Source organism: Burkholderia cepacia GG4 (genome assembly GCF_000292915.1).
Classification (GTDB): domain Bacteria; phylum Pseudomonadota; class Gammaproteobacteria; order Burkholderiales; family Burkholderiaceae; genus Burkholderia; species Burkholderia cepacia_D.
This window is the reverse complement of the sequence record NC_018513.1, coordinates 1,994,097-2,452,318: the sequence shown is the minus strand read 5'-3', so window position 1 is coordinate 2,452,318 and position 458,222 is coordinate 1,994,097. Positions and strand designations below refer to the sequence as shown.

Annotated in this window: 405 protein-coding genes, 9 tRNA genes and 16 pseudogenes (2 of these 430 cut by a window edge); 285 read left to right on the top strand and 145 right to left on the bottom strand. The window is 66.5% G+C overall.

All coding sequences use genetic code 11. From position 1 onward, the window contains the following. The 4 genes from GEM_RS11155 to GEM_RS11140 all read left to right on the top strand — a co-directional run. Positions 1 to 1,636, top strand: partial view of a LuxR C-terminal-related transcriptional regulator gene (locus GEM_RS11155; protein ID WP_014897510.1) — the 3' portion only. It extends 1,100 nt beyond the left edge of the window; the window shows 1,636 of its 2,736 coding nt (coding positions 1,101-2,736); its start codon lies beyond the left edge, outside the window; the stop codon is at positions 1,634 to 1,636. A gap of 460 nt (positions 1,637 to 2,096) precedes the next feature. Beyond that, on the top strand, positions 2,097 to 3,035 hold the full coding sequence (locus tag GEM_RS11150; protein ID WP_014897509.1) for a LysR family transcriptional regulator: 939 nt from the start codon (positions 2,097 to 2,099) through the stop codon (positions 3,033 to 3,035). Positions 3,036 to 3,150: 115 nt separating this feature from the next. After that, complete coding sequence (locus tag GEM_RS11145) at positions 3,151 to 3,522, top strand: BON domain-containing protein (RefSeq protein ID WP_014897508.1); 372 nt, start codon at positions 3,151 to 3,153, stop codon at positions 3,520 to 3,522. Positions 3,523 to 4,123: 601 nt separating this feature from the next. After that, positions 4,124 to 5,104: an NADPH:quinone oxidoreductase family protein gene (locus GEM_RS11140; protein WP_014897507.1), complete on the top strand. Its 981-nt coding sequence runs from the start codon at positions 4,124 to 4,126 to the stop codon at positions 5,102 to 5,104. Between the two features lie 89 nt (positions 5,105 to 5,193). Here GEM_RS11140 and GEM_RS11135 read toward each other — a convergent pair whose 3' ends face one another. Beyond that, positions 5,194 to 6,276, bottom strand: coding sequence for a porin (locus GEM_RS11135; protein ID WP_014897506.1), 1,083 nt, complete (start codon positions 6,274 to 6,276; stop codon positions 5,194 to 5,196). Positions 6,277 to 6,609: 333 nt separating this feature from the next. Here GEM_RS11135 and GEM_RS11130 point away from each other — a divergent pair, with 333 nt between their 5' ends. Continuing rightward, positions 6,610 to 7,572 (top strand): cyclase family protein, encoded by a 963-nt coding sequence (locus GEM_RS11130; protein WP_014897505.1) that lies wholly within the window; start codon positions 6,610 to 6,612, stop codon positions 7,570 to 7,572. A 110-nt stretch (positions 7,573 to 7,682) separates the two neighbouring features. Further along, complete coding sequence (locus GEM_RS11125; protein ID WP_014897504.1) at positions 7,683 to 9,362, top strand: class I adenylate-forming enzyme family protein; 1,680 nt, start codon at positions 7,683 to 7,685, stop codon at positions 9,360 to 9,362. 31 nt (positions 9,363 to 9,393) lie between these two features. Here the strand turns inward: GEM_RS11125 and GEM_RS11120 are convergent, their stop codons facing one another. Beyond that, positions 9,394 to 10,320: a LysR family transcriptional regulator gene (locus tag GEM_RS11120; protein ID WP_014897503.1), complete on the bottom strand. Its 927-nt coding sequence runs from the start codon at positions 10,318 to 10,320 to the stop codon at positions 9,394 to 9,396. A 387-nt stretch (positions 10,321 to 10,707) separates the two neighbouring features. On the opposite strand from GEM_RS11120, the gene GEM_RS11115 reads away from it, so the two are divergent. Then, positions 10,708 to 11,025: a DUF485 domain-containing protein gene (locus tag GEM_RS11115; RefSeq protein WP_014897502.1), complete on the top strand. Its 318-nt coding sequence runs from the start codon at positions 10,708 to 10,710 to the stop codon at positions 11,023 to 11,025. Further along, complete coding sequence (actP, locus tag GEM_RS11110; RefSeq protein ID WP_014897501.1) at positions 11,022 to 12,698, top strand: cation/acetate symporter ActP; 1,677 nt, start codon at positions 11,022 to 11,024, stop codon at positions 12,696 to 12,698. Before GEM_RS11115 ends, actP begins: the two co-directional genes overlap by 4 nt. A gap of 41 nt (positions 12,699 to 12,739) precedes the next feature. On the opposite strand, the gene GEM_RS11105 is transcribed toward actP, so the two are convergent. The 3 genes from GEM_RS11105 to GEM_RS11095 form a co-directional block, all read right to left on the bottom strand. Further along, positions 12,740 to 14,947, bottom strand: coding sequence for an FUSC family protein (locus tag GEM_RS11105; protein ID WP_014897500.1), 2,208 nt, complete (start codon positions 14,945 to 14,947; stop codon positions 12,740 to 12,742). A gap of 330 nt (positions 14,948 to 15,277) precedes the next feature. Next, the gene (locus GEM_RS11100) at positions 15,278 to 15,961 is read right to left on the bottom strand and encodes a type 1 glutamine amidotransferase domain-containing protein (protein ID WP_014897499.1); all 684 of its coding nucleotides are present in this window, start codon (positions 15,959 to 15,961) and stop codon (positions 15,278 to 15,280) included. A 43-nt stretch (positions 15,962 to 16,004) separates the two neighbouring features. Then, complete coding sequence (locus GEM_RS11095; RefSeq protein ID WP_014897498.1) at positions 16,005 to 17,045, bottom strand: NADP-dependent oxidoreductase; 1,041 nt, start codon at positions 17,043 to 17,045, stop codon at positions 16,005 to 16,007. Positions 17,046 to 17,618: 573 nt separating this feature from the next. Between GEM_RS11095 and GEM_RS11090 the strand changes: the two genes are divergently transcribed. Further along, positions 17,619 to 18,404, top strand: a complete 786-nt coding sequence (locus GEM_RS11090; RefSeq protein WP_014897497.1) for an SDR family oxidoreductase — start codon at positions 17,619 to 17,621, stop codon at positions 18,402 to 18,404. 81 nt (positions 18,405 to 18,485) lie between these two features. On the opposite strand, the gene GEM_RS11085 is transcribed toward GEM_RS11090, so the two are convergent. Then, positions 18,486 to 19,430, bottom strand: coding sequence for an AEC family transporter (locus tag GEM_RS11085; protein ID WP_014897496.1), 945 nt, complete (start codon positions 19,428 to 19,430; stop codon positions 18,486 to 18,488). Between the two features lie 457 nt (positions 19,431 to 19,887). On the opposite strand from GEM_RS11085, the gene GEM_RS11080 reads away from it, so the two are divergent. From GEM_RS11080 to GEM_RS11070, 3 genes are all read left to right on the top strand, one after another. After that, positions 19,888 to 20,271 (top strand): antibiotic biosynthesis monooxygenase family protein, encoded by a 384-nt coding sequence (locus tag GEM_RS11080; RefSeq protein WP_420358918.1) that lies wholly within the window; start codon positions 19,888 to 19,890, stop codon positions 20,269 to 20,271. A 96-nt stretch (positions 20,272 to 20,367) separates the two neighbouring features. Then, positions 20,368 to 21,384 carry an NADP-dependent oxidoreductase gene (locus GEM_RS11075; protein WP_014897494.1) on the top strand — a complete coding sequence of 339 codons (1,017 nt, stop codon included), beginning with the start codon at positions 20,368 to 20,370 and terminating at the stop codon, positions 21,382 to 21,384. Positions 21,385 to 21,446: 62 nt separating this feature from the next. After that, complete coding sequence (locus GEM_RS11070; protein WP_080599388.1) at positions 21,447 to 21,758, top strand: DUF3331 domain-containing protein; 312 nt, start codon at positions 21,447 to 21,449, stop codon at positions 21,756 to 21,758. Positions 21,759 to 21,794: 36 nt separating this feature from the next. Here the strand turns inward: GEM_RS11070 and GEM_RS11065 are convergent, their stop codons facing one another. The 4 genes from GEM_RS11065 to GEM_RS11050 all read right to left on the bottom strand — a co-directional run bounded on the left by GEM_RS11065 (position 21,795) and on the right by GEM_RS11050 (position 26,693). Beyond that, complete coding sequence (locus GEM_RS11065; RefSeq protein WP_014897492.1) at positions 21,795 to 22,655, bottom strand: fumarylacetoacetate hydrolase family protein; 861 nt, start codon at positions 22,653 to 22,655, stop codon at positions 21,795 to 21,797. Positions 22,656 to 22,769: 114 nt separating this feature from the next. Next, on the bottom strand, positions 22,770 to 24,146 hold the full coding sequence (locus GEM_RS11060) for a c-type cytochrome (protein WP_014897491.1): 1,377 nt from the start codon (positions 24,144 to 24,146) through the stop codon (positions 22,770 to 22,772). A gap of 8 nt (positions 24,147 to 24,154) precedes the next feature. Beyond that, positions 24,155 to 25,933, bottom strand: coding sequence for a GMC family oxidoreductase (locus GEM_RS11055; RefSeq protein ID WP_041490667.1), 1,779 nt, complete (start codon positions 25,931 to 25,933; stop codon positions 24,155 to 24,157). Between the two features lie 7 nt (positions 25,934 to 25,940). Then, positions 25,941 to 26,693, bottom strand: coding sequence for a gluconate 2-dehydrogenase subunit 3 family protein (locus GEM_RS11050; RefSeq protein WP_014897489.1), 753 nt, complete (start codon positions 26,691 to 26,693; stop codon positions 25,941 to 25,943). A gap of 488 nt (positions 26,694 to 27,181) precedes the next feature. Between GEM_RS11050 and GEM_RS11045 the strand changes: the two genes are divergently transcribed. Continuing rightward, entirely contained in the window at positions 27,182 to 28,171 is a 990-nt protein-coding gene (locus tag GEM_RS11045) for an enoyl-CoA hydratase/isomerase family protein (RefSeq protein ID WP_272148339.1), read from the top strand. 218 nt (positions 28,172 to 28,389) lie between these two features. Here the strand turns inward: GEM_RS11045 and GEM_RS29830 are convergent. Continuing rightward, positions 28,390 to 28,524 (bottom strand): annotated as a pseudogene (locus GEM_RS29830) (polyisoprenoid-binding protein); the annotation flags it as partial. Positions 28,525 to 28,533: 9 nt separating this feature from the next. Here GEM_RS29830 and GEM_RS11040 point away from each other — a divergent pair. The 6 genes and pseudogenes from GEM_RS11040 to lpdA (GEM_RS11015) form a co-directional block, all read left to right on the top strand. Beyond that, positions 28,534 to 29,185, top strand: a pseudogene (locus GEM_RS11040) (substrate-binding domain-containing protein); the annotation flags it as partial. A 256-nt stretch (positions 29,186 to 29,441) separates the two neighbouring features. After that, a complete protein-coding gene (locus GEM_RS11035) occupies positions 29,442 to 30,068 on the top strand; it encodes a flavin reductase family protein (RefSeq protein ID WP_014897486.1) in 627 nt (208 codons plus the stop codon). Positions 30,069 to 30,470: 402 nt separating this feature from the next. Continuing rightward, entirely contained in the window at positions 30,471 to 31,703 is a 1,233-nt protein-coding gene (locus GEM_RS11030; RefSeq protein ID WP_014897485.1) for a 3-methyl-2-oxobutanoate dehydrogenase (2-methylpropanoyl-transferring) subunit alpha, read from the top strand. Positions 31,704 to 31,705: 2 nt separating this feature from the next. Beyond that, complete coding sequence (locus tag GEM_RS11025; RefSeq protein WP_014897484.1) at positions 31,706 to 32,749, top strand: alpha-ketoacid dehydrogenase subunit beta; 1,044 nt, start codon at positions 31,706 to 31,708, stop codon at positions 32,747 to 32,749. 1 nt (position 32,750) lies between these two features. Then, on the top strand, positions 32,751 to 34,088 hold the full coding sequence (locus GEM_RS11020) for a dihydrolipoamide acetyltransferase family protein (protein WP_014897483.1): 1,338 nt from the start codon (positions 32,751 to 32,753) through the stop codon (positions 34,086 to 34,088). Between the two features lie 5 nt (positions 34,089 to 34,093). Further along, positions 34,094 to 35,485 (top strand): dihydrolipoyl dehydrogenase, encoded by a 1,392-nt coding sequence (gene lpdA, locus GEM_RS11015; protein ID WP_014897482.1) that lies wholly within the window; start codon positions 34,094 to 34,096, stop codon positions 35,483 to 35,485. Positions 35,486 to 35,757: 272 nt separating this feature from the next. On the opposite strand, the gene GEM_RS11010 is transcribed toward lpdA (GEM_RS11015), so the two are convergent. After that, positions 35,758 to 36,732 (bottom strand): alpha/beta hydrolase, encoded by a 975-nt coding sequence (locus GEM_RS11010; protein WP_014897481.1) that lies wholly within the window; start codon positions 36,730 to 36,732, stop codon positions 35,758 to 35,760. Between the two features lie 135 nt (positions 36,733 to 36,867). On the opposite strand from GEM_RS11010, the gene GEM_RS11005 reads away from it, so the two are divergent. After that, positions 36,868 to 37,884 (top strand): AraC family transcriptional regulator, encoded by a 1,017-nt coding sequence (locus GEM_RS11005; RefSeq protein WP_014897480.1) that lies wholly within the window; start codon positions 36,868 to 36,870, stop codon positions 37,882 to 37,884. A 180-nt stretch (positions 37,885 to 38,064) separates the two neighbouring features. Further along, the gene (locus GEM_RS11000) at positions 38,065 to 38,694 is read left to right on the top strand and encodes an NAD(P)H-binding protein (RefSeq protein ID WP_014897479.1); all 630 of its coding nucleotides are present in this window, start codon (positions 38,065 to 38,067) and stop codon (positions 38,692 to 38,694) included. A gap of 69 nt (positions 38,695 to 38,763) precedes the next feature. Here GEM_RS11000 and GEM_RS10995 read toward each other — a convergent pair whose 3' ends face one another. Continuing rightward, the gene (locus GEM_RS10995) at positions 38,764 to 39,681 is read right to left on the bottom strand and encodes a LysR family transcriptional regulator (protein WP_014897478.1); all 918 of its coding nucleotides are present in this window, start codon (positions 39,679 to 39,681) and stop codon (positions 38,764 to 38,766) included. 129 nt (positions 39,682 to 39,810) lie between these two features. Between GEM_RS10995 and speB the strand changes: the two genes are divergently transcribed. From speB to GEM_RS10970, 5 genes are all read left to right on the top strand, one after another. Then, a complete protein-coding gene (gene speB, locus GEM_RS10990) occupies positions 39,811 to 40,779 on the top strand; it encodes an agmatinase (RefSeq protein ID WP_014897477.1) in 969 nt (322 codons plus the stop codon). Next, a complete protein-coding gene (locus tag GEM_RS10985) occupies positions 40,772 to 41,236 on the top strand; it encodes a GNAT family N-acetyltransferase (RefSeq protein WP_014897476.1) in 465 nt (154 codons plus the stop codon). The genes speB and GEM_RS10985 overlap by 8 nt, the downstream gene beginning before the upstream one ends. Before the next feature lie 131 nt (positions 41,237 to 41,367). Then, the gene (locus GEM_RS10980; RefSeq protein WP_041490522.1) at positions 41,368 to 42,045 is read left to right on the top strand and encodes an SOS response-associated peptidase family protein; all 678 of its coding nucleotides are present in this window, start codon (positions 41,368 to 41,370) and stop codon (positions 42,043 to 42,045) included. Positions 42,046 to 42,349: 304 nt separating this feature from the next. Further along, entirely contained in the window at positions 42,350 to 43,780 is a 1,431-nt protein-coding gene (locus GEM_RS10975) for a purine-cytosine permease family protein (protein WP_014897474.1), read from the top strand. A 160-nt stretch (positions 43,781 to 43,940) separates the two neighbouring features. Then, the gene (locus GEM_RS10970) at positions 43,941 to 45,011 is read left to right on the top strand and encodes a porin (protein WP_041490521.1); all 1,071 of its coding nucleotides are present in this window, start codon (positions 43,941 to 43,943) and stop codon (positions 45,009 to 45,011) included. A gap of 61 nt (positions 45,012 to 45,072) precedes the next feature. On the opposite strand, the gene GEM_RS10965 is transcribed toward GEM_RS10970, so the two are convergent. Continuing rightward, positions 45,073 to 46,029 (bottom strand): LysR family transcriptional regulator, encoded by a 957-nt coding sequence (locus GEM_RS10965; RefSeq protein WP_014897472.1) that lies wholly within the window; start codon positions 46,027 to 46,029, stop codon positions 45,073 to 45,075. Positions 46,030 to 46,222: 193 nt separating this feature from the next. Here GEM_RS10965 and GEM_RS10960 point away from each other — a divergent pair. The 3 genes and pseudogenes from GEM_RS10960 to GEM_RS10950 all read left to right on the top strand — a co-directional run bounded on the left by GEM_RS10960 (position 46,223) and on the right by GEM_RS10950 (position 49,884). After that, positions 46,223 to 47,533, top strand: a pseudogene (locus GEM_RS10960) (MFS transporter). A gap of 31 nt (positions 47,534 to 47,564) precedes the next feature. Next, on the top strand, positions 47,565 to 48,836 hold the full coding sequence (locus GEM_RS10955) for a Zn-dependent hydrolase (RefSeq protein WP_014897471.1): 1,272 nt from the start codon (positions 47,565 to 47,567) through the stop codon (positions 48,834 to 48,836). A gap of 25 nt (positions 48,837 to 48,861) precedes the next feature. Beyond that, positions 48,862 to 49,884: a histone deacetylase family protein gene (locus GEM_RS10950; RefSeq protein ID WP_014897470.1), complete on the top strand. Its 1,023-nt coding sequence runs from the start codon at positions 48,862 to 48,864 to the stop codon at positions 49,882 to 49,884. Positions 49,885 to 50,004: 120 nt separating this feature from the next. Here the strand turns inward: GEM_RS10950 and GEM_RS10945 are convergent, their stop codons facing one another. After that, positions 50,005 to 51,210 carry an MFS transporter gene (locus tag GEM_RS10945; protein WP_014897469.1) on the bottom strand — a complete coding sequence of 402 codons (1,206 nt, stop codon included), beginning with the start codon at positions 51,208 to 51,210 and terminating at the stop codon, positions 50,005 to 50,007. 721 nt (positions 51,211 to 51,931) lie between these two features. Beyond that, positions 51,932 to 52,843: a LysR family transcriptional regulator gene (locus tag GEM_RS10940; protein ID WP_014897468.1), complete on the bottom strand. Its 912-nt coding sequence runs from the start codon at positions 52,841 to 52,843 to the stop codon at positions 51,932 to 51,934. A gap of 163 nt (positions 52,844 to 53,006) precedes the next feature. Here GEM_RS10940 and GEM_RS10935 point away from each other — a divergent pair, with 163 nt between their 5' ends. Further along, on the top strand, positions 53,007 to 53,927 hold the full coding sequence (locus GEM_RS10935) for a pyridoxal-phosphate dependent enzyme (RefSeq protein WP_014897467.1): 921 nt from the start codon (positions 53,007 to 53,009) through the stop codon (positions 53,925 to 53,927). A gap of 344 nt (positions 53,928 to 54,271) precedes the next feature. Here GEM_RS10935 and GEM_RS10930 read toward each other — a convergent pair whose 3' ends face one another. Continuing rightward, positions 54,272 to 55,390 (bottom strand): DUF2242 domain-containing protein, encoded by a 1,119-nt coding sequence (locus GEM_RS10930; protein WP_014897466.1) that lies wholly within the window; start codon positions 55,388 to 55,390, stop codon positions 54,272 to 54,274. 147 nt (positions 55,391 to 55,537) lie between these two features. After that, positions 55,538 to 56,431, bottom strand: coding sequence for a LysR family transcriptional regulator (locus tag GEM_RS10925; RefSeq protein WP_014897465.1), 894 nt, complete (start codon positions 56,429 to 56,431; stop codon positions 55,538 to 55,540). Between the two features lie 108 nt (positions 56,432 to 56,539). Here GEM_RS10925 and GEM_RS10920 point away from each other — a divergent pair, with 108 nt between their 5' ends. Next, positions 56,540 to 57,295 carry a TerC family protein gene (locus tag GEM_RS10920; protein WP_014897464.1) on the top strand — a complete coding sequence of 252 codons (756 nt, stop codon included), beginning with the start codon at positions 56,540 to 56,542 and terminating at the stop codon, positions 57,293 to 57,295. Between the two features lie 72 nt (positions 57,296 to 57,367). Next, positions 57,368 to 57,667: a zf-TFIIB domain-containing protein gene (locus GEM_RS10915; protein WP_014897463.1), complete on the top strand. Its 300-nt coding sequence runs from the start codon at positions 57,368 to 57,370 to the stop codon at positions 57,665 to 57,667. A gap of 111 nt (positions 57,668 to 57,778) precedes the next feature. Here the strand turns inward: GEM_RS10915 and GEM_RS10910 are convergent, their stop codons facing one another. Both GEM_RS10910 and GEM_RS10905 read right to left on the bottom strand, forming a co-directional pair. Further along, positions 57,779 to 58,195, bottom strand: a complete 417-nt coding sequence (locus GEM_RS10910) for an Hsp20/alpha crystallin family protein (RefSeq protein ID WP_014897462.1) — start codon at positions 58,193 to 58,195, stop codon at positions 57,779 to 57,781. Between the two features lie 16 nt (positions 58,196 to 58,211). Next, on the bottom strand, positions 58,212 to 58,652 hold the full coding sequence (locus GEM_RS10905; RefSeq protein WP_014897461.1) for an Hsp20/alpha crystallin family protein: 441 nt from the start codon (positions 58,650 to 58,652) through the stop codon (positions 58,212 to 58,214). Between the two features lie 246 nt (positions 58,653 to 58,898). Between GEM_RS10905 and GEM_RS10900 the strand changes: the two genes are divergently transcribed. Beyond that, positions 58,899 to 59,816, top strand: coding sequence for a 3-hydroxyacyl-CoA dehydrogenase NAD-binding domain-containing protein (locus GEM_RS10900; protein ID WP_014897460.1), 918 nt, complete (start codon positions 58,899 to 58,901; stop codon positions 59,814 to 59,816). A 39-nt stretch (positions 59,817 to 59,855) separates the two neighbouring features. On the opposite strand, the gene GEM_RS10895 is transcribed toward GEM_RS10900, so the two are convergent. After that, on the bottom strand, positions 59,856 to 60,134 hold the full coding sequence (locus GEM_RS10895) for a DUF4148 domain-containing protein (RefSeq protein WP_014897459.1): 279 nt from the start codon (positions 60,132 to 60,134) through the stop codon (positions 59,856 to 59,858). A 181-nt stretch (positions 60,135 to 60,315) separates the two neighbouring features. Then, on the bottom strand, positions 60,316 to 61,164 hold the full coding sequence (locus GEM_RS10890; RefSeq protein ID WP_014897458.1) for a LysR substrate-binding domain-containing protein: 849 nt from the start codon (positions 61,162 to 61,164) through the stop codon (positions 60,316 to 60,318). Between the two features lie 331 nt (positions 61,165 to 61,495). On the opposite strand from GEM_RS10890, the gene madL reads away from it, so the two are divergent. The 11 genes from madL to GEM_RS10835 all read left to right on the top strand — a co-directional run bounded on the left by madL (position 61,496) and on the right by GEM_RS10835 (position 70,612). Next, positions 61,496 to 61,891, top strand: a complete 396-nt coding sequence (madL, locus tag GEM_RS10885; protein ID WP_014897457.1) for a malonate transporter subunit MadL — start codon at positions 61,496 to 61,498, stop codon at positions 61,889 to 61,891. An 11-nt stretch (positions 61,892 to 61,902) separates the two neighbouring features. Further along, on the top strand, positions 61,903 to 62,670 hold the full coding sequence (madM, locus tag GEM_RS10880) for a malonate transporter subunit MadM (RefSeq protein WP_014897456.1): 768 nt from the start codon (positions 61,903 to 61,905) through the stop codon (positions 62,668 to 62,670). A gap of 164 nt (positions 62,671 to 62,834) precedes the next feature. Further along, positions 62,835 to 64,481, top strand: a complete 1,647-nt coding sequence (gene mdcA / locus GEM_RS10875) for a malonate decarboxylase subunit alpha (RefSeq protein ID WP_014897455.1) — start codon at positions 62,835 to 62,837, stop codon at positions 64,479 to 64,481. Between the two features lie 10 nt (positions 64,482 to 64,491). Further along, complete coding sequence (gene mdcC / locus GEM_RS10870; RefSeq protein ID WP_014897454.1) at positions 64,492 to 64,806, top strand: malonate decarboxylase acyl carrier protein; 315 nt, start codon at positions 64,492 to 64,494, stop codon at positions 64,804 to 64,806. Beyond that, positions 64,803 to 65,726, top strand: coding sequence for a biotin-independent malonate decarboxylase subunit beta (locus GEM_RS10865; protein WP_014897453.1), 924 nt, complete (start codon positions 64,803 to 64,805; stop codon positions 65,724 to 65,726). The genes mdcC and GEM_RS10865 overlap by 4 nt, the downstream gene beginning before the upstream one ends. A 199-nt stretch (positions 65,727 to 65,925) precedes the next feature. Continuing rightward, positions 65,926 to 66,633 (top strand): biotin-independent malonate decarboxylase subunit gamma, encoded by a 708-nt coding sequence (gene mdcE, locus GEM_RS10860; RefSeq protein WP_014897452.1) that lies wholly within the window; start codon positions 65,926 to 65,928, stop codon positions 66,631 to 66,633. Then, complete coding sequence (gene mdcG, locus GEM_RS10855) at positions 66,620 to 67,288, top strand: malonate decarboxylase holo-[acyl-carrier-protein] synthase (protein WP_014897451.1); 669 nt, start codon at positions 66,620 to 66,622, stop codon at positions 67,286 to 67,288. The genes mdcE and mdcG overlap by 14 nt, the downstream gene beginning before the upstream one ends. Continuing rightward, on the top strand, positions 67,285 to 68,154 hold the full coding sequence (mdcB, locus tag GEM_RS10850) for a triphosphoribosyl-dephospho-CoA synthase MdcB (RefSeq protein ID WP_014897450.1): 870 nt from the start codon (positions 67,285 to 67,287) through the stop codon (positions 68,152 to 68,154). The genes mdcG and mdcB overlap by 4 nt, the downstream gene beginning before the upstream one ends. Further along, positions 68,151 to 69,083: a malonate decarboxylase subunit epsilon gene (gene mdcH, locus GEM_RS10845; RefSeq protein ID WP_014897449.1), complete on the top strand. Its 933-nt coding sequence runs from the start codon at positions 68,151 to 68,153 to the stop codon at positions 69,081 to 69,083. The genes mdcB and mdcH overlap by 4 nt, the downstream gene beginning before the upstream one ends. Positions 69,084 to 69,232: 149 nt before the next feature. Beyond that, on the top strand, positions 69,233 to 69,754 hold the full coding sequence (locus tag GEM_RS10840) for a phospholipase D-like domain-containing protein (RefSeq protein WP_014897448.1): 522 nt from the start codon (positions 69,233 to 69,235) through the stop codon (positions 69,752 to 69,754). 189 nt (positions 69,755 to 69,943) lie between these two features. After that, positions 69,944 to 70,612: a phosphoribosyltransferase gene (locus GEM_RS10835; protein ID WP_039319541.1), complete on the top strand. Its 669-nt coding sequence runs from the start codon at positions 69,944 to 69,946 to the stop codon at positions 70,610 to 70,612. Here GEM_RS10835 and GEM_RS10830 read toward each other — a convergent pair. Beyond that, positions 70,599 to 70,985 (bottom strand): annotated as a pseudogene (locus GEM_RS10830) (polyhydroxyalkanoate depolymerase); the annotation flags it as partial. The gene GEM_RS10835 and the pseudogene GEM_RS10830 overlap by 14 nt on opposite strands. Here GEM_RS10830 and GEM_RS32440 point away from each other — a divergent pair. After that, on the top strand, positions 70,963 to 72,261 hold the full coding sequence (locus GEM_RS32440; protein ID WP_080599387.1) for a CgeB family protein: 1,299 nt from the start codon (positions 70,963 to 70,965) through the stop codon (positions 72,259 to 72,261). The pseudogene GEM_RS10830 and the gene GEM_RS32440 sit on opposite strands and share 23 nt — an antisense overlap. 19 nt (positions 72,262 to 72,280) lie before the next feature. After that, positions 72,281 to 72,973 (top strand): glycosyltransferase, encoded by a 693-nt coding sequence (locus GEM_RS10820; RefSeq protein WP_187293231.1) that lies wholly within the window; start codon positions 72,281 to 72,283, stop codon positions 72,971 to 72,973. Positions 72,974 to 73,728: 755 nt separating this feature from the next. Here GEM_RS10820 and GEM_RS32210 read toward each other — a convergent pair. Beyond that, positions 73,729 to 74,211 (bottom strand): annotated as a pseudogene (locus GEM_RS32210) (polyhydroxyalkanoate depolymerase); the annotation flags it as partial. Between the two features lie 192 nt (positions 74,212 to 74,403). Here GEM_RS32210 and GEM_RS10810 point away from each other — a divergent pair. Both GEM_RS10810 and GEM_RS10805 read left to right on the top strand, forming a co-directional pair. Further along, a complete protein-coding gene (locus GEM_RS10810) occupies positions 74,404 to 75,033 on the top strand; it encodes a glutathione S-transferase family protein (protein WP_014897444.1) in 630 nt (209 codons plus the stop codon). A gap of 320 nt (positions 75,034 to 75,353) precedes the next feature. Further along, on the top strand, positions 75,354 to 75,554 hold the full coding sequence (locus tag GEM_RS10805; protein ID WP_039319539.1) for a hypothetical protein: 201 nt from the start codon (positions 75,354 to 75,356) through the stop codon (positions 75,552 to 75,554). Positions 75,555 to 75,663: 109 nt separating this feature from the next. On the opposite strand, the gene proP is transcribed toward GEM_RS10805, so the two are convergent. After that, on the bottom strand, positions 75,664 to 77,148 hold the full coding sequence (gene proP / locus GEM_RS10800) for a glycine betaine/L-proline transporter ProP (RefSeq protein WP_014897442.1): 1,485 nt from the start codon (positions 77,146 to 77,148) through the stop codon (positions 75,664 to 75,666). 529 nt (positions 77,149 to 77,677) lie between these two features. On the opposite strand from proP, the gene GEM_RS10795 reads away from it, so the two are divergent. Then, complete coding sequence (locus GEM_RS10795; RefSeq protein ID WP_014897441.1) at positions 77,678 to 78,010, top strand: YnfA family protein; 333 nt, start codon at positions 77,678 to 77,680, stop codon at positions 78,008 to 78,010. Positions 78,011 to 78,043: 33 nt separating this feature from the next. Here GEM_RS10795 and dnaQ read toward each other — a convergent pair whose 3' ends face one another. Genes dnaQ through GEM_RS10780 form a run of 3 tightly spaced genes read right to left on the bottom strand, consistent with a single transcriptional unit; the run spans position 78,044 to position 80,078 of the window. Then, positions 78,044 to 78,778, bottom strand: a complete 735-nt coding sequence (dnaQ, locus tag GEM_RS10790) for a DNA polymerase III subunit epsilon (RefSeq protein WP_014897440.1) — start codon at positions 78,776 to 78,778, stop codon at positions 78,044 to 78,046. A 38-nt stretch (positions 78,779 to 78,816) separates the two neighbouring features. Next, positions 78,817 to 79,269, bottom strand: a complete 453-nt coding sequence (gene rnhA, locus GEM_RS10785) for a ribonuclease HI (RefSeq protein ID WP_014897439.1) — start codon at positions 79,267 to 79,269, stop codon at positions 78,817 to 78,819. Then, entirely contained in the window at positions 79,266 to 80,078 is an 813-nt protein-coding gene (locus tag GEM_RS10780; protein WP_014897438.1) for a class I SAM-dependent methyltransferase, read from the bottom strand. Before GEM_RS10780 ends, rnhA begins: the two co-directional genes overlap by 4 nt. Positions 80,079 to 80,096: 18 nt before the next feature. On the opposite strand from GEM_RS10780, the gene gloB reads away from it, so the two are divergent. The 8 genes from gloB (at position 80,097) to GEM_RS10740 (ending at position 90,603) form a co-directional block, all read left to right on the top strand. After that, entirely contained in the window at positions 80,097 to 80,903 is an 807-nt protein-coding gene (gloB, locus tag GEM_RS10775) for a hydroxyacylglutathione hydrolase (RefSeq protein ID WP_014897437.1), read from the top strand. Between the two features lie 151 nt (positions 80,904 to 81,054). Then, positions 81,055 to 82,614: a transglycosylase SLT domain-containing protein gene (locus GEM_RS10770; RefSeq protein WP_014897436.1), complete on the top strand. Its 1,560-nt coding sequence runs from the start codon at positions 81,055 to 81,057 to the stop codon at positions 82,612 to 82,614. Positions 82,615 to 82,782: 168 nt separating this feature from the next. Beyond that, positions 82,783 to 84,015, top strand: coding sequence for an MFS transporter (locus GEM_RS10765; protein WP_014897435.1), 1,233 nt, complete (start codon positions 82,783 to 82,785; stop codon positions 84,013 to 84,015). A 361-nt stretch (positions 84,016 to 84,376) separates the two neighbouring features. Further along, positions 84,377 to 85,522, top strand: a complete 1,146-nt coding sequence (carA, locus tag GEM_RS10760; protein WP_014897434.1) for a glutamine-hydrolyzing carbamoyl-phosphate synthase small subunit — start codon at positions 84,377 to 84,379, stop codon at positions 85,520 to 85,522. Positions 85,523 to 85,559: 37 nt separating this feature from the next. Continuing rightward, positions 85,560 to 86,231 (top strand): leucine efflux protein LeuE, encoded by a 672-nt coding sequence (gene leuE, locus GEM_RS10755; protein WP_014897433.1) that lies wholly within the window; start codon positions 85,560 to 85,562, stop codon positions 86,229 to 86,231. 49 nt (positions 86,232 to 86,280) lie between these two features. After that, positions 86,281 to 89,535: a carbamoyl-phosphate synthase large subunit gene (carB, locus tag GEM_RS10750; RefSeq protein ID WP_014897432.1), complete on the top strand. Its 3,255-nt coding sequence runs from the start codon at positions 86,281 to 86,283 to the stop codon at positions 89,533 to 89,535. A 118-nt stretch (positions 89,536 to 89,653) separates the two neighbouring features. Beyond that, on the top strand, positions 89,654 to 90,130 hold the full coding sequence (greA, locus tag GEM_RS10745; protein ID WP_014897431.1) for a transcription elongation factor GreA: 477 nt from the start codon (positions 89,654 to 89,656) through the stop codon (positions 90,128 to 90,130). 14 nt (positions 90,131 to 90,144) lie between these two features. Then, positions 90,145 to 90,603 carry a DUF4149 domain-containing protein gene (locus tag GEM_RS10740; RefSeq protein WP_014897430.1) on the top strand — a complete coding sequence of 153 codons (459 nt, stop codon included), beginning with the start codon at positions 90,145 to 90,147 and terminating at the stop codon, positions 90,601 to 90,603. Between the two features lie 49 nt (positions 90,604 to 90,652). Here the strand turns inward: GEM_RS10740 and GEM_RS10735 are convergent, their stop codons facing one another. Next, positions 90,653 to 91,180: a YhbY family RNA-binding protein gene (locus tag GEM_RS10735; protein ID WP_014897429.1), complete on the bottom strand. Its 528-nt coding sequence runs from the start codon at positions 91,178 to 91,180 to the stop codon at positions 90,653 to 90,655. 193 nt (positions 91,181 to 91,373) lie between these two features. Here GEM_RS10735 and GEM_RS10730 point away from each other — a divergent pair, with 193 nt between their 5' ends. The 11 genes from GEM_RS10730 to phoR all read left to right on the top strand — a co-directional run bounded on the left by GEM_RS10730 (position 91,374) and on the right by phoR (position 103,599). Beyond that, positions 91,374 to 92,036, top strand: coding sequence for an RlmE family RNA methyltransferase (locus GEM_RS10730; RefSeq protein WP_014897428.1), 663 nt, complete (start codon positions 91,374 to 91,376; stop codon positions 92,034 to 92,036). A gap of 166 nt (positions 92,037 to 92,202) precedes the next feature. Further along, positions 92,203 to 94,098 (top strand): ATP-dependent zinc metalloprotease FtsH, encoded by a 1,896-nt coding sequence (gene ftsH, locus GEM_RS10725; RefSeq protein WP_014897427.1) that lies wholly within the window; start codon positions 92,203 to 92,205, stop codon positions 94,096 to 94,098. A gap of 28 nt (positions 94,099 to 94,126) precedes the next feature. Then, positions 94,127 to 95,068 (top strand): dihydropteroate synthase, encoded by a 942-nt coding sequence (folP, locus tag GEM_RS10720; protein ID WP_014897426.1) that lies wholly within the window; start codon positions 94,127 to 94,129, stop codon positions 95,066 to 95,068. Positions 95,069 to 95,103: 35 nt separating this feature from the next. Further along, the gene (gene glmM / locus GEM_RS10715) at positions 95,104 to 96,459 is read left to right on the top strand and encodes a phosphoglucosamine mutase (RefSeq protein WP_014897425.1); all 1,356 of its coding nucleotides are present in this window, start codon (positions 95,104 to 95,106) and stop codon (positions 96,457 to 96,459) included. Positions 96,460 to 96,894: 435 nt separating this feature from the next. Continuing rightward, the gene (gene pstS / locus GEM_RS10710) at positions 96,895 to 97,929 is read left to right on the top strand and encodes a phosphate ABC transporter substrate-binding protein PstS (protein ID WP_014897424.1); all 1,035 of its coding nucleotides are present in this window, start codon (positions 96,895 to 96,897) and stop codon (positions 97,927 to 97,929) included. A 94-nt stretch (positions 97,930 to 98,023) separates the two neighbouring features. Then, positions 98,024 to 99,010 carry a phosphate ABC transporter permease PstC gene (gene pstC / locus GEM_RS10705; protein WP_014897423.1) on the top strand — a complete coding sequence of 329 codons (987 nt, stop codon included), beginning with the start codon at positions 98,024 to 98,026 and terminating at the stop codon, positions 99,008 to 99,010. Next, a complete protein-coding gene (gene pstA, locus GEM_RS10700; RefSeq protein WP_014897422.1) occupies positions 99,007 to 99,900 on the top strand; it encodes a phosphate ABC transporter permease PstA in 894 nt (297 codons plus the stop codon). The genes pstC and pstA overlap by 4 nt, the downstream gene beginning before the upstream one ends. Before the next feature lie 15 nt (positions 99,901 to 99,915). Then, a complete protein-coding gene (gene pstB / locus GEM_RS10695) occupies positions 99,916 to 100,764 on the top strand; it encodes a phosphate ABC transporter ATP-binding protein PstB (RefSeq protein ID WP_014897421.1) in 849 nt (282 codons plus the stop codon). 18 nt (positions 100,765 to 100,782) lie between these two features. Further along, positions 100,783 to 101,487 (top strand): phosphate signaling complex protein PhoU, encoded by a 705-nt coding sequence (gene phoU / locus GEM_RS10690; RefSeq protein WP_014897420.1) that lies wholly within the window; start codon positions 100,783 to 100,785, stop codon positions 101,485 to 101,487. 33 nt (positions 101,488 to 101,520) lie between these two features. Continuing rightward, positions 101,521 to 102,222: a phosphate regulon transcriptional regulator PhoB gene (phoB, locus tag GEM_RS10685; RefSeq protein ID WP_006750313.1), complete on the top strand. Its 702-nt coding sequence runs from the start codon at positions 101,521 to 101,523 to the stop codon at positions 102,220 to 102,222. Positions 102,223 to 102,279: 57 nt separating this feature from the next. After that, positions 102,280 to 103,599 (top strand): phosphate regulon sensor histidine kinase PhoR, encoded by a 1,320-nt coding sequence (phoR, locus tag GEM_RS10680; protein ID WP_014897419.1) that lies wholly within the window; start codon positions 102,280 to 102,282, stop codon positions 103,597 to 103,599. Positions 103,600 to 103,713: 114 nt separating this feature from the next. Here the strand turns inward: phoR and ppk1 are convergent, their stop codons facing one another. Next, positions 103,714 to 105,777, bottom strand: coding sequence for a polyphosphate kinase 1 (ppk1, locus tag GEM_RS10675; RefSeq protein WP_014897418.1), 2,064 nt, complete (start codon positions 105,775 to 105,777; stop codon positions 103,714 to 103,716). Between the two features lie 280 nt (positions 105,778 to 106,057). Between ppk1 and ppx the strand changes: the two genes are divergently transcribed. Continuing rightward, entirely contained in the window at positions 106,058 to 107,575 is a 1,518-nt protein-coding gene (gene ppx / locus GEM_RS10670; protein WP_014897417.1) for an exopolyphosphatase, read from the top strand. 54 nt (positions 107,576 to 107,629) lie between these two features. Here ppx and GEM_RS10665 read toward each other — a convergent pair whose 3' ends face one another. Then, positions 107,630 to 108,052: a hypothetical protein gene (locus tag GEM_RS10665; RefSeq protein WP_014897416.1), complete on the bottom strand. Its 423-nt coding sequence runs from the start codon at positions 108,050 to 108,052 to the stop codon at positions 107,630 to 107,632. A gap of 160 nt (positions 108,053 to 108,212) precedes the next feature. After that, positions 108,213 to 108,289, bottom strand: a tRNA-Pro gene (locus tag GEM_RS10660). Between the two features lie 160 nt (positions 108,290 to 108,449). On the opposite strand from GEM_RS10660, the gene sixA reads away from it, so the two are divergent. Beyond that, positions 108,450 to 108,911 (top strand): phosphohistidine phosphatase SixA, encoded by a 462-nt coding sequence (sixA, locus tag GEM_RS10655; RefSeq protein WP_014897415.1) that lies wholly within the window; start codon positions 108,450 to 108,452, stop codon positions 108,909 to 108,911. Positions 108,912 to 109,070: 159 nt separating this feature from the next. After that, positions 109,071 to 109,877 carry a GNAT family N-acetyltransferase gene (locus tag GEM_RS10650; RefSeq protein WP_014897414.1) on the top strand — a complete coding sequence of 269 codons (807 nt, stop codon included), beginning with the start codon at positions 109,071 to 109,073 and terminating at the stop codon, positions 109,875 to 109,877. A 207-nt stretch (positions 109,878 to 110,084) separates the two neighbouring features. Here the strand turns inward: GEM_RS10650 and GEM_RS31810 are convergent, their stop codons facing one another. Further along, a complete protein-coding gene (locus GEM_RS31810) occupies positions 110,085 to 110,255 on the bottom strand; it encodes a hypothetical protein (protein WP_014897413.1) in 171 nt (56 codons plus the stop codon). 135 nt (positions 110,256 to 110,390) lie between these two features. On the opposite strand from GEM_RS31810, the gene GEM_RS10645 reads away from it, so the two are divergent. Continuing rightward, on the top strand, positions 110,391 to 110,570 hold the full coding sequence (locus GEM_RS10645) for a hypothetical protein (protein WP_014897412.1): 180 nt from the start codon (positions 110,391 to 110,393) through the stop codon (positions 110,568 to 110,570). A 24-nt stretch (positions 110,571 to 110,594) separates the two neighbouring features. Here the strand turns inward: GEM_RS10645 and GEM_RS10640 are convergent, their stop codons facing one another. The 5 genes from GEM_RS10640 to GEM_RS10620 form a co-directional block, all read right to left on the bottom strand. Further along, complete coding sequence (locus tag GEM_RS10640; protein WP_014897411.1) at positions 110,595 to 111,965, bottom strand: MATE family efflux transporter; 1,371 nt, start codon at positions 111,963 to 111,965, stop codon at positions 110,595 to 110,597. A 10-nt stretch (positions 111,966 to 111,975) separates the two neighbouring features. Further along, the gene (locus GEM_RS10635; RefSeq protein WP_014897410.1) at positions 111,976 to 112,302 is read right to left on the bottom strand and encodes a DUF2288 domain-containing protein; all 327 of its coding nucleotides are present in this window, start codon (positions 112,300 to 112,302) and stop codon (positions 111,976 to 111,978) included. Between the two features lie 83 nt (positions 112,303 to 112,385). After that, positions 112,386 to 114,005 (bottom strand): acyl-CoA synthetase, encoded by a 1,620-nt coding sequence (locus tag GEM_RS10630; protein WP_014897409.1) that lies wholly within the window; start codon positions 114,003 to 114,005, stop codon positions 112,386 to 112,388. A 375-nt stretch (positions 114,006 to 114,380) separates the two neighbouring features. Then, on the bottom strand, positions 114,381 to 115,073 hold the full coding sequence (locus GEM_RS10625) for a peptidoglycan DD-metalloendopeptidase family protein (RefSeq protein ID WP_014897408.1): 693 nt from the start codon (positions 115,071 to 115,073) through the stop codon (positions 114,381 to 114,383). Between the two features lie 133 nt (positions 115,074 to 115,206). After that, positions 115,207 to 116,118 carry an aldose 1-epimerase gene (locus GEM_RS10620; RefSeq protein ID WP_014897407.1) on the bottom strand — a complete coding sequence of 304 codons (912 nt, stop codon included), beginning with the start codon at positions 116,116 to 116,118 and terminating at the stop codon, positions 115,207 to 115,209. A gap of 485 nt (positions 116,119 to 116,603) precedes the next feature. Here GEM_RS10620 and GEM_RS10615 point away from each other — a divergent pair, with 485 nt between their 5' ends. The 4 genes and pseudogenes from GEM_RS10615 to GEM_RS32505 all read left to right on the top strand — a co-directional run. Next, on the top strand, positions 116,604 to 117,434 hold the full coding sequence (locus GEM_RS10615) for an undecaprenyl-diphosphate phosphatase (protein ID WP_014897406.1): 831 nt from the start codon (positions 116,604 to 116,606) through the stop codon (positions 117,432 to 117,434). Between the two features lie 171 nt (positions 117,435 to 117,605). Continuing rightward, positions 117,606 to 117,682 (top strand) — tRNA-Arg (locus GEM_RS10610). Positions 117,683 to 117,900: 218 nt separating this feature from the next. Beyond that, positions 117,901 to 118,161: a transposase gene (locus GEM_RS32510; RefSeq protein WP_009687316.1), complete on the top strand. Its 261-nt coding sequence runs from the start codon at positions 117,901 to 117,903 to the stop codon at positions 118,159 to 118,161. A gap of 38 nt (positions 118,162 to 118,199) precedes the next feature. Further along, positions 118,200 to 118,403: pseudogene (locus GEM_RS32505) on the top strand (IS3 family transposase); the annotation flags it as partial. Here the strand turns inward: GEM_RS32505 and GEM_RS32200 are convergent. Then, the gene (locus GEM_RS32200) at positions 118,361 to 118,789 is read right to left on the bottom strand and encodes a PriCT-2 domain-containing protein (protein WP_272148377.1); all 429 of its coding nucleotides are present in this window, start codon (positions 118,787 to 118,789) and stop codon (positions 118,361 to 118,363) included. The pseudogene GEM_RS32505 and the gene GEM_RS32200 sit on opposite strands and share 43 nt — an antisense overlap. 480 nt (positions 118,790 to 119,269) lie before the next feature. Here GEM_RS32200 and GEM_RS10595 point away from each other — a divergent pair. The 4 genes and pseudogenes from GEM_RS10595 to GEM_RS29810 all read left to right on the top strand — a co-directional run. Beyond that, a pseudogene (locus GEM_RS10595) lies at positions 119,270 to 119,575 on the top strand (type VI secretion system tip protein VgrG); the annotation flags it as partial. 181 nt (positions 119,576 to 119,756) lie between these two features. Beyond that, on the top strand, positions 119,757 to 121,514 hold the full coding sequence (locus GEM_RS10590) for a hypothetical protein (RefSeq protein WP_272148336.1): 1,758 nt from the start codon (positions 119,757 to 119,759) through the stop codon (positions 121,512 to 121,514). Positions 121,515 to 121,612: 98 nt separating this feature from the next. After that, positions 121,613 to 122,572, top strand: a complete 960-nt coding sequence (locus GEM_RS10585; protein WP_014897402.1) for a T6SS immunity protein Tli4 family protein — start codon at positions 121,613 to 121,615, stop codon at positions 122,570 to 122,572. A gap of 15 nt (positions 122,573 to 122,587) precedes the next feature. Then, positions 122,588 to 122,875 (top strand): PAAR domain-containing protein, encoded by a 288-nt coding sequence (locus GEM_RS29810; protein ID WP_080599385.1) that lies wholly within the window; start codon positions 122,588 to 122,590, stop codon positions 122,873 to 122,875. Between the two features lie 93 nt (positions 122,876 to 122,968). Here the strand turns inward: GEM_RS29810 and GEM_RS10580 are convergent, their stop codons facing one another. Both GEM_RS10580 and GEM_RS10575 read right to left on the bottom strand, forming a co-directional pair. Then, the gene (locus GEM_RS10580) at positions 122,969 to 123,235 is read right to left on the bottom strand and encodes a hypothetical protein (protein ID WP_014897401.1); all 267 of its coding nucleotides are present in this window, start codon (positions 123,233 to 123,235) and stop codon (positions 122,969 to 122,971) included. Next, positions 123,225 to 123,974, bottom strand: coding sequence for a DNA/RNA non-specific endonuclease (locus tag GEM_RS10575; RefSeq protein WP_041490517.1), 750 nt, complete (start codon positions 123,972 to 123,974; stop codon positions 123,225 to 123,227). Before GEM_RS10575 ends, GEM_RS10580 begins: the two co-directional genes overlap by 11 nt. 122 nt (positions 123,975 to 124,096) lie before the next feature. Between GEM_RS10575 and GEM_RS10570 the strand changes: the two are divergent. Together GEM_RS10570 and GEM_RS10565 are read left to right on the top strand one after the other, a co-directional pair. Further along, a pseudogene (locus GEM_RS10570) lies at positions 124,097 to 124,492 on the top strand (peptidylprolyl isomerase); the annotation flags it as partial. Positions 124,493 to 124,583: 91 nt separating this feature from the next. After that, positions 124,584 to 125,054, top strand: a complete 471-nt coding sequence (locus tag GEM_RS10565; protein ID WP_051137977.1) for a DUF2846 domain-containing protein — start codon at positions 124,584 to 124,586, stop codon at positions 125,052 to 125,054. A gap of 192 nt (positions 125,055 to 125,246) precedes the next feature. Here the strand turns inward: GEM_RS10565 and GEM_RS32195 are convergent. Beyond that, positions 125,247 to 125,384 (bottom strand): annotated as a pseudogene (locus tag GEM_RS32195) (preprotein translocase); the annotation flags it as partial. A 472-nt stretch (positions 125,385 to 125,856) separates the two neighbouring features. Between GEM_RS32195 and GEM_RS10560 the strand changes: the two are divergent. The 11 genes from GEM_RS10560 (at position 125,857) to GEM_RS29780 (ending at position 137,035) form a co-directional block, all read left to right on the top strand. Continuing rightward, a complete protein-coding gene (locus GEM_RS10560; protein WP_014897397.1) occupies positions 125,857 to 128,388 on the top strand; it encodes a type VI secretion system Vgr family protein in 2,532 nt (843 codons plus the stop codon). A gap of 4 nt (positions 128,389 to 128,392) precedes the next feature. Beyond that, positions 128,393 to 129,403: a DUF4123 domain-containing protein gene (locus tag GEM_RS29800; protein ID WP_014897396.1), complete on the top strand. Its 1,011-nt coding sequence runs from the start codon at positions 128,393 to 128,395 to the stop codon at positions 129,401 to 129,403. Positions 129,404 to 129,430: 27 nt separating this feature from the next. Then, positions 129,431 to 132,292, top strand: a complete 2,862-nt coding sequence (locus GEM_RS10550; protein WP_334311206.1) for a T6SS effector BTH_I2691 family protein — start codon at positions 129,431 to 129,433, stop codon at positions 132,290 to 132,292. Positions 132,293 to 132,294: 2 nt separating this feature from the next. Further along, positions 132,295 to 133,038, top strand: coding sequence for a putative type VI secretion system effector (locus GEM_RS10545; RefSeq protein ID WP_014897394.1), 744 nt, complete (start codon positions 132,295 to 132,297; stop codon positions 133,036 to 133,038). 50 nt (positions 133,039 to 133,088) lie between these two features. Continuing rightward, a complete protein-coding gene (locus tag GEM_RS29795) occupies positions 133,089 to 133,826 on the top strand; it encodes a putative type VI secretion system effector (RefSeq protein ID WP_014897393.1) in 738 nt (245 codons plus the stop codon). A gap of 57 nt (positions 133,827 to 133,883) precedes the next feature. Then, positions 133,884 to 134,159, top strand: a complete 276-nt coding sequence (locus GEM_RS29790) for a PAAR domain-containing protein (protein ID WP_080599384.1) — start codon at positions 133,884 to 133,886, stop codon at positions 134,157 to 134,159. A gap of 13 nt (positions 134,160 to 134,172) precedes the next feature. Next, a complete protein-coding gene (locus GEM_RS29180) occupies positions 134,173 to 134,574 on the top strand; it encodes a hypothetical protein (RefSeq protein ID WP_014897392.1) in 402 nt (133 codons plus the stop codon). An 88-nt stretch (positions 134,575 to 134,662) separates the two neighbouring features. Beyond that, positions 134,663 to 135,190, top strand: a complete 528-nt coding sequence (locus GEM_RS31200; RefSeq protein ID WP_148283817.1) for a hypothetical protein — start codon at positions 134,663 to 134,665, stop codon at positions 135,188 to 135,190. A 47-nt stretch (positions 135,191 to 135,237) separates the two neighbouring features. Further along, positions 135,238 to 135,972 carry a putative type VI secretion system effector gene (locus tag GEM_RS29785; RefSeq protein ID WP_014897391.1) on the top strand — a complete coding sequence of 245 codons (735 nt, stop codon included), beginning with the start codon at positions 135,238 to 135,240 and terminating at the stop codon, positions 135,970 to 135,972. A gap of 49 nt (positions 135,973 to 136,021) precedes the next feature. Further along, on the top strand, positions 136,022 to 136,759 hold the full coding sequence (locus GEM_RS10530) for a putative type VI secretion system effector (RefSeq protein ID WP_014897390.1): 738 nt from the start codon (positions 136,022 to 136,024) through the stop codon (positions 136,757 to 136,759). Between the two features lie 36 nt (positions 136,760 to 136,795). Further along, a complete protein-coding gene (locus tag GEM_RS29780; RefSeq protein WP_080599383.1) occupies positions 136,796 to 137,035 on the top strand; it encodes a PAAR domain-containing protein in 240 nt (79 codons plus the stop codon). A gap of 51 nt (positions 137,036 to 137,086) precedes the next feature. Here the strand turns inward: GEM_RS29780 and tssF (GEM_RS10525) are convergent, their stop codons facing one another. Further along, positions 137,087 to 138,898: a type VI secretion system baseplate subunit TssF gene (gene tssF, locus GEM_RS10525; protein ID WP_041490514.1), complete on the bottom strand. Its 1,812-nt coding sequence runs from the start codon at positions 138,896 to 138,898 to the stop codon at positions 137,087 to 137,089. 187 nt (positions 138,899 to 139,085) lie between these two features. Beyond that, positions 139,086 to 139,349, bottom strand: a complete 264-nt coding sequence (locus GEM_RS31195) for a hypothetical protein (protein ID WP_148283815.1) — start codon at positions 139,347 to 139,349, stop codon at positions 139,086 to 139,088. Positions 139,350 to 139,498: 149 nt separating this feature from the next. On the opposite strand from GEM_RS31195, the gene GEM_RS10520 reads away from it, so the two are divergent. The 6 genes and pseudogenes from GEM_RS10520 (at position 139,499) to GEM_RS10495 (ending at position 146,700) form a co-directional block, all read left to right on the top strand. Next, complete coding sequence (locus GEM_RS10520) at positions 139,499 to 140,509, top strand: zinc-binding dehydrogenase (RefSeq protein ID WP_014897388.1); 1,011 nt, start codon at positions 139,499 to 139,501, stop codon at positions 140,507 to 140,509. A 269-nt stretch (positions 140,510 to 140,778) separates the two neighbouring features. Further along, positions 140,779 to 141,240 carry a (2Fe-2S)-binding protein gene (locus GEM_RS10515; protein ID WP_014897387.1) on the top strand — a complete coding sequence of 154 codons (462 nt, stop codon included), beginning with the start codon at positions 140,779 to 140,781 and terminating at the stop codon, positions 141,238 to 141,240. Then, on the top strand, positions 141,237 to 143,561 hold the full coding sequence (locus tag GEM_RS10510) for a xanthine dehydrogenase family protein molybdopterin-binding subunit (protein ID WP_014897386.1): 2,325 nt from the start codon (positions 141,237 to 141,239) through the stop codon (positions 143,559 to 143,561). The genes GEM_RS10515 and GEM_RS10510 overlap by 4 nt, the downstream gene beginning before the upstream one ends. Before the next feature lie 290 nt (positions 143,562 to 143,851). Next, a complete protein-coding gene (locus GEM_RS10505; RefSeq protein WP_014897385.1) occupies positions 143,852 to 145,681 on the top strand; it encodes an acyl-CoA dehydrogenase in 1,830 nt (609 codons plus the stop codon). Continuing rightward, a pseudogene (locus GEM_RS10500) lies at positions 145,665 to 146,171 on the top strand (zinc-binding dehydrogenase); the annotation flags it as partial. The gene GEM_RS10505 and the pseudogene GEM_RS10500, both read left to right, overlap by 17 nt. A gap of 91 nt (positions 146,172 to 146,262) precedes the next feature. Then, entirely contained in the window at positions 146,263 to 146,700 is a 438-nt protein-coding gene (locus GEM_RS10495; protein WP_014897383.1) for a nuclear transport factor 2 family protein, read from the top strand. Between the two features lie 39 nt (positions 146,701 to 146,739). Here the strand turns inward: GEM_RS10495 and GEM_RS10490 are convergent, their stop codons facing one another. From GEM_RS10490 to GEM_RS10440, 11 genes are all read right to left on the bottom strand, one after another. Then, complete coding sequence (locus GEM_RS10490) at positions 146,740 to 146,940, bottom strand: hypothetical protein (protein ID WP_014897382.1); 201 nt, start codon at positions 146,938 to 146,940, stop codon at positions 146,740 to 146,742. Between the two features lie 298 nt (positions 146,941 to 147,238). Further along, positions 147,239 to 147,541: a DUF3331 domain-containing protein gene (locus GEM_RS10485; RefSeq protein WP_014897381.1), complete on the bottom strand. Its 303-nt coding sequence runs from the start codon at positions 147,539 to 147,541 to the stop codon at positions 147,239 to 147,241. A 307-nt stretch (positions 147,542 to 147,848) separates the two neighbouring features. Continuing rightward, positions 147,849 to 148,754 (bottom strand): HlyD family secretion protein, encoded by a 906-nt coding sequence (locus GEM_RS10480; protein WP_014897380.1) that lies wholly within the window; start codon positions 148,752 to 148,754, stop codon positions 147,849 to 147,851. Between the two features lie 29 nt (positions 148,755 to 148,783). Next, on the bottom strand, positions 148,784 to 148,984 hold the full coding sequence (locus tag GEM_RS10475) for a DUF1656 domain-containing protein (protein ID WP_014897379.1): 201 nt from the start codon (positions 148,982 to 148,984) through the stop codon (positions 148,784 to 148,786). Then, positions 148,974 to 150,485 carry an efflux transporter outer membrane subunit gene (locus GEM_RS10470; RefSeq protein ID WP_014897378.1) on the bottom strand — a complete coding sequence of 504 codons (1,512 nt, stop codon included), beginning with the start codon at positions 150,483 to 150,485 and terminating at the stop codon, positions 148,974 to 148,976. Before GEM_RS10470 ends, GEM_RS10475 begins: the two co-directional genes overlap by 11 nt. After that, positions 150,469 to 152,643, bottom strand: coding sequence for an FUSC family protein (locus tag GEM_RS10465; RefSeq protein WP_014897377.1), 2,175 nt, complete (start codon positions 152,641 to 152,643; stop codon positions 150,469 to 150,471). Before GEM_RS10465 ends, GEM_RS10470 begins: the two co-directional genes overlap by 17 nt. Before the next feature lie 183 nt (positions 152,644 to 152,826). Continuing rightward, positions 152,827 to 153,780 carry a LysR family transcriptional regulator gene (locus GEM_RS10460; protein WP_041490660.1) on the bottom strand — a complete coding sequence of 318 codons (954 nt, stop codon included), beginning with the start codon at positions 153,778 to 153,780 and terminating at the stop codon, positions 152,827 to 152,829. Between the two features lie 460 nt (positions 153,781 to 154,240). Further along, the gene (locus tag GEM_RS10455; RefSeq protein WP_014897375.1) at positions 154,241 to 154,534 is read right to left on the bottom strand and encodes a putative quinol monooxygenase; all 294 of its coding nucleotides are present in this window, start codon (positions 154,532 to 154,534) and stop codon (positions 154,241 to 154,243) included. A gap of 57 nt (positions 154,535 to 154,591) precedes the next feature. After that, on the bottom strand, positions 154,592 to 154,978 hold the full coding sequence (locus GEM_RS10450) for a DoxX family protein (protein ID WP_014897374.1): 387 nt from the start codon (positions 154,976 to 154,978) through the stop codon (positions 154,592 to 154,594). Between the two features lie 131 nt (positions 154,979 to 155,109). Next, positions 155,110 to 155,748 (bottom strand): hydrolase, encoded by a 639-nt coding sequence (locus GEM_RS10445; RefSeq protein ID WP_014897373.1) that lies wholly within the window; start codon positions 155,746 to 155,748, stop codon positions 155,110 to 155,112. Positions 155,749 to 156,186: 438 nt separating this feature from the next. Next, positions 156,187 to 156,924, bottom strand: a complete 738-nt coding sequence (locus tag GEM_RS10440; RefSeq protein WP_051137974.1) for a GntR family transcriptional regulator — start codon at positions 156,922 to 156,924, stop codon at positions 156,187 to 156,189. Between the two features lie 160 nt (positions 156,925 to 157,084). On the opposite strand from GEM_RS10440, the gene GEM_RS10435 reads away from it, so the two are divergent. The 5 genes from GEM_RS10435 to GEM_RS10415 all read left to right on the top strand — a co-directional run bounded on the left by GEM_RS10435 (position 157,085) and on the right by GEM_RS10415 (position 163,243). Further along, positions 157,085 to 157,936 (top strand): fumarylacetoacetate hydrolase family protein, encoded by an 852-nt coding sequence (locus GEM_RS10435; protein WP_014897371.1) that lies wholly within the window; start codon positions 157,085 to 157,087, stop codon positions 157,934 to 157,936. Positions 157,937 to 157,978: 42 nt separating this feature from the next. Then, a complete protein-coding gene (locus tag GEM_RS10430) occupies positions 157,979 to 159,769 on the top strand; it encodes an FAD-dependent monooxygenase (protein ID WP_014897370.1) in 1,791 nt (596 codons plus the stop codon). Positions 159,770 to 159,780: 11 nt separating this feature from the next. Further along, a complete protein-coding gene (locus GEM_RS10425; RefSeq protein WP_014897369.1) occupies positions 159,781 to 160,740 on the top strand; it encodes a VOC family protein in 960 nt (319 codons plus the stop codon). A 119-nt stretch (positions 160,741 to 160,859) separates the two neighbouring features. Next, positions 160,860 to 161,957 carry a porin gene (locus tag GEM_RS10420; protein ID WP_014897368.1) on the top strand — a complete coding sequence of 366 codons (1,098 nt, stop codon included), beginning with the start codon at positions 160,860 to 160,862 and terminating at the stop codon, positions 161,955 to 161,957. 35 nt (positions 161,958 to 161,992) lie between these two features. After that, the gene (locus GEM_RS10415; RefSeq protein WP_014897367.1) at positions 161,993 to 163,243 is read left to right on the top strand and encodes an MFS transporter; all 1,251 of its coding nucleotides are present in this window, start codon (positions 161,993 to 161,995) and stop codon (positions 163,241 to 163,243) included. Between the two features lie 35 nt (positions 163,244 to 163,278). On the opposite strand, the gene GEM_RS10410 is transcribed toward GEM_RS10415, so the two are convergent. Both GEM_RS10410 and GEM_RS10405 read right to left on the bottom strand, forming a co-directional pair. After that, positions 163,279 to 164,649 (bottom strand): ATP-binding protein, encoded by a 1,371-nt coding sequence (locus tag GEM_RS10410; RefSeq protein ID WP_014897366.1) that lies wholly within the window; start codon positions 164,647 to 164,649, stop codon positions 163,279 to 163,281. Beyond that, complete coding sequence (locus tag GEM_RS10405) at positions 164,650 to 165,375, bottom strand: response regulator (protein ID WP_014897365.1); 726 nt, start codon at positions 165,373 to 165,375, stop codon at positions 164,650 to 164,652. Between the two features lie 250 nt (positions 165,376 to 165,625). Here GEM_RS10405 and GEM_RS10400 point away from each other — a divergent pair, with 250 nt between their 5' ends. Then, positions 165,626 to 166,372 (top strand): MipA/OmpV family protein, encoded by a 747-nt coding sequence (locus GEM_RS10400; RefSeq protein ID WP_014897364.1) that lies wholly within the window; start codon positions 165,626 to 165,628, stop codon positions 166,370 to 166,372. Here the strand turns inward: GEM_RS10400 and GEM_RS31805 are convergent. Next, positions 166,356 to 166,574, bottom strand: a complete 219-nt coding sequence (locus GEM_RS31805; protein WP_187293229.1) for a hypothetical protein — start codon at positions 166,572 to 166,574, stop codon at positions 166,356 to 166,358. The two genes, GEM_RS10400 and GEM_RS31805, sit on opposite strands and share 17 nt — an antisense overlap. A 119-nt stretch (positions 166,575 to 166,693) precedes the next feature. Here GEM_RS31805 and GEM_RS10395 point away from each other — a divergent pair, with 119 nt between their 5' ends. Together GEM_RS10395 and tssF (GEM_RS10390) are read left to right on the top strand one after the other, a co-directional pair. Continuing rightward, a complete protein-coding gene (locus tag GEM_RS10395; RefSeq protein WP_014897363.1) occupies positions 166,694 to 167,029 on the top strand; it encodes a hypothetical protein in 336 nt (111 codons plus the stop codon). A 299-nt stretch (positions 167,030 to 167,328) separates the two neighbouring features. Next, positions 167,329 to 169,182: a type VI secretion system baseplate subunit TssF gene (gene tssF / locus GEM_RS10390; protein WP_014897362.1), complete on the top strand. Its 1,854-nt coding sequence runs from the start codon at positions 167,329 to 167,331 to the stop codon at positions 169,180 to 169,182. A gap of 47 nt (positions 169,183 to 169,229) precedes the next feature. Here tssF (GEM_RS10390) and GEM_RS10385 read toward each other — a convergent pair whose 3' ends face one another. Further along, entirely contained in the window at positions 169,230 to 170,624 is a 1,395-nt protein-coding gene (locus GEM_RS10385) for a hypothetical protein (protein WP_014897361.1), read from the bottom strand. A 44-nt stretch (positions 170,625 to 170,668) separates the two neighbouring features. Continuing rightward, a complete protein-coding gene (locus tag GEM_RS10380) occupies positions 170,669 to 170,932 on the bottom strand; it encodes a PAAR domain-containing protein (RefSeq protein WP_014897360.1) in 264 nt (87 codons plus the stop codon). Between the two features lie 494 nt (positions 170,933 to 171,426). Between GEM_RS10380 and GEM_RS10375 the strand changes: the two genes are divergently transcribed. The 13 genes from GEM_RS10375 to GEM_RS10315 all read left to right on the top strand — a co-directional run bounded on the left by GEM_RS10375 (position 171,427) and on the right by GEM_RS10315 (position 191,680). Continuing rightward, positions 171,427 to 174,222, top strand: coding sequence for a type VI secretion system Vgr family protein (locus GEM_RS10375; RefSeq protein ID WP_014897358.1), 2,796 nt, complete (start codon positions 171,427 to 171,429; stop codon positions 174,220 to 174,222). A 2-nt stretch (positions 174,223 to 174,224) separates the two neighbouring features. Continuing rightward, entirely contained in the window at positions 174,225 to 175,082 is an 858-nt protein-coding gene (locus GEM_RS10370; protein ID WP_014897357.1) for a DUF4123 domain-containing protein, read from the top strand. Positions 175,083 to 175,204: 122 nt separating this feature from the next. Next, the gene (locus tag GEM_RS10365; protein WP_014897356.1) at positions 175,205 to 175,795 is read left to right on the top strand and encodes a DUF3304 domain-containing protein; all 591 of its coding nucleotides are present in this window, start codon (positions 175,205 to 175,207) and stop codon (positions 175,793 to 175,795) included. Beyond that, a complete protein-coding gene (locus GEM_RS10360; protein ID WP_014897355.1) occupies positions 175,792 to 178,191 on the top strand; it encodes a T6SS phospholipase effector Tle1-like catalytic domain-containing protein in 2,400 nt (799 codons plus the stop codon). Before GEM_RS10365 ends, GEM_RS10360 begins: the two co-directional genes overlap by 4 nt. Before the next feature lie 61 nt (positions 178,192 to 178,252). Beyond that, the gene (locus GEM_RS10355) at positions 178,253 to 181,981 is read left to right on the top strand and encodes a type VI secretion system Vgr family protein (protein ID WP_014897354.1); all 3,729 of its coding nucleotides are present in this window, start codon (positions 178,253 to 178,255) and stop codon (positions 181,979 to 181,981) included. Continuing rightward, positions 181,978 to 182,910, top strand: a complete 933-nt coding sequence (locus tag GEM_RS10350) for a hypothetical protein (protein ID WP_041490513.1) — start codon at positions 181,978 to 181,980, stop codon at positions 182,908 to 182,910. Before GEM_RS10355 ends, GEM_RS10350 begins: the two co-directional genes overlap by 4 nt. Position 182,911: 1 nt before the next feature. Further along, positions 182,912 to 183,841, top strand: a complete 930-nt coding sequence (locus GEM_RS10345) for a hypothetical protein (protein ID WP_051137973.1) — start codon at positions 182,912 to 182,914, stop codon at positions 183,839 to 183,841. A 4-nt stretch (positions 183,842 to 183,845) separates the two neighbouring features. Further along, positions 183,846 to 184,916, top strand: coding sequence for a hypothetical protein (locus GEM_RS10340; RefSeq protein ID WP_014897351.1), 1,071 nt, complete (start codon positions 183,846 to 183,848; stop codon positions 184,914 to 184,916). A 75-nt stretch (positions 184,917 to 184,991) separates the two neighbouring features. Continuing rightward, a complete protein-coding gene (locus tag GEM_RS10335; RefSeq protein WP_014897350.1) occupies positions 184,992 to 187,796 on the top strand; it encodes a type VI secretion system Vgr family protein in 2,805 nt (934 codons plus the stop codon). Between the two features lie 5 nt (positions 187,797 to 187,801). After that, complete coding sequence (locus tag GEM_RS10330) at positions 187,802 to 188,692, top strand: DUF4123 domain-containing protein (RefSeq protein WP_014897349.1); 891 nt, start codon at positions 187,802 to 187,804, stop codon at positions 188,690 to 188,692. Then, positions 188,689 to 189,075 (top strand): DUF805 domain-containing protein, encoded by a 387-nt coding sequence (locus GEM_RS10325; protein ID WP_014897348.1) that lies wholly within the window; start codon positions 188,689 to 188,691, stop codon positions 189,073 to 189,075. The genes GEM_RS10330 and GEM_RS10325 overlap by 4 nt, the downstream gene beginning before the upstream one ends. Further along, complete coding sequence (locus GEM_RS10320; RefSeq protein ID WP_014897347.1) at positions 189,072 to 189,551, top strand: DUF3304 domain-containing protein; 480 nt, start codon at positions 189,072 to 189,074, stop codon at positions 189,549 to 189,551. Before GEM_RS10325 ends, GEM_RS10320 begins: the two co-directional genes overlap by 4 nt. 5 nt (positions 189,552 to 189,556) lie before the next feature. Then, entirely contained in the window at positions 189,557 to 191,680 is a 2,124-nt protein-coding gene (locus tag GEM_RS10315; protein ID WP_014897346.1) for a phospholipase effector Tle1 domain-containing protein, read from the top strand. Between the two features lie 51 nt (positions 191,681 to 191,731). Here the strand turns inward: GEM_RS10315 and GEM_RS10310 are convergent, their stop codons facing one another. Both GEM_RS10310 and GEM_RS10305 read right to left on the bottom strand, forming a co-directional pair. After that, a complete protein-coding gene (locus tag GEM_RS10310; protein WP_014897345.1) occupies positions 191,732 to 192,970 on the bottom strand; it encodes a transglycosylase SLT domain-containing protein in 1,239 nt (412 codons plus the stop codon). A gap of 296 nt (positions 192,971 to 193,266) precedes the next feature. Then, complete coding sequence (locus GEM_RS10305) at positions 193,267 to 194,427, bottom strand: porin (RefSeq protein ID WP_014897344.1); 1,161 nt, start codon at positions 194,425 to 194,427, stop codon at positions 193,267 to 193,269. Between the two features lie 469 nt (positions 194,428 to 194,896). On the opposite strand from GEM_RS10305, the gene GEM_RS10300 reads away from it, so the two are divergent. The 5 genes from GEM_RS10300 (at position 194,897) to GEM_RS10280 (ending at position 200,654) form a co-directional block, all read left to right on the top strand. After that, positions 194,897 to 195,406: a sigma-70 family RNA polymerase sigma factor gene (locus tag GEM_RS10300; RefSeq protein WP_014897343.1), complete on the top strand. Its 510-nt coding sequence runs from the start codon at positions 194,897 to 194,899 to the stop codon at positions 195,404 to 195,406. Between the two features lie 2 nt (positions 195,407 to 195,408). Continuing rightward, complete coding sequence (locus tag GEM_RS10295) at positions 195,409 to 196,395, top strand: FecR domain-containing protein (protein ID WP_014897342.1); 987 nt, start codon at positions 195,409 to 195,411, stop codon at positions 196,393 to 196,395. 54 nt (positions 196,396 to 196,449) lie between these two features. Next, a complete protein-coding gene (locus tag GEM_RS10290; RefSeq protein WP_041490511.1) occupies positions 196,450 to 199,041 on the top strand; it encodes a TonB-dependent siderophore receptor in 2,592 nt (863 codons plus the stop codon). An 81-nt stretch (positions 199,042 to 199,122) separates the two neighbouring features. Further along, positions 199,123 to 199,899 carry a hypothetical protein gene (locus tag GEM_RS10285; protein ID WP_014897340.1) on the top strand — a complete coding sequence of 259 codons (777 nt, stop codon included), beginning with the start codon at positions 199,123 to 199,125 and terminating at the stop codon, positions 199,897 to 199,899. A gap of 161 nt (positions 199,900 to 200,060) precedes the next feature. After that, on the top strand, positions 200,061 to 200,654 hold the full coding sequence (locus GEM_RS10280) for a flavin reductase family protein (protein WP_041490510.1): 594 nt from the start codon (positions 200,061 to 200,063) through the stop codon (positions 200,652 to 200,654). A gap of 40 nt (positions 200,655 to 200,694) precedes the next feature. On the opposite strand, the gene GEM_RS10275 is transcribed toward GEM_RS10280, so the two are convergent. After that, positions 200,695 to 201,591, bottom strand: a complete 897-nt coding sequence (locus tag GEM_RS10275) for a LysR family transcriptional regulator (protein ID WP_014897338.1) — start codon at positions 201,589 to 201,591, stop codon at positions 200,695 to 200,697. 97 nt (positions 201,592 to 201,688) lie between these two features. Here GEM_RS10275 and GEM_RS10270 point away from each other — a divergent pair, with 97 nt between their 5' ends. The 3 genes from GEM_RS10270 to GEM_RS10260 are packed head-to-tail and all read left to right on the top strand — an operon-like array spanning position 201,689 to position 204,699. Next, complete coding sequence (locus tag GEM_RS10270; RefSeq protein WP_014897337.1) at positions 201,689 to 202,987, top strand: CitMHS family transporter; 1,299 nt, start codon at positions 201,689 to 201,691, stop codon at positions 202,985 to 202,987. 39 nt (positions 202,988 to 203,026) lie between these two features. After that, a complete protein-coding gene (locus GEM_RS10265; RefSeq protein ID WP_014897336.1) occupies positions 203,027 to 204,388 on the top strand; it encodes an acyclic terpene utilization AtuA family protein in 1,362 nt (453 codons plus the stop codon). Next, positions 204,388 to 204,699 carry a hypothetical protein gene (locus GEM_RS10260; protein WP_014897335.1) on the top strand — a complete coding sequence of 104 codons (312 nt, stop codon included), beginning with the start codon at positions 204,388 to 204,390 and terminating at the stop codon, positions 204,697 to 204,699. The genes GEM_RS10265 and GEM_RS10260 overlap by 1 nt, the downstream gene beginning before the upstream one ends. Before the next feature lie 52 nt (positions 204,700 to 204,751). On the opposite strand, the gene GEM_RS10255 is transcribed toward GEM_RS10260, so the two are convergent. Together GEM_RS10255 and GEM_RS10250 are read right to left on the bottom strand one after the other, a co-directional pair. Then, positions 204,752 to 205,573 carry a carbon-nitrogen hydrolase family protein gene (locus GEM_RS10255; RefSeq protein ID WP_014897334.1) on the bottom strand — a complete coding sequence of 274 codons (822 nt, stop codon included), beginning with the start codon at positions 205,571 to 205,573 and terminating at the stop codon, positions 204,752 to 204,754. Between the two features lie 169 nt (positions 205,574 to 205,742). Continuing rightward, entirely contained in the window at positions 205,743 to 206,540 is a 798-nt protein-coding gene (locus GEM_RS10250) for a response regulator transcription factor (RefSeq protein WP_014897333.1), read from the bottom strand. Between the two features lie 132 nt (positions 206,541 to 206,672). Here GEM_RS10250 and GEM_RS10245 point away from each other — a divergent pair, with 132 nt between their 5' ends. Beyond that, positions 206,673 to 207,521, top strand: coding sequence for a hypothetical protein (locus GEM_RS10245; RefSeq protein WP_014897332.1), 849 nt, complete (start codon positions 206,673 to 206,675; stop codon positions 207,519 to 207,521). A gap of 42 nt (positions 207,522 to 207,563) precedes the next feature. Here GEM_RS10245 and GEM_RS10240 read toward each other — a convergent pair whose 3' ends face one another. Further along, on the bottom strand, positions 207,564 to 208,493 hold the full coding sequence (locus tag GEM_RS10240) for a phosphatidate cytidylyltransferase (protein WP_014897331.1): 930 nt from the start codon (positions 208,491 to 208,493) through the stop codon (positions 207,564 to 207,566). Between the two features lie 36 nt (positions 208,494 to 208,529). Continuing rightward, complete coding sequence (locus GEM_RS10235) at positions 208,530 to 209,162, bottom strand: lysophospholipid acyltransferase family protein (protein WP_014897330.1); 633 nt, start codon at positions 209,160 to 209,162, stop codon at positions 208,530 to 208,532. Positions 209,163 to 209,617: 455 nt separating this feature from the next. Between GEM_RS10235 and GEM_RS10230 the strand changes: the two genes are divergently transcribed. From GEM_RS10230 to GEM_RS10215, 4 genes are all read left to right on the top strand, one after another. Then, positions 209,618 to 210,223, top strand: a complete 606-nt coding sequence (locus GEM_RS10230; RefSeq protein WP_014897329.1) for a CDP-alcohol phosphatidyltransferase family protein — start codon at positions 209,618 to 209,620, stop codon at positions 210,221 to 210,223. Positions 210,224 to 210,291: 68 nt separating this feature from the next. Further along, entirely contained in the window at positions 210,292 to 212,061 is a 1,770-nt protein-coding gene (locus GEM_RS10225; protein ID WP_014897328.1) for a bifunctional alpha/beta hydrolase/class I SAM-dependent methyltransferase, read from the top strand. Next, positions 212,058 to 213,461 (top strand): phosphatase PAP2/dual specificity phosphatase family protein, encoded by a 1,404-nt coding sequence (locus GEM_RS10220; protein WP_014897327.1) that lies wholly within the window; start codon positions 212,058 to 212,060, stop codon positions 213,459 to 213,461. The genes GEM_RS10225 and GEM_RS10220 overlap by 4 nt, the downstream gene beginning before the upstream one ends. After that, positions 213,461 to 213,913, top strand: a complete 453-nt coding sequence (locus GEM_RS10215; protein ID WP_014897326.1) for a hypothetical protein — start codon at positions 213,461 to 213,463, stop codon at positions 213,911 to 213,913. Before GEM_RS10220 ends, GEM_RS10215 begins: the two co-directional genes overlap by 1 nt. 65 nt (positions 213,914 to 213,978) lie before the next feature. On the opposite strand, the gene GEM_RS10210 is transcribed toward GEM_RS10215, so the two are convergent. Beyond that, entirely contained in the window at positions 213,979 to 215,001 is a 1,023-nt protein-coding gene (locus GEM_RS10210; RefSeq protein WP_041490509.1) for a sensor domain-containing diguanylate cyclase, read from the bottom strand. 505 nt (positions 215,002 to 215,506) lie between these two features. Between GEM_RS10210 and bcsB the strand changes: the two genes are divergently transcribed. From bcsB to GEM_RS10165, 9 genes are read left to right on the top strand one after another with little or no spacing between them, the layout of a single operon-like run. Further along, complete coding sequence (gene bcsB, locus GEM_RS10205; RefSeq protein ID WP_014897324.1) at positions 215,507 to 217,810, top strand: cellulose biosynthesis cyclic di-GMP-binding regulatory protein BcsB; 2,304 nt, start codon at positions 215,507 to 215,509, stop codon at positions 217,808 to 217,810. Positions 217,811 to 217,813: 3 nt separating this feature from the next. Then, a complete protein-coding gene (gene bcsZ / locus GEM_RS10200; protein WP_041490508.1) occupies positions 217,814 to 219,034 on the top strand; it encodes a cellulose synthase complex periplasmic endoglucanase BcsZ in 1,221 nt (406 codons plus the stop codon). After that, positions 219,019 to 222,948 (top strand): cellulose synthase subunit BcsC-related outer membrane protein, encoded by a 3,930-nt coding sequence (locus GEM_RS10195; RefSeq protein WP_014897322.1) that lies wholly within the window; start codon positions 219,019 to 219,021, stop codon positions 222,946 to 222,948. Before bcsZ ends, GEM_RS10195 begins: the two co-directional genes overlap by 16 nt. 8 nt (positions 222,949 to 222,956) lie before the next feature. Next, positions 222,957 to 224,903: a cellulose biosynthesis protein BcsE gene (gene bcsE, locus GEM_RS10190; protein ID WP_014897321.1), complete on the top strand. Its 1,947-nt coding sequence runs from the start codon at positions 222,957 to 222,959 to the stop codon at positions 224,901 to 224,903. Continuing rightward, on the top strand, positions 224,900 to 225,109 hold the full coding sequence (locus GEM_RS10185) for a hypothetical protein (RefSeq protein WP_014897320.1): 210 nt from the start codon (positions 224,900 to 224,902) through the stop codon (positions 225,107 to 225,109). Before bcsE ends, GEM_RS10185 begins: the two co-directional genes overlap by 4 nt. Further along, the gene (gene bcsQ, locus GEM_RS10180) at positions 225,106 to 225,882 is read left to right on the top strand and encodes a cellulose biosynthesis protein BcsQ (RefSeq protein WP_014897319.1); all 777 of its coding nucleotides are present in this window, start codon (positions 225,106 to 225,108) and stop codon (positions 225,880 to 225,882) included. The genes GEM_RS10185 and bcsQ overlap by 4 nt, the downstream gene beginning before the upstream one ends. Continuing rightward, on the top strand, positions 225,879 to 228,416 hold the full coding sequence (gene bcsA, locus GEM_RS10175) for a UDP-forming cellulose synthase catalytic subunit (RefSeq protein WP_014897318.1): 2,538 nt from the start codon (positions 225,879 to 225,881) through the stop codon (positions 228,414 to 228,416). Before bcsQ ends, bcsA begins: the two co-directional genes overlap by 4 nt. A gap of 26 nt (positions 228,417 to 228,442) precedes the next feature. Next, positions 228,443 to 229,999, top strand: a complete 1,557-nt coding sequence (bcsG, locus tag GEM_RS10170; RefSeq protein WP_014897317.1) for a cellulose biosynthesis protein BcsG — start codon at positions 228,443 to 228,445, stop codon at positions 229,997 to 229,999. Further along, a complete protein-coding gene (locus GEM_RS10165) occupies positions 229,981 to 230,175 on the top strand; it encodes a hypothetical protein (RefSeq protein WP_014897316.1) in 195 nt (64 codons plus the stop codon). Before bcsG ends, GEM_RS10165 begins: the two co-directional genes overlap by 19 nt. 65 nt (positions 230,176 to 230,240) lie before the next feature. On the opposite strand, the gene GEM_RS10160 is transcribed toward GEM_RS10165, so the two are convergent. Genes GEM_RS10160 through GEM_RS10145 form a run of 4 tightly spaced genes read right to left on the bottom strand, consistent with a single transcriptional unit; the run spans position 230,241 to position 233,467 of the window. Further along, entirely contained in the window at positions 230,241 to 231,125 is an 885-nt protein-coding gene (locus GEM_RS10160; RefSeq protein ID WP_014897315.1) for a pirin family protein, read from the bottom strand. Positions 231,126 to 231,156: 31 nt separating this feature from the next. Beyond that, positions 231,157 to 231,549 (bottom strand): OsmC family protein, encoded by a 393-nt coding sequence (locus tag GEM_RS10155; protein WP_014897314.1) that lies wholly within the window; start codon positions 231,547 to 231,549, stop codon positions 231,157 to 231,159. A 51-nt stretch (positions 231,550 to 231,600) separates the two neighbouring features. Continuing rightward, positions 231,601 to 233,181, bottom strand: a complete 1,581-nt coding sequence (locus GEM_RS10150) for a cation:proton antiporter (RefSeq protein WP_014897313.1) — start codon at positions 233,179 to 233,181, stop codon at positions 231,601 to 231,603. 25 nt (positions 233,182 to 233,206) lie between these two features. Beyond that, positions 233,207 to 233,467 carry a XapX domain-containing protein gene (locus tag GEM_RS10145; RefSeq protein WP_014897312.1) on the bottom strand — a complete coding sequence of 87 codons (261 nt, stop codon included), beginning with the start codon at positions 233,465 to 233,467 and terminating at the stop codon, positions 233,207 to 233,209. Between the two features lie 15 nt (positions 233,468 to 233,482). Here GEM_RS10145 and GEM_RS31190 point away from each other — a divergent pair, with 15 nt between their 5' ends. Next, complete coding sequence (locus tag GEM_RS31190) at positions 233,483 to 233,668, top strand: hypothetical protein (protein ID WP_148283814.1); 186 nt, start codon at positions 233,483 to 233,485, stop codon at positions 233,666 to 233,668. A gap of 74 nt (positions 233,669 to 233,742) precedes the next feature. Further along, a complete protein-coding gene (locus tag GEM_RS10140) occupies positions 233,743 to 234,429 on the top strand; it encodes a hydrolase (RefSeq protein WP_014897311.1) in 687 nt (228 codons plus the stop codon). Between the two features lie 44 nt (positions 234,430 to 234,473). Here the strand turns inward: GEM_RS10140 and GEM_RS10135 are convergent, their stop codons facing one another. Next, positions 234,474 to 235,397, bottom strand: a complete 924-nt coding sequence (locus GEM_RS10135) for a LysR family transcriptional regulator (protein WP_014897310.1) — start codon at positions 235,395 to 235,397, stop codon at positions 234,474 to 234,476. Between the two features lie 101 nt (positions 235,398 to 235,498). Here GEM_RS10135 and GEM_RS10130 point away from each other — a divergent pair, with 101 nt between their 5' ends. From GEM_RS10130 to GEM_RS10105, 6 genes are read left to right on the top strand one after another with little or no spacing between them, the layout of a single operon-like run. Continuing rightward, positions 235,499 to 235,666, top strand: a complete 168-nt coding sequence (locus GEM_RS10130) for a DUF1427 family protein (protein ID WP_014897309.1) — start codon at positions 235,499 to 235,501, stop codon at positions 235,664 to 235,666. A gap of 18 nt (positions 235,667 to 235,684) precedes the next feature. After that, entirely contained in the window at positions 235,685 to 237,574 is a 1,890-nt protein-coding gene (locus GEM_RS10125) for an amidohydrolase (protein ID WP_014897308.1), read from the top strand. A gap of 1 nt (position 237,575) precedes the next feature. Further along, the gene (locus GEM_RS10120; RefSeq protein ID WP_014897307.1) at positions 237,576 to 238,028 is read left to right on the top strand and encodes a DoxX family protein; all 453 of its coding nucleotides are present in this window, start codon (positions 237,576 to 237,578) and stop codon (positions 238,026 to 238,028) included. Between the two features lie 2 nt (positions 238,029 to 238,030). Continuing rightward, positions 238,031 to 238,969 carry a VOC family protein gene (locus tag GEM_RS10115; RefSeq protein WP_420358917.1) on the top strand — a complete coding sequence of 313 codons (939 nt, stop codon included), beginning with the start codon at positions 238,031 to 238,033 and terminating at the stop codon, positions 238,967 to 238,969. Further along, positions 238,966 to 239,664, top strand: a complete 699-nt coding sequence (locus GEM_RS10110; RefSeq protein ID WP_014897305.1) for a YoaK family protein — start codon at positions 238,966 to 238,968, stop codon at positions 239,662 to 239,664. Before GEM_RS10115 ends, GEM_RS10110 begins: the two co-directional genes overlap by 4 nt. After that, complete coding sequence (locus GEM_RS10105) at positions 239,661 to 241,142, top strand: alginate export family protein (RefSeq protein ID WP_014897304.1); 1,482 nt, start codon at positions 239,661 to 239,663, stop codon at positions 241,140 to 241,142. The genes GEM_RS10110 and GEM_RS10105 overlap by 4 nt, the downstream gene beginning before the upstream one ends. Before the next feature lie 104 nt (positions 241,143 to 241,246). Here the strand turns inward: GEM_RS10105 and GEM_RS10100 are convergent, their stop codons facing one another. Next, positions 241,247 to 242,833, bottom strand: a complete 1,587-nt coding sequence (locus GEM_RS10100) for an acid phosphatase (RefSeq protein WP_014897303.1) — start codon at positions 242,831 to 242,833, stop codon at positions 241,247 to 241,249. Between the two features lie 221 nt (positions 242,834 to 243,054). On the opposite strand from GEM_RS10100, the gene GEM_RS10095 reads away from it, so the two are divergent. From GEM_RS10095 to GEM_RS10085, 3 genes are all read left to right on the top strand, one after another. Next, positions 243,055 to 244,404 carry a cytochrome-c peroxidase gene (locus tag GEM_RS10095; RefSeq protein ID WP_014897302.1) on the top strand — a complete coding sequence of 450 codons (1,350 nt, stop codon included), beginning with the start codon at positions 243,055 to 243,057 and terminating at the stop codon, positions 244,402 to 244,404. 113 nt (positions 244,405 to 244,517) lie between these two features. Next, positions 244,518 to 244,904, top strand: a complete 387-nt coding sequence (locus tag GEM_RS10090; RefSeq protein WP_014897301.1) for a hypothetical protein — start codon at positions 244,518 to 244,520, stop codon at positions 244,902 to 244,904. 11 nt (positions 244,905 to 244,915) lie between these two features. Further along, entirely contained in the window at positions 244,916 to 245,386 is a 471-nt protein-coding gene (locus GEM_RS10085; RefSeq protein ID WP_014897300.1) for an NUDIX hydrolase, read from the top strand. Positions 245,387 to 245,510: 124 nt separating this feature from the next. On the opposite strand, the gene GEM_RS10080 is transcribed toward GEM_RS10085, so the two are convergent. Then, a complete protein-coding gene (locus GEM_RS10080) occupies positions 245,511 to 247,220 on the bottom strand; it encodes a glutamine--tRNA ligase/YqeY domain fusion protein (RefSeq protein WP_014897299.1) in 1,710 nt (569 codons plus the stop codon). A 253-nt stretch (positions 247,221 to 247,473) separates the two neighbouring features. On the opposite strand from GEM_RS10080, the gene GEM_RS10075 reads away from it, so the two are divergent. Next, positions 247,474 to 247,683 (top strand): ornithine acetyltransferase, encoded by a 210-nt coding sequence (locus GEM_RS10075; RefSeq protein WP_006497729.1) that lies wholly within the window; start codon positions 247,474 to 247,476, stop codon positions 247,681 to 247,683. A 201-nt stretch (positions 247,684 to 247,884) separates the two neighbouring features. Then, on the top strand, positions 247,885 to 248,433 hold the full coding sequence (locus tag GEM_RS10070) for an RBBP9/YdeN family alpha/beta hydrolase (protein WP_014897298.1): 549 nt from the start codon (positions 247,885 to 247,887) through the stop codon (positions 248,431 to 248,433). A gap of 30 nt (positions 248,434 to 248,463) precedes the next feature. Here GEM_RS10070 and GEM_RS10065 read toward each other — a convergent pair whose 3' ends face one another. Beyond that, on the bottom strand, positions 248,464 to 249,684 hold the full coding sequence (locus GEM_RS10065) for a CaiB/BaiF CoA transferase family protein (RefSeq protein ID WP_041490654.1): 1,221 nt from the start codon (positions 249,682 to 249,684) through the stop codon (positions 248,464 to 248,466). A gap of 238 nt (positions 249,685 to 249,922) precedes the next feature. On the opposite strand from GEM_RS10065, the gene alaS reads away from it, so the two are divergent. Continuing rightward, positions 249,923 to 252,547: an alanine--tRNA ligase gene (gene alaS / locus GEM_RS10060; RefSeq protein ID WP_014897296.1), complete on the top strand. Its 2,625-nt coding sequence runs from the start codon at positions 249,923 to 249,925 to the stop codon at positions 252,545 to 252,547. A 119-nt stretch (positions 252,548 to 252,666) separates the two neighbouring features. On the opposite strand, the gene GEM_RS10055 is transcribed toward alaS, so the two are convergent. Beyond that, on the bottom strand, positions 252,667 to 253,581 hold the full coding sequence (locus GEM_RS10055; protein ID WP_014897295.1) for a LysR family transcriptional regulator: 915 nt from the start codon (positions 253,579 to 253,581) through the stop codon (positions 252,667 to 252,669). Positions 253,582 to 253,704: 123 nt separating this feature from the next. Here GEM_RS10055 and GEM_RS10050 point away from each other — a divergent pair, with 123 nt between their 5' ends. The 8 genes from GEM_RS10050 to GEM_RS10015 all read left to right on the top strand — a co-directional run bounded on the left by GEM_RS10050 (position 253,705) and on the right by GEM_RS10015 (position 260,721). Next, positions 253,705 to 254,961 carry a YbfB/YjiJ family MFS transporter gene (locus GEM_RS10050; RefSeq protein WP_014897294.1) on the top strand — a complete coding sequence of 419 codons (1,257 nt, stop codon included), beginning with the start codon at positions 253,705 to 253,707 and terminating at the stop codon, positions 254,959 to 254,961. A gap of 122 nt (positions 254,962 to 255,083) precedes the next feature. Continuing rightward, complete coding sequence (locus tag GEM_RS10045; protein WP_014897293.1) at positions 255,084 to 255,620, top strand: NUDIX domain-containing protein; 537 nt, start codon at positions 255,084 to 255,086, stop codon at positions 255,618 to 255,620. Positions 255,621 to 255,750: 130 nt separating this feature from the next. Then, positions 255,751 to 256,188, top strand: coding sequence for an acyl-CoA thioesterase (locus GEM_RS10040; RefSeq protein WP_014897292.1), 438 nt, complete (start codon positions 255,751 to 255,753; stop codon positions 256,186 to 256,188). Between the two features lie 10 nt (positions 256,189 to 256,198). Further along, a complete protein-coding gene (locus GEM_RS10035; protein WP_014897291.1) occupies positions 256,199 to 257,134 on the top strand; it encodes a branched-chain amino acid ABC transporter permease in 936 nt (311 codons plus the stop codon). Next, positions 257,127 to 258,365 (top strand): branched-chain amino acid ABC transporter permease, encoded by a 1,239-nt coding sequence (locus tag GEM_RS10030; RefSeq protein WP_014897290.1) that lies wholly within the window; start codon positions 257,127 to 257,129, stop codon positions 258,363 to 258,365. The genes GEM_RS10035 and GEM_RS10030 overlap by 8 nt, the downstream gene beginning before the upstream one ends. Further along, complete coding sequence (locus GEM_RS10025; RefSeq protein ID WP_014897289.1) at positions 258,362 to 259,111, top strand: ABC transporter ATP-binding protein; 750 nt, start codon at positions 258,362 to 258,364, stop codon at positions 259,109 to 259,111. The genes GEM_RS10030 and GEM_RS10025 overlap by 4 nt, the downstream gene beginning before the upstream one ends. Continuing rightward, on the top strand, positions 259,108 to 259,812 hold the full coding sequence (locus GEM_RS10020) for an ABC transporter ATP-binding protein (protein WP_014897288.1): 705 nt from the start codon (positions 259,108 to 259,110) through the stop codon (positions 259,810 to 259,812). The genes GEM_RS10025 and GEM_RS10020 overlap by 4 nt, the downstream gene beginning before the upstream one ends. Before the next feature lie 162 nt (positions 259,813 to 259,974). Then, positions 259,975 to 260,721 (top strand): glucose 1-dehydrogenase, encoded by a 747-nt coding sequence (locus GEM_RS10015; protein WP_014897287.1) that lies wholly within the window; start codon positions 259,975 to 259,977, stop codon positions 260,719 to 260,721. A gap of 22 nt (positions 260,722 to 260,743) precedes the next feature. On the opposite strand, the gene GEM_RS10010 is transcribed toward GEM_RS10015, so the two are convergent. From GEM_RS10010 to GEM_RS09990, 5 genes are all read right to left on the bottom strand, one after another. Then, a complete protein-coding gene (locus GEM_RS10010; protein WP_014897286.1) occupies positions 260,744 to 261,238 on the bottom strand; it encodes a heme-degrading domain-containing protein in 495 nt (164 codons plus the stop codon). A gap of 84 nt (positions 261,239 to 261,322) precedes the next feature. Then, a complete protein-coding gene (iolB, locus tag GEM_RS10005; protein ID WP_014897285.1) occupies positions 261,323 to 262,141 on the bottom strand; it encodes a 5-deoxy-glucuronate isomerase in 819 nt (272 codons plus the stop codon). A gap of 43 nt (positions 262,142 to 262,184) precedes the next feature. Then, positions 262,185 to 263,114 carry a myo-inosose-2 dehydratase gene (gene iolE / locus GEM_RS10000; RefSeq protein ID WP_014897284.1) on the bottom strand — a complete coding sequence of 310 codons (930 nt, stop codon included), beginning with the start codon at positions 263,112 to 263,114 and terminating at the stop codon, positions 262,185 to 262,187. A gap of 59 nt (positions 263,115 to 263,173) precedes the next feature. Continuing rightward, positions 263,174 to 265,057: a 3D-(3,5/4)-trihydroxycyclohexane-1,2-dione acylhydrolase (decyclizing) gene (iolD, locus tag GEM_RS09995; protein WP_014897283.1), complete on the bottom strand. Its 1,884-nt coding sequence runs from the start codon at positions 265,055 to 265,057 to the stop codon at positions 263,174 to 263,176. A 46-nt stretch (positions 265,058 to 265,103) separates the two neighbouring features. Then, on the bottom strand, positions 265,104 to 267,059 hold the full coding sequence (locus tag GEM_RS09990; RefSeq protein WP_014897282.1) for a bifunctional 5-dehydro-2-deoxygluconokinase/5-dehydro-2-deoxyphosphogluconate aldolase: 1,956 nt from the start codon (positions 267,057 to 267,059) through the stop codon (positions 265,104 to 265,106). 307 nt (positions 267,060 to 267,366) lie between these two features. Here GEM_RS09990 and GEM_RS09985 point away from each other — a divergent pair, with 307 nt between their 5' ends. From GEM_RS09985 to GEM_RS09950, 8 genes are all read left to right on the top strand, one after another. Further along, complete coding sequence (locus tag GEM_RS09985) at positions 267,367 to 268,293, top strand: sugar ABC transporter substrate-binding protein (protein WP_014897281.1); 927 nt, start codon at positions 267,367 to 267,369, stop codon at positions 268,291 to 268,293. Between the two features lie 68 nt (positions 268,294 to 268,361). After that, on the top strand, positions 268,362 to 269,936 hold the full coding sequence (locus GEM_RS09980; protein ID WP_014897280.1) for a sugar ABC transporter ATP-binding protein: 1,575 nt from the start codon (positions 268,362 to 268,364) through the stop codon (positions 269,934 to 269,936). A gap of 27 nt (positions 269,937 to 269,963) precedes the next feature. Then, positions 269,964 to 270,989, top strand: coding sequence for an ABC transporter permease (locus GEM_RS09975; RefSeq protein ID WP_014897279.1), 1,026 nt, complete (start codon positions 269,964 to 269,966; stop codon positions 270,987 to 270,989). 37 nt (positions 270,990 to 271,026) lie between these two features. Next, positions 271,027 to 271,938 carry a sugar phosphate isomerase/epimerase family protein gene (locus GEM_RS09970; protein ID WP_014897278.1) on the top strand — a complete coding sequence of 304 codons (912 nt, stop codon included), beginning with the start codon at positions 271,027 to 271,029 and terminating at the stop codon, positions 271,936 to 271,938. A 74-nt stretch (positions 271,939 to 272,012) separates the two neighbouring features. Continuing rightward, a complete protein-coding gene (locus tag GEM_RS09965) occupies positions 272,013 to 273,026 on the top strand; it encodes a Gfo/Idh/MocA family protein (protein WP_014897277.1) in 1,014 nt (337 codons plus the stop codon). A gap of 59 nt (positions 273,027 to 273,085) precedes the next feature. Continuing rightward, positions 273,086 to 274,012, top strand: coding sequence for a TIM barrel protein (locus tag GEM_RS09960; protein ID WP_014897276.1), 927 nt, complete (start codon positions 273,086 to 273,088; stop codon positions 274,010 to 274,012). 55 nt (positions 274,013 to 274,067) lie between these two features. Next, positions 274,068 to 275,240, top strand: coding sequence for a Gfo/Idh/MocA family protein (locus tag GEM_RS09955; RefSeq protein WP_014897275.1), 1,173 nt, complete (start codon positions 274,068 to 274,070; stop codon positions 275,238 to 275,240). A gap of 282 nt (positions 275,241 to 275,522) precedes the next feature. Beyond that, the gene (locus GEM_RS09950) at positions 275,523 to 276,407 is read left to right on the top strand and encodes a MurR/RpiR family transcriptional regulator (RefSeq protein ID WP_014897274.1); all 885 of its coding nucleotides are present in this window, start codon (positions 275,523 to 275,525) and stop codon (positions 276,405 to 276,407) included. A gap of 61 nt (positions 276,408 to 276,468) precedes the next feature. On the opposite strand, the gene GEM_RS09945 is transcribed toward GEM_RS09950, so the two are convergent. Then, entirely contained in the window at positions 276,469 to 277,989 is a 1,521-nt protein-coding gene (locus GEM_RS09945; protein WP_014897273.1) for a CoA-acylating methylmalonate-semialdehyde dehydrogenase, read from the bottom strand. Between the two features lie 109 nt (positions 277,990 to 278,098). On the opposite strand from GEM_RS09945, the gene GEM_RS09940 reads away from it, so the two are divergent. The 7 genes from GEM_RS09940 (at position 278,099) to GEM_RS09910 (ending at position 285,433) form a co-directional block, all read left to right on the top strand. Next, entirely contained in the window at positions 278,099 to 279,034 is a 936-nt protein-coding gene (locus GEM_RS09940) for a LysR family transcriptional regulator (protein WP_041490506.1), read from the top strand. A 118-nt stretch (positions 279,035 to 279,152) separates the two neighbouring features. Then, a complete protein-coding gene (locus tag GEM_RS09935; protein WP_006753156.1) occupies positions 279,153 to 279,380 on the top strand; it encodes a sulfurtransferase TusA family protein in 228 nt (75 codons plus the stop codon). A gap of 222 nt (positions 279,381 to 279,602) precedes the next feature. Continuing rightward, positions 279,603 to 280,067, top strand: coding sequence for a hypothetical protein (locus tag GEM_RS09930; protein ID WP_014897271.1), 465 nt, complete (start codon positions 279,603 to 279,605; stop codon positions 280,065 to 280,067). Positions 280,068 to 280,320: 253 nt separating this feature from the next. After that, positions 280,321 to 281,025, top strand: coding sequence for a response regulator transcription factor (locus tag GEM_RS09925; RefSeq protein ID WP_014897270.1), 705 nt, complete (start codon positions 280,321 to 280,323; stop codon positions 281,023 to 281,025). Then, complete coding sequence (locus GEM_RS09920) at positions 281,022 to 282,383, top strand: FecR family protein (protein WP_014897269.1); 1,362 nt, start codon at positions 281,022 to 281,024, stop codon at positions 282,381 to 282,383. The genes GEM_RS09925 and GEM_RS09920 overlap by 4 nt, the downstream gene beginning before the upstream one ends. Positions 282,384 to 282,393: 10 nt before the next feature. Further along, on the top strand, positions 282,394 to 284,781 hold the full coding sequence (locus GEM_RS09915) for a CHASE2 domain-containing protein (RefSeq protein WP_014897268.1): 2,388 nt from the start codon (positions 282,394 to 282,396) through the stop codon (positions 284,779 to 284,781). Positions 284,782 to 284,818: 37 nt separating this feature from the next. Beyond that, entirely contained in the window at positions 284,819 to 285,433 is a 615-nt protein-coding gene (locus GEM_RS09910) for a DUF4136 domain-containing protein (RefSeq protein ID WP_014897267.1), read from the top strand. Between the two features lie 60 nt (positions 285,434 to 285,493). Here GEM_RS09910 and galU read toward each other — a convergent pair whose 3' ends face one another. Next, positions 285,494 to 286,378, bottom strand: coding sequence for a UTP--glucose-1-phosphate uridylyltransferase GalU (galU, locus tag GEM_RS09905; protein ID WP_014897266.1), 885 nt, complete (start codon positions 286,376 to 286,378; stop codon positions 285,494 to 285,496). Positions 286,379 to 286,465: 87 nt separating this feature from the next. Then, a complete protein-coding gene (locus GEM_RS09900; RefSeq protein WP_014897265.1) occupies positions 286,466 to 289,333 on the bottom strand; it encodes a valine--tRNA ligase in 2,868 nt (955 codons plus the stop codon). A 214-nt stretch (positions 289,334 to 289,547) separates the two neighbouring features. On the opposite strand from GEM_RS09900, the gene GEM_RS09895 reads away from it, so the two are divergent. After that, positions 289,548 to 291,911, top strand: coding sequence for a UvrD-helicase domain-containing protein (locus GEM_RS09895; RefSeq protein ID WP_014897264.1), 2,364 nt, complete (start codon positions 289,548 to 289,550; stop codon positions 291,909 to 291,911). Continuing rightward, complete coding sequence (locus GEM_RS09890; RefSeq protein ID WP_014897263.1) at positions 291,908 to 292,705, top strand: 5'-methylthioadenosine/adenosylhomocysteine nucleosidase; 798 nt, start codon at positions 291,908 to 291,910, stop codon at positions 292,703 to 292,705. The genes GEM_RS09895 and GEM_RS09890 overlap by 4 nt, the downstream gene beginning before the upstream one ends. Positions 292,706 to 292,771: 66 nt before the next feature. On the opposite strand, the gene GEM_RS09885 is transcribed toward GEM_RS09890, so the two are convergent. Continuing rightward, entirely contained in the window at positions 292,772 to 294,013 is a 1,242-nt protein-coding gene (locus tag GEM_RS09885; protein WP_014897262.1) for an MFS transporter, read from the bottom strand. Positions 294,014 to 294,423: 410 nt separating this feature from the next. On the opposite strand from GEM_RS09885, the gene GEM_RS09880 reads away from it, so the two are divergent. Beyond that, positions 294,424 to 296,097, top strand: coding sequence for a methyl-accepting chemotaxis protein (locus GEM_RS09880; RefSeq protein ID WP_014897261.1), 1,674 nt, complete (start codon positions 294,424 to 294,426; stop codon positions 296,095 to 296,097). Between the two features lie 15 nt (positions 296,098 to 296,112). Here GEM_RS09880 and GEM_RS09875 read toward each other — a convergent pair whose 3' ends face one another. From GEM_RS09875 to GEM_RS09860, 4 genes are read right to left on the bottom strand one after another with little or no spacing between them, the layout of a single operon-like run. Beyond that, on the bottom strand, positions 296,113 to 296,988 hold the full coding sequence (locus GEM_RS09875) for an HlyD family secretion protein (protein WP_014897260.1): 876 nt from the start codon (positions 296,986 to 296,988) through the stop codon (positions 296,113 to 296,115). Between the two features lie 12 nt (positions 296,989 to 297,000). Beyond that, positions 297,001 to 297,204: a DUF1656 domain-containing protein gene (locus GEM_RS09870; RefSeq protein WP_011351756.1), complete on the bottom strand. Its 204-nt coding sequence runs from the start codon at positions 297,202 to 297,204 to the stop codon at positions 297,001 to 297,003. Beyond that, positions 297,201 to 299,402, bottom strand: coding sequence for an FUSC family protein (locus GEM_RS09865; RefSeq protein ID WP_014897259.1), 2,202 nt, complete (start codon positions 299,400 to 299,402; stop codon positions 297,201 to 297,203). Before GEM_RS09865 ends, GEM_RS09870 begins: the two co-directional genes overlap by 4 nt. 15 nt (positions 299,403 to 299,417) lie before the next feature. After that, the gene (locus GEM_RS09860) at positions 299,418 to 301,001 is read right to left on the bottom strand and encodes an efflux transporter outer membrane subunit (protein WP_080599381.1); all 1,584 of its coding nucleotides are present in this window, start codon (positions 300,999 to 301,001) and stop codon (positions 299,418 to 299,420) included. Between the two features lie 157 nt (positions 301,002 to 301,158). Here GEM_RS09860 and GEM_RS09855 point away from each other — a divergent pair, with 157 nt between their 5' ends. Together GEM_RS09855 and GEM_RS31800 are read left to right on the top strand one after the other, a co-directional pair. Further along, a complete protein-coding gene (locus GEM_RS09855) occupies positions 301,159 to 302,100 on the top strand; it encodes a LysR family transcriptional regulator (protein ID WP_014897257.1) in 942 nt (313 codons plus the stop codon). A 117-nt stretch (positions 302,101 to 302,217) separates the two neighbouring features. Then, complete coding sequence (locus GEM_RS31800) at positions 302,218 to 302,376, top strand: hypothetical protein (RefSeq protein ID WP_014897256.1); 159 nt, start codon at positions 302,218 to 302,220, stop codon at positions 302,374 to 302,376. 74 nt (positions 302,377 to 302,450) lie between these two features. On the opposite strand, the gene GEM_RS09850 is transcribed toward GEM_RS31800, so the two are convergent. Beyond that, on the bottom strand, positions 302,451 to 303,278 hold the full coding sequence (locus GEM_RS09850; RefSeq protein WP_014897255.1) for a metallophosphoesterase: 828 nt from the start codon (positions 303,276 to 303,278) through the stop codon (positions 302,451 to 302,453). Between the two features lie 25 nt (positions 303,279 to 303,303). After that, on the bottom strand, positions 303,304 to 305,061 hold the full coding sequence (gene wrbA, locus GEM_RS09845) for an NAD(P)H:quinone oxidoreductase (protein WP_014897254.1): 1,758 nt from the start codon (positions 305,059 to 305,061) through the stop codon (positions 303,304 to 303,306). Between the two features lie 144 nt (positions 305,062 to 305,205). On the opposite strand from wrbA, the gene GEM_RS09840 reads away from it, so the two are divergent. Then, complete coding sequence (locus GEM_RS09840; RefSeq protein WP_014897253.1) at positions 305,206 to 306,537, top strand: YihY family inner membrane protein; 1,332 nt, start codon at positions 305,206 to 305,208, stop codon at positions 306,535 to 306,537. Between the two features lie 18 nt (positions 306,538 to 306,555). On the opposite strand, the gene GEM_RS09835 is transcribed toward GEM_RS09840, so the two are convergent. Continuing rightward, the gene (locus tag GEM_RS09835; RefSeq protein ID WP_014897252.1) at positions 306,556 to 306,873 is read right to left on the bottom strand and encodes an Mpo1-like protein; all 318 of its coding nucleotides are present in this window, start codon (positions 306,871 to 306,873) and stop codon (positions 306,556 to 306,558) included. Between the two features lie 157 nt (positions 306,874 to 307,030). On the opposite strand from GEM_RS09835, the gene GEM_RS09830 reads away from it, so the two are divergent. From GEM_RS09830 to aroC, 3 genes are all read left to right on the top strand, one after another. Beyond that, positions 307,031 to 307,486, top strand: coding sequence for a CBS domain-containing protein (locus tag GEM_RS09830; protein ID WP_006488504.1), 456 nt, complete (start codon positions 307,031 to 307,033; stop codon positions 307,484 to 307,486). 142 nt (positions 307,487 to 307,628) lie between these two features. Further along, the gene (locus tag GEM_RS09825; protein ID WP_014897251.1) at positions 307,629 to 309,563 is read left to right on the top strand and encodes an MFS transporter; all 1,935 of its coding nucleotides are present in this window, start codon (positions 307,629 to 307,631) and stop codon (positions 309,561 to 309,563) included. Positions 309,564 to 309,811: 248 nt separating this feature from the next. Next, positions 309,812 to 310,912: a chorismate synthase gene (aroC, locus tag GEM_RS09820; protein ID WP_014897250.1), complete on the top strand. Its 1,101-nt coding sequence runs from the start codon at positions 309,812 to 309,814 to the stop codon at positions 310,910 to 310,912. Positions 310,913 to 310,971: 59 nt separating this feature from the next. Here the strand turns inward: aroC and GEM_RS09815 are convergent, their stop codons facing one another. Beyond that, positions 310,972 to 312,042 (bottom strand): LacI family DNA-binding transcriptional regulator, encoded by a 1,071-nt coding sequence (locus GEM_RS09815; RefSeq protein WP_014897249.1) that lies wholly within the window; start codon positions 312,040 to 312,042, stop codon positions 310,972 to 310,974. A 238-nt stretch (positions 312,043 to 312,280) separates the two neighbouring features. On the opposite strand from GEM_RS09815, the gene rbsK reads away from it, so the two are divergent. The 3 genes from rbsK to GEM_RS09800 are packed head-to-tail and all read left to right on the top strand — an operon-like array spanning position 312,281 to position 315,580. After that, positions 312,281 to 313,210, top strand: coding sequence for a ribokinase (rbsK, locus tag GEM_RS09810; protein ID WP_041490504.1), 930 nt, complete (start codon positions 312,281 to 312,283; stop codon positions 313,208 to 313,210). 58 nt (positions 313,211 to 313,268) lie between these two features. Beyond that, on the top strand, positions 313,269 to 314,588 hold the full coding sequence (locus GEM_RS09805; RefSeq protein WP_014897247.1) for an MFS transporter: 1,320 nt from the start codon (positions 313,269 to 313,271) through the stop codon (positions 314,586 to 314,588). Between the two features lie 44 nt (positions 314,589 to 314,632). Then, entirely contained in the window at positions 314,633 to 315,580 is a 948-nt protein-coding gene (locus GEM_RS09800; RefSeq protein ID WP_014897246.1) for a dihydrodipicolinate synthase family protein, read from the top strand. A gap of 112 nt (positions 315,581 to 315,692) precedes the next feature. On the opposite strand, the gene GEM_RS09795 is transcribed toward GEM_RS09800, so the two are convergent. Next, positions 315,693 to 317,366, bottom strand: coding sequence for an electron transfer flavoprotein-ubiquinone oxidoreductase (locus GEM_RS09795; RefSeq protein WP_014897245.1), 1,674 nt, complete (start codon positions 317,364 to 317,366; stop codon positions 315,693 to 315,695). 178 nt (positions 317,367 to 317,544) lie between these two features. Between GEM_RS09795 and GEM_RS09790 the strand changes: the two genes are divergently transcribed. Together GEM_RS09790 and GEM_RS09785 are read left to right on the top strand one after the other, a co-directional pair. Then, entirely contained in the window at positions 317,545 to 318,321 is a 777-nt protein-coding gene (locus GEM_RS09790) for an SDR family oxidoreductase (RefSeq protein ID WP_014897244.1), read from the top strand. 32 nt (positions 318,322 to 318,353) lie between these two features. Further along, on the top strand, positions 318,354 to 318,785 hold the full coding sequence (locus GEM_RS09785; RefSeq protein ID WP_039320126.1) for an acyl-CoA thioesterase: 432 nt from the start codon (positions 318,354 to 318,356) through the stop codon (positions 318,783 to 318,785). Between the two features lie 104 nt (positions 318,786 to 318,889). Here the strand turns inward: GEM_RS09785 and GEM_RS09780 are convergent, their stop codons facing one another. After that, entirely contained in the window at positions 318,890 to 319,435 is a 546-nt protein-coding gene (locus GEM_RS09780; protein WP_014897242.1) for a LuxR C-terminal-related transcriptional regulator, read from the bottom strand. A gap of 223 nt (positions 319,436 to 319,658) precedes the next feature. Between GEM_RS09780 and GEM_RS09775 the strand changes: the two genes are divergently transcribed. The 14 genes from GEM_RS09775 (at position 319,659) to GEM_RS09710 (ending at position 333,149) form a co-directional block, all read left to right on the top strand. Further along, positions 319,659 to 320,363 (top strand): CoA transferase subunit A, encoded by a 705-nt coding sequence (locus tag GEM_RS09775; protein ID WP_014897241.1) that lies wholly within the window; start codon positions 319,659 to 319,661, stop codon positions 320,361 to 320,363. A 1-nt stretch (position 320,364) separates the two neighbouring features. After that, positions 320,365 to 321,006 carry a CoA transferase subunit B gene (locus GEM_RS09770; protein WP_014897240.1) on the top strand — a complete coding sequence of 214 codons (642 nt, stop codon included), beginning with the start codon at positions 320,365 to 320,367 and terminating at the stop codon, positions 321,004 to 321,006. Between the two features lie 210 nt (positions 321,007 to 321,216). Next, positions 321,217 to 322,113 (top strand): alpha/beta fold hydrolase, encoded by an 897-nt coding sequence (locus GEM_RS09765; RefSeq protein ID WP_014897239.1) that lies wholly within the window; start codon positions 321,217 to 321,219, stop codon positions 322,111 to 322,113. A gap of 81 nt (positions 322,114 to 322,194) precedes the next feature. Next, entirely contained in the window at positions 322,195 to 322,548 is a 354-nt protein-coding gene (locus tag GEM_RS09760) for a RidA family protein (RefSeq protein WP_014897238.1), read from the top strand. 39 nt (positions 322,549 to 322,587) lie between these two features. Then, positions 322,588 to 324,822, top strand: coding sequence for a RelA/SpoT family protein (locus GEM_RS09755; protein ID WP_014897237.1), 2,235 nt, complete (start codon positions 322,588 to 322,590; stop codon positions 324,820 to 324,822). A gap of 96 nt (positions 324,823 to 324,918) precedes the next feature. Beyond that, positions 324,919 to 324,995: transfer RNA gene (locus GEM_RS09750), tRNA-Val, on the top strand. Positions 324,996 to 325,266: 271 nt separating this feature from the next. Next, positions 325,267 to 327,174, top strand: coding sequence for a threonine--tRNA ligase (thrS, locus tag GEM_RS09745; RefSeq protein ID WP_014897236.1), 1,908 nt, complete (start codon positions 325,267 to 325,269; stop codon positions 327,172 to 327,174). A gap of 49 nt (positions 327,175 to 327,223) precedes the next feature. Then, positions 327,224 to 327,748 (top strand): translation initiation factor IF-3, encoded by a 525-nt coding sequence (gene infC, locus GEM_RS09740; protein WP_080599380.1) that lies wholly within the window; start codon positions 327,224 to 327,226, stop codon positions 327,746 to 327,748. Between the two features lie 190 nt (positions 327,749 to 327,938). Beyond that, entirely contained in the window at positions 327,939 to 328,136 is a 198-nt protein-coding gene (rpmI, locus tag GEM_RS09735; protein ID WP_004191477.1) for a 50S ribosomal protein L35, read from the top strand. Positions 328,137 to 328,166: 30 nt separating this feature from the next. Then, a complete protein-coding gene (gene rplT / locus GEM_RS09730; protein ID WP_004192938.1) occupies positions 328,167 to 328,526 on the top strand; it encodes a 50S ribosomal protein L20 in 360 nt (119 codons plus the stop codon). A 148-nt stretch (positions 328,527 to 328,674) separates the two neighbouring features. After that, positions 328,675 to 329,688 carry a phenylalanine--tRNA ligase subunit alpha gene (pheS, locus tag GEM_RS09725; protein WP_014897235.1) on the top strand — a complete coding sequence of 338 codons (1,014 nt, stop codon included), beginning with the start codon at positions 328,675 to 328,677 and terminating at the stop codon, positions 329,686 to 329,688. 96 nt (positions 329,689 to 329,784) lie between these two features. Beyond that, positions 329,785 to 332,214, top strand: coding sequence for a phenylalanine--tRNA ligase subunit beta (gene pheT / locus GEM_RS09720; protein WP_014897234.1), 2,430 nt, complete (start codon positions 329,785 to 329,787; stop codon positions 332,212 to 332,214). 72 nt (positions 332,215 to 332,286) lie between these two features. After that, a complete protein-coding gene (locus GEM_RS09715; RefSeq protein ID WP_006486093.1) occupies positions 332,287 to 332,673 on the top strand; it encodes an integration host factor subunit alpha in 387 nt (128 codons plus the stop codon). Between the two features lie 62 nt (positions 332,674 to 332,735). Beyond that, positions 332,736 to 333,149: a MerR family transcriptional regulator gene (locus tag GEM_RS09710; RefSeq protein WP_014897233.1), complete on the top strand. Its 414-nt coding sequence runs from the start codon at positions 332,736 to 332,738 to the stop codon at positions 333,147 to 333,149. A 78-nt stretch (positions 333,150 to 333,227) separates the two neighbouring features. On the opposite strand, the gene GEM_RS09705 is transcribed toward GEM_RS09710, so the two are convergent. Continuing rightward, positions 333,228 to 335,438 (bottom strand): hypothetical protein, encoded by a 2,211-nt coding sequence (locus tag GEM_RS09705; RefSeq protein WP_014897232.1) that lies wholly within the window; start codon positions 335,436 to 335,438, stop codon positions 333,228 to 333,230. 346 nt (positions 335,439 to 335,784) lie between these two features. After that, the gene (locus GEM_RS09700) at positions 335,785 to 336,600 is read right to left on the bottom strand and encodes a tyrosine-protein phosphatase (protein ID WP_014897231.1); all 816 of its coding nucleotides are present in this window, start codon (positions 336,598 to 336,600) and stop codon (positions 335,785 to 335,787) included. Between the two features lie 412 nt (positions 336,601 to 337,012). Between GEM_RS09700 and GEM_RS09695 the strand changes: the two genes are divergently transcribed. The 3 genes and pseudogenes from GEM_RS09695 to GEM_RS32185 form a co-directional block, all read left to right on the top strand. Then, positions 337,013 to 337,089 (top strand) — tRNA-Pro (locus tag GEM_RS09695). 140 nt (positions 337,090 to 337,229) lie between these two features. Beyond that, complete coding sequence (gene bamC / locus GEM_RS09690) at positions 337,230 to 338,438, top strand: outer membrane protein assembly factor BamC (RefSeq protein WP_014897230.1); 1,209 nt, start codon at positions 337,230 to 337,232, stop codon at positions 338,436 to 338,438. Positions 338,439 to 338,952: 514 nt separating this feature from the next. Further along, positions 338,953 to 339,228 (top strand): annotated as a pseudogene (locus tag GEM_RS32185) (putative quinol monooxygenase); the annotation flags it as partial. A gap of 83 nt (positions 339,229 to 339,311) precedes the next feature. Here the strand turns inward: GEM_RS32185 and GEM_RS09685 are convergent. The 3 genes from GEM_RS09685 to GEM_RS09675 form a co-directional block, all read right to left on the bottom strand. Then, on the bottom strand, positions 339,312 to 339,569 hold the full coding sequence (locus GEM_RS09685) for a hypothetical protein (protein ID WP_014897229.1): 258 nt from the start codon (positions 339,567 to 339,569) through the stop codon (positions 339,312 to 339,314). 136 nt (positions 339,570 to 339,705) lie between these two features. Then, a complete protein-coding gene (locus GEM_RS09680; protein ID WP_014897228.1) occupies positions 339,706 to 339,978 on the bottom strand; it encodes a hypothetical protein in 273 nt (90 codons plus the stop codon). 219 nt (positions 339,979 to 340,197) lie between these two features. Then, the gene (locus GEM_RS09675) at positions 340,198 to 340,914 is read right to left on the bottom strand and encodes a YdcF family protein (RefSeq protein ID WP_041490502.1); all 717 of its coding nucleotides are present in this window, start codon (positions 340,912 to 340,914) and stop codon (positions 340,198 to 340,200) included. A 157-nt stretch (positions 340,915 to 341,071) separates the two neighbouring features. Between GEM_RS09675 and GEM_RS09670 the strand changes: the two genes are divergently transcribed. Next, the gene (locus tag GEM_RS09670; protein WP_014897226.1) at positions 341,072 to 341,389 is read left to right on the top strand and encodes a hypothetical protein; all 318 of its coding nucleotides are present in this window, start codon (positions 341,072 to 341,074) and stop codon (positions 341,387 to 341,389) included. A gap of 191 nt (positions 341,390 to 341,580) precedes the next feature. On the opposite strand, the gene GEM_RS29750 is transcribed toward GEM_RS09670, so the two are convergent. Continuing rightward, entirely contained in the window at positions 341,581 to 341,832 is a 252-nt protein-coding gene (locus GEM_RS29750; protein ID WP_014897225.1) for a hypothetical protein, read from the bottom strand. A gap of 201 nt (positions 341,833 to 342,033) precedes the next feature. Continuing rightward, positions 342,034 to 342,429: pseudogene (locus tag GEM_RS09660) on the bottom strand (transposase); the annotation flags it as partial. Between the two features lie 430 nt (positions 342,430 to 342,859). On the opposite strand from GEM_RS09660, the gene GEM_RS09655 reads away from it, so the two are divergent. From GEM_RS09655 to truB, 9 genes are all read left to right on the top strand, one after another. After that, on the top strand, positions 342,860 to 343,762 hold the full coding sequence (locus GEM_RS09655) for a LysR family transcriptional regulator (protein WP_014897223.1): 903 nt from the start codon (positions 342,860 to 342,862) through the stop codon (positions 343,760 to 343,762). A 64-nt stretch (positions 343,763 to 343,826) separates the two neighbouring features. Further along, positions 343,827 to 345,029, top strand: coding sequence for a pyridoxal phosphate-dependent aminotransferase (locus tag GEM_RS09650; RefSeq protein WP_014897222.1), 1,203 nt, complete (start codon positions 343,827 to 343,829; stop codon positions 345,027 to 345,029). Between the two features lie 272 nt (positions 345,030 to 345,301). Next, the gene (gene scpB, locus GEM_RS09645) at positions 345,302 to 346,324 is read left to right on the top strand and encodes an SMC-Scp complex subunit ScpB (RefSeq protein ID WP_014897221.1); all 1,023 of its coding nucleotides are present in this window, start codon (positions 345,302 to 345,304) and stop codon (positions 346,322 to 346,324) included. A gap of 60 nt (positions 346,325 to 346,384) precedes the next feature. After that, a complete protein-coding gene (rluB, locus tag GEM_RS09640; protein ID WP_014897220.1) occupies positions 346,385 to 348,115 on the top strand; it encodes a 23S rRNA pseudouridine(2605) synthase RluB in 1,731 nt (576 codons plus the stop codon). Between the two features lie 417 nt (positions 348,116 to 348,532). Continuing rightward, a complete protein-coding gene (rimP, locus tag GEM_RS09635) occupies positions 348,533 to 348,991 on the top strand; it encodes a ribosome maturation factor RimP (protein ID WP_014897219.1) in 459 nt (152 codons plus the stop codon). Beyond that, positions 348,991 to 350,466, top strand: a complete 1,476-nt coding sequence (nusA, locus tag GEM_RS09630; RefSeq protein WP_014897218.1) for a transcription termination factor NusA — start codon at positions 348,991 to 348,993, stop codon at positions 350,464 to 350,466. The genes rimP and nusA overlap by 1 nt, the downstream gene beginning before the upstream one ends. Before the next feature lie 91 nt (positions 350,467 to 350,557). After that, positions 350,558 to 353,479: a translation initiation factor IF-2 gene (gene infB, locus GEM_RS09625; RefSeq protein ID WP_014897217.1), complete on the top strand. Its 2,922-nt coding sequence runs from the start codon at positions 350,558 to 350,560 to the stop codon at positions 353,477 to 353,479. A gap of 112 nt (positions 353,480 to 353,591) precedes the next feature. Beyond that, positions 353,592 to 353,987, top strand: coding sequence for a 30S ribosome-binding factor RbfA (gene rbfA, locus GEM_RS09620; RefSeq protein WP_014897216.1), 396 nt, complete (start codon positions 353,592 to 353,594; stop codon positions 353,985 to 353,987). Between the two features lie 13 nt (positions 353,988 to 354,000). Further along, positions 354,001 to 354,933 (top strand): tRNA pseudouridine(55) synthase TruB, encoded by a 933-nt coding sequence (gene truB, locus GEM_RS09615; protein WP_014897215.1) that lies wholly within the window; start codon positions 354,001 to 354,003, stop codon positions 354,931 to 354,933. An 82-nt stretch (positions 354,934 to 355,015) separates the two neighbouring features. Here truB and GEM_RS09610 read toward each other — a convergent pair whose 3' ends face one another. From GEM_RS09610 to GEM_RS09595, 4 genes are all read right to left on the bottom strand, one after another. Next, positions 355,016 to 356,575, bottom strand: a complete 1,560-nt coding sequence (locus GEM_RS09610; protein WP_014897214.1) for a DHA2 family efflux MFS transporter permease subunit — start codon at positions 356,573 to 356,575, stop codon at positions 355,016 to 355,018. A 28-nt stretch (positions 356,576 to 356,603) separates the two neighbouring features. Next, entirely contained in the window at positions 356,604 to 357,818 is a 1,215-nt protein-coding gene (locus GEM_RS09605) for an efflux RND transporter periplasmic adaptor subunit (RefSeq protein WP_014897213.1), read from the bottom strand. 52 nt (positions 357,819 to 357,870) lie between these two features. Next, positions 357,871 to 359,367 carry an efflux transporter outer membrane subunit gene (locus GEM_RS09600; RefSeq protein WP_041490500.1) on the bottom strand — a complete coding sequence of 499 codons (1,497 nt, stop codon included), beginning with the start codon at positions 359,365 to 359,367 and terminating at the stop codon, positions 357,871 to 357,873. Between the two features lie 87 nt (positions 359,368 to 359,454). Then, positions 359,455 to 359,946, bottom strand: coding sequence for a MarR family winged helix-turn-helix transcriptional regulator (locus tag GEM_RS09595; protein WP_014897211.1), 492 nt, complete (start codon positions 359,944 to 359,946; stop codon positions 359,455 to 359,457). A gap of 337 nt (positions 359,947 to 360,283) precedes the next feature. Between GEM_RS09595 and typA the strand changes: the two genes are divergently transcribed. From typA to GEM_RS09565, 6 genes are all read left to right on the top strand, one after another. Beyond that, complete coding sequence (gene typA, locus GEM_RS09590; protein ID WP_011351805.1) at positions 360,284 to 362,110, top strand: translational GTPase TypA; 1,827 nt, start codon at positions 360,284 to 360,286, stop codon at positions 362,108 to 362,110. 316 nt (positions 362,111 to 362,426) lie between these two features. Then, positions 362,427 to 365,291, top strand: coding sequence for a 2-oxoglutarate dehydrogenase E1 component (locus GEM_RS09585; RefSeq protein ID WP_014897210.1), 2,865 nt, complete (start codon positions 362,427 to 362,429; stop codon positions 365,289 to 365,291). Positions 365,292 to 365,426: 135 nt separating this feature from the next. After that, entirely contained in the window at positions 365,427 to 366,701 is a 1,275-nt protein-coding gene (gene odhB / locus GEM_RS09580) for a 2-oxoglutarate dehydrogenase complex dihydrolipoyllysine-residue succinyltransferase (RefSeq protein ID WP_014897209.1), read from the top strand. Between the two features lie 81 nt (positions 366,702 to 366,782). Next, positions 366,783 to 368,213 (top strand): dihydrolipoyl dehydrogenase, encoded by a 1,431-nt coding sequence (gene lpdA, locus GEM_RS09575; protein WP_014897208.1) that lies wholly within the window; start codon positions 366,783 to 366,785, stop codon positions 368,211 to 368,213. 100 nt (positions 368,214 to 368,313) lie between these two features. Continuing rightward, positions 368,314 to 369,411 (top strand): cell division protein ZapE, encoded by a 1,098-nt coding sequence (gene zapE, locus GEM_RS09570; protein ID WP_014897207.1) that lies wholly within the window; start codon positions 368,314 to 368,316, stop codon positions 369,409 to 369,411. Positions 369,412 to 369,555: 144 nt separating this feature from the next. Next, positions 369,556 to 369,966, top strand: coding sequence for a transposase (locus GEM_RS09565; protein WP_014897206.1), 411 nt, complete (start codon positions 369,556 to 369,558; stop codon positions 369,964 to 369,966). Positions 369,967 to 370,066: 100 nt separating this feature from the next. Here GEM_RS09565 and GEM_RS09560 read toward each other — a convergent pair whose 3' ends face one another. The 4 genes from GEM_RS09560 to GEM_RS09545 all read right to left on the bottom strand — a co-directional run bounded on the left by GEM_RS09560 (position 370,067) and on the right by GEM_RS09545 (position 375,591). Further along, the gene (locus GEM_RS09560; protein ID WP_014897205.1) at positions 370,067 to 370,528 is read right to left on the bottom strand and encodes a DUF2147 domain-containing protein; all 462 of its coding nucleotides are present in this window, start codon (positions 370,526 to 370,528) and stop codon (positions 370,067 to 370,069) included. Between the two features lie 166 nt (positions 370,529 to 370,694). After that, positions 370,695 to 372,380, bottom strand: coding sequence for a ShlB/FhaC/HecB family hemolysin secretion/activation protein (locus GEM_RS09555; protein ID WP_014897204.1), 1,686 nt, complete (start codon positions 372,378 to 372,380; stop codon positions 370,695 to 370,697). 144 nt (positions 372,381 to 372,524) lie between these two features. After that, entirely contained in the window at positions 372,525 to 373,952 is a 1,428-nt protein-coding gene (locus GEM_RS09550; RefSeq protein WP_014897203.1) for a collagen-like triple helix repeat-containing protein, read from the bottom strand. A 40-nt stretch (positions 373,953 to 373,992) separates the two neighbouring features. Then, complete coding sequence (locus GEM_RS09545; RefSeq protein WP_014897202.1) at positions 373,993 to 375,591, bottom strand: collagen-like triple helix repeat-containing protein; 1,599 nt, start codon at positions 375,589 to 375,591, stop codon at positions 373,993 to 373,995. Positions 375,592 to 376,253: 662 nt separating this feature from the next. Between GEM_RS09545 and GEM_RS29740 the strand changes: the two genes are divergently transcribed. From GEM_RS29740 to GEM_RS09475, 14 genes are all read left to right on the top strand, one after another. Continuing rightward, the gene (locus GEM_RS29740; protein ID WP_014897201.1) at positions 376,254 to 376,457 is read left to right on the top strand and encodes a Flp family type IVb pilin; all 204 of its coding nucleotides are present in this window, start codon (positions 376,254 to 376,256) and stop codon (positions 376,455 to 376,457) included. 88 nt (positions 376,458 to 376,545) lie between these two features. Then, the gene (locus tag GEM_RS09535) at positions 376,546 to 377,046 is read left to right on the top strand and encodes an A24 family peptidase (protein WP_014897200.1); all 501 of its coding nucleotides are present in this window, start codon (positions 376,546 to 376,548) and stop codon (positions 377,044 to 377,046) included. Further along, positions 377,043 to 377,486: a TadE/TadG family type IV pilus assembly protein gene (locus tag GEM_RS09530; protein ID WP_014897199.1), complete on the top strand. Its 444-nt coding sequence runs from the start codon at positions 377,043 to 377,045 to the stop codon at positions 377,484 to 377,486. The genes GEM_RS09535 and GEM_RS09530 overlap by 4 nt, the downstream gene beginning before the upstream one ends. A 90-nt stretch (positions 377,487 to 377,576) precedes the next feature. Beyond that, a complete protein-coding gene (gene cpaB, locus GEM_RS09525) occupies positions 377,577 to 378,512 on the top strand; it encodes a Flp pilus assembly protein CpaB (RefSeq protein ID WP_014897198.1) in 936 nt (311 codons plus the stop codon). Between the two features lie 63 nt (positions 378,513 to 378,575). Then, positions 378,576 to 379,907, top strand: a complete 1,332-nt coding sequence (locus GEM_RS09520) for a type II and III secretion system protein family protein (RefSeq protein WP_041490652.1) — start codon at positions 378,576 to 378,578, stop codon at positions 379,905 to 379,907. Between the two features lie 60 nt (positions 379,908 to 379,967). Beyond that, positions 379,968 to 381,242, top strand: a complete 1,275-nt coding sequence (locus tag GEM_RS09515; RefSeq protein ID WP_041490651.1) for a fimbrial protein — start codon at positions 379,968 to 379,970, stop codon at positions 381,240 to 381,242. A 3-nt stretch (positions 381,243 to 381,245) separates the two neighbouring features. Next, the gene (locus tag GEM_RS09510; protein ID WP_014897195.1) at positions 381,246 to 382,613 is read left to right on the top strand and encodes a CpaF family protein; all 1,368 of its coding nucleotides are present in this window, start codon (positions 381,246 to 381,248) and stop codon (positions 382,611 to 382,613) included. Continuing rightward, positions 382,606 to 383,598, top strand: a complete 993-nt coding sequence (locus GEM_RS09505; RefSeq protein WP_014897194.1) for a type II secretion system F family protein — start codon at positions 382,606 to 382,608, stop codon at positions 383,596 to 383,598. The genes GEM_RS09510 and GEM_RS09505 overlap by 8 nt, the downstream gene beginning before the upstream one ends. Before the next feature lie 4 nt (positions 383,599 to 383,602). Then, entirely contained in the window at positions 383,603 to 384,598 is a 996-nt protein-coding gene (locus tag GEM_RS09500) for a type II secretion system F family protein (RefSeq protein WP_014897193.1), read from the top strand. Between the two features lie 18 nt (positions 384,599 to 384,616). Beyond that, on the top strand, positions 384,617 to 385,459 hold the full coding sequence (locus tag GEM_RS09495) for a tetratricopeptide repeat protein (protein ID WP_014897192.1): 843 nt from the start codon (positions 384,617 to 384,619) through the stop codon (positions 385,457 to 385,459). Positions 385,460 to 385,485: 26 nt separating this feature from the next. Continuing rightward, positions 385,486 to 385,815 (top strand): DUF3613 domain-containing protein, encoded by a 330-nt coding sequence (locus tag GEM_RS09490; RefSeq protein WP_014897191.1) that lies wholly within the window; start codon positions 385,486 to 385,488, stop codon positions 385,813 to 385,815. A gap of 5 nt (positions 385,816 to 385,820) precedes the next feature. Beyond that, entirely contained in the window at positions 385,821 to 387,833 is a 2,013-nt protein-coding gene (locus GEM_RS09485) for a pilus assembly protein TadG-related protein (RefSeq protein WP_272148334.1), read from the top strand. 110 nt (positions 387,834 to 387,943) lie between these two features. After that, on the top strand, positions 387,944 to 389,335 hold the full coding sequence (locus GEM_RS09480) for a sigma 54-interacting transcriptional regulator (protein ID WP_014897189.1): 1,392 nt from the start codon (positions 387,944 to 387,946) through the stop codon (positions 389,333 to 389,335). 54 nt (positions 389,336 to 389,389) lie between these two features. Next, complete coding sequence (locus GEM_RS09475; protein WP_014897188.1) at positions 389,390 to 390,097, top strand: DUF2968 domain-containing protein; 708 nt, start codon at positions 389,390 to 389,392, stop codon at positions 390,095 to 390,097. A gap of 83 nt (positions 390,098 to 390,180) precedes the next feature. Here the strand turns inward: GEM_RS09475 and hfq are convergent, their stop codons facing one another. Then, positions 390,181 to 390,744: an RNA chaperone Hfq gene (gene hfq / locus GEM_RS09470; protein WP_014897187.1), complete on the bottom strand. Its 564-nt coding sequence runs from the start codon at positions 390,742 to 390,744 to the stop codon at positions 390,181 to 390,183. Between the two features lie 294 nt (positions 390,745 to 391,038). On the opposite strand from hfq, the gene GEM_RS09465 reads away from it, so the two are divergent. Then, positions 391,039 to 391,314, top strand: a complete 276-nt coding sequence (locus GEM_RS09465) for a hypothetical protein (protein ID WP_014897186.1) — start codon at positions 391,039 to 391,041, stop codon at positions 391,312 to 391,314. 27 nt (positions 391,315 to 391,341) lie between these two features. Here GEM_RS09465 and GEM_RS09460 read toward each other — a convergent pair whose 3' ends face one another. From GEM_RS09460 to GEM_RS09445, 4 genes are all read right to left on the bottom strand, one after another. Further along, positions 391,342 to 392,259 carry a DUF1571 domain-containing protein gene (locus GEM_RS09460; RefSeq protein WP_014897185.1) on the bottom strand — a complete coding sequence of 306 codons (918 nt, stop codon included), beginning with the start codon at positions 392,257 to 392,259 and terminating at the stop codon, positions 391,342 to 391,344. 29 nt (positions 392,260 to 392,288) lie between these two features. Next, positions 392,289 to 394,043 (bottom strand): AMP-binding protein, encoded by a 1,755-nt coding sequence (locus GEM_RS09455; protein ID WP_014897184.1) that lies wholly within the window; start codon positions 394,041 to 394,043, stop codon positions 392,289 to 392,291. Between the two features lie 297 nt (positions 394,044 to 394,340). Further along, positions 394,341 to 395,159 (bottom strand): TetR/AcrR family transcriptional regulator, encoded by an 819-nt coding sequence (locus GEM_RS09450; protein WP_014897183.1) that lies wholly within the window; start codon positions 395,157 to 395,159, stop codon positions 394,341 to 394,343. 216 nt (positions 395,160 to 395,375) lie between these two features. Further along, positions 395,376 to 396,596, bottom strand: coding sequence for an MFS transporter (locus GEM_RS09445; protein WP_014897182.1), 1,221 nt, complete (start codon positions 396,594 to 396,596; stop codon positions 395,376 to 395,378). 285 nt (positions 396,597 to 396,881) lie between these two features. On the opposite strand from GEM_RS09445, the gene GEM_RS09440 reads away from it, so the two are divergent. The 3 genes from GEM_RS09440 (at position 396,882) to GEM_RS09430 (ending at position 399,922) form a co-directional block, all read left to right on the top strand. Further along, complete coding sequence (locus GEM_RS09440; protein ID WP_014897181.1) at positions 396,882 to 397,424, top strand: GNAT family N-acetyltransferase; 543 nt, start codon at positions 396,882 to 396,884, stop codon at positions 397,422 to 397,424. A 119-nt stretch (positions 397,425 to 397,543) separates the two neighbouring features. Then, a complete protein-coding gene (locus GEM_RS09435; RefSeq protein WP_014897180.1) occupies positions 397,544 to 398,170 on the top strand; it encodes a ParB-like protein in 627 nt (208 codons plus the stop codon). A 24-nt stretch (positions 398,171 to 398,194) separates the two neighbouring features. Continuing rightward, a complete protein-coding gene (locus GEM_RS09430) occupies positions 398,195 to 399,922 on the top strand; it encodes a SulP family inorganic anion transporter (RefSeq protein WP_014897179.1) in 1,728 nt (575 codons plus the stop codon). Between the two features lie 42 nt (positions 399,923 to 399,964). Here the strand turns inward: GEM_RS09430 and GEM_RS09425 are convergent, their stop codons facing one another. The 5 genes from GEM_RS09425 to GEM_RS09405 form a co-directional block, all read right to left on the bottom strand. Then, on the bottom strand, positions 399,965 to 400,915 hold the full coding sequence (locus GEM_RS09425) for a carbohydrate kinase family protein (protein ID WP_014897178.1): 951 nt from the start codon (positions 400,913 to 400,915) through the stop codon (positions 399,965 to 399,967). Positions 400,916 to 401,043: 128 nt separating this feature from the next. Then, positions 401,044 to 401,988, bottom strand: a complete 945-nt coding sequence (locus GEM_RS09420) for an ABC transporter substrate-binding protein (protein WP_014897177.1) — start codon at positions 401,986 to 401,988, stop codon at positions 401,044 to 401,046. Positions 401,989 to 402,074: 86 nt separating this feature from the next. Beyond that, positions 402,075 to 403,112: an ABC transporter permease subunit gene (locus tag GEM_RS09415; protein ID WP_014897176.1), complete on the bottom strand. Its 1,038-nt coding sequence runs from the start codon at positions 403,110 to 403,112 to the stop codon at positions 402,075 to 402,077. 40 nt (positions 403,113 to 403,152) lie between these two features. Next, a complete protein-coding gene (locus tag GEM_RS09410; RefSeq protein ID WP_014897175.1) occupies positions 403,153 to 404,706 on the bottom strand; it encodes a sugar ABC transporter ATP-binding protein in 1,554 nt (517 codons plus the stop codon). Continuing rightward, positions 404,693 to 405,940 (bottom strand): ROK family protein, encoded by a 1,248-nt coding sequence (locus tag GEM_RS09405; RefSeq protein ID WP_014897174.1) that lies wholly within the window; start codon positions 405,938 to 405,940, stop codon positions 404,693 to 404,695. The genes GEM_RS09410 and GEM_RS09405 overlap by 14 nt, the downstream gene beginning before the upstream one ends. 364 nt (positions 405,941 to 406,304) lie before the next feature. Between GEM_RS09405 and GEM_RS09400 the strand changes: the two are divergent. Continuing rightward, positions 406,305 to 406,790: pseudogene (locus tag GEM_RS09400) on the top strand (Ohr family peroxiredoxin). A gap of 94 nt (positions 406,791 to 406,884) precedes the next feature. On the opposite strand, the gene GEM_RS09395 reads toward GEM_RS09400, so the two are convergent. The 4 genes from GEM_RS09395 to GEM_RS09380 form a co-directional block, all read right to left on the bottom strand. Next, positions 406,885 to 406,971, bottom strand: a tRNA-Leu gene (locus GEM_RS09395). A 402-nt stretch (positions 406,972 to 407,373) separates the two neighbouring features. After that, positions 407,374 to 407,460: transfer RNA gene (locus tag GEM_RS09390), tRNA-Leu, on the bottom strand. 109 nt (positions 407,461 to 407,569) lie between these two features. Continuing rightward, on the bottom strand, positions 407,570 to 408,559 hold the full coding sequence (locus GEM_RS09385; RefSeq protein WP_014897173.1) for an aliphatic sulfonate ABC transporter substrate-binding protein: 990 nt from the start codon (positions 408,557 to 408,559) through the stop codon (positions 407,570 to 407,572). 340 nt (positions 408,560 to 408,899) lie between these two features. Then, positions 408,900 to 408,986: transfer RNA gene (locus GEM_RS09380), tRNA-Leu, on the bottom strand. Between the two features lie 249 nt (positions 408,987 to 409,235). On the opposite strand from GEM_RS09380, the gene rnr reads away from it, so the two are divergent. From rnr to GEM_RS09350, 6 genes are all read left to right on the top strand, one after another. After that, positions 409,236 to 411,692, top strand: coding sequence for a ribonuclease R (rnr, locus tag GEM_RS09375; protein ID WP_014897172.1), 2,457 nt, complete (start codon positions 409,236 to 409,238; stop codon positions 411,690 to 411,692). A 151-nt stretch (positions 411,693 to 411,843) separates the two neighbouring features. Further along, the gene (rlmB, locus tag GEM_RS09370; protein ID WP_014897171.1) at positions 411,844 to 412,587 is read left to right on the top strand and encodes a 23S rRNA (guanosine(2251)-2'-O)-methyltransferase RlmB; all 744 of its coding nucleotides are present in this window, start codon (positions 411,844 to 411,846) and stop codon (positions 412,585 to 412,587) included. A gap of 91 nt (positions 412,588 to 412,678) precedes the next feature. Further along, entirely contained in the window at positions 412,679 to 413,551 is an 873-nt protein-coding gene (locus GEM_RS09365; RefSeq protein WP_014897170.1) for an N-acetylmuramoyl-L-alanine amidase, read from the top strand. A gap of 103 nt (positions 413,552 to 413,654) precedes the next feature. Then, positions 413,655 to 414,347: a ribose-5-phosphate isomerase RpiA gene (rpiA, locus tag GEM_RS09360; RefSeq protein ID WP_014897169.1), complete on the top strand. Its 693-nt coding sequence runs from the start codon at positions 413,655 to 413,657 to the stop codon at positions 414,345 to 414,347. Positions 414,348 to 414,630: 283 nt separating this feature from the next. Beyond that, positions 414,631 to 415,347 carry a FadR/GntR family transcriptional regulator gene (locus GEM_RS09355; protein ID WP_014897168.1) on the top strand — a complete coding sequence of 239 codons (717 nt, stop codon included), beginning with the start codon at positions 414,631 to 414,633 and terminating at the stop codon, positions 415,345 to 415,347. Between the two features lie 101 nt (positions 415,348 to 415,448). Beyond that, positions 415,449 to 416,435, top strand: a complete 987-nt coding sequence (locus GEM_RS09350; RefSeq protein ID WP_014897167.1) for a Gfo/Idh/MocA family protein — start codon at positions 415,449 to 415,451, stop codon at positions 416,433 to 416,435. Between the two features lie 62 nt (positions 416,436 to 416,497). On the opposite strand, the gene GEM_RS09345 is transcribed toward GEM_RS09350, so the two are convergent. The 7 genes from GEM_RS09345 to GEM_RS09315 form a co-directional block, all read right to left on the bottom strand. Then, a complete protein-coding gene (locus GEM_RS09345; RefSeq protein ID WP_014897166.1) occupies positions 416,498 to 417,190 on the bottom strand; it encodes an amino acid ABC transporter permease in 693 nt (230 codons plus the stop codon). 122 nt (positions 417,191 to 417,312) lie between these two features. Next, positions 417,313 to 418,107 (bottom strand): cystine ABC transporter substrate-binding protein, encoded by a 795-nt coding sequence (locus GEM_RS09340; RefSeq protein ID WP_014897165.1) that lies wholly within the window; start codon positions 418,105 to 418,107, stop codon positions 417,313 to 417,315. A 102-nt stretch (positions 418,108 to 418,209) separates the two neighbouring features. Continuing rightward, the gene (locus GEM_RS09335; protein ID WP_014897164.1) at positions 418,210 to 419,247 is read right to left on the bottom strand and encodes a quinone-dependent dihydroorotate dehydrogenase; all 1,038 of its coding nucleotides are present in this window, start codon (positions 419,245 to 419,247) and stop codon (positions 418,210 to 418,212) included. Positions 419,248 to 419,414: 167 nt separating this feature from the next. Next, positions 419,415 to 420,245 (bottom strand): arginyltransferase, encoded by an 831-nt coding sequence (locus GEM_RS09330; RefSeq protein WP_014897163.1) that lies wholly within the window; start codon positions 420,243 to 420,245, stop codon positions 419,415 to 419,417. A 33-nt stretch (positions 420,246 to 420,278) separates the two neighbouring features. Then, positions 420,279 to 421,043 (bottom strand): leucyl/phenylalanyl-tRNA--protein transferase, encoded by a 765-nt coding sequence (gene aat, locus GEM_RS09325; RefSeq protein ID WP_014897162.1) that lies wholly within the window; start codon positions 421,041 to 421,043, stop codon positions 420,279 to 420,281. Between the two features lie 11 nt (positions 421,044 to 421,054). Further along, positions 421,055 to 421,600 carry an NUDIX hydrolase gene (locus tag GEM_RS09320; RefSeq protein ID WP_014897161.1) on the bottom strand — a complete coding sequence of 182 codons (546 nt, stop codon included), beginning with the start codon at positions 421,598 to 421,600 and terminating at the stop codon, positions 421,055 to 421,057. A gap of 172 nt (positions 421,601 to 421,772) precedes the next feature. Next, positions 421,773 to 421,849, bottom strand: a tRNA-Met gene (locus GEM_RS09315). A 202-nt stretch (positions 421,850 to 422,051) separates the two neighbouring features. On the opposite strand from GEM_RS09315, the gene GEM_RS09310 reads away from it, so the two are divergent. Genes GEM_RS09310 through GEM_RS09300 form a run of 3 tightly spaced genes read left to right on the top strand, consistent with a single transcriptional unit; the run spans position 422,052 to position 424,071 of the window. Continuing rightward, positions 422,052 to 422,549: a heme-degrading domain-containing protein gene (locus GEM_RS09310; RefSeq protein ID WP_014897160.1), complete on the top strand. Its 498-nt coding sequence runs from the start codon at positions 422,052 to 422,054 to the stop codon at positions 422,547 to 422,549. A 3-nt stretch (positions 422,550 to 422,552) separates the two neighbouring features. Then, entirely contained in the window at positions 422,553 to 422,891 is a 339-nt protein-coding gene (locus GEM_RS09305; RefSeq protein WP_014897159.1) for a DMT family transporter, read from the top strand. 31 nt (positions 422,892 to 422,922) lie between these two features. Further along, the gene (locus tag GEM_RS09300; protein ID WP_014897158.1) at positions 422,923 to 424,071 is read left to right on the top strand and encodes an enoyl-CoA hydratase/isomerase family protein; all 1,149 of its coding nucleotides are present in this window, start codon (positions 422,923 to 422,925) and stop codon (positions 424,069 to 424,071) included. A gap of 127 nt (positions 424,072 to 424,198) precedes the next feature. Here GEM_RS09300 and GEM_RS09295 read toward each other — a convergent pair whose 3' ends face one another. After that, on the bottom strand, positions 424,199 to 424,627 hold the full coding sequence (locus GEM_RS09295; protein WP_014897157.1) for a hypothetical protein: 429 nt from the start codon (positions 424,625 to 424,627) through the stop codon (positions 424,199 to 424,201). A 341-nt stretch (positions 424,628 to 424,968) separates the two neighbouring features. Between GEM_RS09295 and ssuD the strand changes: the two genes are divergently transcribed. From ssuD to GEM_RS09250, 9 genes are all read left to right on the top strand, one after another. Beyond that, positions 424,969 to 426,126, top strand: coding sequence for an FMNH2-dependent alkanesulfonate monooxygenase (gene ssuD / locus GEM_RS09290; RefSeq protein WP_014897156.1), 1,158 nt, complete (start codon positions 424,969 to 424,971; stop codon positions 426,124 to 426,126). Between the two features lie 16 nt (positions 426,127 to 426,142). Continuing rightward, entirely contained in the window at positions 426,143 to 426,955 is an 813-nt protein-coding gene (ssuC, locus tag GEM_RS09285) for an aliphatic sulfonate ABC transporter permease SsuC (RefSeq protein ID WP_014897155.1), read from the top strand. Next, positions 426,952 to 427,911, top strand: a complete 960-nt coding sequence (locus tag GEM_RS09280; protein ID WP_014897154.1) for an ATP-binding cassette domain-containing protein — start codon at positions 426,952 to 426,954, stop codon at positions 427,909 to 427,911. Before ssuC ends, GEM_RS09280 begins: the two co-directional genes overlap by 4 nt. 57 nt (positions 427,912 to 427,968) lie before the next feature. Continuing rightward, entirely contained in the window at positions 427,969 to 428,184 is a 216-nt protein-coding gene (locus GEM_RS09275; protein WP_006400187.1) for a TOBE domain-containing protein, read from the top strand. Positions 428,185 to 428,323: 139 nt separating this feature from the next. Beyond that, positions 428,324 to 428,521, top strand: coding sequence for a hypothetical protein (locus GEM_RS09270; protein ID WP_014897153.1), 198 nt, complete (start codon positions 428,324 to 428,326; stop codon positions 428,519 to 428,521). Positions 428,522 to 428,576: 55 nt separating this feature from the next. Then, complete coding sequence (locus GEM_RS09265; protein ID WP_014897152.1) at positions 428,577 to 428,831, top strand: hypothetical protein; 255 nt, start codon at positions 428,577 to 428,579, stop codon at positions 428,829 to 428,831. Positions 428,832 to 428,957: 126 nt separating this feature from the next. Further along, positions 428,958 to 429,944: a tRNA dihydrouridine(20/20a) synthase DusA gene (gene dusA / locus GEM_RS09260; RefSeq protein ID WP_014897151.1), complete on the top strand. Its 987-nt coding sequence runs from the start codon at positions 428,958 to 428,960 to the stop codon at positions 429,942 to 429,944. A gap of 64 nt (positions 429,945 to 430,008) precedes the next feature. Next, positions 430,009 to 430,084 (top strand) — tRNA-His (locus tag GEM_RS09255). 139 nt (positions 430,085 to 430,223) lie between these two features. After that, positions 430,224 to 431,057, top strand: coding sequence for a hypothetical protein (locus tag GEM_RS09250; protein ID WP_014897150.1), 834 nt, complete (start codon positions 430,224 to 430,226; stop codon positions 431,055 to 431,057). A 33-nt stretch (positions 431,058 to 431,090) separates the two neighbouring features. Here the strand turns inward: GEM_RS09250 and GEM_RS29170 are convergent, their stop codons facing one another. Then, the gene (locus GEM_RS29170) at positions 431,091 to 431,954 is read right to left on the bottom strand and encodes a hypothetical protein (protein ID WP_051137972.1); all 864 of its coding nucleotides are present in this window, start codon (positions 431,952 to 431,954) and stop codon (positions 431,091 to 431,093) included. An 18-nt stretch (positions 431,955 to 431,972) separates the two neighbouring features. Between GEM_RS29170 and GEM_RS29735 the strand changes: the two are divergent. Together GEM_RS29735 and GEM_RS09235 are read left to right on the top strand one after the other, a co-directional pair. Continuing rightward, a pseudogene (locus GEM_RS29735) lies at positions 431,973 to 432,173 on the top strand (glycoside hydrolase family protein); the annotation flags it as partial. A 6-nt stretch (positions 432,174 to 432,179) separates the two neighbouring features. After that, entirely contained in the window at positions 432,180 to 432,656 is a 477-nt protein-coding gene (locus GEM_RS09235; RefSeq protein WP_041490648.1) for a DUF2514 family protein, read from the top strand. A 42-nt stretch (positions 432,657 to 432,698) separates the two neighbouring features. Here the strand turns inward: GEM_RS09235 and GEM_RS09230 are convergent, their stop codons facing one another. Continuing rightward, on the bottom strand, positions 432,699 to 433,772 hold the full coding sequence (locus tag GEM_RS09230) for a hypothetical protein (RefSeq protein WP_014897148.1): 1,074 nt from the start codon (positions 433,770 to 433,772) through the stop codon (positions 432,699 to 432,701). Between the two features lie 445 nt (positions 433,773 to 434,217). Between GEM_RS09230 and GEM_RS32435 the strand changes: the two are divergent. The 5 genes and pseudogenes from GEM_RS32435 to GEM_RS09200 all read left to right on the top strand — a co-directional run. After that, positions 434,218 to 434,286 (top strand): annotated as a pseudogene (locus GEM_RS32435) (lysozyme); the annotation flags it as partial. 195 nt (positions 434,287 to 434,481) lie between these two features. Next, positions 434,482 to 434,751: a DUF2514 family protein gene (locus GEM_RS32175; RefSeq protein ID WP_014897147.1), complete on the top strand. Its 270-nt coding sequence runs from the start codon at positions 434,482 to 434,484 to the stop codon at positions 434,749 to 434,751. A 138-nt stretch (positions 434,752 to 434,889) separates the two neighbouring features. Beyond that, on the top strand, positions 434,890 to 437,499 hold the full coding sequence (locus GEM_RS29725) for a heparinase II/III family protein (RefSeq protein WP_014897146.1): 2,610 nt from the start codon (positions 434,890 to 434,892) through the stop codon (positions 437,497 to 437,499). A gap of 178 nt (positions 437,500 to 437,677) precedes the next feature. Next, complete coding sequence (locus tag GEM_RS09210; protein ID WP_014897145.1) at positions 437,678 to 438,373, top strand: class I SAM-dependent methyltransferase; 696 nt, start codon at positions 437,678 to 437,680, stop codon at positions 438,371 to 438,373. Between the two features lie 224 nt (positions 438,374 to 438,597). Beyond that, positions 438,598 to 439,680, top strand: a pseudogene (locus GEM_RS09200) (IS3 family transposase); the annotation flags it as partial. Positions 439,681 to 440,129: 449 nt separating this feature from the next. Here GEM_RS09200 and GEM_RS32170 read toward each other — a convergent pair. Beyond that, positions 440,130 to 440,585, bottom strand: a complete 456-nt coding sequence (locus tag GEM_RS32170; RefSeq protein ID WP_272148332.1) for a hypothetical protein — start codon at positions 440,583 to 440,585, stop codon at positions 440,130 to 440,132. Between the two features lie 296 nt (positions 440,586 to 440,881). On the opposite strand from GEM_RS32170, the gene GEM_RS09190 reads away from it, so the two are divergent. Further along, positions 440,882 to 441,121, top strand: a complete 240-nt coding sequence (locus GEM_RS09190; RefSeq protein WP_041490492.1) for a hypothetical protein — start codon at positions 440,882 to 440,884, stop codon at positions 441,119 to 441,121. Between the two features lie 11 nt (positions 441,122 to 441,132). Here the strand turns inward: GEM_RS09190 and GEM_RS09185 are convergent, their stop codons facing one another. Then, the gene (locus tag GEM_RS09185; protein ID WP_014897141.1) at positions 441,133 to 441,633 is read right to left on the bottom strand and encodes a DUF1643 domain-containing protein; all 501 of its coding nucleotides are present in this window, start codon (positions 441,631 to 441,633) and stop codon (positions 441,133 to 441,135) included. A gap of 35 nt (positions 441,634 to 441,668) precedes the next feature. Between GEM_RS09185 and GEM_RS31170 the strand changes: the two genes are divergently transcribed. After that, on the top strand, positions 441,669 to 441,914 hold the full coding sequence (locus GEM_RS31170) for a hypothetical protein (RefSeq protein WP_148283811.1): 246 nt from the start codon (positions 441,669 to 441,671) through the stop codon (positions 441,912 to 441,914). Between the two features lie 17 nt (positions 441,915 to 441,931). Here the strand turns inward: GEM_RS31170 and GEM_RS31795 are convergent, their stop codons facing one another. After that, on the bottom strand, positions 441,932 to 442,096 hold the full coding sequence (locus tag GEM_RS31795; protein WP_014897139.1) for a hypothetical protein: 165 nt from the start codon (positions 442,094 to 442,096) through the stop codon (positions 441,932 to 441,934). Between the two features lie 652 nt (positions 442,097 to 442,748). On the opposite strand from GEM_RS31795, the gene GEM_RS09170 reads away from it, so the two are divergent. Continuing rightward, on the top strand, positions 442,749 to 443,267 hold the full coding sequence (locus tag GEM_RS09170) for a GNAT family N-acetyltransferase (RefSeq protein ID WP_014897138.1): 519 nt from the start codon (positions 442,749 to 442,751) through the stop codon (positions 443,265 to 443,267). Between the two features lie 33 nt (positions 443,268 to 443,300). On the opposite strand, the gene GEM_RS09165 is transcribed toward GEM_RS09170, so the two are convergent. Then, positions 443,301 to 443,771: a plasmid fertility inhibition factor family protein gene (locus GEM_RS09165; protein ID WP_014897137.1), complete on the bottom strand. Its 471-nt coding sequence runs from the start codon at positions 443,769 to 443,771 to the stop codon at positions 443,301 to 443,303. Between the two features lie 316 nt (positions 443,772 to 444,087). On the opposite strand from GEM_RS09165, the gene GEM_RS09160 reads away from it, so the two are divergent. Further along, positions 444,088 to 444,492, top strand: a complete 405-nt coding sequence (locus GEM_RS09160) for a hypothetical protein (RefSeq protein WP_014897136.1) — start codon at positions 444,088 to 444,090, stop codon at positions 444,490 to 444,492. A gap of 201 nt (positions 444,493 to 444,693) precedes the next feature. Then, positions 444,694 to 445,320: a hypothetical protein gene (locus tag GEM_RS09155; RefSeq protein ID WP_041490491.1), complete on the top strand. Its 627-nt coding sequence runs from the start codon at positions 444,694 to 444,696 to the stop codon at positions 445,318 to 445,320. Between the two features lie 376 nt (positions 445,321 to 445,696). Here GEM_RS09155 and GEM_RS09150 read toward each other — a convergent pair whose 3' ends face one another. Beyond that, positions 445,697 to 446,440 carry a DUF695 domain-containing protein gene (locus GEM_RS09150; RefSeq protein ID WP_014897134.1) on the bottom strand — a complete coding sequence of 248 codons (744 nt, stop codon included), beginning with the start codon at positions 446,438 to 446,440 and terminating at the stop codon, positions 445,697 to 445,699. A gap of 199 nt (positions 446,441 to 446,639) precedes the next feature. On the opposite strand from GEM_RS09150, the gene GEM_RS09145 reads away from it, so the two are divergent. The 5 genes from GEM_RS09145 to GEM_RS32165 all read left to right on the top strand — a co-directional run bounded on the left by GEM_RS09145 (position 446,640) and on the right by GEM_RS32165 (position 449,051). Further along, positions 446,640 to 446,948, top strand: a complete 309-nt coding sequence (locus GEM_RS09145; protein WP_014897133.1) for a hypothetical protein — start codon at positions 446,640 to 446,642, stop codon at positions 446,946 to 446,948. A gap of 64 nt (positions 446,949 to 447,012) precedes the next feature. After that, on the top strand, positions 447,013 to 447,240 hold the full coding sequence (locus tag GEM_RS32430; protein WP_014897132.1) for a hypothetical protein: 228 nt from the start codon (positions 447,013 to 447,015) through the stop codon (positions 447,238 to 447,240). Positions 447,241 to 447,257: 17 nt separating this feature from the next. Beyond that, positions 447,258 to 447,797: a hypothetical protein gene (locus GEM_RS09135; protein WP_014897131.1), complete on the top strand. Its 540-nt coding sequence runs from the start codon at positions 447,258 to 447,260 to the stop codon at positions 447,795 to 447,797. A 166-nt stretch (positions 447,798 to 447,963) separates the two neighbouring features. Then, complete coding sequence (locus tag GEM_RS09130; protein ID WP_014897130.1) at positions 447,964 to 448,437, top strand: VOC family protein; 474 nt, start codon at positions 447,964 to 447,966, stop codon at positions 448,435 to 448,437. Positions 448,438 to 448,832: 395 nt separating this feature from the next. After that, positions 448,833 to 449,051, top strand: a complete 219-nt coding sequence (locus tag GEM_RS32165) for a hypothetical protein (protein ID WP_080599376.1) — start codon at positions 448,833 to 448,835, stop codon at positions 449,049 to 449,051. Between the two features lie 135 nt (positions 449,052 to 449,186). Here GEM_RS32165 and GEM_RS09120 read toward each other — a convergent pair whose 3' ends face one another. The 3 genes from GEM_RS09120 to GEM_RS09115 form a co-directional block, all read right to left on the bottom strand. Continuing rightward, on the bottom strand, positions 449,187 to 449,810 hold the full coding sequence (locus GEM_RS09120) for a phospholipase D family protein (RefSeq protein ID WP_041490490.1): 624 nt from the start codon (positions 449,808 to 449,810) through the stop codon (positions 449,187 to 449,189). A 62-nt stretch (positions 449,811 to 449,872) separates the two neighbouring features. After that, a complete protein-coding gene (locus GEM_RS31165; protein WP_148283810.1) occupies positions 449,873 to 450,115 on the bottom strand; it encodes a hypothetical protein in 243 nt (80 codons plus the stop codon). Positions 450,116 to 450,189: 74 nt separating this feature from the next. Next, complete coding sequence (locus tag GEM_RS09115) at positions 450,190 to 450,672, bottom strand: winged helix-turn-helix transcriptional regulator (RefSeq protein ID WP_014897127.1); 483 nt, start codon at positions 450,670 to 450,672, stop codon at positions 450,190 to 450,192. A gap of 169 nt (positions 450,673 to 450,841) precedes the next feature. On the opposite strand from GEM_RS09115, the gene GEM_RS09110 reads away from it, so the two are divergent. Together GEM_RS09110 and GEM_RS09105 are read left to right on the top strand one after the other, a co-directional pair. Next, positions 450,842 to 451,279 carry a PaaI family thioesterase gene (locus tag GEM_RS09110; RefSeq protein ID WP_014897126.1) on the top strand — a complete coding sequence of 146 codons (438 nt, stop codon included), beginning with the start codon at positions 450,842 to 450,844 and terminating at the stop codon, positions 451,277 to 451,279. Positions 451,280 to 451,475: 196 nt separating this feature from the next. After that, entirely contained in the window at positions 451,476 to 452,528 is a 1,053-nt protein-coding gene (locus tag GEM_RS09105; protein WP_014897125.1) for an NADP(H)-dependent aldo-keto reductase, read from the top strand. An 87-nt stretch (positions 452,529 to 452,615) separates the two neighbouring features. On the opposite strand, the gene GEM_RS09100 is transcribed toward GEM_RS09105, so the two are convergent. Beyond that, on the bottom strand, positions 452,616 to 453,902 hold the full coding sequence (locus tag GEM_RS09100) for an MFS transporter (protein WP_014897124.1): 1,287 nt from the start codon (positions 453,900 to 453,902) through the stop codon (positions 452,616 to 452,618). After that, positions 453,899 to 455,359, bottom strand: coding sequence for a M20 family metallopeptidase (locus GEM_RS09095; protein ID WP_014897123.1), 1,461 nt, complete (start codon positions 455,357 to 455,359; stop codon positions 453,899 to 453,901). The genes GEM_RS09100 and GEM_RS09095 overlap by 4 nt, the downstream gene beginning before the upstream one ends. A gap of 164 nt (positions 455,360 to 455,523) precedes the next feature. Between GEM_RS09095 and GEM_RS09090 the strand changes: the two genes are divergently transcribed. The 3 genes from GEM_RS09090 to GEM_RS09080 all read left to right on the top strand — a co-directional run. Then, the gene (locus GEM_RS09090) at positions 455,524 to 456,477 is read left to right on the top strand and encodes a LysR family transcriptional regulator (protein WP_014897122.1); all 954 of its coding nucleotides are present in this window, start codon (positions 455,524 to 455,526) and stop codon (positions 456,475 to 456,477) included. A gap of 64 nt (positions 456,478 to 456,541) precedes the next feature. Beyond that, positions 456,542 to 457,669 carry a tRNA 2-selenouridine(34) synthase MnmH gene (mnmH, locus tag GEM_RS09085; RefSeq protein ID WP_014897121.1) on the top strand — a complete coding sequence of 376 codons (1,128 nt, stop codon included), beginning with the start codon at positions 456,542 to 456,544 and terminating at the stop codon, positions 457,667 to 457,669. After that, positions 457,666 to 458,222: the 5' portion of a permease gene (locus tag GEM_RS09080; RefSeq protein WP_014897120.1), read on the top strand. The gene runs 502 nt beyond the window's last position; only the first 557 of its 1,059 coding nucleotides appear in the window; it begins with the start codon at positions 457,666 to 457,668; the stop codon falls past the right edge of the window. The genes mnmH and GEM_RS09080 overlap by 4 nt, the downstream gene beginning before the upstream one ends.

Genomic DNA, 458,222 nt, shown 5'->3' with positions numbered 1-458,222 from the left:
GCCGGATGCCGTCCGGCATGCGCTCGCCGCGGGCGATTTCGACACGGCTGCCGGCTGGGTCGAGACCTGCGCGATGCGGCTCATTGCGGCCAGTGACGTGCGGACCGTGCTCGACTGGGTTTCCCGCCTTCCGGAGACGGCGCTGGCGGGACGCTTGCGGTTGCGGATCGCGCATACCTGGGCGCTCGCATTGTCGATGAGCATCCTCGACGCACGTCGCTCGCTGGCATCGATCGAAGCCGACGTGAAAGCGCGCCGTCTCGATCTGGGCGGCGTCATGGCAACCGAATTGCTCGCGGTGCGCTCGCTGATAGCGGGCCTGTCGGACCAGAGTGCCGAATCGCTGGACCTGGGCGCGCGCGTGCTGGCCGCGGGCCCGACGCCGGGCTCGTGGATCGAGCAGATCGGGCAAACCACGATGATCTTCGGTCTCGGTTACGCGGGGCGCCTCGATGACGTACTGACGCTCAGGGCCCGCGCCGAAAGTTCGATGTCCGGAGATGAGCCGCTGTATGCGAACGTCTACCGGCAAAACATGTCCGGTCTTGCGGAATTCGTGTCCGGCCGCCTGCACGACGCATCGAAGACGTTCGAGGTTGCGCTGCGGTTCGCCGAGCAATCCGCCGGGCGGCTGTCGGCGGCAACCGCGTTGTCGGCCGGCTATCTGTCGGCCATCTATTACGAATGGAACGACTGGGCGAAGGTCCGCGACGCGCAGCGCGACCGCTTCGAGGTCGCGATGCAGGCATGCTCGCTCGGGCCTTTGCTGCGTTTCATCCAGGCTGCCGCACTGATCGAGTTTCAGTCAGGCCGCGAAGCGCGCGCGCACGAGATCCTCGATGCCGCCGAACAGATCGCCTGCAGCCGGCAATGGCTGCGACTGCGGGTGGCGTGCATGGCGACCAGCATCCGGCTGTGTGTGAGCGTCGGCAAGCTGTCGCAGGCGCACCGTCTCGGCAAGGCACTCGCGGCGCTGGTGCCGGCAGCGTCGCCGGCGGTCGCATCGAGTTACGTCGAGACGTGGCAGATGGCGCAATCCGCGCGAGCGCGACTGTTGCTGGCGGACGGGCATGCGGTCGAGGCCGGGCAGGTGATCGCCATCGTGCATGAAGCGCTGGTCGCGCTCGGCTTCGGCTGGTTCGCGGCGCAGGCCGCCACGTTGCGGGCGGTAGCGCTTGAGCAGGCTGGCCAGGAGGACGCCGCGCTCGCGGTGCTCGGGCAAGCGCTCGAATACGGTCAGGTCAACGGCCTGGTGCGCACCTTCGTCGATGAAGGCCCGACCGTGGAACGCATGATCGCGCGCGCGTTGAAACACGTCGGCCGCCTGCCGGCCGTCAACGCGTGGTACTTGCGGGAGCTGGCAGGCGCGTTCGACGTCAAGCGGACCTCGACTGCGACGCCGGGCACGCGGCCCGGCACGCCGGGCAACCTGAGCGCGCGGGAGGCCGAGATCCTCGACTATGTCGCGCAAGGATTGTCGAACAAGGAAATCGCGCGTGCGCTGCGCGTTGCGCCGGAAACGATCAAGTGGCATCTGAAGAATATCTTCGAGAAGCTCAACGTCACGTCGCGCATCCAGGCCGTACGCACCGGGTTGGCGCGCGAGCCGTCGCGCTCGGGGCATGACGACGAATGAGCCTGCGCCTCGGCGCGGATCTTGCAAGCGACTGCCGGAACGAGGATCTCGCCGACATCGCTGGCGGTGACCCAGTCGCGCGCAATTGGCACGTGCCGCACATGAATGAATGGATGGACTCCGGCCGCCAGCTCGGCGAGATCGTGCTTCGCCCACAGTGGCGGCGAGCAACACGTCGTTGCTCAGGCCGGATTGGCCAACTTGCGGAGCATCTCATGCGAGCGCATGTTTGAGTAGCCCCCCGTGAGGGGGGTGAACGTTTGATGAGGAATATCCGAGAATTCGGATGATTGGGTCGAGCGCGGCGGCGGGTGGAATGGTGCATTCCCCGCTGCGCTGGCGTTGCCCCTTCAGGCCGAAAACTCCAGATGGTGATGTCGGACGTCACTTCTACGGCGTGCAGAAGCAGGCTTCCGGATTGCCCGCGCCGTGCATTCACAGTGATAAACGACGGATCAAAATGGATATGCTCGAAAACATGCGGACATTCGTGCGTGTCGTGCAGGCCGGCAGCTTTACGGCCGTGGCAAAACAGACCGACGTGGCGATTGCACAGGTGTCGCGAGCCGTATCCAGTCTCGAAGAGTATGCACAGACTCGCCTGTTGAATCGAACGACCCGGAGAATTGCGCTGACCGACAACGGACGGCGTTATTTTGAACGCCTGGTGTCGATCCTCGGCGATGTCGACCAGGCGAATGCCGAGGCCAGAAACGCGCTGGTTCGGCCGTACGGGCGGTTGCGCGTCCATACCATGCCCGGACTGGGGCAAAGCCACGTGACCGGGGCGGTCGTTGCATATCAGGCGGCCTTTCCCGAAGTCGCCGTCGAAATCACCTATTCGCAGCGGATGCCGAATCTGGTGGAAGACGGCTATGACATTTCAGTGGTGACGGCATCGAGTCTGCCGGATTCGGGCTATATCGCGCACACCTACGGAAGATGCTATAGCGTGCTGGTCGCATCGAAAGCGTATCTCGATCAGCATGGCATTCCGCTGAATCCGGCCGAACTCGCCAGCCATACGTGTCTGCGCCTCGATACGCCAGCCGATGCGAGCGATGAATGGTTGCTGCATGGCGCGTGCGGCGACGTGGTATCGCACGCGGTTCTCGCGGCGCCGTTTCAGGCCAATGCGCCGGAGGCGCTCGCGATTGCGTTGCGGGCCGGAATGGGGATCGGGTCGCTGGCCATCTATTCGGTGATCGATGATCTGCGCAGCGGGAAACTCGTCAGGGTGTTGCCGGACTATCGCCTGACGATGCTCGATGTGTATGCGATGTACATCTCCAGGCAATTCATGGACGCGAAGATCCGAACCTTTCTCGACCATCTGCGCATGACGCTTTCGCCCGCACTGGAAGCCGACGAAAATGCACTGAATTCGATTGCCGCATAAGATCGTCGCACGCTGCAACCGGGCATGCGAACGCACTGCAGGTGCAATACCGGGTGCCCGATTCCGGCGTCCGCCAATCCGTCGTTGATCGTGGGTTCTTGCTGAGGAGAGGATGATGAAATCACGTCTTATGATCGTTGTTGCCGGCATCGTCGCATTGTCGTCCGTCACGTGCTACGCGCAATCCGCAACCCCCGACACGCCAGCGGCCAAGCCGGCGGCGGCGTCGCCTCGCGCGGCCAAGAAGGCCGAGCGCCAGGAAAACCGCGCGTTTGCCAAGAAGGTCCGTCAGGCGATCGTGAAGGCGCCCGGTATCGGCAATGCCCAGGTCACCGTGTTTGCCAAGGCGAAGACCGGTGAAGTCACGCTGGCCGGATTGATTACCGACCAGTCGCAGGACAAGGCGGCAGTGGACGCGGCTCGCCAGGTGCCCGGCGTCACGTCGGTGACGAGCAAGCTCGAATTGCGCCTGGAAGGCGGGCAGTGATGTGCGGCGTTGAACGCTGCTGAGCGATGCCGGCCCTCCGGATGCAGGCGTCCGGAGGGATTCGCGGCGTGAATGATCTGGCATTCATCAAATAAATTTCAAACATGCCGGCCCGGTCGCTATGCTGGGCCGTCGGCATCACGCTGGCGGACCTTCGACGGTGGAACCCTGTCTCGGCCGCGGCGGCAGCCAGCGCGTGCTCGCGGTGAATTCCGCCGGCCCGGGCGAGGTTCGCCCGCAGGCGCTTGCGCGGAACGAGATTCAGGACGCCGCGCGGTTCGACCGCACCGAGCCGTCCCTGACGCGGCCGCCGCGATCCTGATCGTCGTCTCCGCTGCTGGCGGCGAATGCGGGCTGCAGCGAACGTGATGCGACCGATCGACGGCAACATCGTCGGGTGTCGATGCATGGCGGCCGGCGCACCGGCTGCCGTCGCGTATTCGCGTCGCGAACCTGATATTCAGTCGTTTGGACAGAGGCAATCGCACCGCGTCGCACGATGTGCGGCGCGCCGCTGTTTGTTGGCCAGTGTCAATCCGGCCAGCGGCAGGCTGCGGGAACAGGAAGCGGCCGGCCCTGCCGTACAAGGAGAAATGAACGCATGAAAGCCGTGCTTTGTACCGCCTTCGGTCCGATCGATCGACTGCAGATCGAGGAAGTCGCGATTCCCGAACCCGCCGCAGGCCAGGTGCGGATCCAGGTGAAGGCGGCGTCGCTCAATTTCCCCGATGCGCTGATCGTCCAGGGGTTGTACCAGGTGAAGCCGGCACTGCCGTTCTCGCCGGGCGCGGAGTTCGCCGGCGTGATCGACGCGGTCGGCGAAGGTGTCACCACGTGGCGGCCCGGCGACGCCGTGGTCGCGTTTACCGGGCACGGTGGATTCGCGGAACAGTGTGTGGCCGACGTGCACCAGATCGCCGCGTTGCCGCCGGGGATGACGTTCGAGCAGGGCGCGGCGCTCGTGCTCGCCTATGGCACGTCGCTGCACGCATTGCAGCAGCGTGCGCGGCTGCAACCCGGCGAAACGTTGCTGGTGCTGGGGGCGGCGGGCGGTGTCGGGCTCGCCGCGATCGAGATCGCGAAGGCGCTGGGCGCGCGCGTGATCGCCGCGGCGTCGAGCGCGGAAAAGCTTGCGCTGTGTCGCGACGCGGGCGCCGACGACACGATCGACTATGTGACGGAAGACCTGCGCCGCCGCGTGGACGAATTGACCGGCGGGCGCGGTGCCGACGTCGTCTACGATCCCGTGGGCGGCGCATACAGCGAGGCGGCATTGCGCGCGACCGCGTGGCGCGGCCGGTTCCTCGTGGTTGGCTTCGCGGCCGGCGAGATCCCGAAGATCGCGCTGAACCTGGCGTTGCTGAAGGAGCGCGACATTCTCGGCGTGTTCTGGGGTGATGCGGTGCGCCGCGACCCGGCGCAGCATGTCTCGAACATGCGCCTGCTCGCCGAATGGTTCGCGGCCGGCAAAGTGCGGCCCGCGATCACCGAGCGCGTGTCGCTGGCCGGCGCGGCCGACGCGATCGCGCGCATGGCGAACCGGCAGGTCAAGGGCAAGGTGGTGATCCTGCCGGATGCTTGAGCCGACGCCGCCGCGACATGGCGGGCGATCGGATCGTCGAGATCGACGGGTTCCGATTCGCCCGGCTCGGTGTACGTGCCGCACGGGATCTAGAAGAGATGCCGAATCCCGACGACGGTGCCGAACGTCGATCCGGACACGCCTTCAAGCGCGCCGTTGGTGGACAGGCCCGTGTTCATCTTGCCGTGGTTGTTGACGAACCCGAGCTGGCCGTAAATCAGCGTCGCCTTCGACAGGCTGTAGGTCAGGCCCGTTGCGGCCAGAATGGAATGGTTCGCGGTATCGTTCCCGTCGCTCGTGTACCAGACGCCCGCGTCGGCATGGATCGTCGGCGTGAACCGGTAGCTGAGGCCGCCGCCGTAGACGCGGTTGTCGAACGAGCCCGCGGCCTTGTAATTGACGAATACCGCGTTCACGGTCAGGTCGCTGAACTCGTAACGCGCGCCGATCGTGCGGCCCGAGAACGCGACCGTGCTCGGCAGGGGCGTCGTCGCAGCCGTGCCGCCGGCGTTGCCGCTATACATCGCGGCGCTGACAAGCATCGGGCCATACGTGTAGTTCAGGCTCGCCGAGTACTGACGGCCCGCCTGGAAATTGCCGGCGACGCCACCCAGCGCGAGCATCGCGTTGCCCTGAAAGCCGGCAATCGTCGGGCTTGCATACGAGATGGCATTCGCGTTGAAGATGCCGGTGACGAACACATTGCCCACGTAGATCGGCACCTGGCTGCCGAAGAACGATACGGAGCGCGGGTCGGTCGAGATCAGCGAGAGCACGAACGGGGAAAACTGCAGGCCGGCCTTGACGGTACCCACGCCGCTCTCGATGCCGATCCAGGCATGGCGGCCGAAGAAGTTTCCGTTCGAATCGGTGAAGCCACCTTTCGACAGGTCGATGCCGCTCTCCAGCGTGAAGATCGCTTTCATGCCGCCGCCGAGATCTTCGCTGCCTTTCAGGCCGAACAGCGAAGGCGTCATGCCGCCACTGATCAGCGAAAACTGATGGCCGGCGTTTCGTCCGGTTGCCGGATCGACGGTCTTGCTCGTGTACAGGACGCCGCTGTCGACGATGCCGTAAAGCGTCACGCTGCTCTGCGCATGGGCCTGCGGTGCCGCGCCTCCCATGATGGCGGTCACCAGTGCGATTGAACGAATTCCGGAACGGAATGACATCGTTTATTATCTCCAGGTTAATTTGGATTTCTAATGATTTGTATTTTTTGAATCGATTTGAAAAATGAATCAAGAAACTTCCAGGCCTGGGATTTCTGCTTCATTTATATCGATGGTAGATCGTGGTGGCGCCATATTGAAATATGGTAGTAGTACTAGATATGTGTGAAATCGATCGAGGTCCATGAAAACAATTCATTTGCGCCGAATTTTCTGCCTGCCTACGCTTTCAATCATTAAAAAATCGACGAATCCCGGCGATCTGCGCGGAAGTCTTCCGTGCATGCAGTCGACCGGGGAGATTAGGGCGGTTGACTTGAAAGGAGACGATGCATGGAGTCGAAGAACGTTCCGGAGATGGCTGAACTGTTGCGCGATGCGCCGAAGAACTGGGGCAAGTGGGGGCCGGACGACGAAGTCGGTTCGCTTAATTACCTGACCGAGACGGAAGTGCTGCGCGGCGTGGCGGCCGTGCGATCCGGCAAGACCTTCACGCTGCAGATCCAGATGGGCAATCCGAAGGGCGACCCTGTCTGGCCGGGCCGCTCCCAGGCATGCCGCATGAACGTGATGGACAAGGGCCACTACATGTGCGGCAAGGGGCCGCTGTTCCCCGGGCTCCTCGAATACGCGGACGACATGATGATCATGTATCTGCAGGGCTCCACGCAGTACGACGCCCTCGGACACGTCTGGTACGGCGACCAGATCTGGAATGGCTACGACGCGAAGTCGACGATCGGCGGCCTCGCGAAGGCGAGCGTATTGCCGATCGCGGAGCGCGGCGTCGTCGGGCGCGGCGTGCTGATCGACATCGCCCGGCATCGCGGCAAGGACGTACTCGATCCGGGCGAGACCTTCACGCATCGCGATCTGCTCGAGGCCGCCGAAGCGCAGCGCGTGACGATCGAAAAGCGCGACGTCCTCGTGATCCGCACCGGCTGGATCGGCTCGTTCTACGAGCGCGACAAGAGCGAGTTCTACAAGAATTTCGTCGAGCCCGGCCTGACCTACAGCCCGGCGCTCGTCGAATGGTTCCAGCGGATGGAGATCCCGAACCTCGTCACGGATACGATCGCGAACGAAGTGACGATCGATCCGGAATCGGGCGTCGCGCTGCCGCTGCACAACGCGCTGATGCGCAACCTCGGCGTCACGCTGACCGAGATCGCGCAGCTCGATCCGCTCGCGGCCGACTGCGCAGACGACGGGCAATGGTCGTTCCTGTACACGGCGGCGCCGCTCAAGGTCGTCAGCGGTAGCGGCGCGCCGGTCAACCCGGTGGTTATCAAGTAGGCCGTTGCCACTCCGGCTCGACCGTGTCCGGCGCTGGCAAGCGCCGGGCGCGCAGTGCAATTTCGGTGGCGCGCGCACGTGATGACGCGCTGCCCATTCCTGGAGTGTCCATGACGCCCTATGACAAGAAGCCCTGGCTCGCGAACTATGCAGCCGGCCATCCGGCGACGATCTCGCCGGTATTTACCGATGCGCTCGGCATGTTCCGGGCGGCCGTCGCACGGGCGCCGGAGCGGGCCGCGATACTGTATTTCGACGGCGTGCTGACCTACGCCGAGCTCGATGCGCAATCGGACGCCCTTGCATGCGCGTGGCGCGAGCGCGGCTGCGCAGCCGGCGACCGCGTTGCGCTGTATCTGCAGAACGTGCCGCAGTTCGTGATCGCGCTGGTCGCCGCGTGGAAGCTCGGGATGATCGCAGTGTCGATCAATCCGATGAACCGTTCACGCGAGCTGCGCGTATTGCTCGCGGATTCGGGCGCGCGCATGCTGGTCTGTCACGAATCGCTGTATGCGGACGTCGTCCGCCCGTTTCTCGCGGAGGAAGCCGAGGCCGCCGCGTGCGGCGAGCCGGCGGTGCAGCCAGCCGTGATGACCACCTGCGAACTCGAGTACCAGAGCCGCCACGATGCACGGCTCTTTGCCGGGACGCGACGGCAGCCGGCGCAAGGTGTGGAGGATCTGTCGACGACGATTGCCGCGTATCGCGGCCACCAGCCGCCACCCGTCACGCTCGGGCCAGCGGATGTCGCGATGCTCGTGTACACGTCGGGCACCACCGGCGTGCCGAAAGGCGCGATGAACACGCACGGCAACATCGCGTTCAACGCGCAGGTGTACCGTGACTGGATCGAGCTGCGGGAGGGCGGCCCGATCCTCGGCGTCGCGCCGCTGTTTCACATTACCGGACTGGTGGGACATATCGGCGCGGCATTGATCTGCGCGGCACCGCTGATTCTTGCGTGCCGTTTCGAGCCGGGCGTGATCCTCGATGCGATCCGCGAGCATCGCGCCGAATTCACGATCGGCTCGATCACGGCGTTCATCGCGCTGATGAACCATCCGCAGGCAACACGCGAACATCTGGTGTCGATGCGACACATCTACTCCGGCGGCGCGCCGATTCCGCCGAGCGTCATCGATGCGTTCCGCGCGCGCTTCGGCCGCACCCTTCACAACGGCTACGGCTTGACCGAGACGAACTCGCCGACGCACTGCGTGCCGCTCGATCGCGACGCACCTGTCGATCCGTCGACCGGCACGCTCGCTGTCGGCGTGCCGGTGTTCAACGTGGAGTCGTACATCGGCGACGAAGCCGGCCTCCCGCTGCCGTCGGGCGAGATCGGCGAGATCATTTCGCGTGGGCCGATGGTCGTGCCCGGCTACTGGAACAAGCCGGCCGAGAGTGCGAAAGCGATCGTCGACGGCTACTTCCGGACCGGTGACGTCGGCTTCATGGACGAGCAAGGCTGGTTCTATCTCGTCGATCGCAAGAAGGACATGATCAACGCGGGCGGCTACAAGGTTTGGCCGCGCGAGGTCGAGGACGTCCTGTATTCGCATCCGGCGGTACGCGAGGCCGCGGTTGTCGGTGTCGCGGACAGTTATCGGGGAGAAACGGTCAAGGCCGTCGTGAGCCTGAAGCCGCATGCCGAAGTCTCGCCCGACGCGCTGATCGCTTACTGCAAGGAACGGATGGCGGCGTACAAGTATCCGCGCATCGTCGAGATCATCGACGAATTGCCGAAGACCATGACGGGGAAGATCCTCAGGCGCGAGCTGCGCGGGTAAGCGAGCGGCCATCGGCCGGCGCGGCACCGCATCACGGGTGCCTCGCCGGGTCCGCGCGAACGGACTCGAATACTTCACCCAGTTGCTGGCGCAGCCAACGATTCGCGGGATCGGCATCGGAATTCGCGTGCCAGTAGAGATAGGTATCGATCGATGCGTCGAATGGGCATTCGAGCATCTGGTTGCCGCACATCCCGTTGAGCAGCCGCGCGTATCGCTCCGGCATGGTCAGCAGCAGGTCGGTCTGGTTGACGACGCGGCACGCGGCGAAGTAGCGGATGCATCGCAGGCGGACGCGGCGCTCGGCGCCGAGCTTGACGAGTGCGGCATCTTCGACGCCGCCGCCACGTTGCCGGCTCGTCACGAGCACGTGCTCTTCGGCGAGGTAGGCGCCGAGGTCGAGGCGCTGGCTGACGCGCGGGTGATTGCGCCGGCACAGCACGACGTACCGGTCGGTCGAGAGCCTGGTGCTGCGAACGGATTGCGGGTGCGGCAGCAGCACGTCGATCACGGCATCGAGCGAGCCGGTGAGCAGGTCCGCTTCTATCGCGCGCCGATCGTGTTGCACCGCGGCGATGTCGATCGACGGCGCGTGCTGCGCGACGTATTGCGCGATCGGGGGCAATACCACCGGTTCCTGTGCATTGAGAATGCCGATCGTGAAGCGCCTGATCGTCGTCGCGACATCGAACCGGCTGGCTTCATGCAGCGTGCATTCGAGCGTATGCAGGCCGTTGCGCACGCGCGCGATGATCGCCCTCGTAAATGGAGTGGGCATCATGGCATTGCCGTGACGCTCGAACAGCGGATCGCCGAGCAGTTCGCGCAGCCGGTTCAGCGCATGACTGACCGCCGATTGACTGAGATTGAGCTGCTGCGCCGCGCGCGTGATGCTCTGCTGGGCGTAGATGCGTTCGAGCACCACGAGCAGGTTCAGGTCGGTCCGGAAAATGTTCATGACATCGGGAATGAGAGGAGGGCGCGGTGGCAGCGGCAATTCGTCAGAAATACCGCGCGAACACGCATTTTTGCCACCCCCCGGACGGGGGGCAGGACGCCTCGGGCCGCGCGCCCTGACATTCCATACCTGCGCCAGCCCCGGGTGATGGCCGTCGCCGGGAATGATCGGTGTTTCCCCGGAGCACACGTGAACGCGCCGGTGCCCCCCACCTGAGGGGGCTGCTATTCGCCCATGGCGGAAATAAGCTCAGTCGGCCCGGCGATTGCGCAACGAAGGTCGATCGGGTAAAGCAGTGAGCGACATTTTATGGATAACGAATCGATTGACGGGATGACGGATGCGCAAGGCGGTCCTGATTCTCCACATTGGCGATGGAGGAGGCATATGACGTTGAATGCAAGCGCAGTTTCGCGCATCCGGGAGCATGTGAAGTTTCGTGAGCTGGTCGACGAACGCGCACGCCTGGGCCGGGTGTCGATGGTCATCGTGCTGGGCGCGTATTTCGGGCTGATCGCGCTGGTCGCGTTGCGGCCTGACCTGTTGCGCAGCCCCGCGTGGGCGGGAAGTGTCACGACGGTCGGCGTGATCTTCGCGATTGCCGTGATCGTCGCGGGGTGGGGGCTCACGTGGCTCTATGTCCGTGTCGCGAATGACCGGTTCGAAAGGCTGACCAACGAATTGCTGGGTGAGGTGGGGCAATGAAATCGAGCGCACGCGTTTCGATCGCGGCATGCGCGCTTGCCGCCACGCCGGGCGGCCTTGCCTGGGCTGGCCCGGTCGTGGAGGCGGGGCAGCGTCAGCCGCTCAATCTGGCCGCCATCGCAATGTTCATGGTGTTCGTCGGCATGACGCTGGGCATCACGTACTGGGCGGCGCGCCGCACCAGGACGGTGAACGACTTCCTCACCGCCGGCGGCGGCATCAGCGGGCTTCAGAACGGCCTTGCGGTCGCCGGCGACTACATGTCCGCCGCGACCTTGCTCGGCGTCGTGAGCCTTGTCTACGCGAAAGGCTACGATGGCCTGCTCTATGTCGTCGGCTTCTTCGTGGGCTGGCCGGTGATGCTGTTCCTCATGGCCGAGCGGCTGCGCAATCTCGGCCGGTTCACGTTCGTCGACATCATCGCCTACCGGCTCGATCCGGTCAGCACGCGCTGGATGGGCGTGGTCAGTTCGCTGACGGTGGTGTTTTTCTATCTGATCGTCCAGATGGTCGGCGCGGGAGAACTAGTTCAACTGCTGTTCGGCATCGACTACACCTATGCGGTCGTCGGCGTCGGGTGTCTGATGATCGTCTACGTGACCTTCGGCGGGATGATCGCGACGACGTGGGTCCAGATCATCAAGGCCGTCCTGCTGATGTTCGGCGGCACGTTGCTGACGCTCCTGGCGCTCGGTCACTTCGGGTTCAGCTTCGAACGGCTTGCAAGGTCGGCGATCTCGGTGCACAAGGCGGGGAACTCGCTGATGGAGCCGGGCCGCCTGTTCTCGGATCCCGTTTCGGCCGTCTCGATGTCGCTCGCGACGGTGTTCGGACTCTCCGGACTGCCGCACGTCCTGATGCGCTTCTTTACCGTTCCGAATGCACGGGAAGCCAGAAAGAGCGTATTCGTTGCAAGCACGTGCATCGGCTTCATGTTCATTGCGATGTTCGTCATCGGCCTCGCGAGCGTCGTGATCGTCGGCACCGACCCGCAGTTCTTCGAGGGCGGACGCGTGGGCGGCGTGCTGCGCGGCGGGAGCAATATGGTGGCGATGCATCTCGCCGACGCGACGGGCGGCAGCCTGTTCCTCGGATTCCTCGCGGCGGTGACGTTCGCCACCATCCTGGCCGTGGTGTCGGGCCTGGTATTGGCGGGTGCGTCGGCCGTATCGCACGATCTCTATGCGAGCGTGCTGTGCAAGGGGCGAGCCAGCGGGGCAGCGGAGATTCGCGTCACGCGGTGGACGACGCTGGCGATCGGCGCCGTGGCCGTCGCGCTTGGCCTGCTGTTCAAAGGGCAGAATCTCGCTTTTCTCGTCGCGCTAGCGTTCAACGTTGCCGCGTCGGCGAACTTCCCGCCGCTCGTGCTTTCGATGTACTGGAAGGGATTGACGAGCCGCGGTGCCGTCTGCGGCGGCATCGTCGGGCTCGTATCGTCGGTGTCGCTGGTCATTCTGTCGCCGGCCGTGTGGAAGTCGGTGCTCGGGCATCCGGCTGCCGTGTTCCCGTACGATCATCCGGCGTTGTTTACGATGCCGCTGGCGTTCCTGGCGAGCTACCTGATGTCGACACTCGACCGGAGTTCGAAGGCCGACGCGGAACGGCGTGCGTTCGACGCCCAGTTCGTCCGCGCTCAGACCGGACTCGGTGCGGAACGAGCGGTCGAGCATTGACCTGAACCAGCCGCGATGCCCGATGCACGCCGGTGCACGCGTCAGTGTGCGCGGCCTGGTGCCGGCGCGTGGACATTCGGCGCGGGCAGCGGCGAATCGGGTGCCGCGAGCGCGCTGTGAATGAAATGCAGACTACCGAGCACCGTCTGAAGGTGAGGCGCCGCCGGGCGAGCCGCATCGGTAGTCTGCATCGTCCGTTGCAGCGTGGCGATTGCAACCTGCACCGCGTGCGTGGCGGCGGCGCTGGCCTTCGGTGTCGGCGCCTCGAACAGCAGCCGGATCGCGCAGCATGCGGATGCGCAATCGTCGAGCCATGCCGGTGCGGCGTCCGGGGCCGTCCGTGCGGCCTCGCTGGCCATCGCGCCGCGCAGGTCCACGACGGCCGAGCCGATCTCAAGGACGGACAGGAACCATTCGACGGATTCGCCGTTCGCCACCGGGTCGTCACGCGAGATCGACCGAACCTGATACATGAGGTCGCGCGTGCGGCTTTCGAAGCGCGTGCGCAGCGTCGCGGCCGAGTCGGTGCAGGCGAACACGACCTGCCTGCGCAGGTCGGCCAGCAGGTGTTTGCGCAACCCGCGCATCGTCGGCGGCAGGAACAATTCGAACGCGACCGACGCCATCAGCATCGACAGGACCAGCGCGATCGCGTCGTTCATGAAGGACGTCGGATCGTAGGCGACGACATTGTCGGGGCCCGTCAGAAAGCAGAAATAGATGCAGTATCCGATGCCGTACCCGGCCAGCGACGGGCGCGTCGTCATCCAGCATCCCAATGCGAGCGGCGCAGCGAGTACCACGCACAGCAGCGGGAAGCCGTCGATGACCGGGTAGACGACGAACATGACGATCAGCCCGATGACGGACGCGAACGCCGTGCCGATCGCCATCTGGAACGCCGTGCGAGACGGGCGCGCGGAAGATGCGACCAGTGCGCAGATGGCGCCGCCGTTCAGCACGAGCAGGGCGCCCGACGGCCAGGCGGTCGCGATCCAGAACGCGCTCAGCACGAGCGTCAGCAGCATCGCGCGGACGCCGGCGACTGCCGCGATCAGCGGATTGGTGCGCGGCTCGTATGGTGCCACCCACTGTTCGCGCTCGTGCGCGGTGGCGTTCAGCGACAGATAGGTGCTCGCATAGGCGATATAGCTGTCCAGGAACCGGTCGAGCAGGTCGACGGCCGTGTCGAAGTCGAGCGCGGTCGCGCCGCTGCCGAGCCGGTTTCGCGCCAGCTGTGCGCGGCCGGGCAGCGCCGTGCGGCAGCGTTCGAGGTTGGCGGCCAGCGACGTGGCGAGTGTGTCGATAGCGTCGGCGTGCGTCGCATCCTGCCGTTCGAGACGGAGCGGTGCCGCGATACCGGCCATCAGTGCATCGATCTCCGTCAGCACGACATCGGCTCGCGCGACCCGCAGTCGGGCGATCAGCTGACTCAACGCGTGCAGGCGCGTCGACGCTGCCATGCGCTCCGCATTGAGACGAGTCAGGCGGCCGTTTCGCAAGCGTGTGTCGGGGCCTTCGAACACCGCGGCGCTGCGCGCGGCTTCCGCGTTGACGGTCTCGTCGACGACGCGCACGCTCAGCGCCTCGAGAAACGACCGGTCGATCCGGCCGGACAGAATCGCCAGCACATCGTCCGCGAACGCGGCGAACCGCGCGCTGTTCACGCGGTTGATCTGTTCGCTGACATGCTGCGGAAAGACGAGCGCGCTGACCGCACCCGAACTCAGGATGCCGATCGTCACCTCCGTCACACGCGTCATCGCCGAAAGAAAGGCTGCGTCCGGATGCTGCCATGACGGGATGCCGATGAGCGCGGCGGTGTAGCCGGCGAGCACGAAGCCATAGGTCCGGAAGTTGCGGTTGCGCGCGGCACCTGCCGTGCAAATGCCGATCCAGAGCGCGGTTGCACCGAGGAACAGTTCCGGCGTCTGCCCGAACAGACTGATCAGCACCAGCATGGCGAGCAGGCCCACGATCGTGCCGCAGATCCGGTACAGGCTTTTGGCGAGCACCATGCCGCTTTGCGGTTGCATCAGCACGAAGACCGTCGTCATCGCCGTGCGTGGCATCGGCAGTTCGAGCTTCATCGCCACACCGAGCGCCAGAAGTGCGGCGAGAATGGTCTTGAAGAGGTACAGCCAGGTGACGCCGCTCGTGCCGGCCCAGTTGCGGGCGGCATTGGCGATGGCGATACCTGTTTTGGTATCCGAAATATACGATGTGAATCTGAAGGGCGACGAAGACATGATGGTGGTGGCGCGTGATGCGGGCGTGCGGCGACAGGACGACCGTGATTGTATTTTCCGGAACCGCGCTCGAGTGTTGCGCGTGGTGTTAAACGCTTTTTCCGGATCAGGATCGACGTCATCGCGCGACGACCGGGCGCGATGCTCGAGCGGGCCGCTCGCCGCGCGCGGCCCGTTCCGCTACGCGGCAGGAATCGACAGGCGAGCCGTGCACCGCATCGTGATCGCTGCCGCGGGTGCTCGGTCGAATGCTGTCCCGCGCGTTTCGTGCTTGCGCACGACCGGCGGCGAACCGGGCGTTCGCCGCCGGTGCGGAGCGCGCTCCGTGGGTCAGGTGCGCGTCAGCAGGTTCAACAGCGCCTGGGCGGCCGGTTCGGACGACGCCGGATTCTGGCCGGTGATCAACAGGCCGTCGACGACCACATACGGTTGCCAGTCATCGGTTTTCGAATAGCGGCCACCCTTCGACTTGAGTTCGTCCTCGACGAGAAACGGCACGATGTTTGTCAACCCGACGGCATCCTCTTCCGTATTCGAGAAGCCGGTGACGGTCTTGCCGGCGACGAGCGGCTTGCCGTCCGGCCCCTTGGCATGGCGCAGCACACCCGGTGCGTGGCAGACGGCCGCGACCGGCTTGCCCAGTGCGATGGCCTGCTCGATCAGCGAGATCGACCGTGCATCTTCGGCGAGATCCCAGAGGGGGCCGTGGCCGCCCGGATAGAACACCGCGTCGAACCCGTCGACGGCAACCTCGGACAGTTTTTGCGTGGCCGCGAGCGCGTCCCGCGCGTCCGGATCCGCTTCGAAGCGGCGCGTGGCGTCAGTCTGAAATGCGGGGTCCGCACTTTTCGGATCGAGCGGCGGCTGGCCGCCGGCCGGCGACGCAAGCGTGATGTCGGCGCCTGCGTCTTTCAGCGTGAAGTAGGGGGCAGCGAATTCCTCGAGCCAGAAGCCGGTTTTCTCGCCGGTCGAACCGAGGGTGTCGTGGGAGGTCAGGACGAACAGAAGTTTCATGATGTCGATGGATGAAGATGAATGATGGATGCGCGAATCCGCTTTACGCAGCGGCTTCGGCGACGCGCACGACCACCTTGCCGAAGTTCTTTCCCGCGAGCAGACCGATGAGCGCGTCCGGCGCGTGTTCCAGGCCGTCGGTGACGTCCTCGCGCGGCGTGATCTCGCCGGCCTTGACCCATCCGCCCATTTCGGCCAGGAACGCCTGATAGCCGGTCGCATAGTGATCGAGGATGATGAAGCCCTCCATGCGGATCCGTTTCTTCAGGAGCGTGTCGGTCAGGAGCGGAAGGCGGTCGGGGCCGGGCGCCGGTTCGCTGTCGTTGTATTGCGAGATCAGGCCGCAGAGCGGCACGCGCGCGCCGACGTTGAGGCGCGGCAGCACGGCGTCGAAGATCGCGCCGCCGACGTTCTCGAAGTAGACGTCGATGCCGTCGGGGCAGGCTTGCGCGATCTGCCGTGCCAGATCGGGCGCGCGCCGATCGAGGCACACGTCGAAGCCGAGCGTCTCGGTGACATACCGGCATTTCTCCGCGTCGCCCGCAATGCCGACGACGCGGCAGCCCTTCAGTTTCGCGATCTGGCCGACGACGGCGCCAACCGCACCGCTCGCCGCCGCGACGACGACCGTTTCGCCCGGCTTCGGTTGCCCGATCTGCAGCAGGCCCGTGTAGGCGGTGAAGCCCGGCATGCCAAGCACGCCAAGCGCATGGGACGGGTGGTCGAGATCCGTGCCGAGCGGCATCAGATCCGCGCCGTCGGAGAGCGCATAGTCCTGCCAGCCGCTGTCGCCAAGCACCAGGTCGCCAACCGCAAACGCGGCATGCTTCGAGGCGATGACGCGGCTGACGGTGCCGCCCACCATCGTATCGCCGAGCGCAACCGGCGGCGCGTAGGACGGCGCGTCGCTCATGCGCCACCGCATGTAGGGATCGAGCGACAGGTAAAGCGTCTGCAGCAGGACTTCGCCGTCGGCGGGCGTCGGCACGGCTGTGGTTTCAAGCCGGAAGTCGTGCGCTGCCGGCGCACCGACGGGGCGGCTGGCCAGGACGACCCGGCGATTGACGGATGGGGATTGCGGCATGGGTGACCTCGGTGTGAAGGTTTCGCCGCCCGGATCGGGCCGGTTGGCGGCGGGTTTTTCGCGTGACGGTCGCAATGCGCGGGACGACGTGCCAGGGCACGCCGCATGCGCAAAGTAGACCAGTCGTCTAGTGCCTGGGCGCTTGCGGGCAACGTCGCAGGGCTTGACCTGCGGGGGCGCGCCCGGTTGCGCCATGCATCGCATGAATGCGAGGGCCGACCACGAGGTCGAACCGTGATGCGGATCATACGACCGAGTAGACCAGTCGTCTAGTAACCGTGCGGCGCGATTTCGCGCGCCGCGATCTGTCCCGTTTGCGGTTGACGCGGCACGCACGGCCACGGCGAACCGCGCCTCGGTTCGCCGCAAGGGCCGTGTCATAAGGCGCTCGCCGGGATCGGGCGTTGCGGTGAGTGACGGCATACGGTCGCTTCCGGACCGCGACGGCGATGCGGTCCGCCTCCCCGATCGGGGGGGCGCGTTGGCTGCGCGAAACGCCGTAAGGTAGTCGGCAAGGTCGCCGTCCGAGTCGGTCCGGCCGGCGCAATCATCGTCTACCGAGCGGGAGGGGGCATGACCAGAACGGTGTTGATAACCGGTGCGGGGTCCGGGTTCGGGCGCGGGGTCGCGTTCGCGCTTGCCGAACGCGGGCATCGCGTGATCGCGGGTGGCCAGATCTGGCCGCAGGTCTGGGCGCTGCGGCAGGAGGCCAAGGCGCGCGGGGTGGACATGCAGGTCATCAAGTTCGATGTGACGAACGAAATCGATCGTGCGCATGCATTGACGCACGACGTCGATGTGCTGCTGAACAACGCGGCCATCATGGAATCCGGCCCGCTGGTGGAGATTCCGATAGCCGTGTTTCGCTCGGTGTTCGAAACGAATGTCTTTGCGGCGCTCGAAGTGGCGCAGGGATTCGCACGCAGGATGGTCGTGCGCGGGCATGGCCGGATCGTCTGGATGTCGTCGGTCGCGGGACTCGTCAAGGTGCCGTTCGACGGTGCCTACGCCGCGTCGAAGCATGCCGTCGAAGGCATCTGCGCCGCGATGGAGGAGGAACTGAAGCCTTACGGCGTCGAAGTCGTGACGATCAATCCCGGCGCCTATCGCACCGGCTTCAACGACACCGGCATGGAAAGCATGGATCAGTGGTGGGACCAGGGCGAGCGCGTGGTCGCCCACTGGCCGACGCGCGAACTGAATCGGCAACACGATCCCGCGGAAATGATCGACGCCATCGTCGCGGTGATCGAGGCGGACGCGCCGCCGTATCGTACCGTCAAGCCCGCGTCCGCCGAGCAGCTCGTGCGCGATGAACAGGCCGCGGCATGGCAACGGATCGTAGGCGGCAAGCGGTGAGCCGCGCGAACGAACGCAACACACGGTCAGGTGGTCCGGCATGCACGGACGAACGTTGCCGCGGCCCCAAGGGCGGCGCGTCTATACGAAGCGGAGCAGCGAGATCGTGATCGTCAGCGTCACCGCCGACAGGAGGCTCGACGCGACCAGCGTCGCGCCCGCGGTCGGATCGTCGATTTCGTAGCCGAGCCCGAACAGGATGCCGAACGAACCGCACGGTATCGCCGCCAGCAGCACAAGCTGACCGGCCATCGGCGCCGGCACGGAGAAGAGGCGGACGCAGAGCCATGCGAGCAGCGGCTGCACGAGGTGGCCGAGCAGCAGCGCAACCCCTACCTCAGGGTTCAGTTGGATCGGCAGCGCGGCAAGGATGAGGCCGGTGGAAAACAGCGCGAGACCGGCCGTCGTGCCGCCGATGATGCCCAGCGATTGGGCGATCAGCGTGGGCAGGTGCCATCCGAGCACGGAGCAGGCCATGCCGCCGAGCGGCGCCAGGACGACCGGCTTCAGGAACGTGTTGAGCAGCGCGCCGGCGAGCGGTGGCGCATTCGGCCGACGCGCGTGTTCGGTGCTGCGGGCGCGCTCGAGCAGAATCAGGCACGCCGGGGACATCACGACCGACGCGATGGTGATCGCGAACGCGACCGTCAGGGTGCTCGACTCGCCGTACACGGCGACGAGAAGCGGCAGGCCGACGGCCGCAAAGTTCGGCATGCCAACCGTTACGGCGCGCACCGCGGCTCGACTCGGATCGACATGAAAGACATGCTTCGACAACACGAGCGACGCGCAGTACGGTACGAGCATGAAGATCACGATAACGGTGACGGGAACCAGATGGCTCGCCAGTTCCGCACGCGGCATCTTCGCGGTATAGACGAACAGCGCGAACGGCAGCGCGTAGTCGACCAGCATCTTGTTGATCGACACGATCGGCATGGTTCCGGCATGGGTTTTTCCGGCGAAATAGCCCATTGCGATCGAAAAGAAAAACGGCACCAGCGCGGACGATAGTTGTGCAGTCATGGCAGCTCCAGAGCGGGTCGCCGGGCACCGTGCCGGTATCCGGCGCGATCACCGGCATTCTGACCAGGCGATCTCGACACGGCGCAACAGGCGGCCCTGCGAGTCGCAGCGTTGCTGCCAACATGAATGCCTCGCGGGTTTTTTTCACCCCCCCGTAGTGGGGGTAGAGCACTCGGCTCGACAGCGCTATCGTTGGCTCATCGTGGCGACGGGCCGAAGCGATGCAGGCTGGCCGGTTCGTATCGAGCGGGTGCCGTCAGGTGATTCGATGCCGGAGCGAGGCCGCGCAGCATGAAGCTGCTCGATCGTCCTGCGCCGACCGCTAACTGCCGGTCCGATCCCGCCTGGACACACTGGCCAGGGCCTCATGCCGAAGCGCGCATGAAGTCGTCGACGATCACCTCGCTCGACCGGACGCGTTCGCCTTTCCACGCGAGCCGGCAGCAGGGCCGCGCGCATGCGCGCGCAGCCCACCCGGAAGGTCCGGCCCGGGATCGATGCCGGCATCGTGTCAATTGCACTGCGCGGCGGTTCGTGTCGCGCGGAGAAACCCGCCATGATTTTTGAAATTGCCCAGATCGAGATCCAGGAAAACGGTGAGCCGGGGTTTGAACGTGCGGTCGCCGAGGCGAAGCCGCTGATCGAACGTGCACCCGGTTGCCATGGCTTGCATCTGTATCGCGGTATCGAGCAACCGTCGCGCTATCGGCTGATGGTGCAATGGGAAAGCGTCGAGCGTCACGACGCGTTTCGCCAGACCGCCGATTTCCAGCGTTGGCGCGAACTGGCCGGCCCCTTCTTCGTGGGCCCGCCGTCGGTCGAGCACGTGCGCGAAGTCTGACCAGCCTGCGCATGAGGCGCGGTGCACCGCCGCATCCGTGCGGCGTGCCCGGCCAGCAGCGCCGGCACCCTGGGTTTTTGCAAGGAGAGAGAGGCCGTGAGGTTCTCCACGATCAGCACGCAGATTCAACTGGCGAGACGGCCGCACGGTCAGCCGGTTGCGGACGATTTCATGACGGTCGAGGTGCCGCTTCCGGTGTTGTCGGACGGCGAGGTGCGCGTCCGCAACGAATACATTTCGGTCGATCCGTACATGCGCGGCCGAATGGACGACCGGCCGTCGTATGTCGAGCCGTTCAAGTTGCATGAAACGATGACCGGCGCCGCGGTCGGCCGTGTAATCGACAGCACGTCGGGCGCATTCGCACCCGGCGATCTCGTGCTGCACCGTTACGGCTGGCGCGACCTCGCCCAGGGCGCGGCAGCAGAGTTCACCCGCGTCCCGGACTTGCCGGACCTGCCGAGCAGCGTGCATCTCGGCGTCATGGGCGCCACCGGCATGACGGCCTATGTCGGGCTGCTGGTGGTGGCACGCATGCGCGCGGATGAAGTCGTATTCGTTTCCGCCGCAGCGGGCGCGGTCGGCTCGCTCGCGGGGCAGATCGCACGGCTGAAGGGCGCGGCGCGCGTGATCGGGTCGGCCGGCAGCGACGAGAAAGTTGCCGTGATTCGAGAACGCTACGGCTACGATGCGGCGTTCAATTACCGGCGCGCGCCGGTGCTCGAGCAACTCGAGGCCGTGGCGCCCGCGGGCATCGACGTCTATTTCGACAACGTCGGCGGCGATCATCTCGAGGCCGCGTTGTCGACCTTCAATTACGGCGGACGTACGGCGATCTGCGGTGCCATTTCGCAGTACGACCGCGTCGGTGTGTTGCCCGGGCCGCGGTTCATGGAAAACATCGTCTATCGCAGCCTGACGTTGACGGGCTTCCTGCTGCACGACTACCGGCAGCACCGCGATGCGTTCGTCGACGAGATGGCGGCGTGGCTGCGGGGCGGGCAGATCGTGCATGACGAAACGATCGTCGACGGTGTCGCGCGCGCGCCGGAGGCCTTTATCGGGCTGATGAACGGGACCAACACCGGCAAGATGCTGGTCAGGATCACGTGACCGATTGAACACGCGCGGTCGACCGCGCCCAGGGTTCGACCGTGCCGGCTTGCGGGTGGGACATGCCTGATGCGACTTCACGACTGGACGACGGGCCGTGCGTGGGTTCCGCCCCCGAGTTCGCGGGTGCCCAGGTGACGGTGCTGGAATGTGACGGAAGCGTGCTGGTGGTGCGTTGGGTCGAGCCCGGCGTCCGGCATTTCGGCGAGCAGCGCTGGCGGCGCGCCATCGCGTCCCGCCGCGGCATCTGCGTGCTGTCACATTTGCCCATCTTCCCCGGTGACGCCGTGTTTCGTCCGGCGGAGCGGCCGAGGCCGACCAATGCCGGCGCGATGATTCTCGCGAGCGATGCGCTGGGCGTGCAGCCTGCGTGAACGCGTACCGGCGCGCGCAGCGCCGGTACGACCGGATCACGATTGCGCGACGGTATTCCTGAGGATGCCGATCCCTTCGATCTCGACTTCGCACACATCGCCTGCGCGCATCCAGCGCTGCGGATTGCGCGCCATGCCGATGCCCGACGGCGTGCCGGTCGCGATGACGTCGCCGGGCTCGAGCGTCATGACTTCGCTGATGGTGGCGATCAGCGTGGCGATGTCGAAGATCATGTCGTTCGTATTGGCTTCCTGCACGACGACACCGTTGAGCCGGGTCTGCAGCTTGAGACCGGCCGCGCCCGCCGGCAGTTCGTCGACGGTCACCAGCTCGGGGCCCAGTGCACCCGTTTCGTCGAAATTCTTTCCGACGGTCCATTGCGGCGTCTTGAACTGATAGTCGCGCAGGGTCGCGTCGTTGAAGACCGTATAGCCGGCAACATGATTCAACGCATCGCTTCGTCCGATGCGTCGGCCGCCGCGGCCGATGATCACCGCCAGCTCGCCTTCGTAATCGAGCTGCTCCGATTCCGTCGGCATGCGTATCGCTGCGCCGTGCGCGGTCAGGCTGCTGCGAAAGCGCGCGAACAGCGTCGGATACGACGGTACCTCGTATCCCGCCTCTTGCGAGTGCTCGACATAGTTGAGCCCGACGCAGATGATCTTCGCCGGCCGCGTGACGGGCGGGAGCAGGGTGCAGTCGGCTAGGTCGAGCGGCCGGCCGGCCAGCTGGAGGCGTTGGCTCGCTTGCGCCAGCGCGGCAGGACCGCCTGAGACGAGCGTGTCGAGATCGCCGGGATAGTCGGGATCGGTACGTGTCAGTCCGAGAAAACGGCCGTCGCCGGAGCGGATGGCGAGGCCGGTGGCGCCGTCGCGTACGAAGCTGATGAATCGCATGATGGGTTTCCGATAATCAAGTCAAACAAGCCGGAAGGCGTGCGGCCGCGCCGCACAGCCCTTCGATCGCGTGCGGGATGGTGGGTCCCGCGTGATGCGGGCAGCCGCCCGAGGTCATTTGCCGGTCGAACCAGGCGCGCCGTCGTCGGTCACTTCGTTCGCGACGGCAGCCCGGATCCGCTTCAGTTGCGCCGGATCGACCTGCCGCCGGACTTTCGCGACGTCGGAGGCGCTCACCTGGCCGCCACGATTGCCCCAACTGCCGCGTACGAACGTCGCGAGTTCGGCGACCTGCAGGTCCGATAGCCGCCAGCCGAATGCGGGCATCGCCAGCGGCGCCGGATCGGATCGGGTCGACGGCATCCGCGAGCCGGTCAGAATCACGTGAATGACCGACGACGGATCGTCGGACGTGACCACCGCATTGCCGGCCAGCGCGGGAAACGCCTTCATCGCGCCGCTGCCGTCCGAGCGATGGCACGCATTGCAGTTGTTGAGGTACAGCAACGCGCCGCCGGTCGGCGTGACGCCCGAGCGCAACGCCGCGGTCGTGTCGGGCTTGACGGGCGGTGCCGCCGACGTCTGCGCTGCGCGACCGGGGCCGAGGCTGCCGAGGTAATCGGCCACCGCGCCCAGGTCGGCATCGCTGAAATACTGCGTGCTGTTCTCCACGACTTCGGACATGCCGCCGAACGTGGCGCTGCCGTGCGATCGTCCGGTTCGCAGAAGCTGAACGATGCTGTCCCGCGTGAGCGCGCCGGCGCCGTTTCCGTGCTCGGCGCGCAGGTCGGGTGCATGCCAGCCCGCCAGCGTGTAACCGCTCAGGTACAGGTCCGTGCCGCGCGCGTCGAACGCCTTCTCCTGGCCCATCAGGCCGTGAGGCGTATGACAGGCGCCACAGTGCGCGAGCCCTTGGACGAGATAGGCGCCGCGATTCCACGCCGTGCTTTGCGCCGGATCCTCGCGATAGGCGCCAGTGGGGCGAAACAGCAGATTCCATCCGGTGAGCAGCACGCGCAGGTTGAACGGAAAGTGGAGCCGCGTCTCCGGATTCGGCTGGCCGATCGGGCGGACGCCGTGCATGAAGTACGCATAGAGGGCACGGGTATCGGTGTCGCTGACCTTCGAGAAGGACGGGTACGGCATCGCGGGGTAGAGCAGGTGCCCGTCCTTCGCGACGCCTTTGCGCAGCGCGGCCGCGAAGTCGTCGTAGCTGTAGCTGCCGATCCCGTGCTTGAGATCGGGCGTGATGTTGGTCGAATAGATCGTGCCGAATGGCGTTTCCATCGGCAGCCCGCCGGCGAACGGCTGGTCGCGCCGCGCTGTATGGCATGCCACGCAATCGCCGACGCGCGCCAGATAGGCGCCGCGCGCGATCTGGTCGGCATCCTGCGCGTTCGCGGCGGCCGGTTGCAACCACGTGGCCAGCGTGGCGAAGGTCAATAGCAAGCCGAATGAAATCCCGGCCGGTTTCGTGCGTCGCTTACCCATTGCAATTCCTATGTCGGTAGCAGTGGACCGGGGTGCTTCAGATACTGCTCGCGGATCGCGCGCGCCGAGAAGTACGCTTGCGCGCCCACCATGCCGGTCGGGTTGTAGGCCCAGTTTTGCGGAAACGCGCATGCGCCCGTCACGAATACGTTGTGCACGTCCCACGATTGCAGGTACTTGTTCACGACGCTCGTGTCAGGACGATCCCCGCAGACCGCGCCGCCGGTCGTATGCGTGGTCTGGTAAGGCCGCATGTCGAAGTGATCGCCGATCTTGCCGGCATGGACCGACATCGATTTCGGCTTCATCGCCCGCGCGACTTGCTCGGCCTTGTCGGTGACGAAGCGCGTCATGCGCATCTCGTTGTCGTGCCAGTCGAATGTCATGCGAAGCAGCGGGAGGCCGTATGCGTCGCGATAGGTCGGATCGAGATCCAGGTAGTTCGTGCGGTATGACATGACCGAGCCCGCCGTACCGATGGAAAACGAATGCAGGTAGTTGTCCTTGAGCGCCTTCTTCCAGGCGGCCCCCCATTTGGGCGTGCCTTCCGGCAGCAGGGTCTGGCCGATCGGGCGGCCGCCGGTGACCATCGCGCTGATATAGGCGCCGCCGACGAACCCCGCCGCGGAATGATCGAAGTGATCCGCATTGAAGTCGTCGAATGCCTGGCCCCCGGAGCCGGCGCCGATGAACGGATCGATGTGGACATCCTTGTCGAAGAACAGCGAGACCGCGCTGTTCTTCTGATAGGCGAAGTTCCTGCCGACGGTTCCCGTTCCCGTCGCCGGATCGTACGGCGTTCCGATCCCGGACAGCAGCAGCAGGCGCACGTTGTGCATCTGGAATGCGCATAGCACGACGATACGCGCCGGCTGAAACACTTCCCGGCCCTGCGCATCGAGATAGGTCACGCCGGTGGCGCGCTTGCCGGACGAATCGAGTTGCACACGCGTCACATGGGAGCGGTCGCGCAACTCGAAATTGGGTTTGGCCAGCAACGCGGGCAAGATGCAGGCTTGCGGCGATGCCTTCGCATACATGTAGCAACCAAAGCCTTCGCAATAGCCGCAGAAGTTGCACGGGCCGAGCTGCATCCCGTACGGATTCTGATAGGCGACCGACGCATTGGACGCGGGAATCGGAAAGGGGTGGAAACCGGCTTCACTCGCCGCGTGCTTGAACAGCGTCGCCGGATAGTTGTCGGCGAGCGGCGGACACGGATAGTCGCGCCGGCGCATGGCCTCGAAGGGATTGCCGCCGTCGACGATCTGGCCGTGCAGATTGCCGGCCTTGCCCGACGTGCCCATCACCGCCTCGATACGCTCGAAGAACGGTTCGAGTTCGTCCAGTGAATAAGGCCAGTCCTGGATCGTCATGTCGCCGGGAAGGAACCCGGCGCCATAGCGCTGCACGTAGTGCGAGCGGATCTTGAGGTCGGCAGCATTGGCGCGCCAGGTCGTGCCGTTCCAGTGCACGCCCGAGCCGCCCACCCCGGTACCCAGCAGGAATGCGCCGAGCTGTCGGTAGGGCAATGCGTCTTCGTTCGGCGCATGCCGGATCGTGACCGTCTCGCGCGCAAGATTCTGCATCAGCTTGCGCCGCTGAATGTAAGCGAGTTCGTCGGCGATGGCCGGGTACGCGAACTCGGGGCTCGTATCCCGATTCTCGCCGCGCTCGAGGCCGACCACGGTCAGGCCGGCCTCGGCCAGCTCCATACCCATGATCGAACCTGTCCAACCCATCCCGACGAGGACGGCGTCCACTTCCGGCTTCGTGATTTGTGGCATATGCATCTCAACCCTGTTGACCTTCGATGCTGACCGGGCCGTACGGGTAGCGCTTGCCGGTCCCGACCCAGTCGAGGAAATCCGCCCGGGCGCCCGGGAAGCCGATCATCTTCCAGCTGCCCATCTCCTTGTTGCCGCCGTGTATCGGGTCCGATAGATAGCCTTCGCGGGTGTTCTCCAGCAGAAACGCGAAGAATTCCGTCGACGAGATCTCGTCGAATGCCATCGCGCCGGACTCCAGGCGTGCGAGCACGTCGGTCTGTTCCGCGACGGCGAGTTCGGCAAAGCGCTTGCCGGCGAACTCGCGCATGCATCGTGCGTTCGTCGCCTGGATGCCGGCTCGGTACAGCTCGCGCGGCGTCAGCCTCGACTGATAGCCGAACAGCGGCGAGGCGGCACGAAACGGACCCTGCATATACCAGTGCGCCGCGTAGCCGTAACCGGTTTCCAGTTGCCGGTCGATGAAGACGGGCACGTTCAGGTCCAGCGCGCCGGGCCCCTCGTCGTCGTGCGGGATCAGGCGATCCACCGCCGCGAGCACGAAGTGCCATTCTTCGAGCGTGAAGAACACCGGACGATAGGTGTCGAGCCGGACGCCGTCGTCGGCGTGTTGCGTCGACGGCGGTGCCGGCGATGCGTCGTCGCCCGAATGGCACGCACCCATCGCGACGGCAGCGGGAACGATGGCGATGCGTTTGAGGAATACGCGCCGGCCGGACTCCGGCGCCGGCTGGTCGCCGGGTGACTGGGTTTTGCTCATAGCTGGGTTTCAGACCATTGCGGGGTGTCGTCCCGTGCGCGGCCGCTACGGTCTGCTGACCATGCAGCGACAGCGTGCCGGTACGCCTTTCAACAGGCATGCGTCGGGCGGCTGCTCCGGAATGGAGCGGCGCGTCGGATCATGCGTCGAACGGGGTGTGCGACAAACAGTACCCACGGCCCGGCGCGATGGCAGCCCCCTGTTTGGGGAGGGCGCGCGTGATCGACCATTTCCGGGCGGCCGCGCAAGGTCGATCCGGACGCCCCCCCACTTAGGGAGGATCCTTGCAAAGGCCCCGACGGTACGAGGATCATGACGTTGGCGAGGCTTGCTTCTTCAAACTGACGAATGCCGCTCAACGATGCCGGATTGCTGGCGCAGTCACTGCCATCCGCAGTGCCGGCGTAAACCGCCGCGCCAGTGGATTGCAACTGCGTTACTCGACTCCGCCGCGAATTGCGAGCCGAGCGTGGCTCTGCCGAGGCGAGATGAAACCAACCAAGGAGTCTGCCATGTTGACTTTCTCACGACGATCGTTCGTCCAGTCAATCGGTGCCGCAACACTCGCGCCCGGCGTGTTGCTCGCGTCATCAGAGGGCGGGGCTGCGCCCGAAAAGTCCGCTCCACCGCAGGGTGGCGGCGCGAACTATGCCGACTACAAGCATATCCAGGTGACCCAGGACAGCAGCGTCGCCACCGTTACGCTGAACTACCCGCCGCTCAACCTGCTCGACGAGGTCCTGTCGGAGGAGTTCGACTCGCTGATCCGGCAACTGGAACAGGATACGAACGTACGTGTCATCGTGCTGCAGAGCGCCGTGCCGAAGTTCTTCATTGCACACTCGGGCCTGCACCGTGTCGGCTCGGCACCGAAAACGACGTCGAACACCCGCACCTTTCGCCTGACGCAGATGCTCGGCGAGCGCCTGCGCAACATGCCCAAGGCCGTGATCGCGAAGGTCGAAGGGATTGCGCGAGGGGGCGGCTGCGAGATTGCGCTGGCCGCTGACATGTGTTTCGCCGCGATCGGCGAAGCCGTGTTCGGTCAGCCGGAGGTCGTGTGCGGACTCGTCCCGGGCGGCGGCAACACGCAGCGCCTGCCGCGGCGGATGGGGCGCGCCCGCGCCCTCGAGGTGCTGCTGGCCGGGCAAGACTTCTCGGCGGAACTGGCCGATCACTACGGCTATATCAATCGTGCGTTGCCGGCCAGGGAACTGGGTCCGTTCGTGGACAAGCTCGCACGCCGCATCGCGACCTTCCCGCCCACCACGATTGCGCATCTGAAAAGGTCCGTGGACATGGGCTCCGACGTTTCCTTCTCCGAAGGTTTGTTGGTGGAAGCGCACGAGGCCGATCTGTGCGTCGCGAACGAAGCGATCCAGGCGCGCGTGAAGGCGATCCTCGCAGCCGGGGCCGAGACCTACGAAGGGGAACTCCGTTTCCCCGATCTCTCCGCGAAGCTGCCGCCGGCTAATTGAGCGGTCTGCCGGCGTCTGGAAGAGGGGGCGAACGCCTGCCCTGACGGTTCGACTGAAGGGGTAATCCCGACGCGCATGCCGGCCTCGGGATTGCATCGCGTGCTCGATGCCGTGCATTCGGCCGCACGACGCGCACGGCGCGGGCAGCTTCGGAAACAGCGCCAACGTGGCAGTGGCGCGTGGCGGTTCCGATGCAGACCATGTTTTACCGCGGGCTGTTACTGGTCCTTGATCGCTTCGGCCGAGATCAGCAGCTTCGTTTTCATCTTGAAGCCGTACTGCTTGCCGTAGTCGATGCCGAAATCGTCGCGGTTGAATTTGCCGACTGCATCGACGCCGCATACTTCACGCCGGTGGGCTAACTGCAGGCGAAAACCGCAGGGTTGCGCGGCGGGGTGGAAGCCGAGCTGTCGCTGGCGGTAGACGTGATGTTTCCGTTGGCTACGCTCGTCGAGGGCCTGAGAGCGTTCGCGGAGGAATTCCCCACGGTCGCGCTCAACCTGACGATCGAAGCGCTCGGTGGCGTGATGAAGCTGGTGATCGACGGCGGATGCGCACTCGGCATCAGCGGGCCCGTGCAAAACTGGCCGGACGCGATCGATGCGACGTCGATGGGCTCGATCGAACTGGTCACGGTCGCTGCGCCCACGCATCCGCTCGCGCAGCGTCGGGGGCGGATTCCGCTGTCCGAAGCTCGCGAATATACGCAACTTGTTCTGACCGACAGAAGCAGGCTGACCGAAGGGCAGTCATTCGGAATCTATGCGACGCGCACCTGGAAGACCGCCGACCTGGGCGCAAAGCATCGCCTGTTGCTCGAAGGGCTGGGGATCCATGCCAATGCATTTGATCGACGAGGATCTTCGGCAAGGCCGACTGGCCGTCGTGCGGTTGTCGGATCGTGACGTGATTCGATACGGGGTGTCGTTAATCAGGCGTGCAGATCGTGCCTGCGGGCCGGCGACGCAATGGCTGATCGACTATTTGACCCGTCTCGGCGGGGCAGGTAGATGAAACGGGATGCTGCTTGCTTCCCCAACCAGGGGCGAGTGCCAGCGCCATCGCCCGAGCGTCGTCGGGGTGGCGAGCAACCGGTAGCGCAGGAGGCCGCGTTGCGCTTCGTGCGCCGTCACGCGCCGCCTCGCTGCGACGAACCCGACTCCGTGTGATACTTGCCACGCACGTCGCACCGGACGCCGTTCCAACCATCGGCGCGCGTGACGCTGCCGATGGCATCCAACCCAGTTTGCATTTCGCAAGACCACCCGTCATGACCGACTCGAGCTATCACTATTACGAACCGTCGCAAGGCCACGGGCTGCCGCATGATCCGTTGAACGCGATCGTCGGCCCGCGTCCGATCGGCTGGATTTCATCCCGCGGCCAGGACGGCACGGTCAACCTCGCGCCGTACAGCTTCTTCAACGCGTTCAACTATCGTCCGCCGATCATCGGCTTTTCGAGCACCGCCGCCAAGGACAGCCTGCGCAACGTGCAGGAGACCGGCGAGTTCGTCTGGAACCTCGCGACGCGCGAGCTCGCCGACCGGATGAACCAGACCTGCGCCGCGGTGCCGTACGACGTGAACGAGTTCGATCTCGGCGGTTTGACCGCGATCCCGTCGCGCCTGGTCGACGTGCCGCGCGTCGCGGAAAGCGGCGTCAACTTCGAATGCAAGGTGACCGACGTGATCCGGCTGCGCGATCACCAGGGCGTGGAGACGCCGGCGTCGCTGGTACTCGGCGAGGTCGTCGCCGTCCATATCCGCCATGACCTGCTGAAAGACGGCATTTTCGACACCTTCGGCGCGGGCATCATTCTTCGCGCGGGCGGCCCGTCGGCCTACGTGCACGTCAAGCCCGACAGCCGCTTCGACATCTTTCGCCCCGACGCATAAGTCATCGCGCGCCGGCACGGCCGGCACGCGGGCGCGGCAGCGCCCGGACCCACGAGGACCCCGCGGAAATCCAGGATTTCGCGGGGTCTTTTGCTTCATGCCGCGCACCTGAGCGGGGCGCGCCGACCCGTCCGGCCCCGGTGCCCGAACGCCGGCGGCCCGATACCGCACTGCCGCAAACGCATCGTTCATCCCCCTCGCCGACAGCACGCATGGCCCGCCGACACCCGCCATGGCAAATCTGCTCACCGCAATCGAGCGGCTTGGGCATCGACGTCAGGCGCCACAAGGCATAGATTCCCAAAGTTGGCGTGCTTATCCGTACGCCAGCCCGCGCGTGAGCCGGCAACCGGCCGCGCGTTTTTATCAGCGTGAGACACAATCGAGCGTGGAGACGACACGATGAGCCTGTCAGAGCCATTGCGTCTGCATGTGCCGGAGCCCACCGGGCGTCCGGGCTGCAAGACGGATTTTTCCTATCTGCATCTATCGCCGGCCGGCGCGGTTCGCCGCCCGCCGATCGACGTTGCTCCGGCGGACACCGCCCATCTCGCGCGCAGCCTGGTGCGGGTGCTCGACGACCACGGCGAAGCCGTCGGCCCGTGGGCACCGGACCTCGACGATGCGCGCCTGATCGCCGGGATGCGCGCGATGCTGAAAACCCGCATCTTCGACGCGCGCATGATGATCGCGCAGCGTCAGAAGAAAATCTCGTTCTACATGTTGAGCCTCGGCGAAGAGGCGATCGGCGCCGCGCATGCGATGGCGCTGCGCCACGGCGACATGTGCTTCCCGACCTACCGCCAGCAGAGCATCCTGATCGCGCGCGACGTGCCGCTCGAACGGATGATCTGCCAGCTGATGTCGAACGAAGGCGACCCGCTGAAAGGGCGCCAGCTCCCGGTGATGTACTCGGACCGCGAAGCCGGCTTTTTCTCGATTTCCGGCAACCTCGCGACGCAGTTCATCCAGGCGGTCGGCTGGGCGATGGCGTCGGCGATCAAGGGCGACACGAAGATCTCGTCCGCGTGGATCGGCGACGGCGCGACGGCCGAAGCCGACTTCCACACCGCGCTGACGTTCGCGCACGTGTATCGCGCACCGGTCGTGCTGAACGTCGTCAACAACCAGTGGGCGATCTCGACGTTCCAGGCGATCGCGGGCGGCGAGGGGACGACGTTCGCCGGGCGCGGCGTCGGCTGCGGCATCGCTTCGTTGCGCGTCGACGGCAACGACTTCCTCGCGATCTACGCGGCATCGACCTGGGCCGCCGAACGCGCGCGCCGCAATCTCGGCCCGACGCTGATCGAGTGGGTGACCTACCGCGCGGGCGCGCACTCGACCTCGGACGATCCGACGAAATACCGGCCGAGCGACGACTGGGCCCATTTCCCGCTCGGCGATCCGATCGCCCGCTTCAAGCAGCACCTGATCGCCAAAGGCATCTGGTCGGACAGCGCGCACGACGCGCTCACGGCCGAGCTCGAGGCCGAGGTGATCGCCGCGCAGAAGGAAGCGGAGAAGTTCGGGACGCTGGCCGACGACCGGATTCCGTCGCCGGCCTCGATGTTCGACGACGTGTACAAGGAGCTGCCCGCGCATCTGCGCCGTCAGCGCCAGGAACTGGGAGCGTGATCATGGCGCAACAAGAAGCGACGACGGCAAACGCGCAGCCGATGACGATGATCCAGGCGCTGCGCTCGGCGATGGACGTGATGCTCGCGCGCGACGGCGACGTGGTGGTGTTCGGGCAGGACGTCGGCTACTTCGGCGGCGTGTTCCGCTGCACCGAAGGGCTGCAGGCCAAGTACGGCAGGTCGCGCGTGTTCGATGCGCCGATCTCGGAAGGCGGGATCGTCGGCGCGGCGGTCGGGATGGGCGCGTACGGATTGCGGCCGGTGTGCGAGATCCAGTTCGCCGACTACTTCTACCCGGCGTCCGACCAGATCGTGTCGGAAGGCGCGCGGCTGCGCTATCGGTCCGCGGGCCAGTTCACCGCGCCGATGACGATCCGGATGCCGTGCGGCGGCGGTATCTACGGCGGCCAGACGCACAGCCAGAGCCCGGAGGCGATGTTCACGCAGGTCTGCGGTTTGCGCACGGTGATGCCGTCGAATCCGTACGACGCGAAAGGGCTCCTGATCGCATCGATCGAAAACGACGATCCGGTGATCTTCCTCGAGCCGAAACGCCTGTACAACGGGCCGTTCGACGGCCATCACGAGCGTCCGGTCACGTCGTGGCTCAAGCATCCGGGCAGCGCCGTGCCGGAAGGCTATTACACGGTGCCGCTCGATACGGCCGCCGTGGTGCGGCCCGGCAACGACGTGACGGTGCTGACGTACGGCACGACCGTCCACGTGTCGCTCGCCGCGGCCGAGGAGACGGGCATCGACGCGGAAGTGATCGACCTGCGCACGCTGTGGCCGGTCGATCTCGACACGATCGTCGCATCGGTGCGCAAGACCGGCCGCTGCGTGGTGGTGCACGAGGCGACCCGCACCTGCGGCTATGGCGCGGAACTGGTGTCGCTCGTCCAGGAGCATTGCTTCTATCACCTCGAGGCGCCGGTCGAGCGCACGACGGGATGGGACACACCGTATCCGCACGCACAGGAATGGGCGTATTTCCCCGGCCCGGCCCGGGTTGGCGAAGCGTTGCGACGCGTGATGGAGGCCTGAGATGGGGATTCATGTCATCAAGATGCCGGATATCGGCGAAGGGATCGCCGAGGTCGAGCTGGTGGCCTGGCACGTGCAGGTCGGGCAGACGATCGCTGAAGACCAGCCGCTCGCCGATGTGATGACCGACAAGGCGGCGGTGGAGATTCCATCGCCGGTCGCGGGCAAGGTGCTGGCGCTCGGTGGCCGGATCGGCGAGATGATGGCGGTCGGCAGCGAGCTGATCCGTCTCGAAGTCGAAGGCGACGGCAACCTGAAGCCGGGCGCGAAGGCCCGCGATGCCGGTGCGGATGCGCCGCCGCGTCCGGCGGCGATCGACGCGCCTGCCAAGTCATCCCACGTCACCGAAGCAGCCGAAGCGCACGCGTCGTCGAAGGCCACGCGTCACGCCGCTGACCGCGCGCCGGCCGAGCCGCGTCGCGCCGAGCACGCGGTGCCGCCGCGCGCGGCACTCGCGCCGGGCGAGCGGCCGCTCGCGTCGCCGGCGGTGCGCCAGCGCGCATGGGACATGGGCGTCGAGCTGCGCTACGTGCGCGGCACCGGCGACGCAGGGCGGATCCTGCATGCGGACCTCGACGCGTACGCCCGCACGGGCGGCGACGCGGCGCGGGCATCGCAAGCGCACGGCTACGACGAGCGCAACGATGAGACCGAGGTGCCGGTGATCGGCCTGCGGCGTGCGATCGCGCGCAAGATGCAGGAAGCGAAGCGCCGCATTCCGCACTTTAGCTACGTCGAGGAGATCGACGTCACCGAGCTCGAAGCGTTGCGCACGGAGCTGAACCGCCGCTACGGCGACACGCGCGGCCGGCTCACGCCGCTGCCGCTGCTGATCCGCGCGATGGTGATCGCGCTGCGCGACTTCCCGCAGATCAACGCACGCTACGACGACGAAGCCGGTGTCGTCATGCGTTACGGCGCGGTGCACATGGGGGTCGCGACGCAGACGGACGGCGGTCTCACGGTGCCGGTGCTGCGTCATGCGGAAGCGCGCGACGTGTGGTCGATCTCGGCGGAAATCGCGCGGCTCGCCGACGCGGTGCGTGCGAACCGCGCGCAGCGCGACGAACTGACCGGCTCGACGATCACGATCTCGAGCCTCGGCGCGCTCGGCGGCATCGTGTCGACACCGGTCATCAACCATCCCGAAGTCGGCATCGTCGGCGTGAACCGGATCGTCGAGCGGCCGATGATCCGCGACGGCGCGGTCGTCGCACGCAAGATGATGAACCTGTCGTCGTCGTTCGACCATCGCGTCGTCGACGGCGCGGATGCAGCCGAATTCATCCAGGCCGTGCGCGGGGTGCTCGAGCGCCCGGCACTGCTGTTCGTGGAGTGAGCCCGATGAAGAATGAACACACCACGTTGCTCGTGATCGGTGGCGGTCCGGGCGGTTACGTCGCCGCGATTCGCGCGGGGCAGCTCGGCATTCCGACGGTGCTCGTCGAGCGCGAACAGCTCGGCGGCACGTGCCTGAACATCGGCTGCATTCCATCGAAGGCGCTGATCCACGTCGCCGACGCGTTCGAGCAGGCGCGCGGGCAGGCCGGCGAGGGAATGCTCGGCATTCGCGTGCGCGCGCCGGAGATCGACATCGCGAAAAGCGTCGCGTGGAAGGACGGCATCGTCGAGCGGCTCACGCGCGGCGTCGGCGCGCTGCTGAAGAAGCACGGCGTGCGCGTGCTGAATGGCGACGCGCGCGTCGTCGACGGCAAGACGGTCGACGTCGTCGCCGGCGATCACACGACGCGGATCGCGTGCGAGCACCTGTTGCTCGCGACGGGTTCGGAACCGGTCGCGCTGCCGTCGATGCCGTTCGGCGGACACGTCGTATCGTCGACCGAAGCGCTGTCGCCCACGTCGTTGCCGAAGCGGCTGGTCGTCGTCGGCGCCGGGTACATCGGGCTCGAACTCGGGCTCGTCTATCGCAAGCTCGGCGTCGACGTCAGCATCGTCGAAGCGGCGCAGCGCGTGCTGCCCGCATACGACGCGGAACTCGCGAAGCCGGTCGCCGATTCGCTCGCGCGGCTCGGCGTCGGGTTGTGGCTGGGCCACCAGGTGCTGGGCCTCGCGAACGACGGCGCGGTGCGCGTGCAGGCACCCGACGGCGCGGAGAAGACGCTGCCGGCCGATCGCGTGCTGGTGGCGGTCGGTCGCCGGCCGCGCGTCGACGGCTTCGGGCTCGAGTCGCTGTCGCTCGATCGCAACGGCCGTGCGTTGCGTATCGACGACGAATGCAGGACGTCGATGCGCAACGTGTGGGCGATCGGCGACGTCGCCGGCGAGCCGATGCTCGCGCATCGCGCGATGGCGCAAGGCGAGATGGTGGCCGAGCTGATCGCGGGACGCCGCCGCAAGTTCGTGCCCGCGTCGATCCCTGCCGTGTGCTTCACCGATCCCGAGATCGTCACGTCCGGTTGGTCGCCCGACGAGGCGAAGGCGGCCGGCGTCGACTGCATCAGCGCGTCGTTCCCGTTCGCGGCGAACGGGCGGGCGATGACGCTGCAGGCGACCGACGGTTTCGTGCGCGTGGTCGCGCGCCGCGACACGCACCTGATCGTCGGCTGGCAGGCGGTCGGGCGCGGCGTGTCGGAGCTGGCCGCGGCGTTTTCGCAGTCGCTCGAGATGGGCGCGCGGCTCGAAGACATCGGCGGCACGATCCACGCGCATCCGACGCTCGGCGAAGCGATGCAGGAAGCGGCGTTGCGCGCGCTGGGACATGCGTTGCACGTGTGAACGCGTGCCGGCATGCACGGCCGGACGAAGCCCCGCTACGGCGGGGCTTTTTTTGCGTCGGCAGCAGGCGGCGGCTTTGGCTTTCCCGCACCGGATTCGACATGACGTTTCGCGCCGGCAATATCCGGATTGCAAACGATCGATCAAAGTCGGCGATGCGACAGCAGGCGCGCTGCATGCGCATTCCCCGCGTAACTTTTGATTGCCGATGCGCAAACAACCCGTTCGACGCTGCCTTGCGATATGCGTTGAAGGGCCCTCGCTGCAGGCGGTCACGAAGGCTCGCGCGCTCGAGCGGACTGCGCCGTCACGTCGCGATAGAACGCATCGATCGCATCGACCATCTGCGCCAGCCCCGGTTGTTCGAGCGGATAGTGGCCGGCGTTGTCCAGCATCACGACCTTGACCGGCACGTTGCGGATGCGCGCGAGGAACGGCTCGCTCAGGTGCTTCGGCGTCCAGTGGTCCGCCGCCGGCTGCGTGAGCAGGATCGGGCATACGCGGAACTGCTCCGGTTCGAGTGCCGGCCGATACGTCATGTACGAATCGAGAAAGGCCATCGTCATCGCGTTGCCGGCCGACGTGCGATCGGACATCCACACCTTGAGCGCGTCGTCGCGGTTCACGAGCGCGTGCATCTTGCTCGCGAGCGACATCGGGATGCGCATCGCGCGCAGCGGCGTCTTCGCTGAGAAGTGCGTCATCGGGCCGCCGACGCGGCTCATGAACAGGTTGCGCGCGGTTTCGTCGCGCACTTGTTGCAGGCGCTGATCGAGGAACGTCATGCCGACGATGCCAGCGACCTTGCCGTTCAGCGCGGCCACATGGTACGTCAGCATGCCGCCCGCGCTCAGCCCGTAGAGCACGATCGGGCGATCGTCCTTCGCGCGCTCCGCGTCGATCAGGTCGCTGCCGGCACGTACCCAGTCGTCGTAGCGCACCAGCGCGCCGCGTGCGACTTCGGTCATCCCGTATTCGGGCATGTCGACCGCGATCGTTTCGTAGCCGCGGCGTGCCAGTTGCTCGCCGACGATCATCGACATCTGCCGGCCGTTGGTGCCGACGCCATGGAACAGGATCGCCTTCACTTTCGCGTGAGGGTTGCGATACGTGTCGAGATGGATGCGATGACCATGCCAGCGCCACCATTCTTCATGCGGCTGGCGGTCGGCCGTCCACTGGAAGTCGGGCGGCAGGAAGTGCTGCATGGCGCGCCAGACGGGCTGGTCTGCATAGGTCCTGGACATGGCGGCGGTCTCCGGTCGATTGCACGAAAGGGCGGTTGCGATGGGTCCCATCATGATCCGGCCGTCTGTCGCCAACCATGCTGGCGCGGGCCAACCGCTTTAGAATCTAGGCCAACACACGTCACGAGGCGTCCGATGAACGTCTGGAACTTTGCCCGCAGCCCGGCTTCCGTCCTGCTGATGATCGCGTTCGGACGCGACCGCAAGCTCGCGCCGGCGGCCTTGCTGAAGGGCTCGCAGCTCACGCTGAAGCAGCTGGCCGATCCGGACTTCACGGTGCTGGCCGCGCAGGAGCTGACCGTCGCGTCGAACCTGCTTGCGCTGACGGGGAACGAGGCCGGCGTCGGTCTGACGGTCGGCCTGTCGTATCAGTTGTCGGCGTACGGATTGCTCGGGTACGGGCTGCTCAGCAGCGCGACCGGGATGGACGCCGTCGCGCTCGCGGGCCGCTATCTGGCGCTGACCTATACCTTCGTCGGGATGACGTACCGCCGCGCCGGTCGGCACGATGCGATCGCGTTCGACGCGGCGCCGGAACTGTCCGCGCCGCTGCAGCGCTTCTTCGTCGAGCGCGCGATGGGCGCGACCTGCCGCGTGCTGCGCGACGTGATCGGCAGCGCGTTTGATCTCGCGACGTTCGACCTCGCGTATGGCGCGGAGCCGGGTGGCCGGCAGGTACTCGGCACGCGGGTCCGGTACGGTCGGCCGGCCAATGCGATCACGTTCGCGCATGCGCACCTCGAACGGCCGTTGCCGCAGGCGAATGCCGCGACCGCCGCGATGTGCGAGCGCCTGTGCGCGGAGTTGATCGCGCGCAGGCGCACGCGCGTCGACCTCGTGTCGTTCCTGAACGAATACCTGGTCACGCGGCCGTTCGACCGGCCGCCGCAACTGAAGGACATCGCGACGCTGCTCAACACGAGCGAGCGCACGCTGAAGCGCCGGCTGCAGGACGAGGGCGCATGCTTTCGCGACATCTCCAATGCGGTGCGCAAGGCGCGCGCAGAGGCGCTGATTGCCGAAGGGCGGCTGTCGATCAAGGAAATCGCGGAGGAACTGGGGTTCAGCGACATGTCGTCGTTCTCGCAGGCCTACAAGCGGTGGACCGGTGTCGCGCCGAGCGTGTCGCGGCAGGCGGGAGCCGGTTCGTAGCGGGGCAGGCCGCGGGTCCCGGTTGACCCTCCCGAGCAAACCGTTCATCGTGTCGACTTCCAGTCTGAATCGTCGGCCGCACACAGGCGAGTCCACCGTGATGCGGCATGGCGAAGCCCGGCATGCGCGCTGCTGTCGCTGGCGGCGAGCCGGCGCAGGCCTCATAGGGAACTAGCGAACATGAAACTGTTGCTCGTCGGCGCGACCGGACTCGTCGGGCGCCACGTCCTCGAACTCGCGCTCGCCGATGCGCGGGTGGACCAGGTCGTCGTCGTCGCGCGCCGGCCGTTGTCGCCGCATCCGAAGATGCGTGCGCTCGAAGCCGACTTCGATCATCTGCCGGAGGATGCCGACTCGTGGCAGGCCGACGCGGTGATCTGCGCGCTCGGCACCACCATGCGCACCGCGGGTTCGCAGGCGGCATTCCGGCGTGTCGATCACGACTATCCGCTCGCGGTCGCGCGTCTCGCGCACCGGCACGGCACGCCGACCTACGTGCTGAATTCCGCGCTTGGCGCGGATCCGGCGTCGCGCATCTTCTACAACCGCGTGAAGGGCGAGGTCGAGCAGGCGCTCGCCGGCGTCGGGTTTGCGTCGCTCACGTATGTGCGGCCCGGCGTGATCGGCGGCAGCCGCGACGAATTCAGGTTCGGCGAGCGGCTGCTCGCGCTTGCGCTGAGCGTTGCAGGGCCGCTGTTGCCGCCGAAGTGGCGGGTGAATCCCGCGCCGCGCATTGCCCGCGCGCTGCTCGATGCCGCGATCGATGCCCGCCCGGGCGTGCACCTCGTCGCATCGGACCGGCTCGCCTGAACCGTAACGGGCGACGCGCGGCCACCGCATCCGGCAGGCCGGGATGGGCGCAAGGATCGCCCGCGCCGGCTAGCCGTGCGCGACGCCGTCGAGCGGGCCGAACTGTTCGGCGAGCGCATCGCGGAACGCGTCCAGCGCTTCGCCGCCGTCGCTGTTGCGCGGCGTCGCGAGCTGGAACGCGACCGCATGGCTCAGCTTGCTCGCGAGCAGCCTGCGCATCTTTCCGGCCGCGACCCACGGCGCCGCGACATGGTCGGGCAGGAAGCCCACGTGCGCACCGGACAGGATGAAGATCACGTCCGCATCGACGTTTTCCGAGAATGCGGTCGGCTGCGCGTTGCGTAGCGCCGAGCCGGCCGTGTGGGTCTTGTAGAGCCGCGCGACGTGGCTCGCGCGCGCGACGTCGTTCACCGATACGGTTTTTTTCGCGGCGAGCGGATGCCGGGCGCCGCAATAGAGCGACTGCTGCTCGACGAACAGCGGGGCGTAGTACAGGCCGGCCTGGTGTCCCGAGAAGTAGCCGACCGCGAGCTGCAGTTCACCTTTCAGCAGCTTGCGCTCCAACTCGTCAGGCGCCACCGAGAGCATTTCGATCCGCACGTCGGGCGCACGATCGCGAAAGCGGCCGACGGCCGTCGCGATCGCTTCGACGATGTCCGGCGCGAGTCGCTCGGACAGCCCGATGTGCAGCTCGCCGAGCAGCGTGCCCGACACGTGCTGCGTATCGCGCGTGAACACCTCCATCGCCTGCAGCAGGCGCCGTGTCGACTGCAGCACGCGTTCGCCTTTCGGCGTCAGCCGGAAACCGCCTTTGCCGCGCTCGCACAGCCGGAAGCCGACGCGCGTTTCGAGCTTGGCCATCTGCGTGCTGATCGTCGACGGCGCCATCCCGAGCGTGCCTTGCGCCGCGCTGAAGCCGCCGCTCTCGACGATCGTGACGAACAGCCGCAGCAACTGCACATCCATGTCTCTCAAGCGGGTCAGCATGGCGATACATCGCGTTTTGTGAAGTCAGCTTATGTTAGTTCATATTTTTCGTCGAATGGGGGCGCGGCAGAATCGGGTCCGAGGTCGCCAGCCGCGCGACCGCTGTTCCCCTCACACAGGAATCCGACGATGAGCCAGAACGATCTCGCGTTCACGCGCGACAGCCTTTACGGCACGCAGGCCGAACCGACGTTCGCCGGTGCGACGAGTTTCATGCGCCGGCGCTTCAGCCGCGATCTCGACGGCGTCGATCTCGCGATCACCGGCGTGCCGTTCGATGCGGCCGCGTCGCACCGGCCCGGCACGCGCTTCGGCCCGCGCGGGCTGCGGATCGCGTCGACCGGCATCGCGTGGGAGCGCCCGTGGCCGTGGGAATTCGATCCGTTCGACGTGCTGGCCGCGGTCGACTACGGCGACTGCGTGTTCGACCTTGGGCAGCCCGAATCGGTGCCGGGCGCAATCGAGCGGCATGCGGATGCGATCCTCGCACGCGGCTGCGCGATGCTGACGCTCGGCGGCGATCACTTCATCACGTATCCGCTGCTGAAGGCGCATGCGAAGGTGCACGGGCCGCTGTCGCTCGTGCATTTCGACGCGCACACCGACACGTGGCCCGATCGCGATGTCAAGCGCATCGATCACGGCACGATGTTCTATCACGCGGCGCGGGAAGGGTGGGTCCTGCCCGAACGGTCGGCGCAGATCGGCATCCGCACGACCAACGACGAGCCGATGGGGTTCGACATCCAGGATGCGCGCAGCGTGCACGCGTCGACGCCGGCGGCGGTCGCCGCGCGGATCCGCGAGCGCGTCGGCGATCATCCGGTGTACCTCACGTTCGACATCGACTGTCTCGATCCGGCGTTTGCGCCGGGCACCGGTACGCCGGTGTCGGGTGGGCTGTCGAGCCATCAGGCGCTCGAGATCCTGCGCCACCTGAACGGCATCAACCTGGTCGGGATGGACGTGGTCGAGGTGTCGCCGCCGTATGATCATGCGGAAATCACGTCGCTGGCCGGTGCGACGATCGGGCTGGAACTGATCTGCCTGTATGCATCGCGCCGGCGGCAGACAAGGGAAAAATCGATCGATGGATGAACTCGTCTGGCGCAAGGCCGTGCCCGGTGACGCGGCCGCGTGCATCGCACTGCGCGGCAAGACCCGCGAAAACGCGTTCACCGAAGCGCAGTTGCGCGAGCTCGGCATCACCGTCGAAAGCTGGGACGACGGGATCCGCGACGGCCTGTTCTCGGGCCATGTGTGCTGCGCGAACGGATGCATGGTCGGCTACTGTTTCGGCGACACAGCTTCGGGCGAGATCGTCGTGCTCGCGATGCTGCCCGAGTACGAAGGCGCGGGGATCGGCAAGCGGCTGCTGCGGCGCGTGATCGACGATTTCGCGGCGAACGGCTTCACGTCGCTGTTTCTCGGCTGCTCGACCGATCCCGCGTCGCGCTCGCACGGGTTCTACCGGCATCTCGGCTGGACACCGACCGGCAAACTGGATGAAGCCGGCGATGAAATCCTGACACTTCAGGTCGGGCAGCACGCCTGACCGCATGCGTTGCCGCGGATCGCGCCGCTTCAGCGATCCGTAAAACTGTTTCGTCACACAAATCAATAACGCAATTGCGGCACGCACGCTGATCTACGATGGAAGCATTGCGTCCATCGCCAGCACGAATCGTGTGCACCCACTACCGCGCCCCCGATGAAGACCCGGGCATCAGCGAGCTGAAGATCGGCATCGGCGACCTGTTTCGCCGCGATCCCTGGCAGCCCGACGTCTATCCCGACTACGCGGCGCCCATCGCGCATGCCGACGGCGACGGGCTCGCGGTCGTGAGCGCGGTGTTCGGCTTCTGGCCGAAATTCATGCAGCCCGAGCGCCTCGACGAGAACGGTCGCAAGAGAAAGAAACTCGATACGGTGAACGCGCGGGCGGAAACGGTCGGCTCGTCGCGGCTCTACGGCAATGCGTGGCGCAACGGCCAGCGCTGCCTGATTCCGGTGCGCTGGATCTTCGAGCCCTGTTACGAAACCGGCCGCAACGTGTGGCACCGGATCGGCGTCGACGGCTGGCAGCCGTATTGCGTCGCCGGTATCTGGCGCCGCTACGAAGACAGCGACGGGCGCGTATGCATCGGCATGACGATGCTCACGGTGAACGCCGACGATCATCCGCTGTTCGCACGGATGCATCGGCCGGGCGACGAGAAGCGCGGCGTCGTGATCCTGCGCAGCGACGATTACGACGAATGGCTGCATACGCGCGAGATCGAGACTGCACGTCGCATGCTGAACCTGTTCCCCGCCGATGACATGACGGCCGAGCCCGACCAGGCACCGCCGGCCGGCGCGTGACCTTTCATTTTTCCAAGGTCTGACTTGCGGCGAAATTGCCCGGCCGTGCGCCGATTATTCGGACGATTTCGAAAATCGATCGATACCGGGTAATCCCCGATATCACGCAAGTTGTATATACAAGATCATCCGCTGGCAATGTCGGCACACGTCGCGCCGCTTGCGCGCCAGCGTGCAGACCATGCGTGCGTGGCGCATGCCGGCGATCCACGGCGCACCGCACCCGAAGAGCCGAAAGGGCGGCTCGGCACGTTCCCGTTTCATCCGAACTATTTGTGATCCTCAGTATCTTGGAGATTTTCCCGTGTCAACGAATTCCAGTGGAAAAGCCGGCGGCCTGATCGAGGTACGCTCGATCGATTTCATTCCCGACGCCGAACGCCACGGCGGGCTGCTGAGCCAGTTCACGCTGTGGCTGTCGGCGAACATGCAGATCACGGCCATCGTCACAGGGGCGCTTGCGGTCGTGCTCGGCGGCGACGTGTTCTGGTCGCTGGTCGCGCTGCTGCTCGGCCAGCTCGTCGGCGGCGCGGTGATGGCGCTGCACGGTGCGCAAGGGCCGCAGCTCGGCTTGCCGCAGATGATCTCGAGCCGCGTGCAGTTCGGCGTTTACGGCGCGATGATCCCGATCGTGCTCGTGTGCCTGATGTACATCGGCTTTTCCGCGAGCGGCTCGGTGCTCGCCGGGCAGGCCGTCGCGCAGCTGCTGCACGTCGACGACGCGGCCGGCATCCTGCTGTTCGCGGCCGTGATCGTCGTGCTCACGGTGTTCGGCTATCGCGCGATCCACTTCGTCGGGCGGATCGCGAGCGTGGTCGGCATCGTCGCGTTCATCTACATGTTTACGCAGCTGTTCGCGAACCACGACGTCGGCGCGCTGCTTGCGAACAAGCATTTCTCGCTCGCAAGCTTCCTGCTGTCGATGTCGCTGTCCGCGTCGTGGCAGATCGCGTTCGGCCCGTACGTCGCCGACTATTCGCGCTACCTGCCGCGCTCGACGTCGTCGGTCGCCACGTTTCTCGCGGTCGGCCTCGGCTCGGTGCTCGGCGCGCAGGCGGCGATGGTATTCGGCGTGTTCGCCGCCGCGCTCGCCGGCAGCCAGTTCGCGCACCACGAGGTGTCGTACATCGTCGGCCTCGGCTCGACCGGCGCCGTGGCCGCGCTGCTGTACTTCAGCATCGCGTTCGGCAAGGTGACGGTGACGGCGCTCAACGCGTACGGCAGCTTCATGTCGATGGCGACGATCGTCAGCGGCTTCCGCGGCAAGGGCGCGGTGTCGTCGCGCAGCCGTCTCGTCTACATCTTCGGGATGATCTGCGTGTCGACGCTGATCGCGCTCGCCGGCCGCCATTCGTTCCTGAAGGAATTCACTGCGTTCATCCTGTTCCTGCTTGCGTTCTTCACGCCGTGGAGCGCGATCAACCTGGTCGACTACTACTGCTTCACGCGCTCGCGCTACGACGTGCCGGCGCTGTCCGATCCGGACGGCCGCTATGGCCGCTGGAACGTGATGGCGATCACGATCTACGTGGTCGGCATCCTGGTGCAGCTGCCGTTCATGTCGACGCACATCTACACGGGCCCGCTCGTCGACGCGCTCGGCGGCACCGACATCTCGTGGATTCTCGGTCTCGTCGTGCCGGCGCTGCTGTATTACGTCGGCGCGCGCGCGTCGCGACGCAGCATCCCCGAGCGCCTGATCCTGCCGCTCGAACGCGGCGAGGCTCGTCACTGACGCGTCGCATTGACCGTCGGGCTGGCCTGCCGCCGGCCTGAGCGGCCCGCCGCGCGTCGCGCGGTCGGCAGCCGCGCTGCACACCTCTTCGTTATCCACGATGCCGGCACGGCAAGACCACCGTGCCCGGCATCGTTCCATTCTCTTTCAATTGAATAGTATGACTAAACAAATGAACGCACGGGGCAATCGTTCCCGGGTGCGGCCGGTGCATGCCGGCCTTCGGATGGCGGTCGCGGCTGCATGCGTCGCCGGTTCGGGCGCCGCGCTCGCGCAGGACGGCGTCACGCTGTACGGCGTGATCGACGAGTTCGCACAGTACGTGAATACCGGCAACGGCTATACGGCGGCGATCGGCTCGGGCGGCCAGTGGGGCAGCCGGTTCGGGTTGAAGGGCGGTGAGGACATCGGCGGCGGGCAGAAGATCGAGTTCGCGCTCGAAAACGGCTTCAACCCGAACGACGGCTCGCTCGCGAGCTCGGGCAGCATGTTCAACCGGCAGGCGTGGGTCGGCGTCGCGGGGCAGTGGGGCAAGGTGCGTGCGGGCCGCCAGAACTCGCCGCTGTTCAACGACCAGGGCGGGCAGGATGCGTTCGGCGGCGTCACGCAGGCGTCCGGCATGGACAACCTCACCGTGTTCGCGTTCCGCACGAGCAATACGCTGTCGTACCAGAGCCCGGAGATCGCCGGTTTCCAGGCAGGGTTGTACTTCGGGTTTGGCGACGCGGGCGGCGTGCGCTCGGCAGGCTCCAGCCAGCAGTTCGACGTGACCTACGAGCACGGGCCGTTCGCGGCGTTCGTCGCGGGTCAGTGGCTGAAGAACCGGACAGCGAGCACAACCGATCGCACCATCATGGCCGGTGCATCGTACGAGATCGGCAAGGCGACCGTATACGGCGGCTTCTCCGCGGTGAAGTGGGCCGACCTGGGCATCGACTCGCGCGTGTACGGACTGTCGGTCAAATACCAGCTCAACCCGGCGAACTACGTTGCGCTCGGCTATGCGTACCTGCACGACCAGGCGTCGCAAGGCGACAATGCGGACCAGTTCGGTCTGATGTACGAGTACGACCTGTCGAAGCGCACGAGCTTCTATGGCGCGCTGTCGTACCTGCGCAACCGCAACCAGGCCGGCTACACGCTCGCCGGCGCGGCGAACCCGGGCCTGCCGCTCGCGTACCCGGGCGCGAACGCGCGCGGCGTGCAGCTCGGTATCGTGCATCGCTTCTGACGATGCACCGGGCGCCGGGCCAGGTGTGCCGGCGCCTGCTTTCCGGCGCGCATTCGCGCGCCTACATCCCCAGCCGCTCGGCGAGCGAATGGCGCTGCATGCAGCGCTCCATCGCGTCGAGAAACGCCTGCTCGGCCGCGTTCATCTTGCGGTCGCGATGCCACAGCAGGAACACGTCGACATCGACGAGGCCGTCGTCCGGCGGCAGCCGCCATAGCCGCTGCTGCGCGATGTCGTCGCGCACGATGTGCTCGGGCAGGCAGCCGATCCCGTAACCCGCGAAGATCAGCCGCCGCACTTCCTCGAGGCTCGGCGACGACGCGACGATGCGTCCGGTGAAGCCCTTCTGGTCCCGGAACACGGTGAGCGGCGACAGGCTGTCGCCGATCTGGTCGCTCGTGAACGACACGAAGTTCTCCGCGAGCAGATCGTCCATCCGCAATTGCGTCTGCCCGAACAGCCGGTGGTGGCGGCCGCAGTAGATCGCATAGCGCTGGCGCAGGAAGCAGCGCATTTCCAGCTTGTCATGCGGCGTGCGGCACAGGCCGAGCCCGGCCGTGGCCGTCTTCTGCAGCAGCGACGACAGGATGTCTGACGAACGCATCACTTCGATCTGCAGGTCGATGCGCGGATACGCGCGATGGAAGTCGGCGAGGAACGCGTCGTAGACGGGCGATTCGATGCGGCTCACCGTCAAGAGCCGGATCGAGCCGGTGAGGTCGGCCGTGCTGTCGTCCAGTTCCGTTTCGAGACGCGACACGCCGCCGTAGATGTCGCTCGCGATCCGGTACACGGCTTCGCCGGCCGGGGTCGGGGCGAAGTGCGCGCCGCGGCGCTCGATCAGCCGTCGCTCGAGCGCGTCCTCGAGCCGCCGCAGCGCCTGGCTCACGGCCGGCTGCGTCACGTGCAGGCGCGCGGCCGCGCGGCTCACGCTGCGCTCCTGCATGATCACCAGGTAGGTGCGCAGCAGGTTCCAGTCGAGGCGGTCGTTCAGGAAGGGGGTGAGGTCGGCGCGCATCGGGTCTCCGGGTGAGGCATCGGATCGGTCATTAGCTGGATTTATACGGCGAATAATAACTTGAAATTTGACTAATGATTTGCGGTCGCCGATAAAGGAGGGGCGCCGTACCGTGCGGCGCGAGGCCGCGACAGACGGCCGGCCATCACGATAGTGCGTGTCGCGCGCAACGCGGCGCGCGTCAGGAGCCAGCATGACCCAGTCCCTTCCTTCCACCCGCCAGCCGGCGCGCGCTGCGATGGCCGCGTTCATCGGCACGATGATCGAGTGGTACGACTTCTACATCTACGCGACCGCCGCCGCGCTCGTGTTCGGCGAACTCTATTTCCCGTCGCATGACCGCTTCGTCAGCACGATGGCGTCGTTCGCGACGTTCGCGGTCGGCTTCTTCGCGCGTCCGCTCGGCGGCATCGTGTTCGGCCACCTCGGCGACCGCATCGGCCGCAAGAAGGCGCTGATGACGACGCTGATGATGATGGGCGTCGCGACCGTGTGTGTCGGGCTGCTGCCCGACTATTCGAAGGTCGGCATGCTGGCGCCGGTGCTGCTGGTCGCGCTGCGCGTCGTGCAGGGGATCGCGGTCGGCGGCGAGTGGGGCGGCGCGGTGCTGATGGCGGGCGAACACGCGCCGCAGGGGCGTCGCACGTTCTTCGCGTCGTTCGCGCAGCTCGGCAGCCCGGCCGGGCTGATCCTGTCGCTGATCGCGTTCCGCGCGGTCACGTCGATGGACAAGGCCGACTTCCTCGCCTGGGGCTGGCGCCTGCCGTTCCTCGCGAGCTCGGTGCTGCTGGTCGTCGGCATCCTGATCCGGCTCGGCGTGAACGAGTCGCCGGAATTCGCGCGCGTGAAGGAAGCGAACCGCACCGTGAAGCTGCCCGTCGCCGAAGTGTTCCGCTCCGCGTCGGGGCTCGTGCTGCTCTGCATCGGCGCGAACACGATCGGGATCGCGGGCGTCTATTTCACCAACACGTTCATGATCGCGTACACGACGCAGTACGTCGGTGTATCGCGCTCGCTGATCCTCGACAGCCTGTTCGCGGTCGCGATCATCCAGTTCATCGCGCAGCCGATCGCCGCGTAGCTCGCGGAGCGCATCGGCGGCGCACGCTTCCTGAAGATCGCCGCGCTGCTCGCGATGCTGTCGCCGTACCCGATGTTCATGCTCGTGCAGGGCGGCACGTCCGCGTCGCTCGTCGCGGGCATCGCGCTCGCGGTCGTGTGCATGGCCGGCTTCTATTCGGTGATCGCGGGCTTCGTGAGCGGCGTGTTTCCCGCGCACGTGCGCTATTCGGCAATCTCGCTCGCGTACCAGATCTGCGGTGCGATCGCCGGTGGCCTGACGCCGCTCGTCGGCACCTGGCTCGCGCATCGCTTCGCCGGCCAGTGGTGGCCGCTCGCCGTGTTCTACACGGGTCTCGCCGGCATTTCGCTGCTCTGCATCGTCGCGCTCGACGCACGCCGTGCGGGCCAGCCGGCCGCCGTCGAAGCGTTCGGCTCGCGGTGAGCTGCAACGAACGAATTCATCCGGAGTACACATGAAAGACCTGTTGGAAATCGACGGTGCCCGTCTGTGGCACAGCCTGGTCGACATGGCGCGCATCGGCGCGACGCCGCGCGGCGGCGTGCGGCGCCTCGCGCTCACCGACGACGACCGGCGCGGGCGCGACCGGTTCGCGCAGTGGTGCCGCGACGCGGGGATGACGGTGAGCGTCGACGGCGTCGGCAACCTGTTCGCGCGGCGCGACGGTGTCGACGCGCAGGCCGCACCGGTGCTGATCGGCAGCCACCTCGACACGCAGCCCGAAGGCGGGCGCTTCGACGGCGTCTACGGCGTGCTTGCCGCGCTCGAACTCGTGCGCACGCTGAACGACGCGGGCATCGCGACCGACAAACCGCTCGAGATCGTGTCGTGGACCAACGAGGAGGGCGCGCGCTTCGCGCCGGCGATGCTCGGCTCGGCGGTGTTCACGGGCGCGTTGCCGCTCGACGACGCGCTCGCGAAGCAGGACGCCGACGGCGTCACGCTCGGCGCAGCACTCGACGCATGCGGCTATCGCGGCGCACGCGCGACGGGCGGCGCGGTCGACGCGTATTTCGAGGCGCATATCGAACAGGGGCCCGTGCTCGAGGCGAACGGCACGACGATCGGCATCGTCACGGGCGGGCAGGCGATCCGCTGGCTCGACGTGAGCGTGACGGGCGTGGCCGCGCATGCGGGCACGACGCCGATGCCGTATCGCAAGGATGCGTATTTCGCGGGCGCGCAGATGGCGCTCGAACTGGAGCGGATCGTCGCCAGCTACGCGCCGCGCGGGCTCGCGACGATCGGGCAGGTCGCCATCCGCAACGCGTCGCGCAACACGATCGCCGGCGACGTGACGTTCACCGTCGACCTGCGCCATCACGACGATGCGCAAGTCGATGCGATGGAGCGCGAACTGCGCGACGCCTGCGCGCGCGTGGCCGCCGCGCGCGGCGTGCAGATCGCGATCGATACCTGCTGGCGCAGCCCGGCGACGCCGTTCGACCGCGCTTGCGTCGACCTCGTCGCGCAGGCGGCGGACGCATTCGGCTATATGAACGAGCGGATCGTCAGCGGCGCCGGCCACGACGCGATCCTGCTGGCGCGCCGCGTGCCGACCGCGATGGTGTTCATCCCGTGCGTCGACGGGCTGTCGCACAACGAGGCCGAGGATGCGCTGCCCGACGACGTGACGCGCGGCACGAACGTGCTGCTGAACGCGGTGCTGGCGCGTGCCGGCGTCGCAACCCGCGTGGCTGCTGCCACGTCCGCGCAGCACGCATGACGCGGCGAACCGACGAGGACCCCCGATGAAAACCTATTTCCACCCCGAACAGTTGCTGCACCATCCGCGCACCTACCTGTCGCGCGGCAGGATGCGCGAGCCGCAGGAGGTGCCCGAGCGCGCGGCGCGGCTGGTCGCGGCCGTCCGGTTGCTCGACTTCGCCGTGTGCGAGCCCGCTGACCGCGGCACCGCGCCGATCGCGGCCGTGCACGACATGAACTACCTGCGCTTTCTCGAGGAAGCGCACCGCGACTGGAAACGGATGCCCGACGACTGGGGCGACGAAGTGATGTCGAACGTGTTCGTGCGCGACCCGAACCCGCTGCGCGGCGTGCTCGCGAAAGCCGCGCGCTACCTGGCCGACGGCAGTTGCCCGGTCGGCGCGAACACGTGGCGCGCCGCGTACTGGTCTGCGCAGAGCGCGCTCGCGGCCGCGGCCGACGTGAATGAGGGCGCGCGCGACGCGTACGCGCTGTGCCGGCCGCCCGGCCATCACGCACGCCGCGATGCGGCCGGCGGGTTCTGCTACCTGAACAACGCGGCGATTGCCGCGCAGGCGCTGCTCGGCCGCCATCGCCGGGTCGCGATCCTCGACACTGACATGCATCACGGGCAAGGCGTGCAGGAGATTTTCTACGGCCGCGACGACGTGCTGTACGTGTCGATCCACGGCGACCCGACCAATTTCTACCCGGTCGTCGCGGGCTACGAGGAAGAGACGGGCGCGGGGGCCGGCGACGGCTTCAACCTGAACCTGCCGATGCCGCATGGCGCACCCGAGGCGACGTTCTTCGAGCGGCTCGACGACGCGCTGCGCGCGCTCGCGCGGTTCCAGCCCGATGCGCTCGTGCTCGCGCTCGGCTTCGACATCTACAAGGACGACCCGCAATCGCAGGTCGCGGTCACGACCGACGGGTTCGGGCGGCTCGGCGGCGCGCTCGGTGCGCTCGGGTTGCCGACGGTGATCGTGCAGGAGGGCGGCTACCACCTGGAGAGCCTCGACGCGAACGCGCGCGCCTTCTTCGGCGGGTTCGCCGCCGCGCGCTGAACCGTCGAAGCAGCGGCCGCGCCGCGCGGCCCGTCAGCAAAAACGCCCGCGTCGGGATCCCGACGCGGGCGTTTTTCAATGGTGGTGCCGTGGCTCGGCACCCTGCGGGTCGCGGTGCGCTTACGAGTTCGCGGCGACCGGTGCGCGGCGGCGCTGCACGACCTGCAGTGCGACCAGTGCGAGCCCGGCCGCGGCGATCAGCCCGCCGACGAGCGGCACGGCCGCGTAGCCGTAGCCGGCCGAGATCGCTGCGCCGCCGGCTGCCGCGCCGAGCGCATTGCCGAGGTTGAACGCGCCGATGTTGACGGCCGAGGCGAGGCCCGGTGCTTCGTGTGCGGCACGCATCACGCGCATCTGCAGCGGCGGGACCACCGCGAACGTCGCGACACCCCAGACCAGCAGCGTGACGGCGGCACCGACGTGCGTGCTGGCGAGCAGCGGAAACGCGGCCATCGTCGCGATCAGCAGCAGCAGGAAGCCGGTCAGCGTGCCGTCGAGCGAGCGGTCGGCAAGGCGGCCGCCGGCGATGTTGCCGATCGAGAAGCCGACGCCGATCAGCACGAGCATCGCGGTCACGAAGCCAGGCGTCGCGCCGGTCAGGTGTTCGAGCGTCGGGGCGACATACGTGTAGAGCGTGAACATCGCGCCGGCGCCGAGCACCGTGGTGCCGAGCGCGCCGAGCACGACCGGGCGCGTCAGTACCGACAGTTCGGCACGCAGGTTCGGCATCTTGCCGGCTTCGCCCTTCGGCAGCGCGGCGAACAGGCCGGCGATCGCGATCAGGCCGAGAACCGCGGTCGCCGCGAACGACATGCGCCAGCCGATGATCTGGCCGAGCCAGGTGGCGGCCGGCACGCCGCCGACATTCGCGATCGTGAGGCCCATGAACATCGTGGCCACCGCGCTTGCCTGCTTTTCGCGCGGCACGAGGCTGGCCGCGACCACCGAGCCGAGCCCGAAGAACGCGCCGTGGTTGAGGCTCGTCACGAGCCGTGCGAGCAGCAGCGTCGTGTAATCCGGCGCGACGGCCGACAGCAGGTTGCCGATCGTGAAGATCGACATCAGCGCGATGAGCGCCGAGCGGCGCGACCAGCGCGCGAGCAGCAGCGTCATCAGCGGGGCGCCGGCCATCACGCCGATCGCGTACGCGCTGATCAGCATGCCGGCCTTCGGAATCGACACGTGCACGCCGTCGGCGATCACGGGCAGCAGGCCCATCGGCGAGAACTCGGTCGTGCCGATGCCGAACGCACCGGCGGCGAGCGCCAGCAGCGGCAGCGCGGCGCTGCCGCCCGGGCGGGAAGGAGAAGAAGTCGTGGTGTTCACGCGATGAGCTCCTGTAAGCGTTGGGCAACGGCACCGGGCCGTTGTGGACAGGGTGAAGTGTGCCTGCATTACTTTTGCGGAAAAAGCCGCATGCGGGCGAAATTATCTTGATTTCATGTCAAGAATGCTGGGCCGGGGCGGCCTGCCTGTGCGGCCCGCCGGGCGTGGCTTCCGGCGCTTCGTCGGGCAGCCGCCGGCTGCGTGGCTGGCCGTGCGTTCGAGCGAACCCGTGTCGCGCGAAAGGTTTTCGGCATCGGACGAACCGGCCTTGCGGGCCCGAGGCACGATTGGATCGGCGTTTCGCCCCGGTCCTGCCGCCGTCTGTCGACGCGATGCGGCGCGAGCATCTCGGCATTCCTGCCAACCCTTTGCCGGTGCGGCGTACGGCCAAAAAAATCCCCGGTCACAGGGGGACCGTGACCGGGGCAGCAAGGCATCCTCTCTTTGGCACGAGGGTTGTGGATGCGCGCGCAGTATATTTCGCGGCTTAAGCATTCGAAATGACGTTAAACGGCTGTTTTTGGTGCCAATTTAAAAATACCGGGCGCTGCGGCATCTGCTGTCATTATTTTGAAAGATATTTTGTGTGCTCAAGCAGACGTTTGATGCGTGATGCCAGCGAAGCCGCGCATCCTGCGTCGTGGTTGCGCAGCCGGCCGCATCGGCCATCGGGCGATCGTGCGTATGCGGATGGTGTCGCGGGCTCGCGGGTGGCGGGCTGTCAGTCCGCGCGGCCCGTCGCGTCGCGCACGGCCGCGAGAAACCGCGCAACGACGGGAGCGGGCGGCGTCGCCGCGCCGTCGAACACGAACTCGATGTCGAAGCGGTTCGCGAGCTCGTCGAGCGCGACGAGCCGGACGGTGCGCGGGCACGTCGGCGATGCGCTTTCCGGCACGAACGCGCAGCCCATGCCGGCCGCGACGAGACCGATCAGCGTCGGGATGTCGCTGCCGACCTGCGCGATGCGCGGCGTGAAGCCGGCCTGGTCGCACTGGGCCATCAGGAAGCGGTGGTGCGCGGCCGAGCGCTGCGCATCGAACCATACGAACGGCTCGTGCGCGACGTCGGCGAGCGTGCGCGGCGCGTGGAAGCGGTCGCCGGGTGGCGCGGGCATCGCGAGCACGAAGCGGTCGCTCAACAGCCGCACGCCCGACAGATGGGGCGCCTCGTCACGGCGCCACGCCATGATGCCGCCGTCGAGCTGGCCGCGCATCAGCGCTGCCGCCTGTTCGGCCGACAACATCGGCGCGATCGACAGCTTCACGTCCGGACACGCGTCGCGAAACGCCTTGAGGACGTTCGCGACGACCGGCAGCGGCAGGCAGTTCGGCAGCGCGCCGAGCCGCAGTTCGCCGAGCTGACCGGCCGCGCTGCGCAACGCGCGTTCGCGGCTGTCCTGCAACGTCGCCAGCAGGCCGGTCGCGTCCTGCAGGAAACTCGCGCCGGCCGCCGTGAGCGTGACGCCCGTCGCGCGGCGGATCAGCAGCGGCGTGCCGATCGCGTCCTCGAGTTCGCGGATCTGCCGCGACAGTGCGGGCTGGACAATCCCGGCCGCGCGGGCGCCGGCCATCACGCTGCCGGCTTGCGCGACCGCCACGAAGTAACGCAGGTGACGCAGTTCGATCTGGCGCATGCGCTAGCGGCTCCCGTTCGGATTCGATGGATATACCTGTAAAGCATAGCAAATACCAGTCGATGGTATTGGAAAGCATGGCGCGCGTGCCGTACGATGGTCGCCGTTGCCGTGCCTGTCCGCAGGCACGTGCGTTCCCCCAGTCCCCATCGTGTCCCGCACCATGCCGCTCCATATCCAGACCCCCTATATTCGCTCGCAGATCGCGTCCCGCCGGCTCGGCACGAACATCCGGCTGAAGCTCGACGCGCTGCAGCCGTCCGGTTCGTTCAAGCTGCGCGGGATCGGGGCGGTGTGCGAAGCGCGGCATGCCGCTGGCGCGCGCCGGTTCGTGTCGTCGTCGGGCGGCAATGCGGGCATCGCGGTCGCATATTGCGGCCGCGAGCTCGGCTTGCCGGTGCTCGTCGTCGTGCCGGAAAGCGCATCGGCCCGCGCACGCGAGCTGATCCGTGTCGAGGGCGCGGAGGTGGTCGTGCACGGCGCGAGCTGGGCCGAGGCGAACGCGTTCGCGCTGTCGGCCGTCGGCGAGCACGACGCGTTCGTGCATCCGTTCGACGATCCCGTGCTGTGGCAAGGGCACGCGACGATGATCGACGAGATGGCGGCGACCGGCCCGAAGCCCGACGCGGTCGTGCTCGCGGTCGGCGGCGGCGGGCTGCTGTGCGGCGTGCTCGAGGGGCTCGCGCGCAACGGCTGGCACGACGTGCCGGTCGTCGCGGTCGAGACGGAAGGCGCCGACTGCTACGCCCGCTCGGTCGCGCAGGGGCGCCCGGTCGAATTGCCGGCGATCACGAGCATCGCGACGTCGCTCGGCGCGAAGCGGCCGTGCGACGCGGCGGTCGAATGGGCGACGCGGCACGCGATTCACCCGGTCGTCGTGTCCGACGCGCAGGCGGTGGCGGCATCGCTGCGGTTTCTGGACGAGCACCGGATCGTCGTCGAGCCCGCGTGCGGCGCCGCGCTGGCCGCGCTCGAACAGTCGGTGCCGGTGCTCGCGGCGGCATCGGACATCGCGGTGATCGTCTGCGGCGGCGTGACGGCGACGGTCGAGCAGTTGCAGACGCTGAACGCGACGTTGCGGTAACGCGCCAAGCCGCGTGACGCGTGATCCGTGATCCGTGACCCGTGACCCGTGACCCGTGACCCGTGACCCGTGACCCGTGACCCGTGACGCCGGGCGGCCGGACAGCGAGGAAGCCGATGGCGTAGCCGCCGGATGACAGTGGGGCGGGATCGATTGCGGCGATCCGCGCATCCGGGGTTGGCGTGGTCTGCCGTGGCGGATTGTCCCCGATCGGCGGTCACGTTACGACGAGCGCGCGTAATCGCTGACCGAATGTACGGTCAGTTGCTCGAAGGATGACGGGGAAAGGGACTCGCAGCGCGCCGCGCGCGATGGCGCACGGCGCGGCGGGAAGGGCACGCCGGTCAGTTCGCGGCCGGTGTGCTGGCACCAATCGGTGCGGACGAGGCGACGGGGTCGGCGGCAGCAGGCGCGGGGGTCAGGTTCGTCGACGTCGGAGCGGTGTTCGAAGGCGCGGCGGCGGCCGGCTTCGACGGCGGTGCCGAAGCTGAAGCGGGGGCTGGAGCTGAGGTGGCCACTGGGGCCGAGGCAGGCACCGAAGCCGAGGCAGGCACCGAAGCCGAAGCAGCCACCGAAGCCGAAGCAGCCACCGAAGCCGAAGCAGCCACCGAAGCCGAAGCCGGCACCGAAGCCGAAGCAGGCATCGAAGCCGAAGCAGGCATCGAAGCCGAAGCCGGCACGACACTCCGCATCGCCCCCGACGGCGCCACCACGGCCGAAGCTGCAGCGGGCACGGCTGGCATGACGGACGCGCCCGATGCCGGCGCGACGCCCGGCACCGACAGCGGCACCGGCGCGGCCGGCGGGGTCGGCACGAGCGGCGTCGTCATCTTCATCGGCTCGCCCTGCGGCGTCGGTGCGGGTTCGGGCAGCGGCGTGACGGGCTCCTTCTCGGCAGCCTTCACGGTCGCGCGATCGCGGCGGGCCGGATCGATCTTCAGGAAATGCTCGACGAGATTGAAGAAGCGTTCATAGAACACGCCGGCGGGAATCGTCTCGCTCGCGGTCTTCACGAGCGCATCGTCGCTCGACCCGATCGGCAGCGACAGCGAACCGAACACGCTGAGCCCGACGCTCGCCGACGTGTTCGACTTCTTCAGCGTGTAGCGGTCCTGCACCGCGTTCACGTACGCGATGCTCGACGAGCCGTCCGCGTTTGCGTCCGCGCACACGACGTGAAACTCGATCACGACGTGCATGTCGTTGTTCGGCTGGAAATTCTTGCTGCCGTCGACCGCGTCGTTGCGCGACGATGACACCACATAGCCCTGGCTCAGCAGCGCGCGACGCGCGGCCTCGCAGGCCGCGTCGTATTTCGAGTGGAACGTGTGCGCGTACGGGCTGCTCGTCGCATCGAACTGTTCCTGCTGGTAGATCGGCTTGGGCGGCGATGAGCACGCCGCCAGCACGGTCGCGGCCGCGAGCGCGCACGAAACGGAAAACAGGCGAAATCGGTTGTGCATGGCGTCTTTCATAAGGCTCGGCGAGATGCCGCGCGGGGCTGCGGGGGCAGCGCACGCACGCCGCGCAACGGCGGTGCCGGTGCGATGTGCGGGGCAATCTCGTATGGCCGGGGCGTCATTATAGTTTCGTTTGATGTCGCGCTTGCTTCAGCCGGCCGGCGCCGGCCGCGCGGCGGCGAGCAATTGCGACGCCAGCGGGTGGTGTTCCCCGCGCCGCGAGCGGATCGCGTGGATCTCTTCGGTCACGTCGCCCGCCCGGCCGAGCCGGCGCAGCCCGCGCAGCAGCGACGCGTCGTTCGCGCCGAGTTCGCTGAGCGGAAACACGCCGAGCCCGCGCGCCGCGAACACGGCCATCAGCGCGCTGTCCTCGAATTCCCCGGTCAAACGGGGTACGATCCGCTCGCGTTCGAGCCACCGGTCCAGGCGCGCGCGCAGCGCCGAATGGGCGGTCGGCAACAGCACCGGCAACTCGGCGAGGCACTGCGGAAAGCGCTGCCGCGCGGCCGGCGTGACGAGTGCCGCCGGCCCGTACCAGTCGACCGGCGACGCGACGAGCCGCTCGCTCGTCACGCGCAGGTTCGAACCCGACGGCGCGCCCTGGCCGGCCAGCACCAGATCGAGATGGTGCAGCGCCAGCTCCGCGAGCAGCGCATCGTGCTCGCCCTCGTGGCAAAGCAGCCGCAGCGTGGGCGTGTCGAGCACCGGCGCGAGGATTGCATGCGCGGCGAGCTTCGAGATCCCGTCCGCGAGGCCGACCGCGAGCCGCACGGTCGGCTGGCTGGCCGCCGCGCGCACTTCGTCGGGAATCAGTCGCCCCATCTCGAAGATGGCCTCCGCGCGCGCATACGCGGCCTGCCCGGCATCGGTCATCGCGACGCCGCGCCCGACCGGGCGCAGCAGCTGGTGGCCGAGCGACTTCTCGAGCTCGCGCACCTGCGCGCTGATCGTCTGCACGGCCATGTCGAGCCGCCCGGCGGCGCGCGCGAAGCCGCCTTCCTTCACGACGACCCAGAAATAGTACAGATGTCGGAAATTCAGCATCGGATCAATACTTCGTAAAAACCGAATAAAAGATCAGATTCTCTCTGATTTTTCCGAAGCCGGGGGCCGCCTATCATCGGGCTTTCCACTTTCGTATCGGCCCTTTTCATGGACTACCTGCTGACGCTTGCCGCCGACCCCGCCGTCTGGGCCGCGCTCCTGACGCTCGTCGTGATGGAAGTCGTGCTCGGCATCGACAACCTGATCTTCATCTCGATCCTCAGCAACAAGCTGCCCGAAGCGCAGCGCGCCCGCACGCAGCGCCTCGGCATCGCGCTCGCGCTCGTGATGCGCCTCGCGCTGCTCGGCAGCGTCGCGTGGATCGCGAGCCTCACCGAGCCCGTGTTCTCGCTGTTCGATCACGCGTTCTCGTGGCGCGACCTGATCCTGCTGTCGGGCGGCCTGTTCCTCGTGTGGAAGGCGACCACCGAGATGCATCATCACGTGTCGCATGACGGCGACGGCGCCGGCGCGTCCGGCGGCGCGGCCGGCCTGACGGTGTGGGCCGCGATCGGCCAGATCGTGATGCTCGACATCGTGTTCTCGATCGACAGCATCGTGACCGCGATCGGCATGACCGAGCACATCCCGATCATGTTCGTCGCGGTGATCGTCGCGGTATCCGTGATGCTGTTCGCCGCGCAGCCGCTCGCACGCTTCATCGACCGCAACCCGACCGTCGTGATGCTCGCGCTGTCGTTCCTCGTCGTGATCGGCATGACGCTGATCGCGGAAGGCTTCGGGTCGCACGTGCCGAAGGGCTATATCTACGCGGCGATGGCGTTCTCGGCGTTCGTCGAGGGCTTGAACATGCTGGCGCGGCGCGCGAAGGCGAAGCGTGCGGCGCGGGTCGAAGGTCACTGAATTGGCGGGGCGGAAGCCGGCCGTGGCCGGCATCACCTCGGATGCGGAATGTTCAACCCAAGGAGCAACGCGATGAAATGTCCTGTCTGCAAGACGCCCGACCTGTTGATGGCCGAGCGCCAGTCGATCGAGATCGACTACTGCCCGACCTGCCGCGGCGTGTGGCTCGATCGCGGCGAACTCGACAAGCTGATCGCCCGCGAAACCGGCGCTGCGCCGCCCCGTCGCGACGCGGCGCCTGCGCAGCACGATGCGCAGGAGCCGCGCGGCCGCGACGACGGCTGGGGGCGCGACGGCCGCTCGCACGGTCGTTACAGGCACGATGGCCAGCGTCGCAAGCAGTCGGTGTTCGACCTCTTCGATTTCGATTGAATCCGGCTACGGTGCGTCCGCTCGCGGGCTGCCCGATGCAAAAAAAGCCCCGCCCGGCATCACGCCCGGCGGGGCTTTTTCATCTGCGTCGCGTCCGACGTGCGCCAGCGCTTACGGGTTGCCGGCCGTCACGTCGATGCGGCGCGGCCGCGTTTCCTCGCGACGCGGGATCGTCAGCGTCAGCACGCCGTCGCGCAGGTTCGCGTCGATCCTCGACGTGTCGAGATCGGGGCTCAGCACGAAAGTGCGCGCATAGCGCGGCGCGCGGACTTCGGCGTGTCGCACACGCAGGTCGGCCGGCGTGTCGATGCGCGTGTCGGCTTCGATCGTCAGCGTGTTGTCGTGCACCTTCACGTCGAGGTTCTCGCGCGGCACGCCGGGCAGGTCGGCCCGCAGCGTGACACCGCGATTGTCTTCGACGATATCGACGGCTGGCGTGATGGCGGGCCGGCGTGCGGCTTCGGCGGCAGCAGCGGCAGCGTGAACGGTGCTCGTCTGGCGCTCGGCTAGGGTCGGGTTCGTATTCATGTCGGTATCCTGAAGATTACTGAACGGTGATGGCGCGCGGCTTCGATGCTTCGCGACGGCCGACGCGAATCAGCAGGCAGCCGTTTTCGTAACGGGCGCTGACCTGGTCGGGATTCGCGTCGCGCGGCAGCTCGACGACGCGGCGGAACGCGCCGTGAAAGCGCTCCTGCGCATAGGTGCGCTGGTCGTCGCCTGCGCTGCGCGGTGCCGGTTTGCGCTCGCCGCTGATGGTCAGCAGGTCCTTGTCGATCGACACGTCGAAGTCGGCCGCAGCCATGCCGGGCGCGAAGGCGACGATCTCGATGGCGTCGTCGGTGGCGCCGACGTTGAGCGCGGGAAAGGCGCCCGGGCGCACCGCGCGGATGCCCGACGGGCGTTCGCCGAGCAGGTTCGCCATCTGCCGCTGCACGCGGGTGAATTCGTCGAACAGGTCGTTGCCGAAATGGATACCGCTCATGTGGGTCCTCCTGGACAGGGAACGCGGGAGACGTGACGGCGCGACGCCTGCGGCGGGCGCGACGGGTGGCTCCACGGGATCGAAACGGGGGCGGTGCGTGACCTGCAGCACTGCCCGACGACGTGTAATTAGTGGCCGCCACCGCGCATTTCAAGAGGGCATCTGCAACCTGCGTCAACCTGGACCCGTGCGAATCGATGCGACAATCGCCGCGACAGTTCTGCAGACCAACGACACGGGACAACCATGGACATTCAACGCATCGCGATCGTCGGCGCCGGCGTGATCGGCGCGAGCTGGGCGGCGTTCTATCTGACGAAGGGCTTCGACGTCGTCGCGACCGATCCGGCACCGGACGCCGACGCGCGGCTGCGCGACGCGCTCGCCGCGTTTCTCGGCGAGCGGGCCGCCGAACTTTCCGCGCGGCTGTCGTTCGACGCGGATCTGGCACGCGCACTCGACGGTGTCGATTTCGTGCAGGAGAACGGCCCGGAACGGCTCGACCTGAAGCGCGCGCTGTACCGGCAGATGGACGACGTGCTGCCCGCGCACGTACCGATCGCATCGAGCTCGTCGGGGCTGAAGATGTCGGAGATCCAGACCGCGTGCGCAAAGCATCCGGAGCGCTGCATGATCGCGCATCCGTTCAACCCGCCGCACCTGATTCCGCTCGTCGAGCTGGTCGGCGGCGACGCGACCGGCCAGGACGTGATCGCACGCGTGAAGGCGTTCTACGACGCACTCGGCAAACAAACGATCGTGCTCAACAAGGAAATGACCGGCCACGTCGCGAACCGACTCGCGGCCGCGCTGTTTCGCGAGGTGTATCACCTCGTCGGCGAAGGCGTGGTGAGCGTCGCCGATGCGGACAAGGCCGTCGCCTGGGGCCCGGGCCTGCGCTGGGGGCTGATGGGGCAGTGCCTGACCTATCACCTCGGCGGTGGCGCGGGCGGGATCGCGCATTTCCTCGAGCACCTGTCGGGGCCGATCACGACGTGGTGGGACGCGCTCGGCACGCCGTCGTTCGATCCGTCCGTCGATCGCAAGCTGACCGACGAACTGCGCGCGATCCAGGGCGAGCGTTCGATGCAGGAGCTGGCGGCCGAGCGCGACCGGCTGCTCGTCGAGCTGATCGACGCGCGGCGTCGCAGCTTCCTGCCCTGAGCGCGCCGCCGCACCGTCGATCGGCCGGGTCGTGCTCCGCTATTTCTGCACCGGCGTTTGCGGTGGCTGCGGCGTCTGCGCGAGCCATGCGGGCTGCACGGCCTGCACCAACTGGCGATTGCGTGCGCGCGTCGCGGCGGTCGGCGGATAGTTGCCGTCGTTCGTCGGCAGTTCGCCGTCGAGATAGGCCTGCTTCAACTGGGCGATCACTTCCGCACGTGTCAGGCCCTGCGCGGGTGCGGTGGCGTCGGTTTGTGCAAAGGCAGGGGACAGCAGCGCGGCTGCGGCGGTCGCGACGGCGAATCGCAAGACATTCATGGCGGGCTCCGATCAAGGGGACGGGACAGCGGACGCGCGGCACACTGCCGTGCGTTCCGATGGGTCCCATTGTCGCGAGCGGGTACTGCGCAGACGCTGACGCGTGCCGGGCAAGACCGTCAGTTGCGCGCGCGATGCCGCGGGCAGGCGTCGGCGCCTGAATCTGTACCGCTATCGGTCACTACAGCTCGGCTGCCGCGGTGATCAGCGTCGCCTCGAGCGCGAGCGTCGAGCGCGACGCGGCCGCCGGCCGGTCGATCACGTATTCGAGCTCGCCGAGTTCCGGCAACCCGGCATCGAGCCGCGCGAGCCCGGCCGGAATCACGTAGCCGGCGAACGCGCTGACGCCGAGCCCCGCGCTCGCGGCCGCGCGCAGCACCGCGATGCTGCTGCTCACGACGGCGATCCGGTAAGGCCGGCCGACCGCCTCGAGCGATTCGAGCACCCGGCGGCGCGACACGCTCGGCTCCGGATGCATCGCGAGCGGCAGCACGGCCTCGTGGCCGGTGATCCGCGAATCGGGGCCGGTGCACCAGTACAGCGGTTCGCTGCGAATCACGCGGCCGCGCCGGCTGCCTGCGACGCGCTTCGCGAACACGAGATCGTGGCGGCCTTCGTCGAGCGCATCGAACAGGTCGCCCGACAGCCCCGTCGAGATCGCGAGCTCGACTTCCGGATTGCGCTGCACGAAGCTCGCGAGCGCGGCCGTCAGGTGCGCGGACGCGAAATCCTCCGACATCGCGAGCCGCACCTTGCCCGACAGCGGCGGGCCGCACACGGACGTGACGGCCTCGTCCATCAGTTCGAGGATCCGCACCGCGTAGCGGAACAGCGCGTCGCCGTGCTGCGACAGGTGCACGTTGCGCGTGTCGCGTTCGAACAGCGGCCGGTCGAGCAGTTCCTCGAGGCGGCGGATGTGCTGGCTGACGGTCGACTGCGACAGGCTCACGCGCTCCGACGCGGCGGTGAAACTGCCGGACTGGGCGACGGCGACGAAGCTGCGCAGCAGCTCGGGCGGTAAGGGACGCATTGCTAAATCCACTGAATCGGTTTCGACAACTTCATAAATGGCCGGATTATGCGGCGCTAGTATCGGATACGCCCCGGTGCGGCCCTTGCAGATGGGGCGCAGCGGACGCGTAGCCCGTGTCGCGCCGGCGGCTGCTTCGGTCAGTCTAAGGCATCCGGCGTCCGGCCCGAAACCGCATCATCCCATCGACCCCCGAGAACGCGCTCGCACGACGAGCCGCCGGGCCGCGGCGCCCCGTCGCAGGAGACAGACAGTCCGCGTCCGGGATCGGCGTGCGGGCCTGGCTCCCGCACACGTCAGGCGCTCGTCACGAAGAGACTGGAGACGACTCATGATCATCTACGGAACCGCGCTGCTGGCGTTCTGCCATCTGGCCGGACTGTTCCTCGGCGACCTGCTGGGCGCCGCGATCGGCGTGAAGACCAACGTCGGCGGCGTCGGCATCGCGATGCTGCTGCTGATCTGCCTGCGCCTGTGGCTGCACCGGCGTGGCTGGCTGCCGAAGGAGACCGAGGCCGGCGTCGGCTTCTGGGGCGCGATGTACATCCCGGTCGTCGTCGCGATGGCCGCGAACCAGAACGTCGTCGCCGCGCTGAAGGGCGGGCCGGTCGCGCTGCTCGCGGCGGTTGGCGCGGTCGCGATCTGCGCATGCTGCATCGCGGTACTCGTGCGCACCGGGCGCGACGACACGGCCTTCGCGGGCGTGCCGCATTTCGAAGAACAGTGACGGAGGCCGCCATGCTGCAGATGCTCGAAAAAACCGTCGCCCACAACGGGCTCGTCGCGTCGTTCGCACTGGTCGGCCTGATCATGTGGCTGTCGTCGGTCGCGTCGCGCAAGCTCACGTTCGGCCGCGTGCACGGCTCCGCGATCGCGATCGTGATCGGTCTCGTGCTCGCGTATGTCGGCGGCGCGTTCACCGGCGGCGAGAAGGGGCTGGCCGACGTGCGGCTGTTCGCCGGCGTCGGCCTGATGGGCGGCGCGATGCTGCGCGATTTCGCGATCGTCGCGACCGCGTTCGAAGTGCAGCCGACCGAGGCGCGCAAGGCCGGCCTCGTCGGCGTCGTGTCGCTGCTGCTCGGCACCGTGCTGCCGTTCATCGTCGGCGCGTGCATCGCGCGTGCGTTCGGCTATACCGATGCGGTCAGCATGACGACCATCGGCGCGGGCGCCGTCACCTACATCGTCGGGCCCGTCACCGGTGCGGCGATCGGCGCGAGCTCCGACGTGATCGCGCTCAGCATCGCGACGGGCCTCGTGAAGGCGATCATCGTGATGGTCGGCACGCCGGTCGCGGCCAACTTCATGGGCCTGAAGACGCCGCGCTCCGCAATGATCTTCGGCGGCCTGGCCGGCACCGTGAGTGGCGTGAGCGCAGGCCTCGCCGCGACCGATCGCCGGCTCGTGCCGTACGGCGCGCTGGTCGCGACGTTCCATACCGGCGTTGGCTGCCTGCTCGGCCCGTCGCTGCTGTTCTTCACGACGCGCGCGCTGGTCGGCGCGTAGCCGTCGCGTGCGATCCGGGCGGCTCGCGCGAGCCACCGGCGTGCGCGGGCCCCGGTGGGCCGCATCCATCGCGGCGTCCTCTGAGTCGCATTCGTCAACATCATCAATCGGCGGCGGCGCCAGGCTTAGAATGCCGCTGAACCATCGAAGCGGGAGAACTGTTCATGACGGGATGGAATCACGCGCGGCAGGCGCGCGATGCACGCCTCGCGGCCGGCGCGGCCTTCGCGCGCGGCAAGCGGGTCGATGCGCGCGACACCGTCGCGTTGCTCGAAGCGGTGCTGCGGCCCGGCGACCGCGTTTGCCTCGAAGGCGACAACCAGAAGCAGGCCGACCTGCTCGCGACGGCGCTCGCCGACGTCGACAGCGCGAAGGTGCACGACCTGCACATGGTGCAGTCGGGCGTCGTGCTGCCCGAGCATCTCGACGTGTTCGAGCGCGGGATCGCGAAGCGTCTCGACTTCGCGTATTCGGGCCCGCAGTCGCAGCGGATCGCGAAGCTGCTGTTCGGCGGCAAGATCGCGCTCGGCGCGGTGCACACCTATCTCGAGCTGTTCGCGCGCTACTTCATCGACCTCACGCCGCAGGTCGCGCTGATCGCCGCGGTCAGCGCCGACGCCGACGGCAACCTGTACACCGGCCCGAACACGGAAGACACGCCGACCGTCGTCGAGGCCACCGCGTTCAAGGACGGCATCGTGATCGCGCAGGTCGACCGCATCGTCGACAAGGTGCCGCGCGTCGACATTCCCGGCGACCGCGTGCATTTCGTCGTCGAGGCCGGCCGGCCGTTCTACGTCGAGCCGCTGTTCACGCGCGATCCGGCCGCGATCACCGAGACCCAGATCCTGACCGCGATGCTCGCGATCAAGGGCATCTACGAACCGTACGGGATCAAGCGCCTGAACCACGGGATCGGCTTCAACACGGCCGCGATCGAGCTGCTGCTGCCGACCTACGGCGCGAAGCTCGGGCTGAAGGGCAAGGTCTGCACGCACTGGGCGCTCAACCCGCACCCGACGCTGATTCCCGCGATCGAATCGGGCTGGGTCGAGCAGATCCACTGCTTCGGCTCCGAAGTCGGGATGGACGACTACATCCGCGCGCGCTCCGACGTGTGGTTCACGGGCCCCGACGGCTCGCTGCGCTCCAACCGCGCGTTCTGCCAGACGGCCGGCCTCTACGCGTGTGACATGTTCATCGGCTCGACGCTGCAGATCGACCTGTCGGGTCATTCGTCGACGGTCACGGCCGAGCGCATTGCCGGTTTCGGCGGTGCGCCGAACATGGGCAGCGACGCGCGCGGCCGGCGCCATCCGAGCGAGCCGTGGCTGAAGGCCGGCGCGGAAGCCGACCCCGACACGCCGGCGGCGCTCAGGCGCGGCCGCAAGCTGGTCGTGCAGATCGGCGAGACGTTCGGCGACAAGAACGTGCCGATGTTCGTCGAGAAGCTCGATGCGCTGAAGCTCGCCGACAAGCTGCAGCTCGACCTCGCGCCGATCATGGTCTACGGCGACGACGTCACGCACATCGTCACCGAGGAAGGGATCGCCAACCTGCTGATGTGCCGCGACAAGGACGAACGCGAGCACGCGATCCGCGGCGTGGCCGGTTATACGGACGTCGGCCGCGGCCGCGACCGCAAGATGGTCGAGCGGCTGCGCGAGCGCGGCGTGATCCGTCGTCCGGAGGATCTCGGCATCGATCCGCTCGACGCCGATCGCCGCTGGCTCGCGGCGCGCTCGATCAAGGATCTCGTGCACTGGTCGGGCGGCCTTTATGCGCCGCCGGCCCGGTTCCGCAACTGGTGAGGAAGAGGGCATGGAACAGTTGAACTACCGCTTCACCGCGCGCGAACGCGCGAAGGGCGAACGGGCCACGGCGCTCGTCGGCGTGGTCGCGTCCGGCAATCTCGAAGTGCTCGTCGAGCGCATGCTGCCGGGCAATGAATGCGAGATCGACATCCGCACCGCGGCGGTCGGTTTCGGCACGGTGTGGCAGGCCGTGGTGTCGGACTTTGTCGAGCGGCGCGCGCCGGGCGGCCTGAAGCTGTCGATCAACGATGGCGGCGCGCGGCCCGACATGGTGTCGCTGCGGCTCGCGCAGGCCGTGCGCGCGATCGAGGGGGACGCATGACGACCGACGTGATCCATGACGCACCCGCGTTCGTCGCGAACGCCGCGAGCTGGTACGAAGCGTCGGCGCGCCAGCGCGTCGACGGGCTGCTCGACGCGGGCAGCTTCACCGAATTTCTCGGGCCGGGCGAGCGCGTGACGAGCCCGCACCTGCCGTTGTTCGACCTGCCGCAGCAGTTCGACGACGGGATGGTGGTCGGCCACGGCCGGCTCGACGGCCAGCCGGTGTTCGTCGCCGCGCAGGAAGGCCGCTTCATGGGCGGCGCGTTCGGCGAAGTGCACGGCGCGAAGCTCACGGGGCTGCTGCGCGCCGCGCGCGAACTTGGCACGCCGGTGGTGATCCTGTTCGATACGGGCGGCGTGCGGCTGCAGGAAGCGAACGCGGGCGAGCTCGCGATCGCCGAGATCATGCGTGCGCTCGTCGAAGCGCGCGCGGCCGGCGTGCCGGTGATCGGGCTGATCGGCGGACGCGCGGGCTGCTACGGCGGCGGCGGGCTGCTTGCCGCGTGCTGCTCGGCGCTCGCGGTGTCCGAGCAGGGCCGCATCAGCGTGTCCGGCCCCGAGGTGATAGAGACGAATCGCGGCGTCGAGGAATTCGATGCGAAGGATCGCGCGCTGATCTGGCGCACGATGGGCGGCAAGCATCGCCGGCTGATCGGCGACGCGGATCGCTACGTCGCCGATACGCCGGACGCGTTTCGCGCGGCCGCGCTCGAACTGATCGGCCGTGCGCCGAAGTTCGATGCGGCGATGCTGCGCGCGGAGCAGACGCGTCTCGAAGCGCGGGTTGAGCGGTTCGGCGCATGTCAGGACGCGCTCGACGTGTGGCGTGTGCTCGGTGCCGATCAGCCGGAAGCAATTCCCGGCATGCCCGACGACGAATTCGCGAAGCTCGCCGACCAACTGCAGGAGCAGAAATGAAACGACCCCCACGTTCACTTCGTTCGCTGTCGACCGGAGTTGGCGCTTTAGCGCTGACTCCGGTCCCATGCACGGCTCCCCCCGAGGGGGTGCCTGCCGTCCACGGCCGGCTTGGCAAAGCCGACCGGCTGCGCGGGCGCGGAGCGATGCTCCGCGCATTCCCCGCTACGCCCCTTGGGGCGCTCCGGCGGGAGGCTGCATGACGCTCGATGAAGTACTGACCTCGCTGTTCCCCAAAGGCCATTCGATCGCGCGAACCGGCGGCTTGCTGACCGGTCACGCCGACCTGGCCGGCACGCGCGTCGACGTGATCGGCGTCGCCGACCGCTTGCCGTTCGGCATCGATGAAGCCGTGACGCTCGCGTCGCACGTGCTCGACACGATCGAGCGCGGCGGCGACACACCGATTCTCGTGCTCGTCGACAGCGACAGCCAGCGGATGAGCAAGCGCGACGAACTGCTCGGCCTGAACGAAGGGCTGTCGCATCTCGCGAAATGCCTGATGCACGCGGAGCTCGCCGGGCACCGGACGATCGGCGTGCTGTACGGTCATACGGCCGCGGGCGCATTCATCGCGACCGCGCTCGCGACGCGCACGTTGCTCGCGGTGCCGGGCGCCGAGCCGGAGGTGATGGACCTGCCTTCGATGTCGCGCGTGACGAAGCTGCCGATCGACGTGCTGAAGGAGATGGCGCGCTCGACGCCGGTGTTCGCGCCGGGGCTCGACAACCTCGTGAAGATGGGCGCCGTCGACGCCGTGCTCGATCCGGCCCGCGCGCTCGACGCGCAAGTCGGCGAATGGCTTGCCAAGCCGGCCGATCGCAGCGATGGTCGCGCGGCGCGCGGCCGGCCGGTCGCGGCCGACGTCGCGCGCCGCGTCGAGGCACTCGCGCGTGCCGCACGCTGACACACCCCTGCGCCGCCACACGCTCGTCACGCTGAAGGCGGCCGGGTGGCACGCGGCATGCGCGCGCGATCCCGCGCTGGCGGCCGAGCCGCTCGTGCACGCGTGGGCCGCGCGTGGCTGGCCGCTGATCGTGCGCCGCGCATCGCCCGATGAGGCCGATGCCGGGCGCGTGCCGCTCGGCTTGCCGCTGCCGCCTTCGGCGGGCAAGCGACGCATCGCGCTGAACGTCGCCGCCGACGCGCTCGCGTCGGTCGGCCCGCTGCCCGCGTTGGCCGACGTGCTCGCCGCTGCGCCCGACGCATGGCAGGCGTCGTTGCGCGACCTGGCGGCGCTCGGCGCGCGCTGCGGCGTCCAGGGCCGCGTGTTCGGCAGCCTCGCGTGGCAGGCGCTGACCGGCGAGCGCTACCTGAGCGAGTCTTCCGATCTCGACATCGTGTTGCCGCTGCCGGACGCCGGAGCGCTCGCGACGCTGCTCCATGGCCTCGCGGCGATCGACGCGCGCGCGCCGATGCGCATCGACGGCGAACTGCTGCGCGACGACGGCGCGGGCGTGAACTGGCGCGAACTGCACGCGCGGCTGCCCGAAGTCGCAGTCAAGACGGCGATCGCCGTCGAATTGATGTCGGTCGACGCATTCACGGGAGGTGTGCGATGAGCGCATGGGCCGCCTGCCGCGCTGCGGCGCCGTCCGATGCCGAGCGCATCGCCGAACTTGCCGAGCACAGCCTCGTGCAGGAAATCGAGACCTATCCGAAACCGGGGCTCGTCAGTCACGTCGATACCGGCAGTCATGCGGACATGGATGCCGCGACGTTCGCGCGCAGCGCTGCCGTGCTGCGACCGTATTTCGCGGAACTCGCCGACGCCGGTGCGCACGACGCGGACATGGCCGTGCTGCGCAAGATCGGCCTGCGCGCGGAGCACGCGATGCTGGCCGCGACCGGCGGCGTCAACACGCATCGCGGCGCGATCTTCGGGCTCGGGCTGTTGTGCGCGGCCGCGGGCCGGCGCACGGTGCCGCCCGGCACGGCGGCGCGCACGATGACGCTCGGCACGTACGTCGCACAGCGGTGGGGTACCGAGATCCTTGGCGGTCCACGGTTGCCCGACAGTCACGGCGAACAGGCGAGCCGCCGCTACGGCGTCGGCGGCGCGCGCCGCGAGGCGGCCGACGGCTTCACGACCGTGTACGGTGTCGGCCTGCCGGCGCTGCGTCGGGCACAGCGCAGTGTGCCCGACGATCCGGAAGCCGCGCGCGTCGACGCGTGCTTCGCGCTGATCGCCGCGCTCGACGATACGAATCTGCTGCACCGGGGCGGCCAGGCCGGCCTCGATTTCGCGCACGCCACCGCGCGCGCATTCGTGGCCCGCGGCGGCGTGCGAGCGCGCGACTGGCGGCTGCACGCGGTCGCCGCGCACCGCGCATTCGTCGCGCGCCGCTTGAGCCCGGGCGGCGCGGCCGACCTGCTGGCGATGAGCGTGTTCGTCGATGCGCTCGAAGCGGACGAGGAGGGGCGATGACGCTGGCGATTCTGTGCTCGGGGCAAGGCGCACAACGCGCGGACATGTTCGAGCTGACCGGCGCGGTGCCGCAGGCCGACGCATTGTTCGCGCATGCCGGCCGGCTCCTCGGCGACGATCCGCGCGACTGGGTGCGGCAGGCCGAGCCGGACGCGCTGCGCGAGAACCGCGCCGCGCAGATCCTCTGCACGGTGCAGGCGCTGGCGGCTACCGCCTTGCTCGATGCGGTGTGGCCGCGGCGTCGCTGCGTCGCGGGCTACAGCGTCGGCGAAGTCGCGTCGTGGAGCGTCGCGGGGATGATCGATCCGCACGACGCGCTCGACCTCGCCGATGCGCGTGCCCGCGCGATGGATGCCGCGAGCGGCGGCGATGAACGGATGGTGTTTGTGCGCGGGCTGACGCGCGCGCGGCTTGCGCAACTGTGCGACGGCCGCGACGCGGCGATTGCGATCGCGAATCCGGGCGACGCGTTCGTCGTCGCCGGGCGGCAGGGCGACGTCGACGCGGTGGCCGACGACGCGGTGCGCGCTGGTGCGTTGCGCGTCGCGCCCGTGTGCGTGCGGATCGCGTCGCACACGCGCCGGCTCGCGTCGGCGGCGCCCGTGTTTCGCGCGTTGCTGGCCGCCGTGAGCGTGCGCCGGCCGCTGCCCGGCACGCGACTGTTTTCGGGGATCGACGGCGCGTCGGTGCTCGATGTGCAGGCGGGCCTGGACAAGCTCGCGCGGCAGATCGCGGAGCCGGTCGAGTGGGCGGCCTGCCTGGCCGCGTGCGTCGAGGCCGGCGCGACCGCGTTTCTCGAGCTCGGCCCGGGCCGCGCGTTGGTCGAGATGGCGAGTGGCGCGTATCCGGCGCTGCCGGCGCGCAGTGTCGCGGATTTCCGCTCCGTCGACGGCGTCGCGAGCTGGCTCGCGCGCGTCGCGGCCGGCTGACCGACGCCGCGCAAGCGGCCGGAACACGCTTCGGGACTGCTTCGACCCCGCTTGGAAAACGGCCCGCCGGCCGGTCGTTTCGCGCCGGGTGTTGCGCCGGCGCAGCAGCGCTGCAGCAGGCGCTTGCCACGCGAATTGGCGTCGCTACAATGGCGCCCGCCATGAGACCAGCCGCCTTCCTCCTCACCGCGCTCACCTGCGCGGCGACCGCCCACGCCAGCCCGATTCCGTCCGACGCCGCATCGGTCGGCAGGTACTTTTCATATGACAACGCGGCGGCCGACACGACGGTCGACCTGATCGAGAACGCGCAGCGCCGCGTGCTGCTGGCCGGCTACGCGTATGTGCCGCCCGCGGTCGCGGCGGCGCTGCGCGCGGCGCGCGCGCGGGGGATCGAAGTGCGGGTCGTGCTGGCGCGCTCGTCGCGCACCGGCAAGTACAGCGGCGCCGGTTATCTGAAATCGGCCGGCATCGATGTCGCGATCGACTCGCGGCACGGCGATCCCGCGCCGCGCTTCGTGATCGTGGACGACAGTGTCGCGCTGACGACGCTGTCCGACGGCGCGGCCGCGCATGCGGACACGGTGAACGTGTTCCACCGCGCACCGGAACTCGCGCAGTCGTACGCGCAGTCGTTCTGGCGGCTTTACCGGCAGGCCGGCGGGCTCTGACCGCCGACCCGTCGCCCGCCCAGGCCGGTCCAGTCCGGGCGAACCCGCCCAATCCCGTTCTTCGCCACAAGCCACGCGCCGCACCCGCCGGTATGACCCCCCTTGCATCGGCGCCGCCGATGAACCATGCTCGTTGGACAGGCGCCGGCGCGGGTGTCGCGCATCCGGCGCAATGGCAGGGAGCCGATCGTGACCGAATGTTTTGTCGATCGCGCCGACGCGGGCAGTCGGCTTGCGCATGCACTGCAGGACTACGCGGGGCGTGACGACGTCGTCGTGCTCGCGCTGCCGCGCGGCGGCGTGCCGGTTGCGTTCCCGGTCGCGCTGGCGCTGCGCGCGCCGCTCGATGTGCTGGTCGTGCGCAAGCTCGGCATGCCGTCCGATCCCGAATTCGCGATCGGTGCGATCGCGACCGGCGGGGCGATCCATCTGCAGCACTCGGCGATCCGCGCGATGGGGGCGACCGACGGCCAGCTCGCCGAGCTGATCGCGCGCGAAACCGTCGAGCTGCAGCGCCGCGACGCACTGTATCGCGGCGCCAGGCCGCTGCTCCCGGTGGAGGGGCGCATCGCGATCGTGGTCGATGACGGCGTCGCGACCGGCGCGTCGATGCGCGTCGCGCTGCAGGCACTGCGCGAGCGCCATCCTGCGCGCATCGTGGCCGCGGCACCCGTCGCACCGGCCAGCGCCCGGCATGCGTTCGACGATCTGGCCGACGCGTTCGTGGCAGTGTCGCAGCCGGAGTCGTTCTTCGGGATCAGCCAGTTCTACGCGCGTTTCGAGCAGACCGCGGACGACGAGGTGCGCGCGCTGCTCGATGCGGCGCGCGCGCAGGACGGCGGCATCACGTCCGCCTGATCCGGCGTCGGCGCGGTCCGGGGCGGTCCGCTTCGGCCTGCGCGAACACGCGCTGCAGCACCGGATGGACGTCGTCGCGCCAGCGCGCGCCGGTGAACAGCCCATAGTGGTCGCAATCGCCGATATCGGCGCGGTGACGCTGGCCGGCCGCGAGGCCGCGGCACATGTCGAGCGCCGCATGCGTCTGGCCGGCGCCCGTGACCGCGTCGCACGCCCCTTCGACGGTCAGCAGCGCGACGCCGTTTAGCGCGGCCGGCTCGACGCGCCGGCCGCCCACGTCCCACGTGCCGTTCGCGAGGCACATCCGCTGGAACACGATATCGACGGTATCCAGGAAGTATTCGGCCGGCATGTCGAGCAGCGCCGTGTATTCGACGGTCACGGCGATGACGGTGTTCGACGAATTCAGCCGCGAGTGCTTCGCGCCATACCTCAATCTGGTCGAGCCGCGCCCGGGCAACTGGAAAGGCCTCCTGGCGCGCGACCAGCCGGAACTGCTTCTGATCGAATCCGCATGGCGCGGAAACCGGTCGTCCTGGCAGTATCGCGTCGGTTCCTATGCGCATCCGCCGGGACGCGAACTGCAGGCCATGGTAAACGGCTTCAAGGAGCGCGGAATTCCGACGGTATTCTGGAACAAGGAAGATCCCGTCCACTTCAACAACTTCATCGAGGCGGCACGCCAGTTCGACTTCGTGTTCACGACGGCGGAGGAGGCGATGCCTCAGTACGCTGCGCGCTCGTCCTCGAACGTGAATGTGCTGCCCTTCGCGTGCGAACCCGGACTGCATAATCCGATCGGTTCGAGCGAACGGAACGGAAAACTGTGTTTTGCCGGTAGCTATTATGCGAACCGGTTCGCGGATCGCCGGGACGACCAGATCATGCTGCTCGATGCAGCGATGAAGCACAAGCTCGACATCTTCGACCGCAATCATGCGGCTGGCGCAAAGAGCGATTTCGCGTTTCCGGAGCGCTTCCAGGGCTGCATCCGCGGCAGCCTGCCGTATGACGAAATGTCCCGGGCTTACCGGCGCTACAGCGTTTTCCTGAACGTGAATTCGGTCATCGATTCGCGCACGATGTTCTCGCGACGGGTCTACGAGCTGCTCGCCTGCGGCACGCCGGTCGTGAGTACGCGATCGCTCGGCATCGACGAAACGTTCGGCCGGGACCTCGTCTGGACCGTTGACGATGCGAAGGAAGCCGACGAGGCGATGCGTGCTTTGCTCGAGTCGCCTGACGAGTGGCGCCGAAGAAGCCTGAATGGCATCCGTGCAGTGTTCTCCGAGCATACGTTCGCGCACCGTACCCAGCAGATTCTCGACACGGTCGGCATCAAGAAGCGCGTCATTGAAGATGTGCGCGTGCTGGTCTTCGCGGTAGTGGACAACGCGAACGAAGCGCGACGCGTCGCCGACATGTTTGCCTCCCAGGCCATGTCGGTTTCGGCGAACCGCTGGTGCTGTTTGCCCGTAAGGGGTCGGTCAAATCCCTCGATATGCCGGAAGTGGAAGTCGTTTCGCCCGGGAATCATCTCGGCGAAACCGTTTCCCGCGGGAGGCTTGCTTCAACCGAACCAAGGCCGCGTGTTTTCTCCCGGGCTTCTACGGGAATGGGACCTGCAGGATTGCTCCAGCATTTGTTAACGCACGCGGAATCCGTGCTTTGCTCGAGTCGCCTGACGAGTGGCGCCGAAGAAGCCTGAATGGCATCCGTGCAGTGTTCTCCGAGCATACGTTCGCGCACCGTACCCAGCAGATTCTCGACACGGTCGGCATCAAGAAGCGCGTCATTGAAGATGTGCGCGTGCTGGTCTTCGCGGTAGTGGACAACGCGAACGAAGCGCGACGCGTCGCCGACATGTTTGCCTCCCAGGCCATGTCGGTTTCGGCGAAGCGGCTGGTGCTGTTTGCCCGTAAGGGGTCGGTCAAATCCCTCGATATGCCGGACGTGGAAGTCGTTTCGCCCGGGAATCATCTCGGCGAAGCCGTCTCCCGCGCGAGCGCTGCCTTCAACGCGACGCATGTCGGCGTGTTTTCTCCGCGGGCCTTCTACGGGAAGTGGTACCTGCAGGATCTGCCTCACGCATTTGTCTACAGCCAGGCGGATATCGTTGGCAAGCCTCGCGACGGCACGGACCGGTACGCGTTCGACGTCGAGCGCGATCATCAGGCGTGGCTGCTGCGTGTGAAGCCCGCTCAAAGCCCGGTGCTCGAGATGCTGGGTCCCGATGGTGCGGTGCTGGACGGTCAAGGGTCGCTGCGTTCGTTCTCGGCGGATTCGGCGAACTACTTGCCGGACGTGGCAAAAATGCGCGAGGCAGTGCTGCGCAACAAGATTGCGGCGATCCAGATCTGACCGACCCGAGTCGAAGCGCCCGAGCGTATGCGATGGCGACCTCTACCACGTTTGATATCTATCGTTATAAAGAAATGAAGGCCGGCAAACGCAAAGTACTTGTCTGTGGTCACGACCAGAAGTTCTGGTATCCGCTCCAGTCGCATCTCGAGGCCACCGGCCTGTTCGAATTCAAGGAGGATTACTGGCCCGGCCATAACGACCACGATCCGAAGAAGACGCTCGAAATGATGGAGTGGGCGGATATCGTCGTGGCCGAATGGGCGCTCGGCAACGCGGTATTCTGCGCAAAGCACAAGCGTGACGGCCAGCGCCTGGTCACGCGGCTGCATCTGCAGGAACGCAACACGCCGTATCCCGCGGAGATCGACTACGAGAAGATGGATGAGGTGGTGTTTGTCGGTCAGCATATCCTGGAGGAGTGCGTCGCCAAATTCCCCATGCCGAAGGAGAAGGTTCGCGTTGTCGGCAACTTCCTGGATTCGAAGCGCTTCCAGCAGGAAAAGATGGGGGGCAACGAGTTCAATCTCGGCATGATCGGGATCGTGCCATCCCGCAAGCGGCTCGACCTCGCGCTCGATACGCTGCGCCTGTTGCTGGAGAAGGACGAGCGCTACACGTTGCACGTCAAGGGGGCGAGCCCGCAGAGCTATCGCTGGCTGATGGCTCGTACCGCTGAACGCGAGTACTACACGAAGATATTCGAAACGATCAACAGTAGCGACTTGCGACACAAGGTCGTGTTCGATCCTGCCGGCGACGACGTGCAGCGGCCGATCGTCGCAGGTGAGCGCGTCGACGAAGCCGTCGAGCGTCGCCACGTACTCGTCGAGCCCGAAGCGGCCCGACGCGAGCGGGACGTCACGCGCATTGACCCAGTCGGTCACGCCGACGTCGCCGTCGGCGAGCAACACCTCGACGGTTTCCCGCATCATCACGGCCGCGTGGCCCGCGAGTGGCGCGCACAGCAGCACCGTGCGCCGTGCGTCGCCGCGCGTGAAGCGGCGCAGGTCGCAGAACGGCGTGCGCGCGACGATCCGCTCGTCGACGGCGGGGCGCTGGAGATCGAAGCGCGGCGGCCCGGCGGCCGGCCCGAGCAGCGGCTCGAACAGGTCGTCATAGCAGGAAGACGCGGCGTACGGCAGCGTCGCGGCGGGCCACACGTCGAACGCGTGGCGCGTTGCCGCGCGCCAGGCGCGCATCCATTCCCGTTGCTGCTCGACGACGGCATACCACATGGCGAACCTTGGTACGGAAGGGGCGTGAATCTGCATTATGGTCACTCCGGCCGCGCAGCGGGTGTCGGATACGTGACCGAGTGACGTGCATCAAGCGCGCATCGAGCACGCGGCGACGCCGCGTCGCGCTAGCCGGCGGCGCGCGGCGCTGCTACAGTCGTCGGTCCCATTCTTTCAAGCGGAGCGTTTGCGATGAAGCTGATCGGCATGCTGGATTCCCCGTTCGTCCGTCGTGTCGCCATTTCGGCGAAGCTGCTCGACCTGCCGTTCGAACACGAGTCGATCTCGGTGTTCCGTCACTTCGACCGATTCCGCGAGATCAACCCGGTGGTGAAGGCGCCGACGCTCGTGACCGACGACGGGACGACGCTGATCGATTCGTCGCTGATCGTCGACTACCTCGACCACCGCGTCGCGCCGGAGCGGCGCCTGCTGCCCGACGCCGCCGATGCGCGACTGCGCGCGCTCGTGCCGGTCGGCTTCGCGCTGGCGGCGGCCGAGAAGACGGTGCAGGTCGTGTACGAGCAGGCGCTGCGGCCGGCCGAGAAGCAGCATGCACCGTGGCTCGAGCGCGTGCTGAGCCAGCTCGAGGCCGCGTATGGCGAACTCGAGCCGCTCGTCGCGGCCGCGAACGGCTGGTTCGGCGGCGCGCGGCTGCTGCAATCCGACGTGAGTGTCGCGGTCGCGTGGCGCTTCACGCAGTTCATGGCCGCCGATTACCCGCCGCTCGGCCGGATCGATCCGGCCCGTTATCCGGCGCTCGCCGCACATTCGGCGCGCGCGGAAGTGCTGCCGGCGTTTGTCGAGACGCCGCTCGACTGACGGCGCCGGCCGCTTCGGCTGCCCGGGGCGGCGCGACCGGTCCGACCCCACCGGTGCCGACATCCGGCGCGCTTCGGTCCGGCCGGCGGTAATCGGACGCCCGGCCGGCCATTTTCGTGCGGCCCGGCTTCCGGAAAACCCCCTCGCGTCGATCCGTGCGCGCTCCCGCGCCGCCGCTCGCCACCCGCCCAGGCCCGCCCGGCAAGGCGCAGCCGATTGTTCGCAACCGCTGACAAGTGACTTCGCATTCGTGGTGTTTATCCGGATACCGGCCATCCCTAGAATCCACTCCATCGAATATGCATTACCTGATGGAGCCGATGATGAGAGCGCTGATCGAATCGAGCCTGTACCACCCGTCCGTCGTGTTGCCGCTTGCCGCGCTGACGCAGCTGATGGTCGAGCGCGATTTCAATCTCGGCCAGGTCGGCTTGATCGTCGCCGCGCGCGGCGCGCAGGCGGCCGTGTCGCGCTCGCGCGCGCTGATCTTCTGCCGTCACTGCGAAGCGCACCACGCATGAGCGCGCCTGTGGCGCGCAGATAATAAAAAGCCCGGCCGGCGCAAGCCGGTCGGGCGGATCGGGTTCGATCGAGCCCCGGCTTCGGCCGGGGCTTTTTCATGTGCGACGCTCAGGCGCGTGCGGTCGACACGACGCCGTAGATCTCCGTGTCCTCGTCCTCGCGCAGCTGGCGCACGAGCTGGTGTGCCTCGCGACGCGACGCGACGGCCGGCGGCGAGCCCTTGAGCGGCTGGCGCGCGGTTTCGGCGAGCGCGACGACCGACACGATGCCGATCACGGCCGCCCCCATCATGTAGTACGCGGGCATCATCAGATTATTGGTCACGTCGACGAGCCACGCGGTCATCAGCGGCGTCGTGCCGCCGAACAACGAGACCGACACGTTGAAGCCGATCGCGAGCGCGCCGTAGCGGATCTCGGTCGGGAACAGCGCCGGCAGCGCTGACGGCATCACGCCGGTGAAGCACGACAGCAGCACGCCGAGGATCAGCAGGCCGCCGAACACCGACGCGGTGCTGCCCGCATGGATCAGCAGCATCGACGGGATCGCCAGCACCAGCAGGCCGACGCAGCCGGCCAGCATCACGGGCTTGCGGCCGATCCGGTCCGACAGGCGGCCGGCGGCGAGCGTCAGCGGCATCATCAGCACCATCACGATCAGCACGAGCACGAGGCTGTGCGACTCGTCGAAGTGCAGCGTCGACGACATGAAGCTCGGCAGGTACGACAGCACCATGTAGTCGGTCACGTTGAAGATCAGCACGAGGCCGACGCAGAGCAGCAGCGCGCGCCAGTTGGCGAGCAGCGTCTCGCGGAAGCGCACCTTCGGCACGGCCTTGTCCTGCGCTTCGCGCGCTTCGGCCTGGCGCTTGAACGCCGGCGTTTCCTCGAGCTTCATCCGGATGTACAGACCGATCAGGCCGAGCGGGCCCGCGATCAGGAACGGCACGCGCCAGCCCCACGACAGCAGCGCTTCCTGCGACAGCGACGCGGTGAGCAGCGCGACGACGCCTGCACCCATCACATAGCCGATCAGCGTGCCGAACTCGAGGAAGCTGCCCATGAAGCCGCGGCGCTTGTCGGTCGAGAATTCGGCGATGAAGGTGGCGGCGCCGCCGTATTCGCCGCCGGTCGAGAAGCCCTGCACGAGGCGGGCGACGAGCAGCAGCACGGGCGCCATGATGCCGATCGACGCGTAGCTGGGGATCAGGCCGATCGCAAAGGTGCCGACGGCCATCATGATCATGGTGGCGGCGAGCACGCGCTGGCGGCCGATGCGGTCGCCGAGCGGGCCGAACACCATGCCGCCGAGCGGGCGCACGAGGAACGCGGCGGCGAACGTGCCGAAGGTCGCGAGCAGCTGCGCGGACGGGCTGCTGGACGGGAAGAACACTTTGCCGAGCGTCACGGCGATGTAGCTGTAGACGCCGAAGTCGAACCATTCCATCGCATTGCCGATGGCCATTGCGCTGACGGCGCGCTTGAGCAGGCTCTGGTCGACGACGGTAATGTCGTCCGCGGCGAGCGGGGCCTCGCCGGACGACGTGGAGGAAGAAGCAGCGGTCGGGCTGACGTGTGTTGCGGTCAAGGTCATGCACTCCTTTGACTGCGCCGGAACGGGCGGGCCGTCCGACACGGTTTGCCGGCGAGCGCGATGTCGTGTGCTGCGCGTCGGGGCAGGCCATTAAGCACTTACGGAATAAAAGGCTGTAAGGGACTGCTTCGACGCGGGCCCGATGGGCCGTCGCGACAGTGCGCTCATGAAGAATGGGCCGCGTGATGCGAGCGGCAGATGCCGGTGCGGACTGGGTCCGGCGTTCCGGCAAGCGCCCCGGAGGGGCAACGAAACGAGAAAAGCGGGCCTGTCGGGCGGGCTTTCCTGTGGGTGCAATTTCGGTCGAAGCGCCGGCCCGCAACGCGCGGACGGACTTCTTGCGAAATCGAATAGACAGAGATTGAATGTTGAAACAGGCGACATGATAGCACGATGACGGAAGATCGTGCAAATTGCCCGGAATCCCCCGTGTGGCGGGGCTTCCGGCGGGGCCTGCTCCGGTATGATCGGCGGCGCGCGGCGGGGTCGCGCTGCCCCCGTGACTGGCGGGGAATCCACGAGGAACCGGATGACCGAACTGATGAAGATCGCGGCGCTGTTCGCCGTCACTGCGCTGGCTGAAATCGTCGGCTGCTACCTGCCGTGGCTCGTGCTGAAGGATGGGCGGCCCGGCTGGCTGCTGGTGCCGGCTGCGCTGTCGCTCGCGCTGTTCGCATGGCTGCTGACGCTGCACCCGAGCGCGGCGGGGCGCACGTACGCGGCGTACGGCGGCGTGTATATCGCAGTGGCGCTGATCTGGCTGCGGGTGGTCGACGGCGTCGCGCTGACCCGCTGGGATGTGGCCGGCGCGCTGCTCGCGCTCGGCGGGATGGCCGTCATCGCGCTGCAGCCGCGCGTGTAGGCGCGGCTGCAGGCGTGGCCGGTGCGTAGCGCGTCAGGCGGCGCCGGCAGCGTCCGCGTCGGCGGACTTGCGCCACACGCAGGTGCCCTTGACCGACTTGTCGAGTTCGTCGAGCTGGGTCTGGTGCGCGGCGAGCTCGTCGTCGCTCGCCGCGACGACCGGCAGGTCGAGCGACGCGAGCGCCACACGCTGGCCGTTCGCCGCGCCGCCGTCGGCGAGCGCGTCGTCCAGCATGTCGATCACGAGGCTGTCCTGGCCGCGCGTCATCGCGAGATAGACCTCGGCGAGCAGTTCCGAGTCGAGCAGTGCGCCGTGCAGCGTGCGGTGCGCGTTGCTGATGCCGAAGCGGTCGCACAGTGCGTCGAGCGAGTTGCGCTTGCCGGGGAACATCTGCTTGGCCTGCACGAGCGTGTCGATCACGCCGCCGCAATGCTCGGTGAACGGCGGCAGGTCGAGCCGCGCGAATTCGGCGTCGAGGAACCCGAGGTCGAACGGCGCGTTGTGGATGATCAGCTCGGCGTCCTTCACGAAGTCGCGGATCTGGTCGGCGACTTCCGCGAACTTCGGCTTGTCGCTCAGGAATTCGGTCGTGAGGCCGTGCACCGCCAGCGCGCCCGGATCGCTGTCGCGCTCGGGGTTCACGTAGATGTGCAGGTTGTTGCCGGTGAGCCGCCGGTTCAGCAGCTCGACGCAGCCGATTTCGATGAGGCGGTCGCCCGTGCGGGGATTCAGGCCGGTGGTTTCGGTATCGAGAATGATCTGGCGCATGTCGGATAAATCGGGAAAGACAGGAGGGCGGCCTGCGTTCAGGCCACCAGCGATTCGACGCCGCGATTTGCGAGCGCGTCCGCGCGTTCGTTTTCGGGATGGCCGGCGTGGCCCTTCACCCAGCGCCACTCGACCTCGTGTTGCGCGACGAGCGCGTCGAGCCGCTTCCACAGGTCGGCGTTCTTCACCGGTGTTTTCGATGCGGTGATCCAGCCTTTCTTCTTCCAGCCGTGGATCCACTCGCTGATGCCTTTCTGCACGTATTGCGAGTCGGTATGGACGATCACGCGGCACGGCCGCTTCAGCGCCTCGAGCGCGGCGATCACGCCCATCAGTTCCATCCGGTTGTTGGTCGTGTTGGGTTCGCCGCCGAACAGCTCCTTTTCGCGGTCGCCGTAGCGCAGCAGTGCGCCCCAGCCGCCGGGGCCGGGGTTGCCCTTGCAGGCGCCGTCGGTATAGATGTCGATGGTGTCGGTGGTGTCGGTAGTCATGAGTGTTCTTGATGGGTAGTCGGGGTGGCTGCCGGCGTCAGGCCCGGTGCGAGCACGGGCTTCTTCATCTTGATCTGGCCGACGAGGCGCATGCCGCGCACGCGCTTGACGGCCGTGACCATGTAGACGGCGCCGAAGATCGGCCACCAGCGGTCGCCGGCGGCTTCCATGAAGCCGTAGCGGGCCAGCCATTTGTCGGTGATGAGCGGCGGCCGGTAGCAACCGAAGCGGCCGCGCTCGAGATCGAAGCCGAGCAGCTTGATCCAGTCCTTGAGCCGGATGAATGCGATCTGGTCGCGCGCGGCCGGCACGAACGGGCGGTTGGCCATGCGCCCGAACGACTGGCGCATCCCCCACAGGCTGAGCGAATTGAAGCCGGTGATCACGAGCTGGCCTTCCGGCATCAGCACGCGTTCGGCTTCCCGCAGCAGGCGGTGAGGGTCGGACGTGAATTCGAGCGTGTGCGGCATCACGATCAGGTCGACGCTCTGCGACTCGAACGGCAGGTCGAGCAGATCGCACCAGGTCGTGCTGCGATCGGCCGGCGCATGCTCCGGCGCGCGCGCTTCGCGCGCCCACGGGTACTGGTAGGGCGCACTCGCGCCGCTCGCCGGATCGAGCACGAGGCCGCGATACGGCATGCGGTTCTCGCGCAGCGCGTCGAGCTGCGGCAGGCCGAGCTGCAGCGCATGAAACCCGAATACGTCGGACACGATCCGGTCGAGCTGCGCCTGCTCCCAGTCCAGCACGTAGCGGCCGGGCGGCGAGTCGGTCCAGGCGGGCCAGTCTATAATTTGACGATCGGACATAACGATGATTGCGCGCCCATGAACGAGCTGGAATACGTGCCGGTACCGGCATTCGAAGACAACTATATCTGGCTCGTCTCGGACGGCCGCGATGCGATCGCCGTCGATCCGGGTGAAGCCGCGCCGGTACGCCGTGTTCTTGCCGAACGCGGCTGGCGGTTGACCGCTATTTTACTCACGCACCATCACGCCGACCATGTCGGCGGTGTCGCCGCGCTGCAAGATGGCCAGCCGGACGATGCGCCGCTCGTGGTTTACGGCCCGGCGGCCGAGGCGATCGGCGTGGTCACGCGGCCGCTGGCGGGTGGCGATCGCGTGACGCTCGGCGCGCCGGCGCTCGCCTTCGACGTGCTCGACGTGCCCGGTCACACGCGTGGCCACCTCGCCTATTTCCAGGCGGCCGGGCAGGGCGCCGCCACCCCGCATGTGTTCTGTGGCGACACGCTGTTCTCGTGCGGCTGCGGTCGCCTGTTCGAGGGTACGCCCGCGCAGATGCTCGCGTCGCTCGACGCGCTCGCGGCGCTGCCGGGCGACACGCACGTGCATTGCGCACACGAATACACGCTGTCGAACATCCGCTTCGCGCTCGCGTGCGAGCCGGGCAATGCGGCGCTCGCCACCTGGCGCGACGATGCGCAGGCATTGCGCGCGCGCGGCGTGCCGACCCTGCCCACCACGATCGCGCACGAGCGTGCCGTCAACCCGTTCATGCGGGCGGACAGCGCGGCTATTCATGCGACCCTCGAGGCCGAGCTGCACGAAACGGTGCCGGATCGTCTGGCGGCGTTCACGCTGATGCGCGAGTGGAAAAACCGGTTCCGATGATGATTTCCGGAGGACTCCAAAGCTCAAGCGGAGTCTGTAAAAATTGCTCCAAATGTAGGATTTCGCTGAGTTTTCGGTGTTTTTATTGACGTGAAGCACGCACTTCCGTAGTATCGCCAGCAATTTCCAGCCGTCGGAAGCCGAGATTTTCATGCGACTTATATTGAGTGCGATGGTGGTCCTGCTGCTCGCCGCTTGTGCGAGCCAGGCTCCTGTCGCCAACAACGCCGCCGATTCGCAGGCGGCGTCCAACTACCTCCGTAAATCAGCCACCGCTAAAGAAACCGTCGACGTCGACAAGCAATCCGTCGGCGACCTGACCAGCGCAGACACCGATCTCTGGGGGCGCATTCGTCGCGGCTTCCAGATGCCTGACCTGCAGAGCGACCTCGTCGACATGCAGACGACGTGGTACACGCAGCGTCCCGATTACGTGCAGCGCATGACCGAGCGCTCGCAGAAGTACCTGTACCACATCGTCGAGGAGCTCGAGGCGCGCCACATGCCGACCGAGCTCGCGCTGCTGCCGTTCATCGAGTCCGCGTACAACCCGCAGGCGCTGTCGGTCGCGAAGGCGGCCGGCATGTGGCAGTTCATGCCCGGCACGGGCCGCACGTACAACCTGAAGCGCAACATGTGGCAGGACGAGCGCCGCGACGTGCTCGCGTCGACGAGCGCCGCGCTCGACTACCTGTCGCGCCTGCACGACATGTTCGGTGACTGGTATCTGGCGCTGGCCGCGTACAACTGGGGCGAGGGCAACGTGCAGCGCGCGATCGCGCGCAACCAGGCGGCCGGCCTGCCGACCGACTACCAGAGCCTGCGGATGCCGAACGAGACGCGCAACTACGTGCCGAAGCTGCAGGCGGTGAAGAACATCATCGCGAGCCCGCAGCAGTATGGCCTGACGCTGCCGGACATCCCGAACCACCCGTATTTCGTGACGGTCACGACGTCGCGCGACATCGACGTGGCGGTGGCCGCGAAGCTCGCGAACCTGCCGCTCGACGAATTCCGCTCGCTGAACCCGTCGTTCTCGAAGCCGGTGATCCTCGGTGCGACCGAGCCGCAGATCCTGCTGCCGTTCGACAACGCGGCGGCGTTCGAGAAGAACCTGAAGGCCTATAACGGGCAGCTGTCGACGTGGACGACCTACACGGTCAGCGAACGCGCGCGTCCGGCCGCGATCGCCGAGAAGATCGGCGTCGACGCCGATACGCTGATGTCGGTCAACAAGATTCCGGCCGGCATGCGCCTGAAACCGGGTTCGACGATCGTCGTGCCGCGCGGCGATGACGACGACGAGGACATCAGTGCGGACGTCGCGGAAAACGGCGCGCTCGCGATGGAGCCCGACGTCCCAGACACGCGCAAGATGCTGATCCGCGTGCGCCGCAAGCAGTCGATGGCGGCGCTCGCCGGCCGCTACGGCGTGTCGGTCGGCCAGTTGAAGGGATGGAACCGCACGCACCGCGATCTCGTGATGCCGGGCCAGACGCTCGTGCTGCACGTGCCGGTCGGCCGCACGGTGCCGGCAGAGCCGGGCCCCGAGCGGATCGCGACGTCGGTCGGCAGCGCGCATGTCGAGCGTGCGAGCCTGGCGGTGGGCGGCAAGTCGCGCGGTGCGAAGCACGCCGCCGCGAAGCCCGCGGCCCGGGGCGCGAAGGCGGCGCCGGCCAAGGCCGCCGCGCACAAGGGCAAGAAGAAGTAACACTCGCGCGGTCACGATGGCGTCGCGTCGGTCCGGATGGGCCGCGCGAATGGGTTATCATCCGATGAAACGCGAAGCAACGCCGTCACCGAGGTGACGGCGTTTTCATTTGCGCGGGCAGTGGGGCCGCTGCTTCGTGGGCCTGGGACAACCACGCAAGGAGAAGCGATGTCGTCGGTGCAGGTGAGGGTGCTCGCGCTGTTTGCGATCGGGTATTTCGTGTCGTATGTGTTCCGCGGCGTCAATCTCGGCTTCGCGCCGTTCGTCACGCACGAGCTCGGGCTGTCGGCCGCCGATCTCGGGCTGCTCACCAGTCTCTATTTCCTCGGCTTCGCCGGCGCGCAGATTCCGGCCGGCGTGCTGCTCGACCACTTCGGCCCGCGTCGCGTGGCGGCCGGCATGCTGGTGTTCGCGGCCGCCGGTGCCGCGGTGTTCGGCGTCGCGCACGACCTCGGCACGATGATGATCGGCCGGCTCCTGATCGGCGTCGGCGTATCGGTGTGCCTCGGTGCGGCGTTCAAGGCGCTCGCGCAGCATTTTCCGGTCGGCCGGCTGCCGCTCGTCAACGGTCTCGTGATGGCCGTCGGCGGCCTCGGCGGCGTCGCGGTCGGCTCGCCGCTGACCTGGCTGCTCGGCTTGACCAGCTGGCGCGTGATCTGCGGCGGCCTTGCGGTGCTGACGCTCGTCGTCGCGGCCGCGATCGGTTTCGGCGCGCCCGAGGCCGAGCGGCCGCGCCACCAGGGCGGCCTCGTCAGCCAGTTCAAGGGCACCTGGCACATCCTGGGCAGTCGCGCGTTCTGGAAGATCTCGTCGTTCTCGATCGTCACGCAGGGCGTGTTCTACGCGATGCAGTCGCTGTGGGTCGGGCCGTACCTGCGCGATGTCGCAGGGTTCGACGCGCAGCACGCCGCGCGGCTCGTATCGGTGCTCGGCTTTGCGATGATGGCCGGCTGCGTCGGCTTCGGTGCGGCGGCGCGCGTGCTCGAGCGGCGCGGCGTGTCCGTCCAGGCATTCTGCAGCGTCGGCATGGCGCTGTTCGTCGCGACGCAGGCTGCGATCGTCGCGCGCGTGCCGCTGCCGCCGGCCGCGCTGTGGGCGGCCTACGGGATGTTCGGCGGGGTCGGGATCCTGACCTATGCGGTGCTGGCCGGCCACTTTCCCGCCCATCTGATCGGCCGCGTGAATACGACGCTGACGCTTGTGATCTTTGTGCTGATCTTTGCGTTCCAGATCGGCATCGGCGCGGTGCTGTCGCACTGGCCGGCGCTCGACGGCCATTACCCGGTCGCCGCGCACGTCACCGCGTGGAGCGTGCTGATCGCGCTGCAGCTCGCGAGCGCGGCCTGGTGCGCATGGCCCGCGCGCGACGCTGGCAAGCAGGTTGATCCGGCGGTACGCTGACGGGTAGGGCGGTCGCGGAAACGGGGCCGCAGCAGGGAATGCCGCATGCGATGCCACGGCGTCGCGGGCGCCGCATGCGCGATCGGACGGCCATGTCGATTGAAGATAAGGCCATTTTCGGGCTATAATTTGAAAGTTTGTGCTGATCAACCTCGCACCCTAGCGCCTACCTCACTCATCCCGTTCATCCGCCGCACGCCGCCTGTCGGGCGCTGCCGCGAAGCCTCGTGCGCCACGCGCCGGGTTCGCGTCTCGACAACGCAGGTCGCGTCCAGCTAGCGATTCCGCGCGCCTACGCAGCGCGGCGCTCGCGCGGCAGGGTAAACAGGTCGGCAGCAGGGTGTTCCCCAAGGAGCCTCCCGTGTTGCCGTCTTTTTCTCCCGCCTTGCTTGCACTCGCCGACGGCACGGTCTTTCGTGGTTATTCGATCGGGGCCGAAGGCCATACGATCGGCGAAGTCGTGTTCAACACCGCGATCACCGGCTATCAGGAAATCCTGACTGACCCGAGCTACGCGCGTCAGATCGTCACGCTTACCTACCCGCATATCGGCAACGTCGGCGTGAACGCCGAAGACGTCGAAGCCACGAAAGTCCATGCCGCCGGCCTGATCATCCGTGATCTGCCGACGCTCGCATCGAACTTCCGCATGGACCGCACGCTCGGCGATTACCTGCGCGACGAAGGCATCGTCGCGATCGCCGGCATCGATACCCGCAAGCTGACCCGTATCCTGCGCGACAAGGGCGCGCAGAGCGGCTGCATCCTGGCCGGCTCGGACGACGAGGCGAAGGCGATCGAGCTCGCGCGCTCGTTCCCGGGCCTCGCGGGCATGGATCTCGCGAAAGTCGTGTCGACCACCAAGCCGTTCGAGTGGAAGCAGACCGAATGGCGCCTCGAAAGCGGCTACGGGATGCAGGAAGCACCGAAGTATCGCGTCGTCGCGTACGACTTCGGCGTCAAGTACAACATCCTGCGCATGCTCGCGGAGCGCGGCTGCCACGTGACGGTGCTGCCGGCCGAGGCGAGCGCGGAAGATGCGCTCGCGCTGAATCCGGACGGCATCTTCCTGTCGAACGGCCCCGGCGACCCGGAACCGTGCGACTACGCTATCGCGGCCACCAAGGAATTCATCGAACGCGGCGTGCCGACCTTCGGCATCTGCCTCGGTCACCAGATCATGGGTCTCGCGGTCGGCGCGAAGACGCTGAAGATGAAGACGGGCCACCACGGCGCGAACCACCCGGTGAAGGATCTCGGCGACGGTCGCGTGGTGATCACGTCGCAGAACCACGGCTTCGCGGTCGACGCGGATTCGCTGCCGGCCAACGCGCGCGTGACGCACGTGTCGCTGTTCGACGGCACGCTGCAGGGCTTCGAGCTGACCGACAAGCCGGCCTTCTGCTTCCAGGGCCACCCGGAAGCGTCGCCCGGCCCGCACGACATCGGCTATCTGTTCGACCGCTTCACCGCATTGATGGACGCGGCGAAGCAGCGCAACGCCTGACGCAACTGACGCAACCGAAGGACGGGAGATTCACATCATGTTCGGCCACGCACTCGGCATCACGGATATCTGGACCTACGTGTTCGGCGTGATCTTCATCATCCTGCTGCCGGGGCCGAACTCGATGTACGTGCTGTCGCTCGCGGCGCAGCGCGGCGTGAAGGCCGGCTATCGCGCGGCCTGCGGCGTGTTCGTCGGCGATACGGTGCTGATGGTGCTGTCCGCCGCGGGCGTCGCGTCGCTGCTGAAGGCGAACCCGCTGCTGTTCTCCGTCGTCAAGTACGGCGGCGCCGCGTACCTGCTCTACATCGGCACCGGCATGCTGCGCAGCGCGTGGCAGAAGCTGCGTGCGCCGGCGAATGCGCCGGTCGAGGCAGCGCCCGCGGTGGATGGCGAGCGGTCTTTCGACAAGCCGTTCCGCAAGGCGCTGATCGTGAGCCTCCTGAATCCGAAGGCGATCCTGTTCTTCATCTCGTTCTTCATCCAGTTCGTCGACCCGGCATTTCCGCATCCCGCGCTGTCGTTCGTCGTGCTCGGGGCGATCGCGCAAGGCGCGAGCTTCCTGTACCTGAGCACGCTGATCTTCGCGGGAGCACGGCTCGCCGAGCATTTCCGCCGTCGCCGCAAGCTCGCGGCGGGCGCGGCGAGCAGCGTGGGTGGCCTGTTCATCGGTTTCTCGGTGAAGCTCGCGCTCGCCACCATGAGCTGAGCGCAGCCGGCCGACCCACGACAACGATTACTTACTGAATTCACAAGCCATGCCAAAACGCACAGACATCAAAAGCATCCTCATCATCGGCGCCGGCCCGATCATCATCGGCCAGGCTTGCGAGTTCGACTATTCGGGCGCGCAGGCTTGCAAGGCGCTGCGTGAAGAGGGCTACAAGGTCGTCCTCGTCAACAGCAACCCGGCGACGATCATGACCGACCCGAACACGGCCGACGTCACCTACATCGAGCCGATCACCTGGGAAGTCGTCGCGCGCATCATCGAGAAGGAGCGCCCGGACGCGATCCTGCCGACGATGGGCGGCCAGACCGCGCTGAACTGCGCGCTCGACCTGCACCACCACGGCGTGCTCGAGAAGTTCGGCGTCGAACTGATCGGCGCGTCGCCGGAAGCGATCGACAAGGCGGAAGACCGCCAGAAGTTCAAGGAAGCGATGACCAAGATCGGTCTCGGTTCCGCGAAGTCGGGCATCGCGCACTCGATGGAAGAAGCGACCCAGGTGCACGCCGAAATCATGGCCGGCACCGGCGGCAGCGGCTACCCGGTCGTGATCCGTCCGTCGTTCACGCTCGGCGGCTCGGGTGGCGGCATCGCGTACAACCGCGAAGAATTCGAAGAGATCTGCAAGCGCGGTCTCGACCTGTCGCCCACGCGCGAGCTGCTGATCGAAGAGTCGCTGCTCGGCTGGAAGGAATACGAGATGGAAGTCGTGCGCGACCGCGCCGACAACTGCATCATCGTGTGCTCGATCGAAAACCTCGACCCGATGGGCGTGCACACCGGCGACTCGATCACGGTCGCGCCGGCGCAGACGCTCACCGACAAGGAATACCAGATCCTGCGTAACGCATCGCTCGCGGTGCTGCGCGAGATCGGCGTCGACACCGGCGGCTCGAACGTGCAGTTCTCGATCAACCCGAAGGACGGCCGCATGGTCGTGATCGAGATGAACCCGCGCGTGTCGCGTTCGTCGGCGCTCGCGTCGAAGGCGACCGGCTTCCCGATCGCGAAGGTCGCGGCGAAGCTGGCGGTCGGCTACACGCTCGACGAGTTGAAGAACGAAATCACCGGCGGCCAGACGCCGGCATCGTTCGAGCCGACGATCGACTACGTCGTCACGAAGATCCCGCGTTTCGCGTTCGAGAAATTCCGCGAAGCCGATTCGCGCCTGACGACGCAGATGAAGTCGGTCGGCGAAGTGATGGCGATCGGCCGTACGTTCCAGGAATCGTTCCAGAAGGCGCTGCGCGGCCTCGAAGTGGGCGTCGACGGTCTCGACGAAAAGTCGACCGACCGCGACGAGATCGCGATCGAGATCCACGAGCCGGGCCCGGACCGCATCTGGTACGTCGGCGATGCGTTCCGCATCGGCATGACGGCCGAAGAGATCTTCGCGGAGACCGCGATCGACCCGTGGTTCCTCGAGCAGATCGAACAGATCATCCTGAAGGAAAAGGCGCTGTCGGGCCGCACGCTCGCGTCGCTGTCGTTCGACGAACTGCGCTACGTGAAGCAGAGCGGCTTCTCCGACCGCCGCCTGGCGAAGCTGCTCGGCGCGACGCCGGAAGACGTGCGCAAGCGCCGCGTCGAGCTGAACGTGCGCCCGGTCTACAAGCGCGTCGACACCTGCGCGGCCGAGTTCGCGACGAAGACGGCATACATGTACTCGACCTACGAGGAAGAGTGCGAGGCGCAGCCGACCACCAACAAGAAGATCATGGTGCTGGGCGGCGGGCCGAACCGGATCGGCCAGGGTATCGAGTTCGACTACTGCTGCGTGCACGCGGCCCTCGCGATGCGCGAGGACGGTTACGAAACGATCATGGTCAACTGCAACCCGGAAACGGTGTCGACCGACTATGACACGTCCGACCGCCTGTACTTCGAGCCGCTGACGCTCGAGGACGTGCTCGAGATCGTCGACAAGGAAAAGCCGGTCGGCGTGATCGTCCAGTACGGCGGCCAGACGCCGCTGAAGCTCGCGCTCGACCTCGAGGCGCACGGCGTGCCGATCGTCGGCACGTCGCCGGACATGATCGACGCGGCCGAAGACCGCGAACGCTTCCAGAAGCTGCTGCAGGACCTCGGCCTGCGCCAGCCGCCGAACCGCACCGCGCGCGCCGAAGACGAAGCGCTCGCGCTGGCGGCCGAAATCGGCTATCCGCTCGTCGTGCGTCCGTCGTACGTGCTGGGTGGCCGCGCGATGGAAATCGTCCACGAGCCGCGCGACCTCGAGCGCTACATGCGCGAGGCCGTGAAGGTGTCGAACGATTCGCCGGTGCTGCTCGACCGCTTCCTGAACGACGCGATCGAATGCGACGTCGACTGCATCTGCGATGGCGACGCCGTGTTCATCGGCGGCGTGATGGAGCACATCGAGCAGGCGGGCGTCCACTCGGGCGACTCGGCATGCTCGCTGCCGCCGTACTCGCTGTCGAAGGAAACCGTCGCCGAGCTGAAGCGCCAGACGGGCGCGATGGCAAAGGCGCTGAACGTGGTCGGCCTGATGAACGTGCAGTTCGCGATCCAGCAGGTGCCGCAGGCGGACGGTTCGAAGCAGGACATCATCTACGTGCTCGAAGTGAACCCGCGCGCGTCGCGCACGGTGCCGTACGTGTCGAAGGCGACCAGCCTGCCGCTCGCGAAGATCGCGGCGCGTGCGATGGTCGGCCAGAAGCTCGCGCAGCAGGGCGTGACGAAGGAAGTCGAGCCGCCGTACTTCAGCGTGAAGGAAGCGGTGTTCCCGTTCGTCAAGTTCCCGACCGTCGATCCGGTCCTCGGGCCTGAAATGCGCTCGACCGGCGAAGTGATGGGCGTCGGCCAGACGTTCGGCGAAGCGCTGTTCAAGTCGCAGCTCGCGGCCGGTTCGCGCCTGCCGGAGTCGGGCACGGTGCTGCTGACCGTGATGGACGCGGACAAGCCGAAGGCCGTCGAAGTCGCGCGCATGCTGCACGACCTCGGCTACCCGATCGTCGCGACCAAGGGCACGGCTGCCGCGATCGAAGCGGCCGGCGTGCCGGTGAAGGTCGTCAACAAGGTAAAGGACGGCCGTCCGCACATCGTCGACATGATCAAGAACGGCGAGATCGCACTCGTGTTCACGACGGTCGACGAGACGCGCCAGGCGATCGCCGATTCGCGTTCGATCCGCATGAGCGCGCAGGCGCACAAGGTTACGTACTACACGACGATGTCGGGCGCGCGCGCGGCCGTCGAAGGCTTGCGCTACCTGAAGGATCTGGAAGTCTATGATTTACAAGGTCTTCACGCTCGCCTAAACTAAGCAGTCAGTTACCTGTCGAAGCAACACGTGCCGCGGTTAAGCGGTGTTTCCGGTTCGCCGGAAACGCGCTTAATCGCGGTGATTTTTTTTATAGCCGTTTTTAGCGATTGAGCCGTTTATGAGCACCATTCCGTTGACAAAGCGTGGCGCAGGGCAACTGCGCGATGAATTGCAGCGCCTCAAGTCCGTCGAGCGGCCGGCCGTGATCAACGCGATCGCGGAGGCCCGCGCACAGGGCGATCTGTCCGAAAACGCCGAATACGACGCCGCGAAGGAAAAGCAGGGCTTCATCGAGGGTCGCATCGCGGAACTCGAATCGAAGCTGTCCGCCGCGCAGGTCATCGATCCGACGGTGCTCGACGCCGACGGTCGCGTGGTGTTTGCCGCGACGGTCGAACTCGAGGATCTCGAGTCGGGCGACACCGTCAAGTATCAGATCGTCGGTGACGACGAAGCCGATATCGATCACGGCCTGATCTCGGTCAGCTCGCCGATCGCACGTGCGCTGATCGGCAAGTCCGAAGGCGACGTCGCAGCCGTGCAGGCACCGAGCGGCGTGCGCGAATACGAAATCATCTCGGTCAGCTACATCTGAAGCGGGGCGACGTGATGCCGCATCGGGTGTTCCGTCTGCTGTCGGCCGTGTGGGTCGGCAGCTTGCTGACGATCGGGTATGCGGTCGCGCCCGTGCTGTTCAAGATGCTGGAGCGGATGACGGCCGGTTCGGTCGCCGCCCAGCTGTTTCGCATCGAGGCGATCCTCGGTGTCGTGTGCGGCGTGCTGCTGCTCGCGTTGTCGAACCAGCAGGTACGACGTGGCAGCGGCGACTATCGTCGCGTGCGCTGGATCGTCGCGGCGATGGTCGCGTGCGTGCTGGTCGGGTATTTTGCGCTGCAGCCGTTCATGAACGCGCTGCGGGTGGCCGCGATGGATGCGGGCACCGATATCGCGAACTCGCCGTATGCGAGCCGCTTCGGGATGCTGCACGGTGTCTCGAGCCTGTTCTATCTCGTCGAGAGCGTGCTGGGGCTGATGCTGATCTGGCGTCTGCCGGCGCGCGACGCCTGAGCGCCGCGCGGGCAGGGCGGCACGGGATGCCCCGTGCCGCGCAGCAGGATTACTTGTCCTGGTGCGGCCGCTTCGTGCTGGCCTGACGCTTTTTCGCACGCTTCACCGTGCCGCCTGCCGTCACGCGCTCGTTGCCGCGGACCGTGACTTTCACCGGCCTCGGACGGCGCACGGGGCTCGCGTTCGGCGACACCTTGACGACCTTGACGGTGCGCGGCGCACGGCCTTTCTTGTCGTCGATGGCTTCGGCCGCGCTCGGCAGCGTGCCGGCACGACGGCCACGGGCCGGGGCCGCTGCGGCAGCCTCGGGCTTCCAGATCACCAGCAGCTTGCCGATGTGCTGGATCGGCGCCGCGCTCAGGCGGTCGCAGATCTCGTCGTAAATGGCGACGCGCTCGTCGCGCTCGTCGCCGAACACGCGAATCTTGATCAGCTGGTGCGCGGCGAGGTGCACCTTGATTTCCTTCAGCACGGCGTCGGTCAGCCCTTCGGCGCCGATCAGCACGACGGGCTTGAGCGCATGGGCCTGGGAGCGCAGCGCGGAGCGCTCGGCGGGGGAAAGCGAAAGGGCGGGCATGGAAATGTCGAAATCTAAATAGGGGCGCGCTGCGTCAGAAGCGAATCGCGGGAAGTTACCGCGTCAGCCGCGCGCCGAAACCACGTAAAATCGCGGCATGGGCCCGGAAGGGGCCGCAGCCGCGCGAAGAAGACGCGTATTATCCGCCAAAAGCACGGCTTCACGAAGCAAATAGCAGCAATCTCTCTCTCGAATGGCAAAAAACCGCTTTAACCAGCACTGGCTGCACGACCACATCAACGACCCGTACGTCAAAATGGCGCAGCGGGAGGGCTATCGCGCGCGTGCCGCGTACAAACTGAAGGAAATCGACGAGCAGGACAAGCTGATCCGTCCGGGCCAGGTGATCGTCGACCTCGGCGCGACGCCGGGCAGCTGGAGCCAGTATGCCCGCAACAAGCTCGCGCAGGGCAAGAAGCGCGACGCGGAGCGCGAGGGCGGCATCGACGGCACGATCGTTGCGCTCGACATCCTGCCGATGGAGCCGATCGCCGACGTCCATTTCCTCCAGGGCGACTTCCGCGAGGACACCGTCCTCCACCAGCTCGAAGAAGTGCTCGAAGGTCGCTCGGTGGACCTTGTTATTTCCGACATGGCCCCCAACCTTTCCGGCGTGGCCTCGGCGGACGCGGCGCGCATCGAGCATCTGTGCGATCTGGCGCTCGAATTCGCGCAGAACCATCTGAAGCCGGACGGTGCGCTGCTCGTGAAGTGTTTTCACGGCAGCGGCTACAGCCAGATCGTCGAGAAATTCAAACAGCAGTTTAAGACCGTCGCGCCGCGCAAGCCGAAGGCGTCCCGCGACAAATCGTCCGAAACGTTCATTTTGGGTCGGCATCTGAAGCATCCGCGGTGACGCGGAGCGGGATACCGCAAACGGGCTCCGGCCCTTGCCAGACAAGCGAAGCGCTATCGCGGCGGTTGTCAATGCTTATGGCGAGGGTGGTCGGACTGGATTAGAATGACCGAGGAGCGCCGCAAGGAAAATGTAGGCGCTCGTCTACGAGTGAAGGAGTGGTGCTTTGAACAACAATATGTTTTCGAAGGCAGCAGTGTGGCTAGTGATCGCACTGGTGCTGTTTACGGTGTTCAAGCAGTTCGACAAGCCCCGCGTCCAGGAAGGTGTGTCCTATTCGCAGTTCATGGACGACGCCAAGAACGGCAAGGTCAAGACTGTCATCGTGCAGGGGCGCAACCTCACCGTCACTCCGGCTGATGGCCAGAAATACCAGATCGTGTCGCCCGGCGACATCTGGATGGTCGGCGATCTGATGAAGTACGGCGTGCAGGTCAGCGGCAAGGCCGACGACGAGCCGAACGCGCTGATGTCCGCGCTGTACTACCTCGGGCCGACGATCCTGATCATCGTGTTCTGGTTCTACATGATGAGGCAGATGCAGGGGGGCGGCAAAGGCGGCGCATTCTCGTTCGGGAAATCGCGCGCGCGGCTGATCGACGAGAACAACAACGCGGTGAACTTCTCCGACGTCGCGGGCTGCGACGAAGCGAAGGAAGAAGTGTCCGAGCTCGTCGACTTCCTGCGCGACCCGCAGAAATTCCAGAAGCTGGGCGGTCGCATTCCGCGCGGCGTGCTGCTCGTCGGCCCCCCGGGTACCGGCAAGACGCTGCTGGCCCGCGCGATCGCGGGTGAAGCGAAGGTGCCGTTCTTCAGCATCTCGGGTTCGGACTTCGTCGAAATGTTCGTCGGTGTCGGTGCGGCCCGTGTGCGCGACATGTTCGAGCAGGCGAAGAAGCATGCACCGTGCATCGTGTTCATCGACGAAATCGACGCGGTCGGTCGTCATCGCGGCGCCGGCATGGGCGGCGGCAACGACGAGCGCGAGCAGACGCTGAACCAGATGCTGGTCGAGATGGACGGCTTCGAGGCGAACTCGGGCGTGATCGTGATTGCCGCGACCAACCGTTCCGACGTGCTCGACAAGGCGCTGCTGCGTCCGGGCCGTTTCGACCGCCAGGTCTATGTCGGCCTGCCGGACATCCGTGGCCGCGAGCAGATCATGCGCGTGCACCTGCGCAAGGTGCCGATCGCGAACGACGTCGACGCAGCGGTCATCGCGCGCGGCACGCCGGGCTTCTCGGGTGCGGATCTCGCGAACCTCGTGAACGAAGCGGCGCTGTTTGCTGCACGCCGCGGCAAGCGCATCGTCGAGATGCAGGATTTCGAGGACGCGAAGGACAAGATCTTCATGGGTCCGGAGCGCAAGTCGGCCGTGATTCGCGAGGAAGCGAAGCGCGCGACGGCTTACCACGAGTCGGGCCACGCGGTGATCGCGAAGCTGCTGCCGAAGGCCGATCCGGTGCACAAGGTCACGATCATCCCGCGCGGTCGCGCGCTGGGTGTCACGTGGCAGCTGCCGGAGCATGACAACGAGACGTACTCGAAGGACTACCTGCTCGACCGCCTGGCGATCCTGTTCGGCGGCCGCGTGGCCGAGGAGCTGTTCCTGAACCTGATCAGCACCGGCGCATCGGACGACTTCAACAAAGCGACGCAGACGGCGCGCGCGATGGTGGCCCGCTTCGGCATGACCGACGCGCTCGGACCGATGGTCTACGTCGACGACGAGAGCGACAACGGTCCGTTCGGCCGCGGCTTCACGCGCACGATCTCGGAAGCGACGCAGCAGAAGGTCGACGGCGAAATCCGCCGCGTGCTCGACGAACAGTACGGCCTTGCGCGCCGCCTGCTCGAAGAGAACCGCGACAAGGTCGAGGCGATGACGGCCGCGCTGATGGAGTGGGAGACGATCGACGCCGATCAGATCAACGACATCATGGAAGGGCGCCCGCCGCGCTCGCCGAAGAGCTCGCCGGCGGTCGGCGGCGATTCGTCGGGTGGCGGTACGGCCGCCGAAGTAAAGCCGGGCAACGCACCGGCGCCTGCTTCGCCGGCATAACCTCCGCTGTAGCACCGTTCACGGGCTGGTGTGGCTTCACACCGGCCCGTTTTGCTTTCATCAACGCCTCCTGCCCGTGTCCGATTCCGCTGTTTCCGCGTTCATTCCCGCGCCGCTCCAGTGCGGCCGCTTCTCGCTGACGTTCGACCGCCCGCTCGTGATGGGCATCCTCAACGCCACCCCCGATTCGTTTTCTGACGGCGGCCGTTTCCTCGCGCGCGACGATGCGCTGCGCCAGGCCGAGCGGATGATCGCCGACGGTGTCGACCTGATCGACATCGGCGGCGAGTCGACGCGCCCAGGCGCGCCGCCCGTGCCGCTCGACGAGGAGCTCGCGCGCGTGATTCCGCTCGTCGAGGCGCTGCGGCCGCTGAACGTGCCGCTGTCGATCGACACCTACAAGCCGGCCGTGATGCGCGCGGCGCTCGCAGCGGGCGCGGACCTGATCAACGACATCTGGGGGTTCCGCCAGCCGGGCGCGATCGACGCGGTGCGCGAAGGCAACAGCGGGCTGTGCGCGATGCACATGCTCGGCGAGCCGCAGACGATGCAGGTCGGTGAGCCCGACTACGGCGACGTCGTGACCGACGTGCGCGACTTTCTCGCCGCACGCGCGCAGGCGCTGCGCGACGCGGGCATCGCGCCGGAACGGATCTGCGTCGATCCGGGGTTCGGGTTCGGCAAGGCGGTGGTCGACGACAATTACGCGCTGCTGGCCGCGTTGCCGGACACGGCGCCCGCGCGGCCCGACGGGCGCGCGTATCCGATTCTCGCGGGGATGTCGCGCAAGTCGATGCTCGGCGCGGTGATCGGCGGCAAGCCGCCGATGGAACGCGTCGCGGCGAGCGTGGCCGCCGCGTTGTGTGCGGTTGCGCGGGGTGCCGCGATCGTGCGCGTGCACGACGTCGCGGCGACGGTCGATGCGCTGAAGGTCTGGAACGCCGTGCGCGAAGCCGCGCGGCAACGATAAGTCAGAATTCGGAAAGACGAAGGAGGAAGGTTCACATGGGGCGTCGATATTTCGGCACGGACGGCATTCGCGGTACGGTGGGCGATGCGCCCATCACGCCTGATTTCGTGTTGCGTCTCGGCTACGCAGCCGGCAAGGTACTGGCCGGCACGTCCGACGTCGCGGCCGGCGCGCGTCCGACGGTGCTGATCGGCAAGGACACGCGCGTGTCGGGCTACATGCTCGAGGCCGCGCTCGAAGCCGGCTTCTCGGCCGCCGGCGTCGACGTGATGCTGGCCGGCCCGATGCCGACGCCGGGCGTCGCATACCTGACGCGCGCGCTGCGCCTGTCGGCCGGCGTCGTGATCAGCGCGTCGCACAACCCGTATCACGACAACGGCATCAAGTTCTTCTCCGCGGACGGCAACAAGCTGCCCGACGATACCGAAGCCGCGATCGAAGCGTGGCTCGACAAGCCGCTCGAATGCGCACCGTCGGACGGGCTGGGCAAGGCCCGCCGCCTCGACGACGCGGCCGGCCGCTACATCGAGTTCTGCAAGAGCACGTTCCCGGCCGCATACGACCTGCGCGGGCTGAAGCTCGTGATCGACTGCGCGCACGGCGCCGCGTACCAGATCGCGCCGCACGTGTTCCATGAACTCGGCGCGGACGTGATCCCGATCGGCGTCGCGCCGAACGGCTTCAACATCAACGACGGCGTCGGCGCGACGGCGCCCGACGCGCTGGTGCGCGCGGTGCGCGCGAACCACGCGGATCTCGGCATCGCGCTCGACGGCGATGCGGACCGCCTGCAGGTCGTCGATTCGACGGGCCGGCTGTTCAATGGCGACGAACTGCTCTACGTGCTCGTGAAGGACCGGATCGCCACCGACGGCAAGGTCGACGGCGCGGTCGGCACGCTGATGACGAACCTCGCGGTCGAGGTTGCGTTGCAGCGCGAGGGCGTGGAGTTCGTGCGCGCGGCGGTCGGCGACCGCTACGTGCTCGAACAGTTGCGCGAGCGCGGCTGGCAGCTCGGCGCGGAAGGCTCGGGCCACATCCTGTCGCTCGACCGGCATTCGACCGGCGACGGCATCGTGTCGGCGCTGCTCGTGCTGGCCGCGCTCAAGCGCAGCGGCCGCACGCTCGCGCAGATGCTCGACGGCGTCACGCTGTTCCCGCAGAAGCTGATCAACGTGCGGATGAAGCCGGGCGCCGACTGGAAGGGCAGCGCATCGATTCGCGCGGCGATCGACGCGGCCGAAAGCGCGCTTGCCGGCCGCGGCCGCGTGCTGATTCGCGCGTCGGGCACCGAGCCGGTCCTGCGGGTGATGGTCGAGGCGCAGCACGCGGCCGACGCGACCCGCCATGCGGAGGCGATCGCCGACGCGGTGCGCGTGGCGACGAGCTGAGCCGAAGCAGCGACGGCGCGCGCCGGCGCTCCGGTGAATCGACATGCGGCGCCTGCGGGCGCCGCAATTCTTCATACGCAAAGGTTTGCGCTATTGACGGAAGGTGCCTGCGACACGCATTTCGTCTGACCAGGAAAACCTCCCGCCCCTGAATCGTGGCAGCCAATTGCAAGGGGCTTTGCGGCCGGTGCCGGCTGCGATACGATCCGCTCGCAGCCCGCGTCGGCGCGGGCCTCCACCATCCCTGCCGGGCCGGCAATTCTTGCCGCCATCCCCGGCGCGCCGCGCCTCCGCGGCGGTCCGCCGGACGCGCGCTACTCCCTTTCAACCAGTCATGTTACTGTCACGCCAGTTTCATCGATTGTCACATTAACGTCATGAGGAGCCCCTAACCTTCGCGGTGCCGTAGTCATCCGCTCACACACTGGAGGTCTCATGAAATTGATGCAAACCGCGATTGCCGGCCTGGCTGGCGCGCTTTTCGCCGTCGCCGCTCAAGCTGCCGACATCACGGGCGCAGGCAGCACGTTTGCGATGCCGATCTATACGAAATGGGCCGCTGACTATCAGCAGTCCGGCGGCGCGAAGGTGAACTACCAAGGTATCGGCTCGTCGGGCGGCCTGAAGCAGATCAATGCAAAGACGGTCGATTTTGCCGGCTCGGACGCTCCGCTGAAGGATGAAGAGCTCGCGAAGGAAGGCCTGTTCCAGTTCCCGACGGTGGTCGGCGGCGTGGTGCCGGTCGTCAACGTGCCGGGCGTGAAGGCCGGTGAACTGACGCTGTCGGGCCCGGTGCTCGGCGACATCTACCTCGGCAAGATCAAGAAGTGGAACGACCCGGCGATCGCCGCGCTGAACCCGAAGGTCAAGCTGCCGGATACGGACATCGCGGTCGTGCGCCGCGCTGACGGTTCGGGCACCAGCTTCATCTGGACGAACTACCTGTCGAAGGTCAACGACGAGTGGAAGTCGAAGATCGGCGAAGGCACGACGGTCAACTGGCCGACGGGCACGGGCGGCAAGGGCAACGACGGCGTCGCAGCCTTCGTGCAGCGCCTGCCGGGCGCGATCGGCTACGTCGAGTGGGCGTACGCGAAGAAGAACAACATGGTCTACACCGCGCTGAAGAACTCGACGGGCACGGTGGTCGAGCCGAAGACGGAAACGTTCAAGGCCGCTGCCGCGGGCGCGAACTGGTCGAAGTCGTTCTACCAGATCCTGACGAACCAGCCGGGCAAGGAAGCATGGCCGGTCGTCGGCGCGACGTTCGTGCTGCTGCACGCGAAGCAGGACAAGCCGGAGCAGGGCGTCGAAACGCTGAAGTTCTTCAGCTGGGCGTTCAAGAACGGCGAGAAGGCAGCCGACAGCCTCGACTACATCTCGCTGCCGCCGGCGGTCGAGACGGAAATCCGCAAGCAGTGGAAGACGAAGGTGACGGACGCATCGGGCAAGCCGGTCGCCGCCGAGTAAGTATTGCAGCGGTTCGCTGCCCGGCCGTGCCGGTCGGGCAGTGTGTGCGGTAAGGCCGGGCGTCACGGCGCCCGGCGATCCAGAACAGGCGCCCATGTCTGATATTTCCTACACGTCCTCCCGACCCGCCGACGCCGCGCAGCAGCGCGCGCCGAGCCGCCTCGGAGACGTTCTGTTCGGCGGCCTCGCACGGCTTGCCGCGATCGTGACCCTGCTGCTGCTGGGCGGGATCATCGTTTCCCTGATCATTGCGTCGATGCCGACTATCCAGAAGTTCGGCCTCGGCTTCCTGTTGCAATCCGAGTGGGATCCCAACTCGGATGTCTACGGCGCACTCGTGCCGATCTACGGCACGATCGTGACGTCGATCATCGCACTCGCCATCGCGGTGCCCGTCAGCTTCGGCATCGCGCTGTTCCTGACCGAGCTGTCGCCCGTGTGGCTGCGCCGTCCGCTCGGCATCGCGATCGAGCTGCTCGCCGCGATTCCGTCGATCGTGTACGGCATGTGGGGGCTGCTCGTGTTCGCCCCGATCTTCGCCGAATATTTCCAGAAGCCGATCGGCCACCTGTTCGCGAACGTATGGGTGCTCGGCCCGCTGACGGCCGGCCCGCCCATCGGCATCGGTATTCTCGCGGCCGGCGTGATCCTCGCGATCATGATCATCCCGTACATCGCGTCGGTGATGCGCGACGTGTTCGAAGTCACGCCCGTGCTGCTGAAGGAATCGGCCTACGGGATCGGCTGCACGACGTGGGAAGTGATGTGGAAGGTCGTGCTGCCCTATACGAAGACCGGCGTGATCGGCGGCGTGATGCTCGGCCTCGGCCGCGCGCTCGGCGAGACGATGGCCGTGACGTTCGTGATCGGCAACACGAACCTGCTCGACAGCGTGTCGCTGTTCGCGCCGGGCAACAGCATCACGTCGGCGCTCGCGAACGAATTCGCGGAAGCGCAACCGGGCCTGCATACGTCCGCGCTGATGGAACTGGGCCTGATCCTGTTCGTGATCACGTTCATCGTGCTGTCCATCTCCAAACTGCTGCTGCTTCGTCTCGAGAAGGGAGAGGGCAAGAAATGAGCGAGCCCATCATGAATTTCCCGGGGCCGAACGGCGCCGTCCTCGAGGCCATGCGCAACCGGCTGCAGCGCAAGCGCAAGGTCACCAACGCGATCGCGCTCACCGCGGCGCTCGGTGCGATGGCATTCGGCCTGCTGTGGCTCGTGTGGATTCTCTACACGACGGTGCATCTCGGCATCGGCGGCCTGTCGCTGCAGCTGTTCACCGAATCGACGCCGGCACCGAACACGGAAGGCGGCGGTCTGGCGAACGCGATCGTCGGCAGCTTGCTGTTGTGCGGCTTCGGTACGCTGGTCGGCACGCCGATCGGCATCCTCGCAGGCGTCTATCTCGCCGAATACGGCCAGAAGAACCTGCTGGCGAGCACGATTCGCTTCATCAACGACATCCTGCTGTCGGCGCCGTCGATCGTCATCGGCCTGTTCGTGTACGCGATCGTCGTCGCGAAGTCGGGGCGCTTCTCGGGCTGGGCCGGCGTGATCGCGCTCGCCCTGCTGCAGATTCCGATCGTGATCCGCACGACCGAGAACATGCTGAAGCTCGTGCCGAATGCGCTGCGTGAAGCGGCCTTCGCCCTCGGCACGCCGAAGTGGCGGATGGTGCTGAAGATCACGCTGCGTGCGTCGGTCGGCGGGATCGTGACGGGCGTGCTGCTCGCGGTCGCTCGGATTGCCGGCGAAACGGCGCCGCTGCTGTTCACGGCACTGTCGAACCAGTTCTTCTCGTGGGACATGAGCCAGCCGATGGCGAACCTGCCCGTCACGATCTACAAGTTCGCGATGAGCCCGTTCGCGGAATGGCAATCGCTCGCATGGGCAGGCGTGTTCCTGATTACGCTCGGGGTGCTCGGACTCAACATCCTGGCGCGCTCGATCTTCTCGAAAAAGTAACGGCGGAGCAATCCGATGAATATGGCAGAAAGCCACCTGAATCCCGTCGAGCGCACCGCTGCGCCCGCCGGCACGCACGATGCGGCACATGGCCGTCCGCTGGCGCCGCTGAACGCGAAGATCGAGGTCAACAACCTCAACTTCTTCTACAACAAGTTCCACGCGCTGAAGAACATCAACCTGCGCATTCCCGAAGGGAAGGTGACGGCGTTCATCGGCCCGTCGGGTTGCGGCAAGTCGACGCTGCTGCGCACGTTCAACAAGATGTTCGCGCTCTATCCGGAGCAGCGCGCCGAAGGCGAAATCCTGATGGACGGCGAGAACCTGCTGACGACGAAGCGCGACATCTCGCTGCTGCGCGCACGAATCGGCATGGTGTTCCAGAAGCCGACCCCGTTCCCGATGTCGATCTACGACAACATCGCGTTCGGCGTGAAGATGTTCGAGAAGCTCACGCGCTCCGAAATGGACGACCGCGTCGAATGGGCGCTGACCAAGGCGGCGCTTTGGACCGAAGTGAAGGACAAGCTGAACCAGAGCGGCTACGGGCTGTCCGGCGGCCAGCAGCAGCGTCTGTGCATCGCGCGCGGCATCGCGATCCGACCGGAAGTGCTGCTGCTCGACGAACCGTGCTCGGCGCTCGACCCGATCTCGACGGGGCGCATCGAAGAACTGATCGCCGAGCTGAAAAGCGACTACACGGTCGTGATCGTCACGCACAACATGCAGCAGGCCGCGCGCTGCTCGGACTTCACGGCCTACATGTACCTGGGCGAGCTGATCGAATTCGGCGAAACCGAAAAGATCTTCATCAAGCCGGTGCGCAAGGAAACGGAAGACTACATCACCGGCCGTTTCGGCTGATGACGGAGAATCACAACCATGTCGGATAAACATCTGTCGAGCCAGTTCGACGCGGACCTGAATGCCGTGTCGTCGAAAGTGCTGGAAATGGGCGGGCTCGTCGAGTCGCAGATCGTGGGCGCGATGCACGCGCTCAACGAATTCGACCGCGATGCGGCCGAGAAGGTGATCGCGGCCGAGGAAACGCTGAACGCGATGGAAGTCGACATCGACCAGGAATGCGGCAACATCATCGCGCGGAGGCAGCCTGCCGCGCGTGACCTGCGTCTTCTGATGTCGATCTCGAAAACGATTACGAACCTCGAGCGCGCCGGCGACGAGGCCGAGAAGATCGCGAAGCGCGTGCGTCGCCTGGTCGACGAACCGGCCGCGCGTACGGTGAACATCGCCGAGATCAAGGTGTCGGGCGAGATGGCCGTGACGATCCTGCGCCGCGCGCTCGACGCGTTCGCGCGCCTCGATACGGTGGCCGCCGCGCAGATCGTCAAGGACGACAAGGAAATCGACCTGGAATTCCGCGCGTTCGTGCGCAAGCTCGTGTCGTACATGCAGGAAGATCCGCGCACGATCTCGGTCGGCCTCGAATACCTGTTCATCGCGAAGGCGATCGAACGGATCGGTGACCATGCGAAGAACATCGCCGAGTTCATCATCTACATCGTGAAGGGCACCGACGTGCGGCACCAGCCGCGCGACACGCTCGACCGCGAAGCCAACAGTTAACGCCACCACGTACAGGAAAAAACAGAGGTGCCGATGCCCAGCAACATTCTCGTCGTTGAAGATGAGCCAGCGATTTCCGAACTGATCTCGGTGAATCTCCAGCATGCCGGCCACTGCCCGATCCGGGCGTACAACGCGGAGCAGGCACAGAACCTGATCAGCGATGTGCTGCCCGATCTCGTGCTGCTCGACTGGATGCTGCCGGGCAAGTCCGGCATCGCGTTCGCGCGCGACCTGCGCAACAACGAACGGACCAAGCATATCCCGATCATCATGTTGACCGCGCGCGGCGACGAGCAGGACAAGGTGCTCGGCCTCGAGATCGGCGCGGACGACTACGTGACGAAGCCGTTCTCGCCGAAGGAACTGATGGCGCGGATCAAGGCCGTGCTGCGCCGCCGCGCGCCGCAGCTGACCGAGGACGTCGTGTCGATCAACGGGCTGCGTCTCGATCCGGCCACGCATCGGGTCGCCGCACACGGCGACGGCAGCGAGATCAAGCTCGATCTCGGTCCGACCGAATTCCGCCTGCTGCATTTCTTCATGACGCATCCGGAACGCGTGCACAGCCGCACGCAACTGCTCGACCAGGTGTGGGGCGATCACGTGTTCGTCGAGGAGCGCACCGTCGACGTGCACATCAAACGATTGCGCGCGGCCTTGAAACCGGCCGGCTGCGATGCGATGATCGAGACCGTGCGCGGCAGCGGCTACCGGCTCGCGAAGCACGCGTAACGTATCCGGACATGCCGTGTGCCACGGCATGCCGTTCCTTCTTTCGGGCGCTGAATCATGAACATCATCTGGGCGCGCTTTCTCGTGTCGCTCGTGTTGCTCGTGCTGCTCAGCGTATTGGTCGGCGTGTTCGCCGGCCCGATCGCGGGCTTGGGGTTCGCGGTCGTGATGCTGGTTGCGCAGGGCTTCTTCAGTACCTTCCATACGCAACGCCTGTGGCGTCTGCTCGATGCCCCCGTCTATGGCGAGGTGCCGAGCGCGCCGGGCATCTGGGGCGAAATCTACTACCGTCTGCACAAGCTCGCGAAGCAGTGGCATGCCCAGGTGCGTCAGGTCGAGCAGCAGCATTCGCGCTTCATCCAGGCAATCCAGGCGTCGCCGAACGGTGTGGCGATGCTCGACGATCATGACCAGATCGAGTGGTGCAACGCGATCGCCGAGGTGCATTTCGGCCTCGATGCAAAGCGCGACCTGCGCCAGCACATCACGAACCTGGTGCGTCATCCGGATTTCGTCCGCTATCTGAACGCGCAGCATTACGACGAAACGCTCGTGATGCACGGGATGGGCGACTCGCGGCAAAACGTGCTGGCCGTGCAGGTGTTTCCGTACGGCGAGAACCGCAAGCTGCTGCTCACGCAGGACATCACGGAGCTCGAGCGCACCGACGCGATGCGGCGCGACTTCGTCGCCAACGTGTCGCACGAGCTGAAGACGCCGCTCACCGTGCTGTCGGGCTTCCTCGAGACGATGCGCGAACTGCCGCTGAACGAGGAAGATCGCGCGCGCTATCTCGAGATGATGGAGCAGCAGGCGTCGCGGATGCGGCACATCGTCACCGACCTGCTGGTGCTCGCGAAGCTCGAGGGCGAGAGCAAGCCGCCGCTCGATCGCGCGATCGACATGCGCGCCGTGTTCGACCATCTGAAGGAGGACGCGCAGACGCTGTCGAACGGGCATCACGAGATCGCGTTCTCGATCGACGAGACGCTCGGCGTCACGGGCGCGCAGACCGAGGTGTTCAGCGCGTTCGCGAACCTCGTCACCAATGCGATCCGCTATACGCCGGACGGCGGCAAGATCGTCGTGTCGTGGCGGCGCGAGGGCGCGCAGGGCGTGTTCTCCGTCACCGACAGCGGCTTCGGCATTCCGGCCGCCGATCTGCCGCGGCTGACCGAGCGCTTCTACCGCGTCGACCGCAGCCGCTCGCGCGATACGGGCGGCACCGGGCTCGGGCTCGCGATCGTCAAGCACGTGCTGCAGCGGCACGACTCGCACCTGTACGTGCAGAGCGAGGAAGGACGCGGCAGCACGTTCACCGCGCGTTTCCCGGCAGCGCGGATCATCGCGATCCGGCCGGCCACGTTCGAGGCGTGAGCGCGTGACGCGGGTCGGGTGCCGCACTGCGGCGCTCCACCTGAAATAGAAAAGCACAGCCCGCGGGCTGTGCTTTTTTGTTTGTCGTGCGGCGCGAAACCGTCCGTCGTGTGTTTACGTACAGAACTTCGCGAGCAAGCCGAGCTGCGCGTTGCGGATCGTCTTGCCTGCGCGGCGCCGGCGGTAGTGGCCGTCGCTTTGCATTTGCCATGCCAACTGGTTGTCACCGAGGCAGACCGACAGCCCTTCGGCGATCACGCGGCGCTTCAGCTTGCGCTCGCGGATCGGGAACGCGACTTCGACGCGGCGGAACAGGTTGCGGTCCATCCAGTCGGCGCTCGACAGATAGACATCCTCGGCGCCGTCCGCGTGGAAATAGTAGATCCGGTGGTGTTCGAGGAAGCGGCCGACGATCGAGCGCACCGTGATGTTTTCCGACAGCCCCGGCACGCCCGGCTTCAGCGCGCACACGCCGCGCACGATCAGGTCGACCTTGACGCCGGCCTGCGACGCCTCGTACAGCGCGGCGATCACCGACGGCTCCAGGAGCGCGTTCATCTTCGCGACCACCCGCGCACGCTTGCCGGCGCGCGCATTGTCGATCTCCGCCTGGATCGATTCGATGATGCGCGGGTGCAGCGTGAACGGCGACTGCCACAGCTCGTGCAGCGTGAGTTCGCCGCCGATCCCGGTCAGTTGCTGGAACACGTGGTGGACGTCCTCGCAGATCTTCTGGTCGGCCGTCATCAGCCCGAAGTCGGTGTAGAGGCGGGCGGTGCGCGGGTGATAGTTGCCGGTGCCGAGGTGCACGTAGCGGCGCAGCGATGCCTTGCCGTCCTGCACGACGCGCCGCACGATCAGCATCATCTTCGCGTGGCACTTGTGGCCGACTACGCCATACACGACATGCGCGCCGACGGCTTCGAGCTGCGACGCCCAGTTGATGTTGGTTTCCTCGTCGAAGCGCGCGAGCAGTTCGACGACGACCGTCACTTCCTTGCCGTTGCGCGCGGCTTCCATCAGTGCGTCCATCAGCGGCGAATCGGTGCCGGTGCGGTAGATCGTCTGCTTGATCGCGACGACGCTCGGGTCCTTCGCGGCCTGCTGCAGCAGTTCGAGCACCGGCTGGAAGCTTTCGTACGGATGGTGCAGCAGGATGTCGCCGTCGTCGATCGCGTCGAACATCGTCGGCGCGCTCACGATCGCGGTCGGGATCGATGCGGCGAACGGCGTGAACTTCAGGTCGGGGCGGTCGACGAGATCGGGGATCTGCATCAGGCGCACGAGGTTCACGGAGCCGGCCACGCGATAGCAGTCCTTCTCGTCCAGCAGGCTTTCCTCGAGCAGGCGCCGCACGATGTGCTGCGGCGTGTCGGCCGACACTTCGAGCCGCACCGCGTTGCCGAGGTGACGCGCGGGCAGTTCGCCCTGCAGCGCGACGCGCAGGTTCGTGATTTCGTCCTCGTCGACGAACAGCTCGCTGTTGCGCGTGATGCGGAACTGGTTGCAGCTCTTGACGACGAGTTGCGGGAACAGTTCGCCGACGAAGCGCTGCATGAACGAGCTGAGCAGGACGAAGCCGTGCTCGAAGCCCGACAGCGCCTGCGGCATGCGCACGACGCGCGGCAGCGCGCGCGGCGCCTGCACGATGCCCATGACCGCCTGTCGGCCGAACGCGTCGCGGCCTTCGAGCTCGACGACGAAGTTCAGGCTCTTGTTCAGCACGCGCGGGAACGGGTGCGCGGGATCGAGGCCGATCGGCGTCAGCACCGGCAGCAGTTCATCGAGGAAGTAGCGGCGCGCCCAATCGAGCTGCTCGTCGTTCCACGTGTCGCTCGCGTGGAAGTAGATGCCTTCCTGTTCGAGCGCGGGCAGCACGGTCTCGTGCAGCATCGTGTACTGACGGTGCACGAGCCGCTGCGCGCGCTCGACGACGAGATCGCTGGCGTGCTGCAGCGACATGCCGTCGGGCGTCAGTGCGCCGGGGTTGTCGCGGATCTGTTCCTGAAGGCCGGCCATGCGGACTTCGAAGAATTCGTCGAGGTTGCTGCTCGTGATGCAGATGAAGCGCAGGCGCTCGAGCAACGGAACTTGCGGGTCGGCCGCCTGGGCCAGCACGCGCTCGTTGAAACCGAGGATGCCGAGTTCACGATTGAGAAGCGGATAACGGACGGACATCGGCAGAGTAGGGGGTGATTCGGGCGATGATTCGAAAGGACGCTCGGAAACTCTCACGGTACGATGACGTTCTGATGACGGTAGTGTATTTATATCGGGAAATTCTACGCCGGAACCGTTTTGTCTCATAAATGTTTCCGCTATATACAATCTACCGGGGTACATGCCCGTGGAGCGTGGCAACGGCAAGCGTTCCACGCTTAAAATGTCGCCTTTGATTGATCGCCTTGCGCGCGCCGGACCGGCTGCCGAGGGCGAACGCGCACGGAGCCCCCTTCTGATGGTTACCTCTCCCCACTTGCTGGCTGCCGTGGATCTCGGCTCGAACAGCTTCCGGCTGATCGTCGGGCGCGTCGAGGAGACGCCGGCGGGCAGCCAGATCTATCCCGTCGATGCGCTGCGCGAGCCCGTTCGACTGGCCGCGGGCCTGTCGAGCGACAAGATGCTCGATCGCGCGTCGCAGGAACGTGGCTGGGATGCGCTCAAGCGGTTCGGCGAGCGCCTGCGCGATTTCCATCCCGATCACGTGCGGGCGGTGGCGACCAACACGCTGCGTGTCGCGAAGAACGCGGGCGAGTTTCTCGGCGAGGCCGAAGCGGCGCTCGGGTTTCCGATCGAAGTGATCGCGGGCCGCGAAGAGGCGCGTCTGATCTACGCGGGCGCCGCGCATTCGGTGCCGGCGAGCGCCGGCAAGCGGCTCGTCGTCGACATCGGCGGCGGCTCGACCGAATTCATCATCGGCTCGCACTACACGCCGATCGTGATGGAGAGCCTCTATATCGGCTGCGTGAGCCATAGCCGGGCGTTCTTCCCGGCCGGCAACGTCGACGAATACACGATGCGGCAGGCCGAACTCGCGGCCAAGCGCGAGATCCAGATCATTTCGAGCGAATACAAGAAAGCCGGCTGGGACCAGGCGATCGGTTCGTCCGGCACCGCGCGGGCGCTCGCGGAGCTCGTCGAGGCGAACGGCTTCAACGATGCGGGCATCACGCACGGCATTTCGCGCGGCGGGCTCGAACGCCTGAAGCGCGCGCTGATCAAGTCCGAGAACGTGAACCGGCTGAAACTGGTCGCGTTGAAGCCCGATCGCGTGCCGGTGCTCGCCGGCGGCCTCGCGATCATGCTCGCGGTGTTCGAGGAGCTGGGCGTCGACTATGTCGATACCACCGACGGCGCGCTGCGTCTCGGCGTGCTGTACGACCTGCTCGGCCGGACCCAGCACGAGGACATGCGTGCGGTGACCGTCGAAGGCTTCACGCGCCGTTATGGCGTCGATCGTGCGCAGGCCGAGCGGATCGCCGGGCTGGCCGTGCGGTTCTACGACGAGCTCGAGGACTCCGACGACGACGAGCAGCGCGAGGAAGGCCGGATGTTCCTCGGCTGGGCCGCCGCGTTGCACGAGATCGGCCTGTCGATCTCGCACAGCTCGTATCACAAGCATTCCGCGTATATCGCGAGCAATGCCGACATGCCGGGTTTCTCGCGCACCGACCAGGCGCGCCTGGCCGCACTCGTGCTCGGTCACGCGGGCAAGCTCGGCAAGCTGTCACAGGCGCGCGAAGTCGAATGGCCGCTGCTGTTCTGTCTGCGGCTGGCGGCGCTGCTGTGCCGGCGCCGGACCGATGCCGGGCTGCCGGAGATTTCCGTGTCGCAAATGAAGAAGGGCGGGTATGAAGTGCGCCTGCCGGGCGCGTGGGTCGAGCAGAACCCGCTGACCGACTACAGCCTCAGCCAGGAAGCGGCCGAGTGGGAGAAGGTCGGTATTCCGTATCGCGTGGTTTATACGGGCGCGTAACGCGCCGGCACCGGGGCGGCGCGCTCGCGCCGCACAGCCTTCCTTGCGACGCGCTCAGTCCGAGCACACGATCGCGGTCAGGAACGGGAACGCCTGCTTGACGGTGGCATCGCTGCCGGCCTTGCGCACGGCCTGTTCCACCGCGTTCTTCGTACCGCGCACCACGACGCCGTACGCCCATTCGCCGATCGGTGTGCCGTCGCCCGGCTGGAAGATCGGGTCGTTCGCCTGGTAGCCGAGCACGACATAGACGCCGAAGCCGTACGCGGTCAGCGGATGGTTCGTGCGGAACGCATTCACCGAATTCGATTCGACGTGCATCGGCTCCGACTGGATGTCGCCGGCCGCGAGCAGCGGCGCGACGAACTTGTGGCCGTTCGAGTGGCAGTCGAGCGCATTGTCGAGCGACTTGGCCGGCGCGGCGCCGGAGGCGAGCAGCGCGCCGAGCAGGGCGATCTTGAGAACGTGTTTTTTCATGCGCGGTTGCGGGTTGGTCACGGATATTATCGTGTGTTCCCGCAAGATTCGTGCGCGGGTGGCGGACGGAACGCCAGCGCGTGGCGGCGGACGGCACGCGGCGGAGCAAACGAAAAAGGGTTGCAAGCGCGATGGCTTGCAACCCTTATCGTGTATCTCGTGGTCGGAGCGATAGGATTCGAACCTACGACCCTCTGATCCCAAATCAGATGCGCTACCAGGCTGCGCTACGCTCCGACAAGCCAAAGATTTTATCGTCTAATGGGGGGCGGGGTCAACCACGTTATGCATACGATGTACGTGATGGCGAAACGGCCGCGATCGACGACAATTTGCAGATGGGCGACCGGTGCGCATGCATGTGCCCGGATCGTGCACCGACGCATGGAGAGACATCATGATGAACCTGATCCTGTGGCGCCACGCTGAAGCCGAAGACTACGCGGCAAGCGACCTCGCACGCCAGCTGACCGCCCGCGGGCGCAAGGAAGCGCAGGCGATGGCCAAGTGGCTGCGCAGCCGGCTCGAATCGAGCAGCGTGATCCTCGCGAGCCCGGCCGCACGCACCGTGCAGACCGTCGAGGCGCTGACCGACCAGTACCGGACCATCGAGGCGCTCGCGCCGGGCGGCAGCGTCGAGGACGTGCTGACGGCCGCCGGCTGGCCCGACGGCATCGCGCCGACGGTCGTGATCGTCGGGCACCAGCCGACGCTCGGCAGCGTCGCTGCGCAGTTGATCGCCGGCAACGACGACAGCTGGAGCGTCAAGAAGGGCGGCATCGTGTGGCTCGCGAGCCGCACGCGCGACGGCAGCCGTCAGGCCGTGCTGCGCGCGGTATTGACGCCGGACCTTGTGTGACGGGGGTTGAAGGCATTCATCATACGGTTTCGCAAGCTTTCTGCTAAAGTCAATTCGGCGACACGTCATTGAAAGGACACGGTCGTGCCACAGAACGGTAACGGCCGGTTACTACATTGGCTGGCATGTCGTCCTATTCCTTACGACCAGGAAAGCCTAATGCGAGAACTGCCGACGCCTACGCTCCCTTTTGCCTCGCTGCCCCTCGACACGACGCGGCGTCATCTGCCGCGCGCTGCCGAAACCGTCACATCCGAGTACCGTCTGCGTGCCGCCTGGGCGCGCACGGAAGACGAACTGCGCGAGGCCCAGCGCCTGCGTTATACCGTGTTCGCCGAAGAGATGGGCGCACAGGTCAGTGGTCCCTCCGGTCTCGACGTCGATCCGTTCGACGCCTATTGTGACCACCTGCTGGTGCGCGATCTCGACACCCTGAAGGTGGTCGGCACGTACCGCGTGCTGCCGCCGCACCAGGCCGCGCGCGTCGGCCGTCTGTATGCGGAAGGCGAATTCGACCTGTCGCGCCTGACGCACCTGCGCGGCAAGATGGTCGAGGTCGGCCGCTCGTGCGTGCACAGCGACTACCGCAGCGGCGCCGTGATCATGGCGCTGTGGGGCGGTCTCGGCGCGTACATGATGCAGAACGGCTACGAGACGATGCTCGGTTGCGCGAGCGTGTCGATGGCCGACGGCGGGCACTATGCGGCAAACCTGTATCAGTCGCTGCCCGCGAACTCGTTGACGGCGCCGGAATACCGCGCGTTCCCGCATACGGCGCTGCCGGTCGACGAGCTGCAGACCGGCACCGTCGTCGCGCCGCCGCCGCTGATCAAGGGTTATCTGCGCCTGGGCGCGAAGATTTGCGGCGCGCCGGCGTGGGATCCCGACTTCAACTGCGCGGATTTCCTGACGCTGTTCCGGTTGTCGGACATCAACGCGCGCTACGCCCGGCATTTCCTGGGCTGACCCCGAATCGCGGTGCGCCAGTCACGGCGCGCACGCAAACGAACGCCGTCGCGCGGCAGGCTGCCACGCGACGGCGTTCGGCTATTCGGATCGAGCGGATGTATCCGGCCCTGTTAATTTCAGCGGTACGCGGCTGCCACCGCGCCGGGACGGCACGTTTGCGCGCGGGCCGCGCATCGGGTGGCCCGGACGCCGCCGGCGGCTCGGCTAGTGCTTGCGCCGCCAGTCGAGCAGGTGGTGTTCGGCCATCCAGTGATGGATCATCCCTTCGCCGCCGTGGTTGCGCTTGTATTCGCGCGACTCGAAATAGGACAGGGCGACGAGCACCATCAGACCGATGAATAGGCCGATCAGGCCAGCGATCTCTTCAGACGACATGGCAGCCTCCTTTCAACGGTACAGCGCCATGCGTACATGTTAGAACATACGCGGGGCGACCCCTAACCCGGAATTCCGCTAGACTCGGCGCGGTCCTGGCGCGCGATGGGCGCGCCGTTTTCAGGAGCCTTCCCGATGAGCCGTTTCATGCTGGCCGTGCTGGCCGCGTCCATTCTTGCCGGTTGTGGCAGCGATCCCCAACAGGCCCGCCGCGGCCACCCGCCGCAAGATCCGGCCGATTACCACGGCGTGCCGACCGACATGACGCCGCCGTCGATGCTCGGCGAGCCGGCGCCGTCGGCACCCGCGCAATAACGAAACGGCCGCCCCGCGCGGCCGTCAGGCGCGGGCCGCGGGCGCGTCGGTGCCGATCCGCCGCAGCAGCGCCGGCAGGTAGCGTGCGAGCGTTGCGCCGCGCGCGACCATGAAGAGCAGCAGCGCGAACCACAGCCCGTGATTGCCGAACGGGCCGACGGCGACGAGCGTCGCGGCGATGAAGACCGCGAACGACGCGACCATCGCGCGCATCAGCGACTGCGTCTGCGTCGCGCCGATGAACACGCCGTCGAGCAGGAACCCCCACACCGATACGATCGGCGAGATCGCCGCCCACGGCAGGTAGCGCAGCGCGACCGCACGAATCTCGGCCTGGTCGGTCAGTTGTGCGACGATCCAGCCGCCGGCCGCCCAATAGACGAATGCGAACAGCAGCGCACCGAGCGCGGACCACAGCAGCGTGACGCGCACGGCCTGCCGGAAGGCGGCGCGGTCGCGTGCACCCGCTGCGGCGCCGACGAGCGCCTCGGCCGCATGCGCGAAGCCGTCGAGCCCGTACGCCATGAAGGTCTGGAAATTCAGCAGCAGCGCGTTGGCCGCGAGCGTCGCGTCGCCTTGTTTCGCGCCGAGGTGCGCGAACCAGCCGAACGCGCCGAGCAGGCACAGTGTGCGCAGGAAGATGTCGCGATTGAGCGCGATCAGCCGCTTGAGCGCCGCGCGGTCGGCCAGCGCACGCGCGGCAAGCGGCGCCAGGCCGCGCGGCCGCAGCCGCCACAGCATCCACGCACCGAGCGCGAAGCCGCACGCGTCCGCGGTCGCGGTTGCCGCACCGATCCCGGCAATGCCCCAGCCGAAGCCGTACACGTAGAGCAGCACCGCGCCGATGTTCACCGCGTTGATGAAGACCTGCGCGACGAGCGCGAGCCGCACCCGCTGCACGCCGAGCAGGTAGCCGAGCACGACGTAGTTCGCGAGCGCGAACGGGGCGCTCCAGATCCGCGCGTGGCTATAGGCCAATGCCGTCGTACGGACGGCCTCGCTGCCGCCCAGCGCGCTCAGCGCGAACGACAGCAGCGGCACTTGCAGCGCGAGCACGGCGGCGCCGAGCGCGAACGCGACGATCAGCGCACGCAGCACGTTCAGCCGGATGCCGGCGGCGTCGCCGGCGCCGTGCGCCTGCGCGACGAGGCCGGTCGTGCCCATGCGCAGGAAGCCGAAACCCCAGAACACGAAGTTGAAGAACAGCCCGCCGAGCGCCACGCCGCCGAGATACTGCGCGCCGTCGAGGTGGCCGGCGACGGCCGTGTCGACCGCGCCGAGGATGGGCTGGGTCAGGTTCGCAAGGACGATCGGGAATGCGAGCGCGAGCACGCGCCGATGCGAGACGGCGGCCGACCCGGCGTCGGCCCCGTGCGGTAATGCGGATTCGGACATGGCGGACGCGTCAGGCGCGTTCCTGCACGCACACCCACGGCGACACGACGACCGCCCACAGTTCCGGATTGCGCGCCGCGTAGTCGGCGGCGGTTTCCGCCGGCATGCGCGCGACGATGCCGGCCGAGAGCCAGCGCGTGACCTGTTCCGCGTCGTCGCCGGCAATGGCTTCCGCGACGCTGACGAGGTCGAGGTCGCGCGCGACGGACAGCAGCTTGCCTTGCGCGAAGAAGCGTTCGAGATCGCACCAGTCGATCTTGGCGGTTTCGCCGAGGAGTTTGGCGTAGAGCGGGCTGTGCGACGCGCCCGCGGCGGATTCGTGTTGGTCGGAGGACATCGGATATGCGTTGGATAGACTGCGTGGCGCCACTATAAACCATCCGGGCGACCGGCCGGCCGCCCGGCGCGGCCGCGCCCGGCTCACGCGTCGCGTAGCGCGCGGCGCACGATCTTGCCGGTTGCCGTCATCGGCAGCCCGTCGACGAACGCGATCGCGCGCGGGTATTCGTGCGCGGCCAGCCGCGTGCGCACGTGTGCCTGCAGTGCCTGGACCAGCGCGTCGTCGCCGACATGGCCGGGGTTCAGCACGACGAACGCCTTGACGATTTCGGTGCGCGTCGCGTCGGGCACGCCGACCACGGCCGCCATCCGCACCGCCGGATGCGTGAGCAGGCAGTCCTCGATCGGGCCTGGGCCGATCCGGTAGCCGGCGCTCGTGATCACGTCGTCGTCGCGACCGACGAAGCGCACGAAGCCATCTGCGTCGATCGTGCCGGTGTCGCCCGTGAGCAGGTAGTCGCCCGCGAACTTGTCGTGCGTCGCAGCGGGATTGCGCCAGTATTCGAGGAACATCACCGGGTCGGGGCGGCGCACCGCGATGCGCCCCTCGACGCCGGGCGGCAGCGGCGTGCCGTGCGCGTCGACGATCGCGACCGTGTGGCCGGGCACCGCCTTGCCGATCGCACCGGGCTGCGCATCGAACAGTGCCGCGCACGAGGACAGCACCATGTTGCATTCGGTCTGCCCGTAGAACTCGTTGATCGTCACGCCGAGCGCTTCGCGTCCCCATGCCGTGAGTTCGGTGCCGAGCGATTCCCCGCCGCTCGCGACCGACTTCAGCGCCAGCGTGTGGCGTTCGCGCGGCGCGGGCACCGTGCGCATCAGCTTCAGCGCGGTGGGCGGCAGGAACGCGTGGGTCACGCCGTGCCGGGCCATCAGCGCGAACGCGGCTTCGCCGTCGAACTTCTCGAAGCGGTGTGCGAGCACGGGCACGCCGTGATGCCACGACGGCAGCAGCACGTCGAGCAGCCCGCCGATCCACGCCCAGTCGGCGGGCGTCCAGAACAGGCGCGCGTCGCGCGGGAAGCATTGCTGCGACATCTCGACGCCCGGCAGGTGGCCCAGCAACACGCGATGCGCATGCAGCGCGCCTTTCGGCTTGCCGGTCGTTCCCGACGTGTAGATGATTACCGCCGGATCGTCGGCTGCGGTGTCCGCCGGCACGAAATCCGGCGATTCGGCGGCGAGTGCGGCGTCGTAGCGCAGCACGCCCGGCGCGTCGGGCGCATCGCCGCCGATGCAGTAGCACGTGTGCAGCGCCGGCAGTTGCGCGCGCAGCGGCGCGATCTTCGCGTAGCCGGCCGCATCGGTGACGAGCGCGGCGGCTTCGCTGTTCGCCAGCCGGTATTCGAGCGCATCGACGCCGAACAGCGTGAACAGCGGCACCGCGATCGCGCCGAGCTTGTACGCGGCGAGATGGGCAATCGCCGTTTCGGGGCCCTGAGCGAGAAAGATGCCGATCCGGTCGCCGCGTTGCAGGCCCGCACGCGCGAAGCTGTTCGCGAGCCGGTTAGAGGCATTCCTCAGGTCGTCGAAGGTGAGACGCGACACATCGCCATGCGACGTTTCGTGGATCAGCGCGAGCCGTCCGCTGCCGTCGGCCCACTTGTCGCAGACGTCCACGCCGATGTTGTAGCGGGCCGGAACGTCCCACGCGAAGCGGGAGAGCAGGTCGTCGTAGCGGTTTGCGGCGGGCAGCATCGCAGGTCTCCTCGGTGTCGAACGGCGGGATTCGTCCGCGGATTACATCTGCATTTCACGTGGCCGAATCCACAATGGCGCCTGATTGATAGGGAATGTTCGGGCTCGTGCAACGGGGGCGCCTCAGTGCACGATTCCGCAATGATGCATAAGATCATGACAAAACAGTGATGTGACCATGGATTTGCTTCTGATAGCTGCGGGGTTCAGCCTGTTCGGAATCGGTGTGCTGGTGGCGTTTGCCCGCCGCGTCGATCCGTTGTCCGGCCGTTTCACCGGACGTCTGCGCAGGCGCTGACACAACCTTCCCGATGTTCCGCGCGACGACACGCGATGCGTGCCGGTATCGTGTGTCGCCTGTCGCTCGCGGCGCGCTCAGCGCGCGGGCAGGTAGCGTGCAGGATCGATCGAGCGGCCGCCGTAGCGCAGCTCGAAATGCAGCGCGACGCGATCGCTGTCGCTGTTGCCCATCTCGGCGATCGTTTGCCCCTGCGTGACCGACTGGCCTTCCTTCACGAGCAGCGCGCGGTTGTGCGCGTAGGCCGTCAGGTAGTCGGCGTTGTGCTTCAGGATGATCAGGTTGCCGTAGCCGCGCAGGCCGTTGCCGGCGTAGACGACGACGCCCGGCGCCGCGGCCATCACCGGCGTGCCCGTCGAGTTCGCGATATCGATGCCCTTTGATTTCGAGCCGTCGAAGGTCCGCACCACGTTGCCGGCGGCCGGCCAGATCAGCGCGATGCTGGTGGCCGGCTTGACGGCCGATTCGACCGGCGCGGAAGGCGCGGGGCGACTGCGGCCCGCGCTGCCGGTGCCGGTGGTCGACGCGGTCGTCGTGCCGGGCGGCGGTGCGACGCGCAGCACCTGGCCGACCTCGATCGCGTCGGGGTTCGTGATCTGGTTCCAGCGCACGATGTTCTGCGTCGACGTGCGATTCTCGCGCGCGATCTTGTAGAGCGTGTCGCCGCGCTCGACGCGGTAGAACCCGGGGCCGACGGGTGCGGAGCCGCACGCGACGAGCAGCGCGGCGCAGGCGGCCGCGAACAGCCGCTTCGTTGTTGTTCCGAACATTGAACCTCGCAAAACCCTGCCGCGCGCGGCGCGGCAGGCAATACAAAACGTCAGAGTTTAACGGGTTCGACCCGCGCACCGCAGTTTCGGGCCGCGGGCGCGGCCGGCGCGCACCGGTTCGGGGCGGCCGATATCAGCCGGCGAGCGGGAGCACGCGAATCCGCAGCGTGGCCGTTTCAGTTGCGCCCGGTGCGAGCATGCGCAGCCCGAGGCCGTTGTGAATGGCGTCCGGCAGGCCGAGCCACGGCTCGACACAGTAGAAGTCCGATTCCGGTTTTTCGGTCCAGGTCGTGACCGCGTACCACGGGATCGAGCCTGGCACGTCGAGCTCGATCTCGATCGTGCGGCGGCGGCCCGGCATCACGATGCGTACCGGCGTGGACGGCGCGCCGTCGAGGCAGTGGAAGCGGTCGAGGATGTCCGGGTCGCCGAGGCTGTACGAGGCTGCGCCGGGTTCGAGCGGGCTGATCGAGCCGTCCGCACGCTGCATGCAGCGGCCCGTCGGCGGCAGCTCGAGCGCGGTGTCGGCGCGTTCGCCGTGCGGCAGTGCGAAATAGAAATGGTGGCCTGCGTAGTACGGCAGCGGCGTGTCGCCGCGGTTGGTCGTGGTGAGCGCGACGTCGAGCGTGTGCGGGTCGGCGAGCCGGTAGGTCGTTTCGAACCGGAAGTCGAACGGGTAGCTGTCGCGCAGCGTGTCGTTTGCATCGAGCGTCATCGACAGCGCCGTGCCGTCGGCCGACGGCTGCGCTGCGAACGGCAGGTCGCGCGCGAAGCCGTGCATCGGCAGGTCGCGGACCACGCCGGCGGCATCGCGCCAGCGGCCGAGTTCGCCGTCGACGCGGTGGCGGCCGAGGAACGGGAACAGCAGCGGATTGCCGCCGCGCACGCGCGCGAGGTTGGTCCAGTCGGCCGTTTCCGGCCAGAAGATGACCGGCTCGCCGTCGACGTGCCAGGACAGCAGGCGGCCGCCGAATTGCGGAGCGACCCGAACGAGCGACGGGCCGGCGTGAAGTTCATGAATGTCGTGCTGCTGGAAGGTCGGCATGGCGAATCGGTATGAACGGGTGGGCAGGGTGCGCGATGGCGCGCTCCATTATCGGGCCGCGATGCGGTCGGGGAAAACCCTTCTCGGGAAATTGCGAGTTTTTCGGACGGTCGGCGGTCGGGATAATGCAACTAAACCGGTGATGTTGCCGGGTCATGACACTTTGTGGAGAGGCCATGGATCTGGCAATGGCAATGGGAATCGCACTGTTCGGCATGTTCACCGGCAGCACGGTACTATTTTTCTACCAGCTCGGCCGCTGACTGCAATTTGTGCCGGATTCGAAAGGCCCGCCATGCAAATGGCGGGCTTTTTGCTTTCTGTTCGCTTACATGTTGCAAGCGTTTGTGTGCATTGCCGCAATAATCTGCCAAATGCCTTGGCGCGGTAATCCTGGCTGGGCATAATCGGGGCGCGTTTTTTTCGGACGCGCACTGCGTCGTCCGCTTTTCTACCCGATTGATCTCCACTAAAAGGACCGACGCGTGAGTCTCTGGTTTCTGGTATTCCTGAGCGTCCTGCAGGGCGTCACCGAACTCTTCCCCGTCAGCAGTCTCGGCCACACGCTGCTCGTGCCGGCGCTGTTCGGCATGCACATCGACAAGCATGCGCCGCAACTGCTGCCGTTCCTCGTCGCGCTGCACCTCGGCACCGCGCTCGCGCTGCTGTGGTATTTCCGGGCACGCTGGATCGCGCTGATCAGCGGCTTCTTCGCGCAGCTCGGCGGCCGCAAGAACGACGACGGCCACCTGATGTGGGCGCTGATCATCGGCACGATCCCGACCGGCATCGTCGGGCTGCTGCTCGAAAAGCGCATCGAGCACATCTTCCACGACCTGCGGATCGTCGCGATCGCGCTGATCATCAACGGCGTGCTGCTGTGGATCGGCGATCGTATCCAGCGCAGCCGTGCGCACCAGGCGCCGGAGAAGATGACGTTCAAGCAGGCGTTCTTCGTGGGCCTCGCTCAGATCGGCGCGCTGATTCCGGGTTTCTCGCGCAGCGGGCTGACGATGATCGCCGGCAATGCGGCCGGGCTGACGGCGGAGAAGGCGGCGGAGTTTTCGTTTCTGCTCGGCACGCCGATCATTTTCGCGGCGGGCGTGCTCGAATTGCCGAAGCTGTTCCACGCGCGCGACCAGCTCGCGGATGCGCTGCTCGGCGGCGTGCTGACGGCGATCGCCGCTTATCTGAGCGTGCGGTTCCTGATGCGCTATTTCGAAGGGCGCGGGCGGCTGGCGTCGTTCGGCGTGTATTGCGTGATCGCCGGGGTGTTCTGTCTCGGGTGGTTCATGCTGCATGCGCAGCCGGTTTGACGGCTGCAGCGCCGGTCGCGCGTGATATGGCGCGATGATCGGGTATAATTTCGGGCTCGGCTTCATGCCGGGCCCGTTTCGTTTCGGGGCTTCGAGCCGGTGGTTGTGGTGGTGCTCGAAGCCTCGCGCGTCAAATGCGGTCCGGGTTGTGGCCGTGTCTTTTCTCCTCGACCGCCCTTAGCTCAGTTGGATAGAGCAACGGCCTTCTAAGCCGTAGGTCACACGTTCGAATCGTGTAGGGCGGGCCAATAGAATCAAGCGGTTACGGCATTTTTCTTCGGTTGATCATTCAAGGTACTTTGTCGTGTAGGCATGGTGTAGGCAATTTCTGCCAGCACGGGCGAGACATCGGCTTAACGAATGCCGCATAGAGATGTTCAACGGGCGATAGCGGTAGCGTGTCGATGACCTGCTCTCCGCGTTTAGTACGGTGACGGTGTAGAGTCCGTTCCAGAGAGGAACGGCAATGAAAAAGCGATTCACCGAAGAACAAATCATCGGCATCTTGAAGGAAGCCGAGGCTGGCCTGAAGCCGGCGGAGCTGTGCCGCAAGTACGGCATCTCGGAAGCGACCTACTACAACTGGAAAGCGAAGTTCGGCGGGATGACGGTCTCCGAAGCGCAGCGCCTGAAGGAACTGGAGCAGGAGAACAGCAAGCTCAAGCGTCTGTTGGCCGAATCGATGCTCGACAACGCCGCGTTGAAGGACCTGCTGGCTCGAAAGTAGCAAGCCCGCAGGCCAAGCGCGAAGCGGTCCGGATATTGATGACCGAACGTGCCATGGGTGTTACCCGGGCCTGCGGGCTGGTAGGGATTTCGCGCTCGCTGTTCCACTACGAATCACGCCGTCGAATTGACGACGAAGCGCTGACTGGCCGGATGATGGCCATTGCCGCGCAGAAGCGCCGATACGGCTATCGTCGGATTCACGTGCTGTTGCAGCGGGATGGCTGCTTCGCCAACCACAAGCGCATCTGGCGCCTGTACAGCAAGGCGGGGCTGAGCGTGCACAAGCGGCGACGCAAGCGTATTGCGGCTGTCGAGCGCACGCCGCTGCCGTTATCGGCGAAGCGGCGTCCGTTTTCGATATCCGCGCCCATCCAGTCAACGTTCCCTCGCGCCCTCAAATATCCGTTCTGAGCGGCGTAGTGCACCAAGGTACCAAACCCGATTCCGCGACCCGCGTCGAAGGAGTGCCATACCTTGAGGAAATGGGATTCGTCGAACTTTCTTGGCGCACCCATGCTCCACTTCCGCGCCACGTCCTTTGCGCAGTTCCAACCGGTGCTGGCAATTGCCCACACGACATTGCGCCACGTGTGATAGTCGCAATCAGGCTTGACGGTCGCCAGCATGAAATTCACGCGCTCGATTTCCTCTGGCGTCTCCACGGGCACAGGATGATTCGTTTTGCTGTCGAAATTGCGGAAATCAAGGTCCGTGGCTCGTGTCGCATCTTGCTGCCGTACCATTCCGATCAGCAAGTCGGGATCAAGCAAAGCGCCGTCGTTCGTCTCGAAGAAAGCGCTGCCGCGTGATTCGGCCGGACAACTTGGCAGGTAGTAGACTCGCGCTGCATCCTTGCAAGCGGCATCGCAATGCCCCTGGAGAAGGATGTTGAACCCGTCCCAGACACTCGGCCATTCGTCAGGCGTGCAAGGGCGAGCGAGCGGCACCACGACTCGGTACTTCGTGACATCCCGCTGAGGTTCGTGCCAGTGAGACGAATATGCAGCCCAGGTGTACTGATCGATGTGGGAGCGCAGATCACTCAATGCCGGTGCGGCGCGGTGGACGGAGATAACACGTCCGGTCGCCGTATCTTTCTCGCCTACGGTATCGAAGACGGCTCGCGAGGACCTCGCACGATCAAATCGGCCTCATTCAGCCGTCAAGGTCCGAGCTCGATCGCTGAACACATGAACAGCTTGCCTAAGACTGCGTTCAACGACCCCTATGTGCTTCGCCACTCGATCACAGGCGAAGTGCTCAAGAATCACCCGTACGAGTTCGTACGGAGCGATGGAACAGTCATCAAGGGCGTGACGGACGAACTCGGTAAGACTTCGGTGCAGAAGAACGTGGACGTCGAGACGATGACTGTGCGTGTGTTGCCTCGCACGCTCAACGACGTCGGCTAGCGGTCCGAATCGTGGATCGCGTCAATCGCCATCAGCACATCTTGAATCTCTCCGATCAACCGCAATAATCGTAGGTACCGGTACGGGTCCGAACAATTCCGGCAGCAACAACGCAGCGAAGCAATCCGATACGGTCGTCATTCAAGGGCAGCACGAACCAGGTGGTGGGTCGTCCGCAAAGGTGACGTTAACGCCGGATGCCAACAAGTGCACTAAAGAGTTTCATTGCGATCCGCGGCCACCTATCCCGGTGATTTTTATTCCCGGGGTGATGGGCTCCCTGCTAATCAACAGAAATACCGGGCAGGAGATTTGGAATCCGCCGAATGAAACCAACCGCGCTGCGATAGCATTCGGCTGGAATGGATACTTCTCAGATGCGTCGGAGCGCGAAACAAAGTACGACACATCGTCGGCAGTCGTCTCCACGCTCGGTGCGATCGTGACGACGGGTTGCGATCTGACGGCCGACGAAGCGCGACGGCGAGGCTGGGGGTCGGTCCATTCGAAGAGTTACCATGGATCGCTCGCTTGGCTTGAGCGCGAGCTCAACCACCCGATGAAGGCGGGAAAGCTCCTTGGCGCCTGGGCAAGCGGGGACCCGAAAGGTGAAGACTTCACTTTGAATCCGGTCATCGGGACAGCGCCATCGAGCTACGGCGCGAATGGTCCGGGTATCGACCCGCTTAAGGTCGACTCGGATGAATTTAAGAAGTTCTGCCAGTACCGATATCCGGTGTATGCGATCGGCTACAACTGGTTGCAATCGAATCTGCTGTCGGCCGAAGACGCCGTGAAGGGCGTTGACTATGTCGATCAGAAAACCCACAAGAAATACCATTTGATGGGCATCAAGGAGATCTGCGCCGAGAACAAAGTAAAGAAGGCAATCATCATCACCCACTCCATGGGGGGGGGGCTCGTCGCCCGCATGGCTTCAGTGATAGCGGGTTACGACAACTTAATGTACGGCGTGATCCACGGGGCGCAGCCAGCGACTGGCGCACCGTTGGCCGCACGACGGTTTCGCGCCAGCGCTGAAGGGGAGGGGGCAATCCTCAATAAGGTACTCGTGGGGCGAAACGCGCCGGAATTCACGGCAATCACGGTAAATGCACCCGGGCCGTTGGAGCTCCTTCCGATGCCCGATTACCATGACTATGAACCATGGTGGGTCGTGCGCGACATGAAGCGCCAGGAAGTACTCGCGCTGCCGAAGAAAAACGACACACTGAAGTTGTTCACGTCACAGGCGTGGTACGGCTTGGTCCCCAACCAGTCCGACGCAATGCTCGATCCTGCTGGAATCGCGAAACAGCGCCTGCAAACGACTCAGCCCGGCATGACGCTGCAGAAAAACTTTCTAACGACAATGCAGGACGTGGTTGACCGGCAGCATCAACTCATAAACAACTATCATCCCAACACCTTTGCGTTCTATGGGAACGGTCCATTGCGACGGTCGAGCGAGGTTGACCCGACAAAGGGCGGTACAGTCAAGGTTCCTACCCGGCAGGAGACCACCGCTCCAGCGGATAAGCTGCTCACCTTCGGTCGAATCTACTGGCGTGGTGACTTCCCGGCTGGTACGGCTGAAGAGGACCTGATAAAGGCCGAACTCTTGAGCGACGACCAGAAGGGCCAGGTCCGTATCCGGGTCAAGGGGCTCGTCTGTACACTCTTTGCGGAGATCATGGATCCCAATTTTCCGCAGGAGCGAGGCTTGATCTTCGGGGATGGCACGGTGCCAAGCTGGTCTGGGGAATCCGTCGCACGTGGCTTGAAGGCCGGTGTCCCTGGCGAAAAGGCAAAGGGTGTGCAGATCGCCTTCACGCAGAACGGGTTTGACCACCAAGGCTGCTTCGGGCATCCGTGGGCGAAGTGGGCCACGCTCTATAGTATGGTCAAGGTCGCAAAATCGATCGACGTTCCCGTATGACAACATTAAACCAGTTCACAAATCGAATCGCAGTCGCGCTCGTGGCCTTCTCGGTAGGGATGGCCGCGTGCTCGAAGAGTAATCCGTCGGAGTTGCCTATGACCACCCCCGTGATGCATGACACCCGCCCGTGGTGTATCGGCCGTTTCGTTCTCGACCTTCCCCGTGATGCAGAGGTGTACAACCAAGAATACAAGTACATGGGGTACTCGATCGATGTAACGAAGAACGTAGGTCAACAGGAATTCGGACGGAGAGTAGAGGCGCGCGAGCACGAACTGAAGACCAAGTTGCGGGTTGATCCGCACAATTCCTTCTCGCCGACGAAGACGCCATGGCTCCATCAAGCGGTGCAGCCCAACGAATACTCGCGTCTCTTTGTTTTCGGGCGATATGACGTCCCGCCCGCCGAGCTCTCATACGACGTGGAAGGGTACGCGTGGTCGCACGACACGCAATTCACCCTGAAGAACAAGTTCGGCGATGGCTATGACCAGAGCGCGGTCCAGAATGCGTCCGAGATCCTGCGAAATATTCGTCCGCGTGATGAAGGGGACGTGCCGAACGATGGCGCATTTTGCTTTAACGGCGGCCTGATCGGCGGCAAGCAACTTCCGGCGTTCGATGCCACCGTCGCGGCGGGCCTTGTTCCGGGGCGACCGTCTAATCTGATCGTGAAGCTGCGCGAATCTGTTGATGCCGATCAGAAGGCGTCGTTGTTGGGCGGACTTTCGGAATTCGAGGCCCAGCTGAAGCCGTACGCGGGGCACTATAAGGTTTTGCGAAAGGGCAAGCGTCAAGTCGCCGGCATTCAAGCTGAGGAAATTCTCGTCGACATTCACGAAGGTGGCGTTCAGAAGTACCAGTTCTACCTGTTGGCGGCCGGGGTAGAGGGAGATCCATCAAAACCGCACACCGCCATTCAATTGTTGTTCGGCGCGGAACCTGACGCGGTGAATCCCGCGTCCGTGACGACGTCACCGGTGAATGAGGAACAGGCCGTCCAGGCGTGGGATACGGTCCTAAACAGCTTCCATTATCGTGGCGCCGCGAAGTAAGCAGGAGGTCGAGGAATCCCGCGCTATGACATCGTGAAGGGCGATCTGACAACCGTTGGCGGAGTGGTGCAGAGCGGCGATGGGGCTGACCTGATAAACGGTCGCGAGCAAGCCTACGAACATGATCCCGTCTTTTGTCCAGTCTGCAAAACCGTCGGGAAAATCGCGTGCGATGGCCCGCGGATTTCCACCACCGGACCCGATGGGCGGCAGACAGCGCTCAGTGACGATCTTTGCATCTGTCTTTGTTCTCCACCACCGCGTCTGGTCGCCTCGCAGACGACATCGTTTAGCGACACTTAGCTATGAGGCGGGTAACCACCTACTTGCTGCTCATTGCTCCATCTTTAACGGTATGGGTGGCCAGTGGGCTCAGCTGTCAGACGAGGAGTCCGTCTATCCAGTGAAGGGGTTCTTGATTTTACCCTTCGGTGCGGCGGGCTCATCGCGGACGTGTTCGGGCAGTGCGGGATCGTGCTGAAGTACGTCTACGATGCTCGCGACGGCCTGCTGTAGTGCAAGTGCGGCGGCGAGGCCCGCTTTGTCGCGCGTCAGTTCTAACGTGCCTGACAATACGATCCGCTCAGGATCGTTGGTGACGGTGAACGCGTCGCCGTGAATATTCACGACGGTCGAGTCGTCTGCAAACGCCTTAAACTCCATTTAGACCTCCGATGCGTGTGTCCTTCAGCGATTCCGGAATGCCGGGGAATCGCAGGCCACTTTGCGCCTCGACCTCATGTACGGTCGCAATCGTGTAGCGCTTGGTTGCGGTGTTATTAGCGACGACTGCGAACGCGAGCCGCTTCTGAGGTACATAGACTACCTTGAAAATCTGGGTTGGAACGATGACGCCAGATTTGCCGATCGTCGTCAATTCTGCACCCTTGAACATCGGCCCCGTGACAACGTATGTGTCCGTCGCGCGCAGACCGATCCGGCGAACCGCTTCCTCGACGTGTGCCCACAGGTGACGATTGTTCGTCGGATTCTGCGGCACCATGTTTGCAAGCGTAAACGATTCGGCCATTGCCCGATCATTCCAGCGATCACCAGCTGGGCTCATGTGCCCGCGATCGTAGCCACTTTTGCGGTAGTCCGTCAGTCGCGCGCCTTCTCCGTTCGGTAACCGCGACTCCTCGAAGAATCGGTTCGTGCGGACCTCGTTCTTCGCCGCCGCGAGGTGCGAACGGGTCAGGTGTTCGGCTGACCAAAGCGGTCCGTGCGTGATGCTCGAGTGCAACACCTCAAAATCTGAATAGCACAGGAGGCGCGTCTTCGCGGCTATCCGAGGATTGGTGACGACCGGAGATTTTCCTTTCGGACTGAACTGCGGGCAGGAGCTAGAAGCAAAGGCGTGAGTGGCAAGGGCCATTAGCGCGCACGCGAAGATTTGTCGCATAGGAGTTGCGTCGTGTGTGGGGCCCGAAGTATACGGCTGAACCCTCCGCTGATCGCCCTATCGGCGCGCAATTTCCGTTGGGCAATTCCGCGACGGCGATACAGCAGCCGTGACGCGAGGGGGCGACCGTGTTGGCACAACTTATATCGGGGCAGTCGTTCGAGGCACTGGCGCGTCAGTACAGCCAGGCGCCTACTGCTGCGGCCGGTGGTGAACTCCCGTGGGTAAGTTTCAAGACGCCGGTGGTGGAAGGGAAGACGCAGGGCTTGCCACTTGCGGTTGCGCAGGCAATCATTCAGTTGCCGGCGGGTGGCATAACGCCGCAATCGATTGCATCGGGTAACGATGCCAATGGACCGCGCGCAATCGTCAAGGTCGATGCGAAGCGGCCTACACAGGTGCCGTCATTCGACACGACGAAGGCGACGATCCAGCAGCAGTTGCAGGTACTCGCGCTGGAGACGGCCACAGCTGAGTTTGTTGGTGGATTAATGAAGGACGCGAAGATCCAGCAGTGAGTAGTGTGGCAGCGAACGTGTTGCGCGATATATCGCGTTATGCGCGGCACTTCGATTTTTAGATTCGCAGTAAGATAAACGGGGTTCTAAAATGAAACTGCATCTGCGATCTTTTTTTGTTCTCGGGTTGACCGCTGGCACTCTGGTGGGATGTGCCTCGGTGCCAATGGGCGATCCACAGCGCGACGCTGAACTTAAGACGTTCAGCGCTCCGCATGAGAAGGCGGCAATTTACGTCTATCGAAACGAAAGCATGGGCGGAGCCGTCAAGATGCCGGTGATACTGGACGGGAAGATTTTGGGCGACACGGCCGCGAAAACTTACCTGTATAGCGAGGTAGAGCCTGGCCATCATCAGTTGGTCTCGAAGGCGGAAAACGACTCAACGCTGGACGTGGACACGGTTGCCGGAAAGATCTACTACGTTTGGCAGGAGGTCAAGATGGGTATCATGTACGCTCGCAGCAAGCTACAACTCGTCGACGACACTACCGGGCGGGATGGGGTGAAAGAATCGAAACTGACGGTTCTGAAATCTGATCAGGCTGACGCTGCAAAGTGACGATGTGTTGTTGCTAGCGCTTGTACCGACGCCCGCGTAAGTGGGCGTTATTCCTGGTGCCTGCAACGTTAGAAAAGCTTCTTTTCGACACGTCGGCACTCGTCGCGCATCGATCTGCGTTACGCAGACTCCGGCGATCGCGCAAGGCAGCTACCAGGGCGACTGTCCCCGGATCTCCAAGGGGCAGCCACCGTCGTGGGCTTTTCTGGGCTCAGCAATCTTTCCGTCCTCGGATCTGTTACTAGCGAACTCCCATTCAGAGGGCGCCCATGACTTTCCTTGTTCGGTTAGGTTAGCCAGCTGCCGCCTGTTCGGCGGTGTCTCGTTCATCAGCTCATGGAAGTAGATCCATCTCGATCACGCGTGACGGTGGCGCCGGGAGCCGGTAGCGGAGCGACGGGGGAATGGGGGCGTGTCGGCTGGTCGTTGGTGGCGAGCCAATAGAAACCCACCGGGAACATGGCGACGAGTGTGAGGCCCAGCCCGATCAGCACAAAGGAGGGGGCAGAGATCACGAAAACTCCTGAGCGAAGTGCGCCGGCGTGGAAATGCATCGGCGGAGCGGTCGTAGCTGGCCGTGTTCAGATCGGTAATATTTTATTTAAAAAATCTGGCTCACGGTGCAATCGGAAATTTTTCCTGAAAGATTGTGAGATTCCGGCAATTGCACGCACGAACGTCAGGTCGCTAATTTATTTGAGATAGGTCGGTATGTGAGGCCCACTATCGTCTTGTTCTAAAAGGCATTTATAATCAGCCCTCGGCAGAAACCCCACCTGAATACCAACCAAGGGAAAGCTGCATGGGCCACACCGCACTTTATAAGACGTTGCGTCTGGGCGACGCGCAATACAACCGTCTTGTCAAACTCGACACGCCGCTTGGCGTCGACTGGTTATTGCCGCTGTATGTGAAAGGATCGGCTCGGCTCGGTCGCGATTACGAATTCGTGATTGATGCCGTTTCGCCACGCGGCAGCCAGATTGAACTAAGTGCGCTACTCGCCAAGCCGGTCACGCTCTGGATCCAGCAGACGGACGGCACATACATGCCGATCCATGGCTACGTTCACCGATTCAGCAGGCTGGGCGCGGATGGACCGTTGACCTTTTACAAGCTGGCGTTCTCGTCTTGGCTCTATTTCTTGCGCCTGCGCCGCGACATGCGTGACTGGCAGGAGCAGAACGGCGAGCAGATCCTGACCGACGTATTCAACGAACATTCGCAAGCGCGCGGAGCATATCGCTTCGATCTACATAAGCCGCTGCCATCGTATTCGAACCGTGTGCAGTGGGAATACGACTTGAACTTTGTTCATCGTAGTCTCGAAGAGGTGGGGGTGTTCCCGTACTTCGAACAGGCGGACAACGGCCGGTCGCACACGATGGTTCTGACGGACGACGTTTATTTCGTCCCGCAACTGAAACAGCCCGTTGTCGAGTTCGGCCCCACGGAAATCAGCGGGGAACTGGACGGGTTTGCGCAATGGAAGGAGCAACTTCAGATCGACAGTGCGCAACTGACGTCTCGCTCGTTCGACTATAAGCGCCCCGATCTTCCTCGGCAGGTGCAGGGCGTGACCGACGTGAACGGCCAGTTGCCGACCGATGGGGAGATCTACGACTACCCTGGCGCGTACATGTGGTCGGACCGTGAGCAAGGCGAGCGTCTTGCCCAGATTCGGCTTGAAGAGCGCAAGTCGCGGATGAAACGCTTTCACGGGATAGGCGGCTTGCGCTGCGCGATGCCGGGGCGGCGCTTCGAACTTCGCGGTCATCCGGTGCATGATGCGGGCAGTCAACCGGATCGTGAGTTTGTTTTGCTCGAAGTCGAATGGTTGATTTGCAATAACTTGCCCGGTCTGGACGAAGCGGAGCAATTTCCCGACGGGCTGGCTGCGGAAGTTGCGCAAGCGAAGGCTGGCGCGACGGTTCGCCATGCAGATGGCAGCGAAGGTTTCTTTCAGGTGATGGTCGAGGCGCAGCCGCGCAACGTCCCTTTCCGTAGCCCGTTCGAACACAAGAAGCCGGTGATGCAGTTGCAGAATGCAATCGTCGCCGGGCCGAGCGGGGAAGAGGTGTATACCGATTCGCTGAACCGGGTGAAGGTGTGGTTCCACTGGAATCGCCGCAATGGCCAGGACGAGCGTGCGTCGTGCTGGGTGCGTCCGACATTCCTTGATGCAGGCTCGAACCGTGGTGGGATTCAGCCGCTACGCAAGGGCGACGAAGTCGTCATCGGCTTCATGGAGGGTGACTGTGACCGGCCCGTCATCATCGCGAGAATGTACGGGGGGGCTACGCAGCCGGTGTGGCACACGAACGGCTTGCTGTCCGGTCAACGCTCGCGTGAGTACGGCGGCACAGGCTACAACCAGCTCGTGATGGACGACTCGACGCAGCAGAATCGAGTTCACCTTTACTCGAGCAGCTATCAGTCCCACTTGCACCTGGGGTATCTGATCCAGCAGACCGACAATACGCGCGGTGCGTTCCTTGGGAGCGGGTTCGACCTCAAATCAGACGCCTATGGCGCCATTCGGGCGGGGCAGGGCTTGTTCGTATCTACCCACCCGACAGCGACGAACCAGCCGTTGAACGTGACGGCTGCGTCTGAGCAGTTGGCCAGTGCGGAAACCGTTGTTGATTTGACGTCGCAGGCAAGTTCGGCGAACCAAGCCGAAAGTTTGCAGGAGGGGCAGGACGCGCTCAAGAAGTTTACCGACGCAACGCACTACAGCGTGAGTGGCGGTGCCGGCAGCGGTGGTCGTACGGGCGGCGGTGGCACGGGCAACGCGAACGGTTTTTCGACACCGATCATGCTGATGGCGAGTCCTGCAGGCGTGGGGCTGTCGACGCAAGAGTCGGCGCAGGTCACGGCGAACCAGCAGGTCAATATCGTCAGTGGCAAGAGCGTGCACGTGGCGGCCGGCAAATCGCTGATCACGAGTGTGATGGAGAAGATTAGCCTGTTCGCGCAGAACGCAGGGATCAAGCTGTTTGCAGCGAAGGGCAAGGTCGAGATCCAGGCGAAAAGCGATGCCATGGCGTTGACCTCGCAGCAGGATCTGAACATCACCAGTGTCGACGGTCGGGTCGTGATTTCGGCGGACAAGGAGATCTGGATTGGAGCAGGCGGGTCGTACATCAAGATCACGCCGGACCTGATCGAGAACGGGACAACCGGCCGAATTCTTGAGAAGGGCGCATCGTGGAGTAAGCAGGGGGCGTCGTCCATGCGCTTGCCCGCACAGATTACGAGCGTCACGAAGGGATGTTCGTGGCAGACGGCGTCGGCATCCGCCAATAGCGCGTCAACCGTCGTGCTGGAGTAAGTCGATGTCATACATGCAGACACAGCAAGGGCGCGATGGAAGTAAAGCGGACGATTCCGTGGCGGAGGAGGTCAGAATTCGCGAGCAGGTCGGTGCATTAAAGAGTTGGTTCAACCAGCATCCGGACATGCGTTGCCTGCTGCTTGTCGACCCCAGCCAGCGGGATCCGCTGGCCGACGATGGTGGCGACAACCCGTTACGCGCGGACCTACCCAAAACCGACGTGGTAATAGATCACGAGGCGGTCTCGCCGGCACATTATCCCTACCTTCTCGAACTGGATCTCAAAACTGAATCTGGTGTCGCCGCGCTGGAAGAAAGCGCGCGACTGGCTCTTGAGGACAGGCGCCCACAATCGATGGCCGAGGGCCTGGGGCAGCGCATTGGTGGCTGGCTGGCCAGTTCGGCATCTGCGGGGGAGGTCGCGGCACATTGCTCGCGTCTCGCGCTTCAGAACGACGATCGGGGTCGTCTTTGCCTGCTGAGATTTTACGACCCGCGTTCGCAAGCACTGCTCTGGCCTCTGCTGGCACCGGTGCAGCAGCACGCCTTGTTGGGTCCCATCCAAGCATGGCATACCCTCGACGCCGGAGCGGTGCCCATCACCCGCATGAACACCATGGGGCGGCGAGACGACTTTGCGCTCGACGCCGTGCAATGGCAGGCTATCCATTGCCATGGCGTTGTCAATCGCGCGCTTGCACTGCATGCGTACGATCTCGACCGTCAACCGAAGCAACATGAGGTCGATGCAGCCGTGGCAGCGGTGCTGAAGGCTCGACGCTATGGCCTGACCGACGAGGAAGATGAGGTGGCGTTTGTCGGTCACGCGCTCTCGTGGCATCCGGAGTTTGACCTGCATCCGCGGGTTCTACAGATACTGGGGAGCAGGGCTGACGGGGATCTTTATGTCGAACGGATCGACGAGCTCACTTCGGACGAAATTGCGGAAATTCGGAATGGCGTTTGGCATGAGCGCTTGCGTGTCTCGGATAACGCTGGCGGCCGCGCCTGAACCCTATAACGAATAACGAAACAGATCATGGCAAACACTCCTCTGACTTGTACCGCGACGTGTCCGAACTGTATGAAATCGGGTCTCGCGATTCTGCCGGTGCGATATGCCGTTGTGCCGAAAACCATGTCGAATGCGATGCCTCCCGGCATTGTTGGTCCGGGTGTCACGGACATCGCACTGAGCGCGCATCACTACAGCCTGAGAACGCTCCGAGAGGGTTGGCTTTACCTTTTCTACGAGAAGGGTGCCCGTGGCAGCAACTACTGGGAAGCCTACCGGGTGACCGAAGACGGACGGCTCTGGAAGCAGACGATCCCTTTGCCGTCGGTACCCAAGACGGATCCGGCTTGCGCGCAGGGCGGTGGTGCCGTGCCTATGGATGTTATCTCCATCGAGAAGCCAGAGAAGGCGACGCGTGTCTTCATCGCCTTCTCCGAATATCCATGGATCAAAGAGGTGTTCCAGAAGTACGCGACGTCCTCGAAGCTGCGCGGCGAACGCATGCAGGTCATCATGCCAGCGACATGGATCCAGACGGGAAGCGGCATGTTCGGCATGAATAAAGGCGAGGCCGGGCATGCGACCGTTGCCACACAAGCCGGGATAGATCAGATCGTCGAGTACCAGCCAGGCCTGAAGGCTGACTTGCTCGCCCCGCCCGCCAAACCGATCGTGACTGATGAGTATGGACGTGCGACCGACAACACCATTTGGGAGCAGGAGGCCACGCGTTATCCGTTGCATATTCGTCAAACTTCGCCGTCGGGCTCGGCCAGTGAAGGTCTGGTCAAGCTGATGAATGACATTGGCGAGAATGCTGGCGGCGCGCCCCATAAGCCGATGTTGCTGGCGCTGTGGGATGGGATCGGTATCGCGCACGAACTCGCCGGGTTTCACAACGATCCCGCCGGTACGCTGATGCGCTTCACCAGCACGCAGCCGCTTCGCGTGGATGCCACGCAGTCCATCGAAGCGGCCGAACGCTCGGTTCGCAGTGGTGCGGCATTGAGCGAGAGTCTCCTGCGCAAGGGCATGATGAGTGCTGCGCTTGGTGCGGGTGATGGCGGCATTATGGCACCCACCGCATTGGAGATGATTGACAACGCGGGAGAGCTCACACCAGCGGAAAAACAAACCGCAGGTGACAAGGCCTGGCGCAAATACCAGGCTAGCCTCAAGGGCGGGAAATGGCCAAACAACTTCAGTACCTGGTTTGACCAAGTCACAGCCAAGTGCGAGCAGTTGCAGAAGCAACGTGTGCCCGACCGCGACGCCTGGCTTGCCGCCGATGCGTTCCGGCATGCGCTCAACGACTATCATCCGGATGACGCGGGTGACGGCATGGCGTTTCACGGTGTGATCGACGAAGCGTATGCCGGATTGTCTGCGACCGATGCGGGACTGCGTATTGTCGAGAAGCTCATCAACAACATGGACCCGACCGATGAGCGCAGCTACTATTGGCGCGCATTCTCATATAACCAGACGGATATTCGTCAGGAAATGAAGACGTTCCTGACGAGGGTGCAGGCCACAAAAACTGAATCGATCGTGGATCAGGCCGCGTCGTGGTACGAGACGAAGCAGGCGTCGCTCTATATCGATCTTGCCTACCTGAAGTCGTTTGTGAAGTTCTACGAAAAGGTCGAGGACATCTTCAAGCACGAGCGCGCCGGGTCAGCGACCGAGCGACCGCTCAAGGCCCTGGGGATCGAGCGATTGACGCTGTGGTCGGGACGTGCGTTGGTAAATGTCTTTGGACCGATTTCTCGTTCCGTTGGCGGCATGCTGATCAAGGGAGCGTTGATGGTTCGCGGGGGCCTCGTACTGGAAGACGCGAAGCGAATCGTGGTGAAGCTGGCTGCTTGGGAAGGCCAAATGGACACCGTGATGAGCAAAACGATATGGGAAATCAAGGCGAAGAATCCGAGCTTGAATCCCATGCAGGTTCGGGCGCAAGCATACGCAACGTTGGCGAACGATGATCGTGGCGCGCTCGTACGCAAGCTGTATGCGGAGACGCGGTTTACACCGAACGCCGCGCGGGACAAGGCCGCCGCGTCGGTCAAGATCTCCGGGGCGTTGTTCATCATCGAGATGATGAATTACTTCCTGCTCTGGACAAAGCCGAACAAGACGGCTGCTGACGAATTGACTATTGCCAGTGGGACCTTATCGTTGGTTGGGGCCGGGCTCAACGTTTACAACAAATGGCTCAGCGGTTTCGGGAAGTCTGCGGCGAGCGCGACGCTCGCGAGCATGAAAGTCGCGGCGAGCTGTTTGGGTGGGATTTCATCGTTTATATCAGTCACGACTGATGGGATGAAAGTGACATCAGGAGTATCGTCGTCAAACTACAAGCAAGCTGTTTTCTATAGCATCAAGGCGATGCTGGATCTTGGATCAGGTATCGCAACGGTTCTAACGGCTATTAGTTCTTCTGCGCCATTACTTATGCGATCAGCCGGTCTGTCTCCAGGAAAGGTGCGGTTCCTTGGGAGACTCTCGGCCGGCATGGCAGGTGCTCAGGCCCGGATCGAGGGCAAGGCTGCCGGTCTTGCGGCCGAAAAGCTGGAAGCGTATGTCGCGAGTACGGTGCTCAAGGGGACAAGGATCTACGCGGGCGAAACCGTTGCACTCGGGCTTGCCGCGGAAGTATCCGCCGGCGGATGGCTAATGCTTAGCGGACGTCTGATTCTGATCGCAACGGGCTGGGAAGTGGCGGTGGTCTTGACGGTAATTACGCTGATCTACAACTACTTTACGCCGGATGACCTTGAAAACTGGCTATCAAGTTCGCCGTTCGGAACCGCACCAGACAAAGGACGAACATTGGAAAAGCAGCAGGCCGCTTTTGAGGCGGCGCTTGCTGCAACGGGGAATTAAAGATGGAAAATAAGCAGGCTACCGCGCCGGTGCTGCTGCGTGGGGTTATCACGGGAATGACAAAGCGTCGCGCCTCCTATGAAACCATCTTCACGGAAGCGGACAAACAGGCAATGGAGCGCACTGCGATCGTCGCAGCGCTGGCTGGCCTGAACGATATTGCGCTCAATCTCAGTATGTCCACGCAGTTCACGGATACGATGGGGGATCTAGTGACCTTCAGGCTGAACGGGGAGGAAGTCCGCGCGTGGATTTGGCTGTCTGTCTTCGAGAATGGTGATGAAGTCCAGGTCGTCGCGGAGCCGGCAGGATCCGGTTGGATTGGATACGCAATCAGGCGGTGTAGTGATGGCATTTTGTCTGTTCACCCTCATTGTGAGCGTGGGAGTAGAGCGCTATTTAAATTCTTCCTGAAACTCTCGATACTATTCTGGAGCGGTTGTGCGATGGCGGTGACGCTACTGGTGGCGTCGATGATGTTATACAACGGCTTGCATGATCGATGGATGTTTTTTATTAAATCTTTTATCGTTTCGTGGGGTGCGATTGAAGTAATGGCGATTTTTATAGCCTATAGGGTAAGCCGTAGATTCAAGAGGCAATTGCCAATGGCCAATCGGATATTCTCGACATTCGGATGGAAAGACCCTGCCAATGTTAGTTTGCCGAAGACGTCAAAGAGACTGCGGCAACCCGAAGATACGTGGCAAATGGGTAAGCTTATTTTTCGTTACGAAGAGTCTTGATTCTTCATCGAGTGGGGACATGGGGGCGTTGGCTGCAACCGGATACAAAGATGGAACCTAAGCAGGCTACTGCCCCTGTGCTCCTGCGCGGAGTCATCACAGGACTGACGAAGCGCCGAGCCTCCTATGAGACGATCTTCACGGACGCGGATAAGCAGGCAATGGAGCGAACTGCGATCGTCGCAGCGCTGGCTGGCTTGAACGACATTGCGCTGAATCTCAGTACATCCACGCAGTTCACGGATACGGTGGGGGACCTAGTGGCCTTCAGGCTGAACGGTGAGGAAGTCCGCGCATGGATTTGGCTGTCTGTCTTTGAAAATGGTGATGAAGTCGACGTTGTCGCGGAGCGGGCAGAGTCCGGATGGATTGGATACGCGATCAGGCGATGTAGTGACGGAATTTTGTCCGTTCACCCTCATTGTGAACGCGGTAGTAGAGCGCTTGGTAAGTTTTTCCTAAGGTGGTCGATACTATTTTGGAGCATCTGTGCGTTAGTCCCGACATTTTTTTTAATGCAGCCGCTACCTCATGATCGAGATCAGTGGGTTTTCTTGGGGAAAGCTCTGTTTGGTATCTGGCTGGCGGTGGAGGTATTGGCAGTTTTCGTTGCGCTTAGGATCTGTCTTAGATTCAAGAGGCAGTTGCAGATGGCTAATAAGATTCTTTCAACATTTGGTTGGAAAAATTCCCCCGACGTTGATTTGCCTAAAGTGTCCAAAAGGCTAAAGCAACCTGAAGATACGTGGCAGATGGGAAAGTTGATCTTTCGGTACACCGAGTCTTGAGTTCTCGCCGAATAGGCTCCGAAGGCGCCTTCAACTGCTTACTATCCGGAGAACACTATGAGCAAAGCATTGGTATGTGACGGCGATCCGACGACAACCGGCGGGCACGTCATCGCGACCGCTTCGAGTATGTACGACGACGACAGACGTATCGCCCTGGATCACGAAATGGCAACGTGTAGTAAATGTCCCGGCGAGCATCCGATTCAAGGTAGCGGTACCGATATGCAAGAGGACGGCCGGTCCTGCGTGTTGGATGGCGATATGGTGCTGTGTCCGTGTGGAGCGAACCACGTTAAGGCAGGCAGTGGATCGGGATGTTCGACAGTCTGAAGAAGTGCACCCCATGCTGTGGGGCATCACGGTCAAGCTCATCAAGGCCTCGATGGCAGCCGAGCCCGCGATGCGCCTCGCTTTGCTGATGGGTTATCGCGCGTTGCGGCAGCAGTGTGTGCCGCCGCCTCAGGCGTATGTGCGTTCGCTGCAAGCCGTAGGATTGGATAAGCGTGTCAAGAGTTTGACGGACATGTGGGAGGAGTTCAGCAAGTCGCAAAAGGGCGCGTCGACGCAATTGAATGCCCGGTTGGTTAGTACGCTGGTGGTAATCGAGATGCTGAATTTCGGATGCTTGCTTGCCAAAGTGGATAAAAGTAACGATGACTGTGCGTTGCTGGTCGCGTCCGGGGTGTCGGTGGTAGGGGCGGTTTTTTGCTGTTTCAGAGAAGGCGCTCAAGGCGTTCGGGAGTGATGCAGCGCAGAAGCTGCGCAATCTGAAGGCGATTACGAGTTTCTTGGGGGGAGTTTCGGCACTGATTCAGGCGACTGTGGACGTCCGGATGGCGAGAAAGACGGGAAATAATGTCATTGCTTATCTTTACTACGCCAAAGCGGTATTGGGCTTTGGCGCGGGCCTATCGTATCTTCTTACCGCTCTGACATCGTCGGCTCCGCTGCTTGCTCGTCTTGCTGGTGACGGGAGTCGCATTGTGATTCTAGCAAGGGGAGGTGCGGCGGGCATTGCCGGTGCGACCTCCAGATTGGCTTCGTTTACGACCCGCGAGGTTGCGGAGGCTGGCGGGTGGTTTGCTAGACAGGGTGCGGCAAAGAAGGCCGGCACGACCGCAGTCGGTATAGCGGTGGAGGAAACTGGCATAACGGTCGGTTCGCGAGGGGCATTGTTGCTCCTCGGTCGAGGTGTTTTGATCCTGACTGGCTGGGAAGTCGCCTTGGCAGTGGTCGCTATTCAGTTTTTGATTTGGTATTTTTCGGACGATGAGTTGCAGAAATGGCTTGAAAAGTCCGCATTCGGGCGGAAGCCTGCGAATCCGGCTTGGGATGCGGGGAAGCAGAGCGATGAATTTTAAAAGGCATTGAAGGTAATTGGTCTTTCGACTGATTGAACGGATTAGTGATGGCAGACACGGCACAATCTACCTCTACACAACTGTTGAGAGGGCATATCCGGAATCTTCGTAGCACGAGGCAGTCCCAGGAGTTTTTGTTTACAGATGCTGACCGGACGACGATGGGGGTAACGGCTGTTGCGGCTGGGCTAGCGGGACTTGGCGGTGTGGCTATCGGGCTGGCCGCGTCTGCGGACGATACCGCCGAGGACGCTGATTTGCTTGAATTTGAACTGGATGGGAAGAGCATTCGTGCGTGGGTATGGGTATCCGTGTTCAAAGAGGGCGATGAAGTCGAGATTGTCGCAGAGCAATTTGGCCAGATATGGCATGCGTTTGGCATCAGGCGTGTCAGCGACCGAATCGTGGCGCTACATCCACATTGCAGTCGAGGTCGATATGCGCACTATAAGGCGACGGCGCGATGGTGGATTGGGCTGACGGGCACATTCTTATTGTGCTTTAATATTTTTGCTGTAATTGTTTTGTATTTTAGTGGTGAGAGTGATTGGCTAGGTGTTTTGAATTTGTTTTTTTGGGGCGGGGTGATCGTTTCGACCATTGCTGGCGTAATTTCGGTCCGTATGGGTAGAAAGATGATGAAATTCGCTTGTCTTGCTGAAGGGATTTTTTCTGGTTTTGGTTGGAAGGATGTGAAGAACATAGATCTGCCTGCGATCACGAAAAAGAGCAAGAGGCCGGGAGAGCCTGGGGCATTAGGTATCTTGTATTTTCGTTATTAGTGGTAACCCGCTAACTCGGCAGTGGGGTTTCGGTTGATGGAGCGAATTAATGATGGCAGACACGGCACAATCTACCTCTACACAACTGTTGAGAGGGCATATCCGGAATCTTCGTAGCACGAGGCAGTCCCAGGAGTTTTTGTTTACAGATGCTGACCGGACGGCGATGGGGGTAACGGCTGTTGCGGCTGAGCTAGCGGGACTTGGCGGTGTGGCTATCGGGCTGGCCGCGTCTGCGGACGATACTGCCGAGGACGCTGATCTGCTTGAATTTGAACTGGATGGGAAAAGCATTCGTGCGTGGGTATGGGTATCCGTGTTCAAAGAGGGCGACGAAGTCGAGATTGTCGCTGAACGATTGGGGCAGGTATGGCATGTATTTGGCATCAGGCGTGTCAGCGATCGAATCGTGGCGCTGCATCCGCATTGCAGTCGAGGCCGATATGCGCACTATAAGGCGACTGTGCGATGGTGGTTTTTGATTTATTCATCGATGATGTTGATCATGGTCCTTTTGGGGGTGGTCATGTCTTTCTTTGATCCCGTTGATAACTGGTTGGGGATTTTTTATATGTATGCGGGTGGGGGGGCTATAGTTGCTGCTATTTTTGGTTTGATTGCATTCAACATATCTAGAAAATTCATGGGGTTCGTGCGTCTCGCTGAAGGAATTTTTTCTGGTTTTGGTTGGAAGAATGTGAAGAACATCGATCTGCCAGCGATCACGAAAAAGAGCAAGAAGCCGGGAGATCCGGGCGCATTAGGCATCTTGTATTTCCGCTACTAACAGTAGTTCGCTCACTCGAAGATTGGGGCCTCATCCATGATGAATCTCATCCGTGTCGGCGATGATGCCGACCACGGCGGCAAGGTGATCACGGGTTCGTCGACGATGCGTTTCGTTGCTCGCAAGGGGGACGAGGTTACTTGTCCCCAACATCCAGACGTCAAACCGAATTTGATCGAAGAGGGCGATGAATCGATGACAGATAACGGTGTTCCAGTTGCTCGACACGGTCACCGGGCGACCTGCGGCTGTCACCTGATTTCGAGCCTTACCTGATCTGCACGAGTTACAGAGTGACTTGATCTTTGCGGTTTGGAGGCAGGAAAATCAGGCGAGCATGATTGTGCCTGGTCTCGGCGTGCAGCGTCGAATTTCCACACCGGAGTTGGCCGACATCACGACAAGTTGGACAAAACTCGTCACTGGCGCATGCACGGCGAAGAAGTGATCCATCGCGACGATGAAGGTGCTCAGGCTGGCCGCAGCGAATGCCTGTTCATCGACGGTCAACGTCACTTCCAGACCCCGCACAAAACTCGGCATTGGTTCTCCCGGCAGCCAGAGCTGTTTGACGCGATGGCTCAGGTTCGTCAGTCCGTCGAGCAGTTTCGCGTGCCCTGCAGAATGAACGGTGAATTGGCGGAACACGCGTTTCAGCTCCGCAAGCCCGGTGCGGGTCAATTCGATCGAGTGCGGGGCGAACTGCGTGATGAGCCGCCAAGCCGCATCGCCTTCGCTCGACAATCGCGCAACTTCCGTCGGTGTGTCCAGCATCACGATGCGTGAAACCATCGTTCCCTGCTCGTTCACTAGATCACCATCTTCGGCGCCGGCCCGCATCGTGCGAGGGAAATTGCCATTCGAGCAGGTGGCGTCTGCCGTTATCTGTTCGATTACGGTGTCGGTTGCCGGTCGGCCGTCGAGTTCGACCAGGCTGAGCGCGGTTTCCTTCTTTCCCGATGGCGAGGCCGCGTCATGGTGCATGAGAACCCAATAGGGGCCGGCCGGTTTGGCGGAGCTGCCGTGCATGAGCGACGCGAACGGATGAATGATGTTCGCTCTGGAGCTGCCTGTCGTGGCACGGACCGACTCGACAGACCAAACTTCGACACCCGCAACGTCCGTATTCTGGGATTGCACGGGGTACGTGTTCGTGATCGGATTCCGCTTGAGTGGCAGCGACGTCAGCCGGAACAGGTTGACGATCGGCGTGCAAAAGAGCTTCAGATTGTCAGCCGACAGATTTTTTAGTCGCTGTGCTGTCCACGAATCTGGATGAACGCCGCAAATGGCGAGATGCAAGGTAAGTTGCTGGCTGGAGCCCGCCGTCCGCGCGAGCGCGGCGAGGTCGACGTCAACGAAATCGAATTTCTTCGGAAACGCAAAATATTCGCTCATTAGCCGCAGGGCTGGCGGCCCGTCGTCTTCGTCGAGAAGCTTCTCGGCCTCATCGTAGCCGGCGGCGGCGAGCGGCAGTGTGGTCAGCGTTGACCAGCGACGTTCGGCGTTTTCGACGAAGGCGGCTGCCGTGCGCATCGTCATCGTATCCATTGCCGCACCGACGACTTCACGGGGGCCGTTGACATGGATGCGCAACGGGCTGGGGACGGTTTCGATGCGAAAGTCGGGGCGGGCAACCGTAAAGGTGATGGAGAGCAGACCGGTTGTGCTGGCGGGCAGGACGACGTCGGAGGGAACGGCAGTTGCCGGGGCATAGCGCGCAGCGGAAATCCGCACGGGCGCTAACGTTACGTCATATACGGTTCGGAAAAGGCAGTCTTCCGTTTTGCTCGCCAGTTCTGTGCCGCGGGCAATGAACGATGGCTCAGTGAGCTTTTCGAACATGTCTGAGACATCGAACTGGGCGATTGCGCACGCAGGAACCGTTCGAAGATACTGGGGATACAGCATGCCGAGGAGGGCTTCGGCGAATTCCGGATAGTTGTCGTCGAGCCGACTTCCTATATCCGCAGCGAGGAGAGCGAACGACTGCAGCATCCGTTCGACGTGGGGATCTTCGGAGTGGTCGCCGGAAATTCCGAGACGAACGGCAATTTTGGGATAGCGTGTTGCAAAGATTGCAACTGACCGGCGCAGTAGTGAAAGTTCTCGTTCGTAATGCGGAAGCAGATGATCCATTGCGTGAAGTGATGAACCGGGAAGGCGGTGAACCGATATATTCGCCGACTGTTTCGGTTGCGCTGAATGGTGTCGGGCACGCTAACGTCTGACGTTGCTATGATAACCGCATGACGAAAAAAGCCCGTCGATCGACTCGGGGAGGAACCTGTCCGCATTTTTGTGGGCGAGGCGGTTGAACAACAGGTTATCCGCGCGCCTGCGTAAACCGCTCGCCGAACAGGATAGCAAGCTGGTTCATCGCTGATTTCCAGTCGAAGGCGGTGCGTACCGTTTTGGCCAGCCCACCGCTTGCTTTCTGTTTGCCCGATCGCGGAACCCCCGTGACCGATACGCACAAATGCCTTGTCGCACGTTCCGCAAAAATCGCGAATTTCCCTCCGAGTTCAAAAGTGTTTTCGCGGAATGTCCCTTCCCCGACGCAACGTCGGCCACGGATACTCACGGCCATACACATTCCGCATCCGCCGGAAATCCCATCGAACCTTGCATGACCGCTGCCTTGGGCATCCCGCGTCCGGGCCGATCATCCTCACGGCGCGTCCGGCATGTACACCATGTCGCAGGCACCGCCGGTCACTCGAACTACACGCCAACGCCATGACCCAACCCCTCCACCACGAATCATTGCCGACCCGCTATCGCGCATGGACCTGGCAAGGCTGCGAGCATCCCGAGCAACTGCGTCTCGAACAGATCGCGATGCCGGCGCTGAAGCCCGGACAGGTGCTGGTGCGCAACCACGCGATCGGCCTGAATCCGGTCGACTGGAAAGTACTCGGCGGCGCGCTGGTGAACTGGTCGGAGGGGCACGTGCCGGGTGTCGACGGCGCGGGAACGGTCGTCGCGGTCGCGGACGAGCACGCGCGCAATTTGCTCGGTCGTCGCGTCGCCTACCATCAGGGCCTCAACGAACACGGCAGTTTCTCGGAATACACGCCGATCGCCGCGTCCGTGCTGTTGACGGTTCCCGACGCGCTCGATTTCGAAACGGCCGCAAGCGTGCCATGTCCCGCGCTGACCGCGTGGCAGGCGCTCGAGAAAGTGCCGTGCCGTACATCCCGCGAAATTCTCGTCAGCGGAGCAGGGGGCGCGGTGGGCAACTATCTGGTGCAGATCGCCGCGGACCGCGGTTTCGAGGTCACGGTGTCGTGCCATGAGCGTCATTGGGAGCGCCTGCGTGCGCGAGGGGCGGCTCACTTTCTGGCCGGTCCCGTCGACGAGACCATCGACGCCGGACATGAACTGGCGGGGCGCTTCTACGCGGTGTTCGACAGCGTCGATGCACAAAGCGCGGCACGCTGGGCGCCGGCGGTGTCCGCAAACGGCCATGTCGTGTGCATTCAGGGGCGGTTCGAGGCACAGCCGCTGCCGCCGTTTACGACGAGCGTGTCGCTTCATGAAGTCGCGCTGAATGCACTGCATACATACGGCGACGCCGCAGCGTGGCTCGAGACGACCACCGCGGGCAGCATGCTGCTGGCCGGTATCGCCAACGGCACCCTTCAATCCGAAGCGCGTGTCACGGGCGACTTCGAGCACTTGCCCGAGCAACTTGAAGGACTCCGGCACCGCCGGTTTTCGGGCAAGCCGGTGGTGCTGGTCGGATAACGCGCGCTCCCGGATCGCCCCGATCCGACGACGATCCGGAATTCGTCTGATAATACGAGCGGCGATCCACCCGAACGAGCCATCGTTCGAATCCCGCCGAACCGTTGCACCGGCAACCAGGCGGCAGCATTGCCGCGATTGCGTCGTCACCCGACACAATCCGGAAACGAAACGGCGTCAGGCCCACCTGGTCGTTCGGAATGTGCCCAGCGCCGTTCAAATCCCCACACGACGCCCGCGCGACGCGGCGTCGCAACCAGGAGTGAACGATGATCACGCTGACCGTCAACGGTAGCGAACAGCATTTCGACGGCAATCCCGACATGCCGTTGCTCTGGTATCTGCGCGATGTCGTCGGCCACACGGGCACCAAGTTCGGCTGCGGGATGGCGCTGTGCGGCGCGTGCACGGTGCATCTCGACGGTGTGGCGATCCGCGCGTGCATCACGCCGGTTGCGGTCGCCGCCGGCAAGCGCGTGACGACGATCGAAGGGTTGTCGACCGACCTGACCCACCCGCTGCAGCAGGCCTGGCAGGAACTGAACGTCGCGCAATGCGGCTACTGTCAGTCCGGACAGATCATGCAGGCCGCGTCGCTGCTGAAGACGAATCCGCATCCGAGCGACGCCGACATCGACGACGCGATGTCCGGCAACATCTGCCGCTGCGGCACCTATACGCGCATCCGCGCGGCGATCCGGCTGGCGGTGCGCCGCGGAGGTGCCGCATGAACGCGCCGGAACTCTCGGTCCACAACGAAAGCCGCCGCGCGTTGCTGCTCGGCTTCGCATCCGGCGGGCTGCTGCTCGCGTTCGGCGTGCCGTCGCTCGCGCGCGCGGCCGCGCCGGTGCAGCCGCCCGTGAGCCCGAATCCGCGGTACGGCGGTGCAGGCATGCCGCACGGCTTGCGCGACGATCCGCACCTGTTCGTCGCGATCGCGCCGGACGGCACGGTGACGGTGACCTGCATCCGTTCCGAGATGGGTCAGGGCGTGCGCACGAGCGTCGCGCTCGTGGTCGCCGACGAACTGGGCGCGGACTGGACACGCGTGAAAGTCGCGCAGGCGGTCGGCGACGAGCCGCGCTACGGCAATCAGAACACCGACGGCTCGCGCAGCCTGCGCCAGAGTTTCGCCGCGCTGCGTCGCGCGGGTGCGGCCGCGCGCACGATGCTCGAGCAGGCCGCGGCGGCGGCGTGGGGCGTCGATGTGCGTCAGGTGAAGGCGACGGTGCACGAGGTGGTCGATACGAAAAGCGGGCGCAAGCTCGGCTTCGGCGAACTGGCCGCGAAGGCGGCCGCGCTGCCGGTGCCCGACACGAACAGCGTGGCGCTGAAGGCGCCGGCCGAGTTCCGCTATATCGGCAAGGGCGAGACGGCGCTGATCGACGGACGCGACATCGTCGGCGGCCGCGCGCACTACGGGATCGACACGCGGCTCGACGGCATGCTGTACGCGGTCGTTGCGCGTCCGCCGGTCTATGGCGATACGGTCGCGTCGTTCGATGGGTCCGCTGCGGAGCAACTGCCGGGTGTGGTCAAGGTCGTGCAGCTCGTGTCCACGCCGCTGCCGTCCGGCTTCCAGCCGCTCGGCGGCGTGGCCGTGATCGCGCGCGACACGTGGACGGCGATCCAGGCGCGCGCGCAACTGAAGATCGACTGGCAGCACGGGCCGCATGCGGGCTACGACTCGGCCGCCTACCGCAAGACGCTCGAAGCGGCGGCCGAGCAACCCGGCGACGTGATCCGCAACGACGGCGATGCGGCCGCGGCGCTCGCGGGTGCTGTGAAGCGGGTGCGCGCGACATACTACGTTCCGCATCTCGCGCACGCGACGATGGAGCCGCCCGCAGCGGTCGCGCGCGTGGCCGACGGCCGCTGCGAAGTGTGGACCTGCACGCAGGCGCCGCAGACCACCCGCGATGAGATCGCCAAGGCGCTCGCGCTGCCGACGGAGCGGGTCACGGTCAACGTGACGCTGCTCGGCGGCGGTTTCGGCCGCAAGTCGAAACCGGATTACGTGGTGGAGGCCGCGCTGCTGTCGAAGGCGGTTGGTGCGCCCGTCAAGCTGACGTTCACGCGCGAGGACGATATCGCGCACGACTATTTCCACGCGGTGTCGCTCGAGTCGTTCGACGGCGGCCTCGACGCGTCCGGGAAAGTGGTCGCGTGGCAGCATCGCACGGTCGCGCCGTCGATCCAGTCGACGTTCAAGGCCGGCGTCGTGCACGAACAGCCGGGCGAACTCGCGCAAGGCATCGCGGATCTGCCGTTCGCAGTCCAGAACGTGCGGATCGAGAATCCGGCCGTGGAAGCGCACACGCGCATCGGCTGGTTCCGTTCGGTGTACAACATTCCGCACGCGTTCGGGATTCAGAGCTTTGTGTCGGAGCTCGCGCACGCGGCGGGCCGCGACCCGAAGGATTTCCTGCTCGACCTGATCGGGCCCGCGCGACGTTTCGAGCCGCACATCACGGTGAAGAACGTGAACTACGGCGAGGATCCCGCGCTGTATCCGGTCGATACCGGACGGCTGCGGCGTGTGATCGAGACGGTCGCGCGCGAAGCCGGCTGGGGGCGCAAGCTGCCGAAGGGACACGGGCTCGGAATCGCCGCGCATCGCAGCTTCGTGTCGTACACGGCGGCGGTGTGCGAGGTACAGATCGGCGCGGACGGCGCGATTGCGGTGCCGCGCGTCGACATCGCGATCGACTGCGGGCCGCAGGTCAACCCGGAGCGCGTGCGCTCGCAGCTCGAAGGCGCGGTGGTGATGGGGCTCGGCATCGCACTGCACGGCGAGATCACGTTCAAGGACGGGCGCCCGGAACAGAGCAATTTCAACGGCTTCCAGGTGCTCAGGATGAGCGAGGCGCCGCGTGAAATCCGCGTTCATCTGGTCGCACCGGACGACTACGCGACGCCGCTCGGCGGCGTAGGCGAGCCGGGCCTGCCGCCGGTCGCGCCGGCGCTGACCAACGCGATCTTCGCGGCGACCGGCACGCGGATTCGCAGCCTGCCCGTCGCGGATCAGCTCGCGAAGCAAAAAGCCGGTTGATGCGCGGTCGCGCGCCGGGTCATGCGCATGGCCCGGCGCGATGCACCGATCGATCGCCTGCGCGCGAGGCGCGAGCATTGTTGTTTGCGAACGACCGTGCTAAATTCCCGTCAGCACTTGCAGTCACCGACCCATCAACCCGGTTCCGGCAACCGGAGCCAACGGGCGCGCCGGCATGCCGCCCGACAGGAGACAGACGTGATGGAGCATGCATCGATCGAGCGCACGCGGATCGACCAGACCGCGCATGAGCGGCTGCGGGAATCGCAGGCAATGCGGAGGGCGTCACGATGAGCCTGTTGATGTCGCGACGCGATCTCGCGTTCCTGCTGTACGACTGGCTCGATGCCGAAGCGCTCGTCGCGCTGCCGCGTTACGCGGAGCACAGCCGCGAGACGTTCGACGCGGTGCTCGACACCAGCGAGCGGATCGCGGCCGACCTGTTCGCGCCGCATGCGGCGCGCGGCGATCGTGAGGAGCCGCAGTTCGACGGTGAGCGCGTGACGCTGATTCCCGAAGTCGAGCCGGCGGTGCGCGCCTTTGCGGCGGCCGGCCTGATCGCCGCCGGCCAGGACGAAGCGTTCGGCGGGATGCGGCTGCCGAAACTCGTCGAAGCCGCGTCGTTCCTGTTCTTCCAGGCCGCGAACATCGCAACCGCTGCGTATCCGTTTCTCACCGTCGCGAACGCGAACCTGCTGCTCGCGCACGGTAGCCCCGCCCAGATCGACGCGTTCGCGCGGCCTGAGCTGGAAGGGCGCTTCTTCGGCACGATGTGCCTGTCCGAGCCGCAAGCCGGCTCGTCGCTGTCCGATATCGTCACGCGCGCCGACTTCGAGGGCGAGTCGCCGCTCGGTTCGCGCTACCGGATCACCGGCAACAAGATGTGGATTTCCGGCGGCGAGCACGAGCTGGCGGAGAACATCGTCCACCTCGTGCTCGCGAAGATTCCCGACGAACAGGGCCGGCTGCTGCCCGGCACGCGCGGCATCTCGCTGTTCATCGTCCCCAGGTATTTGCCGAGCGACGACGGCGCCGCGCGCGGCGAGCACAACGACGTGGTGCTCGCCGGCCTGAATCACAAGATGGGCTATCGCGGCACGACCAACTGCCTGCTGAACTTCGGCGAGGGCACGCGCCATCGTCCGCAAGGGCGGGCCGGTGCGATCGGCTATCTGGTCGGCGAGCCGAATCACGGCCTCGCCTATATGTTCCACATGATGAACGAGGCGCGCATCGGCGTCGGCGCGGGCGCGGTGGCGCTCGGCTACACGGGCTACCTGCACGCGCTCGACTATGCGCGCAACCGGCCGCAGGGCCGTCCGCTCGGGCCGGCGGGCAAGGACGCGGCCGCGCCGCAGGCGCCGATCGTCGCGCACCCGGACGTGCGGCGCATGCTGCTCGCGCAGAAGGCGTACGTCGAAGGCGGACTCGCGCTGATCCTGTACTGCGCGCGGCTCGTCGACGAAGCGCGCGCGCACGTCGACGAGCAGGTGCAGGCCGAGGCCGCTCGGCTGCTCGACATCCTGACGCCGATCGCGAAAAGCTGGCCGTCGCAGTGGTGTCTCGCGGCGAACGATCTCGCGATCCAGGTGCATGGCGGCTACGGCTACACGCGCGACTATCCGGTCGAGCGGCTCTACCGCGACAACCGCCTGAATCCCATCCACGAAGGCACGCACGGCATCCAGGCGCTCGACCTGCTGGGTCGCAAGGTCGTGCAGGACGACGGCGCGCCGCTGCGGACGCTCGACGCGCGCATCGGCGCGACGGTCGAACGTGCGCGGGCGGCGGACGGCGACGCCGGTTCGCATGCCGATGCACTGGCGCAGCGGTGGGCACGGCTCGTCGACGTCACGCGCGCACTGGCGGCGATCGGCGATCCGCAGGTGCGGCTTGCGAATGCGAGCGTCTATCTGGAGGCGTTCGGCCATCTGATCGTCGCGTGGCTGTGGCTCGACGTGACGCTCGCCGCGCACGGGCGCGATGACGATTTCCATGACGGCAAGCGGGCCGCCGCGCGTTACTTCTTTCGCTGGGAACTGCCTAAGGTGGATGCGCAGCTCGATCTGCTGGCGAGTGTCGATACGACGACGCTCGACATGCGCGACGGGTGGTTCTGAGCGCCGCGCTGCGCGGATGACGGACGGTGTCGCGGTGCAGGCCGGTGCGCCTGCGTTGCGCGCCGACGACACGATCGACTATGCGACCGAAGACCTGCGGCGCCGCGTCGACGAACTGACCGGCGGGCGCGGCGCGGACGTCGTCTACGATCCGGTCGGCGGCGCGTACAGCGAGGCGGCGCAGCGCGCGACCGCATGGCGCGGCCGGTTCCTCGTGGTCGGCTTCGCGGCCGGTGAGATCCCGACGCTCGCATTGAACCTCACGCTGCTCAAGGAGCGCGATATCCTTGGCGTATTCTGGGGCGACGCGGTGCGGCGCGATCCAGCGCCGCACGCGGCAAACATGCGCCAGCTCGCGCAATGGTTCGCGGCCGGCAAGGTGCGGCCCGCGATCACCGAGCGCGTGTCGCTGGCCGGTGCGGCCGGCGCGATTGCGCGCATGGCGAACCGGCAGGTCAAGGGCAAGGTCGTGATCCTGCCGGATGCGTGATCACGCCGACGTCGGACCGCGCGGCGGCAGTCCGATCGGGCGCCGCCTTCGATCGAGATGTTTTTGTGTGATGTTACCGGAGACGTTGAACATGCAACCGCTATCGAATCTGCATCCCGCCGCCGCGAAATCGCTCGACGCGTGGCACGCGATGATCGCGCGCAAGGACTTCGGCGAACTCGACACGATCGTCCATCCGGACGCCGTGTTCCGCTCGCCGATGGCGTTCAAGCCATACGGCCCTGCGCCCGCGCTGCTGTTGGCGCTGCGCACGGTGGTTACGATCCTCGAGAACTTCGAATACCACCGCGAGTTCGTCGACGTCGACGGCACGAGCGTCGTGCTGGAATTCAGTGCGACGCTTGCCGACAAACGGTTGAAGGGGATCGACATGATCCGTTTCGACGACGCCGGGCGCATTGTCGAGTTCGAGGTCATGATTCGCCCGCTCAATGCGCTGCAGGCGCTCGGCGCGGAAATGGGCGCACGGCTCGGGCAGCAGCTTCCGGCGTTCAAGATCGGCGAGTGAGCGACGCTCGCCGGCAGGTGGCAGCCATGCCGGCGACTGTCAGTGATCCTTGATCCTGACGCTGTAGCCCGCGTCCTCGAACGCGACGACGAATTCCTCGGGGAACAGCCACGAGTCGACCTTCACGTGCGACGTCGCGCGATCGATCTCGACTTTCGCGTCGGGATCGACGCGCCAGATTTCATGTTCGACGGCGCGTGCGGTGTCGTCGTCGAGCGAGTGGTCCAGTACGAATTCCATGATCAGTTTCCTTTTTTCAACGTCCACGCTCATACGAGCGTGGACTGCCGGTTGGCGAGCGATACCGATGACGCCACCGGGATCAGACAGCATGCGTTGACGATACGCGCGATCACCTCGAACGATAAGCGGGCACACGCGTGACGCACTGTCGCCCGGTGATCAACGAAGCCGGTGAAAACGCCTGCGAAGCAGCATCCGGAGTGCGAAAGAGGCGTTGCGCGGAACGTCGCTTTCGCTCCCGGCAGCGCCGGTTCGAGCAAGCGGGTTCCCGACGCAGCCAGCACCGCTGCGCACATCACGCATCGAGCGACGCGATCGCGTCGGCCGCGATCATCGCCAGGTGATTCGCCGGGCGCGGCCGGCCGGTCGGACGGAACACGGCGTCGCCCTGCACGATCGTGCGGCCCGAATACGCGCACCGTCCATCGCGCCGCGCAACCGCGCGTCGCCATTTCTGTTCGCCGTAGTGCAGGCGGCCGCTTTCGACCCAGCGCACGAGCAGCTCATCGTGCGACCACTCGAGCAGCGTGACATGAATCTGGCTGCGCCCGGGCGACGCGGCGCGCGGCGCGATGCCGACGGAAGAGACGGTCAGCATGATCGATCACCTGCGGTGCGCCGGGCGAAACGCCGAACTTCGTTAGTTACGCTGAATGCCATTGCGAGTCTCCTGCCGGCCAACGGGGATGGTGTCGATCGGGATCGAGCCGAACCGCGCGCAATCGACGCGGTCGGTACGGAATTCGCCGCCAGACGGTGCACGGGATTGACGAGCCGTGCGGATCGTCGACGCATGCCCAGTGTAAAAGCGCGTGCGCAGGCACCGGAAGGCACGGGGCGAAGAACACCGTGTTGCCCGATATCGAACACCGGCGTGCCTGCGTGCGACGGATCAGGCCACGGCATCACGGGCGCGCATCCGTCGGCGCGCTGTGCGTCGTCGCACGCGGCGCCGGGCGCAGCGTGACCGTGCAGGTCGTGCCCGCTGCGAGGAAGCCGTCGGGCGGCATGCCGTCCAGCCGGATCCGGACCGGCACGCGCTGCGCGAGCCGCACCCACGTGAAGATCGGGTTGACGTCGGCAAGCAGTGTCGAGCCGGCCGGATTGTCGCGATCGCTGATGCCGCGCGCGACGCTTTCGACGTGCCCGCTCAACGACGGCCCGCCGGACAGCAGCCGGATTTCGGCCGGATCGCCGACGTGCACCTGCGGCAGCTTGGTTTCCTCGAAATAGCCGTAGACCCAGTACGAATGCGCATCGATCAGCGCCAGCCGCGCGACGCCGGCGGTCGCGTAGTCGCCCGGATACAGATTCAGGTTCGTGATGTAGCCGTCGACGGGCGCGCGGATTTCGCTGCGCGCGAGATTCAGGCGCGCGACGTCGCGCGTGGCGAGCGCTGCCTGGTAGCTGGCCTGCGCCTGCCGTGCGGCCGACCCGGCATCCTCGCGCACCTCGGCCGAGATCACCGCGCTGTCGAGCTGCGCACGGCGCGACGCTTGCTGGCGGCGCATGTCGAGCTCGGCCTTGCGCAGGTCGAGCTGCGCGTCGGCTTGCGCGAGCGCGTAGCGGAAGCGGTCGGCGTCGATGCGGAATAGCACGTCGCCGCGGCGCACCTGCTGGTTGTCGGCGACGAGCACGTCGGTCACGATGCCCGACACGTCCGGCGCGATATTGACGACCTTGGCGCGCACGCGGCCGTCGCGCGTCCACGGCGCATACATGTAGCGATTCCACAGCGCGTGGGCGAGCAGGACGGCGACGACGAACAGCAGCAGGGTGGCCGCCACGCGGAAACAGGTTTGGGCACGCATGTTGACTCGATACGAAGCAGGGTGATCCATCAGCCGGCCAGCAGCAGGCCGGCGCCGCAGAACAGGCACACGAACACGGAAACGCGGAACAGCGCGGGATGCCACACGTGCCGGTACAGCCCCGCGCGGGCGAGCACGCGGTCGACGATCCAGAATGCGACGCCGCAGCCGAGGAACGCGGGCAGCACGCCGGGCACGAGCAGCGACGCGATCGGAACTTCAGGGAACATCGGGCGCTCCTCGCGGTGGCCGGGCGGCGGTGTCGCCCGTCGGTTCGACGCCGCCGCCGAGCGCCATCATCAGTTGCGCCCACGCGTCGAGGCGGGCGGCGCGCACGTTGGCGAGCGCCTGCTGCGCCTGCAGCAGTTCGGTCTGGGTCGACAGCACGTTCAGGTAATCCGTGAGCCCCGCGCGGTAGCCCTGCGTCGCGTAGTCGAACGCGTGCTGCGCGGAGTCGTTCGCGGCCTCGATGTCGACCTGCTGCTGCGCGAGCGACTGCAGCGACACGACCTGGTCCGCGACGTCGCGGAACGCCGCGAGGACGGCTTCGTTGTATGTCTCGACCGCGAGGTCGTAGTCGGCAACCGCGACGCCGTAGCGGCCCTGGCGAAGCCCGCCGTCGAAGATCGGCAGCGAAATGGCCGCGCCGAACCCGTGCGTCATCGCATCGTTGTTGATGAACGTGAAGAAGCCGCCGAACGCCGCGGACGCGAGCCCGGCGCTCGCGATCAGGTCGATGTTCGGATAGAAGTCGGCGTGCGCGGCGTGTATTCCCTTTGCCGTTGCTTCGACGCGCCAGCGCGCGGCGCTGATGTCCGGCCGGTGGCCGACGAGTTCGGCCGGCAGGTTCGCCGGCAGCGCGACCGGCACGTCGAGCCGCAGCGCGGGCCGCGCGAGCGCCGCGCCGGCGCCCGGCCCGCGGCCGGTGAGGACGGCCAGTTCGTTGCGCAGCACCGCGAGCTGCCGGTCGAGTTCCTCGATCTGCGCGCGGCTCGTTGCCACCGGCGTGCTCGCCTGGGTGATCTCGAAGCGGCTCGCGAGTCCGGCCCGGTAGCGGCGCGCGATGATGTCGACGACGTCCTGCTGGCGCTTGCGGGTCGCCACTGCGACGTCGCGCTGGTCGAACGTTTTCGCGAACGTGACGTAGGTGCGCACGACCGCGGTTTCGAGCGCCAGGCGCGCCACGCGCGCATCGGCCTCGGCCGCCAGCGTGCTGTCGAGCGCGCCTTCGCGTTCCGCGCGATGCTTGCCCCACAGGTCGAGCGGGTAGCCGACGTCGACGCCGGCCGAGTTGTGCCAGACCGTGTTGCCGCCCGGCGGACTGGAGCTGGCGAACCGCGCGAAGCGCGTGCGGCCGAAATCGCCGCTCGCGGAGACGGTCGGGTAGCGCGCCGCGCCGGCAATGCGTGCCAGCTCGGCGTAGCGGTCGATGCGTGCCTGTGCGACACGCAACGCGGGGCTGCCGGCCACGGCGTCGGCGACCAGCGCGTCGAGCTGCGGATCGCGCCACGCGCGCCACCAGTCGTCGCGCGGCCACGATGCCTGCGACGCGGACGCGGGCAACCCGTTCGCGACCGCGGCTGCGTCGACGAGCGTCGCGCGCGGCGCAATGCCGCCGGTATGCGCGCACGCGCCGAGCCACAGCAGGGCGAGCGCCGCGATGCCGCGCGCGGCGAGGGTGCGGGACGAGCTTGCCGCGGTGCGGCACTCGGGATTACACACGGGCATCATCGGGCGGAATGGACGTGGCGGGCGGGCGTTGCAGCGGGACGAGATTGCATTGCAGCGACACGCGAATGAAATGGACGCAGTCGGCCAGGCGCGGCGCCAGGCCGGAGGTGAGCGGGGGCGCGGCATTGAGCGTGGCGAGCGCATCGGTGGCCGCGCGTTCGGCATCGTGCAGTGTCGCGGGCGACGGCTGCTCGAACAGGCGCGAGACCGACGTGCACAGCGCACGTTCGTGCGCGTGCCACACGCTAGCTGGCGGCTCGGCGGCGCCTGCCGTGCGCAGATCGACGATGCTGCGACCGATCTCCAGCGACGCGAAGCTCCACGCGAACAGTTCCTGCTGGCCGAGGTGGCCGGTCGCCGGGCGCGCGGCGATCTGCAGCGTGAAGTCGCGCAGGCCCGCGTCGAAGCGCGGCATCAGGCCGGCGAGTTCGCCGAAACACGCATCGACCGACACCAGGCGCCGCAGCGCATGGAGATAGCGCCCGGTCGCCCAGTCGCCCGCATACGGCGCGACGACGGAATACGCGAGCGATGCGGCGACGATGCCGAGAATCGACGAGAAGCCTGCATCGAGCGTCGCCGTGGGCGCATAGACGACGGGATTGGTGAGGTTGGTCAGGAAGCAGAAGTAGATGTTGAAGCCGAGGCCGAATGCGGCCGTCTTCGGAAACGAATTCAGGTACGCGCCGACCGCGATGAACAGCGCGAACGCCGCGGCGAGCGGTGCGAAGCTGTCCATGCCGGGCAGCAGCACGAAATTGAAGCCGACGCTCGCGAGCCATGCGACCGTGCAGCCGAGCGCGACCTGGCGCGTCGCCGCGGCCGGCGCCGGCATGATCGAGTACAGCGCGCTCGCGATCGTGGCGGACACAACGGCGCCGGCTGCGCCCGTCCAGCCCGACGCGATCCAGAACAGCGACACCGCCGACACCGCGACGATCGCGCGCAGTCCCGCGGCGGCGGACACCATGCGGTTCGCGGTGGTGACGATGCGCACCGGTGCGCGGACCGGCCCGGATGCGGTCGCGGCCGGCGCCGGCTGGCGGCGGATCGCGATGAAGTCCGCCAGATACGCGCGCAGGCTGCCGAGTGCCTGTTTCAGCAGCGACAGTCCGGTGAGCGCGTCTCGCGCATCGGGCACCGGTTCCGGTGTGCGGCTGTCGGTCAGCCGCGCGATGGCCTGGTCGAGCGCGTCGACGAGCTGCTCGACGGCCCGCAGGTCGAACGCGCGCGCCGGATCATCCGGCGGCAGCACGCGCGCGACGTCGTCGCAGGCGGCCGACAGCACGCTGGCGGCGTGCCGGTCGGCGGCGCGCTGCAGGCTGGCCCGATACTGATGCAGCGCATGGAAGCGCGCGCCGGCATCGAGGAACTGGCCGGCCATGCGCGTCATGATGTCGTTGCGCGCGCGCAGGTCGGGATCCTCGAATACCGCGGCGCTGCGCAGGTTCTCGAGTTGCGCGCGCGCGGCGAGGAGCCGCAGGTAGCGGCGGCTCTGTTCGTCGGCCGGCAGGGTTTGCGTGAGCGCGGCGCGCACGAAGCCGATGACGTCGGCGTAGTGGTCTTCGCCGGTCTTCATCAGCATCGCGCGGACATGGCGCGGCAGGATCAGCGCGCTGACGACACCGGCCGACAGGATGCCGATCGATACCTCGCCGAGCCCGGTGACGACATTGGCGATGATGTCGTAGGGCCGGTCGATCGACGGGATCGCGGCGATACAGGTCGCATAGCCGGCGAGCACGAAGCCGTACGACTGATAGTTCCGGAAATACGCGGCGCCCCACGTGCAGCAGCCGATCCATACCACGAGCGCACTCAGGAACAGCACGCGCTCCTGCGGGAACGCGCCGATCAGCACGATCGCGGCCAGGTTGCCGATCAGCATGCCGACGCCGCGATAGAAGCCGCGCGCCATCACCATGCCGCTGTGCTGATGCATCATCAGGATCACGACGGTCACCATCGCCGTGCGTGGCGCCGCCAGCTCCAGCCGCATCGAGACGCCCATCGCCAGCACGACGGCGACGACCGTCTTCGCGACATGGATCAGGCGGGCGCCGTCGGTCTGGCCGAATTCGCGGCTCATGCCGATCAGCGTGCGCGCGACCCACGCCGCGGTGAACGGCCGCGTTAGCGTGCGCTTGTTCGATGACATGGCGTGGCGACCGGACGGGTCCGGCGTGGCGGGTTCGACGGGGCGGCGCGTGGCGCGCGTGGCGCGCGCGGCGATGCTGCGAAAGCGGCCGGCTGCCGTCGGGTCACGCGACGAAAGCCGGACCAGTCGCGCTCGCAACCGGACCCGAAACGCTCTGTCGTATCGATGGAAACGCGCATCTCGTCAGACCGAATCCGTCGACAGCGTTTCGGCATGCAACTCCTTGTCCGCATCGGCCGACCACGGTGGATCGAGCAGCGCGATGCGCACGTGCTCGATGAACAGCTTCAGCTTGTTGCCCGCATACGGATTGCGCGGATAGACCGCGTAGATCACTTCGTCCTGCGGCGCTTCATCGGCGAGCACGCGCACCAGCCGGCCGTCGCGCAGGCATTCGTCGGCGATGTAGCGCGGCAGCATCGCGATGCCGATGCCTTGCACCGCGGCGTCGCGCAGCGTTTCGCCGTTGTTGGACAGGAACGCGCTGCCCGGGCTGATCGCGCGCGGCTTGCCGAGGCTGCCCGGCGTCGTGAACGTCCACGTGGCCGACGGCGCCGTGTGGCTGTAGTTCAGGCACCGGTGCTCGAGCAGCGCGTCGATCGACGCCGGTTCGCCGTGCGTCGCGAGATAGCCGGGGCTACAGACGACGACACGCTCGCACGCGGCGACGCGGCGCGCGATGAGCGCGCTGTCGGGCAGCCGTGCCGAGCGGATCGCGACGTCGAAGCGCTCGACTTCGAGGTTCACGGTGCGATCGTCGGTTTCGAGCGTGACGCGCAACTGCGGATGCGCGGCGGCGAACTTCGCGATCGCCGGCCCGAGCCAGCGGCGGGTGAGGCTGACTGGCGACGTGATGCGCAGCTCGCCGCACAGTCCGTGCGAACGTTCGGCGATCTCCTCGGCGACGTCGACGAGCCGGCGCATCGATTCGGATGCGGCGCGGTAGAAGGTCACGCCGGCTTCGGTCGGCGTGACGTTGCGGGTCGAGCGCATCAGCAACTGCACGCCGAGCGTGCGCTCGAGGTCGCTGATGCGTTTGCTGACGACGGACTTCGACAGGCCGAGCCGGCGTGCGGATTCGGTGATGCTTTGCCGCTCGACGGCGAACAGGAAGGCCTGGATATCGTCTATGTTCAGGGATTTCATGATGCGGTCCGAGTGTCGTCGGGCATGAGTCAGGGGCGCACGTCTGCCGCGCTTGCGGTCTGTCTGCGGCGATCGACGCACGACGCTGCGGTCGGAGCCGGCGCGAATCGTGCGACGAAAGCGCGGCGCGCGGCGGCAAGCGCCGGAACTGTGGCAACACGCAGGATTGCGATACGTGTTCGACGCGCCGAATGCATCGTCCGCCCGCGCGCCGGCGTGCGACCGCGCCGCAACGCAGCACGGTCCAGCCGTTCGGGAGCAGGGTGGTTCACGCGAGCCCGACGCCGTAGGCAGTCCGTACGGCTTCAAGCGTAGTGGAAGGCGTTGCGTGTCGATAGACGGGCCGGATTGTCCTCAGTGTTCCATGCATGGAACGATCGATCGCGCCGCCGTCGGGGCGGCGCGATTTGCGAACGGCGGCCCGCGCCGGGTGCAGGCGCGCGGGCGGGCGTCAGGCGATCTGGCTGAGGCGATAGACCTCCACCTTCTCGACGGCGTCCCAGTCGCGGGCCTGGAACGCGAGGATATGCGGGCCTTCGTTATGGTGGCGGGCCTGGGTCTGCGCGTTCTCCCACATCTCGACGAACACGAAGCGGCGTGGGTCGGCTTCGTCGAGCAGCAGTTCATAGCGCAGGTTGCCGTGCTCCTGCCGGGACGGCTCGACGAGCTCGGCAAGCCGGGTGCGCAGGCGCGCCTCGTGGCCGGCCTTCGCGTACAGCACCGCGACGATATGCAGTTTCGTCATCTTCGTTCTCCTCGATCCCGCGTGCGTGCGGGGCGGCCGGTCACCGGCGAATCGGCTTCACGCATGGGCGGCCAGGCGGCCGGGGCCGGCGGCGATCAGGATCATGAAGCCGCCGATGATGCTGATGTGTTCGAGAAAGCCGGTGAGCATCAGCGTGCGCTGGTTGCCTTGCTGGTTCCAGAAGTCGTAGAACACGACCGCGGTCGCGAGCGTGAAGACCGCGAGCAGCAGCGACGCGAGCGTGGTCTGGAAACCGACCATGATCGCGACGCCGCAGGCGAGCTGGACGATGATCGTGCTCGCCAGGGCGAGGCGCGGGAACGGCAGGTTCTTCGCGCGAACCTCGTCGAGGCCGTGCTGGAAGAACAGGAATTTGTTGATTCCGCTCAGCACGAACATCAGCGCGATGAAGAAGCGGCCCGCGAACAGGAGATAGTCGGCCATGGCGCGTTCGTATCCGTTATCGGTCGGAGGGAGGGCATCGACGCCGGGCGTCGATGCAGCGTTGCTGCGCGGTGGCGCCCGTCGCGGACGAGGCGGGCGCCACCGCACGGAACGGCATTCGCCGTCGCCGCTCAGCTCTTGTCGTACGAGAACTGGATGCCTGCGGTGCCGCCGGTTTCGATGAACAGGTTGATGAACGCCGGGACGGTTGCGCTGCGGGCCCAGTCGCGCTGCAGTTCGCAGAACAGCTGTGCGACGCTGATCATCTGGCCGCCGGCCTGCTCGATGCGGCGCAGCGCGGCTTCGTGCGCGGCGACCGACGTGCCGCCGACCGCGTCGACGACCACATAGACCTCGTAGCCGGCCTTCAGCGCGTCGAGCGCCGGGAAGGTCAGGCACGCCTCGGTCCACAGCGCGGTCATGATCAGTTTCTTGCGGCCGGTGGCTTCGACGGCCTTGCGGAACTCGACGTCTTCCCACGAGTTGATGCTGGTGCGGTCGTAGGTCGGATAGCCTTCGAGCGCGGCGCGCAGCTGCGGGATCGGCGGCTTGTTCAGGCCGGTCTGCACGTTGACGGTCGAGTGGACGATCGGCAGGTTGTACGCGACTGCGGCCTTCGATGCACCGACGATGTTGTTGATCAGCAGCTGGCGATCCATCGATGCGATGGAGTTCACCTGGACCGGCTGGTAATCGATGACGATGAACGCCGCGTTCTGCGGGGTGAGCAGGTGGTCGTTCGCGGGATCGCGAATCGGTTCGCTTGCCATGGTTCTCTCCAGATCAGGGTGGTGGGAGGCTGGGGATCACGATCGCGCCGCCCCGTCGTGCGGGCGCGATGCGATTCTGCTGCGGTGCGGTGCCGCGACGATCGAGTGGCGCCGTTGAGTGGCGACATCGAAGCGGCCCGCGCCTGGCGATTCGCCGGATTCGGATGCCGGCGAGAGTCGTCAGCTTATGCGATCCGCGCGGCGGTGCGTAGCGCGCGCGGACAGAACATAGTGTTCTCGTTCATCGAACGGAATGCGCGGGCGACAGGGCGGGGCATGCCGCTAACATGGTCGGCATGATCAGGATCACTGATGGGTTTGAAGGCGACGAATGCCGCGGATGCGGCGATCGGCCGGCCCGATCCGGCGGTGCGGAACGGGGGGCGAAGCGGGCTACCAAGCGGGTGACGGGAACGGGTGACGCACGGGATGCGCGGCCTAGCGCGGTGCGCGCGCCTTGCCGGCGGACCGCGGCGCCGGCGCCGCGCTGTTTGCCGGGGTGCTGTCTTCCAGCACGAGCCGCGCGGTGGCGGCGAAGTGCTCGCGCAGCAACTCGCAGGCGCGATCGGCGTCGCGCGCGAGCACGGCCTTCACGATCGCCTCGTGCTCGCGGCCGACATCCCGCTCATCCGCATGCTGGCTGCGCAGCGACTGGTGCCGGTAGCGGGCGGTCTGCGTGCGCAGCGTCGCCGCGAAATGCCTGAGCCATTTCGAGCGGCAGCCGGCCAGCAGCGTCGCGTGGAAGTGGTCGTGCGCGCGCTCCCAGTCGGGGTTCATCCGCGGCGGTTCGTCGATGACGGTCGGCAGGCTGTTGACCAGGTGGAACGCCGCGAGCACCGACGCTTCCCATTCGAGGTTGCCGCTGTCGATCGCGTCGCGCAGCGCCTCGGACTCGATGCACTGCCGCACCGACGTGATGTCCTCGAGATCCGCGCGCGAGACTGGCGTGACGCGAAAGCCGCGCTGGTCCTCCGCATCGACGAAGCCGCTCATCGCGAGCCGCGACACGGCCTCACGCAGCGGGATCACGCCGGCCTGGTAACGGTCGGCCAGTTCCCGGATCTTCAGCTTGGAGCCGGGGGCGAGCGCCCCGGACACGATGTCCCGAAGAATGGTGTCGGCCAGTACCGACGCCATGGTGCGCGAGCCGCCGGTCGCCGCGTCGTCAAACGTCATGTCCACGAATGTTTCCCTCCAGATGGCCAAATTATATGCAGAACACAGAGACGTATGCGAATCCTAGGGTAAACATGCAAAGACGAAAATATATATATTTTCTAAATTTGTATCTAAATCGCGGCCAGCCCGGCGGCGACCCCCTTGATCTGGAGATGTCATGCGTTACGTGAATTTTTCGCCCGATGGCCACAAACGGATGCTCGGCGTGCAGCGCGACTCGACCATCGTGTCGCTCGGCGACGCGACGCTCGAGCAACTGCTCGCGAGCGGTATCGATCTGGCCGGCTTTGCCGATCGTCAGGCGGCGACCGGCCCGACCTTTCACGTCGACGAAGTGACGTGGCTGCCACCGCTCACGCGGCCCGGCAAGATCATCTGCGTCGGGCTGAACTACGCCGACCACACGAAGGAAAGCCCGTATGAACAGCCTTCCTATCCGACCCTGTTCCCGCGCTTCACCACCAGCCTGATCGGGCACGGCGCGCCGATGATCCGCCCGCGTGTGTCCGATTCGCTGGACTTTGAAGGCGAGCTGGCGGTCGTGCTGAAAAGCGGCGGCCGTCATATCCCGAAGGCGAGCGCGCTCGATTGCGTGGCCGGCTACTCGGTGTTCAACGACGGGTCGGTGCGCGAGTACCAGTTCAAGGCGCCGCAATGGACCGTCGGCAAGAACTTCGACGGCACCGGTGCGTTCGGCCCGGCGCTCGTGACCGCCGACGAGCTGCCGGCGGGCGGCGCAGGGCTGCGCCTGGAAACGCGGCTGAACGGCAAGGTCGTGCAGTCGGCGAATACGAGCGACATGCTGTTCGACGTCGCGACGCTGATCGCGATCGTCAGCGAGGCGATCACGCTGGAAGCCGGCGACGTGATCGTCAGCGGCACGCCGGCCGGCATCGGCTGGGCGCGCGAGCCGAAGCTGATCATGCGCGACGGCGACGTGTGCGAGGTCGAGATCGAAGGGCTAGGCATCCTGCGCAATCCGGTGCGCGACGAAGACGCGGCGCAGTGAACGCCGGCCGTTGAACGGACCTATCAAGAGACTGAGGAAGACATGAGACAGATTCGAGTTCCGGTGTTGGTGGTCGGCGCAGGGCCGGCCGGGCTGACGACCGCGGCGCTGCTGGCGAAATACGGCGTCGAGGTACTGGCGATCACGCGCTATCCGGGCACCGCCCATTCGCCGCGCGCGCACATCACGAACCAGCGCACGATCGAGGTGTTCCGCGACCTCGGCATCGAGGAGCGCGTGCGCGCGCTCGCGACGCCGAACGAGCTGATGACCAACAACGTATGGGCGACCAGCTTCGCGGATCGCGAGATCGCGCGGCTGCAGACCTGGGGCACCGGCACGCGGCGCAAGGCCGACTACGAGGCGGCCAGCCCGTCGCAGATGTGCAATGCGCCGCAGCATCTGCTCGAGCCGGTGATTCTCGGCGCGGCGCGCGAGTACGGCGCGCGCATCCTGTTCAACACCGAACTCGTGTCGATTCGTCAGACGGAAGACGCGGTGATCGCGCAGCTCGTCGACGTCGTGACGCGCGAGGAGATCGAGGTGATCGCCGACTACGCGGTCGGCGCGGACGGCGCGCAAAGCATCGTGGTCAAGCAGATCGGCTTCGAACTCGACGGCGAAATGGGGCTCGGCTGCGCGGTGAACTGCTGGCTCGAGGTCGACCTCGAGAAATACACCGCGCACCGCCCGGGCGTGCTGTACTGGATGAGCCAGCCGGGCAGCGACTACTGGGTCGGCAGCGGCACGTACATCTGTGTGCGGCCGTGGAACGAATGGGTGCTGCTGTTCATGTACAACCCGAAGGACGGCGAACCCGACCTGAGCCACGACGCGGTGATCGCGCGGGCACGCGCGACGATCGGCGACCCGGACATCCCGATCCGCGTGAAGGCCGTGTCGAAATGGACGATCAACCGGATGGTCGCGCGCACCATGGTGAAGGGCCGCGTCGCGATCGCCGGCGACGCCGCGCACCGCCATCCGCCGGCAAACGGGCTCGGCTCGAACACGTCGGTGCAGGACGCGTTCAACCTCGCATGGAAGCTCGCGATGATCGTGAAGGGGCAGGCGTCGCCCGCACTGCTGCAGACCTATTCGGACGAACGCCAACCGGTCGCCGAGGCGGTCGTGAATCGTGCGATCAAATCGGTCGGCGAGATGCTGCCGATCGCGAAGGCGCTCGGCTTCTCGGAAGGGCAGAGCGTCGAGGAAGGCTGGGCGTCGCTCGACGGCCTGTTCGCGCAGGACGACGCCGGCCGCAAGCGTCGCAAGGCGCTCGCCGACGCGGTCGAGCTGCAGAACTATCAGTTCAACTGCCACGGCGTCGAGCTCGGGCAGCACTACACGTCGTCCGCGATCGTGCGCGACGGCGCGACATTCCCGATTCCGTCGCGTGACCCGGAGCTTTACTATCATCCGACGACGACGCCAGGCGCATCCATTCCGCATGCGTGGATCCAGCGCGACGGCGCACCGGTGTCGACGCTCGACCTCGTCGGCCAGGGCGCGTTCACGGTGCTCACGGGGGCCGGCGGGCACGCGTGGCTCGACGCGGCGAAGCAGGTCGGCGACGAATTCGGCATCGAGATCCGCGCGGTGTCGATCGAGCACGGCACGTCGACTTTCGACGTGTACGGCGACTGGGCGCGGCAGCGCGAGATCGAGGATCACGGCTGCGTGCTGGTGCGGCCGGACCGCTTCGTCGCATGGCGTTCGGAAGCGCTGGCGGACGATCCGGCCGGCGCGCTGCGCCGCGTGCTGTCGCGGATGCTCGGCGGCGCGGGGCAGGCGCGCGTGACTGCCGACGCGGCCGCGCTGGCCGAAGCGTAACGGAGGCCGGAATGACGAATGCGACGACTGCCAGGACCGGGATCAGCAAGCGGGCCCCGTTCGGCATCCACAGCATCGACCACTTCGCGCTCGACGTGCCGAGCCTGGCGGACGCCCATCGCTTCGTGACCGCGTTCGGCTTCGACGTCGAGGCCGGCGAACACGAGCTGCGGCTGCGCACGGCGCCCGGCGGCCACGTCTGGGCGACGCTGCGCGAGGGGCCGCGCAAGCGGCTCGCTTACCTGTCGCTGAACTGCTTCGCCGACGACTTCGCACCGCTGCGCGCGCAGATTCTCGGTGCGGGCGCGCGTGTGGCGGCGCCGCCCGAAGGGCGCGCGGCGGACGACGGCTTCTGGTTCGAGGATCCGGACGGCAACCTGCTGCAGTTGAAGACGGGCGCGAAGACGACGCCCGGATGCAAGCCGGCGGCGCCGCGCGCGACCGGCATCCGGCCGCAGCGCGGCGCACTGTTCCGCGGCGACGCGCCGACGGTGCATCCGGCGCGGCTGTCGCACGTGCTGATGTTCACGCCTGACATCGGCCGGGCGATCGCGTTCTACGAGCAGGCACTCGGCCTCGGTTTGTCGGACGGCGCGGCGGGCATCGTCGCGTTCCTGCACGCGCGCCACGGCAGCGACCATCACCTGGTCGCCTTCGCGCAGGGCAGCGCGAAGGGCTGGCATCACAGCGCATGGGACGTGCCGGCCGTCGACGATGTCGGGCTCGGCAAGATGCAGATGCAGCGGGCCGGTTACGTCGAAGGGTGGGGCGTCGGGCGTCACGTGCTGGGTTCGAACTACTTCCAGTACGTGCGCGACCCGTGGGGCTCGTTCTGGGAGTATTCGGCCGACATCGACTATGTCGGCGCGGGCGTCGAGTGGCCGGTCGGCGACCACCCGCCGGAGGACTCGCTGTATCTCTGGGGACCGGACGTGCCGGACTACTTCTTCGAGAACACCGAAGCCGCCTGAGCTTCATCGCATGCCGCCGGCTCGCGCCGGCGCATCTTCGTCGGGCCGCCCGGCCCGGCGCTTCAGGTGCTTCATTCTCGTCATATTAATCAGTATAACGAATCACATTGGAGATCAGGATGGTCGGCAAGAAGACCTGTGCAATCGGGGTGCTGGCGCTCGGGCATGCGTGCGCGGCCTCCGCGCAGAGCAGCGTCACGCTGTTCGGCCTGCTCGATGCAGGCGTGAGTTACGTGAGCAACGAAGGCGGTCACGGCGTCGCGAAGTTCGACGACGGCATATTCACGCCGAGTCTCATCGGGCTGCGCGGCAGCGAAGATATCGGCGGCGGCACACACGTGATCTTCCAGCTCGTCAGCCAGATCGCGATCGGTTCGGGCGCGACGATCGGCGACGGGCTGTTCGCGCGCACCGCGTTCGTCGGCATCCAGAACGACCGCTACGGCACGATCACGCTCGGCAACCAGTACGAGTTCATGGCCGACACGCTGTTCTTCGGCGGGGTCGATGCGGCGCGGGACGTGGGCGGCCTGTACAACCTGCGCAACGGCCCGTTCCAGAAGCTCGCGTTGCCGGGCAATCCGACCGGCGCGTTCGACTGGGACCGGATGGCCGGCAGCCAGCGCGTCGCGAACGCGGTCAAGTACGTGAGCCCCGTGATCGGCGGGCTGAAGTTCGGCGCGCTGTACGGCGTCGGCGGCGTGCCCGGCAGCATCGGCGCGAACAATACCGTGAGCGTCGGCGCCGACTATTCGATCGGAACGTTTGGCGCGGCGGCCGCTTACACGAACGAAAAATACGGCGCGCAGGCAGGCTCGGCCGCAACCAGCGTGCGCAACTGGGGCGCAGGCCTGCGCTACGGATTCGGCGCGGTCAACCTGAGCACGCTGTTCACGACGGTGCGCAACGCGGCGTCGGGCGGCGCCGCGTGGATGAGCGAGCTGGGCGGCACGTGGCAGCTGACCGGTGCGACGACGCTCGGCGCGGACTACATGTACATGAAGGGCAACGCGACGCTCGACAACAACCACGCGCACCAGCTGACGGCGACCGTCCAGTACCGCCTGTCGAAGCGGACGATGGTCTATGCGAGCGGCGCGTGGCAGCGCGCGAGCAGCGGCGCACGCGCGCAGATCAACGGCGTGCTCGACCCGGACGGCGCGTCGTCCGGCGCCAACCAGGCGATTGCACGCATCGGCATGCATACCGTGTTCTGAATGCGCGGCCTCGCGCAACCCTTTGGAGAAACCAGATGAACAACGCACGCGTGTCCGATCGGGACACCTCGTACGAATGGAAGATCGTCGCGCTGCTCGCGCTCGGATTCGGGCTCGTCGGCGTCGACCGTTTCATGATCATGCCGCTCTTTCCCGTGATGATGCGGGACCTGAAACTCGACTATCAGGATCTCGGTCACATCACGGCGGCGCTGTCGGTCGCGTGGGGCGTATCCGCGCTGCTGACCGGCAACCTGTCCGATCGCTTCGGTCATCGCAAGGTCATCCTTCCGGCGATGCTCGCGTTCTCGCTGCTGGCCTGCGCGAGCGGGCTCGCGTGGGGCGTCGGCAGCCTGATCGCGATCCGCGCGGTGATGGGCTTCGCGGAAGGGGCGTACACGCCGTCGAGCATCACCGCGACGCTCGACGCATCGGATCCGGCGCGGCACGGCCGCAACGTCGGCATCCAGCAGGCGGCCCTGCCGCTCTTCGGGCTCGGCATCGCACCGATCGTCGTCACGCAACTGATGCGCGTGGTGCCGTGGCACTGGATCTTCGCGATGGTCGCGGTGCCGGGGCTTGTCGTCTGCGCGCTGACGTGGAAGGTGCTGCGCGATACCAGCGCCGAACGCGCGGCCGCGCATACCGACGCGGGCGATGCCGGCAGCCATCGGTGGCGCGACGTGCTGCGCTACCGGAACGTGCCGCTGTGCTTCGTCGGGATGCTGTGCTGGCTGACCTGCCTGATCGTGCTGAGCGCGCTGTTGCCGAACTACCTGACCGACTACCTGCACCTGGGCCTGCAGCAGATGGGTTTCGTGCTGTCCGCGACCGGCATCGGCGGCACGCTCGGCGGGGTCGCGATGCCGGCGTTGTCCGACCGGATCGGCCGCCGGCCAGTGATGGTGCTGTCGGTGCTCGGCGCGTTCGTGTCGCTGTGGTCGTTCTCGCGCACGGGGGCCGATCCGGTCGCGCTGTTTGCGGGGCTGTTGGCGACGATCTTCTTCGTGTTCGCGATGATCACGCTGACGGTCGGGCCGCTCAGCGCGGAAGCCGTGCCGGCGCAGCTGATGACCACGGCATCGGGGCTCGTGATCGGCGTCGGCGAAATCTTCGGCGGCGGCATCGCGCCGTCGGTGGCGGGCTACGTCGCGAAGCATTTCGGCATCCAGTACATCATGCAGCTCGGCATGGGCGCGCTGGTGCTCGGCTTCTTCGTTGCGCTGGCGCTGAAGGAAACCGCGCCGGCGCGGCTCGCGCGGACGGCTCCGGTCGCGCAGTCGTGACGGAATGGCGGGCGCGGCCTGGGCCGCGCCCGCGCTCAATGCTGCGATTCGACCTGGTCCGTGTGGCCGGTTCGTGCGTGAGCCGGGCGGGGCGGCGCATCGCACAGGAATTCCGGCAAGGTCCGCGCCGGCAGCGTGATCACGAAGCGTGCGCCGCCGAGCGGCGAATCCTCGAGCCGCACGTTGCCGCCATGCACGAGCGCGACGCGCCGCACGATCGCGAGCCCGAGACCGAACCCGCCGGTCTGCCGGTCGCGGCTCGAATCGAGCCGCTGAAACGGTTCGAACACGCGCGCGCGTTCGGCGATCGGGATGCCGGGGCCGTCATCGTCGACGCTCAGCACCAGCGCGCCGGACGCATCGCTCGTCGCGGACAGCAGGACCGTGCGCGACGCATAGCGCGCGCCGTTGCGGATCAGGTTCAGCAAGGCGCGCGCGACGAGCTTCGGATCGCACACGTGGGTGGCGGGGGCGCCGGTCGTCGACACGCCGAGTGTGAGGCCGCGATCGGCGACGTCGTTCGCGACATTGCCGGCGACGCTGTCGACCAGTGCATCGACGACCACATCCATCGGCGCGAGCTCGCTTGCGCCTTGTTCGAGCCGCCCGATCGTCAGCAGCTCGGTCACCAGCTCGTCGAGTTCGCGTACGTCGCGCCGCAGTTCGTCGCGGCGCTCGCGCATCCGGCCGCTGTCGTCGGAGTCGGCGAGCAGCGCGAGCCCGAATTCGAGCCGCGCGAGCGGCGTTTTCAGCTCGTGCGAGATCCCGTGCATCATCTCGCGCTGCTGCTTGATCGACGCCTCGATCCGCTCGGCCATGTCGTTGAACTGCTGCGACAGCTCGTAGATGTTCGACCGGCCGGACAGCTGCACGCGCGTCGACAGCTTGCCCGCGCCGAACGCGTGGGCGGCAGCCTGCAGCTTGCGCAGGTCGCGCCAGTGATACGAGATCCACAGCACCACCGCGAACAGCGCGGCGAGCGCGAGCAGCAGGTACGCATAGATCTTGATGTCGAGGTCGGCCGCCTCGGTCGGGCGCGCATGCAGCACGAAGCCGTCCGCGAGCGGCATGTAGTAATCCTTGCCGTCGTAGCTGATCGCAATCCGGCCGGCGTCGAGATCGCGCAGCGGCGTGCCGCTCAATTGCGCGCGGGCGCCGGCCATCGTTGTGAAGCGGAATCCCTCGTTGCCGTGCTTCGCGAGTTCGCGCAGCGCGAGCGTGCGTTGCGCGCCCGGATGGCGTTCCAGGTAATCGTTCAGCACGAACGCGTAGGTCGTCAGCGAATCGCGCTGCGCCTGCGCGACGCGATCGTAGAAGATCCGGTCGAACGATAGCTGAATGAACAGGATCGATCCGGCGACACACAGGATCACGATGAGGTACAGCCTGATCAACGGGCGCAGCATTTATTCGTCCCACGCGGAAGGGCTGAACAGGTAGCCGCGGCCCCAGATCGTCTTGATCTTGTGCGGCTCCGATGACGCATCCTCGAAGCGGCGGCGCAGCTTCGAGATGCCGGAATCGACGGAGCGGTCGAGGCCGTCGAACTCGATCCCGCGCAACTGCTTCAGGATGTCGTCGCGGCTCAGCACGGTGCCGGCCGCGCGCGCGAGGATCAGCAGCAGGTTGAATTCGGCGGTCTTCAGGTCGACCGGCTCGCCGCGCCATGTGACCGTGCGGTTCGGCGGCGAGATCGTCAGTTCGCCGAACACGAGCGCTTCGGGCGCGGCGGCCGGCGGGTCCGTTGCGGCCGGCTGCGCGCGCCGCAGCAGCGCACGGGCGCGCGCCACCAGCACGCGCGGCTCGATCGGCTTCGTCACGTAGTCGTCGGCGCCGGTCTCGAGGCCCGCGACCTGGTCGTAGACATCCGCGCGCGCGGTGAGAATCAGCACCGGGACGTTGGTGAACGCGCGAATGCGCCTGCACACCTCCATCCCGTCGAGATTCGGCAGCATCAGGTCGAGTATCACGAGCGCGGGCTGGTGCTCGCGCACCGCTGCGACGGCGAGGTCGCCGCGCCGCACGACCGTCACCGTGAATTCATAGCCGTCGAGGTATTCGCGCACGAGCTGCGCGAGGCGGTCGTCGTCCTCGATCAGCAGCACACGGTATTTGAGCGGATTGTCGTACATGGTCTCCTCGTTACGCACGCGTCGTCCCGCACCCCGGCAGGCAGGCGGGCGCGCGGCGCGGCAGGCGAATTCTATCCGGCGTTCCGGCCACCCGGGCCACCGCACGACAATCGCGAACAATCGAACACAATTGAGCACAGATTCCCCGCAGATTCCGGACAGTCTCGGCGCACGGCCACACCTAGACTTCGGGCTCCGTCACTCTTATCTCAATATTGTGCGCCCAACCCTTCGCCGCTACCGCTATTGCATGCCGCTTGCCGGCCTGACCCTTGCCGCTGCCGCCCACGCGGAAAACCAGTACGCGATCTCGCTCGGCGGCGGGTTCGCGCCACGCTACCCGGGGAGCGACCAGTATCGGGGCGTCGTCGCGCCGGGGCTTTCCGCGAAGTTCGGCAACGGCTTCTTCATCGACAGCACCCAGGGCGCCGGCTACCGGCTGGACTTGCCGCACGGCGTGTTCGTGTCGGCAGCGGTGAACTACGACCCGGGCCGCGCGGACGAGAACCGCTTCGACCTGCCGGGTTCGGACTACCTGAAGGGGATGGGCCGGATTCCGGGCTCGGTGCTCGTCGGCGTGCGGGCCGGGGTGACGCTGTTCGACGCGGCCGAATTGAGCGTCACGGTCGACACGCCGGTGACGCACACGTCGCGTGGCGTGTCGGGGCATGTCGATCTGGCGGTGCCCGTGTTCAAGACCGCGCAGCACGAGATCATCGTGACGGGCAGCGTGCATGCAGGCACCGGACGCTATATGCAGACGTTCTACGGCGTGACCGATGCGCAGTCGATGACGAGCCGGTTCCGACCGTATTCGACGAGTGGCGGGATCGACAGCGCGACGATGTCGGTTGCGTGGAACTGGACCCTGTCGCGACACTGGTCGGTGCTCGCGACCGGCGGCGTGACGCGGCTGCTCGGGCGCTCCGGTGACAGCCCGATCGTCCAGTCGCGCAGCAACTACTACGGGATCGCCGGCGTCACGTACAAGTTCTGAACCGGTTGTCGATGGTGGCAGACGCGGGCCCGCGTGCGCTGGCCGGATGCGATGCGTTGCCGCGGACCCGGTGCGGTAACATGCACACGGCTTCGGCTTCGGCTTCGGCTTCGGCTTCGGCTTCGGCTTCGGCTTCGGCGTCAGGCCGTGCCTGTGACTGCGGTGTGCCAAGCGGCTCGGCCGCGGCGCGCAAGGCTGCCATTCGCTTGGCCGGCATCCGTCAGGACGCGGCGGGCGGTGCGCGGAACTGATCACCCATGCAATGCCCGGTGCGTGCAAGCATGCCGCAGCGGTCGCGCCGGGCGCGACACGGAGAAATCGATGAAGAACACGATCGCGATGATCATTGCATTCGTTGCGAGCGCAACCTTTGCGGGATGTGCGGACATGAACACGAAGCACCCCAACGCCACCGCCGGCGGCGCGGTGACGGACGCCGCGGCGCCGGGCGCAGCGCACGCGTGCAAAGCGGACGCCGCGCCGGACGACGCGCTGGTCGGCAAGACCGAGGCCGATGCGGCCGCGCTGCTCGACGGCTGCCTTTGGCGCGTGCTCGAACGCGACGGCAAGTCGTTGCCGGGCACGATGGATTACCGGGAGGAGCGCCGCGATCTCGGCATGCGCGACGGCAAGGTGATCTGGGTGCGGCGCGGGTGACGGATCGTGCCGGCGGTCGACCTGCCGCAGCCGATGCCACGGCTGCGTGAGCGGGTGCCGCCGGTATCGGTCATCCGAGGCCGACCGCTCGGCCGCACCGGCAGAGCTGCGTCGTCACGCGTGGGTGCGCGCTTCGGACGAAGCGTGGACTGCGCGCAGGCATTCCGGTAGAGTGGGGCGCCTCGAGCGCATGCCGACCTGCCGCACGAACGCGCCATGCGCGTTCCCGGCACGCCGGGCGGCCCACTGTGCCAGGGCCGGCCGCGAGTCGGCGCGCGACGCGTTTTCGACATCCGCCGATGGACGACCTGCTTTCATTCTATGAGCGTGAGCTGAACCTTCTGCGTCACCGGGCGAAGGCATTCGCGCAACGTTATCCGAAGATCGCGACCCGCATGCAGCTCACGAGCGGGGCCGACGCCAGCAGCGACGACCCGCACGTCGAGCGCCTGTTCGAGTCGTTCGCGCTGCTCGGCGCGCGCGCGTCGCACCGCATCGACGACGACTACCCGGAATTCACGACCGCGCTCGCCGATGCGCTGTATCCGCACTTCCTGCAACCGTTCCCGTCGTGCTCGATCGCCCGCTTCGAGATGGACGCGAGCCGGGCCGCGCAAATGTCGGCATCGATCGTGATGCCACGCGGCACCGAGTTGTACAGCCGGCCCGTGAAGGGCGCGAAAATCTTCTTCCGGACGGCCTACGACGTGACGTTGTCGCCGTTGCGATTGATTGCCGCGCGCTTTCACGCGGTTGCTCAGGCGCCGCGTTCGCTCAGGCTGCTGCCGGACGCGAGCGCCCGGATTTCGCTGACGTTCGAGATCCAGTCGCCGCATGCGTCGGTCGCTGACCTGAAGCTCGATGCCGCGCGCCTGTATGCGCAGGGCGAACCGCTGCTCGCTGCCGCGTTGCGCGATGCGCTGTCGATTCGCGCGCTGCAGGCGTTCGTCGAACCGGGTGACAGCGGCCGCTGGGTGGCGCTCGACCGCGTGCCGTTTTCGGCGATCGGTTTCGCGCATGACGAGAACCTGATTGCACCGCCGGCCGTCGGTCATCCCGCGCATTCACTGCTGACCGAATACTTCGCGTTTCCGGAGAAGTTCGGCTTCTTCGATTGCGACTTGCGCCAGGCGGGACGCATCGGCGGCCGGCAGTTCACGCTGCATCTGCTGCTGAAGGGCGTGGGCGCGGATTCCGCGTTCGCGCGTGCACTGGATCCGCTGGGCACCGAGCACGTGCTGCTCGGCTGTACGCCCGTCGTCAACCTGTTCGATGCGGCCGGCAAGCTCGGGCGCCACGCGGACGCCGCGTCGCAGGACGCGGAAATGTACCCGCTCGTGGTCGACGACCAGCACGCGTTCGCGTGCGAGATTCATTCGGTCGACACCGTGACGCAGATTGAAACCACGCCGCAGGGCGAGCGCTCGCTCGGCTATCGTCCGCTCCATACGCTGTATCACGGTGCTCACGCGTCGCACGCGGGACTGTACTGGCGCACCCATCGGGACGCACTCGCAGCGAAGCGCGAGCCCGGCCGCGAGATGACGCTGGGTTTCGTCGACAGCTCGCTGCGCCCGGTGCCGGCGCCGTCCGCCGTTGCGCTGACGCTGACCTGCAGCAATCGCGACCTGCCGACGGAACTGGCGCCGGGCACGCCGGACGGCGAGTTGATGCTCGAAGGCGGGACGCTCGCGCGGCGGATCGGCCTGCTGCATCGGCCCACGCAGTCGCGGCGGTTTGGCGGCGCGCGCGGTGCGATGTGGCGGCTCGTGTCGATGATGTCCGGCAACCCGATGCAGCTGTCGGGCGGCGCCGCAGCCGTACGCGACGCGCTTGCGCTGCACGATGTGGTCCGTTCGACCGCAACCGTCCGGCAGATCGACAGTGTCGTCGACGTCACGCACCAGGCCGTGACCGCCTGGGTGTCGAGCAAGCCGTTCGCGAGCGTGGTGCGCGGGCTGGAAATTCGTGTCGTCGTGGACGAGGACGGTTTCGCGGGAACGGGGCTCCACGCGTTCGCGCAGGTGCTGGACCGCTGGCTCGGCGACTATGCGGCGCCGACTGCGTTCACGCAGCTGGTGCTGGTGTCCGGCCGAACCGGCGCCGAGCTGTGCCGCTGCCCGCGGCGTTCAGGAACCTCGATGCTGTTGTAGCCGGCGGCATGTGCAGTAGGGTGCGACGGGCGCGCCAGTGCGTCCGGTCACGCGGCGATCGTCCCGGATTGCCGCGCGGGCGCAGCGGCCTCGACTGTCATCGCGGGTGTCACGAGCATCACGCCACGCGCGAGCGGATCGCTGACCGATGCCGCGAACACCGCTTGCCGGTCTTCCGTCGCACGCTCGGCGGCGACGGCGAGTGCGGTCAGCGCGAGGGCCGCGCCGCTCGCGCCGTTGGCGAGCCCGAGGTGTCGGCTGCGCTCGGCGGCTTCATCCCCCCATCTCTGTTCGATGACGGTCACGACTTCGGTGCGCCGGCTGCTGCGTTGATCGGCGTCGGTAACGAGTCCGGGCGCCGACAGGTCCGGGTGCAGCATCGACAACCGTGTCGCCGTCTCGGCGAGCAACTGCTCGAGCGTCGCCGCTTCGGCCTTGCCGTGGTCCGCCGACGTCGGGCGGCGCGCGGACACGAGGCGATGCACGGCAGGGACGGGCGTCGCCTGCGGTGCGTCGGGGTGGCCGAGCAGCAGCGCGCACGCGCCTTCGCCGGGCGTCAGGCCGTTCGGGCGATCGCGGCCGTAGAGCCGGCCCGTGCTGGCCAGCGCGTCGATGGCGTCCTGGCTGGCGAGGGAGTCGAAGGCGAGTACCACGTGCAGATCGCCGGACGGTTGCAGGTGCAACGCCTGGATCAGCTCGTCGACGACGGCCCACGCCTGGACGGGATCGGCGACCGTGCGCAGTTGCGCGCGCACGATGCCCGGCGCGACGGCTTCGCGCGCCGTGTGCGCATCGAGCCAGGCGGCGAGGGTGGCCGCGACCGGTTGCCAGCGTTCCGGTATCAGCAGATGGAGCCGCAGCGGCGGCGCGTCGGGGCCCGCGCCGGACAACACGGCATGACGCTCGCGCAATTCGTCGAGCGCATCGGCGGCCAGCAGCAGCCCGCGCCAGTGCTCGTCCTCGAGCGTTTCGCGCGCGCCCGGCGCGAGCAGGCTTTCATCGAACCGGTCCACGGAAACCGATTCGACGGTGCTCGCGAATACGCCGGTTCCGTCCGGGCGCTGCAGGTCGGGATGCAGCGCGACCGGACGTTCTTCCCGTGCCGCCGCATCGATGTCGGCGGTCGTCGCGCCCGTCGGCAGTCTGACGCTGCTGTCGAGCAGCAGGGCCGACCACGTGCGCGACGCGGTGTCTTGCGCGGCCGCTGCGTCCGGGGACGCGACCGCCGCCGGTGCCGCGGCGGCGCGTGCCGGACCTTGGCCGAGCCCGCGGCGCATCCAGGCCACGCAAACGGCGAGCGCCGCCGGCAGCACGAGCCCGCACAGCAGCAGCTCCCGTGCGGTCGGCGTGTGATGGGTCGTCTTCCACCAGACGAGCACGGCCGCCCACACCGCAACGAACAGTACGGCGACGAACGCCGTCTTGCGCAACCCCGTGATCATTCCCGTCGCTTCCTCTGTGTCCTCTGTGACTGGCCGGCTGTGTGTCAGGTGCCGTCGCTTCCCGCCGAGCGGCTCGCGATCAGCACGGCGCCGCAGGCGGTCTTGTAGCCGTCGCGCGCGACGCCTTCGCCCTGCACGATCATCGTGTCGTCGCCGTCGACGATGTAGTTGGGCCCGTGTGTCGGACACGTCACCGTGTCGTTGCGGCGCGCGATGCCGCGACCGTCGACCGACGACACGGTGGACGCGCTGGTCACGGTGCCGCCGTGGCTGTGCTTGTCGCCAAGCACGATGAAGGGTTTCGTCATCCGGATGGGCCTCCTTGCTGGATTGCCGTCAATGCGTCCGGGCGTCGAGGTCGGGTGCGGCGCGGTGGCGGATTTTATCGGCAGCATTTTTCGAATCAATATCGACGGAATCAGGTATTTATTACCTTACGGAAATAATTTCCTGTTTCGATTGAATATTCGCATATCCGTCGATCCAAAGGCAGTCATTATCGTGTGTGAAGCCCGTGCGTCAAGGTCTCGTATTTTTAAATCTAGGACTGTTTGCCTATGGCGGAGCGTGACGACGTAATTTAAAATAGTAAGCTTCAAATAGGGGTCGTATCATCCGGTCCGGTTCGCGTGAGTCTCGCTCGATGCGTGGGGCCGCTCCGCGCGCCGGGGCGTGACCGGGGAGTCGCGTGTTTCCTGCCGGTTCGGCATGGCGATCGCGATGCCGACGATCATGCATCGTCCCGTGTTCGTCGCAGCAATATGCATTTAAAAACGTCAAATCCTGAGAGAGCGGGAATCGCATGAGCGTCATCACGGAATTTGCGTCTCTGTTCGGCGCATTCAATCGCCTGTATTCGCTGGACGGAGCCGGTGCGCTTGCTGCATTTCAAATCGAGCGCTGGACCGGTCGCGAATCGCTCTCCGATCTGTTTCAGTGGAACGTCGATGCGCTGTCGACGGATCCCGCCCTGGATCTCGACGCGCTGCTGGGGCAGCGCGCCGCGATTCGCACCACGCTGGCGAACGGAACGACGACCGTGCGCAGCGGACTCGTCGCCGAGGCCGAGTGCGTCGGTTACGACGCGGGCCTCGCTCGCTACCATCTTCAGATCGTGCCGTGGCTCGCGGCACTCACGCATGCGCGCGACGAGCGGACCTTCGTGAACCAGACGCTCGCCGACGTGCTCGACACGGTGTTCGCGCCCTACGCAACGATCGCGCGCTGGCGCCTCACGCCGGACGCGAGCCGGCGTCTCGAGGCGCTGGGCCCCGGTGCGTACCGCGTGCAGTACCGCACCCATACGCACTACGAATTCGTGCAGCACCTGCTGGCCGATGCAGGCCTCGGCTTCTGTTTCGTCGAGGACGAGGACGCGCCTGCCGGGCATACGATGCTGGTGTTCGACGACAGCGCGCAACTGGCCGAGGACGACACGTCGGCGCGGCGCGGCGGGGTGCCGCGCCGCTCGAGCGGGACGGCGACCGACACCGACGACGTGATCCTCGGGATCGGCCAGTCGCTGTCGCTGACGGCCGATCGCGTCACGCTGATCAGCAGCGATTACCGCGCGAACCAGGCGACGACCGCGAGCGCGAACCTCGGTCGGCCGAACGGCGCGCGCGAGCTCTACGACGACGTCGGGCCGGAGGCATTCGACACCCTGCGCGAAGCGGAAGACACGGCACGGCGGCAGGTCGATGCGATCGTGTCGCGCGCGAGTTTCTGGACCGGCTACGGCACGCTGCGCACCGCGCGGGCCGGGCGCGCGCTGAAACTCGTCGATTCCGGGTGGCAGGCGGTGCGCGGTGCCGCGGCGCCCGAGGATTTCCTGGTGACGCGCGTCGAGCATGTCGGGATCAACAATCTTCCCGCGACCGTCATGGCAGCGATCGAGCGGCAGCTCGGACCGTTGCCGGCCGCGGCGCTCGATCCGCGCGTGCTCGGCCAGGCGAAGGTGGGCGGCTACGCGAACCGGTTCGATGCCGTGCCGCGCACGCAGGTCTGGCGGCCGACGCTGGCCGACGGAACCGGGCAACGACTCAATCCGGTTCCGACGGCACTGGGTGCGCAGACGGCGATCGTGGTCGGCCCGACCGGCGACGCGCAGCCCGGCGCGACCGGGCCGGTGCACGCGGATGCGCAGGGGCGCTTGCGCGTGCGTTTCCATTGGCAGGCACAAGACGATGCGGGCACCTATCCGACGCGCGCGATTCAACGCCTCGCGAGTGATGGCCACGGGCTCCAGCAGGTACCGCGCATCGGCCATGAGGTGCTCGTGCAGTTTCACCACGGGCTGGTCCACCGGCCGATCGTGCTCGGCGGCCTGTTCAACGGCCGCGGCGAAGGCGGCGAGTCGCCTTCGCCGGGCGGCGCGGCCGGGCAGCCGCTCGACGCGACGGTCTACACGCAGGCGAGCGATCATGCGCCGAGCGCGCAGGGCAATCTCGCGAGCGGGCACAGCCCCGCGTGGCACGGCGCCGGCGGCGGCGCGGAGCACCACAATCACGCCGGCGCGCTGTCGGGCTTCAAGAGCCAGGGCTTCGACGGGCAAGGCCACAACCAGCTCGTCGCGGACGATACCGACGGCATGGGGCGCTTGCAGATGGCGACGACGCACGCGGCGACGCAGCTGAACCTGGGCCACCTGCGTCACCAGTCCGACAACTATCTCGGCAGTTTTCGCGGCCAGGGCGTCGAATTGCGTTCGGACGCTTACGGCGCGATGCGTGCGACGCGCGGCCTGCTGGTGTCGAGCTATGCGCCCGCGGGCGCGGCCCAGCCTGCGGGCGATGCGTCGGCGCTGCAGGCGCTGCTGGCGCGACACGTCGCGCTGGTCGGCCGGTTCGACAAGACCACCGACACACACCGGACGCTGCCGTTCGCCGCGCAGCGCGGCGTGGAGCAGGCCGGCCAGTCGTCGCTGAACGGCAGTGCCGCGCCGCTCGACGCGCTCGCGCAGAGCTTCGCGACGACGGTCGGCGCGAACGGCTACGCGCAGGCGTCGGCCGACGCCGCGCAGCGCTCGACGGGCAACGCGTTGCCGCATACGGGCGACGCCGTGCTCGGCATCGAGGCACAGGGCGGGCACGGGCTGATTGCCGGGCAGGCGCTGCAATGGGCGGCCGGCGAAACGCTGTCGCTCGGCAGCGGCGCCGACTTCAATCTCGCCGCCGCGCAGCAGCTGCGCGTTCACAGCGGGCAGGGCATCGGCTGGCTGGCCGGCGCGAGTCACGCCAGCGGCGTCGGCATGAGCGTGATCGCTGGCAAGGACGGTCTGACGCTGCAGGCGCAGCGCGACGTGCTCGGCTTGCGCGCGCGCGACGACCTGAAGATCGCGTCCGCGAGCGCTGATGTCGAGATCGCCGCGAAGAAGACCGTGCATCTCGCGGTGAGCGGCGGCGCGCACGTGACGATCGAAGGCGGCGACGTCACGTTCGGTTGCCCGGGCAAATTCGTCGTGTATGCCGCACAGCACGCGTTCGTGGGCCCCGATCAGATGAATCCGCCGTTGCCGCAGTTTCCCGAGAAGGTCTGCGTCGAATGCCTGCTGCACGCGATGCAGTCGGGCAGCGCGCTGGCGGGCAAGGCGATCTGAACATGACGATCGATACGACCGACTGGATCGACCGCTATCCCGACGACACGCCGGACCGCCTGCGTGCGCTGTTCGAACGCGCGCCGGCCGGCGGCCGCTGGCACGTGCTGCTCGACATGGGTTTCGCGCCGGAGTTGCGTGAACGGCTGCCCGCGGCCGACCGCAACGATGCCGTCGTCGTCCTTTACGAAGGCGTGTATGACGGTGATGACCTGATGTCGATTTCGCCCTGCGTCGTGCCGTTGCCTGCCGATGCGGCCGCACGCATCGCGATGCTCGAGATCATCCTGCGCGAGACGTCCGGGCGACCGATGCTGAGCCTGTTGCACGGCGCGCGCGACACGGCCGCGCTCGCCGCGCATCTGCGCGGACAGCTGGAAGCGAGCGCGGCCGCCGACGGCGAAACGTTTCTCGTGCGTCTGGCCGACACGCGCTGCCTGCCAGCGTGGCTCGCGACGCTCACACCTGCGCAGCGTCGCCGTTTCACGGACGGCATCGACGCGTGGCACGCGTTCGACCGCACCGGGGCCCTCGTCGCGCTCGCGCTCGACGACGCGGGCGAGGTCGCCGGCGATGGCGAGGACGCCGGGCGCAGCGGCGAGCCGTACGTGCTCGACGAGAATCAGGTCGAGCGATTGCGGCAGGCTGCGAAGATCGACACGCTGATTTTTCATGTGCGCCAGCGCCCGGAGAGCTTCGGCCGGCTGGTGGCGACGCCGTCGCAGGCCCATGCATGCGTGAGCGCGGCGTGGGCGCGGCACGACGGATCGCCCGCGGCGGCACCGCGGGCCGCGCTCGATGCGCTCGAGGCGGCCGGGTATCTCGTGACGGAGCAGGCGCCGGCAGCGTCGTCCGCGTAGGGCGGTGCGGTTTCGCGCGGATGCGGACGACGGCACCGGTCACGCCGGCCACGCATGCGACGGGTACATCACGCAGTTGATAGCGATCGGCGCCGCACGGCGTCGGACAAGAGGATCAAGAGATGAATCTGAATGCCGGTTCCACGACGTTTGCCGCTCGGCTGCTGATGTTCGTGACCATCTTGCTGGGGACGGCCGGGTGCTCGCGCGCGACGGATGTGTCGGCGTCGGCTTCGAGTGCCTCGAGCGCGTCGGCCGCGCCCGAAACGATGGGCCTCAAGCTGAATGCCCTCAACTATACCGATGTTCCGATCGGCACGTTCCATGTCGACGGCACCTGGGGCGGCGCGGTTCCGGCACGCATCGGCAGCGGCGGTGGCGCGATCATCTGCTGCGTCGCGTTGCCGAAGCAATGGCATCCGGGGCTGACCGTCAACCTGCAGTGGCGCGACGACAACCTGTTCAAGAAGGATCCGAAGGCGCTCGCGAGCCGCGTCGTGCCGGTCGAGCGCTACGACGCATTCTCGGACGGGTTCCTGTGGGTCCTGTTCTTTCCGCACGACCGGATCAAGGTCTACGCATCGCAGTGGATGCCCGGCTACCGCGGCTTTCCAGAGAACCTCCAGGCGCCCGATGAAGCCTGTCCGGGCAACTTCACGTTGCGCAACAGCGATCCGCAGTGCCCGAATCCAGACAAGAGGATCGCGCGATGAGCTTCCGATTCGCGAGCGCGGACCGGCAGGACGTCGGGGTCGTGACCAAGGCGGAGCAGGACGCGATCATGCGCCGGCTCCACGACGACGACGGGATGAGCTGCTGCAAGACGCTGCATGTCGGCATCTTCTTCGACGGCACGCGCAACAACGCCGATCGCGATCGCTCGGGCGGCAAGCACAGCAACGTCGCGCGTCTGTTCGACGTGTTTCCGCGCGACAAGTATCACAGCGCGATTTACGTGGCGGGCGTCGGTACACCGTTCGTCGACGAGATCGGCGACCAGGGCGTCGGCCTGCAGGCCGCGGCGGGTGCCGCGGCGGGATGGGCCGGCGAGGGCCGCATCAACTGGGCACTGCTGCAGCTGCACAACGTCGTGCATGCGCTCGCGTTCGGCAATTCGCTGTCCGCGGCGCTCGGCAAGAGCGACAAGGCGCTCGCGAAGGCCGTCAGCGTCGACCTGAATTTCAAGGGCATCGATCTCGGCGGCACGCCGCCGAAGCCGGGCAGCCTCGGCGACATCAACGCGCGCGGCAGTTCGAGCGTCGGCGCGCTCAAGCTGATGGCGGCCGAGCAGAACGGCATCGAGCTGACCTGGGACCGCGACACGCTCTGGGCGCAGCTCAAGGGCGAGGTCGATACCGCGAACTGGACCGCGACGATGCGTGCGTGGGACGAGAAGCGGCGCACCGCGCTGCGGGCCCGCTGCGCGCAACTGAAGGAGCGCGTGGGCGATCTGCTGGTCAAGGGCAAGCCGAAGCTGCAGCGCATCCGCCTGTACGTGTTCGGTTTCTCGCGCGGTGCGGCCGAGGCCCGCACGTTCTCGAACTGGCTGGCCGATGCGCTGGACCCCGATTTCAGCCTGTGCGGCGTACCCGTGTCGTACGACTTTCTCGGCATCTTCGATACGGTCGCGTCGGTCGGCATCGCGCAGGGCACCGCCGCGACGCTGTTCGACGGGCATGGCGGCTGGGGGCGCAAGGAACTGATGGGGGTACCGTACTACGTGCGCCGTTGCGTCCACATGGTCGCCGCCCACGAGCCGCGCGGATCGTTCCCGCTCGACCTGATCGATGCGTCGCTGGACGGGCGCGAGGAGATCGTCTATCCGGGCGTGCATTCGGACGTCGGCGGCGGTTACGGGCCGGGCGAGCAGGGGCGAGGCACCGGCGATGCGGACAAGCTGTCGCAGGTGCCGCTGCTCGACATGTATCGCGAAGCGCGCAAGGCCGGCGTTCCGCTCGATATCAAGGGGCCCGGTGTCGCGGCCGAAGCGGCGGCGGCGTTCGCGATTTCTCCTGGACTCAAGCGGGCGTTTTCGGCGTACGTGAGCACGAGCGCGGACTACTACTATGCAAAGGAGCACGGCACACCGGGCCTGATGCGCGCGCACTATGGGCTTTACCTGCGCTGGCGCAAGATGCGGCTCGACAACTTGCGTACGCAACCGTCGTTTCTCGCCGCCAAGGCCGCCTATCCGCAGGATGCGGTCGATCTCGACAGCGCGAACGAGGAGCTGCGGCTCGAATGGCGCGACCTGCTCGAATGCGAGAAAGAAGGCGGCCCGACCGTGAGCCGATACGCGGGCAACGCGGTCAGCCGGAAGATCACGCAGAACCCGAAGGCGGCGGCCGTCATTTCGCCGGCCGTCCTGCCGATCGCCGCGGGCCTGCAGTCCGCGATTCCGTTCGTCGGCCCGGTGGTGCGCGCAAGTGCCAAGCGCGCCGAGGATTTCTTCCAGCTGCAGCTCGACGAGAAATGGCAGCAGTGGCTCGAGGTGCGGGGCGACTGGAACATGGGGCCGCCGGAAGCGCCGATCAGTGCGCTGTACGACAACTTCATGCATGACTCGCGCGCGTGGTTCAAGCCGCTTGGCGACGACGACGACGTGTGGAACCACAACCAGATCAAAGCGCTGCAAACCCGCCAGGCCGAGTTCGAGCGCCAGCATGCCGAGTGGAAGAAGCGTCAGCAACTCGGCGTGCCTGGACCGTCACAGATCATGCAGATGATGGGGGCGGGCGCGCTCGGCCTCGGGCCGGCCGCCAACATTGCGCCGGAGCCCGAACCGCGTTCGCCGCTGACCGCACAACAGGCCGACATCCTGAAACGCTACGACGCCGCGCAGCGGGCCGCGCAGAATGCCCGCGCGGCACGGGATGCAACCGCGCCGACCGACAGCGCCGTCCTGACCGACCCGAAAGTCACCGGCGGTCTCGCGCTGCAGGATGCGGGGCGCGAGTTCTCGTTCGTCTGGGGCTACCTGCGCTGGCGCACCGTCTACGTGAACGGCGTGCGCTGGGATGCGCCGCACGTGCCGACCGTGCAGGAAGACATGGAGGCGATGCGCCAGCAGATGCAGCGCAACGTCGACATGAGCAAGCTGTTCCGATGAACCGATTCGATACGAACCAGCCGGCGCGAACCGCAGGCGCGCACGATTGCCGAGAAACGACATGGATCTTGTTGCAGCATTAACGGGTTACGGGCAAGCGACCCGTCATATCCAGATCGATACCGCGATGCCGGGCGCATTCGTGGTCGAGCGTTTTCACGGTCGTGAAGGGGTCAGCGAATCGTTCCGGTTCGAGATCGATGTGCTGTCGAGCGAGCCGTTTCTCGATCTCGCGCCGCTGATCGGCAGCGCCGCGCGGCTGCGTCTCGCGACGGCGGCGGGCGAGCGTTGCTGGAACGGTTACGTCACGCATGCCGCTTATGCGGAGAGCGACGGCGAGTTCACGCGCTACCGGCTCACGATGGAATCGTGGCTCGCGCTGCTGCAGCTGCGCCGCAATTGCCTGTATTTCGTCGACCTCGATGCCGAGGGCATCTGCGAGCGCGTGTTCGGCGACTATCCCGAAGCGCACCGGCGCTATGAACTCGTCGAGCCGCTGCGATCGTTTCGCTTGCGCGGCCAGTATCGCGAGACCGATCTGGATTTCGTGCTGCGCCAGTTGTCGGAGGCCGGGTTGTCGTTTCGCATCGAGCACGGGCAGGAGGCGGGGAAGGCGCCGTCGGGCGACCATACCGTCGTCGTGTTCGATCGCCATGCGCGGCTGCCCGACGGCAGTGTCATCGCGTTCAATGCGCAGGATGTCGGCGATCCGGACGGCGTGATGACGCAATTCTCCGACCGGCGTCAGCTCGTGCCGGATCGCGTGGTCGCGACCAGCTGGAAAGCCAGTGAACTCCATGCGTTGGCCGGCCAGGCGCAGCAGCCGGCCGACACCGACGCGCCGGTGCTGCCGGTGCGGGAGATCTTCGACGGCCAGCGCGCCGGCCGCTTCGACACGAGCGGCGACGCGCAGCGTTACGCCGAGCAGAGGCTCGACGCGCTGCAGCTCGCGAAGCGGATTCACCATGGCGGCGGGTCGTCGCGCACGCTCGAGATCGGCAAGGTCCATACGCTGAACGATTATCTGGGCCGCACCGTCCGGTTCGTGCCGCTGTCGATCGAGCACGAGGCCGTGAACAACCTCGGCGCGCAGATCGGGCAACTGTTCGGGCGCGGCGAGCTCGACAAGGGCCTGTATCGCAATCGCTTCGTCGCGGTGCCGGAAGGCACGCCTATCGTGCCGCCGTTCCGCGACCGGCCGACCGTGCATGGCGTGCAGACCGCGATCGTCGTCGGCGAGCCGGGCGGGCGCGTCAGCAGCACGCGCGATCACCAGGTGCGCATCCAGTTTCCGTGGATGCGCGGCGTTGCGCCGTTGCCGGGCGGGCTGACCGATACGGCGAGCCGGTCCAATCCGGCCGGCCATGCGCCGGGCGATCATCGCTCGGGCATCGTGGTGCGTGTCGCCGAACAGGCCGCCGGCCCGAATTTCGGTCATGCGTTCACGCCGCGCGTGGGGACGGAAGTGGTGGTCGGCTTCGAGTCGGGCAACATCGATTCGCCGGTCGTGCTCGGCCAGGTGTACGGCGGCCGGGTGCGCCCACCGTTCTCCGCGGGCGAAGGCAGCGACGCGAACCATTCAGGATCGCTGACGGGCCTGCAGACGCAGACGCTCGACGGGCAACCGGGCAGCCGCTGGGTAATGGACGACGCCGCTGGCCAGTTGCGTCACGAGCTGAACAATTCGACTGCCGGCACGCGCCTCGCGCAGGGCTATCTGATCGACCAGCAGGGCACGATGCGCGGCGCTTATCGCGGCGAAGGCTTCGAACTGGCGACGCAGGGATGGGGCGTCGTGCGGGCCGGGGCCGGCGTGCTGATGTCGAGTACCGCGCGAACGCTCGGTGCGTCGACGCAGCTGGATGTCGCCGAGCGCGTGGAGCAGTTGAAGGACGCGGCGAACACCGCGCAGGAACTCGACAAGGCGGCCACCGGCGCGCAGGCGGTCGGCCTGACCGCGAATGCGGCGCAGTCGGATTTCCTGAAGGCGATCGATCCCGCGCAGGACGGCAAGTATGCGGGGAGCGTGAGCGGCCAGAGCGCGACCAAGCCGAACGGGACGCAACGCGACGGCGGCGATCCCGTCGAGCGCTTCGCGACGCCTGCGGTGCTGATGGAGTCGCCGGAGAACATCGTGGTGACGACGCCGGATAGCGCGGTGTCGTATGCGGCGCAGCATGTTCATCTGACGTCGCAAGGCGATGCGCATGTGGGCGCAGGGGCGACCGTGGCGGCGGCGACTGGCGACGCGATGAGCGTCTACAGCGTGGCAGGCGGGCTCAAGGCGATCGCGGGCGAAGGGCCGGTGAGCGTTGAGGCGCATGCGTCGACGATGGAGATTCTCGCGGACCAGACCGTGCGCGTGACGTCGACCGACGAACGCGTCGATGTGCTCGCGCAGGATGCGATCGTGCTGCAGCAGGGGCCGAACCGGATCACGCTGAAGGGCGGCGACATCATCGTCGAGACGCCGGGGCAGTTCACGGTGAAGGCAGGCGGGCATCCGTTCCCGGGGCCGCTGGCGGCGAGCGTGAAGCTGCCGGCGCTGCCAGTGTTGCCGCAGGGGGATCCGTGTGATTTTCTCGTGCAGGCGCTGGCGGCGAGTCCGGCGGGGCGTGGGGCGGTGGCGTCGGGGGGGAGTGCGGCGGGTGCGGCGCTATGGGGCGGGGCAGCGTCGGGCGCGACGGCGTTGGTGGCGGGCATACCGGTCTCGGGAGCAGGAACCTTGCCGCTTGTCCCGCAGGCATTTGCAGATGAGTCGAGTCGATCCATGCCTGCACCGGTACCCGCATCATCGGGACAGAATGCGGCGCCCGGCCCGTCGCTCGGTCATTCGACTCCGCCGCCGGTTTCCAGCGAACTGGAAGGCATGCCGAAGAAAGGCCCGGCTGCGCAAAGCGGGCCGTGCAATCTTCACGTCCCTGCCATCCAGCAAGAGCTCCATACGGTCGATGCAGGATGCGTCGACTATTTCCAGACGGGAGCGGACGGCACGCCGGTGCTCAAGGACAAGAAACGAATCTGGCTGAAATTTTCCGGCACGAAGGATTCGTACGATATCGGATACGCACCCGCGACGGCGACCGTGACGGCGACCGTCTATATCAAGGTCAACTTGAAGGACCAGTACTGGATCAACAACGGGAGCGTCTACATGGATCCATCGACCGGCAAGCCGTTCTCGGTGCCGTTCAATAGCGATGGAATCCGTAAAGACAGAGTGATGAGGATCGTGGACCGGCCGGGTGGGCTGGGTCCCATATTGGGCTTCAAGAAACGCATCGAGGACGGGTTGAATAAAGGGAACTATTCGATGCAGCCAAAGGCATGCCCGCTTGGTCGTGCATGCACGTGCAAGGTCAAGCTGAAACTGGAAGTCGAACTGGTTCAAATCGGACGATGCCATGCGGAGGTCAATCTCTATCCGTTGGTAACGCGGGCGAACTCGGCGAATTGGGGGGAAGTGCAAGTCGAGTGGGACGACCAACAGAAGCGGTATGTCCCGGTGTCGACCCAGCATGCACTCGTGCATGAGACCGGGCATCTGTTCGGCTGGCCAGATGAGTACTTTCTTGACGGCGGCGCCGTGTTCGGAAAGTACATCAATTCACGAAATCTGGTCGACGTGAAAATGGCGCAACTTGACGACAACTGGCAGCGCACGACCGAGACGAACTTGATGGGCGGCGGAATGCTCACGGAAAAACCGGAAATTCCGAAGTACTACATGTATGGTTTCCGTGATTGGTTCAACAAAAAAACCGGAATTGACTGGGAAGTGCTGAAATGATGCGTTCTTTCCTTGTTTTTATGGTGTCGATGATTTCTTTCGGAGTGGTGGAAATGGCGCTTGCACAAGATCGCCCGGATTATTTCGAGATTCGTAGCGGACAGGGACAGTTCAATCCATCGCCATCGATGGTCTTCACGGCAGACGGCCAAACGGTGTCGTATTTTTCACGTGGCCGGGAGATCGACCCGATGCCGCAATCGAGTTACGTCGGAATCGGGAAATATACGGCGGATCTCACGGGAACCTATCGCCAGCATGTCGATATGGTGAAGGCGACGTTGAGCAGCAGGACAATCCCCCAGATCCGTGCAATCAATAAGGGGTCCGTGCTCGTCTATTCGTTTGACAAGGACGGCCACCATTACGAGGGCACGTACAACTATCAGTTCGACGATCAATTCAACGACAACCTTTCGGTGCTTTATGACCTTGCCCACGATCTGCTGGCGCATGGCACGCCCGAGATCAATCTTCATCCGGAATTTTCGGTGCGATCCACGGCAGAACATCTTGTTGTCGATGTGACGCTCGCGAACGACGGCAAGCACGACGTGACGGTCGACGGCCCGGATCACTGGTCGCCGGATCTTGCGCGTCCCGATCTGCAATATGTGCAGATCGGTGGCGGCAGCGACAACGTTCGATTCCGCGTCAGGCTTGTCAGCAAATATCTAAGCGACACATCTCGTCGTTACCGGCGCGAAATTATCGTCAAGTCGGGCCGGCCCGAGAAGATGGAATTTCTCGTGCCGTACACAGATCTGACCTACGGCGCCGATTCGCCGATGCGGAGCGTCGAGGCCGGCAACTACGTCTTCGTCGGCAAGGTGAACATCGACATTCTTCGTCCGCAGGAAATGGACGGACGGATCTTTACGCCGATGAACCGGCTGGACGACGTGAAATTGACGGGGAAGGGATCCTGAAGTGATGCGCCTTGCACGGATCCTGATGGTGATGACATTGACGCTTGGCGTGACGGACATGGCGTCTGCGCACAATGAGCGCGGCTACTTCGAGATCCGCAGCGGGGCCGGGCAGACCAATCCCGCGCCGACCATGGTGATCGCGGATGAAGCCGGGACGCTTTCCTACTATTCGCGCGGAAGAGATCTCGATCACAGTTCCCAGGGGCGCTATCTGGGCATCGGAAAATTCACGGTCGAATCGAGCGACGCCTATGCCCGGCAACTGGCGGATATCAAGCACGTGCTGAGCAAGCGCGATGCTGCAATCCGGGACGCAATCAATGCGGGCCCCGTTCTCTCCTATTCGTTCGACACGGACGGGCACCACTACGAAGGCGCCTTCAACTATCAGGCGGAAAAGCCTGTAAAGGACAAGGTCGTTGCGTTGTATTCGCTCGCGAAGGAACTGCTGAGCCACGGAAAACCGGAGATCAATATTCATCCTGCGTTCTCGATTCGCTCCGACTCGAATCGCTTGCTGGTCGAACTCGTGTTCAAGAACGAGGGCCGGGAGGAGGTGCTCATCGATGGTCCGGAAACGTGGACGGACGACCTTGCGATTCCGAGCCGGCAGTATGTCGAAATCCGGGGCAGCAACAGCGCGGGTGCCGACTTCAAGGTCCGCCTCGACACCAAGTATCTGACCGATGTGTCGCGTCGCTACGCCGGCGAAATCGTCGTCAAGCCGGGCGAAGTGACCCGCGTCGGGTTCGCGGTTCCCTATGGCGCGTTGTCGTTCGACAGCGATTCGTCGATTCAGCGAATGGAAACCGGCACGTACGATTTTGTCGGTCGCATGCAGGGCAATTTCGACAAACCCGACGAGATGTCCGGCAGGTTCTTCACGTGGACGGATCCGGTTCCGTCAGTCGTTTTGACGCGGGAGTGACGTGATGCAGATTGACCCCTCACCGTGCGCGGTGCCGTTACGTCGCGGCATGGAGCCGAACCGCTGCGACGATGATCGGCACGGCGCGAAGCCGACGATCAGAAAGGGAAAACCTGCGCGTCGAGCGGGAATCCGGACGGGCGGAATGGCGCAACGTGTACCGCGTTTCCTGGCGGCGGGACTTCTGTTCGGCGTGACGGCAGCCGCTTTGGCAGGAGAAGGCAGGGACTACTTCGTGATCGAAAACAGCCCGGGGCAGATCAAGCCTTCGCCTCGAATGAGTTTCCAGTTCAACGGCAATCGTGTTGCCTATTATTCGCGTGGACGGGATCTGGACCTCATGCCGCCGGCGAAGTACACGGGGATCGGAAAATACACGGGAGAACTGAACGATGGATACCGGCCGGAGATTGATCAGGTCAAGCGGATTCTGGCGAATCACGAAATCGAGTCGGTCCCGGGCCTGAATATCGGATCGGTCCTGAGATATTCATTCGATCAGAATGGAACGCGTTACCAGGGTGCTCTTCAGTATCGATCCAGCGACGAGATCAGCCGCAAGCTGGCGTTTTTCTACGACCTTGCGCAGGCTTTGCTCGAGCACGGCACGCCGGAAATCAATCTGCATCCGGAGTTCACCGTGCATTCCGCGTCGCGAAATCTGGTGGTTGATGTCGTGTTCAAGAATGACGGGGCACAGGAAGTCGTCATCGACGGCCCCGAGAAGTGGTCGCCGGAGCTTGTACGCCTGAACGCGCAATACCTCCAGATCAGCGCGCTCGGCGACTCCGGTGTCAAGTTCAAGGTCAGGCTGGTTGCCAAGTATCTGAGTGCCGCCTCCCGTTCCTATGCGTCGACGATTTCCGTCAAACCGGGGCAGCCAGTGAAGGTCGAATTCGTCGTCCCCTACACGGAGGTGACGTTCGATCCGGCTTCCTCTGCTCGGCAGATCCATGAGGGCACGTACCGGATTGGCGGCATGGCCAACCTCAACATACAGTCGCCCGACGAAATGACCGGAAAGGTGTTTACGCGTATGGATAGGCTGCCCGCTGTCGAACTGACCGAGCAGTAGTGCGAACGCCGAGCCTCCCGAATGAGTGCCTTGATTTAGAGACACCGCCCCCCGCGAACCCCGAACGAACCCATCATGTCGACCCAATCTGATCTCATCCAGGCATTTTTCGGCGGCCGGTCGCAGCACGACCGGTTTTTGTGGCTGACCACGCCGCTCGGCGCGGACAAGCTCGTCGCCGAGAGCCTGCACGGATGGGAGTCGCTCGATCGCGGCGGCTTCCGGTTCCAGGTCACCGCGCTGACCGAGCGTCCCGACGTGCCGCTCGACAAGCTGATCGGTGCGCCGATCCTCGTCGAATGGCAGGCCGCGGACGGGCAGGACGCAAGGCGCCCGTTCCACGGCCACGTGACCGCCGCCGAACTCGTCGGCTACAACGGCGGGCTCGCGCGCGTGCGGCTCGTGGTCGAACCGTGGCTCGCGCTGCTGCAACAACGCGTCGACAGCTACAACTTCGTGAACGCGAGCGTCGTCGACATCAGCGAGCAGATCTTCGCGCACTACGCGCGTGGCGCGATCGTGCCGGCGTGGCGCTGGGCGCTCGCCGACCCCGCCAAATACGCGAAACGCAGCCTGACCGCGCAGGCCGGCGAAGCGGACTTCGCGTTTCTCGAACGACTGTGGGCCGAAGAAGGCATCTTCTACTGGTTCGAACATGAAGGCGACGCGCACTCGGCGAGCCTCGGCAAGCACACGCTCGTCCTCAGCGACACGAACGAGCGGTTCGCGCCCGCTGAACCCGAACGCGTCGGCTTCCATCAGACGAGCGACGGCGATCCGCGCGGCGGTATCCGGCAGTTCCTGAACGCACGCCGTTGGCGCATCGGCAGCGTCGCGCGCGCGAGCTGGGATCATCGCAGCCTGTCGACGCGTCCGGCCGGCGTGCGCGCGACCGGCGCGGCGGTGCCGGGCGAGGATCGCGATGTCGCCGGCCCGTACGCGTTCCAGACCGCCGCGATCGGCGACCAGCGCGCGCAGCAGCAACTCGATGCACAGCGCGTGGCGGCGTTGCAGGCCGAAGGCAGCGGCACGCGTCGCGATCTGCGCCCGGGGCTGCGCTTCGCGATGTCGAATCATCCGTCGCTCGACGCATCGCACGCGTTCGTGTGCCTGCGCGTCGAGCACGACGCGCGGGCGAACGTGGGCGCCGACGTGCACGGCGCGATCGCGCAACGGCTCGGCGGAATTCCGCCGCTGCTCGATGCCACGCCCGGCGGGTACGGCAGCGCGCAGGCGCTGCATGCGGCGTTCGACGCGACGACGCACGACGGCGGCGCGCTCATGGACGGCGACGAGGTGTACCGGAACCGCTTCGCCGCGTTGCCGTTCGACCAGGCCTATCGGCCGCTGGCGCCGGACGGACACGGTGCGCGCGTGCATCCGGTCGCGGTGATGCCCGGCCCGCAGACGACGATCGTGGTCGGCGCGGGCGACCCGCTCCATACCGAGCGCGATCACCGGATCCGGATCCAGCATCACGCGCAGCGCGGACAGAATTCGGCGAGTCGCGAGGACCATCCGCGCACCGCGAATGCGCCGGCCGATCGCGGCGCCGGCACCTGGACGCGCATGGTGACGCCGGTGGGCGGCGACAACTGGGGCGGCGTGAGCGTGCCGCGCGTCGGCCAGGAAGTCTGGACCGAATGGCTCGAAGGCCAGCCGGACCGGCCGGTCGCGGTCGCCGCGCTCTATAACGGGCAGGGCAACACGGATGCGCAGCACAATGCGCTGGCGGGCGGTCCGAGCAGCAGCACGGCCAACGCGGCGGCGTGGTTTGCCGGCAATGACCATGCGGCCGTGCTGACCGGTTTCAAGACGCAGGACATGAGCGCGAGTCAGACCGGTGCGGCCGGCTCGCGTCAATTCATGCTCGACGACACGGCCGGCCAGGCGAGTGCGCGCCTGGCCACGACCGATCACGACAGCGGCCTGACGCTCGGGCACATCAAGCAGGTGCAGGACAACCGGCGTCTGGCCGATCGCGGCTACGGCGCCGAACTGTCGACGCAGGCGGCCGGTGCGCTGCGCGCTGGCGCCGGTTTGCTGATCAGCACGGCGCCCGGCGTGAACCAGATGGACGCGAGCGCCGCGAGCCAGGTGCTCGCGCAGCAACGCGAGATGCTGCAGGGGCTCGCGGATTTCGCGCGCAAGCAGGGCGCGGAGCCGGGCGCGAGCGCGGCGCAGCCCGGTACGGCAGCCGCCGGCGGCGCGACGCCGCCGCTCGCCGCCATCGACGGGTTGCAGCAGAGCCAGGCGTCGATCGGCGCGACGCGCGAAGGCAGCGGCGCGGGCGGTGCCGGCGGCGGCGGTGCGGTTGCGTGGAAGCATCCGCATCTCGTCGCGCACGGTGCGGCCGGCGTCGCCGCGCTGACGGCGCAGAGCCACGTCTGGACCTCGGGTACGCAAACCGTGCTGAGTGCCGGACGCGACGTGCAGGTCACGGTCCAGGGCAAGTCGAGCATCGTCGCGAAGGAAGGCATCGCGCTGTACACACACGGCACGGCGGGCGGCAGTCGCCCGGTGCCGGCCGCCGGCATCGCGCTGCACGCGGCGACGGGCGCCGTCACCGTGCAGGCGCAGAACGCCGGGACGCTCGACGCCAATGCGCAGCGCACGGTGACGGTGTCGAGCGCGCAGGCGAGCGTCGTGCTGCAGTCGCCGAAGCGGCTGCTGCTGACGGCCGCCAACGCATTCCTGAAGATGGAAGGCAACGACATCGTGATCGGCGCACCGGGCAAGGCGACCTTCCATGCGGCCCAGCACACGCTGACCGGCCCGCGTTCCGCGAACGTGCAGTTGCCGTCGATGAACAAGCCCGCGTGCGTCGAATGCATGCGGGATCTCGCGCATCGCCACGAAGCGATCGCCACGCGCGGGTGACGGCGATGACTGGGCTGATTCAGACATGGGAAACGATGGGTGCCGGCGAGCATGCTGCGTTTCCGGATACGCGTCGCTATCTGCTGACCGATGCGTCGCAACTGCCGATCAATGCGGCGCCGTGGCACGAATTGATCGCGCAGGGGCAGGTTCACAACGTGCTGCACGGCCAGCCCGAGGCGAGCAACCCCGAAGTCTGCGCGCTGTTGTGCGACTATCACGCGCCGCATGTCGCGGCGCTGCTCGAGCGGCACCTCGCGCGGCGGCCGTTCGCGTTTCTGTCGCTGGTCAGCGTCTATCCGCTCGACGAACTCGCGGCGAAGCTCGGCGTCAGGACGCGCGTGACGCTGCCCGACGATCGCGACGGCCTGCTGCGGTTCTACGACGCGGCGGTGTTCCAGACGCTGGCGGGTGCGCTGTCGGCGTCGCGCTATCAGGCGTTGCTGTCGCCGTGCGTGTCGTGGACCTGGGTGCGCCGTGACGGAACCGTCGGCACCGCGCAGCATCCGCGCCGGCACGAACGGATCTTCTATGCGCGCGTGGACGCGCGCGAGCTCGACGCACTGTGCCGCGACAGCCGGCCGGACGCGGTGATCGCCGAATTGCGGCGCAATGGCCGGATTGCCGTCGACGCCGATCCGTTCGAAACCTACGCGAGCATGCGCAACCTGTTCGGCCTGCTGGACGCACAGGGGCTGCACGACGACCGGCTCGCTTACCGGATCGGCGCGACGCTGGCGATGGTCGGCCACGTGCGGCTCGACGCGGCGATCGTCGCCGATTGCATCGCCGCGCATCGGAGCGATCACGATGCGTTGTGCGAGGCGTTGCTCGACCGTCTGATCGAGCAGGAGGATGCAGCGGATGCGGCGACGGAACAGGAGGCGCAGCGATGAGCGTGGCTGCACTGTTTTCATTACGCGGCCGGGCCGGGCGCATGCAATGGTGGAGCGTGACCGTGCCGTTGCTGGTCGCGGGTTCCGGGTTCGACGCGCTTGCGGATCTACCTGCCGCGCGGCGCATGGAAACGGTGGTCGATATCGCCGGATGGGCATTCGCGATCGCGATGATCTGGATGCTCGTGGCGGTGTCGGTCAGGCGCTGGCACGACATCGGCAAGTCAGGATGGTGGACGCTCGTCCATGCGATTCCCGTCGTCGGCGCGTTCGTCGCGATCGCGATGAACGGGTTCGTCCGCGGCGACGACGCACGCAACCGGTTTGATCCGCCGTTGCAGGGTGAAGGCAACAACGACGCAAGTTTGCGAGGGTATCGATGAAATTCAGAGCAGGGATGCACGTAGTGGCGCTGGTCGGGCTGGGTGTTCTGGCCGCATGCAGCAAGCACGGCGTCGACGTATCGGCGGAGCCGCATAACGTGTGCGTCACCGGATACAACGAGTACGGCCGCAAGCTTCACGAGTTCTGGCTCGACAACGAGCACAAGGCGGGATGCTTCGGCAATCCGTCGGCGCGGGAAGACGGCGAGGCATTCGGCGGCGGCGGCGGATTCGCGTGCGGCTGCAAGGTGACGCCCGGGCAGAAGGTGAAGCTGTTCTGGGAATTCGCGCAGCCGCTCGACGACATCCAGCGCGGCATTCAGCCCGAGCGCAAGACGATCGACGTGACGATTCCGCAGCCTCAATCGCCGACGTCGCGCTATCTGCGCGTGTACTTCCGCAAGAACGGTACCGCCGAGCTGCAGTGGGTGGACGACATGAACGCGCCCGAGCTCAAGCCGACGCAGGAGAAGTGAGCGCCATGGCCGAAATCAACCTGAAGAAGGACGCCGCGTCCGCGCAGACGGATCGCGTCAAGGCAGAGGCCGAGCAGATGTGCCCGGCATGCGAGCACATGCTGTGGGTGAGCTTCTATTTCGACGGATTCGGTTTCGGCGACAAGGACGGCCCGCGAACCAACATCCTGAAACTGTTCAACGCCGCGTACGACAAGAAGAACAAGAACATGCGGCGCTTCTACTATCCGGGGCTCGGCGCGGACTTCGAACCCGAGGCCGGCGTGTGGCGCGAGGTACTGAAGGACAAGGCGACGGATACCGCCAGCGAGAAGGCGCGCGACAAGCTCAAGGAGCAGACCGTCGACAAGGCCAGGGAAAAGGCGCAGAAAACCGCCGAGGACGCGTGGAAGCAGAGCGGCAAGATCAGGAATCCCACCTTGGGCAACCGCGTGAGCGACACGTTCGATACGCTGGTCGGCAAGGCGAAGGCGGGCATGGGCGACGCGCGCAAGCGGATCGAGCGCGCGATCGAGCGGCCCGGATCTGAGAAAAACCGGGCGCTGCGCTACCTGAGTCACGAATGGAAGGGTTTCTGGCGCGATGTCGTCAAGTATCCATACCGGATTCCGAAGGCCGTGCTGAAGGAGGTCGGCAAGGAAACGCTGGGCTCGCTGGCCGAGTCCTTCCAGCTTACGCGCGACACGAAGCTCGGCGCCGCGTTGTTCAATACGGGCGTGGATACGCGCCTGAAGGCAGCGGAAGAGGATTTCAAGGCGGCGGTGGCCGGCGCGAAGCAAGCGGGCACGGTGAACAAGGTTCACATCGCGATCTTCGGCTACGACATGGGCGGCGGCCTCGCGCTGGCGTTTGCCAAGCAGCTGCTGGAGGAGGTCGCCAAGGGCGGCAAGTACGACGGCGTGCCGATCGCGATCAAGTTCATGGGACTGTTCGACTGCGTGACGAACCGCTTCGACGACAACCTGCTGACGGGCTACATCCCGATGAGCAACGCGGTGTCGTCGGATCTGATCCTGTCGCCGGACATCGAGAAATGCGTGCACTACGCGGCCGCGCATGAATTGCGCGTGTACAAGCCGCTGACGATGCTCGGCGTCGATCCGGCCGACATGCGCGGCCGGCGCCAGGAGCGGCTGTTTCCGGGCGCGCAGGTGGATGTCGGCGGCGGCGCGATCGAAGGCGAGGACGGCATTTCCGACAAGCTGGCGCGCCTGCCGCTCGAGATGATGTACCACCGCGCGTACGGCGCGGGCCTGCCGATGCCGAGCCTGACCGCGCTGGCGAACGAGGACGGCGCGCTGTATCAGCAGATCGTCGCGCCGCAGGAGGTCCAGAGCTTCCAGCTCGACTACCGGATGGCCGTCAAGAAGCTCGTGTCGACAACGCGCGAGATTCCGCGGCTATCGCCGCTGGGCACGGGCCTCGGCTATCCGTCGGCAGCGCTGAAGCCGTCGACCGGGCCGCTCGATTTCCTCAACCCCAAGCCCGTGCCCGACCTGACGGACGGTTGCCGCGTGCCCGATCCGACACCGCCGCGCCCGGTCGTCGTGACCGACCTGCCGAAGGACATCCAGGGCGAGCTCAAGGGTCACATGGTCGTGTATATCCAGTGGCTGCGCATGTGGTACGACCGCTCGGAAAACCGCGCGGCCGCGGATCAGCGCAAGCCGGGCTGGCTGGGCGGCGCGGCCAATCCGCTGGCGTACGGGCGTTACGAGAAGCTGGTGCGCGAAATCGACTACCAGAAGCAGCACGGCACGCGCCCGATGTCCGGCTTCGATCAGAAGCAGGCGATGAAGCAGCTCGGCGGCGAACTGCCGGCGTCGATGTTCAATACCGACCCGCAGGCGCAGGCGCTGTTCTGGCTCTGGAACAATCCGGGCGAGCGCCTGCCGCAGGTCGAGGCGATGTATCCGCTGTTCGTGAAGCACGTGCACGACAGCATGGCCGAGAGCGACATCGAGGCGGTGTGGAGCCATCTCGTATCGATCAAGAACTACATGAATACGCGGGCGATGCAGAAGATCGCGACTGCGCCCGACAAGTCCTTCCTGGACCGCGTCGCGGACGTCTATCACTCGCTGGTGTCGTCGGTATCGACGCCGTCGGGCACGACAGTCGCCCGCTAGCCGCCAGCCTGCTGACGCACGCCGGTTGCCGACGCGCAACCGGCCGCTACGTTACTTCGAGATATACCAGAGCGCGTCGGTGCTGACGCGCGTGGCCGGCGTCGTCGCGGCGGGTGCCTGCGGCGTGGCGACAGGCGGCGGCGTGTTCGACGTCACCGCGGTGGGCCACGTGGCCGGCAGGTTCGACGTGGCCGGGGTACTCGGCGTGTTCGCCGTGTTCGCGGTCGATGCCGATCCCGACGTCGACGGCGTGTTCAGATACCACAGCGCATCGGCCGAGGCCGTGCGCTTTGCCGGCGCATTCGCGGCCTGTTTCGACGCGGGCGGCGTGGCGGCCGTGGCGGTGGCCGCGCCCGGACGCTGCGTTCCCGCTCCCGCTCCGGCCTGCGCCGTCATTCCGCCGGTGCCGGCCGCGCCGCGCTGCGCGCGCGCTTCGAACGGCCCGAGCTGGAAGATTAACGTTTGCGCGGGACGCGTCAGAACGGCATATGGGAACTGCAGCTCCCACGACATCAGCACGCGGCCCGACGACGTTTCGGTGAAGATCGCTGGCACGTGCTTCATGTCGCTGAACTGCACGTAGATCCGCGCGCCGTCGTCGAATACCTGCGTCGGTTTTGCCTGGTCGGCGCCCGTCACCGTCCATCCGAAGTTGTAGGTGCCGGCCGGGCCGGCGGGCCCGCCTTGCGGCGGCGGCGGTGCGGCCGGCGCGACCGTGCGCGGGCGCGTGACCTGCGGCGCCGCGACGTTCAGGCTCGCGAACGGGTTGTACGCCTGGGCCTGTTGCGGCGGCGTAAAGGAGGGCGGAAGGATGGGCATGGGAGTATCCGGCGAATCCGGCATGGTCCGGATTGCATCATAGACCTTGCGGGCATACGCGAGGCGCTTGTCGGGCGACGCGGCGTTGTACGCGCCGATCGCGTTCCAGTTGGCGCCGAGCTGGCGGATGTTCTGCGACAGGATCCACGCGCCGACATACGCGTTGGTGCACGCATCGAACAGGCTCTGCTGCGTGATGCCTTCGCGCGCGAGCGTCGGCAGCCACGTGCTGTTGATCTGCATCAGGCCGATGTCGACGGTGCCGTTCGTGTTGGTGTTGACCGCGTTCGGATTCATCCCCGATTCGACCTGCGCGATGCCGCGCAGCAGGCTGACGCTGACGTGCTGGAACGTGGCCGCGTCGTCGAGGCAGTCGGCCCGCGCGAGCCCGGGCAGCGCGCACGACATGACGAGCGCCGGGGCGAGCTTCAGCGTGGCGTGGCTGATCGAACGGATGGTCTGACGCGGCATGGCAGGATGAGGCGGAATCCGGCCGCCCGGTGCAAGGAAATTACGCAGACGCGAAGTGTGCCATAGCGAGCAGGCAAATGGCTCGCGTCAAACTTTCCTTTGCATTTGCCGGTGCGCGATCGCGGCTGGCATGCTGACGCGGCGCGTCAGTTGCACCGCGAACCCGGCACGGGAGGAAGCGCAAGCAAGGCGGTGCGGCACGCCGTTGCGCGGGGCCGGATATGACGACGGCGGCCGAAGCCGCCGTCGCGATGACGCCGCTGCCGGCCGCGCGGCGCGCAGCCGGCCGTCGTCGATCAGAAGCGGTGACGCAGGCCGAGGTTGACCATCGTCTGCGAGCTCGTGCCCGCGTAGCCGTACGAACCGATCGATGCCTGCGCGGCCATCGACCCGCCGCTGCCGTCGCCGGTCTGGCCGCTCGCGTGCTGGTACGCGGCGGTCAGGTACACGTCGGTGCGCTTCGACAGGTTGTAGTCTGCGCCGACCGATACCTGGTGATAGGTCGCCGACGTGTCGCCGCCGGAGCGCGTGTAGCTGTAGCCGAGACCGACGAGCAGCGCGCTGCTCGCCTGGTAGTTCACGAAACCTTGCCCGGTGTTGTAGTGCTCGTTCGAGTTGAACACCGAGCTCGCATCGCGACGGTACTGCGCGTTGCTGTAGCCGACGCCGAACGTGAACGGGCCGGCGACGTACTGGCCTGCAATGCGGGCGATGCCGATCGAGTGTGCGGTCGCATAGCCGTTGTTGATCGGGCCGTCGAAGGTGCCGTCCGACGAGCTGGTCCAGCCGCTGCGCAGCCCGTTCGTCGCGGGGCTGTTGGACGCGTGGAAGTAGCCGCCCGCGACGCTGAACGGCCCGTTGTTGTACGACACGGCGGCCGAATACGACTGCGCGGCGCCGGTGCTGCCGGCGATCCCGCCGAACGAGTACATTGCCGAGAACTGCAGGCCCGCGTACACGGCAGACGTGTACTTCACCGCGTTGTCGACGCGGAAGCTGTTGTCGTAGTTGTCGACGTCGCCCGCTGTCGCGAACGCGCTGCCGAGATAGTTGTCGGCGGTGATGCCCTGCACGAGGTCGATGAGAGGATCGTACTGGCGGCCGAACGTGAGCGTGCCGTAGCGGTCGCTCGACAGCCCGACGAACGCTTGCCGGCCGAACATGCGGCCGCCCTGGCCCAGCCGGCCATTGCTCGGGTCGAAGCCGTTCTCGAGCTGGAACAGCGCCGTCAGCCCGCCGCCGAGATCCTCGCTGCCTTTCACGCCCCAGCGGCTGCCGGCGAGATTGCCCGCGCTGCTGTTGCCGAGCATCCACGCGTTGTCCTTGCCCTGCGCGTGATTGACGTAGGTGATCGATGTGTCGATCACGCCATACAGCGTGACGCTCGATTGCGCGTGCGCGGCGGGGATCGCCGCGAATGACGCGAGCGAAATCAGCGAGAGGGTGGTGCGTTTCATTTCATCTCCTTGCGTATTGGCCGGCTTGCTTGAAGCGGATTGGCAGGAGACTACAGAGCCGTCGTCGGAGGGCAAAAATGAAATTCTCCAATGTGACCTAAAGCAGACAGATGCATGCTGCGGCAAGGTCTATTGAGAGATTCACATTATTGAGAATTGTGTATCAATCGATTTCGATTTCGAGACAACGCGATTCACGCATTGCCGGATTCGTGATAATTCAGGGCGATTTTCGGCGGAATTTCGATGGCTGGGCGTTTGTCGTCGATTCATCAATTCATTATTTATTGAATTGAATGGCGAGCGGCAGCCCGGATATGTTATTGGCGCGAGCGTCGCGCCCGCGCGTCGCATGCTGTCGCGCCATCGACACAGCCGCCAGCCGATAGCGCGGGTTGCCCGCACACTTCTGTATATAATAATCATTCTCATTTACAAAACTGCCGCCTGCGCACTCCGGAACCCGGCCATGTCCGCTGACAAGCTGTCCCTCCATCGAGAAATCGACGCCCTCTACGCAGGCCATCATGCGTGGCTGCGCGGCTGGCTGAGCCGGAAGCTCGGCTGTGCGCATCGCGCGGCCGATCTCGCGCACGACACCTTCATGCGGCTGCTGGCCCGCGACGAGCCGATCGGTGCCGACGAGCCGCGCGCGTTCCTGACGACGGTCGCGCAGCGCGTGCTGTCGAACCACTGGCGCCGCGAGCAGATCGAGCGCGCGTATCTCGACGTGCTCGCGCAGCGTCCCGACGCGTATGCGCCGTCACCGGAGGAGCGGGCCGTCGTGTTCGAGACGCTGCTCGAGATCGACCGGATGCTCGACGGACTGCCGCTCGCCGCAAAGCGCGCGTTCCTGCTTGCGCAGCTCGACGGGCTCACGCAGACCGAGATCGCGCGCGAGCTCGGGGTATCGCTGGCGACGGTGAAGCGCTATCTCGTGAAGGCCGGCACGCAGTGTTTCTTCGCGATGGCGGTCTGACCATGGCCGCCCCGGGTGTGCCGGCGGTGCCGCCGCAGGTCGCGCGTCGCGCGGTCGAATGGTGGGTCGACCGGCAGGCCGGCCGAACCGACGACGCGTTCGCGACCGCGCTCGCGCGCTGGCGCGCCGAGGATCCGGCGCACGACGCCGCCTGGCGTCATATCGAAACGATGGAAGGGCGGTTCGGCCGGCTCGCGGCCGGGCTCGACACGCAGGCCGCGCATGCGGCGCTGCTGCCGCCGCGTGCGGGCCGCCGCCGCGCGGCCGTGAAGGCGCTCACCGTGCTGCTGTTCTCGGGGGCTGCGGCCTGGATGGCCGACCCCGTGCGGCGCGCGGCGATCTGGCCGGCGGACCTGCGTACCGCGGTCGGCGAGCGGCGCACGGTGACGCTCGCGGATCGCACGGTCGTCGTGCTCGATACCGATAGCGCGCTCGACGTGCGCTTCGACGACACGGCACGCCGCCTGCGACTGCTGCGTGGCACGATCATGGTGACCAGCGGGCACGACGCTCGCACCCCCGCGCGGCCGCTCATGGTCGCGACCGCGCAAGGCGAGCTGCGCCCGCTCGGCACGCGCTTCGCGGTGCGGCAGCGCGACGGCGCGACGCGCGTCGAGGTGTTCGCGGGCGCCGTGCGCGTGCAGCCCGTCGCTGCGGCGGCCGGCACGCGCGTGATCGCGGCGGGCGAGGGCGCGGATTTCACGCACGACGCGATCGGCACGCCGGCGCCGCTCGATGCGTATGCGTCGGCATGGACGACCGGCATGCTCGTCGCATCGCGCATGCGTCTCGCGGATCTGGTTGCCGAGCTCGACCGCTATCGCCGCGGCAGCCTGCGTTGCGATGCGGCCGTGGCCGACCTGCGCGTGTCGGGCACCTATCCGCTCGACTATCCCGAGCGCGTGCTCGACACGCTGAAGGCGACTCTGCCGATCGACGTCGCGTACCTGACGCGCTACTGGGCGACGGTCGTGCCGGCCCGTTCGTGAGCGCACCAAAAAATAGTTTCGTTTCCCTGAGCTGTTTCTCGATGTTCGCGTGACATGAGTCATGAAAGCAGCATTGGCTCATCGTCCACCGACACCTCGATCATGGCTTCCATCCGTCTCACGCATCGGCGCCGTTCGGCGCCCGCCCGTCATCTGCCGCGCGCATCGCGCCGCGCCGAGTCCGCCGCACCTGCCGGAGCAGGCCGCCTGGCCCGCCGGCTGGCCGGCGCCGTCCTGCTGTCGGCGCTGCTGCCGCTGCCCGTGCTGGCCGATACCGACGCCGACGCGGCGAGCGCCGCGCCGCGCGCGTCGCGTCGCGCGTTCGACATCCCGGCAGGCCCGCTCGAAGCGGCGCTGAACCGGTTCGGGCGCGACGCGGGCATCCTGCTCGCGTTCCCCGCCGAACTGACCGCCGGCCGCACGAGCGGCGGCGTGCACGGCCAGTTCGACGTCGCCGGCGCGCTCGATCGCCTGCTGGCGGGCACGGGGCTCGTCGCGCTGCGCCAGCCGGGCGGCGGCTATACGCTGACGCGTGCGAACGGCTCGGTCGCACCGGTCGCGGCGGCCGGTACCGGCGCGGCCGCCGAACTGCCGACGATCATCGTGCGCGGCAGCGCGCTGCGCGCCGACAGCTACCGGCCGGCCAAGGAAGCGGGCGCGCTGCGCACCGACATCCCGTTGCTCGATACCGCGCAGGCCGTCAACGTCGTGTCCGCGCAGGTGCTGCGCGACCAGCGTCCGCGCAATCTCGACGACGCGCTCGGCAACGTGAGCGGCATCACGCAGGGCAACACGCTCGCGGGCACGCAGGACACGATCATGAAGCGCGGCTTCGGCGACAACCGCGACGGCTCGATCATGCACAACGGGATGCCGATCGTGCAGGGGCGCTCGTTCAACGCGGCGGTCGACACCGTCGAAGTGCTGAAGGGGCCGACGTCGCTGCTGTACGGGCTGATGGATCCGGGCGGCATCGTCAACGTGGTCAGCAAGCAGCCGCAACTCACGCGCTACAACGCGATTTCGCTCGGCGCGTCGACGTTCGGGCACGGCAAGAACGGCGGCAGCGCGACCTTCGACTCGACCGGGCCGATCGGCGATTCGCGGCTCGCGTACCGGCTGATCGTCGACCAGTCGAATGAGCAGTACTGGCGCAACTTCGGCGAATACCGGCAGACCTTCGTCGCGCCGTCGCTCGCGTGGTACGGCCGCGATACGCAGGTCGTCGTGTCCTACGAATACCGGAAGTTCCATTCGCCGTTCGATCGCGGTACCGCACTCGATCCGCGCACCAACGCGCCGCTCGACATTCCGGCGCGGCGGCGGATCGACGAGCCGTTCAACAACATGGACGGCGACTCGCAGCTCGCGCAGTTGAGCGTCGATCACCAGTTCAACGCGGACTGGAGCGCGCATTTCGGCTACAGCTACAACCGCGAGACCTATGACGCGAACCAGCTGCGCACGACCGGTGTCGATCCCGTGACGGGCACGCTGTCGCGCAGCAACGACGCGACGCACGGCTCGCTCAGCACCGACAGCTACGGCATCGGCTACGTGAACGGCAAGCTGACGCTCGCGGGGATGCGCCACGACGTGCAGGTCGGCTTCGATACCGAATACCGCCGCATCTATCGCAAGGACATGCTGCGCCAGGCGGTGAAGACGCCGTTCAGCTACGTCGATCCGGTGTACGGGCTGCTGTCGCCGTCGAGCACGGTGTCCGCGAGCGACAGCGACCAGACCGACACGCTGCACGATGCGTCCGCGTTCTTCCAGGACACCGTTCACCTGACCGACAAGTGGATCGTGTCGGGCGGGCTGCGCTACATCACGTACAACCAGGTCGCGGGGCGCGGCCGGCCGTTCAAGGCGAACACCGACCTGAGCGGCTCGAAGTGGCTGCCGCGCGCGGGCGTCGTCTACAAGTGGACCGATGCGTTCTCGCTGTACGGCAGCTATTCGCAGTCGCTGAAACCGTCGTCGTCGATCGCGCCGCTGGCGGGCGGGACCTTCGTGATCGACGGCGCGACGCCGCCCGAGGAGGCGACCGCGTGGGAAGTGGGCGGCAAGCTCGACTTGCCGGGCGGGATGACCGGCACGCTCGCGCTGTTCAACATCGACAAGAAGAACGTGCTCGTGTCGCAGTTCAACGATGCGACGAAGCTGACCGACTGGCGGACGTCGGGCAGGGCGCGTTCGCGCGGCGTCGAGCTCGATCTGTCGGGCAAGTTCGGCGAACGCGTGAACGTGATCGCGAGCTATGCGTACATCGATGCGAGGACGACCGAGGATCCGCGGTATGCGGGCAACCAGCTGTGGAACGTCGCGCGCCATACCGCGTCGCTCGCGGCCGTCTACGACGTCGGTACGCTGGTCGGCGGCGACGACCTGCGCGTCGGCGCGGCCGCGCGCTACGTCGGCGCGCGGCCCGGCGATTCGGCGAACAGCTTCACGCTGCCGTCGTACGTGCTCGCCGACGCGTTCGCGACGTACGACACGCGGCTCGGCAAGCAGAAGCTGTCGTTCCAGCTGAACGTGAAGAACCTGTTCAACCGCACGTACTACCCGTCGAGCGCGAATCGCTATTTCGTCGCGGTCGGCGACGCGCGACAGGTGTCGTTGCTGACGACGTTGAAGTTCTGAACGCGCAATCCACGCAATCCACTTGATTCACGCACTCGCCGCGCGTCGCGCATGACGGCGCGCGGCTTCGGAGAAGAACTGATGAACCGGAACATGAAGACCAGCGCCGTGCGCGCCCTGGCCGCCGGCACGCGGCGTCGCGCGTTGCGCTCGCTCGCGGGCGCGGCGCTCGCGTTGTGCACGGGCCTGTCGGCAAGCGCTCCCGCCGCCGCTGCCGATGCCGTCGTGGCGGCGCCGCCCGTCACGCGCGTCGCGATGCTCGTGCAGTTGCGCGGCCCGAACCTGAAGGTCGACGAACGCATCGGCCAGCACCTCGGCGAGCGTGGCTACGCGGTGCGCCTGATCGACGAGAACGCGACGCCCGATGCGGCGCGCGATGCCGACCTTGTCGTGATCTCGTCGACGGTGTCGTCGAAGAACGTGCGGCCCGGCTGGCGCACGCTCGACAAGCCGCTCGTCACGTGGGAGAACGATCTGCTCGACGACCTCGCGATGACGGGCAAGCGCCGCGACGTCGACTTCGGCGAAACGGGCAAGGAACGCTATCTGTGGCTCGTCAACGCGCCGCATCCGATCGCGGCCGGACTGCCGGCCGGCACGAGCAACGTGTACGGCAAGCAGGCGCCGATGAGCTGGGGCAAGCCGGGGCTCGGCGCGATCACGATCGCGACCGTGTACGGGCAGCCGGACAAGGCCGCGATCTTCGCGTACGAGAAGGGCGCGACGATGGACTACGAAACGCTCGCGCCGGCGCGCCGCGTGATGTTCTTCCTCGACAACGACACGTTCGCGAACCTGTCGCCGGCTGGCGTCGCACTGTTCGACGCGGCGGTCGACTGGGCGGCGGGGCGGCGCTGACGCAGCACTGTGCCGGGCGGCGCGCGTGTCACATGACCGGAGGCAGGCCGCCCCGGTCATCTGACACGCGTGCCCACGCGCACCGTCAGCGGCGATCGGCATGGAGTGCGAGAATGCGGGCATCGGCCGGCGCGCGTCGCGCCGCTCACCAGGGAACCCGTATGGATAGTCACATCGCTCCGGTGGAGCTGAAGAAAGCCTACCGTCTCCTCAACCACGGCCCGACCGTGCTCGTATCGGCCCGCCACGACGGCGTCGACAACGTGATGGCCGCCGCGTGGGCCTGCGCGCTCGATTTCCTGCCGCCGAAGCTGACGGTCGTGCTCGACAAGTCCGCGAAGACGCGCGAGCTCGTCGAGCGCAGCGGCACCTTCGTGATCCAGGTGCCGACGGCCGCGCAGTTGCAGCTCACGCATGCGGTCGGCAGCCACAGTCTCGCCGAGCGGCCGGACAAGCTGCGCGAAGCCGGCGTCACGCTGTTCGACGTCGCAGGCCACGACCTGCCGTTCGTCGCCGGCTGCTCCGGCTGGCTCGCGTGCAAGCTGATTCCCGAGCCGCACAACCAGCAGACCTACGACCTGTTCATCGGCGAGGTGGTCGGCGCATGGTCCGACACGCGCGTGTTCCGCGACGGCCACTGGTATTTCGAATCGGCCGATCCCGCGCTGCGCAGCCTGCACTACATCGCGGGCGGCAACTTCTATGCGATCGGCGAATCGCTGCACGTCGATCCGGAGCAGCCGGACTCGCAGTAAGCATCCGGCCCGCTGCCGGCCGTCGTGTCAGGCGCGCGGTTCACGCGCGCTGTTTCAAGGCCGCCAACATCACGTCGGCGAACGCCTGCGCGACGCGCGGCAGCGTGCGCCCGCGCTTCGCGACGAGCGCGATCGGCCGCACGAACGCGGGATCGTCGATCGGCTTCACGACGAGGTCGGGCTCGGCACGCACCTCGCGCGCGCTCGCCGGCAGGATCGTCACGCCGAGGCCGCCGCGCACCATCGCGACGGCCGTCATCATGTAGGTCGGCTCGCACGCGATGTCGGGCGTGCAGCCGGCCGCTTCCAGCGCGGCATCGACGACGCTGCGCACGCTCGTGCCCTGTGCGGTCAACACGAGCGGCACGGCGGCGACATCGGCGGTGCGCACGCGCCGCTTGCGCGCGAGCGGATGATCCTGCGGGCACACGGCGACGAGCTGGTCGGCGCCCGCATACAGCACGTCCAGCGACGCGTCGAACGTATCGCCGCCGGTCAGCCCGAGGTCAGCCTCCTCGTTGCGCACCAGCGCGGTGACGAGGCTCGCGACGCCGTCGCGAATCTCGAAGGCCGCGCGCGGCACGTCGCGCCGGAACGACTGGATCAGCTCCGGCAGCAAGCTCGACGCGAAGGTCGGCAGGCACGCAAGCCGCACCGTGCCGCTCGCGCCTTCGCCGAGCGCGCGCGCATCGCGCAGCACGCGCTCCATGTCGTCGAGCGAGCGCTGCAGGAGCGGCAGCAGTTCGCGCCCGGTCTGCGTGAGCGCGACGCTGCGGCTGTTGCGGTCGAACAGCCGCGCGCCGACGATTTCCTCGAGGCGCCGGATCTGCACGGTCAGCGCGGGCTGCGACAGGTGCAGGCGCGCGGCCGCGCGCGTGAAGTTGCCGGCGTGCGCGACGGTGACGAACGCGCGGATGTCGCGAAGGTTCAGATCCATAACGATTCGTGATTGCTGCGATCAAATCATTTCAATTGTGCTATCGCTGCGCCGACCTTACGCTCGTCTCCAACAAAAGACAAGGTAGGAGACACGGATGCTGCCGTTACTTGGGCTGGGCACGATCGTCGTGCTGCTGGCCGCGATTCTGTCCAGGCGCATGTCGCCGCTCGTCGCGCTGATCGTCGTGCCGATCGCGGCGTCGCTGCTCGGCGGCTTCGGGCTGCACACGAGCAAGTTCGTCATCGACGGGCTGAAGGGCCTCGCGCCCGTCGTCGGGATGTTCGTGTTCGCGATCCTCTATTTCGGGACGATCACCGACGCCGGCACGCTCGACCCGATCATCGACCGCATCCTGCGCGCGGTCGGCACGCGGCCCACGCGCATCGTGATGGGCACGACGCTGCTCGCGCTGCTGATCCACCTCGACGGCTCGGGCGCCGTGTGCTTTCTCGTGACGATTCCCGCGGTGCTGCCGCTGTACGACCGGCTGAGGATGGACCGCCGCGTGCTGGCCGCGGCCGTGTCGATGGCTGCGGGCATCAACTTCCTGCCGTGGACGGGGCCGATGATCCGCGCATCGGCGTCGCTGCACCTGCCGGTGTCGACGCTGTTCAATCCGCTGATTCCGGTGCAGGTGATCGGGCTCGTGTTCGTGTTCGGCGTCGCGTACTGGCTCGGGCGGCGCGAGGAGAAGCGGCTCGGCCTGTCGCGCGACGATGGGTCGATTCCGCTGCCCAAACGCGAGCTGACGCCCGACGAGCAGGCGCTGCGCCGGCCGCACCTGTTCTGGTTCAACCTCGTGCTGACGCTCGTCGTGCTCGGCACAATGGTCGTGATGGGCGAGAAGATCCCGCCCGCGATCATGTTCATGGTCGGGCTGTGCGTCGCGCTGATGGTGAACTACCCGGATGTCGACATGCAGAGAAAACGCATCGACGCCCATGCGCGCGCGGCGCTGATGATGGCCGGCATCCTGCTCGCGGCCGGCGTGTTCACCGGGATCATGCAGGGCAGCGGGATGCTGAAGGCGATGGCGCAGGCGGCGGTCGGTTTCGTGCCGCCGTCGATGGCCGGCCACATCCCGGTCGTGCTCGGCCTCGCGTCGATGCCGCTCAGCATGCTGTTCGATCCCGATTCGTTCTACTTCGGCGTGCTGCCGGTGATCGCGGAAGTGGCCGGCCAACTCGGCGTGCCGGCCGTGCAGGTCGGGCAGGCCGCGCTGCTCGGCCAGATGACGACCGGGTTTCCGGTCAGCCCGCTGACGCCCGCGACGTTCCTCGTCGTCGGCCTGTGCGGGATCGAGCTGGCCGAGCACCAGAAATTCACGTTTCCGCTGCTGTTCGGCGCATCGATCGTGATGACGATCGCGTGCGTCGTGCTGGGCATCTTTTGATTTTTCCCGGCGGCGCGCTCGCCGGACGACGGTACTGACATGACAGCAAAGCCTTCACACGAACGGCGCGTGCGCATCGGCGCGGGCGCCGGCTACTCGGGCGACCGGATCGAGCCCGCGGTCGAACTGGCCGAACACGGGCAGCTCGACTATCTCGTCTTCGAATGCCTGGCCGAGCGCACCATCGCGATTGCGCAGCAGGTACGGCGCAAGGACCCGGCGCTCGGCTACGATCCGCTGCTCGACGCGCGCATGCGCGCCGTGCTGCCGGTGGCGGCGGCCAGGCGCGTGCGCATCGTGTCGAACATGGGCGCCGCGAACCCGCGCGCGGCCGCGCGGCGCACCGCGCAGATCGCGCAGTCGCTCGGCCTCGCGGGGCTGAAGGTCGCGGCGGTCGAAGGCGACGACGTGCTCGACGTCGTGCTGCGCGGCGCGTTCCGCTTCGAGGAGTCGGGCGACGAAGTCGCCGCGTATCGCGACCGCATCGTGTCCGCGAACGCGTATCTCGGCGCCGCGCCGATCGTCGGCGCGCTCGCGGCCGGCGCGGACGTCGTGCTGACCGGGCGCGTCGCCGATCCGTCGCTGTTCGCCGCGCCGCTGATCCACGCGTTCGGCTGGCGGATGGACGACTGGGACACGCTCGGGCAGGCGACGGTCGTCGGCCATCTGCTCGAATGCGCGGGCCAGGTGACGGGCGGCTATTTCGCCGATCCCGGCTACAAGGACGTGCCGAATCTCGCGCGGCTCGGGTTTCCGATCGGTGAAGTCGAGGCCGACGGCTCGGTCGTGATCACCAAGGTGCCGCACGCCGGCGGCCGCGTGAGCGCGGCGACCTGCAAGGAACAGTTGCTGTACGAGATTCACGATCCGGCGCGCTACCTGCAGCCCGACGTCGTCGCGGATTTCACGGGCGTCGCCGTTGCCGAAGAGGCGCCGGACCGCGTGCGCGTGACGGGCGGACGCGGCACCGTGCGCACCGATACGCTGAAGGTGTCGGTCGCTTACGTCGACGGTCATATCGGCGAAGGGCAGATCTCGTACGGCGGGCCGGGCGCGCTGGAGCGCGCGCGTCTCGCGCTCGAGATCGTCCGCGAGCGGCTCGCGCTGACCGGCGTGGCCGCGACCGAGCTGCGCTTCGATCTGATTGGCGTGGATGCGCTGTACGGCGACGCGACGCATGTCGTGCGCGGCGAGCCGGCCGAAGTCCGCGTGCGGGTGGCCGGTCGAGCGGCGAGCGCCGCCGAGGCCGCGCGCATCGGCAACGAAGTCGAGACGCTTTATACGAACGGGCCGGCCGGCGGCGGCGGTGCGTTCAAGTCGACGCGCGAGGTGATCGCCGTGCAGTCGGTGTTGTTGCCGCGCACGGCCGTGACGCCGTCGTTTTCATTCGTGGAGGCCTGATGCAACTGCGTGAACTCGCGCATGCGCGCACCGGCGACAAGGGCAATACGCTGAACGTGTCGGTTATCTGCCACGACCCGCGTCACTATGAACATCTGCGTGCGTATCTCGATGCGCCGGCGGTAAAGGCGTGGCTCGCGGGCATCGTGCACGGCGAGGTCGTGCGCCATGAACTGCCGGCGCTCGCCGCGTTCAATTTCGTGTTGCGCGATGCGCTCGGCGGCGGCGTCACGCGTTCGCTCGCGCTCGACGCGCACGGCAAGTCGGTCAGCTCCGCGCTGCTGGCGATCGACGTGCCCGAGCCGGTGTGATGGTGTGCAGGCGGGAGCGCGCCGATGCCTCGGCACGGGCGCGCGCTCACGCTCACGGAATCAGCAGCTCGCGACGACCGTCCGCGTGCTCGATGCGTTCGCCGGCGATGTGCAGGCGCTGGTCGGCTCGATAGTCGTAGACCGCGCGCGACGCGGCGACCTGGTCGAGATCGAGTTCGACCGTGTGGCGCGATTCGCCGGTGCCGGCCTCGAACATCAGGTTGCCGAACGGATCGGCCGCGAGGCTGCCGCCCGCGAACACGACGTCGTGCGTGCTGCCGCCGACGCGGTTCGCGACCACCGCGAACACCTGGTTTTCCATCGCGCGTGCCGATACCGACGTGCGGTGCACCTGGCGGTACGGCTCCATGTTGCCGTCGGTGACGAGGATCAGCTGCGCGCCGAGCGCCGCGAGCGCGCGGCCGCTTTCCGGGAATTCGCTGTCGTAGCAGATCAGCAGGCCGATCCGCACGCCACGCCATTCGACGGTCGCGTAGCGGTCGCCGGGCAGCACGACGCCGCGCTCGGACACCCACAGATGGGTCTTGCGATAGTGCAGCGCGATGCCGTCCGGCGTGACGAACACGGTCGTGTTGTAGAAGCGCCCGCCGTCGCTCTCGATCAACCCGACCACCACCGCGACGTTGCGTGCCCGTGCGGCCGCGATCACCGCGCCGACGCTCGGGCCGTCGAGCGGCTCGGCCACACGCGCCAGATCGGCCGGATCGAGAAAGCCGGTGAGCTGCGCTTCCGGAAACATCACGATGTCGGTGCCGGGCGCGCAGGTGGCGATCGCGTCCAGCGTGCGCTGCAGGTTGTACGGCGTGTCGCCGTCGCGACCGGCGAGCTGGACGATGTCGAGCTTCAGTTTCATGGGCGGGTTCGGTGGCGGTGGTCCGTCGCGCAGGCGGCGGAACGGTTGGGAATGAGCGCCAGTATGCGCCGAACGCGCCGGTTTCCCCATCCCGCCGACGCGTTAACCCGTCGGGGGTATTGATCTCTGCACCGGCGCCGGTCGTGCGCCGCGGCCGCCGGGCCGCTCGTCACGTCTCGGTCTGCGCCTTCAGGAACAGCGAGAACAGCTCCGACTGCGAATTGATGTCGAGCTTCGCGTAGATGTTGCGGCGGTGCACCTTGACCGTTTCCGCCGAAATCGCCAGCTTGTTCGCGACTTCCTTGTTCGAGCGGCCGCTCAGGATCAGCCGGATCACGTCGAGCTCGCGCGCGGTGAGCGGCGTGCCGAGCCGCGCCATCGCGTGCTCGAAGCCGTCGCGTGCATCGGTGCCGGCCCGCCGCGGCGCCGCCGGTTCGGCCGGCGTGCGCTCGAACGCGAGCCGCTGGCGCATCAGCGCGGCGACCCATGGCCGGATCAGGTCGAGCAGCGCGACCTGCTCGGGGCTGAAGCGCCGCTTGCTGCCGAGCGACAGGCACAGCGTGCGCGCGGCATCGAGCACGACGTTGAACTGCACCTCGTCCTCGACCACGTTGTGCGTGAAGTAGAGCGTGTAGTACTCGGTGTCGCGAAAGCATTCGGGCGCGACGTCGGACAGCCGGAACAGGCCGCTGTTCGGTGCGTCGCGGTTCGCGATGTAGAACGGATCGAGCAGGTACAGCCCGTGCACGTAGTCGCGAAACAGCGGGTCGGGGCCGTCGCCTTCGTACGGGCACCCGGCGTACACCTGCGGGCGGCCGTCGCCGAACATCAGCACGACCCAGCTGTCGATCGCGACGTATTCCTCGATCAGTCGGGTCAGCGCGAGCCAGAACCCCGGCTGGTCGAGCGACTCGACGAGCCGTCCGACCGACCGGTGCCAGGCGATGTCCTGCAAGGTCAGATTCATGCGTGTGTGTCCGTGTCGGGCCGGACCGGTGCGCTGCACGCTTGCGATGCCGCGCCGTGCGTGTACGCTACGGGCTCGCGGGCAACGGCCCGCGCGTGCGGCAGGGGCCGCGCGCATCGACCGGATCCTGGAATGAAGAACGAGATCGTAACGCCGGCCGGCGCGAATGGCGAGGCTGTGCGCGGCCGCCGGCTCGCGGCTCCGCTCGCCGCGCTGGGCGCGCTTGCGGTATTCACCGCGCTGTCCGCGCTGTCGCCCGTCCACGCCGCCGAGCCGGCCCATCCGGATCGTCAGTTGCAACGGTTCATCCACGCTACGTACGGCAAGTGGCGCGCCGACCGCAAGGGCTGGCAAGCGGACGCGGGCGATTTCATCTACGCGTCGTGCGGATCGCTGCGTGTCGCAACGGCCGACGGCCCGCGCACGCTGCTCGCGATGTGCGGCGAGACCGAGGAAGCCGTGCAGAACGGGATGCCGGGGATGGACGCCGACGCCACGACGGGCACGATCGACCTGTACGTGCTGAAACCGGCGACGGACGGCAACGGGCTCGAACCGGTGTCGAAGCAGACGGGCATCGCGTCCGGCAAGCGCGGCGAGCCGGGCACGATGAGCATCCAGCGGCTCGGCCCGCACCTGTTCGGCTTCGTGATCGGCGACGCCGACTCGCGGCAGGGCTATACGCAGAGCCTTCGCTCGATCTGGCTGCCGTACGGCGACGCGCTGGCGCTGGCGGCGCCGCGCATCAACGAGGCGCTCGACAATGCGGAGTCGAACGAATGCGCGAACGCCCCCGCGCGCTGTGAGGAGCGCCGCTTCGCGATCGCGCCGGACCTGACCGACACCGGCATCGTCTATCCGCTGATCGTGACTGAAACCGGCACGCGCGGCGGCCGAGCGATTCACGTGCGCTACACGGTGAAGTTCGATGCGGCACGCGGCCGTTACATCGTGCCGAAGGCATTGCGCGACGGGTATTGAACTGTCGCGCACCGGAGCGGGCGGCGTCGCGCCGCCCGTGCATCACACGTACAGATAGCGCACGAGGTGGAAGAACACCGGCGCGGCGAAGCAGATCGAGTCGACCCGATCGAGCATCCCGCCGTGGCCCGCGATCATCGAGCCCCAGTCCTTGGTGCCGAGCGAGCGCTTCACGGCCGACAGCACGAGGCCGCCGACGAAGCCCGCGATCACGATCGCGAGCGAGATCCCGAACGCCGCGCCGAAACCGAACGGCGTCACGCGATACAGCGACGCGCCGCACAGCGTCGCGAGCAGGCCGCCGCCGATGAAGCCTTCGACCGTCTTCGACGGCGACAGCCGCGGCGCGATCTTGCGTCGCCCGAACAGTTTGCCGACCACGTACTGCAGCACGTCGCTGATCTGCACGACGAACAGGAAGAAGAACAGCAATAGCGCGTTCTGCCCCGCGTAGTGCGGAATGTCGAGGATCAGCACGGCCGGCGCGTGGCTCAGCCCGTACACGCACACCATCAGCGCCCAGTTGATCTTCGCGTTGCGGCTCAGGAATTCGCGCGTGTCCTGCGTGAGTGCCGACACCAGCGACATCGCGAAGAACAGGTGCACCGGCACGAAGATCGAGTACATCCCGTACCAGTTGATCCCGAGTAGCAGGTACTGCACCGGAATCGCGACGAAGAACGCGATGAAGAGCGTCGTGTGGTCGCTCGCGGTGGTCGGCGTGAGCGTGATGAATTCGCGCAGCGTCAGGTACGACAGCAGCGCGAACACGAGATACGTGACGTTGTTGCCGAGGCCGATCGCGATCACCATGATCGCGATCATCGCCCACCACGCGCGGATGCGCTGGTTCAGGTTGACGACGGTCGCGCTGGTGCCGCCGCTGCGCGCGCCGAGGATCGCGCCGATCACGGTCGCGAGCACCAGCACGCCGGTGACGCCCGCGACCAGTTCCCAGAAGAGAGTTCGCATGAAGGTGTCCGGAAAAGGGAGAGGAGGGCGCCGCGTTCAGCCGGCCGGCCGCTGCGGCGGCGCCAGCGCGACGATCGCGTCGCGCATGCGGGCGAGGAAGGTCGGCTTGTCTTCCTGGTCGCCGAGCGCGTCGTTCGCGCCGAAGTGCACCTTGCAGATCAGCGGCACGGGCCAGATCGCGCCCTTCGGCATGATGCGCTGCAGGTTCTCGAGATAGACCGGTGCGAGCGCGACGTCCGGAAACTCGGTCGCGAGATGGAACAGGCCGCTCTTGAACGGCTGCGGCAACACGTCGGCGCCGCGCGTGCCTTCCGGGAAGATGATGATCGAGTGGCCTTGCCGCAGCGCATCGCGTACCGGGTCGAGTGGGTCGCCGCCGTTCTCGCGGTGACGGTCGATCAGCACGACGTTCAGCAGTTTCTGCGCGATGTGGCGCTTCAGGTCGCCACTGTCCCAGTAGTCGCGCGCCGCGACGGGCCGCACGACCGCGCGCACGTGGCGCGGCAGCGCGGCGAGGATCGCGAGCGTGTCGATATGGCTCGTGTGGTTCGAGAAGTAGATCTTCTGCGTCGGTGAAGGCGGCGCCTGATGCCAGACCGGATACGCGCCGGCGACGAGCCGGACGATGGACAGCAGGAAATCGCGCTGCCAGACGTTCAGGATGTTCATCGGCGCCGCGCCTCCTGCGTGCATGCCCGCACCGCCACGCACGCGCGGCAGGCGGAATCCCGGAATGCCGGCGCGGCAGGATGCGCACCGGACGGCCATTGTTTAAGTATTTTCAAGTGCGTGGCTGCCTGTCGCTGGTCCGCGATGATCGGACGATCCGCCGGCGCACGTCGTGTCGCGGCGAACTCGCCGGTCGACGGCGTGATAATCGGCTGTTGCACGAGCGCCCGTCTGCAGTTCGAATGGATCGCGCCGCCCACGGGCCAGCGGATTATCGCGAGTTTCCGTCAAAAACGCCAGATTGCCCGGCGCGGCCGGACCGGGGGCGCGGCTTGACGCATCCGGGCCGCTCGGCGACGATTACGACCACCTGTTGAAAGCCGCCGCCCCGGTGGTTGCGCCGCCCGGGGCATGGCGGCTGCCAACGTGTCCGAACGTGCCGAACCAATAAAACGATGAGCCTCTACGCACTCAAACCGAAATTCCAGAACCGTCTGCGCCCGTTCGCGAATTCGCTTGCCGAACGCGGTGTCACCGCCAACCAGGTCACGCTGTTCGCGGCCGGCGGCTCGATCGTCGTCGGCGCGCTCGCGGGGCTCGGCGTGTTCGCCCGCGTGCTGTTCCTGCTGATTCCAGTCTGGCTGTTCGCGCGGATGGCGCTCAACGCGATCGACGGGATGCTCGCGCGCGAACACGGGCAGAAAAGCACGCTCGGCGCCTACCTGAACGAGCTCGGCGACATCGTGTCCGATATCGCGCTGGTGCTGCCGTTCCTCGCGATTCCCGCGTTCGCGCCGGCAGACGTCTGGCTGTTCGCGCTGACGGCGGTCATGGTCGAATGCGCGGGGCTGATCGGCCCGCTCGTCGGTGCGACGCGCCGCTACGACGGTCCGTTCGGCAAGAGCGACCGCGCGCTCGCGCTCGGCGCGTTCGCGCTGTGGATCGGCTTCGGTTTGCCGGTCGGCAGCGTCGCCGCCTGGCTGTGGCGCGCGCTGATCGTGCTGTCGCTTGTGACGGTGGTGCGGCGCGTGCAGGCCGGCAGCGCCGAAGCGGGTGGCTGACGGCGCCTGATCGACCGGCGCCGGAGGGCGGTGCCGCATGATTCGAATAACGAAACGAGAGAGATCGCATGAGCGCACGCACGGCCCGCGAGGCCGACTTCATCACGCACGACGGCGCAACGCTGTTCTATCGTCACTGGCCCGCGACCGCCCCGCGCTGCCGCGGCGCGATCGTGCTGCTGCATCGCGGCCACGAACATTCAGCGCGCGTCGCGCACCTGGTCGACGAACTCGACCTGCGGGACTTCGCGTTCTTCGCGTGGGATGCGCGCGGCCACGGCCGCTCGCCCGGCGCGTGCGGCTACAGCCCGAGCGCGGCCGCGTCGGTGCGCGACCTGCAGCGCTTCGTCGAGCATATCCGCGACACGCACGGCATCGCGATCGACGACATGGCGGTGGTCGGCCAGAGCGTCGGCGCGGTGCTCGCGGCCACCTGGGTACACGATTACGCGCCGCCGATCCGCTGTCTCGTCGTCGCGTCGCCGGCGTTCCACATCAAGCTGTACGTGCCGTTCGCGCGGCCGGGGCTGCGGCTGATGCACAAGCTGCGCGGGCTGTTCTACGTGAACAGCTATGTGAAACCGAAATTCCTCACGCACGATCCCGAACGGATCGCGAGCTATGCGGCCGACCCGCTGATCACGCGGCCGATCGCCGTGAACATGCTGCTCGACCTGCACGACACCGCGCAGCGGATCGTCGCCGACGCGGCCGCGATCACGGTGCCGACGCAACTGCTGATCTCGGGTGCCGACTGGGTCGTGCACCGCGACCCGCAGGACCGTTTCTTCGAGCGGCTCGGTGCCGCGCGCAAGGAGCGCATCGTGCTGCCGGGCTTCTATCACGACACGCTCGGCGAGCGCGACCGCGCGCAGGCGCTCGCGCCGCTGCGCGCGTTCGTGCTGCGCGAGTTCGATACGCCGAGCCCGCGCGTGTCGCTCGCCGACGCCGACCGGCGCGGCGCGTTCCACGACGAATACGCGGCGCTCGGCCGCCCGCCCGCGAACCCGTTCGCGCGCGCGTACTGGGCGCTCACGCGGGCCGGCCTGAAGGCCGGTGGCGCGCTGTCGGACGGCATCGCGCTCGGGCTGCGGCTCGGCTTCGATTCGGGTTCGACGCTCGACTACGTGTACCGCAACCGCGCGCAGGGCCGGTTCGGCGTCGGCGGGCTGATCGACCGCACCTATCTCGATTCGCCGGGCTGGGTCGGCATCCGTCAGCGCAAGGTGCATCTGCAGGAGCTGATCGGCGCGGCGATCGGCCGGCTGCGCGGCCATGGCGAACCGGTGCGGATCGTCGATATCGCGGCCGGGCACGGGCGCTACGTGCTCGACGCGATCGCGACGGCCGCCGAGCGCGACGGCGCAGCGCCCGACGACATCACGCTGCGCGACTACAGCCCGCCGAACGTCGAGGCCGGGCGTGTGCTGATCGCGCAGCGCGGCCTCGAGCCGATCGCGCGCTTCGAGCGCGGCGATGCGTTTGACGAAGCGTCGCTCGCGACGCTCGAGCCGCGCCCGACGCTGGCGATCGTGTCGGGGCTGTATGAACTGTTCGGCGAGAACGCGCTGATCGAGCGTTCGCTGCGCGGGCTTGCGCAGGCGGTTCCGCCCGGCGGCTATCTCGTCTATACGGGGCAGCCGTGGCATCCGCAGCTCGAATTCATCGCGCGCGCGCTGAACAATCATCGCGGCGACGCGACCTGGGTGATGCGCCGCCGCTCGCAGGCCGAGATGGACGAACTCGTCGCGCGCGCGGGTTTTCGCAAGCTCGACCAGCGGATCGACGAGATGGGCATCTTCACGGTCAGCCTCGCGCAGCGGGTCGACGCGTCATGAGCGCGCTCGGCGACGGCGCGGGCGGCGGTCTGGCCGCGCCGGCGGCCGGCGCGCGCGACGCGTCGTTCGCGCTGCGCGCCGGCTGGCTCGTGGCGATGGGCGCGGTGTTCTTCTCCACGTACGGCTTCGCGAACTGGCTCGCCGCGCGCCGCGCCGCGGTGCCGACCTTCGCGTTCGGCTGGGAGCACGCGATTCCGTTCGTGCCGTGGACCATCGTGCCGTACTGGTCGATCGACCTGCTGTATGCGCTGTCGTTCTTCTTCTGGACCCGCCGCGACGATCTGCTCGACCATGTGAAGCGGCTGTTGACCGTGCAGCTGGTGTCGGTCGCGTGCTTCGTCGCGTGGCCGCTGCGCTTTGGCTTCGCGCGGCCCGACGCCGGCGGCATGGCCGGTGCGCTGTTCACGCTGCTGATGGGGTTCGACAAGCCGTACAACCAGGCGCCGTCGCTGCACATCGGCCTGCTCGTCGTGTTGTGGGCCGTCTACGCGCGGCATCTGCGCGGCACGGCCGCGCGCATCGTGCTGCATCTGTGGTTCGCGGCGATCGGCGTGTCGGTGCTGACCACCTACCAGCATCACGCGATCGACGTGCCGACCGGCGCGGCCGTCGGCTGCTTCGCGCTGTTCCTGTTTCCGTTGCGTGACGCCGCGGGCCGCTTGCCGGATGCCACCGGCCGGCCGTCCGCCGCCGGCCGCGCGCTCGCGCGCCGCTATGCGCTCGGCGCGGCGCTGGTCGCGCTCGTGGCGTTTTACTGCGTGTCGCGTGCGCCGGGCTGGGCATTGGCTGCCGGGTGGGGCGCGCTGGCGCTCGCGTGCGTCGCGTGGGTCTACCGGCGCGGGGCGCCCGGCGCGTTCCAGAAGGACGACGCGGGCCGCTTCCCGGTGTTCATCGGCTGGCTGTTCGCGCCGACGATCGCCGGCGCCTTCGTCAATTCGCGCGTGTGGACGTTCCGGCAGGCGGCACCGGTGCGGATCGACGAGCGGGTGTCGATCGGCCGTGCGCCGACGACGCGCGACATGCGCCGCCACGGCTTCACGGCGCTCGTCGACCTGACGGCCGAGATGCCGCGCTGGGTCGCGGCCGACGCGTCGTTCGCGTATGCGACGGTGCCGCAGCTCGACCTCGTCGCGCCGACCGGCGCGCAGCTCGCGGCGGCCGTCGCGGCACTCGAACGCCTGCATGGCGAGGGGCGCGACGTGCTGGTCTGCTGCGCGCTCGGCTACGGCCGCAGCGTGCTGTGCGCGGCCGCGTGGCTCGCGGCGCGGCGCGGGCTCGGCGATGCGCGCGACGCGCTGGCGGCGGTACGGGCGGTGCGGCCGCGCGCGGTATGGTCGGACGACGGCGTGGCCGTGCTGCAGGCGTGGATCGACCACCGTCGCCTCACGGGAGGCGCGTGATGCGCGACCCGTCCGCACCGTTCCGGATCGCCGCCGCGCGCGGCGCGCTCGACGCGGGCGCATGGGCGATCGCGGCCGCGCTGGCCGCGGCCGGCGCGGGCTGGTGGATCGCGGCCGGCTGGGCGCCGGCGACCATCGCACGCGTGTTGCTGGCCGTGATCAGCACCGGCTCGGGGCTTGCCGCGCTGTGGTACGCGGTGCGCATCGAGATCGACCGGCGGCTGTTCGCCGCGCTGGCGCGCACGGCAGCGGGCGACGCGTCGGTCGACGACGGGCTCGCCGCGCTCGACCGCGCGCTTGCCGATCTCGGCTGGATCGACTCAGGGAAGGCCGGACGGGCGCTCGACGCGCGCGTGCGCGGCGCGGTCGGGCTGTGCCGGGCCGGCGTGCTGGTCGCGATCGTGCAGTGGGTCGTGGTCGGGGTGGCGATCGCGCTACCGCAGGTCGGCTGACGGTGCAGGGGCGACTGCCCGTCGCGCGCGGTTGCGGCGCCGGGCCGGCGCGCTCGGGTTACGTGTCAGGCGCGACCTGCCCGTTGGGTCCGCGCGCGCTTCACCTCGTACATCGCCTGGTCTGCATGCTCGATCAGCGCGTTCATGTCGGTGCCGTCGTCGGGCAGCATCGCGACGCCGACACTGACGCCGAGCCGCAGCGGATGCCCCTCGAACTCGAACGGTTCGCCGACCTGGCGTGCGAGCCGTGTGCGTTGCGCGTCCACGTCGTCGCGGCTGCCGACGTTCGGCAGGATCACCGCGAACTCGTCGCCGCCGATGCGCGCGACGGTATCCGAGCGCCGTACGGCGCCGAGCATGCGCGCGGCGATCTCGCGCAGCGCGGCATCGCCCGCGCGGTGGCCGTAGCCATCGTTGATCGGCTTCAGCCCGTCCATGTCGATGTTGAGAATGCCGAGCCGGTCGTTCGCGCGCAGGGCCGTATGCATCGACTGGCGCAGGCGGTCGTAGAACAGCGCGCGGTTCGGCAGGCCGGTGAGCGCGTCGTGCGTCGCGCGCAGGTACAGCTCGTTGGCCTCGTTGCGCGCCGCGTGGAACATCGCGGCGGCGATCAGGTCGGCCGTGAGCCTCAGCGTGGCGGCATCGGCGGCCGAGAAGCCGTCGACGTCCGGCGACATCACCTTCAGCACGCCGACCGTCGTGTCGGCATGCGTGAGCGGCATCACGAGCATCGAGCGCAGCCCGACCCGGCGGCACGCATCGCGGTCGACGCGCGGGTCGGCTTCCGAATCCGTGCAGTGCAGCAGCTCGCCGCGCGTCACGCACAGGCCCGACAGGCTGCCCGAGCGGCGCAACCGCAGCCCCAGCATGCCGGCGGCGGAGCCCGATGCGGCGCGGTACACCATGTCGTCGCCTTCGGCGAACTCGACCGCCGCGCCGCTCGCGCCCGTGAGTTGCGGCACCTGGTCGGTCACGTAAGCCATCACGCTGCCGAGGTCGAGGCCGAGTTTCGCGATCTCGGTCTGGGCGGCGATGATGCGCAGCAACGTGTCGGGGGACGGGGTGGTGGTGTCGGCGAATTGATCCAAGTCAGTTTTCCGTAATTTTTCCGTAAAGAAAGCGGGGCACCCGGCGCGAGCTTGCTGTAGCATATGCGCCGCTCACGCGGCAGCGCGTTCCGGGCGGTCCGCAACGGGCCGCAGCCGGCTTCCCGCCGGCTCACCGGGCCGCAAATCCGGCGGCGCCGGCAGTATGCCGGTCGGTCCGGCAGGCGGCAACGGCGTAATTCTTGCCATGCAATCGCCGTGCGCAGCATTTCCGACCGAATTGAGTTGTTTTTCGCGTCGTCAGCGCGAATCAGGGTGAGATTTGTCCTGATTCTGAGATAGTGTGACGATTGTGCGAGCACCGATGCCAGGTGCGCCATTTGACGGACCGGCAGCAGAAGAATGTGCCGCGTCGTTTCGATCAAGGCATTCAGGCCAGACTTAGAGGGGAAGCAGTGGGGATCTGCACTCACGGGCATAGCTGCTTTGCGCGCGTCGGTTGCGGCGCGCTTGAAAACCGGATGATTGCAACGATGCGGAGCCGCGCATGAAGCCGGTCGCGTCGCTGTTCGTCCTGTCGGTCGCCACGTTCGGCGCATTCCATGCGGCCGCGCTGTCGGCCGCGCCGATGCCGGCGGTGCCGGCGGCTGCGGCGCCCGCCGCCGGGGCGGCCACGCCCACGCTCGCCGCCGCGCCGTCGATGGCCAGCGCAGCGTCCGGCAGCCTGCCTGAGACGACCGTGCACCTGCCGTTCGCGTCGCTCGGTGCGTTCGATCCGGTGCGCCTGCGCGGCGCCGACGACGCGCGCACGATCAATGCGGGCGTGCGGCTCGATCGCGTCGTCACCGGCGCGCGGTTGCGCCTGACCTTCGCGTATTCGCCGTCACTCGTATTCCCGCTGTCGCACCTGAAGGTATCGATGAACGGCGAGGTCGTCGCGACCGTCCCGTTCGACGCCGCGCACGCGGGCCGCACGGTCACGCAGGAAATCCCGATCGATCCGCGCTACTTCTCGGATTTCAACCAGATCGGGCTGCGCCTGATCGCGCATTACACGCTCGATCACTGCGAAGAGCCGTCGAACTCGGCGTTGTGGGCCGACGTGAGCCCGACGAGCGAACTGATCCTCGACGAATCGCCGGTGCGCCTGCCGAACGATCTCGCGCTGCTGCCCGCGCCGTTCTTCGACCGGCGCGACAACGGGCTCCTGCGGCTGCCGTTCGTGCTGCCGGCGTCGCCCGACTCGGCGACGCTGCGCAGCGCCGGCGTGCTCGCGTCGTGGTTCGGCGCGCAGGCCGACTACCGGCAGGCGCGCTTCCCGGTCGCCTCGACGCTGCCGGCCGCCGACCAGGCGGTGGTGGTCGGCACGGCCGCCACGCTGCCGGCCGGCCTCGCGCTGCCGTCGATCAACGGCCCGCTGCTCGCCGTCGCCGACAACCCGGCCGCGCCGGGCCGCAAGCTGCTGGTCGTGACGGGCCGCTCGGCGGCCGAGGTCGACGACGCGGTCGCGACGCTGGTGCTCGGCCGCGCGGCGCTGTCGGGGCCGGCGGCGACGGTCGCGCACGTCGATCTCGGCGCGCCGCGCAAGCCGTACGACGCGCCGCGCTGGCTGCCGGTGAACCGTCCGATCGCGTTTCGCGAGCTGGTGTCGGATCCGCGCGAACTCGAGGTGCGCGGCACGTCGCCCGACGCGATCCGCCTGAACCTGCGCGTGCCGGCCGACCTCCATTCGTGGAACGGCTCGGGCGTGCCGATCACGCTGCGCTACCGCTACACGGCGCCGACCGTGCAGGACAACTCGACGCTCGCGGTCGAGATCAACGAGCAGCTCGTGAAGTCGTACCGGCTCGGGCCGGCCCATGCCGAAGACGCGCGCGGGCGCATGCAGCTGCCGTTGCTGTCGGTGCCGGAAGGGCGCGTGACGAGCGATGTCGACATCCCGGCGTTCCGGGTCGGCAGCGGCAACCAGCTGCAGTTCCGCTTCACGCTCGATTCGCAGAAGACGGGGCTTTGCTCGAGCACCGCGACCGAGCCGCAGCGGGCGGCGATCGATCCCGATTCGACGATCGACTTCTCGCACTTCGTCCACTACGCGCAATTGCCGAACCTCGCGTTCTTCGCGAACAGCGGTTTCCCGTTCACGCGTTTCGCGGACCTGTCGCAGACGGCCGTCGTCGTGCCCGACCGACCGTCGCCGCAGGAGCTCGAAGCCTACCTGACGATGCTCGGCCACATGGGGCAGTGGACCGGCTTTCCGGCGCTGCGCGTGGAGATCGCGCGGCCCGGCGACGTCGCCGCGCTGGCCGGCCGCAAGGACCTGCTCGTGATCGACGGCTCGCCGGCGTCGCCGCTGCTGTCGCACTGGCGTACGGCACTGCCGCTGTCGATCGACCAGCAGGCCGGCACGGGCGCGACGCGCATCGCGTTTTCGGTGAAGGAGCGCTGGCGCAACGGTGTCGGCCTGGCCGACGGCGGCGCACACATCGAACAGACGGGCCAGCTCGCGGCGCTTGCCGGGTTCGAGCTGCCGGGCAGCCATGGCCGCAGCGTCGTCGCGCTGACGGCGACCGACCAGGCGCGCCTGGCCGACCTGCTCGATGTATTCGAGAAGCCGGGCCTCGTGTCGCAGCTGCAGGGCGACCTCGCGCTGGTGCGGTCCGGGCAGGTCGACAGCCTGCGCGTCGGCGAGCCGTACGTGGTCGGCTTCGTGCCGTGGTATGCGCGCGTATGGACACACGCCGCGCGGCATCCGGTCGCGCTCGGCGTGGTCGGCGTCGTCGCGGGGCTGTTGCTCGCGCTCGGCGTGTTCAGCGTGCTGCAGCGAATCGCCGCGCGTCGCCGGGGGATGTAACGGATGGCGCGGGCAATCGCAAGGCGACGGGCCATGCAGCCGGCGCGGCGCGTCGGCACGACACTCGTGCTGGCCGTCGCGGCAGCGTGCGCGGCGGCCGGGACGGCCGGGCGTGCGCAGGCGGCGCCAGGCGGCGCGGCCGACGCGCAATGCAGCGCGGCATGGCCGCGCTGGGACGCGTTCAAGCGCGATTTCGTGTCGGCTGACGGCCGCGTGATCGACGTCGGCTCGGCCGATTCGCGCACGGTATCGGAGGGGCAGGCGTATGGACTGTTCTTCGCGCTGGTCGCGAACGACCGGCGCACGTTCGACACGGTCCTCGCATGGACCGAGAACAACCTCGCGCAGGGCGACCTGAGCGCGCACCTGCCGGCATGGCTGTGGGGCCGCGCGCCCGACGGCGCGTGGCGCGTGCTCGACGCGAACGCGGCGTCGGATGCCGACCTGTGGATCGCATACACGCTCGTCGAAGCCGGCAGGCTGTGGCGCGAGCGCAGCTATACCGCGCGCGGCGCGCTGCTCGCGAAGCGCGTGCTCGACGACGAAACGGCCAGCGTGCCGGACCTCGGCCTCACGCTGCTGCCGGGGCCCACCGGGTTCAAGCTGGCCGATGGCCGATGGCGCGTGAACCCCAGCTATTCGCCGCCGCAGGTGATCCGCGGGCTCGCCGCGCGCCTGCCCGACGAGCGCCGCTGGAGCGCGCTCGCGGCCAGCACCGGCCGCGTGCTGCTCGACACCGCGCCGAAGGGCTTTGCGCCGGACTGGGCGCTGTATCGCGCAGGGGCCGGCTTCGCCCCCGATCCGCAGACCCATGCGGAAAGCGCGTACAACGCGATTCGCGTGTACCTGTGGGCCGGCATGCTCGACCGTGCCGATCCGCTCGCCGCGCCGCTGCTCGCGCGGTTCGCGCCGTTCGCCGACTATATCGCCGCGCATGGCGCGCCGCCGGAGAAGGTCGACACGACGACCGGCGTCGCCGGGCCGAACGACGGCAACGGCGGCTTCTCCGCGGCGGCCGTGCCGTTTCTCGACGCGCGCGGCCAGCACGCGCTCGCCGATGCGCAGGCGGCCCGTGTCGAGGCGCTCGCGCGCCAGTCGGCGCCCGGCTACTACACGAGCGTGCTGACGCTGTTCGGCCTCGGCTGGCGCGACGGCCGCTACCGGTTCGGCGCGGACGGGGCGCTCGACGCACGCTGGGAGGGCCGTCCGTGCGCGGCCCGATGAAGCGCACCGCGCCGCGGGTGGCGGGATTCGCGTGGCTCGCGTCGTCGGTCTGCGTGGCCGCGCCGGCCGCGGCCGCCGTCGCGACGACGCCGAAAGCCGTTCCGCCGAAGGCCCCGTCGGCGCCGGTCACGGCCTCGGCCGATCGCGCCGACGCGCAGCGCCAGCTCGCGACCGCCCGCATGTGGGGCGACAAGCATCGCGACGACCTCGCGCGCGACGCGCTGCGCAAGGGGCTGCTGATCGCACCGGGCGATCCCGACCTGCTCGCCGAACAGATGCGCGTGCTGCTGCGCCTCGGCGACGCGCAAGGCGCGCAGGCCGCGCTCGCGCGCCTGCAGGCGCGCGCGCCCGCAGCGCCCGACACGCGGCGCGCGGCCGACGAATACCGCGTCGCGACGAGCGGGCGCGGCGAGATGGCGCAGATCCGCCTGCTCGCGCGCAGCGGCCGCGCCGACGAAGCGGCCCGGCGCATCGTCGCGCTGTTTCCGAACGGCGCGCCGTCCGGGGCGCTCGGCGCCGAGTACTACCAGATCGTCTCGAATGCGCCGGGCGGCCGCGAGCCGGCGATCGCGGCGCTGCGCCGCACGGTCGCGGCCGACCCGCAGGACACGAGCGCGGCGATGGCGCTCGCGCGGCTCCTGAACCAGCGCGACGCCACGCGCGCGGAAGCGAACCGGATCGCCTGGTCGCTCGCGAAGCGGGCCGACGCCGACCATACGGAAGCGATGGCCGTGTGGCGGCGCGTGCTGCAGTCGGCCGGTGCCGATCCCGCGTATCTCGAGGCATTGCATGCGTACCTGGCGCTGGTGCCGGACGACACCGAATTCCGCGATCGCATTGCCGAACTCGACCGGCAGCGCGACGCGCAGCACCGGCTGGAACGCGATCCCGACTACATCGCGCAGCAGCGCGGCTTGCAGGCGCTCGCGCGCGGCGACCTGGCCGGTGCCGATCCGCTGCTGGCCCGTGCCGCGCGTGCACGCGCCGACGATGCCGATGCGGTTGGCGGGCTCGGCCTGCTGCGGCTGCGCGAAGGCCGGCATGACGAAGCGCGCGCGCTGTTCGCGCGGGCCGCGACGCTCGCGACCGACCAGCGCGGCAAGTGGCAGGGCCTCGCGCGCACCGCGCAGTTCTGGGGGCTGCTGGCGCAAGGCCGCGCGGCGGCTTCGGCCGGGCGGCCGCAGGATGCCGAGCGCGCGGCGCGTGCCGCGCTCGCGATGCAGCCGGACAGCCCGGACGCGAAACTGCAGCTCGCCGATGCGCTGCTCGCGCAGCGCGACTGGGCGCGCGCGGAGCCGTTGCTGCGCGAATTTCTGGCCGCGCGTGCGCCGAACCTGTCGGCCGTGCGCGGCACGGCGACGCTGTACGAGAACACCGGCCGCGCGGACCGCATCGGCCCGCTGCTCGACGCGCTGCAGGGCCGCGTGACGGGCCGCGACGATCGCCGCGCGCTCGACGGGCTGCGCGCCGACCTGCTCGCGAGCCAGGCACGCGCGCTCGCGGACCAGGGCGAACGCGGGCCGGCCGCGCAACGCTACGAAGCGGCGGTGCGGGCGGCGCCCGACGCGCCGTGGACGCGCTTCGCGCTCGCGCGGCTGTATCGCGACATGGGCTTGTCGCAGCTCGGCCGCACGGTGATGGACGAAGGGCTCGCGCAGAGCGAGACGCCCGAGATGCGCTATGCGACCGCGCTGTATCGCAACTCGCTCGACGACATCGCGGGCGCGCAGGCCGCGCTTGGGGGCGTCGACGACGCGCATCGCTCGGACGGCATGCGCGCGCTCGCGCGCAAGCTCGACGCGGAAAGCGCGCTGGCCGACGCGCGCGGCGCGCTGGGCCGCGGCGACCGCGCGGCGTTCGCCGCGTCGCTCACGCATGCGCAGGCAAGCGCGCCGGACGATCCCGGCATGCTCGCCGCGATCGGTGCGCAGTGGATCGACGCGGGCGAGCCCGAGCGCGGCCTCGCGCCGTTGCGCGACTGGATCGCCGCGCATCCGCGCGACGCGGATCCCGACGTGCGGTTGCGCTACGGCGACCTGCTCGGCAGCGCGGGGCGCGACGACGCGCTCGCCGCATGGCTCGACGCGCTGCGCCGCGAACCGGCGCTGACGCCGGCGCAGATCGCGCGGATCGAGGACCAGTCGCTGCGGCTCGTGCTGCGGCAGACGGACGACGCGATCGCGCAACAGGACTATGCGCGGGCCCGCACGCTGCTCGAGCGCGCGAGCCCGGCCGGCCGCGCGGACAAGCGCTACGCGCTCGAACTGGCCGATCTCGAACGGGCGCAGGGGCGCTACGACGCGGCGCGCGACGCGCTCGTGCCGGTCGTCGCGCGCACGCCGGACGATGCCGATACGCAACTTGCGCTCGCGCGGATCGACGAGGACAGCGGTCAGCGTGCAGCTGCGCTCGCCCGCGTGCAGGCCGTGCTCGCGCGCACGCCGGACGACGACGTCGACACGCGGCTGTCGGTCGTGCGCCGCCTGAACGCGCTGCGTCGCCCGGACCAGGCCGCGCAGCTGACCGACCGGCTCCAGGCGGCGTACCCGGCGCGCCCCGACGTGACGGTCGCGGCCGGGCGCGTTGCCGAGGCGCAGGGCCGCTACGACGATGCGGCGTCGCTGTATCGGCGGTCGCTGTCGCAGGAACGTACGACGGGCGTGAGCCCGGGCCGCGACGGCCGCACGCCCGCACAGGCTGCGTTCGCGGATCTCGAACAGCGGCGCGACCCGGAGATCGAGATCGGCTGGCTGCCCGCGTACAAGTCGGGCGACGAGGGCATTTCCGCTTACCGCGCGCAGCAGGTGCCGATCTACCTGCAGGTGCCGGTGCGCTACGACGGGCACGCGTTCCTGCAGCTCGACACCGTGCATCTGGACGCGGGCACGCTCGATACGAGCGACCCGAACGCGTATTCGCTGAAAACCTTCGGCAGCTACGCGGCGCTCCACGCGCTGGCCGGGTCGTCACAGTTTCCGTTGAATCTGTTGGCCGCCGGATTGATCGCGCATCCGGTGGGCGACCTGCACCAGCCGATGACGGGCGTCGCGCTCGGCGCCGGCTATCGCACGGATGCGTGGCGCGTCGATCTCGGCACGTCACCGCTCGGCTTCCCGGTGCATTACCTGGTCGGCGGCGTGCGCTATCGCTTCGACGCGGGCCCGGCGAGCTTCACCGTGAACGCGTCTCGGCGGCCGGAAACGAGCAGTGTGCTGTCGTATGCGGGGATGCGCGATCCGTGGACGGGCGGAGTGTGGGGCGGCGTGCGCCGCGATGGCGTGAACCTGCGCGCATCGGTCGACGTCGGCCGCGTGAACCTGTTCGCGGAACTCGGCGCAGGCGTGCTGTCTGGCGAGAACGTCGAGCGCAACGCGGAAGTCACGCTGCGCTCGGGCTTCACGGTGCCCGTGTACGAACGGGCGACGATGAAGGTCAGCACGGGGCTGGTCGGCAATGCGTGGCACTACGCGCAGAACCTGCGTTACTACACGTACGGGCAGGGCGGCTACTACAGCCCGCAGCGCTACCTGTCGCTCGGCGTGCCGATCGAATGGGCCGGGCGGCGCGACGCGCTGTCGTGGGACCTGACCGTCACGGCCGGGATCTCGAACAGCTACGAGAAGGATTCGTTGTTCTACCCGACCTTCGGGAACCAGCGCGCGTTGCAGGAGGCGGCCGGTTTCGTCTACGCGGGCAGCTCGACGCGCGGCGTGTCGTTCTCGTACGGCGTGAACGGCATCGTCGAATACCGCGTGAATCCGCACCTGAGCGTCGGCGCGCAACTGCACGTCGACCGGTCGCACGACTACGCGCCGAGTTCGGCGCTCGTCTATCTGCGCTATGCGTTCGACGCGCGCGCGGAGCGCAGCTGGCTCGTCACGCCGACGCCAGTGCGGCTTTATTCGGATTACTAGGGGAACGCGTGAATACGGAAATCGATGCCACCCGTCCCGCGCTCGGCGCTGCCGGCCTGCTGGGCCGGCTGCGCCTGCTGCTGCGCATGGGTCCGGCCGGCGTTCGCGTCGGCCCGCTGAGCCGGCTCGCGATCGACGGGCTGCCCGATACGTGGACGCAACTGGAAGCGGGCGGCTTGTATACCGTCTATGCCGCCGCCGGTACGCCGGCGTGCGATGCGCTGGTGTGGGAGAGCGCGCGGCAGTCGCGCACGCGCAACGTGACCGTCGTGCTGTCCCGCGACGCGGCGCGCGTCGCCACGCAGCTGCAGGCGCACGGTTTCGCGGGCGGCGCGCAGCCGGCCGGCTGGCCGCGCAACCTGAACGTACTGGCGATGCCGCCGGTGCGCGAACTGGCCGACGGCGCTGCCGCGACGGAACCGGGCGCGCCGAGGCGCGCGGCGCCCGGGCCGTTCGCACGGCTCACGGGCGGCTTGCGCGCGATGAAGCGCTACGGCTTTCGCGCGCGTTCGCTGTATTTCATCGAAGGCGCGCAACGCTGGTTCAGCTGGGACGATCCGGCCGCACTCGCGGAAGAAGCGCATGCACTCGCCGACTGGTGCCGCACGCACCGGATCGCGCTGGTGCTGCTGGTCGACCCCGAGATCGTGCGCACCGGCGCCGATCCGGATACCGACGATCCGCCGCTCGTGCGCGATACGAATCGCGCGCCGCGCAGCGGCTTTCACGGCGTGTGCGCGGGGGTCGCGCAGTTGCAGCGCACGCACGGCGAGCTGCTGTGGGTCGTCGATTTCTGGCGCGCGGGCGACACGCTCGCGGCCGGCGAGGTGCGGCCGCTGCGCTTCGCGCCGGGCGGCCGGCTCGCGGCGATCGTCGACGGCGCCGCCGCCGAGCCGTCGCGCCGGATGAAGCTCGCGACCGACGAGGATCGCGTCGTCGTCAGCCGCGCGGTGCTCGACGACGCGGGCCGCGTGCCCGCCGACTGGGAAATCGTCGACGACAACGCGGCGGTCGTCGCCGCCTGTGCGCACGCGCAGGCCGCGACCGCGGTGCTCGCGTTCCGCTCGCATGCGCAGCTCGAAGCGCTGTGCGCGGCGGTTCACGCGCTGCGCCGGCAGTGCGGCGGTGCATTGAAGATCGCGGTGGTCGAACGCGACGAGGTGCTGCGCCAGCAGTTCGAGATGCTGCTGCTGAGCGTCGGCGCGAACCGCGTCGTCGCGCGCGACCTGCCGGCGTCGCGGATGCATGCCGCCGTGCATGCGCTGCGCGGGCAGCTCTATGCGCGGCCCGTCGCGCCCGACTATCGCGCGGCGCTCGCGGCCGCGCTCGGCGATTCGGTGCTCGGCTACCTGCCGGTCGGCGCGTTCTGCCTGCGGATTCGCGCGGTGCTCGATCGCGGCGCCGTGCTCGCGCTGCCGCACACGCTCGCGAAGATCGCGCTGTTGCCCGGCGTATCGCACGTCGATGCGCTGCGGCATTGCCGGCCGCGCCGCGCGGGCGACGTCGTGACGGCCGACGCCGGGCACCTGTACGTGTTCCTGTTCGCGTGCGAACCGGCCGACGCCGAGGAAGCGCTCGCGCGGATCTTCGACGTGCCGGTCGATACGCTGTCCGACCGGGTCGTGTGCCTCGCGGAGGGCAGCATCGACACCGAGCTAGATGCGCTGAAGACCGAGAACCGGCGAGCGCCGATCGCCGACTACAGCGACCTGTTCGCGGCAGCGAAGCCGCCCGGCGCGCCGGCCGAACGCACGAGCGACGGCGCGGCGAGCGCGGAAGCGGGCCACGTGGCCGGGTCGGCCGACCTGCACATCGATGTCGCGCCGCGACCCGTGGGCGGCGAGGACACCGTGCCGGCGGCAGACGCGCCGGCACCGTCCGCCGAATTTTCCGCCGCGCGTATGCGCGGCGCCATCCGCAGCGCGATGCCGCTGCGCAAGCCGGAGGGCCCATGATCGCCGAACTCGTCATCGGTTTCATCGTCGGCATCGCGATCGCGGTGCCGGTGTGGATCGTCGCGCAGCACCTGGGCCTCGGTCGCGGCTTTCATGCGCCGCGCGGGCTGCACCGGCGCGACACGGTGCCGTGCGAACTGGTGCCGGTCGCGCTGCGCGGGCGCCTGTTGCCCGATGCCGGCGGCGCCGGCAAGGCGGCGCCATGAAGACGATCGCGATCACGTCGACGACGGGCGGCGCCGGCCGCACGACGCTTGCCGGCGCGCTGGCGGTGCTGCTCGCGCGGCGCGGCCGGCCGGTGGTCGCGGTCGAGTTCGATCCGCAGAACCTGATGGGCGCGACGCTCGGGCTCGACACGCTGGCCGAGCACGGCCTCGCGCACAGCCTGCTCGGCGACCCCGCGCCATGGCACGCGCATACGTGGCGCAATGCCGACGGCGTGCTGTTCGTGCCGTACGGGCAGGTCGACGCGGCGGACGCCGCCGCCTGCGACGCGCGGCTCGCGGCGGATGCCGCGTGGCTGTCGCGCGCGCTCGGCGAAGTCGCGCTGCCGGCGGACGGCGTCGTGCTGGTCGACACCGCGCGCTATCCGTCGCCGCAGGCCGAGCACGCGATCCGCGCCGCGGACCTGACGCTCGTCGTCGTGCCGCCCGAACCGGCTGCGTGCGCGACGGTCGCCGCACGGCTCGACGCGCTGCGGGCCGGCGGCGACATGCAGATCGTCGTCAACCGGCTGAACCCGGCGCGTGACATGCAGCGCGATGCGATCGCGATGCTGCGCGCGGTTGCCGGGTCGGCGTCGATGCTCGAGCAGCGGATCCACCTCGACGCGGCGGTACCCGAAACGCTTGCGCGCGGTAGCTGGATCTTCGACGACGCGCCGTATTCGCAAACCTCGCACGACCTGAATGGCGTCGCGAACTGGGTCGATGCGTGGCTCGCGGCCGCCGCGGCCGGTCGCGCGGGAGCGTCGCGATGAAGCCCGCGTTCGCGCCGCGCTGGCGTGCTGCCGCCCGCAGCGTGATCGACTGGTGCGCGCGCGGGATCGGGCTGCCCGTGCAGCGCACGCTGCTCGACTGGCTCGTGCGGCTGTTCTTCCATGCGCCGCCGCCCGGCCGGCCCGATCCGGTGCGCCACGGGGTGCGCGCGGCGTTCCTGCGGCTCGCGCACGAGTGGGGCGTGCTGCAGCCGCTGAGTGTGCGCGAATGGCTGTGGCGCTCGATCGTACGCGCACCGCGTGCGGCCGACGGCCGGCCCGCGCGCGATCCGCTTGCGTGGTTCGACAAGTGCGTCGTGCCCGTCTACGTCGCGGCGCGCGCGCTCGGCATGCGCATCAACGCGCTGCTCGAGCGCCTGCCGTGGATGCGCTGGGGCGGCTGGCTCGACGCGCGCGCACACGGCGTCGGCCGGCACCGCTGGCTCGCGCCGCTGCTGCTGATCGCCGGCGCGCTGTTGTGGGCGGTGGCCGGGATGTCGCCGCTGATGCCCGGCGCGCAGTTCGCGTTCTTCGCGATCGTCGCGGTGCTGGCGCTCGCGCTGCGCCGCCTGCCGGGCCACCTGCCGACACTGGCGCTCGCGTCGCTCGCGCTGCTCGCGACGGCGCGCTACGTGTGGTGGCGCACGACCCAGACGCTCGATTTCCGCAGCCCGCTGGAGGCGTTCGCCGGCTACCTGCTGTACGGCGCCGAAGCCTATACGTGGATGATCCTGCTGCTCGGTTTCGTGCAGACCGCGTGGCCGCTCGACCGGCCGCTCGTGCCGCTGCCCGACGACCCCGACCGCTGGCCGAGCGTCGACATCTACATCCCGACCTACAACGAGCCGCTGTCGGTCGTGAAGCCGACCGTGTTCGCCGCGCAGAGCATCGACTGGCCGACCGAAAAGCTGCGCGTGTACCTGCTCGACGATGGCCGCCGCCCGGAGTTCGAGGCATTCGCGCAGGAGGCGGGGATCGGCTACCTGACCCGCGACGACAACCGCCACGCGAAGGCCGGCAACATCAACCGCGCACTGCCGAAGACGCACGGCGAATACATCGCGATCTTCGACTGCGATCACGTGCCGACGCGCTCGTTCCTGCAGACCACGATGGGCGTGTTCCTGCGCGACCCGAAATGCGCGCTGGTGCAGACGCCGCACCATTTCTTCTCGCCCGATCCGTTCGAGCGCAACCTCGGCACGTTCCGCGAGATCCCGAACGAGGGCAACCTGTTCTACGGGCTCGTGCAATCGGGCAACGACCTGTGGAACGCGACGTTCTTCTGCGGGTCGTGCGCGGTGCTCAAGCGTACCGCGCTGGAAGAAGTCGGTGGCGTCGCGGTCGAGACCGTGACCGAGGACGCGCACACCGCGCTCAAGCTGCATCGCCGCGGCTACACGTCCGCGTACCTGCCGACCGTGCAGGCCGCCGGCCTCGCGACCGAGAGCCTCGCGGGCCACGTGAAGCAGCGCACGCGCTGGGCGCGCGGGATGGCGCAGATCTTCCGCATCGACAACCCGTTCCTCGGGCGCGGGCTCGGCTTCGTGCAGCGGATCTGCTACGGCAACGCGATGCTGCATTTCTTCTACGGCATCCCGCGGCTGGTGTTCCTGACGATTCCGCTCGCGTACCTGTTCTTCCACCTGTACTTCATCAATGCATCGTCGATCGCGCTCGCGAGCTACGTCATCCCGTACCTGGTGCTCGCGAACGTCGCGAACTCGCGGATGCAGGGCCGCTACCGGCATTCGTTCTGGGCCGAGGTCTACGAATCGGTGCTCGCGTGGTACATCGCGCTGCCGACCACCGTCGCGTTCTTCAGCCCGCAGCACGGCAAGTTCAACGTGACCGACAAGGGCGGCAAGATCGACGAAGGCTACGTCGACTGGTCGACGTCGAAGCCGTATCTCGTGCTGTTCGCGGTGAACGTGCTCGCGATCCTTGCCGGGCTGTGGCGGCTCGTGGCAGATCAGGGCGACGAGGCGTCGACGATCCTGATCACGCTCGGCTGGACCGTGTACAACCTCGCGATGCTCGGCGCGGCGCTGGCCGTCGCGCGCGAGACCAAGCAGGTGCGCGTCACGCACCGGATCGCGATGCGCGTGCCGGCGACGCTGCTGCTCACCGACGGCTCGACGGCCGCATGCTTCACGAGCGACTACTCGACCGGCGGTCTCGGCCTCGAGGCCGTGCCGGGGCTGTCGCTCGCGGTCGGCGACACGCTGACGGTATGCGTGACGCGCGGCGACCGGCCGTTCCCGTTCCCGGTGCGCGTGAGCCGCGTGACGCCGACCCACGTCGGCGTGAGCTTCGAGGCGCTGACGCTCGAACAGGAGCGCCAGCTCGTGCAGTGCACGTTCGGCCGCGCGGACGCGTGGCTCGACTGGCACGCGTCCGCGCGTGTCGACACGCCGTTGCGCGGGCTGAAGGAAGTGCTGCGGGTGGGCTTGGACGGTTATGTGCGGATGTGGAAGGGCGCGGCGCGCGGCGTGCAGTCGATGCTGGCGCCGAAGCTCGATCGGGCGCGCGACTGACGCGCGCTCATCACGGAGTGGTTTAGATGACGTTCTGGAATCTGTATTTCATCCTGAAGTTCGCGCTGTTCGCGACCGGCCACCTGCAGCCGCTGTGGCTCGCGAACCTCGCGTTCGCAGTGGCGCTCGCGGCGAGCGCGCCGATCCGGCAGCGTGTGTGGCGCATCGTGCGGCTCGTTGCGGCGATCGCGATCGCGGTGCCGCTGCTCGCGCGCGAGCTGCATGCGCCGCCGCTCGCGCGTCTCGCCGACGCCGCGCGCGAGGTGAGCACGTTCCGCCTCGATTACTGGATGGAGCTGCTGCCGCGCCTGTTGCCGCCGGTGCTGGTGCTGACGGTGGTGGGCGCGCTGATCGTCTATTTCATCGTCAACCGCTGGGTGCGCGTCGCGACCTTCGTGCTGGCCGTGCTGGTCGTGATGCCGCTGTGGCAAGCCGGCAGCGGGCTGATGGCGCGCGTCGTCGCGCCGCTCCCGCAGCAGCAGGCCGACGCGACGGGCGGGCGTTCCGGCCAGCCCGAGGACCACAATGCGGCGCTCGCGACGTTCCGCGCGCAGGAGTCGCAGCGGCAGGTCGCGTTCGGTCATCTCGGCAGCGATCCGTCTGCCCAGTTCGACGTGATCGTGCTGCACATCTGCTCGCTGTCGTGGGACGACCTCGATGCCGCGAAGGTGCGCAATCATCCGATGCTGAGCCACTTCGACTACCTGTTCACGAACTTCAGCACGGCCGCGAGCTACAGCGGCCCGGCCGCGATCCGCGTGCTGCGCGCGAGCTGCGGGCAGGAAGCGCACGCGGACCTGTACAAGCCGGCGCCGCAGCAGTGCTACCTGTTCTCGCAGCTCGCGTCCGCCGGCTATACGGTGCAGTCGCTGCTGAACCACGACGGCCATTTCGACAACTTCCTGCAGGTCATTCACGACAACATCGGCGTGCCCGACGCGCCGCCGGTCTCGAACGCAGCCGTGCCGGTCGCGATGCATGCGTTCGACGGCTCGGCGATCAAGGACGATTACGCGACGCTCGCGAGCTGGTACACGCAGCGCGCGTCGGTGCCGGGGCCCGTCGCGCTGTACTACAACACGATCAGCATGCACGACGGCAACCGCGTGGTCGGGAGTGCGCTCACCAGCATCGATTCGTATCCGCAGCGCGCGACCAAGCTGATGAACGATTTCGACCGGCTCGCCGACCTGATCGCGCAGTCGGGCCGGCGCGCGGTGATCGTGTTCGTGCCCGAGCACGGCGCCGCGCTGCGCGGCGACAAGAACCAGATCGCGGGGCTGCGCGAGATTCCGACGCCGGGCGTGATTCACGGGCCGGTCGGCGTGCGGCTCGTCGGGTTCGCCGGCAATCACGGCACGGCGACGGTGATCGACCAGCCGACCAGCTTCCTTGCGCTCGCGCAGCTGCTGTCGAACCTCGTGTCGAACAGCCCGTTCAAGCCCGGCGTGACGCTCGCGCAATACGCGGCCGACCTGCCGCGCACGCGGATGGTCGGCGAGAATGAGGGCACGGTGACGATGCGGACGACCGCAGGCTATGCGGTCAAGACTCCGGACGGCGTATGGATCGACGAACAGTAAATGTTGGCGAAGGCGACGACGATCGCCTGTCGCAACCGAACGATGTGCTCGGCCTCGCGCGGCACCTGCCCGCGCTGGACCCGGCACGCTATGTCGACGAGCAGGCGCGGCGCGCGTTCGTCGAATCGCTCGACCGCTGGCCGGTGCTTGCGAAGCTGATGGGCTTGACGCGCTAAACGCACGGCAGGTAAACGCACAGCGGCCGGCGTGGATGCCGGCCGCTGTGCGTCGATGGACGGCCTTAGTGCGCCTTGCGTTCCGGCTGGTGCGTCCACTCGTTTTCTTCGCCCGGCACCTTGCCGAAGGTCTGCGCGGCCCACGCATTGCGGGCCGCTTCGATCTTGGCGCGCTCGCTCGACACGAAATTCCATTCGATGAACCGCTCGCCCGGCAGGTGCGCACCGCCGAGCAGCATCACGCGCGCGCCGCTCGCGCTGGCGAGCGCGACGCTCGCGCCGGGTTCGAGCACCGCCATCGTCGCGGGTGCGAGCGGCGTGCCGTCGATCGTCAGGTCGCCGTCGACCAGATACACGCCGCGCTCGTCGTGTTCCGCATCGAGCGCGAGCTGCCCGCCCGCCGCGAATTCCGCATACGCATAGAGCGTCGGCGAGAACACGGCGACCGGCGACGTGAGCCCGAACGCGGTGCCCGCGATCACGCGTACGGTCGCGCCGTCGCGCGTGAACGACGGCAGCGTGTCGGCCGCATGATGGACGAACGCGGGTGCGGTGTCCTCGTGCTCGACCGGCAGCGCGACCCAGGTCTGGATCCCGTGCACGGGCTGCTCGCGCGGCCGGTCCTCGTCGGGCGAACGTTCCGAATGGACGATGCCGCGGCCGGCCGTCATCCAGTTCACGTCGCCGGGCACGATCTTCTGCCGGAAGCCGAGGCTGTCGTGATGCATCAGCGTGCCGTCGAACAGGTAGGTGACGGTCGCGAGGCCGATGTGCGGATGCGGCAGCACGTCGATGCCGCGGCCGGCCGGCAGCACGGCCGGCCCCATCTCGTCGAAGAAGATGAACGGGCCGACGAGGCGCGCGGCGCGCGCGGGCAGCACGCGGCGCACGACGAGGTTGCCGATGTCGCTCTCGCGCGGCGTGAGCAGGGTCTTGATCGATGCGGACATGGTGAGGGTCTCGTGGTCGGAGGGCGATGCGTCAGGCGACTGCCGTGTCGATCGTGATCGGATGCGTGAGGATCTTGTGCACCGGGCATGCGTTCGCGATCTGCAGCAGGCGCTCGCGCTGTTCGTCCGACAGGTCGCCGTCGAGCGTGATGCGGCGCATGATCGTGCTGCCGGCGCTGCCCGATTCGTGCGCGAGCTTTACGTGCACTTCGGCGAGCGGCCAGCCCTTGCGTTGCGCGTACATCTTCAGCGTGATCGCGGTGCAGGCGCCGAGGCTCGACAGCAGCAGCGCGACGGGCGTCGGTGCCGTGTCGCCGCCGCCGAGCGACGCCGGTTCGTCGGCGCGCCACTGATGCACGCCATCGGTGAAATGGACCAGGTAATCGACCGAGCCGATGCTCGCTTCGACGGACAGTTCGCTCATTGCAATTCCATGTGGGGAAGGGGGGCGGGCCGGCGTCCGGCCGGCCGGGCGTTACGGTTCGAGCAGGCGCTGCAGCCGCAGTTCCTCGAAATCCAGCTCGGATTCTATGCGGTGCAGCACCGCGTCGTCGACCCGGCCGTCGCGATGCAGGTCGAGCAACGCGTCGCGCGACACGCCGACCAGCTCGAGCTCGACGCGCAGCATGCGCGCACGGATGTCGGCCGGCTCCGCGCCGTCGCGGTGCGCGCGTTCGTTGAAGGCGACCCGGCTCCGGTATTCGGTCAGCAGGCGGTCGAGCGACGCGCGTTCGAGGCCCGAGCCGCGCTGCTCGCGGGCGTCGAGCTCGGCGAGCGCCGCGCCGAACGTATGCGCGCGCACCGCATGCTCGGACATCGTGTGCCGCGCGGCCGGGCGCAGCTTCAGCACGCGGATCAGCGGCGCGAGCGTGCCGCCCTGCACGACCAGCGTCGCGATGATCAGCAGGAACGTGCTGAACAGGATCAGGTCGCGGCCGGGGAAGTTACCCGGCAGCGCGATCGCGGCGGCGAGGCTCACGACGCCGCGCATGCCGGACCAGCCGAGCACGACCGCCTCGCGCCACGACCACGCGGTGTGGCCTGCGCGCGGCGCGCGCAGGCGTCCCGGCAGCCACATCGCGACGAACACCCACACGACGCGCGCGGCGATCGCGGCGGCCGTCGCCGGCAGCGCGACGCGCAGGCCGGCCATCAGCACCGCGCCTTCGTGGTTCACGCCGGCGAGGATCGCGTGCAGCGCGAGGCCGATCAGGATGAACACGAGCGCGTCGAGCACGAACACGATCGCTTCCCAGGTCGCCTTCGCCTTGATCCGCAGGTCCGCGTCGAACACGCGATGCTGGCGCACGCCGAGCACGAGGCCGCAGGTCACGACCGACAGCACGCCCGAGCCGTGGACGGCTTCGGCGATCCCGTAGCTGCCCCACGCCATCGCGAAGGTCACGACGATGCCGAGCATCGGCTCGCGCAGGCGCTGCAGCACCCAGCACATCGCATGGCCGCACGCGAGGCCGACCGCGATGCCGATCAGCGTGAGCGAAAAGAACAGGCCGGTGGCGCTCGCGGTCGTGATCGTCACGGCCAGCGCGGCCGAGACGGCCATCTGGTACAGCAGCAGGCCGGATGCGTCGTTGACGAGGCTTTCGCCTTCGAGCACCGCGACCAGCCGCGCGGGCAGCGGATGACGCTGCAGGATCGCCTTCGCGGCGACCGCGTCGGGCGGCGACACGATCGCGCCGAGCGTGAAGCACGCGGCCCACGGCAACGCCGGGTTCATCGCATGCACGGCGAGCGCGACCGCGACGGTCGTGAACACCACCGCGCCGAGCGCGAGCGAGGCGATCGACGCGAGCTCGTGCCGGAACTCCTTCCACGCCGTATAGAAGCCGCTTGACATCAGCAGCGGCGGCAGCACGGCCGCGAGCAGCAGCGCCGGGTCCATGTCGGGCGTGCGCTTGCCCGCGACGGCCACCACGCAGCCGCCGAGCAGCAGCACGACGGCCGGCGGAATCGACACGCGTTCGGCGAGCCAGGTGAGCGCGCCCGCGCCGCAGATCAACAGCAGCAGGTAATGGAACAGCTCGACGTTGCTCATGCGCGGCGCATGCAGAGAGACTGCGTCACGACGGCTTGCGCTCGTTCGTGCTGCCGCCCGGCAGCGCGCCGAACATGTGCTGGCCGCACTTCGCGTCGCGCCATGCCGCGTTCAGCCGGTGGCCCGCGAGCATGCGCCGCGCGATGGGCAGGATCTGCTCGCCGGCCAGCATGCCGAGCAGGCCGGTGAGCGCGATGACCGGTGGCGCGGGCGAATTCACGCCGAGCGTGCCGTAGATCACGCCGGCGAGAATGCCGGCGAGCAGCGAGAAGACATACGGTTTCATGGTAAGCATTCCGTCATGGCCGACCGGTACCGGAGCGGCACCGTCAAGGTCTTGAAAGGGTATCGGGTTTGCGTGAAGAAAAAAAGGGCGAGCGTGCCCGAACGGACGCCGTTTCCGGAATTGCATCGATTCCGTTTCTTGGGTGTTCGCGCCGCGCGTTTGCGGATTAAATATTTCGAGCCGGATGACGATCCGGCGTGACGCACCTCCGGCTCCTCCCGTTCTCACGGTCGAGGCAAGCCCCCCTTTTTTTCGTTCACAGGACTCGATGCGCCATGAGCAATCCGAAGCTTGAAGTACTTACTCCGCAGAACAGCCAGCTGATCTTCATCGACCAGCAGCCGCAGATGGCGTTCGGTGTGCAGTCGATCGATCGCCAGACGTTGAAGAACAACGTCGTCGGGCTCGCGAAGGCAGCGAAGGCATTCAACATCCCGACCACCATCACGACGGTCGAGACCGAGAGCTTTTCGGGGCACACCTATCCCGAACTGCTCGACGTGTTCCCGAACCAGAAGACGCTCGAACGCACGTCGATGAACTCGTGGGACGACCAGAAGGTGCGCGACGCGCTGGCCGCGAACGGCCGCAAGAAGGTGATCGTGTCGGGCCTGTGGACCGAGGTCTGCAATACGACGTTCGCGCTCTGCGCGATGCTCGAAGGCGACTACGAGATCTACATGGTGGCCGATGCATCGGGTGGCACGTCGCAGGCCGCGCACGACTTCGCGATGCAGCGGATGGTGCAGGCGGGCGTGGTGCCGGTCACGTGGCAGCAGGTCATCCTGGAATGGCAGCGCGACTGGGCGCGCCGCGACACGTACGACGCGGTGATGGCGGTCGTGAAGGAGCATTCCGGCGCGTACGGGATGGGCGTCGACTACGCGTACACGATGGTCCACAAGGCGCCGCAGCGCACCGCGACGCCGCACGAGTCGATCCCGGCCGTGCCGGCGAAGTAACGCGCCGCCCGCCGTGATCGTCGCGGGCGGCGGCTGCCGTTCGCTCAGTCCACGGGCAGTGCCCACGGCGCGTGCGAGAAATGTTCGGCGAGGAAATCCAGCAGCACCGTCACCCGTGCGGCGCGCAGCATGCCGGGCGGCGTGACGAGGTTGACGTTGATGTCCGCGATCTTCCAGTCGTGCATCACTTCCTCGAGCTCGCCGCGCTGCAGCTCGTCCCACACCAGGAACTCGGGCTGCAGTGCGAGGCCGTGGCCGGCGACGAGCGCAGGGACGATCACGTCGGCGTTGTTGGTGCGGATGCGTCCGTGCACCGAGACGCCGACGTCCTCGCCCGATCCCGGATGGCGGAAGCGCCAGTACTCGGGGGTCGGCAGGTTCGTGTAGGTGAGGCACACGTGCTGTTCGATGTCGCGCGGATGCTCGGGCCGGCCGTGCCGGTCGAGATACGCGGGCGATGCGACGAGCGGCCGGCGCACCGCACACAGCTTGCGCGAGCGCAGCGACGAATCGCTGAGCTCGGCGATGCGGATCGCGACGTCGAAGCCGCCGGACACGATGTCGACGATGTGGTCGGTCAGCACGAGGTCGATGTCGACGCGCGGATAACGCTCGAGGAATGCGGGCAGCAGCGGCGACAGGTGGTGCAGCCCGAACGACATCGGCGCGTTCACGCGCACGAGGCCGTGCGGTTCGAGCGCCTGCGCGGTTGCCTCGCTCTCGATCAGTTCCGCGTCGGCGAGCAGGCGGATCGCGCGGTCGCGCAGCAGTTCGCCGGTTGGCGTGAGCGACAGCTTGCGCGACGTGCGGTACAGCAGCATCGCGCCGAGGCGCTTTTCGAGCCGCGCGATCGCCTTCGACACCGTCGGTTGCGACACGCCGAGCAGTTCCGCGGCCTTGGCGAACGAACCGGTTTCCGCGACGCGCGCAAAGATGGCCCAGGCTTCGAGATCAGGAAGGGTTTGCATGGTCGGACAGGGTGACAAGGAAGGGAGGCGGATGCGACGGCAGCGAAGCATGCAGCCGACGCGATGCGGGTCATTCTAATCCGGCCTGGAGAAAAAACGTTATGGAATCTTATCTATTGTCGTTGTCGGCCGGCGTGCTGATCGGCGTCGTGTACAGCGTGATCAAGGTGCGTTCGCCCGCGCCGCCGCTGATCGCGCTGATCGGCCTCGCCGGCATGCTGATCGGCGCGCAGGCCATCGGGCCCGTGCGTCACTGGCTCGGCTTCTGACCGCATCGAGGACCCTATATGAGCGCAACCGATAATCAACCGGATCTGATCCTGCACAACGGGCGCATCACGACGCTCGACCGTGCGAACCCCGTCGCCACCGCCGTGGCGATCAAGGATGGCCGCTTCGTCGCGGTCGGCAGCAACGCGGAAGTCATGCCGCTCGCCGGCCGCGCGACCAAGGTGGTCGACCTCGACGGCCGCGCCGTGCTGCCGGGCCTGACCGACAACCACACGCACGTGATTCGCGGCGGGCTGAACTACAACCTGGAGCTGCGCTGGGACGGCGTGCGCTCGCTCGCGGTCGCGATGGAGATGCTCAAGCAGCAGGTCGCGATCACGCCGGCGCCGCAGTGGGTGCGCGTGGTCGGCGGCTTCACCGAGCACCAGTTCGCGGAAAAGCGCCTGCCGACGATCGACGAGCTCAACGCGGCCGCGCCCGATACGCCGGTGTTCATCCTGCACCTGTACGATCGCGCGCTGCTGAACGCGGCCGCGCTGCGCGTGGTCGGCTATACGAAGGACACGCCGGAGCCGCCGGGCGGCACGATCCTGCGCGACGACGCGGGCAACCCGACGGGCCTGCTGCTCGCGAACCCGAACGCGACGATCCTCTACGCGACGCTCGCGAAGGGGCCGAAGCTGCCGTTCGAGTATCAGTACAACTCGACGCGTCACTTCATGCGCGAGCTGAACCGGCTCGGTGTGACGGGCGTGATTGACGCAGGCGGCGGTTCGCAGAATTACCCCGACGATTACGAAGTGATCCGCAAGCTGCACGACGCGGGCGAGATGACGATCCGGATCGCGTACAACCTGTTCACGCAGAAGCCGAATGCCGAGAAGGAAGACTTCGTGAACTGGACGAAGAGCGTCAAGTATCACGACGGCAGCGACTACTTCCGCCACAACGGCGCGGGCGAAATGCTGGTGTTCTCGGCGGCCGATTTCGAGGACTTCCGCGTCGCGCGTCCGGACCTGCCCGCGCAGATGGAAGACGATCTCGAAGGCGTGGTGCGCGTGCTCGCGCAGAACCGCTGGCCGTGGCGCATGCACGCGACCTATGACGAAACCATCAGCCGCGCGCTCGACGTGTTCGAGAAGGTGAACAAGGACATCCCGCTTGCCGGCCTGAACTGGTTCTTCGATCATGCGGAAACGATCTCGGAGCGCTCGATGGACAGGATCGCGGCGCTCGGCGGCGGCGTCGCGGTGCAGCACCGGATGGCGTACCAGGGCGAGTACTTCGTCGAGCGCTATGGCGCGCAGGCGGCCGAGGCGACGCCGCCCGTCGCGAAGATGCTCGGCAAGGGGCTCAAGGTGTCGGCCGGCACCGATGCGACGCGCGTGGCGTCGTACAACCCGTGGGTATCGCTCGCATGGCTCGTGACGGGCAAGACGGTCGGCGGCCTGCGGATGTATCCGCAGCGCAACCTGCTCGATCGCGAAACCGCGCTGCGGATGTGGACCGAGTACGTGACGTGGTTCTCGAACGAGGAGGGCAAGAAGGGGCGCATCGTGGTCGGGCAGCTCGCCGATCTGATGGTCCCGGACCGCGATTTCTTCACATGCGCAGAGGACGATATTGCCGACACGACGGCATTGCTGACGGTGGTCGGCGGGCGGATCGTGTGGGGCGCGGGGCCGTTCGCGTCGCACGACGCGCCGATTCCGCCCGCGATGCCGGACTGGTCGCCCGTGCGGGCCTACGGCGGCTACGGCGGCTGGGGCGCGACGCAGCGAGAGGGCGCGCCGCTGCAACGGGCCGCCGCCGCGGCGATGTGCGGCTGCGCGAGCGCGTGCGGCGTGCACGGCCATGCGCATGCGGGCGCGTGGGGCCGTGCGTTGCCGACCTCGGACGCGAAGGGCTTCTGGGGTGCGTTCGGCTGTTCGTGCTGGGCGGTCTGACATGGCGGCGCGCACCGTTCATGGCAACCCGGCATGGATTCGCGCGCTGCTGTCGCAGCCGTGGGTCCTGCCGCTCGCGCGTCTCGCGCTGGTGTCCGCCTATCTGCTCGGCGGTATCGCAAAGGCGCTCGATTTCGACGGCGCGGTCGCGGAGCAGGCGCATTTCGGCCTGCATCCGGCCGCGTTGTGGGCGGCGCTCGCGATCGCGGTCGAGATCGCCGGCTCGCTCTGCGTGGTGTTTCGCCGCTTCACGTGGCTCGGCGCCGGCAGCCTCGGCATGCTGACGCTCGTCGCGATGGTCGTGGCGAACGATTTCTGGAACCGTTCGGGCGCCGAACATTTCATGGCGCTCAACAGCTTTTTCGAGCATCTCGGGCTGATCGCGGCACTCGTGCTCGCGACCGTGCTCGACGATGCACGGCAACCGGCCGGCGACGGCCGCTCCATTCGATGACGATGCAACAACCAGGAAATCCCGTGATTAATTCCATTCGTTCAGTGCTGCTCGCCGCGACGCTCGCGAGCGGTCTCGCCGTCGTGCCTGCCGCGTTCGCGAAACCTCCCGTGCCGCCCGCGGGCACGCCGACGGTGGCCGTCGGTCCGCAGTACGACACGACGCACGTATGCGTGGCGCCCGAAGACTTCGACCGCTTCACCGACAGCGTCGTCGCGACGTTCGGCGGCAAGAAGTCGAAGCAGGGCGTGTTCCAGGTCACGCCGACACCGAGCCAGACGATGTCGCAGCTTGTGCTGACGCCGGTCGGCACGATCTCGGTGTTCGGCTTCAAGACGCCGATCCCGCATCCGTTCTGCGCGGAGCGTACCGGCTATCTCGTCACGGACATGGACGTCGCGGTGAAGTCGGCGCGCGAGCACGGCGCCGACGTGATCGTCGACACGTTCCCCGATCCGATCGGCCGCGATGCGATCATCGCGTGGGCGGGCGGCGTGAACATGCAGCTCTACTGGCATACCCAGGCGCCGAACTACGACGCGTTGCAGACCATCCCCGAGAATCGCGTCTATGTGTCGCCGCAAAGCGTGCGCAAGTTCGTGCACGATTTCGTCAAGTTCTCGAAAGGCAAGGTCGTGTCCGACAACCTGAAGGCGCCGGGCGTCGAGATCGGCCGGCCGAACGACACGTACCGCCGGATCCGCATCGAATCGGGCTTCGGCAAGATGACCGTGCTCGTGACGGACGGCCATCTGCCTTACCCGTTCGGCCGCGAAATGACGGGCTACGAAGTGTCCGATCTCGCCGCGACGCTGAAGCAGGCCGAAGCCGCGGGCGTGACCGTGCTCGTGCCGCCGTTCGCGTCGGACGGCCGCGATGCGGCGCTCGTGCAGTTCCCGGGCGGCTACGTCGCCGAGATCCACGCGAGCGCGCCGCGATGAAGCACGAGGACACGATCCTTGCCGCGGTGGCCGGCTTCGTCGACACGCTGAGCTTCGTTGCGCTGTTCGGGCTGTTCACCGCGCACGTGACCGGCAACTTCGTGCTGATCGGGGCGGGCATCGCGGGCTTCGGCCAGGGCGTCGTGCTGAAGCTCAGCGTGTTTCCGGCGTTCGTGTGCGGCGTGATCGCGAGCAGCCTGATCGCGCGGTCGATGTCCGCGCGGCCCGCCTGGCAGGGCACCCGCACGCTGCATGCGGTGCAGGCCGTGCTGCTGCTCGGCTTCTGCGCGGCCGGCGTGTGGGCGACGCCCGTCACGCAGCCCGACAGCCTGCCGGCGCTGGTGGCCGGCATCGTCGGCACGTTCGCGATGGGCGTGCAGAACGCGCACCCGCGCGTGATTCCGCGTGCCGGCGGCGTGCCGAATACGGTGATGACCGGCAACGTGACGCAGGCGATCCTCGACGTCGTCGACTTGCTGTCGGCCGGCACGGCGGACAGCGTGCGCGCAGCGGCGCGGGCCCGTTTCGGCAAGATGCTGCCGGCGATCGTCGCGTTCGCGCTCGGCGCGGCATGCGGTGCGCTCGGGTTCCGCTACGTCGGATTTCTGGCGCTGCTCGCGCCTGTGGCCGCGCTCGCGATGCTGGCGCTGGGTGCGGCGCAGGCGGCCGGTACCGTGACGCAGGAGCGCGCATGACCAGACTGGAGCAGGGGAGGCGCCGCGGCCGTGGCTTCGAGCGGGCCGCCCGCACGTCGATCGTTGCCGGGCTGCTGTTCGCGGGCGCCGACGCGGCGTTCGCGGAAACGATGGCGACATCGACTTCGGCATCGGCAGCCACCGACACCACCGCATCGACGTGCACGGCCAAGCGGCCGACCGTATTGTTCAACCGCTGGCAGGAAGACTGGTCGGTGCTCGCGAATCCGTGCGTGCCGCGCGCGCCGCTCGACGGGTTGAAATACATTCCGCTCGGCAACGATCCGGCATCCTATCTGTCGCTGGGTGTGAACCTGCGCGAGCGTCTGGAGACCAACGACGCGCCGCTGTTCGGGATCGGCTCCGCGCAATCGGATACGTACCTGATCCAGCGCGTCGAAGTGCATGCCGATGCGCACCTCGGCCAGCACTGGCAGTTCTTCGCGCAGTTGCAGGACGCGCGCGCGTTCGGCAAGAACACGGTGTCGCCGGTCGACAAGAACCCGCTCGATCTCGAACAGGCGTTCGCGACCTATACGGGCGCGCTCGGCGGCGGCACGTTCAAGTTCCGTGTCGGCCGGCAGGAGATGGCGTTCGACTTGCAGCGCTTCATCGCCGCACGCGACGGCCCGAACGTTCGGCAGGCGTTCGATGCGGTATGGGCCGATTACGAATACGGGAAGTGGCGCTTCATCGGCTATGCGACGCAACCGGTGCAGAACCGCAATGCATCCGATTTCGACGACGTGTCGAATCGCGATCTCACGTTCAGCGGCGTGCGCTTCGAGCGGCAGTCGGTCGGGCCGGGCGACCTGTCCGGCTACTGGTCGCGCTACAACCGCAGCAACGCGCGTTTCCTCGATGCGAGCGGCCGCGAGCGTCGCGACGTGTGGGACCTGCGCTACTCGGGCACGCAGGGCCGCTTCGACTGGGATCTCGAGACGATGCTGCAGACCGGAACGGTAGGCAACAACACGATCGGCGCGTGGGCCGTCGGATCGATCGCGGGCTACCGGCTCGATGCGCCGTGGTCGCCGCGCATCGCGCTGCAGGTCGACGCGGCATCGGGCGACCGGCATCCGCACGACGGCCGCGTCAGTACCTTCAATCCGCTGTTTCCGAACGGCTATTACTTCACGCTGGCGGGCTTCACCGGCTACTCGAACCTGATCCACGTGAAGCCGTCCGTGACGCTGAAGCCGTCGCCGAACCTGTCGCTGCTCGGCGCGCTCGGCTTCCAGTGGCGCGAGACGACCGGCGACGCCGTCTATCAGCAAGCCAACGCCGTGGTGCCCGGCACGGCCGGCAAGGGCGGCTTGTGGACGGGGATGTACGTGCAGCTGCGCGCGGACTGGACGATCGCCGCGAACCTGATCGGCGCGATCGAGGCCGTGCACTTCCAGGTCGGCAACGCGATCCGGCAGGCGGGCGGGCACAACGCGGACTACGCCGGCGTCGAGCTGAAGTACGGCTGGTGACGCAGCCGCGCGGCAACGCGCGCATGAAAAAGGGCGGCCCCGCGGGGCCGCCCTTCGTGCGTCAGTCCGACAGCGTTGCCGGCCCGTTCGCGATGATGATGCGATTACAGGTTCGGCGACAGCGCGAGCGCGTTCGTCAGGTCGCCCATCGCCTGGCCGCCGTTCGCTTTCAGCGCGTCGTCGCGCTGCTGCAGGCCTGCGAGGCGCGGCAGCGAGAAGCGGCGCGTGATGAAGCGCAGGATCGAACCCGTGTCGTACTGCGTGTGGTCCACGAAGCCCTTCTTCGCATACGGCGACACGATCAGTGCCGGAATGCGGGTGCCCGGGCCCCAGCGATCGGCGGTCGGCGGCGCGGCATGATCCCAGAAACCGCCGTTTTCGTCGTACGTGACGACGACGACCATGTTCTTCCACTGCGGGCTTGCCTGCAGGTGCGCGATCACGTCGGCGATGTGCTGGTCGCCGGAGGTGACGTCCGTGTAGCCCGGGTGCTCGTTCAGGTTGCCCTGCGGCTTGTAGAACGCGACTTGCGGCAGCGTGCCCGCGTCGATCGCCTTGATGAACTCGGCGCCGTTCGCGCCGCCGTCGAGCAGGTGCTGCGCGCGGCTCGCGGTGCCCGGTGCCTGGTTCGCGAAGTAGTTGAACGGCTGGTGGTGCGGCTGGAAGTTCGGCGTCGAGAGATCGGCGCCGTAGATCACGTTCGACGTACCGCTCTGACTCGCCTGCAGCGCCTGGCCCCATGCGCCGCCGTACCATGCCCACGACACGCCCGCGTTGGTCATCAGGTCGCCGATGTTGGTCGCCGTCTGCGGCGGCATCGTCGACGCATTGGCCGGGTCGGCGAGCAGCGGGTCGCCGCCCGTGGCCGCCTTGTTGCCGCTCGGCTGGTACGCCGGCTGCATCGTGTTGACGCCGTAGAAGTCAGGCGTCAGCGCGCCGTCGTTGACGAACTTCGGCGCGCCGCTCAGCGCGGAGGCCGGCGAGTTCGTGGCGACCTTCAGCGACTTGCCGTCGGCGTTCAGGACTGCGATCTTGCCGGCCGCCGGGCTCTTGTCGGCGTTCGCGTAGAACGGCGCACACGCGCAGATCAGGTACTGGTGGTTCAGGAACGAGCCACCGAACGCACCCATGAAGAAGTTGTCGGCCAGCACGTACTGCTGCGCGATCTTCCACAGCGGCAGCTTCGACGGATCCGCCGTGTAGTGGCCCATGGTTAGGCCGCCTGCATCGGTCCATGCGGCATACATGTCGTTCTTGCCGCCGTCGATCTGCATCTGGTCCTGGTAGAAGCGGTGCACGATGTCGCGCGTCGCGATGCTCATCGACTGATTGAAACCATTCGGATCGTCGATCGCGAACGCTGCGTTCGGCAGGTTCGCCGTCATCGCCTCGGTGACCGCTGGCGTGATGCCGGTCGCGGTCAGTCCGCCCCAGATCTTCGGCAGCGTCGCCATTGTCGAGCCGTCGCGATCCTTCTGCACCGAGTTCGCCGCCGTCGCGTTCTGCAGACCGTTCGCGCCCGGGAAGTTGCCGTACAGGTTGTCGAAGCTGCGGTTTTCCGCGTAGATCACGACGACGTTCTTGACGGTCGACAGGCCTTGCTGCGTGACATCGTCGCCGCCGCAGGCGGTCAGGCTGAGCGCGGCCGCGAGGGCGATCGGCGTGTAGCGAATCCAGGCGTGCTTCTTCATGCGATGTTCTCTCTTTCGTTGTTTGTCGCGTGTGGGAACCAGGGTGGCGTAGGGCCGGCGCACGAACCTCGGGGCACCGACCGGCTGCGCGCATTATCTGGAACCGATTTGACAGGCGGGTGTAGGGACGCTTTCAATTGACTGTCGGTTGAACGTCATGTAACGGTCACGGAACTGACATAAGCTCCGGCCGATTGCCCACCGCTACAAGAAGAACGACGATGCACAGCCTTCTGAAATCCTTCGCGTCCGCGCGATCGTTGATCCCTGCCGCGGCGACGCTCGCGCTGGTCGGCGGACTCGCGGCGCTCGCCGGTTGCGATGCGCACCCCGGTGCCGATGCATCGGCCGTCGCGATCGTGCCGGCGGCACAGGCCGCCCCGGCCGCTCCGGCAGTCGCGCCGGCCAGCCAGCCGCAGACGCGCGCGCAGGTATTCGAGGGCGTGAAGCAGATGACGGCGCTCGGCAAGCAGTTGTTCTTCGATCCGTCGCTGTCGGGGTCCGGCAAGCTGGCATGCGCGTCGTGTCATAGCGCCGCGCATGCATTCGGGCCGCCGAACGCGCTGTCGGTACAGCTCGGCGGCGACGACATGCACCGCACGGGTTTTCGCGCGGTGCCGTCGCTGAAGTACCTGCGCGGCATTCCGCCGTTCAGCGAGCACTTCCACGATTCACCGGACGAAGGTGACGAAAGCATCGACGCGGGTCCGACCGGCGGGCTGACCTGGGATGGTCGCGTCGATACGCGCGATGCACAGGCGCGCATTCCCCTCACGTCGCCATTCGAGATGAGCAGCTCGCCGGCGCGGGTCGCGAAGGCGGTTCGCGCCGCACCCTATGCCGACGCGTTCCGTAAGGCGTTCGGCGATCGGGTCCTCGGCGACGACCAGGCCACGTTCGGCGCGGTGCTGCGCGCGCTCGACGCATTCCAGCAGCAGCCGGCGCTGTTCGATCCGTACACGAGCAAGTACGACGCGTATCTGGCCGGCCACGCGCAGCTCACGCCCGCGGAGTTGCGCGGGTTGCAGCTGTTCAACGACGAGAAGAAGGGCAACTGCGCGAGCTGTCACGTGAGCCAGCGCACGCTCGAAGGCGGCCCGCCGCAGTTCAGCGATTTCGGCCTGATCGCGATCGCGGTGCCGCGCAACCGCGCGCTGCCGGTCAATCGCGATCCGCACTTTTACGACCTCGGCGCGTGCGGCCCCGAGCGCACCGACCTGAAGGGCCGCGACGAATTCTGCGGGCTGTTCCGCACGCCGTCGCTGCGCAACGTCGCGCTGCGCAAGACGTTCTTCCACAACGGCGTGTACCACTCGCTCGAGGACGTGATGCGCTTCTACGTCGAGCGCGACATCCATCCGGAGAAGTTTTATCCGGTCGTGCACGGCAAGGTGCAGGTCTACGACGACCTGCCGAAGCGCTACTGGCCGAACATCAACCGCGAGCCGCCGTTCGACCGCAAGCGCGGCGAACCGCCCGCGCTGAACGCGGCCGAGATCAAGGACGTGATCGCGTTCCTGAACACGCTGACTGACGGATATCAGCCCGCGGCGACGTCGGCGGCCCGCTAAAAGCGGCGCGTTGCAGCACGCATGCTATGCTCGCTCGCTGACAGGCGTGGCGCGTGCCGGTTCGCCGGCCGAGCGCCGCGCCGTTCGATCGAACATCCAAGGAGAACAAACACATGTCGATGCGTGCATCCCTTTCCGTCGTCACGCGCGTGCTGGCTGGCGCTGCATGCGCAGCCGCGATGCTGCCCGCGCATGCGCAAAGCAACCTGGGCTTCCTGAACGACACGCCGCTGGCCTACTTCAGCAAGACCGACCGCGCGTCGCTCACCAAGGCCGTCGTGCAGGTGCGCGATGACGGCAAGGACGGCGAGACCACGACGTGGCAGAGCAGCGGGCGCGGCACGCAGATCGATGCGAAGCTCACGCCGTCCACGTCCGACAGCGACGGCAAGACCTGCCGCGAGATCGCCACCGAAATTGCCGCGAAGGGCCAGACGATGACGCTCAAGCCCGTCTATTGCAAGACGGCCGCGGGCAAGTGGCAGCTGCAGAAGCGCTGAGCACGCGTGCAATGAGGCGCAGCGGTGCGCCGCGCACGGTATCGTGCGGCGTCGTGATTCTCGACGGGGCCGGTCGCGTGTTCCTCGCGCATGCGACGGACACCACCCACTGGGACATCCCGAAGGGGCAGGGAGAGCCCGGTGAGACGCCGGCCGACGCGGCGCTGCGGGAGCTGCGCGAGGAAACCGGCATCGAGTTCGCGCCGGCTCGGCTGCTCGATCTCGGCCGCTTCGCGTACCGTCACGACAAGGATCTGCACCTGTTCGCGGTGCAGGTGGCGGACGACGAGATCGATCCCGCGCACTGCACGTGCACGTCGCTGTTCCCGAGCCGTCGCGACGGCTCGCTGATTCCCGAGATGGATGCGTACCGCTGGACCGCGCCCGGCGACGTCGACGCGTATGCGAGCCGCAGCCTCGCGCGGCTGTTTCGCACGACGCTGTCGCTCGCGGATCTGCATCGGCGGCTGGCCGGCGCGTGAGCGCGGCGGCCTGCGCGGCCGCTTCGATCCCGCGCACGCAATAAAAAACCGACCCAGGGGGTCGGTTTTTTTTCGTCGCGCGACGGGCGGTGCAAGGCCGCCGCGCCGCGCGCGGAGCAGGCCGTCAGGCCGGCTTGCCCCAGCTGTCGCGCAGCCCGACGATCCGGTTGAACACGGGCTTGCCCGGTTTCGAATCGACGCGATCGGCGACGAAGTAGCCGTGACGCTCGAACTGGAGGCGCGTTTCCGGCGCAACGTCGCCAGCGCCCGGTTCGACATAGGCCTGCGTGATCTTCTTCGAATCCGGGTTGAGCGCCTCGAGGAAGTTCGCGCCGCCCGCGTCCGGGTGCGGCTCCTTGAACAACCGGTCATAGATTCGCACTTCGGCCGCCTGCGCATGCTTCGCGCTGACCCAGTGGATGTTGCCCTTGACCTTGTAGGTGTTTGCGCCTTCGGTGCCCGACTTGCTGTCCGGGAAGTAGTTGCAGTGCACGGCCGTCACGTTGCCGTCGGCGTCCTTGTCGAAGCCCGTGCACTCGATCACGTAGCCGTAGCGCAGGCGCACCTTGTTGCCCGGGAACAGGCGGAAATAGCCCTTCGGGGGGTTCTCGACGAAGTCCTCGCGTTCGATCCACAGCTCGCGCGAGATCGGGAACGTGCGCACGCCGCGGTCCGGGTGATGCGGATGCACGGGGGCCGTGCACGCTTCCTCGAGGTCTTCCGGATAGTTGTCGATCACGAGCTTCAGCGGATCGAGCACGGCGACCGAGCGCGGCGCCTTGTCGTCGAGGTCGTCGCGCAGCGCGCCTTCGAACACGCTCATGTCGATCCACGAATCGACCTTCGTCACGCCGATCCGCTCGCAGAACAGGTGGATGCTCTCCGGCGTGAAGCCGCGGCGGCGGATCCCGACGATCGTCGGCATGCGCGGGTCGTCCCAGCCTTCGACGTGCCCCTCGGTGACGAGCTGCAGCAGCTTGCGCTTGCTGGTTATCGCGTACGTGAGGTTCAGGCGCGAGAATTCGATCTGTTGCGGCAGCGGACGCGCAAACATGCCGGCTTCCGCGAGTTCGTTCAGCACCCAGTCGTACAGCGGGCGGTGATCCTCGAACTCGAGCGTGCACAGCGAATGCGTGATGCCTTCGAGCGCATCCGAGATGCAGTGCGTGTAGTCGTACATCGGATACACGCACCACGCGTCGCCGGTGCGGTAGTGGTGCGCGTAGCGGATCCGGTAGATCACCGGGTCGCGCATGTTCATGTTCGGCGAAGCCATGTCGATCTTCGCGCGCAGCACGTGCTCGCCTTCCTTGAACTCGCCGGCCTTCATCCGGCGGAACAGGTCGAGGTTTTCCTCGGGCGAGCGATCGCGGAACGGCGACGGCTTGCCGCCTTCGGTCAGCGAGCCTCGGTTCGCGCGCATTTCATCGGCGCTCTGGCTGTCGACGTAGGCCTTGCCGCGCTGGATCAGCAACTCGGCGAATTCGTACAGTTTGTCGTAGTAGTCGCTCGCGAAATACTGGTGATCGGTCGCGTCCTTGCGCCAGTCGAAGCCGAGCCAGCGCACCGCATCGACGATCGAGTCGACGTACTCGACGCTTTCCTTTTCCGGGTTCGTGTCGTCGAAGCGCAGGTGGCACACGCCGCCGTAGTCGCGCGCGACGCTGAAGTTCAGGCAGATGCTCTTCGCATGGCCGATGTGCAGATAACCGTTCGGCTCGGGCGGGAAGCGCGTCTCGACGCGGCCGCTCCATTTGCCGGTGCGGTTGTCGTCGTCGATGATATTGCGGATGAAGTTGGAAGCCGCGGGGGCGTCGTTGCGTTCGGTGCTCATGCGGTTGGCGTCAGGTTGTGTCGGCGCGTCGCGCCGGTTTAATCCTGTAATTCTACCTGACCGGGGTCCGTCCCGCGCGGGTTGCGGCGCGGCGCCGGCCAATTCGCGATGCGTACCGCAATATCTCGAGTGTGTGTCGGCTGTAACACGACGTAAATCGGATTGCCCGGCGCATTCGGGTTTTTCTATGATGGCTTTACCGATTCAACGCCGCCATTCGCAATTTTTGCCTGGCGGGAGGAAGCCAACAATCATGATGAAGAAGACCACTTTTCTCGTTCGTACCGCGGTAATCGTCGCGGCCTTGTCGCAACTCGGCGCATGCGCGATGACGCATACGCAGCGTAATGCCGGTATCGGCGCGGCCGCAGGCGGCGCGCTCGGCTACCTGATCACGGGCGGCCCGGTCGGCACGGTCGCCGGTGCGGCAGCAGGTGGCCTGGTCGGCGCCGGCGTGCGCTGATCGAAGCCGGCGGGCGCCTGCGCCGCAGGCGCCGCTGAACGCCGGCCGGTCGTGACGCCGGCCTGAACGCGTCACGATCTTCTCGACTATCACGCAATTTCACGCACATCCCCGGTTTTTGACAGGCAGCATCAGGGAGAGGAGGGTGTGCGACACTTCGTCGACGCCACATCATGACGCGCTGCGTCGACGAATCCTTCCATGAGCGACACCCCCGTTTTCATCCTGCCGGGCTACGCCAATTCGGGCCCGCTTCACTGGCAGAGCCGCTGGGAGCGTGCCGACGCGCGCTTCTCGCGGGTCGCGATGCCCGACTGGGACCGCGCGTTCCGCAACGGCTGGTGTCTCGCGCTCGACCGCGCGGTCGAAGCCGCGCGCGGGCCGGTGCTGATTGCCGGCCACAGTCTCGGCACGCTGACGACTGCGTGGTGGGCGACGCGCTATGCGCGCCCGGCCGCGCTCGCGAAAGTGCGCGGCGCATTGCTCGTCGCGTTGCCCGATCCCGCCGGGCCGGCGTTCCCTGCCGACGCGCACGGCTTCGGGCCGGTGCCGCACGAGCGCTTGCCGTTTCCGACCTGCGTCGTCGCGAGCAGCGACGATCCGTACGGTTCGATCGCGTTCGCGCGCGGCTGCGCGCACGCGTGGGGCAGCACGTTTCAGGACATCGGCCCGCGCGGCCACATCAACGCGGACAGCGGGCTCGGCGACTGGCCAGCCGCGCGCGGCTGGCTCGACGCGCTCGCGCGCTAAACGCGAGCGTCGCCGCGCGAGCGTGTCGCGTCAGATCGCCTGCTTCGCCTTCAGCGCCGCGATGTGCGCGTCGTCGTAGCCGAGCATGTCGCGCAGCACGTCCTCCGTCTGCGCGCCGAGCAGCGGCGGGGCGGTGCGTGCCTCGGGCGGTGTCGCGCTCATCCGGATCGGATTGCGCACCAACTGTACGTCTGCGCCGCACGGGTGCGGCAGCGACACCTGCAGCCCGCGCGCGACCACCTGTTCGTTGTCGAACACCTCGTCGAGTTCGTTGATCGGCCCGCACGGCACGCCGGCCGCTTCCAGCGCGTCGATCCAGTCGGCCTTGCCGCGCGTCTTCACCAGCTCCGCGAGGATCGGCACCAGCGTGTCGCGATGGCGCACGCGCGCCGGGTTGGTCGCGAACCGCTCGTCGTCGGCCAGCTCGGCCCGGCCGCCGGCTTCGACGAACTTGCGGAACTGCCCGTCGTTGCCGACCGCGACGATGATCCAGCCGTCGCTCGTCTGGAACGTCTGGTACGGCACGATGTTCGGATGCGCGTTGCCCCAGCGCACCGGCGGCTTGCCGCTCGCGAGGAAGTTGGTGTTCATGTTCGCGAGCAGCGCGACCTGCACGTCGAGCAGCGCCATGTCGATGTACTGGCCTTCGCCCGAGCGGTCGCGGTGCGCGAGCGCGGCGAGCACCGCGATCGTCGAATAGAGCCCGGTCGCGAGATCGGCGATGGCGACGCCGGCCTTCTGCGGGCCGCCGCCCGGCTCGCTGTCGCGCTCGCCGGTGATGCTCATGAAGCCGCCGATCCCCTGGACGATGAAGTCGTAGCCCGCGCGGTGCGCGTACGGGCCCGTCTGGCCGAAACCCGTGACCGAGCAGTAGACGAGATCGGGCTTCACCGCGCGCAGCGATTCGTAATCGAGCCCGTATTTCTTCAGCTGCCCGACCTTGTAGTTCTCGAGCACGACGTCGCTCTGTGCGGCGAGCTCGCGCACGATCTGCTGGCCTTCAGGCGTCGCGATGTCGACCGTCACCGAGCGCTTGTTGCGGTTCGCCGCGAGGTAGTACGCGGCCTCGGCCGTATCGGCGCCGGCCGCGTCCTGCAGATACGGCGGCCCCCAGTGGCGCGTGTCGTCGCCGGCGCCGGGGCGCTCGACCTTGATCACGTCCGCACCGAAGTCGGCAAGCGTCTGCGCGCACCACGGGCCCGCGAGTACGCGGGTGAGGTCCAGCACGCGGATATGGCTCAGGGCACCCATCGTCGAATCGTCTCCTTTCATGGCTCGCCTTGGCGGGCAAGGCGGATTGGCATGCCGAGCATCTTAAGGCGAATCGGCTGCGCGGGTGGCCCAGGCCGGTCGTCCGGCGTGGCGGGCCGCTGCCGTCTGGGCCGCCGGTCTGTATCGTATAATCGATCGTTTACGATATTTGTCCGCCGTGCGTCCGCGAGGACGGCCGGCGTTTGAAGCCGTCTCAGCCAGACATTCCCCGCACGCCATGAAAGCTGCCGAAATCCGCGAGAAATTCCTCAAATTCTTCGAATCGAAGGGCCACACGATCGTTCGCTCGTCGAGCCTCGTGCCCGGTAACGACCCCACGCTGATGTTCACGAACTCGGGCATGGTCCAGTTCAAGGACGTGTTCCTCGGCACGGACCCGCGTCCGTACTCGCGCGCCACCACGGCGCAGCGCAGCGTGCGCGCGGGCGGCAAGCACAACGACCTCGAGAACGTCGGCTACACGGCGCGCCACCACACGTTCTTCGAGATGCTCGGCAACTTCTCGTTCGGCGACTACTTCAAGCACGACGCGATCAAGTTCGCGTGGGAGCTGCTGACCACGGTCTACCAGCTGCCGAAGGACAAGCTGTGGGTCACCGTCTATCAGGAAGACGACGAAGCGTACGACATCTGGGCGAAGGAAGTCGGCGTGCCGACCGAGCGGATCATCCGCATCGGCGACAACAAGGGCGCGCGCTACGCGTCGGACAACTTCTGGACGATGGGCGACACCGGCCCGTGCGGCCCGTGCACCGAGATCTTCTACGACCACGGCCCGGACGTGTGGGGTGGCCCGCCGGGGTCGCCTGAGGAAGACGGCGACCGCTACATCGAGATCTGGAACCTCGTGTTCATGCAGTTCAACCGCGACGCGCAGGGCAACATGACGCGCCTGCCGAAGCAGTCGGTCGACACCGGCATGGGCCTCGAGCGTCTCGCCGCGGTGCTGCAGCACGTGCACAGCAACTACGAGATCGACCTGTTCCAGAACCTGATCAAGGCCGCCGCGCGCGTGACCGAGATCAGCGACCTGAACAACAACTCGCTGAAGGTGATCGCCGATCACATCCGCGCGTGCTCGTTCCTGATCGTCGACGGCGTGATCCCCGGCAACGAAGGCCGCGGCTACGTGCTGCGCCGCATCGTGCGCCGCGCGATCCGCCACGGCTACAAGCTCGGCCGCAAGGGCTCGTTCTTCCACAAGCTGGTGGCCGACCTCGTCGCCGAGATGGGCGCCGCGTATCCGGAGCTGAAGGAAGCCGAACAGCGCGTGACCGACGTGCTGCGCCAGGAAGAAGAGCGCTTCTTCGAGACGATCGAGCACGGCATGTCGATCCTCGAGGCCGCGCTGGCCGACGTCGAGGCGAAGGGCGGCAAGGTGCTCGACGGCGAACTCGCGTTCAAGCTGCACGATACCTACGGCTTCCCGCTCGACCTCACGGCCGACGTGTGCCGCGAGCGCGGGATGACGGTCGACGAGCCGGCGTTCGACGACGCGATGGCGCGCCAGCGCGAACAGGCGCGCGCGGCCGGCAAGTTCAAGGCCGCGCAGGGCCTCGAATACTCGGGCGCGAAGACCACGTTCCACGGTTACGAGGAAATCGCGTTCGACGACGCGAAGATCGTCGCGCTGTACGTCGATGGCGCATCGGTCAACGAAGTGAAGCACGGCCAGGATGCGGTCGTCGTGCTCGACCACACGCCGTTCTACGCGGAATCAGGCGGCCAGGTCGGCGACCAGGGCGTGCTCGCGAACGCCGCAACGCGCTTCGCGGTGGCCGACACGCTGAAGGTGCAGGCCGACGTGATCGGCCACCACGGCACGCTCGAACAGGGCACGCTGAAGATCGGCGACGTGCTGCGCGCGGAAATCGACGCGCATCGTCGCGCGCGCACGCAGCGCAACCACTCGGCTACCCACCTGATGCACAAGGCGCTGCGTGACGTGCTGGGCGCGCACGTGCAGCAGAAGGGCTCGCTCGTCGATGCGGAGAAAACCCGTTTCGACTTCGCGCACAACGCGCCGATGAGCGACGACGAAATCCGTCGCGTCGAGCAGATCGTCAACAACGAAATCCTTGCGAACGCGCCGGGCATCGTGCGCGTGCTGCCGTACGACGAAGCGGTGAAGGGCGGCGCGATGGCGCTGTTCGGCGAGAAGTACGGCGACGAAGTGCGCGTGCTCGATCTCGGCTTTTCGCGCGAACTGTGCGGCGGCACGCACGTGCACCGCACCGGCGACATCGGCTTCTTCAAGATCGTCGTCGAAGGTGGCGTCGCGGCCGGCATCCGCCGGGTCGAGGCGATCACCGGCGACAACGCGCTGCGCTTCGTGCAGGAGCTCGACGCCCGCGTGAACGAAGCCGCGGCCGCGCTGAAGGCGCAGCCGTCGGAGCTCACGCAGCGCATCGCGCAGGTGCAGGACCAGGTGAAGTCGCTCGAGAAGGAACTGGGCGCGCTGAAGTCGAAGCTCGCCTCGAGCCAGGGCGACGAACTCGCGCAGCAGGCCATCGAAATCGGCGGCGTGTACGTGCTGGCCGCGACGCTCGACGGTGCGGACGCGAAGACGCTGCGCGAGACGGTCGACAAGCTGAAGGACAAGCTGAAGAGCGCGGCGATCGTGCTGGCGGCCGTCGAAGGCGGCAAGGTCAGCCTGATCGCGGGTGTCACGCCTGACGCGAGCAAGAAGGTCAAGGCCGGCGAGCTCGTGAACTTCGTCGCGCAGCAGGTCGGTGGCAAGGGCGGCGGCCGTCCGGACATGGCGCAGGCAGGCGGCACGGATCCGGCGAACCTGCCGGGCGCGCTGGCGGGCGTCAAGGGCTGGGTCGAAGAGCGTCTTTGATCGTCACGGCTGAGGCGATGCGGTCTCGCTGACCGGATCGCCTCACATGAAAAAACGACCCGATCGGCGTTGGCCGGTCGGGTCGTTTCGTTTGTGCGCCGGTCGTACGCGCTGCCGGCTCACACCGGCATCCCTACCGGCGCTTGCGCCGCATTGCCCGGCTGCCGGGCGGCATCGCCGAGCGCATCGCGCAGCGCGGCGAGCGCCGCCGACGCATAGCCGTGGCGCCACGCGAGCAGCGTGTCGATCCCTTCGAGTTCGGCGATCGTGTGGGCGGCGACATTGCCGGTCTCGGGCTGCAGCTCGAGCACCGAGCGCGGTGCGACCGCGATCCCCGCACCGGCCGCGACGCACGCGACGATCGCGTGATACGAGCCGAGTTCGAGCACGCGCGCGGGTTTCATCCCGTGCGCCGCATACCATTGCTCGACGTATTTCCGGTAGCTGCAGCCGCGCTCGAATGCGATCAGCGTCGGCAGGATCACGTCGCGTGGCGTGCGCACCGGCGGATGACCGCGCGGCGTCAGCAGCACCAGGTCCTCGTGGAAGATCGGCACCGTCTCGAACGTGTCGGGCAGCGTGTCCGGCGCGGGCGGGCGCGCGAACAGCGCCGCGTCGATCTCGAAGTCGCGCACCTTGTCGATCAGCCAGCCGGTCGTGCCGGTCACGAGCTCCAGCGACACGTCGGGCCACGCATGGTGATAGCGCGCGAGCACGGTCGGCAGCCGGCTCGCGGCCGTGCTCTCCATCGTGCCGAGCCGCAGCCGCCCGCGCGGCGTGTCCTCGCGGATCGCGTCGCGCGCCTCGTCGGCGAGCGCGAGCAGCCGCTCCGCGTACGGCAGCAAGGTGTGCCCGGCCGGCGTCAGCACGAGCCGGCGGCCGTCGCGCACGAACAGCGCCGCGCCGAGCTCCTCCTCGAGCTGCTTGATGCGCGTCGTCACGTTCGACTGCACGCGATTGAGCTTCTCCGCCGCGCGCGTCACGCCGTTCTCGCGCACGACGGCCCGAAAAATCGCCAGCGCCGCCAGATCCATAATTCTCTCCGTGAGATAGGTGGATTCTTTATTATTCATTTATCGAGAACGTTTGGTCAAGCTACGATGCAAGCATTCCGGTTTCCTTCTGGCCCGCGCGTAGTGCGCGCGGCCCACACCGCCATGTTCCGTTCCGATGCTCCGAGCGCCGCCGCGGGCGCCCATTTGTCCGATGACGCCGACCGCCGTGCGCGCGCGGCCGCGCTGGCCTGCATGGTCGGGCTCGCGGTCGCGCTCGGCGTCGGCCGCTTCGCGTTCACGCCACTGTTGCCGCTGATGCTCGCCGACGGCTCGATCGGCCTGAAGGCCGGCAGCTGGCTCGCGTCGGCGAACTACGCGGGCTATTTCGTCGGCGCGGTCAGTTGCGCGGCGCTGCGGGTCGCGCCCGCGCGGATGGTGCGTTTCGGGCTTGCCGCCACCGTGTTGCTGACCGCCGCGATGGGCGTCGGTCACTTGCTGCCCGTGTGGCTCGTGGTGCGCTTCGTCGCGGGCGTCGTCAGCGCGTGGACGTTCGTGTTCGTGTCGCAATGGGGGCTGCGACGGCTTTCCGAGTTGCATGCGCCCGAATGGAGCGGGGTGATCTATGCGGGGCCCGGGGGCGGCATCGTGCTGACGGGACTGATCGGCAGCGCGCTGGCCGGCCATCGCGCTGCGCCCGGCTGGCTCGGCTTCGCAGCGCTGTCGGCGGTGCTGTCGGTCGCGATCTGGCGCACCTTCGGCGGCGTGCCGGCGCCGGCGCCCGGGGCGCCGTCCGCACCCGCGCGGCATGCCGCGGCTGCGGCTGCGGGGGCTCCCGCGGCAGTTGGCAACACGCGCCGCCATCGGGCCGACGCCGCGTGGCTCGTCGTGCTGTACGGGATGCCGGGCTTCGGCTATATCATCACCGCGACGTTCTTGCCGGTGATCGCGCGCGCCGCGCTGCCGGCCGGCTCGCCGTGGCCGGACCTGTTCTGGCCGATGTTCGGCGCGGCGCTGATCGTCGGCGCGATTGCCGCTGCGCGGCTGCCCGGCCACTGGGACAACCGGCTGCTGCTCGCGGCCGGCTGCGCGACGCAGGCGCTCGGGATCGCGGCGGGCATCGTGTGGCCGAATCCGGCCGGCTTCTCGGTCGGCAGCGCGCTGCTCGGCCTGCCGTTCACGGCGATCACGCTGTTCGCGATGCGCGAGGCGCGGCGCCTGCATGGCGAGCGCGCGGCCGGGCTGATGGGCTATGCGACCGCGTCGTACGGGGTCGGGCAGATTCTCGGCCCGCTCGTCGCGGCGCCGCTCACCGCCCGCTTCGGGTCGTTCTCGCCGGCGCTGTGGGTCGCGGCGGGCGCGCTGCTCGTCGGCGCCGCTGGCTTCGTGGTGACCGCCGCAACGCGGCGCGTGCAACCCTGACAGCGTCGGGGCCGGATCGTCTGCGGCGCGGGCAAACTCGCTAGAATGAAGCCTTTCCAGCGCCGAGCGGGCGCGCGAGGCGGCCTGCACGCGGGCGCCGGGCGCTCGCGAGATCCCCATCGATGACCACCGCCGACTACCGCTTTTGCCCGCGCTGCGCGCGCCCGCTGACCGAGCGCGCCGATCCCGAACACGAGGGCGGCCGCGTCCGCCAGGCCTGCCCGGACGACGTGTGCGGCTACGTGCACTGGAACAACCCGCTGCCCGTGGTGGCTGCGATCGTCGAGCTCGACGGCAAGATCCTGCTGGCGCGCAACGCGGCCTGGCCGGAAGGGATGTTCGCGCTGATCACCGGCTTCCTCGAGAACGGCGAAACGCCCGAGGACGGCATCGCGCGCGAGGTATTCGAGGAAACCGCGCTGAAGGCCGAGCAGGTCACGCTCGTCGGTGTCTATGAATTCATCCGCAAGAATGAGCTGATCATCGCGTACCACGTGCGCGCGTCGGGCAGCGTCGCGCTGTCGCCGGAACTGCTCGAATACCGGCTCGTCGATCCGCCGCTGTTGCGCCCGTGGCGTGCCGGCACCGGCTACGCGCTGGCCGACTGGATGCGGGCGCGCGGCCTCGATTTCGAGTTCGTCGATCGAGCGGGGCAGTGACGGGCCGCTCCGCCCCCGGCGGTCCGTCCGCCGCGCCGCGCCCGGTCGCGCCGCGGCATCCCGCAGCTCGCCGGCGTGCCGTGCCGCACGGCCGCCGCGCGCCGTCCTCATCGTCCTGACCACCTTCGCCATGTCCGACAAGCCGCAGCCGCGTCCGCGCGACGCCTATCGCCACTTCCTGCCGATCACGACCCGCTGGATGGACAACGACGTCTACGGGCACGTGAACAACGTCGTCTACTACAGCTACTTCGACACCGTCGTGAACGAATACCTGATCCGCGCGGGCGTGCTCGACGTGGAGCACGGGCAGACGATCGGGCTGGTGGTCGAGACGCAGTGCAACTACTTCGCGCCGCTCGTGTTTCCGCAGTCGGTCGATGCCGGGCTGCGCGTCGCGAAGCTCGGCACGTCGAGCGTGCGCTACGAAATCGGGCTGTTCGCGGCAGGGGAGTCCTCGCCGGCCGCACAGGGGCATTTCGTGCACGTCTACGTCGACCGCGGCACGCGCCGTCCGGTGCCGCTGCCGGACGCGCTGCGCGCGGCGCTCGAACCGCTCGCCGGCTGACGGACGGGCGGTGCACGCGTTCGCGCTCCAGGCCTTCAACGGCCTCAGCTACGGGTTGCTGCTGTTCATGCTGTCGGCCGGCCTCACGTTGATCTTCAGCGTGCAGGGCGTGCTCAACTTCGCGCATGCGAGCTTCTACATGCTCGGCGCGTACGTCGGCTACAGCATCGCGGCCCGCGCGGGTTTCTGGCCCGCGCTCGTGCTCGCGCCGCTCGCGGTCGGCCTGCTGGGTGCCGGCTGCGAGCGCTGGCTGTTGCGGCGCGTGCAGGCGCGCGGACACACGAGCGAACTGCTGCTGACCTTCGGGCTCGCCTACCTGATCGGCGAGGGCGCGAAACTGTTGTGGGGCCTCGCGCCGCTGCCGGCACCGGTGCCGGCGCTGTTCGATGGCGCGCCGGTGACCGTGTTCGGCCTCGCGCTGCCGCGCTACCGGCTGTTCATGATGACGATGTCCGCTGCGATGCTGGTCGCGCTCGGCGCGCTGTTGCGCGCGTCGCGCACCGGGCTCGTCGTGCGCGCCGCGCTCACGCATCGCGCGGCCGTCGAGGCGCTCGGCTACGACGTGCCGCGCGTGATGACGGGCCTGTTCGGCGCGGGCACCGCGCTCGCGGCACTGGCCGGCGTGATCGGCGCGCCGCTCGCGGTGATCGAGCCGGCGCTGGCCGAGACCGTCGGGTCGGTGGTGTTCGCGGTCGTCGTGATCGGCGGCCTCGGTTCGCTCGGCGGCGCGTTCGTCGCGTCGCTCGCGGTCGGCTTCGCGCAGACCTTCGCGGCGTCCAGCGACACGTCGCTGCGTGACCTCGCGCACTGGGCGGGCGTGACGCTGCCGGACAGCGTCGCCGCCGTGTCGATCGCACAGCTCGCGCCGCTGGTGCCGTACCTGCTGCTCGTCGTGGTGCTGGTCGCCCGCCCGCGCGGATTGTTCGGCGAGCGTGTCGATGCGTAGCCGCGCGCTCGCCGGCGCGCTGTGCTGGGTGCCGTTCGCCGCGTGCGTTGCGCTGCCCGCGTGGCTGCGGCCGCATGGCGCGGTGCTCGGCTATCTCGCGCAGACGGCCGCGCTCGTCGTGCTCGCGCTGTCGTACAACCTGCAGCTCGGCACGACCGGGCTGCTGTCGTTCGGCCATGCCGCAGTTGCGGGCCTCGGCGCGTTCGCGGCCGCACACTGGTTCAATCATTTCGGCGGCCCGCTGCCGCTGTTGCCGCTCGTCGGCGGCGTCGCCGGCGCGGGCTTCGGGTTCGCCGCCGGCCTGCTCGCCACGCGCCGCGCGGGGACCGTGTTCGCGATGATCACGCTCGGCCTCGGCGAATGTGTCGCGGCGGCCGCGTGGAGCGTGCCCGCCTGGTTCGGCGGTCTCGGCGGCGTGCCGATCGATCGCGCGAGCGGCACGCCGTGGGGTGGCTGGCAGTTCGGCGCTGAAACGCAGGCCTACGCCGTGATCGCCGCGTGGTGCATCGTGTCGGCGCTGGCGATGCACGCGCTGACGCGCACGCCGCTCGCGCGGCTCGCGAACGCGGTGCGCGACAACCCCGCACGCGTCGCCGCGCTCGGCACCGAGCCGCGCCGCGTGCGGCTCGCGATGGTCACGTGTGCGTCGTTCTTCGCGGGCATTGCCGGCACGCTGACGCTGATCGACGTCGAAATCGCGACGCCCGACAGCGTGTCGATGGCGCGCTCGGCGACCGTGCTGATCGCGGCCGTGATCGGCGGCACCGGCGCGTTTTTCGGACCGGCGGCCGGTGCCGTGGTGCTGACCGCGCTAAGCGTCGTCGTCGCGGGCGTATCGCGCGCGTGGGCGCTGTATCTCGGCGTGCTGTTCGTCGCGGTCGTCGTCGCGGCGCCGCGCGGGATCGCGGGCATCGCGCAGGCGCTCGCGCACGCATTGCGCCGCGACGCGCCGGCCGCCGAGCGCTGGCGCATGCTGTGCGGCGTCGGCGCGTGCCTGTTCTGGGGCGTCGCGATCGTCTGCGCGGCCGAGCTCGGCTATGCGTGGCGCTTCGCGGCGGACGACGGCGCCGGCATCGCGTTCGGCGCGTGGGGCATCGACGCCGACGCGCCGGCCGGCTGGGTCGTCGCATGCTCGGCGGCGGGGATCGGCATGGTGTTGTGGAGCTGGCGCGCGCGCTTCATGAATCACCGGCACGGTGGCCAGGGCGTCGAGCGGGAGGACGGCCGATGAACGGCAAAGCGATCGCGCTCCACGGGATCGTGCAGCGCTTCGGCGCGCAGACCATCCTCGACGGCGTCGAATTGAGCGTCGCGGCCGGCGAGCGTCATGCGCTGATCGGGCCGAACGGCGCGGGCAAGTCGACGCTGTTCGGCGTGATCGCCGGCGCGACCCGGCCGACGCGCGGGCGCGTCGTGCTGCACGGCGTCGAATTGCGCGGGCGCGGGCCGGTGGTCGCGAGCCGGCTCGGCATCGGCCGCAGTTTCCAGCAGACGAGCGCGTTCGCGCGCCTGAGCGTCTTCGACAACCTGCGCTGCGCGGCGCTGCATGCGCCGGCCGAGCGGCGCCGCTGGTGGAACCGGCTGCGCGACTCGGCGTCGGTCGATCTCGCGGCCGCGCGCGTGCTGCACGACATCGGCCTCGAGGCGCGGCGCGACACGCTGGCCGGCGAGCTCGGTTATGCGGAACAGCGCGCGCTCGATCTCGGCATCGCGCTCGCGAGCGGCGCGCGCACGCTGCTGCTCGACGAACCGACGGCCGGCATGAGCCGCGAGCAGGCGGCGCGGATGATCGCGCTGATCCGCGCGACGACGCAGGGCCGCACGGTGCTGATGATCGAGCACGACATGGACGCGGTGTTCGGCTTCGCCGAGCGCATCACGGTGCTGGTGCGCGGCACGGTGATCGCGACCGGTGCGCCCGACGCGATCCGCGCCGATCCGGCCGTGCGCGCCGCTTATCTCGGCGAGCGCGCATGAGCGCGCTGCTCGACATCCGCGGCCTGCGCGCGTGGTACGGCATGCAGCCCGTGCTCGACGGTGTCGATCTCGCGCTCGCACCGGGCGAGACGCTCGCGCTGCTCGGCCGCAACGGCTCCGGGCGCTCGACGCTCGCGAAGGCCGTGATGGGGCTCGTGCGCACCGCGGGTTCGGTGCGCATCGCTGGCGCCGAATGCGCGGGCGCCCGCACGTTCGAGATCGCGCGGCGCGGCGTCGCTTACGTCGCCGAAAGCCGCGACGTGTTTCCGCTCTTGAGCGTGCGCGACAACCTGCGGCTCGGGCTGCGCGGCGCGCACGGTGCGGCCGAACGCGCGGCGCTCGAGCGGCTGCTCGCACGCTTTCCGCTGCTGGCCGCGCGCGCGGACGTGAAGGCCGGGCGGCTGTCGGGCGGTGAACAGCAGGTACTTGCGCTGGTGCGCGCACTGGCCGGCAGCCCGCGCGTGCTGATCGTCGACGAACCGGCCGAAGGGCTCGCGCCGCGCGCGGTCGACGCGGTCGGCGCCTGTCTCGCCGCGTTGCAGGCCGACGGCGTCGCGATCCTGCTGATCGAGCAGCGGCTGCAACTCGCGCCGCGGCTCGCGCGGCGCGTGGCCGTGATGGGGCGCGGGCGGATCGTCTACGACGGCGCGCTCGACGGGCTGGGCGGCGACGTCGTCGGTGCATGGCTGAGCGCCGGCTGACCGCGAACCCGCCGATTGTTCGGCTGGCCCCGCCAGTCAATTCGTGTCGAGCCGCTTTATCGCCGTCGCGCGAACCGCCAAGATTGCCAGCAAGGCCGGATCACTGCGCAAGCGGCAACCGGCACCCATCCATCAAGCGTCTTCCGACTGAGGAATGAAATCATGAGCAAGCTGGCAGGCAAGGTAGCGATCGTCACGGGCGGGTCCAAGGGTATCGGCGCCGCGATCGCCAGGGCGCTGGCCGCCGAAGGCGCAGCGGTCGTCGTCAACTACGCGAGCAGCAAGGCAGGTGCCGACGCGGTCGTGAGCGCGATCGTCGCAGCGGGCGGCCGCGCGGTCGCGGTCGGCGGCGACGTGTCGCAGGCCGCGGACGCGCAGCGCATCGTCGATACCGCGATCGAGACCTATGGGCGTCTCGACGTGCTGGTCAACAACTCCGGCGTCTACGAATTCGCGCCGATCGAAGAGATCACCGAAGCGCACTATCGCCGGCAGTTCGACACGAACGTGTTCGGTGTGCTGCTGACGACGCAGGCGGCCGTCAAGCATCTCGGCGAAGGCGCGAGCATCATCAACATCAGCTCCGTGGTGACGAGCATCACGCCGCCTGCCAGCGCCGTGTACAGCGGCACCAAGGGCGCTGTCGACGCGATCACCGGCGTGCTCGCGCTTGAACTCGGCCCGCGCAAGATTCGCGTGAACGCGATCAACCCGGGCATGGTCGTGACCGAAGGCACGCACAGCGCGGGCATCATCGGGTCGGATCTCGACCAGCAGGTGCGTAGCGAGACGCCGCTCGGCCGCCTCGGCGAGCCGGACGACATCGCGTCGGTCGCGGTGTTCCTCGCGTCGGACGACGCGCGCTGGATGACCGGCGAGCACCTCGTCGTGAGCGGCGGGCTGCACTGATCCGGCGCGTCGGCGCGTGCCGCTACGCGATCATCGCGAGCGCGTTCGCGCCGACATGCCAGCGCAGGCTCTCGACGACGAGCGCGTGATCGCGTTCGGCGTCGAGCCCCGCGATCGTCATCGCGCCGACGATCCCGCCGCCGGCGATCCGTAACGGCACGCCGCCGCCGTCGAGCGCATAGTCGTCGTCCGACAAACCCTGCGACTGCAACGACCAGCCGGCGCGGCGAAAGCGCGCGCCGACCTCGAGCGAACTGATGCCGAAGCGCAATACCGTGTTCTGCCGGCGGCGGATCGCGTCGCAGTCGTGCGTGCCGCTGCCGTCGAGCGCGCAGTAGAAGAGCGGCGCCGCTTCGCCGACGATGCCGACCGCGATCGGCAGCCCGCGGCGTGATGCGAGGTTGATCGCGATGTCGCCGAGCCGGCGCGCGACGTCGGCATCGAAGCGCGGCAGTATCGGGGCCGACGCAGCGTCGCCGAAGGGCGCGTGCGCGAAGCGCGGGAAGGTGGTCGCCATGGCAACTCCGTGTCGTCGCAAGTGCGGCTCGCGCGCGCGTCGTGCGCGGCGTGCAAGCCGTCGATCGTTCAACGTTTCAACGCGTCAGCGCCCGGGCGCCGCGTCCAGCATCCACTCGTGCGCGGGATCGTTCTTGAACGTCCACGCGCGGCTCGGCCCGGCCATCACGTTCAGGTAATACAGGTTGTAGCCGTGCGGCGCGACCACCGGGTGATAGCCGCGCGGCACCATCACGACGTCGTGGTTCTCGACCGCGCAGGCTTCGTCGAGGCTGCGATCGTCCGTGTACACGCGCTGGAACGCGAAACCCTGCGGCGGATCGATCCGGTGGTAATAGGTTTCCTCGAGCGACGTTTCGTCGGGCGCCGCGTCGCGATCGTGCTTGTGCGGCGGATAGCTGCTGGAATGGCTCGCCGGGGTGATCACTTCGACGACGAGCAGCCGGTCGGCGGCCGGGTTGTCGCCCATCAGGATGTCGCAGACGTAGCGCGTATTGGTGCCTTGCCCGCGCACCGCGCGGCGCATCCGTTCGCCGTCGAGGCGCTGCACGCGCTTGGCGCCGCTCGCGTAAGGCGCGGTGCACAGCGCGACTTCCGCGTCGCGCGTCGCGACCAGCGTGACGGTCTTGCCGCCCGGCACGTACAGCGCGTCCGGCGACACCGCCTCGAACACGCTGTCGCGCTTGCCGAGCGCATCGTAGGTCTCGCCGTCGACTTCCGCACGCAGCGTGCCGGTGAGCACGACGACGCACAGCTCGCGCGCCCCTGTGTCGAGCGTTTCGGTGTCGCCGGCCTTCAGGCGCAGCGCGCGAAAGCCGACGTGCTTCCAGCCGGCCGACTCGGGCGTGACGTTGCAGATTTCGCGGTCGGCGGATGCCTTGACCAGCAGGGGAGAAATCGTCATGGAACGGGGCTCCGCAATGGGGTGACAGCGGGGGTGGCGGGGCTTACGCGCTCAACCGGTCGACGATGGTGCGCAGCGACTCGTAGCCCTTCTTCGCATACTGATAGCTCGGCGCGACGGCCGGGTCCTGCTCGGCCTCGACGACGAGCCAGCCTTCGTAGCCGGCCTCCTTCAGCGTGCGCAGCGTTGCTTCGTAGTCGAGCGCGCCGTCGCCCGGCACCGTGAAGGTGCCGTTGATCACGCCGTTCAGGAAGCTCCAGCCGCCGTTGCGCGCCTGCGTGACGACCTGCGGCCGCACGTCCTTGCAGTGGACGTGCACGACGCGCGCCACGTGCTTCTTCAACAGCGCGACCGGATCGGCCGCACCGCCGAAATACGCGTGGCCCGTGTCGAACAGCAGGAACACTTTCGCGGGATCGGTCAGCGCCATCAGCCGGTCGACGTCGTCCGGCGATTCGACGTACGCGCCCATGTGGTGATGGTAGGCGAGCTTGATTCCGTAGGTATCGAGCAGGTGCGCGCCGAACGCGTCGAGGCGCGCCGCGTAGCGCCGCCACGTGTCGTCGTCGACGAAGCGCGGCCGCTTCGCGACCGGCGTATCGATGCTGCCCTGGATCGTGCCCGCGCATTCGCCGTACACGACCACCTTCACGTCGTTGTACTGCAGCTTCGTCATGTGCGCGCGGCAGCGCTCGATCTCGGCGGCCACCGCGTCGGCATCGCTCGTGCCCGGGTCGAGTTCCGCAAGGAATCCGGAATACCAGCCCGACACGCACACGAGCCCGAACCCGGCGAGCTTCGCCTTCAGCTCGGGGCCCGTCTTCGGAAACTTGTTGCCGAGCTCGAAGCCCGCGTAGCCGATCTCGGCGCCTTCCTTCAGCGCCGTCTCGAGCGGCGTCTCGCCGCCGAGCGACGGCAGGTCGTCGTTCATCCACGACAGGGGATTGATACCGATGCGAACGTTCCAGCTCATGGCGTGCTTCCTTGGTTCGGATGTGGTTTTCGTGGTGCGGGCGGGGGAACGGCAACGTATCAGCGCCGCTGCCGGGTTTTCTCGTCGAGATACGTCTGGTGCGCGCGCTCGACATCGGCGCGCGCGGACACCTGCGGCACTGCGACTTCCCACCACGCGCCGCCGTCCGCGGTCGTGCGGTGGTGCGTCGTGTCGATCACGAGGACCTGGCTCGTCTTCGCCGCACGCGCACGCTTCATTTCGCTGCGCAGCTCGGCGACGTCGCGCACGTGCACGGCTTCGGCGCCCATCGCGCGCGCATGCATCGCGAAGTCGATCGTCGAGCGTTCACCGCCTTCCGGCACGCAGTCGTCGAGCATGTTGTTGAAGCTCGCGCCGCCGCAGTTCAACTGCAGCCGCTCGATGCAGCCGTAGCCGCGGTTGTCGAGGATCACGACGATGATCTTGCGGCCGAGCATCACGGACGTCGCAAGTTCGGCGTTGAGCATCATGTACGAGCCGTCGCCGACGATCACGATCACTTCGCGCTCGGGCCGCGCGAGCTTCGCGCCGAGGCCGCCCGCGACTTCGTAGCCCATGCACGAATACGCGTAGTCCATGTGATAGTTGCCCGGCACGCCGCTGCGCCACAGCTTGTGCAACTCGGCCGGCAGCGTGCCGGCCGCGCACACGACGAGATCGCCGCGCGCGCTGTCGCGCTCCGCGTCGGCCGCGGAGTCGCGCACCGCGCCGATCACTTCCGCGTCGTACGGCAGCGTGTCCTTTGGAATGTGCGTCGTCAGTTCGGTCACGCGCGCATTCCACGCGGCGGCCTGATCCTGGTTTGCCGCCGTCCACGCCGGTTCCGCGCGCCAGCCCGCGAGCGCGGCCGACAGCTGGCCGAGGCCCGTGCGCGCATCGGCGATCAATTGCCGGCCGCGCTTCTTGCCGGCGTCGAACGGCTGCACGTTCAGGCTCAGCAGCGTCGCGTGGCCGAACAGCGCATGCGAGCCGGTCGTGAAATCCTGCAGGCGCGTGCCGACCGCGAACACCACGTCCGCCTGCGCGGCCGCGCGGTTCGCGGCGGGGGAACCCGTCACGCCGATCGAGCCGAGGTTCAGCGGGTGGTCCCACGCGAGGCTGCCCTTGCCGGCCTGCGATTCGGCGACCGGCACGCCGTGGGTGTCGGCGAACGCGCGCAGCGCATCCCACGCCTGGCTGTACAGCACGCCGCCGCCGGCGACGATCAGCGGCTTCTTCGCGGCCTTCAGCACGTCGAGCGCATCGGCGAGTTCGAGCGCGTCGGCCGGCGGCCGGCGCATCCGGATCACCGGCGGCGCGAAGAAATCCTCGGGCCAGTCGTACGCGAAGGTCTGCACGTCCTGCGGCAGCGCGAGACAGACGGGCCCGCACTGCGCGGGGTCGGTCATCACCTGGATGGCGCGCGGCAGTGCGACGAGCAGTTGCTCGGGCGACGTGATCCGGTCGAAGTAGCGCGTCACCGGCCGGAAGCAGTCGTTCGCGCTGACGTCGCCCTGTTCGAAGTCCTCGACCTGCTGCAGTACCGGATCGGGCAGCCGCGACACGAACACGTCGCCGGGCAGCAGCAGCAGCGGCAGCCGGCCGACGTGCGCGAGCGCGGCCGAGGTCAGCATGTTGGTCGCGCCGGGGCCGATGCTCGACGTCGCGGCCATCATCCGCTGGCGGAAATTCGCTTTCGCGAACGCGACGGCCGCGTTGGCCATCCCTTGCTCGTTGTGCGCACGGAACGTCGGCAGCCGGTCCTGTTCGGCGTGCAGCGCCTCGCCGAGCCCGGCCACGTTGCCGTGGCCGAAGATCGCGAACACGCCGCCGCAGTACGGCAGGATCTCGGTGCGGCCGTCGGGCTGGACAACTTCGGCGCGCAGGGCGGCCAGGTAGCGCACGAGCGCCTGGCTGACGGTCAGTCTCACGGTGGTGGTCATCGTCTGTCGATCAAGAAGAGTCGGGTGGTCATCACGGGTGCAGGCATCAAGCCGCGGCGGCGCGCGCCGCGGCACGGCGGCCGAGCCACGCGTCGACCAGCTGCGCGAAATTGCCGGCGACTTCGTCGATCAGCGCCTGGTCGTCGATCCGGCCGGCGAGCCAGTGCAGCGACGCGTCGGCCCACAGCGTGCGCCCGACCATGAAGCCCTTGACGATCGGGTTGGTCGCCGAGCGGAAGCTGTCGACCAGGTATTGCAGCGGCTGGTTCAGGCCGAGGATCACCGCGCCGCGGCAGTGGCGGTCGCGTTCGGCCACCAGCGTCTCGAGCCGCGCCCAGCCGTCGGCGCTCATCGGCGCAAGCTTCCACCACTCGGGCATCACGCCGAGGTTGTAGAAGCGCGCGACGGTGCGCAGCACCGCATCGTCCTCGGTGCCGGCCGGCGTGACCGCGCGCGGCGGGATGATTTCCAGCAGCAGCTCGTTGCCGCTCGCACGCGTCGCTTCCCACAGCTCCAGCACGCGCTGCTCCTGCGCGACGCGCAGGTCGACGTCGTCGTCGGGGTGGTAGTGGACGAGACACTTCACGACCTGTTCGGTCGGCCAGTGCGTGAGCGACGAGCCGACCGAGCGCGTGTCGTCGAAGCACAGCGGCCGCGAGCCGGGCAGCTCGACCGGGCGGCCGACCCACCAGCCGCGGCCGGTGGCCGACGCGAGCGCGTCGCTGCCGTACGTGCCGCCGTCGATCAGCACGCCGACATGGCCTTCGATCTGGCGCGCGCGCTCGACCTGTTCGGCTGCACGCACGAGCAGGCGCTTCAGCGTCTTGATCCGCGCTTCGTCCGCGCCGGCCTGTACCGCGAGTTCGTAGAACTGGCTGCGGTGGTCGAACGCCATCACGCACAGGTCGTCCCATTCGCGGCGCGGCACCGTCACGCGATGCAGGTGCGCGAGCGTGCGATCGGCATCCACCTGCGGATTGCGGCTGCCGCCGAACCAGTGCGCGAGTTCGTCCGGCGTCGGCATTGCGGCCGAGCACGCGTGGCGCGACACGACGATCGCGCCGCACGCATTCGCGATGCGCGTCGATTCGGCCCAGTCGCGGCCGCGCAGCAATCCCGACAGCAGGCCCGACAGGAACGCGTCGCCCGCGCCGAGCACGTTGAGCACCTCGACGCGTTCGCCGTGGAAGGTCGGCGCATCGTCGATGCGCGCGGGGATCTCGCCCTCGATCACGCAGCAGCCGAGCGCGCCGCGCTTGACCACCAGCACTGCGCTGCTCGCGCGGCGCACCGCCTGCAGCGACCCGATCAGGTCGTGCGGCACGCCGCCCGCGATCAGGAATTCCTCCTCGGTGCCGACCAGCAGGTCGAACTCGCCGAGTACCTGCTGCAACTGCCGCGTGACCTGCGCATCCGGCACGTAGCGGTTCTCGCCCGCGCCGCGCGCGGTCAGCCCCCACAGCACCGGCCGGTAGTCGATGTCGAGGATCCGCACGACGCCGTGGCGGCGCGCGTACCCGAGCGCGGTCAGCGACGCTTCGCGCGTGGCGGGCGTGGAAAGATGGGTGCCGGTGATCGCGAGCGCGCGGCAGCCGGCGATGAAGTCCTCGCGGATCTCGTCGGCGCGCACGGCCATGTCCGCGCAGTTCTCGCGTACGAACAGCAGCGGGAACGTGTCGCGATCCTTCAGCCCGAGCAGCACCAGGGCAGTTTGGCGCGCGGGGTCGGTCTGCAGCTGGCTCGTGTCGCAGCCTTCGCGCTCGAGCGTCTCGCGCACGAAGCGGCCCATCTGCTCGTCGCCGACGCGCGAGATCATCGCGGTCTTCAGCCCGAGCCGGGCGACGCCGAATGCGACGTTGCCCGACGAGCCGCCGAGATACATCTGGAAGCTGCGCGCGTCCTCCAGGCGGCTGCCGTACTGCTGCGCGTAAAGATCCACGGCGACGCGGCCGAGGCAGGCGAGATCGATGGGGCGGTCAGTCGGAAAGTTCAACGGGCTCATATCACGTATCACGCTCGCAGCCGGCGTGCGACCCTGCCGGCAGGTTGGGGGACCGATCCCGCGACGAGGGTGCGTCGCATGTGTGGCGCGACGCGAGAGCGCCTGCCGCAACGAATCGGGCTACGGAACGGAGTCTAGACTTTTTGGAAATCCAGTTCCCTAGGTGAAATCACGTAGAAATAAATTTCCAAAATTTCGAGGAAGTGATCTACAGTTTCATCCGGATGCTTCAGTCCGTATCGGACTCGGCCCGACGGCGCGCAACGCGCCGCTTTCCGCCCCCCGGAGAAGAGGAGACAGAGTGATCATGAAGACCAAGCTGATGGCCGCCGCGGCCGCCGCGATCCTGGCCATGCCGCTCGCGCATGCCGAGAAGATCGGCGTGACGATGGCATCGTTCGACGACACGTTCCTGACGATCCTGCGCAACAGCGTCAGCGATGCGGCGAAGAAGGACGGTGCGACCGTGCAGATCGAGGACGGCGGCAACGACGTCGGCAAGCAGTTGAGCCAGGTCCAGAACATGATCGCGCAGAAGGTCGACGCGATCATCGTGAATGCGGTCGATACCGATGCGACGCCGAAGATCACGAAGATGGCGACCGCCGCGAAGATCCCGCTCGTGTATGTGAACCGCAAGCCGGTCGACTTCGACAAGCTGCCGGCCGGCGTCGCGGTGGTCGCGTCCGACGAGAAGCAGTCGGGCACGCTGCAGGCCCGCCAGGTGTGCAAGCTGCTCGGCGGCAAGGGCGACATCCTCGTGCTGATGGGCGAGCTGTCCAACGAGTCGGCCCGTGCGCGCACCAAGGACATCGAGGACGTGATCGCGTCGAAAGACTGCGCCGGCATGAAGATCGTCGACAAGCGCGAAGGCAAGTGGAGCCGCACGCAGGGCCAGGACATCACGATGAACTGGCTGAGCTCCGGGATGAAGTTCGACGCGATCGTGTCGAACAACGACGAAATGGCGATCGGCGCGATCAACGCGCTGAAGGCCGCGCGCAAGTGGACGCCGAAGACGGTCGTCGCGGGTATCGACGCGACGCCGGACGGGCTCGCGTCGATGAAGAGCGGCGACCTGAAGGTGTCCGTGTACCAGAACGCGGCCGGGCAGGGCGCGCAGGCCGTCGCGGCCGCGCTCAAGCTCGCGAAGAAGCAACCCGTCGATCGCTTCGTGAACGTGCCGTTCGAGCTCGTCACGCCCGAGAACATGAGCCAGTACGCCAGGCACTGACCGGTTTTTCCGCTGAACTGCGCGGGCCCGGCGCATCCGGGTTCGCGTGTGACTTTCGAGGAACGTCCATGTTTACAGCCAGGATGGCGCGCTCGATGGCCAGCGAAAGCGCGCCGGCCGCCTCGTTCGCCGCACCGGGTTCGTCCGGTGCGCCCGTTGCCGATTGCCTGCTCGAGGTGCGCGGCGTCGGCAAGTCGTTTCCCGGCGTCGTCGCGCTCGACGGCGTGCAGTTCCGCGTGCGCCGCGGCACCGTGCATGCGCTGATGGGCGAGAACGGCGCCGGCAAGTCGACGCTGATGAAGATCATCGCCGGCGTCTACACGCCCGACCAGGGCGAGATCCTGATCAACGGCGAGCCCGTCGTGCTGAACGGCCCGCTCGACGCGCTCGATCGCGGCATCGCGATGATCCACCAGGAACTCAACCTGATGCCCTACATGACGGTCGCGGAGAACATCTGGATCCGCCGCGAACCGAAGAACCGCTTCGGGCTGATCGATCACGCCGAGCTGCGCCGCCGCACCGCCGCGCTGTTCGAGCGGCTGTCGATCGACATCGACCCGGAAGCGGACGTGCGCACGCTGACGGTCGCGAGCCGCCAGATGGTCGAGATCGCGAAGGCCGTGTCGTTCGACTCCGACGTGCTGATCATGGACGAGCCGACTTCCGCGCTGACCGACAAGGAAGTCACGCACCTGTTCCGGATCATTCGCCAGCTGCGCGAGCAGGGCAAGGGCATCGTCTACATCACGCACAAGATGAACGAGCTGTTCGAGATCGCCGACGAATTCTCGGTGTTTCGCGACGGCAAGTACATCGGCACGCACGCGTCGGCCGACGTCACGCGCGACGACATCATCCGGATGATGGTCGGCCGCGAGATCACGCAGATGTTCCCGAAGGAAGACGTGCCGATCGGCGACGTCGTGCTGGCCGTGAAGAACCTCGGCGTCGACGGGGTGTTCCGCGACGTCAGCTTCGAGCTGCGCGCGGGCGAGATCCTCGGCGTCGCGGGCCTCGTCGGCTCGGGGCGCTCGAACGTTGCGGAGGCGCTGTTCGGCGTCGTGCCGGCGACCTCCGGCGAGATCCTGATCGACGGCAAGCCGGTGCGCATCGCCACGCCCGCGCAGGCGATGAAGCACGGGATGGCGTTCCTCACCGAGGACCGCAAGGACACCGGCTGCTTTCTGAATCTCGACCTGCTCGCGAACATGGAAGCGGCCGTGCTCAGCAACCGCTACGTGAAGTTCAATTTCGTGCGGCAGGCGCAGTTGAAACGCGACTGCGAGGAGATGAGCCGGATGCTGCGCGTGAAGACGCCTGGTCTGCACGAGGAAATCCAGAACCTGTCGGGCGGCAACCAGCAGAAGGTGCTGATCGGCCGCTGGTTGCTGACGCAACCGCGCATCCTGATCCTCGACGAGCCGACGCGCGGCATCGACGTCGGCGCGAAGGCCGAGATTCACCGGCTCGTCAGCGCGCTCGCCGGCAAGGGCGTCGCGGTGCTGATGATCTCGTCGGAGATGCCGGAAGTGCTCGGCATGAGCGATCGCGTGATGGTGATGCACGAGGGCCGCATGACCGGCATCGTCGAACGCAAGGATGCCGACCAGGTCCGCATCATGGACCTGGCCTCGCGCTGAGCCGCAACAAGCATGGAGACAACTGAAATGGGCAATCTGAATCCGGTCGCGGACGCGCAGTCCATCACGATCAAGTCGCGGCACACGAAGTGGCCGCCCGAACTGAGCATCTTTCTCGTCCTGGTGGGCATCAGCCTGTTCTTCGAGGTGATCGGCTGGCTCGTCGTCGGCCAGAGCTTCCTGTTCAACGCGGAGCGGCTCGAGATCATCGTGTTGCAGATGGCCGTGATCGGCATCATCGCGGTCGGCGTGAACCTCGTGATCATCACCAGCGGGATCGACCTGTCGTCAGGGTCGGTCGTCGCCGCGGCGGCCGTCGTGTCGGCCAGCCTCGCGCAGGTGTCCGATTTTCCGCGCGCGGTGTTCCCGCACCTGACCGACCTGCCGGTTATCTGGCCGGTACTGGCCGGCGTCTGCGTCGGGCTGCTGGTCGGCCTGCTGAACGGCTCGCTGATCGCGCTGACGGGCATCCCGCCGTTCATTGCGACGCTCGGCACGATGGTCGCCGCGCGCGGCTTCGCGAAGTGGTTCACCAACGGGATGCCGGTGTCGATGCTGACCGACCAGTTCGCGGCGATCGGCGCGGGCGCCAACCCGGTGATCATCTTCCTGGTGGTGGCCGCGATCTTCCACGTCGTGCTGCGCTACACGCGCTTCGGCAAGTACACGTACGCGATCGGTGCGAACCGCCATGCAGCCGTCGTGTCGGGCATCAACGTGACGCGCCACCTGGTGTTCGTGTATGCGATCGCCGGCCTGCTGAGCGGGATCGCGGGCACCGTGACGGCCGCGCGTGCGATCTCCGGCCAGTCGGGCATGGGCGTGATGTACGAGCTCGACGCGATCGCGGCCGTTGTGATCGGCGGCACGTCGCTGTCGGGCGGCCTCGGGCGCGTGACGGGCACCGTGATCGGCGTGCTGATTCTCGGCGTGATGACGTCGGGCTTCACGTTCATCCGGATCGACGCGTACTACCAGGAGATGGTCAAGGGCGCGATCATCGTCGCGGCCGTGATCGCCGACCAGTACCGCAACAAGAAGTCGCGCCGCTGACCGGCCGCGACTGATTCCAATACCGTTCGGGAATAACATGAAGATCGCTCTGGATCCCTACATGATTCGTCACCTGCCGCTCGACCGGCTGCCGCACGCGGTCGCCGAGCTAGGCTACGACCAGATCGAGCTGTCGCCGCGCAGCGACTTTCTCGACTGGTGGGTGATGCCGCGCGCGACGCGCGAGCGCATGGCCGGGTTCCGGCAGGCGCTGCGTGCCAGCGGCGTGGGTCTCGCGTCGCTGCAGCCGATGTACCGCTGGGCCAGCCCGTTCGAGGACGAACGTCAATGGGCGGTGCGCTGCTGGAAGAAGGCGATCGAGGTCGCGGTCGAGATGGAGTGTGCGCTGATGGTGTCCGAGTTCGGGCGCGGCGCGTCGCCGGAGCGCTCGGTCGGCGAACGGCCGGGCGCGAATCCGAAGGAGCTGTGCGAGGCCGCGTGGTTCCGTTCGATGGACGAGCTGCTGCCGATCCTCGAGCGCGAGCGCATCGTGCTGTCGGTCGAGCCGCATCCGGAGGACTGGATCGAGCAGCTGCAGCCGGCGATCGACATCGTCACGAACCTCGGCTCGCCGTCGCTGAAGCTGTCGTACATCGCGCCGCACACGTTCTACTACGGCGACGACATGGCCGCCATGATCGCGCAGGCCGCGCCGGTCCTCGCGCACGTGCGCGTGGCCGACACCTTCGACCACCGCAAGAGCAGCCAGCTGCGCTACATCGTGAACCCGCCCGGCTCGAACCAGATCCGCGTGCACCAGCATCTCGACATCGGGCAGGGCGAGATCGACTGGGACATGTTTTTCCGCGCGCTCGGCGCGGCCGGCTTCGACGGCGTGATGTCGTCGTGCGTGTTCGCATGGGAAGACCGTGCGGAAGCGTCGTCGCGCTACATGCGCGACACGATCCAGCGCTACGTCGATCGCCATTTCGAGCGTGCGGCGCGCTGACCCGTTGTAGACCCATTACTGACCGGCGCGGCATGGGCCGCGCTGCTGATGAACGAAAGACTGGAGATATCCGGATGACCTTGCAAATCGGCGTGATCGGCTGCGGTGCGATCGGCCAGGACCATATCCGCAGGCTGACGCGCACGCTGTCCGGCGCGCGCGTGGTGGCCGTCAACGACATCGATCCGCAGCAGGCGCGCGACGCGGTGACGAAATACGGCCTCGATGCGGAAATCTACGGTGACGGCCACGACGTGGTCGCGGCAGCCGACGTGCAGGCCGTGCTCGTCACGTCGTGGGGGCCGACGCACGAAGCGTTCGTGCTCGACGCGATCGCGCACGGCAAGCCGGTGTTCTGCGAGAAGCCGCTCGCGGTGACGGCCGACGGCTGCATGCGGATCGTCGCGGCCGAGGTCGCGCACGGCCGCCGGCTCGTGCAGGTCGGTTTCATGCGGCCGTACGACGATGGCTATCGCGCGCTGAAGCGCGTGATCGACAGCGGCGAGATCGGCGCACCGCTGATGCTGCATTGCGCGCACCGCAACCAGTCGGTCGGCGAGCGCTACACGACCGACATGGCGATCACCGACACGCTGATCCACGAACTCGACGTGCTGCGCTGGCTGCTCGGCGAGGACTATGCGAGCGCGCAGGTCGTCTATCCGAAGAAAACGCGCCACGCGAGCGCGCATCTCGCCGATCCGCAGATCGTGCTGCTCGACACCGCGAGCGGCGTGCGCATCGACGTCGAGATCTTCGTCAACTGCCAGTACGGCTATGACATCCAGTGCGAGGTAGTCGGCGAGAACGGCATCGCGAAGCTGCCCGATCCGCCGGCCGTCGGGCTCAAGCACGCGGCGCGGCGATCGGTCGAGATCATGACCGACTGGAAGGCGCGCTTCATCGCGTCGTACGACGTCGAGCTGCAGGCATTCATCGACGGCGTGCGGCAGGGCGCGCTGACCGGCCCGTCCGCGTGGGACGGCTACGCGGCGGCGGTCGCGGCCGACGCGTGCGTGCGCGCGCAGCGGAGCGGGGCGGTCGAGCCGATCGCGATGGCCGAACGCCCGGCGTTCTATCGCGGCTGAGCCGTGGCCGCGTCATCACGCTCGCGGCCGTGCGCCGCCTACCTACCGGACTGACCGACATGACGATGAAGATTGGCTGCGCGCCCTGCTGCTGGGGCGTCGACGACGTGAACAATCCGCACCTGCCGCCGTGGCGGCGCGTGCTCGCCGAGGCCGCGCAGGCCGGCTATTCGGGCATCGAGCTTGGGCCCTACGGCTATATCCCGCTCGAACTCGACGTGGTGAGCGCCGAGCTCGAGCGGCAGCACCTGAGCATCACCGCCGGCACGATCTTCGACGACCTGGTGTCGCCGGAGAACCTGCCGAACCTGCTGCGCCAGACGCGCGAGATCTGCGCGCTGATCACGCGGCTGCCGAAGCTGCCGACCCAGGACGGCCAGCGCTACGCGGCGCCGTACCTGGTCGTGATGGACTGGGGGCACGAGGAGCGCGATTACGCGGCCGGTCATGCCGAGCGCGCGCCGCGGCTGTCCGACGAACGCTGGGCGCGGATGGTCGACCATATCCGCCAGATCGCGACCATCGCGCGCGACGAATTCGGCGTGCGCGCGGTGATCCATCCGCATGCGGGCGGCTACATCGAGTTCGCGGACGAGATCGACCGGATCGTCGCCGACATCGCGGCCGATACGGCAGGCCTGTGTCTCGACACCGGCCATCTGTACTACTCGGGCATGGATCCCGAAACGTGGCTGCGCCGCCATGCGGCGCGCCTCGACTACGTGCATTTCAAGGATATCGACGCGGCCGTGTACGACGCGGTGATGGGCGAGCACATCGCGTTCTTCGCCGCCTGCGCGCGCGGCGTGATGTGCCCGATCGGCAACGGCGTGCTCGACTATCGCGCGATCCGCCGCGTGCTCGACGAGATCGGCTATGCCGGCTATATCACGATCGAGCAGGAGCGCGATCCGCGCAACGCCGGCACGAGCTTGCGCGACGTTGCGGCAAGCCGCGCGTTTCTCGCGGCGGCCGGGTTCGCGTGAACGAGCGGCTCCCTGAACATCTGAACAGCTGAATAAAGACAGGAACACGACAATCATGATCGACGGACAGATTCTGCTAGGGCATTCGATTCCCTGGGGCATGGTCGGCGGCGGGCTCGGCAGCCAGATCGGCTACAGCCACCGGTCGGCCGCAGTGCGCGACGGCAGCTTCCAGCTGGTCGCCGGCGCGTTCGATATCGATGCCGAGCGCGGCCGGCAGTTCGGCGTGAAGCTCGGCGTCGACGCCGGGCGCTGCTATCACGACTACCGGACCATGTTCGAGACCGAGGCGAAGCGTGCCGATGGCATCCGCGCGGTGTCGATCGCGACGCCGAACAACACGCACTTCGAGATCTGCCGCGCCGCGCTGAACGCGGGGCTGCACGTGGTGTGCGAGAAGCCGCTGTGCTTCACGACCGAGGAGGCCGAGGCGCTGCAGCGGCTGTCGGTCGAGAAGAACCGGATCGTCGGCGTCGCATACGGCTATTCAGGTCACCAGATGATCGAGCAGGCGCGCGAGATGATCGCGCGCGGCGATCTCGGCGAGATCCGCATCGTGCAGATGCAGTTCGCGCACGGCTTCCACAGCGAGGGCGTCGAGGCCGCGAGCGCGGCTGCGCGCTGGCGTGTCGATCCGAAGTTCGCGGGCCCGAGCTACGTGCTCGGCGACATCGGCACGCACCCGCTGTACATTTCGGAAGTGATGGCGCCCGAGTTGAAGATCCGCCGGCTGATGTGCTCGCGGCAGAGCTTCGTGAAGAGCCGCGCGCCGCTCGAGGACAACGCGTTCACGATCATGGAATACGATACGGGCGCGATCGGCTACGTGTGGTCGAGCGCGGTGAACGCGGGCTCGATGCACGGGCAGAAGGTGCGCGTGATCGGCTCGAAGGCGAGCGTCGAATGGTGGGACGAGCATCCGAACCAATTGCGCTACGAAATCCAGGGGCAGCCCGCGCAGGTGCTCGATCGCGGCATGGGCTATCTGCATCCGCACGCATTGCGTGAAGATCGCATCGGCGCCGGGCATCCGGAAGGGTTGTTCGAAGCGTGGTCGAACCTGTATGCGCGCTTCGCGCTCGCGATGGACGCGGCCGACCGCGGCGACGTGCAAGCGTTGCAGCAAATCCGCTTTCCGGACGTCCATGCGGGCGTCGAAGGCGTGCGGTGGGTCGAGAACTGCGTGCGGTCCGCCGATGCGGGCGGCGTGTGGGTCGACTATCGTTGAGCCATGGCTAGCCGATGCGCGGCATCGGCCAGCGGCCGCGGGCGGCGGCGTTCACGTCGGTAAACGCCCTAATCTTTACGGCACGGCGAGAGCGTTGGACAATCGTTTCCAGTATCGCCGTGGAGCGTGTGCAGGTGATGATCGAGCGCGTGGGAGCGAGCGTGCGGCGCGGGCCGCGCCGCAAACGTGATTAAATTCGCCCTTCATGCATGTATCCAGGTGAGTCCCGGGCCGCGTCCGTCAGCCGCGCGCGCAGCGGGGCCGTCAACTTCGCGCTATCCGATGAGCTCATCCGAGAATCCTCCCGCCACCGTCGAGCAGTTCCTGCAGCATCTGACGCAGGAGTATGACGGCCTCAGCAACCGCCTGAAGGTGATTGCGCGTCACGTGGAAACGCATCGCGACCAGCTTGGCCTGGAAGGCATCCAGTCGCTCGCGGAGGCGTGCGGCGTCCAGCCGTCGGCCGTCGTGCGGTTCGCGAAGCATTTCGGCTTCTCCGGTTTTTCCGAGATGCAGCGGCTGTTCCGCGAGGGGCTGGCCCAGCAGATCGCGCCGGGGCGCGCGTACAACCTGCGGCTGCGCGACGTGATCGAATCGGGCTCGGCGAGCCTGCAGCCCGAGCAGATCGCCGACGAATTCATCAAGGGCAGCATTGCCGGGATGCAGCAGCTGCGGCAGACGCTCGACCCGCAGGCGCTCGCGCAGGCCGTCGACCTGCTCGCCGACACCCAGGCGATCTGGATCGCCGGCTCGCGCCGCGCGTTTCCGATCGCCGTGTATCTCGACTATGCGCTGCAGCACACCGACAAGCGCATCGGGCTGTTCAGCGCGCTCGGCAGCATGCATCTCGGGCAGATCCGGTCGGTGCGCGAGGGCGACGTGATGATCGTCATCTCGTTCATGCCGTATGCGGAAGAAACCGTGCAGGTCGCGCAGCAGGCCGTGCAGCGCGGCGCGCGCCTGATCGCGATCACCGACAGCCGGATGAGCCCGCTCGCGCGGGAGGCCGAGGTGACGCTGATGGTGCAGGACAGTGCGACGTTCGGGTTCCGCGCGCTGACGGCGACGATGGGCCTCGCGCAGAGCCTGTTCGTCGCGCTCGCGTACCGGCTCGAGCTGTCGTACCTGCCGACCGCCGACGGCGCGCACGACACGAAGGCCGGCTGACGCCGGCCACCGGCTGGCAAGCCGCCCGCGGGATCGACCGGCGGGCGGCACGCCGCATCGCTTACTTCGCGGTCGGCATCGCGAACTCGGCGCCCTTGCCGATGCTCGACGACCAGCGCTGCATCACCGACTTCTGGCGCGTATAGAAGCGCACGCCTTCCTCGCCGTATGCATGCATGTCGCCGAACAGGCTCTTCTTCCAGCCGCCGAAGCCGTGCCATGCCATCGGCACCGGAATCGGCACGTTGATGCCGACCATCCCGACCTGGATGCGCCGCGCGAATTCGCGCGCGATGCCGCCGTCGCTCGTGAAGCATGCGACGCCGTTGCCGAACTCGTGCGCGTTGATCAGGTCGACCGCTGCGGCAAAATCCTTCACGCGCACGCAGCCGAGCACAGGCCCGAAGATTTCTTCCTTGTAGATGCGCATGTCGGGGCTCACGTGATCGAACAGCGTGCCGCCGGTGAAGAAGCCCTCCTCGCGGCCCGGCACGCGCAGCCCGCGGCCGTCGACCACCAGTTGCGCACCTTCGCTGACGCCTTGCTCGATATAGCCTTCGATGCGCTTCAGCGCTTCGCCGGTGACGATCGGGCCCATCTCGACTTCCGGCGACATCCCGTCGCCGATCACGAGCTTGCGTGCGCGCTCGGCGACCGCCGGCACGATCCGGTCGGCCACGTCGCCGACCAGCACCGCGATGCTGATCGCCATGCAGCGCTCGCCGGCCGAGCCGTATGCGGCGCCGATCAGCGCGTCGACCGCCTGCTCGATGTTCGCATCGGGCATCACGACGAGGTGATTCTTCGCGCCGCCGAGCGCCTGCACGCGCTTGCCCGACTGCACCGCGCGCTGCTGCACGTAGGCCGCGATCGGCGTCGAGCCGACGAAGCTGACGGCCTGCACGTCCGGATGGTCGAGCAGCGCGTCGACCGCGCTCTTGTCGCCCTGCACGACGTTGAACACGCCGGCGGGCAGGCCGGCCTGCGTGAGCAGGTCGGCCATGAACAGCGCCGCCGACGGGTCGCGCTCGCTCGGCTTCAGCACGAACGTGTTGCCCGTCGCGAGTGCGACCGGGAACATCCAGCACGGCACCATGCACGGGAAGTTGAACGGCGTGATGCCCGCGACGACGCCGAGTGGCTGGCGCATCGTCCAGTTGTCGATGCCGGTGCTGACCTGGTCGGTGAAGTCGCCCTTCAGCAGTTGCGGCACGCCGCATGCGAATTCGATGATGTCGATGCCGCGTGCGACTTCGCCCTGCGCGTCGGAGAACACCTTGCCGTGCTCGGCGGTGATGATCGCCGCGAGCGTGTCGCGGTGCTCGTTCATCAGTTGCAGGAAGCGGTGCAGCACGCGCGCGCGGCGGATCGGCGGCGTCGCGGCCCAGGCCGGGAACGCGGCGTGGGCGGAGGCGACGGCCTGCTGCACTTCGTCGCCGTCGGCGAGCGCGACGCGGCGCACCGCGCGGCCGAGCGCCGGATTGAGGACGTCCTGGAAGCGGCCGCTGCGGCCGGCGACGGGCGTGCCGTCGACATAGTGGCCGACGTCGGCGTCGGACGTGTAGGCGGGAACCGGATTCATCGTGTCTCCTGAGGATGGGGGGTGGACGGAACCTAGTCTAGGCAAACCGGTGGGGCCGGAGAAGGCCGCGCAGCTTGATTCACTGTTCAGAATTCTGAATAATCAATGGATGAATCAGCAAAATGTCCAGGCGCTTTGGCCGCATATCCATTCGCTGACGGTCCTGGCCGCGGCCGGCAGTTTCACGGCTGCCGCGCAGCGGCTCGGCATCAGCAAGGCCGCGATGAGCCAGCGCATCGCCGATCTCGAAAAGGCGGCCGGCGTGCCGCTCGTGCGGCGCACGACGCGCAGCGTGCGGCTCACCGATGCGGGCCAGACGCTGGTCGACAGCACGCGCGACGCGTTCGAGTCGATCGGCCAGCACTTCGCGCGCGTGAAGGACCTGGCCGGCGAGCCGCGCGGGCTGCTGCGCGTGACGGCGCCGGTCGCGCTCGGGCGCCAGCAGGTCGTGCCGCACCTGCCCGATTTCCTGCGGCAGCACCCGGGCGTCCACATCGAGCTCGACCTGTCCGACCGGCTGCATTCGCTGACCCAGGAGGGCTTCGACCTCGCGATCCGGCATACCACCACCGCGCCGCAAACCCACGTCGCGTGGAAGCTGTGCGACACGCGTTCGCTGCTGGTCGCGAGCCGCGACTACCTCGACGCGCGCGGCGCGCCGCGCCACCCGAGCGAACTCGTCGACCACAGTTGCCTGTGCTACCTGCGCGACAACGAACCGGCCGCCTGGAGCTTCGAGCCCGACGGTCGGCGGCGCGAGCGCGTGAGCGTGCCGGTGCGCGGCAGCTTCGCGGCGAACAACAGCGAGGCGATGCGCGAGGCCGCGCTCGGCGGGCTCGGCATCGCGCTGCTGCCGGATTTCAGCGCGCAGCGCGATCTCGATGCCGGCCGGCTCGTCGCGCTGCTCGACGGGTGGCGGCCGTCGGGCGCGTTCGGCGACCACATCTTCGCGATCCGCCCCTACAGTCCGGTCGTGCCGAGCGCGGTGCGCGCGCTCGTGCGGCACCTGCGCGAGCGGCTCGCGGGCGGCTTCTCGGGCACCTGACGGCCGCCCGCAGGCGCGCCGCGCCGCGAGCCGCACCGGACAGGCGCGGCCGCGCTGCGGTAAAATCGCCGCTTCCTCCCGCGCCCCGTGCGGCGCGTCATTCGAAGGTCGAAAGCCGATGCAGATTCACAAGGAAGTGGACGCGCGCGGGCTCAATTGCCCGTTGCCGATCCTGCGCGCCAAGAAAGCGCTCGCCGATATGGAAAGCGGGCAGATCCTCAAGGTGCTCGCGACCGACCCCGGCTCGCAGCGCGATTTCGCCGCGTTCGCGAAGCAGACGGGCAACGAGATCGTCGAAGTGACGACGCAGGACAAGACCTTCGTATTCCTGATGCGCCGCCGCTGACGGCCCGCATCACGCGCCCCGAGGCGGGGCCCGGTTCCGGTCCCGGCCGCGCTTCCGAAGCGTCGGCTGCCTCTGACAATTGTTAAACCTCGCTGCGTGCCTGGCTGCGTATACTGACGCGGCCGGTCGTCCGCACTCGACGGATGCGCCGGCCGCGGTACGTCATACGAGGCGGGCACGGGGGCCATGCCTGACGCTACCGTCGTACAACGGGGAGAGGACATGTCCTTCAGACCAGGGACCATTCGAAGTCCGTCCGCAGCGGAATGCATCGTGCCCGCACGCACGTCGGGGTCGAACCGGATCGAGCTCGATCCGCAACAGGATCGTCACGCGCGTGCCGCGCTGGAGGCGTATGCCGATTCGGCGGCGGCCGAGATGCCGTGGCTGGCTGAATGGCTAGACGGGCGTTTGCATGAGGCCGCGCAGGGCGACGCCGCCGGCCTGACCTATTGCGGTGCAACGGTCGAGCGTGTGTTCGACGTTGCGCAGGCGTGGGCGTCGAGCCAGCCCGACTATGCGGCCGCGCCGTGGGACTGCGTGCGCGACCAGCTGCAGCGGATGCTGCGGCAGCCGTTGCTGCGGCAGCCGACGCTGCGGCAGCCTTCGCTGGGGCAGTCCGTGCCGCGGCGTGTGGCGGCCGACGGTTTCGCCGAGCCGGTCGCTGGCACGGCGGGTGCCGATTAAGCGGGCGATTGCGCGACGAGAAGGATTATTCGAAGAAAGGGCCGCAGTCCGCGCAATTTCTTGGCGAATTTCATACTACTATGATGAAATCGCCGGTTCGTCCGTGCCCCGTTTTTGAGATATTTGTCGCGCACGTTGCGCGGACGGTAAACAACGGCTCACCGGCTGGTGTCGCAAGTCGCGCGCGTGCTGCGCGGCGGGGTAAGCGCGGGGGAGCTGAACTGGACGAATCGATTTCGATTTGCGGGGTGCTATGAGAATTGCTGTACTGGATGACGATCCGGCCCAGACGGATTTCGTCAGTCAAACGCTGACGGCCGCCGGCCACACGTGCTATGCGTTCAAGGAAGGCAAGGCCCTGAAGAAGCGTCTGCAACGCGAGACGTTCGATCTGCTGGTGCTCGACTGGAACGTGCCCGACATGTCCGGCGAGGAAGTGCTCAAGTGGGTGCGTGCGAACCAGACCGAGCACAGCCTGCCGATCATCTTCATGACGAGCCGCGACGACGAGGCGGGGATCACGCAGATCCTCAACGCCGGCGCCGACGATTACGTGGTCAAGCCCGTGTCGGGCCCGATCCTGCGCGCGCGCATCGGCTCGCTGCTGCGCCGCGCGTATCCGGTCAACGCCGAGGCGTCCGTTCGCGAATTCGACCAGTTCCGCTTCGACGTGAACCTGAAGCAGGCTTACGTCGGCGACAAGGCCGTCAGCCTCACGCAGAAGGAATTCGAACTCGCGCTGCTGCTGTTCCAGCATCTCGACCGGCCGCTGTCGCGCGCACACATTCTCGACCTCGTGTGGAAGCAGGCGACCGACATTCCGTCGCGCACGATGGACACGCACATCTCGATGCTGCGCACGAAGCTCGGCCTGCGGCCGGAAAACGGCTATCGCCTCGCGCCGATCTACGGCTACGGCTACCGGCTCGAGCGAGTCGGCCAGGGAGAACCGGAGTGACCACGCGAACGACGCAGCGCACGGCAAGCTTGCGCACGGCGGCACTGCGCGCCGCTTGCGCGGTCGCGTTTGCGTTCGCGGCACAGCACGCGGCCGCGCAGCCGCCCGCTGCCGCGGGCAAGACGGTCGTCTACCGCACGCAGGGCGGCGACACGCTGTACGACGTCGCCGCGCGTTACTTGCAGGGTCCGGACGACTGGCAACTGCTGCAACAGATCAACGGCGTACCCGCCCCGAAGCGCCTGCAGCCCGGCATCGCGCTGAAGCTGCCGGTCGCGCGGCTGCGCAAGGAGCCGCTGACCGCGCGCGTCGTCGCGGTACAGGGCACGGCCGAGCGTGCGTCCGGCGCCGCTTATGCGCCGCTCGCGAACGATGCGGCGCTCGCCGAGGGCGACCGGGTACGCACCGGCGCGAACGGCTTCGTGACGCTCGAACTGGCCGACGGCACGCACATGAGCCTGCCGCCCGACAGCCAGCTCGACCTGAAGACCTTGCGCCGCACGGTGCTGACCGGCACGCTCGATCGCGAGTTCGAGCTCACGCGCGGCTCGGTCGACAGCGAAGTCACCCATCTGAAGAAGCGCGACGACCGCTTCCAGATCCGCTCGCCGTCGGTCGTGGCCGGCGTGCGCGGCACGCGGTTTCGCGTGAACTACGACGCGGCCGGCAATGCGGCGACGCGCGTCGAAGTGCTCGACGGCACCGTGGGCGTCGCGGGCAAGCGGCAGCCGGCCGATCCGACGCTCGTGCATGCGAACTTCGGCAGCGTCGCGACGTCGTCCGGCACGGTCGGCGCGCCGGTTCAACTGCTGCCCGCGCCGGCGCTCGCGCATCCCGACAAGGTGCAGGACGAGCCCGACGTCGCGTTCGACATCGCACCGCTCTCCGATGCGCACGCGTATCGCCTGCAACTCGCGCACGACGCGGGGATGCTCGATCCGTTCCGCGAAATGCGCACCGATGCGTCGCGCGCGGTGTTCCGCGACGTGCCGAACGGCACGTACTTCGTGCGGGTCGCCGCGCTCGACGCCAACGGCCTCGAAGGCATGCCGCGCACCTATGCGTTCGAGCGGCGCCAGATGGGGCTCGACGCGAGCGCGTCGCCCGGCGCGGCCGGCTACGAATTCCGCTGGTCGCCGAACGGCTCGGGCAAGGATGCGCGCTACCGGTTCGTGCTGTCGCGCTCGAAGGACCTCAGCGCGCCGGTCGTCGACCAGGTCGGCCTGCAGGCCCGCAAGATCACTGTCGCACACCTGCCGCCCGGCGATTACTACTGGGCGGTGACGGTCGAGGAATTCGAAGGCGGCAAGTTCTACCAGAAGACGAGTCCGGTCAGCGCGTTCACGTTGTCGCGCTGACCCGCGGCGCATGAAACCCGACTCCGTTTCTCCGCGGCGGCGCCTCGGCCGCCGCTTCCTGATCGAATGGATCGCGATCGGCTGCCTCGGTATCGCGGTCATTCTCGCGTGTGCGCTCGGCCGCCTGTCGTCGGGCGTTGACGGGCTGATCTACGACCGGCTGCTGATGCTGCGCAGCCTGCCGCTGTCACCCGACGTCGTCGTCGTCGATATCGACAACCAGAGCGTGTCGGCACTCGGCCGCTGGCCGTGGCCGCGCACCGTGCATGCGCGGCTGCTCGACGCGCTGGCGCGCGCGCAGCCGGCCGCCGTCGTCTACGACGTGCTGTTTACCGAGCCGTCGCCCGACGATCGCGCGTTCGCGGACGCGATGACCCGCGTGCCGACCTTCCTGCCGGTGCTGCTGAGCCCCGAACAGGCGAACGGCACGCGTACCGTCGATCCGCCGGTGCCCGAACTCGCGGCGCCCGCGACGGGGCTCGGCCACATCAATCTCGAAGTCGATCCCGACGGCATCGTGCGCAGCGTCGCGCTGCTCGAAAGCGACGGGCGCGTGCGCTGGCCGCAGCTGATGGTGCCCGTGTACCGCGCGATCCTGGCCGGCCGGCTGCATCCGGTCGGCGGCGCGCCGGGCGCGCACGCACACGACCTGTCGCGCGACGCGGCAGGCGAGGGGCGCTACCTGATCCCGTTCAGCCGCAACACGCCTGCGTATCCGACGCTGTCGTTCGACGACGTGCTCGAAGGGCGCGTGAAGCCCGACGCGCTGCGCGGCAAGATCGTCGTCGTCGGCGTGACCGCATCGGGCCTCTACGACCGCTTCGCGACGCCGGTGTCGGGCGAATTCGGCCCGCTCGCCGGCGTGTACATCCATGCGAACGTGCTCGACATGCTGACGACCGGCAGCGCGATCCTGCCCGCGTCGCGCGTCGGGCTGTTCGTCGCGTCGCTGCTGCCGCTCGCCGTGCTGCTGGGCGGCTTCCTGATGCTGTCGCCGTGGCGCTCGCTGCTGCTCACGCTGAGCCTGGCCGCGCTGGCCGTCGTCGCGAGCATGGCGCTGCTGTTCGAGGCGCGCGTGTGGCTGTCGCCCGCGCCCGCGATCTTCGGGCTGATCGCCGTGTACCCGATCTGGAACTGGCGGCGCCTCGAAATGACGATGTCGTACCTGCGCCGCGAGCTGCAGCGGCTCGCCGACGAGCCGCACCTGCTGCCCGAGGCGCCGCGGACGCGCAGCGTCGGCGGCGACGTGCTCGAACGGCAGATGGCGCTGATGGCACAGGCCGCGCAGCGCGTGCAGGACATGAAGCGCTTCGTGTGGGACAGCCTCGACAGCATGCCGGAGCCGATCTTCGTCACCGACCTGGCCGGCACCGTGCTGATCGCGAACCATGCGGCGAAGCGCTACGGGTCGCGGCTCGCGCTGCCGTTGCCGGAAGGGCGGCCGCTGCGCGCCGCGCTCGGCGAACTGACCTTCATGAAGACCGTCGATGGCAATGCCGCGCACGACATCGCGATCCGCGAGCACTGGCCGGCGGCGCTCGACCCGACGCTCGGGGCCGAAGACGATGCGATGGCGCGCGGTATCGAGGTGCGCGACCGCGACGGGCTCGACCATCTGTTACGCTACGCCCCATGTACGAACGCACAGGGCCGCGTGACGGGCTGGATTGCCGGCCTCGTCGACGTGACCGAGCTGCACGCGGCCGAGCGGCAGCGCGAGGAGGCGCTGCACCTGCTGTCGCACGACATGCGCTCGCCGCAGTCGTCGATCCTCGCACTGGTCGAGATCGAGCGCGATCGCGCCGAGTCGGACACGATGCGCGGGCTGCTCGCGCGGATCGAGCGTTATGCGCACCGCGCGCTGTCGCTCGCCGACGAGTTCGTGCAGCTGGCGCGCGCGGAGTCGCAGGCGTACCAGTTCGAAGCGACGAGCGTCGTCGACGTGCTGATCGACGCGAGCGACGAGGTCTGGCCGCAGGCGCAGGCGAAGCGCATCCGCATCGATACCGACGTCGGCACCGACATGTGCTGGATGCGTGCCGACCGCTCGCTGATCACGCGCGCGTTCGTCAACCTGCTGAACAATGCGGTCAAATACAGTCCGTCCGACACGGTGATCGCGTGTACGCTGACGGTCGAACACGCATCGAAGCGGATGTTCTGTACGATTCGCGATCAGGGGTACGGCATCGCGCCGGAAGATCAGCGGCATCTGTTCGAGCGTTTCAAGCGGTTCCATGCCGGCGAGCGGCCCGAAATCTCGGGTTCCGGGCTCGGCATGGCATTCGTGAAGACGGTCGTCACGCGCCATGGCGGCAGCGTGACGGTCGACAGCGAAGTGGGGGTCGGCACCGCGGTGACGGTGTCGCTGCCCGCGATCGACGAGCCGTCCGCCTGACAGGGCCGGGCACGACGGCAGGCATTTGGGGGAACTCATGAGAAAGGAATGGGCAGCGGCCGCTCTGGCGGCGTCGCTGTTGACCGGCTGCGCCGGCGTCACGACCGGCGTGAGCGCGCTCGGGCAGCCGAACGCGTTCGCATCCGGCGCGCACGGCTACGATTTCGTCCGCACGGCCGCTCAGGCCGACGATGCCGAATACCGGCAGATCGAGACGCTCGTGCGCGGCGAACTCGCGCACCGCGGCTTCGACGCGCAGCCCGGGGCGGCCGCGCGCTACCGGCTGTCGATCGCGTACGCGACGCAGCCGGCGTCGGTCGCTACGACGGCCGACCAGTGCGGTGCGGCAAGCAGCGCGTGCGTGACTGTCGACGGGCCGGCGCCGTTCGCGCTGCCGTTCGCGGGCACCGTGTATCGCCACGTGCTGACGCTGCGGTTCGTCGACGCGAACTCGGGTGCCGACGTTTATCGCGTGTCGGCGTCGCTGCGCGACCGCGAGGCGGGCACGCAGCAGGCCGCGCCGGCGCTCGTGAAGAGCGCGCTCGCGAAGCTGCCGTACGAGCAGGGCGACGGCTGGCTCGTCAAGACGAAAAAAGACGACGCGGGCGGGATGCCGGGCGTCGTCTCGGTGAAGCCGGCCGCCACGCACTGACGCGCCGGCCGTGAGGTGAGGGCGGGCCCGCCGCGAAGGCGAGGCCGGCCCGTGCCGCGTTCAGGCGGCCGGTTGCGTGTTGCCGCGCGCGCGCAGGTACGCGTCGAACTCGGCGGCCACTTCCGGGTGGCGCAGCGCGAATTCGACCGTCGCCTTCAGGTAGCCGAGCTTGCTGCCGCAGTCGTAGCGCGTGCCCTGGTACTTGTAGGCCAGCACCTGCTCGTCGGCGAGCAGCGCCTGGATCGCGTCGGTGAGCTGCAACTCGCCGCCCGCGCCCGGCTTCAGCGCGCGCAGGTGTTCGAAGATCCGCGGCTTCAGGATGTAGCGGCCGACCACGCCGAGGTTCGACGGCGCGACGTCCGGTTCCGGCTTCTCGACGATCGCCGACATCTTGACGATCGATTCTTCCCACTCCTTGCCGTCGACGATCCCGTACGACTTCGTGTCCGACGGCGGGATCTCTTCCACGCCGATCACCGAGCTGTGATAGTGGTCGAACACGTCGACCATCTGCTTCATCACGGGCGGGTTGCCGTCGAGCAGGTCGTCGGCGAGGATCACCGCGAACGGGTTGTCGGCCACGAGCTTTTCGGCGCACAGCACCGCATGGCCGAGGCCGAGCGCTTCCGGCTGGCGCACGTAGAAGCAGTCGACATGGCTCGGCTTGATGCTGCGCACGAGTTCGAGCAGCTTCTCCTTGCCACGTGCCTCGAGTTCGGCCTCGACTTCGTACGACTTGTCGAAGTGGTCCTCGATCGCGCGCTTGCTGCGCCCGGTCACGAAGATCATCTCGGTGATGCCCGCGGCGATCGCTTCCTCGACCGCGTACTGGATCAGCGGCTTGTCGACGACCGGCAACATTTCCTTCGGGCTCGCCTTCGTTGCCGGCAGGAACCGCGTGCCGAGACCGGCGACGGGGAATACTGCCTTGGTGACTTTCAACATGATCGAACCTTTATTCCTGTAATCGACTTGTCAGACGGGCTATGTTCACGTTCCGATTATAGTGAACGCAAACGACCTTACCGTTTGTTACGCAGGCAACCGATCGAGCTGCGCACGCAGTTTTTCGAGCGTGCTCTGGAATTCGGCGACGCGCTTCTGCTCCTGTTCGACCACGGCCGGCGGCGCTTTCGCGACGAATGCCTCGTTGCCGAGCTTCGCATTGCACTTCGCGATCTCGCCCGTCAGGCGCGCGATTTCCTTCGACAGGCGCTCGCGTTCCGCCGCGACGTCGATTTCCACCTTCAGCACCAGCTTGTTCGGACCGACGATCGCGATCGGCGCGCCGTGCGCTTCCTTGTCGAGCGTCGCTTCGTCCGCGAGGATCTGCACTTCCGACAGGCGGGCGAGGGCCTGGACGTACGGCGCGAACGAGCGCAGGCGCTCGGCGTCGCCGGCTGCGAGCAGCGGCACCTTGGTCGCCGGCGACAGGTTCATCTCGCCGCGCAGGTTGCGGCACGCGTCGACGATCGCCTTCAGGTCGGCCGCCCATTGTTCGGACGCCTCGTCGATCTTCTGCAGGTTCGCGACCGGATACGCCTGCGTCATCAGCGACGCTTCGCCCTCGGCCTTGCCTTGCGGATAACGGCCGGCGAGCGGCGCGACCTTCTGCCAGAGCGCTTCGGTGATGAACGGGATGATCGGGTGCGCGAGGCGCAGCACCGTTTCCAGCACGCGCAGCAGCGTGCGGCGCGTCGCGCGCTGCTGTTCCGGCGTGCCGTTCTGGATCTGCACCTTCGCGAGTTCGAGATACCAGTCGCAGTACTCGTCCCACACGAACTTGTAGATGCTGGTCGCGATGTTGTCGAAGCGGTAATCGGCGAAACCCTTCGCGATGTCGGCTTCGGTGCGCTGCAGGAGCGACACGATCCAGCGGTCGGCCGCCGAGAAGTCGAGATAGCCGCCGGGGCCGCAGTCGCCCGCGCCGCACACTTCCGGCTTGTCGCTGCCGCAGTCGTGGCCTTCGCAGTTCATCAGCACGAAGCGCGTCGCGTTCCACAGCTTGTTGCAGAAGTTGCGGTAGCCTTCGCAGCGCGCGAGGTCGAAGTTCACGTTGCGGCCGAGCGTCGCCATCGACGCCATCGTGAAGCGCAGCGCGTCGGTGCCGAACGCGGCGATGCCGTCCGGGAATTCCTTGCGCGTCTTCTTCTCGATGGTCGCCGCCTGCTTCGGGTTCATCAGGCCCGTCGTACGTTTCGCGACCAGCGTCTCGAGGTCGATGCCGTCGACGATGTCGATCGGGTCGAGCGTGTTGCCCTTGCTCTTCGACATCTTCTGGCCTTCCGCGTCGCGCACGAGGCCGTGCACGTAGACGGTGTGGAACGGCACCTTGCCCGTGAAGTGCGTCGTCATCATCACCATCCGGGCGACCCAGAAGAAGATGATGTCGAAGCCGGTGACGAGCACCGACGACGGCAGGAAGTGCTGCAGCTCAGGCGTTTCGTTCGGCCAGCCGAGCGACGAGAACGGCACGAGCGCCGACGAGAACCACGTGTCGAGCACGTCCTCGTCGCGCTTGAGCGCGCCCGCGTAGCCCTTGGCGGCGGCCTGCGCGCGTGCTTCGTCCTCGTTGCGCGCGACGAACACCTCGCCGTTCTCGCCGTACCACGCGGGAATCTGGTGGCCCCACCACAGCTGGCGCGAGATGCACCAGTCCTGGATGTTCTCGAGCCACTGGTAGTAGGTGGTCGTCCAGTTTTCCGGCACGAACTTGATCTGGCCGTTGCGCACGACGTCGAGCGAGGTTTCGGTGATCGACTTGCCGGGGTTGAACGTGCCTTCCGGCGCCGGCTTCGTCATCGCGACGAACCACTGGTCGGTCAGCATCGGCTCGATCACGACGCCCGTGCGGTCGCCGCGCGGCACCATCAGCTTGTGCGGCTTCACGGAGTCGAGGAAGCCCTCCGCGTCGAGGTCGGCGACGATCGCCTTGCGCGCGTCGAAGCGGTCGAGGCCGCGATACTGCTCGGGGCCGTTGTCGTTGATCTTCGCGTCGAGCGTCAGGATCTCGATCGGCGCGAGGTTGTGGCGCAGGCCGACCTGGTAGTCGTTGAAGTCGTGCGCGGGCGTGACCTTCACGACGCCCGTGCCGAATTCGCGGTCGACGTAGTCGTCGGCGATCACCGGGATCTCGCGGCCCGTCAGCGGCAGCGTGACGAGCTTGCCGATCAGGTGCGCGTAGCGCTCGTCTTCCGGGTGAACCATCAGCGCGACGTCGCCGAGCATCGTCTCGGGACGCGTCGTCGCGACGGTCAGCGAGCCGGAGCCGTCGACGAGCGGGTAGCGGATGTGCCACAGATGGCCGTTTTCCTCTTCGCTCGCGACTTCGAGGTCCGACACCGCGGTGAGCAGCACCGGATCCCAGTTGACGAGGCGCTTGCCGCGGTAGATCAGGCCCTGTTCATAGAGCGTGACGAACACGTCGCGCACGGCGGCCGACATCTTGTCGTCCATCGTGAAATATTCGCGCGACCAGTCGGTCGACGCGCCGAGGCGGCGCACCTGGCCGGTGATCGTCGAGCCCGATTTCTCCTTCCATTCCCAGACGCGCTCGACGAACTGCTCGCGGCCGAGGTCATGGCGCGACACGCCCTGGGCATCGAGCTGGCGCTCGACGACGATCTGGGTCGCGATCCCCGCGTGGTCGGTGCCGGGCACCCACAGCGTGTTCTCGCCGAGCATCCGGTGGTAGCGGGCGAGGCCGTCCATGATGGTCTGGTTGAACGCGTGGCCCATGTGCAGCGTGCCGGTGACGTTCGGCGGCGGCAGCTGGATCGCGAAATCGGGACGTGCCGGGTCGAATGCCGGGGCGGCATAGCCGCGTTTTTCCCACTCCGGCCCCCATTGGGACTCGATGGTGTGGGGCTCGAAACTCTTCGCAAGCGTGCTGTCGCTCATGGTTGGAAATCTGCCGAAAAATGCGTGAATTGGATGCCGAATCTGACAATTATAAATGGATGCACATCGGCCAGCTATCGCCTTGCCCGCGCGGGCCCGTCGCAACGCGGTCGCCATGCCGTTGCAGCATGCCGCCGAACGGATCGGGAACGGCGGCGCGCGGCCGACTTATAATGTCGGGTCCGCATTTTCCTCGCACGTCCGCTGCCGCTCCATGCCCGATCTGCTCGCCAATCTGAACCCTGAACAATACGCCGCCGTCACGTTGCCGAACGAACCGGCGCTGATCCTCGCGGGGGCGGGCAGCGGCAAGACCCGCGTGCTGATCACGCGCATCGCGTGGCTGATCCAGCAGGGCTACGCGTCGCCGCCCACCGTGCTCGCCGTCACCTTCACGAACAAGGCCGCGCGCGAGATGATGGCGCGCCTGTCGGCGATGATGCCGATCGACACGCGCGGGATGTGGATCGGCACGTTCCACGGGCTGTGCAACCGGATGCTGCGCGCGCATTACCGCGACGCCGGCCTGCCGCAGACGTTCCAGATTCTCGACACGGCCGACCAGCTGTCCGCGATCAAGCGGCTGATGAAGGCGGCGAACGTCGACGACGAGAAATACCCGCCGAAGAACGTCCAGTACTTCATCAACAACGCGAAGGAGCAGGGGCTCCGTCCCGACAAGGTCGACGCGTCCGACAACTTCAACCGCAAGTTCGTCGAGCTGTACCAGGCGTACGACCAGCAGTGCCAGCGCGAGGGCGTCGTCGACTTCCCCGAGCTGCTGCTGCGCTGCTACGAACTGCTTGCGTACAACGCGCCGCTGCGCGCGCACTACCAGGCGCGCTTCAAGCACATTCTCGTCGACGAGTTCCAGGACACCAACAAGCTGCAGTACGCATGGCTCAAGATGCTCGCGGGTGGCCAGAACGCGATCTTCGCGGTCGGCGACGACGACCAGTCGATCTACGCGTTCCGCGGCGCGAACGTCGGCAACATGCGCGACTTCGAAGACGAATTCCGCGTGCGCAACCTGATCAAGCTCGAGCAGAACTACCGGTCGCACGGCAACATCCTCGATGCGGCGAACCAGCTGATCTCGAACAACTCGCACCGCCTCGGCAAGAACCTGCGCACCGACGCCGGCCATGGCGAGCCCGTGCGCGTGTACGAGGCGAGCACCGATGCGCAGGAGGCCGGCTGGATCGTCGAGGAGATCCGCTCGCTGATCAACACCGGGATGTCGCGCAGCGAAGTCGCGGTCCTGTATCGCAGCAACGCGCAGTCGCGTGCGATCGAGCACACGCTGATGACGTCGGGCATTCCGTATCGCGTGTACGGCGGCCTGCGCTTCTTCGAGCGCCAGGAAGTGAAGCACGCGCTCGCGTACCTGCGCCTGATCGACAACCCGAGCGACGACACCGCGTTCGTGCGCGTCGTGAACTTCCCGACGCGCGGGATCGGCGCGCGCTCGATCGAGCAGCTCACGGACGCCGCACGCCTGTACGACTGCTCGATGGGCGCCGCGATTCCGTACGTGACCGGCAAGGCCGGCTCGAGCCTCGGCGCGTTCGCGACGCTGATCGCGAAGATGCGCGCCGAGACGCAGCAGATGAGCCTGCCGGAGACGGTCGAGTACGTCGTGCGCGCGAGCGGCCTCGCCGATTTCTACCAGGGCGAGCGCGAAGGCCAGGATCGCCTCGAGAACTTGCAGGAACTCGTGAACGCGGCCACCGCGTTCGTCAGCGAGCAAGGTTACGGGCTCGACGCGCCGGCCCGCTCGATTCCGCTGCGCGCGGGGGCGAGCGCGGCGCCGGCGCTCGGCATCGACGCGAACGACCCGTCGGTCGACGTACTCGATCCGGCGCCGCTCGACGATCCCGCGCAGAACCCCGACACGATGACGCCGCTCGCGGGCTTCCTGTCGCACGCGTCGCTGGAAGCCGGCGACAACCAGGCGCAGGCCGGGCAGGACGCCGTGCAGCTGATGACGGTGCATGCGGCGAAGGGGCTCGAATTCTCGGCCGTGTTCATCACCGGCCTCGAGGAGGGGCTGTTCCCGCACGAGAACAGCGTGCTCGAATCGGACGGCCTCGAGGAAGAGCGCCGGTTGATGTACGTCGCGATCACGCGCGCGAAGGAGCGGCTCTACCTGTCGTTCGCGCAGAGCCGGATGCTGCACGGCCAGACGCGTTACAACGTGCGCTCGCGCTTCTTCGACGAATTGCCGGAGCACGTGCTGAAGTGGCTGACGCCGAAGGTCGAGGCGGGCTCGCGCTGGGGCGGCCGCTCGGACAACGCCGGCTGGGGACGCGACTGGTTCGCGCGGCCGGGCGGCGGCAGTCGCGAGCAGATCGTCGACGCGGCGGTATCCGCGCCGCTGCCGGCGTTCGCGAACAAGCAGCGCGCGGCCGACACCGGCTTCCGGGTCGGCCAGCAGGTGTTCCATACCAAGTTCGGCGAGGGCACCGTCACCGCGCTCGAAGGCAACGGCGCTGATGCGAAGGCGCAGGTGAAGTTCAAGCGGCACGGCGAGAAGTGGCTCGCGCTTGCGGTCGCGAAACTGCAGGCGGTGGAATGATGAGCATCGACATGGTTGAAACGGTTTCGACGCGACCGCTCGGCATTCTCGCGGCGCTGCCGGAGGAACTCGGCGACCTGATCGCCGCGATGCGTGCCGAGGGCGTGATGAAGACCGTCACGCTCGGCCGTCGCGACTACCACCTTGGCACCGTGCACGGCGCGGCCTGCGTCGTCACGCTCGCGCGGATCGGCAAGGTGGCGGCCGCCGCGACGGTCAGCGCGCTGATCCACGTGTTCGGCGTGTCCGGTGTCGTGTTCACGGGCGTCGCGGGCGGCGTATCGCGCACGGTGCGTATCGGCGACGTCGTCGTCGCCGATACGCTGCTGCAGCACGATCTCGACGCATCGCCGCTGTTTCCGCGCTATGAGGTGCCGCTGCTCGGCATCACGCGGTTCGCGACCGACGCAGTACTGACCGCTCGCCTGAAGGCCGCGTGCACGCTGTTCGTCGCCGAGGAGGGCGCGCAGTTCGCCGAGCGCTTCGGGCTCGCCGGCGCGACGCTGCACGGCGGGCTGATCATCAGCGGCGATCGCTTCGTGTCGAGCGAGCACGAGGTCGTCGCGCTGCGGGCTGCGCTGCCGGACGCGCTCGCGGTCGAGATGGAAGGCGCGGCGATCGCACAGGTGTGCGCCGAGCACGAGGTGCCGTTCGCGCTCGTGCGCACGATCTCCGATACGGCCGACGACCACGCGACGCAGTCGTTCTCGCACTTCCTGTCGGCGATCGCGAGCAGCTATTCGTCCGGCATCCTGAAGCGTTTCCTGATGCTGCATGCGACGACGGCGGCCTGAAGCCGCCGTCGCACTTTCCTTTCAAGCCGGTCGGACGGCCGCGGCGCGCACGCTGCGGCCGGCTCGTCACGCGCGCTTGCGCCGGCTGCTTTCGAGGTTCGGCAGGAACACCGTCAGCACGCCGATCAGCGGCAGGAACGAGCACACCTTGTAGACGAACGTGATGCTCGTCGCGTCCGCGAGCTGGCCGAGCACGGCGGCGCCCACGCCGCCCAGGCCGAACGCGAAGCCGAAGAACAGGCCCGCGACCATGCCGACCTTGCCGGGCATCAGTTCCGTCGCATACACCAGGATCGCGGCGAACGCCGACGCCAGCACGATGCCGATGATCACGCTCAGCACGCTCGTCCAGAACAGGTTCGCGTACGGCAGCAGCAGCGTGAACGGCGCGACGCCGAGGATCGACACCCAGATCACGTACTTGCGGCCGATCCGGTCGCCGACGGGGCCGCCGATCAGCGTGCCGGCCGCGACGGCCGCGAGGAACACGAACAGGTGGATCTGCGCGGCCTGTACCGACAGGTGGAACTTGTCGATCAGGTAGAACGTGAAATAGCTGTTGATGCTCGCCAGATAGAAGTACTTCGAGAACACCAGCAGCACCAGCACACCGATCGCGGCGAGCACGCGGCCCTGCGACAGCGTCGGATGGCCGGCCGGCGCGGCTTTCTTCTTCATCGACGGGTGCTTCTTGTACCAGTGGCCGATTTGCGTGAGCACGACCATCGCGACCAGCGCCGCGGCCGAGAACCACGCGATGCTGTGCTGGCCGTGCGGAATGATCACCAGCGCGGCGAGCAGCGGCCCGAGCGCGGAGCCGGCGTTGCCGCCGACCTGGAACAGCGACTGCGCGAGCCCGTGCTGGCCGCCCGACGCCATCCGCGCGACGCGCGACGATTCCGGATGGAACACCGACGAGCCGCAGCCGACCAGCGCCGCGGCCACCAGCAGCGTCGGGAAGTTCTGCGCGGCCGACATCAGCAGCAGCCCCGCGAGCGTGAAGCCCATCCCGACCGGCAGCGAATACGGCTTCGGCCGCTTGTCGGTATAGAGGCCGATGAGCGGCTGCAGCAGCGACGCGGTGATCTGGTACGTGAGCGTGATCAGTCCGATCTGCGCGAACGACAGCGCGAACTGGCTCTTGAGCATCGGATAGATCGCGAGGATCAACGACTGGATCATGTCGTTGAGCATGTGCGAGAAGCTGATCGCGCCCAGCACCGGATAGACGGTGCGCGGGGCGGGTGGAGCGGACGGCTGGGCCGCGGCGGCGGCGCCGGCGGTACCCGTGTCGAGGCTGGTTTCCATGTGAGCTGAGCGAGTTGAGGTGGCGGGACGCGCTCTGATGGGGATCGGCGCGTTTGAATCGTTGTTGCGTCAAAGAAGTGTAATGTGGCGTATCGGGAATGTCAGGCCAACTTTTATCGCAATTCGGACATTGATGTGACGAATTGGCCATTGGGCCCTTTTTGCGGCGGGCATGACGCAGACGGCGCGTCTGCGTAGCGGGGGGCCGTGCCGGGGCCGGATCGGTGTTTTTCCGGACTCAAGGAACGCCGCCGGCGGCCGTAGAACGACGCAACGACAACACGGGCGCCGCGCATGGCACCGGCCACGAGCCGGGCCCGCGCAGGACGCGCGGCAGGATGGGCCATCGCGGCAATGCCGGCCGCCGGAACTGACCTTTCCGGCAGCGTGATCAATACGGGGACATATCGATGAAAGCAGCACCAATGCATCCGCAGCCGGGTGTGGCCGCCGCCGCACCGGACACAGCCGCGACGCACGCCGCACGGCGCGCGCGCAGCGCGCGTCGCGAAAGCCGGCCGTGGACCGTCAAGGCGACGTTGCGCACCGCGTTCGCGATCCTGCTGGCCGGCACGCTCGCGATCGGCGTGTTTTCGCTGTGGCAGATCAGCCGGCTGAACGCGTCGATTGCGTCGGTCTACGAACAGGGGCACGTCGCGAGCCGTGCGGCGGAGGAGGTCCGCGCCGAGGTGCTGCGCGCGAGCCGCGCACAGAAGATGCTGCTGACCGCGACCACCGCGAAGGAGCGCGACGACCTGGGCGCCGACGTCGGCGCGGGACTCGCGTCGATCGGCCAGGCGCTTGCGACGCTGCAGCGTTATGCGGACCCGGCCGACGCGGACGATTCCGCGCGGCTGCGCGCGTTTTCGGCGGCGGTCGGCACGTGGAGCGCGCATCTGCGCGATTTCGTCGCGCTCGTGCGTGCGCAGCCGCTCGACTTGTCGCAGATGAACTGGCAGGTCGGCACGCAGGACGTGTCGCTGCTGGTCGAAACCGGCAAGCTCGAGAAGCTCGTCGCCGCGCTCGTGAAGACGCGCGGCGCGAAGTCGAAGGCGACGCTCGATGCGTCCGCAACGATCTTCTCGTCGTCGTTCGCGATGATCGCGGCGATGACGGCCGCGCTGATCGTGCTCGCGATCGTGATCGCCGAACGGGTCGTGCGCCGCCTCGCGTCGCAGCTCGGCGGCGAGCCCGCGCATGCGAAGGCGATCGCCGCGGACATCGCGCGCGGCGACCTGACGCGGCCGATTTCGCTCGGCCGCCACGATCGCGACAGCATGGTACGCGCACTGGCCGATATGCAGACCGGGCTCGCGGCGACCGTCGGCGAGATCGCCGTCAGCGCCGAGGCGATCGCGGCCGCGTCCGGCGAGATCTCGACCGGCAACCTCGACCTGTCGCGGCGTACCGAGCAGCAGGCCGTCGCGCTCGAGCGCACCGCGGCGAGCATGGAGCAGCTCACGTCGACGGTGCGGCAGAACGCGGAGAACGCGCGGCAGGCGAGCGCGCTCGCGGCCAATGCGTCGGTCGTCGCGGAGACGGGCGGGGAAGTCGTCGGACGCGTGGTCGCGACGATGAGCGAGATCGACGACAGCGCGAAGAACATTCGCGACATCATCGGCACGATCGAGGGGATCGCATTCCAGACCAACATTCTCGCGTTGAACGCGGCGGTCGAGGCGGCGCGCGCGGGCGAACAGGGACGCGGTTTCTCGGTGGTCGCGGGAGAGGTGCGCCTGCTCGCGCAGCGCGCGGCGACCGCGGCGAAGGAGATCCGTGCGCTGATCGGCGCATCGGTCGAGCGCGTCGCGAACGGCGCGGCGCTCGCGCACGATGCGGGTCGCACGATGGGAGACGTGGTGAAAGCGGTCAAGCGCGTGACCGACATCATCGGCGAGATATCCGCGGCCTCGGACGAGCAGAGCGCCGGCATCGACGAGATCGGCCGCGCGGTCACGCAGATGGATGCCGGTACGCAGCAGAACGCGGCACTGGTCGAACAGGCCGCTGCCGCGGCGAATGCGCTCGACGAGCAGGCGCAGGCACTGAAGTCGCTGGTCGGGCGCTTTCGCATCGCGGCGTAAGCGCCCGGCCGGCGCTTACGACTTCTTCTGCTTGTCCGGATCGATGATGACCGTGCAGGTCGTGCCCGCCGACAGCACCACGTCGGCCGGCACTTCGTCGATCCGGATGCGCACCGGCACGCGCTGCGCGAGGCGCACCCAGTTGAAGGTCGGGTTCACGTCCGCGACGAGGTCGCGGCTTTGCGGGTTGTCGCGATCGTAGATGCCGCGCGAGATGCTTTCGACGTGGCCCTTCATCACGCCGCCGCTCATCAGCCGCATCTCGGCCGGTGCGCCGATCTTCACGCGCGGCAGCTTGGTTTCCTCGAAGTAGCCGTAGACCCAGAACGAGTGGCTGTCGACGATCGCGAGCTTCGCCTGGCCGGCCACCGCGTAGTTGCCCTTGAAGGTCTGCAGGTTCGTGATGTAGCCGTCGACCGGCGCGACCACGCGGGTGCGCTCGAGGTTGAGCTTCGCGGCGTCGAGTGCGGCAATCGCCTGCTGGTACTGCGCGTCGGCGCTCGACGCGCTGTGCGCGGCGTTCTCGCGGTTTTCCTTCGACACGACGAGCGCGTCGAGATCCGCGCGACGGGCCGCGTCGTCGCGGCGCATCTGCAGTTCCGCACGGCGGGCGGCGACGGCCGCCTGCGCCTGCTCGACCGCGATCTGGTAGTGCGACGGGTCGATCTGCATGATCAGGTCGCCTTTCTTCACGAGCTGGTTGTCATGCACGGGCAGCTCGACGATCGCGCCCGACACGTCCGGCGCGACGTTGACGATCTCGGCGCGCACGCGCCCGTCGCGCGTCCACGGATCGTCCATGTAGTGCACCCACAGCGAGCGCCCGATCAGGATCGCGACGAGAAGGATGACGGCGGTCGCGACGAAGCCGAAGAGTTTTCTGAGAATCATGATGGTTCGGAATCAACGGTAAACGGCGAGACTCAGTCCGCCGCAAATGCAGACGAGAAGGCACGCGCGGAACAGCGACGGGTGCCAGACGAGACGGTAGAGGCCCGTGTAGGCGAGCAGGCGGTCGACGGCCCAGGTCGCCAGCGCGCCCAGGACGAACATCAGTACCACCGTGGGCATGTAGGCATCGAGAATGGCGATTTCACGCGGCATCATGACGAGGCTCCTTGTTGGGGACGCACGGGGCGGTTGCGGTTGAGCGGCTCGAGCGGCGATTCCGGATCGAGCAGCGCCGTGCGTACGAAATGCAGATGGCTCAGGATGCGCTGCAGCCGGTGGCGCTCGTCGCGCGCCGGCGTGACCGCGTCGAGCGTCTGCCGGGTCGCGTCGATCGCAGCGTTGACCGCGGCGAGCGTCGCGTCGAAGCGCTCCGCGTTCGGCGTGCTGAACAGTGCCGACAGCGCGGTGCGCATCGATTCGATCGCGCGACGCCACGGCGTCGCCGGCGCATAGCGCGGGTCGGACGGCAGCGTCGCCAGCTCGGTGCGCAGGTCGAGCGTCGCATTGCCCGTTTCCAGCACCGCGAACATCCAGCGCAGCGCGTCACGCTGCACGTCGGGCTGGTCGGCCGACAACGTGTGCGCCTGGTACATCAGGTCGCGCGCGCCGCTCTCGAAGCGCGTGCGCAACCCGGCAAGCCGGGCGTGGCACGCCGCGACCACCTGGTGGCGCAGGTCGGCGAACAGCCGCTTCTTGAGCCACGGCGCGGTCGGCGGGAACAGCACCGCGAACGCGATCGCCGAAACCAGCATCGACAGCACCAGCGCGAGCGCATCGTTCATGAAGCTCGTCGGGTCGTAATGCGTGATGTTGTCCGGGCCGGCGAGGAAGCTGAAGAAGATCAGGTAACCCATCCCGTAGCCCGCGAGCTTCGGCTTCAGCGTCATGTAGATGCCGATCGCGAGCAGCGGCGCGAGGGCCACGCACAGCAGCGGGAAGCCGTCGATGTGCGGGTAGATGCCGAACGTCAGCAGGAAACCCGTGCAGACGGCCAGCGCCGTACCCATGGCCATCTGTGCGGACATCGCGGTCGGGCGCGGCGTCGACGACGCGAGCGCGCAGGTGGCCGCGGCCGTCAGCGTCAGCGTCACGCCGCTCGGCCACGCGGTCGCGATCCAGAACCAGCCGAGCACGAGGACCACGGTCGCGGTGCGAATCGCCGCGATCACCATCGCCGTCGCGTTGGTGCGCGGCTCGTAGCGCTCGATCCAGCGTTCGCGCTCGTGCGTCGCGGTCGACAGCGACGCGTAGGTCGCCGCGTATTCGTGCAGGTCCGTGATGAAGCGGTATAGCAGCTCGGAGGCCGTGTCGAAGTCAAGCAGCGGAGCGTCCGGCTGCGCTTCGAGCGCCGCGCGCGTGGCGCGGATGCGCCGCGGCAGCGCGTCGCGCCAGGCGAGCAGCTGTTCGGCCGCGAGCGCGGCGTCGACCGACGAGCGCACCGGTTCGCCGTTGCGGGTCAGGCGCGGCGCGATCTCGCGGAAGTACGGCTCGATCGCATCGATCGCGCCCTGCGCGCCGGCCGCGCGCAGCCGGTTCATCAGCTGGTGCAGCGCATGGAAGCGGCTCGATACGCTCATGAACTCGCTGTTCAGCCGCGCGAGACGGCCGCTGCGCATGCGCGTGTCCGGGTCCTCGAACACGGCCATGCTGCGCGCGGCTTCGAAACCGACCACGTCGGCGACGAAGCGCGTATGGATCGATTCGATGTGCGCGCGGTCGAGCTTGCCCGACAGCGCCGCCGCGACGTAGTCGACGAAGCCGACGAAGCGCTTGCGCACCGTCGTGCGCATCTGCTCGCCGGTGGTCTGCGGAAACACCAGCGCGCTGACCACGCCCGCGGACACGATCCCGACCACGATTTCGGCGACCCGCGTCAGCGCGCTCATGAACGCGCCGTCGGGGTGCTGCGACGCCGGCAGGCCGATCAGCGCGGTGGTGTAGCCGGCGAGCAGGAAGCCGTAGCTACGGAAGTTGCGGTTGCGCGCGGCACCGGCCGTGCACAGCGCGACCCACAGCGCGACCGCGAGCAGGAACAGCTGCGGCTGCTGCGGGAACAGGCCGACGAACGTGAGCGTCGCGATGAGCCCGAAGATCGTGCCGGCGACCCGGTAGAAGCTCTTCGCGAGCACGGCGCCGCTTTGCGGCTGCATCACGATGAACACCGTGGTCATCGCCGTCTTCGGTGCGGGCAGGTCGAGCCGCATCGACACCCCGGTCGCGATGAACGCGGCGAGCAGCGCCTTGAATAGATAGAGCCACGCGGCGCCGTCGCTGCGGGCCCAGTCGCCAAAGGCGGCGTACCAGGCCGCGAGCGGGCCGGCGGCGTGCGTGGAAGCGGGGGAGGAGGCTGACATGGCGGGCGCTCCGCGTTACCGTGCGGCCGGCGTGCCGGACGCTGCGGCCTGCGCGGGCCGGGCGGCGGCCGCGGCGGGCTTCGCACCCGATGCGGCGGCCGGCGCTGCCGCGCCAGCTGCGGTTTCGTCGTGCGGCGGATGGCCGCCCGGAACGTCCGTACCCGTCTCGACCCCGCCGCCGAGCGCAGCCATCAGCTGAGCATGCGCGGCGAGACGTTCCGCGTCGATGCGGGCCGCCGTCTCCTGTGCGCGCAGCAACTGCTGTTGCGCGATCAGCACGTTCACGTAGTCGGTCAGCCCGCGGCGGAAGCCTTCGCGCGACAGCTGGTAGCTGCGATCGTTGGCGGCCACCGAGCGCGCGGCGTCCTTCTTCTGCGTCTCGAGCGAGCGGATCCGCACGACCTGGTCGGCGATGTCCTTCAGCGCGCCGACGACCGTCTGGTTATAGCGCTCGACCGCCTGGTCGTAGCCGGCGTCTGCCGCACCGAGTTGCGCGCGCAGGCGACCGCCTTCGAAGATCGGCAGCGACAGCGCGGGGCCGGCCGTCCAGCCGCCGTTCATCGCGCGCAGGAAGTCGGTGAACGGCGCGGTCACGCCGAAGCCGCCGACCGTCGCGAGCAGGTCGATGTTCGGGTAGAACGCGGCTTTCGCGACATCGATGCCGCGCGCCTGCGCGTCGACCGTCCAGCGTGCCGCGACGACGTCGGGGCGGCGGCCGAGCAGGTCGGCCGGCATCGCGGACGGCAGGCCGGCCGGCGCGTCGAGCGACAGGCTCGGTCGCTTGATCGCGTCGCCGGCGCCCGGGCCCTTGCCCGCGAGCGCGGCGAGCTGGTGGCGCGCGAGCTGGACCGCTTCCTCGTAGCTGTCGATCTGGCGCTCATAGTCGGGCAGCGTCGATTCGGCCTGGCTGACTTCGAGCTGCGTGCCGAGGCCGGCCTGCAGGCGCTTGTGCGCGAGATCGGCCAGCGAGCGCTGGCGTTCGAACGTTTCGTGTGCGAGATCGAGCAGCACATAGTTCATCGACATGCCGACATACGCGCGCACGACGTTGACCTCGAGCTCGAGCTTTGCCGCCCGTGCGTCGGCCGCGGACGCATGCGCGGTATCGAGCGCGCGCTCGGTCGCGTTCTTGTCCTTGCCCCACAGGTCGAGGTGGTACGACAGGCTGAGCGTTCCGGTGTTGTTCCACGTGTCGGTGTCGGCGAGCGGCCCCGGACCGTAGTACACGTTGTCGGGCCAGTGCTGGCGCATCAGCGACAGGTTGCCGTTGATTTGCGGCAGTTCCGCCGACCGGGCCACGCGCGCCATCGCCTGCGCTTCGCGCACGCGGGCCTCGGCGGCCGCGAGCGTCGGGTTACCGGCCTGCGCGGCGGCGACCCATGCGTCGAGCTGCGGGTCGTGGTACGCGCGCCACCAGTCGGATGCGGGCCAGCCCGCGTCGCGGTCGGCCGCGCGGATCGCAGCGCCGGCGTCGAGCGCGTTCGCTTCGAGGCGGGCGGACTGCGGTTTGTTGTCGCCCATGCTCGCGCATCCGGCCATTATTAATGAGACTGCAAGAACCGCCAGTGCCAGCGTCCCTTTTGTTGCCGGAGACTGCACGATTTTCTCCCTTTCGGATATAGATGAGTCGGATGCGATTATATTTTTCAGCGATTCCTGAATAAATGGACAACGGTGCAAGTCATTTTTACGAATCCTGAGATAATATTTGTTGGGCCCTGTGCAACAATCCATCCGGATTCAAACGGGTAATGGGATGGATACGTTACAAAACATGCGGGTATTCGTCCGCGTGGTCGACGCGGGAAGCTTTACCGCGGCCGCCCAGCAGATGAATTCGACTACCGCCTATGCGTCGCGCGCCGTGTCGGATCTCGAGGCGCACCTGCGCACGCGCCTCCTGAACCGGACGACACGCCGGATCGCGCTGACCGAAGCGGGCGAGCGCTACCTGCAGCGCTGCGAGCAGATCCTCGCGTATGTCGACCAGGCCGAAGCCGAAGCGGGCGACGCGCACGCGCGCCCGTCGGGCAAGCTGAAGGTCCACTGCTTCACGAGCCTCGGGCAGCACTACCTGGTGCCGGCCATCGCGCGCTATCGGCAGCGCTACCCGGACGTGCACGTCGAGCTGACGCTCGCGCAGCGCATGCCCGACCTGCTCGACGAGGGTTACGACGTCGCGATCGTCGTCGGCCGCGACCTGCCCGATTCGGGGCTCGTGTCGCAGCGGCTCGGCGAGAGCTACAGCGTCGTGTGCGCGTCGCCGGCCTATGTCGAGGCCCACGGCGTGCCGCAGACGCCGGCGGATCTCGAGCAGCACGTGTGCCTCGGGATGGTTGCGCCGGGCTTTCACTTCGACGAGTGGTCGCTGTCGGGCCCGCGCGGCGACGAGGTGATTCCGATCACGGCGCCGCCGTTCCGCGTGAACGTCGCCGAGGCGCTCGCGGTGGCCGTGCGGGAAGGCATGGGCATCGGCGGGCTGCCGCTCTATTCGGCGATCGGCGGGCTGCGCAGCGGACACATCGTGCGCGTGATGCCCGAATACCGGTCGCACGTGATGAACATCTACGCGCTGTATCCGTCGCGCCAGTACCTCGACGCGAAGATCCGAACCTGGGTCGATTTCCTGCGCGACGAGTTGCCGGCCACGCTGGAGGCCGACGAGGCCGCGCTCGCGCAGTTCACGGCTGCGGCATGACAGCGCGGTCGAGCCCAATCTGACGAGATTTGTCCTTCACGCAACATTTTTTTACCATCAGGCAGCGGACAGTTTGATACTGTTTCAGTCATAGAGATCTGCCCACCCGGAGTCGTAATGGATACGCAACTGATGATCGGCCTTGGAGTTCTGCTTGGCGCGGCCGCCGCCGCCGCGGCGACGCGCGATCTGCTCCGCGCGATGAAGGCGCGGATGAAGCCGGTGCCGGTGCGGGTCCGCCCGTCGTCGACCGGATCGCGCCGCGCCGATCGCTGATCGGGCAGCCTTTCAGATCGGGGAGGGCCGCATCGCGTGGCCCGATGGCCTGCGATGGCCCGATGAGCCGGCGCTCAGCCGAGCTCGACCACTCGGTCCCACGCAAACGCGGGATTTTCCAGCTCACCGGTGCGCCGGTGGATGTAGCCGCGCGGGTTGCACACCACGTGCGTGCCGCTGTCGGTCACGTAATCGAATGACGTATGCGTGTGGCCGTGGATCCACAGGTCCACGGGCGGCCGCACGAGTTCCGCCATGTCCGTGACGAATCCCGCCGACGACAGATCCTCCGCATAGCGCTCCGCCAGCGAGCGCAGGTGCGGCGCATGATGGGTGACGACGATCGTGCGGCCCGCGAACGGCGTCGCGAGCCGTGCTTCCAGCCATGCCCGGCTCTGCCGGTGCAGCGCGATCGCGTCGGCCGGCGCGAAATCCCGCTCCGGCGTGCCGCCCGCATGCAGTGCCGCTTCATGCGGCCACGTCACCTGGATCAGGCCCTTGAAATCGAGCATCACGCGCATGCTGGCCTCGATCGCGCGCGCGAAGCTCGCGTCGTCGGTGCCGAACAGCGAGAAGTCGGTCCACAGCGTCGTGCCCAGCACGCGAAAGCGCTGCTCCGGATCGACGTACACGCCGTTGTTCAGGTAATGCACGTTGTCGATCGTGTCCGCGGCGTCGCGCATCGCCGTCTCGAGCGCACCGAATTCCCCGTCGTAGTACTCGTGGTTGCCCGGCACGTAGATCACCGGCACGCCCGGGTCGAACGTCTCGGCGGCCCAGCGCAGGCCTTCCGCATGATTGTGGATGTCGCCGGCCAGCACGACCAGATCCGCATCGGCATGTGCGATCGTGTCGGGCTGGTTGCTTTCGAGATGCAGGTCGGACAGTACGCGGACTTTCACGGGCGTTGCTCCGGGGTGGGTGGCTTCAGCGCAGGACCTTGCCGGGGTTCATCAGCCCACGCGGGTCGAGCGCGGTCTTCAGCGTGCGCATCAGCGCAGTTTCGACCGGCGACTTGTAGCGCTGCGCATCGTCGATCTTCAACTGGCCGATCCCGTGTTCCGCGCTGATCGTGCCGTGATGGCGGTGCACGTTGTCGTAGACGACCCGGTTGATCGGCGCCTGGAATTCCGCGAGGAACGCCTTCGGGTCGCCGCCTTCGGGCGTCTGCACGTTGTAGTGCAGGTTGCCGTCGCCGAGGTGGCCGAACGTCACCATCCGCGCGCCCGGCGCAGCCTGCTGGATCGCCGCATCGGTTTCGTCGACGAAGCGCGCGATCGACGAGATCGGCACCGCGATGTCGTGCTTGATGTTGAGCCCCTCGTCGGCCTGTGCGAGCGGGATGTGCTCGCGCAGGTCCCAGAACGCGCGCGACTGCGCGAGATTTTCCGCGACCACCGCGTCGACCACGAGCCCGGCCTCGAACGCCTCTTCCATCAGCTTCTCGAACAGCGCGCGCGCATGCGATTCGCTTTCGTTGTCCGACAGTTCGAGCAGCACCGTCTGCGCGTGCGTCCGGTCGAACGGGTAGGGCAGTTGCGGATAGTGCTTGCCGACGAGCTGCATGCAGAAGTCCGACATCAGCTCGAAGCCGGTCAGCAGCGGCCCGGCCGCGCGCTGCGCGAGCGCGAGGAAGTCGAGCGCCGCGTGCGACGACTCGAGCGCGGCCAGTGCCGTGACCTGGGCGGCCGGCAGCGGGTGCAGCTTCATCACGGCGGCCGTGATGATCCCGAGCGTGCCTTCCGCGCCGATGAACAGGTCGCGCAGATCGTAGCCCGTGTTGTCCTTGCGCAGTCCGCGCAGGCCGTCCCAGATTTCGCCCTGCGGCGTCACGACCTCGAGCCCGAGGCACAGCTCGCGCGCGTTGCCGTAGCGCAGCACCGCGGTGCCGCCGGCGTTGGTCGACAGGTTGCCGCCGATCGTGCAGCTGCCTTCGGCGGCCAGGCTCAGCGCGAACAACCGGTCGCCCTCGCGCGCGCGTGCCTGCACGTCGGCGAGGATCACGCCGGCCTCAACGGTGATCGTATTGTTGTGCGGATCGAGCGCGCGCACGCGGTTCAGGCGCGCGAGGCTCAGCACGGCCTGGGCGTCCGACAGGGCCGCCGCCGCGCGCGCGAGCCGCACGCCGAGCGCGGCCGCGAGCGCCTTTTCGTCCGCCGACAGCCCTGCGGGCGCGCTGCGATCGTGGTGCGACACGTGCGACGCGCCGTAAGGCGTGCCGCCGGTGCGCGTCGTGCTGAGCGCGGATTCCGTGTACGGGATTCCGATGATCATCATCCCGTGATGCAGCAGCGGCAGCATCATCGACAGCAGCGTCGATTCCTGGCCGCCGTGCAGGCTGCCGGTCGACGTGAACACGCTTGCCGGCTTGCCGGTCAGCGCGCCCGACAGCCATTGCGGTGTCGTGCCGTCGAGGAAATACTTGAGCGACGCGGCCATGTTGCCGAAGCGGGTCGGCGAGCCGAGCGCGAGGCCCGCGCATTCCTCGAGATCGCGCAGTTCCGCGTACGGCGGGCCGTCGGCGGGGATGTCGGGGGCGGTGGCTTCGCAGACCGTCGAGACGGACGGCACGGTGCGGATGCGTGCCTGCATGCCGGGCACGCTGTCGATGCCGTTCGCGATCGCGAGCGCGAGATCGCGCGTGGCACCGTGACGGCTGTAATAGAGGACGAGGATGTCTTTCATGGGCGACGGGGCCGCGTGCGGCCGCGCGCATGCCCGGTGCAGTCGGCCCCTGCTGGATCGAGCGGCTATTATAGGGGCTGAAGCCGTCGCGCAGCGCGGCGGTGGCGCGCCGTCGGGCGCGCGGCATCAAGAAGGAGAAACCGTTTGCCGAAGTTGAGCATCGATCTCGACACCATCAAGCGCCTCGCGCAGTTCGCGGCCCGGCGCAGCGCCGAGGATCGCATCCCGCAGGTGGCGGGCAGCCTGACGTTCACGACGATGCTGGCACTCGTGCCGCTCGTGACGGTCGCGTTCGCGCTGTTCACTGCGTTCCCGATGTTCGCGTCGTTCCAGGTCTCGCTGCAGGGGTTCCTTGCGGACCACCTGATGCCCGCGCAGTTCAACGTCCAGATCTTCAAGTACCTGAACCAGTTCGCGTCGAAGGCCAAGGGGCTGACGACGGCCGGCCTGATCGTGCTCGTCGTCACGTCGGTGATGACGATGATGACGATCGAATCCGCGTTCAACCTGATCTGGCGGGTGCGCAAGCCGCGGCCGTTCGCGCAGCGCGTGCTCGCGTACTGGGCGTTGATCACGCTCGGCCCGCTGCTGTTCGGCGTGAGCCTGTCGATCTCGTCGTACCTGTTTACGCAGTCGCTGGCGTTCACCGGCGCCGCGCCGTCGACGTCGATCGTCGAGTGGCTGCTCGCGCTCGTGTCGTTGCCGCTCACCGTGCTCGCGTTCACGCTGCTGTACGTCTACCTGCCGAACTGCACGGTCGCGTGGCGCGACGCGGTGATCGGCGGGCTGTTCGCCGCCATCGCGTTCGAGCTCGCGAAGCGCGGCTTCGGCTATTACGTGCGGCGCATTCCGACCTATACGGCCGTATACGGCGCCTTCGCGGCGCTGCCGGTGTTCCTGCTGTGGGTGTACCTGAGCTGGTTCATCGCGCTGCTCGGCGCGATGGTCGCGTCCGCGCTGCCGGCGATCCGCGTCGGCCAGTTCCATCGGATCCACTATCCGGGCAGCGACCTGCTCGACGCGCTCGAGCTGCTCGCGCGCCTCGCCGAGGCACGCGCAATCGGCAAGGCGGGCTATACGGCGATACGGCTCGCGACCATGTTGCGCTGCGACATGGAAACCGCGCAGCGGCTATTGCTGACGATGGAGGAGCGGGAGTGGATCGCGCGGCTGGACAACGGCGAGCTCGCGCCGCGCTACATCCTGCTGGCGAACCCGGAGCAACTCACGTTGGCGCAGCTGTTCGACGTGCTGGTGATCGACCGCACGGAGCTGACCTACCAGTTGCAGCGACGCCGCAGCCACGTCGAAGGCGCGGCACTGCTCGAGGTGCTGTCGAACGACCGGTTCGACGTGTCGCTCGCGTCGCTGATCGCCGCGCACCGGCTGGCGGGCGCACAGCCGGCGACGATCGAGCCCGGCACGGTGGCCGATGCTGCGCCCGACCCGCACGCGCGGCCGCCGAAAACGGCGTGACGCGGCGCTCGGCGGGCGTTACAGCGGAATCTTGCCGGTGCAGATGTCCTTGAACATCACCCAGTCGCCCATCAGGCTGTAGATCGGGTGCCGGAACGTGGCGGGGCGGTTCTTCTCGAAGAAGAAGTGTCCGACCCACGCGAATCCGTAGCCGCACGCGACCGCTGCCGGCAGCCACAGCCAGTAGCCCGTCGCGATCGCCATCGCGACGCAGCCGATCACGCCGAGCGAGCCGATGAAGTGCAGCCGCCGCGACGTCAGGTTCTGGTGTTCGTTCAGATAGTACGGGTAGAAATCCGCGAAGCTGGCGAATTGCTCCGAATGCGTATGCGCCATGGCCGTCTCCTCGGTCCGCCGTCCATGCGGTCATTGTGCGGCGGGCGGCCCGCGTCCGCAAGCGGGGCGGCCGCGCCGCGCCGGCCTGCGCTTTCCTTTTGACAGGCTTTCCGATAGGATCGAAAGAGGATTTGCATTCAAGCATGAGGGGACTACGATGCGCGTCAGCGATATTCTGAAAGTGAAGGGCAACACGTTGTTTACGGTGACGCCGGATAAGCCGCTGCGCGAAGCGGTCGATACGATGGCCGAACACGATATCGGTTCGCTCGTCGTGATGGAGTACGGCGATCTCGTCGGGATGCTGACGTTCCGCGAGATCATCCTGCGCCTGCACGTGAACGGCGGCGCGATCGGCGACGTGCAGGTGCGCAAGGTGATGGACGAGCCGCTCACGTGCACGCCGGAAACCGACGTCAACGAAGTGCGCCGGATGATGCTCGAGCGCCACGCGCGCTACATGCCGGTGCTCGACAAGAAAGTGCTGATGGGCGTCATTTCGTTCTACGACGTCGCGAAGACGGTCGTCGAGGCGCAGAGCTTCGAGAACCGGATGCTGAAGGCGTACATCCGCGACTGGCCGGAATCGGAAGCCGAAGCGCACAAGCCGTGAAACGCGTCGCGCCCGTTGCCATGACGCGCGGGCGCTGCCATTCGGCGCACGGCGGCGCAGGTTCAGCCTGCGCCGCCGTTTTTTCAACAACACCACAACAAGGCCCGCGCAGCTTCGCCCAGACGATGCGCGCGTATTCCGCATGAGCGACCACACGCAAGTCTCTTCCGCGTCGCGCGACGAACGGCGCGGCCACGCGTCGCAGTTCGACCTGCTGCGCCAGCGTCGTTTCGCGCCGTTCTTCACGACCCAGTTCCTCGGCGCGCTGAACGACAACGTGTTCAAGATCGGCTTCACGTCGCTCGTGACCTATCACACCGCGCGCTTCTCCGGTGTCGACGCGAAGACGGCCGCGTTCCTGATTTCCGCGATCTTCATCCTGCCGTTCGTGCTGTTCTCGGCTACGTCCGGCCAGATCGCCGACAAATACGACAAGGCGACGCTCACGCGCTTCGTGAAGACCTTCGAGATCGTGCTGATGCTGGTCGGTGCGGCCGGCTTCGTCACGCACAGCGCGCCCCTGCTGTATCTGTGCACGTTCATGATGGGCATGCACTCGACGTTGTTCGGCCCCGTCAAGTATTCGTATCTGCCGCAGCATCTCGGCGACCATGAACTGGTCGGCGGCAACGGTCTCGTCGAGATGGGCACGTTCATCGCGATCCTGATCGGCACGATCATCGGCGGCGCGGCCGCGGGCATCGACGGCAGCGGCGAGCGCGTGCTCGCCGTCAGCGTCGTGGTCATCGCGCTCGCGGGGCGGCTCGTCGCGCAGCGCGTGCCGTCGACGCCGGCGCCGCAGCCCGATCTCGTGATCAACTGGAATCCGTTCAGCGAGACCTGGCGCAACCTCGGGCTCGCGCGGCAGAACCGCACCGTGTTCCTGAGCCTGCTCGGCATCTCGTGGCTGTGGTTCGTCGGCGCGACGTTCCTCACGTCGTTCTTCAATTTCGCGAAGGACGTGCTGTCCGCGAGCCCCGACGTCGTCACGGCCCTGCTCGCGACGTTCTCGGTCGGGATCGGCCTCGGCTCGCTGCTGTGCGAGCGGCTGTCGCAGCGGCGTGTCGAGATCGGCCTCGTGCCGCTCGGCTCGATCGGCATCAGCGTGTTCGCGATCGAGCTGTATTTCGCGAGCCACGCGCTGCCGTCGCCCGGCCATCTGCTGTCGGTCGGCGAGTTCCTGGCCGGCGCGCGCCACTGGCGCATCCTGGCCGACCTGTTCCTGCTCGCGATGTTCGGCGGCTTCTACAGCGTGCCGCTCTATGCGTTGATCCAGAGCCGCAGCGCGCCGACCCACCGCGCGCGGATCATCGCCGCGAACAACATCCTGAATGCGCTGTTCATGATCCTGTCGGCGTTGATGGCGATGGGGCTGACCAAGGCCGGCGTCGACATTCCGGGTCTGTTCCTCGTCACCGCGCTGCTGAACGTCGTCGTCGCGACGTATATCTACCTGCTCGTCCCCGAATTCCTGCTGCGCTTCGTCGCGTGGGTGCTCGTGCACACGTTCTACCGGATTCGCCTCGTGCATGCGGAGCGGATCCCGGAAGAGGGTGCGGCCGTGCTCGTGTGCAACCACGTGAGCTATGTCGATGCGCTCGTGCTGGCCGCCGCGAGCCCGCGACCGATCCGGTTCGTGATGGATCACCGGATCTTCAAGGCACGCTTCGCGAGCTGGGTGTTCCGGCATGCGAAAGCAATCCCGATCGCGCCGCGCCACGAGGATCCCGACATGCTCGCGCGTGCGTACGACGCGTGCGAGGCCGCGTTGAAGGACGGCGAGCTCGTGTGCATCTTCCCCGAGGGCAAGCTGACCAAGACGGGCGACATCAACACGTTCCACCATGGCATCACGGAGATCCTGGGGCGTACGCCGGCACCCGTGATTCCGATGGCGCTGCGCGGGCTGTGGGGCAGCTATTTCTCCCGTCATGCCGATGCGCGGATGCCGCGGCCTATCAAGCGCGGCGTGATGAGCCGGCTGACGCTTGCGGTCGGCGAGCCGATTCCGGCATCGGTCGCGACGCCCGAAGCGCTGCAGGCCGCAGTGACGGAATTGCGCGGCGCGCGGAAGTAGGCGGGGCGGGCGCGGTCGGGATGACGGCCGCGAGCCGGTCGGCCCGACCGTCACGGCGCAGGTCGGCCGCCGCGGCGCCGGGCCGGGTCTGTGAGCGGCCCGGGTGGCCTGAACGGTTCACTCGGCCCGCGGGCCCGGGACGGCTGGCATAATAGCGGTTTACCTCTTTTCTCGACCGGCAAACGATCGGCCTGCCTGCGGCCCCGGCAGCGTATCGCTTTGTCCATTTCTCTTTGGGCGGTTCCATCATGTCCGGCAATACCCTCGGCACGCTTTTCACTGTCACGACCTTCGGCGAATCGCACGGTCCCGCGATCGGCTGCGTGATCGACGGCTGCCCGCCGGGAATGGGGCTCACCGAAGCCGACATCCAGGTCGAGCTCGATCGCCGCAAGCCCGGCACGTCGCGGCACGTGACGCAGCGCCAGGAGGCCGACGAGGTCGAGATCCTGTCGGGCGTGTTCGAAGGCGTGACGACCGGCACGCCGATCGCGCTGCTGATCCGCAACACCGACCAGCGCAGCAAGGACTACGGCAACATCGTCGAGACGTTCCGCCCCGGCCATGCCGACTACACCTACTGGCAGAAGTACGGCATTCGCGACTACCGCGGCGGCGGCCGCTCGTCCGCGCGCCTGACCGCGCCGATCGTCGGCGCGGGCGCAGTCGCGAAGAAGTGGCTGCGCGAGCGCTTTGGCGTCGAGGTGCGCGGCTACATGAGCGGTCTCGGCGAGATCGACGTGCCGTTCGTCGACTGGTCGCATGTGCGCGAGAATCCGTTCTTCTCGCCGAACGCGGCGATCGTCCCGGAGCTGGAGGCCTACATGGACGCGCTGCGCAAGGACGGCGATTCGATCGGCGCGCGCATCGACGTCGTCGCGTCGGGCGTGCCGGTCGGCTGGGGCGAACCCGTGTTCGACCGTCTCGATGCGGACATCGCGAAGGCGATGATGAGCATCAATGCGGTGAAGGGGGTCGAGATCGGCGCGGGCTTCGACAGCGTCGCGCAACGCGGCTCGGTGCACGGCGACGAGCTGACGCCGGCCGGGTTCGTCGGCAACCATGCGGGTGGCGTGCTGGGCGGGATTTCGACCGGGCAGGACATCACCGTGGCGATCGCGATCAAGCCGACGTCGAGCATCCGCACGCCGCGCCGCTCGATTACCAAGGCCGGCGAGCAGGCGACGGTGGAAACCTTCGGCCGTCACGATCCGTGCGTCGGCATTCGTGCGACGCCGATCGCCGAGTCGATGCTCGCGCTGGTGCTGATCGACCATGCGCTGCGCCATCGCGCGCAGTGCGGCGACGTCGAGACGCCGACGCCGAAGATCGCCGGCAGCGCGACCTGATACAACGGAGCCGGCACGCGCCGGCTCGATCCGAAATGGGGCGCCTGGGCGCCCCGTTTTCATTGGGCCGCCGGATGCGGCGGCGCGGCCGATTCGCGCAAGCGCAACTCGGGCAGGATTGCGCAACCGGGCCCGGCTTCGCCGTTCTCGAGTGCGTCGAGCAACGCGTGGGCGGCTTTGCGTCCGATTGCATCGGTGTCGACCCACATCGTCGTCAGCGACGGCCGGATTTCGCGAGCGAGCGCGACATCGTCGAACCCGGTGATCGACAATTGCAACGGCACCTCGAGACCCAGTGCCTGCGCCTCGAGCAGCGCGCCGAGCGCGAGTGCGTCGTTGCCGCAAATCACGGCCGTCGGCCGTGTCGCCGCGCTGTCGGCGATCGCGCGCAGGCTCGCACGCCCGAACGCGATCGTGGCAGCGCCCTCGTGCTGGTGCACCGGCCGGACCGCGAGCCCGCGCGCGGCAAGCGTGTCGTGAATGCCGCGCAGGCGGGCCTGCACGCGGTCGTTGTCCGTCGAAGGCTGCATGATGATCGCGAAATCGCGATGCCCGAGGTCGAGCAGGTGCGTGGTCAGTCGCGCGAATGCCGCGCGGTTGTCGAAGCCGATGCAGCAGTGCGGGCTGTCGTCGCGGTAAGCATAGGTAACGACGTACGGCACCCGATGCAGGTCGAGCAGTTCGAATACTTCCGGCGGATACGCTTCACCGACGAGCGACACGGCTTCGACGCCGCGCGACAGCATCGCGCGCACCTGCGCCAGCGCCTGCGCCGGATCGTAATTCGAGCAGCCCAGGAACAGGGTGATGCCGTGTTCGGCCATGACCGCCTGCATGCCCGCTACCTGCGACGCGAACACCTGGTCGTCGAGCGTCGGGATGATCGCGCCGGTGATGTGGGTGCGAGTGGACGCGAGTGCGCGGCCGGCTGCGTTGGGAATCCAGTTCAGTGCACGTGCCGCGTCGCGCACGCGCTGCTGTACGTCGGCCGACACCTTGCCGGGATCGTTGTAGACGCGCGAAACGGTCGCGGTCGACACGCCGGCGAGTTTCGCGACATCCCCGAGCACCGACCGGCCGCTGCCGCGGCGTGCGCGTGCCGTGCCGCCGTTGGGTGGAGGCGTACTCATCGGTTATCCCTGGACGCGGCTGTCCCGCAGACTTCGCACGTTGTCGGAAGCGCCATCGTTTACCCTCGATTCATCGTGGTCCCGCTTGCATTCTCAACTCAGCCTGTGAGAATGTAAGCGCTATCTTGATTCCAATCCGTATTATGGCAGACACAGGTTCCAGCCGCATTGTGAAGTTTTCGTTGACGACGGCCTTCCCGGCCATTTTGTCGATCGCAAATGTAAGCGGTTACATTCGATGATGAATCACGTAAAACCACCCCGGATCGCTGTCGTGGGCAGCATCAATGTCGACCTCGTCACGCATGCGCCGCGGCTGCCCGTACCGGGCGAAACGCTGCTCGGCACCACGTTCCAGACGGTCCACGGCGGCAAGGGCGCGAACCAGGCGGTGGCGGCCGCCCGCCTTGGCGCATCGGTCGCGATGATCGGCTGCGTCGGCGACGATGCGTTCGGGGCGCGTGTGTACGACGCGCTGGCGGCTGAACGCATCGACGTCACGCACCTGCACCGGATTGGCGGTGAGGCAACCGGAATCGCCACGATCACGGTCGATGCGCACGGGGCGAACAGCATCGTTGTCGTGCCTGGTGCGAACGCCTGTCTGGATGCCGAACGGATCGACGCGGCGCACGACGCGATCGCCGGCGCGGCGCTGATGGTGTGCCAGCTCGAGGTACCGATCACGACCGTTGTGCGTGCCATCGGCAGTGCGATCGCGCATCGCACGCCGGTGCTGCTCAATCCGGCGCCCGCGCAGCCGCTGTTCGACGCCTTGCTGGCCCGCGTCGACTACCTCGTGGTCAACGAGACGGAAGCGGAGTCGCTGACCGGCATCGCCGTCGGCGACGACGCATCGGCAGTGCGGGCCGCCGATGCGCTGCGCGCAAAGGGGGTCGGCAATGTGCTGGTCACGCTGGGTGCGCGCGGCGTCTGCTGGCGCGGCAGCGCAGGGAGCGGCCGCCATCAGGCAGTGGCGGTGGTCGCCGTCGATACGACGGCGGCCGGCGACACTTTCGTGGGCGGGTTCGCGGCCGCCCGGGCGAGCGGTGCGTCGATGGACGACGCAATCGCGTTCGGTCAGCGTGCGGCCGCGATCAGCGTCACGCGCCACGGCGCACAGACGTCGATTCCGACACGCGAAGAAGTGGCGCGCATGGCGGTCTAGATTCCGCGACGACGGAAAGGCCAGGCGGGCATTCATCGAAGATATGGAGACAAACGCAATGAACGAAGACCAGACTGTACCGACTGCGCCGCCACGTATCCGGCGCGGCCAGCGTATCGCGCTCGCGCTGCTGATGGCGAGCGGGATCGTCAACTATCTCGACCGCGGCACGCTGGCCGTCGCGAGTTCGGCAATCCGGAACGATCTCGGGCTGTCGCTCTCGCAGATGGGGTTGCTGCTGTCGGCCTTCTCGTGGAGCTATGCGCTGTGCCAGTTCCCGGTCGGTGGGCTGGTCGACCGCATCGGACCGCGCCGGCTGCTCGGCATCGGGCTGATCGTCTGGTCGTTCGCGCAGGCGGCGGGCGGCATCGTGGCCACTTTCGGCTGGTTCATCGTCGCGCGTATCGTGCTCGGCATCGGTGAGGCGCCGCAGTTCCCGTCGGCGGCGCGGGTCGTGAGCAACTGGTTTCCGGTGCGGGCGCGCGGTACGCCGACCGGGATCTTCAACGCGGCATCGCCGCTTGGTACCGCGCTCGCGCCGTTGTTGCTGTCGGTTCTCGTCGCATCGTTTGACTGGCGTTGGGCGTTCGTCGTGACGGGAGCACTCGGTCTCGTCGTCGCGGTCGTCTGGTTTGCGCTGTACCGCGATCCGGCCCGCGCGCAATTGACTGCGGCGGAGCGAGGGTATCTCGATGCCGATGCGCAGACTGCCGTCGCGATGCCGAAACTGACCTTTGCCGACTGGCGCAGCCTGTTCTCGCACGGCACGACCTGGGGCATGCTGATTGGATTCTTCGGTTCCGTGTATCTGAACTGGGTCTACCTCACCTGGCTGCCGGGCTACCTGACGATGGAGCGTCACATGAGCCTCATTCGCACCGGGTTTGCGGCATCCGTGCCGTTCCTGTGCGGGTTCATCGGCTCGCTGGTCGCTGGCTGGCTCTCGGATCTGGTGACGCGCCGCAGCCGCTCGCCGGTCGTGAGCCGGCGCAATGCGGTGGTCGTCGCGATGCTCGGGATGGTCGCGTTCACGATTCCGGCCGCGCTCGTGCAGAGCAACACGGTCGCGCTCGCCTGCATTTCGGTCGTGATCTTTCTCGCCAATGCGGCATCGGCATGTTCGTGGGCGCTCGCGACGGCCGCCGCACCGCCGAGCCGCATCGCATCGCTCGGCGCGATCCAGAATTTCGGCGGTTTCATCGGCGGTGCGCTCGCACCGATCCTGACCGGTGTCATTGCGCAGAAGTGGTCGTTCGTGCCGGCGTTGCTGACGGCGGCGGCAATCGCCTTCGCCGGCGCGATGGCCTATCTGCTGCTGGTGCGCAAGCCGATTCCCGAGCAGTCCGCGAGCGCCGCGCCCGGACCGCTGCCGGCCTGAGTCCGTCGGCTACACCCTGTATTCACTGAAGGAAGGAGAAACAGATGCAACCACATCAGCAGTCGACCGCGACCATCGAGGGGATCGTACCGGTGATGCTGACGCCGTTCGACGATGCCGGCGCGATCGACTACGCGGGCCTCGAGCGACTCATCGAATGGTATCTGGCGCACGGCTCGGATGCGCTGTTCGCGGTCGCGCAATCGAGCGAGATGCAATTCCTGAGTCTGGCCGAACGGGCGGAACTCGCGCGTTTCGTGGTCGAACGGGTGGCCGGGCGCGTGCCCGTCGTCGCGTCCGGGCACATCAGCGACGATCTCGATTCGCAGGTCGCGGAACTGCGCGCGGCGGCGGAATCGGGCGCGCAGGGCGTCGTGCTCGTGACCAACCGCCTCGATCCGCAACGCAAGGGCAGCACGGCGTTTCTCGACCATCTTCACAAGCTGCTCGCGCGCTTGCCGTCGGATCTGCCGCTCGGCCTGTATGAGTGTCCGGCGCCTTACCGGCGCCTGCTGTCTGACGACGAACTGCGTGCGTGCATCGATACCGGCCGCTTCGTGATGCTCAAGGACGTGAGTTGCGACCTGGAAACGGTGAAGCGACGCGTTGCGCTCGCCGCAGGATCGCCGCTGAAGATCCTGAATGCGAACGCCGCGATCGCGTGGGATGCGATGAAGGCGGGTTCCGCCGGCTTCAACGGCGTGTTCACCAATTTTCATCCCGATCTGTATCGATGGTTGCGCATGCAGGGCGACGCGAATCCGGCGCTCGCCGACGAGTTGTCGACGTTCCTGGTGGTCTCGGCGGTGTCGGAGGCACTGGGCTACCCGGCGCTCGCGAAGATCTATCACCAGCGGCTCGGCACGTTCGGGTCGATCCGTTGCCGAGCGATCGACTACGACGTGCGCGAGCGGTTCTGGGCGCTCGACGCGGTGCTCGACAAGATCGTGTCCGGTACCGAGCATTTCCGTCGGCGGATCGCAGCGCGCTAGGGCGGCCGATGTGGGGCGCCGTGCATGAAGCGCGCGCCCGATTGAGGTCAGGGCGGCGTCGAATCCGGAACGGACGAAAAAAACGCCGCGCGAGGCGGCGTTTTCCGGCAGGTTACATGTTCGGGTAATTCGGCCCGCCGCCGCCTTCCGGCGTGACCCACACGATGTTCTGCGTCGGGTCCTTGATGTCGCAGGTCTTGCAGTGCACGCAGTTCTGCGCGTTGATCACCAGGCGATCGCTGCCGTCGTCGTTCTTCACGAACTCGTACACGGCCGCCGGGCAGAAGCGCCCCTCCGGCCCCGCGTACGTGCGCAGGTTCACGTTCACCGGCACGTTCGCATCCTTCAGCGTCAGGTGCGCCGGCTGGTTCTCTTCGTGGTTCGTGTTCGAGATGAACACCGACGACAGCCGGTCGAACGTCAGCTTGCCGTCCGGCTTCGGGTACTCGATCGGCTGGCACTGCGACGCCGGCTTCAGCATCTCGTGGTCCGCATGCTTGTGGTGCAGCGTCCACGGCACGTTGCCGCCCATCACCTTCTGCTCGAGCCCGACCATCAGCGTGCCGAGGTACAGGCCCTTGGCCATCCACTGCTTGAAGTTGCGTGCGCGGTACAGCTCCGAGTACAGCCACGATTGCTTGAAGGCGTCCGGGTAGGCGTTGAGCTCGTCGCTCTGGCGGCCGGCCTGCACCGCGTCGAACGCGGCGTCTGCTGCCAGCATGCCGGTCTTGATCGCCGCGTGGCTGCCCTTGATCCGCGATGCGTTCAGGAAGCCCGCGTCGTCGCCGATCAGCGCGCCGCCCGGGAACACCGTCTTCGGCAGCGACAGCAGGCCACCGGCCGTGATCGCGCGCGCGCCGTACGACACTCGCTTGCCGCCTTCGAGGAACGCGCGGATCGACGGGTGCGTCTTGTAGCGCTGGAATTCCTCGAACGGCGACAGGTACGGGTTCGTGTAGCCGAGGCCCACCACGAAACCGACCACGACCTGGTTGTTGTCCATGTGATACAGGAACGAGCCGCCGTAGGTATCCGACTTCAACGGCCAGCCGGCCGTGTGGATCACGAGGCCCGGCTTGTGCTTCGCGGGATCGATTTCCCACAGTTCCTTGATGCCGATCCCGTAGGCCTGCGGATCCGCGTTCGCGTCGAGCTTGAACTTCGAGATCAGCTGACGGCCGAGATGACCCCGGCAGCCTTCGGCGAACAGCGTGTACTTCGCGTGCAGCTCCATGCCGAGCTGGAAGTTCTCGGTCGGCTCGCCGTCCTTGCCCACGCCCATGTTGCCGGTGGCGACGCCTTTCACCGAGCCGTCGTCGTTGTAGAGAATCTCCGCGGCGGGGAAGCCGGGGAAGATCTCGACACCGAGCGCTTCGGCCTGCTGGCCGAGCCAGCGCGTGACGTTGCCCAGCGAAATCACGTAGTTGCCGTGGTTCTGGAAGTTGGCGGGCAGCGCCCAGTTGGGCGTCGTGACCGCGCTCTTCTCGGACAGGAACAGGAAGCGGTCTTCCGTGACCTCGACGTCGAGCGGCGCGCCGCGTTCCTTCCAGTCGGGGAACAGTTCGTTGATCGCGCGCGGATCCATCACCGCGCCCGACAGGATGTGCGCGCCGATCTCGGAACCCTTCTCGAGCACGCACACGCCGATCTCGGTGCCTTTCTCGGCAGCCAGCTGCTTGAGCCGGATCGCGGCAGACAGCCCGGCGGGGCCGCCGCCGACGATCACGACGTCGTATTCCATCGATTCGCGCGGGCCGTATTGCTCGATGAGGCTTGCGGGGGTCATTGGCGTTCCTCTAACCGTTAGAATGCTTTTATTCGGGAGCGTATTGTCTGCGAAACGAAACGCTTGCCGCAACAACATGCGGCTAGATTAGCACGGTCGTTCTATTTTTTGTGCTAGGGTTATGCTGCGTGGGACAGGGTGCCCGCTGCGGCGAAACGACATCGAAAGGGGATGTGCAATGGGTCGATCGATCAATCTGGAAGGCAAGGTTGCGCTGGTCACGGGCGCGTCGAGCGGCCTCGGACAGCGCTTTGCGCAGGTGCTGTCGCAGGCGGGTGCGAAGGTCGTGCTCGCGAGCCGCCGTGTCGAGCGCCTGAAGGAATTGCGCGCGGAGATCGAGGCGGAGGGCGGTGCCGCGCATGTCGTGTCGCTCGATGTCACCGACGTGCAGAGCATCAAGGCAGCCGTCGCGCATGCGGAGACGGAAGCCGGCACGATCGACATCCTGGTGAACAATTCGGGCGTCTCGACGATGCAGAAGCTCGTCGACGTGACGCCGGCCGATTTCGAGTTCGTGTTCGACACCAACACGCGCGGCGCGTTTTTCGTCGCGCAGGAAGTCGCGAAGCGGATGATGATGCGCTCGAACGGCAACGGCAAGCCGCCGTACCGGATCATCAACATCGCGTCGGTGGCCGGTCTGCGCGTGTTTCCGCAGATCGGACTGTATGCGATGAGCAAGTCGGCGGTCGTGCAGATGACGCGCGCGATGGCCCTCGAATGGGGCCGCCACGGGATCAACGTCAACGCGATCTGTCCGGGCTATATCGATACCGAAATCAATCATTACCTGTGGGAAACCGAGCAGGGCCAGAAGCTGGAGTCGATGCTGCCGCGTCGGCGAGTCGGCAAGCCGCAGGATCTCGACGGGCTGTTGTTGCTGCTCGCGGCCGACGAGTCGCAGTTCATCAATGGCTCGATTATCTCCGCCGACGACGGCTTCGCCCTCGCCTGAGTGGATGACGTTCAGTAACCAAGAAGACTGCAATGAGTGATTATTCCCCTGTTTTTGAGATGTCGATGCCGATCCGCTGGGGTGACATGGATGCGTTCGGCCACGTGAACAACACGGTCTATTTCCGTTACATGGAGCAGGCCCGCATCTCGTGGTTCGAGGAACTCGGCATCGCGGGCGGCAACGGCGAGGGGCAGGGGCCCGTGATCGTCACGGCGTCGATGGAGTTCCTGAAGCAACTGCATTATCCGGGCGACGTGATCGCCAGGATGTCGGCCGCGAAGCCGGGCCGCAGCAGCCTCGACACGGGTTTCGAGCTCAGGCGTGCGGACGATCCGCAGCACGTCTATGCACGCGGCCACGCACGCTGCGTATGGGTCGACTATGCGCTCGGCAAGTCGGTGCCGCTGCCGCAATTGCTGCGCGATACGGTCGAGCGCGCGCTCGCGGAGAAGGTCGACTGAGCGCCGCGGCGGCGAAGCCGGCGCCCGGGCGCCGGGGTGTCGTGATTTCCGGGTAGCCCCGAATCGGCCGCGACATGCGGCCGATCGTCATTCCGGGGCGCCGTTCACTGGCCGAGCAGGCGCTGCAGCAGTTCCGGCGTGTTGTTCGTGCCGTACTTGCGCATCAGCCGTGCGCGGTAGATGTCGACGGTGCGCGAACTGATGTCGAGCACGCGCCCGATCTGCTTGCTGGTCTTGCCAGTGGCGAGCTGTGCGGCGATCTCGCGTTCGCGCGGTGTCAGTTCCACGGCGACTCGGCGTGTCGCGCTCAGGTCCTCGAAGGTCCACACGCCGGCCGCGAGCGGCGCGGTGCGGTCGAGCGCGCGGCCCGTGACGTGGCACCAGAACAGCTCACCGTCGGCGCGTTTCATGATTCTGTCATCGGCGTAGGTGCCGTTCGCGATCATCACGCGCGAGATACGTTCGCCGATGCGCTGGAATTCGTCCGGCGACGGATAGAGCACCTCGTACGATTTCCCGATCAGGTCGGCCCGCGTGCAGCGGAAGATCGACGCGAGCGCGTCGTTGCAGTCCTCGATCACGCGGTCGCGCGACATCACGAGGCCGAGCGGCGCGAGGTGAAAGGCAGTCTGGTAATCGAGAGCGGGCATGGTGCAGGCAAGCGGAGGCAAATGCTTATGTATTTTTGCGTATTGTGCCGCATCGGCGCCACATCGTACCCTTTCAGGCATCTCGTGGCGGTTTGTCGCGATATAAAAACAGCGCGCCTCGACGCAGGCATCGCCGTGCATGCATAGAATGATGCGGCGGGCTTGCGGCCCAGTGGGCGCGTGAACCGGTTTTGCTGGTTTCCATAGAGGAAGGGACAAACAGATGAACAAAGTCTATCCTGGCGCGGCTGCCGCGCTGGAAGGGATCGTCCGCGACGGACAGACCTTCGCGGTGGGTGGCTTCGGCCTGTGCGGGATTCCCGAGGCGCTGATCGCGGCACTGCGCGATTCCGCCGTCAAGGGCATCACCTGCATCAGCAACAATGCGGGCGTCGACGGCTTCGGTCTCGGCCTGCTGCTGGAAACGCGCCAGATCAAGAAGATGATCTCGTCGTACGTCGGCGAGAACAAGGAGTTCGAGCGCCAGTACCTGGCCGGCGAACTCGAGCTCGAATTCACGCCGCAGGGCACGCTCGCCGAGAAGCTGCGTGCGGGCGGTGCCGGCATCCCCGCGTTCTTCACGAACACGGGCTACGGCACCGTGATCGCGGAAGGCAAGGAAACGCGCCAGTTCGGCGATCGCCAGTACGTGCTCGAGCCGTCGCTGACGGCCGACGTCGCGCTGGTGAAGGCGTGGAAAGCAGACAAGTCCGGCAACCTGATCTATCGCCGCACTGCGCGCAACTTCAACCCGATGTGTGCGATGGCGGGCAAGATCACCGTGGCGGAAGTCGAGGAGATCGTCGAGAACGGCGAACTCGATCCGGACCAGGTCCATACGCCGGGGATCTTCGTGCAGCGCATCGTGCTGAACGCGACGCCTGAAAAACGCATCGAACAACGCGTCGTACGCGCGAAAGGAGACTGACATGGCCTGGAATCGTGACCAGATGGCCGCGCGCGCGGCGAAGGAACTGCAGGACGGCTTCTACGTGAACCTCGGCATCGGCTTGCCGACACTCGTCGCGAACCACGTGCCGGAAGGTGTCGAAGTCTGGCTGCAGTCGGAGAACGGCCTGCTCGGCATCGGCCCGTCGCCGACCGAGGACGAAGTCGACGCCGACCTGATCAACGCCGGCAAGCAGACCGTCACGACGCTGCCGGGCTCGTCGATCTTCTCGTCGGCCGATTCGTTCGCGATGATCCGCGGTGGCCACATCAACCTCGCGATCCTCGGCGCGATGCAGGTCAGCAAGAAGGGCGACCTCGCGAACTGGATGATCCCCGGCAAGATGATCAAGGGGATGGGCGGTGCGATGGATCTCGTCGCGGGCGTGAAGCGCGTCGTCGTGCTGATGGAGCATGTCGCGAAGGGCGACCAGCACAAGATTCTCGACGAATGCAACCTGCCGCTGACGGGTGTCGGCGTGGTCGACCTGATCATCACCGATCTCGGCGTGATCGAAGTGACGCCGGACGGCCTGAAGGTGCTCGAGCTCGCCGATGGCGTCAGCGCGGAAGAAATCCAGGCGAAGACCGGCGCGCCGCTCGATGTGAGCGCGGTCGCGTAAGTTCGCCGCGCGCGAGCGTGGTTGCGGCGCCCCGCATGCCGGACGACGGCACGCGGGGCGTTTGTCATTGGTGGCGGGTGAACGGCGCATCCGCGTCCCGGTTGCGCCGACTCGCCTGAGCGAAGCGGTTTACAATCGTTTGCATCGGGCGGCACAAGCGGGCACAAGCGATGTCCCGCCGTGCCGCCCCCGTTCGACAGGATGCCAACGATGCCAACAACCTCAGCGAATCCTCCGGTTCCCCGTCAGCGGCGCGTGCAATGTGCAAGCGTCGCCGGCCTTCACCACGTCGCCTATACCGAATGGGGCGATCCCGCCAATCCGCGCGTGCTGGTCTGCGTGCACGGCCTGACCCGTTCGGGGCGCGATTTCGACCGGCTTGCCGCCGCGCTGTCCGATACGTATCGCGTCGTTTGCCCCGACGTCGTCGGGCGCGGCCGCTCCGACTGGCTCGCCGACCCGCGGCTTTACGCGATTCCGCAATATGTGGCCGACATGGTGACGCTGATCGCGCGGCTCGACGTCGAATCGGTCGACTGGTTCGGCACGTCGATGGGCGGGCTGATCGGGATGGCGCTCGCCGGGTTGTCCGGTTCGCCGCTGCGCCGGATGATCGTCAACGACGTCGGCCCGCGCATCGAGCCCGATTCGCTGACGCGCATCGGCGAATACCTCGGCGTGCAGCCGCGCTTCGCGACCGAGCAGGAAGGCATCGACTACCTGACGTCGCTTTCGCTGCCGTTCGGCGCGCTGTCCGGCGACGAGTGGCGCGAGATCAACGCGCCGTTGCTGCGCGAACTGCCCGAGGGCGACTGGACGATGCGCTACGATCCGCGCATTGCCGAACCGTTCAAGGCGACCACGCCCGAACTGGCCGCGCTCGGCGAGGCCGCGCTGTGGCGCGCGATCGAGACGACGGACGCGTCGCTGCTCGTCGTGCGGGGTGAAAGCTCCGACCTGCTGTCGCGCGACACGGTCGCCGAGATGGTGCGCCGCGGCCGGCATGTGGCGCGGGTCGAGATTCCGGGCGCGGGCCATGCGCCGGCATTCACCCGTGCCGACCAGATTGCGCTCGCACGCCGGTTTTTCGTCGAAGGCGTTGCATAAACGCGTCATAATATGCGGTTCGGCGGCACGCGGGCCGCGTCGTCGCCGATTCTTCACCCACTCATACGACCGGAACATTCCATGGCAGTCATTCGTCACCACGTCGGGGCCCGTCTCTCCGAAACCGCGATCCACAACGGTACCGTGTATCTGGCCGGCCAGATCGCCGAAGACACGACCCAGGACATCAAGGGCCAGACGCGCGAAGTGCTCGGCCACATCGACCGGCTGCTCGCCGAAGCGAACAGCGACAAGGCGCATCTGCTGTCGGTGCAGATCTACATTTCGGATCTCGCGAACTTCGAAGGCATGAACGCGGAGTGGGACGCGTGGGTCGCGCAGGGCAACACGCCGCCGCGCGCCACCGTCGAGGCGAAGCTCGCGGATCCGGCGCTGCTCGTCGAGATCGTCGTCGTCGCCGCGCAGCGGAGCTGAGCGAAGCACCACGATGACCGCAATACGCCAGGCCGTGCGATGACCGAGTCCGTTTCCGCTTCTTCCGTCGCTGCGCCGTCGTTCGACGACGTGCTCGCGTTCGTGCGCGAGCGGGCCGGCGACGCGCGCCTGTCGTCGGGCGAGCTGCTCGCCGATCACTCGGCGGGCACGGCGTCGATCATGCGTACGCTGAACGTCGATCCGCACGCGATGCAGGCGGCTGCGCTGTTCGTGCTGACGCCGCATCTGAGCGATCCCGGGCGCGAGCTGACCGAGCGGTTCGGCGAAGAGGTCGCGCGGCTCGTGGCCGACGTGCGCAAGCTGCTGCGGCTCGGCACCGTCAGCCTGCGCGCCGCGCAGAATGCGAAGCCCGACACCGGGCGCGACGCAGCGGAAGAGCGGCGCACGCAGATCGAGGCGCTGCGCAAGATGCTGCTCGCGTTCGCGCAGGACATCCGCGTGGTGCTGATCCGGCTTGCGTCGCGGCTGCAGTCGCTGCGCTACTACGCGGCAGCGAAGATCGATCCGCCGCCCGACGTCGCGCGTGAGACGCTCGAGATCTACGCGCCGCTCGCGAACCGTCTCGGCATCTGGCAACTGAAGTGGGAGCTCGAGGATCTCGCGTTCCGCTTCGAGGATCCGGTCACCTACAAGCGCATCGCCAAACTGCTCGACGAGAAGCGCATCGAACGCGAGGCGTACGTTGCGGAGGCGATCGAGCGGTTGCAGCACGAGCTGGCGGAAGCGCACATCCCGGCCGACGTGAGCGGGCGGCCCAAGCACATCTACAGCATCTGGCGCAAGATGCGCGGCAAGGAGCTCGATTTCTCCGAGCTGTACGACGTGCGCGCATTCCGCGTGATCGTGCCGGACATCAAGGATTGCTACGCGGTGCTCGGCATCGTGCATCACCTGTGGCAGCCGGTGCCGAAGGAATTCGACGACTACATCTCGAGGCCGAAGCCGAACGGCTACAAGTCGCTGCATACGGTCGTGATCGGCGACGACGGCCGTGCGTTCGAAGTGCAGATCCGCACGCAGGACATGCACCGGTTTGCCGAGTATGGCGTCGCCGCGCACTGGCGCTACAAGGAGGCGGGCGCGCGCGGCTATGGCGGTCAGTTCTCTGCGAGCGACAAGTACGACGAGAAGATCGCCTGGCTGCGCCAGTTGCTCGCGTGGAAGGACGACGTCGAGGACGGCGCCGAAGTGTCCGGCGACAAGGCGTGGGCGCAGTTGCGCGAGACGTCGCTCGACGACGATCACATCTACGTGCTGACGCCGCAGGCGCGCGTAATCGCGCTGCCGCAGGGCGCGACGCCGGTCGATTTCGCCTACCACCTGCACAGCGAGCTCGGCCATCGTTGCCGCGGCGCGCGCGTCGACGGCGTGATGGTGCCGCTGAATACGTCGCTCGCGAACGGCCAGACGGTCGAGATCGTCGCGGTGAAGGAGGGCGGGCCGTCACGCGACTGGCTGAACCTGCAGCTCGGTTATCTGAAGAGCCCGCGCGCGCGACAGAAGGTGCGTGCGTGGTTCAACTCGATCGAGCAGGAAGAGAACATCGCGCATGGCCGCGCGCTCGTCGAAAAGACGCTGCAGCGCGAGGGCAAGACGTCGGTCAACCTCGACAACCTCGCCACGAAGCTCGGCTTCAAGTCGCCCGAGGAATTGTTCTCGGTCGTCGGCAAGGAAGAGTTCAGCCTGCGCAACGTCGAGCACGCGCTCTCCGATGCGCCGCCGCCCGAACATGCGCCTGAGGCACCCGCCGATTTCGAGAAGCGCAGCAGCGGGGCGAGCGTCGCGCACGGCGCGTCGACCGGCGTGCTGGTGGTGGGCGTCGATGCACTGCTGACCCAGCTTGCGCGCTGCTGCCGTCCGGCGCCGCCCGACCCGATCAGCGGTTTCGTGACGCGCGGCAAGGGGATGTCGATCCATCGCAGCGACTGTCCGACGTTCCGGCGGATGGTCGAGCGCGCGCCGGAGCGCGTGCTGCAGACGACCTGGTCGGCCGACGTGCTCGGCGGACGCGGCGCGTCCGTCTATCCGGTCGACCTGATGATCGAGGCGAGCGACCGGCAGGGATTGCTGCGCGACATCTCCGAAGTGTTCGCGCGCGAGAAGATGAACGTGGTGGGCGTGAAGACGCAGAGCCGCCGCAATGCGGCATTCATGCAGTTCACGGTCGAGGTGACGAATTCGGCACAGGTGCAGCGTGCGTGCACGCTGCTCGGTGAAGTGACGGGCGTCGTGCGGGCGGGGCGCAAGGCGTGACGCTCCCGTAATGGGGTTGGAACACGGTTATTTTGCTGCGGCCGCATAAAAACACTTGCCAAGCGTGCGTCAGCTCCATATAATCTTAGCTTCTCTAGGCTCGTAGCTCAGCTGGTTAGAGCACCACCTTGACATGGTGGGGGTCGTTGGTTCGAGTCCAATCGAGCCTACCAACGAATTGAGAATGCCCGGTTTCCGGGTGTTCGATGCAGTAAATAACTCAACGCGAACAAGGCGAATACGGTTATGACACCGCGAACGTTGACCGAAACCTTTTCGGAGCGACGCTAGTCGAGGAACGTTTTCGCCCTTTCAGTTTGAGTGAAGTATCGAATGCGGCCCCTCGAAAGCGGGGCCGCATTTTTTTTGTCGCGAAATTTTCGCGCGTGACTTTTATATCGCGTGCCTGGTTTGCCGCCCACTGTCGGCATCACGGAGATTGCTATGGTTTCGATACGCTTGCCTGACGGCTCAGTTCGACAATACGAGCATCCGGTGACAGTTGCCGAGGTTGCAGCCTCGATCGGTCCCGGCCTTGCGAAGGCTGCGCTTGGTGGCAAGCTCGACGGCGAACTCGTCGATACGTCCACGGTGATCGATCGCGACGCATCGCTCGCGATCGTCACGGACAAGGACGCCGACGGTCTCGACATCATCCGTCACTCGACCGCGCACTTGCTCGCGTACGCTGTGAAGGATCTGTATCCGGATGCGCAGGTGACGATCGGTCCGGTGATCGACAACGGCTTCTACTACGACTTCTCGTACAACCGTCCGTTTACGCCGGAAGATCTGGAAAAGATCGAAAAGCGCATGCAGGAACTCGTGAAGAAGGATGAGCCGGTCACGCGCCGCGTCGTGTCGCGCGACGAGGCGGCTGGCTATTTCCGCAGCCTCGGCGAGAAGTACAAGGCCGAGATCATCGAATCGATTCCGCAAAGCGACGAAATCAAGCTGTACTCGCACGGCGGCTTCACCGACCTGTGCCGCGGCCCGCACGTGCCGTCGACCGGCAAGCTGAAGGTCTTCAAGCTGATGAAGGTCGCGGGCGCGTACTGGCGCGGCGACTCGAAGAACGAGCAGCTGCAGCGCATCTACGGTACCGCCTGGACGAAGAAGGAAGACCAGGATCAATACCTGCACATGCTCGAGGAAGCGGAAAAGCGCGACCACCGCAAGCTCGGCAAGCAGCTCGACCTGTTCCACATGCAGGAAGAGTCGCCGGGCATGGTGTTCTGGCATCCGAAGGGCTGGGCGCTGTGGCAGCAGGTCGAGCAGTACATGCGCCGCCGCGTGAACGACGCCGGCTATCTCGAGATCAAGACGCCGATGATCATGGACCGCTCGCTGTGGGAAGCGTCGGGCCACTGGCAGAACTACCGCGAGAACATGTTCACGACGGAGTCGGAGAAGCGCGACTACGCGATCAAGCCGATGAACTGTCCGGGTCACGTTCAGGTGTTCAAGCACGGCCTGCGCTCGTATCGCGACCTGCCGCTGCGCTACGCGGAATTCGGTTCGTGCCATCGCAACGAAGCGTCGGGCGCGCTGCATGGCCTGATGCGCGTGCGCGGCTTCGTGCAGGACGATGCGCACATCTTCTGTACGGAAGAGCAGTTCATTTCCGAATCGATCGCGTTCAACACGCTGGCGATGAGCGTGTACAAGGATTTCGGGTTCGAGCACATCGACATCAAGCTGTCGCTGCGCCCTGACCAGCGTGCGGGCACCGACGAAACGTGGGATCGCGCCGAGCAGGGCCTGCGCGACGCGCTGACGGCGTGCGGCCTGTCGTGGGAAGAGCTGCCGGGCGAGGGTGCGTTCTATGGCCCGAAGATCGAATACCACATCAAGGATGCGCTCGGCCGCTCGTGGCAGTGCGGCACGCTGCAGCTCGACATGGTGCTGCCGGAGCGCCTCGGCGCCGAGTACGTCGCTGAAGACAACAGCCGTCGCCGGCCCGTGATGCTGCACCGTGCGATCGTCGGTTCGATGGAGCGATTCCTGGGGATTCTGATCGAGCACCATGCCGGCGCGATGCCGGCCTGGCTCGCGCCGTTCCAGGCAATTGTGCTCAATATCGCCGAAAGTCAGGCCGAATATGCACAATCTCTGGCCCAAACGTTGCAAAAACAAGGGGTTAGAGTGGCGGCCGATTTGCGCAACGAGAAGATTAGCTATAAAATACGCGAGCACACGCTGGAAAAGGTGCCTTATCTCCTCGTCGTGGGCGATAAGGAGCGTGATGCGCAAACGGTAGCCGTGCGTGCCCGTGGCGGCGTCGACCTTGGCGTTATGCCGGTCGAAGCCTTCGTTGAGCGTCTGCAGGAAGACCTGCGCTCGTTCAAGTAACCGCCCTGGCAGCGCGGCTCGTTTTTTTAATTTTTAGAGGAAACGTAACATCGCTACTGATAAGTCGTCGCATCGCATCAACGGTGAAATCACTGCGCCGGAAGTGCGTCTGGTCGGGCTCGAGAACGAACCGCTCGGTATCGTAAAACTCGCTGATGCTTTCCGTAAATCGGAAGAACTGGATGTTGACCTGGTGGAAATCGCGCCGCAAGCGGTTCCCCCGGTTTGCCGTCTGATGGATTACGGCAAGTTCAAGTACCAGGAATCGAAGAAGCAGCACGAAGCGAAGCTGAAGCAGAAGGTCATCCAGGTCAAGGAAGTCAAGTTCCGCCCGGGTACCGATGACGGTGACTACAACGTCAAGCTTCGCAACCTCGTGCGCTTCCTCGAAGAGGGCGACAAGACGAAGATCACGTTGCGTTTCCGCGGTCGCGAAATGGCTCACCAGGAGATCGGTATGCGGATGCTTGAGCGTCTGCGCACGGATCTCGAGGAAGTCGGCCAGGTCGAGCAGATGCCGAAGATGGAAGGGCGCCAGATGATCATGGTGCTCTCGCCGAAGAAAAAGAAGTAACGGGCCCGCGCGCTTGCCGCGCAGGTTCGGCAGTGGTTCGGCGCGTTGCCCGGTCAGGGCGACGTGCCAGCAATGACGGCGGCTGCGCAAGCGGTTCGCCGTACACAAGTGGACTGGGTTTCGAAGGGCGGGTCAAGGGCGCAAGCCAACCGCACACCCATCGCCATCTAATAAACTGGAGTTGTTCGTCATGCCTAAGATGAAGACCAAGAAGAGTGCTGCAAAGCGCTTCGTGGTGCGTCCGGGCGGTACCGTCAAGCGCGGTCAAGCCTTCAAGCGTCACATCCTGACCAAGAAAACCACGAAGAACAAGCGTCACCTGCGCGGCGCAACGGCAGTTCATGATTCCGATCTGAACTCCGTCCGCGCGATGCTGCCGTTCGCGTAACCCCTCAACTGATACTCTAAGGAGAGAAACATGCCTCGAGTCAAACGTGGGGTAACCGCACGGGCCCGCCACAAGAAGATCATCAACCTGGCCAAGGGTTATCGCGGCCGTCGCAATAACGTCTACCGCATCGCCAAGCAGGCGGTGATGCGCGCTGGTCAGTACGCGTACCGCGATCGCCGCAACAAGAAGCGTGTGTTCCGCGCACTGTGGATCACGCGTATCAACGCGGCAGTTCGCCAGCACGACATGACCTACAGCGTGTTCATCAACGGCCTGAAGAAGGCGTCGATCGAACTCGACCGTAAGGTCCTGGCCGACATGGCGGTGTTCGACAAGGCTGCTTTTGCTGCGATCGTCAAGCAGGTGAAAGCCGCCGTTGCAGCCTAATTGCGAAATTAGCACTGCGTGGTTAGTTGCAGCGACGTTCCGGTAGTCTCGGCCGCTGCAGCGAAAACGGGGCTCTTCCGAGCCCCTTTTTTGTTTGGTGGGCGATTTCGCACGCCAAGATCGAATGACGTTGGAAATGATGGGATCTATGGATCTGGACCAGATTGTCGCCGACGCGCAGCAGTCCTTCGAACAGGCTGCCGACATCACCACGCTCGAAAACGAGAAAGCACGATTTCTCGGCAAGTCGGGTGCGCTGACCGAGTTGCTCAAGGGCCTCGGCAAGCTCGATCCCGAAGCACGCAAGACCGAAGGCGCACGCATCAACGTCGTGAAGCAGCAGGTTGAAGCCGCGCTGACCGCACGTCGCCAGGCGCTCGCCGACGCGCTGCTGAACCAGCGCCTCGCCGCCGAGGCAATCGACGTCACGCTGCCGGGCCGCGGCGCCGGTGCAGGCAGCCTGCACCCCGTGATGCGCACCTGGGAGCGCGTCGAACAGATTTTCCGCTCGATCGGCTTCGACGTGGCCGATGGTCCCGAAATCGAGACCGACTGGTACAACTTCACGTCGCTGAACAGCCCGGAGAACCATCCGGCGCGTTCGATGCAGGACACCTTCTACGTCGAAGGCAAGGATGCCGACGGCCGCCAACTGCTGCTGCGCACGCACACGAGCCCGATGCAGGTGCGTTACGCGCGCATGAACCGTCCGCCGATCAAGGTGATCGCGCCGGGCCGCACGTATCGCGTCGACAGCGATGCGACCCACTCGCCGATGTTCAATCAGGTCGAGGGGCTGTGGATCGACGAAAACATCAGCTTCGCCGACCTCAAGGGCGTCTATACCGATTTCCTGAAGAAATTCTTCGAGCGCGACGACATCCTCGTGCGCTTCCGTCCGTCGTATTTCCCGTTCACGGAACCGTCGGCCGAGATCGACATGATGTTCGAGCACGGCAAGAACGCCGGCAAATGGCTCGAGATCTCCGGCTCGGGGCAGGTGCATCCGACCGTGATCCGCAACATGGGCCTCGATCCCGAGCGCTACATCGGCTTCGCGTTCGGCAGCGGCCTCGAGCGCCTGACGATGCTGCGCTACGGCGTCCAGGATCTCCGGCTGTTCTTCGAGAACGATCTGCGTTTCCTGCGCCAGTTCGCCTAACGCAAGCGCCGCGCCGACATGTGCCCGCGCACGCCCCGCCGGACGTTTCCGACGGGGCCCGGGCGTCGATCTAACCTGTTTCGAACGTAGACATCCATGCAATTCCCTGAATCCTGGTTGAGAACCTTTGTCGACCCGCAGCTGACGACCGACGAACTGTCGCACGCGCTGACGATGGCGGGGCTCGAAGTCGAATCGCTGAGCAAGGCTGCGCCGCCGACGTCGAAGATCGTCGTCGGCCGCGTGCTCGAAGTCGTCAAGCATCCGGATGCGGACAAGCTCAATGTCTGCCAGGTCGACGCCGGCACCGGCGCGACGCTGAATATCGTGTGCGGCGCACCCAACGTGGCGCCCGGCATCAAGGTGCCGGTTGCGCTGGTCGGCGCGGAACTGCCGCCGGCAGAAGAGGGCGGCAAGCCGTTCGCGATCAAGCTGTCGAAGCTGCGCGGCGTGGAGAGCCAGGGGATGCTGTGCTCGGCGCGCGAGCTGAAGCTGTCCGAGGACCACAGCGGCCTGCTGATCCTGCCGCAAGACACGCCAGTCGGCCAGGACATCCGCGACACGCTCAATCTCGACGACACGATCTTCGAAATCAAGCTGACACCGAACAAGGCCGACTGCCTGTCGGTGTTCGGCATCGCGCGCGAGACGGCTGCGATCACCGGCGCGCCGCTGACGCCGGTCGACATCCGTCCGGTGCGCGTCGAGCTCGACGAGACGCTCCCCGTGCGCATCGCTGCGCCCGATCTGTGCGGCCGCTTCTCGGGCCGCGTGATCCGCGGCGTGAACGCGCATGCGAAGACGCCGCAATGGATGGTCGAACGCCTCGAGCGTTCGGGCCAGCGCAGCGTGTCTGCGCTCGTCGATATCTCGAACTACGTGATGTTCGAGCTCGGCCGTCCGTCGCACGTGTTCGACCTGGACAAGATCCACGGCGGCATCGAGGTGCGCTGGGGCAAGCGCGGCGAGTCGCTGAAGCTGCTGAACGGCAACACGGTCGAACTCGACGAAACGGTTGGCGTGATTTCGGACGACCGTCAGGTCGAAAGCCTCGCGGGCATCATGGGCGGCGACAGCACGGCCGTCACGCTCGACACGACCAACATCTACCTGGAAGCCGCGTTCTGGTGGCCGGACAGCATCCGCGGCCGTGCGCGCAAGTACAACTTCTCGACCGATGCGGCCCATCGCTTCGAGCGCGGCGTCGACTATGCGACGACTGTCGAGCACGTCGAGCGCATCACGCAGCTGATTCTCGAGATCTGCGGCGGCAAGGCCGGCCCGGTCGACGACCAGGCGGTGAACCTGCCGCAGCGCGCACCGGTGAAGATGCGCGTGTCGCGCGCGAACCGCATCATCGGCGTGAAGATCGACGCCGACGAGATCGCGGACATCTTCACGCGCCTGCGCCTGCCGTTCGAGCGTGCTGACGACGCATTCCTGGTCACGCCGCCGTCGCACCGCTTCGACATCGAGATCGAGGAAGACCTGATCGAGGAAGTCGCGCGCATTTACGGCTTCGAGAAGATTCCGGCGCGTCCGCCGGTCGCGACGAGCGAGATGCGCGCGACCAACGAGACGCAGCGTTCGATCCATGACATCCGTCATGCGCTGGCGGCACGCGACTATGCGGAAACGGTCAACTTCAGCTTCGTCGATGCGGAGTGGGAGCACGACTTCGCCGGCAACGACAACCCGATCCGCCTGCTGAACCCGATCGCGAGCCAGCTGTCGGTGATGCGCACGACGTTGTTCGGCAGCCTGATCTCGGTGCTGCGCCACAACCTGAACCGTCGCGCGGATCGCGTGCGCGTGTTCGAAACGGGCCGTGTGTTCCTCGCCGATCCGTCGGTGAAGGCTGGCGAACTGACCGTCGAAGGCTACACGCAGCCGAAGCGGGTCGGCGCGCTCGCGTACGGCCCGGCGGTCGACGAGCAGTGGGGCGTGGCAACCCGTGCGGTCGATTTCTTCGACGTGAAGGGCGATCTCGAGGCGCTGCTCGCGCCGGCCGCCGCGCGTTTCGTGAAGGCCGAGCATCCGGCCCTCCATCCGGGCCGCAGCGCACGCATCGAAGTCGATGGCCGCGCAGTCGGCTGGATCGGCGAGCTGCATCCGCGCCTGATGCAGAAGTACGAGCTGCCGCATGCACCGGTGATGTTCGAAATCGACGCCGACGCGCTGATCGCGCGTGCGCTGCCGGCACCGACCGACGTGTCGAAATTCCCGCCGGTGCGTCGCGATATCGCCGTCGTGGTCGATCAAGCGGTCGAGGTTCAGGCACTTTTCGATGAAATGAAGAAGGCGCTGGCCGAGGACGCCTGCCGATTCGTTCAGAAGGTTGTACTCTTCGACGAATTTCGTGCAAAATCAAATACTTCCGGTGGTCTTGCCGCGCACGAGAAGAGCCTTGCCTTCCGCGTGACGCTGCAGGATGCGGCTGGCACGCTACAGGACGAGGTCGTCGATCAGGCGATCCAGACGCTGGTCGAGCGGATGGCTCGTGCTGGTGCGCGCCTGCGCGGCTAAGGAGAGGGGCCGCCCGTTCGCGGGTGGCTTTTCCCCATCGTAAGTTTTGGTTTAACGCGCTGTATGGCAGATATGAACGACATGACCTCGAGTGAATTCGAAGCCCTCCTGACGGCGCAACGCAGCGCCATGAACCGCGACGCTTCGGCGCCGGCGTCCACCGAGACGCCGACGCTGACGAAAGCGGAACTGGCGGAGCTGCTGTTCGACAGCGTCGGGCTGAACAAGCGTGAAGCGAAGGACATGGTCGAGGCGTTTTTCGAAGTGATCCGCGACGCCCTCGAAAACGGTGAGAGCGTCAAGCTGTCGGGGTTCGGCAACTTCCAGCTGCGCGACAAGCCGCAGCGTCCGGGTCGTAATCCGAAGACGGGCGAGGCGATCCCGATCGCGGCCCGCCGGGTGGTAACCTTCCACGCGAGCCAGAAGCTGAAGGCGCTGGTCGAAAACGGCGCGGAGTAAGGCTCCGCGCGCTGAGGTCTCCGCGCGGCCGCCGCGCACCCTTTACCGACGGTTAACCGACGATGACCACTACGGTTGAGAAAGTCGTCTTGCCTCCGATTCCCGCGAAGCGCTACTTCACGATCGGCGAAGTCAGCGAACTGTGTGGGGTCAAGCCGCACGTGCTGCGTTACTGGGAACAGGAATTCACGCAGTTGCGGCCGGTGAAGCGGCGCGGCAATCGCCGGTATTATCAGCACCACGAAGTGCTGCTGATCCGGCGGATTCGCGAGTTGCTGTACGAACAGGGGTTCACGATCAACGGGGCGCGCAACCGGCTCGATTCGCCGGGCGGCGAACGCGCCGCCGCAGCACCGGTCGAGCCCGACGTGCCGGTCGCCGATGTGCGTGCGCCGGGCAAGCCGGGTGCAGCGGTCGACGTGATCGCATTGCGACAGGCGCTTCTCGATGTGATCGACGGACTGAAGCACGACTGAGCGCGACGCGCGAATAGCAGAAAGAGCCCGGTTGGCGAAGCGCCACCGGGCTTTTTTCATGCAGGCGGGCGATGCACGTCAGCGCGCTGCGAGCGGATTCGGCTTGCCCATGTCGACGACGAGCGTGCCGTCCGGCAGCATCCGCACCGAACCCTGCGCGACCTGGCTGCGGTAGCCGTACAGGTCGAAACGCATCGGGCCGGCCTTGGCCGAATTCCGGATCAACGCGCGCACGTTCAGTTCGAGCACATTGAACATCTTCATGTCGCCGCCCTCCATCCACATGTAGCTCGACGCGTCGATTTGCGGCCGCTTCGGCACGGGCACGTCGGCGGCTCGCCGGAACGTGAGGCGCAGCCCGTCGCGTTCGACCGTCGCGTGGCCGAGCTTGCCGTTCAGGATCGGCGGCGGAAACACCGTGTACTGGTCGAGCACGAGCGCGTCGCCGCGCAGTTCCGCGCCGCGGCGCTGCAGCGGCGTCAGCGACGCGAGCTCGATGCCGAGCGAGCGCAGTAGCTGCGCCTGCGGGATGCCGAGCACCGACACCTGCGACGGTTTGAATGCTAGGTGCCGGTCGTCGAGCACCGAGAGCGAGCCCTTCATGTCGGTCGGCAGCCACACGCCGGGCACATGGTTCCAGAGCTTGATGCCGCCCTGGACACGCAGGTCCTGGCCATCCGCGCTCAATTGCAGGTCGTTCAGCGAGCGCGGCGAGTAGTCGAGCAGATAGTTGTTGAAGAGCGCGGACATCGCCTTCCACGATTCGACGACCGTGCCGCCCAGAATGCGGATGTCGTACTGGTTCGGATCGTCGAGGTCGACGGGTTCGCCAGGCCGCTTCGCGATCATCTGGACGTCGAGATCCTCGACATGGAAGCCGATGTCGCCGGACAGGTTGAAGTCGACGTTGTGCAGATGGATCGTCGGGTTGCGGTTCGACACGTGGCGTTCGTTGAACGGCGTGGTCGACGTGCGCCGCATCGCGACTTTCTGCATGCCGGGCTGTGGCGCGCCGGCCACGAGCGCAAACGCTTCCCAGTGCTGGCGCGAGTCGCGCAGCACGTTCTGCTGCGCGGCGAGGAAGCTGTCGTTCAGCCGAGCTGCCGCATTGCCGAGCGGGGCACCGCTTGCGGGCCCCGCGTACGACGGCATGCGGATCGCCATCGCGCCGCGTTCGTCGAAATTGAAATAGCCGGCCGATACCTGGTCGCGATAGTGATACAGGTCGAACACGAAATTCTGGTCGCGCTTCGCCGGATCGACGGGGCCGATCAGGATGTCGGCGTTCATCGGCATCGAGCGCATGAATTTCACGTCGCCGCCGCGGATGTACATCGCCTGTTGCGGCGCGTTCGCGGGCAACGCGAAGCCGGCGTGCGAGCCGTCGTCGAGCGTCAGGTCGAGGCCGGCGGGGGTCACGCGCAGCGCGGTGATCCTGATCTTCAGCCGCGGCGGCGGCATCAGCTTGTCGACCGACATCACGAGGTCGTCGCCGGCGAGTCGTGCGATCGGCGTCTCGACCTTCAGCAGATCGGCCATCTTCACGTTGGCTGCGCGCATCACCGCCTGCGCGTTGATGCCCGACACGCGCACGCCGGTCGGGTGGAACACGAGCTGGCTGCCGTCGCGGACCGCGAGCGTGCCGGTCAGCGAGAACGGCACCCAGCCGTCGCGCTGCATCTCGCCTTGCAGATGGATCACCCCGTCACCAGCCGAGACGGCGAGCTTGCGCAGCGGCGCGTTGCGGTAGCCGAAGATGTAGGTGTTGAAAAGCGCGGTCAGCTTCGCGTCGTCGAGCGTGACCACGCCTTTGTGCACGTCGATCTCGAAGCTCGTCGGATCGTCGAACACGATCGGCGCGCCGGCCTGCGTCGGCACGAGTGTCGCGGACAACTGGTGGATGAAGAAGCCGAGGTTGTTGACGATGCGGAAATCGACGTCGCGCAGGAACGTCATCGCGCCGTTCTGCCCCGAGTCGCGCAGCGTGAACGGACGCGGTTGCGTGAGGCTGATCGACGCGAGCGACGGCACGGCGCGTGCGATCTGCTGTTCATGGGCGAGGCGTTCCGCCTTTGCGCGTTCGATCTTCGTCGATGCGATCGACGCGTTGCCGTCGCGCTGCGCGGCCGGTTCCGCGCAGCCGGTGCAGAGCAGCGCGAGCGCAAGTGCACTGCAGCCGAGCGCACGGGAGGTGCCGAGTGAAACCGACGCGGCCGCGCGTCGCGGGCCGGATCTCCAGTCGAAAATTGCCAAAGGCGAGCGATGGCCGCGCCGGACCGCATTCCGCATCGTCTGTCTCCATGTCTTGTCGTGATCGACGCGCGCGCACGGCCAATGCACGGCGCGGGTGTCGATGCCGTGCAGTGTGTCATAGCGTGCTAGAGCGGCGTTACCAAACAGCGGGAGTCGGCGCAAGACCGGCCGGCGGGAGACGGGACAACGGATTCGCGGCGGCGGGGCGACAAGATCAAACGGTCGTTTGGTTTCAGTCGAAGCGGAGGCGGCATCGGCGGCCGGATCGGCAAACCCGCGTCAGTCCCGGTTCGCGCGGGTTTCGTGCGAGGAGCGACATCGTCGCCGATCCGGGGCGACCGCGGCGGGGCCGCGATAGTGCCATCGCCGCTCGCCGGGCCGTTCAGACCAGCATGCGCTGCCGGATCGAATTCAGCGTTGCCTGGTCGAGCTGCAGGCCATTGCTGATGTACGACGCCATCGATCCGTACGACGTCGTGACCTGATCGAGTGCTGTCTGCAAGTAGGCGGCTTGCGCCCCCTGCAGCGCGGCCATCATGTCGGCCGCATCCTGTCCGCCGGCCTTTTGCGCGTGTGCAACGGACGCGGCGATTTCGGACGCGCTATAGACGTTGGTCAGCAGGTAGTCGGCGAGAATCGTCTGCTGGGGCACACCCAGGATCGTGTGCAGAATGGCCGTCGCCCAACCGGTGCGATCCTTGCCGGCCGTGCAGTGGAACACCAGGTTGCCGCCGGACGCGGCAAAGCCCGCGAATAGTGCGTGGTAGCTCGTCCGCGCCGTTTCCGACGTGACGAACGCGCGGTACATGCTTTGCATGAACGCCGTCGCGGTGGCGCCGGTGGTCGGAAGCGGCCCGAGATTGGCGACGCCGAGCACGTTGAGGTTCTGCCACGTGGCGCCGTTCAATGTCACATCCGGCTGCGTCTGGATTTCAGAGGTCGTACGCAGATCGCAAACCTGCGTGATACCGAGCGTATTGACGGTTGCGAGGTCGGCAGCGGACAACGCGAGCGCGGGGGAGCGGTAGATCACGCCTTTTTTCATCGCTGCGCCGCTTGCCGTCGCGTAGCCCGTTCCGTCCGGTCCTGCCGTATCGCGAAAGTTGGCTGCCGTGCCGAGCCTGGGTGTCGTGACCGTTGCGACCGAGATCGAGTCGCCGCCGCACGCGGACAGCAACGACGCGCTGCCCAGCGCCATGCCTATCGTGCCTGCACCCAGCCGGAGAAAATGTCGGCGGGAAATTTCGTTTTTCTGGTTCATTCACTGGCCTTTGTCGGAGACCGTTACAGGAAGTCCTGACCGCAATCGCGACCGAGACCGCCGCCGGCATGTCGGTGCGGCGGACGGAGCGGGGACGTGCCGTCTCGATCGGCATGCGGTCGGGCGCTGCGCCTGCGAATCGATCTCGCGCAGGGCAACCGCACGGTAACGATCCGTGGCGAAACGGCCATCGTCCTTTTCGATTAGGCGGGCATGCACGGTGCTAGCGCCGCGGGTGCATACGGGTCGGGTTGTGCGGCCGGCCGGCCGAAAAATTTCACAGGAATATTCACAAAATGCATGCGACCCGTTCTAAATCGGCGAACTGTCTGTTATAATTTTTTTCTTTCGGGGCGTAGCGCAGCCTGGTAGCGTACCTGCATGGGGTGCAGGTGGTCGGAGGTTCAAATCCTCTCGCCCCGACCAGACAAGAACCCGCGTCAGTTCAGGCTGACGCGGGTTTTTTCTTGCCCGTCGCTTTTTTGCACATCGCGGCGCGGCCCCGGTAAAATGCAAGGTTGATCCACGGAAAGCGCCGTGATTTAGCGGAAGAGGATTCCCCGAACATGACTGATCTTCGTCTTACCATGCGGTTCGCTGCAGTGCTCGCCACCGGCGCGCTCGTCGCCGGTTGCGGTACGTCGTCGCCCACGAAAGTGGACTACAAGAGCGATTCGAAATCGAAGGAAGCGTCGCTCGCAGTGCCGCCCAACATGCTCGACGAGACGGCCGATCAGCGTTCGCTGCCGCCGCAGGGTGGCGCGACTTCCCTGTCCGCGCTCCAACAGGTCCAGCACACCGCGCCCTCGACGGACACCGTCGCCCCGGCCGTGACCGGCATGCATATCCAGCGCGACGGTACCGAGAGCTGGCTCGTGATCGACGGCAGGAAGCCCGCCGACATCTGGCCGCAGGTCCGCCGTTTCTGGCAGGAGCAAGGCTTCCTGCTCGTCGTCGACCAGCGCGACAAGGGCGTGATGGAAACCGACTGGAACGAGACCCATCCGCAGATCAACGACGGCCTGATCCGTAGCGTGATTTCGAAGGCGATGGGCAATTCGTACGTGACGGCCGAGCGTAACAAATACCGGACGCGCCTCGATTCGGCGCCGGATGGCGGCACCTACGTGTTCATCAGCCAGAAGGGCATGCGCGAGGCGCTCACGGGCGCGAGCAACGATTCGAGCAAGTGGGAATCGAAGCCGAACGATCCGGCGCTCGAGACGGAATACCTCAAGCGGTTGATGGCGGTGCTCGCGCAGAACGAGCAGCGCGCGAAGAACGGCGAGCCGCCGATTGCGAACATCAAGGACAACGCGGCGCCGCAGGAGAAGAAGGCGGACACGGACGCATCGAAGGCCGCTGCCGCGGCGATCGCCGCGCAGAACGTCGCGCGTACCTCGTCGCAAGGAAACGACGTCGACTCGGGCGCGGTGCCGTCCGAAGTGACGCTCGGCGAGCCGTACGATCGGTCGTGGCTGCATGTCGGCCTCGCGCTCGATCGCGCGAACTTCACGGTCGACGATCGTGATCGCACGAAGGGGCTGTATTTCGTGCGTTATGTCGATCCGAAGGATCTGACCGCGGCCGAGCAGGGTTTCTGGAGCCAGCTGTTCCACGGCAAGAAGGAAAAGCAGGCGAAGCAGTATCGCGTCAACGTGAAGGCGCTGACGCCCGACCAGACGCGCGTGGCGGTCATCGACGATTCGGGTGCGATCGATACGTCGTCGCCGGCCCGGCAGATCATGGGGCTGCTCGTGAATCAGCTGCGCTGATCGCGGCACGATCCCGATCCCTGAAAAAGCCCGCCTTCCGGCGGGTTTTTTTATGGCCGCGCGCGTCGGCGACGGCGTGTACGGGACGTTCTGTCCCTCCTCGTGACGTTACGTAACATTCGCGCGTTACGGCAGCGGAGCAGGTGTTACATCGTCATGATCTGGAAAAATATCCTTATAAATCAATGGGGTGTCCGTGCAATCGCACTTGGCACGCAAACTGCTTTATAAGTTTGAATCGTTAGGACAGGGAGGAGGATGTCAGATACCGGGCGGGCGTCGCGAGCGCCCGACCAACGGTGTCGACGTCTTCAGAAGCCGGCGCAGCGAACGCCGGCACAACCGATGACGATCCGCGCGGCGCGCGGATCCCGATGGCCCCGTCGCCTATCCTCGTAGGGCGACGGTTTCGCCCGCGCTTCTCTGAAGCGCGGGCAATTTTTTTGTGCGGCCGCCTTGCGATAGCGCACCGACACGGCCGATACGGGATTCGCGAACTCTCGAATTGTTCCGGATGGCGGCGTCGGGAAGGGCGGAAATCGCAGTCGTCGCACTCATCGTGGCGAAGCCGGGCGACGAGGAATCGTTGCGCGGCGCGCTTGAGGGACTCGTCGAGCCCGCCTGCAACGACGCCGGCGCGCTGCGGTACGACTTGCGCCGTGACCTGAAGGAGCCGATGCGGTTCGTATTCGTTGAACGCTGGGAGAGCGACGCGGTGTTGGCTGCGCACGCGCGTTGCGCGCATATTCTTGCTTGGGCTTGCAGCGAAGCGGCCGCGGACTGGATCGATCCGAAATGCGCGTGCTGGCGTGCTGTCGACGCTCGTCCGGGCAGGGTGGGGCGGCCGGACGCGTATCCGGCCGCAGTGGCGCGTCAGTGTGACGTGTCGGGTACGTCGAGAATCAGGATGATCGTCCAGTCGGCATCGCCTTCATGGTGATACTGGCGTTCGGCGACGATGAACGGTTGCTGCTTGCCTTGTGGGCCGAGGAAAAGCACATCGCCCTCCATCGGCAGGCACTCGATCGGCGGCAGCGCGAGGTACGCATCGTCCGAGCCGCGCGGCATCAGTTGCTTGATCTTGCGAGTGGCTGCTTCGGTCCACTCGATGTCGAGTTGAATGTTGCTCATGCTGTCCTCCGCACCGGGGTGCGCACGGGTGGAAAATTTCGGTGCGCGACTTTAGCACAGCGCGCGGGCGCCGCAACCAAAAAAGCCGAACCCGGATGCCCGGATTCGGCTTTTCGCTTGTGCGGTGCCGCCGAACTTACTGGCTGGCAGCGTCTGCCGGAGCGGCCTTCTTGCCAGCCTTCTTCGCTGCCTTGTGGTGAGCAGCCTTCTTGACGTGATGGTGCTCTTCCTGCGCCGCCGGCTGTGCAGCCTCGGCTGCTTGCTGCTGTTGCAGCGCCTGTGCGCGCTGCTCGATCTCGGCGATCTTGGCCGGGTCGGTGATGGTCTGGATCTGCGTGCTCTCTTGCGCATACGCTGCGCCAGTCAGCGCCGACATCGCAACCAGGATAGCCAGGGACGTCTTCTTCATTGCTTTACCTCCGCTAAGTGGTGATGAACCCGAGTGTTGCCGTTTTGTCTGGCGACTGCAATCGAGTGCGTGTCGAGTGTAACAAAAGTGACGGATCAATGTGCACCGGATCGAGGCGGGGCGCAAGGCCCCGTTGAAGTCGCGCAACACTTTGCGCGTTCCGTCATGCGCATGCCATCCCGCGGGGTGTCGACATTCCGCTGCCGTTTTGCAGCGCCGTCAAAACCATCCAAGCAGTCGGTACACGTGAAATTGTGCGATGCCGACCAGTTCGTGCAGCGCCTGATCGGCATTTACGAGGTTATGCCAGCGGGGCAGCCAGCCCGTTTGCGCGCGCCGGCGATTCGCGTAGACGGGCTGTGGATCGATATCGAAGCGGCGGAAATCGAGCAATGCGCGGCGCATCTGATACGACGACGTCACGAGAATGCGCGAGTCGTCATGTTGTGAGCGTAGTATAGATGCAGTGAATTTCGCGTTTTCGTAGGTCGTGCGGCTGTTCGGCTCGAGAATGAGATCGCCGGAATCGACGCCTTCCGCGAGCAACCGGCGCCCGTAGACGGCCGCTTCGGTCTCGCCGTGATGTTGCGGGTCGCCGCCGGACATCACCACGGTGCAGTGGGTGGCCTGCTGCCGGCACGTGCGATAGAGCGCCGCGATCTTGAGGATGCGTGCGTCCCCATCGGGTGGCGGCCGCAGGCCGGTATCGGCGCGCCGCGTGCCGGCGCCGATGATGATCAGTGTGGTCCGCCCGTGCATGTCGGGGTGCTCGACCGGGGTGACGCCTGCCTCGCTCCATGCGATGAGCGGTGCGGCGAGCCAGCCTGTTGCGAGCAGCCAGAACAGCGCGGCGGCAACGATCGCGACGAGTCGGCGCCGCTTGCGGCAGAGCAGGAAACAGATGAAGAGAAGTACAAATGAATCGAACAGAATCAATTTGATTGGGGTATGGTGTCTTTTTATGGATGGCTGACGATCCAGCCTTGACGCGACGCCGAACGTCGGCCTCCAGAATCGGTGGCGGTATCGGCGGGCGGAGACCCCGCCCGGCGCGCCGCTTCGCATTGTCGCTGCACTTTAAGAAAGAATCGAGATGGCCACGTATTCCAACGAAGCGGTGCTCGACGCATTGAGACGAGTGCAGTACCGCCAGGTACCGTGGGCGCGCCGCCCGGGCGTGTTCGAGTATCTCCGGTCGCTTGGGCTGATGGACACGGTCAGGCAGAAGACCGTTGCACCCGCACCGGGTTTCCATGCGCCGGTCGACATTGCCGTGCTGACCGATAATGGTCGAGCCGAATGTGCGCGCCTCGAGCGCGACGAGAAATTGCTTTCCTGGACCGATCGCCGCATGGACGACTACGTCCTGAGCGACGCAAGCGCCGTGGCGATCCTCGAAAGCCGCCTGTAGCGGCGGCCCGTCCTGTCTTCGCGCGCCGCCCGCCGCCGGCGCCAAAAAAAAGCCCGTATCACGAGGATACGGGCGTACCGGATACTTTTGCTGTTGCCACGCTGTGCTCATGGCAACGATGTGACTCGCCGTATGCCGGGCAGTTCCCGAATCCGGGAATTTTCTTTGATCAAATCCTGCAGGTTGCCGGGCTACGGATGATGTGGCATGTCGGACGGTTGCGAGCCGATCCGTGCGCGCGCGTTGCTTGCGATGTCGCCGCGCAGGTCGCCGCGTGGCACGGTCTGTCGGTTGGGCGATGCGGCGGGTTGTTGCTGGCGAAGGGTATTCCGGTGCTCCTGCTGGCGGTGGGGTGGCTTCGTGCGATCGTCAGCGTGAGCGGGGCCGGTCAGCGCCAGCGAAATGACAATGCCGCATGCGACGAGCAGTGACATTGATTTCATGGCGGGGCTCCCTTCAAGCCGTCGGCGCGGCCTGTTGATATGACGCTAAGGTAAGCGCGGGAGTGCAGGCTTGCTGTAAATAATGGTAAATAGATGTATCGCGGCGCGACAACGGTAATCGACGGCAACACGGATGTCGCGCAAAGTACGTGGTGCTGAAAGAAACCGGGCGGCCGAGGCCGCCCGATCTGGCATCCGTTACGCCATCTTGACAGGGGCGCGCCAGGATTCCGGATTGGTCCAGAAGGCGCCGCGCAGCCGGTCGCGGCTCGGCGGTGCGGGCGGCTTCGTCGCGCTCGCCCCAATGCGCCCGCGCAGCGAGATCTGGCGGCCGCTCGTGCCGAGTCGCTTGACGATCTCGGCGAGCGTGCCGTCTGCTTGCCATTCGTCGAAGCGGCGACGGCAGGTCGGCGGCGACGGATAGCGGCCCGGCAGCTTCGACCAGCCTTCACCGGTCGACAGTACCCACAGCACGGCGTTTACCACCGAACGGGCCTCCACGCGGGGACGGCCGCGCCGTTCGCTCCGTGCAGGTTCCGAGCAAAACAGACCCTCGACCAGCGCCCACTCGTTATCTCTCAAATCGTCGAACAGCATCATGTCCTCACCTCAGCGAAGCTAACTCCGGTGCGCTGCCCTGCGCCGCGCACTCTTCAAGCACTCGGATATCGAGTGCCGGGTGGGGGCGTCCGGTTGGCCGGCAGCGGCGTTTCTGCCTTCCGTCCCGCGAAACCTGCGCCCTGTGCGCTAGGTTATGCACGAAGCGTGCCATGTCGGGGGCGATTCCCTCGAGAGCCGCTTGGCAGCGAGCTAACGGCTAAGTCAGCTAGGGGCGTATAAGACGCCAAAATAACCCGGCAGCAAATCGGGACAATCACCAATCTTGTGCAATTCGCCCGTGGCACGTGCGTTTGCGCGAATATTGCACCGCAGCGAAACATGTGCGGCTCATGCCGGATTCGCACATCGAAGCCGGTTTCGGGCATTAAAATCGCGCATCGGTAATGACCATTGATGAGGTGAAGGGATGAACGTTACGCTGCGCCAGCTTCGCGTGTTCATCGAGGTTGCGCGGCTCAGGAGCTTCAGTCGCGCGGGCGACGAGATCGGGCTCACGCAGTCGGCGGTCAGCCGCTGCGTGCGTGAGCTCGAGGCCGAGCTCGGGCTGAAGCTGATCGACCGGACGACGCGCGACGTGCAACTGACCGACGTCGGCGGGAACCTGATCGCGAGCGTGTCGCGCCTGATCGACGATCTGGACGACACGCTGCGCGAGATTCGCGAGATCGGTGAGCAGCGCCGGGGGCGCGTGATCGTCGCGGCGAGTCCGACGATCGCGTGCCGGCTGATGCCGCGCGTCGTCGCGTCGTGCGAGCGCCAGTTCCCGTTCGTCACGCTTGGCCTGCGCGACGACGTGCAGAGCGACGTGCTGCGCAAGGTGAAGTCGAGCGAGGTCGATTTCGGCGTCGTGATCGGGCCGCTCACCGTGGCCGATCTCGTGTGTGAGCCGCTGATGACCGATTCGTTCTGCCTCGTCGCGCGCGCCGATCATCCGCTCGCGGCGCGGGCCGAGGTGCCGTGGACGGCACTCGACGGCGAGCGACTCGTGCTGCTCGACCATGCGTCCGGAAGCCGGCCGCTGATCGACGCCGCGCTGGCCGCCCATCAGGTGAACGCGACGGTCATGCAGGAACTCGGCCATTCGGCGACGGTGTTCGGGCTCGTCGAGGCCGGCGTCGGCGTGAGCGTGCAGCCGTGGCTGTCGCTGCCGCTGCCCGCCGGCTCGACGCTGGTCGCGCGGCCGCTGACGCCGCGTACCGAGCGCACCGTCGAGCTCGTACGGCGTCGCGACCGGTCGCTGTCGCCCGCGGCGCAAGCGATCTGGGAACTCGTGCGCCAGATGCCGGCGCGGGCCGAGGATCTCGACTGAGGGGACCGATCCGGCGCGCGTGCCGGTACACTGCGTGGATCGTGTTTCCCGACGGTGGTTCTCGATGGTGCATTTCGTAGATACCGGCCCGGTAACGGGCGAGCCGGCGGCGCGCAGTGCGGTCCACGCGCTGCGTCCGTCGCTGATCAGGGAAGTGGCGAACGCCGGCATCGGCGTGCGCGACGTGCTGCCGTTCTGGTTCGGCGAATCCGACCGGGTGACGCCGGCGTTCATTCGCGACGCCGCAGCCGCTGCGCTGCGCGATGGCGCAACCTTCTATACGCACAATCTCGGCATAGCGCCGCTGCGCGATGCGATTGCGGCTTACGTGAGCGCGAGGCACGGCGCGACGGCCGTCGATGCGATCGCCGTGACGAGTTCCGGCGTGAGCGCACTGATGCTGGCCGCCCAGATGCTGGTCGGTCCGGGCGATCGCGTCGTCGCGGTTACGCCGCTCTGGCCGAATCTCGTCGAAATTCCGAAGATCCTCGGTGCGCAGGTCGAGTGCGTGCCGCTAGGCTATGGCGATGCGGGCTGGCGGCTCGACGTCGACCGGCTGCTCGCGGCACTGACCCCCGGCACACGGATGCTGTTCGTCAACTCGCCGAACAATCCGACCGGCTGGACGATGTCCCGCGACGACCAGCAGGCCGTGCTCGCGCATTGCCGCCGGCACGGAATCTGGCTGGTGGCCGACGAGGTGTACGAACGGCTCGCGTTCGATGCGGGCGGCGCGCGGTCGTTCCTCGATATCGCGTCGCGCGACGAGCGGGTGGTCGTCGTCAATTCGTTCTCGAAGGCATGGGCGATGACGGGCTGGCGGCTCGGGTGGCTGGTTGCACCCGCGTCGGTCATGGGCGATCTGTCGAAGCTGGTCGAGTACAACACGTCGTGCGCGCCGGGTTTCATCCAGGCCGCCGGCACCGTCGCACTGAGCGACGGCGAACCGTTCGTGCGATCGTTCGTCGCGGCGCTGCGTGACGCGCGCGACCATCTGGTCGCCGTGCTGCGAACGTTGCCGGACGTCGAGGTGCAGCCGCCGCCGGGCGCGATGTACCTGTTTCTGCGCTTGCCGGGCGCGGACGACAGTCTCGCGTTCTGCAAGGCGCTGGTTCGCGAGGCAGGGCTCGGGCTCGCGCCCGGGCGCGCGTTCGGCCCGGAGGGAGAGGGGTTCGTGCGGTGGTGCTACGCGTGCGATCCGGTGCGGCTCGATGCGGGCGTCGAGCGCTTGCGCGACTTCCTTGCGCGCGGCGCTGCCCGGCGCTGAAGCGGGGACGGAGCGGACGCGGCGCGTGGTCGGCGGGCCGTTCGGCTCATCTTTACGCACCGGGCAATTTTGCGTAAGATGGCGCTCAGTCACGCGGTTCCGTCGTTGAGCCGTGCTGTTCCGTCCGGTTTGGGCCTGGCTTGAAGTTGGTTCGCCGCCCCCGGTTCGTGCTCCCATCAATATGACCGATCAGAATCGGGCGAGCGCGTCTTCCGTTCCTTTCGTCTGTTTGTTGATCCGGTTCGTTTGACCACAGGGTCTGGCCTAGCTGCATGAATACCCAAGAGGCGAAGATCGTCCTCGAGACTGCTTTGATCTGCGCGCAGGAACCGCTGAAGCTCGGCGATTTGCGCAAGCTCTTTGCCGACGGTGTGTCGGCTGACACGGTCCGCACGTTGCTCGAAGATCTGAAACAGGATTGGTCCGGCCGCGGCGTCGAACTGGTGGCGCTGGCAACCGGATGGCGCTTTCAGAGCAAGCCGGCGATGCGCCACTTTCTGGATCGCCTGCATCCCGAGAAGCCGCCGAAATATTCGCGCGCGGTGCTCGAAACGCTCGCGATCATTGCGTATCGGCAACCCGTCACGCGCGGCGACATCGAAGAGATTCGCGGCGTCACGGTCAATACGCAGGTGGTCAAGCAGCTCGAGGATCGCGGCTGGATCGAAGTGATCGGGCATCGCGACGTGCCGGGGCGTCCGGCCTTGTATGCGACGACCAAGCAGTTCCTCGACGATCTCGGTCTGAAGGCGCTCGACGACTTGCCGGCGCTCGAGGAGCCTGCCGCGAACATCGAGGCTGCGCTGCTCGCGCAGCAGGCGATGGACTTCGACGGCGCTGCACCGGCTGCAGGCGCGTTGCTGGAAGCCGGTGCAGCGGCGGCCGATGAGTCGCACGTGCAACCGGACGAATTGCCGGGCGACGCCGCGACGGACGTCGCGTCGACGCAGGAAATACCGAACCGCGATACGCTCGAAGCTGATCGCGGGCAAACGGAACAGGGCGGCACCGATGCAGTGCCGACCGGCGTGCAGCCCGAGCCGCTGCGCGTGCAGTGGAACGAGGAAGATCGCAAGCCGGCTGCCGACGCGGCTGCCGGAGACGGAGCGGAAGCGGTCGGCGACATGCCGGGCGAGGCTGGCCAGGCCGACGCCTCCCGCTCCCGTCCCGCGGACGGCGAGATGCTGGACGATACGTCGGACAGTCTTGCCGATGCCGTACGAAGCGCCAGTGCGCCCATCGGCGCCGACGCGCTGCCGGACGACGAAGCAGAACCCGAACAGCGCCGCGCCTGATTGCGGCCGACTTCTTGCCGCGCCCGCGCCGGGCGCGAGACCTGACATTTTGAGGTTGTTTTGACAGATATCCACGATATTGAATCGTCCGCGCCTGCCGTACAGGCCGCGCGTGCCGACGATACGCCGGAGCAGGACGCTCCTGCCGCGGGTGGTGACGAGCGTCCCCGCCGCGGCCTGCGGCGCGGCCCGCGCAGCCTGATTGCGCGCCGTCGTGCGGCGGCCAAGTCGAAGGGCGCCGACGGCGAGCCGCAAGGCGACGAAGGCGCGGAAGCGCAGCCGGCCGAAGCCGCGGAAGCGCAGCGCCCCGCGCGCGCGCCGCGCAAGGAAGGCGCGCCCAAGGGCGGTCGCAAGCCGGCCGGCAAGCGCGAAGGCGCAGCCAAGGGTGCGCAGGGCGCACAAGGCGGTCAAGGCGGTCAAGGCCGGCGCGGCGGTGCCGCGAAAGCCGAGGGCGGCGCAGCGAAGGCCGATAGCGACGCGTCGCAGGACGATCTGTTCGCCTATGTGACGTCGCCGGCCTTCGACGCGGACAATTCGGCGGGCGGCAGCGGCGTACGTGCGCCGATGCTGCGTCGCGGTCGCAGCCAGCCGACGAACAAGCGCGTGCTGTCGCCGGACGACGACGCGCCGAAGCTCCATAAGGTGCTCGCGGAAGCGGGCATGGGCTCGCGCCGCGAGATGGAAGAGCTGATCGTCGCCGGCCGCGTGTCGGTGAACGGCGAGCCCGCGCACATCGGCCAGCGCATCATGCCGACCGACCAGGTCCGGATCAACGGCAAGCCGGTCAAGCGCAAGCTGCCGAACAAGCCGCCGCGCGTGCTGCTGTACCACAAGCCGACGGGCGAGATCGTCAGCCATGCGGACCCGGAAGGTCGTCCGTCGGTGTTCGACCGCCTGCCGCCGATGAAGACGGCGAAATGGCTCGCGGTCGGCCGCCTCGACTTCAATACCGAAGGTCTGCTGATGCTGACGACGTCGGGCGATCTCGCGAACCGCTTCATGCATCCGCGCTACAGCGTCGAGCGCGAGTATGCGGTGCGCGTCGTCGGCGAGCTGTCCGAAGGCATGCGGCAGAAGCTGCTGCATGGTGTCGAGCTCGACGACGGTCCGGCAAACTTTCTGCGTATCCGCGACGGCGGCGGCGAAGGCACGAACCACTGGTATCACGTTGCGCTGGCCGAAGGCCGCAACCGCGAAGTGCGCCGGATGTTCGAGGCGGCCGGTTTGATGGTCAGCCGCCTGATCCGTACGCGCCACGGCCCGATCCCGCTGCCGCGCGGCCTGAAGCGTGGCCGCTGGGAAGAGCTCGACGAGGCGCAGGTGCGCAAGCTGATGGCGACCGTCGGCCTGAAGGCGCCGTCCGAAGAGAAGGGCAAGCGCAGTGGTGGCGGCCAGGCCGAGCGCCGTCAGCCCGATCCGATGGAGACGTCGATGGGCTTCATCAGCCGCGAGCCGGTGCTGACGACGCATGGTCAGCTCGACCAGCCGCGTCGCGGCGGCCGTCGCGGCGGTCCGGGCCTGCCGGGCTTGAGCGGCTACGGCAGCCTGCCGGTTTCGCCGTCGGGCTATGGCAACCGCTCGGGTGGCGGTCGCGATGTCGACGGCAATCGCGCGTCGTACGGTGCGGGTCCGAAGCGTGAAGGCGCGGGCGGCAAGCGCGGTGGCAGCAAGGGCGGCAACCGCAATCCGAACGGCAATCGCGCCGAAGGCGCCGGCAACGGCGGTAGCGGTGGCGGTGGCGGCGCACGCGGCGGCCAGCGTCCGCAGCGCAACCGCTCGCGCGGTCGCTGAGCGCTTCCGGCATACGGCGGCGTGAGGCCGCCGGTGTGCCGGCGAGATCTGCGTCGGCCCGATGAGGGCGGCACCTCGCGTTGCGTGGTTTGCTTTTGACTGTATATATGTGGCGCTGCCGGATTGTTTCGCCTGGTCGGACAGTCCGGTTTCGCATTTTTGGTCGATAAAGGCGGGCTGGGCGCCGCTTTTACCGGCTGGCTTGGCGTTTGCGCCAAAAATCGCTATAATCGCGGAGTCGCTGGGCGTACGGATTCAATGTGCGGCTCAGGTGCGACCACCAGTAAGAAGATGGGCGTTCCGCCCATTTTTTTTGCTGAAACGGTTAGGCATCTCGGGTAGCGCTTCCTGCGCCGGCTAAGGCGCGCGCCCGCGGGTGAATCGCGAGCGGCGGGCGCGAACACCTGAGAGGACACAGTGCAACTGACGGAACTGATAGAAACCACGGTCACCGGGCTCGGCTACGAGCTGGTGGATCTCGAGCGCACCGGGCGCGGCATGCTTTGCATCTATATCGATCAGCCTGCCGGAATCTCGCTCGAAGATTGCGAAAAGGTCACGCGTCAGCTCCAGCACGTCTTGACGGTCGAAAACATCGATTACGAACGGCTCGAAGTCTCGTCCCCGGGGCTCGACCGCCCGTTGAAGAAGCTGGCCGACTTCGAGCGCTTCGCCGGCAGCGAAGTTTCCGTGACCTTGAAAAAGCCGCTGGACGGGCGCAAGACGTACCGGGGCATTCTGCACGCGCCGAATGGCGAAACGATCGGTTTGGAATTTGAGAGGAAGAAGGGCGAGGCAGCCATGCTGGATTTCACGCTGGCCGATATCGACAAAGCCCGCCTGATTCCGCAAGTTGACTTTAGGAGCCGCAAATAATGAGTCGCGAAGTGTTGATGCTGGTGGATGCGCTGGCGCGCGAGAAAAACGTCGACAAGGATGTGGTGCTGGGCGCCCTCGAGGCTGCGCTCGCGTCCGCTTCCAAGAAGCTGTTCGACGAAGGCGCCGAAATCCGCGTCCATATCGATCGCGAAAGCGGCGAGCACGAAACCTTCCGTCGCTGGCTCGTCGTGCCCGACGAGGCAGGCTTGCAGGAGCCGGATCGCGAGATCCTGCTGTTTGAAGCACGTGAACAAAAACCCGACGTCGAAGTCGGCGAATTCATCGAGGAGCCGGTGCCGTCGATCGAGTTCGGCCGCATCGGCGCGCAGGCCGCGAAGCAGGTGATCCTGCAGAAGGTGCGCGATGCCGAGCGCGAGCAGATCCTGAACGACTACCTCGAACGCGGCGAAAAGATCATGACGGGGACGGTGAAGCGCCTTGACAAGGGCAACTTCATCGTCGAATCGGGCCGTGTCGAAGCGCTGCTGCGCCGCGACCAGCTGATCCCGAAGGAAAACCTGCGCGTGGGCGACCGCGTGCGTGCGTACATCGCGAAGGTCGACCGCACGGCGCGCGGCCCGCAGATCGAACTCTCGCGCACGGCGCCCGAGTTCCTGATGAAGCTGTTCGAGATGGAAGTGCCGGAAATCGAGCAGGGCCTGCTCGAGATCAAGGCGGCCGCTCGCGATCCGGGCGTGCGCGCGAAGATCGGCGTGATCGCCTACGACAAGCGGATCGATCCGATCGGCACCTGCGTCGGCATTCGCGGCTCCCGCGTGCAGGCCGTGCGTAACGAGCTCGGTGGCGAAAACATCGACATCGTGCTATGGTCCGAGGATCCCGCCCAGTTCGTGATCGGCGCGCTCGCGCCGGCAGCCGTCCAGTCGATCGTCGTCGATGAAGAAAAGCACGCGATGGACGTCGTCGTCGACGAGAACGAGCTGGCTGTCGCGATCGGCCGCAGCGGTCAGAACGTTCGCCTTGCCGGCGAACTGACCGGCTGGCAGATCAACATCATGACGCCGGACGAATCCGCCCTGAAGCAGGGTGAAGAGCGCGACCGACTGCGTGCGCTGTTCATGGCGCGTCTCGACGTCGACGAAGAAGTTGCCGACATCCTGATCGACGAAGGCTTCACGAGCCTCGAAGAGATCGCTTACGTACCGCTCAACGAAATGCTCGAAATCGAGGCGTTCGACGAGGACACCGTGCACGAGCTGCGCAACCGCGCACGCGACGCACTGTTGACGATGGCGATCGCGAACGAAGAAAAGGTCGAGAACGCAGCGCTGGATCTGAAGGGCCTCGACGGCGTCACGCCGGAGTTGCTCGCGAAGCTGGCTGAACACGGTATGCAGACGCGCGACGATGTCGCCGAGCTGGCTGTGGATGAACTGGTCGACATGACCGGGATGGAAGAGGATGCCGCTAAGGCGTTGATCATGAAAGCACGTGAACATTGGTTCCAGTGAGAAATGACCATGGCGCACTGATTTGATGGCGGCCGTATGGCCTGACCCGATGCTAACCGCAAGGAATCTGTCCTTGCACTAAGAGGAATGAATGGCGAGTAACAACGTAGCCCAATTTGCCGCGGAACTGAAAATGCCTGCTGGTGTGCTGCTCGAGCAGCTGCAGGCAGCGGGCGTCCAGAAAGCGAGTGAAGACGATGCGCTGTCCGAGGCGGACAAGGCGCGTCTGCTCGATCATTTGCGCAAGTCGCATGGCGCAACCGACGGCGACAAGCGCAAGATCACGCTGACCCGCAAGCATACGTCGGAGATCAAGCAGTCTGACGCGACGGGCAAGGCTCGCACCATTCAGGTCGAGGTCCGCAAGAAGCGCACGTTCGTCAAGCGCGACGACGTGGCGGAGGGTGCGGAACAGGGTCAGGCGCAGGTCGCCGAAGCGGACGACGATGCAGAACTGAAGCGTCGCGAGGAAGAGGCGCGCCGCGAGGCCGAGCTGCTCGAGAAGCAGGCGCAGGAACTGCGCGAGCGCCAGGAGCGCCTCGAGCGCGAGGAAGCCGAGCGCCGCGCCCGCGAGGAAGCGGCCGAGGCCGAGCGCCGCCGTGCCGAGGAAGAAGCGGCGGCGAAGCATGCCGCGGCCGAAGCCGCAGCGGCACAGCAGGCTGCTGCCCAGCAGGCCGCCGAGGCCAAGCAGGAAGCAGCCGGTGCGCAGTCCGCGCAGGACGAAGCACGCGCGGCCGCGGAACGTGCGGCACAGCGTGAAGCGGCGAAGAAGGCCGAGGACGCAGCCCGCGAGGCTGCCGACAAGGCGCGCGCCGAGCAGGAAGAGATCAGCAAGCGTCGCGCGGCGGCAGAAGCCGAAGCGCGCGCGATCCGCGAAATGATGAACACGCCGCGCAAGGCCGTGGTCAAGGCAGTCGAGCCGCCGAAGCCGGTCGAGCCGCCGAAGCCGGCCGAAGCGAAGGGCACGCTGCACAAGCCGGCAAAGCCGGCGGGCGCAGGCGCGCAGGCACGTCCGGCCGTGAAGAAGCCGGCCGGCGCAGCGCCGGCGACGACGCAGGCACCGGCAGGCGCGGGCGACCGCAACAAGAAGCCGGGCGGCGGCAAGGGCGGCTGGCAGGACGACGCGGCCAAGCGCCGCGGCATCAAGACGCGTGGCGATTCGAGCGGCGGTGTCGACCGCGGCTGGCGCGGCGGCCCGAAGGGGCGCGGCCGTCACCAGGACAGCGCATCGTCGTTCCAGGCACCGACCGAGCCGATCGTGCGTGAAGTGCACGTGCCGGAAACCGTTTCGGTCGCCGATCTCGCGCACAAGATGTCGATCAAGGCCTCGGAAGTCATCAAGGTGATGATGAAGATGGGCCAGATGGTCACGATCAACCAGGTGCTGGACCAGGAAACGGCGATGATCGTCGTCGAGGAACTGGGCCACCGCGCGGTTGCGGCGAAGCTGGACGATCCGGAAGCACTGCTGGTCGAAGGCGAGACCGGTACCGATGCGGAGCAATTGCCGCGTCCGCCGGTCGTCACCGTGATGGGTCACGTCGACCACGGCAAGACCTCGTTGCTCGACCACATCCGCCGCGCGAAGGTTGCAGCGGGCGAAGCCGGCGGCATTACGCAGCACATCGGCGCATATCACGTCGACACGCCGCGCGGCGTCATCACGTTCCTCGATACGCCGGGTCACGAGGCGTTCACGGCAATGCGTGCACGCGGCGCGAAGGCGACCGACATCGTGGTGCTGGTGGTAGCGGCCGACGACGGCGTGATGCCGCAGACGAAGGAAGCCATCGCCCACGCGAAGGCAGGTGGCGTGCCGATCGTCGTTGCAATCAACAAGATCGACAAGCCGGAAGCGAACCCGGACCGCGTCAAGCAGGAACTGGTCGCGGAAGGTGTCGTGCCGGAAGAATACGGTGGCGATTCGCCGTTCGTGCCGGTGTCGGCGAAGACGGGCGTCGGTATCGACGACCTGCTCGAGAACGTGCTGCTGCAGGCCGAAGTGCTGGAGCTGAAGGCACCGGTCGAGGCGCCGGCCAAGGGTATCGTGATCGAAGCGAAGCTCGACAAGGGCAAGGGCCCGGTCGCGACGATCCTGGTCCAGTCCGGTACGCTGAACCGCGGCGACATCGTGCTCGCAGGCACGGCTTATGGCCGCGTGCGTGCGATGCTCGACGAGAACGGCAAGCCGACGAAGGAAGCCGGCCCGTCGATCCCGGTCGAAATCCAGGGTCTGTCGGAAGTGCCGGGTGCAGGCGAGGAAGTGATCGTGCTGCCGGACGAGCGCAAGGCGCGTGAAATCGCGTTGTTCCGCCAGGGCAAGTTCCGCGACGTCAAGCTTGCGAAGCAGCAGGCCGCGAAGCTGGAAAGCATGCTCGAGCAGATGGGCGAAGGCGAAGTGCAGAACCTGCCGCTCATCATCAAGGCAGACGTGCAGGGTTCGCAGGAAGCACTCGTGCAGTCGCTGCTCAAGCTGTCGACCGACGAAGTGCGCGTTCAGATCGTGCACAGCGCGGTGGGCGGCATCAGCGAAAACGACGTCAACCTGGCAACGGCATCGAAGGCGGTCATCATCGGCTTCAACACGCGTGCGGATGCACAGGCACGCAAGCTGGCCGAGTCGAACGGCATCGACATTCGCTACTACAACATCATCTACGACGCAGTAGATGAGGTGAAGGCGGCAATGTCGGGCATGCTGGCGCCGGAGAAGCGCGAAGTTATCACCGGTATGGTCGAGGTGCGCCAGGTGTTCAAGGTGCCGAAGATCGGCACGGTCGCCGGCTGTATGGTGACGGACGGTATCGTCAAGCGCTCGTCGTCGGTTCGCGTGCTGCGCAACAACGTCGTGATCTTCACGGGCGAACTCGAATCGCTGAAGCGTTTCAAGGACGACGTGAAGGAAGTCAAGCAAGGCTTCGAGTGCGGTATGTCGGTGAAGAACTTCAACGACGTCACCGAAGGCGACCAGTTCGAAGTCTTCGAAGTGACCGAAGTCGCGCGTACGTTGTAATCGTCGCGTATCGGCTCATGGGCGGGGCAGGCTTGGGCCTGTCCCGCCCATTTTCATGGTGGCGTGCCAACGGCGCGCCGCTTTATCCTGATAACGGGATCACGGATCGATCATGTCCAGGAAACGTACTTCCCCCAATCGCAACGTTCAGATTGCTGACCAGATTCAGCGCGATCTGTCCGAACTCATCATGCGCGAGGTCAAGGACCCGCGCATCGGCATCGTTACCATCCAGAGCGTGGAACTCACGCCGGACTACGCGCATGCGAAGGTGTACTTCACCGCGCTTACCGGCGATCCGGCCAAGACGCAGGAGGCGCTGAACCATGCGTCGGGCCACCTGCACAACCTGCTGTTCAAGCGCCTGCACATCCATACGGTGCCGACGCTGCATTTCCATTACGACCAGACGATCGAGAAGGCCGTGGAAATGTCGCGCCTGATCAAGGAAGCCAACTCGACGCGCGCGAAAGACGACGAAGCCGACGCGCCCGCGAAGGACGACTGAGCTCGCGCCCCCTATGACGACTGCAGCATCCCAGCGTCCACGCGTGCCCCGGCGCGCGCTGGACGGTGTCCTCCTGCTCGACAAGCCGATCGGCCTGTCGAGCAACGACGCCCTGATTCGCGCGAAGCGCCTGCTGCTCGCGAAGAAAGCCGGCCATACCGGCACGCTCGATCCGCTGGCCTCCGGTCTGTTGCCGCTGTGCTTCGGCGAGGCGACGAAGTTTTCGCAGGATTTGCTCGACGCGGACAAGACCTACGAAGCGACGATGCGTCTCGGCGTGCGCACGACCACCGGCGACGCGGAAGGCGACGTGCTCGACGCGCGCGCCGTCGAATGCGACCGGGCGGCGGTGGAAGCGGCGCTCGCGCGCTTCACCGGCGAGATCGTGCAGGTGCCGCCGATGTATTCGGCGCTCAAGCGTGACGGCAAGCCGCTGTACGAATACGCGCGTGCGGGCCAGACCGTCGAACGGGAAGGGCGCAACGTGACGATCCATGCGCTCGACTTGCTTGCCTGCGAACTGCCGGACGTGACGTTTCGCGTGACGTGCAGCAAGGGCACGTATGTGCGCACGCTGGCGGAAGACATCGGCGAAGCGCTCGGTTGCGGCGCACACCTGACGATGCTGCGTCGCACGGGCGTCGGTGCGCTGACGCTCGAACATGCGGTGACGCTCGATGCGCTGTCCGACGCCGACGAAACCGCGCGCGATGCGTGGCTTCAGCCGGTCGACGCGTTGTTGTCGACGTTTCCTCTCGTTCGTCTCGACGAAGCCAGCGCGAAGCGGTTTCTGCATGGTCAGCGCCTGCCGCTGTCGGCGCTCGACCCGATCGACGCGACCGAGGGTGAGCGCGTGCGCGTGTACGACGCGGCGCGGTTGCTCGGCGTGGCTCGCAAGGCCAATGGCGTGCTCGCACCCGAACGCCTCGTGGTGACGGCTGCTTGATTCGCGGCGCGCACGCGCCGTCGGATTAAAAAAAGCCCGGTCGATCGACCGGGCTTAATAGGATGGTCAGCCCGATCCTCACTCAGTGTGCAGCCGACGCCGCCGCACCGGCATCGCCGCCGCCAGCCCGTTCGGGCTTGGTGATCCAGATCAGTCCGATCAGCAGCACGAAGATCGCCGCCGATATATAGAACAGGTCGTTCACGCCGAGTTGCGCGGCCTGCTGCGTGGCCATGTTGTTAATGAGGCCGTGCGCCTGATCCGGCGTCAGCCCGAGGTTGCCCATCTGCGTGACGGCCTGGTTGAACGTCGGGTTGTACGGGTTGGCCTGCTCGACCAGTTGCGCGTGGTGGAAGTTGTTCCGGTGATCCCACGCGGTCTGGAAGATCGACGTGCCGATGCCGCCGCACATGATCCGCACGAAGTTCGACAGGCCCGATGCCGCGGGAATGCGGTGGCCGGGCAGGCCGGACAGCGTGATCGACACGAGCGGGATGAAGAAGCCGGCCATCGCGATGCCTTGCACGAGCGTCGGCAGCGTCAGCGACCATTGGTCGACGCCGGTCGTATAGCGCGAGCGCATCCAGAAGCACAGCGCGAACGTCAGGAACGCGGCAGTCGCGATATAGCGAGGGTCCGTGCGTGGCAGGAACTTGCCGGTCAGCGGCGACAGCAGGATCGCGAACAGCCCGACCGGCGCCATCACGAGGCCGGCGTCGGTCGCCGTATAGCCGATCTGGGTCTGCAGCCACAGCGGCAGCAGCACCAGGTTGCCGAAGTAGAGCCCGTAGCCGACCGCGAGCGCGATCGTGCCGCCCGTGAAGTTGCGCCTGCGGAACAGCGACAGGTCGACGACCGGATGTTCCGCCGTCAGCTCCCAGATCACGAAGAACGCGAACGAGATGACTGCGATCAGCGCGAGCGCGATGATCGTGGTCGACGAGAACCAGTCGAGATCCTTGCCTTTGTCGAGCATGATCTGCAGGGAGCCGACCCACAGCACGAGCAGCGCGAGGCCGACGCCGTCGATCGGCGCGCGGCGCACCGTCGATTCGCGCGTGCGATAGATCGACCACGTGGCAAGCGCGGCGCCGATGCCGACCGGGATGTTCACGTAGAAGATCCACGGCCACGAATAGTTGTCCGAGATCCAGCCGCCGAGGATCGGGCCGGCGACCGGTGCGATCAGCGTCGTCATCGACCACAGGGCGAGCGCCATCGGCGCCTTGGCGCGCGGGTAGCTCGACAGCAGCAGCGATTGCGACAGCGGAATCATCGGCCCCGCGACCGCGCCCTGGAGCACGCGCGACGCGAGCAGGAACGGCAGGCTCGGCGCCAGCCCGCACATCCACGACGAGATGACGAACAGGATGATCGACGCGAGGAACAGGCGCACCTGTCCGAAGCGGTCGGTCAGCCAGCCCGTCAGCGGCACGGAGATCGCGTTCGCGACCGCGAACGACGTGATGACCCACGTACCCTGGTCGGACGACACGCCGAGGTCGCCCGAGATGGTCGGGATCGCGACGTTCGCGATGGACGTGTCGAGCACGTTCATGAACACCGCGAGCGATACCGCGATCGTCCCGAGCACGAGTTGCCCGCCCTGCAGCGGCGGGTGGGAGACAGGAGCCTGTGCCATGTCGGTAGTTTTTCCGGAGTCGGAGCCGTTACATCATCTTGGCGGCGCTGTTCGACTTCGCCGCGGCCGGTGCCGGTGCGTTGCCGCCCGCGTTCTCGGCGACGATGCGAGCGATTTCGGCGTCGGCTTCATCGCCGTACTTCGCGAACACGTTGGTCTCGTAGACGGTGTTCTGCGCATTGGCGAGCTGGTCGCCGCGTTCGTCCTTGATGTCGACGTCGACCTGCATCGACAGGCCGATGCGCAGCGGGTGCTTCTCGAGTTCCTTCGGGTCGATCTCGATACGCACCGGCAGGCGCTGCACGACCTTGATCCAGTTGCCGGTCGCGTTCTGCGCCGGCAGCAGCGAGAACGCCGAGCCGGTGCCGGCCGAGAAGCCGACGACCTTGCCGTGGTAGACGGCCGACGAGCCGTAGATGTCGGCCGTCAGCTCGACCGGCTGGCCGATGCGCATGTGCTTGAGCTGGACTTCCTTGAAGTTCGCGTCGACCCACACCGCGTTCAGCGGCACGACCGACATCAGCGGGTTGCCCGGCGACACGCGCTGGCCGACCTGTACCGAGCGCTTCGCGACATAGCCCGTGACCGGTGCGGGCAGCACGTTACGCGCATTCGCGAGGTACGCGTCGCGAACCTTCGCTGCCGCGGCCATGACGTTCGGGTGCGATGCGATCGTCGTGTTCGTGGTCAGCGCGCGGTTCGATGCGAGCTGCTGCTGCGCGGCGTCGACCGACGCCTGCGCGGCGCGCACGGCGTCGCGCGCATGGGAGATTTCTTCCTGCGACACGGCGCCCGTCTGCGCGACGGCCATCCGGCGGCGCAGATCGTCCTGCGCCTTCGACAGGTCGGACTGGCGCAGCGCGACCTGCGCACGATACTGGTCGTCGTTGACGAACAGGCCGCGCACCTGGCGCACCGTCTGCGCGAGGTTGGCTTCGGCCTGCTGCAGCGCGACCTGCGAATCGGCCGGGTCGAGCACGACCAGCGGATCGCCGGCCTTGACCGTCTGCGTATCGTCCGCCTTCACGGCGATCACCGTACCGGTGACCTGCGGCGTGATTTGCACGACGTTGCCGTTCACGTATGCGTCGTCGGTCTCTTCATGGAAGCGCGCGACGAGGAAGTAGTACAGACCGTACGCGATGGCCGCAATGACGATGACCGCGATCAGCAGCGTCATCATCCGTTTGCGCTTCCCGTTGCCCTGTTGTGCGCTGGCGGCGTTTTGTTGAGGGTCGCTCATGGCGATTTTCTCCGTCCGTTATTTCGAGTATCTGCGTAGTGGTGGCGCCGGATCAGTTGGCGGCCTGTTTTGTCTGCTTGTCCGCTTCGGGCGCGGCGAGCCGCGTGCCGGTCGCGTCGAACCCGCCGCCGAGCGCCTTGATCAGCGCAAGCTGCATGTCGCGCCGACGCATCTTCAGGTTGGTCACCGTCTGTTCCGATGCGAGGCGGTTGCTGTCCGCGGTCAGCACCTGGAGCTGCGGCGACAGGCCGGCCTTGTAGCGGATCACGGCGAGGTCGTACGCGCGCGTCGATGCGTCGAGCGCGCGCTGTGCGTCGTCCATCTGGCGATCGACCGCGCGGATCGACGCGACCTGCGTCGCGACGTCGTTCAGCGCGCTGATCAGCGTCTGGTTGTAGTTCGCGACCGACAGGTCGAAGTCCGCATAGCGGCCCTTGAGCTGCGCGCGCAACGCGCCGGCGTCGAAGATCGGCAGGTGGATGGCGGGGCCGAACTGCGCCTGGCGGCTCGCGAAGTTCAGGAATTTGCCCCAGCCGAACGCATCGAAGCCGAAGCTGGCCGCGAGGTTCACGTCCGGGAAGAACTCGGCCTTCGCCTCCTTCACGTCGTGCATCGCGGCCTCGACCTGCCAGCGCGCGGCGACGATGTCGGGGCGGCGCGACACGAGGTCGGCCGGCAGGTTGCCCGGCAGTGCGACTTCGCCGTTCGGGTTCATCACGGGCGCGGCGATCTGCAGCCCGCGGTCAGGTCCCTTGCCGAGCAGCGCGGCGAGCTGGTAGCGCACCGTCGTGATCTGGCCGTCGAGGTCCGACAGCGACGCCTGGGTCGTGGCGATATTGCCGCGCGCGGTCTGCCGCTCGACATTGGTGTCGAGGCCGGCCGACACGCGGCCGTCGGTGATCTTGCCGACCGTCTGGCGGTTGGTGATTTCGCGTTGCGCGATGTCGCGCAGCGCATAGAGTTGCGCGAGCGAGTTGTAGGTGCGGGCCACCGACGCTGCGAGGGTGATGCGCGCCTGCTGCATGTCGGCTTCGGCGGCCTTTTCCTGCGACACGGCCGTGTGCAGGCGCTCGCGGTTCTTGCCCCACAGATCGAGATCCCATGATGCGCTGGCGAGCGCGTTGTTCTCGCTGTACCACTGGCCGCCGTACGGGGGGGGGAACAGCGCGTTCGCCGAATACAGCTCGCGTGTCCACGAGTAGCTGGCCTCGGCCTTCGGCATCAGGTTCGAGCGCGACGATTCGATGTACGACGACGCCTTCGCGATGCGCGCCTGCGCCTGTGCAATCGACGGGTTGCCCTGGAGCGCCTCGTCGATCAGCTTCGGCAACTGTGGATCGCCGAACTGGCTCGCCCAGTTGAGCGCCGGCCACTGGCCGCCCTGGGCCGGCAGGCTCTGGGCCGTTTCGAATTGCGATGCGGGAGCGATCTGCTTGTCGCTCTTGATGCCGATGTAGTTTGCGCAGCCCGCCAGCGCCAGCGCGGCAACCGCGGCGGCGACGGCGACGCGGCACGACCCGGCGCGCACGGACAACGGGGAGGCTTTCATCGCGCTGTTCCCTGACTCGGAATGAATGATGGACACTGCAAGGATTTCCTTACATTAATCTGTCAAAAGTAATTGTTATGGCAACTATTACGTGATGCTGCCGCCGGCGGTCTCGCAGTAGTTGCTGAGAATGCGGCGCAGCATGCTCTTCAGGAACCCGACTTCCTCCGGCGTAAAGCCGTCCAGCAGCTCGTCGAGCACGCTGCGGAACACCGGCGGCAGCCGCTCGGCAAGCGCACGGCCTTCGTCGGTCAGCTCGAGGCGCACGACCCGCCGATCCTCGATGCTGCGCACGCGGGACAGCAGGCCGCGTTTCTCGACGCGATCGAGCAAGCGGGTGACCGCGCTCGCGTCGATCCCGTATTCCCGCGCGAGCTCGGCGGCCGTCGAGCATTTGCCGACCGCGATCATGAACAGCATGCTCGCCTGTGTGCCCGTGATGCCGAGCTCTTCCTGTGTGCGCTGCGTGACGAGGTTGGTCATCACCGATTTCACGCGCGACATCAGATAGCCGACGCTGTCGTTCATCTGATACGAGGACAGCGGCGAAACGGGCGGTTGGGAAGGAGAATCCGACATAAAACCCTGAAGCTGCAATAGTTGACTAGGCAGCAGTATAGGCACAATTGTTTGCCGCGGCAAATGTTAATCGAACGGGCAAGGGCGCGCTCCGTGATCCGGAATTCCCTTGTCAGCATATGGGTATTTGGCGGGCCGGCACCGGCTACGGAAGATCGAGCGGGGCCGTCCGCGGGAAGGGCGGACGTGCGGCGTTTGTTGCGTTGCAACGGGCCATCCGGCTTTCGACACTCGCACGTGCTATAATTTGTGGTTTCCAAGCTGCAACGCGCGCGCACGTGTCCTGGTGACTGAACGGAGCGTGCGCGTTTGCGCGTTCAACGATTTCCAGGTTTCTATGACCCGCGCCCTTCGCAACATCGCCATCATCGCTCACGTCGACCACGGCAAGACCACGCTCGTCGACCAACTGCTTCGCCAGTCCGGCACCTTCCGCGAGAACCAGCAGATTGCCGAGCGGGTGATGGACTCGAACGACATCGAAAAAGAGCGCGGGATCACGATTCTCGCGAAGAACTGCGCGGTCGAATATGAAGGCACGCACATCAACATCGTCGACACGCCGGGGCACGCAGACTTCGGTGGCGAGGTCGAGCGCGTGCTGTCGATGGTCGACTCGGTGCTGCTGCTCGTCGACGCCGTCGAAGGCCCGATGCCGCAGACGCGCTTCGTCACGAAGAAGGCGCTCGCGCTCGGCCTGAAGCCGATCGTCATCGTCAACAAGATCGACCGTCCGGGTGCGCGGATCGACTGGGTCATCAACCAGACCTTCGACCTGTTCGACAAGCTCGGCGCAACCGAAGAGCAGCTCGACTTCCCGATCGTCTACGCATCGGGCCTGAACGGCTATGCGTCGCTCGACCCGGCGGCGCGCGAAGGCGACATGCGCCCGCTGTTCGAAGCAGTCCTCGAGCACGTGCCGGTCCGCCCGGCTGATCCGGAAGCGCCGCTGCAGCTGCAGATCACGTCGCTCGACTATTCGACGTACGTCGGCCGGATCGGCGTCGGCCGCATCACGCGCGGTCGCATCAAGCCGGGCCAGCCGGTCGCGATGCGCTTCGGCCCGGAAGGCGACGTGCTGAACCGCAAGATCAACCAGGTGCTGTCGTTCACGGGCCTCGAGCGCGTGCAGGTCGAATCGGCCGAAGCGGGCGACATCGTGCTGATCAATGGTATTGAAGACGTCGGCATCGGCGCAACGATCTGCGCGGTCGATACGCCGGAAGCGCTGCCGATGATCACCGTCGACGAGCCGACGCTGACGATGAACTTCCTCGTCAACTCGTCGCCGCTGGCGGGCCGCGAAGGCAAGTTCGTCACGAGCCGCCAGATCCGCGACCGCCTGATGAAGGAACTGAACCACAACGTCGCGCTGCGCGTGAAGGACACGGGCGACGAAACGGTGTTCGAAGTGTCGGGCCGCGGCGAGCTGCACCTGACGATTCTCGTCGAGAACATGCGCCGTGAAGGCTATGAGCTCGCCGTGTCGCGTCCGCGCGTCGTGATGCAGGAAATCGACGGCGTGCGGCACGAGCCGTACGAGCTGCTGACCGTCGACGTCGAAGACGAACACCAGGGCGGCGTGATGGAAGAGCTCGGCCGCCGCAAGGGCGAGATGCTCGACATGGCATCGGACGGCCGCGGCCGCACGCGTCTGGAGTACAAGATTTCGGCGCGTGGCCTGATCGGCTTCCAGAGCGAATTCCTGACGCTCACGCGCGGCACGGGCCTGATGAGCCACATCTTCGACTCGTACGCACCGGTCAAGGACGGCTCGGTCTTCGAGCGCCGCAACGGCGTGCTGATCTCGCAGGACGACGGCGCTGCCGTGGCCTACGCACTGTGGAAGCTGCAGGATCGCGGCCGCATGTTCGTGAAGCCGGGTGACGCGCTGTATGAAGGCATGATCATCGGTATCCACAGCCGCGACAACGACCTCGTCGTGAACCCGATCAAGGGCAAGCAGCTGACCAACGTGCGTGCGTCGGGTACCGACGAAGCCGTGCGCCTCGTGCCGCCGGTCCAGATGTCGCTCGAATACGCGGTCGAATTCATCGACGACGACGAGCTCGTCGAAGTGACGCCGCAGTCGATCCGCCTGCGCAAGCGCTTCCTGAAGGAGCACGAGCGTCGCCGCGCGAGCCGCGAAGGCGCGGTCGACTAAGCATCGGCTGTTCCCGCGCATGACGAAAAAGGCTGCCTTCGGGCAGCCTTTTTTGCATCTGCGCGATGCGCAACCGGGTAGGCTGAAAAACACTGTTCCCGCGGGTCGTGGCAATCCGGCAAAACCCCGTCGCGCGGTGCTTTCAGGCACATTTCGTCGTGAACTTCGGTAACGGTTCTGTGATATGCTGCGCGCACGCAAGTTTAGGTCCTTCCAAGCAAGACTTGATTCGCAATCCGCTAAACGGTCAGGCCGTGTCGCGGAAGGTTGAGTAACCCGCTATTTCTCGAGAAGCTCGAAGAAAGGTGAGCGTAAAATGTCAGATGTAATGAAGCAGTTTCAGCTGAACTCCTATCTGTTCGGCGGCAATGCTTCGTACGTTGAAGAACTGTACGATGCATACCTCAACAATCCGGCATCGGTGCCGGAGAACTGGCGAGAGTATTTCGACGCGCTGCAGAACGTCCCTGCAACCGACGGCTCGAATGCCAATGACGTCGCTCACTTCCCGATCGTCGAATCGTTCGCCGAGCGTGCGAAGGCCAATGCCTTCATCCCGCGCGAAAGCACCAGCAACCTGGCAACCGCGCGCAAGCAGGTCCACGTCCAGTCCCTGATCAGCGCCTATCGCTTCCTCGGCTCGCAATGGGCCAATCTGGATCCGCTGAAGCGTCGCGAACGTCCCGCCATTCCCGAACTCGAACCCGCGTTCTACGACTTCTCCGAAGGCGACCTCGACCAGACGTACAGCGCAAGCAACCTGTACTTCGGTTTCGACCAGGCTTCGCTGCGCGACATCGTCAAGGGCCTGCGTGACACGTACTGCGGCACGATCGGCGCCGAGTTCATGTACATCAGCGATCCGGAACAGAAGCGCTGGTGGCAGGAGCGCCTGGAATCGACCCGCGCGACGCCGGCGTTCTCGGCCGACAAGAAGAAGCACATCCTGAATCGCCTGACGGCAGCGGAAGGCCTCGAGCGCTATCTGCACACCAAGTACGTCGGCCAGAAGCGCTTCTCGCTCGAAGGTGGCGAAAGCTTCATCGCGGCGATGGACGAAGTCGTCCAGCACGCAGGCAAGACCGGCGTGCAGGAAATCATCATCGGCATGGCCCACCGCGGCCGTCTGAACGTGCTGGTCAACACGCTCGGCAAGATGCCGGCCGACCTGTTCGCCGAATTCGAAGGCAAGCACGTCGACGACCTGCCGGCAGGCGACGTGAAGTACCACAAGGGCTTCTCGTCGGACGTGTCGACCGAAGGCGGCCCGGTCCACCTGTCGCTCGCGTTCAACCCGTCGCACCTCGAAATCGTGAACCCGGTGGTCGAAGGTTCGGCGAAGGCGCGGATGGATCGTCGCGGCGACGAAGACGGCCTGCAAGTGCTGCCGGTGCAGATCCACGGCGACGCGGCCTTCGCTGGCCAGGGCGTCGTGATGGAAACGCTGAACCTCGCGCAGACGCGCGGTTACGGCACGCACGGCACGCTGCACATCGTCATCAACAACCAGATCGGCTTCACGACGTCCGACCCGCGCGACGCGCGCTCGACGCTGTACTGTACCGACGTGGTCAAGATGATCGAAGCGCCGGTGCTGCACGTGAACGGCGATGATCCGGAAGCCGTCGTGCTCGCGATCCAGATCGCGATCGACTACCGGATGCAGTTCCACAAGGATGTCGTGATCGACATCGTCTGCTTCCGCAAGCTGGGTCACAACGAGCAGGACACGCCGGCCGTCACGCAGCCGCTGATGTACAAGAAGATCGCGCAGCACCCGGGCACCCGTGCGCTGTACGCCGAGAAGCTCGTGCAGCAGGGCGTGATCACCGCGGAAGACACCGACGGCTACGTGAAGGCGTACCGCAAGGCGATGGACGACGGCCACCACACCGTCGATCCGGTCCTGTCGAACTACAAGAGCAAGTACGCGGTCGACTGGGTTCCGTTCCTGAACCGCAAGTGGACGGACGCAGCCGATACGGCCGTGCCGCTCGCCGAACTGAAGCGCCTGGGCGAACGCATCACGACGGTCCCGGAAAACTTCAAGGTTCACCCGCTCGTCGAGCGCGTGATCAACGACCGCCGCAACATGGCGCGTGGCGACCAGCCGCTCGACTGGGGCATGGGCGAACACCTCGCGTTCGCGTCGCTCGTCGCATCGGGCTACTCGGTGCGCCTGACGGGCCAGGACTCGGGCCGCGGCACGTTCACGCACCGTCACGCGGTGCTGCACGACCAGAACCGCGAGCGCTGGAACGACGGCACGTACGTGCCGCTGCAGAACATCGCCGAAGGTCAGGCGAAGTTCACGGTGATCGACTCGGTGCTGTCGGAAGAGGCGGTGCTGGGCTTCGAATACGGTTACTCGACCGCCGAGCCGAACACGCTCGTGCTGTGGGAAGCCCAGTTCGGCGACTTCGTCAACGGTGCGCAGGTCGTGATCGACCAGTTCATCTCGTCGGGCGAAGTGAAGTGGGGCCGCGTGTCGGGTCTCACGATGCTGCTGCCGCACGGCTACGAAGGCCAGGGTCCGGAACACTCGTCGACCCGTATCGAGCGTTTCCTGCAACTGTGCGCTGACCACAACATGCAGGTCGTTCAGCCGACGACGCCGGCACAGATTTTCCATCTGCTGCGTCGCCAGATGATCCGCCTGTTCCGCAAGCCGCTGATCATCGCCACGCCGAAGTCGCTGCTGCGCCACAAGGAAGCGGTGTCGGACCTGTCGGAACTCGCGAAGGGTTCGTTCCAGCCGGTGCTGGGCGAAACCGACGGCGGCATCGACGCGAAGAAGGTCAAGCGCGTGGTTGCGTGCTCCGGCCGCGTGTACTACGACCTCGTCGCGCACCGCCGCGAAGCGAAGGCGAACGACGTCGCGATCATCCGTATCGAGCAGCTGTATCCGTTCGCGCACAAGCAGTTCGAAGCCGAAATGAAGAAGTACGAGAACGCGACTGAAGTGGTCTGGGTGCAGGACGAGCCGCAGAACCAGGGTCCCTGGTTCTACGTCGAGCACCACCTGAAGGAAGGCATGAAGGAAGGGCAGAAGCTGGCATACAGCGGCCGTCCGGCTTCGGCCTCGCCGGCGGTTGGCTACTACGCGAAGCACTACGAGCAGCAGAAGGCCCTCATCGAAGGTGCGTTCGGCCGCCTGAAGAGCGCATCGATCGCGAAATAATCGACGGAAGCGAAACGGGAAGGCGCACTGCGCTTTCCCGTCTCTTTTGGCCCGCCGGGCGCGTCGCGCGCCGCACCGGCCGAAGGAATCGCACGAACCTCGTCATTACCCAGATTAAGCATCCAGGAAAATCACATGGCTATCGTAGAAGTCAAAGTCCCCCAGCTTTCGGAGTCGGTTTCGGAAGCGACCATGCTGCAGTGGAAGAAGAAGCCGGGCGAAGCAGTCGCGCAGGACGAAATCCTGATCGAACTCGAGACCGACAAGGTCGTGCTCGAAGTGCCGGCACCGGCAGCGGGCGTGCTCGCGCAAGTGCTGCAGAACGACGGTGACACGGTCGTTGCCGACCAGATCATCGCGACGATCGACACCGAAGCGAAGGCAGGTGCAGCCGAAGCAGCGGCAGGCGCCGCCGAAGTCAAGCCGGCAGCAGCGCCTGCTGCAGCCGCACCGGCAGCACAGCCGGTCGCCGCAACGGCATCCAGCTCGGCTACGGCATCGCCGGCCGCATCGAAGCTGCTGGCCGAGAAGGGCCTGTCGGCCGGTGACGTCGCAGGTTCGGGCCGCGACGGCCGCGTCACGAAGGGCGACGCGCTGGCCGCAGGCAGCGCACCGAAGGCGGCTCCGGCCGCCGCACCGGCGAAGGCCGCTGCGAAGCCGTCGCTGCCGGACGTAAAGGTGCCGGCGTCGGCCACGACCTGGCTGAACGACCGTCCGGAACAGCGCGTGCCGATGTCGCGCCTGCGTGCGCGTATCGCCGAGCGTCTGCTCGAATCGCAGCAGACCAACGCGATCCTGACGACGTTCAACGAAGTGAACATGGCTCCGGTCATGGAGCTGCGCAACAAGTACAAGGACAAGTTCGAGAAGGAACATGGCGTGAAGCTCGGCTTCATGTCGTTCTTCGTGAAGGCGGCCGTGCACGCGCTGAAGAAGTTCCCGCTGGTGAACGCGTCGATCGACGGTAACGACATCGTCTATCACGGCTATTTCGACATCGGTATCGCGGTCGGTTCGCCGCGCGGCCTGGTCGTGCCGATCCTGCGCAACGCGGATCAGCTGAGCCTCGCCGAGATCGAGAAGAAGATCGCCGAATTCGGCCAGAAGGCGAAGGACGGCAAGCTGTCGATCGAGGAAATGACGGGCGGTACGTTCTCGATCTCGAACGGCGGCGTGTTCGGCTCGATGCTGTCGACCCCGATCATCAACCCGCCGCAGTCGGCGATCCTCGGCGTGCACGCGACGAAGGAGCGTCCGGTTGTCGAAAACGGCCAGATCGTGATCCGTCCGATCAACTACCTGGCACTGTCGTACGACCACCGGATCATCGACGGCCGCGAAGCGGTGCTGTCGCTCGTCGCGATGAAGGACGCGCTGGAAGATCCGGCACGCCTGCTGCTCGACCTGTAAGCCGAGTCTCACTGCATTGACCCGTTCCGCAGGTTCGCGCCTACGCGCGAACCTGCGGACGCACAAGTAGAAAGGATTGTCATGTCCAAGGAATTTGACGTCGTCGTGATCGGGGCCGGCCCCGGCGGCTACATCGCCGCGATTCGCGCCGCGCAGCTCGGCAAGACCGTTGCCTGTATCGAGAAGTGGAAGAATCCGGCCGGCGCGCTGAAGCTCGGCGGCACCTGCCTGAACGTCGGCTGCATTCCGTCGAAGGCGCTGCTCGCGTCGTCTGAAGAGTTCGAGAACACGTCGCACCACCTGGCCGACCACGGCATCACGGTCGACGGCGTGAAGATGGACGTCGCGAAGATGCTCGGCCGCAAGGACGCGATCGTCGAGAAGATGACGAGCGGGATCGAGTTCCTGTTCAAGAAGAACAAGATCACCTGGCTGAAGGGCCATGGCAAGTTCGCCGGCAAGACCGACGCCGGCGTGCAGATCGAAGTGAGCGGCGAGGGTGAAACCGAAGTCGTCACCGCGAAGAACGTGATCATCGCGACGGGTTCGAAGGCGCGCCACCTGCCGAACGTCCCGGTCGACAACAAGATCGTGTCGGACAACGAAGGTGCGCTGACGTTCGACTCGGTGCCGAAGAAGCTCGCCGTGATCGGCGCAGGCGTGATCGGCCTCGAGCTCGGCTCGGTGTGGCGCCGCCTGGGCGCTGAAGTGACGGTGCTCGAAGCGCTGCCGGCATTCCTCGGCGCAGCCGACGAAGCGCTCGCGAAGGAAGCGGCCAAGCTGTTCAAGAAGCAGGGCCTCGACATCCATCTCGGCGTGCAGATCGGCGACGTGAAGACGACCGCGGACGGCGTGTCGATCGCTTACACGGACAAGGACGGCAACGCGCAGACGCTCGACGCCGACCGCCTGATCGTGTCGGTCGGCCGCGTGCCGAACACCGACAACCTCGGCCTCGAGGCAATCGGCCTGAAGGCGAACGAACGCGGCTTCATCGACGTGGACGACCACTGCCGCACGGCCGTGCCGAACGTGTACGCGATCGGCGACGTGGTGCGTGGCCCGATGCTCGCGCACAAGGCGGAAGACGAAGGCGTGTTGGTCGCGGAAGTGATCGACGGCCAGAAGCCGCACATCGACTACAACTGCATTCCGTGGGTGATCTACACGTACCCGGAAATCGCCTGGGTCGGCAAGACGGAACAGCAGCTGAAGGCCGAAGGCCGCGAGATCAAGTCGGGCAAGTTCCCGTTCTCGATCAACGGCCGCGCGCTCGGCATGAACGCGCCGGACGGCTTCGTGAAGATGATCGCAGACGCGAAGACAGACGAACTGCTCGGCGTGCACGTGATCGCGGCGAACGCGTCGGACCTGATCGCGGAAGCCGTGGTGGCAATGGAGTTCAAGGCGGCGTCGGAAGACATCGCCCGCATCTGCCATCCGCACCCGTCGATGTCGGAAGTGATGCGCGAAGCGGCGCTCGCCGTCGACAAGCGCTCGCTGAACAGCTGAGCGTGGTATAGCGCCGGCCGGCCGTCGGCCGGCGCAGCCGTCTCATGACGAAGGCGGGCGGGGGTTTCCCGCTCGCCTTCGTTTTTTCCGGTTTGCCCTGATGAACGTCACCGAATACTACACGCGCGAATTGACCACGCGCGGCTATCAGTCCGATCCCGCCCAGCGCGCTGCCGTCGATCGCCTGCAGCGCTGCTTCGACGAGTGGGTCGACTACAAGGCGCGCCGCTCGAACGCGTTCAAGAAGCTCATCAATCATCCGGACCTGCCGCGCGGCGTCTACATGTGGGGCGGCGTGGGCCGCGGCAAGAGCTTCCTGATGGACAGCTTCTACGCGGTGGTGCCCGTGCAGCGCAAGACGCGCCTGCATTTCCATGAGTTCATGCGTGAAGTGCACCGCGAACTCGAGGAGCTGAAAGGGCAGGCCGATCCGCTCGACGAACTGGCGCGACGCATCGCGAAGCGCTACCGGCTGATCTGCTTCGACGAATTTCACGTATCGGACATCGCCGACGCGATGATCCTGTACCGGCTGCTCGACCGCCTGTTCAACAACGGCGTGCAGTTCGTGATGACGTCCAACTACGATCCCGACGATCTCTATCCCGACGGGCTGCATCGTGACCGCATGCTGCCGGCCATCGCGCTGATCAAGGAAAAGCTCGACGTGCTGAACGTCGACGCGGGCGTCGATTACCGCCAGCGCACGCTTGCACAGGTGAAGATGTATCACACGCCGCTCGGCGCGGACGCCGATCGCGAACTGCGCCATGCATTCGCGAAGCTCGCCGCGGTGCCGGACGAAAGCCCGATCCTGCATATCGAGAAGCGCGAACTGAAGGCGCTGCGCAAGGCCGACGGCGTCGTCTGGTTCGATTTCGCGACGCTGTGCGGCGGCCCGCGTTCGCAGAACGACTATCTCGAACTGGCCAGCCGCTTCCATGCGATCGTGCTGTCCGAGGTGCCGCAGATGTCGCCGCGGATGGCGTCCGAGGCGCGTCGCTTCACCTGGCTCATCGACGTGCTGTACGACCACAAGGTCAAGCTGCTGATGTCCGCGGCGGTGCCGGCGGAGCAGTTGTACGTCGAAGGGCCGATGGCGAACGAATTCGCGCGCACGGTATCGCGAATCGTCGAGATGCAATCGAAGGAGTACATCGAGACACCGCGTCGCATCGTCGATACTTCGCTGACCTGATCGCGGCTTCCGGCAATTGGCGGGTATCAAACGTCAATTCCGGTCAAATTATCCGGAACTCGGGGTATTTTCGGATTTGTCTTATATTCATCGGTGAGGTCAGCCGATATCGTTGTGTCATGGTTACTAAGGCTGGAGATGTCCATGACACCGTATCGCGATCTGACCGACCATGAGTGGCGCTGCGTCGTGCCGCTTCTGCCCGAAATGCAGCCGCGCACCGAGTTGCGCGGTCGTCCGTTGGCCAACACGCGCGCCGTCCTGAACGGCGTACTCTGGGTGATCTATAGCGGCGCGACCTGGTCCGCGATGCCGCGTCGTTACCCTTCGTATCAGACCTGCCATCGTCGCTTCAAGACCTGGCACGAGACGGGCACGCTGATGCAGGTGATGCGCGAGCTGTATGGCGACGCCGGCGTGAATCTGTGCAACGAGTTGTCTTCGCGAATGCGCAAGCACACGCAATCGAAGGCAGCAGAGGTGCGCAGTGCGGCAGCGCCGGCCTATCGGGCACTGGGCAACTATGCGCCCGATACGCTGAAGCACGCGGCATGATGCCCGTCCATTTCTTAGCGTCCGCATCAAAACAAAATCGGCCTGACGACGTCGTCGCAGGCCGATTTTTTATTGCGCACGCGTTTTGATGCGCCTGGCGTTATTGCGCGCGAACCCAGGTCTGCGAGCGGCCAAGCAGCGACACGCCGATGTAGCCGCGCACGACGAGCTTCTGGCCGCCGTCTTCCAGCGACATCTTGCACTTGTAGACCTTGCCGTTTTCAGGGTCGAGAATGTTGCCGCCGTCCCAGTGGTCGCCGTCCTTCTTCATCGCCTTGATGATCGTCATGCCCTTGATGAGCTGATCCTTGCGCTCGTCCGTGCATGCGCCGCAGCGGCGATCGGGCGTGTCGTTGGCACCGAGGCCCTTGACGACCTTGCCCGACAGCGAACCGTCGCCGTCATCGGCGATCTGCACGAGTGCCTTCGGTGCATGGGTATTGTCGTCGATCGTCTGCCACATGCCGATGGGGCTGTCGGATTGGGCAAACGTGGGGGCGGCGCAGGCGAGCAGTGCGCCGGTGATGGCCAGTGCACGCAACGGGCGGGTCAGTTGAACCATTGTCTTCCTCCTTGTTTCATGTCGTGTTCGATTTGCCCGCACGACCGTCTGCATGGGGCGGTGGCATGTTGCGAGCTTTGCCAGAATACGTGAAACCGCGCGCTGCGTTTGATAGAGGGGGCTCTAATCGAAACAGCCCGCGAGACGCGGGCTGTTCGGTGACGGATCAGTTGAGCTGGTACGAGAAGGCTGCATTCACGCGCGGGCTGCGCGATGCACTTTCGACGGGTGCATCGCCGACCGGTTTCGCGATGTTCAGGTCGAGGCTGTAGTAACGGCTGTCCGTGAAGCGCACGCCGATAGCGACCGACGACAGGCGGCTCGGCGACGGCGTGCCGGTGTGCAGGTACACGCGCGCCATGTCGTACGCGATGTACGGCGTGATGGATTTCATGTACGTCCAGCCCGGCGTGAACCCGCGATTGAGTTCCAGCGACATCCCCCAGCCCGAGTCCCCCGACGTTTCGCCGGGCTGATAGCCGAGCGCGTAGCGCGTCGAGCCGAACGAGATCTGTTCCGACGTCGGCAGCGAGTCGGGGCTGTACTGGCCGGTCAGCGAAACCGACGTGCCGATCTTGAACGGCCATTCGTTGGTCTGCGTGAAGGTCGCACCGGTACGGACGAAGGTCAGTGAAATCGGGCTGTCGACCGACGTCGTGTTCGAGCCGATCGTGATGTCCTGCGCTTTCGACGCGCCGAGAATGTTGAAGCCCTTGGCGACGTTCACGCTCAGCTTCTGCACCTGCTTGGCCGATACGCTCGTGTAGTCGAGCTGCATCTGCAGCACGCGAACCTGTGAGCGGGTGTCGATGCTGTTGCCGGAGATCTTGTTCTGGTAACGGTCCTCGTTGTGCGACGCGTAGCCCGACACGGTGCCGAGCAGGCTGCGCTGGTTGTTCAGCAGCAACGGATAGGATGCCGAAAGACCGAGCTTCTCGTTCTTGACCGTGCGCTCGACGCTCGACGGCAGGCCGGGGTTGTCGGTTGGCTTGCCGCGATACGTGCTGGCATCGAGACGCGTGACCAGGCCGCTGCTGCCGACCGGCACCGCGCCGCTGAACGCGACGTAGGTCTGCTTGTCGCGCCCGGGCGGCACCAGCGCGGAAATGCTCAACTGCTCGCCGAACGACGTGAGACCATTCTCCGTCGCGGTGATGAGACCCTGGACGCCGGGGTGATTGAAGTCGATGCCGGTGCTGATGTTGAACGCCTTGCGATCGACGGCCAGTTCAAGCGTCGTCGCGCCGTCGGTCGTCTGCGGCGGCGGTACGTTGGCCTTCACCGAGACGCCGGGCAGGAGGCCGAACGTGTTCACGTAGCGTTCGAACGTGGCGCGACGTAGCGGACGATCGGCCGTGATGTGCGCGGCGATCGCGCGGATCTTCGATTCCATCGCGCCGGGCTTGCCGGTGACCTTGACATCCGACACGTAGCCCTCGACGACCGTGATGCGCACGACACCGTTCTCGAACGTCTGCGCGGGAATGAACGCGAACGACAGTGCGTAGCCGCGGTCCTGGTACAGCTTGGTCACGCCGTTGGCGGTTTCGATCAGTTCGCCGATCGTGATGTCCTTGCCGACGAGGGGCGTGAAGCGACGCGAGATTTCGTCGAACGGCACCGACTTCACGCCCTCGACCTGAAACGTCGTCGGCGTCAGGTGGCGCGACAGCAGCTCCTGCAGTTGCGGCGCCTGCGGCGCGACCTGCACGGTGACGCTCGGGCCTTTCTTCGGTGCGTTGATCTGGGGGAGGGAATCGAGCGGGTTACCTGCCGCGCGCGTCTGTGCATGTGCCGTGCCTGCCGCCGCGATGGCGAGCAGCATCATCCATCTGTCGACTCTGGATTTCATTGTTCTTCCTCGTAGGCCTTGCTTTTCGTCTTATTTGTAATTTGAGCGCGCGGCACCTGGGTGCCCCGCGCTGCGTGCCGCATTGCCGGTTATGTTTGTACGGCCGCGCCGCGTGCTCCGGCTGCAAAGGCGCGGTCGTCCTCCTTACTTGCCGACGCTACCCAGCGTGCCGAGCAATCCCGTGACCGGTGCCAGAAGGCCCGTCGAACCGCCCGACGATGCCGTACCCGACACGCTGCCGACCAGCGACGTGACCGGTGCGAGCGCGTTCGACGAACCCCCGGCTCCCGCTGCACCGCCGACCGCGCCGGTGACAGTATTCAGCAAACCGGTGACGGGCGCGAGAGGGTTTGCCCCGCCTGCGCCACCTGTTGCACCGCCCAGCGTGCCCGTGACCGTCGACACCAGGCCGGTGACAGGCGCGAGCGGGCTGCTGCCACCCGAGCCGCCGAGGCCGCCCAGTGCGCCGGTGACCGTCGAGACGAGGCCCGTGACCGGTGCGAGCGGATTGCTGCCCGAACTGCCCGTTGCGCCGCCGACAGCACCCGTGAGCGAACCGAGCGGCGTCGAGCCGAGGCCGGACAGCAAGCCGCCGAGCGGGTTCGTCGAGCTCGAGCCCGACGACGTGCCGTTCTGGACCGTTGTCGTCGAACCGCCGACGAGGCTCGTGATCAGGCCGGGGATCGGTGCCGCGCCGTTCGGGCCGTTCGGGTTCACGAGGCCGCCCGCGTTGGTCACCGTGTTGCCGACCGCGGTGACGAGTTGGCCGACGTCGCCGACGAGCGGTTGGTTCGACGTGCTTGCGACCTTCGTGCCCGCCGAGCTGATTGCGCCGCCGACCTGGCCGAGCAGGCCCGACACGGGTTGTCCGAGGCCGGTGGTCGTGCCGACCTGTTGCGTGACCTGGCCCGCGGTGATCACCAGCGGCGTGATCGCCGAGCTGAGCGGTTGCGTAACTTGCTGCACGGCACCCGACGACAGCGTCGAGCCGATCGTCGTGCCAGCGGCCGACAGGCCGTTGGCGACCGTGTCGAGCACGGTGCCGACCGGCGTCGTGACGGGGGCGAGCGGCGCGAGCTGACCGGTGCCCAGCGCCTTGACCGTCGAGCTCAGCCCGGACACGGTGTTGCTCGTCGCGCCGACGACATTCCCGAGGCCGGCGACCGTCGTGCCGATCGGATCCTTCGTCGTGCCGATCTGTCCCAGGCCGTTGCTCACGGCATCGGTGGCCGCGCCGAGGATCGTGCCGGTGCTGGACAGCGTGCTGCCGACACCCTTCGTCACACCGTCGCCGAGACCCGGCACGCTGATGTTGCCGACCGTGCTGCCGAGGTCGGTCCCGGTCTGGCCGATCGTGTTGACGACGCCCTTCGTGCCGGTCGTCGTACCGCTGGTGCCACTCGTGCCGCTGGTACCGCTCGTGCCGCTGGAGCTGGCGCTGTTGTTGCTGGTCGGCGGCGTGCTGACGCTGTTGCCGCCGCACGCGGCCAGCAGGCAGGCCGTGGCGACGGCGGTGAGGGGCATGCGCCACTGGCGCAGCGCGACCGTCGTGATGGAACGTTGCTGGGACATGATGGACTCCTCGCTGTCTTGTCGATGAATGGAGGTCGGATTACTTGCCGTGCGTGCCGCCGAGCAGGCCGCCGATCAGCGACGTGACAGGCGCGAGCAGGTTCGAGCCGGCGCCCGAGTTCGTGACGGTGCCCGTGGCGCCGCTCAGAGCCGGGACGCCGGCCGTGCTGGTCACTGCGGAAACCGCGCCCGTTACGGGGGCAAGCGGGTTGCTGCCGCTGGTGCCGCCCGTCGCGCCGCCGAGTGCGCCGGTGACCGTGGAGACCAGGCCCGTGACCGGTGCGAGCGGACCGCCGCTGCCACCCGCTGCACCACTGAGTGCGCCGGTGACGGTGGAGACGAGGCCGGTGACCGGTGCGAGCGGACCGCCGCTCGTGCCGCCAGCGGCGCCGCCGAGTGCGCCGGTGACGGTGGAGACGAGGCCGGTGACCGGTGCGAGCGGACCGCCGCTCGTGCCGCCCGCTGCGCCGCCGAGTGCGCCGGTGATGGTGGAGACCAAGCCCGTGACCGGTGCGAGCGGGCCGCCGCTGGTGCCGCCCGCTGCGCCGCCGACCGTGGCGAGGAGGCCCGTGAGCGGAGCGAGCGGATTGGCTACGCCGCCGGTGCCACCAGTGAGCAGGCCGCCGACGGTCTTCACGGTATTGCCCGCCGCCGACACGGTGTTGCCGAGGCCCGTCGTGACGGGGTTGCCGCCCGTCGACGCGATCACCGCGCCACCTTGGTTGAGGCCGTTGCCGATGGTGCCGAGCAGCGTATTGACGGGCGCGCCGAGGCCGGTGGCCGTACCGATCGTCTGGGTCGTCTGGCCGACCATCGTCGTGATCGGCGTGATGGCCGAGCTGACCGTCTGCGTGACTTGCTGGATCGGCCCGGTCGAGAGCACGTTGGACAGCGTGGTGCCGCCGTTCGACACCGCGTTACCGACCGTCGTCACGAGGCCGCCGACGGCGCCCGTGACGGGGGCGAGCGGCGACAGCGGGCCGCTGCCGAGGCTCGTGACCAGATTGCCGGTTTGCGTGACCGCACCGCCGAGCTGGTTCACCACGCCGCCCGTGCTGGCGACCGTGATGCCGACCGGATCCTTGACTGCGCCGAGCTGGCCGAGGCCGTTGCCGAGACCGTTGCCGAGTGCGGTCACCGCACCACCGACGTTCTGCACGATGCCGCCTGCTGCCTGCGTCGTGCCCGGGTTGACGCCGGGCAGCGACTGGCCGGCGATCATGGAGCCGAGGCCCGACACGGTTCCGCCGACAGTCCCGACGAGATTGCTGCTGCCTGCGAGGACAGTTCCCACCGCGTTCGACGACACACCGGAGGTGCCGCTCGTGCCGCTGGTCGTTCCGCTGGTCGTTCCACTCGTCGAGCCGCTGGTGCTGCCACTCGTCGAGCCGCTCGTGCTGCCGCTGGTCGAGCCGCTGGTGCTGCCCGACGTGCTGCCGCTCGTCGAATCCGACGTGCCACCCGAGGTGCCGCCGCCCGAAGTCGAGAGCGAGTTGCCGCCGGCCGAGCCCGAGCCGCCGCTGAGGCCCTTGCTGATCGAACCGGAACCGCCGCACGCGGAGAGGGAAAGCATGGCTGCCACGGTGGCCGCGATCATAGTCGTCCGGAGCGTGCCATGAGGGATAACCTGAATGTCCATTTCGTCCTCGCATTGAAGCTATGTTGTGTTGAGTGATGCGAGGATTACTCTGCAACTGTCGTGCCATTTCAACGGTCGACGGTTCGAGGACTGGTTTTAAACGGGGCAATTCCTTGTCGGAAAAGGAATTTGTGGAAATTGAAAGATTGTTGAAATTGTTTAAAAGCAGCCAGATGAGAACGGTTTCGGCCGTTTCGTAACGTAACGTCACACCATTGGCGTTACGCGTGCGGCGTAACGTGGGGCTCGGACAGGCCCCGGCGGGCGGTCTGGTGTTTTACTGGTGGATTAGGTGTGCACATCTAACCTATCGTAAATCCTATGTGTAAGCCGTACCGAAACGCCGTACAAATACGCACTGCTTCGAGTTATTTTTTCGATCCGGATCTTGAAAGAGGTTGGAACTTAAATGGGATCAGATATAGAATCCGGAGCAGGTGTAAGGAAATGTACAGCTCAGTACACAACGTTCGAGGGGGGCACTATCGCGAATGTTAACTTGCATCAAATTGTGACACATGCCCCTCGGGGCGAACTATAAAGAAAGCGCACTCGGTGGTCGTTATCGCAGATGTAACGAACGAACCGGGGCAAGGGCCGGATATACGGGGATCTACAACGTATAAAGGCCAAAAAACGTATATACAGGCACGAGGAATAAAATGAAATCAATCATCAAGCGCTTCCTTAAGGAAGAAAACGGGGTTACCGCAATCGAGTATGGGCTGATTGCGGGTCTGGTCGCTGTCGCCATCATTGCAGGCGTCTCGTCGCTCGGCGGCAACCTCAACTCGATGTTCTCGACCATCGGCACGTGCGTCAGCGCGGTCGGTAGCTCGAGCGTCACCGCGTCTTGCAAATTGTAAGCAGTCACAATCATCGTCCTTTAGCGCGATATCGGGCGGCTCGCTCCGGCGAGCCGCTCAATTCATATGCGCGACCGGTCGTGGCGCGATGGCATATCTATTTTCTATCGGGGCTTTCCTGGCTTGGGCGGTGCTCGTCGCAGCCAGTGACATTCGTTCCCGGCGTATCCCGAATTTGCTCGTTGCCGGCGGGCTGGTGGCCGCATTGGCAAGCGCTTTTTACGGAGTAAATCCGTTCGGCGTCGTGCGCGTCCAGGCTTTGCTCGGCATGCTCGTTGGTCTGCTGGGCCTTCTTCCGTTCTTTTTCCTGAGGGTAATGGGCGCGGCCGACGTGAAGGTGTTTGCCGTCCTCGGCGCGTGGTGCGGCGTTCATGGCCTGCTGTGGCTCTGGATTGCCGCGAGTCTCGCCGCGGGCATTCACGCGCTCGCCGTGCTGTTGTTGTCACGCACGCCGCTTGGTGCATTGTGGCGGCGTGACGCGCCGACGCTGACACTCGGCCGATATCGCGCGACACCTTATGGCGCGTGCCTCGCGATTCCCGCGGCTGTATGGCTCGTCTGCCTCGTCGCGGGTGGGGGCGTGCGATGAAACGGCAGAGACAACGGCGCGGATACGGGCGGCAGCGCGGAGCGACTGCAGTCGAGTTCGCGATCATATTCCCGCTGTTCTTCGTGATCTGCTACGCGATCATTTGTTTCGGGATGATTTTCGTGATTCAGCAAAGTCTGACGTTCGCTGCCAGTGAGGGGGCGCGCGCTAGCCTGAATTACGCCCCGGATTTGACGACGCGAACCGCGAAAGCCCAGGCGACCGCGCAAAACGTCGTGGGCTGGCTGAATATCAGTGCGCCGAATGTAGTAGTACAGGCACCCGCGTGCAAATACGACGCAACGCTGTATTGCCTGCAGGTTACGGTGAGTTATTCACCGCAAGCCTGGGTATCGACGATGCCCTTGATGGGCACCATTCTGACTCAACCGTTGACAAGCACGGCTGTCGTCCAGATTTCGCAATCGTTGCTTCAATGAGTCGCGTATTGCGGCGCGACGATTTTTTGCCGTACTAATCATCAGACAAAAAGATTTGCACGGACCTTATCCCGGCATCCAGACGACAACATGGCCAATAACGTAACGAAGATCATCGCGGGGCTGCTGATTGCGATCGCCGTTCTGCTCGGCATCTACGCATGGATGCTGGGACGCAGTTCGTCCAGTCCGGTGCAGGCACAACCGGTCGTGGCCGCGAACCCGGTGCCGGTCGTGATCGCGACGCGCACGCTGCCGGTCGGTCAGCCGATTGCCGCCGACGCGTTGAAGATTCAGCCGACCTCGCCAGCGCCGACGGGGGCGTTTTCCGATCCGGCCGCACTGGTCGGTCGCGTGCCGGCACGTGACATTCCGGCATCGATGCCCGTCGTTGCGGGCGCACTGGTGTCGGGGCTGGCCGAGGACGTCCAGCCGGGCGAGCGGGCGATCGCGGTTCGTGTCGACGAGACCAATGCGGTCGGCAACCGGCTGCGGCCCGGCAATTTCGTCGACGTGTTCCTGAACCTGAAGCGGGAAGGGGGCGGCGCGATGTTCGACGGCGAGGTCTCGCAGACGCAAGCGCGGCTCCTGATGTCGAAGGTCCGCGTGCTGTCGTTCGGTGATGCGACGCCGGATCGCGACAGCGGCAACAACACGAACGGCAATAACGGCCAGCCGACCAATACGCGTATCGCGGTGCTCGCGGTGCCGACTGCACAGGTCGATGCACTGACGCTCGGCGAGGCCAGCGGGCGGCTGACGCTCGCACTGCGCAACCCGCGCGACGACGAGCTGGCGATCCAGACGGTGGCGGTGCGCACGGACAACAAGCTGTCGCCGTCGGCCCTTGCCGCAGCCGGCGTATCGCTGCAACAGTTGTCGGGCACGGCGAGGACTGCGGTGGCCAATGTGAACGTACCGCCGCTGCCGTCGCGCTTGGCGCCGGCGGTGCGGTCCGGCGGCGGTAGCGGCGGGAGCAGCATCGAGGTGATCCGCGGCGGCCGGTCGGAAACGGTTGCGTATTGAACAACATCGATGGCCATCGATATCACCGACGACAGTAAAGGCCGTGCGACGGACCAACAAACAATGAAAAACACACTGATTGCTTTTGCGATTGCTCTCTGGGCCCTGACATTCGCATCCATTGCAAGCGCGGGAGGCACGATCGAACTCGCGGTCGGCGCGCAGCGGCAGATTTCCTCCGGCCGTGCGCTTCAGCGAGTCGCCGTTGGCGATCCGGCGATCGCCGATGTGCTGATCATGAAAGGGGGGCATTCCGGTTCGGTGCTGCTGACGGCCAAGGCGCCGGGTGCGACGAACGTGATGTTGTGGGAGCGAGGTCATGACGAGCCGACGGTCTGGAGCGTTGAAGTCGTCGACGCCGCTGCGCACGCGGTATTAGACGGTTCGACGCCGCAGGTGAAAGCGTATGGCGGGACCTCGGTGCTGCGGGGAACGTCGGCCTCGCTCGATGCGCATGAGCGGGCAGTGGCGGTCGCCAAGAACATGAGCCCGAAAGGCACGGTGATCGATCGCTCGACACTGGCCGGCAAGAACGTCGTGCAGGTCGACGTGCGCGTCGTCGAATTCAGCCGTTCGGTGCTCAAGCAAGTCGGGTTCAACTTCTTCAAGCAGAGCAACGGCTTCTCGTTCGGGTCGTTCGCGCCGGGCGGCGTGCAGTCGTACAGCGGTGGGTCCGGCCCCGGCACGGCGGGGTACATTCCGACGCTGGGTGCGCCGGTTGCGTCTGCATTCAACCTGGTCGTGAATGCTGCTGGACACGGCATCTTTGCAGACCTGTCGTTGCTCGAAGCGAACAACCTTGCCCGCGTGCTCGCGGAGCCGACGCTCGTCGCGCTGTCCGGACAGAGCGCCAGCTTCCTCGCAGGCGGCGAGATTCCGGTGCCGTCGCCGCAGGGGCTCGGCTCGACCGCGATCCAGTGGAAGCAATACGGCGTCGGGCTGTCGCTGACGCCGACGGTGTTGAGCCCGAACCGGATCGCCCTGAAGGTGGCGCCGGAATCGAGCCAGCTCGACTTCGTGAACAGCGTGACGATCAGCGGCGTCGCGGTGCCGGGCATCACGACGCGTCGTGCGGATACGACGGTCGAACTCGGCGATGGCGAGAGCTTCGTGATAGGCGGCCTGATCGACCGTCAGACGATGTCGAACGTGAGCAAGGTGCCGCTGCTGGGTGACCTGCCGATCATCGGCACGTTCTTCAAGAACCTGAACTACCAGCAGAACGACAAGGAATTGCTGATCATCGTGACGCCGCATCTCGTTGCGCCGATCGCGAAGGGTGCGGCACTGCCGGCGACGCCCGGTGAGTTGTCCGAGCAGCGTGACGGGCCGGTCTGGCGATCCTATCTGGGCGGCGCGGCGTCGCCGGATGCAGCGCCGGGGTTTTCGAAATGAACGTGAAGCATTGCGCGTCGCGGCACATCGCCACGTCTTGCGTAATCGGGGGTGTTCGACATGAATGCACGAATCCAATCATTGTGTGAACCCGCCGTGACCGACTACTTCGTTTGTGCTTCGCAGAAGGAAGCGCACATGCGCTGGCTGGCCGATACCCTGGTGTCGGCCGGTGCGGTCGAGGCCGCGTCGCTGGAGCCGGGCGTGCTCGCTCAGCGCATCACGGGACTCAATCCGGCGCTCGTCTTCATCGATTTCACCGAACGCGGCGAAGCAGCGAGCGTCGCTGCCGCCACGGTACGCGCCGCGCATCCGGGCCTGCCGATCGTCGCGCTCGGCTCGCTCGCGCAGCCGGAGAGCGCGCTTGCCGCACTGCGGGCCGGCGTGCGCGACTTCATCGACGTATCCGCATCGGCCGAGGACGCGCTGCGCACGACGCGCGGATTGTTGTCGCACGTCAGCGAGCCGGCGAGTCGCCACGGCAAGGTCGTCGCGTTGCTTGGGGCGCGCGCCGGCATGGGGGTGAGCACGCTTGCCGCCAATCTTGCCGTGTGGCTGCAGAAGCGTGCGCTTGGCCCGGGCGCGGCGGGTGTTCCGGAGGGCGGCGCGCCGGCCGGCCGTCAAACAGCGCTGATCGATCTGGGGCTGCCCGCCGGCGATAGCGCACTGTTCCTGAACACGCGCTGCGAATTCCATTTCATCGACGCCGTGCAGAATCTGCGCCGCATCGACCGCACCTTCGTGAACACCGCGCTGACCCGGCACCAGAGCGGCGTCGCGTTGACGACGCTGCCGCCGGATCTCGGCGGGTTGCGCGACGTGTCGTATGCGTCGTGCATCGGTTTGCTGAACCGCCTTCGCGCGTTTTTCGATCAGCAGGTCGTCGATCTCGGCGGGTTCTCGAACCGCGAGTTCGTCACGCAGATCGCTGCGTCGGCCGATGCGGCGTGGCTCGTCTGCGATCAGGGCGTCGCGTCGATCGTGTCCGCGGCCGACCTGCTCACCGGGCTGCGCGATGCAGGCGTCGATACCGACCGTGTCAAGCTCGTGGTCAACCAGTACGATCCCGCGCTGGGCCTGATGCCCGGGCAGATCGCCGAGCGTCTCGGTCTGGCGTTGGTCGGGTCCTTGCCCGCGCGCCGCGTCGCGATCGGCCATGCTGCGAACCAGGGACGGCTCATCGTCGATGCGGCGGAACGCGATCCGTACGTGCGCGCGCTCGAATCCCTCGCCGCGCGGCTGCCCGGCGTGTCGGGCATGGCAGGCGCGTCGCGCGTCGCGCCGGGCCTGTCCGCGCTCAAACGTTTCATTCAACCCTCGTCCAAGCGGTCGTAACCGATGGCACACGACATTCAATTCGCCGACGGCGCAGCGCCGTTCTCCCAGACGCAGCAATTCCATGACATCAAGAATGCCGCGCACGAGCACTTGCTGACGCGCATCGAGGAACTGGGCGCCGAGTTCGGCCGGTGGTCCCGCCAGGCGATCAATCAGTTCGTCGACCTCGAGATCGACAGCTTCGTGCGCCTGCGCCGCATTCCGCTCAACGAAACCGAGGTGCGGGCGATCGCCGAGGCGCTGACCAAGGAACTCGCGGGCTTCGGGCCGATCGAGGACCTGCTCGCGGATCCGGCCGTCGAGGACATCCTGATCAACGGCTACAACGACGTGTACGTGTCGCGTCACGGGATCCTCGCGAAGCAGCCGGTACGGTTTACCGACAATGCGCACCTGCTGCGGATCGTGCGCCGGATTCTTGCGCCGATCGGGCGCCGTCTCGACGAGTCGAACCCGATGGTCGACGCGCGGCTGCCCGACGGCGGGCGCGTGAACGTGGTGATCGAGCCGCTGTCGATCGATGGCCCGATCGTGTCGATCCGGAAATTCCGCAAGGATCCGCTCAAGCCTTCGGACTTGCTCGGCAACGGCACGTACAACGAAGAGATCGGCGCGCTGCTCGAGGCGGCGGTCGAAGCGCGCTGCAACGTGCTCGTGTCGGGCGGCACGAGTTCGGGCAAGACCTCGCTGCTCAACGCACTCGCATTCCACATTCCGGAGGCCGAGCGTGTCGTGACGATCGAGGACACGGCCGAACTGTCGCTGAACCACCCGCACGTCGTACGGCTGGAAAGCCGTCCGGGCGGGTTCGACGGCACCGGCGTCGTGACTATTCGCGACCTGCTGCGCAACACGTTGCGGATGCGCCCGGACCGGATCATCGTCGGCGAAGTGCGCGGCGGTGAAGTGCTCGAGATGCTGCAGGCCATGAATACGGGCCACGACGGCTCGATGGGGACCGTGCACGCGAGCTCGCCGCGCGAGTGCCTGTACCGTCTCGAGATGCTTGCCGGCTTCGCGGGTTTCCAGGGTACCGAATCGAGCCTGCGTCGCCAGATCGCGAACGCGATCGACTTCATCGTGCAGATCGGGCGGCTGTCGAACGGGCGGCGCCGGATTCTTTCGATCACTGAAGTGACCGGACTGTCCGACAACATCATCGCGACGCAGGAACTGTATCGCTACGAAGCGCGCGTGACGCCGGAGGGCGAGGAAATCGATCACTGGGAGTCGCTCGGCATTCATCCGCATTCGCCGAAGCTCGCGCGCTTCCGCCAGACGCTGACGAACAGCGGCCTGGGCGGTGGCGGTTTCGGCGGCGGCTTTGGCGGCGGCGGTTTCGGCCGCGGCGGAGGCTTCAATGTATAGCGCGATGATCTGGGTGCTCGCGGTCGCGATGATGTGCGTTGCATCGGCACTGATGCTGTGGCGACATGCGGAAACCCGGCGCGTACGGACTGATGCCAAGCGCTTCATCGACAGTCGGCTCGAGCCCGGCGCACGCACGGCGGCGCCGGCCGCACGACCGGCGGCATCCGCCGCGTCGCGGCCGGTGTCGTCACCCGGCGTCGCGCGCAATGCGGCGTCCGGCGCGTTCTGGGCGCAGTGGTATGGGGTGGCGACCGAGTATCTGAGCAACCTCGTGAGCCGCGCGGGGATCGAAGGTGCGCGCGGCAAAGCGATCGTCGCGCTGGTCGCCCTCGTCGTGGTGGCGGCATTCGCAGGCAGCCACGGCGGCGCGCTCGGGTGTTTCGCGGCGCTTGCGTGCGGAGGCGCGATCTTCGGCGTCTGGCTCACGTCGCGAATCCAGCGGCGGCGCCTGAAAATCGTCCGGCAGATTCCGTCGTTTCTCGACGGGATCGTGCGCCTGGTGACGCTTGGCAACAGCGTGCCGGCTGCATTCCAGGCTGCGCTGCTGACGACGGAGGAGCCGCTGCGGGGCTGTCTCGAGCATGTGTCCCGGATGTTGCGGACGGGGGTCGAGATCGACCGCGCGATGCTTCATGTTGCGAAGGTCTACCGGACCGAGGAATTCGAACTGCTCGGCTCGGTGCTGCGGTTGTCGGTCAAGTATGGCGGACGCGCGGATGTCATGCTCGAACGGATGGCCGTGTTCATGCGCGACCTCGAGCAGGCGGAGCGTGAATTGACGGCGATGTCGGCGGAGACGCGACTGTCGGCGTTCGTGCTCGTGATGCTGCCGATCGGGATCGGCAGCTTTGTCGTGATGACGAATCCGAAGTACCTGGAAGGGATGTGGAACGACCCGAGCGGACGAATGCTCCTCATGTTCGCGTTCCTGGCGCAGGTGGCGGGTAGCGTGTGGTTGTATCGAATGGCTCGACTCAGGTGATGCGATGACTGCAACTCAGATCGGATCGATCGCGCTGGCGCTTGGCGCACTCGGCGTGCTGCTGTTCGGCATGATCGCGTTGCTGCGTGCGACCGCCGCGTCGCGTGCGGAACGCGCGCTCGCCGATGCGCTCGACCAGCGCATGGCAGCGCTGGAAGCGGCCAAGGCGCGAGCCGCGGCGGGTGAGGCTCCGGCCGTGAAACCGGACACGCGCGGCCGTGAGCGCATCGAACGCATGCTTGCGCGATTTTCGGCGACGGGGATGCGCTGGCTCGAGACTGGTTTCGGCAAGCACATCGTCGCGGACGAGGATCGCCGTCTGCTCGAGCAATGCGGGTACGTCGACGCGCGTACGCGCGGGCTGTTCCTGATCGCGCGAATCGCGTGCGGGATCGCGTTGCCGCTGCTGTTCGCGATACTCGCGAGCGGACGAATGAAGAGCGGATCCTGGATGATCGGCATGTTCGCCGCTTTCGGGTTCGGCTTCATGTTGCCGAAACTCTACCTGCAGCGCCGTGCCGCCGCGCGGCGCCAGCGCGTCATCGATGAATTGCCGTTACTGGTCGACATGCTGCGCCTGTTGCAGGGCGTCGGGTTGTCGCTGGATCAAAGCCTGCAGGTCGTGACGAACGATTTCCGCGGGATGATGCCGGTGCTGTCGTCGGAGGTCGGGATCGCACAGCGTCAGTTTGCGGCGGGCCGCACGCGCGAGCAGTCGATGCAACGGTTATCGAGCGGGTTCGACAACGAGGACTTGCGCGCGATCGCGCGGCTGATGGTGCAGGTCGACAAGCACGGAGGCGCGGTGCAGGAGCCGCTGAAGCAATTCGGTGACCGGCTACGCGAGACGCGCCGCGCGATGCTGCGCGACCGGATCGGCCGGTTGACCGTGAAGATGACCGGCGTGATGGTGGTGACGCTGCTGCCCGCGCTGCTGATCGTGACGGCCGGGCCGGGATTGTTGGCCGTGATGCGTGCGCTGACGGCGCATCATCATTGATGGACGGAAGGAAAGACGATGAAGCGGATCAGCGGAATGGTGAGGCACGCAGGCGTGATGACGGCGGTGCTGCTGCTCGGCGCGTGCGCGACCAAGGATGGCGGGTACGGCGTGAATGCGCAGACCGAGCGTGCAGCGCTGATTCAGGCGGCCGACCAGAAGCAGGCGGTGCCGGATACGCCGGCGATGTATCTCGGCCTGATCCAGCGAATGCAGGCGCAGGGCCTTTATTACGCGTCGCTCGCGCACATCGATGCTTACGACAAGACCTACGGTGTGTCGCCGGACACGATTCTGCTGCGCGCGGACGCGCTGCGGATGACCGACCAGCCGGCTGCCGGCGCGGCAGCGTATTCGCAGTTGCTGAAGACGCCGCTCGCCGCACGCGGTTACCGGGGGCTTGGACTGATCGCCGGCGCGGCCGGGGATTTCGGCCAGGCGGTACAGGCACTGACGCAGGCGTCCGACCTTGCGCCGACTGACGCGTCGCTTCTGTCCGATCTCGCCTATGCGAAATTGCGCAATGGCGATGTGGTCGGCGCGCGGGTGCCGTTGATGAAGGCGGCGGAACTGGATCAGCGCAATCCGAAGATCGTCAGCAACCTCGCGCTGTACCTGCTCGCTGCCGGGCGCGCCCAGGACGCACAGCGGTTGATGAGCCAGCAGCATGTGCCGGCGGATATCCGCAAGGACATCGGCAGCGACGCCGCGAAAATTGCGGCTGCCGCACACGCGCAACAGCGTGCGGTTGCGACGCCGCCGGTGGTGGCGCGGCGTGCCGCGACCGCGCCGATCGCGCCGATGGCAAACAATTTCGGCTATGACCAGACCGTGCCGCTGCTGCAACGGTTTGCACAATGAACAGAACAGACAGACGGGGGAACGACATGAACAACAACGATCGTCGGAGCATGCGTGCGGGGCGGATTGCGGTGCTGGGGGCGATCGCCTGCATGGCACTGGGAAGCGTCGCCGCCTACGCGCAGCAGCAGGGTACGGCGCCGGTCGCGTCCGACGTTGGCCGCTCGACCCGGGATTGGCTCACGATGCAGGGCGAGAACCGTGCGGCAGCGCCGACCCAACCGGTGCTCGGCGATGTCGCGTCGCTGGTCTACCAGCGTTATCTCGATTCGTTCAAGAACAAGATTCCGGAGTCGATGAGCACGCAGCTCGGTTCGTCCGGTGGCATGTCGGGTAGCGGGCAGGGTGCGCAGTAAGCGACATGGCGATGCGCGCAGACCAATCACAGGCGGCCCGGCGACGCGGTCCCGGCGCACCGCCGGGACCGCGCCAGCGCGGCTCCATCGCGATCATGGCGTCGATCTGGCTGGCGGTTGCCGTCATCGTCCTGAGCGGGATCGATATCGGCCGCTTCTATTCCGAACGACGCCATATGCAGGCGGCTGCCGACCTGGCCGCGCTGTCGTCGGTCATGAAGGTCAGTGCGGATACGTCCTGCACTGCGGCGAAGCTCGCAGCCCAGCAAGTGGCGAACCCGTCGGCGAATTCCGTACCGGCAAACGCGACCGTTTCCGTCACGTGCGGCGTGTGGACGGCGCCTCAATCCAGTGGCGGTGCCGCGCTGTTTACGCCGACCGCCGGCGATCCGCTCAACGGCCAATGCGGCGGCTTGTCGGCCGGATCGGCCAGCGGCCAGTCGGCCAACGCCGTGTGCGTGAGCGTTTCCGAGCCGGTGACCGGCTTTTTCCGCAGCGGCACGACGATCAGTGCGTCGGCCCTTGCGAAGAGCACGCCGACCGATACCTTTACGCTGACCACCTCGCTCGCGACGTTGAATGGCGGGCTGGCCAACCAGTTGCTGCAGACGCTGACCGGGTCGCCCAACGCGTTGAGTCTGAGCGCTGTCGATTACCAGGGGCTGGCGCAAGTCAACCTGAAGCTGGCGGGCATTCTCGCCAATTTGCCGGTCGGCTCCAACACGGCCGTACTGAACGGTACCGTGACCCTTGGCCAGTTGGCCAACGCGGTGGTGCAGGCGGCGACCCAGCAGAGTCCGCTGGGTGCGAACCTGAACGTTCTGAACGCGATCGTCGTTGCGCTCTGTTCCGGCAGCGTCTGCGGCGGCCCGCAGATCGCGCTCAACCAGCTGGTTTCCGCCGCGGTCGCCAATGGCAGCTCTGCCGTTGACGCCAGCGTCAACGCGCTGGGATTGTTGTCGACCGCGCTTCAGGTCGCGAACGGCACGAACGCCGTCGCCATCCCGAGCATCACGGTCCAGACGCCGACCGCGCTCGCGCCGCTGCTGAACGCGACGGTGTCGGGCTCCGTGTCGCTTGCCGGGACGCCGCCGTCCACGGCGAGCGGCCCGCCCGGACCGTCGAATTGCGGGACGTCCGATTGCCTGACGAACACGTCGACTGCACAAGGGAACGTGTTCCTGGACACGTCGATATCGCTGCTGTCGACGTGCTCCAACGGTTCCCTGGTTTTTCCTGGGGGGACCTGCCCGTCAGGCAAGGCGACGCCACTGACGGCCGTTCGACTGCCGATCACGGCGTATGTCGCGCCGGCGAAGGCCGGGCTCGCATCGGTCACCTGTTCAGCGAACGGCACGAAAAGCGCGACAGTGAACGTGCAGACCGGGGTGGTTGCCGTGTATCTCGGCGGGACGGCGAATACGCCGATCAATCTCAATGCCCCGACCACCTATACGCCCAGCGGTAGCGCACCGCCGCTCACGCTGGTGTCGGTCAACCTGCAGAGCCTGCTCAATCTGTTGAACCTCGGCGGGCTGGTTTCCGGGTTGACAACGTTGGTTAAAGTCTTGACGTTCGGGGTGCTCGACCTGACCCAGATCTCGGTCAACATCAACCTGACGCCCGGGCAGTTGACGCTTCCCGTCGCCAATCAAAATCCGACGCAGTTGGTGTTTACCTATCCCGGGAGTCTGGCATCACCGTATATGTTGAGCACCGGAACGGATCAGTTGCTGTCACCCGCGGTTCAAGGCGCGCTTAACAGCGGCCTGTCGGTGCAGTTGACGGCGAATAGCGGCTTGCTGGACGCGCTGGGCCTGGTAGTGACTCCCGTGCTGAATGTCGTGCTCGGGCCGATTTTGTCCGCACTGGGAGCTACACTCGTTCCGCTCCTCCTACAACCGATCGATTCCCTGCTGACCTCGGTCACCGGCTTGCTCGGCTTGAGTCTGGGGAACGCTTATGTCACAAATACACCGGACTCGATCAAATGCGGCAATCCGATGCTCGTGCAATGAAGACCGCAGCGTTCAGCTGCAGCAGGCGGGCGGGCAGCGTCGCCGCCGATGACCTGCCGCCGGCCTGCAATGCCGCATCATTCGTCAATAACCGTAGCCGTACCTGAATCATGAGAAACACGCCCGCAATCGCAGAACTCGACCTGTACGTCTGGGAAGGCAAGGCGGACATCGTCGATCGCGTCGCCCGATGCATGGCAAGCTTCGACGTCGAGGTGATCCGCGCCGACAATGCGGAGATCTCGCCCGAGCGAGCCGCATTGCGGCCGTCGCTGGCGATCATCAGCGTGACGATGATCGAAACCGGTGCGGCATTCCTGCGCGACTGGCAGGCCAACATCGGCATGCCGGTCGTCTGGGTCGGCGCGGCGCGCGACCACGACGCGTCGCACTATCCGCCCGACTATTCGCATATCCTGCCGCTCGACTTCACGTGTGCGGAACTGCGCGGGATGGTCGGCAAGCTCGTCACGCAGCTGCACGCGCACGCGGCCGAAACGCTGCAGCCGTCCGAACTCGTCGCGCACTCGGAGTCGATGCAGGCGCTGCTGCACGAAGTCGACACCTTCGCCGACTGCGATACCAACGTGCTGCTGCACGGCGAAACCGGCGTCGGCAAGGAGCGCATCGCGCAATTGCTGCACCAAAAGCATTCGCGCTACCGGCAGGGCGAATTCGTGCCGGTCAACTGCGGCGCGATTCCGGACGGCCTGTTCGAGTCGCTGTTCTTCGGGCACGCGAAAGGCTCGTTCACCGGCGCGGTCGTGGCGCACAAAGGCTATTTCGAGCAAGCGGCGGGCGGCACGCTGTTCCTCGATGAAGTCGGCGACCTGCCGTTGTATCAGCAGGTCAAGCTGCTGCGCGTGCTCGAGGATGGCGCGGTGCTGCGGGTCGGCGCGACGACGCCGATCAAGGTCGATTTCCGTCTCGTCGCGGCCAGCAACAAGAAGCTGCCGCAACTCGTCAAGGAAGGCCTGTTCCGCGCGGACCTTTACTATCGGCTGGCGGTGATCGAGCTGAGCATCCCGTCGCTGGAAGAGCGGGGCGCGGTCGACAAGATCGCGCTGTTCAAGTCGTTCGTCGCGGAGGTGGTCGGCGACGAGCGGCTCGCGCGATTGTCCGACCTGCCTTATTGGCTGGCGGACGCGGTCGCGGACAGCTATTTCCCCGGCAACGTGCGCGAGCTGCGCAACCTTGCCGAGCGCGTCGGCGTGACGGTGCGGCAGACGGGCGGCTGGGACGCCGCGCGGCTGCAGCGACTGGTCGCGCATGCGCGCAACTCGGCGCAACCGGTGCCGGCGGAGAGCGCGGCGGAAGTGTTGGTCGACCGCAGCAAATGGGACATGAACGAGCGCAGCCGCGTGATCGCGGCGCTCGACGCAAACGGTTGGCGACGCCAGGATACGGCGCAGCAGCTCGGCATCAGCCGCAAGGTATTGTGGGAAAAAATGCGCAAGTATCAGATATTCGACGAGGAGCCCGAGACCCGCGATAGCGAGTAATTAATGAGATAAAATCGCGCTGAATTACAACGACACGAGCGGGAATCAAAGTTAATGAGCCATATGACGGGGTTGGGGCGGGCGTGTGTGTTGCTCGCGATGGTGGGAGGCATGCAGGTCACGTACGCGCAGGGATTGGCCGGCGATGGGTCGCCGGCGGTACAGCAGGCGTCCGCGCAGGTCGCAGCGATTCCGGTGATCGATCAGCAGGTTCAGGCGTCGGTGCAGCCGCAGGCGGGTGAGTCGAGCGGGCCGAGCACGGTCGAGGAACTGCAGCGCCAGATCCAGGCGCATTCGCTGACGGAAATGCGCACCAGCTACAACGGGAGCTACGGCGCGAGCCTGCTGTTCAGCGTGAAGGACGGTTCGTATTTCGTCGCGCTGTTCCAGCAGAAGGCGTTCTGGCGCGTGATCAAGACTTACGACGATACGCGTGCGGAAGCGATCTATCGCGATTTCTCGCGCCAGGCGGAACGGCTGGCCGTCAACGAGTTGCGCGCGGCGAAGCTGGAATCGCAGAAGACGCAGATGGACCGGCAGATCGAAGTGACGCAGGAGCGGGCGCGGCGTCTGCAGGCCGACATCTCGATCGCGCGCGAGCAGCAGGCAGCGGTCGCGGATCGCCAGAAGAATGTACGCAACGAAACGGCGGCATTGCAGGCGCAACAGGCGCAGCTTCAGTCGCAACTGCGTGCACTGCAGCAGCAGGTGAGGTCGTTGCAGCGCGAGGCCGATGCGGGTTTGCCGACGACGGCACACTGAGCGCCAACGGGGCGGCCGGTGCGGCGACATGCCGCGTCGACCCACCAGGAAAAAGGGCAAGCCGGTTGGCTTGCCCTTTTGCGTTACTGGCCGTCCGGCACGATTCGCCGGCGGCGCGTGACGATGACCGGACCGTTGCCGGTCGACGACGTGTTGCCCGATGCGTCGCCGCCATCGCGCGGCGCACCGTAGCTTTCGCGCGGTTCGCGCGGGGCACCATAGCCTTCGCGCGGTTCACGCGGCGCACCGTAGCCTTCGCGCGGTTCGCGCGGGGCACCGTAGCCTTCGCGCGGCTCGCGCGAGCCGTAGCCGCCGTCGCCACGCGACTCGCGGGAGCCGCCGTGCGAGCCATACGGGCTGTGGCCACCGCCTTCGCGGCCGCCCGGCCGACCGCCGGTACGCGGGCCGCGGGGGCCGCTGCCGCCCGGACGCGAACCGCCCGTATCGAGCTGGATCGTGGAAATCGCACGCTTGTAGATGCCTTGCAGACCCACGGGGGTGCGCAGCATCACCAGGTACTGGTCGAACGACTCGATACACCCCGTCAGACGAATGCCGTTGACGAGATAGATTTCAACGCGCTTACGTTCCTTGCGCGCCGCATTGATGAAGTCGTTTTGCGGATGGGATTCTGCGGGATTGGCCATTGAGGTGCGGCAGGAGCCTGCGTCAGAGAATATGTTGTGCGTGTGTGTGGCGTGTTCGCCCACCAAGGGTTTGGCGGGATTTTACCCTGTTCGTTCCGGCAGCGCGCAGTCGCGATTGTGTCGAACCGTAACCCACTATAGACGTTCGCGCGCATTTTCGCGATTCGGTCAAATGGCTAGTGCGTTTCGTTACGTCGCGTTACGACTCTCGCAATGGTGTAGCACCTGCCGGAGCGCGTCGCGATTACATTCGTCGCGCGAGCCGGGCAGGCCGGCGGATCAGGGACGCGGATCATGAACAAGATGGTAATGGCGGTGTGGGTCGGGGGCGTGGCGTTGCTCGCTTCCGGCAGTGCAATGGCGGGGCACGTCGACCTGTCGGTGGGCATCGGTGTACCGGTCTATGCCGAGCCGGCGCCGGTCTATGTGGCGCCGCAGCCGGCCGTGGTGGCCTATCCGGGTTACGGATATGGCTACTACGGCGACGACGACGACGACCGCTACCGGAAGTGGCGCAAGCATTATTACAAGCACTGGCGCAAGCATCACGACGACGATGACGACGACTGATCCCGACGTGCGTGGCGCCGGCGGGGATCAGAACGCGTAGTCGGGGTTTTTCGGATCGAAAGCGGTGTCGTCGAGCGTCGCCGGCGCGATTTTCTCGATGACGATCCGCTCGAAGATCTTGCCGTCGTTGTCATAGGACTCGACGGTCCGGAAGTAGGGCGCGTGCAGGTCGAGCCCGAGGATTTCCTTTTTCGCGTAGAACTGCGGCCGGCCGGTCGGCGTCTCGTAGGTGAGCGCGACCACGCGCACGCCGCCGATCGTCTTCGCTTCCACCTGGGTCGGCCGCTGCACGCCGGCCTCCTGGTATTTCCTTCCTTCGGTCAGGTACAGGTTCGTGATGAACTCGGTGCCGAGATCCTTCACCTGGTGATTCGACTGGGCACGCGCGAGTGCGCCGTCGAGTGCCGTCCACAACGGAATCTTGCCGAGCAGGCCGCCGAGATGGCCGTACATCTCGTCCTTGCGCTGCGTCGCGTCGTAGATCGTCTCCTGTCCGGCATGCGCGCTGCCCGGCAGCCATTTCGCATAAACCCGCAGCGGCTCGCGGGTGGTCTTCACGAGCATGCGGTCGGGCGTGTCGGACCATTTCCCGCTGATGCGCTCCTGGCGCACCATCGTGAACTGGTACGACGGATAGCCGTTCGGACCGTTGTGGATATAGAGCGGCACGGCGAGCGGATCGAGCGACTTGAAGAGCGCCGTGAGCGTCGCGTCGTCGAGTTGCGCGAGCGTGCCGCGCTGTGCGGCCGTGCGCAGCCAGCGCGCCTGTTGTGCGACCGGCTCGCGCGCGACTTTCGCGAGATCAGCCGGCAGTGCGACCGCCGGCGTCGCGCTCGCGGCATCGGCTGTCTCCTGCGCATGCAGGGCCGGCTGTGCGAGCGACAGCATGCAGGCGACTGCAGCGGCGGCGGCATAAGTCGTGCGGCGGTTCTTTCCTTCGTTCATCGACAGCGTCTCCCGGAGCGATGGGGCGTTCAGCGTTGCTTCGCGGCGTTGATCCTGGCGAGCTCCTCGTCACGCAGCGCGCGGCGCAGGATCTTGCCGACGTTGGTCTGCGGCAGCGCGTCGCGGAATTCGACGAACTTCGGCATCTTGTAGCCGGTGAGGTTCTTGCGGCAGTGCGCGAGCACGTCGTCGACCGTGAGCGTCGGGTCGCGGCGCACGACGAACACCTTGATCCGTTCGCCCTGTACTTCGTCCGGAATACCGATCGCGGCGGCTTCGCTGATGCCCGGATGCATGACCAGCACTTCCTCGATCTCGTTCGGATACACGTTGAAGCCCGACACGAGGATCATGTCCTTCTTGCGGTCGATGAGGCGGATGAAGCCGCGCTCGTCCATCACGCCGATGTCGCCGGTGCCGAGCCAGCCATCGGCGTCGATCACCTTCGCGGTTTCGTCGGGCCGCTGCCAGTAGCCGCGCATCACCTGCGGACCGTGCACGCACAGCTCGCCCGGCTCGCCGATGCCGGCCCAGGTGCCGTCCTCGCGGCGAAAGCGCACGACGGTCGACGGCGCGGGCAGGCCGATCGAGCCGCTGAACGCGGCCATGTCGTTCAGGTCCACCGGGTTCATCGTGACGATCGGCGAGCATTCGGTGAGCCCGTAGCCTTCGACGACCGGCCGGCCCGTGACCTGCTGGAAGCGCTCCGCGACCGCGCGCTGCATCGCCATCCCGCCCGCCATCGCGAGCTTGAGCCTGGAGAAGTCGCGCTTGCGGAATTCCTCGTTGTCGAGGAACGCGTTGTACAGCGTGTTGATGCCGGTGATCCCGGTGAACGTTTCGTTGCGGATGATCTTCATCACCATCTTCATGTCGCGCGGGTTCGCGATCAGGATGTTGCGCCCGCCAAGCCCCATGAAGATGAACGCGTTCACCGTCAGCGAATAGATGTGATAAAGCGGCAGCGGCGTCAGCACGGTTTCGACGTCGCCCGAGACCTGGTCGGCGATCCACGCCTTGGCCTGCAGCAGGTTCGCGATCAGGTTGCCGTGCGTGAGCATCGCGCCTTTCGCGACGCCGGTCGTGCCGCCGGTGTATTGCAGGAATGCGAGATCGTCGCGCGTCATCGGGACGGGCTGCGGTTTGCTGCGCGCACCGAGTTCAAGTGCAGAGCGCAGCCGCACGGCCTGTGGCAGGTGGTAGGCCGGCACGAGCTTCTTCACGTGCTTCAGCACGAAATTGATCAGGCGTCCTTTGGCGTTGAAGCCGTCGGCGAGCAGGTCGCCGAGCGCGGTGACGACGATGTTCTTCACCTGCGTTTCCGGCAGCGCGTCCTGCAGCGTGCGCGCGAAATTCTCGAACACGACGATCGTTTGTGCGCCGCTGTCCTTCAGTTGATGCGCGAGTTCACGCACGGTGTAGAGCGGATTGACGTTGACGACGATCGCGCCGACCTTCAGCGTGCCGAACAGTGCGACCGGGTACTGGAACGTGTTCGGCAGCATGATCGCGACACGGTCGCCCGGTTTCACGCCCATGCTCTGCAGATACGATGCGAACGCGTCGACTTTCTGCGCGAGCGTGCGGTAGGTCATCGATGCGCCTGCGCTCACATAGGCGACCCGTTCGGCGAAGCGCGTCGTGCATTCGTCGAAGAACTGCACGAGGGACGCGTATTGTGTGACGTCGATCTCGTGCGGGACGCCGTGCGGATACGACGCGTACCAGATACCGTCGGTGTTCGGCGGCAGCTGTGCCGCTGCGGTTGCTGCGCTTGAGGACATGCTGTGTCTCCGGTGTCGGTGAGCGTGAGCGCTTTGGCGCTTGCTCTCACCCCATGCTTTGCGGTCGGTGAGCGTTAGCGCTTCAACGCTTGCTCCCTTCCCATGTTTTTCGTCGACGAGCGCAGGCACGCCAGCCCTTGCCCCGCCACATGACATCCATGCGACCCGCGCCTGCGCATCAACGCCGGCCCGGGTCGCATGAATCGATGCAGGACCATTACGAACGTCTCCGCGCCCGCACGATCCCGCACCCGGCAAACCCTGGATGAAACGCCGCCTGCGCGGCTTGCGGCGCGCTCAGTTCGCCGGATGCAGCGTCGCCGTATCGGCAGAAGCCGTACTCGACGGCAGCCCGAACGCCTCGCTCGCGCCCGCATCGTCGAGTACGGCCGCGAAGATCGACAACTGCGCGCTGTCGGGCATCGGCGCCTTCAGCGCGGCGACGATCAGCGACGACAGTCGCGCGATCATCTGCACGTCGTTCATCGTGCGGCCTTGCGAGAACTCGTCGATCAGGCTTTCGGTTTCGGCCCCGGCAAGCGCGCCGGACAGCGCGCCGATCGCGAAGTGCAGCCGCCAGCCGAGCTCCGTGCGCGGCAGATGCGGCAGCGCGCGCTGGAATGCATCGAAGAAGCGGCCGGCGACGCTCGCATAGTGCGCGGTCAGGAAGTTGCGCACGAACGGCGACGGATCGGTGTAGGCGCGGCCGATCAGCCGCAGGAACGCGGGGCCGCCGCGATCGGGGTCGCGCGAGGCCTTCAGTGCGGGAATGAACATCGCGCCGAGCACATGCTCGCAGGTGATGTGCGCACCGAGCTGCGCATCGAAACGGTCCAGGATGCCGAGGCGTTCCTGGTTGAGCTGGTCGAGCCGACGCGACAGCATCGCGTGGATCAGCGCTTCCTTGCTGCCGAAGTGGTAGTTGACCGCGGCGAGGTTTACCGCAGCGCGCGACGTGATCTGTCGCATCGACATCGCTTCGAAGCCATGTTCGATGAACAGGTCCTCGGCCGCATCGAGAATGCGCGCCTTCGTCCCGCCGGCTTGCCGATTGCCGGATGACCGCGTCCCGGACGGCCGTCCCGTAGACGGCCGCCCCTCCTGACTTACTGCCATGTTCCGCCTCCCAATGCCGGTTGCCCGGCCGCGAACAGGTGATTCGATCATCTGATTCAAACAGCTGTTTTTATTAAGATAAAAAAACGCGGGCGGCGCGGGCAAGCGAGGAATCTGGACAAATTCCTCTAGTTCGATGTGCGGATGCGGAAAGGATTTCGCGGGGCCCCGGCGGGACGGGGCACACGCGATGATGCGCTGCGGCAATGCGCGCGTTCAGCCGACGGTAGTACGCGTATTGACCGATTGCGTCATGTCGATGCCGCGCCGCTCGCGGCTGAACAGGATCAGTACCGCGATCACGACGGCGACGCTGCCGGCCACGAGCGCAAGCGCGAAACCGTAGTTGTTGCCCTGGGAAATCGCGAGCGACGCCTGCATCGTCGCGTTACCCGAAGCGAGCAGGTTGCCGAGCTGGTAGACGACACCAGGGAAGGTCGCGCGAATCTCGTCCGGCGAGATCTCGTTCAGGTGGACGGGTATCACGCCCCACGCACCCTGCACCGAAATCTGCATCAGGAATGCGCCGGCCGCGAGCGCGACCGGGCCGCTCGAGAACGCCCACAGCGGCAGCACGGGCAGCGCGATCAGCGCGGCGATGAAGATCGCGCGACGGCGGCCGATCCGTTCCGAGATCGCACCGAACGACAGGCCGCCGACGATCGCGCCGATGTTCAGCACGATCGTGATCCACGACACGGTATGCGGATCGAAGTGATGCTGTTCGCGCAGGAAGGTCGGGTAGAGGTCCTGCGTGCCGTGCGAGAAGAAGTTGAACGCGGTCATCAGCACGATCGCGTAGATCGTGAGCTTCCAGTTCTGTTGCATCGTGGCCGCCAGGCTCGGCCGCGGACGCTTTTCCATCTGCTTCCAGGCCGGCGATTCGGGCACGTGCGTACGCACGTACAGCACGAGCAGCGCGGGCAGTACGCCGACCATGAACATCCCGCGCCAGCCGATGTACTGGTAGAACAGGCCGAACACGATGGATGCGAGCAGGTATCCGCTCGGATAACCGGCCTGCAGCAACCCCGACACGAAGCCGCGCGCATGGGTCGGCACGGTTTCCATCGTCAGCGCGGAGCCGACCCCCCATTCGCCGCCCATCGCGATGCCGAACAGCGCGCGCAGCACGAGCAGCGCGGTCAGGCTCGGTGCGAACCCCGACGCGAGTTCGAGCAGCGAATAGCAGGCGATGTTGACCATCAGCGTCGGGCGGCGCCCGAAGCGATCGGCGAGCCGGCCGAAGATCAGCGCGCCGATCGGGCGCATCGCGAGCGTCAGCGTGAGGGCGAACGCGACGGCTGGGATCGTCGACGCGAATTCGGCGGCGATGTCCTTCAGCACGAAGACCATCAGGAAAAAATCGAACGCGTCGAGCGTCCAGCCCAGGTAGGCGGCGATCGTGACGTTGCGTTGTTCGCGGGTCCAGCTCATGTCCGAGGTCTCCTCGTTGGCTTGCGCACGGACGATCTGCAGGCGGATGCCAGCCCGGCTGGCGCGTGGCACGGGGGGGCATGGATCGAGTGTAGGCCGCCGGGCCGTGCGATGTGGGGCGCGATAACGGCGAATCGGGAATAATCCCTATGAAATGAACTGTTGCGGAAGCGGCAACGGGGGGCCGCGCGATCAACACGACAGGCGTCTGTATCATCGCGGAAGGCTTTTTGTATCAATTCTGTCATGCACGCGACGCGCGTCGCCACCGGATCAGGAGTCCAGATGACCGAACCATCCATTGCCGCGTTGCCGGTGCTGGAGACCGACCGGCTGTGGCTGCGCCCGCGCGTGCTGGCCGATCTCGACGCGAGCATCGCGATGGATCGCGATCCCGAGGTGACCCGGTACATCGCAGGCCCGTGGCACGACCCGGACGAACATCGCCGCTTCGTCACACACCGGATCATGCGCGACTATCCGCCGGGCCTCGGCTACTGGTCGATCTTCGAGAAGGCGGTGCCCGACGCATTCATCGGCTGGATCCTGCTGATTCCCGACTACGCGGGCGGCGCGCGCGACGTCGAGATCGGCTGGCGGCTCGTGCATGCGGCATGGGGGCGCGGCATCGCGTGCGAGGCCGCGGCGGCCGTCGTGCGTCACGCGTTCGACACGGTGCGGCTGCCGCGCGTGATCGCCGACATCGCCGCGGCGAACACGGGCTCGCTGAACGTCGCACGCAAGCTCGGCATGCGTCGCGTCAGTGTCGTTCATGACGGCCTGCCTTACGTTCGCCATCGTCTCGAGCGCCACGACCTGCGCGCCTAGCGTGCCGGCGCGGCCGGTTGTCAGAGATGGTCAAGCGCGGCTTATCGACGTCGTAACGTATTAACGGCTCGCAAGATCAGGAGTATCGTTGCCGGAAATCAGCAACATAGGGTACGACCATGGCACTCGGCAGCGACGTTCACCTTATTCCCGTCCGGCTCGACGCACTGCGTCCGACGCAGATGACGGTCGGCTATCGCGAAGTGAAAGCGAAGCGCAAGCACTGGAAGACGCTCGACAAGCGCGCGCGCAAGGCCGCGATCGAATCGCACTGGTTTCCGGCCATCCTCGGCCCGGGCGGGCAGCACTACATCACCGATCACCACCATCTCGGCCTCGCGCTGATCGAGGAAGGGGAGTCGCGCGTCAACGCGATGCTGCTGAGGGATCTGTCCTGGCTCGACGACACGATCTTCTGGCGGATGATGGAACACAACCAGTGGGTGCATCCGTTCGGCGCGGACGGGTCGCGCCGCGACTACGCGCATCTGCCGAAGTCGCTGACGGGCCTTGAGGACGATCCGTATCGCAGCCTCGCGGGCGAGCTGCGCACGGCAGGTGGTTATGCGAAGGATGCGACGCCGTTCAGCGAATTCCTGTGGGCCGACTATCTGCGCCAGCACGTCACGCTCGACCAGATCCGCAAGAATTTCGCGAAGGCGCTCGACGTGTCGCTGAGTCGCGCACACGAACAGGACGCGCGCTATCTGCCCGGCTGGTCGGGTGTCATCGCCGTTAAATCCTGATACGCGCACAGCGCCCATCGCCTCATGACGACCGCCCCGATCCGTCCGGATGCCGGCCCGCAGTGTGCCGACCATTTCGCCGCACTCGATGCGGCGCCGCCGCCGCGCACGCGGCGCATCGGTCTCGATGCGCTGGCCGGCCTGTCGATCGCCGGGCTGCTGATTCCCGAGGCGGTCGCATATGCGGGGCTTGCCAACCTGCCGCCGCAGGCCGGTCTCATCGCGCTGCTGTCGGGGCTCGTCGTCTATGCGCTGACCGGCAGCAGCCGCTTTGCGATCGTGTCGTCGACCTCGTCGTCGGCTGCCGTGCTCGCGGCGACCGTGCTGGCCGAGTCGGGGATGGCGCTGGCCGCGCAGCTCGCGCTGGCGGCTGCGCTGGTCGCGATGACCGGCGTGCTGTTCATCCTGGCCGGCGTCGCGCGGCTCGGCGGTATGTCGGATTTCATCGCGCGTCCGGTCCTGCGCGGTTTTACGTTCGGACTGGCGCTGACGATCGTCATCAAGCAGTTGCCGAAGATTCTCGCGATCTCGGTACAGCACAGCGATGCGCCGCGTGTCGCGCTCGACCTCGTCACCGGCGCGCCGCATGCGAACCTCGCGAGCGTCGCGCTCGGCGCGGCCGCGCTGGCGCTGCTGTTCGTGCTCGGGCGGCGCTCGCGCGTGCCCGCGACGCTCGTCGTGATCGTGCTGTCGATCGCGGCCGGCTATGTGTTCGACTGGCAGCACTACGGGATCGCGATCGTCGGACACATCGATTTCCAGCACCTCGAATTCGGCCTGCCGCATCTCGACCGCAACGCGTGGATGCAGACGGTCGAGCTCGCGTTCGCGCTGATGCTGATCCTCTATGCGGAGTCGTACGGCTCGATTCGCAACTTCGCGCTGAAGCACGGCGACAGCGTGTCGGCGAACCGCGACCTCGTCGCGATCGGCTGCGCGAACCTCGTGTCGGGGCTGCTGCACGGGATGCCGGTCGGCGCCGGCTATTCGGCGACGTCGGCGAACGAGGCCGCGGGCGCACAGTCGCGTTTCGCGGGATTATGGGCGGCCGGCGTGGTCGCGCTGATCGTGTGGCTGCTGCTGCCGCAGCTCGCCCGCACGCCGGAGCCCGTGCTTGCGGCGATCGTGATCTTCGCGGTCAGCCACTCGCTGCATCCGTCGGTGTTCCGGCCGTATTGGGTCTGGCATCGCGATCGGCTCGTCGTGATCGCCGCGCTGCTCGCGGTGCTCGTGCTCGGCGTGCTGCACGGGCTGCTCGCGGCCATCGGCGTGAGCCTGCTGCTGACGTTGCGCAAGCTGTCGGAGCCGAACGTGAGCGTGCTCGGCCGGCTACGCGACGGCCACGACTTCGTCGACGTCGCGAATCATGCCGATGCCAGGCCGGTATCCGGTGTGCTGATCGTGCGGCCCGAGGCACAGCTGTTCTTCGCGAACGCGGACCGGATGCTCAATCGCGTCCGTGCGTTGATGAAGGCGGCACCCGATGCGCATACCGTGATGCTGAGCCTCGAGGAAACGCCGGACGTCGACGGCACGACGATCGAATCGTTGCGGACGTTCGCGGCCGAATGCGCGGCGCGCGGGCTGCAGTTCGCGATCGTGCGGCTCAAGGAGCATGCGCTGCATGCGCTGCGCCGCGCGGCTGACGATACGCTGCGTGTCGATGCGATGTCCGAACTGAGTGTCGACGAGAGCCTCCAGGTGCTGCTGTCGCGCGGCAACGGCGGCAACGGCGGGCAGGGCGGCGCGTGACGATGCGGCGCGCATGCGCCGTCTGGTGCCTTCCGGTGCCGCCTAGTTCGACAGCGCGGTGTCGGCCGGTTCGGCGGCCGCGCGGGTTGCCACGATCTCGGCCACCTCGGCGGCCGTCGGTGCGTACGCGCCTGCATGCGCACAGGCGACCGCCGCGCAAGCCGCCGCGTAGCGCAGGTGCTCGGCCGCCGACGCATCGGCGTGCGTGAGCTGGCTGGCGAGCCAGCCGCCGATGCTGGCGTCGCCGCAGCCGACGGTGTCGGCGACCTCGGTCGCGAACGCCGGCTGGAACAGCGCGGTGTCGCGATGCAGCAACTGCATGCCGGCCGCGCCGCGGGTGACGAGCACGCTCGCATCGGGCGCCCATGCGCGCAATTGCGCGAGCGCGGCTGCCTCGTCGAGTTCCGGGAACAGGCCGCGCAGATCCTCGTCGGATACCTTGATCCAGTCGGCGAGCCCGGCCAGCCGGCGCAGCGTGTCGCGATACGACGGTGCGGCCATCGGCGCGCGGTAGTTCGGGTCGAACGAGATCCGCTTGCCGGCCGCGCGTGCCGCCGCCACGACCTCGATCAGGCGCGACGCGAGCGGCTCGCGCACGACCCCGAGCGAGCCGACATGCACGATCTCGGCCGCGTCCAGCGCCCCGTCGGGCAGATCTGCCGGATCGAAGGCGAGATCGGCGCTGTGTTCGCCGATGAAGAAATAGTCGGGCGGCTGTTTCGACACGACCATCGCGAGCAACGGCGCGCGGTCGACCTGCCGCATGAAGCGCAGGTCGAGCCCGGCATTCGCGCTCCTGCGCATCAGTTCGTCGCCGAAGATGTCGCGGCTGACCGTGCCGGCGAAGGCGGTCGGCACGCCGAGCCGCGCGCCGACGCGCGCCACGTTCCAGCACGAGCCGCCGGCGACGCTGCGCCAGTGCTGCGCGTCGTCGCGGATGAAATCGGTCAGCGCTTCGCCGAATACGATCAGGCGGGGGAACGTCGTCGTCATGTCGAAACCTTGTGCCGCGACGTGTCGCGCGGCGGTGTGGCGGTTGAGATGAGCGGACGGGCAGGGCCGGGCGTCGCGCGCGGCGACGCGGCCCGGCGCCGCCCGGGATCGCCGATCGCGCGACGCGATCAGCGCGGGCTGCTCCAGCCCTTGTAGCCCTTCACGTTGTCGCGCGTGATGAGCGTCGGCTCGATCAGGATCATCGGGTTGGCCGGCTTCTGGCCGTTCATGATCCCGTAGCCGACATTGACGGCCTGCTGCGCCATCGCCCACGGATCCTGGCTCGACGATGCCTGCACGAGCGTGTTGGACTTGAGCGCCACCTCGATGTCAGGCGCGCCGTCGACCGACGTGATCACGATGCCCGGGCGGTTCAGCTGCTTTGCCGCGAGATCGCTGCCGATCGCCTGCGGGTCGTTGATCGTGAACACGCCGTCGAGCTTCGGAAAGCGCGTCAGGTAGCCCTGCATCGTGTTCATCCCGCCTTCGCGCGAGCCCTTGCCGTCCTGGTCGCTCGACAGCAGCTTGATGCCGGGGTTTTTCGCGAGCACGGCCTTGCAGCCGTTCACGCGATCGATCACGGCCGATACCTGCGGGCCGTTCTCGATGATCACGTTGCCCTTGCCGTTGAGCTTCTTCGCGAGGTAGTCGCACGCCAGCTCGCCGGCCTTCACGTTGTTGGTCTGCACGGTCGCGTTCGCGCCGGCTGCCGCGACGTCCACCGCGACGACCGTGATGCCGGCCGCCTGCGCCTTCTTCACCGCCGGTTCGATCGCCTTCGGATCGGTCGCGTTGAGCAGGATGATGTCGACGTGCGCAGAGATGAAGTTGTCGATCTGCGTGAACTGCTTGTTCAGGTCGTAGTCGGCCGATACCGCGGTGACCTTCGCGTTCGGGTTGAGCTGTTTGGCGCGCGCTTCGGCGCCTTTCACGATCGTGACGAAGTACGGGTTGCCGAGCGACCCGACCGTGACGCCGATCGATTTCAGCGGCTTGTCGGCGGCATGGGCGGCGGCAGTGCCGAATGCGAGCGCGCAGGCGACGGCGGTCAGGGCGGCTTTATGCTTGAACATGTCGTTGTGTCTCCGGGAGGTCCATTGGCGGACGGGCGCAGGAGGACCTGCCTGCGACCTGAGGGTTGAACGGTGAGGGAACGGTGTCAGGTGCGGGCCGAGTCGCGCTGGCGATAGCGGTCGAGCGCGACGGCGCCGATGATCACGAGCCCCTTGATGATGTACTGCCAGATGTCGGACACGCCGAGCAGCACCAGGCCGTTGGTCAGCACCGCGATGATCAGCGCGCCGATCAGCGTGCCGACGATCGAACCGACACCGCCGACGAAGCTCGTGCCGCCGAGGATCACCGCGGCAATCGCATCGAGTTCGTATGACTGGCCGAGCTGCAGGCCGTTGGCCGCATAGAGCCGCGCGGCCGACATCACCGCGCCGAGACCCGCGAGCAGGCCCGACGCCGCGTACACGAACAGCTGGATCGCCCGCACGTTGATGCCCGACAGCCGTGCGGCTTCCGGATTGCCGCCGACCGAATAGATCCGCATCCCGAGCACCGTGCGGCGCAGGATGAACCACGACAGCGCGATCACCGCGCATGCGATCACGACGAGCCATGGCACGCCGAGCAGCGTGCCGTTGCCGATGAATGCGAACGGCAGCTGCGGGTTGAAGACGGTCGTATCGTTGCCGATCAGGCGGGCGACACCACGCACGGCCGTCATCGCACCGAGCGTGACGATGAACGGCGGCAGGCGCAGGAACGAGATCAGGCCGCCGTTGATCGCGCCGAACACGAGGCCGACGGCGAGCGCGATGGGCACGCCGAGCCAGCCCCAGCCCGGGATGGTCGATGCGAGCAGCGCGGCGACGGCCGACGCGGCGAGTACCGAGCCGACCGACAGGTCGATGCCGCCCGTCAGGATCACGAACGTCATGCCGGCGGCGAGCACGATGTTGATCGATGCCTGCTGCGTGACGATCGACAGGTTCTGCAGCGTGAAGAAGCCGTCGGTCAGGAAGCCGAAGCCGATGCACAGGACCAGCAGCACCGGCAGCATGCCGGCGGTGCGCATCAGCGATTGCATGCGTGCGCGATGATCGGCGCCGCGCATCAGGGGCGTACGGTTGGCCACCGGATGGGCCGTCGCGGAAGCGAGGTTCCGCTGCTTGGTCGGGTTGATCATTTCGGTACCTTGAATGAAGAGGGAAATGAAGGGGCCGTGGTCAGTGCGCGTCGGCGAGTTCGGCTTGCGAGCCGGTCGCGAGCGCGATGATCGCTTCCTGCGTGATGGGCGTGTGCGTGTGGCCGCCGAGTTCGCCGGCGATCTCGCCTTCACGCATCACGAGCACGCGGTCGGCGACACCGATGATTTCCGGCAGTTCGCTCGAGATCACGATCACGCCGACGCCCGCGCGGGCCAGTTCGTTGATGATCCGGTAGATCTCGGATTTCGCGCCGATGTCGACGCCGCGCGTCGGTTCGTCGAGGATCAGCACGCGCGGCTTCGTCTCGAGCAGGCGCGACAGCAGCACCTTCTGCTGGTTGCCGCCCGACAGCGCGCCGACGTTCACGTTCGCGTTCGGCACGCGGATCGACAGCGACGCGATCGCGTCGCGCGCGCGTTCGGCGCCGCGCGCGAGATCGAGCGCGCCGAGCCGCGCATCGCGGTTGCATACGGAGATGTTGATGTTGTCGCGCACGCTCATGTCGAGGAACAAGCCCTGGCGCTTGCGGTCTTCCGTCAGGTAGACGAGGCCCGCGTCGATCGACTCGCGCGGCGAATGTGCGCCGAACGCGCGGTCGCCCAGCTTCACGTTGCCGCGCGTGCGCGGTTCCGCGCCGAAGATCAGTCGCGCGAGTTCGGTGCGGCCCGCGCCGACCAGCCCCGCGATGCCGAGCACTTCTCCGGCATGCAGGTCGAGGCTGCAGCGACGCACCCGCTCGCCGTCGGCGATGTCGCGCACCGACAGCAGCAGGTGGCCGGGATCGTACGGCGCATGTTCCTTCTTGTAGAAACCGGAGATGTCACGGCCCACCATCATCGCGACGAGCCGCTCGGCCGACAGCGATTCGCGCTCGAGCGTGCCGACGTACGAGCCGTCGCGCAGCACCGACACGCGATCGGACAGTTCGTAGATCTCCGCCATCCGGTGGCTGATGTAGATGATCGCGAGACCCTCCTCGCGCAGCTGGCGGATCAGGCCGAACAGGTGTTCGGTTTCGCGCGACGACAGCGGCGTCGTCGGTTCGTCCATCACGAGGATGCGTGCGCGAGTGTGCACCGCACGCGCGATCTCGACGAGTTGCTGCTCGGCGATCGACAGCGTGCCGACGAGCGTGTCGGGCCCGAACGGCGCACCGAGGCGCGCGAGCACGTCCTGGCAGCCGCGCGCCATTGCCGCGCGGTCGATGGTGCCCCAGCGGCGGTTGCCGCGCCGCAGTTCGCGACCGACGTAGATGTTTTCCGCGACGGTCAGGTTCGGCGCGAGGCACAGCTCCTGGTAGATCACCGCGACCCCCGCATCGCGCGCGGCGAGCGGACCGTCGACGTCGATGCGCTCGCCGTCGATCAGGATCTCGCCGCCGGCGTCGGCGCGGTAGGCACCCGACAGGATCTTCATCAGCGTCGATTTGCCTGCGCCGTTCTCGCCCATCAGCGAATGAATCTCGCCCGGATAGACGGTCAGGCTGACGTTGTCGAGCGCGCGCACGGCCGGGAACGTCTTGCTGATCCGGCGCATCTCGAGCAGCGGCCGGGGCGACTCAGATTGCGACATGGTTCACCTCCTGCGATTCGGTGCGGGCGCCCTTGAGGATGCCGGCCCGCGGAGAGAAGTTGAAGTACATCGGCAGCGTCGCGGCGCCGATCGCGCCGGCGTCGGCGCCGAACGTGCCGCGCACGAGTGTCGGCGTGCCGCGCGCTTCCGGCGCGGTGGCGACCAGTGCCGCTCGCAGGCGGGTCGTCACCGCGTCGAGCAGGCCGGCGTCGGTATCGGCGTCGAGCACGACCACCGGCGCATCGACCACGCACAGCACCGCGCGCAATGCCGGCGCGAGCGCGTCGACGCAGTCGTCGATCCATTCGTCGACCGCCGGCAGGCCGCGCGCGATGCAGGCCTCGAGGTCGGCGCGGTTCTCGACGATCTCGCCGTGATGGCGCAGGTGGCGCACGAGCGCATGCAGCGACGCGCGGGCGAGCAGGATGTCCCACGGGCCGCGCGGCGGCGGCGCGGACGCCAGCCGGCTCGGTGGCACGGGAATCACGGCGACGTCGCCGGCGTTGCCGGTCACGCCGCGCAGGCAGTCGCCGTCGATCGCGATGCCGCCGCCGATCGCGGGCCCGATGAACAGGTAGACGAAGTCGTCGCACTGCCGGCCGTACCCGTAGAACAATTCGGCGATGGCGGCCGCATTGCCGTCGTTTTCGCCGAACACGGGCAGCGACAGCGTGCGCCCGAGGTCGCTCGCGAAGTCCACCTCTTCCCAGGCGCGGAACGTGTCGGGCGCGAGGCCGAGTTCGCGCATCCAGGCACCGAGGTTGTATGGCTGGGCGACGCCGACGCCCGTCAGGCGCGCGCGCTCATGCTCGGGGAGGAGGTCCTGCATCGCGTCGATGTCGCGCCGCACGATCTCGAGCACGTCGGCGGGCGGCGGGAGCAGCGTGTCGTGCGAGCGGCGGCCGAGCACGTCGCCCGCGAAATTGACGAGCGCCGTCTCGATGCGCATCCGGTCGAGATGGACGCCGATGCCGAACGCACCGCGCGGATCGAGGCGGATCAGCGACGCCGGCTGGCCGCGCTGACCTTCGGTACGACCGGCGAATTCGATCAGCTTTGCGTCGGCAAGCGACGCGATGATGCTGCCGACCGCCGTGCCCGTCATGTTCGCGAGCCGGGCGAGGTCGGCCTTCGACGCGCTGCCGGCGCGGCGCAGCGTCTTCAGCAGCAGGCGCTCGTTGTAACGGCGCACGTTGGCCGAGTTGCTTCCCTGGCCGATGTGCGGGCTTCTCATGGCGTCTCCTTCCATGTCGCGCCGGGTGTCGACGCATTAAATAAATCACGTTGATTTATTTAACCGCGTGAGCGGCGGCATGTCAGCCTAGGGAAATCCCGGTTTTGGCCAGCGGGCGAAGAGGGGCGTGGGTTTGCGGGCACAGCAGGGTGTGCGTGGTGCGCTGCGAAACCGGATATTTCGAATTCATCTGATGGATTTTCCGTCCCCTGCGCGCCAGGATTGCCCGTCGGGCTCCTTGCGACATGACGGCTCGAAGAGGGCGATGTCTGCGGGGCCTGGTGATGTGCCGCCGGCTGCGTCGCTGGTTCATTCGATGTGGTGCGTTAGAAGCCGTCCCGCGTCTGCTTTTGGGAGAAAGTCCATGCATCGTCCGACGCGGCCTTCGATATCGCTGCTCGATCCCTGCGCCGGCAGCGAACCGTTGCCGCCTTACACGGCGACGGTGACTGTCACCGGCGGCGAATCGGCTCACGGACAATCGTCCGGACGTGCGCTCGGCAGGCGGCGTACTCGATGTGTCGTTGCGTCTGCCCGTTGAACTGGGTGGCGCGGGTGGCGGCACGAATCCCGAGCAGCTATTCGCGGCCGGCTTCGCTGCGTGTTTTCATGGCGCGTTGACGCTGGTTGCGCGCAGCGCCGGACTCGGCTGCCGGCCGATCTTTCGATTTCGGCCAGCGCGACGTTTCACCGCGATCCTGTCGATGGTTTGTTTGCGATTGCGCTCGACCTCGAGGTCGACATGCCGGGTGTCGACGCCGGTGGTGCGCGCGAACTCATTGCGGAGACCGAGGCGATCTGTCCGTACGCGAAGATGGCGAGGGGGGGATTCGGCACGCGCTGCGTGTGACGGGGCGCCGTGAGCTGCGATGCGGTTGCGGTATCGCGTTTCCGGATGCGGAAATGAAAAAGGCCGGCTAGAAGCCGACCTTTTTAAAAACAGATGGTGCCCAGGAGAGGACTCGAACCTCCACGATGTTGCCACCGCTAGGACCTGAACCTAGTGCGTCTACCAATTCCGCCACCTGGGCACGTTTCGCTTACTGCGATGCGAAGACCGCTATTCTAGCGTATTCGAAAGATCTGTCAATAGAATTTGAGGTTGCGAACGAAAATAATTTGGCGGCTGGTCCGTTGAGCCGGAGAGGGTGTGCCACGGCGACTGAAGCGCATCGTCAATGCGTGACGATTCCGGGCGCGCGCACAAGGACGGTCACGGGTGCGCCTGGTTCCGGCGTCGCAATGAAAAAGGCCGGCAGAAGCCGACCTTCTTGTGAGGCAGATGGTGCGCGGGGGGAGATCCGGTCACACAGGCGTGACACCATCCTTGCAAGCGCAGCCCTTCGAGTCTTCTCGCAAAGCGAGTGGGCGCTTTGATTCCGGGGCTTGAAATGAAAAAAGGCCGGCTAGAAGCCGACCTTTTTAAAAACAGATGGTGCCCAGGAGAGGACTCGAACCTCCACGATGTTGCCACCGCTAGGACCTGAACCTAGTGCGTCTACCAATTCCGCCACCTGGGCACGTTTCGCTTACTGCGATGCGAAGACCGCTATTGTAGCGTGTCTGAAGAAGCTGTCAACACAATTTGATCGATAGCGATAAAAATATTTCGCGTTGCGGATTCGGACATCAGGCGCCGACCGGATCCGCGCGCTTTGCCGCGAAATTCCAGTGGAGCGCTTGACTCGTGTCGACGCGGGCCGGCAGCAACCCCGCCGCGAGGAACATATCGGCGATCTTTTGCTGCTCCCCGAAATTCTGCGCGAGCACGGCGCGCAAGAGATAGCTGCGTCGTGCATTCGCGCGCTCGATCGTCGTTGCGTCGAGCCCCCAGATCGGCGCGAGCGTACTGGCTGCCTCCTGCGGATGCTCGCGCAGCCACGCGCCGGCCTGTGACAACCGGTCGAACACGATCTGGATGACGTCGGGGCGTGCTGCGGCAAAGCTGGTCGATGCGAGGTAATAGCGCTGGTATGACGCGAGCCCGTTACCGTCCACCAGAATCCGCACGTCGGGATTCGAGTCGACCGACGCGACATACGGATCCCACGTGATCCATGCGTCCACGCTGTCGCGCTCGAACGCCGCGCGGCCGTCCGCGGGCGTCAGGTAGTGGATCGCCGTGTCGGCGGGGGCAAGCTTCGCGCGCGCGAGCGCGGCGAGCAGCAGGTAGTGGCTGCCGGCGGCCTTCGTAACGGCGATGCGCTTGCCCTTGAGATCGGCGAGCGTGCGCAGTGCGCTGTCCTTCTTGACGATAATGGCCTGCGCCTTCGGCGACGGCGCTTCCTGCGCGACGTACACGAAACGCGCATGCGCGGCTTGCGCGAACACCGGAACCGTGTCGGCGACGTCGGCGCTGAAATCGACCGCGCCGACGTTGAGCGCTTCGGTCAGCGGCAAACCGCTCGCGAATTCATGCCACGATACGCGCAGGCCGAGCGGCGCCAGTGCCTGCTCCAGGGTGCCGCGCGTCTTGAGCAGTGTGATGAGCGTCGACGATTTCTGGTATCCGATGCGCAGCACGGAAGGTGCGCTCTCGGCATGCGCGCGGATGCCGGCGGCGCTCAGGCCGGCGGCCAGCATCGCGTGCGCAAATGCGCGGCGGTTCATCGACGTCATGGATCGTGCTCCTCGTTGGGTTCGTTGAAATCAAGGCGGCTAACGTATCAACGGGGAGGGCGATCGATAACCGATTAATTCTGCTATCGATCGGTGTGGCCGGCATAAAGGCGCGGCCGATGCTCGAGATGCGAGGCTTGAAATGAAAAAAGGCCGGCTAGAAGCCGACCTTTTTATAAAACAGATGGTGCCCAGGAGAGGACTCGGTCACACATGTGCGACCCCGGCTGCGCTTGCAAGCGCAGCCCTTCGAGTCCCCACGCAAAGCGCGCAGGCGCTTTGCTTCCTGGGCTTGAAATGAAAAAAGGCCGGCTAGAAGCCGACCTTTTTAAAAAACAGATGGTGCCCAGGAGAGGACTCGAACCTCCACGATGTTGCCACCGCTAGGACCTGAACCTAGTGCGTCTACCAATTCCGCCACCTGGGCACGTTTTGCAGTAGCTGCTTGCTGCAAAGAAGCGAAATTATAGCGCCCCAATTATCCGTGTCAACACTTTTTTTCGATGCACTGCAAACCGGCCGCTGCGGCGGCTGCACGCGGCATTCGCGTCATTTGGCAACACAGGCGGGTGATAGAATGGTCCGCCGCCGTCACTATAGAACTGTCTGACGGACACTTCTATGTTGATGCCGTGCACCATCAGTCAACGCAACGAGAACAATCATCGACAAACCCTTGAGCAAATATCCGTACCCCATTCCGAGCCGTGAAGAAATTCTCGGCGTGCTGCGTACGAGCGACGCGCCGCTGGCCGCCAACGACATCGCCGAGGCGCTGTCGATCAAGCGTCAGGAGCGCGAGGGGTTCTTCCGGCGTGTCGCCGCGATGGAACGCGACGGCCAGATCCGCCTCGACAAGCGTGGCCACTACCAGCTCACCCATCCCTCGAATTTCGTTGCCGGTCGCGTGCAAGGGCATCGCGACGGCTACGGGTTCGTGATCCGCGATGACGGCCAGGACGACCTGTTTTTGCCGAACGGCGAAATGCAGAAGGTGATGCACAACGATCGCGTGCTCGCGCGGATCGTCGGCTACGATCGCCGCGGCCGCCCGGAAGGGCACGTCGTCGAGGTCACCGAGCGCGCGAACAAGCGCGTGATCGGTCGCCTGCTCAACGAGAACGGCGCACTGATCGTCGCCCCCGAAGACAAGCGCATCGGCCACGACATCCTGATCACGCAGAACGTGAAGAAGGCGAAGGTCGGGCAAGTCGTCGTCGTCGAACTGACCGACTTCCCGAGCCGTCATTCGCAACCGCTCGGCCGCGTCGTCGAAGTGCTCGGCGACATCGACGATCCGGGCATGGAAATCGAGATCGCGGTGCGCAAGTACGGCGTGCCGCATGAATTCAGCCAGCCGGCGCTCGACGAAGCCGCCGCGCTGCCGGACAAGGTGCGGCCGGCCGACCTGCGCTTCCGCGTCGATCTGCGCGACGTGCCGCTCGTGACGATCGACGGCGAGGACGCCCGCGACTTCGACGATGCGGTGTACTGCGAGCCGACCAAGGTCGGCCGCGGCGACGGCTTCCGCCTGATCGTCGCGATCGCCGACGTTTCGCACTACGTGCAGCCGGGCAACGGCCTCGACGCCGACGCGCTCGAGCGCAGCACGTCGGTCTATTTTCCGCGGCGCGTGATCCCGATGCTGCCGGAGAAGCTGTCGAACGGCCTGTGCTCGCTGAATCCGCAGGTCGACCGCTGCGTGCTCGCATGCGACATGGTGATTACCGCGCGCGGCGAGATCAAGGCGTACCAGTTCTATCCGGCGGTCATCCATTCGGCCGCCCGTCTGACGTACACCGAAGTCGCGGCCGTGCTGTCGAATACGAAGGGGCCGGAGGCCGCGCGCCGCGCGGATCTGCTGCCGCACCTGCAGGACCTGTACGGCGTCTACAAGGCGCTGTTCGCCGCACGGCAGAAGCGCGGCGCGATCGACTTCGATACGACCGAGACATACATCGTCTGCAACTCGCAGGGCAAGATCGAACAGATCGTGCCGCGTCAGCGTAACGATGCGCACAAGCTGATCGAGGAATGCATGCTGGCCGCGAACGTGTGCGCGGCCGACTTCCTGAAGCGCAACAAGCATCCTGGCCTGTACCGCGTGCATGCCGGCCCGACGCCAGAGAAGCTCGAGAACCTGCGCGCGTTCCTGCGCGGCATGGGCCTGTCGCTCGGCGGCGGCGACAAGCCGCACGCGAGCGACTATGCGGCGCTGATGGCGCAGATCCGCGACCGGCCCGACGCGCAGATGCTGCAGCCGATGCTGCTGCGTTCGATGCAGCAGGCGGTCTACAGCCCGGACAACATCGGCCACTTCGGTCTTGCCTACGAGGCATACGCGCACTTCACGAGCCCGATCCGCCGCTATCCCGACCTGCTTACGCACCGCGCGATCTACGCGATCCTGTCGGGCAAGAAGTACGCGCCGAAGGCCCCGGACGGCTTCGAGCTGAACACCGCGCTGTCGCCGCGCGCCCGCGCGATGCAGCAGGCCGACGACGAAGCGCGCGGCCGTTCGCGCTCGAACACGGCGATCTGGGAAGAGCTCGGCCTGCACTGCTCGGCGAACGAGCGGCGTGCCGATGAAGCGTCGCGCGACGTCGAGGCCTGGCTCAAGTGCTACTTCATGCGCGACAAGCTCGGCGAGGAGTATGGCGGGATGGTGAACGGCGTCACGTCGTTCGGCATCTTCGTGCAGCTCGATACGCTGTTCATCGAAGGGCTCGTGCACGTCACGGAACTCGGCTCGGACTATTTCCAGTACGACGAGATCAAGAACGAGCTGCGCGGCGAGCGCACGGGCATCCGTTATCGCCTGTCGGATCGCGTGCGCGTGCAGGTGAGCCGCGTCGATCTCGACGCGCGCAAGATCGACTTCCGCCTCGTGCGCGACACGCCGGTGAAGGCGCCGCGTCCGGCACCGGCGCCGGCTGCCGCCGGTAACGATCGTGGCGGCCCGCGCGTGCGCGCGTTGCCGCCGGCAGAGGAATCCGCACCGCGTCGCAAGAAGGCGCCCGGCGCGCCGACCGTTGCGGTGAAGGAAGCGCGTGCCGCACGTGCTGCGAAGAAGAAGGGCGGCGTGGCGGTGAAAACTGCCGCGAAGAAGACACACGCCCGCAAGAAGTATTGAGCGTTCGGGGCGGCGCATGCGCACGCCCTTGCAGTATCGAGAGACGCCGCGTTCTACCGGTCACCGGCCGGCAACGCGGCGCTTTCCTTTTCCATGGATCGCGGCTGCGCGCGTTGCGCGGCTGCACGTTTGATCGAAGGTTGTTCCAGTCATGTCACGTCTGAAGGTTCTTTACGGTTTTCATGCGGTGACCGCACGTTTGCGGCACGACGCGTCGACGGTTGCGGAGGTGCTGTACGACCAGACGCGCCGTGACCGCCGCATGCAGGACTTCCTGCACGCCGCGAAGGAAGCGGGCGTGCGGCTGATCGCGGCCGACGAAACCCGCCTGTGGGGCCTCGCGCACACCGAGCGTCACCAAGGGGTCGTCGCGCGCGTCGAGGACGTCCCGCTCGCGCAGAACCTGTCCGAACTGCTCGACGGCATCCAGGGCCCGGCGCTGCTGCTGGTGCTCGACGGTGTTACCGATCCGCACAACCTCGGCGCCTGCCTGCGTGTCGCCGATTCGGCCGGTGCGCATGCGGTGATCGCGCCGCGTGACCGCGCGGTCGGCCTGAACGCGACCGCGGCGAAGGTCGCGAGCGGCGCGGCCGACACGGTACCGTACATCACGGTGACGAACCTCGCCCGTGCACTGCGCGAACTGAAGGAAGCGGGCGTGTGGATCATCGGCACGTCGGACGAAGCGTCGTCGACGCTGTACGAAACGAAGCTCGACGGCCCCGTCGCGCTCGTGATGGGCGCGGAAGGCGAAGGCATGCGACGGCTCACCCGCGATACCTGCGACGAAGTGATGAGCATCCCGATGGCCGGCAGCGTGGAAAGCCTGAACGTGTCGGTCGCGAGCGGCGTGTGCCTGTACGAAGCGGTGCGGCAGCGCCGCGTGAAGGGCTGACGCAGGCGGTCCCGCGCGCTGCGCGGGCCGCGAACCCGAACGACGTGTGCCGCGATTGCGCGCGGCACGCGGCTCCCGGAACTCGCGAACCATGACCCTGTTTCGCCTGGGCGCATCATGCGCCGTCCTGTGCCTGCTGGCCGCCTGCACGTCGCCGTCGCTCGTCGAACGTGGCACCTACTACGCCGATACGAGCCTGCACGCGCGCGGCTCCGATTCGCGGATCCGCTTTCTCGTGATGCATTACACCGAAAGCGACGAAGCGAAATCGCTGCACACGCTGATGGGCGATTCGGTCAGCGTGCACTACGTTGTGCCGCCGCAACCGCGCATCGAACACGGGATGCCGGTCGTCTACCAGCTGGTTCCGGAGTCGCAACGCGCATGGCATGCGGGCGTCAGCGAGTGGCAGGGCACGACCGAACTCAACGCGGCGTCGATCGGCATCGAGAACGTGAACCGCGGCCCGCTCGATCCACAAAACCGCACGTGGCAGCCGTATCCGCCTGAACAGGTCGATGCGCTGATCCGCCTGTCGAAGGACATCGTCGCGCGCTACGGAATTCCGCCGACGCGCGTGGTCGGGCACAGCGATATCGCGCCGCAACGCAAGATCGACCCGGGTCCGCTGTTCCCGTGGCATGCGCTCGCGCTGGCCGGCGTCGGCGCGTGGCCGGATGACACGACGGTTGCCGCGCGGCTCGGCGGCCGCGATCCGCATGCGCTCGTCGATGTGCGCGAATTGCAGCTGAAGCTCGCGCGCTACGGCTACGACGTGCCGACCGACGGCGTGTTCGACGCACGCGCGCAACGCGTATTCGCGGCGTTCCAGATGCATTTCCGGCCGTCCGACTACGCGGGCAATCCGGATGCCGGGACCGACGCGATCGCGCAGGCGCTGCTCGACAAGTATTTCCCGGGTGCGCCGCCGGCCGGCACCGCGTCCGCTGCCGGCGCGCAGTGAGCGTCGGCACGCCCGGCGTCGACGCAGGCGCCGAAAAAGCGCGGGTCGTCTGCCGAGTCCGGTAAACTGGCGGTTTTCCGCAATCCCGCTGCATTCCCACCCCATGACTCAAGACGAACTCAAACGCCTGGTCGGCCAGGCGGCCGCCGATTATGTTATCCAGAACGTGCCGGAAGGCGCGGTGATCGGGGTCGGCACCGGCTCGACCGCGAACTGCTTCATCGACGCGCTCGCCGCGGTCAAGTCGCGCTATCGCGGCGCCGTGTCCAGCTCCATCGCGACGACCGAACGCCTGAAGTCGCACGGCATCAAGGTGTTCGACCTGAACGAGGTCGAATCGCTGCAGGTGTATGTCGACGGCGCCGACGAGATCGACGCAAGCGGCGCGATGATCAAGGGCGGCGGCGGCGCGCTGACGCGCGAGAAAATCGTCGCGTCGGTGGCCGATACGTTCGTCTGCATCGCGGATGCCAGCAAGCGCGTGCCGGTGCTCGGCGCGTTCCCGTTGCCGATCGAGGTCGTGCCGATGGCGCGCACGGCGATCGGCCGGCGCGTGACCGCACTCGGCGGCGTGCCGGTGCTGCGCGTGACGAAGGACGGCGCGCCGTACATCACCGACAACGGCAATGAAATCATCGACGTGAAGGGGCTGCAGATCGCCGATCCGCGCGGCTTCGAAGCGCAGGTGAACGCATGGCCGGGCGTCGTGACGGTCGGCCTGTTCGCCGAGCGCGGCGCGAATCTGTGCCTGCTCGGCACGGCCACCGGTGTGGAAACGATCGTTTATACCGGTTAATCAAAACTGAATGAGAAGCAGTCCGTAATGGCGTCAGAATGCCGTAATGGATTGCATGCTTAAATTGTGTGGAAATCCCGGCCCGGCAAGCGCAGCGCGCTTCCCGGGCTTTTTTTGAAGCCGTATAAATCACCCCGTCAAAAAGAGGGATAACCCTGTCAGGTGTTTACCAGATAGCGAAATATCCCCGAACTCATCAACTTATAGATCATAAGAACAGTCGTAACCAGGGCCGGCGGAACTGCGGAGCAGGTGTTCGCAAATCGACGCACGGGGAGGTGTCATGGAGCAGGGCAAAGACCGGTCACTGGTCGCCAAAGTGATGGATGGGCTTGTCTCGGGTATCGTCGAGGACAAGTACGGCGGCATTCTGCCGCCGCAGGATGTGCTGTCGAAAGAGTTCGACGTGAGTCGGACGGTGATGCGGGAAGCATTGTCGATGTTGCTTGCGCGCGACATGCTCGACGTGCGTCCGAAAGTCGGTACGCGCGTTCGACCGATGCGCGACTGGCGCATGATCGATGAAGACGTGGTGAGCTGGCGGTTTCGTGCGAAGCCGGATCCGCAGTTCATGCGCGACGTCATCGAATTCCGGATGCTGATCGAACCGCGCGCGACCGCGCAGGCGGCGGTCCGTGCGACGGCCGTCGACATCGCTGGCATCCGCGAGGCGTTCGAAGCGTTCAAGGTGCTGCAGCCCGGCGAACCCGGCTACGACACGGCGGACGAGTTGCTGCACACGCGGATCGTCCAGGCGAGCGGCAACCAGTTTTTCCAGCAGATGGCGGCGATCGTGCGCGGCGCGGTGCGTCTCGTGAATCCGCGCGTGGCGCAGAAGGACGGTGCGCACGACATCGCGGTCAAGGCGCATGCGCGCGTCGTCGACGCGATCGAACGCCGCGATCCGCGCGAAGCCGAAGCGGCGTCGCTCGCGCTGATCGATTTCAGCGCCGACGAAATCTCGCGCGATTTCTCCGTCGACGTGCCCGTGCGCGCGTGAGTCTGCACGCGTCGCTTATCCGTGAGCCGGCGAGCCGTTTATCATGACGGCCGGCCGGCACCGTGCCGGCCACCGTCCTACGACCGCTACGGAAGATCCGGATGAACGACCTCGACAACCGCCCGGTGCGCTTCGGCATCGTCGGCGCAGGCAGCATTGCACGCCGTTTCGCGCAAAGCCTCGCTCACGTGCCGGGTGCCGTGCTCGCCGGCGTGTGGGCACGCCGCACCGACGCCGCAGCCGCCTTCTGCGACAGCTGCGGTGGCACGCCTGCCGCCAGCCTCGACGCACTCCTCGCGAGCGATATCGACGCGATCTACATCGCGACCCTCCACGACAGCCATGCGCAGTACGCACTGGCGGCGCTCGCCGCCGGCAAGGCCGTGCTGTGCGAAAAACCCGCGACGCTGAATGCGGCCCAACTCGACACCGTGCTGGCTGCGGCACGCGCGGCCGGACGGCTTTTCATGGAAGCGATGAAGCCGCCGTTCTTCCCGCTGTACCGTCAGTTGCGTGCGCACCTGAATGACGATCCGATCGGCGCAATCCGGCTCGTACGCGCGGGCTGCGCATCGTCGTCGATGCCGGACGATCATTCCGTCTATCGTCTCGATCGCGCCGGCGGTGCGCTGCTCGACATCGGGATCTACGAAGCGTTTCTCGCGGTCGACTGGCTCGGCGCGGCACTCGACGTGCAGACGCTCGGCCGCGTCGGTGCGACGGGCGTCGACGTGTTCGCGAGCCTGAACAGCCGCCACGCGAACGGCGGCATCGCGCAGCTCTTTTGCGGGCTCGACGTGATGGGGCGCGGTGACGCGCTGATTGCCGCGGCGGGCGGGCACGTGACGATCCACGAGAAGTGGTGGAACCCGTCGCGTGCGACGATCCGCTATGCCGACGGGCGTACCGTCGAGCTCGATGCGCCGGTCGACGGCGGCGGCCTGAACTACGAGACCGCGCATTTCTGCGACCTGCTGCGCGCGGGCGAACTCGAGAGCCCGATCATGACGCACGAGCATTCGCGACAGATGATCGCGATGACCGACGCGGCGCGCGCGACGCTCGGCGTGCGCTATTCGGGCGAGTAGGCGGGGCGGCGGAAGTCAGGCGCCGGGCGTGCATCGGCGGCCCGGCGGACAGCGCTGCGGGCTCAGTGACGTGCCGGCAGCGACAGGCGCTTTTCGTACCAGCGCTGGACCCATTCGAGGATCTGGCACAGCACCCAGTACACGGCGGCCGCGGCCAGGTACAGCGGCAACGGCTGGTAGGTCGCCGCGATCACTTCCTGCGCGCTGCGCAGCAGCTCGGTCACGGTGATCACGGACACGAGCGACGTATCCTTGATCAGGCTGATCAGGCTGTTCGACAGACTCGGCACGGCGATGCGCAGCGCTTGCGGGCCGATCACGTAGCGCAGCGTCTGCCCCCACGACAGCCCGAGGCTGTACGCGGCCAGCCATTGGCCGCGGGCGATCCCGTTGATCGCACCGCGCATGCTTTCGGACATGTAAGCCGCGACGTTCGCGGACAGCGCGATGACACCGGCCGGCGTCGGATCGAGCGAGATGCCGAGGCTCGGCAGGCCGTAATAGATCACGAAGATCTGCACCAGCAGCGGCGTGCCGCGCATCAGACTCACGTACGCGCGCGCGAGCCCCGCGAGCGCGTTGACCCAGATGCGTTCGAAGCCGTCGAGCGGTTCGCTTTGACGGATGCCCATCATCGCGAGCACGACGGCGCCGAGCAGGCCGAACACCATCGACAGAACGGCGAACTTGACGGTCAGGACGGCGCCCTCGGCGAGCACCGGCAGCGATTGGACGAGCAGGGACGTTGTCGACATGGAATACGAATCGAATGCGTGCGCGAAAGCGCAATCATAAACCGGACGAATAAAACAAAGGGCGGCATCGTTACGGATGCCGCCCTTTCCGGCCCGCCGTCAGGCGGGAAACAGAGGCGTACTTACTTGATCGGCTTCGTCACGTCGATGCCGAACCACTTGTCCGAGATCTTGGTGAAGGTGCCGTCGGCCTCGAGCTGCGCCATCGCGTCGTCGATTGCCTTCTGGAACTTCGGGTTGCCCTTCTTGAACGGGATGCCCGACGGGTTCGCCGAGCCGACGTTCGAACCCGGACGCAGCGGCAGCTGCGAGTTCTTCGTCAGGTACGCGAGCATCAGGCGGTCGTTGAGTGCCGCGTCGAGACGGCCGGCCGCGAGGTCGCGCAGGTACTCGGGGGCGCCCGGGTACGTCTTCACGTCGATGCCGGGCACCGACTTCGCCATGTCCATGTAGTTCGTGCCGAGCGCGACGCCGAGCTTCTTGCCCTTCAGGTCATCCAGCGACTTGAACTGGCGCGTGTCGTCCTTGCGCTGGATCAGCTGCGCGGACGAATACGTGTACGCGGGCGAGAAGTCGAGCGTTTCCTTGCGCTTGTCGGTGATGCCGACCTGGTTGGCGATCACGTCGAACTTGCCGGCCTGCAGGCCCGCGATGATGCCGCTCCATTCGGTCGTGACGAACTCGGCCTTCACGCCGAGCTTCGCCGCGACGGCCTTCGCGATGTCGACGTCGAAGCCGACGAGTTCGCCTTGCGGGTTCTTCGAGTTGAACGGCGGGAACGTGCCTTCGAGGCCGACGCGCAGCGTGCCGCGTTCCTTCACCTGGTCGAGGAGGTCGGCCGCATGCGCGGTGGCGGCGGCGAACGACGTGCCGATCAGGCCGGCCACCAGCAGCTTCTTCAGCAGCGAAATTTTCATTGTGTGAGCTTCCTTGCCCCAGCGGGGCGCTTGATTCTGACTGTGAGGCCGATCATAGCAAAAACACAATCGACCACAAAATATCGTTTGTTTATGACTATATTACGCGGCGCGTTCGCGCGCGATGGCCTTCACGCATTCGGCGACGAGTGCCGGGCCACGATAGATGAAGCCCGTGTACAGCTGGACGAGCGATGCGCCGGCCGCGAGCTTCGCGCGTGCGTCCTCGCCCGAGAAAATGCCGCCGACGCCGATGATCGGCACCGCGCTGCCGACTTCGGCATGCAGCTTGCGGATCACTTCGTTGGACGCATCGAATACCGGGCGGCCCGACAGGCCGCCGGCTTCGTCCGCATGCGGCAGGCCCTGCACGGCTGCGCGCGACAGCGTCGTGTTGGTCGCGATGACCGCTTCGATCTTGTGGCGCAGCAGCGTGTCGCCGATTTCCTTGACCTGTTCGTCGTCGAGATCGGGCGCAATCTTCAGCGCGAGCGGCACGAGCTTGCCGTGCAGGTCGGCGAGGCGTTGCTGCTTGTCCTTCAGCGCCGCGAGCAGCGCGTCCAGCTCGCCGGCGCCTTGCAACTGGCGCAGGTTCTTCGTGTTCGGCGACGAAATGTTGATCGTCACGTAGCTCGCGAACGGGTACACGCGCTCGAGGCAGTACAGGTAGTCTTCCGCGGCGCGCTCGATCGGCGTGTCGGCGTTCTTGCCGATGTTCAGGCCGAGGATGCCGCGATAGCGGGCGGCCTGGACGTTCTTCACGAACTGGTCGACACCGTGGTTGTTGAAGCCCATCCGGTTGATCAGCGCTTCGGCCTGCGGCAGGCGGAACATCCGCGGGCGCGGGTTGCCCGGCTGCGGGCGCGGCGTGACCGTGCCGACCTCGATGAAGCCGAAGCCGAGCGACGCGAGGCCGTCGATGGCCGCGCCGTCCTTGTCGAGACCGGCGGCGAGGCCGACCGGGTTGCGGAACGTGAGTCCCATCACGGTGCGTGGCGCGTCGGGCACGCGCGCCGACAGCGCGCAGGCGAGGCCCGTGCGGCCGGCCGCGCCGAGCGCGCGCAGCGTGAGGTGGTGAGCGTCTTCCGCATCCATCTTGAACAGGGATGCGCGGGCCAGCGGATAGAGGGAACTGAACACGGGAATTGGGCGGACGGCCGGAATGAATGACAACCCGGTATTTTACCGGGAGTTGCGCGGCAAGGGCGGGGTTCGCTTCGCAGGCGCCGGCGGTCGCGCTTCTCTTGCGGTGCGCGCTCCGGCGCGGTGCACATTGCTGGAGCGGAGCCGCGCCGTGGACTGGCCGGTCAGCCCGACCCGGAATGCCCGCCCGGCAGCGGCGCGCGAGCGAGTGCCGCGTCGACCGGCGGCAGGTCGACGTGATCCGGATCGAGTATTTTCCAGCGGCCGTCGAGCAAGCCTTCGAGCGGATGGAAGTTCGCCTTGTAGGCCATCTTCGGGCTCTCGCGGATCCAGTAGCCGAGATACACGTACGGCAGGCCGAGGCTCTTCGCCTGCTCGATCTGCCACAGGATGTTGTACGTGCCGTAGCTCGTGTGCTGGTCGTCGGGCTCGAAGAACGTGTAGACCGACGACAGTCCGTCGCCGAGGATGTCGATCATGCTGACCATGCGCAGGGTGCCGGGCTCGCCGCCTGGCGCGTCGAGGTCGCGGAATTCGACGAGGCGTGAATTGATCCGGCTCTGCAGCAGGAACTGCTCGTACTGGTCGCGGCTGTCGCGATCCATGCCGCCGCCCGCGTGGCGCGCGGACTGGTAGCGCATGTACAGCGCGTAGTGCTCCTCGTCGTAGTGCAGCGGCGAGACCGTCGCGACGAGCGCGCGGTGCCGCTTCCACATCCGGCGCTGCGTGCGCGACGGGGTGAACGCGCCGACCGGCACGCGCACCGGCACGCACGCACGGCAGCCGTCGCAGTACGGACGATAGGTGAACACGCCCGAGCGCCGGAAGCCGGCCTTCACGAGCTCGGTGTAGATGTCGGAGTTGATCAGGTGGCTCGGCGTCGCGACTTGCGAGCGCGCGATGCGGCCGTCCAGATAGCTGCACGGATAGGGCGCCGTTGCATAGAATTGCAGCGCCGAAAGCGGTGAAAGCGGCAGCTCAGTCGGGTGAGTCATGGGCAGCTCTCGATGCAGGGAAGGAGTGCCGCGCTAGCGCTCGGTCCCGGAACGGGCGGTCGGTTCGGCGGGGCTCGTCAGCACGGCGAGCACGCGCTTGTCGAACTGCCACGGAATCGGCGGTTCGGTTACCGCGCGGCGCACGTGAGCGACAAAGGCCTTGCGTGCGATCTCGCGGCCGCCGAGCGACGCTAGATGCGACGTATTCTGCTGGCAGTCTATCATCTCCAGCCCCTGCTCGCGAAGGTGGGCGACGAGCGTCGCCAGCGCGATCTTCGACGCATCGGTGGCATCCGCATACATCGATTCGCCGAAAAACATCCGCCCGAACGCGACGCCGTAGAGGCCGCCGACGCGGCGCCCGTCGTGCCAGGTCTCGACGCTGTGCGCGTTGCCGGAGCGGTAGAGCGATGTGTACGCGTCGACGATCTCGGCCGTGATCCAGGTGCCGCGCTGCCCGCGGCGCGGCGCCTGCGCACACGCGCGCATCACGCCCGGAAAATCGTGGTCGACGCGCACTTCCCACGCGGGCTCGCGCAACACGCGCCTGAGCGTCTTGCGCAGCGACGGGGATACCTTGAATTCGGCCGGCACGAGGATCATCCGCGGGTCGGGGCTCCACCACAGCACTGGCTGGCCGTCCGAATACCACGGAAAGATGCCGCGCAGATACGCGTCGGTCAGGCGCGACGGCAGCAGGTCGGCGCTCGCGGCGAGCAGCCCCGGCGCGCCGGTCGCGGGACCGAGTGCGCGTTCGATGGGCGGGAACGGATCGTCCGGGCCGAGCCAGGGGACCATGGGGCGCGGGCTCAGCCGTTGCGCAGCGAGCGGAAGATATCGCCGGTATGGACGCCGTAGTCGCCAGCGGCGCGATCGGCGAAGAAGAAGCGCAGGGTCTGGCTGACGGTCGGGAACGCGATTTCGTCCCACGGGATGTCGGCTTCGTCGAACAGCTTGACCTCGAGGCTTTCCTCGCCGGCCTCGTAACCCGGGTCGACGAGCCGTGCCAGGTAGAACAGATGGACCTGGTGCACGTGCGGCACGTTGAGCAGCGTGAACAGGTTCTGCACCTCGACGCGTGCGCCGGCTTCCTCGAGCGTTTCGCGCGCGGCGGCCTCGGCCGTCGTCTCGCCCATTTCCATGAAGCCCGCCGGCAGCGTCCAGAACCCGTAGCGCGGTTCGATCGCGCGGCGGCACAGCAGGACCTGATCGCCCCAGACCGGCACCGTGCCGACCACGTTACGCGGATTCTGGTAATGGATCGTGCCGCAGTGATCGCAAACGAAGCGCTCGCGGTTGTCGCCCGGGGGAATGCGCGCGATGACTTCGTGACCGCAGACGGAGCAGAATTTCATGTCGAGTGGAAGGGACGAGGTGATGCGAGTGTATCACCGGGGCGGGGCATTCTCGAACGCGAGCGCATGTGCGCGGCGTGCCGCGCGAAGCGCAACGTGCAATGCGCAAAAACGTGCACGGAAAAACAAAAAGCCCGGCGTTGAGCCGGGCTTTTTGCATGATTCGGGACGTTGGTTGCGGGGGTAGGATTTGAACCTACGACCTTCGGGTTATGAGCCCGACGAGCTGCCAGACTGCTCCACCCCGCGTCCGTCGAAGAATTGAATTATATGGACTAACCTAAATGCTTGCAAGCATTTTCTGACAATCGCATTGCAGTTGCCCGTGGGGCCGGTACGGCAGGCGCGTGCGCTAGAATCGAGCGGTTTGCTTGTGTCGTCATTCCCGCAGCGGAGTCGGGCGCGATTGCGTCGGCGCCGTTGCAACACTCACTACTGCATCGACGGATTCATGGACATCGCTCACGATCTGCAATCGATCGGCGCGCAGGAACAGGCGCTCGTGTTTCCCCATTTCGACCCGGCTCGCGCCTGGGCGCTCGGCAGCCGGATGCACGCGCTCGCGACGTCGCGCGGTTACACGGTCGCGATCGACATCGTCACGTTCGGCCAGCCGCTGTTCTATGCGGCGCTCGCCGGCGCGACGCCCGACAACGCCGACTGGGTGCGCCGCAAGCGCAACGTCGTCGCGCATTTCCGTCGCAGCTCGTATTCGATCGGCCTGCGCATGCAGCAGGCCGGCGCCACGCTGGCCGACAAGCACGGGCTGCCGACCTCCGAATATTCGCCTTACGGAGGCTCGTTTCCGCTGACCGTCGCGGGGGCCGGCGTGATCGGCTCGATCACCGCGTCGGGGCTGCCGCAGCGCGCGGATCACGAGTTCGTCGTCGAAGCGCTGTGCGCCGAGCTCGGGCAGGACTACGCCGTGCTGGCGCTCGCGAGGAGCTGACCGATGCAGCTTCCAGGCTATGCATGGCTCGCGATCGCGATCGTCGCGGAAGTGGTCGGCACGTCCGCGCTGCGCGCGGCGGACGGCTTCACGCGCTTCTGGCCGTCGGCGCTCGTCGTGGCCGGTTACGGCATCGCGTTCTACTGTCTGTCGCTCACGCTGCGCACGATGCCCGTCGGCATCATCTATGCGGTGTGGTCGGGCGCCGGCATCGTACTGATCACGCTCGTCGCGATGCTGCTCTATCGCCAGGTGCCGGACCTGCCAGCCGTGATCGGCCTCGGGCTGATCGTCTCGGGCGTCGTGGTGCTGAACCTGTTCTCGAAGATGCAGGCGCACTGAGCGTGCGCCCGCGATATGCCGGATGCCTGACATGACCGATTCCACCACCGCTGCCGCAGAAACCGCCCAGCCCGACGTGCGCACGTATGTCGCGAACCGTATCGGCTTTCTCGAACTGAACCGGCCGAAGGCGCTGAACGCGTTGTCGGTCGGGATGATTCGCCTGATGCAGCAGGCGCTCGATGCGTGGCGCGACGATCCCGAGGTGCTCGCCGTCGTCGTGCACAGCCCGCATCCGCGTGCGTTCTGCGCGGGCGGCGACGTACGCTTCTTCCACGACGCGTGGCAGCGCGGCGACCGCGATGCGGTCGACACGTTCTTCATCGAGGAATACACGCTCAACCATACGATCTTCGCCTATCCGAAACCGTACATCGCGCTGATGCACGGTGTCGTGATGGGCGGCGGCATGGGTATTTCGCAGGCGGCGCGGCATACCGGCGGCCTGCGCGTCGTGACCGACTCGACGAAAATGGCGATGCCCGAAACGCGGATCGGCCTGTTCCCCGACGTCGGGATGAGCTGGTTTCTCGCGCGCACGCCCGGCGCGATCGGCCGCTATCTCGCGGTGACCGGCACGCCACTCGACGCGGCCGGCGCACTGTATGCGGAGCTTGCCGACGTCTACTTGCCCGATGCCGCGCTGCCGGCGCTGCTCGATACGCTGCGCAGCGCACGTATCGACAGCGGCGCGCAGGCCGTCGCATGCGTGGCCGACGCGGCCGCTGCGCACAAGGTCGTGCCGACGCCCGACACGTCGGCGCTGGCCGATGCGCGTGCCGGGATCGATCGGCATTTTGCGCAACCGGATATCGGCGCGATCCTGGCATCGCTCGACGCCGAGCAGGATTGCGCGGCCGTCGACGGATGGGTCGAGAAGGCGACCCACGCGATGCGCAGCCAGCTGTCGCCGCTGTCGATGGCCGTGTCGCTCGAGGTCGTCGAGCGCGCGCGCGGCGCGACGATGGCCGATTGCCTGCGACGCGATCTCGACCTCACGCGCTCGACGTTCGCGCAGGGCGACGTGATCGAAGGCGTGCGCGCGCTGATCGTCGACAAGGATCACCAGCCGGTCTGGCGCTTCAGGTCGACTGCCGATATCGAGCGGGCCGACGTGCTCGCGATGTTCGACAGCCCGTGGACGCCCGACACGCATCCGCTGCGCAACCTGAAGGACTGACGCGCCGCGGTATCGAGACGACAAGCGAAAAGGCCGCCTGCAGGTGCAGGCGGCCTTTTCGTTTGCGGATGCCGATCCGGCTCGCTGGTGGCAGCGGCGGGCACGGGCCGCGCCGCGAACGTGCGCGTTACGCGTCGCCGGCGTCATCCAGCATGAAGGCGCGCATGAACACGAGCGCGCCGAAACCCCAGATCGCGTTCGCCGCGAAACCGGCGGCAAGCACGGGCATCATGTTGCCCGACGGCCAGATTCCGCGCAGCGGATCGATCGCGAACACGCGGGCCACCGTCAGCACGATGCCGCCGAACACGAGCGCGCCGATCCACGGCGCCTCGCGTTCCGGCGACACGCGCAACAGCCACGCCATCGGAATCGCGCAGCACGCGCTGATCAGCGCGTTCGCGACAAATTCAGGAATGCCGAGCGGCGCGAACGGTTGCGTGGAGAATCCGGCTGCGGCGATCAGGTCGGCCGTGTGCAGCAGCGCGAGCGTGGCTTCGCGAAAGAAGAGGGCGGCCAGGAAGCCGGACAGGAACGGCAGGATGACTTTCTGCATCGGTGAGTGCATTGCAGGCGCGTACGGCCGGGGCTGTGCGCGCCAAGTTATTCGGATAGGTGCGTCATTATAGGGCCCGGCCGACGCGATATTCGCTTGAGCGTCGTGCTAATCACGAAAGCGGAAAACCTAAGCTCAAAAAAATCGTTCCAAAGCCCTGCACCGATCCATAGACTGATTTCCCAGAAACAGCCGTGCAATCGCGTACTCGCCCGCTGCACGGCCTGACCGGCGAGCCATCCCGATTCGAACGCACACCATGCATGCGCCGCTCATCCGCGACGCGAGCAGGGGCCCGTTTTAGCCAAATTCCGGCAAGGACAGTCAAGCAGGAGCAGCAGATGAATGTTTTCTGGTTTATCCCCACGCACGGCGATAGCCGTTACCTCGGTACCGCCGAAGGCGCGCGCGCCGCTGATTACGATTATTTCAAGCAGGTCGCGGTGGCGGCCGACACGCTCGGCTATGACGGCGTGCTGCTGCCGACCGGCCGCTCCTGCGAGGATGCGTGGGTCGTCGCGTCGAGCCTGATTCCGGCGACGCAGCGCCTGAAGTTCCTGGTCGCCGTGCGGCCCGGCATTGCGTCGCCCGGGCTGTCGGCGCGGATGGCCGCGACCTTCGACCGTCTGTCGGGCGGCCGCCTGCTGATCAACGTCGTGACGGGTGGCGATGCCGCCGAGCTCGAAGGTGACGGACTGTTCGCCGATCACGATACGCGCTACGAGATCACCGACGATTTCCTGCACATCTGGCGCGGACTGCTCGCCGCGTCGCACGACAACGGCGGCTTCGACTACGTCGGCAAACACCTGCAGTCGAAGGGCGGCAAGGCGCTTTATCCGCCCGTGCAGCGCCCGCATCCGCCGTTGTGGTTCGGCGGCTCGTCTCCGGCCGCGCACGCGATCGCAGCTGATCATATCGATACCTATCTGACCTGGGGCGAGCCGCCCGAGGCCGTCGCGAAGAAGATCGCCGACATTCGCGCGCGTGCCGAATCGCGCGGCCGCAAGATCAAATTCGGGATCCGCTTGCACGTGATCGTGCGCGAAACCGAGGACGAAGCATGGCGTGATGCCGAGCGCCTGATCAGCCGTCTCGACGACGACACGATCGCCCGCGCGCAGCAGGCGTTCGCGAACATGGATTCGGAAGGCCAGCGCCGGATGGCCGCGCTGCACGGCGGCAAGCGCGGCGGCCGCGAGGCGCTCGAGGTGTATCCGAACCTGTGGGCCGGCGTTGGTCTGGTACGCGGCGGCGCGGGTACCGCGCTCGTCGGCAATCCGGAGCAGGTCGCGGCACGCATGCGCGAATACGCGGATCTCGGCATCGAGACGTTCATCCTGTCCGGCTATCCGCATCTCGAGGAGTCGTACCGTTTCGCCGAGCTGGTGTTCCCGCTGATCAAGGGCAAGGGCGCGGAAAAGGCGGCCGGTCCGTTGTCGGGCCCATTCGGCGAGATCGTCGGCAACAACTATCTGCCGAAGGCGAGCCAGAGCTGATCGAAGGAGGCCTGCGATGACAACGAAAACGTCGACGACGGGCGCCGCCGTGGCCGCCCGCGCGTGGCGCGGCATCGCGCCGTGGCTCGTGCCGCTCGCACTGCTGGTCGCCTGGGAAGTCGGCGCGCGCGTCGGCTGGCTGTCGACGCGCGTGCTGCCCGAGCCCGTGGCAGTCGTGCGTGCCACGTGGTCGCTCGTGGCGTCGGGCGAGATGTGGGCCAACGTGAAGGTCAGTACGTGGCGCGCGCTGTTCGGTTTCGCGATCGGCAGCGGCGTCGGCCTTGCGCTGGGGCTCGCGACCGGCTTGTCGAAAGCAGCGGAGGTCGCGCTCGATTCGACGATCCAGATGATCCGCAACATCCCCGCGCTCGCGATGATTCCGCTCGTGATCCTGTGGTTCGGCATCGACGAGAAGGCGAAGCTGTTCCTCGTCGCGCTCGGCGTGTTCTTCCCCGTGTACATCAACACGTATCACGGCATCCGCTCGGTCGACGCGAACCTGATCGAGATGGCGAAGAGCTACGGCGTGCGCGGCTTCGCGCTGTACCGCGACGTGGTTCTTCCCGGGGCGTTGCCGTCGATTCTGGTCGGCGTGCGCTTCGCGCTCGGGCTGATGTGGGTGATGCTGATCGTCGCGGAAACGATCTCCGCGCAGTCGGGCATCGGCTACATGACGATGAACGCGCGTGAATTCCTGCAAACCGATGTGGTGGTGGTCGGCATCCTGCTGTACGCGGTGCTCGGCAAGCTGGCCGACGTGCTGGCGAAATGGATCGAGCGCGTGACGCTGCGCTGGCACCCCGCTTATCAATCAGGAGCAAAGGCATGAATGCGACGACTTCGGCGGCCGCCTACGGCCCGCTCGCCGGCGCAGACCTCGAGGCCGAACTGGCGCAGGCGCGCGTGACGGACGACGACGCGCGAGACGTGGCGATCGTCGATCGGGATGGCGGCGGATCCGTCGTACCGCTCGCGCGGCGGCGCACCGGCAACCCGGCGCAAGACGACGCGGTGACGCTGTCGGGCGTCAGCAAACGCTTCGGCACGCGCACCGTGCTTGACAACGTCGAGCTCGGCATCGCGCGCGGCAGCTTCGTCGCGATCGTCGGGCGCAGCGGCTGCGGGAAGTCGACGCTGCTGCGTCTCGTCGCGGGACTCGAAGCGCCGAGCAGCGGTGCGCTCGTCACGCGCGGCGAGGGCGGCGGCGCGCTCGACACGCGGATCATGTACCAGGATGCGCGGCTGCTGCCGTGGAAGACCGTGCTGCAGAACGTGATGCTGGGCCTCGGGCGCGGCGCGCGCGATCAGGCGCGCGCGGTGCTCGACGAAGTCGGCCTGCTGGAGCGGGCGAACGACTGGCCCGCGCAACTGTCGGGCGGTCAGCGGCAGCGCGTCGCGCTGGCTCGGGCACTCGTGCACCGGCCGCAACTGCTGCTGCTCGACGAGCCGCTCGGTGCGCTCGACGCGCTCACGCGCATCGAGATGCATGCGCTGATCGAGCGGTTGTGGCGCGAGCATCGGTTCACCGCGCTGCTCGTCACGCACGACGTGCAGGAGGCCGTCGCGCTCGGCGACCGGATCCTGCTCATCGAGCAGGGGCGTGTCGCGCTCGATCAGCCCGTACCGCTCGATCGGCCGCGTGCGCGCGTATCGACTGCGTTTGCGGCGCTGGAAGATCGTGTGCTGCAACGCGTGCTCGCCGGCGGACCTGGCGGAGCCGACCAGGGCGCGGCACCTGAAGTGGATAACGTACGACCGGTCGGGCAGGTTCGCTGGGCCGTTTAAATCCGGGCGGCGTTGGCCGCCCGTTCTCAGACTCATTTCTTCGGAGCGATCAACCCGATGAGCATCACTGCAATCAACGTACGCAACCAGTTCAAAGGCAAGGTGAAGGAGATCATTCGCGGGCCCGTGGTGTCCGAGGTCGACGTCGAGACGCCGTTCGGCATCGTCACATCGGTGATCACCACCCGGTCGGTCGACGAACTCGAACTGAAGGTCGGCGCGGAAGTCGTCGCGCTCGTGAAGTCGACCGAAGTGTCGATCGCGCGCCTCTGAGCGTGCGTTTCCCGTGCCGGTGCGGCGTGGACGGCGTACCCGTCCGCGGCGGCCGGCTTTTTCATCGCGCGTTTGCCGCGGTATTCGACGTCCGGACGAAGTGCTAGGATGGAACGACACCGACGCCGGAGGCCAACGCATGACCCCCATCCTTTCTCCTGAAGCCATCGAGGCGCTGAAGTGGATCGACCAGTTCGGCGATAGCCGGCCGGTTCCTGCCGCGTTCGACGACGTCGTCTACGCGTTGCTGAACGAAGGGTTGATCTACCAGGCGGCTGCCGACCGCGTCGACCTGACCGCCGACGGCAAATCCATTTTGTCCAACGAATACGATTGAGCGCCCGGCGCCGGCCGCGGAGGCGGCACGGCGCTGCGTCGCCACGGAGCGAGCGATGGAACCGAGAGGCAGCGACCTCGGGGATTTCAGCGAGCCGTACCGCGGCTTCGAGATCGAGGTGAAGACCGAGCAGGTCTGGGACGGCGAACACGCGCACTACCGCGTGCTGCAGGACGGGGCCGTGCGGATCGACTGGCGGCTCGTGAAGGTCGACGGGGTACTGCTGACCGAGCGGCGCGTAATCGAGCGCGTGCTCGATGAGGCGCGGCGGGCCGTCGATGCCGAACTGGGCGACGGCGGGCCGGTCTAGTCAGGCTGCCGGGCTGGCCTGGTCGCGTTGCGGTAAAATAGCGGGTTGTTTCCCGTGCCGCTTGCTGCCCCGAATTCCATGTCCGCACCGTCCTCGCTTCCTCCCCGCCGCGTCTCCGTGGCGCCCATGCTCGACTGGACCGACCGTCATTGCCGGTCGTTTCATCGCACGCTGACGCGCGACACGTGGCTGTATACGGAAATGATCACGACGGGCGCGCTGTTGTTCGGCGACGCCCAGCGGCATCTCGCGTTCACGCCGAACGAATCGCCGGTCGCGCTGCAGCTTGGCGGCAGCGAGCCGGACGATCTCGCGCGCGCCGCGAAGCTCGGCGAGCAGTGGGGCTATGACGAGATCAACCTGAACTGCGGATGCCCGTCCGAGCGCGTGCAGCGCGGTGCGTTCGGCGCGTGCCTGATGAACGAGCCGCAACTCGTCGCCGACTGCGTGAAGGCGATGCGCGATGCGGTGTCGGTGCCGGTTACGGTCAAGCACCGGATCGGGGTCGACGCGGTCGAGGATTATGCGTTCGTGCGGGACTTCGTCGGCACGGTCGCCGAAGCGGGCTGCGAGACGTTCGTGGTGCACGCGCGCAATGCGATCCTGAAGGGGCTGTCGCCGAAGGAGAACCGCGAGATCCCGCCGCTCAAGTACGACTATGCGTATCAGCTGAAGCGCGATTTCCCGTCGCTGGAGATCGTGATCAACGGCGGCATTAAGACGCTCGACGAGGTCGCGCAGCATCTCGAGCATGTCGACGGCGTGATGCTCGGCCGCGAGGCTTATCACAACCCGTATGTGCTCGCGGGCGTCGATGCGCGCTTCTATGGGGCGACCGCCGAGGCGCCGACGCGTGAAGAAGCCGAGGCGCAACTGATCGAATACTGCGCGGCGGAACTGAAGCGCGGTACGTATCTCGGCGCGATCGTTCGGCACGCGCTCGGGCTGTATCGCGGTGCGCCCGGCGCACGCGGCTGGCGTCGTGTGCTGTCGGACAACAAGAAGCTCGCACGCGGCGATCTGGCCGTGTTCGACGAGGCGCGCACGCATCTGAACAACGCCGAAGAAATTTTTGAAAAAAATGCTTTGCAAGATTCAAAAGTGTTCGTATAATCTTGTTCTTCGCTGCTGAACACGGAAACGAACGAAGCAGCGAAGAAACAAAGCAGTATCAGTGGTGGCTGTAGCTCAGTTGGTAGAGTCCAGGATTGTGATTCCTGTCGTCGTGGGTTCGAGTCCCATCAGCCACCCCAACAAATTCAAGCACTTGCAGCAGAATCAAGCTGACGTGTTACAGGTTTTGGAAGATGAGATTCCAGAATTTGGAAGATTGATAAGCAAGGCCCGCCATTGAGCGGGCCTTTTTGCGTTTTCGATCTGGCGGGGATCTGGATGAGTGCGCCCAAAAAGAAAAATGCCGAGACGGCAGTCGCGGTTGAGGCCTTGATAGAGCGATTTCGTATTCGGGCCGCGCCTAGTTGGCCGTATGTGAAGAGCGCGCGGCCGCTGAGCGAGATCATTGCTGAATCCGGCCGGCTGATCCCGCCGCTGCAGATACCTATGCCCGATCGGTTGTACAAATACATGAAGCGCAGGTACGCCGACACACTTGTTACGAGTGGCGGCGTCCGCATTGGGACGCTTCATGGCTTTAGAAATATCGAGGCGTTTGGCCCTGGTATCGGAGATGCGGACGAGGGAAAGAAGACGGTTCACGTCAAGATCAATGATGGACCTATCGTTGCAGGTTCCGAGCATGCAGACGCGTTAAAGGCGATGAGGTTGATAGACCTTGGCCCGAGCGACAATTCGACGGGCACGATCGGCAGCGTGAATATTCAGGTTCACATAGATCACACGGATGCATATGTGTGGTGCTGCTCCTCGCAGAGGTCAGAAGATGCGATGGCTGGAATCGGCGGGTCGGATGCCTGCGTCGAGATCTTCAATGTGCCGAAGTTCTACGCAGCGCTGACCGAAGCGATGTCAGGGCATGGCCAGTTCGTTGTGATGGGACCGATGTCGGTTCAGTATGGTGAGTTGGTGGAGCCATGGAATGGCGCCAACTATGGGCGCCACCCAGTTTTTATGAAGGGGCACGCGTTCGCTCAACAAAGGGAGGTTCGCATCGCATGGATACCGCTGCCCGATGCTACCGGACCTCTGGGCGCGATTGTTCTAGGTGCCTCTGACGCTGGTAAATTCTGTCGCATCATCGAAATGTGATTAGAATGCGCGAGTTTCGGGAGTCGGATTGAGCTAACGCGTGGCGCGCACCTTTCGTTGGCGTCGTCGATCGTAGGTCTTCCGCACCATACGCTCGTCGGCATGCCCGGTTGCGTCGATGATTCGGTCGTCGCCTTCTTCCTGCCGATCTGTAACGGCAGCCGGGCGCATGTCGCGCAGGGCGAGCCGCTCGAACTCGACACCGCGCCTCTGTGCTTCCTTCTCGCAATAACCCATCAGGCGCGACCAATTCGTGTTCCAGCCGCTACGCGTATCCACCTGGCCGGCGGTATTGCCGAACACGTGCACGCTCGAGGTGCGCTGCAGCGCCATGGCTTCGTCGATCACAGCCCTCAGCTCGGGTGACCACAGCACGAGCTTCACGCGTTGCTGCTCGCCAGCCTTGCGCTTGCCGATCGGGACCTCGACGCCTTCGGGCCGATGGCTCTGGCGGTGTAACTCGCGCATTTCGGTCGGCCGGCTGACGGTGAGATAGGCCGCCTGCACGCACAGCGCGAGGATCAGGTATGCGGAGCTGGGGTGTTGGTCGCCGACGCTACGGCGCGATCGCGCGACCTCGACGGCGAGCTCGATCTCGTCCTGCCGCACGTACCACTGGCGTGGCCGCGTCGGGTTGTATTCGATGCCGCGGCACGGATTAGTCTCGACATCGCCGCGGCGGCGGCCGTACTCGAGGATAGCGGACAATAGGGCGACTTCCTTGTTCGCCTTCGCGGGCGCGCCGAGCTGCGCGCGCTTGTCGAGGTAGCCATACACGTGCTTCGGCTTGATAGCCTTCGGCTGCATTTTCCCGAACACCTTGATGAGGTGCGTCGACTCGACGCGGTTCTCATCGAGCGTGATCTGCGCCTTGCGTCGCTCGTCGGTGTGCGGCAACGCCTCCTGCCATTCGAAGGCTTCGCCTACAACGTTGGGACGGCAGCGTACTGCTCGAGCACGACCGCCCGGCGATTCAACGCTGGCGACTGGCGGGGCGCGTGCCGCGCGATGAACGAGTCGGACAGCGGGCGGCCGCAGTGGGTGACGGCTGGCGGCCGCGTGCTGCCCGGCCTTCTGAAACGACGCGCAGAGGAACGCGCGCTTTGCGATAGGGGGGCTGTGATGCTGAAGATTGCGATTCCGTACTTGGTCGCGGCACTCGTCGGGGCGGCGGCCGGATTCGAGGTCGAGCACCTGATCAGCGCGCGCCGGATCGCCGTCATCCAGTCCGATGCGGAGACAGCAGAAACGAAAGCGGTCGAGGCCGCTCGAACCGAGGAACAACGCAGCACCGCGGCTCAACAGGAGGTTGCTGAAAATGCATCGAAAGATCGTGACCAGGCGCGCGCTGATGCCGTTGCCGCTGCTTCTGCTGCTGACGGCCTGCGCAAGCAACTTGCCGTGTTCGTCGCAGGCGCCCGCCATCCCGCCGCTTCCGCCGGAAGCTCGCCAGCCGGCGACCCCATCGGCATGCTTGCCGACGTGCTCGGCAGCATTGACGACCGCGCGGGAGAGCTGGCGGAATACGCTGACCGCGCCCGCATCGCCGGCCAGCAGTGCGAACGGGATTACGACGCGCTGACAACGCCGGGCCGATGAGAAGCGCAGCAGGCCCGTTCTTTCAGTTCGGTTTCGCCGTTGTCAGGCCGTAACGGGGAAGCACTTGCCGACGATGTCGGCAAGCATTTCCTCGGTTTCCGGAACATGTCCACCTGAATCGCGATAGAAGTATGCGAGGTCGTTCCCGCATTCTGACCAGCCATCCATTACATTGCCCCCGAGTGCATTCCAGAACGGTTTCGCGTGAATTTCGAAGTGATGCTCGTCATGAATATTCTGGATCAGGACGCTGCGAAACGGCTTGCTGTTCCGCTTTCGTTCGAGCATGTCGATTCGGTCGATGTGCTCGCTTCGAATCTCGTCTTCCGAAATCCCGGCGAATGCCACGGTTTTAAAAAGCTCGACCTGTGCCGTGTTGAGGTATTTCAGTGCATCAATCTGCGGGTTGATCGCGACGGCGGTAGATCCTTCAATCCGAGAGGACAAGGCGAGCGCCGCGAAGCCGCCAGCCGACGACCCCCATGTCACGATGTGTTCTTGCGGGACGCCGAGCGATTGTGCGGTGTCGAGAATCAACTTTGCCAGCACGTCGGCGAGATCCGACTCGTGCGTACCGACGCACCAGCCGATTTCGAGCTTGCTGTGCAGGTCAAGCATTGGATCCGAGAAACACAACACCTTGCCGGGGAACAGCCCGCGCGCGGCCCATGAGAATCGATGGAATGATGGCAGTGTGTATGAAGCGCGATTGACGGCTGACGGCGTGAGCACAAACAGACGGTTCTCGGCGTGCGGATAGTACAGCGCCGGCACTTCCCATTCGTCGCTTTGGAACAGCAACGCCTGGCTCGACGCAGGTTCTTGAGAAATTCCGCCGGTCAAAACACGTGGGTTTAGAAAAAGCGGATTCGAGCTTTTCTGGATGATCGAGCCAGCACTGTCTTTGACGAAACCGGCTGCATGGTAAAAGCCGTCCACACCGTTGTGGTTGTACTCGAATACCGGGCTCTCTTTGTACCACTCGACGTGGATTTTCTCGCCGTTCCGGTACACGTAGTATGCGTATTCGGGCGCACCGTCTGCTGGTTGATCGCAAAATGTCTCGAACCGCACGGCGCCAGAATTATGTGTCGCCTCGATTTTGTTGATGTTCATGCCGCCCCGGAAGCCTACGTTGTTGTGCAAATAGCTTTCTATTGTATTTCCGGTTGGCTCTGGATTCCAGCTTGGGGCGAATCCCCATTGCTGTAGCCTTGTCATTTCTCAGTTGTGTACCGCATCGGTTGTGCGAATTGATGTGCGAGCCGATCGCACGTTTCCTCATCGAGCCCGTCCAGGCCGATCGCCAATTCCCCAAAAGCGCACCCTAAGCGCGATCGCGTCACAACGCCGATGACGTTGCCGGGGTGCATGCAGATCGCATGTACGCCACCGCAGAGCGCCACGCCGGACCAGTGTTCACACGTCCAGCACGGGCGGGCGGTTGATCGTTTCGATGAAAAGGCCGTAGCCGGCCCTGATCATGATGCCAAAAAGTACTGTATGAATATACAGTTTAACGCGCGGTAAGATGGCCCCGTCAAGAACGAAAATAGGGGGCGGCCGCGTGCTTCCCGGCTTGGTGAAGCGGCGGGCCAAAGAGCGCGCGCTTTGCGAGAGGGGGCTGTGATGTTGCGAATCGCGATTCCGTACCTGCTGGCCGCGCTGCTCGGTGCGGCTGCCGGCTTCGACGTTGAACACATGATCAGCGCGCGCCGGATCGCCGTCATCCAGTCCGATGCGGAGACAGCAGAAACGAAAGCGGTCGAGGCCGCTCGAACCGAGGAACAACGCAGCACCGCGGCTCAACAGGAGGTTGCTGAAAATGCATCGAAAGATCGTGACCAGGCGCGCGCTGATGCCGTTGCCGCTGGACGGCCTGTGCAAGCAACTCGCCGTGTTCGTCGCAACCACCAGCCATACCGCCGCTACCGCCGGAGGCGCGCCAGCCGGAGACCGCATCGGCATGCTCGCCGACGTGCTCGGCAGCATTGATGATCGCGCGGGAGCGTTGGCGGAATACGCTGACCGAGCCCGTATCGCCGGCCAACAATGCGAGCGTGACTATCACTCGCTGAGCGTCTCAAGCCGGTAGTCAAGCTCTGATACATGCCGTTCCTTTCAAAATGCGTTACCATCGCTAAAACATGAATGCTGCAAGAAAGTATGAGGAAATGCGCGAGTAATGTGCGTTTATCTCTAAGGCAGCCGCAATTTTCACCGGGGATGGGGCATGTATCTGAAGGAGATCTGGGACTTAGTTCCTGATAATAAGCCGCAACAATATTCATCAAGCGGTCTTTTGTATGCGCTGCGGGACAGATTTGTAGGCCGGAGAATCAAGGTTCTCGACCTCGGGTGCGGAAACGGAAAGTCGATCGACTGGTTCATGAACAGCGGTATCGACTGCGAGTGGAAAGGGCTCGACATAGAGGATAGTCCGGAGGTTCGCGCGCGAGTCCGAACGGATGGCGAGTTCCACACATACGACGGTGTGCACGTCCCGTTTGCGGACGAGGCGTTCGATGTCGTCTTTTCGCATCAGGTATTTGGGCGCTTGCGGCATCCAGAGCGAGTTCTCCGCGAAATCGTGCGTGTGCTTAAGCCCGAGGGTCTGTTTGTCGGCAGTGTCTCGTACCTTGAGCCGTTGCACTCATATAGCATCTTCAACTTTACGCCGTACGGCTGGTACACGGTTAGCATCGAGAACGGTCTTGTGCCCACAATGTTGGCCGGCGGCATTGATTCGCTGGGACTCATTGAGCGCAGCCTCGGTCGCGAAATGCCGACCGATCTATGGCGGTGCTCACCGCTGAACAAGGCCATCATCGCGGATAGCTCGCTTAGCGACAAAGCCAAAAACTACAAGATTTTGATGAACGCCGGTCATATGGTGTTCGTATCAAGGAAGGCGTCGTACGCACAAACAACGAATAATGCGACTGACGCAGTGAAGGGCTCCGTTGATGAGCTTGGCTCCGGGTCGCCAGGACAAGAATCGGGAGATGCTCCAGACAATGCCGCCCACAAGTACTTTGCGATTTCGAGCTACGCTCCAGACTTTCAAAGCGTCGTTGGTACAGTGGAGTTCGACTTTTCACTGGTGGAGCTTGGCAAGCAGCTATCCACTCTAACGGAAGCGTGGGTTAAGGGTGGCAGTCTCGAGAAGGCGATAGGGTTGCTCGATAGCGAGACGTACCCATTTTCTAGCTATGGTCATCTTGAAGTCTCTATGCCAATCAATTGGTCTCTTGGCGATCCGGGGCGCCATAATTTGAGCTGGCAGTTGCATTCTCTACCGTTCCTTCGCGATTTAGCGTGTGCGTTTTCCGAAACTGGTGAACATCGATACATAGATTGTGCGAATTCAATCGTCAATGATTGGCTGGACGGGAATACACAGGCTCCGTTTCCATCAGTCTTTTCATGGAATGACCACTCGACAGCCTTCAGGTTGAATAGCCTCGCGTACTATTTTGCATTCTTGCTGAAGTCGAAGCCTCTGGATCGAAGCGTGTTGGAGTTATTGTCGCTGATTGCAGAGCGCCACATGAGGGTTTTGTTATGTGATAATTTCTATGAGAGAGGAACGAATCACGGACTTGATCAGGCATATGCCCTCTATCAAGCGAGCCGGATTTTTTCATTCTTGATTTGTTCTTCTGAAGCACATTCCGTTTCATTGTCGCGACTCGAGTACGAACTGAATAAATCGTTCAGTTCAGAACACGTGCACATTGAGAACAGTCCTGAGTACCATTGCGTCATCATGAATAGCACCCTGCAGATCAACTCCGTTGTTGAATCTATGGAGGGGCGGAGCTTGCTCGGAGACACGAAAGAGTTCGTTCGAGGTGCTCTAAACTATCTGTCTGCGATCATTAGACCGGATGGGCTTCTGCCGCCGCTCGGTGACACCGAGGTTAAGCCGTCGCGATTTAAGTTCGATTGGCTTTCTGGGTTTCCAGGCTTCGATCAGTACAAGCATGCAATCAACTGCGGAGCTGATGGGAAGGCTGATAGTGCATGCCATAAATTCTTCCCGGAAAGTGGATATGCCGTGCTGCGTGGAGCGCTTGACAGGTTTTCATACGCTGATCGGCCTCACCTGATTTTCAAATGTGGATTCCTCAGCCACTACCATCGTCAAGACGATGATAACCATATCCTTGTGTATGCCTATGGAGAGGAATGGCTCACTGATGGAGGTCTTTACAAGCATGACCACGGCGATCCGCAACGCGAGCACATGAGATCGCATTTCGCGCACAGTGTAATCGCCCCGGTTGGGGCGCGCGCGCAACGCACTCATTGCCCAGAGCCGGTGCCAAGAATAACATCCTGCGCGTCAAATGGACGCGTGGCGAATGTTTCTGGGTTTACGTCGATGTTTGAGGGATTTGAATGGGATCGCGCTCTTCGTTACGATGGCGTAGGCGAATTCGTTGTCTCAGATAGCATTCGTAAGACATCGGCCGCTTCTGATGTTGAGTATGAGCAATTTTGGCAAATCCCTGCTGACAAGGAACTTGAAATAGCCGGCGGCATCATCACGGTGAAGTCGACACGCCGATCTACCATGTTGCGGATATACATTGCAAGCGATTCTCTGGTGGCAATCGAGGAGATGAGGCCGCAGCCCGGGTCGACGTTTTGTTGGAAGTCTCCGCGGTATGGTGAACTTGAGCCGGTGAAGATGATCAGGCTTTCGTTCAAGAAGGGTGCGGTCGCCGATGTGACTACAACGTTCACGTTCTCCGAGTGCGAGGGTGCCGTTGAAAAGTCGGTGTCGGACGAGACCGAAGCCCTGCCTAACCGGTTGAATACGCTGTCGGACGCGTGACTCTGACGCGCTGACGACTGTCAACCGGTAATCGTCTGTGTACAGGCCCCGCCCGATCCGGCTTGCGATAAGATGCAGTGCTCGTGTTTCGCGAAGTGCCATTGTAAAGGTGTGCGACGCACGCGGCTGAGTGATATTGGTTCTTGACTGCATCTGTATTATTCCCCGGAGGCAGGGCATGTATTTGAAGGAGATATGGGACTTGGTCCCGAGCGGGCGGCCACAACAATATTCATCCGCTGAGCTTTTGCATTCGCTGCGCGACCAGTTTGCCGGCAGGAAGATCAAGGTTCTCGACTTCGGTTGCGGCGACGGCAAGTCGATCGACTGGTTCGCCGGTAGCGGGATTGCCGCCGAGTGGAAGGGGCTCGACATCGAAGATAGTCCGGAAGTGCGCACGCGGATTCGGACGGATGGCGAGTTTCACTCGTACGATGGTGTGCACATCCCGTTCCCTGACGAATCATTCGACGTCGTCTTTTCGCACCAGGTGTTCGAGCATGTGCGGTATCCAGAGCGCGTGCTTCGCGAGATCGTGCGCTCGCTCAAACCCGGCGGTCTATTCATCGGCAGCGTCTCATATCTCGAGCCGCTGCACTCATACAGCATTTTCAACTTCACGCCGTACGGCTGGTACACGATCAACGTCGAGAACGGCCTCATGCCAACGATGCTGGCCGGCAGTATCGACTCGCTCGGTTTGATTGGACGCAGCCTCGGGTACCAGATGCCGTCCGACCTGTGGGAGTGTTCACCGCTGAACAAGTCGATCATCGCCGACGACTCGCTCAACGACAAAGCCAAGAATTACAAGATCCTGATGAACGCTGGGCACATGGTTTTCATGTCGGTGAAGCCGGCCGCCAAGGAGTAATGACGCCAGTGTTTCAGATCATCCCTGCGCGCTGCTTCTCGGCGCGCAGGAGATTGCGCAAGCGCTGAAACTCGCCCTGGCCGCCGCTGAGAGCTCCTTTGTCGGCAACGTTCTTGTCGACGTAGTCGAACCATTTCTGAATGTTCTCGAGTGACCTGCGGTAATCCCCCCAAAAAGCCGGTGTGATCGGAAGTAGAATTTTCTCGTTGAGGGAGTTCTACGGCATGAAGAAATCGAGATTCACGGACAGCCAGATCATGGACGCGCTCAAGCGCGTGGAATCGGGGCTGTCGGTGCCAGACCTGTGCCGGGAGCTGGGCATCAGCACGGCGACGTTCTACAAATGGCGTTCGAAACGGCGGCATGGACGTCTCGCTGATCGCGGGGATGAAGGAGTTGGGGGCCGAGACCCCCCGGCTGCGCAAGATGTACGTCGAGGAGAAGATCACGGCTGAGATCGTAGCGGAGGCGCTCGCAAAAAAAGACTGAGGCCATCTTGCCGGCGTGAGATGGCCACGCATGCGGTGTCCAGCCGAGGCATATCGATCCGGCTGGCATGTGAAGCATTTGGGATCAGTCAGGCCTGTTATCAGTACGTCGGCCGGCGCAGCGCCGAGAACGACGAGATTGCGAACTGGCTGCTGCGCCTGACGGACAACCCTCGGAACTGGGGCTTCGGGCGGTGCTACCTGTACCTGCGCAACGTGAAGGGCTTCGGCTGGAATCACAAGCGCGTGTGCCGGATCTATCGCGAACTGGAACTGAACCTGCGGATCAAGCCGCGCAAACGACTGGTCAGGCAAGTACCGGAGCCGCTGGCGGTGCCGTGCACCGTCAACCAAGTCTGGTCGATGGACTTCATGCACGACTAACTGGCCGACGGACGCAGCATCCGGCTGTTCAACGTGATCGACGACTTCAACCGCGAGGCACTCGGCATCGAGATCGACTGCTCATTGCCATCGGAACGCGTGATCCGTGCACTGCGGCAGATCATCGGTTCGCGCGGCAGACCCAAAGCGATTCGGTGCGATAACGGGCCCGAGTACCTGAGCGCAGCGATCATCGAATGGGCCCGACAGTACGGCATCAGGCTCGACTACATTCAGCCGGGCAAGCCCCGGCAGAACGCGTATGTCGAACGACTCAACCGGACCGTCCGGTACGAATGGCTGTCGCCGTACCACTGGGAAGACTTGGACCACGTGCAGCGCTTCGCGACAGATTGGATGTGGACTTACCATCACGACCGCCCGAACATGGCCTTGGGCGGATTTACGCCAAAGCAGCGTTTGGCCATGGCCGCTTGGTTTCTACTTCTGAACCCCGTGGAAAACGGGGGATTACCCAGAGCCATGAAGTCGAGCGCCTCGAGCAGCTGCGCTGCCGGAGAGCGTGAGCAGTTCGCCGCTGAAGGTGATGGCGTCGTTTTCGCGCGCGCATTCGAGATCCGGACGCGCGATCATGCCGTTGTCGTCGACCAGCAGGATCGGCGCTGCTGCGGGCTGCTCGACAGGGGATGCGGCGAGTCTGTTGAGCACGAACGCCGTCTCCCACTCCCCGTGAGAGCAGAACGGTCCTTGCCCGGCGAGCGCATCGTGCGCATCTCGTCAAAGTTTGAGCGCTTGCGCATCCGTTAGCGCATCAGCGCGGCTCTTATCGGTGGTGGTCATGCCTATTCCTTGCATATGGCGTTGGCCGAATCCAATGTGGTTTCGGCGGAAATCGGCGGTACTTCACGATCTTCCTTGGACTACTATGGATTCGACATTTCCTCGTCCCATGCACTTCGCATGGCTCGTTCGCCTCGACGAGTTTCACGGCTATCGTCGGGGCATTTTTTTCTTGGGTCATCGGGGCATCCACTCGGTACCGCGCACGATCCGGCGACCGGTTCGAGCACGAGCACCTCGGATTCCTTTTCGCTGCGGACCAGGGCGCGGCCGCGGCGCTGCGCGTTCTCGAGCGATTCGTGGCGCTGCGGCTTGCAGTTGCCGCCGACGGTTACGAACAGAGGGGTGCGGGCGCCGACCGGGCCGAGCGTCAGCTCGTCGATGCGTGCCTCGAGCGTCGCGGCGTTCGCACGCCACGTTTCGGCCTTCAGCTGGGCGACATCAGGCTCGGCGGTGAGGCGTAGAACCGGAACGACAATCCGTCCGGCCGTTTGCGTCGCCCGATCATGCTGCGAGGGCTGCGAATTCAGGCTCGTCATCGGGCTCGGCGCGATGCGGGCGCGCGAGCGGCGCAGTTCCGTCCATGCGGGCGTCGAGATACTCGCGCGTCACAAGCGGCACACCAGCGATGTTGACGGCATACGGCCAGCCATTGCGCTCGAGCTACCGCTTCATGCAAGCGAAGCTGCGCGGCCTGCATCCAATGAGCCCGGCGAGCTCGCTGACGGTCAGGTATTTACTCATCTCAACCGCCAATCGTTCCGCGTCACTTCCAATATTCGTTGTGTGGCTTCTTGCACTCTCAAGTCATCCTCTTTGCTGCCGATAACGGGGCATGACCAAATTTTTCGATAAAGCACTCGCCGACGAGATCGGCTATGGGATGGCGATTGCAGTTGCCGGTATGGCTTCAGACCTACTGGCCGATATCGATCGCATGCATGCTGTCCGCAAGACCAACGGGCACCCGGCGCTTGAGCAAGAGGAGGAATCTGACCGAGCGTGGTTCCGTGAGCAGATGGAGGCGGGCGAACGATTCGATCCGGATGTCGAGGCGTGGGCTCGCGGCGAGTAGGATCGGCAGCGTCATGCGTTACCTCCGGCGCAGTTCCACTCGATGAGTGGCGTGTCATATCCGAGCATCAACGGGTGCTTCGGATCGCCTTTGCTCGTCAGGCCGAACACCTTCACGGGTTTGCCGGACGCGAAAAGCATCGCGGCAACGGCGTCGAGTCGCGGGCGCAGGGGCTTCGGTAACTTGCCTCGATCACCCCAGCACGGGACCAACAAATCGGCATCTGCGATGATCTGTGCGAGATGCTTGTCGTTCTCTGGGCCAATCGGATCTACGACGGCGGCCAGGTCGCGGACGTTCGGCGAGCGCAAGGCGAAAGAGTTGCCGGCGATGTACTTGCGCGCGCCCCAGCGGGCCGCGAAGCCAGTCCATTTCAGGTCGGATTGGTCGCGTACGCTCGCGTCCGCGCGAGAAGGATTCACGCCAAAGAAGGCGACGACGAAGCCGGCGGGCGCGATCTCGCGCTCGAGGCGGTAGCGATAGCGGCAGCAGCGGCTGATGATGGCGCTCATGATACGAGCCTCGGGAGCCCCGCCAGGAGACAAGCATGGTCGCCCCAAATAGGCAGAGCGTTGTGCGTGGTCATCTTATTGCCGTGACTCTGTTCGCGGATAAAGCTGAAGCGTCGATCACCATCCAACCTCCGGCCGGGAAACAAGGAGGTCTTTATCCGCCGCGGCATGTGAGCATCGAGACTCTTCTTAAGGGTGGTCTTTCTGAGGCTCAGGCTTTGGAATACGTTCTCAATATTGTGTGCGTCGGCCTCGAAGGGTACGAAGTGGGCAACGGCTGACGTAGTGAAAATCGGCTTCATCGGACCGCTCCTGTGCTGACGGCGACGCGGTCGAGGCGTTCGAGCTCGGCGAGGATCAGCGCACCGGCCTTCACGAGGTTACGGCGTGGCGTGGTCGGCTTCGACCAGGATGGCTCCCACGTCTTCGGCCACCATGCCGGCGCATGCCCAGCGCTATCCATCCGGTAGCCTCCGGAATGGAGTGCGTAGCAACCAGCGGCGGCGGCGAGCGAGCCGTCTTGGTAGCGGTCATCCTGATCAGAATGCTCAAACAATTCAGGCGCTTTGGCGCCTGTTTTGTTTTACGCGGAAAACTCGAAACAATCACACCGATTCAAGCCGCGCCATTCCCCGGAGCGTTCTGCTCATCATCCATTCATTTCGCGTAACTCGCCCGGAGCGTCTCGATACCGCGGGCGGATGCCGTCGCTTCATTCGAGCGTTGCCATCCGACGCACTTTGCGCTGTTCGCAAAGCAAAACGGCAGTCATGGCGCGGTCGCTGCCTCACAAATTGGCGGAATAAACCAATGACTTGGCGCGAACCGCCAATGCTTAACATGCTTACATTGGTGTAATGTAATGACTTCCTCGTGCCCTCAGCTTTGCAGGGCCGTTCGGTCCCGACACCCCGGAAGGCGTCGGGACATTTTTTTGCCGGCGGTATTGCCGAGGAATCCGAGAAGCAGCGGGCGGCATCGGAGTCAAAACCGACGACGCATTGACCACGGCATGCCGCGCGTCATCGCACGCAATTCCCCATTCAACTCGCCGTTGAAATGCCGCGATTGCTACACTCTCCGGGCCGCCATCACATAACGGGAGTGGCCCACGCATGCCGGAAAACCAAGCCGTGACTCTGCGTCGCGCGACACCGCAAGACGCCGATCACATCGCTCGCTTGCACACGCTGAGCTGGCAGAGCGCATACAGCCATATTCTGCCTGCGGCCTATCTGTCGGATGAGGTGCCGACGGTACACGCGACGCGGTGGCGCACCTATCTCGACCGTAACGAAGCGGAGTGGGGCCTCGTGCTGATCGCGGAGTCGGGCGGTGTACTCGTGGGCTTCGTCAGTGCCGAACGACCGGTCGATCCTGCGCGCGGCGTCCTGCTCGATTGTCTTCACGTCCATCCGTCGCATCACGGAAGCGGTACCGGCAAACGCATGATCGAAGCGGTTCGCGCATGGGCCCGAAATATCGGTGCGGACAAGGTTCACCTGTCGGTGCTGGCAGGCAACGTCCGCGCGATCGGCTTCTACGAGCACAACGGCTGGCAATTTGCAGGCGTCGAAACCAGCCGTATCGGCAACACGGAGGTCACTGACCGGATCTACGTGATCGAGGCCTAGAGGCCTCCCGACATCGAGCTGAACGGCCGCACGCTACGCGACTTCGCCGCAATAACGCACGAGCAGATCCGCTTCCGTTTCATGCACCTCGACCGGCAGGCTCGTCGCCCCCGCATACTCGAGATAGCGCGCGCGATGCTGACCGTTCCGGAACGATGCGACGCCGATCTTCGACAGGCTCGGGATGCCGAGCAGTGTCCGCGGTCTCGTCTCGCGAAACGTGATGAACGGCATGTCGGGAATCCTGGCCTCGGCCGGGTCGAGGAACTCGCGGATGCCGGCGGCCTTGCCGGGTGCCCAATACTGTACCGACGGCAGCACATAATCGGTCGTGTCGCGGTCGGCGCACGCCAGCAGTTTCCTCAGGTCGACCATGACGACCCGATGCCGCGAATCGTCGGATGCGAATACCCGCTTGAGGTGCGTATAGCCATAGGCGGCATGCCCCGGAAGCTGGATGACCCAGACATCAACGCCGTCATGTCGTGCCCGAGCGAGTGTCATGGTTTCCTCTGGTGGCGCTGGCGATTTTTGTGGCGAGAGTGTAGCAGCGCGACCGCGGCCGCGGAGCACGCAGATACCCGCAATTGGAAGGGCGAAGTCATGCGCAAAGCAACACGGCGCGGAATCGGTCACGGAAGCGGTGCAGGGCGGATCGGGCGGGCGTTTTAGTTGATGTCGACAGGGTGTGAGAATATCGCGATACTGCCGGTCGGAATGACGCGCGGTACGGAATTCACACAAGATTCACACAATGTGTGAAGCCGGACGGGCGCGGCGCATCATAAGAACCGAGAGGCCGGATTGGCCGGAGAAAATCATGGCGCCGGAGCTTGAGATCGAATATCTCGATTATCGCTTCACCGCGACACTCGAAACCGGGGAAACCGGTCGGGTCGGCGTGATCGACTGGCAACTGGACTCCATTTCGCGAAGCAAGACGTTCGCATGGGCGGTGTTCGACCGTTTCCTGAAACAGAACGACTTCGCCGACGAGGACGACGCACGCGCAAATATCGTCGACTGGCTCGAGCAGTTGGTCAGCCCGCAATCCGTGCCGCTCGTCGAAATCACTGCGACGAACGCGGCTGCGGTCGGTGCTGTCGGCGCGGTTGCCAGCGATTCGTCTGCCGCCGAATTCGTCAGTGAGGTCGTCGTTGAAATCGCCAGCGATATGGACTGGATCGACGTGATTGCCGGGTGGTTCACGGACGGCCCGGTGTAGCGTCGGACCCGCTTCGTCCAGAAGACGATGATGGCGATCATGAAACGATGTTTCATGAAAGTCGAAAACGACACGACGCTGAAATCGCTTATTCCATGAACAATGGAATAACGCCGCTTCGACCATACGCACGACGTGCCGGAGACTGGCGGGCGATTAAAAGAGTCGGCCGTATAAATCAAAGAAATCCGGACTGGAAACATGAAAAGAAGAACGCTGCTGACTGCCGGCGCGATCGTCGCTGCCGCCAGTCTGGCAGGATGTACCGCGATGCTGTTCGAAGACGGCAGATACGAAGAGACCGTCGAGCGATTCCTCGTCAGCGAGGATGGCAAGAAATTCGTGGTGCTCGGCAAGAAATATCACTACATCTTCGACATGCCCGAGCATCTCGGCGCCGTACTGGCATCGTCCTACCGGAAGTCGATCCAGGCGGCGCTTTACGGATTCGTCGCGCAGGGCAGCAAGATCTCCGGCGAATACCGGCTCGTGCTTGCCCGCGCCGGCGTGACCGACGACGACTGGGCACGCGCGCAGACCGACGGCTTCACGAAGTACCACGTCGGCGAATCGAGCATGGACGGCACGCTGAACGGTTCGCGCTATCTGGCCGACGGGTTTGCGCAGGGCAAGACGTGGTCGTCGTTTTCCCGTGCATACACGATTCAGGTCGACGACCGCCTCACGACGGGCGACAAGGCCGTTCGCGTGCTCGCGACACCGGTCACGCTCGCGGCCGACGGCGTGATGATGATCGGGGCGGTGGTGCTGTTCCCGGTGATCGTCGTGATGCTCGCGCCGGCCGCCGGCCTCGCACTCGGGCCGTGACGCGATTCGCGCGGCACGCCGGTGTTCCAGTTGAAAGGGTGAGTTGGCGCACAGACGGTCGCGCGGGCGACGACCACAATCTGACCGGTTGACCGTTCTACCCCGGCCCGGTCAACCGTTGCCCCGCTCGCTCGCGCAGGAGCGGGGGCTTTTTGCCCGTCCGACGCACACAGCCCGCGTCGGCGGAACCGGACAGGCGTTCGGCAGGCTGCGTTTCGCGCCACGGCATCCGTTCGCCTGATCCGCATGAATCGCTTTCCTCGTGCCTGAGCGATCGCTCGGGCCCATCGCCGGTTGCGGCCGGCGATGCCTTGGTCCCGGCAGCGCGCGGTCGCTCTGCCGGGATGCCTTTTTGTACCGGGCGCGTTCGGCCCGCTCAGCCCGCCTGCTCGACGCTGGTTTCCCACCCGTCGTATTCGCCGCCGAGCGCGCGCACCTCGCGATTGATCTCGAGCGTATGGCGCGTGAGGTCGGCCAGCGCCATCGTGCCTTCGTGCGCGAACCGCACGGCCGATTTGCCGTCCTCGGTCGGCGCGACCGATTCCACCAGATAGCCTTTCGACTCGGCCCAGTCGGCGAACTGGTGCGCGTCGCTCGGATCCGGGAAGTAGGCCCAATGCATCACGCGCCGGCTCACGTCGCTCACGTCGCCTTTCTGCCGCAGCGCGTCGAGCAGGCGCATGTCGCGCATCAGTTGCCAATCATCGTCGGTCGGGTAGAGCGTGCGCCAGTACGTTTCCTTGTCCGGATCGTCCTGGTAGGCATACTGAAGCGCGTAGCTCGTCTGCTCGGCCAGCGAATCAACGATCTCTGCGGCGGCCGCTTCGTCGAACGGCACGTAGAACAGGAAATCCTGGTTGCCGTCGACGGTGATGCGGCCGACCTGTACGCCGTTTTTCGCGATCACCGCGGCATCCAGCAGATCCTCGATCTTCGTGAGATCGGCGAACTCGTCGCCGCTCGGCAGGCCGTCGGGCGTCGGATGCGCGAGCGCGACGCGCACGCTGAGCAGCGACGTGCGCGGATCGCTTTCGGCGATTTCCGCAAAACCGTTATTGAAGCTGATGAAGGCCTGATGGTCGCCCATGCGGGCCGGGAAGGTTCCCCAGGCGTCGGTCATGTGTTTCTCCCGTGCACGATTGTCTGTTGACGGTTGCAAAGCGCCCCAATGTATCATCGAAAATCGCGGTGGCCGAGGTCGCGCAGATGATCGCGAGTCTGGCTGGCCCTGTGGCGGTCGAATCCGCGCGCTGTCGCGCCTTCGTCGCTTTCTATCGTCAGGCGTTCGCCCGGCCGCAACCATTTCGAAGGAGATTCCGATGTCGATGTTCGCGGTGAATGGTGTCCGAATCGATTTGCTCAGTGCGCGTGTGACGCACGTGCGCTGGGCGGCCGTCAATCCGGCGGACCGCTCGTGGGCGGCGACGCCGAGTGAAGCGCCGGTGGCAGAGGTGGCGCACGCGCTGGCCTCCGGCAACGACGTTCGCGCCGTGTTTGACGCAGCGGACGGAACCGCGGTGGGGCCCAGGCTGAAGCGCGTGCGGTATCGCGACGCGTCGGAAGGGATCGAACTCGACATCGATGCGACGAGCGAGTCGCGTACGTTGCGGGACCTTCCGCAGATCTGAGCGTCGAGCGGCACGCGTACCCGCGAGCCGACGACAAACGAACCACGCTACCGCGCACGAAGCCATGCCCGGACACACCACCGCCCCGTTGGCCATCGCACTCTGTCTGGTGCTTCCGGCTTGTCAGAGCGAGTCCGTGCAGCCTTCGCCGGAAACCGCGTCGGCCGCGGTTCCGGCAGCGTCGCCGGCGACGCCGATTCGCGGGCTCGGCTTCGCGCCGCACCTGGCCGGGCAGAGTCACTGGGCGGTCGGCCAATGCACGTCCAACGGCAGCGTCAAGGTATGCAATTGACGGGAGCCGCCGAAACGATGAACGACGCAAGCGAAACGAACGAATCCATCTGGCATGTCGATCCCGTCGCGGGGACGGTGACCGGTGCGTTGCCGTTGGTGCTGCCGGTCGACAGCCGCAGCTTCAGGCGCAAGGCGATCGTCTGCGCGGTGCTGACCATACTGGTCGCATGCGGGTACGCGGCCGACCGGACGCTCTGGCCGGTGGCGGCGCTGGCCACGTTGCTGGCGCTCGCCAGTGTCGCCTTCTTCTTCGCGTCGCGCCGCAGGATGGCGCTGCATATCGACGAAACCGGCTTCAAACTGGTCGGCTCGGTGCGCGAAAAGCCCGTCACGCCATGGCGCGACGTGACCGAATTCAGCATCATCAGCGTCGCAGGAAACCGCTACATCGGCTATCAGTTCTCGTCACACTCGCCGCGCACCAAGGTGCCGGGCGGCGTGATGCTGCCGATCAACCGGTTTGCCGACCTTCCGCTCGATGCGGTTGCCGGGTTGCTGGAGTCCTGTCGCCGGCAGTTCGGCCAGCCGGACGATCGGGTCGGCCGAACGGAGTGATTGCGCGCGCGGTTTGCCGCGTGACCGGCCTGTCGCCAAGGGAAACAAAAAAATCTCGGCAGGCGTGTCGATTTCCGTCGGATCCGTCCGTCGTAGCATCGGAGGCGTGCGCATCGTGCGTCCGTCCCGCTGTTCGACACGACAACCGACTGAAGGAGCGATACCCATGGCCACGTCCGTCAAACCGATCCCGGAAGGGATGCGCACGCTGACGCCGCACCTGATCTGCGCCGGCGCGGCAGCAGCCATCGACTTCTACAAGCGCGCGTTCAATGCGACCGAACGGTTTCGCCTGCCGACGCCCGACGGCAGGCTCGCGCACGCGTGCCTCGCGATCGGCGATTCGACCTTGATGCTCGTCGATGAAATGCCCGAGCACGGCGCGCTCGGGCCGAAGGCGCTGAAAGGTACCCCGGTCTGTCTGCACCTGTTCGTGCCGGATACCGATGCGGCGATCGCACAGGCCGTCGCGGCCGGCGCAACCGTGACGATGCCGGCTGCTGACATGTTCTGGGGAGACCGCTATGGACAGGTCGAGGATCCGTTCGGGCATCGCTGGTCGATCGCGACTCACCAGCGCGACCTGACGCCCGAACAGATCGCGGAAGCGATGGCGAGCGCGCCGCCGTGTGGAAGCTGAGCAGGGCCGGCGAAGCCGGCTGAACGGCACGCAGTCGCGGCGGCATGGGCGGCGCGCGGTTCGTCCGCGCTCAGGCGCTGGCGGCCCTGCCGCGCTGCTTGTCCTCGTACATCCGGCGATCGGCCGATTCGAGCAGGTCGGCCAGCGCCTGATGCCGCGCCGGGACGTGCGTTCTTGTCGATACCGCCACGGCCGGCCGGCGCATACCGCGCAATGTCGCGCATTCTTCGTTGCGCTGCCACGCCGGGGGCGTGCGGTGCCGGCGGGTCGACGCGAAGTGCGTGCTTCATGAGGCGCGGCAGCGCGTCCGGGCACCGGATTCGAGCGCCGATGCCTCAAGCTGCCCGGCGCGATGCCGTAAACAGGGCGAGATCAATCGCTCATCCCATTGCACCATGGTTCGAATCCTGTACGCGGGGTATCTCGCGTTTGCGCTGTACTTCCTTTACCCGATGGTTCAGAACACGCTGACCTTCAGCACGGACTGCGTGCGCAGCGCGCTGCCGGGTGGCACGCACGACATGCCGAAGCCTTCGGCGAGCGATGCGCACGCACCGGGGAACAGTTGCGTGCTGAGCGCGCTGGTCGCGGAGCGGTCGCCGCAGATCCACTGACCGCGATGGCGTGACGTCGGGTATGCCGGCCATTCGGCCAGGTTGATCGGCGCGCGATAAGGGGCGAGCATCGACGACATCACGCAGCGGCTGCGCACGGCGGAGAGCGTCCGCATGCCGCATGCGCAAATTGCATCAGTAGGACGAGCGGTACGGCGTGCCCTGATCGAAGCGGCTTTGCCAGTGGGTGAGGTAGCGCGACGCGAGCTGCGGGTTGTTCCACACCACGACGACGTTTTCGGAATTGCGGCTTGCGGCCGAAGCGCTGTAGTTGAACGAGCCGGTCTCGACATGTTCCGCATCGATCACGAGATACTTGTCGTGGTGGATCGCATAGGCGTCGATGGTGCGCGTCGGAATGCCTGCGTTGACGAGCAGGTTGAGCGCCTGCTTGCTGCTCTTCGCGCGATTGCCCTTGTCATCCACGACGACCGCGACATTCACGCCGCGCCGCTTGGCGGCGAGCAGCGCACGCGTGACGGGCGGCGACGTGAACGAATAGGCGGCCACGCGTATCGAGCTGCGCGCAGCGCCGATCGCCTTCAGCACGAGCGCCTCGGCGCCGCCATCGGGCGAGAACGCCGATTCGACGGCCTGCGTGGCCGGCGCTTCATGGGTTGGAGCCGGCAGCAGTTTCGTGATGAAGTCGATCGCCTGCTGCAGCAGCGATTCGTTGTGCGTCTTGCCGAAGGCAGCGAACGGTGTGGCGAGCAGGGAAGCGGCGAGGCAGGCGGCGGCGAGGCGATTGCGCGACAACATCTTGGACAGCGAATGATTTTGAGACAGCGGGCCGTGAGTGTAACGCAGACCCGGCGGCGCGGTCACGTGCGGACACGAATGGACTGTATGGCGTGGCGGCCGGCAACGGCCGATGCAGCGATGTTCGTCATGCCGCCCGGTATCTCCGCGGGCTGGATGATCGCACCGATCGTCTGTTGTCGGTGATGCGCGCGTGCGGGCTCATCTGGATCGGCATGCCATCGGCGTGACGAAATGCGCGCACGCGATCGGGTCGTTTTCAGCGTGCCGTGCGAATGGAGCAGCAGAAGCGCGGTAATACCCACCCATGTTCGGCATGCCGGAGTCTGCGCGTGCCGAGCGTTTCGATGCGTGTGCAACCGATTCCGTGCGTCACGCGTTACGCATCGAGCGGTCCGGCGGCATCGCGCGCGATCCAACCGGGCCCGGGTTCCGGCTGCACGTCGTGCGCATCCAGCGGTTCGCCACAGGCCGAGCACACCGCGACCGCACGCATCAGCTGGCCGCAGGTCCGGTGGCGCAATTGCACCGGCGGCCCGCCGCCGTCGTCCTTCCAGCGGTCGCCCCAGGTCATCAGTGCGAGCAGGGCCGGGTAGAGGTCGAGGCCTTTTTCAGTCAACCGGTATTCGAAGCGCGGCGGGCGTTCCTGATACGCGCGTTTGGCCAGCACGCCTTCGTCGACGAGGCGTGCGAGCCGCTCGGCCAGCACGTGGCGCGTGAGGCCCAGCTGCGTCTGGAACGCATCGAAGCGGCGGCAGCCGAGGAAGGCGTTGCGCAGGATCAGCATGGTCCAGCGGTCGCCCAGCACGGCGAGCGTGCGCGCGACCGAACAGTTCAGCGTGCCGATGTCATCCCATTTCATGATCGAGTCTCGTGCGGCGGTTCGGCGAAGAAGCGGGTTCGATTATAGAACCCGCCTTCGGTATCGACTGGGGCGCGTTGCGTTGACAAGCACGGCGGGCTTGTCAATAATGAGTTCCAATTTAGAACTTACTCGCGCGGCGACGCGCGTTCAATCAGGAGACAACCCGATGAATCCGCTTTCCCTGTCCGGTCTCGAACTGCTGCGCGCGGCGGTGGCGGGCGATGTGCCGCTCGCGTCGATTTCGGAGACGATCCCGATGCAGCCGCTGGGCGTCGAGCTCGGTTACGTGAAGATGTCCGCGCGTGCGGACGGCCGCCACCTGAATCCGCTCGGTGGCGTGCACGGCGGGTTCGCCGCGACGGTGCTCGATTCGGTCACGGGTTGCGCGGTGCATTCGATGCTCGACGCGGGCGTCGGCTATGGCACGGTCGACCTGCATGTGAAGATGCTGCGGGCGGTGCCGCGCGACGTCGACCTGATCGCGGAAGGGCGCGTGATTCACCTGTCGCGTTCGCTCGGCGTCGCGGAAGGCACGCTGAAGACGCCTGACGACAAGATCGTCGCGCACGCGTCGGCGACTTGCTTCATTCAGCGGCCGCAGTGATGGAAGGGGCGGTCGGCGTTGCTTCCGAAGCAGCAGGCCGACGCAAACCGAACGACCTGCGTGGAAGCGGCCGCGGTCGTCGCGGGCGATCGTGCGCATATGCCGAAGGGCACCTGTAAGCGTTCCGGTCGAACACCTGAAGCGGGCGTTTCAATGTGATAGCGTTTCTGCTTTCCACCGACGCGACAGGAACAGCATGGAATACCGCACACTCGGCGATTCAGGCATCGAAGTCAGCCTGATCGGTCTCGGCACGATGACGTGGGGCGAGCAGAATTCGGAGCGCGACGCGCACGAGCAGATCGATTACGCACTCGGGCAGGGCGTCACGCTGATCGACGCCGCGGAAATGTATCCGGTGCCGCCGAAGCCCGATACCCAGGGGCGCACGGAGCAGTACATCGGCACCTGGCTCGCGCAGCATCGCGCGCAGCGCGACCGGATCGTGCTCGCGACGAAAATCGCAGGCCCGGCGCGGCAGCCGCACAATCCTCGCCATATTCGCGGCGAAGGCAACCAGTTCGACCGCAAGAACCTGACCGAGGCGCTCGACGGCAGTCTCGAGCGCCTGCAGACCGACTATGTCGACCTGTACCAGCTGCACTGGCCCGATCGCAGCACGACGACGTTCGGCCGTCCCGCGTATCCGTGGGTCGACGACGCCTATACGGTGCCGATCGAGGAAACGCTGGGCGTGCTCGCGGAATTCGTGAAGGCCGGCAAGGTTCGCGCGATCGGCGTGTCGAACGAAACGCCGTGGGGCGTCGCGCAGTTCCTGCGCGCGGCCGAGAAGCTCGGCTTGCCGCGCATCGCGAGCATCCAGAACCCGTACAGCCTGCTGAACCGCACGTTCGAAAACGGCCTGTCCGAGTTCGCGCATCGCGACGGCGTCGGCCTGCTCGCGTATTCGCCGCTCGCGTTCGGCTGGTTGTCCGGTAAATACGAGAACGGTGCGCGGCCCGCCGGTGCGCGCATCACGCTGTTCGAGCGTTTCCAGCGCTACAGCAAGCCGCAGGCCGTTGCAGCGACGTCGCGCTACGTCGCGCTCGCGAAGCGCCACGGGCTGTCGCCCGCGCAGCTCGCGCTCGCGTTCGTCAACAGCCGGCCGTTCGTGCGCAGCAACCTGGTCGGCGCGACGTCGCTCGAGCAACTGAAGGAGAACATCGGCAGCATCGACGTGAAGCTGTCCGACGAGATCCTCGCGGAGATCGACGCGCTGCACGAACTGCAGCCGAACCCGGCGCCGTAAACGGCGAGCGGCCCGCGCGGCAGGAATGCCGCGACGGGCCGCATCCGACGCGGCACTGCTGCGTCGTCGATTGTGCCGTTACCGCGGTTACCGGATCCTGAGCCGCGCGCGTGCGACCAACAGTGCGGCAAGACTCAACACCGCACAGCCCATCAGGTACAGCGCCGGTGATAGCCGGTTGCCGGTCGCGCTGATCAGCCATGTGATCACGAATGGCGCGAAGCCGCCGAACAGCGTGACGCCCGTGTTGTAGCTGACCGCGAGACCGGTCGCGCGGGTCTGCGCCGGGAACAGCTCGGCCATCAGCGCCGGCAGCGCGCCGCAGTACGACGCCTTCAGCAGGCCGATCCAGATCAGCGCGGCGAGCATCGTCGCGAACGATGCGTGATGCGTCAGCCATGCGAACGTCGGCCATACCGTGACGAGCATCAGTACGGCTGCTGCCGCCATCACGCGGATGCGTCCGGTTCGATCGGACAGGTGACCGACGAGCGGCGTGACGAGCGTCAGCACGAAGCCGGTCGCGAGCGTCGCCGCGAAGCCCGTCGAGGCGGGCAGCCCGAGCTGCTTGATCGCGTATGTCGGCATGTACAGCACCATGTAGTTGATCGCGGTCGAGATCACGAGCACGCCGATCGACAGCAGCACGCGCATCTTCTGGTCCGCGAACAACTCGCGCACGGGTGCTTCGGAGCGCGCCTGCGTCTGGAACTCGATGCCCTCGTCGACGTAGCGGCGGATGTAGAGCCCGACCGGACCGATCGCGAGGCCGAACAGGAACGGCACGCGCCACCCCCAGCTTTCGAGTTGCGCTGACGTCAGCGTCGACGTCAGCAGCGCACCGAAGCCCGATGCGAGCAACGTCGCGAGCCCCTGGCTCGCGAACTGCCAGCTCGACATGAAGCCGCGCCGCTGCGGCGCATGCTCGACGAGGAACGCGGTCGAACTCGCGAATTCGCCGCCGGCGGAAAAGCCCTGAATCAGCCGCGACAGCATGATCCCGAGCGGCGCGAGGATGCCGATCGACGCGTAGGTCGGCATCAGCGCGATCAGCAGCGTGCCGGTCATCATCATCCCGATCGACAGCAGCAGCGACGCCTTGCGGCCCGCGCGGTCCGCATAGGCGCCGAGCACGAAGCCGCCGATCGGCCGGATCAGGTAGGACAGCCCGAACGTGCCGAGCGTGAGCAGCAGCGACGTCGCCTCGCTCGTCGCGGGGAAGAACAGCTTGGCGATCGTCACCGCGAAAAAGCCGTAGACGATCAGGTCGAACCATTCGAGTGCGTTGCCGATCGACGCCGCGAAGATGATGCTCCGGATCTTCGCGGCGCTGGGGCGAGCGGCGTCCTGCGAGGTCAGGGTGGTCGTATTCATCGTGTGAGCAGTTCCCGGGAAAGGCGCGAAGCGCGTGACAGGGCGGCGTCGGCCGCGGCAGGCGCCGCGCGACGAACGGGCGGCGCGGCGTCGCCGAGATCCCAGAAGAGGCCGGCCATCATCTGCAGTCCCTCGCGCACGACGCTTGCGAGCAGGTGCTCGTCGGGCGCGTGCTGCGAGCACGCCGGATACGAGTGGGGCACCCACAGCGTCGGCAGCCCGAGCGTGTCGGCGAACACTTCGTTCGGCAGCGTGCCGCCGAGATTCGGCAGGATCGCGGGCTTCTTGCCGGTCGTGCGCGCGAGCGACGCGACGGCCCAGCGCACCCACGGATCGTCCGGCGGCAGGCGCGTCGCCGGTGCGCCGCGTTCGACCTCGATCTCGATATCGGCGAAGCCGTGCGCATCGAGATGCGTGCGCAGGTGCGTGTGCAGCGCTGCCCAGTCGGTGCCGACCACGAAGCGCAGCTGGCAGTGCGCATACGCAACGGGCGGAATCGCATTGACCGGATGTTCGGGGTTGCCGGCCTTGAACGCGAGGATCTCGAACGTGTTCCAGCCGAACACGCGCTCGGCAGCGGAGAGGCCGGGCTCGCCCCAGTCGGCGTCGAGCGCCGGATCGCCGGGGCCGCCGCCGACGGAGAGATCGGCGAGCGCCGCGCGCACGGCCGCCGGAATCGGCGGCGGGCGCAGCCCCGCGACGCGAATCGCGCCGCGCGCATCGACGAGGCTCGCGAGCGCGTTCGCGAGCACGGTCGCGGGATTGCGCAGCAGCCCGCCCCAGTTGCCGGAATGATGCCCGCCGTCGCGTGCGCGCAGGCTCAGCTTGAAGTTAACGGAGCCGCGCGAGCCGAGGAACACGGTCGGGCGTTCGGCGGTGAGGCGCGGCCCGTCGGATGCGATCAGCACGTCGGCCGCGAGCGCCTCGCGCTCCTGGCGGCACAGTGCGTCGAGGCCGGGCGAACCCGTTTCCTCGCCCATCTCGATCAGCAGTTTCGCGTTGAAGCCGAGCCGGCCGCCCCGTGCATCGAGCACGCTCGCCAGCGCGGCCAGGTTGATCGTGTGCTGGCCCTTGTTGTCGGCGCTGCCGCGGCCGTACCAGCGATCGCCGTCGGCGGTCAGCGTCCACGGCGACAGCGGCGCGCGCCATTGCGCGTCGTAGCCACGCACGACGTCGCCATGGCCGTAGATCAGCACGGTCGGCAGCGTGTCGTTCTCGTGGCGCGACGCCAGCAGGAACGGGCCGCCGCCTTCGACGGGGTTGTCAACGATGCGCGACGTGAAACCGAGGCGCGCGGCCTCCGGCGCGATCTCGTCGGTCAGGTAGGCGCGCAGTGCGGCGTCCGCGCCGCTGTCCTGGCTTTCGGTGCGCAGGCCGACGCGGCGGCTCAGGGTCGTGAAGAACGCGCCCGATTCGAACTGGTTCAGCGCGTGCTGGATGGCGGCGGTACGGCTCAAGACGTGTCTCCTCTGTCGGTATTCCGGCGGACGCGGTGCGCGCAGCCGGGAGTGCGATTGATTCTAGAAAGCCGTTTTTTTTGTCACAATGATCGAATTTCGAACATTTCTTTGCCGAAAAGGCAAAGCGGAGCGGCCCGGATGGCGGGCCCGGGGACAGAACGATGGCGGCTTTCCTGCATGGTCTTGCGCTGCGGTACTTCGTCGAAGTGGCGCGCACCGGGTCGATCAGCGACGCATCGGCGCGGCTGCACGTGGCCGTGTCGGCGATCAGCCGCCAGATCGCGAAGCTCGAGAGCGAACTGGGCACGCCGCTGTTCGAGCGCCGGCCGCGCGGAATGGCGCTGTCGGAGGCCGGTGAGCGGCTGCTGGGCTTCGCGCAGCGCAGCCTGCTGGAGGCCGAGCACGTGATGAAGGAAATCGGCGGGCTGGAGGCACTGCACGGCAGCCTGCTGAAGGTCGCCTGCTCGGAAGGGTTCGCGATCGATTTCCTGCCGGGCGCGCTCGCGAGCTTCAAGGCGCGCCACCCGGGCGTCGATTTTTCGGTGTGGGTCGTGTCGCCGGCGGATGCGACGCGGCGCGTGCGCGACGGCGATGCCGATATCGGCCTGACGTTCAGTCTGGCGCCGGAGCAGGGCGTGCGCGTCGAACACACCGAACGCGCGCCGATCTACGCGCTCGTGCGGCACGACCATCCGCTCGCAGCGCGCGACTCGGTGTCGCTCGCCGATGTTGCTCGTCACCCACATGTGCTGCCCGAGGCCGGCACGACGGTGCGCCAGCTGATCGACATCGCGTGCGTGCTCGACGGTCTCATGCTCGCGCCGGAACTGACCAGCAACAACACCGCGGTGATGTACCGCTACGCGCAGCGCACCGGCGCGGTGATGTTCACGGGGCTGCTGTCGGTGCGGGACCGCTTCGACGCGGACGGTTTCGTCGTCGTGCCCGTCACGAACCCCCAACTGCGCGAGCGCAGCATCCAGGTGCAGACCATGGCGGGGCGCGATCTGCCGGCCTCGGTGCGCGCATTTCGCGACCACCTGGTCGAAGCGATGAGCGCCGCATCGTCCCCGCCGGTTGCCGTGCGCGGCCCGAGACGCCCGAGCGTGAGATAATCACGAATCCGCCTCCCATGCCCGTGCGGCTCGCCGAGCCGCATCGCCCCTGTTCGACGCCAAATTGAAGAATCTGATTGTCACCCTCGATCGCGCCGGCGAGTTCGACGAGATCATCGACGTACGTACGCCGCTCGAGTTCGCCGAGGACCATATTCCCGGCGCGCTGAACGCGCCCGTGCTCAGCAACGAAGAGCGCGTGATCGTCGGCACGATGTACCGCCAGGTGTCGCCGTACGAAGCGACGCGCGTCGGCGCGGCCATGGTCGCACGCAACATCGCGCGCCATCTCGACATCACGTTTGCCGACCGTCCGCGCAACTGGCGGCCGTTGATCTACTGCTGGCGCGGCGGCAAGCGCTCGGGTTCGATGACGAACTGGTTCAACCTGATCGGGTGGCAGGCGCGCCAGCTCGACGGCGGCTACAAGGCGTACCGCCAGTCGGTGTGCGCGACGCTCGACACGCTGCCGACGCGGTTCCGCTACATCGCGCTCGTGGGTCATACGGGCTGCGGCAAGACGCGGCTGCTGAACGCGCTGCGCGACGTCGGTGCGCAGACGCTCGATCTCGAAGCGCTCGCGTGTCATCGCGGTTCGCTGCTCGGCGCGCTGCCGGGCAAACCGCAACCGTCGCAGAAGGGGTTCGATTCGGGGCTCGTCGAGACACTCGGGCGATTCGACCCCGAATGGCCGGTGTTCGTCGAATCGGAAAGCCGCAGGATCGGGCTCGTGCACTTGCCGATCGCGTTGATCGACGCGTTTCACGCCGGGCCGTGGGTGCAGGTCGACGCGGCGCACGACGCGCGCATCGCGTTTCTCCTCGACGACTACGCCCACCTGTTCGACGCGCCGGCCGCGTTCAAGGCGCAGCTTCATCGGCTGATCGGCCTGCACAGCCGTGACCAGGTGGCGCACTGGGACGCGCTGATCGATGCCAACGCGCGGGCCGACCTGTTCACCGAACTGATCGACAAGCATTACGATCCCGCCTATGCGCGCACCTACCGCGCAACGTACAACAAGCCGAACCGGGCGCTGACGTTCACGTTCGAGCCGAACGCGGCCGACGTGCGCGATCAGGCACGTACGCTGCTGGCCCGGCTCGCGCAAGCGGGGCTGCCTGCGTCGGCCGCGCTGGTGGCAGGCGCGGAATCTGCAACCGATAAAGACCAATCGACGACCACACGATGACGACTACACGCACCCAATCCAGTCCGGCGCTCGGCTGGATGACTTTCCTGCTGATCGCGGTCGCGGGCCTGTTCTACGTGAAATGGTTTCCGTACTACAACAAGGCATTCGTCGCCGCCGAACATCATTCGATCGGCCAGTCGATCCTGATGGGCACGTCGGCCGCCGCGCCCGAGCCGTCGCTGAAGGCGGCGCTCGACTATGCATGGGCATACGGCAAGGCAATCTGGCAGGCGATGGTGCTCGGCCTGCTGCTCGGTTCGGCCGTGCAGGCACTGCTGCCTGCGCACTGGGTCGCGCGCGTGCTCGGCCGCACCGGCTTCGGCAGCGTCGCCGCCGGCGGCCTGCTGTCGCTGCCCGGGATGATGTGCACGTGCTGCGCGGCGCCGGTCGTCGCGGGCCTGCGCGCGCGGCATGCGTCGCCTGGCGGCGCGGTCGCGTTCTGGCTCGGCAATACGGTGCTGAATCCGGCCGCGCTGGTGTTCATGGGCTTCGTGCTCGGCTGGCACTGGAGCGCGCTGCGGCTGGTGCTCGGCATCGCGATGGTGTTCGG

Bases quoted from the DNA above. Each gene is read 5' to 3' on its own strand.
- GEM_RS09445 (WP_014897182.1), bottom strand. From the start codon at position 396,596: ATGAGCTGGACCCGCGAACAACGCAACGTCACGATCGCCGCCTACCTG.
- GEM_RS09790 (WP_014897244.1), top strand. From the start codon at position 317,545: ATGGGTCGATCGATCAATCTGGAAGGCAAGGTTGCGCTGGTCACGGGC.
- GEM_RS10100 (WP_014897303.1), bottom strand. From the start codon at position 242,833: ATGAAGAAGCACGCCTGGATTCGCTACACGCCGATCGCCCTCGCGGCC.
- ppk1 (WP_014897418.1), bottom strand. From the start codon at position 105,777: ATGTCCGTCCGTTATCCGCTTCTCAATCGTGAACTCGGCATCCTCGGT.
- GEM_RS11005 (WP_014897480.1), top strand. From the start codon at position 36,868: ATGAACGTCTGGAACTTTGCCCGCAGCCCGGCTTCCGTCCTGCTGATG.
- GEM_RS09100 (WP_014897124.1), bottom strand. From the start codon at position 453,902: ATGAATACGACCACCCTGACCTCGCAGGACGCCGCTCGCCCCAGCGCC.
- ssuC (WP_014897155.1), top strand. From the start codon at position 426,143: ATGACAACGAAAACGTCGACGACGGGCGCCGCCGTGGCCGCCCGCGCG.
- GEM_RS10020 (WP_014897288.1), top strand. From the start codon at position 259,108: ATGAGCGCGCTGCTCGACATCCGCGGCCTGCGCGCGTGGTACGGCATG.
- GEM_RS11045 (WP_272148339.1), top strand. From the start codon at position 27,182: ATGAAACCAACCAAGGAGTCTGCCATGTTGACTTTCTCACGACGATCG.
- GEM_RS10940 (WP_014897468.1), bottom strand. From the start codon at position 52,843: ATGCGCCAGATCGAACTGCGTCACCTGCGTTACTTCGTGGCGGTCGCG.
- GEM_RS29180 (WP_014897392.1), top strand. From the start codon at position 134,173: ATGCTGTGGGGCATCACGGTCAAGCTCATCAAGGCCTCGATGGCAGCC.
- GEM_RS11135 (WP_014897506.1), bottom strand. From the start codon at position 6,276: ATGTCATTCCGTTCCGGAATTCGTTCAATCGCACTGGTGACCGCCATC.
- GEM_RS29790 (WP_080599384.1), top strand. From the start codon at position 133,884: ATGAGCAAAGCATTGGTATGTGACGGCGATCCGACGACAACCGGCGGG.
- GEM_RS09910 (WP_014897267.1), top strand. From the start codon at position 284,819: ATGAGAAAGGAATGGGCAGCGGCCGCTCTGGCGGCGTCGCTGTTGACC.
- GEM_RS09970 (WP_014897278.1), top strand. From the start codon at position 271,027: ATGAAGATCGCTCTGGATCCCTACATGATTCGTCACCTGCCGCTCGAC.
- GEM_RS09930 (WP_014897271.1), top strand. From the start codon at position 279,603: ATGTCCTTCAGACCAGGGACCATTCGAAGTCCGTCCGCAGCGGAATGC.
- GEM_RS31795 (WP_014897139.1), bottom strand. From the start codon at position 442,096: ATGGATAGCGCTGGGCATGCGCCGGCATGGTGGCCGAAGACGTGGGAG.
- GEM_RS09760 (WP_014897238.1), top strand. From the start codon at position 322,195: ATGGCAGTCATTCGTCACCACGTCGGGGCCCGTCTCTCCGAAACCGCG.
- typA (WP_011351805.1), top strand. From the start codon at position 360,284: ATGACCCGCGCCCTTCGCAACATCGCCATCATCGCTCACGTCGACCAC.
- GEM_RS10230 (WP_014897329.1), top strand. From the start codon at position 209,618: ATGAGCCTCTACGCACTCAAACCGAAATTCCAGAACCGTCTGCGCCCG.
- GEM_RS09795 (WP_014897245.1), bottom strand. From the start codon at position 317,366: ATGACCCCCGCAAGCCTCATCGAGCAATACGGCCCGCGCGAATCGATG.
- GEM_RS09765 (WP_014897239.1), top strand. From the start codon at position 321,217: ATGCCAACAACCTCAGCGAATCCTCCGGTTCCCCGTCAGCGGCGCGTG.
- GEM_RS10490 (WP_014897382.1), bottom strand. From the start codon at position 146,940: ATGGAATTCGTACTGGACCACTCGCTCGACGACGACACCGCACGCGCC.
- GEM_RS09305 (WP_014897159.1), top strand. From the start codon at position 422,553: ATGCAGCTTCCAGGCTATGCATGGCTCGCGATCGCGATCGTCGCGGAA.
- GEM_RS09090 (WP_014897122.1), top strand. From the start codon at position 455,524: ATGGCGGCTTTCCTGCATGGTCTTGCGCTGCGGTACTTCGTCGAAGTG.
- GEM_RS09170 (WP_014897138.1), top strand. From the start codon at position 442,749: ATGCCGGAAAACCAAGCCGTGACTCTGCGTCGCGCGACACCGCAAGAC.
- GEM_RS10305 (WP_014897344.1), bottom strand. From the start codon at position 194,427: ATGAAACGCACCACCCTCTCGCTGATTTCGCTCGCGTCATTCGCGGCG.
- GEM_RS10565 (WP_051137977.1), top strand. From the start codon at position 124,584: ATGAAACTGCATCTGCGATCTTTTTTTGTTCTCGGGTTGACCGCTGGC.
- GEM_RS09555 (WP_014897204.1), bottom strand. From the start codon at position 372,380: ATGAAATCCAGAGTCGACAGATGGATGATGCTGCTCGCCATCGCGGCG.
- GEM_RS11145 (WP_014897508.1), top strand. From the start codon at position 3,151: ATGAAATCACGTCTTATGATCGTTGTTGCCGGCATCGTCGCATTGTCG.
- GEM_RS11050 (WP_014897489.1), bottom strand. From the start codon at position 26,693: ATGAGCAAAACCCAGTCACCCGGCGACCAGCCGGCGCCGGAGTCCGGC.
- GEM_RS10955 (WP_014897471.1), top strand. From the start codon at position 47,565: ATGAAAGACCTGTTGGAAATCGACGGTGCCCGTCTGTGGCACAGCCTG.
- rplT (WP_004192938.1), top strand. From the start codon at position 328,167: ATGCCTCGAGTCAAACGTGGGGTAACCGCACGGGCCCGCCACAAGAAG.
- GEM_RS10910 (WP_014897462.1), bottom strand. From the start codon at position 58,195: ATGAATACGAACCCGACCCTAGCCGAGCGCCAGACGAGCACCGTTCAC.
- GEM_RS10330 (WP_014897349.1), top strand. From the start codon at position 187,802: ATGACTGGGCTGATTCAGACATGGGAAACGATGGGTGCCGGCGAGCAT.
- GEM_RS09365 (WP_014897170.1), top strand. From the start codon at position 412,679: ATGACCCTGTTTCGCCTGGGCGCATCATGCGCCGTCCTGTGCCTGCTG.
- GEM_RS10470 (WP_014897378.1), bottom strand. From the start codon at position 150,485: ATGATGCCCGTGTGTAATCCCGAGTGCCGCACCGCGGCAAGCTCGTCC.
- GEM_RS09650 (WP_014897222.1), top strand. From the start codon at position 343,827: ATGGTGCATTTCGTAGATACCGGCCCGGTAACGGGCGAGCCGGCGGCG.
- GEM_RS10795 (WP_014897441.1), top strand. From the start codon at position 77,678: ATGACCGAACTGATGAAGATCGCGGCGCTGTTCGCCGTCACTGCGCTG.
- GEM_RS09155 (WP_041490491.1), top strand. From the start codon at position 444,694: ATGAAAAGAAGAACGCTGCTGACTGCCGGCGCGATCGTCGCTGCCGCC.
- GEM_RS09275 (WP_006400187.1), top strand. From the start codon at position 427,969: ATGAGCATCACTGCAATCAACGTACGCAACCAGTTCAAAGGCAAGGTG.
- GEM_RS11080 (WP_420358918.1), top strand. From the start codon at position 19,888: ATGCGCGCGCAGCCCACCCGGAAGGTCCGGCCCGGGATCGATGCCGGC.
- GEM_RS10320 (WP_014897347.1), top strand. From the start codon at position 189,072: ATGAAATTCAGAGCAGGGATGCACGTAGTGGCGCTGGTCGGGCTGGGT.
- greA (WP_014897431.1), top strand. From the start codon at position 89,654: ATGAGCACCATTCCGTTGACAAAGCGTGGCGCAGGGCAACTGCGCGAT.
- GEM_RS10135 (WP_014897310.1), bottom strand. From the start codon at position 235,397: ATGCAAACCCTTCCTGATCTCGAAGCCTGGGCCATCTTTGCGCGCGTC.
- GEM_RS10040 (WP_014897292.1), top strand. From the start codon at position 255,751: ATGTCCGACAAGCCGCAGCCGCGTCCGCGCGACGCCTATCGCCACTTC.
- GEM_RS09490 (WP_014897191.1), top strand. From the start codon at position 385,486: ATGAACAACAACGATCGTCGGAGCATGCGTGCGGGGCGGATTGCGGTG.
- GEM_RS10300 (WP_014897343.1), top strand. From the start codon at position 194,897: ATGTCCGCTGACAAGCTGTCCCTCCATCGAGAAATCGACGCCCTCTAC.
- GEM_RS31195 (WP_148283815.1), bottom strand. From the start codon at position 139,349: ATGGCCGTGAGTATCCGTGGCCGACGTTGCGTCGGGGAAGGGACATTC.
- GEM_RS11095 (WP_014897498.1), bottom strand. From the start codon at position 17,045: ATGCCGCAATCCCCATCCGTCAATCGCCGGGTCGTCCTGGCCAGCCGC.
- GEM_RS09600 (WP_041490500.1), bottom strand. From the start codon at position 359,367: ATGAAAGCCTCCCCGTTGTCCGTGCGCGCCGGGTCGTGCCGCGTCGCC.
- GEM_RS11000 (WP_014897479.1), top strand. From the start codon at position 38,065: ATGAAACTGTTGCTCGTCGGCGCGACCGGACTCGTCGGGCGCCACGTC.
- GEM_RS10075 (WP_006497729.1), top strand. From the start codon at position 247,474: ATGATGAAGAAGACCACTTTTCTCGTTCGTACCGCGGTAATCGTCGCG.
- GEM_RS10315 (WP_014897346.1), top strand. From the start codon at position 189,557: ATGGCCGAAATCAACCTGAAGAAGGACGCCGCGTCCGCGCAGACGGAT.
- GEM_RS10995 (WP_014897478.1), bottom strand. From the start codon at position 39,681: ATGCTGACCCGCTTGAGAGACATGGATGTGCAGTTGCTGCGGCTGTTC.
- GEM_RS09890 (WP_014897263.1), top strand. From the start codon at position 291,908: ATGATGAGCATCGACATGGTTGAAACGGTTTCGACGCGACCGCTCGGC.
- GEM_RS11085 (WP_014897496.1), bottom strand. From the start codon at position 19,430: ATGACTGCACAACTATCGTCCGCGCTGGTGCCGTTTTTCTTTTCGATC.
- GEM_RS09705 (WP_014897232.1), bottom strand. From the start codon at position 335,438: ATGCGGAATGCGGTCCGGCGCGGCCATCGCTCGCCTTTGGCAATTTTC.
- aroC (WP_014897250.1), top strand. From the start codon at position 309,812: ATGTCCGGCAATACCCTCGGCACGCTTTTCACTGTCACGACCTTCGGC.
- GEM_RS10445 (WP_014897373.1), bottom strand. From the start codon at position 155,748: ATGGCAAGCGAACCGATTCGCGATCCCGCGAACGACCACCTGCTCACC.
- GEM_RS09715 (WP_006486093.1), top strand. From the start codon at position 332,287: ATGAACGACATGACCTCGAGTGAATTCGAAGCCCTCCTGACGGCGCAA.
- GEM_RS11070 (WP_080599388.1), top strand. From the start codon at position 21,447: ATGCCTGATGCGACTTCACGACTGGACGACGGGCCGTGCGTGGGTTCC.
- GEM_RS09210 (WP_014897145.1), top strand. From the start codon at position 437,678: ATGTATTTGAAGGAGATATGGGACTTGGTCCCGAGCGGGCGGCCACAA.
- GEM_RS09825 (WP_014897251.1), top strand. From the start codon at position 307,629: ATGAGCGACCACACGCAAGTCTCTTCCGCGTCGCGCGACGAACGGCGC.
- GEM_RS09925 (WP_014897270.1), top strand. From the start codon at position 280,321: ATGAGAATTGCTGTACTGGATGACGATCCGGCCCAGACGGATTTCGTC.
- GEM_RS10370 (WP_014897357.1), top strand. From the start codon at position 174,225: ATGACGATCGATACGACCGACTGGATCGACCGCTATCCCGACGACACG.
- GEM_RS09950 (WP_014897274.1), top strand. From the start codon at position 275,523: ATGAGCTCATCCGAGAATCCTCCCGCCACCGTCGAGCAGTTCCTGCAG.
- GEM_RS10575 (WP_041490517.1), bottom strand. From the start codon at position 123,974: ATGCGACAAATCTTCGCGTGCGCGCTAATGGCCCTTGCCACTCACGCC.
- mdcE (WP_014897452.1), top strand. From the start codon at position 65,926: ATGACGCTCGATGAAGTACTGACCTCGCTGTTCCCCAAAGGCCATTCG.
- GEM_RS11030 (WP_014897485.1), top strand. From the start codon at position 30,471: ATGAGCCTGTCAGAGCCATTGCGTCTGCATGTGCCGGAGCCCACCGGG.
- GEM_RS09345 (WP_014897166.1), bottom strand. From the start codon at position 417,190: ATGTCGACAACGTCCCTGCTCGTCCAATCGCTGCCGGTGCTCGCCGAG.
- GEM_RS10295 (WP_014897342.1), top strand. From the start codon at position 195,409: ATGGCCGCCCCGGGTGTGCCGGCGGTGCCGCCGCAGGTCGCGCGTCGC.
- leuE (WP_014897433.1), top strand. From the start codon at position 85,560: ATGTTCGGCCACGCACTCGGCATCACGGATATCTGGACCTACGTGTTC.
- GEM_RS09785 (WP_039320126.1), top strand. From the start codon at position 318,354: ATGAGTGATTATTCCCCTGTTTTTGAGATGTCGATGCCGATCCGCTGG.
- GEM_RS10915 (WP_014897463.1), top strand. From the start codon at position 57,368: ATGAAATGTCCTGTCTGCAAGACGCCCGACCTGTTGATGGCCGAGCGC.
- GEM_RS09350 (WP_014897167.1), top strand. From the start codon at position 415,449: ATGAACGACCTCGACAACCGCCCGGTGCGCTTCGGCATCGTCGGCGCA.
- GEM_RS32170 (WP_272148332.1), bottom strand. From the start codon at position 440,585: ATGACGAGCCTGAATTCGCAGCCCTCGCAGCATGATCGGGCGACGCAA.
- GEM_RS09680 (WP_014897228.1), bottom strand. From the start codon at position 339,978: ATGAAGAAGACGTCCCTGGCTATCCTGGTTGCGATGTCGGCGCTGACT.
- GEM_RS10585 (WP_014897402.1), top strand. From the start codon at position 121,613: ATGACCACCCCCGTGATGCATGACACCCGCCCGTGGTGTATCGGCCGT.
- GEM_RS09330 (WP_014897163.1), bottom strand. From the start codon at position 420,245: ATGACTCACCCGACTGAGCTGCCGCTTTCACCGCTTTCGGCGCTGCAA.
- GEM_RS09250 (WP_014897150.1), top strand. From the start codon at position 430,224: ATGAGTGCGCCCAAAAAGAAAAATGCCGAGACGGCAGTCGCGGTTGAG.
- GEM_RS09310 (WP_014897160.1), top strand. From the start codon at position 422,052: ATGGACATCGCTCACGATCTGCAATCGATCGGCGCGCAGGAACAGGCG.
- GEM_RS10515 (WP_014897387.1), top strand. From the start codon at position 140,779: ATGATCACGCTGACCGTCAACGGTAGCGAACAGCATTTCGACGGCAAT.
- speB (WP_014897477.1), top strand. From the start codon at position 39,811: ATGAGCCAGAACGATCTCGCGTTCACGCGCGACAGCCTTTACGGCACG.
- GEM_RS11105 (WP_014897500.1), bottom strand. From the start codon at position 14,947: ATGTCTTCGTCGCCCTTCAGATTCACATCGTATATTTCGGATACCAAA.
- GEM_RS10480 (WP_014897380.1), bottom strand. From the start codon at position 148,754: ATGCGTGCCCAAACCTGTTTCCGCGTGGCGGCCACCCTGCTGCTGTTC.
- GEM_RS09940 (WP_041490506.1), top strand. From the start codon at position 278,099: ATGAATCAGCAAAATGTCCAGGCGCTTTGGCCGCATATCCATTCGCTG.
- GEM_RS09770 (WP_014897240.1), top strand. From the start codon at position 320,365: ATGGCCTGGAATCGTGACCAGATGGCCGCGCGCGCGGCGAAGGAACTG.
- GEM_RS09955 (WP_014897275.1), top strand. From the start codon at position 274,068: ATGATCGACGGACAGATTCTGCTAGGGCATTCGATTCCCTGGGGCATG.
- GEM_RS10385 (WP_014897361.1), bottom strand. From the start codon at position 170,624: ATGATCACGGGGTTGCGCAAGACGGCGTTCGTCGCCGTACTGTTCGTT.
- GEM_RS09405 (WP_014897174.1), bottom strand. From the start codon at position 405,940: ATGAGAAGCCCGCACATCGGCCAGGGAAGCAACTCGGCCAACGTGCGC.
- GEM_RS10505 (WP_014897385.1), top strand. From the start codon at position 143,852: ATGAGCCTGTTGATGTCGCGACGCGATCTCGCGTTCCTGCTGTACGAC.
- GEM_RS09710 (WP_014897233.1), top strand. From the start codon at position 332,736: ATGACCACTACGGTTGAGAAAGTCGTCTTGCCTCCGATTCCCGCGAAG.
- GEM_RS09670 (WP_014897226.1), top strand. From the start codon at position 341,072: ATGGCCACGTATTCCAACGAAGCGGTGCTCGACGCATTGAGACGAGTG.
- GEM_RS10235 (WP_014897330.1), bottom strand. From the start codon at position 209,162: ATGAACATCCTGAACGTCTGGCAGCGCGATTTCCTGCTGTCCATCGTC.
- GEM_RS10520 (WP_014897388.1), top strand. From the start codon at position 139,499: ATGACCCAACCCCTCCACCACGAATCATTGCCGACCCGCTATCGCGCA.
- GEM_RS10985 (WP_014897476.1), top strand. From the start codon at position 40,772: ATGGATGAACTCGTCTGGCGCAAGGCCGTGCCCGGTGACGCGGCCGCG.
- GEM_RS10730 (WP_014897428.1), top strand. From the start codon at position 91,374: ATGGCAAAAAACCGCTTTAACCAGCACTGGCTGCACGACCACATCAAC.
- GEM_RS09420 (WP_014897177.1), bottom strand. From the start codon at position 401,988: ATGTTCAAGCATAAAGCCGCCCTGACCGCCGTCGCCTGCGCGCTCGCA.
- GEM_RS10405 (WP_014897365.1), bottom strand. From the start codon at position 165,375: ATGTACGACAATCCGCTCAAATACCGTGTGCTGCTGATCGAGGACGAC.
- GEM_RS10055 (WP_014897295.1), bottom strand. From the start codon at position 253,581: ATGGATCTGGCGGCGCTGGCGATTTTTCGGGCCGTCGTGCGCGAGAAC.
- GEM_RS09530 (WP_014897199.1), top strand. From the start codon at position 377,043: ATGAAACGGCAGAGACAACGGCGCGGATACGGGCGGCAGCGCGGAGCG.
- gloB (WP_014897437.1), top strand. From the start codon at position 80,097: ATGAACGAGCTGGAATACGTGCCGGTACCGGCATTCGAAGACAACTAT.
- GEM_RS09980 (WP_014897280.1), top strand. From the start codon at position 268,362: ATGTTTACAGCCAGGATGGCGCGCTCGATGGCCAGCGAAAGCGCGCCG.
- GEM_RS09880 (WP_014897261.1), top strand. From the start codon at position 294,424: ATGAAAGCAGCACCAATGCATCCGCAGCCGGGTGTGGCCGCCGCCGCA.
- GEM_RS10150 (WP_014897313.1), bottom strand. From the start codon at position 233,181: ATGAGCAACGTCGAGCTGTTCCATTACCTGCTGCTGTTGATCTGCGGC.
- GEM_RS10325 (WP_014897348.1), top strand. From the start codon at position 188,689: ATGAGCGTGGCTGCACTGTTTTCATTACGCGGCCGGGCCGGGCGCATG.
- GEM_RS09990 (WP_014897282.1), bottom strand. From the start codon at position 267,059: ATGAGCCCGTTGAACTTTCCGACTGACCGCCCCATCGATCTCGCCTGC.
- glmM (WP_014897425.1), top strand. From the start codon at position 95,104: ATGGGGCGTCGATATTTCGGCACGGACGGCATTCGCGGTACGGTGGGC.
- wrbA (WP_014897254.1), bottom strand. From the start codon at position 305,061: ATGAAAGACATCCTCGTCCTCTATTACAGCCGTCACGGTGCCACGCGC.
- GEM_RS10365 (WP_014897356.1), top strand. From the start codon at position 175,205: ATGAATCTGAATGCCGGTTCCACGACGTTTGCCGCTCGGCTGCTGATG.
- odhB (WP_014897209.1), top strand. From the start codon at position 365,427: ATGGCTATCGTAGAAGTCAAAGTCCCCCAGCTTTCGGAGTCGGTTTCG.
- GEM_RS10765 (WP_014897435.1), top strand. From the start codon at position 82,783: ATGTCGTCGGTGCAGGTGAGGGTGCTCGCGCTGTTTGCGATCGGGTAT.
- GEM_RS09355 (WP_014897168.1), top strand. From the start codon at position 414,631: ATGGAGCAGGGCAAAGACCGGTCACTGGTCGCCAAAGTGATGGATGGG.
- GEM_RS10155 (WP_014897314.1), bottom strand. From the start codon at position 231,549: ATGAGCGAACTGTCCGTCGAAGCGAGCATCGGCTCGGTCGATTACCTG.
- GEM_RS32175 (WP_014897147.1), top strand. From the start codon at position 434,482: ATGCATCGAAAGATCGTGACCAGGCGCGCGCTGATGCCGTTGCCGCTG.
- GEM_RS10015 (WP_014897287.1), top strand. From the start codon at position 259,975: ATGAGCAAGCTGGCAGGCAAGGTAGCGATCGTCACGGGCGGGTCCAAG.
- GEM_RS10285 (WP_014897340.1), top strand. From the start codon at position 199,123: ATGAACCGGAACATGAAGACCAGCGCCGTGCGCGCCCTGGCCGCCGGC.
- GEM_RS10280 (WP_041490510.1), top strand. From the start codon at position 200,061: ATGGATAGTCACATCGCTCCGGTGGAGCTGAAGAAAGCCTACCGTCTC.
- GEM_RS10930 (WP_014897466.1), bottom strand. From the start codon at position 55,390: ATGCACAACCGATTTCGCCTGTTTTCCGTTTCGTGCGCGCTCGCGGCC.
- iolD (WP_014897283.1), bottom strand. From the start codon at position 265,057: ATGACCACCACCGTGAGACTGACCGTCAGCCAGGCGCTCGTGCGCTAC.
- GEM_RS10250 (WP_014897333.1), bottom strand. From the start codon at position 206,540: ATGAATCTGACCTTGCAGGACATCGCCTGGCACCGGTCGGTCGGACGG.
- GEM_RS09120 (WP_041490490.1), bottom strand. From the start codon at position 449,810: ATGTTGTCGCGCAATCGCCTCGCCGCCGCCTGCCTCGCCGCTTCCCTG.
- GEM_RS09450 (WP_014897183.1), bottom strand. From the start codon at position 395,159: ATGGCAGTAAGTCAGGAGGGGCGGCCGTCTACGGGACGGCCGTCCGGG.
- GEM_RS10425 (WP_014897369.1), top strand. From the start codon at position 159,781: ATGACGAATGCGACGACTGCCAGGACCGGGATCAGCAAGCGGGCCCCG.
- GEM_RS10620 (WP_014897407.1), bottom strand. From the start codon at position 116,118: ATGCCGACCTTCCAGCAGCACGACATTCATGAACTTCACGCCGGCCCG.
- GEM_RS10430 (WP_014897370.1), top strand. From the start codon at position 157,979: ATGAGACAGATTCGAGTTCCGGTGTTGGTGGTCGGCGCAGGGCCGGCC.
- bcsG (WP_014897317.1), top strand. From the start codon at position 228,443: ATGACGTTCTGGAATCTGTATTTCATCCTGAAGTTCGCGCTGTTCGCG.
- GEM_RS31805 (WP_187293229.1), bottom strand. From the start codon at position 166,574: ATGGCAGCCTTGCGCGCCGCGGCCGAGCCGCTTGGCACACCGCAGTCA.
- GEM_RS09855 (WP_014897257.1), top strand. From the start codon at position 301,159: ATGGATACGTTACAAAACATGCGGGTATTCGTCCGCGTGGTCGACGCG.
- GEM_RS09830 (WP_006488504.1), top strand. From the start codon at position 307,031: ATGCGCGTCAGCGATATTCTGAAAGTGAAGGGCAACACGTTGTTTACG.
- GEM_RS10270 (WP_014897337.1), top strand. From the start codon at position 201,689: ATGCTGCCGTTACTTGGGCTGGGCACGATCGTCGTGCTGCTGGCCGCG.
- GEM_RS10810 (WP_014897444.1), top strand. From the start codon at position 74,404: ATGAAGCTGATCGGCATGCTGGATTCCCCGTTCGTCCGTCGTGTCGCC.
- carB (WP_014897432.1), top strand. From the start codon at position 86,281: ATGCCAAAACGCACAGACATCAAAAGCATCCTCATCATCGGCGCCGGC.
- bcsA (WP_014897318.1), top strand. From the start codon at position 225,879: ATGAAGCCCGCGTTCGCGCCGCGCTGGCGTGCTGCCGCCCGCAGCGTG.
- GEM_RS10645 (WP_014897412.1), top strand. From the start codon at position 110,391: ATGAGCCGTTTCATGCTGGCCGTGCTGGCCGCGTCCATTCTTGCCGGT.
- pstC (WP_014897423.1), top strand. From the start codon at position 98,024: ATGTCTGATATTTCCTACACGTCCTCCCGACCCGCCGACGCCGCGCAG.
- GEM_RS09835 (WP_014897252.1), bottom strand. From the start codon at position 306,873: ATGGCGCATACGCATTCGGAGCAATTCGCCAGCTTCGCGGATTTCTAC.
- GEM_RS09815 (WP_014897249.1), bottom strand. From the start codon at position 312,042: ATGAGTACGCCTCCACCCAACGGCGGCACGGCACGCGCACGCCGCGGC.
- GEM_RS10905 (WP_014897461.1), bottom strand. From the start codon at position 58,652: ATGAGCGGTATCCATTTCGGCAACGACCTGTTCGACGAATTCACCCGC.
- GEM_RS09545 (WP_014897202.1), bottom strand. From the start codon at position 375,591: ATGGACATTCAGGTTATCCCTCATGGCACGCTCCGGACGACTATGATC.
- bcsZ (WP_041490508.1), top strand. From the start codon at position 217,814: ATGGCGCGGGCAATCGCAAGGCGACGGGCCATGCAGCCGGCGCGGCGC.
- GEM_RS09960 (WP_014897276.1), top strand. From the start codon at position 273,086: ATGACGATGAAGATTGGCTGCGCGCCCTGCTGCTGGGGCGTCGACGAC.
- GEM_RS09280 (WP_014897154.1), top strand. From the start codon at position 426,952: ATGAATGCGACGACTTCGGCGGCCGCCTACGGCCCGCTCGCCGGCGCA.
- GEM_RS10400 (WP_014897364.1), top strand. From the start codon at position 165,626: ATGCCGCTTGCCGGCCTGACCCTTGCCGCTGCCGCCCACGCGGAAAAC.
- GEM_RS11020 (WP_014897483.1), top strand. From the start codon at position 32,751: ATGGGGATTCATGTCATCAAGATGCCGGATATCGGCGAAGGGATCGCC.
- GEM_RS10865 (WP_014897453.1), top strand. From the start codon at position 64,803: ATGACGACCGACGTGATCCATGACGCACCCGCGTTCGTCGCGAACGCC.
- rbfA (WP_014897216.1), top strand. From the start codon at position 353,592: ATGTCCAGGAAACGTACTTCCCCCAATCGCAACGTTCAGATTGCTGAC.
- GEM_RS10050 (WP_014897294.1), top strand. From the start codon at position 253,705: ATGTTCCGTTCCGATGCTCCGAGCGCCGCCGCGGGCGCCCATTTGTCC.
- GEM_RS10740 (WP_014897430.1), top strand. From the start codon at position 90,145: ATGCCGCATCGGGTGTTCCGTCTGCTGTCGGCCGTGTGGGTCGGCAGC.
- GEM_RS10125 (WP_014897308.1), top strand. From the start codon at position 235,685: ATGAGCGCAACCGATAATCAACCGGATCTGATCCTGCACAACGGGCGC.
- GEM_RS10105 (WP_014897304.1), top strand. From the start codon at position 239,661: ATGACCAGACTGGAGCAGGGGAGGCGCCGCGGCCGTGGCTTCGAGCGG.
- GEM_RS09465 (WP_014897186.1), top strand. From the start codon at position 391,039: ATGAACAAGATGGTAATGGCGGTGTGGGTCGGGGGCGTGGCGTTGCTC.
- truB (WP_014897215.1), top strand. From the start codon at position 354,001: ATGACGACTGCAGCATCCCAGCGTCCACGCGTGCCCCGGCGCGCGCTG.
- GEM_RS09755 (WP_014897237.1), top strand. From the start codon at position 322,588: ATGACCGAGTCCGTTTCCGCTTCTTCCGTCGCTGCGCCGTCGTTCGAC.
- GEM_RS09265 (WP_014897152.1), top strand. From the start codon at position 428,577: ATGGAACCGAGAGGCAGCGACCTCGGGGATTTCAGCGAGCCGTACCGC.
- GEM_RS10245 (WP_014897332.1), top strand. From the start codon at position 206,673: ATGAAGAACGAGATCGTAACGCCGGCCGGCGCGAATGGCGAGGCTGTG.
- GEM_RS09805 (WP_014897247.1), top strand. From the start codon at position 313,269: ATGAACGAAGACCAGACTGTACCGACTGCGCCGCCACGTATCCGGCGC.
- GEM_RS29725 (WP_014897146.1), top strand. From the start codon at position 434,890: ATGTATCTGAAGGAGATCTGGGACTTAGTTCCTGATAATAAGCCGCAA.
- GEM_RS10240 (WP_014897331.1), bottom strand. From the start codon at position 208,493: ATGCGAACTCTCTTCTGGGAACTGGTCGCGGGCGTCACCGGCGTGCTG.
- GEM_RS29780 (WP_080599383.1), top strand. From the start codon at position 136,796: ATGATGAATCTCATCCGTGTCGGCGATGATGCCGACCACGGCGGCAAG.
- madL (WP_014897457.1), top strand. From the start codon at position 61,496: ATGATCATCTACGGAACCGCGCTGCTGGCGTTCTGCCATCTGGCCGGA.
- GEM_RS09135 (WP_014897131.1), top strand. From the start codon at position 447,258: ATGAACGACGCAAGCGAAACGAACGAATCCATCTGGCATGTCGATCCC.
- GEM_RS09425 (WP_014897178.1), bottom strand. From the start codon at position 400,915: ATGACGACGACGTTCCCCCGCCTGATCGTATTCGGCGAAGCGCTGACC.
- GEM_RS10065 (WP_041490654.1), bottom strand. From the start codon at position 249,684: ATGGGTGCCCTGAGCCATATCCGCGTGCTGGACCTCACCCGCGTACTC.
- pstA (WP_014897422.1), top strand. From the start codon at position 99,007: ATGAGCGAGCCCATCATGAATTTCCCGGGGCCGAACGGCGCCGTCCTC.
- lpdA (WP_014897482.1), top strand. From the start codon at position 34,094: ATGAAGAATGAACACACCACGTTGCTCGTGATCGGTGGCGGTCCGGGC.
- GEM_RS10965 (WP_014897472.1), bottom strand. From the start codon at position 46,029: ATGCGCGCCGACCTCACCCCCTTCCTGAACGACCGCCTCGACTGGAAC.
- GEM_RS10355 (WP_014897354.1), top strand. From the start codon at position 178,253: ATGGATCTTGTTGCAGCATTAACGGGTTACGGGCAAGCGACCCGTCAT.
- GEM_RS10030 (WP_014897290.1), top strand. From the start codon at position 257,127: ATGCGTAGCCGCGCGCTCGCCGGCGCGCTGTGCTGGGTGCCGTTCGCC.
- GEM_RS09515 (WP_041490651.1), top strand. From the start codon at position 379,968: ATGAATGCACGAATCCAATCATTGTGTGAACCCGCCGTGACCGACTAC.
- GEM_RS09885 (WP_014897262.1), bottom strand. From the start codon at position 294,013: ATGGAAACCAGCCTCGACACGGGTACCGCCGGCGCCGCCGCCGCGGCC.
- GEM_RS10010 (WP_014897286.1), bottom strand. From the start codon at position 261,238: ATGGCGACCACCTTCCCGCGCTTCGCGCACGCGCCCTTCGGCGACGCT.
- GEM_RS10545 (WP_014897394.1), top strand. From the start codon at position 132,295: ATGGAAAATAAGCAGGCTACCGCGCCGGTGCTGCTGCGTGGGGTTATC.
- GEM_RS10265 (WP_014897336.1), top strand. From the start codon at position 203,027: ATGACAGCAAAGCCTTCACACGAACGGCGCGTGCGCATCGGCGCGGGC.
- GEM_RS09985 (WP_014897281.1), top strand. From the start codon at position 267,367: ATGAAGACCAAGCTGATGGCCGCCGCGGCCGCCGCGATCCTGGCCATG.
- GEM_RS10475 (WP_014897379.1), bottom strand. From the start codon at position 148,984: ATGTTCCCTGAAGTTCCGATCGCGTCGCTGCTCGTGCCCGGCGTGCTG.
- GEM_RS10900 (WP_014897460.1), top strand. From the start codon at position 58,899: ATGGACATTCAACGCATCGCGATCGTCGGCGCCGGCGTGATCGGCGCG.
- GEM_RS10110 (WP_014897305.1), top strand. From the start codon at position 238,966: ATGAAGCACGAGGACACGATCCTTGCCGCGGTGGCCGGCTTCGTCGAC.
- phoU (WP_014897420.1), top strand. From the start codon at position 100,783: ATGTCGGATAAACATCTGTCGAGCCAGTTCGACGCGGACCTGAATGCC.
- GEM_RS09295 (WP_014897157.1), bottom strand. From the start codon at position 424,627: ATGCAGAAAGTCATCCTGCCGTTCCTGTCCGGCTTCCTGGCCGCCCTC.
- GEM_RS10260 (WP_014897335.1), top strand. From the start codon at position 204,388: ATGCAACTGCGTGAACTCGCGCATGCGCGCACCGGCGACAAGGGCAAT.
- GEM_RS10450 (WP_014897374.1), bottom strand. From the start codon at position 154,978: ATGGCCGACTATCTCCTGTTCGCGGGCCGCTTCTTCATCGCGCTGATG.
- bamC (WP_014897230.1), top strand. From the start codon at position 337,230: ATGACTGATCTTCGTCTTACCATGCGGTTCGCTGCAGTGCTCGCCACC.
- GEM_RS10115 (WP_420358917.1), top strand. From the start codon at position 238,031: ATGCAACAACCAGGAAATCCCGTGATTAATTCCATTCGTTCAGTGCTG.
- rnhA (WP_014897439.1), bottom strand. From the start codon at position 79,269: ATGACTACCGACACCACCGACACCATCGACATCTATACCGACGGCGCC.
- rlmB (WP_014897171.1), top strand. From the start codon at position 411,844: ATGTCACGTCTGAAGGTTCTTTACGGTTTTCATGCGGTGACCGCACGT.
- cpaB (WP_014897198.1), top strand. From the start codon at position 377,577: ATGGCCAATAACGTAACGAAGATCATCGCGGGGCTGCTGATTGCGATC.
- GEM_RS10160 (WP_014897315.1), bottom strand. From the start codon at position 231,125: ATGTCCGCATCGATCAAGACCCTGCTCACGCCGCGCGAGAGCGACATC.
- GEM_RS32165 (WP_080599376.1), top strand. From the start codon at position 448,833: ATGGTTCGAATCCTGTACGCGGGGTATCTCGCGTTTGCGCTGTACTTC.
- GEM_RS11055 (WP_041490667.1), bottom strand. From the start codon at position 25,933: ATGCCACAAATCACGAAGCCGGAAGTGGACGCCGTCCTCGTCGGGATG.
- GEM_RS10935 (WP_014897467.1), top strand. From the start codon at position 53,007: ATGCCGCTCCATATCCAGACCCCCTATATTCGCTCGCAGATCGCGTCC.
- GEM_RS10635 (WP_014897410.1), bottom strand. From the start codon at position 112,302: ATGTCCTCCGACCAACACGAATCCGCCGCGGGCGCGTCGCACAGCCCG.
- GEM_RS10580 (WP_014897401.1), bottom strand. From the start codon at position 123,235: ATGGAGTTTAAGGCGTTTGCAGACGACTCGACCGTCGTGAATATTCAC.
- GEM_RS10455 (WP_014897375.1), bottom strand. From the start codon at position 154,534: ATGACGAAACTGCATATCGTCGCGGTGCTGTACGCGAAGGCCGGCCAC.
- GEM_RS31170 (WP_148283811.1), top strand. From the start codon at position 441,669: ATGGTCGCCCCAAATAGGCAGAGCGTTGTGCGTGGTCATCTTATTGCC.
- ppx (WP_014897417.1), top strand. From the start codon at position 106,058: ATGGTTACCTCTCCCCACTTGCTGGCTGCCGTGGATCTCGGCTCGAAC.
- GEM_RS10185 (WP_014897320.1), top strand. From the start codon at position 224,900: ATGATCGCCGAACTCGTCATCGGTTTCATCGTCGGCATCGCGATCGCG.
- GEM_RS09865 (WP_014897259.1), bottom strand. From the start codon at position 299,402: ATGTCAGCCTCCTCCCCCGCTTCCACGCACGCCGCCGGCCCGCTCGCG.
- GEM_RS11065 (WP_014897492.1), bottom strand. From the start codon at position 22,655: ATGCGATTCATCAGCTTCGTACGCGACGGCGCCACCGGCCTCGCCATC.
- GEM_RS09520 (WP_041490652.1), top strand. From the start codon at position 378,576: ATGAAAAACACACTGATTGCTTTTGCGATTGCTCTCTGGGCCCTGACA.
- GEM_RS10275 (WP_014897338.1), bottom strand. From the start codon at position 201,591: ATGGATCTGAACCTTCGCGACATCCGCGCGTTCGTCACCGTCGCGCAC.
- GEM_RS09915 (WP_014897268.1), top strand. From the start codon at position 282,394: ATGAAACCCGACTCCGTTTCTCCGCGGCGGCGCCTCGGCCGCCGCTTC.
- GEM_RS10140 (WP_014897311.1), top strand. From the start codon at position 233,743: ATGAGCAATCCGAAGCTTGAAGTACTTACTCCGCAGAACAGCCAGCTG.
- GEM_RS29740 (WP_014897201.1), top strand. From the start codon at position 376,254: ATGAAATCAATCATCAAGCGCTTCCTTAAGGAAGAAAACGGGGTTACC.
- GEM_RS11090 (WP_014897497.1), top strand. From the start codon at position 17,619: ATGACCAGAACGGTGTTGATAACCGGTGCGGGGTCCGGGTTCGGGCGC.
- GEM_RS11060 (WP_014897491.1), bottom strand. From the start codon at position 24,146: ATGGGTAAGCGACGCACGAAACCGGCCGGGATTTCATTCGGCTTGCTA.
- hfq (WP_014897187.1), bottom strand. From the start codon at position 390,744: ATGGCCAATCCCGCAGAATCCCATCCGCAAAACGACTTCATCAATGCG.
- GEM_RS09115 (WP_014897127.1), bottom strand. From the start codon at position 450,672: ATGAAATGGGATGACATCGGCACGCTGAACTGTTCGGTCGCGCGCACG.
- GEM_RS09385 (WP_014897173.1), bottom strand. From the start codon at position 408,559: ATGACGTCGATGAACCGCCGCGCATTTGCGCACGCGATGCTGGCCGCC.
- GEM_RS10255 (WP_014897334.1), bottom strand. From the start codon at position 205,573: ATGAAACTGAAGCTCGACATCGTCCAGCTCGCCGGTCGCGACGGCGAC.
- GEM_RS32430 (WP_014897132.1), top strand. From the start codon at position 447,013: ATGCCCGGACACACCACCGCCCCGTTGGCCATCGCACTCTGTCTGGTG.
- GEM_RS10410 (WP_014897366.1), bottom strand. From the start codon at position 164,649: ATGCTGCGCCCGTTGATCAGGCTGTACCTCATCGTGATCCTGTGTGTC.
- GEM_RS09435 (WP_014897180.1), top strand. From the start codon at position 397,544: ATGGCACTCGGCAGCGACGTTCACCTTATTCCCGTCCGGCTCGACGCA.
- GEM_RS09270 (WP_014897153.1), top strand. From the start codon at position 428,324: ATGACCCCCATCCTTTCTCCTGAAGCCATCGAGGCGCTGAAGTGGATC.
- GEM_RS09430 (WP_014897179.1), top strand. From the start codon at position 398,195: ATGACGACCGCCCCGATCCGTCCGGATGCCGGCCCGCAGTGTGCCGAC.
- mdcA (WP_014897455.1), top strand. From the start codon at position 62,835: ATGACGGGATGGAATCACGCGCGGCAGGCGCGCGATGCACGCCTCGCG.
- rbsK (WP_041490504.1), top strand. From the start codon at position 312,281: ATGATGAATCACGTAAAACCACCCCGGATCGCTGTCGTGGGCAGCATC.
- GEM_RS09185 (WP_014897141.1), bottom strand. From the start codon at position 441,633: ATGAGCGCCATCATCAGCCGCTGCTGCCGCTATCGCTACCGCCTCGAG.
- GEM_RS09110 (WP_014897126.1), top strand. From the start codon at position 450,842: ATGAATCCGCTTTCCCTGTCCGGTCTCGAACTGCTGCGCGCGGCGGTG.
- GEM_RS10650 (WP_014897414.1), top strand. From the start codon at position 109,071: ATGCGAGAACTGCCGACGCCTACGCTCCCTTTTGCCTCGCTGCCCCTC.
- GEM_RS10395 (WP_014897363.1), top strand. From the start codon at position 166,694: ATGAAGAACACGATCGCGATGATCATTGCATTCGTTGCGAGCGCAACC.
- dnaQ (WP_014897440.1), bottom strand. From the start codon at position 78,778: ATGCGCCAGATCATTCTCGATACCGAAACCACCGGCCTGAATCCCCGC.
- GEM_RS10340 (WP_014897351.1), top strand. From the start codon at position 183,846: ATGCAGATTGACCCCTCACCGTGCGCGGTGCCGTTACGTCGCGGCATG.
- GEM_RS10045 (WP_014897293.1), top strand. From the start codon at position 255,084: ATGACCACCGCCGACTACCGCTTTTGCCCGCGCTGCGCGCGCCCGCTG.
- iolE (WP_014897284.1), bottom strand. From the start codon at position 263,114: ATGAGCTGGAACGTTCGCATCGGTATCAATCCCCTGTCGTGGATGAAC.
- rpmI (WP_004191477.1), top strand. From the start codon at position 327,939: ATGCCTAAGATGAAGACCAAGAAGAGTGCTGCAAAGCGCTTCGTGGTG.
- GEM_RS10085 (WP_014897300.1), top strand. From the start codon at position 244,916: ATGAGGCGCAGCGGTGCGCCGCGCACGGTATCGTGCGGCGTCGTGATT.
- GEM_RS09550 (WP_014897203.1), bottom strand. From the start codon at position 373,952: ATGTCCCAGCAACGTTCCATCACGACGGTCGCGCTGCGCCAGTGGCGC.
- mdcB (WP_014897450.1), top strand. From the start codon at position 67,285: ATGAGCGCATGGGCCGCCTGCCGCGCTGCGGCGCCGTCCGATGCCGAG.
- GEM_RS09230 (WP_014897148.1), bottom strand. From the start codon at position 433,772: ATGAACATCAACAAAATCGAGGCGACACATAATTCTGGCGCCGTGCGG.
- GEM_RS31190 (WP_148283814.1), top strand. From the start codon at position 233,483: ATGGCCGACCGGTACCGGAGCGGCACCGTCAAGGTCTTGAAAGGGTAT.
- GEM_RS09560 (WP_014897205.1), bottom strand. From the start codon at position 370,528: ATGGTTCAACTGACCCGCCCGTTGCGTGCACTGGCCATCACCGGCGCA.
- GEM_RS11010 (WP_014897481.1), bottom strand. From the start codon at position 36,732: ATGTCCAGGACCTATGCAGACCAGCCCGTCTGGCGCGCCATGCAGCAC.
- GEM_RS10080 (WP_014897299.1), bottom strand. From the start codon at position 247,220: ATGAGCACCGAACGCAACGACGCCCCCGCGGCTTCCAACTTCATCCGC.
- GEM_RS09160 (WP_014897136.1), top strand. From the start codon at position 444,088: ATGGCGCCGGAGCTTGAGATCGAATATCTCGATTATCGCTTCACCGCG.
- GEM_RS10165 (WP_014897316.1), top strand. From the start codon at position 229,981: ATGGATCGACGAACAGTAAATGTTGGCGAAGGCGACGACGATCGCCTG.
- GEM_RS10925 (WP_014897465.1), bottom strand. From the start codon at position 56,431: ATGCTGAATTTCCGACATCTGTACTATTTCTGGGTCGTCGTGAAGGAA.
- GEM_RS32510 (WP_009687316.1), top strand. From the start codon at position 117,901: ATGAAAAAGCGATTCACCGAAGAACAAATCATCGGCATCTTGAAGGAA.
- GEM_RS29785 (WP_014897391.1), top strand. From the start codon at position 135,238: ATGGCAGACACGGCACAATCTACCTCTACACAACTGTTGAGAGGGCAT.
- GEM_RS10630 (WP_014897409.1), bottom strand. From the start codon at position 114,005: ATGCTGCCCGCCGCAAACCGCTACGACGACCTGCTCTCCCGCTTCGCG.
- GEM_RS10640 (WP_014897411.1), bottom strand. From the start codon at position 111,965: ATGTCCGAATCCGCATTACCGCACGGGGCCGACGCCGGGTCGGCCGCC.
- scpB (WP_014897221.1), top strand. From the start codon at position 345,302: ATGAATACCCAAGAGGCGAAGATCGTCCTCGAGACTGCTTTGATCTGC.
- pheS (WP_014897235.1), top strand. From the start codon at position 328,675: ATGGATCTGGACCAGATTGTCGCCGACGCGCAGCAGTCCTTCGAACAG.
- GEM_RS09875 (WP_014897260.1), bottom strand. From the start codon at position 296,988: ATGATTCTCAGAAAACTCTTCGGCTTCGTCGCGACCGCCGTCATCCTT.
- phoR (WP_014897419.1), top strand. From the start codon at position 102,280: ATGAACATCATCTGGGCGCGCTTTCTCGTGTCGCTCGTGTTGCTCGTG.
- dusA (WP_014897151.1), top strand. From the start codon at position 428,958: ATGCTCGACTGGACCGACCGTCATTGCCGGTCGTTTCATCGCACGCTG.
- GEM_RS29750 (WP_014897225.1), bottom strand. From the start codon at position 341,832: ATGAAATCAATGTCACTGCTCGTCGCATGCGGCATTGTCATTTCGCTG.
- GEM_RS10310 (WP_014897345.1), bottom strand. From the start codon at position 192,970: ATGCCGCGTCAGACCATCCGTTCGATCAGCCACGCCACGCTGAAGCTC.
- GEM_RS10735 (WP_014897429.1), bottom strand. From the start codon at position 91,180: ATGCCCGCCCTTTCGCTTTCCCCCGCCGAGCGCTCCGCGCTGCGCTCC.
- GEM_RS09535 (WP_014897200.1), top strand. From the start codon at position 376,546: ATGGCATATCTATTTTCTATCGGGGCTTTCCTGGCTTGGGCGGTGCTC.
- GEM_RS11130 (WP_014897505.1), top strand. From the start codon at position 6,610: ATGGAGTCGAAGAACGTTCCGGAGATGGCTGAACTGTTGCGCGATGCG.
- GEM_RS10350 (WP_041490513.1), top strand. From the start codon at position 181,978: ATGATGCGTTCTTTCCTTGTTTTTATGGTGTCGATGATTTCTTTCGGA.
- GEM_RS09565 (WP_014897206.1), top strand. From the start codon at position 369,556: ATGACACCGTATCGCGATCTGACCGACCATGAGTGGCGCTGCGTCGTG.
- GEM_RS10070 (WP_014897298.1), top strand. From the start codon at position 247,885: ATGAGCGACACCCCCGTTTTCATCCTGCCGGGCTACGCCAATTCGGGC.
- GEM_RS10920 (WP_014897464.1), top strand. From the start codon at position 56,540: ATGGACTACCTGCTGACGCTTGCCGCCGACCCCGCCGTCTGGGCCGCG.
- GEM_RS10095 (WP_014897302.1), top strand. From the start codon at position 243,055: ATGCACAGCCTTCTGAAATCCTTCGCGTCCGCGCGATCGTTGATCCCT.
- GEM_RS09410 (WP_014897175.1), bottom strand. From the start codon at position 404,706: ATGTCGCAATCTGAGTCGCCCCGGCCGCTGCTCGAGATGCGCCGGATC.
- GEM_RS09700 (WP_014897231.1), bottom strand. From the start codon at position 336,600: ATGGCGCTGGGCAGCGCGTCGTTGCTGTCCGCGTGCGGCGGCGACTCG.
- GEM_RS09605 (WP_014897213.1), bottom strand. From the start codon at position 357,818: ATGAGCGACCCTCAACAAAACGCCGCCAGCGCACAACAGGGCAACGGG.
- GEM_RS09460 (WP_014897185.1), bottom strand. From the start codon at position 392,259: ATGAACGAAGGAAAGAACCGCCGCACGACTTATGCCGCCGCCGCTGCA.
- sixA (WP_014897415.1), top strand. From the start codon at position 108,450: ATGATGAACCTGATCCTGTGGCGCCACGCTGAAGCCGAAGACTACGCG.
- GEM_RS11150 (WP_014897509.1), top strand. From the start codon at position 2,097: ATGGATATGCTCGAAAACATGCGGACATTCGTGCGTGTCGTGCAGGCC.
- GEM_RS10550 (WP_334311206.1), top strand. From the start codon at position 129,431: ATGGCAAACACTCCTCTGACTTGTACCGCGACGTGTCCGAACTGTATG.
- GEM_RS09475 (WP_014897188.1), top strand. From the start codon at position 389,390: ATGAGCCATATGACGGGGTTGGGGCGGGCGTGTGTGTTGCTCGCGATG.
- GEM_RS09975 (WP_014897279.1), top strand. From the start codon at position 269,964: ATGGGCAATCTGAATCCGGTCGCGGACGCGCAGTCCATCACGATCAAG.
- iolB (WP_014897285.1), bottom strand. From the start codon at position 262,141: ATGACGATTTCTCCCCTGCTGGTCAAGGCATCCGCCGACCGCGAAATC.
- GEM_RS10215 (WP_014897326.1), top strand. From the start codon at position 213,461: ATGCGCGACCCGTCCGCACCGTTCCGGATCGCCGCCGCGCGCGGCGCG.
- GEM_RS09610 (WP_014897214.1), bottom strand. From the start codon at position 356,575: ATGGCACAGGCTCCTGTCTCCCACCCGCCGCTGCAGGGCGGGCAACTC.
- proP (WP_014897442.1), bottom strand. From the start codon at position 77,148: ATGACCTTGACCGCAACACACGTCAGCCCGACCGCTGCTTCTTCCTCC.
- GEM_RS10120 (WP_014897307.1), top strand. From the start codon at position 237,576: ATGGCGGCGCGCACCGTTCATGGCAACCCGGCATGGATTCGCGCGCTG.
- alaS (WP_014897296.1), top strand. From the start codon at position 249,923: ATGAAAGCTGCCGAAATCCGCGAGAAATTCCTCAAATTCTTCGAATCG.
- GEM_RS09480 (WP_014897189.1), top strand. From the start codon at position 387,944: ATGAGAAACACGCCCGCAATCGCAGAACTCGACCTGTACGTCTGGGAA.
- tssF (WP_041490514.1), bottom strand. From the start codon at position 138,898: ATGGATCATCTGCTTCCGCATTACGAACGAGAACTTTCACTACTGCGC.
- GEM_RS11035 (WP_014897486.1), top strand. From the start codon at position 29,442: ATGACCGACTCGAGCTATCACTATTACGAACCGTCGCAAGGCCACGGG.
- GEM_RS10290 (WP_041490511.1), top strand. From the start codon at position 196,450: ATGAGTCATGAAAGCAGCATTGGCTCATCGTCCACCGACACCTCGATC.
- GEM_RS10770 (WP_014897436.1), top strand. From the start codon at position 81,055: ATGCGACTTATATTGAGTGCGATGGTGGTCCTGCTGCTCGCCGCTTGT.
- pstS (WP_014897424.1), top strand. From the start codon at position 96,895: ATGAAATTGATGCAAACCGCGATTGCCGGCCTGGCTGGCGCGCTTTTC.
- GEM_RS10665 (WP_014897416.1), bottom strand. From the start codon at position 108,052: ATGAAAAAACACGTTCTCAAGATCGCCCTGCTCGGCGCGCTGCTCGCC.
- GEM_RS10890 (WP_014897458.1), bottom strand. From the start codon at position 61,164: ATGCGTCCCTTACCGCCCGAGCTGCTGCGCAGCTTCGTCGCCGTCGCC.
- GEM_RS10225 (WP_014897328.1), top strand. From the start codon at position 210,292: ATGAGCGCACGCACGGCCCGCGAGGCCGACTTCATCACGCACGACGGC.
- GEM_RS09165 (WP_014897137.1), bottom strand. From the start codon at position 443,771: ATGACACTCGCTCGGGCACGACATGACGGCGTTGATGTCTGGGTCATC.
- GEM_RS10420 (WP_014897368.1), top strand. From the start codon at position 160,860: ATGGTCGGCAAGAAGACCTGTGCAATCGGGGTGCTGGCGCTCGGGCAT.
- GEM_RS09775 (WP_014897241.1), top strand. From the start codon at position 319,659: ATGAACAAAGTCTATCCTGGCGCGGCTGCCGCGCTGGAAGGGATCGTC.
- madM (WP_014897456.1), top strand. From the start codon at position 61,903: ATGCTGCAGATGCTCGAAAAAACCGTCGCCCACAACGGGCTCGTCGCG.
- GEM_RS09655 (WP_014897223.1), top strand. From the start codon at position 342,860: ATGAACGTTACGCTGCGCCAGCTTCGCGTGTTCATCGAGGTTGCGCGG.
- GEM_RS10145 (WP_014897312.1), bottom strand. From the start codon at position 233,467: ATGAAACCGTATGTCTTCTCGCTGCTCGCCGGCATTCTCGCCGGCGTG.
- GEM_RS09190 (WP_041490492.1), top strand. From the start codon at position 440,882: ATGACCAAATTTTTCGATAAAGCACTCGCCGACGAGATCGGCTATGGG.
- GEM_RS10375 (WP_014897358.1), top strand. From the start codon at position 171,427: ATGAGCGTCATCACGGAATTTGCGTCTCTGTTCGGCGCATTCAATCGC.
- pstB (WP_014897421.1), top strand. From the start codon at position 99,916: ATGAATATGGCAGAAAGCCACCTGAATCCCGTCGAGCGCACCGCTGCG.
- GEM_RS10485 (WP_014897381.1), bottom strand. From the start codon at position 147,541: ATGCTGACCGTCTCTTCCGTCGGCATCGCGCCGCGCGCCGCGTCGCCC.
- infB (WP_014897217.1), top strand. From the start codon at position 350,558: ATGGCGAGTAACAACGTAGCCCAATTTGCCGCGGAACTGAAAATGCCT.
- GEM_RS09130 (WP_014897130.1), top strand. From the start codon at position 447,964: ATGGCCACGTCCGTCAAACCGATCCCGGAAGGGATGCGCACGCTGACG.
- GEM_RS09585 (WP_014897210.1), top strand. From the start codon at position 362,427: ATGTCAGATGTAATGAAGCAGTTTCAGCTGAACTCCTATCTGTTCGGC.
- GEM_RS10220 (WP_014897327.1), top strand. From the start codon at position 212,058: ATGAGCGCGCTCGGCGACGGCGCGGGCGGCGGTCTGGCCGCGCCGGCG.
- lpdA (WP_014897208.1), top strand. From the start codon at position 366,783: ATGTCCAAGGAATTTGACGTCGTCGTGATCGGGGCCGGCCCCGGCGGC.
- GEM_RS10335 (WP_014897350.1), top strand. From the start codon at position 184,992: ATGTCGACCCAATCTGATCTCATCCAGGCATTTTTCGGCGGCCGGTCG.
- GEM_RS09145 (WP_014897133.1), top strand. From the start codon at position 446,640: ATGTCGATGTTCGCGGTGAATGGTGTCCGAATCGATTTGCTCAGTGCG.
- GEM_RS10435 (WP_014897371.1), top strand. From the start codon at position 157,085: ATGCGTTACGTGAATTTTTCGCCCGATGGCCACAAACGGATGCTCGGC.
- GEM_RS09495 (WP_014897192.1), top strand. From the start codon at position 384,617: ATGAAGCGGATCAGCGGAATGGTGAGGCACGCAGGCGTGATGACGGCG.
- GEM_RS29795 (WP_014897393.1), top strand. From the start codon at position 133,089: ATGGAACCTAAGCAGGCTACTGCCCCTGTGCTCCTGCGCGGAGTCATC.
- GEM_RS10380 (WP_014897360.1), bottom strand. From the start codon at position 170,932: ATGACGAAACCCTTCATCGTGCTTGGCGACAAGCACAGCCACGGCGGC.
- GEM_RS09900 (WP_014897265.1), bottom strand. From the start codon at position 289,333: ATGAGCGACAGCACGCTTGCGAAGAGTTTCGAGCCCCACACCATCGAG.
- bcsB (WP_014897324.1), top strand. From the start codon at position 215,507: ATGAAGCCGGTCGCGTCGCTGTTCGTCCTGTCGGTCGCCACGTTCGGC.
- GEM_RS09440 (WP_014897181.1), top strand. From the start codon at position 396,882: ATGACCGAACCATCCATTGCCGCGTTGCCGGTGCTGGAGACCGACCGG.
- galU (WP_014897266.1), bottom strand. From the start codon at position 286,378: ATGTTGAAAGTCACCAAGGCAGTATTCCCCGTCGCCGGTCTCGGCACG.
- zapE (WP_014897207.1), top strand. From the start codon at position 368,314: ATGAACGTCACCGAATACTACACGCGCGAATTGACCACGCGCGGCTAT.
- GEM_RS09965 (WP_014897277.1), top strand. From the start codon at position 272,013: ATGACCTTGCAAATCGGCGTGATCGGCTGCGGTGCGATCGGCCAGGAC.
- GEM_RS10360 (WP_014897355.1), top strand. From the start codon at position 175,792: ATGAGCTTCCGATTCGCGAGCGCGGACCGGCAGGACGTCGGGGTCGTG.
- GEM_RS10950 (WP_014897470.1), top strand. From the start codon at position 48,862: ATGAAAACCTATTTCCACCCCGAACAGTTGCTGCACCATCCGCGCACC.
- tssF (WP_014897362.1), top strand. From the start codon at position 167,329: ATGGACGACCTGCTTTCATTCTATGAGCGTGAGCTGAACCTTCTGCGT.
- ssuD (WP_014897156.1), top strand. From the start codon at position 424,969: ATGAATGTTTTCTGGTTTATCCCCACGCACGGCGATAGCCGTTACCTC.
- actP (WP_014897501.1), top strand. From the start codon at position 11,022: ATGAAATCGAGCGCACGCGTTTCGATCGCGGCATGCGCGCTTGCCGCC.
- GEM_RS10090 (WP_014897301.1), top strand. From the start codon at position 244,518: ATGTCGATGCGTGCATCCCTTTCCGTCGTCACGCGCGTGCTGGCTGGC.
- GEM_RS11025 (WP_014897484.1), top strand. From the start codon at position 31,706: ATGGCGCAACAAGAAGCGACGACGGCAAACGCGCAGCCGATGACGATG.
- GEM_RS09415 (WP_014897176.1), bottom strand. From the start codon at position 403,112: ATGATCAACCCGACCAAGCAGCGGAACCTCGCTTCCGCGACGGCCCAT.
- rpiA (WP_014897169.1), top strand. From the start codon at position 413,655: ATGACTCAAGACGAACTCAAACGCCTGGTCGGCCAGGCGGCCGCCGAT.
- GEM_RS09685 (WP_014897229.1), bottom strand. From the start codon at position 339,569: ATGAGCAACATTCAACTCGACATCGAGTGGACCGAAGCAGCCACTCGC.
- GEM_RS32440 (WP_080599387.1), top strand. From the start codon at position 70,963: ATGTCGAGCAGCGCCGTGTATTCGACGGTCACGGCGATGACGGTGTTC.
- aat (WP_014897162.1), bottom strand. From the start codon at position 421,043: ATGGTCCCCTGGCTCGGCCCGGACGATCCGTTCCCGCCCATCGAACGC.
- GEM_RS09510 (WP_014897195.1), top strand. From the start codon at position 381,246: ATGGCACACGACATTCAATTCGCCGACGGCGCAGCGCCGTTCTCCCAG.
- GEM_RS31810 (WP_014897413.1), bottom strand. From the start codon at position 110,255: ATGTCGTCTGAAGAGATCGCTGGCCTGATCGGCCTATTCATCGGTCTG.
- GEM_RS31800 (WP_014897256.1), top strand. From the start codon at position 302,218: ATGGATACGCAACTGATGATCGGCCTTGGAGTTCTGCTTGGCGCGGCC.
- GEM_RS10130 (WP_014897309.1), top strand. From the start codon at position 235,499: ATGGAATCTTATCTATTGTCGTTGTCGGCCGGCGTGCTGATCGGCGTC.
- GEM_RS10840 (WP_014897448.1), top strand. From the start codon at position 69,233: ATGGCGCCCGCCATGAGACCAGCCGCCTTCCTCCTCACCGCGCTCACC.
- GEM_RS09935 (WP_006753156.1), top strand. From the start codon at position 279,153: ATGCAGATTCACAAGGAAGTGGACGCGCGCGGGCTCAATTGCCCGTTG.
- GEM_RS31200 (WP_148283817.1), top strand. From the start codon at position 134,663: ATGGCGAGAAAGACGGGAAATAATGTCATTGCTTATCTTTACTACGCC.
- GEM_RS10625 (WP_014897408.1), bottom strand. From the start codon at position 115,073: ATGTTCGGAACAACAACGAAGCGGCTGTTCGCGGCCGCCTGCGCCGCG.
- GEM_RS10465 (WP_014897377.1), bottom strand. From the start codon at position 152,643: ATGTCATCGAACAAGCGCACGCTAACGCGGCCGTTCACCGCGGCGTGG.
- GEM_RS09800 (WP_014897246.1), top strand. From the start codon at position 314,633: ATGCAACCACATCAGCAGTCGACCGCGACCATCGAGGGGATCGTACCG.
- GEM_RS09945 (WP_014897273.1), bottom strand. From the start codon at position 277,989: ATGAATCCGGTTCCCGCCTACACGTCCGACGCCGACGTCGGCCACTAT.
- pheT (WP_014897234.1), top strand. From the start codon at position 329,785: ATGCAATTCCCTGAATCCTGGTTGAGAACCTTTGTCGACCCGCAGCTG.
- thrS (WP_014897236.1), top strand. From the start codon at position 325,267: ATGGTTTCGATACGCTTGCCTGACGGCTCAGTTCGACAATACGAGCAT.
- GEM_RS09870 (WP_011351756.1), bottom strand. From the start codon at position 297,204: ATGATGCCGCGTGAAATCGCCATTCTCGATGCCTACATGCCCACGGTG.
- GEM_RS10510 (WP_014897386.1), top strand. From the start codon at position 141,237: ATGAACGCGCCGGAACTCTCGGTCCACAACGAAAGCCGCCGCGCGTTG.
- GEM_RS11100 (WP_014897499.1), bottom strand. From the start codon at position 15,961: ATGAAACTTCTGTTCGTCCTGACCTCCCACGACACCCTCGGTTCGACC.
- GEM_RS10780 (WP_014897438.1), bottom strand. From the start codon at position 80,078: ATGTCCGATCGTCAAATTATAGACTGGCCCGCCTGGACCGACTCGCCG.
- mdcC (WP_014897454.1), top strand. From the start codon at position 64,492: ATGGAACAGTTGAACTACCGCTTCACCGCGCGCGAACGCGCGAAGGGC.
- GEM_RS10440 (WP_051137974.1), bottom strand. From the start codon at position 156,924: ATGACGTTTGACGACGCGGCGACCGGCGGCTCGCGCACCATGGCGTCG.
- GEM_RS10895 (WP_014897459.1), bottom strand. From the start codon at position 60,134: ATGAATGTCTTGCGATTCGCCGTCGCGACCGCCGCAGCCGCGCTGCTG.
- nusA (WP_014897218.1), top strand. From the start codon at position 348,991: ATGAGTCGCGAAGTGTTGATGCTGGTGGATGCGCTGGCGCGCGAGAAA.
- GEM_RS09455 (WP_014897184.1), bottom strand. From the start codon at position 394,043: ATGTCCTCAAGCGCAGCAACCGCAGCGGCACAGCTGCCGCCGAACACC.
- GEM_RS11140 (WP_014897507.1), top strand. From the start codon at position 4,124: ATGAAAGCCGTGCTTTGTACCGCCTTCGGTCCGATCGATCGACTGCAG.
- GEM_RS29800 (WP_014897396.1), top strand. From the start codon at position 128,393: ATGTCATACATGCAGACACAGCAAGGGCGCGATGGAAGTAAAGCGGAC.
- GEM_RS09105 (WP_014897125.1), top strand. From the start codon at position 451,476: ATGGAATACCGCACACTCGGCGATTCAGGCATCGAAGTCAGCCTGATC.
- GEM_RS09235 (WP_041490648.1), top strand. From the start codon at position 432,180: ATGCTGAAGATTGCGATTCCGTACTTGGTCGCGGCACTCGTCGGGGCG.
- GEM_RS11120 (WP_014897503.1), bottom strand. From the start codon at position 10,320: ATGAACATTTTCCGGACCGACCTGAACCTGCTCGTGGTGCTCGAACGC.
- GEM_RS10970 (WP_041490521.1), top strand. From the start codon at position 43,941: ATGACTAAACAAATGAACGCACGGGGCAATCGTTCCCGGGTGCGGCCG.
- GEM_RS32200 (WP_272148377.1), bottom strand. From the start codon at position 118,789: ATGCTGGCGACCGTCAAGCCTGATTGCGACTATCACACGTGGCGCAAT.
- GEM_RS10805 (WP_039319539.1), top strand. From the start codon at position 75,354: ATGATGAGAGCGCTGATCGAATCGAGCCTGTACCACCCGTCCGTCGTG.
- GEM_RS10495 (WP_014897383.1), top strand. From the start codon at position 146,263: ATGCAACCGCTATCGAATCTGCATCCCGCCGCCGCGAAATCGCTCGAC.
- GEM_RS11115 (WP_014897502.1), top strand. From the start codon at position 10,708: ATGACGTTGAATGCAAGCGCAGTTTCGCGCATCCGGGAGCATGTGAAG.
- GEM_RS09505 (WP_014897194.1), top strand. From the start codon at position 382,606: ATGTATAGCGCGATGATCTGGGTGCTCGCGGTCGCGATGATGTGCGTT.
- GEM_RS11125 (WP_014897504.1), top strand. From the start codon at position 7,683: ATGACGCCCTATGACAAGAAGCCCTGGCTCGCGAACTATGCAGCCGGC.
- GEM_RS09595 (WP_014897211.1), bottom strand. From the start codon at position 359,946: ATGTCGGATTCTCCTTCCCAACCGCCCGTTTCGCCGCTGTCCTCGTAT.
- bcsQ (WP_014897319.1), top strand. From the start codon at position 225,106: ATGAAGACGATCGCGATCACGTCGACGACGGGCGGCGCCGGCCGCACG.
- GEM_RS09300 (WP_014897158.1), top strand. From the start codon at position 422,923: ATGACCGATTCCACCACCGCTGCCGCAGAAACCGCCCAGCCCGACGTG.
- GEM_RS10025 (WP_014897289.1), top strand. From the start codon at position 258,362: ATGAACGGCAAAGCGATCGCGCTCCACGGGATCGTGCAGCGCTTCGGC.
- phoB (WP_006750313.1), top strand. From the start codon at position 101,521: ATGCCCAGCAACATTCTCGTCGTTGAAGATGAGCCAGCGATTTCCGAA.
- mdcH (WP_014897449.1), top strand. From the start codon at position 68,151: ATGACGCTGGCGATTCTGTGCTCGGGGCAAGGCGCACAACGCGCGGAC.
- GEM_RS09320 (WP_014897161.1), bottom strand. From the start codon at position 421,600: ATGAAATTCTGCTCCGTCTGCGGTCACGAAGTCATCGCGCGCATTCCC.
- GEM_RS10415 (WP_014897367.1), top strand. From the start codon at position 161,993: ATGAACAACGCACGCGTGTCCGATCGGGACACCTCGTACGAATGGAAG.
- GEM_RS10560 (WP_014897397.1), top strand. From the start codon at position 125,857: ATGGGCCACACCGCACTTTATAAGACGTTGCGTCTGGGCGACGCGCAA.
- GEM_RS09780 (WP_014897242.1), bottom strand. From the start codon at position 319,435: ATGCCCGCTCTCGATTACCAGACTGCCTTTCACCTCGCGCCGCTCGGC.
- GEM_RS09485 (WP_272148334.1), top strand. From the start codon at position 385,821: ATGGCGATGCGCGCAGACCAATCACAGGCGGCCCGGCGACGCGGTCCC.
- GEM_RS09340 (WP_014897165.1), bottom strand. From the start codon at position 418,107: ATGAAAATTTCGCTGCTGAAGAAGCTGCTGGTGGCCGGCCTGATCGGC.
- GEM_RS09895 (WP_014897264.1), top strand. From the start codon at position 289,548: ATGCCCGATCTGCTCGCCAATCTGAACCCTGAACAATACGCCGCCGTC.
- GEM_RS09500 (WP_014897193.1), top strand. From the start codon at position 383,603: ATGACTGCAACTCAGATCGGATCGATCGCGCTGGCGCTTGGCGCACTC.
- GEM_RS10530 (WP_014897390.1), top strand. From the start codon at position 136,022: ATGATGGCAGACACGGCACAATCTACCTCTACACAACTGTTGAGAGGG.
- GEM_RS09150 (WP_014897134.1), bottom strand. From the start codon at position 446,440: ATGACCGACGCCTGGGGAACCTTCCCGGCCCGCATGGGCGACCATCAG.